We start from the raw sequence: 461,373 nt of genomic DNA, 5'->3' as shown, positions 1-461,373 counted from the left end.
TTAAGGCAGATATATTCTCAATGTATGGCCTTACTGAGTGCAAAAGATGCACGTATTTACCTCCTAAAGAGATTGATGCAAAACCAAATAGCGTAGGAATTGCAATTCCTAATACTGAGTTATGGGTTGTAGACGAAAAAGGGAATAGAATTCTTACACCAAATACAGTAGGGCAATTGGTAATAAGAGGAGCAACCGTAATGCAGGGATATTGGAAGAAACCTGAGAAAACATCAGAAAAACTAAAACCAGGAATATATCCTGGTGAAAGAATATTATACACTGGAGATTATTGTTGTATTGATGAGAACGGATACCTGTATTTTAAGGGCAGAATGGATCACATGATCAACTCTAGAGGCATTAAAGTGAGTCCAAAAGAGGTTGAAGATTATCTAAATACAATCTCAGGTGTTCATTCGGCAGTAGTAACCGGAGTCCCTCATGAAGATTATGGAGAAGCGCTTTTTGCTTTTGTCGTGTTGGAAGAAGGTTCCTTAGTTTCTGAAAATGATATCTTAATTCAGAGTAAAGAAGGCCTAGAGATCTATAAGGTTCCAGAGTATCTTAAAATTATTAAATCAATACCTAAAACACCAAATGGCAAATTCAATGTAATCGAATTAAAAAACAGAGCATTGCAGCTTTTAAAAGAAGAGCATATTAATTCTTCGGTGATTTAATTATGGAATTAACATTTGACTTAGGAGGGTTAGCACTAAAGGCTAAGTCTTGGGGTAATTCTAATAACCCTCCGATTTTAGGTATTCATGGTTGGTTAGATAATGCAAATACTTTTGATAGTATAGCGCCATTAATTTCAACGGATAAATATTTTATTGCAATTGACATCGCTGGACATGGGTTATCAGATCATAGACCCGAAAATAGCTCATATTTCTTGTGGGATTACGCAAAAGATTTGCTTGGTGTCATCGATATTTTAGGAAGGAAAAAAATTTCAATTCTTGCGCATTCCATGGGTACAGGAATTGCTAGTATTATGGCTGGAGCAATGCCTGAACTTATAGATAAACTAATATTTATTGATGGCCTTGGTGCTCCATTTGTTTTAGAAGATAGCAATGTTGTGAACAATTTTAGACGGTCTATTAAACAACAAAAGATGGCCAAGAAGACCAAATTGTATGGTTTTTCTTCAATAGATGTACCACAGTTTGCTACAAAAGAAGCAGCCATTAAAGATAGGATGAAGAGTAATTTTGGAAATATTTCTTACCAATCTTCTACTTCTTTGATAGAACGCTCCTTGCAAAAAATATCTAATGGATATCGGTGGCGATATGATGCGCGTATCGCCTTACCTGAAATCTATAAAATGACAGAGCATCAAGCGCAACTTTTTATTGATGAAATTAATGCCGAAGTATTAATAATACTTGGGAAACAAGGACTTTTTGCCAAAGGGTTGTTTCATGAAAGATTGCAAAGATTCCAAAAGAAACAATTGCATTGGCTGCAAGGAGGACATCATCTACATTTAGAAGAACAGCATGAAGAAATCGCTGTTCTAATTAATCAATTTTTATAAATCAAAATACACATTAATCATGAAAAACGTTATACTAAAGTTTTTAGTACTACTATTCACAACTCATATTTTACAGGCTCAAGAATCGGAAAAAGAAAATAAAACAACTTTCGCAACAAAGATTATTCATAATAGTGTTGCTGGATTTTATCCGATCTTCTTCGGAAACTTCGAAACCAGTAAAAACTATGATATTACATTTTATACTATTTTTTGGACAAATCCTGCGTTTGGGAACTTAGAATCCGGAAGTGATTTATTGTTAGAAACATCTGTAGGATTGGGTTTTAAACTATTTGATAAATCATTATATATTAATCCTTCTTTCGGAATTACTAGCGGAAAGTTCTCTTCTAATAGTACAGGAACTAAGATTGCAGAAGGTGTTGTACCAAGCCTATATGTGAATTACCAAAAAAGGTTTCTGGATTTCGAGGGGTATATAGCTTATTATAAATCTATTCGCGAAGATGATAATATCATCACCAAAGATTATTTATTGAATTGGATGGCGCCAGGAATTAATGTGAGCAAGAGAGTTGTTTTGGGGGCTTTCTACGAGTCGTTCGGTATCACAAGACAAGAAGATGGAGATCCTTTGCTGGTTTATCAATGGTTAGGAGGATCTATTAAATTGAAGTTCGATAAAGGAATTGCTTTTAGAATATCTGCGGGAGCAACATTAAATACAGATGCGGGAACATCAGATGAGTTCTACAAAGTATCCGCTTTTATTCCTTTATAATGATAGGGGAGAATTAAATACACAGGGATATTGATATCTCTGTGTATTTAAGTAAGTTATATTTATCCGTGAATAGTTTCTTTTTTGCTTAAAGATTGCATGATCTCTGCTTCGAATTCTAATAAATCTTGCCATTTTTGATCCACTTCCTTACGATCACCATATTGTCGAGCAAAATTTAAAAACATAGTATAGTGATTCGCTTCACTTACCATAAGATCTCTGTAAAACTTTGCGAGTTCTTGATCTTCTAATTCTTCGGATAAGAGTTTAAAGCGTTCACAACTTCTTGCTTCTATAAGCGCTGCATATAGTAATCGATGCACTAATTGAGTAGTTCTGCTACCTCCTTTTGGGAAAAAAGTAACCAACTGAATTACATAATCATCCTTTCTATCTCTGCCTAAAGTCCATCCTCTAGCAATAATTTTATCATGAACCATTTTAAAATGGCTAATTTCTTCTTTTACCAACTTTGTCATTTCCTGAACTAGTTCTGTATATTCTGGAAAACTAACGATAAGTGATATTGCTGTAGAGGTTGCTTTTTGCTCACAATAAGCGTGATCAGTAAGTATTTCTTCAATATTCTTTTCTACGATATTTACCCATCTCGGATCCGTAGGAAGCTTCAAACCAAGCATATTATTTCTATTTAACTGTATAATTTTTTCTAGAGGACCAAGATACTGCTTTAAAATAGAGAAGTAATTAAAAGCCTGAATATTATTCATTCAGGCTTTTGATTGTATTAAAAAGTATTAATTCTTTTCTTTTTCTGAAGTAAGCTTTACAAGTTTTTCTTCTCCTTTTGTGATACCAGATTTAACTTTTTCCATTTTCTCTTCATACTTTTTTAATCGTTCCTCGGCTTTTGCTACTTTTTCCATTTTAGCAGTATATTCTTCTTCCGTAATTTCTCCTGCTTCTTTTTTGGCAAGCAAACGATCTTTTGTTTTTTGAATTTTATCCACACCTTTTACTTTGCGATCTTCAAGATTAGATAAACGATCTTTCTTGTTTTCAATTCTTGTTTGTACCGCATTGGCTTTTTCATTCTTAAACGAAGCACGTTTCTCTTTTAGTTCCTTTCTTTGTTCTTTAGTCGCTTCTTTATAAGCATCCATTTTTTCTTTAAGCTCTGGGTTTTCAGCTAAATATGCTTTTTTTTCTTCAGCTGTCATTCCCTTCATTTTTTCGCGATGCTCTCCTAAAATTTCTTTTCTACCTTCTTTCAGTTCCTTTTTAGCCTCTTTAATTTCTTGCTTTTTCTCCTTCATTTCTTCTTTCATCTCCTTCCGTTTCTCCTTCATCTCTTTGCGCTTTTCTTTCATTTCCTCTTTCTTTTGCATCTTCTTTTCTTTGAGGTCTTTAGCAGGTTTTTCAGCTTTTTGAGCATTGGTAATTCCAATGCAGCCAACTAATAATGCGATAAATATATATTTTGAAAATTTCATGGTGTTTTTTTATAGGTTATCTAATTCGTTTAAAGCACTTTCTAATTCTTCGGCCTCTTTTTCTAAAGACTCAAAATCTTTATCAATTTCAGTAGCTACAGCTTCAATTTCATTATTTAATTCTTCTGTTTTTTTTGCTTCTTCTTCCTGAGCTTTTTTGTCAGTGCAGGCCACCATAAAGAATGGGATTACCAAAAGGTATAAAAGATGTTTTTTCATAATTAAAATTATTTAGGTTAGTGTATTAAAGATACCCAATTTTTTAATTACGAATATAAATTTGAAAAGGGATATTTTAGATATCTAAATCAAAATCAGATCTTAATTTATCGATAAGAGGATTCTTTTCTCGAAGTTTGGCATATTTATCCTGTGGTGTGAAAGCATATTTTTTAGAAGCTTCTTCGTTTACATGGATATCAAGAGCAATACTATAATTATTTAGTTTTTTATATAGAAACTGAAACAATCCAGGTAGCGCGCTTTCCATATCGGCTTTCATGGAATGGTTTGGTAGTTCTAAATAAATCTTACCGTCATTCAATGTGGGTATATTCATCGCAAACATAGATCCAATGATACGCTCTCCTTTTTTATCTTGCATTTTACCGTATTCTTCCCAACATTTTTGCATTTGAGCTTCTGTAAAATCGTCGCTAGGTAGATTTTTAGGATCAACAATGGTATCTACTTTTTTCTCCTCGTGTTCTTTTTTCTTCTTAATGCTGCTTAGAGATAAACCAGAAGTTCCTCTTTGTCTTGGTTTTACTAGAGGTTTACTTTGGGATGTAGTATGACTAGTAACTTCTTTTGGTTCTGCAACCGCATTGTTCGTTGTAGTGTTATTTGAAGTATTAGCGATAGGTATTTCAGCTACTTCCTTTGTAATTGTTGGAGCAGGAGTATGATCTACATTAAGTAAAGATTGCTTTTCATCTGCTTTTTGTTTTTGTTCCTGTGAGATTTTTACAGGTTGAATGCCTTTTTCCTTGAAATAACTAGGAGGGATTATGTAAGGTTGGTCATTTTTTTTTTCTCCGTCTTTAGTAAGTACAGAGGCAAGTTGCATTAGGCAAAGTTCAACGAGTAATCGTTGATTTCGACTCGTTTTATATTTCAGATCACAATCATTTGCCAGTTCAATCCCTTTAATAAGAAACGGGTGAGGAGATTTCTGTGATTGCTCTAGATATTTAGTCTTGGTTTGCTCTCCAACTTCTAACAGGTTAATAGTTGCTTGATTTTTACAAACTAAGAGATCTCTAAAGTGAGAAGCGAGTCCAGCAATAAAATGATGTCCATCAAAACCTTTGGATAGAATTTCATTAAATTCTAGTAATAACTGCGGAATGTTATTTTCTAAAATTAGATCTGTAGTTCTAAAATAAGTTTCATAATCTAAAACATTCAGGTTCTCAGTAACCGCTTGGCGGGTTAGATTTTTACCACTAAAACTTACAACTCGATCAAATATAGATAGTGCATCTCGCATAGCACCATCCGCTTTTTGTGCTATAATCTGCAGAGCATCTTCCTCGGCTACAATACCTTCTTGTTCCGCAACCTGCATCAAATGTAGCTTTGCATCAGTAACCGTAATTCTTTTAAAATCAAAAATCTGGCACCTGGAAAGTATGGTAGGAATGATTTTATGCTTTTCGGTGGTAGCTAATATAAAAATAGCATGCTTGGGAGGTTCTTCTAACGTCTTAAGAAAAGCATTAAAAGCAGCTTGAGAAAGCATATGAACCTCATCGATAATATAAACCTTATAAGTTCCTACCTGAGGAGGTATTCTAACTTGATCAATTAGATTACGAATATCATCAACTGAGTTATTGGATGCAGCATCTAGCTCAAAAATATTAAAAGCGAAATCTTCATCAGGATTTTCATGTCCTTGTTGATTGATAGTTTTCGCTAATATTCTGGCGCAAGAAGTTTTACCAACACCTCGAGGACCCGTGAACAATAAAGCTTGCGCAAGATGATTATTCTCTATAGCATTCAGCAAAGTATTAGTAATAGCTTGTTGACCCACAACATCCTTAAACGTTTGGGGTCTGTATTTACGAGCTGATACTATAAAATGTTCCATTGCTACAAAGTTAAAAATAGATTGGAAATAAAGAATTGTACGATTTGGTTTTTATACTGAGTTATTAACATCTAAAAATATTGGTGGTTTCTGAATACTAGTATATAAATTATACTATTTTTGCGGAAAGCAGATCACCTTATCGCCGTGTGCCGAACTTAGTTTGGAACAAGGAGGAAAGTCCGGACACCATAGTGCAGCATAGCGGGTAACGCCCGTCCGTCGAGAGACGAGGACAAGTGCAGCAGAAAGAATGTACAGGTAATGCTGTAGTGAAATCAGGTAAACTCTATGCGGTGCAACGCCATGTATACCAACGCTTAAGGGTTGCACGCCCAATGTTGGAGGGTAGGCGGTTGGATTCTAAAAGTAATTTTAGAACTAGATAAATGATAAGGATCTCATTTAGGTGAGTTACAGAATCCGGCTTATGATCTGCTTTTTTATTCTTTATTTGGGCATACTGTTTGATGATTATTGATAAACAGATCAGACCATGCTAAAAAAACTCTTGATAGTACTTTTTCTATATATTTCGAATAGCGCTTTAGCTCAACAAAATCAAATAACAACTAATGATTTTTTGGGTGATTGGAGTATGAAAAAATCCAATGAACACTTTCCAGATATTTATCTAAATAAGTTAAATAATATTACTAATTATAAAGGACATGGTGTTAGTTTTTTCATAGGTAAATACACTGGTAAAAGAAGAATTAAGATTTTTACTTCAAAAAACCTTCCAAGACGATGCGGAAATGATAACAGACCATATTTTTCTAATGACTTCAAAAATCAGGATGTTTGGAAGTATGATTCTGATACGCAATTATTGATTGTCTTTGATTACAAGACTGATCAGGAGAAGAAGTTTAAAGTCAATAAAATAAGTTCAGAAGAATTAATATTAAATAGTATCGAATAAGATTTTACAACTCTTTTAACAATAAGCAATACTAATTTTCTTGTACATTGTGCAACATAAAGAAAATTGTATTTGTGAAATGCGCCATAAATATAGATCACTAATTCGATTCTACAATCATTGGCGAATTCCATCTAACCTACTTTAAAAATAGAATACATAGATGAATATTGCTATTGTTTGTTACCCAACATTTGGTGGTAGTGGAGTAGTTGCCACTGAATTAGGAATTGCCCTCGCAAAGTTAAACCATCAAGTGCACTTTGTTACCTATAAGCAGCCAGTTAGATTGGAATTATTAAATCCCAATATTCATTTTCATGAGGTAACTGTTCCAGAATATCCGCTCTTTCATTATCAACCTTATGAATTAGCACTTTCTAGTAAACTTGTTAATACAGTTAAAAAGTACAATATAGAATTATTACATGTACACTATGCAATTCCACATGCGTATGCAGGCTACATGGCTAAAGAGATTTTAGAAGAAGAAGGAATACATATTCCAATGGTAACTACCCTGCATGGTACTGATATCACACTTGTGGGGAATCATCCTTTTTACAAACCAGCGGTAACTTTTAGTATTAATAATAGTGATATAGTAACTTCGGTTTCAGCTAGTTTAAAAGAAGATACTTTAAGACTTTTTGATATTAAGAAAAAGATTGAAGTAGTTCCGAACTTTATTGACGCAAGTATTCGTAAAACTGATTTTACCGATTGCCAAAGAGAATTAATGGCAACACCTGAAGAAAGAATAGTAACGCATATCAGTAATTTTAGACCTGTTAAAAGAATAATGGATATTGTAGATATATTCTATAATGTTCAGAAAGAAATTCCTGCTAAATTATTAATGGTAGGAGATGGACCAGAACGTGAAGCTGCTGAAAAGAAGTGTAAGGATCTTGGAATTAAGGAAAAAGTTATCTTTTTAGGAAATAGTAATGAGATAGATAAAATTTTGTGTTTTTCGGATTTGTTTTTACTTCCTTCAGAAAGAGAGAGCTTTGGTTTAGCAGCTCTAGAAGCAATGGTTAATAAAGTGCCTGTTATATCTAGTAATGCTGGTGGAATTCCTGAGGTAAATGAAGATGGTGTGTCTGGTTATTTAAGTGATGTTGGTAATGTAAAAGAAATGTCTACCAATGCTATTCGTATTCTTAAAGATGATAATACTCTAGCAAAGTTTAAAGAAGGTGCATTTCAACAGGCGCTTAAGTTCGATATTGATAATATCGTTCCTATATATGTGGAGTTATATGAGAATGCATTAGCAACTGTATAACAAAGCACCATTGTCCATGACAACAGTGCTTTACAACTAAACAAAAATCAAATCAATTGATCTTTTATTATTAAAAAGTATATCTAGCGGCAATACCAATATTTACTCCAAAGTTATCTACGTCATTTACTCCTGCAGAATTTTCGATGTTATGAATATCATAGGTAGGACGTATACTGAAAGCTACTTGCAACGGAAAATCAAAGCGATAATCTACTCCAAAATCAGCACCTACATATGGAAAGAATTCACTATCTCTATTACTAGATATTCCTATACCAAAAAAACTAGTTTTGAAGTCTATATATCCGGCTCCAATCCCAGGTCCTGCAAACCAGTTTAGGTTATCCCAGATATTATAACTCCAGTGAAAATATCCACCACCTCTGTAGGTATTGATAAAAGCATTTGTTCTCCAGCTTAGATTTAAGTCGATTCTATTGTGTTCACCAAATAATTGTCTTTGGTAAGTGATTTCAGGACCAAATCCTTCATCTCCAACTACACCTTCTGATAATCGAATACCTATAGCATTTTTTGGAATATCCTGTGCGTGTGTAGAAAATGTAGTTAGAATTAAGAATGTAACAAAAAATAATTTTTTCATGATTATAAGGTTTTTTTAAAATTTATCTTTTGTATCTATAAGAATTAAAAGGTTAACATTTTAAAATAAAAAAATAACCCTTGAGCAATAATGCTCAAGGGTTATTTTCTTTGTAAGTATCTTATTTTCTAAAACTTATATCGTGCGCTAAGTCCTAAATTAAATATAATATCATCGTTATTATAGTCATCAAAATATATCTCCGGTCTGAAATCAATAGAAATAAGCAACGGAAAGTCAAAATGATATTCCACTCCTACATCGCCTGTTACAAAACCAAAAGTTTCTAAATCATCTCTATTATCAAGATCGTTATCAAAATCGACTAATCCACCACCAATTCCAGGACCTACATACCAATTAAGACCACCATCAATATTGAATACCCAATGATACATTCCTGTAAGCTTTAAAGCATTAAATCGGTTTCTTCCTTGAACACCAAGATTTAGTTCAATTCTGGAATCAGAGTTTAATCCCGCTTGGTAAGAAGCTTCAGCCCAAAAGCCGTCACTTTCACTTAATCGTAAACCAAGTGCATGCTCTGGAACGTCTTGAGCTTTTGCCGTGAAAATAGAAGCTACTACTACTATAAAAGATATAAAAATACGCTTCGTCATTATGAATTTGTTTTTTGTTAATATGCCATATAACGTTAGATACATCATTTTAATGTAAGAACATTGCTTAAGATTTTGTTAATTTAAGTTTTAATTTAAGATAGTAGAATGAACTATACCTTCTGAAGTTTCATATCGGTACTTTCAAATATTTTATCTGCAGAATTGGCAATAAAACCAGTAAACAATTTTCCATTATCTTGTTTATATCTAAATGCGAACTCATAATAACAAGAGGTTACTTCTCTGATTCCTTCTACAAACTCCATTTCAATTTTATCAGCGAGAATACTAGATTGTTCTAAAAACTGTTCAGGAGTACCTTTGATTTCGCCACCAGAAGTGTTCATTGTAAAACCATTGTCCTTCAAAAACTCATTTAAAAGATGAAGATTTTCAAAGTTAGTTAGCTTATTTACATCTACCGTGAAATGGTTAGAGCAGAATCCATTTACATACATCCAAGCCGCATATTCAGATTCTTCTTGTAAAGATTGATATATTTCGTAAGAAGGAGTTTCCCATATTCGTCCTTTTAATATAAGATCGTCTTTATCAAAAACAGTTTGCTCACAAGCATCTAGAATATTTTTTACGTTTGATTGTAGTTCTTCGGAAAATTGGGAGGTTAGTAATTGACTTATAAAAATCTTTGGAGCATCGGAGTCTTCAGGGTTTTCATAATGTTTTGCATATAGCTTTTTAGCTTCAAAATGATACTCTCCCATTTCTGTATATCCCATTGACAAAAAAGGTTTTGCAATTACCTCTATATTAGTTCTGGGATCATCAAAAGTTCTAATAGCAATATGATCATTATATACCGTTGTTTCATTTTCCCTTTCTAATAATGATTTAACCTTATATGCCGAAGGTGTTTTATTAGCATACTGTTCCCATAGTGCTGAGAAAAAAAGTGTAGAATTCATTTTTTATCTATTTGTTTTTGGTGTAAAAGTACTACATTTGACTAGTATTATTAATGATATACACATATTTAACTGTTTATTGATTTTTTTTATGTCAAATTGATTTTGCTTACAGAAAGGATTCTTTGTTTAAGTATAGATCTTTTAAAATTCAATTGTTTATGAGTCATTTTGATTACATAGATCAGCAGATTTTGCTGCAGATACGGAAAGATGCGAGGAAACCATTTTCACAAATTGCTGAAGAATTAAAAATTTCTAATTCTTTAGTGCATCAAAGAATTAGAAAATTAAAGGAAAATGAGGTTATAGATAAAGCTGAATTTGTTATTGATGAAAAACGAATTGGCTATAAAACAAAGTCATATGTAGGTATTCGACTCAAAGAAGCTAGATATGCAAAGTCTGTAGTAGATGATCTTGCTAAAATTCCGGAGATATTAGAATGTAATTATGTTTCTGGTAATTATGCTCTTTTTATTTTGATCTTTGCTTATGATAATCATCATCTTAGAAATATCTTGTATGAGCAAGTACATCAAATCGATGGGGTAGCAGGCACCGATAGTTTTATTTGTTTCGATACAAATTTTAAAAGACAAATCACACTAGATTCATTGGTAAAGGGACAAAGTATATGATACCAGAAAAAGATCTAAATGCCTTAAAAACTCAATTAGAGGGAGACTTAGCATTTGATACGCTTACGAAATCATTATATGCTACAGATGCTTCTGTATATAGGAGAATTCCAACCGCAGTCGCTTTTCCCAAAAATATTGGGGATTTAAAGAAGATTATAGCTTTTGCTAATAAAAATGAATGTGGTTTAATTCCTAGAACAGCAGGAACTTCTTTGGCAGGTCAATGTGTGGGAGACGGAATTGTGGTGGATGTTTCTAAACATTTTACAGAAATAATAGCAATAGATGAAGTAAAGAAGACAGTTACTGTACAACCAGGGGTCATTAGAGATGATCTCAATCGATTTTTAGAACCTTATGGTTTGTTTTTTGGTCCAAATACATCAACTTCTAATCGTTGTATGATTGGTGGTATGGTTGGGAATAACAGTAGCGGAACTACTTCCATTCAATATGGAGTAACAAGAGATAAGGTATTAGAATTACGAACATTATTATCCGATGGGAGTGAAGTTACTTTCTCTGATATCTCTAAAGAGGAGTTTCTTCATAAAACTAAAGAAAACACCTTAGAAGGCACTATTTATAAGGAATTATATAAAGAATTGTCATCATCTGAGGTGCAGAAACATATAGAGGAAAATTTTCCAAAGTCTGATATTCATAGGCGTAATACTGGGTATGCAATTGATGAATTGATTAAAACCAATGTTTTTTCCGAAGATCCTAAGGATTTTAATATGTGTAATTTGTTAGCGGGTAGTGAAGGAACACTAACTTTTACTACACAAGTAACCTTGCAATTGGATGCATTACCGCCGAAGGAATCTTTAATGATTGCTTCGCATTTTCATTCGATAGAAGACTGTTTATTAGCAGTAGCTCCGGTAATGGAACATCCATTATTTACTTGCGAAATGATGGATAAAACCATACTGGATTGTACAAAGAATAATGTAGAGCAGCTTAAAAACCGTTTCTTTATAGAAGATGATCCGGAAGCTATCTTACTTTTGGAATTAAGAGCAAATGATTTAGATATCCTAGAAAAGCAAAAATCAGCACTTTTAGAAACCATTAAAGCTTCTAAATTATCATATGCAAATCCTATTTTATCTGGAAATGAAATAAATCAGGCTTTGGAATTAAGAAAAGCAGGATTAGGATTATTGGGAAACATCGTGGGTGATAAAAAAGCTGTTGCTTGTATAGAAGATACGGCTGTTGCTTTATCTGATTTAGCTAATTATATTTCGGAGTTTACAGAGTTGATGAAGAAATATGATCAGCAAGCTGTATACTATGCACATGCAGGAGCAGGAGAATTACATTTACGACCAATTTTAGATCTTAAAAAGAAGACAGATGTTGTACTTTTTAAAAAGATTACAGATGATGTAGCAACCTTGGTAAAAAAGTATAAAGGATCGATGAGCGGAGAACATGGTGATGGAATCGTTAGAGCTGGATATATTCCTTTTATGATTGGGGAAGAAAATTATCAAATATTAAAGAGAATTAAGAAAGTCTTTGATCCTAATCATATTTTTAATCCAGGAAAAATTGTGGACGCTTTTCCTATGGATGAACAGTTGCGCTATGAGATTGATAGAAAAGAACCAGAAATAGAAACCATATTAGATTTTACGGATTCTTTAGGTATTCTACGTGCTGCAGAAAAGTGTAATGGTAGTGGTGATTGCAGAAAATCAATAGAAGCTGGTGGTACGATGTGTCCTAGTTATAGAGCTACCAAAAATGAAAAGGATACTACAAGAGGAAGAGCCAACGCATTAAGAGAGGTATTAACTAACAATACAAAGGCTAATAAGTTTGATACAAAAGAGCTGAAGGAAGTCTTTGATTTATGTATTAGCTGTAAAGGATGTTCTTCAGAATGTCCTTCTAATGTAGATGTAGCTTCGTTAAAAGCAGAGTTTGAGTATCAATATCAAAAAGCTAACGGCGTTTCTTTACGAACAAAATTGTTCGCATATAATAACCGATTAAATGATTTGGGAAGAATTGCTCCTGGAGTCACAAATTTCTTTTTTAAAAATAAACTAACTTCCGGAATTCTTAAATCTACCTTAGGAATTGCCAAAAAAAGAGAACTACCGCAGTTAAGTCGTAAATCTTTGAAAAAGTGGTGTCAGGAAAATTTAGCCTCTTTACAACCTCAAAGTCCCATAAAAACAATTTACTTTTTTGTAGATGAATTTACGAATCAGTTAGATGCTGATATAGGAATCGATGCTATAGAACTGCTAACAAATCTTGGATACGAAGTATTAATTACGGATCATAAGGAAAGTGGAAGAACATTTATTTCTAAAGGATTGTTAGAACAGGCGAAAGAACTGGCTAATGAAAACATCGATATTTTTAGTAACATAATTTCTGATACATCACCTTTGATTGGATTAGAGCCTTCTGCTATATTAACCTTTAGAGATGAATATTTAAAATTGGCAGATAAAAAGGAAGAAGCAAAACAGCTTTCTAAACAAGTATTTCTAATAGATGAATTTCTAAAATCTGAAATTGAGTTAGGAAATATTTCTTCAGATCAATTTAGTAATGAGGAAAAAACAATAAAACTTCATGGTCATTGTCATCAGAAAGCATTATCTAATATTCAAACAACGTTTGTATATTTAAATCTTCCTAAAAACTTTAAAGTAACAATCATACCATCAGGTTGTTGTGGTATGGCAGGATCATTTGGATATGAAAAAGAACATTATGATGTAAGCATGCAGATTGGTGAACAAACCTTATTTCCTGCGATTCGAAAAGCTCCTGAAACCACTGTAATTGCAGCGGTTGGTACTAGTTGTAGACATCAAATCAAGGATGGAACAGAGCGAGTAGCCAAACATCCTATTAGTATTTTAAGAAATGCACTAGTTTAAAATTTGTCTTGTAAAATGCTTATTGACAGTATGTTTTAAAATTGTGAATATCTAATCCTAAAAATCATATAAAGAACTTTTTTTAAGATATATATTTGGCATCCTAAAAAAACGAAATATATGAGTGCTACTTGGTATGAATGTAAAGTAAAGTATAGAAAGATAAATGATTCTGGTGTACAGAAGGTTACTACAGAACCTTATTTGGTGGATGCAGTATCCTACACTGAGGCAGAAACAAGAATTAATGAAGAGATGTCGGCCTATGTAAGTGAAGAATTCATTATCACCAATATTAAGGTTGCGAATTTTGCAGAAATACACCCTTTTGAAAATTCGGATCGTTGGTTTAAATCTAAAGTTTCTTTGATTGCTTATGACGAAGAAAGTGGTAAAGAAAGAAAAACAAATATGTACTTATTAGTACAAGCCAATGATGTAAAGGAAGCGTTTGATAATACCAATAGTGTTATGAAAGGAACAATGGGAGATTACACTATCCCTGCAATTGCTGAATCTCCGATTATGGATGTATTTCCATATTTTACAGGAGAAGAAGAGCAGTTAGAAAGATTTAAAGCACTTAGAGATTCTATTCAAACGGTAGAAGAAGTAGAAATAGATGATAGTGTTCCTGCAGCTCCCGGTTTTATAGGAGAAGAAGAAGAGTAATATCTTTATAAATGGATAAGCTTCTTATCCTAATTAATAAGTTAAAAGTTTTTGTATTGTGCATTAAACAGCACATGTACAAAAACTTTTTTGTGTTTAAAGGGTAACAAATTTTTTTGTTGTTGATATAGTGGTATAAAACCTAAAAACTTAAGACAATGAAAAATTTAATTTTAAACAATTTGTTAGTATTTCTAAGTATAACTGCAATTATTGGTTGTACTAAGGATGAAGAAGTTATTGATCCAGCCGTATTAGAAGCACAAGAATTAAGAGAGCAAAGACAATTATTAAAAGAATCAGTAGCATTCTTAATAAACACAGACTCTATTTTGGCAGAAAGAAAAATCGAAACAGTGGAAGTGGTACCTTTTGATAGTGATTACAAAGCTTTAGACTCTTATGATGTAGATGGAAAAAGTTTTGTAGATGATGGAGAAGGATTCGACGCAGAGAAAGGAGATGGTATTTACACAGCAAAGTTAATTTCTGATCAAACGGATATTTTAGAAGCTAAATTAGCTATTAATGATGAATTTAAATATGGCGATAGATTAGATGGTTTATTAGAAACAAGAAAGTTAAAGATTAAGATAAAAGTAAAATGTCGTGCGACTTCTAAACAAGAAGGAGAAAGCTTATTTGGATTTTCATGCGAGAAGTGGGGTGGATGTGTAGAATTCGAAGATTGTAAAGTTGAAGTAGAAATAGAATTATAAAGTATCGTTTAATTCTGGTTAGTTAGTTTGATCAACCTTAGAGGTATCTTGCTTTTAGGGTTGATTTTTTTTTTAAATATTTCGGTAACTATTTTTTTATTTAAGCGTCATATATGTAACAATAATAAAACAACCACAATCAATCAAAATATCGATCACATGAAATCATTCAGAAAAATTAAAATTCTATCAACCTTGGGATTATGTCTACTGCTTACATATTCCATTAACGCTCAGAACATAGAAAAGCAGTTAGATGATATCGTTTCTTCTATGTATTCTGCAGAGGAACCAGGTATCTCCATTCTGGCAGCCAAAGATGGGAAAGTTATCTATCGTAAAGCTTTTGGAAAAGCAAATCTAGAATTGGATGTTCCCTTAAAACCAGAAAATGTATTCGAAATAGGTTCTATTACAAAGCAGTTTACTGCCGTTGCTATTCTGATGCTGGAGGAGCAAGGGAAATTGAAAATTGAAGATGAGATTACAAAGTACATACCTGATTATCCGACCAAAGGAAAAAAAATAACCATTCATCATCTATTAAATCATACTTCAGGAATTAAAAGTTATACTGGAATGGCGAATTTTATGGAATTGACCAGACAAGATATGACACCAACGGAATTGATCGATGTATTTAAAAATGAACCTATGGATTTTAATCCAGGAGAAGAGTTTAGATACAATAATTCGGGATATATTTTATTAGGACACATCATAGAGGTAATTACAAAAGACACCTATGAAAATTTTATAGAAAAAAACATTTTTGATAAAGTTGGTATGAAAGATTCTTACTACGGTAAAATGAGTCAAGTAATAAAGAATAGAGCTTCAGGATATAAACAAGACAAAGGTTCTTATTTAAATGCAGATTATCTTAGTTTAACCTTACCATATGCTGCGGGATCTTTAATGTCTACAGTAGATGATCTATTAAAATGGCAAAATGCGATTAGTGCAAATACATTGATCAAAAGAACGAGTTTAGAAAAAGCAATTTATGGTTCTAAACTTAATAATGGAGATGACATTAATTACGGATATGGTTGGGGAAAAACAAATATACAAGGCGCTAAAGGATATGCGCATAGCGGAGGTATTTTTGGTTATACAACAAATGGGATCTTTTTAGAAGAAGAAAATGTATATGTTATAGGGCTTACCAATTGTAGTTGTAAAAATGTAGGAGAGATTACTACCAAAGTTGCAGCTACGGTAATAGGAAAACCTATTCCAGATAAAAAAGATGCTATTTCATTACCTGAAAAAGAATTAAAAAAATGGGTAGGAGCGTATGAGTTTGATGGAGGTGTTATACGTCATATTCAGTTAAAAGATGGTAAGCTATTTAGTCTTAGAGAAGGAGGACCGACACAAGAATTTGAAATTTATCCAATGAAAGACGGATCTTTTATTTTCGATGATGGTACCATTTCGTATAATTTTTCGATGACTAAAGATGGTAAAAGACAAGCTATTTTTAAAACATCAGATGAAAGTTTACTAGGTAAAGGTATCGATAAAGCACCTCCTGCGGCAAGAAAAGAAATTTCGGTAGGTTTAGATGTTTTAAAAACATACATCGGCACCTATGAATTACAACCTAATTTCTTGATTGATATTACGGTAGAAGGGAATTCAATATTCGCTACAGCTACAGGACAACCTACATTTGAAATTTTTGCAGAATCAGAAACTAAATTTTTTCTAAAAGTTGTACCAGCAGAAATTACATTTAATAAAGATAAAGAAGGAAAAGTAGAAAGTTTAACCTTGAATCAAGGAGGCAGAAAAATGCCAGCAAAAAAAGTGAAATAATTGTATGGGAGTTTCACAAGTGATAAAAGTTCTTTATTACTAAGAACACAATGTCATTTTAGATTAATTAATGGAAAAGCGGAATTGAAATAATAAGTTTTCAATTCCGCTTTATTGGTTGTAATTAAGTCTGTAAAAACTTAATTCTGATATAAATAGTTGGTTTAATTTATTAATTGTTTAAAGGAGTATCAAGTTTAATCATGTATAGAGAGCTGGCATCTATAGTTGGAGTTTCTCCAGGAAGGATTTTTTGTTCTATGATACCATTATCATCTTCGTCTGTAACTGCAAAATCATCATCATTTATGCAGCCTAATGTATGGTTATCAATAAGCCAAATCCCTTCCAACTTATCGTGTGGGTATCCAGTCTTTTGAACCAAATCAGCAACCAATGTTTTGGTTACAGGAACAATTCCAGTATTCTCGATTTCGGACCAGGTAGATTCTTCCAAAGTTTTTCCATTAAGTAATAAACCAAATTCATCTTCATCATTTGCCGAACTTACATCTGTAGCGCCAGAAATATCGATTTTATACAAATGCTTTTGTACAGGTCCTTCACCAGAAAATTTACCATCTCTTTCGATAACAAGAAATTCTGTAGACGATAATCCAACGATTTCTGAATTTGATAAATTCGTATTCTCTTGTCTATATAGATATTGTTTGGTTTTTCCGGTTCGTAAATCAAATAGTAAAATTCTAGTAAGATCTGTTTGTATACGTTCTGGATTATACATAGTAGATTGCATAATCCCTACTAATGTTCTTTGATCAGGAGTGATTCCTAATCCTTCCATTCCTCTATTAGGTCTACGTTTTGCAAATACAGCAGGTATTTTTCTACCGCCGTTACCTTCATTTATACCGTATGGAGAAATACGTTCTAATTCTACTCCATTAGCAGAATAATGAACAATATGAGGGCCATATTCATCAGATACCCAAAAGCTGCCATCATGTAGTGCTACTAAACCTTCAGCATCTAAACCAAAATCATCAAAAGGTAATTGATTTCCATCAATGTCATAAGGGATTTCACCGGTAGCACCTTTACCTTCAGGATTCGGAATTCCAGAAATTGGGTTGCCATTAGGATCTTTTAGAAGAATTTCTTTTTTTAAAACGATTTCACCATCATTGGTAACGGAAAATAATCCAATTCTTGGAGTGTAGTCTGAAACTGGAAACTTTTTTCCATCAAGAAAATCAGTATTTGGTCCTCTATCGGTAATAGCATAAAATTCTCCCTTTCTTCTGGGATGAGCCGTTGCAGCAGAACCATAACCTCCATTCCTAATTTCTACATCTTCTTGAGTGGTCGTTAATACTTCGAATGGTAGTTCATATTGTATATTTTCTTCCAAGACCAATTGAGGAGGAACAGAAATAGGGCCACCAGAATAATCATCTAAGTACTGACAGGATACAAAAAGAGTTAGCACTGAATATAGCAGCGCGGTTTTAAGAGTTTTCATAAGTTTTAAGTTTAGTTATGTAATCAAGAAATTGTGTGAATTCTATAATTAAGTGTTAGTACTTTTTTTCAAGGAATGAATTCAAGAAAAATGAAGGTTGTAATCCTTCCAGATCAATAGCAACATTATCAATCTCTTCATTTGACTCTTCGATATAGGCCTCTAATTGTAGTTGTTGGTAATGAACAAGTTTCCATTCTTTATCGTGGTATTCAAGTGAGGTAAGATTTTCTATCCAATCTCCAGAATTTAAATAAAGGCATGATCCGTTCTTATCTTTATAGGTTCTCATTTGAGGTTGATGAATATGCCCACAAACTACATATGAATATTTATTCTGGATAGCTAATTCTGCCGCTACTTCTTCAAAATCATTGATATACTTGACTGCTTTTTTTACACTGTTTTTTATTTTTTTGGAAAGAGAAAATTTTTCTTTTCCCAGGCGTATTAAAAACCAATTGATGCATTGGTTTAATAATATTAGCATATCATATCCCCATCCTCCTAATTTTGCTAACCATTTTGCATTTTGAATAGAAGCATCAAAAATGTCTCCATGAAAGAACCAAGCTTTCTTACCATCTAGTTCCAATACTAATTTGTCTACCAATTTAAAGTTACCCATAATGGTATCACTAAATTTTCGCAACATTTCATCATGGTTGCCAGTAATGTATACTACTTCGGTGCCCTTAGAAGCGAGGGTTATAATTTTCTTTAAAATTTTTAGATGAGGTTTAGGGAAGTATCGTTTTCTAAATTGCCAAATATCTACAATGTCTCCATTAAGAATTAATACCTTAGGTTTAATACTATTTAGGTAGTTCAGTAATTCTTTTGCGTGACATCCAAAAGTTCCTAGATGAACGTCAGAGATAACAACGAGGTCTACAGTACGTTTTTTCATAAAAATGACTTACTACTACAAATAAACTATGAAATGGTTAAAAAATAATTAACCGATTATGAGCATATTGTTATCTGTTCTTGAACATTTTACGTCATTATTACCAAAACATTAAACAGATATTATTATCAAAAAGTTGTAAACAACTAAAAACATAATGAATTGATACTTTTTTGATCAATTCATTAAAAAAGACATTATTTCATTGCGGATAATATTTCTATATACTTTCTTAACAATGCTTCAATTGGTTTGTTTTGCTTTTTTCTTATCACAAAGTATCTATAAATTCGTCAACCAAATCTTAACAGTATTCTTACTGAAATGATTTAGATTTCTTTACACTAATACAGATACACTATGCTCATTTTTTCAAGAAAAATTTATGTTTATCGAGTGATGATTTTTAGCATGATCTTTTTGTTGTCATCTTGTAATTCTGAAGTATCTAATACAGAAGGAAATAGTGAAACAGAGGATCCGATTGAGGCTAAAATAGACAGTATTGTATCTAAAATGTCACTGGGAGAGAAAATAGGTCAAACTGCGCAAAGAGGAAAATCCAGTAGAGTTAAAGAATTACCAAAGGATTTAAAAGATGCTGTTCGAAAAGGACAAATAGGTTCTTTTCTGAATATCATGAATAAAGAAGATGCAAAAGAATTACAACGAATAGCCGTAGAAGAAAGCCCTAGTAAGATACCATTAATTTTTGCACGAGATGTAATTCATGGTTTCAAAACAATTTTCCCCGTTCCGCTAGGGCAGGCGGCTTCGTTTAATCCTAATCTGGTTCAGGAAGGTTCTAGAATTGCAGCAGTAGAAGCTAGTACTTATGGCATAAGATGGACTTTTGCACCTATGTTAGATATTTCAAGAGATCCGAGATGGGGTAGAATAGCAGAGTCTGCCGGAGAAGATCCATATTTAACAAGTGAAATGGCAAAAGCTTATATAAAAGGGTTTCAGGGAGATGATTTATCATCTCCGACAAGTATGGCAGCTTGTGTCAAACATTTTATTGGATATGGAGCTGCAGAAGGAGGAAGGGATTATAATACCGCGAATATCAATGATAATTTATTGCATAATGTTTATTTAAAACCTTTTAAATCTGCAGTAGATGCTGGTTCTGCCACTTTTATGACAAGTTTCAATGATCTCAACGGGATCCCAGCTTCCGCAAATTCTTATGTCTTAAAAGATATTTTAAGAGAACAATGGGGATTCGACGGTTTTGTAGTAAGTGATTGGAACTCTATTAAAGAAATGGTGAATCATGGATTTGCCAAAGATCAGAAAGAAGCAGCAGAAAAAGCAATAAATGCAATGCTAGATATGGAGATGACCAGTACTGCTTATCAAGATCATCTTAAGGAGTTAATACAAGAAGGAAAATTTTCTGAAAAAGAATTAGATGTAATTGTAAAAAACATTCTTCGAATTAAATTTAGATTAGGATTGTTTGATAATCCATATTTTGATCCAAATGATACGGTTTTGTATGCTAAAAAGCATTTAGAATCTGCACAAAAAGCAGCAGAAGAAAGTACTGTATTGTTAAAGAACAATAATCAGGTATTACCCATAAATTCTAAACAAAAAATTGCAATTATAGGTCCTTTGGCGGATGCTCCTCATGAACAGTTGGGTACATGGACATTTGACGGAGAAAAAGAGCATACTATTACTCCTTTAAACGCTTTTGAAGATGATAATCAATACACAATAGCGTATACTAATGGATTATCGTACAGTAGAGATAGATCCACCAAAAATTTTCAAAAGGCAGTTTCTATAGCAAAATCATCTAATGTGATCTTATTTTTCGCGGGAGAAGAAGCTATTCTATCTGGGGAAGCACATAGTAGAGCAAAAATCAATCTGCCAGGAGCACAAGAAGCATTAATAGATGAACTACACAAAACAGGAAAGCCAATTGTATTAATATTAATGGCAGGAAGACCAATAACCTTAGAAAATGTAAAAGACAAAGTAGATGCGATTCTTATGGCATGGCACCCAGGAACAATGGGAGGACCAGCTTTAAAAAATATTATAACAGGAGTAGTCTCTCCTTCAGGAAAATTACCCGTTACATGGCCAAAAGAAGTAGGTCAAATACCTATACATTACAATCATAAAAACACAGGAAGACCGGTAATTCCAGAAGAGTTCGTACAAATGGATTCTATTCCTATCGGTGCTTGGCAAAGCTCATTAGGAAATACCTCTCATTATTTGGATGCTGGATTTTTACCAGAATATCCTTTTGGTTATGGATTGAGTTACAGTCTTTTTACCTATTCTAATATTTCTATTTCTAATAATACTCCAAAAATAGGAGATACAATCACGGTAAAAGTAACCGTAAAGAATGAAGGAAACAGAATCACCAAAGAAACTGTACAACTATATTTCAGTGATATGGTAGGTAGTATCACAAGACCTGTAAAAGAACTACTTCGATTTCAGAAAATAACATTGGGTCCAGGAGAATCCAAAGAAGTATCTTTCACATTTGCTACCGATGATCTAGCTTTTTATGGGCCTGACAAAACATGGATTACGGAACCTGGTGATTTCAAACTTTGGGTAGCAAAGGATGCTTCAGATGAAAGTAATGTTTTAGAATTTACCATAGAATAATTATCTTTTATGCAGAATGCTATAGTCTATATTGTATTTGGAGTTTCCGGAAGTGGTAAAACTACAGTTGGAAAAGCTTTAGGAGAAAACTTAGGAATTCCGTTTTATGATGCAGATGATTTTCATCCCAAGGAGAATATTCAAAAAATGTCTGATGGTTTCCCGTTGAATGATATAGATAGAGCGCCTTGGCTGCTAAAATTGGCAGATGCAATTTCCGAATGGAATGTAAAGGAAGGAGCTGTATTGGCATGTTCTGCTCTAAAAGAATCTTATAGAAATACCTTGAAAGGTATAGGTCCAAATTATATAAAATGGATTTTTTTGGAAGGAAGTTTTGAGCTTATTGAAAACAGGTTGGAGGCAAGAAAAAATCACTTTTTTAAGAAAGAAATGTTGGTTTCACAGTTCGAAACTTTGGAAAAGCCAAAAGAAGGTATTGCTATTAATATTGATAAAAGTATAGATCAAATCATAAATGAAATTAAATCCAAGTTGAATACGAATAAATCAGAAATAGGATTGATAGGTTTGGGAGTTATGGGTAAAAGCCTGGCTAAAAACCTTTTGTCGAATAATTTTAGACTTTCTGTTTATAATAGACATGTTGATGGGATCGAAGTAGATGTAGCAAAGAGGTTTGTAGAAGACCAATCCGAAAGCGAACCCATTTTAGGTTTTGATGATTTAGAAAAATTCGTAAACTCAATAGAACAACCTAGAACGATCATGGTAATGGTCAATGCTGGTAAACCCATTGATTTAGTGATAGAAGCATTAATTCCATTATTATCAAATGGTGACTGTATCATAGATGGAGGAAATTCGCACTATAAGGCTACCATAGAAAGAAGTGAGAAATTGGCTAAAAGTAACATTCATTTTTTAGGAACTGGAATATCTGGAGGCGAAGAAGGTGCATTAAAGGGACCTTCTATCATGCCTGGAGGCGCTAAAGCTGCCTATGAAAGGTCTGGAAAGTACCTAGAAGCTATTGCGGCAAAGGATAAAAGCGATCGCAGTTGTTGTACGTATATAGGACCAGATGGATCTGGACATTTTGTAAAGATGGTGCATAATGGTATTGAGTATGCCGAAATGCAACTTTTGGCGGAGACTTATCATTTATTAAGATTTTATCTTTCTAAAACTCCTATTGAAATCTCTGATATATTTAAGAATTGGATTCAAAATGGTGCGCAGAGCTATTTACTCGAAATAACGGCAGATCTTTTATTAAAAAAAGAAAATGAAGATTTTTTAATAGATAAGATTTTGGATAAAGCAGGGCAAAAAGGAACTGGAGGATGGTCCACAGTTGCAGCTTTAGAACTGGGAGTTTCTTTACCAACGATCTCAGAATCTGTGATGGCTCGTAATGTCTCTGGAATCAAATCTAAAAGAGTAGAAGCCTCAGAAATTTATAAATTAGATAAAAGTCAATGCGACTTAGATGAGGAAACGTTTATCAATAATTTGGAAAAGGCTTTTATCGCTACAAGTATTATTAATCATCATATTGGTTTTGAATTAATGCAGGAAGCTTCGACTACGAATCAATGGGAATTAAATCTTTCGGAAATAGCTAGAATATGGACTAATGGATGTATTATACGAAGTACCTTAATGGAAAAGATTTCGGAATTATTTCTTTTAAAGAATCAATCTTCTTTACTGCTTTTTCCGGCCATTGTTCAAACTTTAAAATCTAATGTAACCGCTCTTTCTGAAGTAGTAAGCGCTGGTTTAAAATCTGGATATCCACTTCCTGTATTGTCATCAGCGATTAACTACTTTTATAGCTATACATCCGCTCAATCATCAGCGAATATTATACAAGCGCAACGAGATTATTTTGGGGCGCATACCTATCAAAGAGTTGATAAACCTCTAGATCAATATTTTCATACAAACTGGAAAAGCTAACCTATGGACTATCAATTATTAATAGCAGTAGGAATTGGAATTGCTGCTTTACTTTTTATGATCTTAAAGCTTCGTATGCAAGCATTTATTGCTTTGCTTATTGTTTGTATTATTGTCGGAATTATTGCAGGATTACCAGCAGAAGATGTTCTTAATAGTATAAAAAATGGAATGGGAGGTACGCTGGGGTTTGTGGCTACGGTGGTTGGATTAGGAGCATTGTTCGGAGGTTTACTCGAACATTCGGGTGGTGCACAAGGATTAGCAAATTACATACTAAAATTGGCAGGAGAAAAAAATGCTTCGTGGGCTTTGATGATTACAGGATTTATCATTGCAATCCCCGTGTTTTTTGATGTAGCTTTTATTATCCTTATACCTATTGTATATGCAATTGCAAGAAAAACCAAAAAATCATTACTGTTATATGCCATTCCTCTATTAGCAGGTTTGGCAATTACCCATAGTTTTATTCCCCCAACACCTGGTCCAGTAGCAGTTGCTGATATCTTAGGCGCTAATTTAGGTTGGGTTATCGTTTTTGGATTTTTAACAGGAATTCCTGCTGCTATTATTAGTGGTCCCATGCTAGGTAAACATCTTTCAAAAAAAATTAAACTAGATATTCCAAATACAGAGGTTACTAACACTTCTATTGATAATCCTCCAAATCCCATTGGGATCATTGGAATTATTATGTTCCCGATAGTTTTTATTGTACTAAAAACAGTATTGTTGGGAGATTGGTTTGATCAAAGTCAGTTCCCGAAAGCAATACTATATACGATAACATTGTTAGGACATCCTTTTACAGCACTAATTATGGCAAATTTAATTGCTTGGTATTTCTTAGGGATTAAACGAGGTGTTACTAGAGATGATTTATTAAAAATTTCTATGAAGTCTTTTAAACCTGCAGGTGCTATCATACTGCTTACAGGTGCTGGAGGCGCATTTAAACAAATATTGGTAGATACAAAGGCTGGAGAATTGCTAGCTTCATCCTTACAGAGCTCATATATTCACCCGTTATTATTTGCTTTTATTGTAGCAGCCCTAATAAGAGTCTTGCAAGGTTCTGCAACTACAGCAATGATAGCAGCAGCTGGAATTACTTCTCCAATCATTATGGCTGGTGATTTTAGTGCTGCACAGATAGCATTATTTGTAATTTCTATAGCATCGGGAGCAACAATATTATCACACGTAAATGATAGTGGCTTTTGGTTAGTTGGTCAATATTTGGGAATGACCGAAAAACAAACATTTCGTTCGTGGACCGTAATGACAACACTGATTGCTATAACTGGAGTTATAATGTCTTTGTTACTATGGTATATATTTTGAATCCCATGTTTATAGGTATTAATGATTCGTTTCTATAAAAGTCTAAATTTATTTAATTCTTTATCGTATTATTAGTAGTAAAGCAATAGGAAAATTATTTTCTTTGCTTTTATATGAATCCTGAGATTTTTAAACATATTGAGTTGTTGTTAGGAAGTGTTGGCCTAATAATAGCGCTGTTTTTTGGTGCCTTTATGATCATCAGTAAAGAACAGCAAAAAAGTGCAAACATTTTTTTAGCTATATATCTTTTGGCATTTAGTTTAAGAATTGGTAAATCCTTATTTTATAACTATTTCCCTATAAACCCTATAGTTAGAAATGTTTTTTTGGGTATGTTGTTAGCTATAGGCCCTTCTTTATGGCTATATGTTAAAAACCTTAGTGCCAACAATAAAAAAGAGGGGCATAAGGTATTGCAAGTACATTATATTCCGCTGTTATTTTTCGTAGGATTTTGTTGGCTAATTCCTAATGATGGTTCTCAGCTTTCCAGAATGATCTTTATTGTATTATTACTACATATTTTAGGATATGGAATTTATACTTTGTACTATCTGTTTAGAAATAAAGAGCAATTGATTGTTAAAGAAAAAAAGACATATACTTGGCTGTTTTTTTTGACATTGCTTACCATGCTAATGTCACTTATACAAATTGGAGTATTTTTTCGATGGGTACCTTATTTAAGTACAGCATTTTTATTTTCAATAGTAGTAATTACTCTAGCTATATGGGGATTAAAGAATGTATCTTTATTTAAAATAGAACCAAAAAAATATACAGGTTCCACCATATCTGACCAAAATGCAACGATCTATCTTGATAAGCTAATATATCTAATGAAAGAAGAGAAGTTGTATTTAGATCCAGAAATTACCTTAACAAAACTAAGTGATAGAATAGGAATAACATCTAAACAATTATCACAAATTATTAATCAACATCAAAATGAGAATTATTCTCAATTTATCGCTAGATATCGAGTAGAAGAAGCAAAGAAATTATTGAGTATGCCAGCTTACAAAAATTTTAAAATTGCTGCAATTGCATATGAAAGTGGTTTTAACAGTATTTCATCGTTTAATGCTTCTTTTAAAAAAATCACTAATACAACCGCTTTAAAATATAGAGAATCTCTTTCTTAATTATCAGATTTATAGAGGATTAAAACGCCTCTTGTTAATTTCTGAGGTGATCGTTTTTATTTTTTCTTTTAATGGAATCTCTCCGCGTATTTTTATAACCTTACAATTTAATCTATCTATCCATTGGAGATGGACTTTGAGGGTTCTACCGTCAAAATCAGGATTCTCATATTGATTGGCCCAAGATAAAAATGCTTTTGAATGTTCTTGAGTGTTTTTATCGTGTGATAACAGTGTTCCATATCTTTCTTTTTCTCTTTGGATTAATCTATTCATTTGTTCTTCATTGTTTAGATATATAAAAACTATGAGATCAAATAGTGATTTCCATTGTTTTCCCCAACTTACTAAGGAACCACTGATAATTACATTTTCATGAAGATCAAAAGCAGCTTTCAGATTTTGGTTTCTTTCTGGTAAGGGTATTTTTTTCTGGAAAGGAGGTGTTGTTTTTTTCCAGTAGAAGTCATCAGAATCTAAATGAATAAAATCTGTATGTTTAGCAATTTCTTTAGCTAATGTCGTTTTTCCTGTACCCGAAGCTCCAAATATTAGGATTTTCATTTTCTCGAAGAATACTTTACTAATAAAATTCCATTTGACAATACCCAAGCAGCTATACTAAAAGTAAATATTCTAAAACCTACTAAGTTTGTAAATATAAAATCTGTGAATGCGCCAATAATAGAGAAAGTGATAATAAAAACTCCCAAATAGCTGATCCATTTTGGATGTTTTTGTGCTAAAATATTGGCAATGGAATAAAGTAAAATTGCAAAACAACACGCTACGATAAAGATGTAATCCAGAGGAATATTAATAGCAAATCCATAGTTTTTAATCATATTTAAAGTTTCTATATTCTGATCCAGGTTATCAGCATATTTGCTCAGAAAGTAGGGCAGTGTAAGTCCATTAAAAAGCGCTGCAAACATTGCTGCAATAAGTCCAAAAGTAATTACTATTAAAGCTAGAATTGACAGCCTGTATGTATCCATAAGCGCGTTAGTAAGTCCATAAAATCCAAATAGTAATATGGGTAAACTAAAAATTGCCAGTGCATGAGTATTTTGAATAGATCTTGAAATTTTAAGGATATATTCGATAGTACCTCCTGAAGGATGTAATACCATGGTTACTATTATTAATAGCGCTCCTAAAATCAGGGCGGACCCCGTACTTTTATACATGTGATGTTTCATATGTTTTAGATTATATTAAAACATCAAAGATCTTAGGTTTCATTCATTGGATCACTTGATCCAAATCAAGAAATTACTTTAACCTTTTTCGCACTCGACTTAAAGTTTCGGGAGTAATATTTAGATAAGAAGCTATAATTTTTTGAGGAAATTTCTGGATAATGCGAGGCTTATTTTCAAGAAGGTATTTATACTTTTGATCAGGAGTATTATTGTTCAATAGAGATATTCGTGCTGTAGCTTCTTGTAGTACGACGCCCATTTTTAGGAATGATTGGGAAATTCCAATGAGTTTATGAATCGAATCTATCGTAAGTTCCAAGATTTCACTATCCTCATAGGCTTTGATATCATATTCAGATGGCTTTCTAGAAGTAAAACTTTTATGGTTGAGAATCCAATCATTTTCCGCGCCTAAATCTATCGCATTTTCATTGAGATCAGTATCCAATTTAAAGTGATAGAAACTACCAGAAATAATATAACATAATGAAGAACAAGTTTCTCCAACTCTTAATAGAAAGTCATTCTTTTTATATGTTTTATGGAGTACTTCTTGTGCTATTAAAAAAGATTCTTCTTCGGTAAAATCTCCAAGTTTATGAATAAATTTTGAAACTGATGGATCCAAGATGTAAACGTGTTTTATTCATTGCCAAAAGTACAGATTAAATTGTTTTCTGAAATTTAAAATTTTTTAAATCATTTATTTTGTAGGTTTGAATCTGAAAACTTATTAGCTATTGAATATAAAGAGAGATCACACTAAGAAAGTAAAGAAACCTTGGCCTACAAAGGAAGCAATGGAACAAATTTATGATATGAATTTGTGGGGTTCGAACGGTTCGGATTTCTATTCTGGCGAGGGATCTCATCATCCAAATATCAAGAAGCCATATGTAGAGAAATTATCTCAGTTTTTAGAATCTTTCGAAAGTCCAATTACCGTTTGTGATTTGGGTTGTGGAGATTTTAATGTTGGTAAAGAACTGGTGCAGTATGCAAAAGAATATTTTGCTGTTGATATTGTAGATAGTTTAATCCTTCGAAATAAAGAAAAGTTTAAACATGATCGCGTAACTTTTTATTGTTTAGACATCGCAAAGGATGAGTTACCTGTAGCAGATTGCGCAATAATTCGTCAGGTATTTCAACATATATCTAATGCCGAAATTGAAAGCACACTTGCAAAACTATCTTCATATCGATACGTAATTATTACAGAACATCTTCCAAACGGAAATTTCGAACCTAATATAGATATTATATCTGGTCAAGGTATCCGTTTAAAAAAGAAGAGTGGTGTGGATGTGTTAGTGCCTCCTTTTAATTTTAAAGCAAAAAAAGTAACAAATTTACTCACGATTCCATTAGGTACAAATAAAGGAGTTTTAGTCACTAATTTATACAAAACCTATTAAGGGATTGATACGGTTTTATCGATTTGATACATTTCTAGCATTTGTTTTTCGATCATTTTTTTGGGAGCATTCTTTAAAAAGAAATTTCTAAGCCCTTTTCCATATCTCCAATGTGCTATTCTCCCAGTATTCCAAGATTGTTTTACAATTTGATTTACTTTTTTTCTTCGTTTTTGTTCAAATATTTCGAAAATGTTCTTATTCGTATTTTTACTGATGAGTTCACTTAGGTAATAAGCATCTTCAATAGCCTGAGCACCTCCTTGTCCCATATTTGGTGTGGTCGCGTGACCAGCATCTCCTATTAAAAGGATATTGTTTTTATGCCAAATTTCTAAAGGTTTTATATCGCTTATATCATTACGAATTATATGCTCCCGTGAAGTAGCGGAGATTAAGTTGCTTACGATAGGATGGAAGTCATTAAACATTGAGAGAAGCTTCTTCTTGGTATCAGCTTCGTCTTTTTCATTTTGTTTATCTATCGCTACGGCAAACCAATATACATTGTTTTCTGATATTCTGGAAATTCCAAAACGTATTTGGTTTCCCCAAAGTTCTATTCCTCGATGATGAAATTCTTCATCCAACGATATATCTGCAATTCCGCGCCAGCAAGTTTGTCCAGAATATCTAGTTTTGCTACCAGGGAAAAGTTGCTTTCTTACTTTAGAATGTATACCATCTCCACCAATTAAATAGTCTGTTTCTATATTTGATCCGTCTTCAAAAAACACTTTTATTTTGCCATTAGAAAGTTCTTCATAACTATGAAAACCTTTGCCAAGGTGTATTTTATTTTCTGGAATCTTATCAAATAATAATTTTTGAAGCTTTGCTCTATGAATTGCAACCGTAGTATATCCAAAAATATCTTTTATGTTGTTTTGATAATTATCTGAAAGCGGAGTTAAATCAGCTTTTCCTAAAGTAATTCGATCAATAGTATTTCCTTTTTGTTGTACCTCTTCTAATACATCCAAGTGATCTAATACTTGTAAGGCATTCGGAGCTAACCAAATTCCTGCACCAACCTCTAATAATTTAGGTGTTTGCTCAAAAATTTGAAAATCAATACCATTTCTTTCAAAAGCTAATGCAGTGGTTAACCCTCCAATTCCTGCTCCGATTATCGTGTAAAGCATATATTATTTTATTTGATGTATGTTTTGTAAATTAAATTTTCTATAAGTACTGTTATTCGTTAGATATTGGTAACCCGTATATGGTAGTTTGCATTCCTGCGATTTTCCAGTGACCATCAACTTTTTCCATTAATCTTGTTTCTCGTTTCAATCCGCGTAGAGAATCTTGCTGTTCATAGGTGACCCAGGCACCATCACCATAAAGTCGAACATTAATTTTGTCTAATAGTTTTGGAATAGGTTCTGGTTCCGGATGTTCATCCATAAATGTTTTTACAAATCGACTAATTTCTTCCCAGCCTACTGATTCTGAGAATTTTTTTGTTGTAAAATCAAGATATACTTTTGTTATTGAAGAATCCTGAATCCAGTAGTCTTGCCAAGCTTTATAGTCTCTACGAAATGCAGCTTTGGTTTCATTATTTAAAGTATTTAAGATGGCTTGCTCTTCTTTTAAGATATTCGTTTTATGATCTGTATGAGATAATGTATTTGTATTGTCACCTTTACAGCTCCAAGCCATTGAAAAAACTAAAAATAATAGTATTATAGTTCTTGCTTTTTTGATAACATTCGAATATGAAAGTTTTTTGATGAATAATGCGTAATTTACCATGATATCTCTTTATAACTTATATTCTAAAATTTAATAGTTCTTCATAAGGATCTCCAGATATCCGCAATAATTCTGCAAAGGCTGGTTCTGTTTTTATTCCTTTTCTCTTTAGCATTCTAATATTCTCCTTAAAAGTAGGGCTCATTTTCTTCAAAATTTCATACTCTATCATCATATGCTTATATGCCATTTGTTCTTGAGTAGGAATGTTTTGTCCAAAAATTTCAATAGAAAACGAGGAATAGCTAAAATTGGCTACCGTGTATGGAGAAATACGATGATTATTTGTAGCTATTCGAAAATCCTCTTGGTCAGAGAATAATGTAAATACTGTATTTGTAAATTCTTCATGATCATGACATTTACAAATAATATCTAAATCACTATTATCAGTATAAATATCAATAGGAATGGTTCCTGTTAGAATAGGATCGTAAGATTTTAGCTGTTTAAAAATTTCTAAATTCCGAAGTACGTTATAGGTGTCTTGTTGGTATTTATTACCTGATTTTAAGTATTCGATATTAGTAAAATCCACCATTGCTACTGATATCTTTTATGCAATTTTGTATTGCTGATTATTGTAATTCAGCTATTTAACAACTCAGTTATAAAATGACTCTAAAATAACCATTTATAGCTGCATTAGCAAGAATTGAATAGGTGGGTTTTATTTGATTTTAGGTCTTGTCTTTACGAAACATGACTCTGTATAATATCGTATACCAATTCTTTTGATAACTTTTGATTACCTGCTTTATTTCTTATGATTTCGAAAGAACATTGAAAATTACAACCATTATTGAATTCACTACAGCCGTAAGCGGTTTTTCCTTTTAGTATATGGCCTTTCTTGCATTTAGGGCATGAGACCTTATCGGGTATAGTTTGGGGTTGTGCTGTTGTTTTTTTAGTTTCTAAAACCAATTGATGATTTTTATCAAAACGTATTAAACCTTCTACTGTTTTATCTTCTGTTTTGAAGCCTTTTAAGTTTACTGTACAACCTTTTTTGAGTAATCGAACATATTGTTTTTCAGAGATCTTTTTACCTGTAAAAATAAAAGGTAATTGAAAATCACAACCTGCTTTATAAGCACTACATCCGTATGCGGATTTTCCTTTTAATAGCGTTCCCTTGCTACATTTAGGGCATTTCTCCTGTAAAATAGATGATTTAGCAACTTTTTTAGTCGCTTTTTCTGTTTTTTTGGAAGTGGTATACGATATGTTAGCTCTAGTTTTTTCAGTTCGTACTTCATATACTAGATGATCTACCATTTGCTTCATATTTTTTATAAAAGCACCGGCATGAAACGTACCTTTTTCTATCTCCTTGAGTCGCTTTTCCCAACTTCCTGTTAACTCAGCAGATATTAATAGTTTATTTTGTATCGTATCTATCAATTGTATACCTGTGTTAGTTGGTAAAATCTGTTTTTTATTACGTTCTATATATTTTCGTTTGAATAGGGTTTCAATAATATTAGCTCTAGTAGAAGGTCTTCCGATTCCATTCTCCTTCATGAGTTCTCTCATTTCTTCGTCATCCACCTGTTTTCCTGCTGTTTCCATAGCTCTTAATAAAGTAGCCTCTGTAAATTGTCTGGGTGGTTTGGTTTCTTTTTCTAGAAAAGAAGGTTCATGAGGACCTTTTTCTCCTTTTACAAATTCAGGGAGTATCCCAGATTCTTTTTTACTAACACTTTCTGGTGTTTCAAAGACAATACGCCAACCTTTTTCTAAAATTACCTTTCCAGTCGTTTTAAAAGATACGGTATCAGCTTTACCAATAACTGTTGTATTGGCCACTTTACAATCGTCATAAAATACAGCAATAAATCGTCGTGTAATGATATCATACACTTTTTTCTGATTGATTTGTAAGTTGGTTTGCTCTCCGGTAGGGATGATAGCGTGGTGATCAGTGACCTTTTTATCGTTAAAGACTTTGGTAGATTTTTTGATCTTTTTTCCAAGAATTGGAGTAGTTAGAGCATTGTAGTCTGTTAGCTTTTGTAAAATACCCGGAACTTTTGGGTAGATGTCATTTGGTAAAAAGGTGGTGTCTACTCTAGGATAAGTAACTACTTTTAATTCATATAATCGTTGAACAATTTTAAGTGTTTCATCTGCAGAAAAACCAAATTTGGTATTACAGTATACTTGTAAACCAGTGAGGTCAAACAGTTTTGGAGCATACTCTTTACCATTCTTTTTGGTAATAGAAATAATCTCAAAATCACTTTGTTTTACTTTATTTGCTAATATTTCACCGTCTTCTTTTTTTGAAAAACGACCTTCTTCATAACTAAATAGCGTATCTCTGTATAAGGTTTGTAATTCCCAATATGATTGTGGTATAAAGTTTTGAATTTCCTTAAATCTATGGACTACCATGGCTAGACTAGGAGTTTGTACCCTTCCAATAGATAATACTTGTTTGTACCCTCCATGTTTTACGGTATACAATCTGGTAGCATTCATTCCTAATAACCAATCTCCAATAGCTCTAGAAAAACCTGCATAATACAAATTATCATATTGTGTAGATGGTTTTAAATTCGTAAAACCTTCTTTGATAGCTTCTGTAGTAAGAGAAGAAATCCATAATCGTTGAACTTCACCAGTATACCCGGCTTGATCGATTACCCATCGTTGTATCAATTCTCCTTCCTGACCAGCATCACCACAATTAATTACTACAGTTGCTTTTTCGAATAATGATTTTACGATACCAAACTGTTTTTGGATACCCTGATTATCTACAACTTTGGTTTTGAATTTTTCAGGGAGCATAGGTAGATTATTAAGGTCCCAACTCTTCCAATGTGGTTTGTAGTCATTAGGTTCGTATAGCGTGCACAAATGGCCAAAAGTATACGTAACAGCATATCCATTACCTTCATAATATCCATCGCGCTTTGTGGTAGCTCCTAAAACAGCAGCAATCTCTCTCGCAACACTTGGTTTTTCGGCTATGCAAACTTTCATTAATTCAAATTAGTTTTCCGGTGGGAAATTAGTCAAATTTTAATTAAGAATAATGCGTTTAAATTATTCTACTATCATGTTTTAGTGTGCCAATATCATGATTTAGGAATGAAAATAGCAGTATATCTACCAAATTTGTAGAAAACCTTATTTATGGAAACGTATAGACATAATAGAAGAAAATTTTTACAATTAGGGAGCACTTTAGCTGTGGCTGGTTCCATAGCTCCGATTACCTATGGAGCTTCTTTATTGGAACAAAATGATTTTAGAACCCTAGAAGAAAAAGAACCCATACGCTTATTCTCTAATGAGAATCCTTACGGACCTTCAAAACAGGTAACTAATGCAATAAAAGAGCATACATCGAGAGTCAATAGATATGCATCCTTTAATTCATATGCTACGGACGAGTTAAAAAGAAAAATAGCTAAGCAGAATGGTATAAATGAAGATCAAGTGATTTTGGGACATGGTTCTTTCGAAATTTTATGCATGCTTACTCGAGCCTTTGGACAGGAGCAAGATAGTATTATAGTACCTGCAACCACTTTTAATGTTACAGCAGCTTTTGCTGACAGGATTTTTGATCATAAGGCCAAAAGAATATTGTTAACAGATGCTATGGATATTGATTTAAAAACAACCAAAAGTGCGATTACAAAGGCTACCAGATTGGTATATATCTGTAATCCTAATAATCCTACTGGTAAAGCTTTATCAGCAAATGATTTACTATTTTTTTGTAAAGAAGTAGCATCATCTAATTGTACCGTGGCTATAGATGAAGCCTATGTAGAACTTATGGACCCCAAGAAGAAACCTGATACGATTAAATTATTACGAGAAAAATATAATGTTTTGATTATTAGAACATTTTCTAAAGCCTATGGATTGGCAGGTCTAAGAGTAGGGTATGCCATGGGTTTATCAGAAACGATAGCCAAATTGAATCATGAGTTTTATAATTTTGATGGATTAATCAGCAATCCTGGAGTAGTTGCTGCGATTACCGCTCTAGAAGATCCTTCATATGTGAATGAGTATCAAAAGAAGAATTCTGAAGTAAAAAAATATATGGAAGATAGTTTAGATGATTTAGGACTTCAGTATGTAAAAAGCGATACAAATTTTATGCTGATAGAAGTAAAGGATGTAAAACGACTCAAAGAAGAATTAAAAACATTTGGAATTGCAATTTTTCCTAGTGGAGGAAAACATTATCCTACTTGGGCAAGGATCAGTATTGGAACATTCCCACAGATGCAAAGTTTTATAAAAGCTGTTAGTACAATGAATTGGTTAAAGGTATAAATGAGGTAGAAAATAAGTATTGTTCAAAAAATAAGTTTGAAATATGAAATAGTAATAATTTTCGAAAAATATTGAAGAGTTTTCTATCAAATTACTATCGCATTTTTGAAGATTAACAAGTACATTTGTTGAAAATTGTTTTTGAATGGCAGGAAATACATTTGGGAATCTATTTAAGGTAACCACTTTTGGAGAATCTCACGGACCAGCAATAGGAGGAGTCATCGATGGATGTCCTTCTGGAGTACAACTCGATCTTGATGCGATACAAGCAGAACTAGATCGTAGAAAACCAGGACAATCTGCAATTGTTACTCAACGAAAGGAGCCTGATACCGTAGAATTCTATTCTGGTGTTTTTGAAGGTGTTACAACAGGAACACCGATCGGATTTGTGATTAAAAATGCAAATCAAAAATCAAAAGACTATTCACACATTAAAGATTCTTATAGGCCATCACATGCGGATTATACTTATGATCAGAAATATGGTATAAGAGATTATAGAGGGGGAGGACGATCATCGGCAAGAGAAACTGCTAGTAGAGTAGTAGCCGGAGCTATAGCAAAGCAAGTACTTTCTGGTATTAGTTTTAATGCCTACGTGAGTGGTGTAGGATCGATTAAATTAGAGAAACCACATACAGAACTAGATTTTTCGTTAGTAGAAAGTAATATCGTTCGATGCCCTGATATCGAGAAGGCGCAGGAGATGGAACAGTATATCAAACAGATACGAAAAGAAGGAGATACCGTTGGGGGATTAGTAAGTTGTGTTATTTCTGGAGTTCCTGTTGGATTGGGAGAACCAGCTTTTGATAAACTCCATGCAGAACTGGGTAAAGCAATGCTTTCCATTAATGCAGTAAAAGGTTTTGAATATGGTAGTGGTTTTGCCGGAGCAGCACTGAAAGGAAGTATGCATAATGATCTTTTCAATACGGATGGTACTACAAAAACTAATCTTTCTGGCGGAATTCAAGGTGGAATTTCTAATGGAATGGATATCTACTTTAACGTAGCGTTTAAACCGGTAGCTACTATTATGCAAGACCAAGAGACTATTGATAAAGAAGGGAACATAGTTAATATGCAAGGAAAAGGTAGACATGATCCTTGTGTAGTTCCAAGAGCTGTTCCTATTGTAGAAGCAATGGCAGCTTTAGTGATTGTTGATTATTGGCTTATGAATCGTACGATTAAAAAATAAGCACTTAAAAATATAGTTAATGTTACGGTAATCTTAACAAGGTTACCGTTTTTTTGTTTTTAATTTATATCTTCGACTTTTTGTATTCAAAAAATTAGATAATTCACATGAAGAAACTTGCTTTGCACTGGCAAATCCTTTTAGGAATGATTGCTGGAATATTATTCGGATTTTTAATGACTCAGTTTTCTTGGGGAAAAGGTTTTACAGCAGATTGGATTAAACCTTTTGGAACCATTTTTATCAATTCTCTTAAATTGATTGCGGTGCCCTTAATCTTGGCGTCTTTAATTAAAGGAGTTTCAGATTTAAAAGATATTTCTAAGCTTTCTAAAATGGGTGGACGTACGATTATAACCTATATCATTACGACTGTGATAGCAGTAAGTATTGGTTTGATTGTAGTGAATATCGTAAAACCAGGAGCTGCAATCACTGAAGAAACAAGAAGTGAACTTATCGCAAGTTATAAAGGCGCAGCAGATAGTAAGATTGCAGATGCAGAGAAACAAAAGAATGCAGGACCGTTACAAGCTCTTGTAGATCTGGTGCCTAGTAATATATTTAGTGCAGCGAGTAACAATAGAAATATGTTACAAGTAATATTCTTCGCTATATTTTTTGGTATAGGATTAATTCTAATTCCTGAAGAAAAGGCAAAACCTGTAAAAGACTTTTTTGATGGTTTTAATGATGTTATACTAAAACTCATTGACCTTATTATGCTAGCAGCTCCTTATGGTGTTTTTGCATTGTTAGCGGCATTGGTGGTTGAATCTCCGAGTGCAGATTTATTTGCGGCATTGGGAATGTATGGAGTTTCTGTACTTATCGGTCTTGCTTTAATGATAGGAGTTTATATTTTGATTGTATGGTTTTTCACTAAGAAAAGCCCTTCCTTTTTTATCAATGGAATTTCTCCAGCACAGTTATTAGCTTTTTCTACTAGTTCTAGTGCAGCTACCTTACCTGTAACTATGGAAAGAGTAGAAGAACATCTTGGTGTGGAAAAAGAAGTGACCAGTTTTGTGTTACCTATAGGAGCTACTATTAATATGGATGGTACAAGTTTATACCAAGCGGTAGCAGCAGTTTTTATTGCTCAAGCTTTTGGAATGGATCTTACTTTAGGAGCACAGTTGGGGATTGTTGCAACAGCAACCTTAGCATCTATTGGTTCTGCCGCAGTTCCTGGTGCAGGAATGGTAATGCTAGTTATTGTGCTAGCACAGGCGGGTATTCCTGAAGCAGGATTAGCACTAATTTTTGCTGTGGATCGTCCTTTGGATATGTGCAGAACTACAGTAAATGTAACTGGGGATGCAGCTGTATCTATGATGGTAGCAAAAAGCGTAGGAAAACTAGGGGATCCTAAGGTAAAAGATTGGGATGATCACTACGAAGGATAAGGTTAATCCAAGAATTTGTTATACTTTTTCTAAAATTTGATGCTTTTTCTCAATAATATTATTCGTAGTTATACCTTTATTAAAAAATTGAGTAATACACAAAAGAATGAAGGAAGCTATTTTTTTAGAAGAATCATTGAAAAAAATATATGATCCTTCGGATTTTAGAGAAATAGGACATCAGTTGGTAGATATGCTTGCAGATCACCTGGAGCAAGTTCAATCTGATAGTGATATACCCGTTATCAAATATCGAAATCCAGAAGAGGAACTGTCTTATTGGAAAAATGATTTGTCTTCCGGTTCTAGCATGATGGATTTTTACAAAGAAATCTTAGATAGATCCATACATGTGCATCATCCTCGTTATATGGGGCATCAGGTTGCTGTTCCGTCTGTTATAAGTAGTTTATCGGGGCTGGTCACAGATCTTCTTAGTAATGGTACTGGAGTTTATGAAATGGGAATGGCCTCTAATGCTTTAGAAAGGATCGTAACTGATTTTGTTTCTCAAAAAATTGGATATGGAACAGATGCTGCTGGTTTCCTTACTTCTGGAGGAACTTTAGCCAATTTAACAGCCTTATTGGCCGCCAGAAAAGCAAAAGCTCCTGGATTGGTTTGGGAAGAAGGGCACCAGGAAAATCTAGCTGTTTTAGTTTCTGAAGAAGCACATTATTGTATTGATAGAGCAGCAAGAATATTAGGTTTTGGTGCCAAAGGGATTATAAAAGTACCCACAAATTCCTCTTTTCAGATAGATGTAAACGTAATAGAAGAATACTTAGAAAAAGCTGAGCAAGATGGCTTAGTGGTCATTGCTATTGTTGGGTGTGCTTCTTCTACTGCTACAGGTTCATATGATGATTTAGCAGCGTTAGCAGAGATTGCTACAAAGCACAATTTATGGTTTCATGTAGATGGAGCTCATGGTGCTGGTGTAGTTTTTTCTGAAAAATATAAACATCTAGCCAAAGGCATAGATCAAGCAGATTCTGTGGTCATAGATTTTCATAAAATGTTATTGACCCCTTCTTTAAATACAGCATTATTGTTTAAACAAGGAGAAGAATCGTATAAAACTTTCGAACAACGAGCTCAATATTTATGGGACTCCCAACAATCTAGAGAATGGTATAATTCTGGGAAAAGAACTTTTGAATGCACCAAATTAATGATGTCTCTAAAAGCTTATTCTATTATTAAGATGTATGGAGAGGATGTATTCGAGAAAAATATCAATCGATTATATGACCAAGGAAAAGTATTTGCTCAGATCATACGTAATCGCGATGGATTCGAACTGTTAATGGAACCTGAAGCCAATATTTTGAATTTTAGATATTTAAAGTTTTCAGATTCCGATTTAAATGCAAACAATTCCAAAATACGAGAAGTACTATTGCAATCCGGTAAATTTTATATTGTACAAACGATGATTAATGAACAACGTTATCTTAGAACTTCTATAATGAATCCATTGACTAAAGAGGAAGATTTTGAAGCATTGTTAGATGAAATAGAAATCATTGCTAAGTCACTTTGATATTGTATTGTGTGATCTACGCAACCTTTTTCTAACGAAAGCATCTAAATAGTAAATTAGAAAATCACACAAGTTTATGAGACGATTTTATTTTATTTTACTGTCAATTCTTATGATGAGTTGTAGTAATGATGATGATGGTAACGCAGTTGTACAATCTACAATAGAAGGAGAATGGAGTTTAGTAAAGGTTACTGGTGGTTTTGCCGGAGTTGATGAAGATATAGATAAAGGAACAATCGAATGGGATTTTGACGAAGCTTCAGGTATGGTAACTATTACAAATACAATATCTGATGCATCTTTTAATACCATTTTACCTTCCGGAACGTATACTTATAGTATATCCGCTCCTGCAGACGCAGATGATCTAATTGTGAACAATGTAAATCTAGGAAGAATTACCTTGGAAAATAACTTTTTTACTGTCGAAGAATCTTTAGTAGATGGCTTTACTTTTCGATTCGAAAGATAATAGATAATTGGATCAAAATAATTTTATCTGATAATTAGTTTAATAAGATATAATTAAAATAGGCTTGTTACAAAGCCTATTTTTTTTGCTTAATATGTTTAGAAACTGAATTTTACCTTCCAACTATATAATGGCTTACATTATTGGTATAGAGTTTGATATTATATACCCATAATGAAAAAGGGGGAAAACCCCTATATGATTTCTAGCTAAAGTCCCCTTAATTTGCTTCAGATATAAACATACTTTTGAACCGCACATAAAATAAACCTTAAATTAACTCAATATGAAACGGCTTTTTCTACCCTTAGCTTTAATATCTTTTGCAGTGATCTGTTTAAGTATTGTACATATAGATAATGTAAATAAGTTAGATAAAAAATATAATCAGTTAAGACAAAAACATCAGTTAGATACCAATGATAATACTGAGGTAACAGCTATTGAGCAGCTGGATAAAAAATGAACATCAGCTCAAGATACGTTACAAACCAATAAACAAGAGGGAGCCATTATTCCAGAATTAGTGGAATAGAGGGGAAAACAACAAAAGTAACGGATAACCACCCAAAGACTGTCTTACCAAATCTTGGTAAGGCAGTTTTTTAGTTAAATAATGGGAATATTTGGTATTTGCATAGCTATAAATTTCCAATATCAAACGAATTCTAATTGAAACCCAACGAATTCTAAAATACCTACTACTTAGGTCATGATTGATAATTACTTTTAAACCGTAATTAAAAGATGGTCTTTTTTTTGCTCCCAAATTATTTTACCCAAAATAAAATAGATAGGATGAAACAATTGTTATTACCGGTAATCCTCATATGTTTTGCCATATGCTGTTTAGGATTTGTACATATAGACAATATGAATAAACTGGAAAAAGAGACAAGTAAAATTGAACACACTAACACAAAAACAATCGTATAAGTTGGATAACCTATAACCAATTTAGTCAATGAAAAGAGCTTTAAGCTCCGGAGTTGGGATTACACAATTATCTCTTTTACCAAACCATTTGTATCTGTTTTTTGAAATAATGTCATAAACCCAATCTCTTAAAAGCTTAGGAAAGATTAAAAAAACAGAAAGTAACGGATAACCACCAGACAGCTGCTTTGCAATTTGTAGAGCAGCTGTTGATTTATGATAATATGTGTTTTGTTCAATTAATAAGATAGTATCTAATTTAGAAGTGTCTACGCCTCGTTCTGCTGCTAATTGTTTTCCTACATCACTTTGCAGCGAAGCATATCGAAACACATCGTTTTTATCACGTTTTATAATAAAATTGACAGCACCATTACATAAATTGCAAACACCATCAAATAATATAACCTTTTTCCCTTCTAAGTTCATAGTACAAAGATACGTACCAATTACGAATTTACCTTAGAATTATCATTTCGTTAAGAAGGTAGGTTATTTAATGATTACAGATTCAATAACTTCTTTAGTAGTGATTTGTAAGTTTTTAGGTAGTATGTTATCCTTTGGTAATACCGCTAGATACCTATCATTATTAGAATCAAAAACTTGTTTAAAGATAGGATCTTCTAATTGCAAAGTATCACATATTTCAGTAATGAGATCTAGATGATAAATAAGATCAGTACTTCCCAAATGAAAGATTCCTTTTTTATCTCTATTAATAATGTAATGTAACTGTTGAGTTAATTTAGAAATTGATGTGGCATTAATAATTACATTCGGGAAAACTTCTATAGACGCTTTAAGATCATGTAATGTTTTAATTTCTTGGACACGTGGTGTATTGGCACCAAATACCATAGGTACTCTCGCAATTACATATTTATCCGTAGGTAATCGCAATAGCGCATTTTCTATTTTAATTTTAAACTTACCAAATATACTTTCACTTAAAGTTTTATCATGTTCATAAGACGGATAATTACTAAAAGTATCAAATACATTCGCACTAGAGATAAAGATTAGTCTTGCGGTATTTCTTTGTAACCAACTAATCATGCGGTAATGTGCATCTATCTGAGAATTGAAATTACCTCTAAGCGCAGAAACAATAATATTGGGTTTTAAGTTATCTAATAGGATAGAGATATCCTCTAGTTCCATATCATACTGAAAAAATTTTTGATTCTTTTCATAGAAAGCATTATCCGTATGATATGTTCCATAGGTGTCAAAATAGGAATTTAGCTCCTTATACAAGGAATTCCCTATAAAACCACTGGCTCCTATGATTAAAATTTTTTTCAATATTGGGGTGCTAAAAAAGTTAAGTTTCAGAGATCACTATGTATTAGTATCTGTAATCCTGAAACTTAACTTACGGTTTATTATTGTTATAAAGAACTTATCCTTTATAAAAAGGTAATTTTACTACAGTTGCAGGAATCGCTTTTTTACGAACCTGAATATTAATTTTACTTCCTGGCGAAGCAAATACTGTTGGAACATATCCTAAACCAATTCCTTTCCCTAAGGAAGGAGACATGGTACCAGAGGTTACAATACCTATTGCATTTCCATTACCATCTACAATATCATAATCGTGTCTCGGAATTCCTCTTTCATCTAGCTCAAAACCTACTAGTTTTCTTTCTGCACCACGTTCTTTCTCTTTGGCTAGTTCTTCAGAATTAATAAAGTCTTTAGAGAACTTAGTAATCCATCCTAAACCAGCTTCGATAGGAGAGGTTTCATCATTAATATCATTTCCGTATAGGCAATATCCCATTTCTAAGCGTAGCGTATCTCTTGCTGCCAGACCAATTGGTTTGATATCAAAATCCGCTCCTGCTTCGAATACTTTATCCCATATTTGTTGTACTTCAGAATTTTTACAATAGATTTCAAACCCACCACTTCCTGTATAACCTGTTGCAGAGATAATCACGTGTTCGATACCTGCAAAATCAGCTACCTGAAATGTATAAAACTTTAATGCTTCTAAATCTACAGAAGTAAGCGATTGCATAGCCTGTGCTGCTTTTGGTCCTTGTATGGCAAGTAAAGAATAGTCTTCTGATAAATCACGCATTTCTGCATTCATCGTGTTATGACTTTGTATCCAATCCCAATCCTTTTGGATATTTGATGCATTTACTACTAATAAATATTTTTCTTCTTCTAAACGATATACGATTAAATCATCTACAATTCCTCCTTTATCGTTTGGTAAACAACTATATTGTGCTTTTCCATCTACTAATTTAGAAGCATCATTAGAAGTTACTTTTTGTATGAGTTCCAAAGCATTTGGACCAGTAATAAGAAACTCACCCATATGAGAAACATCAAAAACACCTACACCATTTCGAACCGTTTCGTGTTCTACATTTACTCCTTCATACGATACAGGCATATTATAACCGGCAAATGGCACCATTTTGGCTCCTAATGCCATGTGAGTTTCAGTTAGCGCAGTATTTTTCATAAATTATAAATTAATAGAATTAGCAATCAAATTGACGCCGAAAGTAAAAAACTTTGCGTTGGTAAACAATGCTTTTAGATGATAAATTGTTAACTTTTTACTAATCTAAAAGCTATTTATTGAGAATTTGATAATTCGTAATCTTGCTCTATTCGTTTTTTTATAACTTTAGCATACTTCGTGTAATAAATGAGTGATTATGTCTGCAGGGTATTCAGGAACTCCTTTGGCTAAAAAATTGGGAATTAAGGCAGGAACAAGTGTATTATTGTATAATGCACCAGATCATTATTGGAAATTGTTTTCTGATATGCCTAATGATCTTCATATCCAGAAAAAGGTTGTAGAAGAAGAGCTTGACTTTATTCATGTGTTTTGCAAAACTCAGAAAGAATTAGAAGAGATCATACCAAAATATAAGGTTGGATTGAAAAAGACAGGAATGCTTTGGGTAAGTTGGCCAAAAGGAACTTCTAGTATAATTACTGATCTGAAAAGAGAGATAATAAGAATCTACGTTTTACAACAAGGACTGGTAGATATAAAAGTAGCGGCTATAGATAGCGATTGGAGTGGGCTAAAATTTGTATACCGAGTGGGAGATAGACAATGATACTTTATAAATAAAGAATTTATTGTTGAGTGTTCTAAATCTAGTATTCCTGTATTTATAAAGCAACCATTTGTTTGTTTTTGTATCTATAAAAAGAATACATAATGATGAACTTATGAAAAAGCGTTTCTTTCTATTGGTAATCCCATTTTTGATCTTGCATGCTTGTGGCAATGATGATGATGCAAGTATTGATAATCCTGATTTGTTAGGAAAATGGAGATTGATAGAGCAATTAGTCGATCCTGGAGATGGAAGCGGTACATTTCAGCCAATCTCAAGTGATCAGGAATTAGAGTTTCTTGAAGAAGGAGTGCTAAACGTTACCAATGGTGATATATGTTCATTAGCTATCGATTCTGACGGAGAAAATACCGTTAGTTACTCCTTGGATGAGAGCACTATTACTGCAGATTGCGAAAATTTCATCGGTATTAGTTTTGAAATAAAGGAAGGAAGATTATTTCTTTATTATTCTTGTATAGAAGGTTGCGCTCAAAAATATCAAAAACTTCCTTGATAAGATATATCTAATGTATTTGTATATATTTTAGGATACGAACTAAGATAAGTGTAATTGCTGTTAGTATCGTAATCACTGTTCCTATCTTTTTCCATTTTTTGATTTTCTCAGGATCTCCAAATCCATGTGGTTTTTGAAGATATAATCCATTTGGAATTTGCATCGAAGCAATTAGGGTAAACAATTCATCGATCGTTATTTTACCTCTTAAGAAATCTATAAAAACTGGATTTTTACGAATAAGATCGTGATTTCCTTTTTGCTTTATAATAATATATTCATCATTCTTATAAATTTTGGTATGTAAACTTTGCATGTATACCAAGTCTATTTCTTGTTTAGGGACTTCTTTTTCTGTGTATAAGGTGTAATTCCCTATAGTTTTTGAGGTAGGCAAACTTTCACGACTTTCAAAAGGGTTCTCTTTTAATGCTTTTTCAATATTGCCTTTGATAATTTGTAGTTCAGCAATTGCTAATTGTCCTGAGCCTCCTAAGTTGAGCAAGTAAGTTTTTAGATGTAAATGTTTTTCATGGTTTTTTGCAATCAGTTCATCTTCACTTTCTGAAGTCAAGGCCAAACCAATAGATGCAATTTGTTGTTTAAAAACTTTCTGGAATTTATGTAGTAGTAACATATTGACTTTTTAGTATTAGTATGTGGAACATTGTGTATGCTAAGACCAACAAATCCCGTTCTAAACAGAACAGGATTTGCTCAATAACCCCTATCAATTATGATAACTAAACTTAATAGGTCCTAAATGATTACTGCATTAGCTTTTTAGAAAGCTCCTGTAACTCAGCCGACTTAGCTGTCATATAATCATTTAGCTTTTTTACATCATCTCCAGAAAGGTTACCCATAACTTCCTGTGCTTTTGTTCCTAACTCCTGACCTTTTTGCCCTAAAGAAGCGAAAGCTGTCATATCTTTACTTTCTACTACCTTTTTGTATTCTTCGATATAAGCTTCATAAGAATCTACATATTCCTGAACTTTTTGGTCGCTAAAACTAGGAACACCATCAGATGATGTTGATTTTGCTTCACTGCTTTTTTCTTCAGTTTTTTCTTCAGTCGCTACTTCTTCAGTCTTATCTGCAGTATCAGTAGCTTCAGATTTAGTTTCATTTTTACAAGAAGCTGCAAACAAAACAGCGATAATTAATGCGAAATTTAAAATGGTTTTTTTCATGATTTTTATATAAGTGTTAATTAATCGATTGGTTTTAATTATGGTACAAATATATCTTCGTAATAGAAGTCACCAAACACTCTTTTCCGTGAAAAAAACACCCTGTTTTCAGGGAGTTGACTGTTTGTTTCTTTTGTAGAAACTTGTTTATGAAGGGTTTGTGTGTTATTCTTTAAAATCGTTTATTAAAAAACGAATTACTTGCTGCTTAACCATAATCAATAAGGGACAAATCCCTGTTTGTAAAGGGTAAAACACCTATTGTCTTCAAGTATAGTGTCTTGTAAGTTTACGATATCAACTTTAAAAATATATTACAGATGAAATCAAAAACAACTATTGTATGGTGTATGTTGCTATTGTTTACGACAATGGCTTGGGCACAAAAAACAAGAACTATCAATCAACAACAGTTCTCCGAGGAAAAAGAGGGTTGGAAATTGGTAGATGAACAAACGGGGCAGAAGTTTGCACTAAGTGATGAGATCACGATTCAGTTTCAAAAAGCACCTTCTCAAAGGGCCATCCAACGATTAGAAGAAACCTATGGGATGAAACTGATGAGAAGTAACAGACTTGGTTTTTATGACTTTAAGATCATTACCAGAGGTAAAATTCTGGATACGTATGATAAAATGGCCCGAGAGGTAGATGCTCAGCAAATCTTCACAAATACTATGGGATCGTATATCTTAACACCAAATGATCCGCTTTTTGGCGTGCAATGGGGATTGGAGCAGGTGAGTGATGCCGATATTGATGCCGAAGATGCGTGGGATATAACCACAGGAAACAGTAATGTTATTGTAGGGATATTAGATAGTGGAACCGATTGGACTCATGAAGATTTAGGATTAGGAACCGATGGATACCAAAACGTATACCTTAATCCTGGAGAAGATGCATGGGCTAATCCTAATGATCCTACCACAGGAAATGGGATTGATGATGATGGTAATGGTTTCGTAGATGATTGGAAAGGTTGGGATTTTCATAATGGTGATAATGATTCTAGGGGACCTTTTTGGCATGGAACCCATGTAGCTGGAGTAGTTGGTGCTAAAACCAATAATAATACCGGTATTGCAGGTATTGCTGGTGGTAATAATGGTGTTGGAGCAAGATTGATGTTAGAAGGTGTTGGAGATAATTTTCCAAATGCAGCTATTTTGGATGATGCGATCATATACGCAATGGATAATGGAGCAGATATCATACAGTTAAGTTTGACTGTTGGGAGCTCGCCTGCGATTAATACAGCATTACAAAATGCATACAATGCAGGCGTATTTATTGTATGTGCAGCAGGTAATTCTGGAGGCGGAGCAATATCCTATCCAGCTTCAAATGTAAATGTGTTTTCTGTTGGAGCAACTACCAATACAGATGCTAAAGCAGGTTTCTCTCAGTTTGGACCTAATCTAGATCTTGCTGCTCCTGGAGTGGGAATTAGAAGTACTCAGAACGGAAATGTATATGCTAATAGCGATGGAACTTCCTTTGCTGCTCCTGCGGTTTCAGGAGTAGCTGCTTTAATGTTATCTGTAGATCCGACATTAAGTAATCAGGAGATTGAAGATATTCTAAAATGTACTGCTGATAAGGTTGGAGGTTATAATTATAACTGGAATGCAACAGAGCCAGGGCATTCTCAAGAGCTAGGATATGGTAGATTAAATGCGCATCAGGCAGTATTGGCTGTGGATACCTCTGATATGTATATACGAGATACCGTGGCAGATGACGGTACCGAACCATCTTCGGGAACGATGTATCTAAGCCCAGATATTTGGGTACGAAACGATGATGATGGTATATTAACACATGAAAATCCAGAATACAAACTCTTAAGTCCTAATTGGGTGTATGTAAGAATTAATAGAAAAGATTGCTCTAATATCGATGATGGAGTGCTTAAGCTCTATTTCAGTAAAGCTTCTACAGGATTATCATGGCCAGTACATTGGAACAATTACTATCAAATGGTAGGAGGAAGTAATATTCTGCACGGTGATTTTATTGGTGATGTAGCCATTCCTACGTCTCCAGATGATGAGATTATTGTAAAAATTCCTTGGTATCCACCAAATCCAGCAGACTTTGTAAATGATGTACACCACTTTTGTTTACTAGCAAGAATAGAATCTGCTACCGATCCAATTGGAGTTGAGGTAGCCTCTGTTTGGCAAAACACTAAAAATAATAACAATATTGCATGGAAAAATGTTAGTGTCTATGATATAAATGCGTTCAACAATGTAGCACCAGCAGTATTTATCAGAAATATAGATAAAAGAGTGAGAGCTATCAATCTTCAGTTAGCTGTTACGGAAAACAAAACAGGAATCCCTTTTGAAAAAATAGGAGCTTTTTATTTAATGCCAGATGAAAAACTAAATGAATTGTTAGGAGAAGCTAAGATGGAAGGAATTGAGCGTGTGGATAGGAATATTTATAGAGTGTATGAACCTAAAGCGATGATTTACAACGTTAGGGCTGAACCTTATGAAACCTTTAGTGTTAAACTACTCGTAAAACCAGAAGTAGCGCTAAAAGAAGGAACGTATCTTAATTACAATATTTTACAAACAGATGAAGAATTCCAGCCTATGGGAGGAGAACAGTTTACAATAGGTAATTTTGGTGGCAAGCAAGATGATAAAGAAGATGCTAGACCGGTAGAAGAAATCAAGACGATTGATTTTAGTGCATACCCTAATCCAACACAAGGAGAAGTAGCAATTCAGTTAAATGATACTTATACTAATGTAGGGATAGTGATCAGAAATATGGCTGGTGATGTTATCTATGCAGATCATCAGAAAGAAACTGACCGTTTTGATGTTGAGCTAAAAGGATATAAAGGATTGTATTTTGTAAAGATCATCACTGATGATGGTGAAACGAAAACAATGAAATTACTTAAGAATTAATCCCAGAGATATACCACAAGATTTGTCAAAAACCGCTCTTCAATAGGAGCGGTTTTTTTGTTTTATACTTATTAATCTTCAAGACAAATACCGAGCTTTCACACTGAGCTTATTGGGCTTCGAGACTGATGCTGAGCTTCCTCCATAGGCGAACAGGTGTCGAAGTACAGCCGAAGTATTTCTCGAAAGGTAAGTTGTCATATTGGAACTCCTCCAGAAACTGATAGATATAAAAGCATCGTCCGAAAGCTATGCTTATATTGTAACCCACTTATACCTCATACAATACCATTCGTCTACACTTTTTGTTTATTAACCGAAATATGTGTACCTTTCATAGGTAATTTTCTTCACTCAGATCATAGATGTATTATTTTTACACTATGCAATACCTTAAAGACACCGTATTTTTTCGCGAAGCCATTCAGGAATTAAATTATTCCTTTGGAAATTTTTATTTATTCGATGGTTATGTGGTTGGCGAAATAAATGAAGATGTTGTTTTTACCTGGGACGATCATGCCAAAATTCTGGTAGAACACCTTACCAACTTATACGATCATAATGGCGGAGAAATTGTATATATTACCAATAGAGTACATTCTTATGCCGTAAAGCCAAGTGATTGGATTAAGTTTTACAGAAGTGAATATAAACTTCGTGCTTATGGTATTGTAAGTTATACTCCCAAAGGGTTAATGAATGTGTTATTAGAAAAGTTGTTTATGCGCAACAAGATCAAGGGATTCGACACTTTAGGAGATGCCATTCATTGGGCCAAAGTACTTACTAGTGTCATCCGATCAAAAGCTAGTTAATATTTTATTCTTACATACCCTTTTGGTACTGCACTTATCTACAGTTTATCCGGGAATTTATACCTATATCGAAATAATTTGTTTGAGTATGGCTCCTTCCATATATTTTTGATATTTTACTGCTCCAAATTCCAAATTGTCGCGCTATGGCCTTTCAGGCAAAACTTTTTATTAATGACGAAGAACGAAATGTGCTGAACAGCGCATTTTTGTATCAACAATTGGTAGATACTAATGGTCGACCTCAAACGACCATCCAAAATGGTAAAATTCATTTACTTGTAGAGTCTACCAAAAATGATGAATTATTTTATGATTGGATGTTTTCTACTCATACCATGTATAACGGTTATGTTCGCTTTTACAAGAGGGATGGGTTTAGTAAGCTATTTGATTTTGAGTTTGGTAATTGCCATTGTGTACAATTAGATGAAAAATTTAATGCTGAAGGTAATGATCCTTTAAAAATGGAATTATTGTTATCGCCAGGTATTCAGAGAGTACGTGGACAGGTTTTCGAAAAAAACTGGAATCCCAGCAATCCTTTTGCTGAAGCCGCTCCGATTACGGAGAGGGAGGAGAATGTTGAACCCGAAATAGAGGATATGTATTATACTGATATGGATGGAAATAGGATACCAGATGATGAATTACAGTCAGGAACTGCTGTTTATCTTGTATTGAAAACTAAAAATGGTGTAGGTAAAGATGTTGATATAGATCTTGATGATAATCAAAATGACTTTAAGTACAATGGAGAAGTGCTAACAAATGATATTATTGAAGATCTAACAATCACCTCAGATACTCAAAAAATTAAATTAGAGATTATCACTCAAAAGAAATAGAATATGCCAACGCTAACATTCAAGGATTTTCCTAACATATTTAAATCAGTCCCTTCTCTTAAAATAGTAAGACCAAAAGTGACAAAAGCCTATTTTGCGGAAGCTACTATAGAAGAAGTGGAGGTAGAGGGTGAATCAGGCGAACAAGAAAATGAAATTTATACTGTAGTTTCTGGTGATACGCTAGGTAAAATTGCTAATAAAAAAGGTACAACAGTTGCTGCTATTATAGAAAGTGATGCAACAATTACTACTGCAAATCAAAATAGTTTAAGCATAGGACAGCAGATAACATTACCAAGCACTGTTCCTGCAAAAGAAAAAAAGAAAAAGATCACTTTTAAAAAAGTAAGTACAGGGAATTTAGGTGCTGAAATTTATGTAGTAGTTGAGACAGAATTACTGGAAGGCAAAACGATGGCAATCAATATTCGCCAAGGTAAAGAAAAAGGAATCGAAGAGTTGGATGAGAATATAATGCTTAAGGATGATCAAGGTAAATATCACCAAATGATTAAAACTACAATAGGTGGTATGAGTGAAACAGATTTTGTAAATAAAGATGACTTCGTGAATCATGCAATTTTTAAAATAGCAATTGATCACAATGATGATGACAGAAAGAAAGAATGGATTAAGTCATTAAGTGAGGCAACGGATAAGAAAACCTTATTATATATTTTAGCTGATGCACATACATTAGAAGGACAGACTGAATTAAATATTCAATATCTCGGAGATACCGAGGAAGGTGAAATTCGAGGTGAAAAAATAACAAATAGGTGGTTAGACACGGATGGACAATGGTTTGAATTAAAAAAAGGTTGTGATTGTGGTAAAAGTTTAAATCTTAAATTTAAATGTGTTAAATATACGGGTTCTAGTACTACACAATATGGTCCATTATATAGTGGTACAGTTAAAACAAATTCTTACTCAGGTTGGGATAATTTGGTTAGTGAGGGTAAAGTGACAAATATTGAAAAAGAAATAATAATTGCTGTTACCAAAAATGAGGGAAAGTTAGATACAGTACATTCATATGATAGTGAAATTCTTTCAGCAGGTTCTTCTCAAAAAACGGTTAATTCATCGGGTAAAGGAGAGTTTCCAAAACAAGTAGCCAAATTCAAAAAGGAATTTCCCGATAAATACAAAGAATTTTTTGAAGATTGTGGATGGTTGTTAGAAAATGAAGATAGTATGAGTTATAAAGATCCTTCTGATTCCTCATCCGCAAAACTTACTGGAAGTTCATTAAAAACAAAAATTAGAGAAGGATTTGATAGTTCTAGTTATAATACAAAATTGAAGTGCGAAATTTTAGAGCCAATTGTTAAAGCTATGAAAGACCCTGATTTTCAAAGTTTGCAAATACTTGATGTAAAAAAACGTTTAAATTCAGTGTCTAAATTTAAACCTAGCGGTTATTCATATAGAGTCAAAGATTATTTGAAATCTAAATTAGGTAAAGCCGTGGCTTTAGATCATCATATCAATAGACCAGCATATGTTAAACCAGATTTGGGAAAAGCTTTGGATAATTTTTTTACAGCAAAGGATTCTGAAGTTGATGAGTATAATAAGAACAAAGAAAAAAAGGATCAAAAAGCTAAAATTTCTAGAAATCCAGCTGATTGGGGAGATAGTCATTCTGACTATGAGACCACTATTCTAGAAGATTATGGTGTAAACAGAAGAATGTCTAAAAGAAATGGTGTTAGCGTTGCTTCTGGAAGATATGAGCATTTAAAGACAGAATTATGAGATATTTAATTGTATTATTGATAATTGTTTTCTCTTGTAAAGAAAAAAAGAGTAAAAATATTTCTTCTATTGATGATAAAACATCTAAGGATATCAGAATTGATACTATAAGTAGCTATAAACAAATAGATACTATCATACACACCATAAAAAATGATACTTTAATTTTTAAGCTTAGTGATAAGGTTCTTTATTTCTCAGATAAAGTAGAAAATCGTTGGAAGAAGATTCAAGTAAAAAAACTTGAGAATGGAGTCATTACTAATGTTAGTACACCTAAAGAGTTAAGTTACGAGAAAAGTGATATTTCAGATTTTTCTCCCAACCAGAAATATCTATTATTACATGCGATAGAAAAAGGAGAGCTTTCGGATGGAAATTCTGTTGAGGAGATAGAAAAGTATAACTGTATGTTTTTAGATATTCAAAATATTAAGTTGTCTGACAAATATGAGGATCTATTTTGTAGTGGCGAATGGAAAGATCAAGATAAATGGATGGTTGATGAAGAAGAAACTTATCGATTAGAAGAGATATTTAAAAATTAACTTTTGAAGGAGAATTTTATCTTTTGGCTCACTTTGTTTATTTTGAATTTATCAAGTCAAAAAAGAAATGAGATTATAATAAGAACAGTACAAGATGTTCCATTAAATTCAGTAATCAAAAAAGACTGTTTAGATACTTTAATTTTAGAAAAGAGAGAAAACAAAATTTTCAATCAATTTGTTGTACAAAAACAAAAGAATTCATCACTTTCCGTAATTATTAAAGCAATTCAGGATTCGACCTTGTCTGGAGTATTAACAGAGAATGAAAAAGATAAATTGATAGAGGTTGTTACGAAAGTTAAAACTATTAGTGCTAAAAACTTACAAAGAGTAAATCCAACTGGTAATTGTGGTACATATTTCCAAGATAAATCGAGTGTTGATTTACTAGATATCAATTTTGATTACAACTTTTTTAGACCTGATGGTTTCCAAAATACTGAAGAAAAAGATAGAGAGACTTTAATATTAAAGGAATATATAGATTCATCAAAAGTGGTTTTTGAAAATGAACCTTTTTACTCAGAAAAAGGTTCTTATTTTGAGATAAATAAAAACAAGGATCAATATTTTTCTAAAAATTATGAATTCTACTCTAATGATGGAGGAGATTTTTTTACTACATATAAGATTTCAAATATTTTAGATTATGATAATAGTTGGTTAAAATCAGGAATACTTCATCGTTCCTTTTTTAAACATTATTCTACCGAAGAAAAAAGGTTTATTGATAGCACAGAAGATGAAACGTTGGATGTTATGTGGCACTATACATATTTTGAAACTCAATTAGATGAAAGTAGCTCATATATTAATAGTATAATTATTTATTATGTTACTTTAGACAGTAGTAACTCTTCAGAGAAAGTTGAGTTTACAATAAAAAAAGATTTATTAACATTCAAAGGCATTGTTTCTGAGTAAATAACACGACAACAAGATTATTGTAAACGGAAAATATTTTGTATTCTGATTTATCGGGTTTGGGAATTATAAAATGATATCTAAAAATTTATCACATACATTATTTCATATATCTGAGTATTGGTTACACAGATTTATCTTTAATAGCTTAATGTTTTGCTTTTTTTTCTTTTCTATATCCTTAGCATATGGGCAAAAAAGTAATAGTGAAATTTGGACAGAGGAACATGAGTTTATAGAAGAGAATGATCAAAAAAGGGATGTTTCTTCTTTTCTGTTTTCAAAGTATAACTTCAAAAATATGCTAAGTAATTCGTATCCCAATTATCAAAATGATCCAGCTATGCCTATGAATGGGATTTTTGGTAAAGACTATGAAAAAATAGAAATATTTTTTACTGAAGTATCCCAAAGCGAAAATCCACAACATTATATGGTTGAGGGTAAATCCAATTTAAAAGGAGTTATATGCAAATTCAAGGGTATGATAAAATTGGATAAAGCGGATCTGTATTACGGTGATAGAGAACTAGAGGTGCAACGTATTATTATCAAAGGAACATATAAATTTGAAGAGCTTAGATCAGAACCAAATTCAGGGATTTTTCAAGGAGGTATAAAAATCATTTGTATTCCTTTAGTGCCAATAACCGAACAAAAAATTGTATTTGATCTCAATGCTCCGCAAGAAGAAGGTGTTATAAGAGGGTTTGTAGGGACATGGACATCACATCAAAGTTCGAAACAGAAAAAATGTTTGTTTGGATTTTATAGATTTCCATATAAGTTTGCTCCAGATTTTGATTTAGGGGCTGGAGAAAGTGTGATTAATTTAAAATACGCAAAAACGTGGTTTGATTACACTCCAAAGGAATGGAAACAGATTTACCAAAAAATCAAAAATGGAGATTTTGATAGTGGACCACATATTTATCAAACAGACAAAGATTATGGTATTCACATTAATGAACCTGTTTATAAATACGTAGGAAAAGATGAGTGGTATTTACGTTAAAGAAGGCTAATTTTGTATACAACCTAAAAAACACATTCTATTGAAAAATCTATTCATCTTACTTACGCTGAGTCTTCTTATTTCCTGCAATTCCAATTCTAAACCTACAGAAACGAAACAAGAAGGTACTAAATTAGAGGATGCTGTAGAGCGTATTCCGGAAAAAGTAGAAGACGCTGTAGAAAGTAGAGAAGAACCTGTAGAAACCAATGAAACTTCTGATCAACCTGAAGAAATTTTCCAACCAACCTCATTCATTGCTAAAATTCTAGACCAATTGGGAGTACAACCCAAACAAGTATATGAGGAGTTTGTGGTGCAAAAGGTAATGCATTATGATACCAGTAGTACAATTGTGGTCATTCCTACTGTAGCGAGTCAGGAGTATGATTGGGAAGTTTTTACATTAAATAGTTATGTATTGGTAGTGGATTCCGAAACAGCGAAGATCAAACAACAGTTCTACGAAAAAGAAAGCTGGTACTCAGATGCTATTGAGCTTCGGGAAATAGGAATTGATACTGCTAACTATATGGTTGCTGAAGGGAAAAGAGCTTTTGGAGTTACACTGTATTATATTGGAGCTTCCAGACCGAATCCTATGAATTCTAAAACACTGTCTTTATTCATTCAGGAAGAGAATACATTGGTGCAGATTTTAGATGAATTCGAAATACATTCCTTTTGGGGTGAGTGGGACGTTCAATGTACCGGAGAATTTACTAAAGTGGATAAGATTCTGATAATGGATACCAATCCGTATAATGGATTTTATGATATTAAAGTGCGAGTAGAAACTAAAAATATAGAATCTTTTGAAAAAGGAGAAGATGATTGTGATGAAAAAGAAACGACACAGAAATCTGAACAATTACTACGCTATTATGATAGTTATCAGTTGTATAGTAGAACCTATGTTTTAGAAGAAACTGCTTCTTGTGGATTAGAAATTAAATTAACAGGCGACCAGTACCATCTAAAAACTAGCAAACGAGAACACGCTGGAACCTATAAAATCCAAGATGGGTATATCACCTTCAAAGGATTATTAGCCGATAATCCCAAAAGAGAAGTACAAGGTAGTTATAACGAAGATGAAATCGTGATACAAAATTATGGTAATGCCATGAATGAGTTTACCGTCTTCGAAGAATGCGCAGACCAAAAGTACTTGCGTTTGGTGTTAGAGGATTGATGTTTTTAATTGCATCCTTCTAAATCTCCCTTCGAAGGATTATAAATACTTCCATTTAGTCTAGAAAGGTATTTATTTTAATAATGAAGTGGTTTAAACTTTTTTCAATTTGCTAAAAAAATACTTTTTTGTACCCATATTTCGCAATTTTTGACTTCCGTAGCGCTGCTATGCAACTAAAAAATTACTTCATCTGATCACAAAACTGCTATTTTTCACTTAAATCAAAAAAGTTTAAACCACTTCAATTCTTAGTGATTTCTGTTCAGTATAATAATTGCTGTATACCGTCCTATCAAAAAGAATTTTAAAAATCAAGGCAGCCGTTTGGGGTTGGGATCAAAAACTGTTTGAACGTAGTGAGTTTTTTTTATCCGTGGCTGATGATGCCGTAGTATTTTCTTAAGTTCGTTTTGTAAGCCTAGACTTTTTTGTTTCTTTTTTTGGCAATGAAAAAAAGAAAAGAACTAAATAGATTAAAGGAAATTACAATGATATAACTTTTTAAAAAAAAAGGGAATCTTCCAACCATAACAGTGGTTTTCAGGGGTGTTTTTCATGTAGGAAAATTGTTACTTTGATTTCAGCAACTGACAACACACAAAGCTATGCCCATTTTTACGATTCAAGAACACCTAGAACATTATCAAACATTAAAAAGTCAATTTGTATCTCCATATCATAAATCACAAGTACTGATGGAGGTAAACTTATACAAAAAAGTAATACAAACAGGACTTATCCAACATATCCAGAAAAGTCCGATTATCGAATTCTACACGACAACAGACAGAAAAGAAATACCAAAAAAGCATTGGACACCACAGATGAAAAATGCTGCATTGGCCTATATAAAAGAATATCCTGTTTGGGATGCAGGTAAGAATTTTTCTGTGATAGGGAAGACTCTATTTTCTATAGCAGGTATTGGAGTATTAGCGGCTTGTATTTTTATTTTTTATTTAGCTTTTTTTACTACTCCGCAGTCTAAAAATGCTATCGATGAGTTCGTTTCATTACCAGAAATAGGAGATAAGTATTACGGATTTATTCATCAGGTCATTGATGAAAACCAACCACCTTTTTTAGCACATGGATGGATCAAAATAGTAGAAACTAATCCAAAAGATAGTACGTGTAAGTATGTAACAAGCGCTAGTGTAGGAGATCTTACTTTTGATACGCTAGAAGCTGAGCACACCAATTTTTCTGCCCAGTTAATCGAAGGGAAGTTTATCGCCGACAAATCTTCTCAGAAGATTTCTATTGTTTCGTATGACAAACGGATGAAGTTTGATGCACAAGTCATGGGAAATAACAAAGGGCATTATAAAATAAATTCTATTAAATAGGAATACTTATATCAATCACAAATCTATTCAGTGTCTCAAATTAAAAAAAAGGCTTTTCAAGTACTCGTTATAATCAGTTGTTTAACCATTTTAGGTACAAGTTATTATCTTATAAAAACAAGTATCGATCAAAAGAATCGCACTAAGAAGATACAACAGGAGCTTAAAGAAGAACTTATTCGAGATTGGGATTACCAATATGCCAAACTAAAATACGAAGCTTGTAATTGGAGTAGTATCTATGCACAGATCACATTGATAGAAAACAGAGATACAGTAGCATATGATAATTATACGGTATCTGATTTTTCGAGAAAACATTCTAGAGTGATTCAGTTTTGGGATCGTATTCAAGAAGATCCGTTTATAAAACACTATCAGGTACTTGATCCACAATTAGACAAAATATTTCCATATGGAGATTCTTTGCGACAGCTTACCAATACCTATAAAAATAGAATGAAGTTATCCGAATATATCACTTCCTTACACGCTTCTTTTAATGATATAGTGAATCATACAAAAGAAACTGATAGTATTATAAAATATCAAACCATACGCGAGGACACCTTTACCACTTATTTTTATTATTTGAGCAAGCTAGATCGTACGTATTATGATCTTCTTTTCGAAGACTATCCAAAATCATTGTATTATCTAGTATCTGGAGATAAGAAGCTAGAAAAAGAAGCTGTTTCGCGATTGATTTATAGACAAACGCAGGAATTAACCTATGTAAGGGATCATGATAGTTCTTCTCCTATGGGGAAATTTAGAGATTATATGAACACATATCTGAAGAGGGATACTGATTCTTTAGACAACTTTGTAGTAAAGAAAAATGATAGTAAACTTTTGTTATTAGTCAAAACACTTCAATTTAAAGAAACAGATGCTGTAGCGTTAAAAACTGATTATTTACAAGCCTTGATTGATGGTGCATCAATATTCAAAGATCAATACACAAAAGAGGTGTATGTGTATTTAGAATTTTTTGATCCTGAAAATTTCTACACAGATATCTGGATACAGACGCCAAACCAACGATATGATAAGGTAAATTATCCAGATGATATTCCAAGGATGTTATCTGATTTTTATAATGTTGATGCCTATCAATACCATATCAAAGGCTCTTTTTCCGTTCTTGATGCTTGGTATCCAAAATTAAACCGTTAATAATGTTCTCGGTCTAGTCCAAAGAAAATACTACTTCAAAGTGGACACGTGTCTAAGTGCTGTCGGGCTTCGACTCCGATCAGCCCTCGGAGTCCGAATACTGAGCTGTAACATTGAGTCTGTTGGGTTTCGAGATGGATACTGAGCTTGTCGAAGTACAGCCCTCAAATGAAAATCTAACTCTGAGGCACTCGAAGGATGGCAATGAAAAAAAGAATGTATCAACTATAAGAAGTTATTTAAACAGTACATATTTTTCGGGCTTCGACTCCGCTCAGCCCTCGGAGATATAACGAAACCCTCAGTGCTGTCAAAGTACAGCCCTCGAAACATTTTTTAATCTCGTCCTAAGAAAATAATACGTAAAAAATGAAGAGAACGAAGCGTAACATAAAATTGTAAAATGTTGTGGGATATAGTATAGCACTTATACTATTGATCAAATTATTGTTTATGTTAGTACATATAGTTTCATTTTATGTAGCGGAGTGATCAAAATTTTTAGTATTGTTTTCTTCAGACTAGCGTTTTTTGGTTCTTTTTTGGGCAATGCAAAAAAGAATGTACACAACCCTCGGAATAATTCGAACACTGAGCGAAGCCGAAGTGTAAGCTTCCTCCATAGGCAGACACATGTCGAAGTGCTTTTCGAAAGGCAGTTAAAATGTTCCTTAGTCAATTAATTTCTCCTAAAACATCAAAATATTTTAAAAATAAACAGGAACTCAATAAAATACCGCTAATAGCTATCATTATTAGCGGTATGGTATTGCATGAAACGTACGATTAGTTTTACAGGTTTATTATCAATTACTGTAATATAATTCTTTTAAAGTACTGTTCTTCCGAAGTGTTAATTTGTAGTATATACACACCTCGATGTAATGATGCTACATCGATAGTTTCTGTAAAAGTTCCTTTTTGCACCACTTGCCCAGCAATATTATATATCTTATATGCGCTGTCATTAGGATCGTTTAGAGTAATGTGTAATAAGGAGGTTGCTGGGTTCGGATATATAAATATGTCTTTGTCAGAGCGTTTAACGTTATCAGAGTTTATAAAAGGAGTAGCTCTTCGATTTGCATCTATGATTACGGTATAATCTTCTACTTCTCCAAATCGGAATGATTCACATGAATTAGGGATGGCGTTATATTTCATAGCCACTCGCATCCTTGTGGTACCACTAGATGTTCCCGATGGAATAGTAAAACTTCCTGTATTAACAGCATCTCTAGAAGGAGCTTTAGACCATACCAATTCGTTGGTGTCAGTAAAATCACCATCCTTGTTGTAATCTATCCAAACGGCATAGCCTTCATTATACACTGTACCTGACCAAGTGGGGGTAATAGTAATCGTATTTGTAGTATTGAGTGTAGTAGAAGAGGAGGTAAAATCTCCATATCCTCCAACAGAAGCCGCCGATATGTTGTCTATAGTTCCTAATTGTACTCGGGATATATATTCTTCGGTTGGGTTTTGACCATTAGCATCACAATATGTTGCGGGTGGTTCATCTCCCGTAGTAGTTGTAATGCGTAGATTATCAATTGCTACATCGCTTCGCGGTCCTAGCCCTGTAGTGCTATCCATACGTATTTGGATGGTGTTTCCAACATAAGTACTAAGATCTAATGTAGTAGAATTCCAGTTATTACCTTGATTCCCTTCTAACAACCAAATAGTTTTCCAACCATTACCATCATTTACACGAACAGTCAAATTTCCAGTATTAGCTCCAAACATATGATAATCAAAAGTTAGAAAAGCAGTTGATAATCCTGAAAAATCCATACAAGGGCTGTTTAGCACAGCTCTTTTGGTAGGGAAACCTACGTTGGTCCCGCTAGCTTCGGTATAGAGATAGAAGTTTCCATCATTAGCAGTTTGTGGTCCAGAAGATGTGGTGGGTGTACTACCAGATCTACGTGTCCAGTCAAAATCAGTATTCCCAATATGAGATAGATCTAGGTCATTTTGTTGCCATAGTCCAAGACCGTTTTCAAAACTTTCTTCATATGGAAACGTACTGATTGTATTAGAACAGGTAAATCCAGGATTTGCAAGATAGAAATCATATGTAGTTTGTAAAACATCAATAGGATCTTCGGCAAAGTTGGTTTTACTTACATTTAGATCTACCGTTACATGACCATAATTGCTATATAGATCATCTACTTTGGCAACTCTTAAAAAAGCGGATTTAGAACTAGTTTGATTACTAGCACAATTGGATTGCGCTCCAATACGTTTTGCTCCTTGTAGGGCTGCCATTAGCTTATCTGCTAAAGTTCCGTTAGCGTTTAGAAAGCCAGTTTCCATATCATCTAATACATCTTGCGAGATGAGGATATTTCCTTGTATCGCATAGTTGGGTCCTACAATATGATTGGCTACGGCACCGTTCTGGGTTCCCGTAAATCCGGCTGATCTGGGTGTTCCTCCGGAACCACCGATAAGATCTACAATTCCATATTGACGGGATTGATTGGATCCCGATGCTGGATCATTAGCAAATAACCAATTTAGGATGGCTTGTGGACTATCGCCAGCTTCCATTCGGTCTCTTGCTGCTGCTTGATTCACGGGACTCCAGGCGGCTTGGGTATTAATTACTCCAATTCCTAGAATAATATCGTTAATAACTACGGCACCTTCTTCCCCAGAGAGGTCATCAATATCGAGACAGGTAGCGCCTGCACTTCCCATTTCTCCAGTTACTGGATCAACAGCAACGATCGAAAATGTGTGTTGTGCTTGTGTTTGAATGTTGTATGCTGCTAGTATACATACTAGTAGCACCCTAAGAGAGTTTGTGGTTTTTTTCATTGTTATATTCTTTTTGTGTTACTCGTAAAAGTATCAAATCATATACAATAAGACAATGAATTATACATAAGCAATAAAAATCTCCTAAGGAGGTCTTTCTCTCGTATTTGAACCGTCGGAATCCTTGATCGTAATCGGGCTTCGACTCCGCTCAGCCCTCGGAATCCGAACACTGAGCGTAGCCGAAGGGTTGGCAATGCAAAAAAGAATGTGTCAACTATAAAAAGTTATTTAAACAGAACATATTTTTCGGGCTTCGACTCCGCTCAACCCTCGGAATGATTCGAACACTGAGCGAAGCCGAAGTGTAAGCTGTCACAACGCCAGTATATTCTTCAAAAACCAAATCAAAGCTGTCAGTAACGATCTACTGAGAAAGCGTTTAATGAAATATTCAAAATGTACGTTTCTAAAAAGAATACGTTTTTAATCCTTTGTATCATAGTGATTTAGCAAAACGTCAGCCTGTCAGTATACGTTTTGTTGATTGAGAAATATATAACGATTTACAGAAAAAGTTAGTAATTAATAAGTTAAGTTTTGTTTTTAACACAAAATTATCAATAAAGCCAATGAATTCTTAAAATATCGGTATTGTAATTGACGATACATCATCTCAAATGAATGTTAAACTCAATCTGGATGTGTTTATGTTGAGTTTTAGATATTGTTGTCACACTGAGCCTGTCGAAGTGCTGTCGGGCTTCGACTCCGCTCAGCCCTCGAATGGAGTCCGAACCCTGAGCGTAGCCGAAGGGTGAGCTGTCACACTGAGCCTGTCGAAGTGGTAGCCGAAGGGTGAGCCTGTGATACATTAGTCTTTTATAGATTGACAATTGATATTTAATCAAAAGCAAACCTCCAGATTACTAAAACAAATGAAGTATGAGTAATGTATTAAACAACCGATTATCGGTAACCGTAGATCCAGCAGTGATCACAGAAGTAAAAAACAGAATTGAGGAAATCAATACGCTGTTACCATTTTTAACAGGATTGACGAAGGAGGAACGTAGAACCCTTCCAAAGATCAATCGTAGTAACAAGATCTTTGTAGAAGATACTTTGGACAGTATGCGTCAAAACGGGAATATCCTTCCTAATTTTATCAGTGTGGATGAAGTGGAGAAGGATTATGATTTGTATAATGAGCTTAAGGTGCTGGCATTAGAATTAGCACAGTTAACCGAAAAGGTTAATGACACAAGGATCCTAGCAGGATCCGAAGCCTATACCACATCCTTATTAGCGTATAAAATGTTTGGGGTAGCTGCTAATAGTGGCGTAGCAGGAGCAGAGGCGTTGCATAACAGACTCAAAGAACGTTTCGTAATTGCTGGTGGTAGTAGTACCGATGACGATATCCCAGACGAAACGGATGAGAATTCGGATGCAGCGTAATGAGACTTCGGGCTTCGACTCCGCTCAGCCCTCGGAATCCGAACACTGAGCGAAGCCGAAGTGTGAGTAGAAGTATCGAAGTACAGCCCACGCTATTTACCAAACACCCCTAATCATTAGCAATAATGGTTAGGGGTGTTTTTTGTTTTGTAATGTGGGAAATATTAGTATATTCGATTTTTAGTTTACTCACCCCACCCCAAAATAGTAAATACTACAACAACAATTATGTCAGAAGACCAAAAGAAACAGCATCTGGAACAACAACTCTGGAAGATCGCTAATGAACTGAGAGGAAAAATGGATGCTGATGATTTTAGAGATTATATACTAGGATTTATTTTTTATAAGTACTTGAGTCGTAAAATGGAATTGTATGCCAATGAAATTTTACAACCGGATGGACTTGCATATGCATCCATTGAAGATCATAAAGAGGCAGATGCCTATCTCGAAGCTATCAAAGGAGAAGCTATAGATGCCCTAGGGTATTTCTTAAAACCCTCAGAATTATTTAGCGAATTGGCAAGAAGAGGAAATACCGAAGGTAAAGGAGCTTTTATTCTAGGAGACCTACAAAAAGTACTTAGAAATATCGAACAAAGTACGATGGGTAGCGAAAGCGAAGAAGACTTTGGTAATCTGTTTGAAGACCTGGATCTCACTAGTAGCAAATTAGGAAAGTCTGAAGAAGCTAAAAATGAACTTATCGTAAAAGTGTTATCTCATCTAGAAGCGATTAGTTTTGAGTTAGAAGATACGGAAAACGATCTGTTAGGAGATGCCTATGAATATTTGATTGGTAAGTTTGCCTCTGGTGCTGGTAAAACAGCAGGAGAGTTCTATACGCCACAACAGGTGTCTAAAATATTAGCCAAGTTGGTAGTTGGCGATAAGAAAAAACTAAAAAGCGTCTATGATCCCACCTGCGGATCAGGATCATTATTATTGCGAGTTTCCAGAGAGGTGGAAGAAGTTGGAGGGTTTTATGGACAAGAGAGTAACCCTACGACTTATAACTTGTGTCGTATGAATATGATCATGCACAATGTACACTATAAGCGTTTTGATATTTATAACGAAGACACACTGGAGAATCCATCTCCAAAACATAAGGATCAAAAGTTTGAAGCCATTGTAGCAAATCCACCATTTTCTGCGAAGTGGAGTGCCAGTCCGTTATTTATGAGTGATGATCGTTTTTCATCTTATGGTAAATTAGCACCAAAAACCAAAGCAGACTTTGCCTTTGTACAGCATATGATACACCAGCTGGAAGATGATGGTACCATGGCCTGTGTATTACCACACGGGGTATTGTTTAGAGGAGCAGCTGAAGGGCATATACGTAAGTATTTAATAGAAGATTGTAACTATCTGGATGCAGTAATAGGTTTACCTGCCAATATCTTTTATGGTACGTCGATACCTACATGTATTTTGGTATTAAAGAAGAAACGACAACAAGTAGATAGAGTGTTGTTTATTGATAGCAGCCAACATTTTGAAAAGGTAAAAACACAAAACATCTTACGAGAAGAAGATATCGATAAAATCATAGCTACTTATAAAAACTATACCAATGATGAACTAAGCAAAGCAGAAGTGGACAAATACAGCTATGTAGCCACTCTTAGTCAAATACAAGAAAACGACTACAATTTAAATATCCCAAGATATGTAGACACTTTTGAAGAAGAAGAACCTATAGATCTAGCAACTGTATCTCAAGAGCTACGACAGGTGGCAGAGGCTCTCGAAGCCACCGATAAAGAAATCGCAAGTTATTGCAAAGAACTAGGCATCGAAACTCCTTTTTAACCTATGGAAGCAGCTGTGATAGAAAAAAAAGAAACAAAGTTGGTACCTAAATTACGATTTCCTGAGTTTAACGATAATTGGGAGAAAAGAAAACTATCCGATTTTTTATCCTTTAAAAATGGAATCAATGCAAATAAGGAGGATTATGGAAGAGGCTATAAGTTCATAAATATTTTAGATATAATTAATAACGACTATTTGATTTATAATAAAATTGTTGGACAAGTCAATATTTCTAAGGAAATTTTTGATAAGAACATTGTAGAATATGGGGATATTCTTTTTCAACGAAGTTCTGAAACCAGAGAAGAAGTTGGACAATCAAATGTTTATCTAGATAAGTCTCAGAATGTAACTTTTGGAGGATTTGTAATAAGAGGGAAAAGGATTAATGATTATAATCCAATGTATATGAATTTCTTGCTTAAAACCGATAAAGCGAGAAAGGAGATGATTGCAAAAAGTGGTGGTAGTACAAGATATAATATAGGTCAAGAAACTTTGAAAGGCGTTCAAATTCATATGACAGGTTTTTCTCAGGAACAACAAAAAATAGCCTCTTTTTTAAGTACCATAGAAACCAAAATCCAACAATTACAACGTAAAAAAGAATTGCTTGTGCAATACAAAAAAGGAGTGATGCAGCAAGTTTTCTCACAACAGATACGATTTAAACCTGCCCTGAGCGAAGTCGAAGGGGAAGATGATGGGAGTGAATATCCGAAGTGGGAGGAGAAAAGGTTTGGAGATATAGGTAAGTTTATTGGAGGTGGAACTCCTAGTAGCGATATTGAAAGTTATTGGAATGGAAATGTCCCTTGGATCTCAAGTTCAGATCTTGATGAAAATTCAATTAACAAAATTAGTATTACCAGACATATTACTAATATCGCAATAGAAAAATCTGCAACTAAAATTATTCCAAAAGGTAGTTTAGTTATTGTTTCAAGAGTAGGAGTTGGAAAATTTGCTGTTGCGCCTGAAAACTTATGTACTAGCCAGGATTTTACTAATCTTATATCAGATCAAAATACTATTTTTTTGGCTTATTATTTATCTCATTTTAAGAGTTTATTGTTCAGACTTTGTCAAGGAACTTCAATAAAAGGTTTTACGGGTAAAGATCTAGGAACATTGAAAATAGGATTGCCAATTATTCAAGAACAACAAAAAATAGCTGATTTTCTATCTGCTATCGATGATAAAATAGATAAGACAGTAGCACAAATCGAAATAACACAACGATTTAAAAAAGGACTACTACAACAAATGTTTGTATAACCAATATATCTTAAAGCCTATAACCAACAATATGACTGCCCAATCAGAAGCGATCTTAGAAAATAACCTCATCAAACAACTTGCACAGCAAGGGTATGAAAGGGTATTGATCAAAGATGAAGATAGTCTGTTGTCTAATCTAAAAAAACAATTAGAGAAGGTAAATAACACAATCTTTACTGATAAAGAGTTTGATGCCATCCTGAACCACCTGGCAAAGGGTACCATTTTCGAAAAGTCAAAAACCTTGCGTAGTCGTTTTCAATTAACCTGTGATGATGGGGAGTCAATCTATCTGCGGTTTTTCTTTGCAGAGGATACTAACAAAAATATGTATCAGGTATCTAATCAAATATCACAAGAGGGAACCTACAAAAACCGCTATGATGTTACCATTTTAATCAATGGATTACCCATTATACAAATAGAACTTAAAAGACGAGGGATAGAGCTTAAAGAAGCGTTTAAACAAATATGCAGATACAAAAGACAAAGCTTTTGGGTCAATCGAGGATTGTTTCAATATGTACAACTATTCATAATCAGTAATGGGGGTAATACAAAGTATTATGCCAATAATCCATTGTCCGCCTTAACTTATAAACAGACCTTTTTCTGGGCAGATGTCAATAACAAAAACATCACGGAGTTAGCAGATTTTGCCAAGTCCTTTCTAGATATTCCACATCTGGGTAAAATGATTGCCCAATACATTGTACAAAACGAAACCTATAAGGTATTAATGGCATTACGCCCATATCAGTTTTATGCTACAGAGGCGATGATTCATCGGGTACAAACGTCTCATGAGAATGGATATATCTGGCACACCACCGGTTCTGGTAAGACATTGACTTCTTTTAAAGCAAGTCAGATTATAATGGATCTACCAGAGGTACATAAGGTAGTCTTTGTGGTGGATCGTAAAGATCTAGACTATCAAACGATGAAAGAGTTTAATAGCTTTAAAAAAGATAGCGTAGATGTAACCGATAATACCAAATCATTGGTCGATCAATTTACAGATCCTAATAGTCCATTGATCTTAACAACTATTCAAAAGTTAAATAACGCTATTTCTCCAGGGCGTTATCAAACAAGTATGTCGCATCTGCAGGGCAAACGGATCATTTTTATATTTGATGAATGCCACCGCAGTCAGTTTGGAGATACGCATAAAAGAATTACCGATTTCTTCACCAATAGCCAACTTTTTGGTTTTACTGGTACCCCCATCTTTGCAAATAACGCGCAAAAGAACGAGTTGGGCAAACGCACCACCAAAGATCTTTTTGGTACCTGTTTGCATAAATATGTAATCACTGATGCAATTCGAGATCAGAATGTATTGCGATTTAGTATCGAATACATTGGTCGCTACAAACAAAAAGGAAATACCCTTATCGATATTGAAGTAGAAGATATTGATACAAGAGAAGTACTGGAAGCACCAGAACGTATCGAAAAGATTGTAGACTATATCATACAATATCACCATACCAAAACGACCAATAGGGAGTTTTCTGCTATGCTGGCTGTGAGTAGTATTGATACCTTGATTACCTATTACGAATTCTTTAAAAAGAAAAAGGAGGAAGGCGAACATAATTTACGGATTGCGACCATCTATAGCTATGGCGCCAATGAAGAAGATCTGGAAGCAACTGGATCTTTGCCAGATGATGGTATGATGATGGCAGCAGAACCCAGACCTGTGTATAAAACTAGTCATAGCAGAGAAAAACTAGATGAATTTATCCTTGATTATAACCAGATGTACAATACTAGTTTTTCTACCAAAGATGGGAAACAGTTTGAAAACTACTTCAAAGATATAAGCAAACGTTTAAAAGAACGGGAAAAGGAAAACTTTAAGGACAAAGATAGATTGGATTTAGTCATTGTAGTCAATATGATGCTCACAGGTTTTGATGCTAAAAAGGTGAATACGATGTATGTAGATAAAAATCTACGCTATCATGGATTGATACAAGCCTACTCACGTACCAATCGTATTCTCAATGAGAAAAAATCTCAGGGTAATATTGTTTGTTTTAGAAACTTAAAAGAAGCTACCGATCAGGCCATCTTTTTGTTTTCAAACAAAGAAGCCAAAGAAGAGATCATATTACCCGATTATAACAAAATAGTCACTGATTTTAACGAGGCGGTAATCGAGTTATTAAAAATTGCACCTACCTACAAAATGGTAGATAATCTCATTAGTGAAGATGATCAATTAGCATTTGTACAAGCATTTCGTAAACTAATGCGGCTTAAAAATGTATTAGAATCTTTTGTAGCGTTTAGTTGGGACGATCTAGCGATGCCTGAGCAAACCTTTTACAACTATTTGGGCAAATACCTGGATTTAAGGGATCGTGTAAAGAGCGATCACCAAATGCAAAAATCGTCTATACTCGATGATATCGACTTTGAACTAGAGTTGGTACATCGTGATGTTATTAATGTTGCGTACATCCTAAAGCTGATTACCAAGATGAAGGAGGAAAAGGATGCTCAGGCAGCAGCACAACAAAAGAAAAATATTATGGATCTCCTTACCGGGGAGATTACACTACGAAGCAAACGTGAACTTATCGAAAAGTTCATTGCGCAACAATTACCCCACATAGATCACATCGATCGTATCGAAGATGAATTCGAAAAATTCTGGAATAACGAAAAAGTACTTGCTTTAGGCAAACTATGCGAAGAAGAAAACCTGGATCAAAAACAGTTTCAGGCACTCATCAATGCCTATGTCTATAGCGGTCAGGAACCGATACGAGAAGAAGTGTTCAAATGCCTGGACAACAGGCCTAGCGTTCTAAAAGCCCGAGAAATCGGAGAACGTATTATTAGCAAAATGAAAAACTACATTCAGACCTTTATAGAAGGGATGGTGGGGTAGTTTGTAATTATATATTATATGAGATTAGCGGCGGTATATTTACCGAAAAACTGTTTACCATATTTGTTTGGAGAAGGTCATGCCGAATTAACTCTAAATTTAGGAGGTAGGTACAATTACGAAATTAAGGAGAATAGTGATAATATCCAACTTAAAATATTATCAGATAACGAAAATTTTATTCCTGATTTTTGGGGTAAAAATATTTCTTTAATCTCCGCAATAGTTGGGAGAAACGGAATAGGTAAGACAAGCATTTTAAGAGCACTACATTCATTTGGTGACAAGAAAAAGAAAAATGCTTTTTATTTATTTGAAGAATCGGAAGAGTCGTTTTATTACTATAATGAATTGGAGACTAAGACCGTTATTTCAGATCTTGAAATAAAAGAAATTAACTCAAATTCATTAGAATCTGTTAAACATTATTATACACCAATCGTTGATGTTGAACAAATTAATACACTATCTCAATTGAACCTTGTTTCAACGGGTGAAGAGAACCTTTCTCAATTATATCTTAAACAATTAAAGCAGGATGTTATTCTGTTAAATGACCCAGTAAAAGGAACTTTAAAATCCGTATATCCAGACTTTCCAGAATATAAAGAGTTAGAAATAAAGGTTACAAATCATAGAAAGTTCGATTTTAAAAATGTTTATGCAACTGCTAATTTGGGTAATCAAAATAGAGATTCAGTTGCAAAAATTTACATCGAATCTGATCTAGAAGATCTTGAAAGTGGAAAATGGGGTGATTCAATTAGTCCAGGTTTGGTTAGAGATCAATTTTTAGAAAAGTATATTAATATCATTAATAGTTCTGGTCTAAACAGCTTATTTGATCGTCTTTGGTCTCTTGATGAATATCAACATGATAATAATAATGACCATGTACACGACGAAGGTGATTTTATAGCAAATTTTGAAGTTACCTTATTTTCGTATTTAATTTTAAATGCAACTTTTCCCCAAACACCTTTTCAAGGAACTTATGATTTCCAGAATATTTTAGATCAAGAAGCATTTCAGGATCGTTTTGATAGTTTTTTTGATTTGTATATGGTTAGCATTTATAATATAGTTAGGGATAATATTAACGAAAAATTAGGAAGAGTTTCTATCTTGGATTATAACCAAATAAAAGAAATAATAAGCGTTGAAATAAATAAAAAATTCAAGTCATCGGGATTTAAATCTTCAGATGCTGTAGAATTAATGTTAAGGTACTTAGATCGATTTAAAGCTTTTTATGATCTTTATTGTACTTTAAATGATTTAATTTCGGGCAATAAATTAGAACTAAAAGAGGACACATTAGTTTATAGAATTGAAGAACATAATGCAGATGATTTTTATAACTTAATAGAATCCTATAATCATATTTTGGGTCTAACTGGGAATTTTATCTATAGATTGGATTTACTATCAATAAAATCTAAATATCCATTATCTTCTGGAGAAAAAGCATTACTTAATTTTTTTGCAAGGATTAATAATAGAATTGACAGAATGAATAGTTCTAGTTATGCACATCCAATTTTTAATTACTATTTACTCTTATTAGATGAACCAGAATTAGGATATCATCCAGTTTGGAAAAGAAAATTTATTGATGCAATTACAAAGGCCATCCCTGTATTATTCTATAAATTAACTCCAACCCGAAATTTGTTTGACTCAGATTCCCAAAAATTTGATGAATTAAAAACACAAATTATTTTTACAACTCATGATCCATTAACACTCTCTGATATACCTATTAGTAATGTAACTTTTATTGATAGAAATGAAGGAACTAATGACTCATTCATTGTTGATCATAAGTCAGATAGCAACTTAGCTACATTTGGTGCTAACGTTCATGATCTTTTGGCACATAGTTTTTTTCTTGAAAATGGTTTTATGGGAGAGTTCGCCCAATATGTAATTACTGATTTGATTAATTATTTAACATTTGAAGAAGATAAAGAGGTTCTAAATTCAAATCAAAACCCGGATATAAAATGGAATAATGAAAAAGCAGAGAAGGTAATAAGAATGATAGATGAACCCTTGATAAAAGAACGTCTTCAATCATTATTTGATAAAAAAGTTCTTTCAAAAGATAAAGAATTACTCCGTTTAAAAATTAGTCAACTAAACCAGCAATTAAAAAAACTTGAAGATGAGGAAAATTAAAATTACAGATAGTCTTCGAAAAGGGGTGGAGAATTTTAACACTAATCTTTTTACCAATACAAGGACGGCTAGTTTTGAAAAACCTATAGATCGATTAAACAAACTAATTCATAAGATAAAACTTAACAAACATAATCAGTTTAAACTATATGTTGAAAAAATAATTAATGAGTATGGAGATATTTTAAATGCAGATCCTTCAAAAATGAAAAGTTTAATATCCGAGTTTGATCTGATACTAGATAATTCACAGCTAACAAGAAAAATTAATAGTAAAAAGTATAGTTTTCACGAAGAAGTAGTTCATGCTATGCGCTATGAGGATTTGCGAGATAAAGAATTTCCTGAGTATTTACTTAACTCGGATATCAGAACATGTGTTTACTGTAATTCTCAATCTACGTTATCAATTCAACCCATTTATTATAAGAAGGAAAAAAAGAAACGAAAAAAAATACTAGCAAAATTACAACTGGATCATTATCACCCAAAATCTAAATATCCCTTTTTATGTACTTCTTTTTTTAATTTATATCCAACATGTGCAAATTGTAATCTAGCTAAAGGAAAAGATGATGCTAAGTTTGAACTATATACTATAGATGATAATTTGGATATTTTTCAATTTTGGATTGATGATAAATCTATCATTGATTATTGGTTACTGCATGATCCAAAAGTCTTAAAAATATACTTGGATACAATTGATGGAGATTTTGAATTGCTTCAAAATCATAATGATTTGTTTCAAATACAAAAGATTTATGATGCACAAATTGATGTTGGAGAGGAATTAGTTTGGAAGCATAAAGCTAATCCGGAAACATATAGAAAATTATTAAATAAAACGTTTAATAAGATTTTTCATGATAAGTCGCTAATTGATAGAATGATTATTGGTAATTATAGTAAACCCGAGGAAGTACATAAAAGACCAATGGCTAAATATACTCAAGATATTGCCAGACAATTGAAATTAGTGAAATAGTAGTTGTGAAATGAGTTTCTAATTTACTTTTTGAGAGCAGAACACAAAGAAATAGACCTAGATAAATTCAAAAAAGATATTTTACAACAACATAAAGTCATCAAATGAACAAATTCAAAACAGCAGCAATCAAGGTATTAGAAGAAGTAAAACAACCATTGCATTATGTAAAAATTACCGAGATAGCATTAGAAAAAGGTTGGTTGCAAACAGAGGGTAAAACACCTGCAGCATCGATGAATGCACAATTAATAACAGAGATTAATGCTAAAGGCAATCAATCTACTTTTATCAAAACTGCTCCTGCTACCTATGATTTAAATCCTAATAAACCCAAAGAGTCGATGACTAAAAAACAAGCTGTAATAAAAAAGACACCAATTATTGAGAAAATAGGTAGTGGTTTTATCGGCAAAGCAGGTGAGCATTATGTGACTTCAGAATTGTTGTTTAGGGGTTATAATGCCAGTATTATGAGTGTGGATGTAGGAATGGATATCATTGCTACGAGGAACAATAAACTATTCTCTTTACAAGTCAAGACTTCAAACCTAAATAACTCCAATTCCTATGTATTTGATATGCGTAAAGTTTCGTTAGAGCGAGATTATGCAGGTAATGTTTTTTATGTATTTGTAATGATCCATCCAGATGATACTAAGTCAGTTTTGATACTAACTGCTAATAAAATAGAGGAGTTAATCCATATGAATGCCATTAAGGATATTAAAACTCATGAGCGTTTTAGAGTCGTACTAAAAATACGAAATGACAATATTTTTATTGGTACACTAGACAACCCAATAGATTATTACTGGAATAATTGGGATATTATTAAATAGAAAAATGAATTACAAGATATACCTTGTATTGGGTATATGATTGTTGGTTAAAAATTAGTTGTTTTACAGTATCATTATAAATAATCAAAAAGGTTATGATCAAAAGAATACTTCTCTTCCTTGTTATATTATTTCACTTACATAATATATACTCTCAGTCAAAAGATTTAACCAAAGTCACATTCGAAATAGATAAAGGAGACTTTAAAACAGCATTACCTTTTGATGAAAAATTTAAAGTTGTTTTTGAATCCAGCACAGAAATTGAAGCAATTAGGATACAGTATAGAGTTAAAAACACAGTTAAAAATGATATTAATTGCCTAAACAATGGAGGCGAAGAGTTAGACGAGAAGAAACACTATTTTCAGTACCAAAGAGCAAATGATTGCGGATATATAGTGATCCCTTTAAAAACAGTAAAATCTAAAGTTTTTTCTATCTCTGATATAGGGCCTCTTCATCCTAATACACCTTATGAATTTGAATTCGAAATTTTTACTGATGGAACTTTATCAGAAGATGATACTAAAGTATTAAAAGAGGAACTTCTGTATGAAGTAAAAAGACTTTATTTAGTTAAATCATTACCTGGGCCTAATGATATAAAAACTGGTATAACTAACGTAATTAACAAAAACACATCAGAATTGTATGAAAAGGATGGAAATCAGACAAAAATAAAAAATATCATTATTACAGATTTACCAAACATAATATCAAACTTGCAAACCAATTATGCTGATTTTGGTCATGTTATCAATAATTATGATCAAAATATCCGAAATGTTAAGAATGTTTTTTCTATAAGTTTTACAAGTGATATACTATCAATAGTAGAAAAAATTGATGATAAGACTATTAAATATAAAGAGTTATTAACAACTCCAATTAATGGGCTCTTGCCTAATTATGGTAAAGTTACTTTGCAGGATATGCTGGCATTTTTTAAAGCGAATTGTAAACGGAATAATAAATATTTGTTTTCAATATTAGATGGGCAATCAAAATACAATGGTTTAATACCCGAAATCTTACCCGATAATAAAAGATATCATACAGAATCTTTACAACTTCTTGCTGCAACATTTTCGATATTATTAGATCTTGAAGATAGTAATGGAAAATTATTTTTTGCTAAAAGAAAAAATGATTTGAAAAATATAATAAGCGAACTTTCTGCCCCAGATGATTTAACTAACTTAATCATGCTTTCTAAAAAAATAAATTATTTAAGAGATCAAATGCAGGGAGAATCGAATACAATACCTGATATTATCACAAATAGGTACTTTAAAAAAGATCTAATAACAAGCTATGAAACTACTATTGATGTAGAATCAGAAGCAATCCCCTATATTAATTTAGATTTAGGTTTATTATATGCAACCGAATTAAATGATTTTTTTGCGCTACAAATAGTTAATTTTCACCGTAAACCGGTAAATAGAAAAAGTCATTTTTCAGATTTGAAAAAATGGGATAAGTTCTGGAAACAAATGAGTCTTCAAATTGGGATTGCTCAAAAACTAGGTAGTGATAATGATGATTATAGAGGGATGCTAGGAGATGCAGGTACTCCATATTTTGGAGCCGGATTTAGAATAAATAGATACTTAAGAGTTGGAACTGGACTCCTAATATATGAATTAGAAAATACCAATCCAATAATAAGCGAAAAAATAACAAAAGGTTCTCCTTCATTTACAATTTCAATAAATTCCAGTTTGTCTGGAGCACTAGGATTTATTGGAGATCTTCTAAATATAGTAAAATAATGAAACCAAAACTATCAACAAATATTATATCGCAAAACCCTACGAGCAAACTTGTTTTTTCGGAATCAGATCTTAATATCAGCGAAGCATGTTTGATTAATATCAAAATTACTCCAAAGTTTTATGCTGGTGGAGACCAACAAATCGAATGTGGATTGCGATTACGTATTAAGGATCAATTGTATTTAAAGTTTGATAATGATCAATATGAAATCTATAAACACTATGGTATCATTTCGGAGGAATTTACAGATACTTTTTCTTTTAAATTGGTTTCCAAAGTTTCTTTGGAAGACTTAAAATTAATAATAAACGCAATTATTAAAATAGAGATTATAGATTGTAAGTATTCGGATAGAAAATGGATGAATAGCGTAATTTGGAGAATCTCTTAAAATAAAATTTATGAAAATCAAAAGCTTATATATTTATTCAATTTTTACTCTTGTTTTACTAGTTTTTTTGTCATCATGCGATGATACAGATGAAGAAACAATTAATCCATCAGATATTATAGAACTTCAGATTTTAGATACTGATGGAAGCAACTTACCAGATAGTATTATTAGTGATGGAGAAACCATTGTTGTATTGCAAGCTCAGATTCCTGCTAATGCAGACGAAGGGTTCAGAACCGTTACTTTCAAAAAAACTGGAGGAGAGTTTATCGGAATAGATGCAGATAGTGGAGTCAGAACAGTAGATAGTGATGGTATTGCAAAAATAGAATTGAAAGTACCATTAAATGAGGAAATCCTTTTCCTATCAGCTGAAATAGGATCGGATGCTAATATTTTTAAAAGAGAAGTCACTCTTAATTTAGTTCCTATAACTGATATAATAACTCTTAGACTCCTTAATACTGAAGGAGATCTCGTCAATACTGGAGTTAAAGCAGATGGATATTCAAGTATTTTTTTAGAAGCTTCTATTGATGAACGTTTAAGTTCTATTGAACAAGTACAATTTACAAGTTCTGGAGGTGTATTTCAAGGTATTTCTGCTGAAGAAGCCATAAAAACCCTTGATGATACTAATAGAGTTGTTATAGAATTAGTTGTTCCGATTCATGTAAACCAACTCTTTTTTAAAGCACAGGTTAAAGATCAGAATACTTTTTTTGATGAACAGCAAATACAACTAGAGAGGGCTTATGCAGATCAAATTATTATAGAACCTAACAATGTTTTGATGGCATTAAATGCGGAAAATGAGATTTCGGTATTCTTAAGAAGAAACTTAGGGTCTGTTAGTGCTGGTGCATCGGTCGATTTTGAAGCTTTCCAGGTTTTGGATGGAGAAGAAAAACCTGTTGGCAGATTTACTGGTCTATCAGAAGCCATTTCAGATGCAAATGGAAAATTAAAAGCTGTTTTTAAGACGGATACAGGTGATATCGATGAGACAGAGCCAATAATTATTAGGGTGTCTACTTTAAATGATATTTTGGAAACTTTTGAAGAAGAAATCCAAATTAATATTAATGTAGAATAAATTATTTATTAATCATCCCCTCACACACCAAGCCCAAAGCATAAACAACGGATGAATAATGATAAGTCTTATCCAAGCAACCCAACTAGGAACACATAAACTATCAGGAATACAACTACCTATTTTGATAAAATACACATGAGAAGGGATAAAAGCGATCAATAAAGCAATAATTAGATAAGCAGAAATTCTACGAGTGCCTGCATATAAAACCCCAATACCTAATAAGACTTCTGCTACACCGCTACTGTAATTGATAAATTCTGGATATCCTAAATACTCAGGGATGAGAGGTAAATAAAAGTCGGGATGTACAAAATGATTGATACCCGCAATGAAAAAGAAACCGGAGAGTAGATATAGAAAAAGTTGTTTAAGCTGCATTACCATACATATTTAACCATACTATTTTTTTAGTTCTGTTATGTTTACCAAGAAATTTTATAAGACTATTTTTTTTTCGTTAGTCACCCTGAGCTTGTCGAAGGGTTGGCAATGAAAAAAAGAAAAGCATAAAATAAAATGAAGACTAGTGTATGAAGTAAATTATATCCATTTAATCTTTTTCTGTTGGTACGTTTTTCTAAGAATCAAAAAGAAAGGAATCCACCAGATAAAGTCATTTGTAATGAGCGTATAGAAAAATTCTAAAGGCACTTCTCCAGTCGCATAGTTAAACAGAAATCCTAGCGGGCCAAAGATTTTACCCAAAAATCCAACCATAACAATAGGCCAGTGGGTAGTAGGATCTTGTGCAGCCCACCAATAGCCTAAACCATACACGCCAATCACCATACCCATACCTTGCCAGATCATAGGATGCGTAGGGAGTTCCATTCCTACCAATTCAAAAAAATGATTAGGAAACAATACTACCCATGCTCCCCATAGTAGGTTGTATATCGCTGCTGCTCTTAGTACTATAGACATTTGTTTTATGCTCATATCGGATCTTTTATACTTTTTAAAAACAAGTTATGTAAAATGCGTTGCGTAGCACATTAATCAAATGATAATTTTTCTATAAAGTATGGAGGGGTGTATGCTTTTGTATTACTTACACTTCGAATTTGCTCACACTTCGACTTCGCTCAGTGTTCGTTTCATCTTCGTTGGTGGTACTTTGACAGCGCTTCGACAGGCTTAGTGTGACAGTTCAGTGTTCTTAGAAATTTACAATCGAACCCTGAGCGGAGCCGAAGGGTTATCATTTCAGTTATCTTACTGCATGGATACTGGGGTATTATATTAAGCTTTCTTTTCGGATCTCATAATATTTATAAATGAATTATAGTCTTTTGACGGTAACAAACCTCTTTTTTGAAACACATATTGATATGAACGAAATATTTTACTAAAATGATAGGTTATATGTATATTTTACAGTGTTCTGATGGAAGTTATTATACGGGAAGCACTAAGGATTTGGAAAGGCGATTACAACAACACCAAAGTGGAGATGGAGCCAATCATACCAAAAAGAGACAACCTGTAACATTGGTTTATTATGAAAAGTATGATCGTATTGACACTGCCTTTTATAGGGAAAAGCAAGTTCAAGGTTGGAGCAGAGCAAAAAAGGAGGTTTTGATTAGAGGAGAAGTTGATGAATTACATCGGTTATCAGAGTGTCAGAATGATACACATTGGTTGGAGCGGTATTCTTCTGCCTTCGGCTGCGCTCAGGCATCGAATATAATTAAAAAGGAAAGAAAAAAAGATAATTAAACCTAGTCAAAACAAAGGGAACTTAAATATTAATAAAAATAACAGTTCAGTATCCGACTAGAAGCCCCACGGTAGTCAGTAGACCTTTGGTATATATTTATGGAAGAGTTTATATCACTAATTTCAGTATTTTTGATAACTGTTGGATTAGGGAAAATACATTATATCGAAATTTATGATTCGAACACTATTTGCCATTTTATTATCATCTATTATCATAAATACTTCATTAAATGCACAAATCAACCCTTATGAGTTTGATAAGGCATGGGATGCTATAGAAACTATAGATGATATTCCTCCATACCTATCCATTGGAGACCTATGGTTATTGCGCAATTATATCTTTGCAAAAAAACAATATCGTTTCAAGAATACCGGACTTGATGAGTTCTACGGAATGCATTATGATTTGGTAGGTATTTATAATGATGTGTCTGATCAGTTTACAGATAGAGAAATTACCATTATCAATGAGCTAAAACATAGAGAAGAACTATTACGAAAAGAGCAAACTTGGGATGTTATCGGAGATCATCATTTCGAACTACGAAATGGAAAACTAATTGTAGATGGAGATCGTATATATCCTATCGATCATAAAAAAGCTACATATATCAATACACGCCAATTAGGTCCTACACTGTATAGTATTGAAATAGTTTCTAATTATAGGGTGGATATTATAGGATGCTGTAATGAGATTGGTGTAACAAATGATATGTTAAAACAGTTCTTTTTTGATATGACTACAAATACGGTAAGAGAAATACCTGATGTAATCACCATTAATAAAACCATTGATCAAGTTATTGATAACAGCTACATTTTTGTCTTAAATAATATCTTTTCTGGAGCACATACTTTGGAGATTTATGATTTTAAAAACTTTCGCTTTATAAATAAACTTGAGGAAATTGAAAGTATTATTTATGTAGATCCAGACTATATGGAAATATGGTGTTTAACAGACAGGGAAGCAGAGTTGCCCTATAAGTATAGACGAAAATTTAAGTTTATTCGAGGAACCCTGACGGATACGGGAATAGAAGAAAAAGTGGAAGTACCGTGGTATTTTTTAGGGTAAAAGAAGGGTTGTGTTTTTATTCTATTCCGGTGATTAATTGCGTTTTAATATCTTTTATCTCATTGAGAGCTTCCATAACATATTCGAGACCAGAAGTGACAGGATTATGATTTGATAAATAATAACTCCCATTTTTAGCATTGCGAATTGCATTTTCGAGCTTTTTCTTTTCAGATTTTGTCCAATACGTTGCTTTCATACCTTGTAGATCTCCAAAATATTGAATGATTAATTCTTTTAATTTTGAATGTTCCTCATAGGATAAATATCCGATTTTATATTCGTTGGTATAACTGTCGAATTTTTCAGAGTTTTTTAAAGACCTTCCGTTTATTAAATATCCCCAAAGAGTAATGAATTCGGAGTCTTTAGTTTTTGATACTAACTTAGTACTTTCGATATACTTCCATTTGTTCATTGAAGGACCAAAAAAGTCTAATACTTTAATAGACTCTGAGTATTCACAGACAAATTCCGCCACCAATTCGTCCAAAAGTTTTTTGTCAAGTTCTTTTAAATTAGTTTCAATATTCCTGTTACTATTAAAGAAATCGATTAACTGCTCGGTTCCGTACATTTCATCAAACTCTTCTAGAGAGGCTTGATTTCTTTTGACATACCATTCGGCAAAGTCAGAATAATTCTCAAGAATTAGATCTTCAAGTTCATTGTTCCAATTATTTTTGTAAAAATGTATTCTCTGTCCCATTGTAAACTTTTTGTAAGTATAGCTAATGTCTCTTGGATGTTGTGTTTATCAACCAAAGGCGGTATATGTACTATACAATTTGTTTTTAAGTGTTTATTTTTTTCTGTAAAATTTCTAAATGAATATAGTCTTTATAAGTCCCATATTCTCGAGTCCACTCAAAACCAAGACATTTTAACCATGGCTGAAAATCATCGTAATAGCTTAACAACTCTTCATAATCAATTTCTTCGTTAATAGCGGTTGCATATTTATATGTTTCAAAATTGAATTTTTTGCCAATATTTTCTGTGATTCTAATTTTATCATCAGGATATAAATAGGTTTGGATAATTGATCGAACAATTTTTCCATTTTCGAAAACTGTGAATCGGCAAGCCCCACTTGTTGTTTGTTCATATGCTATGATAGCTTGAGTTTTAAACTTTTCTGTAAATTCAAGAATTAAATTATCAAATTCTTTTAATGATTCTGTTGATTCTCCTAATTCATATTCGATTTGCGTCCATTCGTCATTTTTATCCTTATGAATCACAAAAGTTTTTACTTCGCTATCTACTTTGTAATATTTCAATAGTTGAAGTTCAGAATCAGATATCTTCTTTCCAATCTTATAATGATCGGATAAGAAAGATATAATTTTCTGTTTATCTGAGTGTTTTATTAATATATCTGATAGGGTTGACATTTCGGTTTCTTAATTATTTACAATATTTACTATATGTGTCTTGGAAGTATAAAATGTTACCTAGATTTTAGTTTTTTACGCATATAGATAGCTAATCTTTTCAAGTAAGTATGTAGCTTTACTACATAGTATAAATCATTCGATTATTCATCTAGTAGATATGATACTTAGTTTTTTATCCATTCAATATCTAATACGTCTCTAAATTGGTTTAAGCTATGCTTTGAAAATCTTATAAAAAAGAACCAAACTGCTATAAATCTTATTATAAGTATTTGTCCTATTATTGATAAAATCATTAGCGGTTCAAATTTTTCTCCTCCAAGTTTTATCGTTATAATAATTCCAATGATAGGCATTAAGTATATAATTCCTAGGAGTATTTTGAAGACTTTGTTAATTTCAACATTTACAATTCCGTTTGCTGAGCCAATTTTACCAGATAAGACACAAAAAGCTCCTTTTCCTATTGTTGAAGAAATAATTCTAAATTCATCTCCGCTTATCTTTCCTCTGAATGTTTTGTCCGTCCATTGAGAAGTTAAATAATCGGATTTTTCAGTTCTCCTTGTTAATCGGTCTAAAGTTTCTTGTTTTGTTCCAATTAGTTTGAATTCATATTTTTTTGTTGGAAAAAGTTTCATTTTTCAGATTTAGTATAGGCTTTATTATATGTGTCTTGATTGTACAAAATGTTACAGTTGAATAATCTTCTTAAGTAGGAGTATGAATGCTTGTTAGTCTTATAATTCACACTTCGACTAGCTCACACTTCGACTTCGCTCAGTGTTCGAATGATTCCGAGGGCTGTATTTTGAAAGGCTCAATGTGAAAGTTTCACACTTCGACTTCGCTCAGTGTTCGAATGATTCCGAGGGTTGAGGCTCTCGAAACCCGACAGCACTTCGACACGTGTCCGCCTATGGAGGAGGCTCAGTGTGACAGCTCAGTATCCGTCTCGATGCCTGGTAAACGAAGTAATGCTATTCCAAAATATGATGATTCATACTGTATCTGCTTAACGTTATCATATTAACTATTCTTTAAGAAAAATTATACAAAAACACCGAAAACCTACTTATACAAGTGGGTAGGGGGACTTATGTAAGTGGGGTGTCTTAAATGAGATGTTAACGAGGGGTACTTATATAAGTGGGTAGTAGATTACTATAACAATGTTGGGGGTACCTCAGAGCTAGGATGCACCTACTAAATAGCAAAGAAGCACCAACCTCAGAGCATCGTGGAGCTTCCCTCAAACCTTCGTGTCATTTAGTTCTAAAATACCCCTTGGGTAACTTTTAAGTAGGGGGAGGGTACTTCGTAAGTACCCTATGAAGGTTTGGTCATCTTAATTTTTTAACAAATAAAGGGTGTTAAATTTTTAAAATAATAGCCATTACAACGGTAACAAAACCCATGGTTTGGATACTAAATAGTAGCGTATCTATTTTTTAATAAAAGTATTGTAAGATAAAATACATGCGGATGATTAAAAATCGAAAATAGTATTGCACATAAACAAAAATGTATGTTTAGTAATCAAACACTTATTGTTCTTTCTATTGTAGGCTTTCTAATGACTTTGATAGGTTTGGTGTTATCTAGTTACACATCCATAGAAAATGGTGACTTTCTTTTTACTGTAGGACTATGGTTGATCGAAATTCCTGGGTTATTTCTGTTATTGCGTAACGGTACTTTTATAAAGACTCGATATTCTAGAATTGCACTAGGATTGGTAGCATTGATACTGGTAGGCATGATATTTAAAATCATGCATTGGTCATTCCAAAACCTATTTACAGTCATAGGATGTTTAGGAATCATCTTTTCTTATTTGATGCATTTTGTTCAGAAACCCATAAAAAAACGATTGGATTATTTAAAGCTTATTTGGGTAATCATTCGATTTGTTGGATTTATTTTTGTGATGCTTAGAGTACTAGGAGGGAGTTACCAGATGATAACAGCTCTTTGCATGATGTTAATTTTATTGGAGTATAAACTGTCAAATGTTAAAAGATGACGCTAGTTTTTTAATAATATTTTATAATCCTACTCTTTAACATTTGTTTAATACTATGGGAATAAACAGTATATTTGTAGGAAATTGTTTGTGCAAACAACAGCCCTACCAAAACAATCACGATGAAACTTAAATGGTCAGTCTATATAGTATTACTATATGCTGCAGTACTTCCTGCGCAGCAATTGAAGGTATTGACTGCTTCGATAGAACCTCTAGAGTTTAGTAAACAAGGAGAAAAGGAATTCAATGATAATTGGAAAGCATATGAAGCTATTAGCGAGAAGATGCAAAATGGTATCGATTATGATGATCTTAGTATCCAAGATAAAGAAGCTTTAGATAAAGTTAGCGAAGTACATAGCGATTATTGGCAAGTTGGAACAGACGGTTGTAGTTGGTATTGTGGTGCTAGTGTAGCACAAGTTGCTGCTTCTTCATATTTAAGTTCACAAGGTAATACTACCTACTCTCCAAAAAATGCTCATGATTTTGATTACAAAAGCGCTTGGGTCGAAGGAGTTTCTGGATATGGTATCGGTGAATATATTACCTATAGTTTTCCGCAAGAAAATCCAAGGATCACCACCATTAGTATTGTAAATGGGTATGTAAAAAGTGAAAAAGCTTGGAGAGCCAATAGTAGAGTAAAAAAAATAAAAATGTATTTAGATGATGAGCCTTATGCCATATTAATGATGGAAGACAAAAGAGCAGCGCATCATTTTACGGTTCCGCCGATAGGCAATGGAGATAGGCATAATTATGATGAGTTGTCTAAATTACCAGATTGGACCTTGAAGTTTGAAATTTTAGAAGTCTATCCAGGAGAAAAATATGAAGACACGGTAATTTCTGAAATATATTTTGATGGAATTGATGTGCATTGCTTCGCTGCTGGCACCAAGATTACTATGGCTGATACCACTAAAAAAAATATAGAAGAATTAAGAATAGGAGATGAGATACTCTCTTATAATACTAGCACGACTACATACTCGACATCCGTTATAAAAGAATTAGCAAATCCAGTACATGATCAGCTTATAACCATAACTTTTGATGATCAGTCTCATATTACATGTACTACTGATCATCCGTTATTAACTTCTAAAGGATCTTGGGTGTCTTACCATCCTGCTAAAACCATGAGAGATTATGACTATGATACTGTAGAGTTGCTAGAAGTGGGTACAATACTCTTGGGAGAAAATCAATCCAAAAGAATTACTTCTATTGCTAAAGATATAAATGAACAATTAACTTATACGATTGTGGAATTGGATAATGGTACTAATTTTATTGCTAATGGTATCATAGTGGGTACAGAACCCATTAGAGCAGTAACATATTGTAAACATCATCCATTGGAAATTAAAGAATTGGACTAAAAACTTATGAGTACCTATTTACCTATCATATCATTATTACTATTATTCTACACTTTGTATGTTGGGTATACGTTTTTTGTTTTTAAGTATCAATCAATAAAAGTAGATGCGCTAGTGATCCTTAGTCAAGCAGATAAGATGCTACAAGGAGATAAAAAGGCTGTTAAAGTAGGATTATCCTATCATATCGATGGTAAAAGCTACTCTGAGGTAATTACCACCAGATCCGTAGAAAATGTAAAGATAGGAAGCAGTGTACCTGTACAAGTGCTAAAAAACAATCCACAGAAAATCACTATGCAACCTGATGAGGTACGTTTACGGAGAGTGTTTATCGCACTAGTTTTACTCGTTGCATCTATTATTACTTCTTATTTTATTTAGTTGTCGGGCTTCAAGACGGATACTGAGCTTGTCGAAGCACAGCCCACAACTGTTATCGAAGGGTGAGGCTCTCGAACCGTGAATCATATTTTAGGGTTCCTATCTAGGTCACAACTTATTTGTAAACATCTCCCCAACCCCTCTTCTAAGAGGGGCTAATAGAGCTATATCAGGCTCCCTTCCTTTGAAGGAAGGGTTGGGGATGGATGTTTTTAATCGCTTAAAAAACATGCTAATGCGATTTAACTGGGTAGCCTTATTATATTTTCTATAACAATTTTAGAACTGGACTTTTAAACAATTATTAAGCCTAACAACTTCGAGACGTATACTGAGCTTCCTCCATAGGCGGACGCGTGTCGAAGTGCAGTCGAAGCACAGCCCTCGTAGATAAAACGAACCCTGAGGTTCTCGAAGGGTGGGCAATGCAAAAAAGAATGTACCTACTAAAAATCTTATTTAGTAAAAATATATTTTACCAGGCTTCGAGACATATACTGAGTTGTCACACTTAGCCTGCCGGGCTTCGAGATGGGTACTGAGCTGTCACATTGAGCTTGTCGAAGTGCTGTCGAAGTACAGCCCACAACTGTTATCGAAGGGTGAGGCTCTCGAACCCTGAATTCTAGTTTCTTTATTATTCTTGCAAGCTAGGATAAAGCATATTCATTAAATCTTTTTATATTTTTCTACTACATAAAAGAAAAACATTCCTATAAAATACATTAGTACATCTAACCAATCAGCAGTGTAACGATCATCATATTGAGGCATGTACCACTCAAAATAGATTGAGTATCCTATGGTTACTAGTATCAATAAAGGCATTGGTAATAAGATACGGGTATCATTTTTTAATTTTCGTATAGCAAGCTGACATACAGATAACACAAGGGGCATGCATAGTAGATCATTTAGATAGTTTTGAAAAAACATTGGTAATGTTATTTCTAATTGTTGTAAAACATAGATAGAAGAAGCGATTACCAAAAAGATCCAGAAGTAATATTTATGAGTTATGAGAGCTATTCTGTTATGCATACTTATTTTTTAGGCCGCTACATATCCAATGATGAAAGCAATAAAACTGCCAATGGCAAGGACGACCACCCAAATGGAGTATAATACTCTAAAGGTATACTTTATAAAAGGGTTAGAGTGCTCTTTAGCATTTTCAAAAAACAATGTAATTTTATGCGGCTTTTTATTTTGGTCCGCTCGTTGTTTTTGTTCCAATCGTTTCGCTCGTTCTTGCTGTCTCCTGACTTGTGTATTAATTAAAGTTCCGCATGCTTTGCAATAATCCTTGTTCAAGTTTAAAGTTCCGCAGTTGGGACATTTTCTGTAAACATCACTCATGTTTTTGTTTTTCTTTTCATACCTATTAGAAAGAAAGCAAATTTTATCTTCTAAAAAAACGATATTAACTTCTTATAAAGAATTGCTTAATATTTATTCCTAAAAAATGGATTTGCTTTCTACTAAACCTAAACATTGTTATGATGATTTTTCCCTTTAAGAACTTTTTATGCATAACCGTTAAACCCTAGTTAAACCAACTGATTTAATTGCTTTGAAGGGGTTTGAAAGTTATATTATAGTATGGAAAAAATATTAGTTATCGGTGCAACTGGCACCACAGGAAATACAGTCATTAAAGAATTAAATAATCATGAAAATTATCATCCGATTGCGATGGTGAGAAAAGAAGAGCAACAAGCGGCTTTTCAGAAACAAGGAATAGAAACAATTCTAGCGGATCTCACTGAAGATGTAAATCATGTTGCGGAGGGAGTTGATAAGGTAATTTTTGCAGCAGGTTCTAAAGGAAAAGCTTTGGAAACTGTTGATCGTAAAGGGGCAATGAAAATAATAGATGCCTCAAAAAAACATAGGGTTCGTAAATTAGTAATGCTTAGTTCCGTTGGAGCCGATGCACCTCAAGAAGCAGAAAGATTACAAGATTACTTACAAGCGAAGAGAGATGCTGATGAGTATCTTGCCAATAGTGGTTTAGAGTTTACCATTGTTAGACCTGGAACTTTAAATAACGATGTTCCTACTGGAAAAATTAGAATTGCTGAGCAACTAGAAGATAGGTCTGGTGCTATACCAAGGGGAGATGTGGCTAAGGTTTTAGTAAAGAGTTTAGAAGATCAAATTGCAAAAAGAGAGGTTTTTGAAATTCTTACAGGAGAAACGATTATTGATGAAGCATTGGATAGTATGGTAAGTGTTCAATAACACCATTAAAATATCAGGCAACACAAATTAATTTTTAAGAGCTTCACTCTTTACATAAATCGAAAGAGTGAGGCTTTCTTACTTATAGATTGATTATAATTTGTAGATATTCAATAAGCCTTACAGCTTTAAGACGATACAGAGCTGTCGCAATGAATTTGTCGGGCTTCGAAAAGTGTCCGTCTATGGAATAACCTCAGTCTACACTCTAAAAGTAAATTCCGTCCTAAGAAAATACTACGTTAAAAATGAAGTAAGTGTAGCGTAACATAAAATTCGCAAAATGTTGTAGGACATTTATAGCAGTTATATTATTGATTAACGGATTGTTTATGTGAATACATATAGCTTCATTTTATGTAGCGGAGTGAACAAAATTTTTAGTAGTAATTTCTTCAGACTAGCGTTTTTTGGTTCTTTTTTTGGCAATGAAAAAAAGAATGTACCTACTAAAAATCTTATTTAGTAGAAATATATTTTACCAGGCTTGGAGACGTATACTGAGCTGTCACACTATACCAAAAAAATAACCGAAGCCTACAATAATTAGTAAGCTTCGGTTTTACTTAGATCCTCCCCAGAACCTAAGCAAACTAAACCCGTGCAATTGTATGGATATTCACCTCTTGTTGCTTGCCCTTTAGCAACACACTACCTAAAAACTGACAAGTAAGGTTAGCACTGATTTTAAGATCCTGAATTACCTTTTCCGAAATTAATAATGGAACTTTATAGGTATTACATTGCCCCTGAATTCTAGCAGATGTATTGATCACATCTCCATGATAAGCGATTTCCTTTTTGATAATACCTACTTCGGTTACCATTAATTTTCCTCCGTGTAGTCCTGCTTTAAATTCTGGAACCACTCCGTATTTCTTTAGATAATACGCTGATTTATTTTGTTTACGTTGCTGAAATGCAAAGAATAGATTAACACAGTTGTTATCTGCTAACCCTTTTTTATATGGCCAACTAAGTACTACTTCGTCTCCAACATACTGATAGATTTCTGCATTATGTCTAGGGACTACTTTATTCAGATCATAAAAGCAGTCTTGTATGAGTTGACTATATTTAAAATGACCTAATTTCTCTGCGATTGTAGTAGAATCCTTAAGATCTAAGAACATGAAGATGCGCTTTTCCTCTTGCGGGTTTCTGTATTTTCCTAGCAACATTTTGATGAAGACTCCTTTTCCAAATTTTTCATTGGCTATTTTGAGAAAAGAAAATACTAGAGATGCTATGGTTAAATATAATAATAGCGTCCAAAATGATTTATCTAATAACCACCAATCATTTATCTTTTCGATCTCCATTGTAGCTATACCGGCATAGATATCTTTGATATTGGTAAAAACAATCAGTGTTACTAAGAAGTGAAAAAATGTTCTAAAAATTAGATCGTTGGTAAGTGAAACTTTGTTAGAAATGGTATCGAATATAAAGTCAACCGCTGTATATAAGATTCCGATAAGTAACCCAATGTTGATGAATTTAATCGAGTAATACAATACTCCTAAAGCCCCTTCATGTTTTTTGATGATCGTAAGCCCTTCTTCTTCCTCAATTCCATAAAATCGGAATATAGCATATAATACCATTGCAATAGACCAATAAAGTACAGATTGCGATACATATTGCAAATGTTGTTTTAGTGTACGATTCATAACTGGTATATTTAATAAGTCATCAATTATTTTGGCATTCCCCCAATGACTTTGTTTCTGTACCTAAAACATATGGATATAAATACACCCTACTTTTTTCCTACAAAAAATAGTAAAAGCGTTCTTTTTAGAATGTAAATATTTGATTTTTAGAAGATAAAAAAGTTAAAAAACTTTTTGTACTGTATGGATATTTACTTCTTGTTGTTTGCCTTTTAACAAGACACTTCCTAAAAAAGTAGCAGTGAGAGGCGTTGTAAAGCTGAGGTCTTTTAGCAAATCTTCGGAGATAAGAAGTTTTACTTTATGATTATTACATTCTGCTTGAATTCTAGCAGATGTATTAATGACATCTCCGTGATAGGCGATTTCTTTTTTGATAACTCCGACTTCGGTGACCATTAATTTTCCTCCATGCAATCCTGCTTTAAACTCAGGAATAACACCGTATTTCTCCTTATAATAATCAGCTTTTTGTTGTTTTCTTTGCTGAAATGAAAAGAATAGATTTACACAGTTATTATTGGCAAGCCCTTTTTTATAAGGCCAGCTCAGTACTGCTTCATCACCTACATATTGGTATATCTCCGCTTCGTGTTTAGGAACTACCGTATTGAGGTCATAGAAACAATCTTGTATAAATTGACTATATTTAAAATGCCCTAGTTGTTCTGCAATAGTGGTAGAATCTTTAAGATCCAAGAACATAAAAATACGTTTCTCTTCTTGGGGATTTTTGTATTTACCAAAAAGCATTTTAATAAACACGCCTCTTCCAAACTTTTCGGTTGCAATTTTGATAAAAGAAAAGACAAAAGATACCATCACCATGTATAATATGGTGGCCCAAAAAGACTTGTTTTTTCTCCACCAACCGGTATCTGTATTTAAATTGATGTTATAGATATCCGAAAAAATATCCATAATGATTGTAAAGATGATAACGGTAGTGATGAAATATAATAGTGTTTGGATGATGATATTATATACCAATGATATTCTGTTAGAACTATATTTATCAAAGAAAATATCTATGGTAGTATACACAATACCAAGCAGTACGCCAATACTCGTAAATCCCATTAAGGCTCTTAATGTCCCTTGAATACCACTATATTCTTGAATCACCGTAAAACCTTCTTCTTCATCTATACCGTAATACCTAAAGATAGAGAACAATCCCATAGCAATAGACCAGAAGAGTATAGATTGCCATAATAAGCGAAGGTATTTTTTGAGTCGACGTTTCATTTGTGTGTCAGAAAGTAGTGTGAAAGGAACTTACTATTTTGATATAACAAAAATAACAAAACATTCTAATCACTTCGGAATTTGTGGAGATAGCTTTATATCTCAAAAGCAATTTTTATTTTTAACTATGAAAACTGTGGAATTTTGGTCCTGTAAATACACAGTTGTGTAAAAAATACACACTTTTATTTTTTGGCATATTCTCTAAGCCCTTGTTTTTCAATAATCTTTAGAATTGGTATCAATTTTGGTTTTCCAGTGTGGAAATAAAAACGAATATGGAAATTTCAAGATCAATAGGAATATCAGAATCACCAAAAATGGAGAATGTTTTAGATCGTCTAAAACATAAAATGCAGAACGCATCTTCTTCTTTTATTCTACTAGCTACGTTTTTAGTGTTGTTTAGTTCGGCTTCTTTATTGTATTTCTTACAACCTTATTTTGAAGAAATTCATTTACAACGAATGAATACTACTTGGGGAATTACTTTAATGATTTCTGGGCTAACGTTATTACTAATAAAAGTAAGCTTTCTGGTATATATCTTGTTTTTATACCTTCGTTACAAGACTGTAGCATCAGTTTCGGATACAGAATTACCGTTATGTACAGTGATTGTTCCTGCTTACAATGAAGGAGAATTAGTATATAAAACCCTACATAGTTTAGCAGAAAGTGATTATCCAGCGGAGAAATTACAAATTATTTCTATTGATGACGGAAGTAAAGATGATACTTGGCAGTGGATGCAACTTGCAAAGGAAGAATTGGGAAATCGTATTTCTATCTACCAACAGTCTAAAAACAAAGGGAAAAGACATGCATTGTACAGAGGTTTTAAACTTGGTATGGGAGATGTTTTTATAACAGTAGACAGTGATTCTATTGTAAAAAAGGATACACTCCGTATTATGGCTTCTCCATTTGTTGTAAATGATGAATGTGGTGCTGTAGCCGGAAATGTACGTGTACTAAACAGAGATAAAGCTTTAATTCCAAGAATGCTTAATGTAAGCTTTGCTTTTAGTTTTGAGTTTATCCGTTCTGCACAAAGTGCGTTAGGCTCTGTATTATGTACTCCTGGTGCCTTATCTGCTTATCGAAGAGAAGCTGTAATGAACTGTCGTGAGGCTTGGATTACACAAACTTTTTTAGGCCAAGTTTCTAAAATAGGAGAGGATCGTGCGATGACTAATATGATACTAAAGCAAGGATATAAGGTATTGTTTCAGAAAAATGCTTACGTGTACACCAATACTCCAGAGCGCTATAAGAATTTATATAAAATGTTTATTAGATGGGAGCGAAGTAATATTAGAGAGAATATTGCTATGAGTAAGTTTGCTTTTGGAAACTTTAGAGACGGCGCTAAATCTGGAACAAGGATATTACTAATGAACCAATGGTTAAAACTAATCATGGCGTATCCTGCTACTTTATTAATGATCTATTTTATCGCTACATATCCAATATTGTTTTTTAGTTCTACAATGATGAGTATTCTAGTGTTTTCTAGTATTCAGGCATTCTTTTATGCTAAAAAACATAGTCTGTCTGAGTCTCTTTGGGCGTATCCATATAGTTTGTTTTATGCCTTTACATTATTTTGGATTACTCCTTATGCTATTGCCACTGCAGGAAGAAGCGGATGGCTTACAAGAGACCTTACGAAGAAACAACTTAAAGAACACGAACAATCGGTTTCTATTTCTTAACAATTAAATTGATTACCCATTTATCTCAATTAACCAACCAATCTATTTCCGTCAAGGGGTCTGAATGTTTTTTCCAATAGGCAATCAGACCCTAGGAGATAACCTTTTTCGAAAAGATACGTAAACACAACACCCAAACTCAACTTCACTCTTTTTTTTGCTTATCAATTTACTATGATAACCAACCTACCTAAAAGCTCCTCTTTCCCCAAATTAGAGGAGCTTTTGCTATTTTATAGCATTCATTCTCTTTAGAGATTATATTTTGATAGCAATAAATTTTAGCTTGTATACCAAATTATATTATTTTTAATACACGCTAACCAATCTCTATTCGTATGAAAAATTCAATACTTTTAGTTTTTCTTTGTTTCTCGTTTATTGCATACTCACAGTTAGAAGATTGTTCTGAATGTGATACCAAAACCTATTCGAAAAAGGATATAGCAAAGAATTCATTATATGAACTTCAGCTATTACGAAATGAGATTTTTGCCAGGCATCAGTATATTTTTAAGGATGAACGTTTATTAGAACATTTTCAGGATTATTCCTGGTATCAACCGGACTATAACAATCCACCTGAAATCACATTGAATGATATTGAAAATACCAACATAGCACTTATTAAAAGTGCTGAGTCTAATATTAAGAATAAGCGGAAACGATTGATTTCTGAGCTAAAAGAACTAAAAAGGGTTCTGAAAGCCAATGATACGATTACTATCAATTTGTTTTTGGATAATGGACTTAAAGATGAAGTAAACGCAAAAGAAGCACTTAATGAACTGGCTTCTATTTTTTCTAAAATAGATCTAAAAGACATCAATTGGTATCGTGATGAAGCGATATATAAAGTAGCTACTGACAATGGGTTTTTGATTAGAGAAACTTCCTTACGAATTAATGGAGATGAAGTAATCGCCAGTATGGGAGATCTGGCACATTCTGAAATTATGAAAGAACCTTTTAAATATGGGAGTAATTACTATTCAGAAAGTGAATATAGTTCTTTTTGGATTTTTAAGTTTGATGGTCAGAAATTAAGACTAGATCGACATGAGGTTGCAGGGTAGTGTTATTTAGTTAAGCATTCTGATTGTCAGTCTGAGCTTGTCGAAGACTTATAACGACTCGATTTTCAATTCATAATTATATGATTTCCTATTTTTTAACTACAATTGATGCTTTCCTATAGTGTCAAAAAATGATTTACGATACGTATTTCCAATAGGTAATTCTTTATTTTGGATCCATACCGAGTCATTAGTAATCTTATCAATGTGCTGAATAGAAATAATGTAGGATTTATGTATTTGTATAAAATTAGATTCTGGTAAGCCTTCTTTACAATGTTTTAAGGTGTTATAGGTGATGATTTGTTCATCTTTTAAATGAATTGCGATGTAGTTTTTTAAACTTTCTACATACATAATGTCTTTTATAAATACTTTAGCATATTTGTTTTTTCCATCTGTTTTGAAAAAGAAAAATTCATCTGTGTTTTGCTGTTTAGATACTGTTTCGTGACTGCTAGAGTCTTTTATTTTAGAAACAGCCTTATAAAAACGTTCAAAAGAGATGGGTTTTAATAAATAATCTAAAGCGGCTACCTCATAACTATCTAATGCAAATTGTGGATAAGCTGTTGTGAAGATAATTTTGGTGGAGCCTGTAATGATCTTGGATAATTGAATTCCGGTAATTTCAGGCATTTGTATATCCAGAAACAATAGGTCAATGGGCTGTTTTTCTAGATAGTTTAATCCTTCTAAAGGGTTTGTGAAGGTGTTTTTTACTTCTAGAAAGGAGATTTTAGCACAATACTTTTCTAATAATCGAATTGCAGCAGGTTCGTCATCTATGAGTACACAAGTAAATAATTTCTCCATTTATAAAATTGATTAGGTTAGAATTTTAGCTGTAAATACGCTTCAAATTGATTATCCTTGTTTGTGTGCTCTAAAATAAAATTATCCTTATATAAAACCTCTAATCGCTGTCTAATATTTTCAGTGCCAATACCAGTTTCTGTATGCTGCTCGGATGTATTGATATAGTTTTTTGTAGTTAATACCAATGAGTCTTCTTTAATGTCTAACCAAATAGAGGCAGGTCTCTTGCTATCATTGATGATTCCGTGTTTGCATACATTTTCTACAAAATGTATTAAAACTAGAGTAGGTATTTTTTGTAGATGTACCATACCCTCAATTTGAAGTAATACATGAAAATTATCTTCATATCTACGTTTAAAGAAGTAGAGATAATCTTCGATAAAGGTAATTTCTTTGCTTAAGAAAGTAATATCATTATTAGTCTCATAGGTAACGTATCTCAATAATTCTGAAAGCTTTAAAATATCATTAGCGGTTTCTGGCTTCTCATCGAATAATTCTTCATAAAAGTTGTTTAGTGTATTAAACAGAAAATGAGGACTTATCTGAGACTTTAAAGCTGCTAGTTTAGCTTTTTCATGTGCTATTTCTAGATAATGTATTTGTTCTTTATGTTCGTTTAATCTAAAGAATAAACAAATAGCAGTACTTACTAAACATACTCTTAAGGTATAATAGAATGAGTCCAATAAATAATTAGTTATCAAATCGGAAACAGGTACGTCAAAATAGTAATTATGCATTCCTGTAATTTGGTATAGAATCACTTCTTCTAATACAAACCGAATTACTGCAAATAGTAAGATCATTCCTAGAAATGCAATTGCGTATAGCCAATATTTTTTCTTAAAAAGGAATCTTGGCGCGCTGTACTGATAATTAACCACATAAACAGATAATAATGAAATGGTAAATGCGGTCTTAAATAATAAGAAAGGTGATTGAGTGGCAAAAACATTTTTGTTAGAAATTATGTAATCACCTAAAACATCAACGATTAGGATAATGGCGATAATGATACCATTGTATAAAAGCTCTTTTCTCATATTCATATCTCAAAAGTAAGGTGAAAATACTTTTAGTTTTATAAGATATGACAAACAATTATTTTCACAAGACAAACAGGCTTTTTTACACAATCAAACCATACGTTTTATCATTACGCTCGTTTATAGAACGATATCTCTATTTGGTGTAAAATGCGAATCTATCCTTAGAATACGAGATAATATTGTTGTGAATTTTAAAAACAACATACCATGAAATATAGCTTATTCATACTTACAGTTATCAGTTTTACATTATTTGCTACCACCTTAAATGCGCAACAAATTTCTAAAGAGAGTTCAGAATATCTGAAACCCTATGCTAGTTATTATCCAAAACAAAAAGCTAAGATTTTGGTTGTGGGCACATTTCATTTTGCGTATCCGGGAATGGATTATACCAAAACCAACGAAGAAGATAAAATTGATGTTTTAAAAGAACCTAAGAAATCAGAAGTTTTAGAGTTAGTTGAGTACATCAAAAAATTTAAACCTACCAAAATAGCTATAGAGGCTAAAGAAGATTGGGGAATGGATAAAATGTACAAGGAATATAGACAAGGAAAACATAGAGACAAACGAAATGAAAGTTATCAATTGGGAATGCGTATTGCCAATGATCTTAATTTGGATAAAATTTACTCTATCGATGCGACTACATTTAGTACAGATTTGGAAAAGAAATATCCTAAAATGATGAAAGAACTAACAGAAGGTTATGATTTTCAGTCAGATGACCCTTATGAAAAAATGGTACAGAAATCATTTAATGCTTCTACTATTTTGCCGTCTAAAGTAAGAATCTTAGATTATTTTAAGTATATGAATACCATAGAAGGTCATAGAAATAATTATGGGGCTTACTTTATAGGAGATTTTAAATTAGACAATAATAGAGGAGCGGATTTTTTATCGATTTGGTGGTATAATAGAAACCTAAGGATGTTTAGAAAAATCCAACAAATAGATCATACGAATGAAGATCGCATATTGGTTATTGTAGGAAACGGTCATGCATCAGTACTGAGGCATATGATCGAGTATTCTCCAGAATATGAATTCGTAGAATTTAGTAGTTTATAAATATAAAATATCATCAATCAAATAAGAAGAGGCTGTCCAAAGGGTTATTATATAATGTCAAAATGAGCTTGTCGAAGTTATTTTACTATCGGATTTTCAATATGTCTTCGACAGGCTCAGACTGACAAATACAAGTTTTAACACCTTGCAGACAGCCTCTTTTGTGTTTTTATAAGTATGATTATCTAAAAACAGAGTACTTAATTACACAAGAATTATTTTGTCTGTCATTACATTCCCAGTAGATAATATCTGCATCTACGAACGCTGCTCCTGCAGATCCTACGATTTGAGTAACATGAGCCTGTAAATCATCTTGGTAGTGATCTAAGTTAATATCGCTATCTCCATCTACATAGTATACCATACTTCTGAAGTAAGTATCAACCACATTAGATGGAGGCCAGTGTCTTGTATAGGTAGTACACTCACGTACATATCTTTCGAACTCAGAAGACGCATCATCCGAGCAACCTTCGTCTCCGTGTAAAGTACAGTTGGCTTTTTCAAGAATTTCTGGAATTTGATTTACTTCTTCGATAGTGGCTGTTCTTTGTTCTTTATTACCAACAAGGTCAAAAGCAGCAGTTCTGTCAATAGATTCGGTTGATTGGTTAACATCAGTATCGTCGCTACATGAAACGATACATAAGGATACGAATAATGCCCCAAAAAGGGATTTGAAAGTTGATTTCATTGTTATAATTTTAAGGTTAAAAGTTGGAATAAAAGTAATTAATGAGTGCTGGAAATAAGTGCAATGAACTTTTAAGAAAACATAAATATTTTAATTACTAAATGGGGGAAATTTCAACTTTTTATAATATGTAATTAAAGTAACTCTAACATATATGTTTGTATCCCTTATAAATACTGTTGTTTTATAAATACAAAGTTCTATTTAAATCTAAAACCTCTCTAAAAGATTGATTTTATAATTTAAAAGTAAAGATCTCCAGAATCTTCTTAGATTTGATAAAGAACTTTCAACTTTACTCAATTTATGATACAATCCTATAAACAACGTCCAGCATTAGAAGAAAAATATGATGCTATTATTATAGGGTCGGGAATGGGAAGTCTTACCGTAGGAGCTATTTTAGCGAAAGAAGGGAAGAAAGTACTAATTCTAGAGAAGCATTATACTGCAGGAGGTTTTACACACATATTTAAACGAAAAGGGTACGAATGGGATGTGGGTATACATTATATAGGAGGAGTTCAACAAGAAAAAAGCCCTATCAGAAGGTTGTTTGATTATGTTTCTAATTATCAGCTCCAATGGGCAGACATGGGAGAAGTTTATGATCGAATTATCATTGGAGAATCATCATATGATTTCGTAAAAGGAGTAGAAAATTTTAGAAACAAAATAGTATCCTATTTCCCAGAAGAAGAAAATGCTATAGATCGTTATATAGAGCTGGTGTTCAAAGCAAATAAGGTAATGGGAGCTTTTTATAAAGAAAAAGCCTTGCCAGGATTCTTAAGATTCTTGATAGGAGGTTTTTTAAAAAGGCCTTATCTCAAGTTTTCTGATCAGACTACTTATGAAGTGCTTAGTAAATTAACCAATGATCAAGAGTTAATAAAAGTATTGACAGCACAATATGGTGATTATGGGTTACCTCCTAAACAAAGTAGTTTTGCAATGCACGCTTCTGTTGCCAGACATTATTTTGGAGGCGGAAATTTTCCAGTAGGTGGATCTTCAAAAATTGTAGAAACAATAGATCCTGTTATAGAAGCGTCATCTGGTACAATTTTGACAAATGCTGAAGTAGATCAAGTAATTGTAGAAAATAACCAGGCAAAAGGGGTGAAGATGATCGATGGTAAAGAGTTTTATGCCAATACAATCATCAGTGGAACAGGAGTATTCAGTACATTCGGGAATTTGCTTCCGGATTCAGTTATACAAGAACATAAATTGATGGAAAGCTTACAAAAAGTAACTCCATCGGTATCGCATGCTTGTTTGTATATGGGATTTAAGAGTAGTCCAGAGGACTTACAATTACCGAAAACCAATTTTTGGATTTATCCTGAAGATGTAGATCATGATACTTGTGTGGCCCGTTATCTACAGGATCAAAACGCAGATTTTCCAGTGGTGTATGTGTCTTTTCCATCGGCAAAAGATCCAGATTGGTCAAATAGATATCCAAATCGAAGTACGATAGATATCATCACCTTAGTACCTTACGAATCGGTATCTAAGTGGAAAGGTACCAAATGGATGAAAAGAGGCGATGATTATGAAGCTTGGAAAGAAAATATTTCGCAACGATTAATGAAAGCACTTTTTAAGCAATTACCGCATTTAGAAGGAAAAGTAGATCATTACGAGCTTTCTACACCGCTAAGTACAGCGCATTTTGTTAACTATGAGAAAGGTGAGATTTATGGTATTGATCATACTCCCGCGCGTTTTAGACAAAAGTTCTTACAGCCCAGAACACCAATTAAAGGATTGTATCTTACAGGACAAGATATCGTGACCGCTGGAGTAGGAGGAGCATTGTTTTCTGGAGTGATTACTGCATCTGCCGCAACAGGGATTAATTTTAAAAAGAAGATTTTTGTGAATTAATAGAGAATATATGACATCTTATTACTTGACGTTTTGTTCTTGTACCTTTGCTGAGATAAAAAAAAGAGATTGTTATCCGTAACAATCTCTCTTTAGCATAAATTATGTTACTGGAAATTAAATAACTTCCACATTAACTGCGTTTAGCCCTTTTTTTCCTTGTTCAGTACTAAATTGAACTTTATCATTTTCTCTAATAGTATCGATTAGACCTGTAGAGTGTACAAAAATGTCTTCTCCTGATTCGTTTGATTTGATAAACCCAAATCCTTTTGAGTCATTAAAAAATTTTACTATGCCTTCTTGCATCTTATTAAATTTTAAATTATTAAATATATATTTTGTTCAAGGAAAGAGATAAAATGATTCTTAACGAGCTATGTATCAACTCAATTAAAAATTAAATAAAACTTAAAAAAAATAAAGTAAAGAAAAATAAAAAAGGAAAGAAGAGAAAACTCTTTAACTAATTACCAAATAAATACCTTAAAATTAAAAAGGTGTTCTTTCTAGAACAATGCAAAGATATACTTTTAAATTCTACATGTACATATTTATTTTGTAAATAATTAAAAATCATATTTTTTCATCATCTTTAGTACTATTTTAATTCAGATAGAAAATATTTTATAATTATTCTTTAATCTGGGTTATCTGTAATATCAGAAGAATGGCTGTATAAGGATATCTAAGTGCTAAGTAAAGCATCAGAAATAACCCAATATTTCTTTTACCGTTTCTTTATATTTTCGACCTACAGGCACCTTATTTCCCTTTAGTTCTATCTCTGTTGGAGAAAAAGCATCTATATGATCTATCGAAATAAGAAACGACCTATGTACCCGTAAAAATTTACTAGTTGGTAGTTCGGTGATGATAGAAGATATTGGTCGATGCGCTACAATTTCTTTCATAACGGTCTTTACCTTTATGTAGCTTTTTAAACTCTCTATATATAAGATATCATCTAAGTAAACCTTTTGCATTTTTTTCAAGACTTTTAAATAAATATAAGGTCTGAAATCTGTAGTAATTACGGCGGTATTTGAAGGTGTTTCTGTGTTAGATTTTGATTGCCGATATACTTTATTGACAGATTTTAAGAATCTTGAAAATTCAATAGGTTTTAACAGATAATCGATGGCATCCAAATTATAAGCGTCGATAGCATGATCTTTATATGCAGTAGTGAAGATGACCGTAGGAGCTGGCGATAAGTCTTTGAGAAACTCAATACCCGTAATTTCGGGCATTTGTATGTCTAAAAATATAAGATCTATTTGTTCTTTATGAAGAACATTAAAAGCCTCGTGGGCACTACTACATTTGGCAATCAAATCAAGATTATCTATTCTCGAAATGAAATTTTCTATAACATCCCTTGCTAAAGGTTCATCATCTACAACCAAACATCTTATTTTCTGATTTTTCATAAGAGAAACTAGATCAGGTTCAACTTCAATATTACTTTATAATAAGTGTCTGTTTCTTCTTTAAGAAGTTCATAATTATCTCTGTATAATAATTCTAGACGCTTTTTTACATTAATCATTCCTACACCAGTTTTTACCCCGTTATCTTTATTAGCATTTATTTTCTTAGTATTGTATACATCCATCATTAGGATCTCATTGTCAGCTTTGATACTTATTTCTATAGAGGACTTTTTATCATTACTTATCCCATGTTTAAAGGCATTTTCTACAAATGGCATTAGTATAAAAGGAGCAATTTCATTATCCTTATTCATACTACTGGTAAAATGAATGGTATTAGTACTATTTAATCTTAATTTTTCTAAATCAATGTAGTTTCTTAAATATTCTATTTCTTTGGATAAGGTTACTTTTGGAACATTAGCTTCATACAACATATACCTCATTAAACCAGATAGTCTTATCAAAGCGTCTTCTGCAGCATCAGATTTTTTAATGATAAGAGAGTATAAATTATTTAATGTGTTAAATAAAAAATGTGGATGTATCTGGTTTCGCAGTTGTGTAAGCTCTGATTTAAACTGTTCTCTCTCTAGGGTTAGTGTTCTTTTTTGCTCTTTATGATAAAATCTCACAAAAACGAATATTAATGGAATAATTGCCGCACGATTGATATCAAAGAAATTCCCCATGATTTCCAAGAAATTAAACATATCATATTCTTTCCAATCTGGAAATAAGTAAGGTCTGCTAATATTCCAGACAGGTCTTTGTACAAAAATGGTCACTAAAAATAGCCAAATAACGTAACTGATACCAAAGACAAATAGATTTTTCTTTAAATAAAATTTAGGTATTAAAATATAAAGAGTACCATAAACAAGGATCAATCTTGCTGGCAATAAGGCTGCTTGTACTAAAAAGTGAATTTGGTAATTATGGTTTGTACTAGACCATATAAGAACTAAGGAGAAATAGAATCCTAGCCAATATATTAGGTGCCTTGGTATTCTGTATTTTAATTGATTACTGTAAAAAAAATTGGTCATTAGTTGGCTTATAAGCGAAAAGTAAGCATAAAATATGAAAACAGTCCTATGTTTTTTATGCATATAAACGAATTACAAGTAGTGTTATACGAACAACCTCTTATTGTTTACAAAAGGCAAGAACTATGAAAAATACAGTTAGGTAATTAATAAATACCCTTAAACTGTTTTTCGACAGCATATTCGGTTGTCTGTGTATAGAGTTTTCTTCCGAAATCGTTTTTGGTTAATATCGATTGAAATTCAAATAATTAGCACACAATATCCATGACTCTATCTATCACAAAGTTGTTTTTGAGATACAATTCTTTAGTGAATTTTCCCAAGAACTATGCATTGAAATCTAGCTTTCAGAATTCATCAATCATCTTTTATTAACCAATTATTCAATTTCATAACCGGATGATTAGGGATATCTAATCATTTAAAAAGTAAACGAATGAAACAAAAACAAAAACTAATCTTATTTTTAATCGCTTTTATATCTCTTAGTGCATATTCTCAGAATATAATAAGAGGTGTTATAACCGAAAAGTCTACAGGTAATCCTATTCCTGGTGTTAATGTTGTTATCAAAGGTACTTCTAACGGAGCCGTATCAGATTTTGATGGAAATTATACTATCGAAGCGTCTATTGGTGAAACACTGGTGTTTTCTTATATAGGATTTAAAAATCTAGAAGTAGTAATATCCGAAAGTACACTAAACATCGCTCTAGAGGAGGATGCGGCAACTTTAGACGAAGTTGTTATTATTGGATATGGTTCTGCATCTGTAAAAGACTTAACAGGAGCTATCGAAAAAGTAACCACCGAGGATTTTAATCCAGGAGCCATAACTTCTCCAGAACAATTGATTACGGGTAAAACTGCTGGGGTAAATGTAATTCCACCAAGTGGACAACCTGGACAAGGAGGAACCATCAGTATACGAGGAGGTAACTCTTCATTATCGGCTAATAATAGTCCACTGGTAGTCATAGATGGTGTGCCAATAGACCAAGGAACTACTGGTGGAAATGGAGTAGCAGCATTGAACTCTATTAATCCTAATGATATAGAGAGTTTTGTAGTATTAAAAGATGCTTCTTCCACAGCAATTTATGGATCCAGAGCTTCTGCAGGTGTGATACTAATTACTACAAAAAGCGGAAATTTAAGCTCTCCTTTTAAAGTTCAAATCAATACTACTGGATCAATCGGAATGGTACAAAGAACCAATGATGTCTTAAATGCTGAGCAGTATAGACAAGTAGCGGTAAATAGTCAGAATGCTTCTTTGATCGTACCATTATTAGGCAATATTGATACCGATTGGCAAGATGAGATTTTTCAGGAAGCCTTAGGTACAGATAGTAATATAACACTTACTCAAGGTTTTGGAAGTACTTCTTATAGAGTATCATTAGGATATACGACTCAAGAAGGTTTGGTAAAAACTTCAAAGTTCGAAAGAAGTTCGGCATCCATTAACCTTCTTCAGAAATTATTTGATAATAGTTTGTCGATAGATCTTAATCTACGTGGAGCACTTACTCAGGATGATTTTGCCAATGGAGGAGCTTTAGGATCTGCATCACAATTTGATCCTACTCAATCTGTTTTTAGTGGCTCAGAGGAATTTGGTGGTTATTGGGAATGGCTACAACCTGATGGCACTCCACAACCGTTATCACCAAGAAATCCCGTGGCACTATTGCAACTTTTAAGTAATACAGCAGAAACTGAAAGAGCACTAGGAAATATTAAGTTCGATTATAACGCACCATTTTTAGAAGGACTGAATGCCAATATTAACTTAGGTTTTGATTATAATGAAGTAAATGGAGTAACTAATACTCCTGCATCATCTGCGGCAGGTTTCTTTTCTCAAGGTAGTGTTGGTGATTACGGAAGTATTAGAAGAAGTACGTTGATTGATGCATTTTTAAACTATAAAAAAGATATCGAAAGTCTTCGTAGTTCCATTGAACTTACAGCAGGACATACATTTCAGAAGTTTTATAGAAAAAACTTTAATAGTAATACACCTACCGTAGGAACATCTGTAGAGAATAGTTTTGAAACACAAAACGCACTAGAATCATATGTTACCAGACTTCGATATTCTTATGATAGTAGGTATTTATTAACGGCAAGTTATCGATCGGATGGGTCGTCTAGATTTAGTGAAGATAATCGCTGGGGTAATTTTTTTGCTGGAGCCCTAGCTTGGAATATATCCGAAGAGAATTTTCTAAAAGATTCGAATACCGTATCTAATTTAAAATTAAGATTAGGATATGGCCAAACAGGTCAACAAGAGATCGGTGTGGATTTCGGATATTTACCTGTGTATGTGAATGGAGCAGATAATCAACAGTATCAATTAGGGAATACTTTTTATAATACTGTACGACCACAAGGTTTTGATGAAAATATTAAGTGGGAAGAGTCTGAAACCTATAACATCGGTCTTGATTACGGATTTTTAAACGATAGAATCTCTGGTAGTATAGAATACTTTACCCGAGAAACAAATGATGTTTTAAATCTTATTCCAATTCCTTCGGGAACGAATCTTACCAATCAACTAACCACTAATATTGGTGATCTTGAAAATAGTGGTTTTGAATTTACAATAACCTCAGATATCATTAGGAAGAAAGATTTTAACTGGAACTTGAGTTTTAATGCTTCTTATCTAACCAATAAAATTTTGAAGTTAAATATTGTGGATGATCCTTCTTTTATTGGAGTACCCACTGGTTTTATTACAGGAGGAATTGGAAATACCGTGCAGATTCATAGAGTGGGTTCTCCTCAGCGTTCATTTTTATTATTTAAACAAGTATATGATACTGATGGTAGACCTTTAGAAGGGGTTTATGAAGATCTTAATAATGATGGCGTTATAGATTCCGGAGATCTATATGTAAGTGAAAATCCAGCGGCAGATTACCTATTCGGATTGTCTTCCAGTGCTTCTTATAAAAACTGGGATCTTAGTTTTACGATGAGAGCAAGCTTAGGTAATTATGTATATAACAATGTAGCGTCATCCACAGGAAATGAATTCGGTTTACATTCTTTAGGATCTAATAGGAATGTACACGTGTCTATTTTGGAAACAGGTTTTAGAAATAACCAATTATTATCTGATTATTATCTAGAAGATGCCTCTTTCCTAAAAATGGATAATATAACCCTTGGATACAATTTTAAAGACATCCTTAAAGATGACAACATCGGTCTACGTCTTCAACTGACTATGCAAAATGTATTTACAATTACCGGCTATAATGGTATCGATCCAGAAATTAGTGGTGGTATTGACAATAATTTCTTCCCAAGACCTCGCAATATTGTATTTGGGGCCAATATGAACTTTTAAAAAAAATGAATATGAAAGCAATTAAAATTTTAAATCGCTTGACCAATATTTCAACATTACTCATTATGGTAATGTTACTATTACTAGCTTCTTGCGCAGATGAATTGGATCTAGAGCCTCTTAGTGCGCAAACTTCTGAAATTACTTTTCAAAATCTAGATGCCTACAAACAATTTTTAGCAAAGATTTATGGAGGGATTTCCTTAACAGGACAGGATACTAGCGGTAATTTTGATGATATAGCGGGAATTAATGGTAATTTTTCAAACTACCTCCGTTTATTTTTTACAACACAAGAACTTGCTACAGATGAATCTATTATCGCTTGGAATGATCAGACTATACATAATATACATAACCATGTATGGACTTCTTCAGATATTTTCATAACGGCTATGTATGCTAGGGTTTATTTTCAGATAGGTTTAGTTAACCAGTTTATGAGAGAGACTGAGCCTGGAGTTTTGGATAGTAGAGGGAATGTAGATGAAGCATTAAGAGAAGAAATTGCAGGGTTTAGAGATGAAGCACGTTTTATGAGAGCGTTAAGCTATTGGCATGGGATTGATATGTTTGGAGATATTCCCTTAGTAGACGAGAATGATCCGGTTGGAGCATTTTTTCCAGAACAAACATCTAGAGTAGAAATGTTTAATTATTTAGAATCAGAATTGTTAGATATCGAAAGTCGTTTACCTAATCCCCGGCAGAATGAATATGGAAGAGCAGATAAAGCTTTTGTTTGGATGCTACTAGCAAAATTATATTTAAATGCAGAAGTCTATACTAATACAGATCGATATGTAGATGCTTTAGAGTATACAGAACGAATCATAAATGCTGGATATACTTTAGTACCAGAGTATAGTTATTTATTCTTAGCAGATAATGATAGTAATGGAGCAGAGGGTGAGATTATTTATCCAGTACTTTTTGATGGAATTGCTAATGGATCTTTTGGAGGAACTACATATTTGGTACATGCCGCTATAGGAGGTAATATGAATGCTGCAGATTTTGGAGTAAATTCTGGGTGGGCAGGTCTTAGAACAACCAGTGCTTTTGTTGCAAAGTTTAACGATATATCTGGAAATACAGATTCTAGAGCCAAATTTCATACCAGTGGACAAACGTTAGAAATAGAAAATCCATTTGATTTTACCCAAGGATATGCTGTAACAAAATATAGAAATGTAGATGTCAACGGAGTTATAGGTTCTGATGTTTCTGGAAATAATGTAGATGTCAATTTCCCTATGTTTAGATTGGCAGACGCTTACCTAATGTATGCAGAGATTTTTCTTAGAGGAGGAGGAGGAGATGCTAGTACAGCACTACTTTATATCAATCTTCTAAGAGAAAGAGCTTATGGAGATGCAAGCGGTAATATAGCTATTTCTGATCTAACATTAGATTTTATACTAGACGAGCGATCGAGAGAATTGTATTGGGAATGTCATAGACGAACAGATCTTATCCGTTTCGGTCAGTTTTCTGATCAAGGAATATGGCCATGGAAAGGAAATATAGCTGCTGGTAGAACAACCGAAAAGTTTAGAGACTTATATCCAATGCCGAGTGCAGAATTAAATGCTAACCCTAATCTAGTGCCAACACCAGGATATTAATTGAATAGTATGTATATATGAAAAATATAAAATTTATAATTATTGTAGTATTGATCGGATCATTGGGGATGATTTCATGTGAAAACAATGATGACTTGATAACTGTTTCACCCAATGCTAGTACAGGAATTGCTACATTTTCTACCAGCAATATAACATTAGATCGTGCTAATGAGAGTACTGAAGTACTCACCATCACCTTTCAAGAACCAGAGTTTGGATATAACGCTGGATCCATTGGGTATCAACTTTTGTTCGATTTACAAGATGGAGATTTTAGTTCACCAGAGATAAGCACAGTAACGAATGGCTTTTCTAAAACATTTACTACAGCAGAACTCAACCAGATTTTGATAAATTTAGGTGCTGTACCAGAAGAAGTGACAGATCTTTTTATAGTGGTAGAAACTGTGTTATCTACAGATACGAGCTGGTTTTCGGAGAGAAATTCGCTGACTGTAACTCCATATTTATCCGCATTGGATTTGTCATCTAGATGGGGATTGGTAGGAACTGCTACCATAAATGGTTGGGATGGACCTGATATGCCTTTTTATCAATCTACAGATGAAAATGAACCAGCTGGAACTTTTGTAACTTATGTTGATTTATTGGATGGAGCAATAAAAATTAGAGCAGATAATGATTGGGCTGTAAACTACGGAGATAATGAATCTGATAACCTTTTAGATTTTGGCGGTAATGATATAGTTATTGCTGCGGGCAGTTATAAAATTCTTTTTAATGAGAATTCTCTTGTGTATTCTATAGAGCCTTATTCTTGGGGATTGGTGGGAGATGCTACAACTAATGGTTGGGATGGACCTGACATGCCATTAACATATGATCCCTTGTTTGATAATTGGAAGGCAGAAGTGGAGTTACTAGATGGAAACCTAAAATTTAGATTTAATAATGACTGGGATATTAACTACGGAGACGCAGAAAGCGATGGAATATTGGAACCTGGAACACTTAATAATAATATTCCGGTAACCGCAGGCAATTATATAATAACTTTTAACCCTATTACTTTGGAATACACTCTGAAACAAAATTAGAACACAAAAGCAATAGTATACTACCTAGTAGCAATTGGATTTTATCTTTTAATTGTTTTTATAAAATCTGTTTGTTTGTGTTGAATTAGTTTTCATTTCAACAAAAAAGGGGCTAGACAACCACATAGTCCCTTTTTTCTTTTGTATTATATAAATAGACTAATCATTTAATTTCCAGTTGTATTCCAAATATTGAATATTCGCAGATTCATTAGCCTTTGTAACAGCATAACGATTGATAAATGGTATGACACCTTTCTTGAAATCTATAGCATACCACTCGAATATTTTACTAATAACTATTTTATCCGATCCAATTTTGTTTTTAGAAGTATCGTTTATCCAGCTTTTAGAAAGTGTTTCTAATTGATAATTTAGCTTAGATGGGTAAAAGGCTCCTTTTAATAATTTAGGACAGGAAACTGCTGCACAGTTAAAAGCTACATGCAATCTGGGTTCATTAAAATTAGGACGTACGATGGTATTTTCTATTTGGTTTAAAGAATAAACCTTATTACCGGATTTAATAAATTTTTTATCCCATGGTTTCCCTGAGTTGATATTTTTGATACTTTTTACAGGATAAGAACTTGCCACTAAATGAATGGTTGAAGCGTTATATAGATTAAACCAATATGCCAGTTTTTCATTTTTAGTCCAGTCTTTTTTGGGATAGGTTTTTTGAAGATGTACTAGGTATTCTTCAATTTTAGAAATATTAGATTTAAATCCTCTATAATTTACTTTTCCAGAAGAGGATACATACTTTTTTGTAAGTTGATCCCAGATGCTATGATCTGGTCTCACTTTTACAATTTTGTTCTCTTTCTTTTTGCTGGGTGTTTTCTTTACCTCTGTTTTTATAGCTTCAGCTTTTGCAGGAATCTCTTTTGTAACTGTATCATTAATCTTTTCGTTAATAGTATCTTTTAAGACTACTAAAGTATCATTAACAGGGCTTTCAATAGATTCTTTCGATTGATCTAATTTAGAGGAATCAGCAACTTTATTAGAAATTATTTGAGGCTCTTTATTAGAAGAAATACATCCAAAAAGAATACAGGCTATAGCAAATTGAAAGGCAATTTTCATAGATTGAGATTTTAGGTATCTGTAAGATAGTAGTTATTCTTAGTACTTACAAAAAACCATTCCTCAAATCTACTGTATAATTTATTTTAAGTTGCTTAGTATAAAATCCAGCTTTTTATTAGTGTTTAAATTTTTGGCAAAGGAGTCGGTAATATGCAAGCCTTTACTTGCTAATCCTAAATCTTGTAACTTGCTGATATGTTGTTTGTTTTCTAAGGTTACTTTACCTGTTAATAGAAGACTGATATCTTCATTATTATGATAATAATCATATATCTTTTTAAGTCCTGTGAGGTATAAATAGTCTTTGGTAAATCCACCACCTCTATGAGCACGTAATGTTATTTGCCATGCCGCTTCACGATCTAACTTGTATTGACTATACAGTAAATCAAATGTATCTTTAAAGTCATATCCTTTGATTAAACTATCTGCTGCAATTACACGATAGGCTAATTCTTTCATACGCTTTAGTGTAAGAGATCCAGACATATATTCGCTAAAAACAGCCAATCCTTCTTGTGTTTCTGTATTATTTACAAAACCATTAGAAAATATTTTTAACGGTTGACTTTTACCGTTAAAAGTGGTTACCATATGAACACCAATTTCGTGATTGGCGAGTACCTGAAGCTCATTATCACTAAATTGGTAGTTTTTCTTTAATAGTAGCGTTTCCGAAGCATTTAATACCATTGCAGAAGCAGAGATGTTGGTTGACTTTTTAATGGTAAAGTCAAAATCATATCTTTCAGAGAACTTTCTGAAGTATTTCTCTGCGTCCGTTGCAGAATGCTTCTTTTGCATGGATTCACCTGGATCTTCATCTTCGAAATGAAGAATAAATCTTGCGTTTTCTACATCACGTTCTTTAGGAGTACCAAATACCTTTAACGAATTATAATAGAAATTTTTTCCGCTACCTATCGTCTCTATACACTGAATCAATCCAGAATATTCATAAATAATATCCTGAAAAAGTTTACGAATTTCATCGTCTTCAATTCTCTCTAGTCGTTGACTAAAAAATAATCTTTGCAATCGATACGGATCAAATTTTATTTTCCGATAGTTAAAGCTAGGATTAAAGCGGTATTTACAAGCAAAAAAACTCTTCTTTTCTTGCTCTATATTTAAAGGATTAAGGTAGTTAAGAAGTTCAATATTCTTTACTAATCGATCCAGATTTTGATCAATTTTGAATAAATCGGTATAGGTGTCTACAACATCTCCTATCATATCTTGTTTTTAACTATAATGCAAAAATAATAGATTAAGTTGTGAGAAACACTACTTTAGGTCAATAAAGCTTTTATAAAATGAGGCGGCGTGCTCTGGAATCCTTACTTGGAGTTCTTTTTCAATAGATTGTACTACTTCTGGATATAGTACATATGCTATTTCATCACAATAAATTTTAGAAAATTCTGTCGCTAATACTAAGGTGTTATTGAAATGATGGGTAATATATTTCAGGAAGTAACCATTTCCTTGGAAAGTATCATTTATCGCTGCAGTAGTTTGGGTATGGTAAGGTAATTTAATATTTGATAGACTATCACACCAAGAAGAGGCAAAATAACCAAAACGTTCGTTATCAATATTTTTAGTTCCTAAATTTACAATAGGTACTTCACGATCCCAACGTTTCCAATTGTAAGAGTGCATATCATACACTATAGCAGCTCCATATTTTGACTCAATTTTATGAACAAGTTCATGGATTACCGAATAGAAATTTTGATGTTTTTGTAAAGAAAAATCTTTTTCTTGTTTTGATAAAGGCTCTTTCCATAGTTGTTTACCCCAAGCATCTTCATAAATGGCATTTTCGGGATCTCTATTTAAATCATACTCAAATCTAGAATCACATCCGGCTATAACAATCGGATGACTTGCTATCATTTGCTTAGTAGCGGGATCTTCTTCATACCAACGTTCATATTCTGTATGAATACAATTCTCCCAAAGTTCTTTTCTAAATTGATGCCCATCATGCACGGCCGCACAGATATAATAAGCATAAGAATCTATTTTTATAGTAAAAGAATAATCCTCAGCAACTGCATGAAATGGTTCTTCTGCTTTTATTTTGGAAATGATCTCTGAGACAGACAATCTAAGCATCATCAACAGTTTTTCTTAGTTTGGCTTTTCTATCAAATCGATTTACTCGTTGAACAACCTTATCTTCGATAAAATCAACGACTTTCTCCTGTAATCTAACCTTATATTTTTTATTTATATAGGTAATACCGCCAGGACTCATTACATTAACTTCTACCAGCATACCGTTAATTACATCTATACCAACAAAGTACAAACCGTCTTTTACCAGTTTCGGCCCTATAAGCCTACATAATTCTTTTTCCTGTTTAGTTAGCGAATGTTTTACAACAGACCCACCAGCTGTAACATTAGATCGATGATCGTCTTCTGCAGGCACTCTTCTCATAGCACCAATAGGTTTTCCATTGAGAATCAATATTCTAACATCGCCTTGATCTGCTCCTTCAATATAATCCTGTAGAATTACATAATTGGTTGTACCATCTTTATTGTCAATATAGAAATCTAGCAAGGACCGAATACTACTCATCGCTCTTTTTTCTATTAAGATCACACCCGAACCACCAAAACCATTAAGAGGTTTAAGAATCATTTTGTCATCGGGGGATTCTTTGATCATTTTTATCAAGTAATCTTTATTTTTTGTTACATGAGTTTTTGGAATGAAATGAGTATCTATATCATCAAAAGCCGCTGTGTACAGCTTGTTATTAGATCTTCTGATACCATCAATGTCGTTCATGATAAAGACATCATCCTTAATGGAATCCAAAAAATTAAGCATAATCATATCAAGAGGAGGGTTACTTCTCAAAATGATGACATCAAAACCAGCTAAAGGTAGCATCTCATCTCTAAAGGAAGCTTTAGTGTAAAAAGACTTCATTGAAGATGATATTTTTTCTTGTCTATTTAATACTTTACAAAAAGAATAGGTTACACTATCTCTGATAGTTAAATTAGAGGGCGTAGCCAAAGCAACCCCATGTTTTCGCTTTGCGAATTCGTGGATTAATGTAAGGCTGGTGTCATTTTCAGGATCAATTTCCTCCCAAGGATACATTAGAAAACAAACATTCATGAGCAATAAGAATTTTAGAAAAGAAAAATAATAAAATTTATGCTTAGATGATTTAAAAAAGACACATAATTTTATAGAGGATCTTCGTATTATTTACAATCTAAATCTATTTGTATGTTTTCTAATTTAGACCAAACAGGATGATCTACCTTTTTAGGAGAAAATTTAAATAATACCAGATGTTTCTCTAGTTCAGGACAAGCTGAATATTTTGCTATAACATTTAGAGTAACTTCTTTTTTTGTTGTAAAAGCATCATATGTTATTACTTTACCAACATACGATGTTTCATCGAGTTTTTCGAAAAAAGCTTTAGTTGTTGGAATTGAAGAAGTAGTTGTGTCTTCTGATCCAGAAACTACAGTCATTAAGCCGTTAAAATATGTTTCTAATTCAGATTCCAAAATCTTACTGGATAGCGTTGGAACTTCATCTAAATACCACAAAAATGCATATGTAAAGTAATCTTCTGCATCTTTTTTCCCCCAACCTGGTGCAAATCGCACATATTCAGTACCTTTATAAGTAAGTGTGGGTGCAAAAGATAACGGAAATTCTATAGTTTCCTTTCTCCAGTTATCAGGTGCCACAAGGGGATTAGAAGAGATATTACTGTCTGTACATCCGGTAATTACAAACAATGGTAGTATAAAAAATGGTATGATTTTTGAAAAAGTCATATTAAAAACAATTATTTTAGGGAATAAAAATACTAATTGTAAAAATATTTATTGATTTTTATAAATTTGTTAGAAGGAAGGAAAAAATTAAGAATACAAAAAACTAAAAATGAAATTATATACGTTTAAAATATTACTATTATTTATTTTTTGTGCTCAAGTTTCTATGGCACAAGCCCTAACGGATCAGGAAGAAGCTTTAATTATTAATGTTCAGAAAGATATCGTAGGGAAATTAACAGGACATGAACCTATAAAAGGAAAAAAGAAACTTTCTAGTAGAGCTACTCCATCTGAAAGACGAATTACCGCGGATTATCTATCTAGTTATCTTAAAGGTATTGGATTAAAACCCTTAAAGAATGGCTATAATGTCCAAGATAAGAAAGGTAATTCGTATAATGGAACTAACATATATACAGAAATTCCAGCAACCAATGGTAGCGATGAGTATGTAGTATTAACTTCACATTACGATACTGCAAAGGGAAGTCCTGGAGCTGTTCATAATGCTACCGGAGTTGCTCTTGCCTTGTATGTAGCAAGAGAGATTGCTAAATTGGAAGAAAGAAAGGTTAATTTTATTGTTGTATTTTTCGATCAACAGGAAACAAACATGATTGGTTGCAGAATGTTTGTTAAAAAACTAAAAGAAGATAAATATAATGTTACTTCTATGCACCGCGCTGATTATGTAGGATGGGATAATGACGAAGATAGAGCAATTGAATTATTATCTTCTAACATCAGTTTAGAATCTGCATATAGATTGGAATCTGGAGTACCTGTTTTTAAAAGAAGAGTTTCTACACCAGAATCAAAGATTTTTTCTAAGTTAGGGTACGAAACGATTACAATTACGGCAGAGTTAATGAATGGTGATAATTCTCCTTATGTTCGTCAGGCTGAGGATAAGTACACTACAGTAAACTTTAAATATTTAGCATCCACTTCATACATTGTGTATAAGGTGATGAAATCATTTGCTAAAAAAATTTACTAATCTTTTTACTTCACGAAATTTAAAGAACCAAATAATTTCATAATAAACAGAAGAGTTCCTTAGCTAAGAAGGAACTCTTTTAATTTACCGTAATCATTTGTCTTAATACTTACTTTTTCCTTATTCAGTACTTTTTGGATTTGTTTTGGTATCTCAACATTTAGGTCTAATGTGTTTTCTACTATGTCTAAAAACTTAACTGGATGTGCAGTTTCTAGAAAAACACCATATTCATTCTCATTAAGACCATAGGATTTAAGTCCTAAATAGCCAACAGCTCCATGTGGATCTGCAATATAATTGGATTTTGAATAGATTTCTTTCATGGCTTCTTTGGTCAATACATCATTGAAGCTATAAGCAGAAAAATTACCTTTAAGCGAGTTGAAATTATTATTGAATAATTGTTGTATCCTAATAAAATTGCTTGGGTTTCCTACATCCATAGCGTTAGAGATTGTAGCTTTAGAAGCGGTGGGTTCATATTTTTCTGTATTCATATAACGTACAACCGTATCATTAACATTTGTAGATGCTACGAAATGTTTCACAGGAAGTCCTAATTTACTTGCTACAATACCCGCACAGATGTTTCCAAAATTACCACTAGGCACAGAAAATACGATATCTTTACTTTTAGATTTTAATTGTTTGTAAGCAAAAACGAAATAGAATAATTGTGGTAACCACCTTGCAATGTTAATTGAATTAGCAGAAGTTAATTGCATATAATCTGTAATACTGGTATCCAGAAATGCTTTTTTAACCATATCCTGACAATCATCAAAAACACCATCAACTTCTAATGCGGTAATATTTTGACCCAAAGTAGTTAATTGTCTTTCTTGTATGTCACTAACTTTTCCTGATGGATAAAGGATAACGACATCAACCCCTTTTACACCTAAAAAGCCTTGTGCTACAGCACCACCAGTATCACCAGATGTAGCTACTAAAACAGTAACTTTATTTTCATTATTCTTATTAAAATATCCCAAGCACCTGGCCATAAATCGCGCTCCAACATCTTTAAAAGCCATCGTAGGACCATGAAAAAGCTCTAATGTGCCGATGTTTTCAGCAATATCAACTACTGGGAATTCAAAACTTAGGACATCTTTTAGAATCTCTTTCAGTTCGGTTTCTGGAATTTCATCTCCAACAAATTGCTTGATGGTTTGATACCCAATTTCCACTTCATCTAGGTTCTCAATATTTTCAAAAAAAGAATCGGGTAGTGGAGTAATAGTTTCAGGGAAATATAATCCTTTATCAGGAGCTAGTCCTTTTATTACAGCCTCCGAAAAAGATACTTTTGGGGCGTTATGATGTAAACTATAATATTGCATAGATATGCTATTATTTAATTAAGTAAAGCAGAAAATTCTATTTCTACCAAAATATTAGGGTCGATTAATTTTGATACTTCGACCATGGCAGTAACTGGTTTTATATCTCCAAAATATTCTCCATGCGCTTTTCCGATATCTTCCCATTTGGCAATATCAGTACAATATATTCTAGTACGTATTACATTAGACAAATCAGCGTCTAACTGTGACAACACTTTTTTTACAGCCTCGATGATGGCGACTGTTTGTTCATATTCATTTGCACCTGGAGCAGTAGTCCCTGAAACTTCAATGATATTTCCTATTTTAATCGCTCTGGAATATCCTACAATATCTTCCCAAGGAGATCCAGTTGCTATTTTTTTTACTTCTTGCATTTTTACTCTAATATTTTAATTCCGGCACTATTTATTTTAGATATATGAATATCAAAATCTAATCCTGTTGTTGCATATACCTCTCTGATGGCATCAGCTACTTTTTTTGCGGTATCCATTCCTTTGCTTAAAGCAAATATTGATGGTCCGGATCCAGAAATACCGCATCCTAGTGCGCCATTCTGAATTGCAGCATTTTTTACGTTGTTAAACTCTGGAATCAGGATAGAGCGCATAGGCTCTATAATTACGTCTTCCAAGCTACGTCCAATTAAATCGTAATCTTCGGTAAATAGACCAGAAACAAGTCCTCCTAGGTTACCCCATTGATGAATAGCTTGCTTCAGTGTTACCTTTTGCTTGATTACAGATCTGGCATCCGATGTTTTTACTTCAATTTGCGGATGTATTACGGTCATTACTAAATCTTTGGGTGTATGAAGTTTTATAACATCCAAGGGATCATAACTTCTTACCAGTGTAAACCCTCCTAAAAGGGCAGGAGCAACGTTATCAGCATGAGCGTTACCACTTGCTAACTTTTCTCCTTCCATCGCAAATTCCACTAATTTGTGAGGAGAAAACGGATTGTCGAGAAGGTGATTAACAGCCCAGACAGCACCAGCACTACTAGCAGCGCTGCTTCCAATACCACTTCCTGCTTTTATGTTTTTGTATATTTCTATATTAACACCAATTTCCTTTTCGTATATTTCGAGTAATGCTTTCACAGCAACACCAGCTACATTTTTATCGGTTTCTATAGGTAAATCAGCACCTTCTATTTTAGTGATTCTAACACCTGGTTCGGAGGATAATGATATGATCATTTCATCACCAACTGTATCTAAACAGCAACCTAGGACATCAAAACCACAAGACAAATTAGCTACTGTCGCTGGCGCAAATACTTTTATACGTTTTGTTTGTGATTGCATAGTTTACTTTTTACCAATTCTAATTATATCGGCAAATATACCGGAAGCAGTAACTTCTGCACCTGCACCTGCTCCTTTAACAATAAGGGGTTGCACCGGATAACGATCTGTGTAGAAGAGAACAATATTATCACTTCCTTCTAAATTATAAAATGGATGATCGGCTGGAATGTGTTGCAACCCTACTTTTGCTTTTCCATCTTCGTACTGAGCAACATATTTTAGTCGACAATCTTTTTGATTAGCTTCGTCAAGAATTTTTGCAAAATGATCTTCGTTTGTTTTTAATGTTTCGAAGAAATCCTCTACCGAAGCTGTTTCCAGGCTTTCTTTTGGTAAAAATGCTTCTTTTTCAATGTCCTCAAGCTCCATTATTTGTCCACTTTCACGTGCTAAAATCAAGATTTTTCTGGCCACATCTACACCACTAAGGTCAATTTTAGGGTCTGGTTCTGTATATCCTTCTTGTTGTGCTTGTTTTACAATGTCATAAAAGTTAGTTCCTTCTTTGTAATTATTAAACACAAAATTGAGACTACCTGATAAAACTGCTTGAATTTTATGTACATGATCACCAGAAGCAATGAGGTTATTTAGTGTGTCAATAATCGGTAAACCAGCACCTACATTGGTTTCATATAGGAAAGAAGCACTAAATTTTCGTGATAGTTCTTTCAATTCAGCATAATTCACATATTCATCGGCACAAGCAATTTTATTGCAAGTTACCACAGCCATACTTTCAGCTAGATAATGTTTATAAACTTTTGCGATATCCGGATTGGCGGTGTTATCTACAAAAATGGAATTACGAATGTTCATTGCTTTAGCAGTTTCAAAGAATTTTTCTGAGTTGGCTTTTTCTCCTTCTGCTAATTTTTCTTGCCAAGAGCTTAACTTTATTCCCTGTTCATCAAAAACCATTGTTCTGGAGTTTGAGATTCCAACAACTCTAATTTTTAATCTTAATTTGTCTTTTAAGTAGCTTTTTTGTTGTTCTAATTGTGATAATAGTTTACTACCTACATTTCCAACTCCTGTTATAAAAAGGTTTAATTGTTTTGTTTTTACTTCAAAGAATCGTTCATGTAATATATTTAGTGCTTTTTTGATATCTTTTTTTCCGATAACAACAGATATATTTTTTTCCGAGGCACCTTGTGCTATGGCACGAATATTCACGTTATTTTTTCCAAGAGTACTAAACATTTTCCCACTCAAACCTTGATGATGATACATATTATCACCAACGAGCGCAACAATTGCTGTATCGTTTTCAATTTTAACAGGATCTACTTTGTGCTTGGTAATTTCAAATTCGAAAGTAGCGTCAAGTACAGTTTTAGCTCTTTCAGCATCTACAGACTCTACTGCTAGACAGATAGAATGCTCAGAAGAAGCTTGGGTAATAAGTATTACGTTGATGTTTTCTAAAAACAAAGCTTCGAATAGGCGTTTAGAAAACCCTGGAATTCCGACCATTCCACTTCCTTCTAAAGAAATAATAGAAATATCATCGATATGACTGATTCCTGTAACAGGTTTCGCTCTATTTGTAACTTCTCTTGTTATTAGGGTACCTTTATCTTCAGGTTGAAAAGTGTTTTTTATTACAATTGGGATGTTCTTATCCAAAACTGGGTGAATAGTTGGTGGATAAATAACTTTGGCTCCAAAATGAGATAACTCCATAGCTTCCTGATATGAAATATGGGCAACAGGTTTCGCTTGTTTTACTAATTTCGGATTTGCGGTGTACATTCCACTTACATCGGTCCAAATCTGTAATTTTTCGGCCTGTACGGCTGCAGCCAAAATTGCAGCTGTAAAATCTGAACCACCTCTTCCCAAAGTTGTAGGTTCTCCTTCAGAAGTTCTAGCTACAAAGCCAGGAAATAAACTAATTTGGTGTTTATTATCCTGTGCATATCGCTTTATTCTGAAGTTTGTCTCTTCGTAATCGATAGTTACCTTAGAGGCTTCTGTAGTGATTATATAGTCTCTAGCATCTTTTAGAACAATATCCAGTTCTTTTACCTTAGCAGCTTCTGAAATGATAAAGGAAGATAACATTTCACCAAAGCTAGTGATGACAGATTCAGTTTTTGGGGATAATTCACTTAACAAGAATACACCTTCACATAGGGATTCTAGTTTGTTTAATTCAGATTTTACTTTACTAATAATAGCACTTTGAGAAACAACAGGAATTAATTCCTTAATAACATCTAGATGTCTTGTTTCTACGATAGCTAATGTATTTTTATATTTTTCATTGTTGGAAGAGGCCTCTTTACCAGCTTGAATTAAAAGATCTGTAATACCTCCCAATGCTGAAACCACAAGGTATAAAGGTTGGTTTTCAGATTGTTTTTCAATGATTGTAATTACTTTTTCTATAGTCGCTGCATTTGCAACAGAAGAACCTCCAAATTTTAGAACGTTCATAATATGGTATTTATAAAAGATGAATTGATAAAGCTTTTTCGATAGTTTCTTTACGTAAAATACACTACCTACTTGATTTCTAAAGTTATATAAATGAATTAACCCCTAAGGGTAATAATCGTAGTAGTACGAGAAAATGAAGTATAAGCGATTGCCGCTATTGTTCCTAACGCGAAAAGTAAAACCGAGATTGAAACCGTACTAAACATTAGTTTGCTTTATATTTAAGTTCAAATGTATAATTTTTTACTTTTGAACAAAATAAAAAAGGTGCTAATCATAAACTTTTATTAATACTTTAATTTATGACTTGATTCGTTAAGACATTCTTAAAAATGTATAGTAAAAGGTTGATTACGTAAACACCTAATATTTCTAGTTAATTAATTAAAATTTAAGCTTGTGAAGATATTTTCCGCTGATCAAATGCGAAAAGCAGATGAAATAACCATCCAGACCCAAAACATTACCTCTTTAGATTTGATGGAAAGAGCATCCACTCAAATTTTTAATGTGTTACATCAAAGATTGCAAGGAGCTCCGATTCCTATTCATGTGTTTTGCGGAATCGGAAACAATGGAGGAGATGGACTTGTGATTTCTAGATTATTAGTGGAACATGGGTATCATGTAAAAACGTATGTTGTAAATTTTAGTGATAAAAGATCTAAGAATTTTTTGATCAATTATGATAGGCTAAAAGAAATAGCTTCTGAATGGCCAACCCAAATTAAGTCAGAAGAAGATTTTCCTACTATTAGTCCACAAGATATGGTCATTGATGCCATTTTTGGTATTGGATTAAATAGACCGATTGTTCCCTGGGTTATCAATTTAATCAAGCATATTAATGCTGCCAGAAGTTTTACACTCTCTATAGATGTACCTTCTGGATTATATGCTGATAAAGCTCCGGAAGATAAGGAAGGGGTTATATATGCATCTACAACGGTTACTTTTCAACTTCCAAAACTTGTTTTTTTCCTGCCAGAAACTGGCCAGTATTCTCAGGATTTAGAGGTAATTGATATTGGATTAAGTAGAGAGTTTATTGCTCAGACACCCGGTTTTGCTGATTTAATTGGCAAAAATGAAGTACTTTCCTTATATAGACCAAGACATAAATTTGCACATAAAGGAGATTATGGCCATTGTCTTATTATTGGAGGTAGTTATGGAAAAATAGGTAGTGTAGTTTTAGCTACAGAATCTTCCTTACGAATAGGAGCAGGATTGGCTACTGCTTATATTCCAGAATGTGGATACGAGATTTTACAAACGTCAGTTCCCGAAGCTATGGTAATCACTGACGAAGAAGATGATTATATATCCAATATAGATATTGATTTTGAGCCAACGGTTATAGGTATTGGTATTGGTCTAGGAACTGGAGAGAAAACTATCAACGGTTTTGAGTCATTTCTAAAGAAAAATAAAAGTAATTTGATCATTGATGCCGATGCAATCAATATATTATCCAAAAAACAAGAGCTTTTGGAATACTTACCACCTAAAACAATACTAACTCCTCATCCAGGAGAATTAAAGAGATTAATAGGAGATTGGAAAGATGATTTTGATAAAATCAATAGAGTAAAAGAATTTTCGAAGAAATACGATGCTATTGTTGTAGTAAAAGGAGCTAATAGTTTGATTATTTATCAAGACCAAATTTATGTGAATACTTCTGGAAACCCGGGCATGGCGACTGCGGGTAGTGGTGATGTACTTACAGGAATTATCACAGGATTGTCGGCACAAGGCTATGATCCTCTACATGCAGCGGTATTTGGAGTGTATTTACACGGAATGTCGGGAGACTTGGTAGTACAAAGTACTGGATATCAAGGTTTGTTAGCGAGTGATATTGTCGCTCATATAGGAAAGGCATATTTAGAATTGTTTAAAAAGCCACAACAAATTCCACCTCAGGGATCGCAAACATCATCATAATCCTAGTTTAACGTCAAAAAATAACGTTAAAAACGTACAATTTTATTGACTTTTTGTAGTTACTTTGAATAATGATATCCATACTATCAAGAATTAAATTAAAAAAGCAAAAAATGATGAAAAAAAAGATGATGGCAATTGCTGCGATTGCCTTAGGAGTTTTAGGAGTTTCCTGCTCAAGTGATGATGGACCACCAGTAGCTAATGTTACTATTGAAACAATAGGGTTAGAGAACTTAACTGGAGGATCAACTTATCAAGGATGGTTGATAGTTGATGGTCAGGCAGTACCTACAAGTCGATTTACGAATCCTGCTGGATCAATTAATTTAACTGTTTTGGCTTCAGATCTTGAAAATGCTACTGAATTTGTACTAACGGTAGAGCCAGTAGGTGATACTGATAATGTTCCTTCAGATGCAAAGATATTAACAGGAAGTTTTAATGGATCCAATACTGCAACACTTAATTTCGCACCCGTAGTTGCTGACTTATCAAGTACTTCTGGACAGTTTTTCTTAGCTACACCAACTGATGATGTTGCGGATAATGATGAATTTGGAGTGTGGTTTATGGATGGATCATCTGCTGGATTAACATTACCAGACTTGGCTGCTGGATGGAAATATGAAGGATGGGTAGATTTCGGAAATATTACGGTTTCGACAGGTACATTTTCTGATGTAGACGCAAGAGACGATGCAAATTTCTTTAGTGGATCTGGAGGGATGATACCTGATTTTCCAGGTGAAGACTTCTTAGTTCTTCCAAGTCAAATACCTTTGACAGGACTTACGTTCCCTGCATCTGTAGCAAGTAGAAGAGTATTTATCACGGTAGAACCATTTGGTGATAATGACCCTGCGCCATTCTTTATTGAACCGTTAAGTGGAAATGCTGGAATAACTACGGGACCTGCGAATCCTGTAATGATGACTTCAGATTCTTCAATGCCTTCTGGAAGGGCAACAAGACCTAATTAATAATATAGTTTCCTATTATATTTAGAAAAACTCCCGATTATGGGAGTTTTTTTATTTATATACTGTTTGTTCAAAAGAGAGAAGGAAAAAACCATTAAAAATCTGTTTTGCACGCTCCACTTCTTCCTTGGAAAATGCATTGTTGTCTAAAAGTAATCCAGCTAATGGATATTTTTGCGTTTCATAGATTTTAGGAATTGTTGTAATCTCATTATTATTAATATGAACCATTAATAATACTTTCATTTTTGCAAAGACGGTTGGAAGTTTCTTAAACTTATTATATCCTGCATGTATCACCCATAATTTTTTCATATCGATCATCGAATCGGGTATATAGGCTAAATTATTGTGATCAATATATAGGAATCGAATTTGCTTAAGATTACAAATAGTAGCAGGTAAAGTTTCTAATTCGTTGTGATCAATCCATAAAGAATATAATTTGGGTAATTGTCCTAATAATTTATAAGTTTTGGGATCTTTTATGTTATTATAGGATAAATTTAAGTCTTTGAGGCTTGTAAGATTTATAATATTTTCTGGAAGCTCAGTAAGTTTATTATTTGCGAGATTTATAAATTCAATTGGTAATTCCGAAAGCCTAGAAAGAGTTACATCCATTAATAAATCTGTGTTATGCGCTAAAGAAATTTGTTTTAAATTTTTGAATTGAGAAATAGACTCTGGAATTATATTAATATCCAAACTATCTAAGATTAGTACTTCTAGATTCGTATGGACTGATAAACGTTCAAATGTATTGCTTAGATCTAAATCCGGATTATTACTTAGATTGATCATTCGTAAATCTTTGATCTGCTCAATATTTGCCGGTAGTTGTGTTAGATTTTGATTGCTTAAGTCTAATCGATGAATTTTTAAAATGTTTTCTCCAACTACTTCTTTGTGAGTTTTACTATAAAATGCGGTATACGTAGAACAGCCAGCGCATAAACATATTAATATACTTAAGAATATATATCTGATATTATTTCTCATTCGTAGTGGTTTTAAGAAATATATTTCCAGAAGCTTCGATAAAAATCTTGTCTTTAGTAGCTACTTGCCAAGGAAATCTTGGGTTTAATCCTAACCCATCATGCAATATGTTCTGAATATAAGCTCCTGCTTTTTGACTATTAATTCCCATTTTAGCATGTACGTTATAATTATTCTCTTGATGCGTAGCATAGCCATATAAGTTGCCATAGAATAATTCTTTGAAAGGAGGTAAGGTAAACCAAACGTTTTTTCTTCCATCATCTGAATTAATAGGGTTTCTTGGGGCAATACTATAATTAGGCCTTGCCGTAAATAAATCAATACCAAAACCAAATTTTTGTACAGTTTCGAAATCTCTAATATTTGTAAAACCAATATCTAAAGATCCTGTTACGCCGTAGTCTGTTCCTGAACCTTTGAACAATCCAATACTAAAATCGTTTTGAAAGGAGAGATGAATATTGTGACTGGCGTTGCTAAATCTCATTAAAAATGCACCTCGTCTAAGTCCATAAGACTTTAGTTTTCCTGGTAAATAATCTTTACTAAATCCAAAACCTAATCCCTGAAAGCCACCTTCTCCTTTTGGATTATAAATAATAGTGGTATTTACATTCGAAACTGTAGATCCAAGAAGGTTGCTGTTTTTACCAATTCCAGCAAGTGCAAAGAATTCATAGGTATATGCAAATCCAGATGTTTTGACAGTATGTCGTTTAAGGAATTGATAGGAGAGAAATGATAATCCACTTTCTACTGAGATATCACCATAATTAAGCGTACCAAAACCAGAAGCCCCTAATTTTAACCATTGGTTTTGATTTCCTATAGTAATTTCTGCTTTGAGGATAATACCACCATCTGCACTAAGTCTTTGGGAATATATGGAACAGCCGCCTAAGAGAGTTATTAAAATCAGCGAGTATCTTAAGTAATTAAGAACCATATTATCTTCTTGGGTGATAAGTGTTCATTACTTCGCTTAAGTGGCTTCGATCGACATGCATATAAATTTCTGTTGTTGTAATGCTCTCATGGCCAAGCATTAACTGTATGGCTCTTAAATCAGCTCCATTTTCTAATAGATGCGTGGCAAATGAATGTCTAAAGGTGTGTGGACTAATATTCTTTTGAATTCCCGCTTTTTCAACAAGACGTTTTACAATTGTAAAAATCATAGCCCTTGTTAATTGTCTTCCTCTACGATTTAGAAATAAAGTGTCTTCATGACCAGATTGAATGTTAAGGTGATTCCTAATCTGATCTTTATAAATATTGATGTATTTCTGGGTTACATCTCCAATAGGAACAAATCTTTGTTTGTCACCTTTTCCCGTAACATTAATAAAACCCTCTTCAAAAAAAAGATCCGATAGTTTTAGATTGATCAGTTCACTTACCCGCAGTCCACAGCCATAAAGAGTTTCTATAATAGCTTTGTTACGTTCACCTTCAGCTTTACTTAAATCTACTTTGGAAATAATAAGGTCAATTTCTTCTAAAGATAGTGTGTCAGGTAGTTTTCTTCCTATTTTGGGAGCTTCGATAAGATCCATAGGATTGGTTTCACGATAATCCTCGAATAATAAATAATTAAAGAAACTTTTTAAACCAGAAATCAGACGTGCTTGAGAACGAGCATTTACTAGTTTAGCGGTTTCGTAAATAAATTGTTGTAGTATTTCTTTTTCTATGGAGAGTGGACCCGTCTTAATATCTTGTGACTCTAAATACTTGATTAGTCTCTGAATATCTAAACTATAGTTAATAATAGAGTTGTCCGAAAGTCCTCTTTCTATACGCAGGTAATGTTCGTAATCTTTTATTGCGTGACTCCATTTCATTGGTCTAATATAAAAAGAAAAACCATCCTGATCTAATCAAGATGGTTTAATAGGTTTTAGGGTAATGTTTTTTATAAATGTATCGCGAATCCTATGTTTAATTGAAAAGCATCTGTAAAGAAATCATCATTTAAACTTACATTATATCGTAATCCAGGTTCTATGCTAACATTATCTCCGATAAAGAAAGCGTATCCTCCTTGCACTCCTAAAAATGAAGGATCTTCATCTGCATCTGTACTTACACCACTGTAATCTACCTGTACTGGTATAGATCCAATGATATAATATTTAGCACCAATTTTATAACTAAATCTGTCTACAGCATCTGCATCAGAATTAGCTTTTATAGATCCATACCCAAGCCCAGCTTTTAATGCCAGATTATCCATAATAAAATATCCACCTTCTAGACCAATATTAAAAATCGAACCAGCATCATCCGAGAAAGAAGTAAATTGAATTCCTGTGTTAGCTGTATGAGCAGCTCCAAAGTTTGTATTTGCTTCTATAAGCCATTTTCCTTTAGAGGTTTGCTCACCATCTTGAGCGTGAATAAAAGTAAATGAAAATACAGCAACAACTGTTAATAATAGTTTTTTCATGATAATTGTTTGTTTAAAATTCGAAGTCAAAATTAGAAGAGTGTAAAAATAAAATAGTCACTGTTTTCAGGTAGATTTTAAACAATTGTTTCCCTGAAATTGGGGGTTTAAAATAGGTTATGTATGTATGGATTAGGAAAGATTAAAAAAGAAAACCCATCATAAGCTATCTTATGATGGGTTTCATAGATTTTAAAAAATAATCTTAGAATTTGTAAACTAATCCTAAATTGATATCATCTAAATCTAATCCAAAAGTAATAACGTCTGTTGATTCTGCATTATCAACATCTGGTTTTGCAGTAGCATATCCAAGAGCTCCCCAAAATGCTTCAAGAGCGAAATGATCACTTAAGAAATAGCTAACTCCAGGACCAACATTTACCCCAAAACCATTTATTTTAAGTTCACCTGCACCTTGTTCGGTTTTAGAACTAGCATATTCTAGACCTAATTCTCCAAAAATCGAAAATTTATTAGATGGAGTAAAGTAGTAACGTCCAAAACCTCCAATATTAAAAGTGTTTGTTTTTAAATCTTCGGTTAATGGCGTTTCTTGCTTACTTGTTGTAAATCCTAATCTAGCCCCTACAGCGATATTATCTGAAACGAAGAATCCTGCTCTAGGAGTAAATTCAAAGGAATTGTTCTTTATATCACCAGTCTTTGTTGAATTGTAGCCAAAAGACCCAGAAAGGAAAACATCTCCTTTAGCAAATCCTCCATCTTGTGCGTTAGCAAAAGTTAATGCGAACACTGCAATTGCAGTTAAAATCAATTTTTTCATATTGTTTGTTTATTTGTTTATATCCCATTAGTGACATTATAAGGTATTTTGTTACGCCATTTTTCCGAAACTTTCTGGTGTTTGTTTACGATAATTTTTAAGATGTTTAAAATCAGTTATTCATAAAAAATATTTAACATTATTTAATTCTACTTTTGATAGAATATTAGAATAGCAATATTGTAAATCTTGTAATATGGATATTATTGACTCTTATAGTTTTTAAATTACTTGGATTGGTTTCAAAAAAATAGAGTTACTTTTGAGTATTAACCTATTTTAATAATATGAAGAAAAGGATTATTATTTTTGCAGTTACGATTTTGAGTATTTCAATAATGAGTGCTCAAAAGATTTCGGATGAAGATCCATTATATGCTCGTGCAGGTTTTAAAGGTGGTGTCAATTATAGCAGTATTCTAGGAGATACAGATGATGTAAGTGGAAGAGTACGAATACATCTTGGGGCAGTAGTAGAATATCCTATATCAAGTAAGTTCTATATTCAGGGTGAATTATTATATTCTGCACAAGGGTATAAAACAGATGTAGCAGGAGTAGAGCAAACGATAAGTTTAAATTATATTTCTTTACCCATAATTTCTAAGTTTTACATAACTGATAAAATAAGTTTGGAAACAGGACCACAGTTTTCTTTATTAACGACTATCGGAAATGATGATGTAGCGGACAATGATCCATTTTTTGATTCTTTTAGAGACCTAGATGTTAGTTGGGCTTTTGGGGCAGGCTATAAGTTAGAAAGTGGTCTGTTTTTTCAATTACGATATAATCTTGGTTTAACAAATATCAATGACCCTGGAATTATAGATGTTACCAATAGAAATTCTATAGCTCAATTATCTGTAGGATATTTATTTAAAACAAAAAACAATAGAAGAGTAATACGAGAAGCGTACGAATGAGAATTTTAATTTTAAACGGGCCTAATTTAAATCTATTAGGAAAACGAGAACCAGGTATATATGGAAGTCAAACTTTTGAGGAGTTTTTCGGTACTCTACAAGAAAAGTTTAAGGATATTGAATTAGCATACTACCAGTCTAATATAGAAGGAGAATTGATTACTAAAATTCAGGAAGCAGATGGTGCTTTTGAAGGAGTAATCTTAAATGCAGGTGCATATACACATACCTCTATAGGTATTGGAGATGCTATAAAAGCAGTTGCTGTGCCAGTTGTAGAAGTTCATATATCTAATACTTTTGGAAGAGAAGAATTTAGACATCAATCATATATATCTCCTAATGCCAAAGGAGTTATTCTTGGTTTCGGATTACAAAGTTATGTAATAGCTATTCAAAGTTTTTTATAAGTGTATAAAACGTATTTTAATTGGAGCAGCGGAAAAGATTCTTCTTTAGCATTGTATTATATGCTACAACAAGAAGAATATGATATTTCTTCTTTGGTAACTACAGTTAATAAGGATTATGGCCGAGTATCTATGCATGGATTAAGAGTGTCTTTATTGGAGCAACAAGCTAAAAGTATTAATATTCCACTACACAAAATTGAATTTCCTGCCGAAGTATCAATGAGTTTGTATGATGAGATTATGCAAACAGAAGTCAATAAATTAAAGAATTCTGGTTATACTCATTGTTGCTTTGGAGATATTTTCTTGGAAGATCTAAAAGCATATAGAGAAAATCAATTACAAACTGTTGGTGTGCAAGGTATTTTTCCTATATGGAAGAGAGATACAAAAGTGTTGTTAGAAGAATTTATAGATCTTGGTTTTAGGGCGATTACGGTTTGTGTAAATGCTAATTATCTAGATGAATCCTTTTGTGGAAGAGAATTAGATCGGGGTTTTTTAGAGGATTTACCAGAAAACGTAGATCCATGTGGCGAAAATGGTGAATTTCATACGTTTGTTTTTGATGGGCCAATTTTTAAAGAGCCTATTAATTTTGAAATAGGAGAGAAGGTCTTAAGAAATTATAAGCCTTCCGATGATGATAATGACAATTGTTATACAGATCGAGATAGTAAAAGTTGGGATACCTCTTTTTGGTATTGCGATTTAGTCCCTGTATAAATAAAAAAACACCTTATCTAAAAAGATAAGGTGCTCGTATTTTTATAGTATCAATTCTTCTTATAGATGAATCACTTCATCATAAGCATCGGCAACAGCTTCCATTACGGCTTCACTCATTGTTGGATGAGGATGTATTGCTTTTAGTACTTCATGACCAGTAGTTTCTAATTTTCTGCCTAATACTGCTTCTGCAATCATATCAGTAACACCAGCTCCAATCATATGGCATCCTAGCCATTCTCCATATTTGGCATCAAAGATTACTTTTACAAAACCATCTTTAGTTCCGGCAGCACTTGCTTTTCCGGAAGCTGAGAATGGAAATTTACCAATCTTTAATTCATAACCAGCTTCTTTAGCTTGTTTTTCGGTCATACCAACGCTTGCAATTTCTGGTGAAGCATATGTACAACCAGGAATATTTCCATAATCGATAGCTTCAACGTGCATACCAGCAATTTTCTCTACACAGGTAATACCTTCTGCAGAAGCAACATGTGCTAAAGCTGGACCTGCTACTACATCACCAATAGCGTAAACGCCAGGAATATTTGTTTGATACCAATCATTTACTACGATTTTATCTCTGTCTGTAGCAATTCCAAGTTCTTCTAATCCAATATTTTCTATGTTGGTTTTAATTCCTACAGCTGATAAAACGATGTCAGCTTCAAGAACTTCTTCACCTTTCTTTGTTTTTACAGTAGCTTTTACACCATCACCAGAGGTATCAACACTTTCTACTGCCGAATTTGTCATTACCTTTATACCTGCTTTTTTAAAGCTTCTTTCGAATTGTTTAGAAACCTCTTCATCTTCTAGAGGAACTAAAGTAGGTAGATATTCTACTATCGTTACTTCTGTTCCCATAGCATTATAAAAATGAGCAAATTCAACACCTATAGCACCAGAACCTACTACAATCATTTTCTTAGGCTGAGATTTTAAAGTCATAGCATCACGGTATCCTATAACTTTTTTACCATCTTGTGGTAAATTTGGTAATTCTCTAGATCTTGCTCCAGTAGCAATTACTATATGTTTTGCCTCATAATCTGATGCTTTTCCATCTTTGTCGGTTACGGTAATTTTATTACTCGCTTTCAACTTTCCAAACCCTTCGATTACATCTATTTTATTCTTTTTCATAAGGAACTGAACTCCTTTGCTCATTCCTTCAGCTACACCACGACTACGCTTTACAACCGCATCAAAATCTTTATCAAATTTCTCAACTGTTAAGCCATAATCTGAAGCATGTTTAAGATAATCAAATACCTGTGCACTTTTTAATAATGCTTTGGTAGGAATACATCCCCAATTTAAACAAACACCTCCTAGGCTTTCTTTTTCTATAATAGCAGTTTTTAACCCCAATTGAGAAGCTCTAATAGCGGTAACATAACCACCAGGTCCACTTCCTAATACGATAATATCATATGCGCTCATAAATGTGAATTTTTTGAAGACACGAATTTACGGATAATTCGATTAACCTAAAAAGGAAATGGGAATTCCATTTTCATAATAATAACCCAATAAATATCATAAAAAAACACTATCATAACGATAGTGTTAATTTTTTGATATTTTCCTTACTTTTTTAGAATATCTAACGTTTTTGCTAAAATATTTATAGGATTAAAATTCTAAATTTAAAGCTGCTTGTACTTCATTAAAATCTTGTAAATTAATATCTGTATTTTCAGCAAATGCTGCTGGTACAACAACCACTCTAAATGTTTGGTTATTGGTTAAATCAGCAGGTAATAAATCTGGAGCATTGCTTTCTAGCAATACATCTACATCTCCAATAGTAAAGTTAAATCGATAAAGCGCAGTAATCTCACCACCATTTCCGTCATCTAAAAATATAGTAGCTGTAGGTAAAGGTTCCCAAACATCTAAACCACTATCTACTGCTTCTAATCTATATACTAACACTACATCGGACTCAAAAATTTCTTGGTTAAAAAAGAAACGAGTTCCAAAACCATTTGCCTGATTAAAATTGGTAGTAAATTCAAAGGTAGTTCCAATAGTATCGAAATCTACATCATCATCATTTACGCAAGAAGTGAATAGTAATGTTGAGAAAAATAAAAGTCCAAAAATCTTTTTCATAATGTGTATTATTTGTTGTTTTGATATTAAATATTTTATATCAATAAGTGTTCCAAAAAATATTATTTTATTTGTGATTATGATTTATCAAAATCAATACTTACCGAGTTCACACAGTAACGCTGTCCGGTTTCTGTTGGTCCGTCATTAAAAATATGCCCTAGGTGACTTCCACAATTAGCACATAATATTTCAGTTCTGATCATTCCATGAGATGTATCTCTAATATATTCAATACTTCCTTCGATAGATTCATCAAAACTAGGCCAACCGCATCCTGAATCAAATTTAGAAGAACTTTCAAAAAGAGGCGTATTGCATGCCATACATTTATAAGTTCCATCTTCAGAATGGATATTATATTTTCCAGTAAAAGGTCTTTCCGTTCCTTTTTGTCTTAATACTCTATATTCCTCTTCGGTAAGATCCTTTTTCCATTGTTCTTCGGTTTTGTAGAACGGATATTTTTTCATCTGGTTATTGTTTTTTTTAGTAATCAAAAGATTTACGAGGCAATCATCTAGATTAAATACAAACTTAATCCAAATTAGTTCTCTATAATTTCTTTTTTGCTTGAAACACCAATGCATCTCCATTAATACAATGCCTTTGTCCGGTAGTTTCTCTAGGACCATCATTAAAAACATGGCCTAAATGACCACCACAGGTATTGCATAATAATTCTGTTCTGGCGTATCCGAGTTTATAATCTACATCTACGGTTACGTTCCCTTTTACAGCTCTATCAAAACTAGGCCATCCAGTTCCACTATCAAATTTATGTTTACTTTCATATAAAGCAGTATTACAAGCTGCACAGTAAAAAGTTCCATCTGTATATACTTTATTTAGAGGGCTAGAAAAAGGTCTTTCAGTACCCGCTTGTCTTAGAATGTAATATTGTTCACTTGTAAGAATTTCTTTCCATTCTTTTTCTGTTTTAGTGATAGCATATTCTTTCTTTTCTTTTTTTGTGTCTTTTTGTGCATTTCCTGTACAACTTATTACAAGTATACTCACACATAACAATATTAATTTTTTCATAGTATTCAATTTTTTCTTTTACTTCCTTTCAATAGTCGTTGATTATGGAATTTCATAACAATACTATTTATCTCAAACTACAACAAAGTCTACAATTTTATTAATGACTTCTTGATTGCCAAGTATTTTTCTATGGCCAAGTTTTTCTGTTAGTAATAATGTTCCATTTTCTAATTTGTCATGAATCTCTATTCCATCATTGTAATGCACGTCAACATCTTGTTTATCATGAACCACTAATGTTGGTATTGCAACTCCTTCTGCGGATACACCACCAGAATAATTATCGAGATCTTCGCCATAATGTTTATCAAAAAAAAGTTTCATCAATTTTGCTGTTTTTTGATTAAGTTGTAAGTTTTTAGCAAAGTTTTGCGTTATTAAAGTAATACTGTTAGCGGTTCCAATAATAGCAAGTCTTTTAATGTTTAATCCAAACTTCGTGGCTCTTAATAATGACATTCCTCCAAGAGAATGTCCTATGGCTGCTATAAAAGGACCATGAGTTTCTTCTAATTGGTGAATTGTTTCTATAAAGTGAAGCATATTACTTCTTTTTCCAGGAGCTTCACCATGCGCTGGAGCATCAAAACTAACAGTACTAAACCCTTTCTCCAATAATCGATCTGCAATCATAGATAATTGTGTACCACTGCCTGACCACCCATGTACTAATAAAACTTTGGTATCAGCATTGCCATAATTATAAACCACAACTTCTCTGTTGATTTTTTTGATAGTTATGACTTCTTTCTTGCTTTCTAAGGCCATGTTTTTTTCTCGCTCGGGCCTTTTATATCTGAATGGAGTTAAAAATAATCGCGCACCAAACCTAGACGCTAAAAAAGGAGAAATCCAATTTAGGATTTTACCTGTGTACAAAATTGTTTTAGGTATTAATAAAGCCTGAACAGGTATTTGATCTTTATCGATTTTATTCACTATGTATTTTTGAAATATATATTAAAATTAATTCATCAGAATTAGTAGAACTAAATATTGTGATTAATTAACATTTGTATAAAGCTTAAAAATATAAGCAAAATATATTTTATAAATTCTTTTCTAGACGCTTATAAAGTATTTAATTTTGTAGTTTACTCTTAACTAAAACGACATGCGGGTACCGCCCTCAGAAATAGAAAAAAAGGAACAGAAAGTACTTTATGATTATCAAGCGAGAGATATTGATAAAATTTTTGGGCGTTTAAATGAATTTCCTAATAATTATAATTTATTATATCAATTACCTACAGGAGGTGGTAAAACAGTAATCTTTTCAGAGATCGTAAGAAGGTATATCGAAACAACTAAGAAAAAAGTAGTTGTTCTGACTCATCGAATAGAGCTTTGTGATCAAACATCTAGAATGCTTACTGAATTTAATGTAAAAAACAAGATAATCAACAGTAACGTAAAAAAACTAGAAGATCAACATGAATATATGTGTTTTGTAGCAATGGTCGAAACACTAAATAATAGATTGAATGATGACCAATTGGAAATTGAAAATGTTGGAATGGTAATCATTGATGAGGCACATTATAATTCTTTCAGGAAGTTATTTCGTTTTTTTAATAATTGTTTTATTCTTGGTGTTACTGCAACTCCCTTAAGTTCTAATATGAAATTACCTATGAAGGATAACTATAGGGAGCTAATAGTAGGGGATACCATTTCATCTTTAATTAACAAAGGATTTTTAGCTAAACCAGTCACGTTTACTTATGATGTTGGGCTTGGTTCTTTAAAAATTGGTATGAACGGAGATTATACTGTAAAATCGTCCGAAGATTTATATACTAATGCTTTAATGCAAGATAAGTTACTTAAGGCTTATGAAGAAAGAGCTAAAGGTAAGAAAACACTAATTTTTAATAATGGAATCAATACTTCTGTTCAGGTATATGACGTGTTTAATCGAGCTGGATACCCAATTAGACATTTAGATAATACCAATAGCAAACAAGAAAGAGCAGATATTCTTAAATGGTTTAAAAATACTGATGATGCAATACTTTCTTCAGTTAGTATTCTAACTACCGGATTTGATGAACCTACGGTAGAAACGGTAATTCTTAATCGTGCAACTAAATCATTGACCTTGTATTTCCAGATGATTGGTAGAGGTTCCAGGATATTGCCTAATAAACCAGAATTTTCCATCATAGATATGGGAAATAATACAGCTAGATTTGGACTGTGGAATGGTGATATCGATTGGCAATCCATATTTAGATCACCAGACTTTTATTACGATAGTTTGGTTAGTGATGAAGAAATTGAGCGTAATTTTAAATATGTAATGCCAGAAGAGATTCGTAAAGAGTTTAGTAAATCTACTGATATTGAGTTTGATATAGAGACTGAATATGCGAATACCAAGAAATATGGATTGCGTAGTAAAAGTGTTTTGGAAAAATCTATCGAACAGCATGCTAAGATGTGCGTGGAGAATAGCGAAGATGTATTCGACGCACGAATTCTTAGCAAGCTGCTAAATCAAGATATAGAATATAGAGTTCGTAGATATTCTTATTGTATCAGTAAAAGCACAAAAAATTATAGAGATTGGCTACAAGAAGATTACGAAAGAAAACTTCGATCTAAGATCAACCAGTTGTTTTTATAGATAAGTGATACTTTACAAGGTTTAAACTTCTAGCGCTATCTGAACTGCTTTTTCTGCATGAATTTCTGTAGTATTAAAAATGGGAAGATCAACATCATTTTGTTGAATCAATAGCGGTATTTCTGTACAACCAAGAATTACACCTTCGGCTCCATCATTTTTAAGTTTAGCGATAATATGTTTAAAGGTTTCTCTTGAATTATCTTCAACTTTTCCGAGTACCAATTCGTCGTAGATGATTTGATGAATTTGTTCTCTATCCACTAATTCAGGAATGATTACCTCTATACCATATTTATGAAGTATTGTTTTATAAAAATCTTTTTCCATCGTGAATTTGGTACCTAGCAATGCCACCTTTTGTAATCCTTTAGATTTGATTTTACTAGCTGTAGCATCTGCTATATGTAAAAACGGAATTGTTGTATTGTTTATAATTTCTTCGCTACATAAATGCATTGTGTTTGTACAGAGAATTATAAAATCCGCTCCGGCTCTTTCTAATTCCTTGGATGATGCAATCATATGTTGAGTAAGCGCTTTCCAGTCATCTTTTTTCTGAAGTTTTTCTATTTCTGCAAAATCAACGGATACCATTACTGATTTCGCAGAATGATATCCACCAAGTTTATCTTTTACAAGTTTATTTAATAATTCGTAATAGATAGCTGAGGATTCCCAACTCATACCACCAATTAAACCTATAGTTTTCATTTGTTTATGTTTATTTTTGATTGTTCAATGAAGTCTCTTTATAAGTAGTTAGATTAACCTATTTATTGTAGTTTATTTCATTGTTTAAAAGTTTATATTTCTATGTTACCGATTAAATAAGGAACGGCATATCCGCTTAAAAACACTCTATCTTTTTCTAGTTTGCAAAATAATTCTCCACCTCTCTTTGATAGTTGGCTGGCATGAAGTTCAGTTTTCCCTAATTTTTCTGCCCAAAAAGGAACTAATGCGGAGTGAGCAGATCCAGTTACAGGATCTTCTAAAGGTATATCTCGATTAGCATCAAAAACTCTGGATACAAAATCAGATGTATTTCCTTCAGAAGTAATTATAGTACATAAATAAGGAAGACCTTTTAGTAATTCTAATCTAGGTTCTTCGGTTATTATTTCTTCCTCAGAAGCTACAGTTAGTAATAAATCTCTTCCAGCAAATGCTTGGATAGGAGTAGAGTTAAATGCCTTAAAAACTTCTTTAGGGATATCGATCTGTTTAGGTGGTCGTGATGGGAAATCTAATGTGATACTACCATTTTTTTCTTTTTTAGCTTTTAAAATACCGCTTTTTGATGAAAAAGTGATTTCATTGGTAGAAGTGTCCAAATAATTAAAAATAACAAAAGCAGCAGCTAGAGTAGCGTGACCACATAGATCAATTTCTGCATAAGGCATGAACCATCTAATTTCATAAATATCATCTTTTTTTACAAAATATCCAGTTTCAGCTAAATTGTTTTCTATGGCAATATTTAATAGGGTTTCATCGTCTAACCAATGAGGTAAATGACATATTGCCGCAGGATTACCTCCAAATAACTTTTGAGTAAAAGCATCTATTTGATAAATGGAAATTTTCATGAGTTTAATTTTAAAATGGATTTGTTATTATTTTAATTAGTTATTCATATTTTTTGAATACTTGTCCTGTTTTATTACCGGTAATTGCTTCCTCATATACTTTCACAACATCTGATATTTCTACAGGGAAATAACCAGCAAATTTTTGATCTTTAGGGAAATCACCAGCTATGGCTCCAGGAGCTACCGTATTTAGTCTAATACCTCGTTCCAATTCTTGGGATGCACTATGCACAAAGCTATGTATTGCGCCATTAACTAGAGAAAGGGCAGAAGCTTTTGGTTCGTAATGTTCGGCTAAAATACCGGTAGTTAGTGTTATAGATCCTTGATCATTTAAATAATCTTTAGCTATATGTATAAGATTTACTTGCCCCATTAATTTACTCTGTATTCCTATATAATGATCTTCTTCTGTTAATTCTTGTAAGTGTTTCCAGGAGGCTGTACCTGCCGCATTTATTACAGCATCTAATTTTGGTAGTTTTTCAAATATTGATGTAATAGATTCTTTGTTTGTAATGTCTACAGGATAGGTATTACTATTTCTATGTGCGCCAAAGACTTCATGAGTATTTTTTAAATGATTATATACTTCTTTTCCTATAGTTCCTGTGGATCCAATTAATAAGATTTTCATAATTATATATTTAGTTTTATCAATATGTTGTTGTAAATTTTTTATAAATTATTCTTCATTTCATTAATATAGGCTTCTATTGTTTTCTCATTTCTTTGGAAATAAGTCCATTTACCGTGTCTAGTAGGTATAAGTAAACCAGCTTTATGCATTGTAGCGAGATAATTAGAGATTGTAGGTTGTGATAAACCTGATTTTTCTTGAATGAATTGACCACAAACCCCAAAATCAAAGTGACCTAATTCGGAATGAGGAGGGAAGTTACTAGCCGGATCTTTAAGCCATTTTAAAATGTCTAAACGGGTAGCATTAGCCAAGGCTTTTTTAATTTCTAATACTTGATCTCTTCTCATAAGACAAATATACATATTTAATTTTATAAATATGTATATTTTGTATACCTATGTTTGGTTTACTAGATATCTCTAATTAATACATTACTATATCGATCAATGTTTTTTAATACCATATCGCTTCCTTTTACTACTACTTCTAGAGGGTTGTCACTTTTATAAACAGGCAATTCTGTAGTAGTAGAAAACCGCTTATCTAGACCTCGTAATAATGATCCTCCTCCTGTCAGAAAGATTCCTGTATTATAGATATCTGATGAAATTTCCGGTGGAATATCTGATAAGGTTTCTAATACAGCATTCTCGATTTGAGTAATTGATTTATCCAAACTTTTAAAAATTTCTTTATACGTTAAGAAAGTTTGTTTAGGCTTGCCTGTAAGTACATCTCTTCCTCTGATCGTGGTCTTTTTAGGTGGCAATTCCAGTACGTTGACTGCAGATCCTACTTTTATTTTAATTTCTTCGGCTGTACTTTCTCCAATATGTAGATTATGTTTTTCTCTTACATATTGAATGATATCGTTATTAAAAACGTTACCAGCTATTTTAACGGACTGCCCAGAAATAATCCCTCCAAGTGTAATGACTGCAATATCTGTAGTACCACCACCAATATCAATAACCATATGTCCTTTGGGTTGTAATACATCGATTCCTGCGCCAATAGCTGCTGCCATGGGTTCCGAAATTAGATATACATTTTTAGCATTAAGACGTCTAGCCGATTCTTTAACCGCTCTCATTTCTACTTTCGTAATTCCGCAGGGAATAGCAATAATCATTTTATATGATCTTATAAATATGGCATTGCTGATATCAGAAATTTTTTTGATTAATATTTTGAGCATTTTTTCTGATAAATCGAAGTTGGCAATAACGCCGTTCCTTAGTGGATATAGGGTTTTAATATTTTGATGGATTTTACCACGCATAGAGCTGGCTTCTTTTCCGACTGCTATTATTTTTCCACTTAATCTATTAACCGCAATAATAGAGGGGACATCAATTGCAATTTTACCTTTATGAGAAATCAAAGTATTGGTTGTTCCTAAATCAACAGCAATTTTATTGGTTAGAAAGTCTAATAAGCCCATGTTCTGTGTGTTAAGTTAGTTTTAGATTTGAGTTGCTAATTGATAATAACTCCAAGATGGTTATTATATTGTCAGTTATTTTTTAAACAACTGATATTCAAATCTTTGTAATATATTGGTGCTTTTAGTGTAATTCTTAGGAATTTGCAATGATGTTTTGCAGCTCGTAAAACATCTGCGGTATTAGTTTTTTAAGGTGTTTTAGGTTTTATTTAAACGGTTATAAAATTTTTATGGCTAACTACCGTTTTCCAGTTAGTTTCTTTTATTTTTGCTGCTGATGACGCGTAACTACATATTTCTAGTATTCCTATTTTTAACTACATTTACCTATTCACAAATAGGAGGTAGGTATACGTATCAATTCCTTAATTTGGTTTCTTCTCCTAAGCAAGCTGCCCTTGGCGGTAAATACGTTACTGGTTATAGTATGGATCCAACAGATGCTATGTTAAATCCTGCTGCGATTAATAGTGAGATGGATAACCAACTGTCTGTAAATTATGTGAATTATATAGCAGATGTAAATTATGGGTCAGTAGCTTATGCTAAAGCATTTGGTCGGAATAGACAGATGTTTCACGCTGGAGTTACTTATATAAATTATGGAAGGTTTGACGGGTTTGATGAGTTTGGAAATGAGACAGGAGATTTTGGTGCTGGTGAAGTTGCGATCTCAGTAGGCTATGCTTATACTATTCCTAATTCTAATTTTCATGTTGGAGCTAATGGAAAATTTATATCCTCTAAATTAGAAGAATATACTTCTATTGGAGGAGCTCTTGATGTAGGTTTGATATATCATAATCCTGAAACAAAATTTGATTTTGGTTTTGCAGTAAGAAATTTAGGAATGCAGTTCACTACCTATGATGAAACTAGAGAGAATCTTCCTTTATCTGTAGATATGGGCGTTGCACAGACATTAAAAAATGTTCCTATACGATGGAATTTTACATTAGAAAATTTGCAGGTTTGGGATGTAGCTTTTAGAAATCCTGCTAGAGATATTACTGACTTAGAGGGTAATGTAGAAGCTGATGATCCAAGCTTTTTTAATAATGCTCTGCGTCATGTAGTGGTAGGATTAGAGTTTTTTCCCGAAAGTGGATTTAATATTCGATTAGGATATAATTTTAGAAGATCAGAAGAATTAAGAATTGTTGATCAACGATCTTTTGCAGGATTAAGCGGTGGTTTTTCTCTGAAATTAGGGAAATTCAGGTTCGCTTATTCCTATGCTCGCTACAATTCTGCAGCATCTTCAAGTACTTTTGGTGTCAACGTAAATTTACAATAGTGAATAAAAAAATTATCATTGCAATAGATGGGTATTCTTCTACTGGAAAAAGCACTGTAGCACGACAACTCGCTAAAAAATTAGGATATATATACGTAGATACGGGTGCTATGTATCGTGCTGTTACGTTGTATGCGATGAAGCAGGGATATATTGGCAGTGATCATTTTTATAAAGAAGCATTAGAAAATAGCCTTCCTTTAATACATATAAAATTTGAAGTAAATCCTAAAACTGGACTAGCAGAAGTTGTTCTAAATGATAAAAACGTAGAAAAAGAAATTAGAACGCTTGGAGTATCTAGATTAGTAAGTCCTGTAGCCGCGGTATCTAAGGTTCGAAAGAAGTTGGTAGAACAACAGCAACTTATGGGCAAAGATAAGGGGATTGTTATGGATGGAAGAGATATTGGAACGGTAGTTTTTCCGGATGCAGAGTTGAAATTGTTTATGACAGCAACTGCAAAGGATAGAGCGGAGAGAAGGTATAAAGAACTTGTAGAAAGGGGTGATAAAGTAACCTATGAAGATGTTCTTAAAAACGTAGTGAATAGAGATCATATTGATAGCACAAGAAAAGATTCTCCACTTCGCAAAGCTGAAGGCGCTATACAAATTGATAATTCTAATCTAACATTAGATGAACAATTTCAACAGATTTTAGACCTTGCTCAAAATACTATTGGATGAAGTAACCAATAACTACTGATTTATTGACTTACATCATTCAGAACTTTTTATTTCTCTTAGTTCGTAGTAAAACATCTTACCTTTAATGTACTCTATAAGCTCTTTTGGTTCATCTTTTTCTTTTATCAAAAGAACCCTGTTTAGTATTAAGGTTTTTTCTTTTACTGTATGTTTAAGAGGAATTGAAGTATCAGAAATGGCATACAATGGTGTTTCTTTAAGAATTTTATATTCCTTACCATTATTCAATACAACACTTTTATTAGATTCGAAGATGATATTTGTTTTGGATAAAACTTGTCCATAGCCAGATATCCCAATAGCTAATGCAACAAAAAGTATAACTGATCTCATATCAAAATCCGATTTGGTGAAGTGTTATTACGGTAAAGCCGTAAAATTAGTAATTTTATTTTTTTAAATCACCAAATCTAGAGAATTAATGAATGTTTACAACGTTTATATTAGTTTTACTACAAAAAAAAGATCTCCTTACTAATTAAGAAGATCTAATGATATATGATATCTAATATGTTTTATAGATTAGGGATGATCAATTCTTGATCTGGGTGAATTACGTCAGGATTTTTTAAGATATGCGTATTTGCTTCAAAAATTTCCTTGTATTTCATAGGATCTTTGTAATAATGCTTTGCTATTTTACTTAAAGATTCTCCACTTTTTACTGTATGTCTATGATATACAGAGTTATCAGCTACATCTATATCTGCTTCAATATCCGACGGAGCTTCACCACCGATTTCTTTAATCTTATCCCAAAGTTGGTTTTTTTCATATTGCGTGTTGGCAGTTCCTTTTACTTTAAGAACTCCATTCTCTTCAGTTACATCCCCATTTTGAATATTTAATTCTTGTCCAAGATCTAAAACATCTTGATATTTTGCTTTAACCATAACTAAGTTGATTTAAAATTATTAATTAGATTTACTCAAATATAATAATTTATACAGTTGATTTTAGCATATAAGAAGATTAAAAAAGAGGAAATAATCGACAAAATGCAGAATTTATCTATATTCGAATTGTTATAAAATTAGTTACATGTTTCGAAAACGTTTCTATTACCTCATTCAAATTCAATATTTAGGTTTTAGATATCATGGTTGGCAAAAACAGCCTAACGTGAATACTTTGCAGAGAATGGTGGAGCGTACTATTGCGTATGTTTTAGATCATAAAGATTTTAAAGTTTTAGCTGCAGGAAGAACAGATGCCAAGGTATCTGCCAATGAAGCGTATATAGAGTTGTTTGTGGATCATAAGCAACTAGAGTTAAAAGATTTCTTTGTACTGTTCAATCAAAATTTACCCCAAGACATTAGAGCTTTGAGCATACAAGAGACAGATGAGAATTTTAATATTATACAACATCCCAAGATCAAAGAATATGTATATTTATTCTCATTCGGGAAGAAATTTCATCCATTTTCTGCACCTTTTATGTATAATGTAATGGAAGATCTGGATATCGAGAGTATGATGCAAGCAGCGACCTTGTTTGAGGGTAAGCATAATTATAGATCTTATTGCCATCGTCCTAATGAGAATACGATTGTTCATGGAGAAATTTTAGTTTGTGAGATTACAAAGAACGATTTGTATACAGCTAATTTTTTTCCAGATACAAGTTATATGTTAAGGGTTAAAGGTGTTGGTTTTAAAAGAAATCAAATACGATTGATGATGGGCGCTCTATTAGATTTAGGAAAGGGTAAAATTGATTTAGAATTTATAAAAAACACATTGGATCCAAATCATGAAAAAATAACATTAGAACACATTGTTCCTGGTTCTGGTTTGATATTAAATTCTGTGGAATTACGGGAATAATATATTTGAATACATTATTAGGTGGCGATGCAGTGTTTTATAAAAATATATGATTAAATGAAAGTAATATCAACAAACATCGGAGAACCTCAAACCATATCTTGGAGAGGAAAAGAAGTAAAAACTGGTATTTATAAGTATCCTGTGGATGAACCTATTTTTTTAGATAAAGAAGATGTGAAGGGTGATCATGTGATTGATAGAAGAGTTCATGGTGGTGTAGACAAAGCTTGCTACTTATATGCTGCAGAGCATTATCCTTATTGGAAAGAGAAGTATCCAGATCTCGATTGGAATTATGGTATGTTTGGTGAAAACCTAACAGTTTTGGGATTAGATGAGCGTATTATCCACATCGGAAGCATATTTAATCTTGGTGAAGCTGTGGTTCAGGTAACGCAACCAAGACAACCTTGTTATAAATTGGGAGTTCGTTTTGGAACTCAAACTATTTTGAAACAATTTATACAAGCATTAATGCCAGGCGTATATGTAAGAGTATTGACTGCTGGTTTGGTTAAAAAAGATGATGTTTTGATTCCACAAGAGCTACATACAGAAGGAGTTTCTATTCAGGATATGTACAAACTTTTTTATGACCAGAATTCTCATGAAGCTTTGGCCAAAAAGGCAATCGACGATCCTTTTGTTACTACAAACAATAAAAAAAATATTCTAAACCGCTACGGAAGCTCAATTTCTAAATAGTATATGGATGTTTGCAACACCAAGAATTTAATTATTGGAGCGGGACCTGCAGGTCTGGCAGTAGCAGGACGTTTTAGAAAACAAAATATTCCTTTTGAGATCATCGAGCAAACTGATAAAATTGCTTGGAGTTGGCATAACCATTATGATCGGTTGTTACTACATACGGTAAAAGAGCTTTCTCATTTGCCGCACTTGGAGTTTCCTGTAGATTATCCCAGATATGTGCCTAAAGCTAAATTAGCAGCATATTATGAGACATATGCGGAACATTTGGATATTCGACCTCGTTTTAATACCACTGCAAATTCAGTAAAAAAAGAAGAAGACGATTGGGTCATTGATACAAATAATGGTTCATACAAGGCAGACAATGTTATTATTGCCACTGGTATAAATAGAACTCCTTTTGTACCAACTTGGGAAAATCAAAGTGATTTTCTGGGAGCTATAATGCATAGCAGGAATTATAAGAATGCTTTGCCTTTTAAGGGGAAAAAGGTATTGGTTGTAGGAATGGGAAATACAGGTGCTGAGTTAGCATTAGATCTTAGTGAGCATGATATAGATGTTAGCATATCTGTACGAAGTCCATTATTAATTGTTCCTAGGGATATTAATGGCCGTCCAGTACAGATTACTGCCAAAAAATTAGAGAAATTACCTTTTGGATTAGGAAGATGGATTGGAAAGCAAGTTCGAAAAATTGTCATTGGAGATCTTTCTAAATACAGAATCTCTATTTCTAAAAAAGATCCAATTGATCATCTGAAGCAAACAGGTAAAACGCCAGTAATTGATCTCGGTACCGTAAAACAAATTAAATCTGGCAAAATAAAAGTGGTAGGAGATATCAATTCCTTTTATGAAAAAGGTGTAAAACTACGAGACGGAACTAACATAAGTGTTGCTGTTGTGATCTTAGCTACAGGATATCGTGCTAAAGTTGAGCAGTTTATTGAAAATACGAATGGTTTATTGGATTCATACGGAGTTCCTAAGAATGTAATAGGAACAGGGATTCATCAAGGTTTATATTTTGTTGGTTTTGATAATTATAAACTTGGCGGAATCTTAGGAACTATTGTTAATGATTCTAAGATCATAGCAGATGATATTTTTAGAAAGAGTACATAGTTTTTCACGGTTTACGGTGTTTTATGTTTTCTAGTTATACATGAAATTTGATTTTTGAAAATCAGTATAAAATGAAGAACAAATTCATACTTATAGCATTCTTTTTTATTGGGTGTTTTTCAATCGCTCAAGAGTTCTTTGAGCCCTTTGTTGATTTTTACGGTGATAATTTAGTAGTGGACAACTTTCCTGCTATTTCTGACGATGGATCACATTATTTAATTGAATATAGTCAATATTCCTGTTGCGTATCTACCGAAACAAAGCTACAAAAGATTAGCGCTAAGGATGGAACGGTTTTAGATGAAATTATATTATATCCAGGAGAAGAAGCAACAGAATTTTTAGTTCAAGATTTAGAAACAGCTTACAAGGAGGTGCAGAAGCTTTTGGATAGTAATAACTACCGAACGTTGAAAGAAGTTACTAAGTTTAATCATCATAATGATATAAATAATAAACATACGCTTACTTTTACTCTTGAGGATCAAAAGTATATAAGTGAGGAAATTGATCTTCCTAGAATATCATCTCATGGTTTTTGTTGTAATGGTGGTTCTGATTTAGAAGAGAACTGTCTATTATACCAAAGTATTGTAAGGGTTTGGTTTTCTAAAAATCATCATATGTTATTATTGGAGACAGGACTTGCGCAGGTAGCAAATGGTTGTGATCAAGGTCCTTTTTATCAGCTAGTTTCAATAACAGATCATTAACTACTAGGCTGATTCTTTTTCTAATATGGCAAGTGCTAATTTAATCGTATTATAATCCATTGCTTGTTCAAAATGCTCGAAATAGGGTTTTAATGTATCTGGATTATCTAACGCTTCTTTCGCAACTCTTACAGCTTTTACATCCTCTTTAGCTACAAATGTATGGAGATCTATATCTTCTCCATCATTATATAATTTCATAATATGAGAAAAAATGGTGGATTGCGCTAGTTTTCTTACTTCAGCAATTTCTTCAATAGATAGACCTTGTTGATATAAATTTAGAGTTTCTTTAAATGAGTTTCCTTTATTTTTAGCGGGCTTTTTTTTCTTTTTTGTTTTTTCGGATGAATAATCAATGATAGCTTTTATAAATAGATATCCATAGTTTTGCATTTTCAATCTACCCACACCACTGATTTGCATAAATTCTTCATCACTCATAGGTCTAACTTTTTCCATTTCTTTAAGCGATGCATCATTAAAGATTTGATAAGCAGGAATTCCTGCTTCTTTTGCCAGTTGTAATCGTAGTTCTCTTAATTTATCAAATAATGTATTTGCTGTTCGCTGTTTGATTTGTTGCGCAGCAGTCTCTTTAATTTTTTCAAATTCTGCCAAATTCGCTAAACTTACTTTTTCACCTTCAAACAAAACTTTTTTCGAACGTTGGGTGAGTTTTAGTTTATTATTTTGATGAAAAGCAATTTCCAGATATCCTTGATTGATTAACTGAATGATATATTGTTGCCAATCTTGCCATGATATATCATTGGCAATTCCGTATGTCTTTAGGTTTTGATATCCTTTGTCAATAACAACAGCATTCTGAGCACCTCTAAGAACATCAATTATAGTTCCCATAGGTTCTTCTTCTTTTATTCTAACTACCGTAGATAATGCTTTTTGAGCAATTATTGTTCCATCTATAAAACTCGGAGGATTTTTACAAACATCGCAATTACCGCAATCTTTCTCAATCAATTCGCCAAAGTAACTTAATAGTATTTTTCTTCTACAACTTAAAGAATCAGCATATTGCTTCATTCTATCTAGTTTTGCCATCTGTACTTCATGATTACCAGATGTTGTGGCAAATTTTTGTAATTGAATAACATCCGCAAAACTATGAAAAAGTAGGGTAGAAGATGGTAATCCATCTCGACCGGCACGACCAATTTCCTGATAATACCCTTCTATGTTTTTTGGTAAATTGTAATGAATCACCCAGCGAACATTAGACTTGTCGATTCCCATTCCAAAGGCAATAGTAGCGCAGACTATATGCGTTGTGTCGTTTATAAAATTCTCTTGTACTAAAGCTCTTTTTTCATGAGCAACCCCTGCGTGATATGCTTCGGCATTAAAACCTTGATTTTGAAGTTTTTCTGCAAGCATTTCGGTAGTTTTTCTACTCAAACAATAGATAATACCTGCTTCTTCAGTTTTATCTTCCAGAAAATCAAATATTTGTTCTATTCTTTTATTTCCAGGACGAACTTCTAAACTAAGGTTTTTTCGATCAAAAGATGCTAAAAACAATTTGGCATTTGGAATGTTTAATTGTTCGCAGATATCTTTTCTTGTTGCCTTGTCTGCAGTAGCGGTAAGTGCTATAACAGGAACATCATTAAAACGCTTTTTCAGATATCCCAGTTGGGTATAAGCAGGTCTAAAATCATGTCCCCATGCCGATATACAATGTGCTTCATCAATTGCGATTAAACTGATTTCTATCTGAGAAAGAAGATTGTCTATAAAACTTAAGCTCTCTGGCGCTATGTATAGTAATTGAATTTGCTTTTCCTGAAGCTGAGTATAAATTTCTTGTTGTTTATCTTCATTCTGACTACTATTTACATAGGCAGCTTGTATACCATTTGCTTTTAGTCCATCCACTTGATCTTTCATTAAGGCAATCAAAGGCGAAATAACCAAGGTAACTCCTGGAAGTAAGAGAGCAGGTAATTGATAACAAATAGATTTTCCGCCACCAGTAGGCATAACAACCATATTATCATTACCAGAAAATATAGAATTTACAATATCTTCCTGTAATGGTCTGAAACTGTCATACCCAAAATACTCCTTGAGTGTAGTGTAAATTTGTTCTTTTTCTGGCATAGTTGCAAAGAACGGAAAAAGGTGGCAAACCTAAACTTTCGAAATTAAAGTTTATGAATTATTTCTCAATTCTAAATATGCTGATCTAATAAAATAGCATTGCCATCAGGATCTGTTAAAACAACACTTGCAGGACCTTTAGAATCTTCATCAGCTTCTTTTTGCAGTGGGAGACCTTTACTTTTTAAGTGTTTTTGAATTTCTCTAACATCATCGAAGTTTTCTAGAGTACTTGCATTATGATCCCAACCTGGATTGAAAGTGATGATATTATTTTCAAACATTCCCTGAAAAAGGCCAATTAAGGTGGTTTCATTTTTCATAATGAGATAATTGTTTTCCAGACTTCCTGCAAAAACTTCGAATCCTAAGTTTTCATAGAATTCTTTGGAAACATTAATATCTTTTACACTTAAACTAATTGAAAAAGCTCCTAATTTCATTTGTGTATGGTTTTGTTGTTATGTTATAAATGTAAAGAAATTTTAGCTGAACTGGTTAAATACTCATTTGAAACTTAAATGCTTGTAATTAAACGGGATTTGTAGTTAGAAATAATTTTATTGAGTTAGCAAGGTTTCTCTTACATCAGATATAAAGTCTCTTTGATACTGTGTTTTGATAAATTTTACACTTTGTTACTACTATTTTTTTCTATCAATTCCTGAATTTCGGATTCAAGTCTCTCATAATTTTCTTTATTGGCTTGTTCTTTTGTAATTATAATTTCTTTTCCTTCTTTATCAGTAAAAGTTGATGGAATTTTTGCTCCCGAAGAAAAATTAATTATTTCATTATCTGTAGTTATCAAGTAATTTGTTGGATATCCCATAATATGTCTAAAACCAGAAATATCGATTGTATGTGGATCAGGATGTTTTTCTTGAGAGGGAACTAAAACTATATCTTTATTATAATCAGGTGCAAGTTTTTCTAAATCCGATTGAGTATCCCAAAATAGAAGTACAAAATCTATTTGATTACTATACTTTTCAACTATTTTATTTAGTGCTGTAACTTCGAATTTACATGCGGCACACCAAGATGCTGTCACCTGTAAGAAAAGAGGTTTTTTTCTTTTAGCCGTATTGTAAATATCTTTATTAATGGATTTAAATTTATAATCTTTAATAAAACTGTTCAAAATAGTTTGCTTAATCGAGTCATCATATTTTAATGCATTTTCATTATCATTTTTGTCCCAATATTTTTGAGAATCTTCAATATATTGTTTTATGAATTTTTTAGATTGTGCAAATGATTTTTTCTGAATTTTCGTTTCAGACTCCTCTTTTTTTGAATTTTTACAAGAATAAAATATTGTAATTGTTAATACTAATAGAATTATTTTTTTCATAGTTGTTAGTTTTATAATTCAGAATTCTTTAGAATAAATTATTATACTTCGCTCTAGTTCTTTAAATTTAAAACTAATTGTTGACTCAAATCGCCTAAATTTAAGTCATTGCCTTTTTGGTTGGGTGAATAGCCTTTTGATAGTCCAAAAAGAATAGTTCTTTTAACTAATTCAGGTTCAATAATAAATGGATTATCGTACATACAAGATTTTTCTCCATTTATACTATGTCTGAAATTTGCGAATAGTTTTTGTCTATTATATTCTTCAGAAATAATTAAAAGCATAACACCATAAAAATCACCTTTAACCATCCACCTATATTGGTGGTTATTAACTATAATTCTTCGAGACTTTTTTTTAGGAAATGCCATTTTTTTTAATAATGCACAACATTTATTATAAGTGTCATAGCAAGGCAAAATGTTACCTTGCTTTTTGATTTTTTTGAGCATTGGTTGCTAACTTTAACTTTCGCAAACATTGTGCTTTATTAAAAATACAAAACTAATCGATTCATCACCTAGTTGCTATAGTTCTAATATATTCTATTGTAGCACGTTTTCAGTTTCTTTCTATAACGATTGTTTTACCAATCATATCTCCTAAACGTTGATGTTTTTTACTGTACTTTATTGTCAAAATACCAACCAAACCTAGAGGCCACATATCAATCATGTCAGCGCAATGTCGCAAAAGGGATTGCGAAAATTTTATTTTTCCGCCATTTTCATTGACTACTTTCAACTTTAGTAATAGATTCCCAATAGTACTTTGGAATAATGTCTCAGGAATAATCATGACAATTATCCAAAGTCCAATAAAAAATATCCAACCATAATCAAATTCATAGGTTCTTACACCAGTTTTCTCTCCGAATAGAGATAAAGAGGACCAGAATAAACCAAACCATATTGTATAGTCAATCAACCCCGCTGTTATTCTTTTAATTAAAAAATATTTTGGCATATTGTACTCTTGGATTTATAATTTAATGTGCTGCAATGTTGAGTATACTTATTCCTCAAACAAAACCGCCATGGATATTGGTGGGATAGAGATGGAATTTTTCATCATTTCTTTACCTTCAAAATCAAAATCATCACCTAGAACTGCTACACGCCAGAAACCTTCTAGCATATAGGTTAATCGTTCTGGTTTGGCATTGTAGATCACGTAAATGTTCTTCCATTTATCACCATTTGCATGATTGCTGATTTTATAACTAATCAATCCTTTAGAGTCTTTTACAAAGGTTAGTTTTTCTCTTACTTCATCCGCAGTATCCATCCTAAAAGCAGGATGCTCTTTTCGTAATCGGATTAGATTTTTGTAGTAGTCAACAACATCAGCATTGTTGCTTTTCCAATTCCAATCGATCTGATTAATACTATCAGGTAAATTATACGAATTATGCTCTCCGTTTTTAGTACGTAACATTTCGGATCCAGCATGCATAAAGGCAATTCCCTGAGAAGTCATAACAATAGCATTGGTAAGTTTTTGCATTGCAACCAATTCTTCATCCGTAGCATCTTCTCTGGAGATTTTTAGTTTATCAAAAACGGTATGATTATCATGACAGGAAACATAAGAAACTGATTGCCAAGGCTTATTAGTCCATGGCGCTTTAGAGTAATTTACCTTGTCATAAGCAATTTGTGGATGTTTAATGGCTCCTACAATCCCCATTTTTACAGATTCTTCGGTGCTTTTAGCTCCACTTACAAAACCAGTACTTTTTTCTTCAAAAACAGATCCTTTTAAACCATCTCTAAGGTCATCACTAAATGCAGAAACTTCAGGCATTTCTAAAGTATTTTTTTTCAGTGCTCTTTTTTCGATCGGTAGAGGAGAATCACCTGCTGTCCAACCTTCGCCATAAATAAATATGTTTGGGTTTACAGATTTTACTTTCTCGGCAACTTTATTCATAGTTTCGATATCATGTATTCCCATTAGATCAAAACGAAAACCATCTAAGTGATATTCTTTTGCCCAAAACGCTACCGATTCGGTGATATACTTTTGCATCATTATGCGATCCGATGCTGTTTCGTTTCCACAGGCAGACGCATCAGAAAATTTACCATCTTCCCACTGGCGGTAATAATATCCAGGAAGCTCTAAATTAAAATTAGAGTTTTCTGTTCTTCCAGTATGGTTATAAACGACATCCAAGATGACACCAATTCCATGATCATGGAATGCTTTCACCATTTGTTTAAATTCCTTGATTCTTACTTCAGCTTTAAAGGGATCGGAAGAAAAAGATCCTTCGGGAACATTATAGTTTTGTGGATCGTATCCCCAATTAAATTGTGGAGTATCTAATTTTGTTTCATCGATAGAGTAGTGGTCATACGTGGGTAATAGGTGGACATGCGTGATACCTAATTCCTTTAAATGATCAATTGCAGTGCTTACATTTTCTGGTCCTTTGGTTCCTTCTTCCACTAATCCTAAATATTTTCCTGGTTTGCTAGATCCAGATTGCGGATGAATTGTCATATCTCTGATATGTAGCTCATAAATAATAGCCTCATTTGGGCTTTTTATGGTTGGTCCTTTATCTTCATTCCATCCTTCGGGATTTGTAGAATCAAAATCTAATACCATCGCTCTTTTACCATTGACACCAGTGGCAGTAGCATAAATACCAGGAGTTTCTTCTAACCAATTCCCTTCATGCATTATTTGATAGGTGTAATAGGTACCATTTAAATCTTTATTGATTTTGGTACTCCATATACCAGTTTTTACATCAAGATCTAAAGAAATGCTTTCTAATGCAGAACCTCTGTCACCATTTTGGAATAAGTGTAATTGAACTTTTTCTGCAATAGGAGACCAAATTTTAAAAGTAGTAGTCTCTTTGGTGTAATCAACATAAAGATTTGTTTCTGAAGGAGTAGGGTATTCCTCAAAACTGGAATAGGTTATATTTTTTTCTGTGCATGAGATACTACAAGATATAACAAAAAGGTATAAAAATATACGTTTCATTTACTGGTTTGTTTATTATAGAAAGAATCATCTTAAGTGCCAATCTAATTAGATCGATATACTTAATCCCATCCTAACTACTGCTGGTTGATTAATTGGTTAAATGGTTATTATAGGGATTAAGAGTAGTGTAAATTATGAAAATAAATCAGAACTTAAATATCGATCTCCACGATCACAAATAATGGCTACTAAAACACCGCTTTCTATGGTTTCTGCTAGTTTTAATGCTGCTGTTACAGATCCACCACTACTCATCCCAGAAAAGACACCTTCTTCTTTGGCCAATCTTTTCGCCATTTCTGTTGCTTCTTCCTGACTTACTTCGATTACCTGATCTACTTTTGAAGGATTAAATATTTTAGGAAGGTATTCTTTTGGCCATTTTCTAATTCCTGGAATTCTGGATTCATCAGTGGGTTGTACTCCAACAATCTGAACGTCTTTAGATTGCTCTTTGAGATAAGTAGAAGTTCCCATAATGGTTCCTGTGGTACCCATAGAGGATACAAAGTGTGTAATTTGCCCATCTGTATCTTTCCATATCTCTGGACCAGTAGTCTTGTAATGAGCTTTCCAGTTATCATCATTGGCAAATTGATTCAGCATGATATACCCTTCGTTTTTTACTTTGGCTTCAGCATAATCGCGTGCACCTTCAATCCCAACATCCTGAGAGGTAAGCGTTACTTTTGCTCCATAAGCCCTCATGGTTTGCACACGCTCTTTCGTAGAGTTTTCGGGCATTACCAACTCAATATTCAACTTAAAAATACCAGCAATCATCGCTAAGGCAATACCTGTGTTTCCACTAGTAGCTTCGATAAGTTTAGAAGATTGATCAATATCTCCACGGTCTAGAGCAGACTTAATCATATTATAAGCCGCACGATCTTTGACGCTCCCGCCAGGGTTGTGACCTTCTAATTTTAGATATAATGTAATATTTGGATTTTTTATTAAGGAAGTAGCTTTTACCAAAGGCGTGTTTCCTATGAGGTCTAAAATGCTATGAGACATTAAATAACTTTTTTGATCTTAATTTCTGAAGTATTTGATATAACAGAGTTTTCTGGTACAGACGATGTAATCCAAGCGTTACCACCAATGGTACTATTAGCACCAATCACTGTACTACCACCAAGGATAGTAGCATTGGCATAAATTGTAACATTATTTTCTACTGTAGGATGTCTTTTTACATTTCGTAGTTTTCTATCTACATATAAACCTCCTAAAGTAACTCCTTGATAAATTTTTACATTATCTTTTATAATGGCAGTTTCACCAATTACAATACCCGTTGCATGATCAATAAAGAATGATTCTCCAATCTCTGCACCAGGATTAATATCTGTTCCTGTAAGTCTATGAGAATATTCGGTCATCAATCTTGGTATTAATGGTAGGCCAAATTTTAATAATTCATGACTTAATCGATAAATAGCAATGGCGTAAAATCCAGGATAAGCAAGATACACTTCCTCTATAGAATTAGCTGCAGGATCACTTTTCATAAAAGAATCTGCATCCTTATTTAGTTTTTCTAATATTTCTGGCAGTTTCTCTAAATACGATTGCCAAATTTTACTACAAGGTTTTTCAGTTTCCCAACAGGCAAGATCAACTAGCTCCTCGAAAGTTTTTTCGAGAATGTCTATATTCTTTTCTACTTCTGTATCAGAATCGAATAAAGTGTAGAAAAGAAGATTGGTAAAATACTCTGTTCTTTCTTTTAATTTTAGCTTTAGATTAGGATTCTTTTTCTGCTCCTTAATCTTAGCTATAACCTGATCTTTTTCTTTAGTCATTGTGCCTGTTTTGAAAAGTCTAGTAAATATATAGAATAAAGAAATAGAGAAGTCCTAATTCTTTGTAAATACTTACATTTTTTACGGAATTATAACATCTCGTATCAAAAATTCCGATTTATACATAAAATTACGTTAAACTTAGTGATGGCTTATAGATTTTAGTAATTTTAAATGTCAAACTTTATATATGAATATGATACCAAAAACAGCTTTTGAGTTTCTAAAAGATCTAAAAAAGAATAATCATCGTGATTGGATGCAAGAACATAAAAAACGATATCAATCTAATGAGAAGGAACTAAAAGCTTTTTATGCTGCGGTTGTAGATAGATTAAATGAAGAGGATGAAATAGAAAAAACAAAAGTTTTTAGAATTAATAGAGATATTCGATTTAGTAAAGATAAGACACCTTATAATGTACATCGAAGTGTAAGTTTTAGTCGAGCTGGAGCGCATAGACGTGGTGGGTATTATCTTAGATTAGAACCTGGAAATTCCCAGATGGCAGGTGGTTTTTTTGGTCCAGAACCTAAAGATTTACTACGTATAAGAAAGGAATTTGAAATGGATGATCAAGAAATTCGTGAGATTTTATCTAATGCAGAGTTTCAAAAAGCGTTTGGAGGGTTTAATACAGACTATCAGGTAAAAACTGCACCAAAAGGTTTTAGTAAGGAACATCCTGCGATTGATTTGATAAAAAATAAGTCCTTTTTTGTTACCAAGAGCTTTACGGATAAAGAAGTCTTTTCAGAAGGTTTTTTAGATAATCTTACATATCATTATAGACTTTTACGACCTTATTTCGACTATATGAGTGATGTATTGACAACGGATCTAAATGGCGTTTCTCTGTTAGAGTAATTCGTGTAATTTTTTACCAGTATTTGCGACTATTAGAATCGAATTTTAACCACAACATAAATCAACAAAATCTTAAAAAATGAAATGAGCTACAACATTTAGGTTCATATATAACAAAATGTTCAATTGCGAATTCCATTTGACAATTAAAAAACTATAAAAAAAGAACAAATGAAACGAATAGCAATAAATGGGTTTGGGCGCATCGGTAGAGCTGCACTAAAAGTAATTATGGATCAACCCGAATTAGAAATAGTCGTTGTTAATGATTTAATGACTATTGAAAATGCGCAGTATTTATTAAAGTATGATAGTGTATATGGAATTTATGATAAAGAGGTAACAATCGAAGGTGATTCTTTGATAATAGCTGGTAAAAAAGTTAAATATTTGACACAAAGAGATCCAGAATTACTTCCTTGGAAAGAACATAACATTGATGTTGTTATCGAAAGTACAGGTTTTTTTACCAATAGGGAAGATGCAGAAAAGCATATAAAAGCTGGTGCGACAAATGTTGTAATTTCCGGTCCTACTAAAAGTAAAGATACACCAACTGTAGTTCACGGAGTAAATACAGAAGATGGTAAAACAGCTATATTTTCTTGTGCTAGTTGTACCACTAATAATATTAGTCCTGTTGTAGAAATTTTAGGTAGAACAATTGGAGTAAAGAAAGCTATCCTAAACACTATTCATGCCTATACAGCATCTCAAACTTTGGTAGATGCACCATCGAAGAAAAATCCTAGAATGGGAAGAGCAGGAGCAGTAAATTTAACACCAACTACTACTGGAGCCGCTATAGCCACTACAAAAGCTTTACCACAATTTGAAGGTAAGTTTGACGGAATAGCAGTAAGAACACCTGTTCCTGTAGGTTCTGTTAGTGATGTCACATTTATTGCAGAAAGAAATACAACTGCAGAAGAGATCAATAAAATACTAGAAGAAGAAGCCAAAACCGATAGATATTTGAAGGTATTGGATATTACCTATGAACCTATAGTTTCTTCCGATATACAAATGAATCCTTATGCATCTACAGTAGATGCTTCTATGACTAGAGTAGTAGATGGAGATTTAGTAAAAATTATGATCTGGTACGATAATGAATGGGGATTCACCAATCAGATGATCAGACAGATATTGGAGTTATAATATCATAATTTGATACAAACCTAAGTATGAAGACTTTTGTTTGTAATAATTTTAACACAAACTAAACTTTCGTATTATATTTTTGAGATCTTATTGGCACCACCAAAGGGTTTAATGCCACATTATTTTAAAACATAAATTTAATACGAAAGTTTCTTTTTATGAAGTTATGGATTAGTGTATGCCTTTTCATCTTGTTAGGACAGCAGACTTTTTCTCAAGAGGTAAATAGTTCAGAAAAGAAATCATTTTTAGTGGGTACTACGGAAGAAGGTATGGCTATTGATGGTAAACTTGATGAAGCTATCTGGAAAAAGCTAACACCTGCCAAAGACTTCATGCAATATTTTCCTAATGACTCCTTACCTGCCGAAGCACAAACAGAAATATATATGTGTACGGATCAAAAGAATCTTTACATAGGTATTAAATGCTACGCAGCAGGAAACGATTGGAGAGTAGAATCTCTTAGACGAGACTATCGTGCAGGAGGTAATGATAATATTACCTTAATTTTTGATACTTTCGATGATCAAACAAATGCTTTTTATTTTGGTATCAATCCAGAAGGGGTTTTGAGAGAAGGAACCATAAGTAATGGTGGTAATGTCATTCAGGATTTTTCTACTTCATGGGATAATAAATGGAGAGGTAATGCCCAAAAGTATGATGGGTATTATACTGCAGAACTAGAGATTCCGTTTAGTACGTTTAGGTATCCAACACCTTCAAAAAAATGGGGTTTTACGTCGTATAGATTTGATACGCAATCTAACGAAATAAGTGTATATCCAGGCACACCAAGAAATCAGATTGTTTTCACTTTAGCATATCCAGCAGAGATGATTTGGGAGGATGATTTAACGACAAAAAGTAGTGCGATATCATTAATACCATTTGTTTCTTCAGGAATTAATAAAGACTACGAAGACGGAACACCTACGGATCAGATTTTTGAAATAGGAGGAGATGCAAAGATTGGGTTAACGCCTGGTTTAAATCTTGATTTAACCGTGAATCCTGATTTTTCACAAGTAGAAGTGGATACACAAATTACAAATCTAGACCGTTTTGAGATCTTTTTTCCCGAAAGAAGGCAATTCTTCTTAGAAAATGCGGATTTGTTTGGACAGTTCGGTTTTTCAAATATCAATCCATTTTTTTCCAGACGTATTGGAGTTGCTCAAGATGTTGTTACAGACGAGTTAGCTCAGAATAGAATTTACGGAGGACTTAGAATTAGCGGAAAACTGGATCCAAAGACACGTGTAGGTCTACTAAATATGCAAACTGAGGCCCGCAGCAGTCAGGGAATTCCAGCTACCAATTTTGGAGTTGCAGTAACACAGAGAAAGATCGGTGTACGTTCTAATATAGGCGTTATTGCGGTTAATAAACAAGCAATAGACTTTGATCAAAACCTTGATACTTTGGATATCAATAGATATAATAGAATGATAGGATTGGACTACAATTATTCTACTAGAAGTAATACTTGGTTTGGGAAGAGTTTTGTTCACGGTACTTTTTCACCAAATACAAATCTCGCAATCGCCCAAGGATCTACTCTAAATTATAATACAAGAAAGTTTGGAGCCTTGTGGAGACATGAGTATGTACATGAGGATTATAATGCAGAAGTTGGATTTGTACCTAGAACGAATTATTTCCGGATCAGTCCTAGCGCAGAGTCACGATATTATCCGCAAAACGATTTTTTGAATAATTATAATTATAGTGTGTCTGGAGATGTTTTTTGGAGACCTGAATTTGGAAAAACAGACCATTTCTTTTCAGTAGGTTGGGGAGGAGAATTATCCCAACGTTCTAACTTTGGATTTAATCTAAATCATAGTTATGTTTATTTATTCGATCCATTCGATCCTACGGGTACAGATTCTACTGAATTAGCAGCTGATCAAGATTTTTCTTGGGTTAGTTTTACTGGAAATTATAGGAGTGATAGGAGAAAGGTATTTAGTTGGAATCTTAGTCCTTACATTGGTGAATATTTTAATGGGTGGCGTTATGGTACTCGCGGTGGTTTTAATGTTCGTTTTCAGCCCAAAGGCTTTTTCTCTTTAAATTATGCTGTGAATGTATTTGATTTACCACATTTGGAAGGTACTCGTGAAACCTATCTTATTAGCCCCAGAATAGATTACACACTGTCTAAAAGTTTATTCACTTCAGTTTTTGTGCAGTACAACTCGCAAAGTGATAATACCAATATCAATGCTCGAATTCAGTGGAGATTTGCTCCGGTTTCTGATCTTATTCTCGTTTATACAGATAATTATTTTACGGGGAATGATGCCAGTCCAGCGGATCGGTTTGCCTTTGATATACGAACAAGATCTATTGTGCTTAAAGTTACTTACTGGCTTAATTTATAAGAAAAAGGTCGATTATTAAAACCAACCTTTTCCATACACTAAAACATTGTTTATATTAAATCTGGCTTAATCCACCATCTACTTCTAATTCTACACCATTAATATAAGAAGCATCTTCTGAAGCTAGGAATAGTGCTGATTTAGCAATTTCTTCAGAAGTTCCGAATCTTCCTAGTGGTACTTGCTCTGCAAAACTTTTTCCCATTTCTTCAATTACATCTTCTGATAGTCCCATTTTTCCATAAATCGGAGTTTCAATAGGTCCAGGAGCAATAGCGTTTACTCTAATTCCTCTGGATTTCACCTCAGATGTAAGTACTCTTTGATATGCACGCAAGGCACCTTTAGAAGCTGAGTATATTCCATATCCCTCAAAACCTTTTTGATGTACAATGGAATTGGTAAATAAAATCGTACCTCCATCATTAATATGTGGTAGAGCTTCTTTAGCGGCGATAATAGGTCCTTTTACATTAATATCAAATATTTCGGTATAATGATCCACTGTAATATCGGTTGTTGGAGTAGGAGGTGCGATTCCAGCATTTAGAAATAAAACATCTATTTTACCATATTTGTTTGTCGCTTCCTGAATAAGATGTTTATTATCTTCTGGTTTAGAAACATCAGCTTTCACAGTGATGAAATCTCCTTCTAATTCTTTAGCAACTTCGTCTAAAGCCTCTTGTCGTCTTCCAGATACAACTACTTTAGCTCCTTCTTGTAAGTATAATTTTGCAGTTGCTAATCCAATACCACTGTTTGCTCCTGTAATTACGGCTACTTTGTTTTCTAATTTTTTCATTTTTTTAGTTCTATTTTATTAATGATTAAATGTTATTTATAATTTCCGTTGCTTTTGCAATTACCTGTTCTGCATCTGCCATAATCTGATCAGAATTAATAAACTCTATATCAGTAATTCCGAGAAAATTCAGGAAGGTCTTCATATATCCTGTTACATGATCCACACCAGTTCCAAGTTTTGTTCCGCCAGTTGTAATGATTACATATGCTTTTTTGTTTTCCAAAAGTCCTACAGGACCATTTTCGGTATACTTAAAGCTAATACCAGCACGGGAAATAAGGTCTATGTAAGCTTTTAATCCAGCTGTGACCCCAAAATTGTACATAGGAACAGAAAATATATAAGTATCCGCTTTTGAGAATTCTGAAGCTAAAATATTCGAAGAAGCTACGGCTTCTCTTTGAGTAGATGTTTGCTGATCTTCTGGTGTAAAGTACGCCGTAACGCTGTCTTCATTGCCCAGAGTTACTAGTTCATCATAATATACATCTCTTTTTAGGGTGCTGAATTGTTCGGACTTCTCAAGTTTCTCTTGTAAAACATCCGCTAGTTGTCTGCTAATGGACGTTTGTTTCCTTGGACTACTGTCTATTCTTAATAATGTTTTCATTTTATTGTTTATTTGAAACGATCGTTTCATATTTGGTTAAAAAAAATTATTTAAGTACTGATAATATTGTATGTATCAGGTTTTCAAGTTCTTCTTTGTTCGTGTTTAAAATCCCTGTCATTCTCAATCCTTGAATTGAAGAGTACAAATACAGTGCATATTGCGCGGCTGTTTGATCTTCATTAATGATCTTTTCCATTTGACCATTATGCACTACATCTTCAAGAAAAGCCATCATTTGCTCTTGATTTTGTTCCATAAAGGAACGAATCAATGGTTCTTGATTAACCATTTCAGACTTGCAGTTAACAATTAGACATCCTTTGTTGTCTTTATCTTCTATAATATCACTGATATACCAACAAAATATGGATTGCAAAGTGTCTAGAGCATTTTGATTTTGAACAATCTCTTTGCCCATTTTCTTGTTACCGTTATTACGATAAAAAGACAATACTTCCATAAACATACCAAGCTTACTTCCAAAAGAGTTATAAATACTGGATCTGTTTAGACCTGTAGCATCTACTAAATCTTGCATAGAAGTACCATTGTATCCTTTTTTATGGAATACTTCGGTTGCGCTATGCAATACATTGGTTCTATCGAAAGTTTCTACTTTTGGCATTTTATTGAAATGAACGTTTCAAATTTAAATAATATCTTGATAAGGAATTGTTATAAAAATATTAAAGTTTTTAAATAATTAAAGTACTCGTTTCATGAGGTGGTCAGTTTGCAGGTCGTTTCCTAATAAAAATGGATGTTCACCAAACTTTATAAAACCATTTCTTTTATAAAATTTTATGGCATTTATATTTCTATCCCAAACTCCTAGCCATATAAAATCTAGCTTACATTGTTCTGTGAACGTTGTAATCCAATTTAGTATGTTAAGGCCTAATCCTTTTCCCTGATGCCCTTGAACCAAATAAATCCTCTCAATTTCTAATGAGTTGCCGGTAATAGTCTCCGTTTGGGCCGATCCAAAATTGAGTTTTATGTATCCAACGATATCTTTTTTGTGTTTTATGAAATAGAAGTAAGACTCTGGATGTAAGATTTCCTGAGTAATTTTTGGAAGAGTAAAATGTTGATCCAGATATTTCTGAATATTTTCTTCAGTATTTAAAGGTGGTCCAAAAGATTGATAGAAGGTAGCTTTTCCAATATTAAGCATCGTATGGTTATCTTCGGGAAGTACTCTTACAAAATTTAATTCCTTAGATTCTACCATTTTTTATTAGACTAGATTATTCTTTTTATCACTCTTAACTTATGCGTGTATAAACGGCGTTCTCCATTAAAGATACCCGTATGATCTATACGATCCACGCGCACCTTGCCGTGCGCATGGATAATATAGTTATCTTTCATTATAATGCCTACATGCGTAATTGCACCTTCATCGTTGTCGAAAAATGCTAAATCGCCTGGTTCACTTTCTTCAATAAAACTAAGAGGATCACCTTGCGTAGCCTGCAAAGACGCATCTCTTAACAATTTATATCCATTAAGCTTGTAGACCATTTGAGTAAAACCGCTACAATCGATTCCAAAATTGGTTCTTCCTCCCCATAAATAGGGAGCATTTAAGAAAAGATAAGCAGTCTCTATTAGCTTTTCCTTAGGTTGCTGTTGTTGTATTCGATTACCTTCATAACTATGTTGAAAATAGTCTAATGCACTTAGAGAAGAACCTAATGAAATAGGCATCAATTGATCATTCTCGCAACTTACGAAGTCGATTAAGTCAGATGCTATATCAATTGGTTTATTATCAAAGTCCTTATATGTTTCTTCGGTAATTTCTAGATATTGTTTATTGTCAATCCATCCTTCATAAGTATCAAAGGCCAATCGTATTCGACTCCATTTTTTACGTTTTTCTAAAACTTTAAAATGTTCTCCGTATAGTACCTGTGAAACCATTTCACTAGGATCATTAGGTTCAGAACGAAGAGGCACAATACTAAGATTGCAAATACCGTATAACATATGTATCCTTAAAAGCTAATTATTTTATTAGATATGATAGCATCAAAAACACTATTATACACGCTCAATTACCATTGCAGAAGCACCACCACCACCGTTACATATAGCAGCAGCTCCTATTTTTGCATTATTTTGTTCTAATACACTCATTAATGTAATCAAAATACGAACACCTGAACATCCTAGAGGATGACCTAGAGATACAGCACCTCCATTTACATTTGTGTTTGTATCGTTTAACCCTAGTATCTTCATATTGGCAAGACCTACAACAGAAAATGCTTCGTTAAATTCAAAGAAATCTACATCTTCTAAGCTAATACCAGCTTTATCAATTGCTTTTGGTAACGCTTTAGCAGGTGCAGTAGTAAACCATTTTGGTTCATGTGCCGCATCAGCATAGCTTTTAATCTTTGCTAATGGTTTTAGATTCAGTTTTTTAGCTTTTTCTGCGCTCATCACAACCACAGCTCCAGCACCATCGTTGATAGTAGAAGCATTTGCAGCAGTTACTGTTCCATCTTTTGTGAATGCTGGTCGTAATGCAGGAATTTTTTCCATTTTTACGTTTTTATATTCTTCATCCTCAGTAACCATTACAGGTTCTCCACGACGTTGTGGTACTGGTACTGGAACTACTTCATTCGCAAATTTACCTTCTGACCAAGCTTTCGCTGATCTTTCATATGACTGTATTGCAAAAGCATCTTGATCTTCTCTGCTAAAATTATGTTCTGTTGCGCATAAGTCAGCACAAACTCCCATTGCATTTTGATCGTATACATCTACCAAACCATCTCTCTGCATTCCATCTTCTAATGTTTGCGGGCCAAATTTATGACCTGCTCGTAATCTTGCATAGTGTGGAATTAAGCTCATATTTTCCATTCCTCCTGCGATCACAATATCAGCATCACCTAACGCTATAGCTTGTGCAGCGTGCATGACTGCCTTCATTCCACTTGCACATACTTTATTTACTGTAGTACAAGGAACATGATTACCGATTCCCGCTCCCAATGCAGCTTGTCTAGCTGGTGCTTGTCCATTTCCGGCCTGTACCACATTACCCATGAATACTTCTTCAACTAAAGAAGGATCTAGATTTATTTTTTCCATAGCTCCTTTGATGGCTATAGATCCTAATTGTGTTGCAGGAACGGTTGATAAACTTCCTAAAAAACTACCGATTGGTGTACGTGCTGCGGATACTATTACAACGTCTTTACTCATTATATTGTGTTTAATATATGTATGTTTGTTATTTTGCGAATTTAAGGATTTTTGAAGGATAAACATAGCTTAGTTTTTTACTGATTTCGTAAGTTCTCCATCCCATTATCCTTCTATTTTCTATTCCAATTTGTACTGACTTATTTTTTAGTACTTTTGGATACCCATACGAATATCGAAGTGAAGAATTTTTTTAACAATTTTTATAAAAATCAGTCCCTTTTATACAAAGGGTTTTTGTTCACAAGTACGCTAGTACTCATTGTTTATTTATTTCCAAAAGGAGGTGTTTTTAAATATGAGTTTACAAAGGGAAAACCATGGCAATACGAAAATTTATACGCTCCTTTTGATTTTGCAATAGCTAAAACTGAAGAAGAAATTGCTGTTGAGAAAAAGAGAATTAAAGATAATAACATTCCTTATTTTGAATATGATACAATCATTTCAAATGCAGCTAAAGACACCTATGATGCTGCTTTCAAAAGTAATTTAGAAACACTAGACCAAAGTAGTTCTGGAAAACAAGCAAAACTCTTCGGTAGAATATTACTTAATGACATTTATAGATATGGTGTGTTACAAGAGTCCTATAGTTATGAAAATAAACGTCAAATATTTCTTAGCAAAGGGAATAAAGCAGATGCAATTACATTTGGGCAGATTTTAACACCGAGTTCTGTTACTGCGCTTATCAATTCTAGAATTGAAAAAAGCGAATATGTGAAGTTTAAGAGTGGTTTTGTTGCGCTTTTTTATGATCTGGTAAAGCCGAATGTTTCGCTCAATCAAAAATTAACTGAAAGTACTTTGGAAAATGAACTTGCTCAGGTATTAAGTACTCGAGGAAGTGTATCAAAAGGTAGTAGGATTATTGCCAAAGGGGAAGTTGTAGAAGGGAATCGACTACAGATACTAACTTCATTAAAGGCAGAATATGAATCCCAAGTTTGGAGTGATAAGAATTTTTATTGGATAGTATTTGGATACGGTATATTAGTTTCTTTAGCGTTATTAATGCTATTATTATTTATTAGAAAGTATCGAAGGGATATTTTTGATAATAATACACAGGTAACCTTTATCGCTTTTAATATCTTATTAATGGTATTGATTACCACATTGGTTGTAAAATATAAATCTGATTATATATATATTGTTCCTTTGTGTATTTTACCTTTGATTCTAAAGGCCTTTTTTGATTCTAGATTAGGATTGTTTACACACGTAGTTACTGTACTTATTTTAGGTTTTGTGGTGCCTAACAGTTATGAGTATACGTTTTTACAAATTATTGCTGGTATTGTTACGATATTAACGATTTCAGAATCTTATAAGAGAGCGAATCTATTTATAACAGTAGGCCAGATTACGATGATCTACATTCTTGCATACATAGCATTTCATATTATTCAGGAAGGGAATATTACTGATATTGATTGGACTACGATAGGATTATTTATTATCAGTGGTTTCGCTACTCTAATTGTGCATCCGTTGATCTATGCATATGAAAAGATGTTTGGGCTTATTTCTGATGTTTCTTTATTAGAATTAAGTGATACGAACTCTTCCTTGCTAAAAGAGTTATCAGACAAAGCTCCAGGAACATTTCACCACTCTCTTAATGTTGCAAATATAGCCGAAGCTGCTGCAAATGAAATTGGTGCTAATGCCATGTTGGTAAGGGTTGGAGCTTTATATCATGATATTGGTAAAATGGCAAATCCTACATATTTTACAGAGAATCAAACCGCTTCTGGAAATGCTCATGATATATTATCTCCGAAAGAGAGCGCAAAAATTATCATTAATCATGTGATTAGAGGAATCGAAATTGCTAAAAAGTATAATTTGCCAGATCGGGTAATTGATTTTATAAGAACACATCATGGTACCAGTACGGTTTATTATTTCTATATGAAAGCCAAAGAAATAAATGAAAATGTAAATATAGAAGATTTTCAATATCCTGGTCCTAAGCCTTTTTCTAAGGAAACAGCTATCCTTATGATGAGTGATAGTGTAGAAGCGGCATCTAAAAGTTTAAAAAATCCTACTAGTAGCCTTATTGATTCATTTGTAGAAAAAATTGTGAATAAGCAAATGGATGATGGACAGTTTTTAAATGCAAATATTACATTTAAAGAAATTCAGCAGGTAAAAAAAGTGTTTAAAAGAAAGCTTACAAATATTTATCATTTAAGAATAGAATATCCAGAATAAATAGATTCTGGTATGCTATTTGATTAGGATAGTACTTCACAAAATCATCTAATTGAAGTACTATGAAAACCAATCATTTTTTAGTAATTATCTTTTCTGTATTAATAGCAAATCAATCTTTTGGTCAAGTTAGAATTGGAGGAGGAGTTTCTGTTGATATCAATATAGATCTTCCTATTCCAGAAGTAATTGTTGTTGGGAGAAAGCCTAATCCAGTAATTATTTCAAGACCTCCAAAACCTGTATACGAAAATATTTCTTTTGGAGAAATCCAAAATCAAAATGGGCCATACGGTAGACAGATATATCAAGTAACAGATGCTCAGTTAGAATCATACAATAGAGGAGAAGAGCGTCTTATTTATGCTTTGGACTCTGGAGATATATTGGAGATTTTATTAATTACTGCGAATCCACAGGACTATAATTACCACAGTTATAGTTCTTGCGAATATTCAGAGAACAACCGAATTGCAGAAGTTATCCTGAATAATCAGCCAATCGAACTAAGAGATGGCAGTGTTTCATTACAACCAAGACAAAACGGATTTCATTCGGTTATCAATCTACATAGTAGATTTGAAGGAGATTTTAACGGAACGGTTAATTTTTAGAAAGATACTTTTTATCCATCCAAAAGGTTCCAAATGGTATAATGGAACATAAAAGAACAATAATTAACGTTTTATTATTCCATTTTTTTTCCGGTTTAATTAGGAAGGCAAAAACGATATATAACAAAAATAAAAATCCGTGTGCCATACCAATCACTTTATTAGGCTCGGGAGAAGCAAATAAATATTTTAACGGCATGGTAACAAACAAAATAAGTAAATAAGAAATTCCTTCTAAATAACTTATAAGCCTGAAAATAGTAGTCATATGCAAATACTTAATTTATAATATTCGCAAAGGTACGGTTCATAACAGATTGCTCAGAGAAAAAGTCAATTTTTATTTGGGAAATCTAACTCAAAAACCTCTAAATGGAAATAAGTAATTGCAGAAAGTAAATGATCAAAGATGTCAGCTACTATTTTTTCATAGTTTTTCCATTCTTTATCATTACTAAACGCATAAATCTCTAATGGAGTTCCATAAGGTGTAGGTGCTAGTTGACGACTCATGATGGTCATATCACTATTCACATAAGGATGATTTTGTAGATATAATTCTACATATTTTCTAAATAACCCCATATTGGATAAATTTCGTCCATTGATCAAAATATCTTTGTTGATCTGTTTTTCTGTATTGTAATTAATAATACTTTCTTGTGAAGTTTCAATATACTCTTTGATTAAAGAGATTTTTTTAAGTTGTATAATATCAGATTCGGATAAGAATCGAATACTAGAAGCTTTAATTAAAATGGCTCTTTTTATTCTTCTTCCACCTGAATCCATCATTCCTCGCCAATTTCTAAACGATTCCGAAGTAAGATGATAGGTAGGTATAGTGGTAATAGTTTTGTCAAAGTTCTGCACTTTCACAGAAGATAAATTAATTTCGATTACATCACCATCGGCTCCGTATTTATCCATAGTAATCCAATCTCCAATTCTCACGGTATCATTTACTGCAACTTGTATGCTGGCTACAAAACCAAGAATACTATCTTTAAAAATTAAAAGAATTACCGCAGACATTGCTCCTAGTGCAGTGAGAAAAGTCCAAATAGATTTTCCAGTAAGAGAAGAAAATATAAAGATACTGCCAATAGCCCAGACGATGATCATAAAAATCTGTACATAACTATCTATCGGTTTATCTTTAAAAGAGTTTAAAGACTTTAAAAAATCACGGAATGTTCTTAAGATACTTCTTACAATCCAGATGGTTAATCCGATTACCAAAATATCAAATATTACTTCTAAATAATATTCGGCAACTGGAAATGCAATAAATAACTTTGGTATTACCCAAACACATATCGATAGCGGTATGATATGAGATAGGTAATCAAAGGTTTTGTTTTTTACCAAATAATCATCAAAGGTATTTTTTGATTTAGAAGCATACTTTCTAAATAAACTTAATACTACTTTATGAATAATTCGATCAAGTATAAAAACAACTAGTAGTAAAACTAAGATTCCTATAATTACATTGAGATACTCGGCTAGTTGAGTGGAAACATTATTTTCTACGAGTAGCTTGTAAAAGAATCTTGTTAGATCTTGCATTTTTAGAAATAAAAACGAGAGCTATATATCTACACTAAATTAAAAATAGCTAGCGCATACAAATAAAATCGTACAAATCGAAGTAATCCAAATAAAAGATAACTTACGAAAGAATATCTAATCATACCAGCGGCTATACTAGTAATGGAAAATGGAATTGGTAACAATGCACCCACTACAATTAAAAAACCTCCCCATTTTCGAGTATTTTTTATGTGTTTTGCCATTTTTACTTCTAAGTATTCGTGTACTGATGGTATTTTGGTGATTGCCTTTCCTATAAAATAAGATATAACACCTCCAAGATAGGATAGTAAAGCCAATATAGATAGATATAAAATAGGACTAGCAGCTTTATCACTCCAAGCAATAAAAATTTCTGGTGGAATAAGTCCTAAAAGTGATTCTGAAGCGAAAAATACACTAAAAACAATATAATCTGCGTAGTTTTCTGTTACATATATTAATAAGTCATTAATATTAATTACGAAATAATTAATAATTAATAGTCCAGCAATGAACAATAGAATAGGAGGTAATGCTTTTTTAAGACTAGTTCCTAGGAACTTGTAAAAACCAGTATAACTGTAGTACTGATGTAATAATTGTAATCGTGTTTTTTTAACAGATCTGGGATTCATTTTCATAACAATTTTTCCACGAGGCAACAAAAATAATATTTTAATGATTTATAGACGTTTATAAAATCATAAATTTTGTCGCTAACTTGTTATTATTATTACAAGAATTAAATAAACTTTTTTTATATGGATTTATTGTTTTGTATGAATGAAAAAAGACCTTGATAATCAAAGCCTTTTTTATAATATTATTAAATAGAGTTGATCGTTAGAATGCGTTAAGAGCATCTCTGTAATCAGATAAATCCATTATATTCATTTTGTTCTTAATATCTTTTAATAAAGAAATTAAATACATTAAACTCTCTACAGGATCTACTTCACTATTGTTTTCTGGTGAAACATCAGTATCTTCAATTGGATCATCATCTGGGATTGGTATTAAGAAACTATCATTTTCTTCTATATGTTCATAAGTAAGTCTTAATACTTTAACCACTAAAGGTACTTGCTGTTCTAGTGCATAAGACCTTAAATCCTTAAGATCTTCTATTAATGTGTCCGTATTTATTCCAGATGCTTCAATATCCGTCAGAATCTTATCAATTAATTTGAGTGCCTTTTTATTTTCCAAGGATTATATAATTAGTAGGGTTTTAATAAAAATGATTTCGGCAAATTTAACTCTTTATATACTTCTTTAAAATCTTTTAAAACAATAAATTTATTTTTTAGGTCAAAAAAAATAAATTAAAAAAAATTAGAATTAATTATTTGAGGAATTTTCCCCTTAATACACTGATAAATAATCGTTTATTTAGATTAATTTTACGCAATGCTCGTATTCCGGCTAAAGTTTGAGGTTAAACCGTAACCATAATTCCTTAATCCTCTTTATCTTTGAAAAGTATTCCAATTACAATTTTTCCCTTACTTTTTTTGTTTTCCCCAACACTTACCTCCTTGAATACAGGAGGTAAGTTCTTTTTAGGGCATATCCTCTAAAATAAGGCTACTGTAGTATTTTCGTTTTCAGGTTTTATAGTAATTAATAACTTTCGTTTTCCTAAAGTACTCACTTTATATACTTTAGTTCCTATGGTCCAGTTTTCCTTTCTAATTGCTTGTGGCATCATCGGAAAGCCATAACTAAATCTTGACCCATCCTGTTTTGGTCCAACAACATAGAAATGGTTTCTTGTAATTGAGTTATTCTTTATTTTAAATTTGATAAACTTAGCATCGGGATTTTTGATTTTCTTAGTTTTTGAAGCTATTCTTTTTATATCTCCCTTTATTTTTTTTGGAGTATTTAATAGCTCTAATGTTGCATTTTTATTAAGATTTGTTGTTAATTCATCCGTTACCTGAACTTTGGCACTTCCACGACTCCAAATATCAATACTTGCATTTTCTGCTATTAAATTAGATGCATTAACTGAAGCCATTTCTGCACCAATTCGTAACTCTTTTGTCTTTCCTTCTAGAAAAATTTTACCAATTGGAGCTAAAACTTGTATATAATCATTATCTAAATTTATAATTCTAGTTATATCGTGTGTTCCACTTTCAACAACTCTTAGATTAGGAGCGCCAATTACTATTTTCGCATTCTCTGATGGAGATATCCATTCCTTTTGATCCAAATGTAAAGTACCGTTTATCACTTCCTTGTCAATATATTCTAATAAATTAGAATCAGTAGTTATTGTAATGCTTTCTTCTTTGGATTGGTCTATGATTACTTGTGCATAAAAATTAATTTTTACTTTCGTAATGTTATTACTGTTATAAGTCTTAGTAACAATTTCTCTGTTACCTCTTATTTGTGCCGCTGCTGTAATACTTATGAATAGAACAATTAGATGTATGATATTTCTCATGATGTTATTTTTTAGATAAAATTTTGTGTTAATTTATTATTAGTTTTAAATGACCACTTTTTAGTTAATACATAGTCAATTCCAAATCTACCTGATCCTAAAATGAGATTGTAAATACCAATCCATAAGAATCCCATAGCAGGCAACATACCCCATAGTCCTTGATCCCATTTTTGGAAAATAATGGCTACTAGCATTGTACAAATGATAAAGAATGATGCGATTCTCGTTTTGAAGCCAAGTGCTAAAAAAACTCCACCAATGGCTTCACTTGCTGCACCCATCCATGCGAAGAATACGGGAAACATTGCAAATACGCCTCCATATTCTGCTATATCTTTTGGAAACCATTCTACAACCTCAAGGAATGCTAAGTCAGGCGATCCTTCTGGACTCCAGGGAACTCCAAATTTACTTCCTCCAAAATTCACTGCTAAAAAGTAACCACATACAATTCTTGGAAAAGCAAATAATAGATCTGCTGACCAATGTTTCATTGTAATGGGTTGAATAATTCTTTTGATTACTGTTTTCATAACTGAAACGATTTTTAGATTGTTTGATGGTTCAAATGTCTGAATCGTTTCTTAGTACTGCGCCCCAAAACAAAATAGGACGGCTCAAATCATAATTTGAGCCGTCCTACATAAAGTGAGTCTTTACTGTTACTCCTTATTTCATAGCTTCTAATAATACAATCTCATAATCAGACTTTATAGTCACATTCCCATCTTTTACGGTAGTTTCTGTTCCAGAATAGGTGTCAATAACGGTTGTGCCATCCTTAAAAATAGTATCTACTTTAAGAGTTTTAGTTCCTTTTCTCTGATTTAAACCAACTACTACTTTGTCAACAACATTATCTTTGTTATAAGTTCTGGAAAAAACATATGGTGATTCGTTGATCATTTTATGTTTCCCAGCACCAATAGATGGATGATTCTTTCTAAAATTACCAAGTTTTTGCCAATGTTTAAGGAGTAATTTAGTGTCTTCATTTTCCAAATCTTCCCAATTCATCTTTGATCTTAAAGTAGCATCACCTTCAGTTCCTTCGATGATTAATGATCTCGCTGTTTCGTCACCATAGTAAACTTGCGAAATTCCAGGAGTTAATAAAAGCTTAGTAGCTGATTCAAAAGTCTTTTTTCTTTCTTTATCAAAAGGATCACCATCATCATGAGAGCTGATGTAATTCATCACACTTTTTCCAATTAATCCGGTATGAAGCGCAGCACTATATTTACTATATAATTTCTCGTAGTCTAATTTTTTCGCGTCATACTTAAATTGAAAATTAATAAGGTTGTCAAATCCATTGGCATAATAATCAACTTTTTGATCACCAAAATCATAAAAACGTTTTCCATCAATTCCATATCCATATAATTCTCCTAAAACGTAGAATTCGTTATTATCTAAAACTTTTTCAGGATTATTCTTTTTCCATTCAGCAAATGCGAGTTTAGCTTGTTCGGCTAGTACAGCCCAAACCCCTTCTTCAACATGTTTTACTGTATCCACACGATAACCATCAATACCAAGTTCTCTAACGTAATCTGTTAACCACTTAATAATATAGTTTTTAGGAGTTTTTTTGAGTCCAGTTTTAGCAAAAAAGATTTCAAGTTCGTCCATTTCACTTTCCAAACGTCCTTCTTCTTTCCATTTTTTAAGTAATGGTTCTGGTAACTTTACTTCTTCATCACTTTCGGTCTTTACATCGGGAAGATTAGCTACTAAAGTACATTTTACAGCTGTTTCATAATCTTTGTAAGAACATTGAGGTCCAGTTCTTACCCAATCATCGGACCAAACAGGATCTTTTTCTGTTACAGGACCGGTATGGTTGATTACGACATCCATTAGAATTCTAATACCATTTTTATGCGCAACTTCTACAAGTTTTTTTAAGTCATCATAAGTTCCAAAGTTTGGGTCTATTCTTGTCCAGTCTTTAGCCCAATATCCATGAAAAGGGTAGGTATTTCCAGTACCTTCATCAACACTATCGTGTATTTGTTCTACTAATGGATTTACCCAAAGAGCATTAATACCGAGATTAGCAAAATATCCTTCTTCAATTTTTTGTATGATTCCTTTAATATCACCTCCTTCAAAACCTCGTAATACTGCTGTTTCTTTTGTTCTATCAAGAACCTCATCGTTACTAGTATCTCCATTATTAAATCTATCAGCAAGTAAGAAATATACATTTGCACCTTCCCATATAAAAGGAATTTTGTCAGTAGTTACAGGTGTAACTTCTTTTGTTTCTTTCGTTTCGGTTATCTCTTGTTGTGTTTTAGGTTCCTCTTTGCAAGAGACGAATGCACTCAGGCAAATAACAAGAATAGCAGTTGATAAATGTTTCATGTGTTTGTTTTTGTATTCCATAATTTAAATTATGAAATTATCGTAATAAATAAGAGTTGAAGATGCTAATCTATAAAATTGCCTTAAAAAAAACGAGTACATATAATTGCGAATTCCGTAAAAATCATAAACTATCAGGATTTGTTTTGCAATGCTACGTATTGAGAAGGGGAAACGTTCGTAAGTTTTTTAAATACTCGATTGAATGTAGCTTTGCTATTAAACCCACACTCATAAGCTATTCCTAGTAATGAAAGTTGTTCTTGTCTTCCTTCTCTAATCATATCTTGTACGGCTTTAACTCTATAAGAATTTATAAAATCATTGAAGTTCTTTTCAAAACCCGCGTTAATGGTTTCAGATACAATTGTAGCAGGAATATGTAGCATTTTGGATAGCTCGGTTAAATTGAGATCTGGATTAAGAAAAGGTTGTTGATCACTCATAAACTCTTCAATTTTTTTCTTATTATGAATAATTTCGTCGCTTAACTTCGCCTTACTTTCTTCAGCAGAAGTTTGTTTTAATGATACAGAAAAATTAAGATTATTTAATTTATTAGTATCTGTAAAATATCCTTTTATACCTATATATATAATCGCTACTGCTGTAAAAAAATGATACCACCATCTTTGGGTCCAATGAAGATCTGTTATAACGGAGTCGATTACTCCTTGAAAAACACTATATAAAAACAAGAAGGAATAGATGAAAAGAAAGTTTCGAATCCAGTTAAGCTCCAACACATAGGTATTAGAAAAAAAGTGTTGTATTTTCTTTCGATACACATAGTATAATTGAATAGTAAAAGCCAAGTATAATAACATTTGAAGATTTTCTACAATTCCAATCAATGGACTTACATATTTTTCATCTAACGCTATTTTTAAATATCCGTTTTGAGTTTCCGAGAATCCTGGTTGAGAAGCATCATAAATAAATATGACTATTTTATATAAAACGTAAATAGAAACCGGAATAAAATGAATTAGGTCTTTTTTAACAAATCTAAAACCGGATGTGGTAATTGATTTTACATAAAAATAGAGTAAAGGACCTATAGCCAGAGATAAAGCGATTAACCAATAGTTGATTTTTGTATTTCGATAGGTATCATACCAATCCATAAAACCAATAGTATAAGTAGTTCTATGATAGCCGGTAATAAAAATCAGCAACGCTAAAAATAGTGCAGATATGTACTTATGCTTAAAGTATCTTTGCAATAAAAGGGAAGCAAAAAGAAATGCTTGTAACACTAGCACCAATAAAGGAGTACTATAAATGTTAAACGCAGGAAACTCTAAAGGTATCGAAATCGGCATATCGCTAATTTAAATAATTCATCGAATAATTTTTTATTTTTTTTTGAAATTAAAATACTGTTCCTTTGACGATAATTTTATTGTAATGGCTAATTTAAAAGCGTGGATCTCTGCAGCTAGACTTAGAACCTTACCTTTATCTATATCAGGTATCATAGTAGGTTCTTCTATGTTCAATAATCTAAAAGTTAACATGAATCCTTCTTTAGAATATTCTGAAGGTTTCGGTGGAAAACTTTTGTATTTCTCAGAGACATCTATTTTTTGGCTAGCGATAGCTACTACTTTGGGATTACAAATTCTGTCGAATTTTGCCAATGATTACGGAGATGGTGTAAAAGGAACTGATAATGAAGATAGAGTTGGTCCGCAAAGAGCTTTGCAAAGTGGTGCAATTACCAAAAACGAAATGTTTAGAGGAATTGTGATTACTGCTATTGTAACTTTGTGTTTGGCCATTTGTCTTATTTATCAATCTTTTGGACAAGCATATTTCCTATATTCAGTTTTCTTTTTCCTGTTGGGAGTAGCAGCGATCATTGCAGCAATTAAATACACAATGGGTAAAACGGCTTATGGCTACCGTGGGTTAGGAGATGTGTTTGTATTTATATTTTTTGGTTTGGTGAGTGTTATAGGATGTTACTTTTTGTTTACAAAACAATTAAATTGGCTAATTATCTTTCCGGCGATTACTATTGGAATGTTAAGTTCAGCAGTATTAAATCTAAATAATTTAAGAGATCATGACAGCGATAAAAAAGCTGGTAAAAATACCTTAGTAGTTAAACTAGGTGTTTCTGCTGCTAAAAAGTATCATTACTTATTGCTTATTATTGCTTTGTTTTCTATGATAGTTTTTATTGTAAACACTTATGATAGCTACTTTGATTTACTTTTTCTTATTGCTTTTATTCCTTTGATAATTCATTTTTTTAAAGTTATAAAAACTGAAGATACTAAAGAACTGGATCCAGAATTAAAGAAAGTAGCTTTATCTACATTTTTATTATCGATATTATTTAGTATTGGTCAGATTTTTTAACTTTCCATTCTTAATTTAAAACCTTACACAATGAAGATTACCTTTTATGGGCAGAATACATTATTACTAGAAATAGGAAAAAATAAAGTACTAATAGATCCTTTTATTTCTGGAAATCCTTTGTCCAAAGATAAAATTGATATTAGAGATATAAAAGTTGATTATATCCTATTGACTCATGCGCACCAAGATCATACACTAGACGCCGAGGCAATAGCAAAAAATAGTTCGGCAGTAATTGTTTCTAATTATGAAATTGCGATGTATTATCAAGATAAGGGTATTGAAGTGCATCCAATGAACCATGGTGGTAGTTGGAATTTTGATTTTGGAAAAGTAAAGTACGTAAATGCTATTCATACCAGTAGTTTTCCAGATGGAACATATGGTGGACAACCAGGAGGATTTGTAATTGAAGGTGGAGGGAAGAGTATTTATATAGCTGGTGATACCGCATTGACCATGGATATGAAGTTGATACCTCTTTTTACGAAGTTAGATCTCGCAATACTTCCAATAGGTGATAATTTTACTATGGGTATTGATGAAGCCATTATAGCAAGTGATTTTGTGGAGTGTGATAAGATATTAGGAGTGCATTATGATACTTTTGGATATATAGAAATTGATCATAAAGATGCAAAACAGAAGTTTACAGATAAGAATAAAGACCTAGTTTTATTGGATATTGGAAAGAGTATAGAGTTGTAATGAAGGCTACCTATCATAAACATATTCTAGAATTTAAAAGACCTAGTGGTACTTCTAGAGGAATCCTAAAAACAAAAGAAACCTGGTTTATTGTTATTTCAGCAGATGAAAAAAAGGGAATAGGAGAATGTGGAATATTAAGAACTCTTAGTATTGATGATCGTCCGGATTATGAAGAGAAATTAAAATGGACATGTGATAATATTCATTTAGGAGTAAACTTTTTGTATCATGAGTTAAAAGAGTTTCCTAGTATACAATTTGGTGTAGAAATGGCATTTAAATCATTAGAAAGTGCCGATGGATTCACTTTGTTTCCATCTCATTTTGTAAATGGGAATGATGCTATTCCAATTAATGGACTCATTTGGATGGGAGAGAAGGAGTTTATGAAAGATCAGATTGTTGAAAAATTAGATCAAGGGTTTGATTGTATTAAAATGAAAATAGGTGCTATTGATTTTGATGCTGAACTAGATCTATTATCCTATATACGATCTCAGTTTTCGAAAGAAGTAATTGAACTTAGAGTTGATGCAAATGGTGCTTTTTCACCTGATGAAGCGTTAGATAAATTAAAAAGACTTAGTGTCCATGATCTTCATAGCATAGAACAACCCATAAAACAGGGACAGTACGAGATGATGAAAGATCTTTGTAATGATACACCCTTACCTATAGCCCTAGATGAGGAATTAATTGGGGTGTTTGATGTAACAGAAAAGAGGAAATTACTACTAACTATACAACCACAATTTATCATATTAAAACCGAGTTTGATTGGAGGGTTTAAAGGTACGCAGGAGTGGATTGATATTGCTGATGAATTAAATATTGGGTGGTGGATCACTAGTGCATTAGAAAGTAACATTGGGTTAAACGCTATAGCTCAATTTACGTATACTTTAAATAATAATATGCCCCAAGGTCTGGGAACAGGAAGTTTATATACCAATAATATAACGTCGCCTTTATTAGTTGAGAAAGGGACACTAAAGTATTCGGTAAATAAACAGTGGTTAGTACCATATTTATAATAAAATTGAATTTATATGTATATAGAACAAGCATTAAAACCAAAAAATGAATGGTGGAATTATTTATTTGGTTTATTAATCATCTTTATAGGGTGGCAACTCGTTGGAGTTATACCTCTTATTGGAACTGCTTTTGTTAAAGCAAGTGATCTACAAGAATTTGAAGCGGCTGCACAAAATAATTTTTTAGGACTAGGAATAGATAAAAACCTATATTTAATATTGATTATATTCAGTTTTGCGATGGGATTATTAGCCTTGTTTTTCGCAGCTAAACAATTAAATAGGCAATCTATTAAAGAATTGACCACCTCGAGAAATAAAATTGATTGGGCCAGAATACGATTTTCTTTTTTCTTGGTTATCGGTATGAGTTCAATATTGTTTTTGATTAGTTACTTTACGGAATCTGAGATTTATACTTGGAATTTTAAAGCTGTTCCTTTTCTGATATTATTTTTAGTTTCAGTTTTATTGCTACCATTACAAACAAGTTTTGAGGAGTATTTGTTTAGAGGATATCTAATGCAGGGGTTAGGAGTAATTACAAAAAACAAATGGTTTCCCTTATTATTTACTTCTGTAATTTTTGGTTTATTACATGGTTTAAATCCAGAGGTTGCCAAATTAGGCAATGTAATGATGGTTTTTTATATAGGTACAGGTTTGTTATTAGGCATTATGACGTTAATGGATGATGGAATGGAGTTGGCATTGGGTTTCCATGCCGCTAATAATATACTAGCAGCGATTTTAGTAACTACAGATTGGAGTGCTTTACAGACAGATGCACTTTTCATTGATACTTCTGAACCTTCTGCTGGATTAGATATAATTTTACCAGTATTAATTCAATATCCTATTATTATTTTTATTATGGCTAAAAAATATAAATGGTCTGGATGGAAAGAAAAATTGTTTGGAAAAGTAAAGTCTGATATAGTATTAAATCAATAATAACAAAAGGATAATACACAATTTACGTAAAGATAACTCATAGCTATGTAAGAAAATTGAAATTTGGGTATGCAAACAGAAGAGCTTTTTTCTACTCCTAAGATACATGAAAACTTCAGTATAAATAAACAATATCTCGATAATTCGGGAGTGCAACGTATCGCCTATAATTTTATCAAAGAAGGAGAGTTTTACGAGCAGGAGGTAGGTAATTTTCTTTTAGATTGGTTAAATGAAAAAGATCATATAGTTGTACAAACCTCCGGTTCTACTGGAAAGCCTAAAAAGATTAAAATCTATAAACAACATATGGTTAATAGTGCTTTAGCCACAGGATCTTTTTTTAAGGTTCAAGAAGGAACCACTGCTTTATTATGTTTACCAGCAACCTATATAGCAGGGAAAATGATGTTGGTTAGAGCAATGGTATTAGGATGGAAGATTGATTTGGTGCCACCTAAAACCAATCCTTTGGATACTGTATACAAGCAATACGATTTTTGCGCAATGGTTCCTTTACAATTAGATAACTCTATCAATCGCTTGCATCTTATTAAAAAATTGATTGTGGGTGGAGGTACTGTTCCTGAAAACCTTAAGGAACTACTTCAAGGTATCAAAACAAAGATTTTTGAAACCTATGGAATGACAGAAACTATTACTCATATCGCTGCGAGAAGAATAAATCCAAAAAAGAAGGATAAAAAAGATGCTAAGTATTTTAAAGCATTGCCTAATATTACATTAGCAAAAGATGATCGTAATTGTTTAGTTATAAAAGCGCCACAGCTTAATGAGGAAACGATAATTACAAATGACGTTGTAGAATTAAAAACCTATAAAAAATTTCTTTGGAAAGGTAGATATGATAATGTAATTAACAGCGGTGGAATAAAATTATATCCAGAAGAAATAGAAACTAAACTTCAACTATTAATTGGACATCGATTTTTTATTTCTGGAATCCCAGATGATCAATTGGGAGAAAAGCTTGTACTGGTTATTGAACGTGATTATGATAAGGGAGTTAAAGAAACTTTGGAAGATGCTATGCAGCATTTAGAAATTTTAACCAGATATGAAACTCCTAAAGAAATATTCTTTCTGTCCCAGTTCATAGAAACTGATAATGGTAAGGTCCAACGTTCTAAAACTTTGGAAGTGATTACGCATAAATTATCCTAAGCGATTAGATCTATTCCCTATTTAAAAAGAACACTTCCCTCAATATAGCTTGTTGGGAGTAAGTTAAGAAAGTAGTTTTATTTCATAATCAAGAAATTAATCAATTATGAAATCACTACACTATTTTATGATGTTTTGCCTAGTTGTTGGAATGTCATATGCACAAGAATTAACCATAACGGGTACAGTAACAGATAAAGATACTGGAGAAACTCTTCCAGGTGTAAACGTTGTTATTTTAGGGACTACCACTGGAACCAATACAGACTTTGATGGAAATTATTCCATAAAAGCAAAAGTAGATGATGTATTAGAATTTTCGTTTGTAGGATATACTACTGATAAGATAAAAGTAGAGATAGGAATTTCTGTCATTGATGTTGTTTTGATGGGAGATGCAGCGATGCTAGATGAAGTTGTAGTAACTGCTCAAGCTGTTAAGAGGCAACGTAAGGTATTAGGATATTCTGTTTCTACAATTTCTGCAGAGTCTGTTTCTAAACCTAGATCTAAAAGAAGAAAAAACCGTCGAAAAAATAGAAGAAAACAAATTAGCAGACAATTAGCTGGCACTGTTCCTGGAGTTACCATTTCAAATAGTACTAATAATTCAGGTGTTCCTATAACTACTTCACCCGTAATCATTAGAGGAAATGGGACGATTTCTTCTTCCAATCAACCATTATATGTTGTCGATGGTATTCCTTTAGATTCTAAAGATGTAGCTAAAATTCAAAATATAAATCCAAATAAAATTTCTGACGTTAAGGTTCTGAAAGATACAAATGCAACAGCACTTTATGGATCAAGAGCCAAAAATGGATGTATTATTATTACTACCCATAAAGGAAATTATAAAATCGAAAATAATGAATCCTACGAAGAAATAGTAGAGAATAATTTCGCGAAGGTAACTACATCACCATTATCTACTTTTTCTATAGATGTAGATAAAGCTTCTTATAGTAATGTAAGACGAATGATTAACAATGGTCAGCAAATTCCTGCAGACGCTGTTAAAATAGAAGAAATGATTAACTATTTTGATTATGATTATAAACAACCAATAGGAGATCATCCTTTTGCCATTCATACCGAATATGGAAATACTCCATGGAATACTGATACAAAACTCGTTAAAATTGGTTTAAAAGGAAAAGAAATTCCAATGGATCAGATTCCTGCCTCTAATTTAGTTTTTCTATTAGATGTTTCTGGTTCCATGAATTCTCCAAAAAAGTTACCATTGCTTAAAAGAGCCTTTAAATTATTAGTTAATCAATTAAGAGAAAAAGACAAAGTTTCTATTGTGGTGTACGCAGGTGCAGCCGGAATGGTATTAAAACCTACATCTGGAGCTAATAAGAACGAAATTAATCAAGCATTAAATAATTTGGAGGCAGGAGGTTCAACGGCGGGTGGAGCTGGTATAGAACTTGCATATAAAATAGCTCAAGAAAATTTTATAAAAGAGGGTAATAATAGAGTTATTTTGGCTACCGACGGCGATTTTAATGTAGGGATGAGTAGCGATAAGGATATGAAAACATTAATTGAAGAAAAACGTAAATCTGGTGTATTCCTTACTTGTTTGGGTTTTGGTATGGGGAATTATAAAGACAGTAAAATTGAGATTTTAGCCGATAAAGGAAATGGGAATCATGCTTATATAGACACAATGCAGGAAGCACAGCGAATCTTAGGAAAAGAGTTTGGAGGTACATTATATACAATTGCTAAGGATGTAAAAATTCAAGTTGAATTCAACCCTTCAAAAGTGCAGGCGTATCGATTAATTGGTTATGAAAATAGAATGCTACAAGATGAAGATTTTGTGGATGATACTAAAGACGCGGGTGAATTAGGTAGTGGGCATACAGTAACCGCATTATACGAGGTGATTCCTGTAGGAGTTAAAAGTAAATTTCTAAAATATATACCAGAATTAAAGTATACAAATACAAAGAAAAATAAAGATTTTGGAGATGAACTATTGACTGTGAAATTTAGATATAAAAAACCACAAGAAAAGAAAAGTATCGAACTAGTTCATATTCTGAATGTCGATAACTATGAAGTTTCAAAGGATTTTAATTTTGCAGCTTCAGTTGCTTGGTTTGGAATGAAAATTCGTAAATCTAAATATCTAGTAAAAGATAATATTAATGATATAATTGCATTAGCGAAAGAAAACAAATCAAACGATCCACAAGGATATCGAGCAGAATTTATAAGATTGATGAACAGCCATCAAGCGCTATAATAAGGGTGAAAATCTTGGCGAAATTCTACAAACACTCACAATACATTGTGAGTGTGTTTTTGTTTATTTAATAATCTTTTGGTTGAAAAAAGTAACATTTTGTTTCGAACTGCAATAAAGAGTAAGTTGAATAATTTACTAATGATCGATATAATGAAAATTAAATATACTATAAGCTTACTATTTGTCTTACTGTTCAGTCTTAATACTATATTGCCAAATACGATAAAACCTGTTAACATTACTATCTATTGGGATTCTTCCTTATCTCTAAGAAATAAGGATAAAAACAGAGAATTGGAATTTTTAGATTATTTTTTTCAAAAGTATCCGAATTGTGATGTTAAATTGGTAACCTTTAGTGCTCTAAAAAATAGTGAAGATGTATTCAATGTTAGATCTTCGAAATGGGATCAATTAAATAGAAAATTAGAGAACGTAGAATATGATGGAGCTTCTGACTTTAGTCTTATAGATATTGCTGGTAGCGGTGATTTTTTGTTTTTATTTTCAGATGGGAAAAGTAATTTGGGTGAAACGATTAATAAGTTATATACTCCAAGAATTATTACCATAAGTAGCAATAAAAATGTAAATAAAAAATGGTTGCATGAAACAGCTTACTATAATAAAGGGTATTATGTAAACCTTTTGGAAAATGATATTTCTTCTTCAGTGAGAGATATTCTGGAGAAAAAAGTTATGTCAAAGCTTATTTTTATTGATAGTAAAAATGCTAAACCTAATGGCAGTAAGCTTATTGAGGGTATAGTTAGCGATACATATGGTAATCCAGTTCAGGATGCATATGTTTCTATAAAGGGTAAAAATAAAAGTACCATTACCGATCAGAGTGGAGCTTATAAAATAGCTATCGACACCGATGATATACTGATTTTTAGTGCAGGGGATATGAAAACGGCTGAAGTAATTACAGATCTTGATAATTTAATAAATGTTACTCTTACAAGAAAAATAAATGATTTAGATCCTATTGTTATTAAATCAAAATCAGCCGAAGAGATAGATATGGTTCTTATAGGAGATAAAAAAGTAAATAAAAGATCTTTGGGATATGCTGTAAGTAATATAACTTCTGAAGATATAAGTGATGCCAATAGAACATTAGGTGAATCCTTAGCAGGAGAATTTGCAGGTGTTCAGCTGGGTAATAATAATGATGCTGGGCAAATAATTATTAGAGGGTTTAGTTCATTTGTTCTCTCTAACCATCCTACTTTTATCATTGATGGAATGCCATTATCTAGGAATGAGAGTGATATGGATTTTATTGATCCAAATATTATCGCGGATATTACCGTATTAAAAGGATTAGCTGCCACTAACAGATATGGAACTTTAGGAAATAATGGAGTTGTATTAATTACTACAAAAATGGCCAGTTTAAAAAAGGATAAAGAAACAAAAGAGGAAGATAGCAAACCTAAAATAGTTTATAAAAATTTTAGTTCTCCTTTAATAATATCAGAAGAAAAAACTTCAGGTTTTGTAACTATGCTCCAAAGTTATAATTCGGTTACTGATGCCTATAACCACTATTTAAGCCATGTTGATAATAATATGGATAATGTAAAATATTTTATAGAATCAGCATCTTATTTTTTTGATAATGGAGATAAACAAAAAGGTTTAAGTGTATTGTCAAATCTTTTAGAATTATTTCCCAAAGATACTTCAGTGTTGAGAGTGTTAGCGTTTCATTATGAAAAATATGGGTTATCCAATTATGCAGAAAAAATTTATAAAATTATCATGGAAACTTCAATAAACGATACACAAAATTATTTGGATTTAGCTAACATTTATTTTAAAAACAAAAAATATAAAGAGTCTATTAGTCTTTTTAAAAAAATTACAAATAACAAAATAAAAGAAATTAATTCATTCAGCGGATTAACTCCTCAAATTAACAATGATTATAGACATCTTCTTTCTTATAGAGATCAAACTTGGAATGTAACCAACATAAAAAAATCCAACTTCATTTTACCAAAACATAAATTAAGAGTTGTTACGGAGTGGTCTCATCCTCAATCCGAATTTGAAATTCAATATATTAATCCCGATAAACATTTTTTTACTCTTAGCCATACAAAAAAAGATAATGTTAACATGTTAAATAAGGAAATTGCCGAAGGTTTTTTATCAGATGAATATGTCCTATCCGATTTAAAAAAGGGGACATGGTATTTGAATCTAATGGTACCAGAAAAACAAGCTTCGAATATCAAAAAACCAAAATATTTAAAGGTTAAAGTATATACAGATTTCGGAACAACTAATCAGAAATTACAAACACATTTATTAGACCTGGATGGTACGGTTAAAAATCAAGTATTTACATCGTTTACTATTAATTAAAACAATATAGATTATAATCCTTATATCGGAAGACATCTACAAAGCATTGCGGGTGTCTTTTTTTTGTAATATTTTTATTCCTACTTAATAAATCACTCAAATGAAAAAAATACCCATCTTAGTATTATTTATTTTTTTAAATAATTTACAAGCTCAGATTCTTCCAGAAAGAGATAGGGCAGATGTTATAGATCAAGTACTTGCTGATCGTTTTAATGTGCTATTACCAAAATTAATGGATAGAACGGGTTTTGATATGTGGATTTTAATTTCTAGAGAGTATAATGAAGATCCAGTTTTAAGAACGATGTTACCTGCAAAATGGTTGAATGCAAGACGCAGAACGATTTTAGTTTTTTATAGAGATAAAGCAAATAATACCATAGAGCAGTTAGCTGTTGCCCGATATAATGTTGGTAAATATATTGATTCTGCTTGGGATAAGGAAAAACAACCAGATCAGTGGAAAGCATTGGTTGATATTATCGAAAAAAGAAAACCAGAAAAAATAGGAGTAAATTATTCTACGCATTTTGGTATTGTAGATGGTATTGTAAAGACCGATTATGAAGAGTTTATGCAAGTACTTCCGGAAATATATAAATCAAAGGTCACTTCAGCAGAAAAGTTAGCAATTGCTTGGATAGAAACCAGAACGGAACAGGAAATGGAAATCTATAAAGAATTAGTACAAATCACACATGATATTATAGCAGAAGCTTTTAGTACCAAAGTGGTAAAACCAGGAACTACCACAACGGATGATGTGGTATGGTGGTTAAGACAGAAAGTTACTGATATGGGATTAGAAACTTGGTTTCACCCTACTGTAGATATACAACGAATGGACGAGCCATTAGAGAGTCATATTGTCTCCTTTTCAAATAGGCCTAACGACAAAATCATTAAACAAGGAGATCTTATTCATTGTGATTTTGGTATTACTTATTTAAGATTGAATACAGATTGCCAGCAACATGCTTATATTCTTAAGAATGGAGAAATGGCTCCTCCAGAATATTTAAAAAAAGCTTTCGCAGATGGGAATAGAATTCAGGATATTTTTACAGGGAATTTTAAAACTGGAAAAACAGGAAATGAGATTTTATTAGAATCCTTAGAAGAAGGGAAAGCAGAAGGTCTTAAACCAGCGATTTACACTCATCCTTTAGGGCTGTACGGGCATTCATCCGGTACAACTTTAGGAATGTGGGATTCACAAGGAGGAGTTCCTGTAAATGGTGATTATCCTTTATTTGAAAATACGGTGTATGCAATTGAATTAAATACTACTGTATCAATTCCTGAATGGAATAAAGATATCCGTATTATGCTAGAAGAAGCTGGTTTTTGGGGGACCAAAGGTTTTAGGTACGTAAATGAAAGACAAACGGAATTAATTACGATACCACGAAGACAATAGTTAATAGAATAAAGAGAGAGATTGGCTCATTATTATCTCTCTCTCTTTATTTTAAAGATTAGATATAATTAATTATGGTTTAAATGTTTCATAAACCAAATAGATTATAATTCTTTATTTATGGACAAATAGGGTTACAGTCATCTCCAGGTCCACCGTCGTCTCCATTCCCGCTGCCGCCAGGTCTTCGTACGGTTCTTCCATCTGCCCATTTTCTTGCTTCTGGGTTTACAACCCAAATACGTAATCCTCTGCTGGCAAATTCATTTCGTTCCAATTGTGATCTAAGACGCAACGTGATTACATCTTGACCTTGTGCATTTACATACTGTACGCGATCACTTCCTCTATAAGTTCCGATAATGTTTGAACCTGTAGTAGTTCTAACATCTACATATGCATTATCTTCAAAATTACTACCCACGATCCAGATACAATAGTTGTCATCACATCCGGCTCCTGCTCGAGAAATTTTTGGTGTTCCATCTCGTGACACAAAAGCAGCATTATATCTCCCTAAAAATAAATTATAATTCGGACAGTTTCCTAAGGTTAAATATTCTTCTACTACATAGCCTGGTGGAATTCCCTCAATAGAACATACAATTCTAAAGTCGGCATTATTCTTTTCTGATGATTCTAGTTCTAATTGTTCTTCTAAAATTAAATTTTCCTCTAATAATTGATCTTCTTCCGGTTGACAACTAATTGCACCTACTAGTAATAAGAGTAGAAGAAGTATTTTAAAAATATTTTTCATGATAGTTTCATATAAATTGTTAATAAACGATTTGTGTTTCTGCCGGCTTTAATACGGGTATAAAACTATCTTCAAATACTATAAATTAAAAGGAAAGCAACATCAAATTTATAAATTTGCTTTTGTTTGATTAAATGTAATACATTGATACATAAGGTTTAGGACTTCTGCTAATCAAAAATCCCTAAGAAATAGATATTTCTTAGGGATGTCTTTTTATAATGTTATAAAGTCTTTATAACTCTATTTCTTCTGTTGTTCCATCGGGATATGTTACCGTTGCTTTGTTATCACAAGTACCATCTCCGTAATCAATAGAGGCACTTAGTGTATTTTTAGTCATTACTAAGGTACCACTAGTAATATATCCACAACTAAAAGTTCCCGCTAAAGTAGGATCCGTAGTTAGAGAGTAACTATCGCTACCTAAGGTAACAATCCAGCTTCCTCCAATAGTATATGAGGCGTTTCCTGATCCGAATCCACTAATAGTATACGTTTTAGTTCCTTGCTCTGAAGCTGTAGTTCCATCGGCTAAAGTAATAGATAGGTCAGATGTAACTGTATACACAAAACTACCAGCATCCGTATCTATAGTATAGGTGGTACTTTTACTTCCATTTACCGAATTACCGGCATAACTTAAGTTATCAAATGTAATAGTGGTAGTCACTGTATTATTTTCCATTACCACGGAGACATTAATGGCACCACTAATGGTTTCGCCATCTTCATTTGTACAGTCTGTAAATGTAAGTGTATACCCTGTATCTGTAATACTAAAATCTGCACATCCTGGTTTCCTAATTTTTGAAGAAATTGCGCTATTAGATCTATTCATAGAAATATTATCCAACGTCATGTCATCTATGAAATTAGATATTTTTTCTACCTCTAAGCTTTTCATTACATCTTCCTGAGTGATGTCTACAGCAGATGTATCATTGTTATCATCGTCGCTACAACTTACCACAAATAGTCCGACCATAATTGCAATAACAACTACTCTAAATTTTAAAAATACTTTGTTCATTATTGATATTTTTTTTGAGTTATCATGTACAAAACGAAACTATTTTTTATTTATTACAGTTGGTTATAATTTAGTTTAAGCCAAAAAAAAGAGACTTCAGCATAATTGAAATCTCTTTTTTTAAGAAAAAATTATATCATTACACTTGTATTACACCCAGATTAAAAGGTTTTTCTATTGGAGCATGATCAGCAGCTTCAATACCCATAGAAATCCATTTTCTTGTTTCTAAAGGATCGATAATAGCATCGGTCCAGATTCTAGCTGCTGCATAATACGGCGAAATCTGTTTATCATATCGTGCTTTGATTTTATCGAACAATGCTTTTTCATCCTCTTCAGAAAGTTCCTCACCTTTCTTTTTAAGAGATGCAGTCTCTATTTGCAATAAAACTTTGGCTGCTTGCGCACCTCCCATTACAGCTAATTCGGCGCTTGGCCACGCACAAATAAGTCTTGGGTCATAGGCTTTTCCACACATAGCGTAATTTCCTGCACCATAAGAATTCCCAACAACAACTGTGAATTTAGGAACGACACTGTTACTTACAGCATTTACCATTTTAGCACCATCTTTTATAATACCACCATGTTCACTTTTACTACCTACCATAAAACCAGTAACATCTTGTAGAAAAACTAACGGAATCTTTTTTTGGTTACAATTGGCAATAAAACGAGTAGCTTTATCTGCAGAATCGGAATAAATCACACCTCCGAATTGCATTTCGCCTTTCTTGTTTTTTACAACTTTACGCTGATTTGCTACGATTCCAACAGCCCATCCATCTATACGAGCATATCCGGTAATAATAGTTTGTCCGTATCCGGATTTATATTCTTCGAAATCAGAATCATCTACCAAACGATGAATGATTTCCATCATATCATATTGCTCATTTCTAGCTTTCGGTAAAATTCCGTAGATCTCTTCAGGACTCATCTTAGGTTTTACAGCTGGTACTCTGTTATATCCCGCTTTCTCAAAATCACCTATTTTAGAAACTATATTCTTAATAGTGTCTAAAGCATCTTTATCGTCTTTTGATTTATAATCGGTCACGCCAGAAATTTCGCAGTGCGTTGTCGCTCCGCCTAAGGTTTCATTGTCTATACTTTCTCCAATTGCCGCTTTTACTAAATAACTACCAGCCAAGAAAATACTTCCTGTTTTATCTACAATTAAGGCTTCGTCACTCATTATCGGAAGATAAGCTCCTCCTGCTACACAGCTTCCCATTACTGCAGATATTTGAGTAATTCCCATGCTACTCATTACAGCATTGTTTCTAAAAATTCTACCAAAATGTTCCTTATCCGGAAAAATTTCATCCTGCATCGGTAGATAAACACCAGCACTATCTACAAGATAGATAATTGGTAATCTGTTTTCAATTGCAATTTCTTGTGCTCTTAGGTTTTTCTTTCCGGTTATTGGAAACCATGCACCAGCTTTAACGGTAGCATCATTAGCTACCACTATACATTGTTTACCACTTATATGACCTATTTTAATAACTACACCACCACTTGGGCAACCTCCATGTTCAGGATACATTTCATCACCAGCAAAAGCTCCAATTTCTATAGCTTTAGAATCATCATCTAATAGATATTCGATTCTTTCTCTTGCTGTCATTTTGCCTTTGGCGTGTAATTTTTCAATTCTTTTTTCCCCACCACCTAATTTGACCTTTGCAAGCTTTTGACGCAGTGCAGATACTAACAGTTTATTGTGGTCTTCGTTTTTATTGAAGTTTAAATCCATTTGTGTGTATTGTTTGCACGAAAATACAAAAATCAATGAGTTTTTAAATTATTAATAACAAAACCAAAAACAGCTTGGAATCATTTCAAAATAGTTTCTAAAATGTTAATTAATTATCTCTAATATTAAGAGTCTATAACGTTTCTATAACAGTTTGCTAACATTTGATTATCAGATAGTTAACAGTATACAGGTAGTTTTATGGATATTTTAAATCACTGTATAACAATATATTAACTATTAATCTGAATCAATTATGAAATTATTGAAGCCAAATCCTTCTTTATGGATATTATCATTTGCATTTTTTTTTACAAGCTGTAACATAGATGATGATAATTATAATGCGGAAATACAAAATGTCTCAAATACAATCATTGGAGAATTCAAAGCAGGAACTTTTTTGTACGATAACGAAGGTCCACACGATTATAGCTTTCACCTTAAAACACAAGAGGGGTTTATAGAAACCTATGAATCTGGTTCTAAATCTAGTTATGCCGGTGCCAGTGTTAGTCTTTCATCGGGAGATTGGTACTTAAACGATGCATTATTAGGCGGTTTGTCTAATGATCGAAAATATCAGTCTAAGTCTGTTAGAATTAGAAATACGGGTTATGCCATCATGTCCTTTAATATGGATAATGGTGTAGAAACTATTAGAATTCGTCATGCCAAATACGGTAATGACGGTAATTCTACTTGGAGACTAATTGCTTCATATGATAACGGTGTTTCTTGGTATTACGTAGGAAGTACAATTACCACAAATTCTACTACACTAAATACGGTTTCTTTTGATGTAAATGAAACTTCAAGTGTACGATATGGAATACAAAAACTTTCCGGAGGTTCTAACAGAATAAATATCGATAATGTTGAAATTATTACCGATACCAATAGTGGATCTAGTCCAGGTATTGATAGTAATATAACTTTTGGAAATCCTTCTGATGCGGGCACAAGTTCAACCAATTATTATCTTTCTAAACCAGACTTTTCGTTATCCTATAATAATAACACCGGAACAGCTAATTGGGTAAGTTGGCATTTAAGTAGTGCTTGGACAGGTGATACCCCTAGATGTAATTGTTTTAAAAGAGACAATGATTTACCAAGTAGTTTTTTTAGAGCAACATCTAGTGATTATACAAATTCTGGTTTCGATAGAGGGCATTTATGTCCGTCTGCAGATAGAAACGGTACAGAAGATTCTAATGAAAACACTTATTACATGAGTAATATTGCTCCACAAGCCCCAGATAATAACCGAAAAAGTTGGGCAAATTTTGAGAGTTATTTAAGATCATTAACATTAGATGGCAATGAGGTCCATATCATTGCTGGAGTTGCAGGTAGTGGTGGTATTGGAGGAAATGGTTTTGCAACAACTATCGATGGAGGTAACATTACAGTGCCTGATTCCTTTTGGAAAGTAGCATTGATATTACCAAATGGTACAAATGACATTAATAGGGTGACAACATCAACAAGAGTTATCGCTATTAATATACCCAATGATCAGGGAATTACAAGTGATTGGACCCAATTTAGAACTTCTGTTGATGCTATCGAAAGTTTAACAGGATATGATTTATTTGAAAATATAACGAACTCCATAGAATCTGTAATAGAGTCAGTTGTAGATAACGGACCATCAAGTTAGAAATCTATGTGTCATACAGAAGAAATAGGGGCTTATAATTATTTAAGTTCCTATTTTAATTAGGAAGGATGCATAAGTGTTTGTTTACCAAAGAATAAGAAGATTATAGACGTCAAGAAGTTGTAAAAAAGCTATTTTTTGACGATAAATTACCGATATTTGTATGCTGTTTTTGATTTTAGAGATCAAAACTATTTAACTAAATAACTTGTGATTTATGGGAATGAATAAAAATACGGTATTAGCTTGGGCGACCTTTATAATGGTCCTAGTAGGATTAGGACTAATTGCATTAGGAGCATTTAGATATAGTCATGTTTCTGGATGGGGATTTGCTGCAGTTGGAGTTGGATTTCTTGCTAATGCTTGGGTTTTTAATGCTTTAAAAGGTAGAGTTTAGAATTCTTTTCTTGACGCAAAACATATATCAATAATATTCTTAAAATTTAGGGCTTATGTCAGACGATAAAAAAATTATCTTTTCTATGTCTGGAGTTACGAAAACGTATAAAAGTGCAAACACTCCAGTTTTAAAAAATATTTATCTAAGTTTTTTCTACGGTGCAAAAATTGGTATTCTTGGATTGAATGGTTCAGGAAAATCTACACTATTAAAAATTATTGCTGGAATTGATAAAAATTATCAAGGTGATGTTGTGTTTTCTTCAGATTATTCCGTAGGCTATTTAGAGCAAGAACCACAATTAGATCCTGATAAAACAGTATTAGAGGTGGTAAAGGAAGGAGCTGCGGAAATGGTTGCTGTGTTGGATGAGTATAACAAGATCAATGATATGTTTGGTCTTGAAGAAGTGTATAGCGATGCTGATAAAATGCAAAAGTTAATGGATCGTCAGGCAGTACTTCAGGATAAAATTGATGCAGGAAATGGATGGGAACTTGATACTAAATTAGAGATAGCCATGGATGCCCTAAGAACTCCAGAACCAGATAAGAAAATCGAAGTGTTATCAGGAGGAGAACGAAGAAGGGTAGCCTTATGCCGTTTATTATTAAAAGAACCTGATGTATTGCTTTTAGATGAGCCTACGAACCACTTAGACGCAGAATCTGTTCATTGGTTAGAACATCATTTAGCACAATATAAAGGTACTGTTATTGCAGTTACTCACGATAGGTATTTCTTAGATAATGTGGCAGGTTGGATTTTAGAATTGGATAGAGGAGAAGGTATTCCTTGGAAAGGAAACTACTCGTCTTGGTTAGATCAAAAATCAAAACGTTTGGCGCAAGAGAGTAAGTCGGCTTCTAAACGTCAGAAAACATTAGAACGTGAGTTAGAATGGGTACGTCAGGGAACAAAAGGAAGACAAACCAAACAAAAAGCACGTTTAAAAAATTACGATAAATTAATGAGTCAAGATCAAAAGCAGCTTGACGAAAAATTAGAAATTTATATTCCTAATGGACCTAGATTAGGAACAAATGTAATCGAAGCTACGGGAATTAGTAAAGCTTATGGCGACAAACTGTTGTATGAAGATCTTAATTTTAAATTACCGCAAGCAGGAATTGTGGGAATTATAGGTCCAAATGGAGCTGGTAAAACAACTATTTTTAGAATGATCATGGGAGAAGAAACTCCTGATAAAGGTACTTTTAGCGTTGGAGAAACCGCTAAACTTGCTTATGTTGATCAATCACACGCTAATATAGATCCTGAAAAATCTATTTGGCAAAATTTCAGTGACGAACAAGATTTAGTAATGATGGGCGGAAGAGAAGTAAATTCTAGAGCTTATCTTAGTCGATTTAATTTTGGAGGTAGTGAGCAAAACAAGAAAGTCTCTACGCTTTCAGGAGGAGAACGAAATAGATTACATCTAGCAATGACCTTAAAAGAAGAAGGTAATGTATTACTTTTAGATGAGCCCACTAACGACCTTGATGTTAATACATTAAGAGCGCTTGAAGAAGGCTTAGAAAACTTTGCAGGATGTGCAGTAGTTATTTCTCACGATCGTTGGTTTTTAGATCGTATATGTACTCATATTTTAGCTTTTGAAGGTGATTCACAAGTATATTTCTTCGAAGGAAGTTTTTCTGATTATGAGGAGAACAAGAAGAAACGCTTGGGAGGTGATCTAATGCCAAAACGTATTAAATATAAAAAACTCGTACGTTAATCATCTAGAGTAAATTGAAAATAAAAAATCATTGCTAAAACTAATTTAGCAATGATTTTTTTACTTTACAGAATAGTTAATTCTTAATTAATAATTAACTTTTTAACAGTTGCCTTCTGTTCGTTGTTTTTTAAATGTAATAGATAAATACCGGTACTTAAATCAGATACATTGTAGTTTTTACTTTGTGTAGTGGTTAAATCACCATTAAACAATTCTTTTACCAGTTGACCTTCAATGGAGTAAATAGAAATACTTCCTTCTCCTTGTAAAGAGTGATTTAGATTTAATTGATCCGATACTGGATTCGGAAAAACATCTACAACATTTTCACTTATCGTATTTTCTTCCACACTTAAGACAAAATCATCGAACTTAATTTTATGCATAGATCTTCCAAAAGTACCCACGTAAAGTTCTTTAGTTGGCTCATGATATTTTAAATCACGCATTATTGTAGCGGGTAAATTATTTCCGAGTATATTCCAATTAACACCATCATTATCAGAGTACCAAACACCCATATCTGTAGCAATGGTAAGTACGTTTTCTGATGTAAGAGTGTTCGGTATAATAATAATATCATTTACTGGAATACTGGGTAGATTTGCTGAAATATCTTCCCATGTTTGCCCTCCGTTATTAGATTTAAATACGTGTGGTGAATAATCCAATTCTCCATATCCTGATAGAGTTACATAAATTGTCTGATCATCTTGAGGGTGTATAGCTAATGAAGTGACATATCTATCTGGTAATCCAGAACTAATATTTTGCCAAGTAGTTCCTCCGTTAAAAGTAACGTTTACGTTTCCATCATCACTTCCGGTGTATATAGTATTTACATTCAAATAAGAAGCTGCAATAGCTGTTAAAGTACCAAAAGAAAGAGAACCGCTTGGGTGCTCACCATCTGTTAAATCATCACTAATTGAAGACCAACTAAGTGCTCTGTTTTCTGATTTATATAATCTGTTACTTCCATAAAACACAATTTCGGGATTAAATGGTGATAGAATTACAGGTGTGTTCCAATTAGTTCGATCGTTTTGATTTATCCCGGTTAATGCTCTAGAAAATGTAAAACCTCCATCCACTGATCTTGAAAGATTACCAAATTGCGATTCTGCGTATACAAAATCATTATCTACCGGATCAACATTTACATGAAAACCATCACCTCCTTTAATAGAAAACCAATCAACATTTCCATTAACATTACGAATTGTATTATTATCCTGAGTTCCTCCAAATAGATTTGTTGGGTTTAAAAAATCGACTTCTATATTGTAAAATTGTGTAATTGGTACATTAGGAAACAGTGTCCAAGTGGTCCCTCGGTCTTCTGATATATATGCACCACCATCATTTCCTGCCAATATAAAATTAGCATCTGTTTTTGAGAATTCCATAGCATGGTGATCTACATGCATTCCATCAACAAATTCCCAGCTGGAACCACTATCTTCAGTTTTGTATAAGCTTTGACCTAGCACAAATATTTCATCCGGATTATCAGGGTGTACTCTAAGATTTCCAAAAAACCATCCAAAGGAAGCATCAACATTAGTAATGCCAGTATCTGGTATTCTAACCCATGAATTTCCGTTATCTATAGATTTATATATTCCGTTGAATACATTAGTGTTACTATTTGTGGTATATCGAGCATAAATAATATTGGGATCGGATGATGAAATGGCAATTCCTATACGGCCTGTTTCTTCATCAGAAATTGGTAATCCATTAGTTAGCTTCTCCCAAGTCTCTCCACCGTCAGTAGATCTATGTAAACCAGAAGTTGTTCCTGCATAATCACGCCCATATGGTCTTCTTGTACGTTCCCACATTGCAGCAAATATGATATCCGTATCGACAGGATTTATGGCTACATCAATTCCAGCTGTAGTATCCGTAAGAAATAATACTTGTTCCCAGGTATTACCTCCATCTGTAGTTCTATAGATTCCACGTTCATTATTTGTGCCATAAAGAATTCCTGTAGCAGCAACAAATACACGATCGGGGTTTGTAGGATCAACTACTATTCTCCCAGTATGATTAGTTTCTTCAAGCCCAATATTAATCCATGAATCTCCACCATCATCGGATCTATAAATACCATTTCCAAAAAAAGCTCCAGAGTTTACTGTTCCATTTGCTTCACCAGTACCCACATAGATACGTTGAGGGTCAGATGGAGCAATTGCAATACTACCGATAGAAGGAACTGCTATGTCATCAAAAATAAACTCCCAATTATCACCTCGGTCGTAACTTCTAAGAACACCTCCAGTAGCTGTTGCTAAATACAAATGATTGTCATTTACTGGAGAAATTGCCACATCAGTAATACGTCCTGATATGTTTGAAGGACCAATTAACTCCCAATTAGTCTCTTGAATACTTTTTTTTGCTTTAGCAATTTTATGCTGCTCTATAGCTCGTTGAACCGCTTTTTTATTAATAAAGTTATTCGGATAAGCCCGCTGATTGTACATCCATTCGTTTGGATATTCTTCTAACAAAGAAGCTGTTGAGTTTTGTTTTTCAGGAGTGGAGTTAACGTTTATTAGGATAAACGGAGTAACTACAACCATTAATACTAAGAATAAAATCCAAGAGTTTTTTTGTGTCATACTGTTTTTGTTTTCGCAAAAATAAAATATATTCGATAATCCTAAAATTAATTATTCGTTTTGATTCTTATCAGGATGAATACTAAAAACCATGTTTACTATGGAAATTCCATCAATTAAGGTAATTGCCTTTGATGCTGATGACACCTTATGGGTAAATGAAACCTTTTTTCGAAAGGCGGAAGAGGATTTTTGCGAATTGGTATCAGCGTATCTTCCAAAAGAAGAAGCAAATAAATTACTCTTTGAGATAGAAATGCAAAACCTTGGGTTATATGGATATGGTATTAAGCCATTTACACTTTCGTTAATAGAGGCTGCTATCAAAATAACAAATGGAAATATGGACATTGCATTGGTTGAAACGCTTATTGAAAGAGGAAAAAAAATGTTACAAGAACCAGTGGAATTAATTGATGGCATTGAAGAAACTTTAGAGTATTTATCAAAAAAATATCGTTTGGTAATGGCTACTAAAGGAGATTTACTTGATCAGGAGCGAAAATTGATTAAATCAGGTCTGGAAAAGTATTTTCATCATATCGAAATTGTATCTGATAAGACTGAAAAACAATATCAGAAATTGGTAGATCATTTAGATATTGACAAGTCAGAATTTTTAATGGTAGGTAATTCTCTTAAGTCTGATATTTTACCAGTTTTAAATATAGGAGCATACGCTTTTCATATTCCTTTTCATACAACTTGGGTACATGAAGTTTATAATGGAACTATTGACCATCCTAATTTTAAAAGTTTAACGCATTCTAAAGAATTACTACATTATTTATAATGACAAAAACGAGATTAGATCTTTCTGCATGGAACAGAAAAGAACATTTTGAGTTCTTTAATTGTTTTGATGAGCCTTTTTTTGGAATTGTATCTAAGGTTGATTTTTCAAAAGGATATCAAACGGTAAAAGAACATAGTTACTCTTATTTTCTATTTTATTTGCATAAAGCTGTAAAGGCGGCTAATAGTATCGAACCTTTCAGATATAGAATTGAAGATGGAGAAGTATATGCATATGATAAAATACATACTTCGGCTACCATTGCAAGAGAAGATCATACTTTTGGCTTTTCTTTTATAGAATATCATCCAGATTTTAAGGTTTTTGCTCAGAATGGGCAAAAGGAAATAGAAGCAGTAAAGAATTCAATAGGATTACGTCATAATGATGATGCCAAAAGGCTAGATAGCTTACATATTTCTTCAATCCCTTGGTACAATTTTAGTAGTATATCACATGCAAGACACTTTACATACAGAGATAGTGTTCCAAAAATTTCTTTTGGAAAATATACTAGAGAAAATAATAAGATTAGTTTACCTGTTTCTGTACATGTAAATCATGCCCTAATGGACGGATACCATGTAGGACTATTTTTGGAAGAGTTTCAACGATTATTAAATGAATAAAATACACAAAGGTTTCATTAAATAATGAAACCTTTGTTTTTAAAAGAATATTACAACTAGATTAACGATATACATATCCGATTACACCTTCATAAATGTATCCTGCACTAATTCCTTCATTATAATTAGTGGTATACAGATGATCTGTATTCGAAGCTCCATAAAATCGATATAATTTTACTCTTCCGCTACCAGCACCGGTATGGATGTAAGCAGCTTTTTTAATATTACTATATAATGCTTTAGTACTGTAATCTCTCCAGCCTCTTCTTAGCAGGTTTGATTTTTCAGAAGTGCTAGTTGTCATTACAAAGTCTTTATTTCCTGGAGCTAATAAGAAAAATATTTGTCTAGTTCCAGATGGAGGTGCCGAGATAAAATCATAGGTTCCTAGTTTGAATGGTCTTCCTTCATATGTTCCATGGCGCACTCCTAAATTAAGCACTTGATAGGTATGAACAGTGTTGGATCCACCAGAATAATACCGGCTAACTGGTAAGATTGTATTTACTTTGTTTAAATTTTCAGGAGTTTCCTGAAGATTTTCTACTGATTCAAAATCTGAACTTAATTCATCTTTTTCACAGGATGTAAAAGTTAAAGAAGCTAATACTAAAGCACCCAAAAACAGAGAATTTAATGTGTTTTTCATAATTTAAATTTGATTAATAATTAGTATTCCAAAGATGAATATTACCAATCTTTTTCTATTGCTTTTGTGGTGTTAATTAGGGGAATTTGTGGATGTTTGTATATATCAAGAGGACATTTGTTGCAAAACTCTTAAGCGTTATAAAATATAAAATAATTAATGAGACGTGATAGTAGGTGTATCTATTTCTATAATCTCACCAATACCCATTTGATTTAAATAAATACTCCCTATTCTTACTCGAATTAAACGTAGGGTAGGGAATCCAACAGCAGATGTCATTTTTCTAACTTGCCGAAATTTACCTTCTTGTAATGTGATGGATATCCAACTAGTTGGTCCATGTCGATCATCTCGTATTTTTTTTGATCTTTCTGGAAAATTAGGAACTGATTTTATTTTAAAAGCTTTGCATGGATTGGTCATATATTTTTTTCCATCGAAACCAATTTCTACACCATTTTGTAGTGCTAAAATTGCCTCATCCGTAATGGAGCCATCCACTTGTACATAATATTCTTTTTCAATACCCCTACTACATATATAGTTGCTTATTTTACCATCAGTAGTAATTAATAAAAGACCTTCTGATTTTTCATCTAACCTTCCAATTGACATACTGCCCGAGGGAAAGTCATATAATTCACCTAATAATCGTTTGGACTTTTGTTTTTGCCCATTGTTTACAAACTGACTAAGATATCCGTATGGTTTGTAAATTTTAAAGTGCTTATTATTATTCATATATATAGAGTGGTGAAACAAATTCTTGTAACTAATAAGAGATGCTCAATTACAAACATCAAATGTAGTTATGATTATAGAATGTTTGAAGCAATCATGTTTACTTTTATAAACATTTTATAACTAATTAATAATCAGATGTACTTTATTGTTTTTAAATAGTTGTTATTATGTCAATTCAATTCATTGGACAGCCTTATAGGCAAGATATTATTGTAGGAGGCTATGCTTCAGGTAGAAGAAGAAACCAAGAACCGAATTATTTTGGTCCTAATCTATTAGAAAATTGGGAAAGAGATTCTGTTAGAGGCTATTACCAAAGTATTTCTAATGAAGATTTGGTTAATATAATGTATACCTCTAGAAATCATGTTACTATTCATATTTATCGGGTTCGATTGTCGGATGTTTCTATGGTAGAAAATACCTTGGATTTAATTCCTTCTGGTCATTTAAGATGGTTAAAACAACGAAAACCAGAAGGTATTATATTTTCAAATTCTGCAGGAAGAGGAAATTCTGAAATATATACTGGTGGTTTAAATCCAATTTATGATGACCGTTCTACTGATTTTTTTGATGAGCGTGATGGTATAATAATAACCTATGGCGCATTATGGAGAAATCAAAATCTCAGAATAATATCAACTCTAATGCATGAAATTGGTCATGTGATGACCCATTCGGGTAAAATTAGTTATCGCTATTTCTCCGCTGCCGATAGAGAAACATTATCCAATACCAGAGTATCTAGGAATCCAGGAAGATTAGAAGCTCTTTGTAATGCATATATGTATTTTATTTGTTATAGTAGTTTATCTCCTGCAGTGCATCTTTATGGAGATAGATCATCAGATTTGCAAAGAAATTCAGAAACTCGGGCAGCACTAAGAAGATGTCCAGCATTTACAAGTAGAATGTTGTCCAGTACAGAAATACATCGCTTTAGAGAACGATAAGAAAAACATTGTTTATTAAAAAATATGGTTTTAATTCTTTAGAATAACCTTTAATTCATGTGTATAGTATATCTTTGTAAGCTTATAAGTATAATTATAAATTTTATACTTCGTCGTTTCTACCGCTAATGAGACCAATTATTAGGTGATGTCATTAACCCTTGTATAATTTTCTGTTAAGTATTTCGATGACTTGTAAAATACTTTAAAAAAATGATATGGGTAGATCACAACAGACTTTTAGTAAGATTGAAAAAGAAAAAAAGAAGTTAAAAAAACGAGAGGAAAAACAAAAAAAGAAGGAAGAACGTAGAGCAAATTCAAAAAAGGGTAGTGGTTTTGATAATATGATTGCTTACGTTGATGAAAATGGGCATCTTTCTGACACTCCTCCAGATCTTTCCAAGAAAAAGAAGATAAAGGCTGAAAATATAGAAATAGCGATTCCTAAAAAAGAGCATGTAGAAGAGGATCCAATAAAAAAGGGTAGAGTAGCGTTTTTTAATGAATCTAAAGGTTATGGTTTTATAAAAGAACAAGAATCACAAGAGAAATATTTTGTTCATGTCAACGGTCTAATGCAAGAAGTAAGAGAAGGAGATAAAGTTAGTTTTGAATTAGAAATGGGATTAAAGGGATTAAATGCGGTTAGGGTTAAAAAGCAATAATAATATCTAAGACTATCTACTTTAAATCTGGATACCAATCCAATTGAACTACTTCTATTTCTTTATTACCAGTATTTACAATTTCTTTGAATTTTGATACGTCGCTTAAACCTTGAGTTCCTCTATAATGATAGGGATATATTTGTTTTGGTTTAAAAGTTAAAACTGCATCAGCAGCACTTTCTACTGTCATGGTGTAAGGAAGGTTCATACAAACAAAAGCTTTGTCAATATTTTTTAGAGCTCTCATCTCAGGAATATCTTCGGTATCACCAGAAAAATAAAGTCTTTCTCCACCTAGTGTAATAACGTAACCATTTCCTCTTCCCTTATTATGAAACTTCAGAGCTTCTTCTCTTAAATTATACATTGGTATAGCTTCAATAGAAATACCATTTACCTCTTTTGTTTCTCCATTATTCAGAATTACCAAATGTTTAGTGTAATTAGCAGGAAGCTTCTCTGCTACCGATTGTGGCACTACAATTTTAGATTTAGATAAATTCAAGCTATCTAAAGTTTCAATGTTCATATGATCTCCATGAATATCCGTAATTAATACAATTGTAGGTTCTTTTTGATTTTTGAATGCGTTAAGACCACCAGTTGGATCAATATAAATGGTATGTTCCTTGTATTCCAGAACCGTAGTAGCATGTTGAATAGGAATAATTTTCAACTCAGAAATAGGTTTAGTATTATTCTCAGCAACTTCAGTAGGAACGTTATTATCTTTATTTTTTTCTTTGGTATTAGAATTGCAACTAAAAAGAAATATAGTGAAAACTAATAATAGGGGATGTGTTATATAGTATTTCATAAACTTTTAAGGTTTAGTTATCTCAACAAGGTATAAAATGAGGATAGAATCGAAAACATTTTAATGTAAGATTAACTATCTATCCATAATTTAATTGCCATGGCAATAACCATCACCACTAAAAATACCTTTACAATACCGTCACCTTTTTTAACAGACCATCTACTTCCAATCCAACCACCAGAAGCATTTCCCAAGGCTAGGACAAAACCATATAAATAATCGATTTGATCATTAAGAGCAAAAATTGCTAGTGCGCCAATGGTGTAGATAAAAACGACTAATGCTTTTACGGCATTCGAACTTACAAGGTTTAATCGGTTAATAGATGTTAATGCTAAAAGAATGAATATCCCAACTCCTGCTTGAATGAAACCTCCATAAATACCGATGACAAAAAAAACTAGTATGGATAGCAACTTATACTTTCCTTGGGTGCTTTCGGAAATATTGGCAAGATCAACTTTGGGCTTAAAAACCATAAATAGAACTACGATTAGCATAATAATCGCCAATATTCTATTAAACGTTTCACCTTTAATATCAATCGCAATTTTTGCACCTATTAAAGATCCGATTAACGCAGATATACCTAAATAAACACTTAAAATAGAAGGTTTTATTCCTTTACTTTTAAATCCAGCAACCGATGTTATACTTTGTATAAAAATACCAATGCGGTTGGTTCCGTTTGCTACTGCAGGTGGTAACCCCATAAAAATAAGCATTGGTAATGTGAGTAAAGATCCTCCTCCCGCAATGGTGTTAATAACTCCGGCAAAGAAGCCAATCAATGCTAGAATAATTAAAAGTAATGTATCGTTCATTAGTTTTTGTTACACTTCAAAAATAAATAAAACCACAAAATATAATCGGTTTTTTAAAATCAATTGGTATAAAATAGTAAACTGTTGTAGATTTACAGGAACAAACAAAAACCAAAATAAACGTTAAAAAAATCCACAAAATACTTCCAATTTTAGAAGCAGTTAACGGCTATAAAAAGGGCACTTTCGGTGCTGATGTAGTAGCAGGGGTTACGGTAGGAGTTATTCTTATTCCGCAGGCGATTGCATACGCATTGTTAATGGGAACTCCTCCAATTTTTGGATTATATGCCTGCCTTATTCCATTGATTGTCTATGCATTATTTGGAACCTCCAGACAGTTAAGTATTGGTCCTGTTGCGGTAACAGCAATATTAGTAATGAGCGGAGTGAGCCAGATAGCGACTCCTTTTACAGATGAGTTTACCAATTTGGTAATTTTCTCAGGTTTGTTAATCGGTTTATTACAAATAATATTGAGTTTATTGCGAATGGGGTTTTTAGTAAATCTTATTTCCCAACCCGTGATTTCTGGATTTATTTCTGCAGCAGCTATTATTATTATCATATCACAGCTTGGTGAGTCGTTGGGTATCAAAATTCCTAATTTTGATTATGTGCATCAATCCTTATGGTATGCAGTGCAACATATTTCTTCCGTGAACTTTATTACATTAGGAATGTGTTTAGGATCTATTTTTGTGATGTTAGTTCTTAAGAAATGGAAAAGATCTTTTCCTGGAGCTTTATTTGTCTTGGTGGTTACAACGGTTATTACGATAATTTTTGATTTACAAAATTTAGGACTTTCAGTTATTGAGGATGTGCCCAAAGGACTACCTTCTTTTAGTATTCCAGATATGAATTATGATTCTATGATTGCTTTGATTCCTTCTGTTTTGACGGTCACATTTATTGGATATGTTGGAAGTATAGGGATTGCAAAATCACTGGAGATGAAAAATCGTGATCATACCGTAAGTCCTAATCAAGAATTATTAGCCTTAGGTATTGCTAAGGTGATAGGTGCTTTTTTTCAAGCGATTCCATCATCAGGAAGTTATAGTAGATCTGCTATTAATGACGAAGCAGGTGGAAAAACTACAGTTTCGTCAATAATTACCGCCTTTATGGTAGTAATTTCTTTATTATTTCTAACATCTTTTTTCTATTATATTCCCAAAGCCGTTTTAGCTTCGATCATATTAGTTTCTGTATTTGGTTTAATCAATATCTCTGAAGCAAAGTACCTTCTCAAATTAAGAAGAAGAGAATTTATAGTTATGTTTATTACCTTTCTAGGAACACTTGTTTTTGGAGTAGAGAAGGGGATCTTTATTGGTGTTATTTTGTCATACATTTTCTTACAGTATTATAGTTCTAGACCGCATATTGCAGAATTGGTAAATATACCCAATACAAATTATTATAGAAATATTAAAAGATTTCCAGATGCTAAGCGATCTTCGAAATATCTCATTATAAGATTCGATGATCAATTGTATTTTGCCAATACGAGTTATTTTAAGGATGCGATAATTCAACAGATAAAGAAAAGAGACGAATCGCCAGAATTTTTGATTCTGGATAGTACTAATATTCATGATATAGACAGTACAGGGCTGCATATACTAGAAGATGTTCATCGTTATTTACAAGATCAGGGAATACAATTACTAATTTCTGGAACTATTGGACCTGTTCGAGATTTTTTGAAAAGATCAGGTTTTACAGATAATTTGGGAGGTCAACATAATTTCCTGAATATTGAGGACGCTGTAGATTTTACAGAGCATAAAACCATTCAGAAAAAATCCATGGAAGTAGCCGTACAATACAATAAAAAGAGGTCTTTTCTAGACTAAGTAAAATAAAATTTATTTTTCATATACATGCATTTTTAAGCCCATTCCATAGTTCATAAATCCTTTTTGAATGAGCATATTATTTTCGCTGTATTTCTCATCAAACCGTTGCCAAGTTCTATTTTTAAAAAATATTCTCCTTGTGAATGTGATATTATCTTCAATTTTATTGGTAAACGGTAGCAAAGGCCTAAATGTAGTGGACACTTTTACGATACCTTTACGAGTTTCGACTTCATGATATTTTTTAGTATGCTGTAGTTTTCCATTTTTATCGGTGTAACCCAAAACTTGTATAGAAATAAAAATACCATTTTTGGGAACAAATACTTTATGTTCTAAAATATCAAGCTCAAAATTAGTTTTATCATCATTGGTAATTCTAAAAATAATATCATCACCTGCTAATCGTTTTCCTGGAAACCCATTATCGTTTCTATAAAATTGCATTTTGAATAGGGTAGAGAATGCTTGCTTCCTACCAGAAGATCCTCTAGAAGATTCCATCATTACAGGTAAGTAAACGGATGCAATTTTTGTTGATTTTAACGGATCTCGCGGAAAAAACACTGCAATTTCAGATTCTACTGTAGGTAACCAACATTTAAAATAATCGTCATGTATTTTGGATCCTTTTCTTTTTGTTTTATATCTACCTAAATTTTCGGCTTTTACTACAACTTCTTGTAATTGTGCTACGTCTGGTGTTAACTCTATTATTTTCGGTAAATTGTTTGTGCTTATTCCTTTTTCTTTATACCCTAAAGCAGAAATATAGATAGAATCAATATCTTTATATCGTTTTTTTGAAAACTCAAATACTCCGTCTTCGTCTGCAAAGAGTCCATTTCCATTACCAAATGAAATTGTTGCATAAGAAATAGGGAATTTTTCACCTGCGTCTTGAATAGTGTATACTTGACTGTAAATACACTGATAGGTAAGTAATACCAACAGTAGGAGTACTTTCTTCATAGGGATTTGAGGGACTTAAATAGTAGTTAAAATTAATAAAAATAATTTAATATTAACTTTTAACCGATTGTATTAATAACTCAAAATATATATAATCATTGTTTTTCTCATTATTAATTAAACAAAAACCGATCCATAAAATTACAACTCTTCTTATTTAAGATTTATTTTTTAAGAATAATGCATTTATGTTTTAAAGGATTATCGATGAACTAATTCTATATTTGAACTCTAAAACCAGATAAAAAATAGTTTCAAATTTTTAAAGTGGAGAATATTTGAAGAAGGCAATTTATTTTATGATTCTTAGTACAATTTCATTCACTGTAATGAATCTGCTCGTTAAGTATTTAGAAGGTTTTAGTGCGTATCAACTAGTTTTTTTTAGATCTATAGGAACATTGTTTTTTACAATGCCTTTTTTGCTACATCACAAGATTCCTATATTAGGGAATCAGAAAAAATGGTTGATACTACGCGGATTAGCAGGAGTAACATCTATGGGACTTTTTTTTATGTCTGTAGAATATCTTAAAATAGGATCAGCAGTATCATTAAGATACCTTTCCCCAATTTTTGCTACTTTATTGGCGGTCTTATTTTTAAAGGAAAAAGTAAAGCATATTCAATGGCTTTTCTTTTTAATTGCTTTTAGTGGTGTTTTAATTATAAAAGGTTTTGATACAGAGATTAATTCTTTCGGATTATTATTAATTGTTTTATCTGCCTTGTTTAGTGGTTTTGTTTACGTGTTGATAAACAAAATTGGTTTAAGAGATCATCCAGTAGTTATTGTTAATTATTTTATGTGGATATCTACGGTTTTGGGCGGGATATTATCCATATTTCAATGGACAAAAACACCTCAAGGAACAGAGTGGGCATTGTTATTAAGTTTAGGGGTTTTTGGTTATTTTGGACAGCTTTTTATGACAAAAGCATTTCAATCACAAGCTACTAATAAAGTTGTTTCTTTGAAATATATGGAAGTAATATTTACCATGATTGCAGGGGTATTTATTTTTGGAGATAATTATCCAATTCTTAGCGTACTAGGAACGGTTATGGTGATTACTGGACTAGTTCTGAATATGTTCTATAAATCCAAATAATTCATGATTAAAAAGAAATAGGGTTTACTTCTATTAAAAAGCAAAACGCTCATGAACTTTTGTATCAGTATCATGAACGTTTCTTGGGTATTTACGACGATGTATATAATAGTTGAGTTATATGTTACAATGGTTTTAGATATATGTCTTTTATCTCATTATTAATGAGCATATGAAATACAGAGCGTTTGGTGAACTAACTAACTAATTAACTAATTATTCAATCACTTAAAAATCAGACTTCGACAATTGTTGGGGCAAAATGTTCTAATCTAGAAACTAAACTAAGATTTCTGCATTCATATACTCAATAATAATATATGGCTAACTAAAATCTTCTCTCAGATAATACATTAGTTTTGTTTTATCTGTAAAACTTTTAATAGTGATTATTTCACCATTTAATTTATTATATATAATTTCCGCGAATAGGAAGTCAATGTAAAAAACACTGTAATAGAAGTCTCTATTGGCATCATTAATCGAAAAAAGGTGGATACCTTTATTCCAAACATGACGATATTTTTCTGCTAAATTTTGCGAATTAAATCGCTTCTCAAGAGTAGTTTTATGCATAAGCAATGGTTTTAAAGATTTAAGGCAAGACTAAACTACGGAAAAACCGTAATAAATCAAATAAAAAAGTGTAAAAAATTAAAAATTCCCCATTTATTACTAGTAAATAGTTGTAATTCAGTTTATTTTATGATAATTGAACGCTCTTTTGTTTAATTTAATCTTTAGAAATGCTTTCGTTATTTTTGCAACATAAACCTTCAAATAATGCCTAAAAAGGGAAAAGCAAAAAATACTCTCAATAAAGCAAAGCATAAAAAACTCATGGATCGCAAAAAGAACAAATTGCGAAAAGAGAAAGAATTAAGGGTTGTAAGGTTAAAAGAAATTGTAAATAGAGTAAACCAATCTAAAGAAAACTCATAAAGAATGAATAACTGTTATTGCGGAAAGTTGGATTCATTCAAGGCTTGTTGTCATAAAATTCATTTAGATATAACTAATGCTCTAACTGCAGAATCTTTAATGCGATCTCGTTATAGTGCTTTTGTCGTTGCAAATGGAGATTATTTGCAGCATAGTCATCATAGTACAACACGTCCTTCTGCTAGAGAAAAGAAATCTACAGTAAAATGGGCTAAATCTGTTCAATGGGTAAAGTTGGAAGTTTTGAATACAAAAGAAGGTCTTCAAAATGATTCAGAAGGTACGGTCGAATTCAAAGCATTTTACTTCGAAAATGGATCATTACAGTGTATTCATGAAAATTCTAAGTTTATTAAGGAAAATGGATATTGGGTATATTTAGGCGTAGTGTAATCTATTTGATATTTAAATTGTTCTTTTTATATACTTATATCTTCCTCAATATCAATTCAAATTACTATATCAAATAAAATATTTTCCCGAAGAAGGGTAACAAAATCATCCTTTGTGTATTTAATGTTGTAATGTCCATTTGCGCGCGTGGGCACACACTAATCATGAGGCCGCCGAAAATCATATAGAGTAGGCAAAATCTAAACATTCAATACAATGAAAAAAGTATTTTTAATACGCAAGGGCTTGGATAAATTTTCTTCAAAAGAACTTCAAAACATGAAAGCCATTCTTGGAGGTGCAGAAAATGATATACCAGATATCATCTATTACCCAACCAGTGGCGGTAGAAGATGTGCAGAAGGTCAAGTTTGGTCAGAAACATTAGGACGTTGTGTGGCAACAGCTATAGAAACACCAGCACATCACCGATAGTATATACGATATGGTTTCGTATTAGGAACTTACTGTAGGTTTTTCAATCTACATATAACTGGGCGGAGTATAGTAAACTTGTACATTTTATCACTATGCTTCGCTTAGTACATTTTTCGCACCTATAAATTCTAATTAAAATATCCTTATGAAATTCGATGCGCTAATTCTAAAAGTAGCAAGTAGATGTAATCTTAATTGCTCCTATTGTTTTATGTACAATCTTGGTGATACTACATATAAACAGCAACCAAAATTCATGTCCTATGAGCTAGTTGATGAAATTTTGGATAAAACAAAACAATATATCCTTAGATATAAAAAGAAAGAGTTTTCATTTATCTTTCATGGAGGAGAACCTTTATTGATAGATAAAAAGTTTTACAGTTATTTTATTAAAAAGGCAAACAAATTAAATCAACAACTATCCGACGTAATCTTCAAATATGATATACAAACGAACGGAGTTTTGATCGATAAATCGTCGTGTTCTTTGTTTAGAGAATTAAATATTTATCCTAGTGTTAGTGTAGATGGGACAAAAAAAGCTCATGATATGTATCGAAAAGATCATAAAGGAAAAGGAAGTTATGATCGTGTTTTTAAATCAGTCCAAATACTAAAAGAACATATAGGATACGCTGACACGGTATGTGTAATCAATGTAGAAGAGGATCCTCAATACATTTATAATAGTTTTAAAGATATGAATGTAAATTCGGTTAACTTTTTAATTCCTGATTTTACACATGATACATTTCCTTTCGATAAAACAAAAACGATTATGGCAGATTGGTTGATTCAACTATTTGATCTTTGGATAGAAGATTCAGAAAGATATCAGATACCTATGTTTGCTGGTTTAATAAATCGACTTTTAGGAACTACGGAGCATACTAATAATGAATCTACAGTATTGGTAATCGAGACCAACGGAGAAATTGAAGCAATTGATTCTTTAAAAGCATGCGGGCATGGCTTTACGAAAACAGGTATGAATATTAATACTCATAATTTTTCGGATATTAAAAAATCACCACTAGGGAAATTGTATTTTGAAGATAGTACAACAAAATTAAATTCAAAATGTCTTAGTTGTCCTATTATGGAAATATGCCAAGGAGGAAGATTGGTACATCGATTTAAAAAAGAAAATGGTTTTGACAATGTATCCGTATATTGTAAGGATCTGATAAAGTTTACGGCTTACATTCAAAACAAATTGATGATTCTTTTTCCAGATCTATTTGACAATGAGAAAGTGGATCAAATGAAAAGTGAAGAGATATGGTCTTTTCTTGATAGACAAGAGTTAGGATCTTCACGATATAAAAGTGATCTGGAGTATTTCGCTACTTATGGAAAATAAATTGATATTTTGAAATAAAATTTTATAGTTTAAACTAATATTTCTACAAGATGGGAAACAAAATTGAAAAGCAAAAGAATTCAATGGGAGAATTTGCAATTGTAGATCAATGCAGTTTACGAGGACACTTAAGATGTGTATACACAACAGGCAAAGAAGTATATCGTGATGGTCGTGACGGAAAAAAAACAATCCATTGGTGGAGAATGTCTTATATAGGAAGAGCATGTACTAGAAAATTCGGAAAAAGAATAGGTTGGTGGTATGAAGCTTTTTTCGCTGTACCACATTATATTGGGATTTTTATAGGAAATATAGCCGGTTATTGTATGTTTTTAATTTTTGGTAAAAAAAATAACCCTGCATGAATTAGCATATTTAGAAATGAGTATTTAATTTTCTAACAACATGCTGTTAAAAACTTGTTTTTCTTTTCTTCTCAAAAAATAATTTCTTTGCTCTCGGAAAAATTAAAGTCATTGGAAGAACAAGTAGCGAAAGTAAAGAAATTTACCAGAAATAACTTTTTTAAGAATACATACTGTGTTTTTAGAGGAGTTCGATTAAGAGAAATATCTAGGAGAAAACCACATTATCGCAGTGAATCAGGTAGTACCTATTATTATACTACAAACGGGGTTTATCGATTGTCGAATCATTGGGGAAGAGCTGCTAAATGTAACTGGCGATTAGTATCCGAAATACCTGTAGAAATTGATGACCTTAGATTAGGTTACGCTGATTGGACTGACTTTAGAGAAAACCTGAGTGAGGATGTTGATGCCTACTATGTATCTGTTAATTTCGAAACCAAAACTGTTAGTTACAAGCACAAAGACAATCCTGATTATGATCAAATAGCTATAATAAGACCTGTAGATGCAACCCGTAAACTAATAAAACAGATTAAAACGCTTTTGGAAGATCACAAATGGGCAAAATACTATGACTATGATGATCTAGATGAATTTCGTAAAGAAATCATTTTAGAATTGGTAAATACCAACAAAAGCTTGAAAGATATAAGACGCGAATTAGCTGCCGGTTAGTTATTTATTCTGGCATAACTACATAAGTATCATCACCATTGACTTTTGGGAATTGTTTGTTTCTCCATTTTTCTTTTGCTTCTTCTAATCGATCTTTACTCGAAGAAACAAAATTCCAGTAAATATGCCTTTCTTCAGGAAACGGCTCACCACCAAATAATAAAACATGGGTGTGCGGTTCTAATACTATAGAGCAGGTATCTTCAATTTTGGACACTAGCATATTTCCTTTTCCAATAATGGAATCACAAGCACCTATTTCACCTTCTACAATACAAATCCCTATTTCACCTTTTAATTCACCTTTTATTTGCAGCTCATATCGTTCTGTACTTTTTATTTCAACCATAAAAAGTTCTGAATGCACTGGTAGAGGAGATTGTTTTCCATATCCTTTTCCTGCAATCAATCTAAATTCTGTATCATGGTCATTCCAATAAGGAAGTTCTTTTTTATCTATATGATGAAATTCTGGTTCTATTTCTTCCAGGTGTTTAGGTAATGCAACCCAAATTTGATATCCATGTGCTAAAAACTCTGTACCATCTCTCATATCATCTGGAGTTCTTTCGGTATGGGTTACACCTTTTCCAGCTACCATCCAATTTACCGAACCAGGAGAAATACGCTGGTTTGTACCAATACTATCCTTATGCATAATTTCTCCGTCTAGTAAATACGTTAACGTTGATAATCCGATATGTGGATGTTGATCAACATCCATATATTTTCCGTTTTTAATAATAGTAGGACCCATATGATCTATAAATATAAAAGGACCAACCATTCTTTTTTTTCTAAATGGTATTAATCTTCCTACTAGAAAATCACCAATATCACGGCTACGTTCTTCAATTATCAATCCTTGATTAGACATTTGCTTTATGATTTGTGAATAGTTTTGGTAAAATACACTTTTTAGGATAGGTAATACGTTAAAAATTTATTAAGTCATTCTTTAAAAAAATAGTACGTGAAGTAGGTTAAATTATTTTACTATCTTTTCCGAAGCAATCTTAAACAACCTAAACCAACCAATGGAAATTTTTTCTTCTTATAACCTGATTATAGAAGTATCTTTAGTACTTATTTTATCTTTTATTTTTAATGGAATAGCAAAAAAAACCAAAATACCGGCAGTTTTAATGCTTATTATATTGGGAGTTGTTATCCAGTATGCGATCAAAGCATTTGGTGAAGGTTCTTTTAATTTCTTTCCAATGTTAGAAGTTTTAGGAATTATTGGGCTAATAATGATCGTTTTAGAAGCTGCTTTGGAATTAAAATTAAAACGGGAAAAATTGGTCCCTATTTTAAAATCCTTAGCTATTGCCTTAATAGGTTTAGTGGCTTCGGCTTATGTTGCGGCTGTTGTTTTAAAAGCGTTAATTGACGGTATGACAATGCAATCTGCATTGTTATACGCTACACCATTGTCTATTTTATCTAGTGCGATTATAATTCCTAGTGTTGCGGGATTATCAGAAGCAAAAAAAGAATTTCATGTATATGAAAGTACATTTTCGGATATTCTGGGAATCATGATGTTCTATTTCTTAACAGGAAAGTTAAATCCTGCCGAGGATGCGGGCGTGGCAGGTTTTGCATTTAACTTAATCCTTACCATCATCATTTCGTTGATAGCTAGTTACGGTATTATTTTAATTTTCCAAAAAATCAAAAGTCAGGTAAAACTGTTCTTATTGATTTCAGTACTATTGTTATTATATGGATTAGGAAAGAAGATGCATTTATCATCGCTTATTATTATTCTAATTTTTGGATTGGTTATAGCCAATATGAAACTGTTTTTTCAGTGGAAATTGGAAAACCTCCTAGACTATGAAAAGGCCAAGGCTATATATCATGAGCTACATGTGATTACCGCAGAAACAGCTTTTGTGGTAAGAACATTGTTTTTCGTAATTTTTGGAATTACAATAACATTATCTTCGCTGTTAAATTTGAAAGTAGCGCTGATAAGCATATTGATAATTATATCCATTTACGCAATACGATATGTACTATTGAGAATATTTGTGGGTAAAGATATATCACCACAGTTGTTTATTGCTCCCAGAGGTTTAATAACTGTTTTATTATTTTATGCAATTCCAGCAGAAGCTATTATCCCTGGATTTGAACCTGGTATTTTGTTATTTGTAATAATAGGAACAAGTTTGATTATGACTGGTGGAATGATCCGTGATAAGAGTACGAATGAAGATGAGTTAACTCCAGAACAAATAGAGGAAGCTGCCAATGCAGAAGTTGCTTATATTATGGATACTACAACAGATCTTAGTGAAATTGAACACTCTTCTGATGAAGAAGGTGAAACTCCAGAATAAGTTTCATAATGAAAAGATTACATCGATTAACTGCGATTTTAGTAAAACTACAATCTAAAAAAATAGTGCAAGCTGCTGATTTAGCGGATAAATTTGATGTAAGTATACGTACTATTTATAGAGACATGCTAGCCTTGTCCGATGCAGGAGTACCTATTGGCGCTGAAGCAGGAACGGGATATTACTTAGTAGATGGATATTCATTACCGCCCATTATGTTTACAGAAAAAGAGGCGAATGCTTTAATCACAGCTGCTAAGATTATAGAGACTAATAATGATGCATCTTTAATCGCGGATTATAATGAAGTAGTAGAAAAAGTAAAGGCAATTTTAAACACTACACAAAAGGAAAAATTAGAATTATTAGAACAAAGGATTGTAAGTCCGCCTTTTAGGAAATCACCAGAAAGCACCTATTTATCGGTAATACAACAAGCGATTACAGATTTAAGGGTTTTAGAAATTCAGTACACTGCGGCTTCTCAAGAATTTACAAAAAGAACCGTAGAACCTTTAGGGGTATATTTTACAAATACTATTTGGGTAATGATTGCTTTCTGTAGATTACGTAATGATTATCGAGAATTCCGAACGGATCGTATTGTAAATCTTATAGAAACTTCAGAGATATTTCCTCCAAAATTATTCACTCTAGAAGATTATTTTAAAAAATATAGAGAACACTAGTAATCCTACTGACATAAGGTTGTCATATGTGGTATTTAGTTTTGATAAAAATTAAAACATGTATCACTTAATTCACACTGTTATGCTTAGTCTGTTTTTATGCTGCGCAAGTATATTTAGTCAAAACCAACACCTTATGAAAAACAAACCGTACACCATGGAAGTAGTGCTCTTTGAAGTCAATCCAGAGTATTCTACAAAACAAGCCAAAGAAGCCTTGACCTCTTTAAATGATATCATAAAACTATATGATGGTTTTATAGATAGAACTACAGCAAGTAATAAAGACGGAAAATTTATTGATCTGTTATATTGGAAAGATGGTAATGCTGCAAAAAAAGCATCCGAAGATATTATGAAAAACCCTAAAGCTATTGCAATATTCGAAATTATCAAACCAGAAACCATGCAAATGTATCATTTAGATGTTTTTAACCAATTCGAAGAATAACCATATCTTTAAACCACACAACCATGTTAGCAGAATTAAAACCAATTTCACAGATTACCAGTAGAATGATTCCTGAACATATTTTACAAAGAAAAGGAGCGAGAAGTATTAAAGATCTTAACCCAGAAGTTCTGGAGTATTTAAATAAAGGTTTAATAGAAACAGCAAATTTGATCGAATGGTTAGCAGTTGATCAATTACACTTATTAAAACTAGTATTAGAAGAATTAGATAAATCAAATTGGTATGATAGTTTTTATGAAGCTGTATCTAATCAAAAGAAACCAACAGCAAATTCTAATACTAAAGCTATTGGAGCTACATTTATGCAGCTGACCAATGATCCTGGTATTATAAATTATCTTTCAAATCATGTTTCAGATATACCCAGATGTTGGGCAGCGCAGTATTTTGGGGCGACTGATATGTCTATAACAGAAAGATTACATACGATCAAACCATTTGCTGCAGATCATCATTTTGGAGTAAGAGAAGTAGCGATTTTTGCAACCAAAGAATATATTATTCAGGATTTAGATCAATCTATTATGGTATTATCCAATTGGGTTAAAAATTCTGATGAGAATATTAGAAGATATGCGGTAGAAACGATAAGACCTATTGGAGTATGGACGAAAAAAATCGATGAACTTAAAGAATCTCCAGAAAAAGCTTTAAGTGTTTTAGAACCATTAAAATCGGATCCTTCAAAATATGTAAGAGACGCAATAGGAAATTGGTTAAATGATGCAAGTAAAACACAACCAAAATGGGTTACAAAGATCTGCAATCAATGGGAAACAGAATCCAAGACTAAAGAGACTAAGTATATTGTCAAAAAAGGCTTGCGGTCAATTAATAAATAATAAAAAATAGTTGTTAACCATCACCACATTTTCAAAGATTATCATATTATTATAAAATAGCGAATTAATACACTAAATAATTATTAAATTACTATTAAATCTTATTCTTTTTAAAGTTTTTATAGGTAAATGTTTTCAGGATTTTTATAGATTTAAACTCCTTATCGAAGTTATCAACAATAGACCTATTTCATAATTTTAGAAGTAGAAAAGAGTAAGTAATGAAAGTACTTTATACTAGTTTAGAATGTTATCCTTTAGCAAAAGTCGGTGGTCTTGGAGATGTGGTGGGTTCGCTTCCTAAATATTTAAATGAACTAGGTTGTAATACTGAAGTAATACTACCATATTACGATAATGATAAGGTACATCAGCTTGTTTGTGAAGATGTCTTTTCCGAAACAATCAATTTAGGAATACATCATTATGATTTTACCATTAAGAAGGTAATTTCATCAGAATTTGGTTTTCAGATATATCTAGTATATCAGAAAGAGTTATTATTCCGTCCAAATGTTTATAGTTATGATGATGACACGGAAAGATTCATTGCTTTTCAATTAGCCATACTCATTTGGCTTCGTAATCAAGAGATAAAACCTGATGTTATTCATTGTCATGATCACCATACCGGATTGATTCCTTTTTTGGTATCTCAAGTTCCGGCCTTTCAGGAATTAATAGATATCCCTACGGTTCTCACCATCCATAATGCACAGTATCAAGGTTGGTTTTCCTACGATAAATTAGATTATATCCCGCAATTTGATCTCCATAATATAGGATTGTTAGACTGGGATCAATGTATTAATCCATTAGCTACAGCTATTAAATGTGCTTGGAGAGTAACTACAGTTTCTCCTAGTTATATGGAGGAATTACAATCACAAGCAAACGGATTAGAAGGTCTTTTACATCATGAAAAAGATAAATGTGTTGGTATCTTAAATGGTATCGATCATACGATCTGGAATACAGAAACGGATCCAATGATGATAAAGAATTATGGAGATAAAAATATTGTTTCTGGTAGAAAAGCGAATAAAAAATGGTTGTGTGATGAGTTTGGTTTGGATGTAGAGAAACCGTTATTTGCTTTTATAGGAAGGTTAGTGTATGAAAAAGGTGCTGATCTTTTACCAGATATATGTTTAGAAACACTTCGTAATTTAGACGTGAATATTTTAATATTAGGATCTGGTGATCACCAAGTAGAAAATAGATTGAGAAGTGTAAAAGAAGAATTTCCTGATTCTTATAACACTTATATTGGATATGATGAGAAGCTTTCTCATATCATTTACGCAGGAGCAGACTTTTTATTAATGCCTTCGCGCGTAGAACCTTGTGGTTTAAATCAAATGTACGCCTTACGATATGGACTTATTCCGATTGTTAGAAGAATTGGAGGACTTAAGGATACGATTATAGATATTGGTGATGACGGTTTTGGGATCTGTCATGACCAGGTAAATGTTCAGGATGTGTATAATTCAATTAAAAGGGGAGTTGAATTTTACGAGAATCAAAAATATTATAGAGAGAAACAAAAAGAGATTGTAAAAATTGATCATTCTTGGAATAATTCAGCGAGCAAATACATAGAATTATATAAATCTTTAAAATAACCACAATGATTAACAAAAAAGTCCTTGCGATTATCCTTGGAGGAGGACAGGGAACCAGATTATCTCCCTTAACGGAAAGTAGATCAAAACCTGCGGTTTCTATAGCCGGTAAATACCGCTTAGTGGATATACCCATAACCAACTGTATACATTCCGATATCAAAAGGATGTTTGTTTTAACTCAGTTTAATTCTGCATCATTAAATAGTCATATTAAAAACACCTATATATTTAGTTCTTTTAGTCAAGCTTTTGTAGATGTATTGGCTGCAGAGCAAACACCAGATAATAAAACGTGGTTTCAAGGTACAGCGGATGCAGTAAGGCAATCTATGCATCATTTTTTAAATCATGATTTTGAGTATGCGCTGATTCTATCAGGAGATCAATTGTATCAAATGGATTTTAATGAAATGATTTCTGCTCATATCGAAAAGGGAGCCGATATTTCTATAGCTACACTGCCTGTAAATGCTAAAGATGCTACCAGTTTTGGTATATTAAAAACTGATGATGAGAGTTTTATTAGCTCTTTTACAGAAAAGCCAAGTACCGATAAATTACCTGGTTGGGAATCAGAAGTAAGTGATGAGATGAAAAATGAAGGGCGTGAGTATCTTGCTTCTATGGGGATTTATATATTTAATAGACAATTGTTGGTAGAACTTTTATCGGATCCATCGAGAATCGATTTCGGAAAAGAGATTATTCCACAATCTATAGATACACATAAAGTATTGGCATATCAATATGAAGGATATTGGACCGATATCGGTACGATTGCTTCTTTTTTTGAAGCTAATATAGAGTTGGCTAATGACATTCCTAAGTTTGATTTATTCGATAACGAGCGTAACATACTTACCAGACCTAGAGTTTTACCACCGTCAAAAATATCTGGTACGTGCTTAGATAAATCAATGATAGCTGAAGGATGTCTGATACAAGCAAAAGAAATTGAACAGTCTGTAATCGGAATTCGATCGAGAATTGGTAAAAATACAGTGATTAAAAACACCTATATGATCGGTAGTGATCGATATCAAGATCTGGAAGAATTAGAAACTGATTCCAAAGAAAATAGACCTTTTATTGGTGTGGGTGAAAATTGCAACATCAATAATGCTATAATAGATAAGGACTGTAGAATTGGTAATAACGTGATTGTAAATGGAGGTTCACATTTAAAAGATACCGAAGATGATCGATTTGTTATCAAAGATGGTATCGTAGTATTTAGAAAAGGGACTATCATCCCAGATAATTTCAAAATTTAATAACCTACTAAATAGAAATTCTATTTAGCTAAATATGATATGCACTCATATCATGATTACCTTTTATGAGTAAAGTTATAGTACATAGTTTATTTTCTGAATTTGATATAGATCTTTTTAAGCTTGGAAAGCACTTCAGGTTATATGAAAAATTTGGTTCTCATATCGTAACGGTGAACGGTGTAAAGGGAACTTATTTTTCTGTGTGGGCTCCTTCAGCTAAATCCGTATCTGTTATTGGGGATTTTAATTTTTGGAATGAAAACGAACATCAACTCAATGTTCGTTGGGATGCCTCAGGAATTTGGGAAGGTTTTATTCCAGAAGTTGGAAAAGGAAATATTTATAAATATAAAATTCATTCTCATCATAATGGTGTGATTACCGAGAAGGCAGACCCTTATGCACGTAGATATGAGCATCCTCCTAAAACAGCATCAGTAGTTTGGGAAGATTCATATGACTGGAAAGATTCTGAATGGATGAAAAAACGGAAAAAGAACAATGCAATCGATGCTCCTTTTTCTGTTTATGAGGTTCATTTAGGTTCTTGGAAAAGAAAAATAGAAGAAGATAGATCCTTGTCATATTACGAATTGGCCGATGAATTAGTGGCCTACGTGAAAAAAATGAATTTTACTCATGTAGAGTTAATGCCCATTATGGAGTATCCTTATGATCCGTCTTGGGGATATCAGCTTACAGGTTATTTTGCTCCAACATCTAGATTTGGATATCCTGAAGAGTTCAAACTATTAGTAGATAAACTACATCAAAATGACATTGGGATCCTATTAGATTGGGTACCATCTCATTTTCCGGAAGATGGTCACGGTTTAGGTTTTTTCGACGGATCTTGTTTATATGAACATCCTGACAGAAGAAAAGGATATCATCCTGATTGGAAAAGTCTGATATTTAATTACGGACGGAATGAAGTAAAAAGTTTTTTGATAAGTAATGCAATATTTTGGTTAGATCAATATCATGCAGATGGATTACGTGTAGATGCAGTGGCTTCTATGTTATTTCTTGATTATTCCAGAGAAGATGGAGAATGGGAGCCAAACATATTTGGTGGAAGAGAAAACCTAGAGGCGATTGATTTCATGAAAGAATTAAATCAAGAGGTTTATAGAAGTTTTCCTGATGTGCAAACCATAGCAGAAGAATCTACCTCATTTCCAATGGTATCCAAACCAACTTTTGTGGGAGGGCTAGGATTTGGAATGAAATGGATGATGGGTTGGATGCACGATACATTGTTGTATATGGGTAAAGAGCCAATTCATAGAAGGCATCATCAGAATGATCTTACGTTTAGTATGACTTATGCTTTTACCGAAAATTTCTTGCTTCCATTATCACATGATGAAGTTGTATATGGAAAAAGGAGTATTATTGGTAGAATGCCTGGTGACGAATGGCAGAAATTTGCCAACCTAAGGCTTTTATATAGCTATATGTTTACGCATCCTGGAACAAATTTGTTATTCATGGGCGCAGAATTTGGACAGCATGACGAATGGAATTTTCAGGGTAGTTTAGACTGGCACTTATTACAATATGATTATCATTCTGGTATTCAAAACCTTATTACCGATCTAAATAAATTGTATAAAGAAAATCCAGCGTTATATGAAAAACAGTTCGATGCAGAAGGTTTCGAGTGGATTAGCTATGATGATTATGAAAATTCTGTAATTACCTATGTTAGAAAAGGCCATAATGATAAAGAGGCATTAGTTATAGCTTGTAATTTCACACCGGTTCCGAGAAAAGATTACCGTATTGGTATATCTATGAAAGGTACTTTAAAGCAAATTTTTAATAGCGACGATACCAAATATGGAGGAACAGGAAATTTTAAAGCGTCAAAAATAAAAATAGAATCAAAAGACTGGCATTACCGAGATTATTCTGCGGAAATTACAATTCCACCTTTAGGAGCTGTGGTATTTAAATTTGATAAGTAGAATAGATGTTTGAGTCTCAATATTAAACAATTGTTAACAGAATATTGTTTCAAACGTTTTCGTAAAATATTCTTGATAAATACTCGATAAAACAATTTAATTATTGCGATAGATATTGTTTTTTTACAATACTAATACAGCAAAGAAACCAACTAAGCTATGATTACTAATACCGAATTAGAAATAAAAGGAAATCTATTTCCTGGAAAGATTGTCTCTTTTTCTCAAAATGTAGATAAGATAAATTTTACAACTGAAAATGGAGTAATTCTACAAATTACTATTTTACGAGGTAGTGTTATTCGTTTTAGATATGCTACGGATAATAATTTTGAGAAAGACTTTTCTTATGCAATCAGTGAAAAAGGTGTTAGAGGATATAGCGAATTAGCTGTAGAAGAATTGGATGATTCTTATAATATTATTACTAAAAAAGTAATCATCAACATTGCTAAATCAAATATCCAGGTTACCATAAGCGATAGAGAAGGTAATGTGATTTGCAAAGACGATTGGGGTTTTCACTGGGAGCAAAGCTATGAGTATGGAGGTAATATTGTGAAGATGAGTAAATCCGCTCCTCAAGGTGAATGTTACTATGGTTTAGGAGATAAACCAATGCATCTAAATTTAAAAGGGAAGCGAATAGAAAATTGGGCTACAGATCAGTATGCATTTGGTAAGGATCAAGATCCGTTATATAAAAGTGTTCCTTTTTATATAGGAATGTATGAAGATAGAGCGTATGGAATATTTTTCGATAATTCATTTAAAACTTTCTTCGATTTCTGTAACGAACGTCGTAATGTAACGAGTTTTTGGGCACATGGAGGAGAAATGAATTATTATTTCTTCTATGGTCCAAACATGCAGGATGTAATAACACGTTATACAGATCTAACCGGTAAACCAGAATTGCCACCTTTATGGGCTTTGGGATATCACCAGTGTAAATGGAGTTATTACCCCGAAAGTAAAGTAAAAGAGATTACTAATAAATTTAGAGAACTCAGAATCCCTTGTGATGCTATCTATCTGGATATCGATTACATGGATGGGTTCAGATGTTTTACTTGGAATAAAGAATATTTTCCTGATCCAAAACGCATGGTAGACGAATTAGCGGAAGATGGATATAAAACGATTGTTATTATCGATCCAGGGATTAAAATAGATGATCAATATTGGGTATATCAGGAGGCTATGGAAAATGATTATTTCTGTAAACGTGCTGATGGTCCCTATATGAGAGGTAAAGTTTGGCCAGGAGAATGTTACTTTCCAGATTTTACCAACCCAGAAGTAAGAGAGTGGTGGGCAGGTCTGTTTAAAGAATTAATTGACGAAATAGGAATCAAAGGCGTATGGAATGACATGAATGAACCCGCTGTTATGGAGGTTCCAGGAAAGACATTCCCTGATGATGTTCGTCATTTTTATGATGGTAATCCATGTAGTCATAGAAAAGCTCATAATATTTATGGTACTCAGATGGCCAGAGCCACTTATGAAGGAATCAAACGTTTTGCATACCCTAAAAGACCTTTTGTTATTACGAGATCAGCATATTCAGGAGCTCAACGATACACTTCGTCATGGACTGGTGATAATGTTGCTACTTGGGAACATCTCTGGATTGCAAATATCCAAGCACAACGTATGAGCATGAGTGGTATGTCTTTTACAGGAAGTGATATCGGTGGTTTTGCAGAACATCCTACAGGAGAGTTGTATGCTCGCTGGATACAGCTTGGCGTTTTTCATCCATTCTGTAGAACGCATTCCTCTGGTGATCATGGCAATCAGGAACCTTGGACATTTGGAGAAGAAGTGATTGATGTTACCAGAAAATACGTAGAGTTAAGATATCAATTACTACCGTATTTATATACAATGTTCTGGGAATACGCTGAAGAAGGAATTCCAATGTTGAAATCCTTAGTACTTTACGATCAAACAGATCCACAAACACATTATAGAACGGATGAATTTGTTTTTGGAAATCAAATTTTAGTATGTCCTGTACAAGAACCAAATGCCAAAGGAAGAAGGCTGTATATTCCGCGAGGAAGCTGGTATAATTACTGGACGCGTGAATATGTAAAAGGAGGAATGGAACAATGGGTAGATGCTGATTTAGATACAATTCCTTTGTTTGTAAAAGAAGGAGCTATAATTCCAAAATATCCAATACAACAATACGTTGGAGAAAAGAAAATAGAAGAATTAAAACTAGAAGTATATTTCAAGCTAGGGAATAAAGAGGTTTCTAAAGTATATGAAGATGCTCAAGACGGGTATGATTATACCAAAGGAAGATATAGCTTACGAAGTTTTTCTTTTACTGGTAAAGAAAATGAAATCATAATACAGCAACATAAGAATGGAACCTATGTTACAGAATATGAAAATATGAATATAGAATTTATCGCGTTACCTTTTACTATAGGAAAAATCGAAATTGATAATGTAGAAGTATCACTAAGCGATCTTAAATTTAATCAGAACTCAATTGTTGTTCCTAAGAACTTTACAGAGCTTCATATTATTGCGAAATAAGTTGTTTATCGATATTTACAGTATTATATAGATTTTTGTGCACAATTAGATAACTTTTTATTCTAATGGGTGTATTGAATTTTGTAATTTTATATTACAAAAATTATATCTATCCTTACTTATTATGAAAAAAAGAAAAGTAATAGTTGCATTAGGATCTATAGCTCTTTTCCTTTCGTGTGCAACGAATCCATTTACTGGTAAACAAACGTTAGCTTTGGTACCTAACTCCCAGATTTTGCCTGCAGCTTTCGCTCAGTATAATCAGGTATTAGGAGAAAGTAAAGTGGTAAACGGTACTTCAGATTCAGAAATGATCAAGCGTGTAGGGCAAAAAATTGCTACTGCTGCGGAGAGATGGCTTAATGCTAATGGACATCAGGGATATTTAAAGGATTATAAATGGGAGTATGCTCTTATTGAAGATGATGCTGTGAATGCATGGGCAATGCCAGGAGGTAAAATAGCATTTTATACAGGAATTTTACCAATTGCAAAAACCGAAACAGGAGTTGCCGCTATTATGGGGCATGAAGTAGTACATGCAATTGCTAATCACGGACAACAACGTATGAGTGCAGGTCAATTACAGCAAATAGCTGCTGTAGGGACTGCTGTGGCTGTAAGTGGTCAGAACGAACAAACCCAACAAATTGTAGGTCAAGCCTTTGGTTTGGGAAGCCAATTCGGAGTAATGCTTCCGTTTAGTAGAAGTCATGAAACAGAGGCAGATAAGATCGGATTAACATTAATGGCAATAGCAGGATATAATCCTGACGAAGCTGCAGAATTATGGAAGCGTATGAAAGCTAATAGTGGTGGACAAGCACCACCAGAGTTTATGAGTACACATCCATCTAACGATACAAGAATTGCTAATCTTACAGCGTGGGCGCCTGCTGCAAAGGCGGAAGCTAGAAAATTTGGTGTTACCAGTTTTAAATAATTGTAAAATATCCTTTCTTAAAAAGATAATAACTATTTTAGAAGCTGTTCTGGACAAACCAGAGCAGCTTTTTTAATTTTCGCACATGGGAAATAGTTTACCAAAAGGACATAAAAAATTACTAAATGCCTGGGCTTTTTATGATTGGGCAAATTCTGTATACAACTTAACAATTTCATCTGCAGTATTTCCAATTTTTTGGGGAGCACTTACAATCGTACGTGATAATGATGATAATATCATTAGTGATACTGTTACTTTTTTGGGTGTAAACTTTAATAATGATTCACTTATTAGTTATGTAACGGCGTTAGCATTTCTAATTGTATCATTTATAAGTCCTTTTCTTTCTGGTATTGCTGACTATGTAGGGAATAAAAAGAATTTTTTAAAGTTCTTTTGTTATTTAGGGGCACTTTCTTGTATTGGATTATATTGGTTCTCCCTAGAGAATTTATTTTTTGGTTTATTGTGCTATCTATTAGCATTAATAGGTTTTTGGGGAAGTATTGTTTTTTATAACTCATATTTGCCAGATATAGCGTTCCCAGAACAACAAGATGCTATTAGTGCTAAAGGATATTCCCTAGGGTATATAGGAAGTGTTATTCTACTAATAATTAATCTGATCATGATATTAAAATATGATTGGTTTGGTTTTGAAAATGAAGGATTACCTACAAGGTTATCCTTTTTAATGGTTGGAGTATGGTGGATAGGGTTTAGTCAGTATACGTACTACTATCTCCCAAAAGGAAACAAAAAGGATAAGTTGTCAAAAGATATATTATTTAATGGTTTTAAAGAACTAAAATCTATTTGGCGAGCACTAAAAGATAACATCAAACTTAAACGCTATTTATTTGCATTTTTTGTTTATAGCATGGCTGTTCAGACGATAATGTTAATAGCTACCTATTTCGGAATAGAAGAATTGGATTGGGGAGAGCAAGATGCAACAACAGGACTTATTATTAGTATCCTTCTAATTCAGTTGGTAGCAATTGCAGGGGCTTTTCTTACTTCTAAAGCTTCTGGTAAATACGGGAATATAAAAACATTAATTGTTATAAATATTATATGGATCATCATATGTGTATACGCGTATACGATCACTACGCCTGGTCAATTCTATGTAGCTGCTGCAATAGTAGGATTAATAATGGGTGGAATACAGGCGTTATCAAGATCTACATATTCTAAATTATTACCAGAAAATGCAGTAGATACTGCTTCTTATTTTAGTTTTTATGATGTTTCCGAAAAAATTGGAATTGTTATAGGAATGTTTTCTTATGGACTTGTGGCACAAGTAACCGGGAGTGTACGATATTCAATTCTATTTTTTATTATATTCTTTGTTATTGGAGTGTTTCTTTTATTCAGAGTCCCTCGAAATGAGAAATGATAGTTAGCATACGAACTAAACATTCTTTCATTTGAGGACGTATCAATTTATAAGCTAAGTTACATTTGCAGTATTCTTATTACAGACTCTTAACAAATATTTTAAGTTGTTTTTAAAAATGTCTTAAGAAAAAATATTAACCTGTTTATATCGTTATTTAACCAAATAACAATACTAATATTAGTTCATCTAGGATTCGGGATTTTTATCGAATAATATCAAATTTTCATGTTTTAAAATGATCAAAATATCTGAGGTGTTATGATATTTGAATTTATGTAACCAATAAACCAAACTTTAAGTAAATATAAAATTGATGAAGAAAATAATTTTAATTCTCACGGTTGTACTTCTGGCTTCATGTTCTGCAAGCCAGAAAACGATAATTGCTGCCAAAAAAACATTAAAAGGAGAATGGTCACTTGATAAGATATCATATGATCGTTCTGGAGTTTTTGAGGTTACGCTATACAATGATGCTTCTGCAGAATGTTTAACAGGTGGAATTTGGAAGTTTATCCCAAATAATAATACTGGGATGTATACTGTAAATGAAAATCAATGTACATCTACAGGGGCGAGAAATTTCAGGTTTACAATTCCAGAACCTTCAGAAAATGGTGAATATAGTTTTTTATTCAAACCAATTGATGAAAAGAAAAAAAGCACAAACAATAACAAAGGCTATCGAATGATGCTTAAGCATTTGGATGCCACTACCATGACTTGGACACAGACAGTAAGTCTAGAAGGAAAACCATTTGTTATTACAATGGACTTTAATAAAATACAATAACTCAAATCATAAAGCAATGATAAAAGCAAATTTAAAATTAACTGCAATTGCATTAACCACGCTTATTATTTTAAGTAGTTGTGATGCTGTGCAAAATGCAAATAACACCCAAAAAGGTGCCGTTATCGGAACAACTACTGGAGCAGTACTCGGTGGAGTAATAGGTAATAATGTTGGCAATAAGGAGAACTCCGTTCTAGGAGCTATTATTGGTGGTGTTGTTGGAGGTGTAGCCGGTGGAGTAATCGGAAAACAGATGGATAAACAAGCTCAGAAAATAGAAGAAGAAATTCCAGGAGCAGAAGTTACTAGAGTAGGAGAAGGTATTGATATTATATTTGATGAAACTAGCGGAGTTTATTTTGATACAAATAAATCAGATATCAATGCAAAATCTAAGGAGAACCTAAATAAATTAATAGGTATTTTTAAAGAATATCCGGATACAAACATTATTGTAGATGGACATACAGATAGTTCTGGTGATGATGCTTATAATTTAGAATTATCTAAAAAGCGTGCCTATGCGGTAACAAACTACCTAATTTCTCAGGGAATTAGTAAAACAAGGTTAACAACCTATTATCATGGAGAAACCTTACCTAAATATGATAACTCAACGGCCGAAGGAAGAGCGAAGAATAGAAGAGTAGAATTTGGAGTAATGGCCAATGACAAAATGATTGAAGACGCTAAACAGAAAGTAGACTAGTACTTTTTACACTAGATAAAGAGAATCCCTAACAAGTATTTGTTAGGGATTTTTTCTTTATAAACCTTTTCTTACACTGTATTCCGTGATCCAATTTTCACCATATATGATGTAGTTTAAAGAGTATTATAAGAGGATATTTGTAGGGTACTTTATTCACATAAACTCTTTAAACCTTTACTTTGAAAACACTTCGTTTTATACTATTTGCAATACTATTATCAAGCTGTGGTTCTACAACTAAATTTATAAGAACTGCTAAGATTTCGATGAATGGTGTATGGATCTTAAAAACTATCAATTATGAAACAGATAGCAAGGGAACTTATGAAATAAGTATTCTTGATAACATTCCTTTATCCTGTCTCGAAGATACTAACTGGGAATTTATAGCTAATAATCATACAGGTAGCTATTCCTTATCGGGATCGACTTGTCTTAAAAAAGGAGTTTTCAATTTTATTTGGTCCATTCCAAATGAATTACAGGGATATACGCATAGTATTTTGCTAAAACCTGTAGATAGTAAAATGAAAAATACTATAAACAATAAAGGGTATCGAATGCAATTATACGAGCTTGACGGAACTAATATGGTTTGGGCGTATGATATGATTGTAGATGGTCATAAATTTACTGTAAAGCTCAATTTTCAGAAACAATAGAATTAATTATTACCAACAAATATAAACTCATATAATAAAATCACAGATGATGAAACATACAAAAAAAATCGGCTTTCTATTTCTATTTATTTTAGTTTTTGGAAGTTGTAAAACTATGAAAAACTCTGAAATAGGAGGATTAATTGGTGCTGCTGGTGGAGCAGTGATTGGAGGAGTAATCGGTAACCAAGTCGATGATACTGAGCTAGGAGCTGTAATAGGAGGTATGGTCGGAGCTACCGTAGGAGGTATTATTGGAAATCAAATGGATCAACAAGCTAAAAAAATTGAAGAAGAAATGCCTAGTGTTGTGGTACAACGAGTAGAAGAGGATATTAATATCGTGTTTGACGAAGAAAGTGGTGTCTACTTCGAAACAAATAAGCATGATTTGAATACATCATCCAAAGAAACAATCCATAAATTAGCTAGCATCTTAAAAGAATATCCATATTCTAATATCTTAATAGAAGGACATACGGATAACGTAGGTAAAGAAGAATCTAATTTTGTGTTATCAAAACATCGAGCACATTCCGTAAAAGAATACTTAGTAGAACAAGGGATTGATGAACAACGATTTACAGTAAGATACTATGGTGAATCTCAACCCAAATATGATAACACTACAGTAGAAGGTAAATCAAAAAACAGAAGAGTAGAAGTAACAATTTCACCTAATGAAGAGCTACGTAGACAAGCTGTTGCTCAAATAAAAGAGTAACATATTGTAATCTAGAATAATAAATCCCGACTGATAGCTCGGGATTTTTTTATGCTCAAAATTTGTGTATCTTCAATCAATGATTCATAATTCACACATAGTAATTATAGGAGGCGGTTTGGCTGGATTAACGAGCGCTATTCACTTAGCTAAGATGCAAATACCCGTTACTTTAATTGAGAAAGAAATCTATCCTAAGCACAAAGTATGTGGAGAATACATTTCTAATGAAGTCGTTCCGTATTTGGATTTTTTAGGTATTAAATTGAAAGATTTGGATATAGTGACCATTTCACAGTTACAGATATCTACTAAAAACGGGAAATTGATTAAAAGTAAATTGCCTTTAGGAGGTTTTGGAGTAAGTAGATATCGTTTGGATCATCATTTATGGATAACTGCTAAAAAACTAGGAGTTCAACTTATAAATGATCAGGTAATAAATGTAGATTTTCAAAAAGACAATACATTTCTTGTTCATACTTCTAATAATGGAATATTTTATACGGATTATGTAATAGGAGCTTATGGAAAACGATCTACATTGGATAAAAATTTACATCGTGATTTCAGTCAAAGAAAATCTCCATGGTTAGCGGTAAAAGCACATTATGTTTCAAAATTTGATTCAGATACTGTAGCGTTACATAATTTTGAAGGTGGTTATTGTGGTTTGTCGGTAGTGGAGAATAAGGCGGTGAATGCTTGTTATTTAGTGAATTATGAAAGTTTTAAAAAGTATAAAGACATAGTGAGTTTTGAAAAAAATATTCTTTATGAGAATCCCTATTTGAAAGACTTTTTTGAAAATTCTGAAATGCTCTTTAGAAAACATATAACAATAAGTCAAATTAATTTTGATCCCAAAAAGCCTGTAGAAAAAGGCGTCTTTATGATTGGAGATGCTGCTGGGTTGATTCATCCATTATGTGGTAACGGAATGGCTATGGCGATCCAAAGTGCCAAGGTTTTATGTGATTTATTTGTAGCAAATCATGCCTCTATACAGTATAGCAGACAAGAGATGGAACTAATGTATGCCAAAGAATGGAATAAAGCATTTTCTAAAAGATTGTATGCTGGAAGAGTACTACAAAAGGTATTATTGCATAACGGATTTCAGCAAATAGCTCAAAAAGTAGCTAAAACCATTCCTGCTATAGTACCAGAAATTATCAAACAAACACACGGAAAACCATTAGTATGCTCATAGATCTTACATATAGAAGTAATGAACCAGAGCTTATGGATAATCCAGAAGTTAATGAAAAAGATCTTTCTGTAGCTTTGGAGGATATCGCTAAAGTAAATAAAATGTTAGGTGGTAATGCTATCACTATAGATGCAGTATTAGAGATTATTAAAAAGAAGAATATATCATCAAAGGAGTATGTTATAATGGATCTTGGTTGTGGTGATGGAGAAATGTTAAGGAAGTTGGCTAACATCTTAAAAAAGAATGACATAAATGCCAGATTAATTGGTATCGATAATCATGGTAAATGTCTAGTACAAGCAAGAAATTTAAGTGGTTCTAATACGGGTATTAAATATTATAAAGAGGATATATTAACCTTGAATAAAGGAGAATTTTCTTGCGATATTATTATTTGCACACTGACATTACATCATTTTGCAGACAAGGATATTAAAAAAGTAATTAGTAAAGGACTGGAGTTAGCCTCTGAAGCAGTTATTATTAATGATATCCATAGAACTCGGTTGTCTTATTATTTATTTAAGCTATTTAGTTTTTTCTTTATCAAAGGATATATAGCAAAAAATGACGGTTTGGTATCAATAAAAAGAGGTTTTAAAAGAAAGGAATTACTTCGTTTTGCCAAAGATCTTGGTTTAAAACAGCATCGATTAGATTGGAAATGGGCCTTTCGATACCGATGGATTATTAATCAGTAAAAAAGGGAATATTGAACGTAAAAATAACATCAGTCGCTAAGCAACTACCAGCGTATGTTAGAGAAACGAAAGAGATTTTACCATATGTGTCTCAATGGTTAACAGGACAGGAAGATAGATTTAAGCGTAAAGTGCTTAAGATTTTCGAAAATGCCGCTGTTGATAAACGATATGGAATTATGAGTATTGAAGAAGTCTTTACTGCTACCTCATTCGAAGAAAAGAATGATATCTATATCCGAGAAATAAAGAAACTAGGGGAGTCTGTTCTTAAAAAAGCGTTAGATAAGGCAAGTTGGGATCCTACTTCCTTAGATTACATTATCACAGTGAGTTGTACAGGTATTATGATACCTTCTCTAGATGCATATTTAGTAAATACATTAAATCTGAGGCAAGATATTGTTAGGTTGCCTGTTACAGAAATGGGATGTGCAGCTGGAGTTTCTGGTATTATCTATGCGAGAAACTTTTTAAAAGCTAATCCTAATAAAAGAGCTGCAGTAATCGCTGTAGAATCACCTACAGCAACCTTTCAACATACTGATTTTAGTATGGTAAATATCGTAAGTTCTGCTATTTTTGGTGATGGAGCAGCATGTGTGTTACTTTCTTCAGAAGAAGATGCCGAAGGACCAAATATTATCGCAGATGAAATGTATCACTTTTATGACGCGACCTCTATGATGGGTTTTAAATTGACAAATCATGGTTTGCAAATGGTATTAGACAAGGAAGTTCCAGAGAAGATAGCAACCCATTTTCCAGATATTATACATCCTTTTCTCAAGAAGAATAGTAAGTCAATTGAAGAGGTTGATCATTTAATTTTTCATCCTGGAGGAAAAAAGATTGTTCAAACAGTTGAAACCCTTTTCGGGGACTTGGGTAAGAATATCGATGATACCAAAGAAGTATTAAAACAGTACGGAAATATGAGTAGCGCTACCGTATTGTATGTTTTAGAACGATTTATGGATAGAAAGCCGGCATCCGGAGAAACAGGTCTTATGCTAAGTTTTGGTCCCGGTTTTTCTGCACAAAGAGTATTGTTGGAATGGTAATTAGATCATGATTGAATATAATTTTTTGAAACTTAAAGAAATTTAAAAATGAAAAATATCTGTTTGTATCTTTTATTCATCACTTTCACAGCATCAGCGTGTTCTGGTGATGATGTTCGCGCAAATACGGATGATCCAACTCCAGAACCTCAAAATGCTGATGTAACTAATGTATCTGTAACAGGCGAGACGGGTAGTTATACATTTAGTGTAGAAATTAGAAGTCCAGATCTAGGGTGTAACCAATATGCAGATTGGTGGGAAGTGATTTCAGAAGATGGAACATTAGTATATAGAAGGATTTTAGCTCATAGTCATGTAAATGAACAACCATTTACTAGATCTGGTGGACCTGTGGCAATAACCGAGGGGCAAATCGTATATGTAAGAGCTCATATGAATAATAATGGATACGGTACTATTGTATATAAGGGTAGTGTAGCTAATGGCTTTACTCAAGATACATTAGAAGCATCTTTTGCAAATCAATTAGCATCAGAAGAACCATTGCCTAATAACTGCGCATTTTAAAACTATATCTTTTGACTGCTGAACAAATCATAGAAAAACTACCGTATCGATCTCCATTTTTATTTGTGGATGAGCTTAGTAAAGTACACGAAGATGGAATAGAAGGTTATTATACATTAAAAAAAGATGAATATTTCTATAAAGGCCATTTTAAGGAGCATCCTGTAACACCAGGAGTAATTCTTACCGAAATTATGGCGCAGATAGGAGTTGTTTGTTTGGGAATATATCTGTTTAAAGAAACTATTTCTGAAAACATGATGGGAGTTGCTATGAGTAGTAATACGATTGACTTTTATAATCCAGTACTTCCTGGTGAAAAGGTATTTGTGGTTTCTAAAAAGGATTATTTTAGGTTTAACAAATTAAAATGTACGGTAAAAATGTTTAATGCCGAGAATAAGCTTGTGGCAAAAGGCAGTATCTCCGGAATGATGAAACCAGTTTCTGTATGAATAAAAGAGTTGTAATTACAGGATTAGGTGTAGTTTCACCAAATGGAACGAGCGTTTCAGAATTTAATAGATCTATAAAAAATGGTGTTTCTGGCATACGACATATTAATGAGTTAAAAGAATTAAATTTTTCATGTCAAATAGCTGGAAAACCATTATATAGAAAAGATTATTTAAATAATTACTTTAACTCAATTCAATTAAGAGGATTGAATGCTTCGGGATTGGAATATGGAGTAATTGCGGGTATAGATGCTTGGAAAAATGCTGGTTTATCTCTAAATGACAAAGAAGATGATCCAATTTGGGATGCAGGTGTAATTTTTGGAACCGGTATTTTAGGTGTTGATAAATTTAGAGATGCGATTTATAAAGTAGATGAAGGTAAAGTACGGAGATTAGGAAGTACGACAGTGATACAAACTATGGCCAGTGGGATTAGTGCTTTTTTAGGTGGTATGATCGGTTGTGGAAATATTACTACGACCAATTCTTCTGCTTGTAGTACTGGTACGGAAGCTATTTTAATGGCGTATGAACGAATTATATCTGGAAAAGTAGAAATTATATTAGCAGGAAGTACCAGTGATAGCGGGCCTTATGTTTGGGGAGGATTTGATGCGATGAGAATTCTGCCTCATAAATACAATGAGAATCCTACAGAAGCATCTAGACCTATGAGTGCCTCTGCAAATGGCTTTGTGCCAGGAAGTGGAGCAGGAGCATTAGTAGTAGAGAGTTTGGAAAGTGCACAAAATAGAGGTGCTACCATTTACGCAGAAATTCTTGGAGGACATATCAATAGTGGTGGACAGCGAAACGGAGGCAGTATGACCGCTCCAAACAGCAAAGCGGTGCAGCATTGTATTCAACAAGCAATCATCAATGCTAATATTCATTCGGATGATATTGACTTGATTAATGGTCATCTCACAGCTACCACTAAAGATGCTACCGAAATTATGAATTGGTGCGAAGCATTAAACAGAAGAGGGAAGGACTTTCCGTCTATCAATTCTTTAAAAAGTTTGGTAGGACATTGTCTTGCTGCTTCAGGAAGTATTGAAAGTGTGGCTACTGTACTTCAGGTATATGAAGACTTTGCTTTCGGAAATATAAATTGTGAAGATTTACATCCAGAAATCGAGGCTCTAGTGGATCCAACACGAATTCCTACTAAAACGATATCAAAACCTATAAATATTGCAGCAAAAGCGAGTTTTGGATTTGGAGATGTAAATGCTTGTGTTATCTTTAAAAAATATTCATAATAAAACCATTCATGACAAAAGAAGAATTATTATCTAAGTTAAAAACCATTATCGAACCTTATGTTCAGAATGAAGATGGGTTAGCAAATCTTTCTGAAGAAACTAATTTTATTGAAGATTTAGAGATTAATTCTGCTAATCTTGTAGATGTTATCTTAGATGTAGAAGATGAATTTAATATCGAAATTGATAATGATGGTATGGATAAGATGCTTACGGTAAAAGCCTCTATAGAGGTAATTCAGGATAAATTAGCAGCTAAATGATAGGAAATGATATTGTAGATCTTGCCTTAGCTGCTAAACAAAGTAATTGGAGAAGAAAAGGTTGGTTACAAAAGATCTTTACAGTATCAGAACAAGATAAGATCTTGAATGCTCTTGATCCCGATTTAACAGTATGGAAGTTGTGGAGTATGAAAGAGGCTGCATACAAAGCGTATCAAAGACAGTTTTTTAAAGCTCCTACTTATAATCCCTGGGACTTTGAATGTTCTGAAACTTCAGTGATTGTTAAGGGGATGCAATATAAAACCAAAACAACGATAACATCAGAATATATTCATTCTGTTGCCTTTATTGATCAAAAAGAGATAGTTACAAAAGTATTTGTCAACGAATCATTATCCTACAAAAAACACCTTTTAGATTATATTTCTAAAACAAAGCTGCTGAATTCTGAAAAAATTACAATCAAAAAAAATGATTTTAGAATTCCTTTTGTGTATATCAATAATTTACAGAGTGATATACAGGTTTCTTTTTCTAGTCACGGTTTGTTTTCTTCATATGTCGTGGATTTATCTGAAAATCTACAAAGGGTATAAAACCCCCGTTAAAAACCGTATTTATACCCTTATTTTTTTAGTGATTTGTTCTTAACTTCGCGTCAGGGAAAAATTAAAGTAAAAAAAGTAACATGATGAACTCATTATTGCAAAAAAGGAATACCAAGCGTGAAGAAAAAATAAAAATCACACGTTTAACAGAAATGAATATCGTTAATAACGAATTTCTAAAATCTTCTGAAAGATTAGCGAAAGCTCACACGATACATATCTAAAAAAAAGCATCCATTAGGGATGCTTTTTCTTTTTATCATTTTAAAATAGGGAAATCGAATACTATGTTTAGTTTATTCTTTTCCCTTTCGTCGTGGATATTCACTCCATAATCACTGGTGTAGATTGTGGTTTTGCCTAAAAGGTTTTTAGTGATATCTAGATCAAAGTTGATGATTACTTCTTTGGTAATGCCTTTGATGGTAAGGTTACCTATAACCTTATAATTATTATTACCAAAGTGCACTACTTCTTTGCTTTCAAAAGCAATTTTTGGGTATTTCTTTTTGTAAAAGAACTTTTCCCACATCAAATGACCATCTCTTAAAAAATTACCAGTTTCTAGAGTGTTTACAAGTGCTGTCCCTTCAAAATAGGCATTATCGGTATCTTCTGGGTTAAATGAAATTTTAAAATCTAATCCTCCAATTGATCCACTTGTCTCTTCTGAAACAAAATCAAATGTAATTTTTGTATTCTTTTTATCAAATTCAAGTTTGATAACATCATTAATCAAGGCATCTTCATGTCCAGTATATCCATCAGAACGATTGGTAATATCACCAGGAGGTGGCGTAAATTGACCATAAATCAATGAAATCGAGAGGCTTAAAAAAAAGATAGAACAGAAAAAGGTTTTCATAGTAATATTTTAGTTTTCAAGATATAAATAAACAATAATCATTCCAACTGCTTTAACAATGCAACAATTAAAATTGTTTGAAAATTAAGGGAATAATTATAATTTGATGTTAAGTTTTTTTAATTATTCTTCAAAATCCTATAACTTTAGATAAGAAATTAATTATCAATCAGGTAGCCATACCGTAATTCTTATGTATATGGAGAATCAAAAGAAAAAAAGATCCTGGTCAAAGAGAAAATTTGCGGATTTTCAGAATAAGTATCGTAGATCATCAAATTTTGGATACGGATCAAAAAGAGATCAATTTGCGATAGCAGGTAATGGAGAGCTTTCTGTTCCTGAAAACAAGCAGTTACACGATAAAAATCAATAAGATTAAGAAGTGACTACTTTGTCTTTAGAAGAAGTTTTAAGGTATATAAGAATACCTATTGAGATGCCAGCGCAAATCAAAAAACCTAAAAACAGCGGTAATGCTGTGTTTTCAACAAACCTACCTATAAAAGTACTTATAGGTACAGCCATTATAGTGCTTATAAATCCCGTAATCGCAGCACCAATTCCTGCAATGTGACCAACGGGCTCCATAGCCAATGCTCTAAGATTCCCAAACAAAAATCCTATCGAAAAAAATTGTAATCCAAAAAAGATTAGTAAGATCACTACATTTGGATTTGCATTGTTGTGATATAAAAGAATATATAGTAGCGAAATCCCAAAAAATGAAAATAAGGATATAGAAACTAATCGCTCCATTCCATATCTAAGTACTAAAGTACCATTCAAAAAAGTGGCGGTACCAATAGAGATCGCTAATAGTGCAAAGATATATGGGAATTCATTTTTTAGATTGTATTGCTGTTCAAAAATTTGCTGCGAACTACTTAGATATACTAGAAAAGACCCTACAATAAGTCCAGATATAAAAGTATATCCCATAGTGTTTTTGTATTTCACTAATTCTTTGGCTCCATCTATAAATATATGCGGAGTAAATTTTATTCTTTTAGAAACAACCAATGTTTCCTTTTGTCTTTTCCAAAACCAAAAAGAAACTAATAGACTGAAAACAAGCTGTATGTAAAAGATAGCTTTCCAGTCATAATGATCAAGAATTCCTTTTCCAATGGCTGGCGCCACAATAGGAACTAGTATAAATACTACCGTTATAAAAGACATAATACGCGCCATATAATCCCCACTGTAGGTATCTCTAATCATTGCTATCGCGATAGTTCTAGGTGCAGAAAGTCCAACACCTTGCAATATTCTACCTATTACCATCATAGTTAGGCTAGTGGCACTAATACAGATAAAACTAGCAATGATAAATAACAAGAATCCCATAAAAACCACAGGTTTTCTTCCGATAGCATCCGAAATTGGACCAAAAATCAATGGCCCAATTCCTAGTCCAAGAAATATCATCGTAATGAGCAATTGGTTATCTGCTAATTCTGTGGTACCAATATCAATTCCAATAATATCCAAAGCAGGAAGCAAAGCATCTATGGCTAAGGCTACAATAGACATCAATGATGCCATGAGTACAATAAACTCTAACTGTTGGAGGTTTTTAAATTGCATTCGGCAAAAATAGCTCATTTCATAAGCTCATCAATAGACTTCTTTTTAATTTAACTAATATTTATTGTGTCATGAAAAGTATTAGCATCTTGATTTTTTATTTATTGTATATTTAGAATGATGAAATTGTTTAATGCGCAACGGAAAAATCTTATGAATGGTAAAGGAATACGCAAATATCTACTGTATGCAATAGGTGAGATCATTTTGGTAGTTATTGGTATTTTGATTGCCGTTAGTATTAATAATGCTAATGAAGTTAGAAAAACCAAAAATCATTTAAAAAATGTTTTTGTAACATATCAAGAAGATTTAAAACTTGATACGCTAAAAGTGTATATAATGCTTTGCAATTATTGGATACAAGAAAGAAGATGTTTGACCAATTTCTAAGTGATACCGTAACAATCGATATGTATAAAAATACTCCCAGAGCTATGGGATTGGTATTGAGCTATAACCCCTTTGAATTGCAACAAAAAGGTATTCGATTATTAGAAAAGTTTGAGAGTAGTACGGAGACAGATAGCTTAGTTATACAGATTTTAGCACATCACAATACCTTCGATGTTTTATTAAAAGAAACACACAAAAGAATAGGGGAGGATGTAACTGACAATATGGACTTTCTAAAGTATAACCATCATTGGATTGGAGATTTATTGTTTGGTAAATTAGAGAATCCAGAAATGTATGAGTACTTTATGAGCGATACGTATCATGCGCGATTAGCGATTCACTATATGTTGGTGTATGGAAATCTAAAACCGTTGTTGGATAAACATTTAATAAGCTCTAGAGACCTACTAAGCAAAATTGAAAACCGAATAGACGGTTAAGATCTGTTAAATGATATTATTTTTGGCTCAAATTTTGTATTTTAGGATTAGGTAAACAAAAGATAATCAAATGAATAGGTTTGCGAAAATTGTAGGGTTCTTATTAGTCACAGGAGGAGTCTTTTTAAGTTGTAACAGTACGAAAAATATTGTAGCTCCTACTGCTCAAAGTGAAGCATTAGAAGCTCTAATAGCTAAAAAATCATTTACTATAGAATCAGATTGGATGTATCCTTTAATGACTACAGGGATGAATGCAATTTATAATAGCGGATTAATCCCTCCAGGAAGTACTGTAAATAGTATAAACCTTACGGGTAATCCTAATTTTGTTAGAATATATGGAGATAGCATATCTATGAATTTACCTTTTTATGGTGAACGCCAATTACCAGGACAATATATTCGTAATGAAGGCGGGATTGTATTCCAAGGAGTTCCCGATAGATACGAAGTAATTAAAGATGAGAAAAAACAAACACACCTTATTAAATTTACAGCAAAGGGTGATCAAGAATCATATCGAGTAACTATAACATTATTTCCAAATTGGACGACAAGCATAAATATTAACAGTAGCCATCGAACATCTATACGATATAGAGGTGTGGTATCTGAAAATGACAAAGAAAAAAGTTTGGTCGTAAATTAATGTAGATTACAAGCTAGCTTCTAACTCTTCAATATCTTCAATGTAAGTTTGATAAAACTCTTCAACATAAGGTCTTCGGCTGTTAGATCCCTGTGCTAGTAATTCTTTAGAAGTTGCTAATGACTCCCGAATTGTTGTTTTGGAATGTTTTAATTTCACTAGAGTTTTAGCTTTCCAATAGAATAAATCTGCATTTTTATTCATTTGTATTCCAAGTTCAAATTTTTCTAATGCCTTCTGGAAATCACCAGTTTGGAAATAGGTAATTCCATAATACATAAAAGCCCTGCTTTCTATATAATTAATGTCTTTAGCTTCATGATCAAAAAACTTCTTAAAATATTCTTGTGCCGTAGTATATTCGTTTTTCATCATATAAGCGATACCACGCATAAAGTCTATGTTCTCCGATTGAGGATAATCTACAAAATTAGGAGTAAGAGCGTCTAACTCATTAAAATCTTTAATAGCATTATCATAATCTCGATAAAAATATAAGTATAAATACCCTCTATATCCTTGCCAACTTTTGGGATCTAACTCCACCGCTTTCCCATATTTCTTCATGGTTTCTGTATTGATACCTCGTTTTACTCTAGAAGCACCCATTTCTCGGTGCGGGTCAGAAAAATTAGGATCTAAAGCAATCGCTTCCTGAATTAAAAAATGCTCTTCTGGAGAGCCCTGGTAATAAGAACCATGCAATCCTTCAATAAATTGTTTGGCGTATTTTTTAGAAGTTACTTTATCAAATTCTTTCTTATATAAAGTATGTTCAGTAGTGCAAGAGCCAAGTAACAAGACTCCAAAACAACAACTAAGGTAAAATATCTTCAATCTTTCCATTTTTTAGTATAAAAGTTATGTAGAAATATGAGTCTACAGGCTGATTTCGGATAATACAAGGTTTCCACTTTTCTACCGATGAAAGAATCTTGTATAAATGAGCTTTGGTCTCAACATCAAACTCTTTTTCATTGTATTCAAAATCTGCTTCATTGGTGACATACTTTCCTGCTTCTCCTTTACAATTAATAACAAATCGGTAGGTTAAATATCCTGATTCATTTTTAAGTTTTGTAGTGTCTAAATGTTTAGTTACTAGCTTTTTTAAGTTTCCTTTTCCACCGATGAAACCGGCACGATCGTTCCCCCCATTGTAATAATCAAAAATAGATTTATGGTTTGAACATAAATCAAAATCTAAGTTCTTATCGATAGTATCATCAAAATCAATATATCCTACTCGTTTGATACCATGATTTGATAATTCTTCGAATGTATCCGGTGAAATTTGTTCTACCAATGTGCGTTCTAATCGGTATTTTTCTGTAGTTAGTGTAGATGAGTAGAGGCCTAAATCTTGAACATAAATATTTCGATAATGAAAATGCATTGTATCCTTTGGTTTAGAACCGAAAACAAAGGTATTGGCTATGTTTTGTTCTACAACTTTAGCTGGTTTGGAAGCTATGGTAGTATCTTTTATAAACTTGGAGGTTTGATGAACGTAAATATAATTATTTTCTTTATTTTTTAATTTGGCTTTATAAGTAGTAGTTTCTTTTCCAAAAGTTAATAAATAGTTTTCAGAAGTATTTTCATATTCAGCTATTAGTGTATCTCTTTTATAATATCGTTTACGACTCAATTCTTTTAGATTATCATTTAGTATACTAAATTCACGGATGGATGAAGTCGTAAAAGCTGGATTATAGTTTATTTGCTCATAAACACTATCATTTACCTTCTTAACCACAGAATAATCTAAAGTAGTTTTAACTGTTTGATTATTATTTGGATAGTTATGAACATAATATTTGTTAATGATCCCTTGATCAGAAGCTCCCTTGGGTATAAAAAAACGCTCATAAGATTCAGTAGAAGTGTTACAGGAGTAACAAAAACCGGAAATGATTAAGAGCAACAATACTTTGTTCTTCATAAAGTGAGTTGGTTTAGAAAAAACTCTAAGTTATGAATACAAAATTAAAAACACCCCTAACATGATACCAAATAATGGAATCAGTTTTTTACGTTTATTCTTTTCTTTAAAAACAAGCCCTCCGATGACAACAGCAATTAGTATTTGACTTCTTTTAATAGCTGATAACAGCATGATAAGTGCCTCGGGATCTTGTAAAGCTTTGAAATAGAAATAGTCTGCTGCCTGTAGTAACACTCCAACGGCTACAATAGTCCATCGCCAGGTAAATTGTTTCCTTTTTTCGGCATTACCAAACCAAGTAAATGATAAGATCACCAATAAAATCAACACAGTATAAAAACAAAACCAGAATTGTAAGGTCTGTGGTGTGAGTGCAAGCTGTTGTATTAAAAACTTATCGTATAATCCGCTAGAAGCACCTAAAAAGGTAGCACCAATGATGGCAAAAATCCATTTATTCTTTTTGAAGTTGATACCTTCCTTTTTACCGATTTTTGAATATAGAATTACCGAAAAGATGATAAGAAAGAAGCCAATCCATTGCAAAATGTTAGGTTTTTCCTGATAAATTAAGATGGCTCCTATAAATGTAAAAAATGGACCTGCAGAGCGTATCGGTGTTACGATGGTAATCGGTAGATATTTTAATGCCTGATACGCCAGTACCCAAGATGCAGCCATAATCATGGACTTTATAAAAATAAAACCGTGGGTGCTTGAAGGGATTTGATCAATATAAAACCCAATTTCTTTAGTGTATTCGGGATAGTATACGGATCCTATAAAAAAAGGAAGTAATACCAGAAAACCGGATCCTATAGTTCCCAAAAGTACAGGAAATACTTCATTTCCCTGTACAGCATGTTTTTTACATAAATTATGTAATCCTAAAAAAAGTGCGGCCAAAAGCCCTAAATACATCCACATGCCGCGAATATAAAATCATTGGGAAATTCTACCAAGAATAGTCTACACTGAATTTCATCACTAATGTGTTTGATGATTAAAATATAAAGCTGCTACAGTCAAGACTGCTGTAAGAAAATGGTTAAAATCTAAGTAAGAATTGTCATACTGTTATTTTTAGTATAACAAAATTGAGAATATTGTAATATTTTGTGTAAAAAATTGATAAATACTTATTTGACTAAGTATATTTGCAGCATCAAACCAATTTATTATTCATGCATAATATATGGTAACTATTTAACACAACTCATTTATTTAAAACCTAAAAAATGAAAACTCAACTAAGCTTTATTAAAAAGAACTATTGGTTGGTGGTATTTATGCTACTGACCACCATTGGTACTACTGCACAGCAGGTGATCAATGCAACCTTACAAAATGACGGACGGACAAGACAATATCGTTTGTACGTACCTGCTAGTTATGATCCTAGTAAGCCCGCACCTCTAATTTTAAATTTTCATGGGTTTACCAACAACATAGATACGCAGTATAATCAGAGTGATTTTAGACAATTAGCAGAAGACAATCAGTTTTTGTTTGTTACTCCACAAGGATTAGGAGGCTTTTTCTCAGGATGGGCCATTAATAACAATTTTGGTGGAAACGAAGATGACTTAGGATTTTCCAACGCATTAATAGATAAAATCATTGAAGATTATAATATTAATGAAAAACGTATTTATGCTACAGGATTTTCTAATGGAGGATTTTTTAGTTATCGATTAGCTTGTGAACTAAGTCCTAGAATTGCCGCGGTAGCTTCTGTAGCGGGTAGTATGACTAGAAGATGGATCGATAATAATCAATGTCAGCCGCAACATCCTACGGCGGTTTTACAAATTACTGGAACTAATGATAATGTGATTTCTATTAATGGAAATGGATCCAATAAGCCTATACAAGATGTTATGGAATATTGGGCTTCTGTAAATAATGCAGATGCTACACCAGATGTAATCCAATTAGGAGGTGGTACCACACGTTCTATCTGGGATAATGGTGATAATGGTGTTACGGCAGAATTTATTCGGGTGCAAGGAAAAGGGCATAGCTGGAATGGTGGAAATGTCAATACTTCTCAAGAAGTTTGGAATTTCTTTTCGAGATTTGATATCGATGGTGCGATTGATAATACACCGCCACCACCAGATACCTGCGCTGCTACAGTGTCCTCATTTCCTTTTAACGAAAGTTTTGAAACCGGTATCGGACAATGGTCGCAAGCTACTAACGATGATCTTAACTGGACAAGAGATTCGGGAGGAACACCTTCTAACGGTACAGGTCCATCTACAGGAGCAGATGGAAACTTTTATCTATACGTAGAAGCATCTGGTAACGGAACAGGATATCCTAATAAAAGCGCTATTTTAAACTCTCCTTGTTTAGACTTTAGCAGTGTTTCTAATCCTACGCTTACCTTTCAGTATCACATGTTTGGTAGTGCTATCAATACTTTAACGGTTGAAGCAAGAACCGATAATACAGGAAGTTGGACCACTGTTTTTAACCAGTCTGGTGATCAAGGAAATACGTGGAATGCTGCCAGTGTAAACCTTTCTGCATATGCAGGAGAAGCGAGTGTACAACTACGCTATAATGTGGTTACTGGTAATGGTACTAGTGGTTGGCTAAGTGATATTGCTATAGATGCTATTAGTATTCAGGATGGTAGTGGTACTCCAGATCCTGATTGTACAGCTTTAAACTTCAATGATTTTGCTATTTCAGGATTCTCTAATCAGGATGCAGACGGAAATTTTGCCATTACTAATGGAGGAGCTGCTTTATCTTTAACGAACAATACATGGAAATTTATTCCTTTAGATTATACAGTAACTGCAAATACGGTAATCGAATTTAGCTTTAGTAGTACGTCGCAAGGAGAGATTCATGCTGTTGGTTTTGAAAATAACAACACCTTAACTTCTTCTCGTTATTTCAAAGTCCATGGAACACAGAATTATGGAGTTACTAATTTTGATAATTACAGCTCGGGTACTGTAACCTATACGATTCCTGTTGGGAATTTCTATACAGGTGTTATGGATCGTTTGGTGTTTATTAATGACAATGATAGTGGTTCTGGAAATAATTCAGTTTTTTCTAATGTTAGAATATACGAAGGATCTTGTGGTAGCTCGTTATCTGCACAAGAACTTATTGCTGGATTAACTACAAAATCACCTGTATTAGGTAACGAACCTGAAGATGTACATACACTTAAAATAGCACCAAATCCTGTGAATGATCAATTCTCGATAACCATGAATGTGAATTCAAAAACAGAAGAAGAAATGCTAGTGCGTATCTATACCATGTTAGGTCAGATACAATATGAAGCCAAACTACAAACAGGTACGCAAAACTTATCAGCAAGTAGTATAGGTTTAGGATCCGGAATTTATGTGGTAAAAGTCATATCGAATGGAGAGGAGCAAAGTACTCAGAAATTGATCGTTCGGTAAATCAATATAAATTGAATCGTCTATTCGAGTGAATTTTTCACTTTATAAGATGATACCACAAAATATTATGCATATAGAAACGATGCTTCGTATTATTCGGAGCATCTTTTTTATGGATTCTTGATAAGTACATTCATTTTTCATTTCTTATCTTTCCTCAATAAATAAACTAGCAAGGATTTGGAATTCAGTAAAAACTTATTATTCTTTTTCAGTGCATTAGGTGCTTTTAATGGACTTTTTTTAAGTCTGTATTTTTGTTTTCTAATTAAGAATAGGAGTAGAGCCACTTATTTTTTAGCGGCACTCCTGTTTGTAATTAGTGTACGAGTAACCAAATCAGTATTTCTAACCTTTTATCCTGGTACTTCATCCACATTTGTGAGTATTGGTCTTACTGCCTGTTTTTTAATAGGTCCTTTTCTGTATTTATATACCAAAACAGCTATCAATCCTAACAAAGTACATCGATGGAATTGGTTATTCCACGTGGTACCAGTGCTTATTTTTATGTTGATAATCAGTATTCAATATCCCTATCGATCGTATAGATATTTATGGTGGAGGAGTCCTCCCAGAATTTTTGGCACCATTTTGTTTACGCAATGGACGATTTATACTATAGCAGCAATATATCAAGCGCGCCAAGTGTTTAGTAAGCTTTGGAGCAAAACTAAATCCATCAACACCTTAGATTTTTGGATACTCAATATCGTTACTGGTGGGTTTATTATTTGGTTAGCATATAATACCACGACCTATACATCGTACATTGTAGGGGCATTGTCATTTTCTTTTACATTTTATATCACTTTGGTTATTTGGATTATCAAAAGAAGAAAAAGTACGCTCACATTTCTAACACCTGTTGTAAAATATGCGAATAGAAAGATTGATACTCAAAAGGTATCTTCGATTGCAAACCAACTGAGTATTTTGTTTAGTGAACAAGAATTGCATCGAAATCCTAATTTAAAACTACCTGAAGTAGCGGCGCAACTACAAATTAAGTCTCATGAATTGTCACAATATCTGAATGATAATTTGGGACTTAGTTTTTCTAGTTATGTTAATCAGTATCGTATACAAACTGCTACCCAATTGATACGAACCAATTCTCTATTAACACTAGAAGCTATTGGCAATGAGTGTGGTTTTAAATCCAATTCTACATTTTATACTGCTTTTAAAAAACAGGAGGGAATGACACCTTCGCAATACAAAAAGTCCTTGAATTCGTGATTTATTTTCTTCGGATTTATAATTCCGTAGAATAACGAGCTTGTTTTTTACTTGATTGATAAGGCTTTCCTATAGTTTAGCTATACAAATCAATAATAAAAAACGAACAATGAAACATTTATTTATTTTAGTGGTAGCACTATTTAGCAGTACCATTTCTTTTGCACAATCTGATAAAGAACAAATCACAGAAACTTTACTACATTATATAGAAGGAACAGCTGATGGTTCTCCCGAAAGAATTAAAAAAGCATTTCATAAAGACTTGAATTTGTATTCGATAGCTAATGATACTTTAAGTATTACTTCTGGTAAAAAATATATTGGATATTTTAAAGAAGGAGAAAAACGAAACCGTATCGGAAAGATTATTTCCATTGATGTGGTTAATAATGCCGCAATGGCCAAAGTAGAAATAGATTTCCCAAAAGGGAAGAGGTTATATACCGATTATATGATGTTACTAAAAGTAAAAGGTGAATGGAAAATCATTCATAAATCTTATACGTTTGTACCTTATAAATAATACCAAATAAAGTTATTAGAATATACTATTCATTTATCACCAGTTTTACACTACGTTTATTACCAGAACGATCTAGTATATGAACCAGATATAATCCAGAAGTAATTCCAGAAAACTTGATCCAATAGTTCTCAAAGGTAGCGAAAATACTTTGCTTCCTTTTATAGTATGTTTTTTACATAAATTATGTAATCTCCAAAAAAGTGTGGTCAAAAGCCCTAAATACATCTACATGGCGTGAATAGAAGTTTTTGGATTATTTCTGAATCCTTGCAATTAGAAAATAACAGATACTAACACCGTGTGGCAGACCTAGAGGAATTCTTTAATAAGCTGGGTAGGAAAAGTGGGATTCGCAGAACATATAAATAAGAAACTTATAATTTTTAGGAAATAATTATATTAGCAGTCCTAAATCTAAAGACTTAATCATATGAACAAAAATTACTTTGCGATACTTTTAGGAATACTGGGTATGATATATACTTCACAAACGTATTCACAAACACAAATAGGAGAGGATATTGATGGAGAAGACTCCGTAGATTTATTAGGCAGTGCCACCGCAATTTCGGATGATGGTACTGTAGTAGCTGTTGGTGTAGAAAGAAATACTGGAAATGGATCAAATACTGGTCAGGCGAAAGTGTATCAAAATATCAATGATCAATGGGTACAAATGGGAAGTACGCTATATGGAAATGAAGGAGATAATTTTGGGAATTCAGTGGCATTATCTTCTGATGGAAGTATTGTGGCTGTTGCCAGTAGAGGTATAAATGTATACACACGTGTTTTTCAGTACAATGGTACCGATTGGGTGCAATTAGGTGCTGATTTTGAACGAGAAGTCAATGATAGATTCAGTACAGTAATTGGATTATCATTATCTAGTGATGGTAATAGAATTGCGATCGGAATGCCTTTAAATGAAGATCAAGGAAGGTATACTGGTCAAGTACGAATTTATGAATACATCAATAATGACTGGGTACAGATCGGACAAGATATCAATGGAAAAGGAACGGTATCATTGATAGACGAGAGATTTGGTCATTCCGTTTCTTTGTCAGATGATGGAAACAGAGTAGGTGTTGGAGCTCCAGGAAGTGGATTAGCAGTAGGAAAAGTACGTGTATATGAATTTGATGGTATGGATTGGTCTCAAATCGGGTCTGATTTTGGTCCAGGGAATCAAGGCGGACAAAGCGGTGCTACGGTTTCGATGTCTGCAGATGGAGATCGTATTGCGGTAAGTGTACCGGGAACCGTTCTTGGGGCTGCATACATATATGATTATAATGGGAACCAATGGGTAACTTCTGAAATTTTTGATAAAACAGGAAACTGTAAGGTTTCCTTGTCTGCTGATGGTGAACGACTTGCTATTAGTGATTTTACTTACAATTGGACAGGAGATGGTTTTAATGAAGGTATGTATGGGAATGTAAGAATTTATGAATACGATCATATCAGTCAAAAATGGCCGTTGTTAGGTACTGAGATTATTGGAGAAAAAAGCTGGGATGAATTTGGATCATCAGTAGCATTATCCGGAGATGGTACCACAGTAATTGCCGGTGCAGCATATAATGATGATAATGGCTTAAGCAACCAAGGGCATGCTAGAGTTTTTCAATTCGAATCGAACAATTTAAGTATTGGTGAACATACCTTAGAAACTAGCATATCAATATATCCGAATCCAGTGGTGGATAAATTACAAGTTATACTTCAAAACGGAAATAATTTAGAAAAGATAACGATATATGCGTTGGATGGCAAAAAGATCTTAGAAGTTACAAAACCATCAACGAGCATTGATCTACAGGAATTACCTAAAGGAATATATATGCTAAGAATGGAGTCTAATAAGGAAGTTAGTACCCAACGAATCGTTCGAAATTAAGATACTAAAAAGGGAATACCAATGATACAAGTAATTATGCTTACGGAGCTAGTAAGGAGATTCGGTTTTTTTCGGATGATAAAAATTATAGAGTTACCACTTTTACAATAAAAAATCCCGATAAGCTTTTGTTCGAACTTAATAAAATAATGGATAGCAATCTTAAATGAAAAATGAAGAGTGAATATGATAAAACAGAACGGGAGTTTTTAAAGGTACAGAAACAATATCATGATTGGATTACGTTTGTACCTTATAAATAATACCAAATAAAAAAACAACCTTCTAAAATCTAGAAGGTTGTTTGTATAATACTATATAAAGTTATTAGAATATACTATTCATTTATAACCAGTTTTACACTACGTTTATTACCAGAACGATCTAGTATATGAACTAGATATAATCCAGAAGTAATTCCAGAAATATCAACTCTCATTTCAGTAGTATTATTAGGTACTGTTACAGATTGTAATCGTTTTCCACTAAGATCAGAAATGGTAATGATACTATTTTTTAGATCCGTAGTATTTTTAATGAAAACACTTCCTGTTGCTGGATTTGGAAATAATTCAAAGAACGCATTTTCTGCATCATTCTCTCTGTTTACAGCAGTAGCACAATCAGGTGCAGTGGTCGAATTACTGAAATATATGGAATAATCCTTCGATACCAGTACAAAGTTACGTTCATCGGTAGTTACCAAGTAATCTCCATCCAATCCAGGAATACCTGTATTTACCAATGTGATTTGTGGTGCTGTACCATTGAAGTTTTGTGTAGCATCTGAAAAATCTATATACCATGGTGCTATATCCAGATTAAAAGAAAATTGATACAAACCATTATTAGCTAAATCCCAATTAAGTGTAAATAAGGTGATATTATCTACATTAGGACCACCAGTTCCTAATACATATACATTTTCATATGATGTATTGATACTTACCAGAGGAGTATCTGTCGGTGTACCAAACGTACAGTCTCCATTTGGCGGATCTATAATGATATCGTCCGTAACGGTAATATTTACCGAAGCCGAATCGGTTCCGCCATTTCCATCACTTACAGTAACCGTAGCGGTATAATCTCCTGTGGTATATGTATGTGTGGATATCACATCTGTACCTACTGTACCATCCCCATAATCAATACTATAGGTAAGTGTATCGTTATCTGCATCTGTAGATCCCGAAGCGTCTAGTACAACATCTAATGGAGTAACTCCTGTACTTGGCGTAGCAGTAAGACTTGCGATTGGAGCTGTATTACCAGGATCAGTAGTATCACTACAAGATGGTGCCGTATCAGAATTACTACAATAAATGGTGAAATCTCCAGTGGTAGAAACAAGTACTAGATTTTCTCCATCTAAGGTTACATAATAACTACCATCTAACCCTACAAAACTAGAACCTGTAATGGTAATTTGTGATTCTGCTGCATTAAAATTTTGTGTAGATACCGGAATGAGATCGTTATACCAGTTTGGAACACCATTATTGGTACTTAGGGAGAATTGGTATAAACCATTATTTCCTAAATCCCAATTGATAGAACAGTTACCAATATTATCTAAATCAGGACCGCCTTCTCCAAACACATAAATATTTGAATATGAATTGTTTATAGAAGGTAGAGGAGTGGCTCTTGGGGTATCAAACGGACAAATAACTTCTTCGCAATTGGTATCGACCAATAAATCAATGGTTTGTACCGTCCCACTGCTAAAAACACCATCACTAACGGTAAGTGTAACCGTGGCAACATCCAAATTCTCATAGATATGGGAAACATTTACACCTTGGGCAGTAGTACCATCTCCAAAGTCCCAGGAATATGTAAGTGTATCACCATTAGGATCATAAGAATCACTAGCATCAAAGGTAACATTAGGTCCACCACATCGACCATTATCACTAGTGAAAGCCGCTACAGGAGGTTGTGGCTCCGTGGATTGACCAAAATCTACGTCACTGGTAGAATAAAATGCTTCTTCGCTAAGTGATCGTTGCCAAATACTATAGATAACGTGTTTTCCAGTTCTTGCTGGAAGTACCACATCAATATCATCAATGGCAGAAGCTGGTCTTGGACCAGTACGTACTAAAAGTTCTAGGCTATCCCAGGTAAGTGGTTGATCTGGAGTCCAATCGGCTTTGGTAATATACACATCAAAATATAAGGTTTGGTGCGGTGCCGAGTTTGTCCAGGTAACGGTAAATGGACCAGGAGTTACAGGTGTAGCGATCCAATCATCACGTACTTGATCTAATCCACCATATTTGTCTGGTCGACCGGCGCTGGCAAGATTTCCATCAGGAATGATGGCTTGGTGCATACCATTAGCATCCATACGAGCGACCTCATTCCAATCATATAGCGCTTGAGTACCGTACATTGCAACGGCATCGATACATGCGGGTGAATCTGGACTTTCAGGATTTTCTTGAAAACATATCCAAACACGACTGGGCGGACTGGTAACCGTTCCGTGTGAAAAGAGTGTTTGAAGATAAGGATACATCAGTGCTACACATATTAGTAAGGGTGCAGCAATCTTTCTTAGGCGGGAAATCATCCGACCTAAAATTTCGGTTTTAGAGTTTGTTTTTCTCATGTTGTTATTGAATTGTTAGTAATAAGTTTCGGCTTATAAAAAACAGGGTGGTTCAATAACAAGAGTTAAATTACTATATACTGTATTAGATATCAATTAATTAACAGTATTTCAAATAATATTTAACATAAACGAGCTAGATTTTAATAATCGTTTATGGTTTACAGAATGGGTAGATAAAATAGTATATAGTCATTAATACATGTGTAATTAAAAATTGTGATGCACATAAGGAGAAATAAAAGTAAAGAATCATAATAGGCTGGAATACTCAAAATATTCTATTTTACATAATATAAATTATAGTACAAATATATGTATTGAAGCAAATTGACGGATGCTTGCATTTTACATAATTGCAGATATAACAACACGCCAGTGTTTTATATCGATTCCCGGCCACATCTTCTCGCAGATGTAATAAATTGATTCACTAGATCAATTTATTAAACTCGTGTAAAAGTCAATTTGAGAAACGTTTAGCTCATTCGTAGCTATAATTAATATTCGTATAAATCCAATATTCAGTACAATCCTCCAGAAATTTTCAAATACGCGATTTTCGTGACATTTGATTTTAAATTATTGTATTCAAGAATGCTAGCGATCAACATCTATAGCTATTATACAATACTTAACTTATCTAATATATCTGGAAGCTTATAAATCGTGTATTCTGTACAATCGTACAAAAATCTTCAAATACGTAATTTTCTGTGTAGCTATAATTTATTATCGTAAACAACTGACTTAAAGAAGATTAAAGATAACTAAAAAATTAGACCATATTCTGTACCATCCTCCATATTTTTTTAAATACTCGATTCTCAGCGTTTATATTATGTAAAATAGAAATGGTTTGATTTTGGATTGTACAAATATTTATTTTAATAAATCCAATTGAATACAAATATCTCTTTTCATTTTTCCCATTGGATAATTACTTATTTCGTCCTTCTTAGTTGGTACTCCTTGGCTTTTTAATAGAACTTCATTGGGAATATCAGCTTTTCTAAATAAACCAGTGATTTGAGACATATAAGATTTACGAACGGCTTCACTTCTATTCTTTAAAGCATATAACTGATCAAGAATTCTTTTTTTAGTATTTTGATTATTATAACGTTGTAATAATTGAAAATCAATAATAGAATTATCACTATGAGGACTTTTATTCTCAATTTCTAGCTCCACTTCATTTAACGAACTAACAACTACTTTTGATAACTTGAACTTAAAATAGTCATCAAAACTTTTATGAAATGGATTAACATGTGTAAAAATATTAAAATCCTTATCCAGTTTAAGTTGTGCATTACAAGGAGAACACCCTGGTATTAAATTAAAAAAAGAAACTGCCAAATAAGGAAACCTTGCTCTGGGATAGAAATGGTCTAATTGGTATAGAGCAGTAATTCTAGTATTTCCACTTAAATTATCTGTCCGTTGGATACTTTCTAATTCTTGTTTATTACAATAAGGACAATAATTAAGATTAAACTGTTCTACATTTTCTCTTGCTGAGCCATTATCTCTATAAATTTCGTATCCAAAGACTGATTTTACTATTTTCCCAAATGAAGTTAAACTTGCTTGATTGTAATTTAAATTGTTTGAAAGAATATTATGTCCTACTAAATTCTCGATTTCTATTATTACCTCCGCTAGAATTTCTGGCCGACCACTAGTTATTCTGTCAAGATTTCTATAATGATTAATTAAAAAATAGTTCCAGAATTTAATTCTAACTGGTACTAAAATGTCGACTTTCATTTGACTACTTATCCTTCCAATCAAGGATTGTGTCGCATGATATGATCCGTCTTGATTTTGCGGATTTATTAACTCTTGAAAATGTGTTTTTGCAAGAGCATCAAGATCAATATTACAATGACTATCTATTAGAATCATTTAATAAGTTTTTAATCTGAATTCTTATTAAATCTTCTCCTATTAATTCAATCAATTTTTCGTCATCAGAGTTTATTTTTTTCTTCGCATTAATTTTATTGACTACATTCTGAATTTTATCAGCGGCAAAACGACTAATTAAATTACCCTCCATAAAAAAGGCATCTAAATAAAGTTCACCTAAATTCCCAGCAAATGTTTTTACCTCTCTAGAGTTATTAATTATACTCAAATCTGACTCTGATTCATCCTTGCCCAAAAACACCAAATTCTGTTTAGGTAAATCTGAAACTAGAAAAGGAGAATGAGAAGTTAAAACAAATTGATAATTAGCAGACTTAAACTTTGGTATTAAGTTTATTAATTTATAAAAGAAATCTGCTTGCCACTTTGGATGTAAATAGAGATCTCCTTCATCTACACAAATTAAAATATTATCAGTTTTAATGTTCTTAAGATCGAATCGTAATAATGAGAATATATCTAAGTAAGCTTTCTGTCCTGAGCTTAACCCTAACCAATCTAAATTAAATTTACGCGTCCAATCTATAAAATTATAATAATCTTGATCAAGTTTAATACTTGACTTATTAAAATTCAGGATATAACTCTCTGTTCTTCTGTTTCTAGATCCTTCAGTGCTTATAGCTAGGTCTTTTGTTTTAATGAAATCTTGAAATTTATCTATTAATTTACTGCCATTTTCGAGATTTTCTAATTCTGTTATCTTACGATTTGTCTTTACGATATCTTTAAAATAATCCTTATATAATTCATGAATAATCATTTTGCACCAATTCTTCCATAAATTTGCTATATCATTTTTACTCTTGAAAGTATTTTTAGTTTGTTCTATATTATTAACTAATGTGGTTGTAATTCTGTTAATATCAGAGTTCAAAAAGCTATTTTCATTAACTAAACTTTTAACTAAACTTATTACCTCCGTAATTAATACATAAATGAAAAAATAGTTTAATTTATTCTCAGAAGGTTTTAATCTTCTTAAATCATTAAAATAATTCTTATACTCATATGTAAATTTTTCGTTCAGAGTCGAATTTGAAAAAATGTTTTGATTCCAATATGATGAATTATGTACATTATATTTAGGTTTTAAAATAACTTTCTCAGGTGTAGGAATTATTTTTTGTTAGCCGAATAAGTAAACCATAAAATAGGAATATACATTGGTATAATAGCCAACACAAGTCTTGGTATGCGAATAATTGCTTGTTCAATAGTTATTCCTTGAATTAAGAATACTATGCTTACTATGACTGGTATTAAACTGACACCAATCATTAAATTTATCCCTTGATTAAAACGTTTTTGCAATTTTACAGATGCCTCTACTTCTTTATCTTTTTTACTAGAAAAAGCTGAACTTAGACCAGCAGTTAAAGCATCTGGAAGCAATTTTGCAATATCATCATTAATCCTTTTGTACTGTTTTTTGTATTCATTTTCAAAAGATTTGTAATTATCAATATATAAAGAATTTATCTTGTCAACATCTTCAAAAGATTTAGTTATTCTTCCTTTTAGTTCTTCATATGATGCGTCTAACTCATCCTTTAAGCCTTCAATTTTCGTTTCAATACCTGTTTCCTTGTCGGTTTGAGTATAACCAAAAACCTCTAAATGTAAATCATCTATTTCCTTTTTACGCTTATTTAGGGCATTCAAGCTAACTGATGATTTCTCTAAATTCTCTTCGATTTCTAATGTGAATTGGTCAATTTCATCTAGTTTAGAATCTAAATCAGGGTATTTTTCTAATATGCTGTCAATATTACCAATCCTAGAGTTAATTAATTCAATTTTTTTTTTAAACTCGGATTCGGACTCATCTAATCTAGTTTTAACGTCATCTATGGCAAGTTTTTGCTGATTAGCTTTGTTATTAGAGTCATTAATTTCAATTATTATTTTTCTAGCAGATTCCAATTCACTTGATAATTGTCCAACTAAAGTTTTTGTTTCATTTAATTTAGCTTCAGTTTTGTTTCTAAACTCTGATACTTTTCTAGAATTTTGCTTAACCTCTCTCACATTTTCTGGAGTCCGTTTACCTAATTCTTTGGTTAACTTTTCCAGATCTTCTATACGTTCCCATAGTTTTAATCTTTCTTTTTCTAAGTATTCTATTTGTTCTGTATTTGACCTTTTAAAAAAACTCATTAAATTAATTCTTTTTGTTTTAAGAAGATAAACAATTTATGGGGAATTTATAGTTCATCAAATGTATAAAATTAAAATTTGATTGATTTACAATAAACACTAACACCTAGGATTTATTAACAGATGTATTAACAAAAAGACCAAAATTCAGCTGCTCTTTTGTGTTTAACTATTTAATAATATAAATTCAAATTATATAAAACAAGCAATACGCCAAAGGTCTAAAAACATCAATTTACTGAAGAAACCACTAAAAAAAACTTACTAGTTATAATAAAATACTATGTAAAATATCTGGATATTACAAATCAATCTTCTACATTTTTTGAAATACATGATTCTCAGCGTTTATATTATATAAAATAGAAAAGGAAGAAAATCTTAGTTAGTAATACAATCTAAAATCAAGTAGTTTACAGACTTTGTAATGTCTTTGATGCAATTCTTCTACTACATCTAACATATTATCATCTTCTTTAAATAAATTAAAGAATGCTATATCAAGATTTGAGCTCGTTATACCATTAAATTCATGACCATAACCAGAAACCCCTCTTGCACCTGTAATATCCAAAAAATACTGTGCTTCTTCTTCATCTAAATCAAGCACTTTAGCGTTGGAAAAATGCAAAATCTTTCCTTGTAATTTCCCTTCAAAAATTTCTGCAATCTCCTGTAAACTATAATAGTAGTCATTCAAACAAATGCTATTGGCTTCACCTTTTATGACCAAATAGATGATTTCATAATTTGTAAAATGATGATCATCCATAACCAATGTATTTAAGCTATCCTCTAAACCTTCTATGGTATCACAGGTTTTATAAATACTAGCCACTCCATATTGCGAAGTCAATTGTTCTAATTTTTTTTGCGCTTCGGTAATTTCGTGCGTTTCTATATCATTCACCGCTTCTAAACAGTAAATGAAATAATCTGTATCTATAGATTCTTGTTGTGGTAATTGTCGTCTTTTCTCTAACAAATTTTCAGGGTCTATACATTGTATACAACAAAAATAATGTATTTCTTTAATTTATATCATCAACCCTTGCTGCTGTTTTACTAATAATTTTCCAATCATTTTTAAACTTTTTAAGTAGGAATAAATCAATATAAACCCACTCTCTATTAGGTCCTGCGATTTCTACTTTTGCGGTAGCTATTTCTTTTGTTACCTTAACGTCTAAAATTTTCGCTTCTCTCCCATTGAACTTTCCTTTTTCAGCATTTTTAAAGAAACCAGCATACTCGATTGGAGTATACCTTTTGAAATCCCCTTCCCTATTTGTTAGATATAACACTGCATTGTCTGCAAAAGCACTTAATAGCATTTCTTTTTTATTATAAGAACTACCTTCCATATATTTTTGAAGTGCTTTTACTACTGCAGGATCATATGAAGATTTTATGTATGTGGAAGCATCGCTTATCGGATAAAATTTTTCTGTTATTATAGAAGTCTTTTTTCCGTTTTCCTTTTTTATCAAAAAAGATCCGCCCCAAACGACTTCTGGATAATCAATTACTTGTGCTATCATCTCACCTAAAGATGGAATAGTATTTTTAAATTTTTCTATAGCCTCCTCTTTTGGTGCCCAACGGAATTCAACATTCTTATTTGTTGGTAAATCGTTGGTAGTAGATTTAGCCACATACACCTGTCGTATGCTTAACGAATTATTAAAGTCATATTTATAGGTAAAAACACCTTTGAGGTTTGGTTTTGTAATGGATACTCCATATTTATTAGAGATACTATCGATTACCTCATTGATCGTGTGTCTTTTTTCATAAAATGCACCTATGGTTATCCAACCAATTGTTGCTTTTTTTATTAAAACATCTCCGTTATCATTAAGAATAACTAAACTAATAACCGATGTATTCCTATCTTCATCTATTTTAGATTGCGCATTTGTAAACTGAATTGTTAGCAAGATGGCTACTACTAAGATGTACTTTTTCATTTCGACTTTTTTAATATTAATGTGCCGTAAAAGTCTAATGTTTACACCCAGTTTCCTACTTAAATCATGATCTTGGCATACAAAATGGACAGATTCATCACATTTTGATAGGTGTAGTATGAAAACATATTAAGTATGTGCTACACTTTGGCCAAAACATAACACTATTTTCATTTTAGGGAAATCTTAATAAAATTTGATCATAAAAGATGTAATTTCCTCTTGTTCTAACTAAACCATCTCTTTTTATGGAAAAATTAAAAAAAGAAGACATTCAGCAAGAAGTTTTTGACTTATATGATGATTACGCGCATAACGGTCTAAATAGAAAACAGTTTATAGAAAAATTATCCGCATATGCAGTGGGTGGTGTTACAGTTTCCTCTTTATTAAGTTTTGTATCTCCTAATTATATAGATACATTGCTCGTAAACCCTAAGGATCCAACAATTGATTCTAACTTTATTACGTATGATTCTTCTAAAGGTGGAGGCACTATAAAAGGGCTTTTATCGAAGCCAAAAAATCATGAAACTAAGTTACCAGGTGTTATTGTTGTTCATGAAAATAGAGGACTAAATCCTTATATAGAAGATGTGGGAAGACGTGCTGCAAAAGAAAAATTTATTTCTTTGGCACCAGACGCCTTATCTCCACTTGGAGGATATCCTGGAAATGATGATGATGGACGTGCGCTTCAGAAAAAAAGAGATCGTAATGAGATGTTAGAAGATTTTATTGCCGCCTATGAATATCTAAAAAATCATGAAGATTGCAATGGAAATGTTGGTGTGGTTGGATTCTGTTTTGGTGGATGGATTTCTAATATGATGGCTGTTCGACTGCCAGAACTAAAAGCTGCCGTTCCATACTATGGTAGACAACCAAGTGCTGAAGATGCTAAAAAAATAAAAACACCTTTATTATTGCAATATGCTGAATTGGATAAAAGAGTAAATGCCGGATGGCCCGATTATGAGAAAGTATTAAAGGAAAATAATATCCCGTATAAAGCACATATGTATGAAAATGCAAATCATGGTTTTCATAATAATACGACTCCGCGATACGATAAAAAAGCAGCGAATTTATCTTGGGAACGTACTATAGCCTTTTTTAATAAGCATTTAGTATAATCTTTTATTGTTGTAATAATCATTAAAAAGAAGTCTAAAAAGTATTTAAAACTTCTGTTTGTCAGTCTGAGCCTGTCGAAGACAAATTGAAAATCAATTGGTTAAAAACTTCGACAAGCTCAGTTTGACAAGGATATATTGCTTTTTAGACAATGTCTTCCCTAATTAGAAATGGCTAAGAGTGTTTTTTTAGCTGCTTTAGCATGTTCGCCATCGATATCTAGTGAGATTGCTTTGTTCAGTAATTCGGTTGCTTTTTTAGTATCACCAACTTTTAAATATGCTCTACCTAAGTTTTTATAGGTCATAGCAGAATTAGGGTACATCTGCATAATCATAGAGAATACCTGTATCGATCCTTGAACTTCTGCCATACGACCACTTTCTAATAAAATGTTTCCTTTTTTATTTAATTCAGTTTCAAAATCGCAGAAAGCGTATCGTGGATCTTGTACCATTTGTGGCAATACTTGTGCTAATTTTGCTCCTTGCCCAGTGATATATAACTGTGTGATGTACTCCATAGGTTTTGGCTGGAAACCTTCTGCATTAAAGTTCAACGCAGCTTCTAGCACTACATCTTTGTTCTGTACGTAATCGTCATAACTCATAGTAACAGGAACACTTGGTACTGTCGCATCTTTATTTTCTAAAGCAGGATAATCTTGCCACCACAAGTAGGATATATATGCATTGATCTTGCTATTTGGTAATTGTACAGCTCTAGCATCTCCATAAAAGTTAATGTTTTCTGCAGTAGGTTCACCCACTAAAATTGCTTCTGTATACCTGGTAATTTCATTGGTTAAGTTCTGGCAGGCAGAAAAAGTGTCTCTACCAATGATAAAATAAAAGTTTCCTTTTTTATTAAGCTGTGGTCTAGCCATTAACCCTTTAATTAATGGTAGATTGTTGTAATTGTTTCCACCACCATTTAAACGTACATCATAAACTAATTTTTCAACGTTATTTGCATCAATAAACTCAAACATGCGCTTGTAGAATTCTGCTATGGTTTCTTTAGGATCATTAAATACTGAGCTTTGTCTTACATACAATGTCTTTTTATCTTCTAAATATTCAAAATCGTACAGCTTATCATCTAGGTTTTTTAAATATAGAGGTGTTGTTTCTGTATCACGTGCTGTAAGCCAATCCTCTGTTGGTAGTGTAAAATTGAAAGTTCTTGGTTTATCTTTTCTATCGATAGTAGTAAACTCATGCGTAAATACTTTTCCATTTTTTTCAAGTGTTAATGTCACTTTATTGGATAGTGTAGGGATTACTCCTTGCGCATGTAATACTTCTGCAGATAGTAAAAATCGTACTCCATAAGCTTTAAAATATTGCTCATTTTCTACTGGAACTACTGGATATACCAGTTCCATAGCTTTTTCTATAGGCGTCTCTCCTATCTTCAATATTTTTGCTCCTAATACTTCTTTGTACTGTTTTTGAACCCCTTCAATATAAATTCCATCATTGAAATCATATATATTAATTGGTAGAATTCCACTCTTAGTTACTGTACCATAAGGAATCTGCGTATGACCATATTTAAAAGAAGATACGATACGAGACAATCCTACTCGAATTTCATGTTCTTGTAAGTTGGGAATTTCTTTATATAATGTTTCAACCTGTGTATCAAAATCTTCTTTGGTCGTTTTTACAAAAAGAAAAGAATAGTCTTTATGAATAGTGTTTTGAAGAAATCGTAAGTCTTCTTGCCATTGCTTCGCATTTGTTTGTTGTGCTGATAATTGAAAACAGCATAGTAATTGGATAATAATGAGTACTTTTTTCATGATGTTATTTTTTTAACTGAATTCGTTCAGTGATTGATTATTAATTACATCACAAATATGGTTCTAATCTATCCTATATAGTAGTAGTTTATGTTGAAACGTAGTTATTGTTGGTTGAAACGTCACCAATATTCTATTTGTTCATCCAATCTTTAAAATCGCTTGTTTTTTGTCTGCTTACAATGAATTCCTGATCTCTAGGATTTGATATGGTTAGTTTTACACGATGATTGAAATAAGGTTCTATTTTTTGAATGGCTATTTTGGAAATGATTTGACCTCTATTGATTTTATAAAACTTGGTATGATCTAAAGAATCAAATAATTGGTCCATAGTTTCATCGATGATGTATCTTTTGTTATGGGTAATACCAAAAGTGATACTATCTTGTGAATACATATATAAAAGCTCAGAAATTCGTATTTGTACAAAACCACTTCCCTCTTTCACCAATATTCCCGATCTTTCTTGTGGCGTTTGCATACTGCTCAGTAATTCTTTCAGAATATTAGCTTCAATAGGATTTGATGGGCTTTGGGATCTTGAGAATTTATGCAATGCGGCGTCTAAATCAATCTGCTTGATAGGTTTGAGCAAATAATCAATACTATTTACTTTAAATGCCTGAATAGCATATTGATCAAAAGCTGTAGTAAAAATAATAGGTGCTGATACTTCTGTTTTCTGAAAAATCTCAAAACTTAAACCGTCTGCTAGTTGAATATCCATAAATACCAAATCTGGTGATATGTTTTTTTGAAACCAGGAAACAGAATCTTCAACAGAATCAATTACGGTTAGTATTTCAAAATCAAAAGTAGATTTGTGTAATAAATTTTCCAGTTGACGTGCTGCACGTGGCTCATCTTCAACGATTACTATTTTCATAATTTTTCTTTTGATTTGATGAATGTAATAAAGGTAATATAACTATAAAATGCTCACCATCATTCGTAATGAGAGGTGTTTTGTCAGCTATTAATTGATATCGCTTTTCAATATTCTTTAATCCAATTTTTGTAGATGGAGTTTGGGTAGACTTAGCCTGGATTTTATTACATACCACTAACCTATCTTCTTCTGTGGATACACTTATAATCAATGGTTTGGATCTAGAAACTACATTGTGTTTGATTGCATTTTCTAGTAATAACTGTAGACTCATGGGTACAATCATAATCGAAAGCTTGTCTTCTGGAATATTCCAGTGTACTTGCAAGTTTTCTCCAAACCTTTCGGATTGTATATGAATATAAGCTTTAGCAAATTTTAGTTCTTTTTCTAACGATATGATGTTAGAATTACCAGACTCAATAATAAAACGATACACATCTGATAAATTATCTACAAACCCCTTAGCATCTTCTTTAGAATCTTGATCAATAATATCTCGCAATGTGTTTAGACTATTGAATAAGAAATGAGGACGAGCTTGATTCCTTAATGTATCCAATTGCGCCTGAATCATTACTTGTTTGGCTTGTTCTTCTTCTCGGATAGACTTTTTTAATCGATTATAGAGATAAATAGCCTCATAAATAGCCATGACCATAATGGTAATAATCATAATGGGAATTAGCACTTTTAATTCTACACGATGACTAGAATAGTATCCAAATAACCTAATGACACGTGCTGTTAATTCACCTCCTACATAATCCACAATAACTACAGTACAGACTAAGGATAAGAAGAGAATACTAATACGCTTTTTATCATCTTTAAAATCGGGATATTTTTTTCTCAAAAAGATTAAGATGTTACGAATCAATAACCAATAACAAATGGTAAAAAACACATTAACAGCATAGCCAATAAATATAAGATCAAATGTATTACGTTCTGGTGTGGTATTGAAAAGGTAATTGGTAATAAAACTTATGATAGCAATACCAATGAGGCAAGATCGGACATCATCAAATCCTAAATATTGTATACGTTTCTGTTTATTGAATAATGGCATAAATGCTAGTTTAATAAAGATATATCCTTTCTTTGAATCAGGGAAAACAAGCGAGTGTCTTCTATAACACATTCAAATTCAAAGGTACTAACATCTAGTTTTCTTTTCTTGGATACCATATATACACGAATAACGGAATTATTTGAATAGCACGCAAACTAAAAAAAGAACCATTGTTAGTCTTGTAACCAAGATCAAATATCTTAGAATGCGCGTAATAATGAAACTAGAATATGTTGAAATGTCGTATTCTATTTTTGAATGGTGATGTCTCTGGTTGTAATGTTATTTAATTTTATGGATTAATGATAAAAACACGAATTCATAACCACCAAAAGATCATATAATACTAATACTTTTCATTGAAACGAGCATTTAACTTAGTGATAATTACCTTATGTTATATAATTAGAAATGAGAGTTAATCAAGATCTATATCATATTTCATTAGTTCATTATTTTCATATCCATATAAGCCATTCCCAAGTAAGAAATATAAGTCCTCATTATATTCAAAAACAAAATGATTTCTCATAACATTTAGCATTGGTGTTTTTTCTGTCCATTGATTGGTAGAGTAATCATAGGTAAAGAGTCTCCTTTCTTCTCCTACATTACCTATACCTCCGCTGAAATATAAAATATTCTTATATTCATAAAGATTCATATCATAGAAAAAATTATCTTGTTTAGGATAACCAATATCATTCCAATAGTTGGATGCTACATCATAAACAAGGATATTTCTATTGGGACTACTTATATAAACTCTATTACCACTAGAATAAAATGAGTAAAAATGAGAATTTCCTGCAGTAATTTCAAAATTAGGCGGCAAAGGTATAGACTCTTTTTCATCTGTAGCTAAATTGTATTTATAGAAAAAAGTGCTAGAAAAGTTTTCACCGCTTAATATTAAAAACAGATTATGGCTACCGTTAATAGAAACTGCACGATTTATAAATAAATTACTTTCTATATCAATTGTTTTAGCCTCCCATACTTTATTTACTAAGTCATACACCCTAAAGATGTTATCGACAGCTTTTATGTATAATTTATTATCAATAACAGGAGGAGGTGTTTTACCATTTACAAAACTTAAGTCATCAGGAATATTACTTTCAATTTTGTCCCATCCATATGATGTGTTATCTAGTCTAAATATACCATGCCTATTGATGTAATGAAAGGAATTATTAAATTCAAATCCATAACTACCTATATAATAATCAGCAAGACTAAACTGATATTCAGGTATTCTCTCATAGGGTTCTGTTACTGTAATTGTCCCGACATTAAAAACCTGCGGTCCATAATTAACGGTTATGGTAGCTGTTGGGTCTAATTCAATACCTTGAGGTAATTTAAATTCTACCCGGTTTTTAGTAGCGTTAAATTTAGTACAGGTATACCCATTGGCTTTAATTCCATATGAATATGCTCCTTCCAAATTATCACCTTCTAGTATATAGGTATCTTTTCTTGTTCCGGATTTAGGGTTTAAATCATTAATTTCTAAAGATTTAATTGTAAAATTAATTTCATTACTTTCTTGACCTCCGGTTACTATTTTAATATTGTGATCTCCTGGATATAGGGTATTAGGCAAATCAACCTGCGCACTGTAATTATATATCGAATACGATGAATTTCCGGGACTAGGAATTAAAACATCATCAATATAGATATTGCCAACTCCTGAGGTTCCTCTATCATATCCAAAATTAATTCCTTCTATTTGAATAGAGCTTTCATGAAAAAAAGATGTCTGATTAATTTTTGTAATTTCTGGTGGAAATATAGAAATGTTTGATGATGCAATTCCGTAATTGGTTTCTAAAAACACATCCATCAATCCCGAATCTCTGATTAGATAATCCGGATACAAACTAGTTAAATTTAGCCAAGTTTTTAGATTTACTGTAAACGTACCATCGTAATCAATTTCAGAATAGGCATTTTCATTAGCAGCGATTACATTTCCTATTTTTGCTGTATTTCTATTTCCCAAATAATATTTTGTTTTAATAACAATCTCATCATCTAAATGATACTTATCTTTATCAAACCCTATAATTTGGGGAGGTAGCATGGTAATAGGTTCTACTAGACTAAAAGTACCCGTATTTAAAACCAATTCTGGGTTATCTACAGTAAATAGTTTATCAATAATAACTTTTATTTCTTGATCGTCTGTACTAATTATATTTTGAGCTCTACCACCAATAACAACTTCAAGAAGATCACTGCGCTGATCTAAAAACTTTCCTTTTATAGTAATAGTATCTAAAAATCCAGTATTACGAGGGGTTACTTCTTCTATAACCGGAGATGTACTTTGATAAAAACTAGGTCTCTCAATTATTTTATCTAATACTTGAAGTTTAAAATCCAATTTTCCAGGGGGTAAACTTTCAGGTATTTTGGCTTTTATTAAGGTAATAGAATCTGTGGGTACCAATTCAGTTTCAATGTCACCCAACCATACTTTACTTATTTGATGATGTATATTCTTTCCATAAACGTTCAATTCCTCTTCTACATATAAATTTTTACTAGATATAGAATCTAATACTGGAGGGTTAACCGAGAATTTCCCTTCAATTTCTGTAGAAATTCCACAACTCTTTAACGTTGGTGATAACTCGGATCCACTTAAGTAAGGATTTATTACAGCTTTTATTAAAGAATCTGATTCAAAAATAATACGATGATAAGAATCACCCAATAAGAAATTGTTTGCACTATTAAAAGTTGATCCACAAAAATTTTCTCCTGTAATATAGAGAGTATCTCTTATAAAACCATTTCTAGGCGTTAGTTCTTTAACCAAAACATTCACTTCGACATTACTTACAAAACTTAGTGTATCACCATAGGTATAACCATATTCAGATAATAAATATGGAAAAACAGCATATTGTTCTCCTTTTACCAAATTAGATGCAAAATTTGCTTCAAATACATTTTCCTTTAGTTCTCCCAAATCTAATCTATCCACTAAAGAACCATTCTTCATCCAAATAACACCATGATTAGAGATGTTGAAAGTATTTACATTCTCTGGTGTAATTCTAGTTTGAGTAAAAATTCCATTTTCATCATTCTTGATAATTTGAAAAGTTAATATTTTTAGATCTTCAACAAAAATTTGATCTTGACCTTCATCTTCGCTACAAGAAATAAAAAGAAAAAGAAATAAGAATATTGGAAGTATTTGTTTTATCATATTTACCTTAATTTTCGTGCAAAACTAGATATATTTTGGAAATTATTATTATTAAAATATTTAGTCTTGTATCAAACTACTATAGATTAGTGTCCAAACACACAAATATGTTACTATGACATCTGAATTATCTTTTATCTTGAGTTATTTTAAAATCCTTTTAGGATGATTTCTGGATAAGGTACTATGTAGGTAATCATTGCAAAGAAGTCCGGTTAATTTGTTTGCTGTTAAGGTCAGAAAACAAAATCAAGTATCTAATACCAATATGACTATAATTGATCAAAAACTGTTAACCATCTTATACCATGCTTAGTGAGTTTATAATCTTTAAGAAATTTAGCCTTTGTTTCTAGTCTTATGATATCACCATTGTAAATCTGAAGAAATTTATATTGATTTTGATTTATCTTTTTGTAGTCAAAAGTATACTCAATGTGTGGAACCTCCTAAAGGTTTTAAGAATAATTGTTTCTTTATTGTATCAGATTTGAAAGTAAAACTTAAGCTCTCTTCATTTTTTAGGGTGATGGAAATCATCTCTAGTCTCCGCCAATGACCATAAATAAAGTCTAATGATTTGTATCTCTTTTACCTATGTTTAGAGTTCTTACTGGATATAGTTTGCAAATTAATCATTTCGATGAGCGTTTGCAACTGATGATCTACTCCTTCTAACACTTGCTTTTCGTTTCTTTCTATAATGATATCGGGTTTGGTTCCATTGCCATCTAAGGTTTTTCCATTACGCTGAAATGATAGCATTGTGGAAATTTTAAGTTTAATATTGGAATGTTTTAGTGTAAACTTTTTAGAATTACCACTAGAGCCATCGGTAGTCAATCCTACTATCTTCACATTTGGTAAACCTTTAAAAACACTGGTAAATACCGATGCTGCACTAAAAGTATATTCATCCACTAAGATATAAACAGGTTTGGTATATGGATTATCTCCTGCATGTAAGACCATATAATGTGGGTTACTAAAAGCTGTTTTATCAAAGGTCTGCTGTAATGAAAATTGTCCATTAAATTCTGTAATAGCCTTTTTATCAGCTTCAGTTGCTGACTTATAAGTATAAGTATATAAATATCGATTAGTCATAGACTTGTGAATAGAATCTTTATGCTTGGTTCTCAAATATGCAACATTAGATACCCAAGGTGATTCTGATTTCGGAATAAGATAATTGGCTGCCAATCGTATAATATCTCTGGTACCACCTGGATTATTGCGTAAATCTATGATCATGGCTTTTGTATTTTGCATTGCTTTAAATGTTCTATCCAAATACTCTTTTAAGCCTTCGGTATTTTTTAAAGACAGCATTTGTGGAATTTTGATATACCCTATATCACCTTTAATGATTTTTGATACACTGTTATAGTTCCCTTTTCTAATTTCTTTTAGGATTGATTTGTTCTTCTTCTTAAGTTTTGAAACATACTTTTGAGTGGTTTGCTGTAATTTTATAACTACTGTGGTATCCTTAATACCATCAGAAAATATTATTCGGGTTTGTATTGGTAATGATAGGTTGTTTCTGAAATATAACTTTCCAAGTTGTTGAATTTGTAACGATCCTAGGCTTAGTTTTGCCTTTTTGGGTGCCTTTTTTGATTGATATGCTAAGGAATCTATTATCGTATGTATAGGTATATCATTCATAGCTTTTAAGTAAGGATAGTTGGGATATAGGTAGGTATAATTGGAAGACTTCTTCATTAGTTTTAAAGCCACCACTTTTTGTTGTAAAACAGCCAAAGAAAATGGTAATTGTAGTGTATGATCGGGAACATCTTTTATATCAAAAGCCTCATTAATCACATAAGAATGTCGATCTCCTAATGTTGCTAGTATTTTGGCCAGTTCGTGAGTCAAATAATTGATATCAATATCCGTTTTACTAGTAGCAATCTTAGTTCTGAGTGATTCTATAGCAAGATGATAGTTATAATCTGATAGATGTATATAGGAAGAACGTTCTTTAAGAATCTTATAAAATGTATCAATATCGTCAATTGCATGAGATGTTTTTATGGTTTTTAATTGTTTAGGACGATCTTGATTATATCGCAATACTTTTTGTCTGTTTTCATACGTATACGTTCCAAAAAACTCTTTGATTTCACCAGATTTGTTAGCTAATAATAGTTTCACTTTAACCATAGGTTGTACTCCCCAGGACTTTAGGACTTCTACCAGATCTTCAGAAAAACGTTTTTTCCATTTGCTGCTATACTGTTGTTTGCAAAAAGATAGGATCTCATCGGTTTTATAATCCTCTATTTGTACTAGTTTGTACCAGTTTCCTTCAAATTTTACGATAGGATGATCTTCTTCCCAAATAACAGCAGTAAAAGGAGAAGCTTTTTCTAACTGTAAATTTTGTGCAGTACATATTAATGTGTAAAAACTAACTAATAAGAATAGTGTGTAGTGTTTCATTTTTCAATATTTTAAGTGAATCATAGTATCAAAACTAGCTACACGTGCAGGAGTTTATAAATGAAATCGACAAGTATGGCTTTATAATCGACAACCATTATTTTCTACACCACTTAACTGGTATTCGTTTTTATATATTTACTTCGATTTAGTTTTTATGTATTATGGCACAACTTTCTACTAAAACGATACAAACGATTCAACATCTTTTTTATGTGGGATTGGTGTCTTTTATTGGGTATCACCTTGTAAAAACCGCCTATTACTTCTTGCCTGATAATATATTGTTTTTCTTTACTAGCGATGCGATAGAGAATTTTATATGTGTTTTGATTGCATTTATATTGTACCACTACGTGCTACAAATAGAAAGTTTATGGAAAAAGACTGTATATGTAGTTTTTTTTATAGTTATTCTTGTAGCATTAGCATCATTGAAGGAATATCGAATTTATAACATACATCGATTTGAAAAGACCTATGACTACTTTACCAGTTTCTTAGGTAGATCCTTATTATTTTATTTACTCTTTTACTTCGTTCATCAATTAGAAACACTAACGAAATATAAAACTCTGGAGAAGGAGTTACATCTAGCTAAAAAACAACTCTTACGAAATCAATTACATCCTCATTTTTTATTCAATGCATTTAATTCTCTATACAGTTTATCCTTAAAAAATAGTCATGAAACATCTGAGTATATCTTAAAACTATCTAGTATGATGCGTTATATGACAGATGAATCCCATCCTGAAAAAGTTAGTTTAAGTAAGGAAATAGATTTTATACATCAATATATTGCGATCGAAAAGATACGTTTTGGTAAGGATGCTAATATCCTATTTACTCTTGCTAATGATACATCGGAACCAAGATTGATAGAGCCATTTTTATTAATTACTCTTGTAGAAAATGCATTTAAGCATGGGTTTTATACTAATGTAAAAAATGCCTATGTGCATATAGCATTAGTTTTAGATAACCATGAACTATTATTCTCTGTAGCAAATAGTGTTTTTAAAAAACAACATTTTCAGGAAACACAGCGAAAAGGAAAAGGTCTGGATAATTTAAAAAACAGATTAAAACTTTTGTATCCTAAGAATGCTTGGTTAACAATAAGTAAGACTGAAACGGAATTTAAAGCAGAATTAAAAATCGTATTGGATGATGTATAAAACAGTAATAATTGATGATGAACAATTAGCTATTGATGTGATTGTACATTATTTAGAACGTTTTTCAAACTTTGAAATCGTCAAAACATTTACAGATGCTGTTAATGCTTTTCAATATCTGAAGCTTAATAATCAAGTAGATATTGTTTTTACGGATATTGCGATGCCCGAAATCTCTGGAGTTGAATTAATAAAGCTTACTCAAAATGCCACCACATACGTAATGACTACTTCGTTCAGTGAATATGCTGTAGAGAGTTTTGATTTAAATGCTTTAGATTATCTATTGAAACCTATTTCTTTTGAGCGATTTTCGAAGACTATTTCTCGTTTTGAAAATTTAAAAAACATATCAATTCAAGATAGATTAGCACCTTCTTTTTTTGTAAAGGATGGTGATGATTTTATTAAAGTATTCATACATGAAATTGATTACATACAAGGCTTAAGAGATTATGCTAAGCTTGTTACAGGTGACACCTATTGCTTGGCTTTAAAAACTTTAAAATCTATCGAGCAGACGCTAGAACCTTATAATTTTATACGAATACATAAATCATATATCGTGCCTTTGGATAAAATAAAACAATATAGCGGTAAGAGTGTTGGTATTGGATCTCATGAAATACCTGTGGGTAGCACTTATAGAGAAGATTTAAAACGTTATCTACAAAACAATAAGTTGTAGCTTTGTAAATAACGTTCTATAATCAATTACTCTCTTGATATTCATTGAAGCTCGTTTACATTTTTAGTAGTTTCAAATAATTCATGGATTAGATACTGTTTATCCTTTGGAGTAACCATTCTGAAGTAGTCCAATACATCTTGTGAAGTAGCATATCTACTTGTTTTGGTCTTTATTTTTCCATTATAGGTATTCCAATCAGCGATAAACCGATGTAAGGCTAGATTAACTGACTCCTCTCCCACTTCTTCTTGTAATTTGTACATGGCCAAAGCTCCCTTATGATAATACACAAAATCTTCATTTGATACCAATGTAAGCGATGGTTCGGAAATAGCTTTCCTTTGTTTCTCATTATACAATTCTTCTTGTAATGCTAAAAATTGAGTTACTTTTTCCTTGGGATACTGTTGTTGTAATACCATAAGCGCAGCATATTGAGATAATGTTTCTAATACAAAATTTTGTCCTTGTACATTAGCCGCTTCTATTTGCATTCCAAACCATTGATGTGCTACTTCATGGGCAGTCACATAAAACGCCATATCTACATCCGTCTTATCATCAATATCTAATACAAATCCTATTCCCTCAGAAAAAGGAATCGTACCGGGAAAAGATTGAGCAAACTCAGCATACCGAGGAAACTCCATAATACGTAATTGTTCATACTGATAAGGACTAAAATGCTTACTATAATAACTTAATGAGGTTTTCATAGCGCTCATCATTCTATCTAAATTATAAAAGTGATTCTTATCATAATAGATTTCTAAATCCACTGGTTTTGTCATTGTTTCTGTAGACGACCATTGATCTTTTATAACTTCATATTTTGCAGAGGTGATAGCATAGAAATTGATAATAGGTTGTTTTGTTTGATACATAAAATAGTTTCTCTCATCTTCTTTCCATTGTTTCATTAGATTTCCTGGTGCGATCGCTATTTGATCCTTGCTCGTTCCAATACGAACTTGTAATAATATTCCATCAGAATCGCTCCCTGAACGAGCATTCACCAATTCTTTTAGATCACTAATTTCCGCTTTGGATATTCTAGGCGCTAATCCAAGCTCTTCGCGTATGTCATGATCTCGTAGTTCATACTTTTTATAATAGCTTAATGTTGGTAATATACTATTGTTGAAAAAAGTTCCATTATGTACTATTTGAGTATCCGAATGATCTTCTTCGAATCCTTTTGGAACAAAAGACTGTCTGAATTTCATTTCTATAGAGTCTGAAGGTGCTAAAGGTTTCGACAAGGTATAGATCGTATAATCAAATTTTTTATACGTTGTATTAGCAGTTGCACCACCTTGAAAAGAAATGGTATCTAGAGATACATGCGATGCAATTATTTTCTGAATATGAACTTCATGAATAGGTTCATCTGTAGTGTTTTGTAATGTATAGGTTCCGTTGATCTCATAACTTCTATTTTCAGGATACAATTCCACTTTTAAATCTACTACGGTAATCTTTGGTTGCGGAATGTATTCGAATGGTTTAACTGTTTTTTCATATTCTACTCTAAAGACTTGTTGCTCATTAGCTGTCCAATAAGTATTTAGAATATTGATGTTATAGAAAATATAAACTCCTAACATAAAAAAGACTGAAAAAAGAGCGATACTCGTGTACTTAATAGGTCTTGTAATTCGATTGCTAATAGTTTTTATACGACTAGGTAGCGAGATAGTAACTCCTCTATTTAGTAATAAAGTACTGATCACAAAAATAATAACACCAAATACGATCCAATACGCTTTCACCCATACATATGGTTTTAGAAAATGTCCATACCCGTTCATTACAGAATATGTACCCAATGGTTTACCACCAAACTTGAATAAACTATGCGTGACACCAAATATTTCTAATCCAATAGTTAAGAGAAAAAAGATTAAGGTTAAAAAGATCCCCAAATACTTATTTTTGCTAATTACCTGAAAGAAAAAAGTGATGAATGTGTAGAGCATAAGAAAAGGATATATTTCTATAAAAAAACCTAAAAAATAAACTCCTAATTCAAATTTATAATACCCAATAAATGCTTGAAACAAAACACCTGTGCTTATTAAGCTTAGCATTAAAATAACATAAATACTTTGTAATGCGATAAACTTGCTGGCTAAAGTAATTACATCAGAAATTGGTGTGGCATCATTAAGAAGATATTGTTTATTGTTTCTTTCTTTCCAAATTAATTCACCTGAATAGAATAATAAAATGATGATGAAAAAATACATTGACATTTCTTGCAATTCTGCAATTATAAAATGTGTCTCGGGATAACTATCTACTTCATAAACAGTACCTAAATTCACGGAATTGATCATGATTATGATCATACCACATAGTACAATTGCCCAAAATGAGGCTTCCTTTACTAACGAAAGAATATAGAATTTAGAAAGTTCGTACAATTGTATGAGCTGCGCTCTAAAATCTATGTGTATACTCATATTAGGGATGAAAAGTCTTGTATTTGTGTAATTTTTACTCCTTTTAACTGTTTTATTCAATATTCTTTTAGGTTTTTTGGTGAGAGCGCTAAATGAAAATTTATAATATCCATAACTTAAAATCCCAATTCCTAAAACCATCCATAACAATTTATTATGTAATAAGATTCCATTAAACGTAATAGCTAGTGAATTGAGTTCTGAAACCGAATACTCTTTAGCGTACTGAGTTAATGTAGTAAGAGAAAAAGGATCCAATAAACCTTGTAGATATTCATTTTTAATTGCTTTAGTAAGCAAAAACAATACAAACACGACAATCCCTTGGGTATACACTACCAGCATTTTTTTGCTTAGCATTCCAGTAACAAAAAATGTAGCCGCACCAAAAAACAAACTTGGTATTACAACGACTGCAAATGATTGTATATAAGGAAGGATACGAAATGCTAGCATCTCTTCTTCTTTATGCCAAGGCATTTGTGAACCAATCATCATCCCGATTAATACGCCTGTAAATATAAATAGTAAAACAGTAAAAGAGCCTAGAAATCTACCTAACAGATAATCCCATTTTGTAATCGGATTTGTAAATAATAAAGCTTCGGTATGATACTGATAATCTCGCAGTACAGGAACTCCCATAATCATGGATACCATAATCATAAAAATACCTGTTATAGCACCCATAGTTTTCGCTATGATCATTGGTGCATTCATTTTCATTAAACCCGTTTCTACACCTTGGAAAATAAAATCTACACCAACTATGGAAAATAATAATAGAAATCCGAAAAACACATAGGTTTCTGGGCGTTGCATTCTATATTTTAACTCGAACTTGAATATTTCGTACCACATAGTATACTATTTTGATTGATTGATTTGTGAGAAATACACTTCTTCTAGACCTGCGTCTATAGGCTCAAAACCATTACCCGGATTTGAATTACTCATAATCTGAACAACAGGTTTACCCATAAAAAAGGTTTCATTTATCACCTGATACTGGCTTTTATACATTTCGAATTCCGATCTATCAATGATTTTTTGATACACCTTTCCTTGTACTTGTTCAATAAGTTCTAATGGTTTCCCTTTTAGGATCACTTCTCCTCTATTAATAATTGCCATCTGGTGACATAACTCCTTAATATCATCTACAATATGGGTAGATAATATGACAATAGTGTTTTCTGCAATTTCACTAAGAAGATTATAAAACCGATTACGTTCTTTTGGATCCAGTCCAGCTGTGGGCTCATCTACAATCAATAATTTTGGATTATTCAAAAGTGCTTGAGCAATCCCAAAACGTTGTTTCATTCCACCAGAAAATACACCAAGATTCTGTTTTCTAACTTCATACAAGTTCGTTCTATCCAAAAGTACATGTACAACTTCTTTACGTTCTTTTTTGTTGGTGATCCCTTTTAACACAGCAAGATGATTGAGTAGTATTTCTGATGACATTTTTGGATATACTCCAAATTGTTGTGGTAAGTATCCTAGTACTTTCCGAATCGCATTCTTATCCTTATAAATGTCCAAATCATTAAAAGAGATATGGCCGCTATCAGCATTTTGTAAGGTAGCAATGGTTCTCATCAAGGTAGACTTTCCTGCTCCGTTTGGTCCTAATAAACCAAACATTCCTTTGGTAATTTCTAATGATATACCTTGTAATGCTTGTACACCATTGTCATAGGTTTTACTAATGTTATCGATTATTAGTTGCATAACTGTTCGTTTTTTAGATTGATATAGACAAACTTAGTAGCGATCCATATCCCGAAAAAGAAACTGGGATGTATTCATGATGGAATGTTGTGTACATAACCGTAGTCGTGATAAGAGACGTTTGTGCAACTATAAGATCAGTTTGCATACATTTTTGATACGTTTGCCAACTAATTTGCTAGCAGTACTTTATTTAGGTAATATTGAAATATGAATTTTAAATGGTCGTCCATAAAAAAGGTGTTTTCTATTCGAGTAATTAGAATCCTATTAGTCATTATAGGATTGATTATTGTTTTTTTTAATGATTCGTTTGGAAAGCTAGAGGGATTTATAGAATTCCTTTTCTTATACTTTATAGCAGTCTGTATTACTGTTTTTCATTGGTTGTTTGTTAACATCAAGTTTTTGATTAACCTAAAAAATGAGAAGAAAAAAACGGAGCTTATGCACTTACAATCTCAGGTAAATCCTCATTTTTTCTTTAATATGTTGAACAATTTGTACGGATTAGTAGATAAAGACAGTGAAAAGGCAAAAACACTTATTCTGAAGTTATCAGATATGATGCGTTATAGTATCTACGAGGGACAAAAAGAATATGTGACTTTACAACAAGAAATTGATTTTATACATAACTATATCCAATTGCATAAGATGCGCTATCATAAGGATATCACTATAAATTTTGAAGTGGATATTGATAATGAGAAGCTTAAAATCATGCCTTTGCTATTTATCATTTTGGTAGAAAACGCATTTAAACATGGATTAGAAGTATTACGTACGAATGCTTTTGCAAATATTTCGATTACATCAAAACAAAATAGTATCGTACTTGAAATTGAAAATAATTTTGATGAAGAAATAAAAGGAGAAAAAGGTATTGGATTAGAAAATCTTTCCAGAAGACTAGCCTTAGCCTATCCTAAAAAACATGAATTAACGAATGCAATTAATCACGATATTTACACTGCAAAACTTAGATTAGAGATATAATGAAGTATATTATAGTGGATGATGAACATATTGCTCATGATATTATAAAAGGATATTGTGATGCATTGCCTAATCTTATCTTTGTACAGCATTGTTATGATGCTATAGAAGCCATGGAATGTCTTGCGAAGCATAAAATAGATGTCATCTTCTTAGATTTAAATATGCCTAAACTCAAAGGATTCGAATTCTTGAAAACCTTGAAGCATCCTCCAAATATAATTGTAACTACTGCTTATCAGGAATATGCTGTAGAAGGTTATGAGCTTAATATAGTGGATTACCTCTTAAAACCCTTTAGTTTCGAACGTTTTATCAAGGCCATTAATAAGATCGAAGTTAAAAAGGAAGAAAACATTGCTCCTACTCCAAACATTAAAAAAGAGGACAAAAGCTTATTTCTACGCGCTAATAAAAAAATTATACAGGTAAAAACTGAAGATATTTTATTTATTGAAGCTACCGGTAATTATATCAAAGTGGTTACAGCAACGAATGAAATTCAGGTACGTGAAAAGATATCTGATATGTTAAGTTTACTACCTACAAATGCATTCTTGCAAACCCATAAGTCTTTTATCGTAGCCAAAAAGCATATTAATGAAATTGAAGGGAATAGAATTTTAATAAGAGATTTTGTAATACCGATTGGCAAAGTATATAAAAACAATCTGAAAACTTTATTTAAGTAATTGTAATCTGATTCTATTCATTAATTATAGTCTGAAAACACGATTGATTTGGACTAATTTATAACTTATTTAAAAAAAAATCCTCGTAGTTCTTAGACTACGAGGATTTCTTAAACTAATATCAGAATCTAACTAAATACTAAGATATCGTTCCATTCATTATGGCATTACTACTGTATCAATAGCATGGATAACTCCATTTGAAGCTTCTACGTCGGTAAGAACAACTTTGGATGTTCCTCCCTTTGCATCCGTAAGAACAACAGAGTCACCATCTAAAGAAGCTACCAATTTATTTCCTTGGACAGTAGTTATTGAAAAAGAACCGTTACCATCTTTAATCGCTTTAATAACATCAGCAGCTACAAATTTTCCTGAAACTACATGATACGTTAAAATAGCAGTTAATGTTTTCTTACTTTCTGGTTTTAATAAACCATCTACTGTTCCATCAGGAAGTTTTGCAAAAGCATCATTAACAGGAGCAAATACTGTAAATGGTCCATCTCCTTTTAAAGTTTCTACCAAGTTTGCGGCTTTTACTGCTGCGACTAAGGTGGTGAAATTCTCATTTGATGCTGCTACACCAACAATAGTTGGTTTCTTTTCTTTCGTTACTTTCTCTGTAGGAGTTGTTTTAGTAGCATATTCAGACGTATTTTCGGTTGAAAAATGAGTGAATGATGCAAAAATCAAAAGTCCTCCAAATAAACATGTTGTGATAATAAGTTTTTTCATAATTAACGTTTTATTTCAAAGGTAATCAAGTAATTGCATCAATTGTTGTGTTTTTGTTTAAACTTTAGTTAAAAATATTAAACAAAATATTAAAATTTAATTGACAACTCTCATATTATAAGTTCAAAATGTTATTGATAATCTCTATAAATGTTTAGTGATAGATGAACTCGTAGGCTTTGTAATGGAAAAATAGAAATCTATAAATTCTCCTTCTTCATCTACTAAATATTTCTGAAAATTCCATTTTACACTAGAGTTTTTCTTACCATTTAAGTCCTTATTAGTAAGCCATTCATATAACTTATGTTGATTTGTTCCTTTAACATCAATTTTTTCAGTAACTAAAAAGGTTACTCCATAATTTCGCTCACAAAACGATTGAATTTGAGAAGCATCTCCAGGTTCTTGTTTTCCGAATTGATTACACGGCGAAGCTATAATCATCAATGTATCCTTATACATATCATATAACTTCTGTAAATCTTTATATTGTCCTGTAAATCCACATTTAGAAGCAACATTCACAAACAATATCTTTTTTCCTTTGAAATCAGCAAGATTAATTTCCTTACCTTCTAGACTATTTATCTTAATATCATAAATAGATGAAGTGCTTTTATTTCCTTTGTTTTGAGATACTTTGGATTTGGTTTTTATTTTAGTAATGAAATTCATTGTATTTATTTTAGTGGTATCAACCAGTAATTTTTTGGTTATAAAATTTTTATAAAGATAAATCGTATTGTATATTTGTTTAACTAATTTAACTAAAGTTTAAACAAATTATGTTTTTTTTAGTTAGTTTTTCCAGAAGGTTTAATACGATATCTAAGCATGATCAAAAATTTTATAAAAAAGGTAGGTGTAATGAACGTGATAATGCTACTTACGGTGATATTTGTTATTTGTTTGTCACATTATTCTTTTAGTGCTGGTAGAAAACAGGAAGCTATATTTATAGGTTTATGGGCTCCTACCATCTTAGGTTTTCTTAACTATTTTAAAAACAATCCCTAATGGATCCTGTAGTTATATATTCAATTATCGTTACCACTATTTTTTTGATTTGGATAGTTTTTGTGATTAGGGCATATCATAAAAATTATAATCAGAAGAACGATTGAGTAATATTTAGGTAATTTTGAAACAGATTGAGCCTGTCGAAATCCTTTTAGAATAAGTAGTTTATAAACTTTGACAAGCTGAGTTTGACGAAGAATCTGTAGAAAATAAAAAGTTTTGGCTGCTAGTGTACATAAATATTTTAAAAAAATGAAGCCCAAAACTGGGCTTCATTTTTTTATACTAAGAGTCTAATCCAAACGCATAATATTTTTTACCAGGAATATCTTCATAAATACCTTCTAACAATACTCCTCCTTGTTTATTCTCTAACGCATTCATCAGGTCATCGACAGTTTTTACTTTGCGACCATCTACGTGAGTAATAATAAAACCTTCTTTTATTTCTGTTTCTTTTCTCAATTTTCCAGCAAAAAGCTCTGTTATCTTAATACCATGTTCAATATTTAAGTCTTTTGCAATCTTTTTATCTAACTCTTCTAAATTAGCTCCCAATAATGCCAAGATCTTTTGATGTTCTTTCTTTTTGACCTTTGTAGTTCCTGTACTACTTTCTAAAATCACAGTGATGTCTTTTTTGTTACCATTGCGGACTAAAGTAATTTCTACCGGATCACCTGGACGTTTTCTTGCTACTAATTCTTGAAGCTCTGGAGAAGTATTCACAGTCTTCTTATCAATAGCGATAATAACATCATCTTGTTTTATCCCAGCTTTATCTGCTGCTCCTTCTTCTTGAACATTTGCTACATATACTCCTTGAGTAAGGTCAATATCCTTTTCATTTGCTAATTGAGTATTTAATGTTGTAATATTAATACCCAATAATCCTCTTTGTACAACTCCAAAATTCAGTAAATCCTCTACTACTTTTCCAACAATATTACTAGGAACTGCAAAACCATACCCATTATATGTTCCAGTTTGAGAGGCTATGGCTGTGTTTATGCCTATTAAATCACCATTTAAGTTTACTAATGCGCCTCCACTATTACCAGGATTAATGGCTGCATCGGTCTGAATAAAACTTTCTACTGCAAACTTATCTTTATTAATATTTATATTTCTGGCTTTAGCACTTACTATACCAGCTGTTACTGTAGAATTTAAACTAAATGGATTACCTACTGCTAAAACCCATTCTCCTACTTCGACATCATCGGAATTTACCAAAGGCAAAATGGTTAAATCATTTGCTTTTATTTGTAGTAGTGCTAAGTCAGTTGATGGATCAGTACCAACGATAGCAGCTTTATAAGTGGTATTATTATGCAAAGTGACTTCGATTTCGTCTGCATCATCAATTACGTGATTATTTGTGATAATGTATCCTTTATCATTGATAACAACACCAGACCCTGTTCCCATAGGAACTAATTCAGGGACACGCTGTTCTTGTTCATTATTCTTCTCTTTAGGTTGCCCGCGATAAGGTTGTTGGAAAAAATTTCCAAAAGGACTTTCGTCAAAAAATTCACGAAACGGATCTGGAAGTTGGCGATATTGATAAGACCTATTTCCTTGGTAAGGATTCTTTTTCTTTACTTGAATATGTACTACCGCATCCAATACTTTATTTGTAGTTTTTGTAAAATCGAGTGGTACGATTTCTCCTTCTGTATTTGCTGCATATAATACTTTTGTATTTACTTTATCATTTGTTGTATTCGTAACCTTTGACAAATTTTCTTTATTAGGATTCAGATAATTAAATCCACTAATCACTGTAAGACTTACCACAAATGCAATAATAGCTGATATGAAATATGTTTTTTTCATTACTTTTCAATTTAATCTGTTCAACAATTACTGGGTACTATTATTTTTTTAAATTCATATAGTAGTACCCAGTTTGGGATCTAAAAAATTATGATATACTGATAGTGCGTGGAGGTTTTCTTTTTGCCTCCTCTTTTTTTGGTAATTGTATGTTCAAAATACCATTTTTATAAGAAGCTTCGATTTTTGTTTCTTCTACAGATTCTGGTAAATTGAAGGTTCTCTTAAAGGATTCATAACCAAACTCTCGTCTGGTGTAATGTTTTTGATTTTCTTCATGCTCAACTGATTTTTCTGATGATATTGACAAAATTTGATTATCTAGATCAATAGAAAAATCTTCTTTCTTCATTCCAGGTATTGCCATGTCTACATAAAATGAATCTGCTGTTTCCCAAATATTTACTTTAGGTAGCGTCATGCCTGTATTAAAATTAGACATAGTTAGAACCGGAAGATCATTATTAAATAAGTTATCAATCCATGAAGACCATGTGGAGAAGTCGGTACGTCTATCGTTGTTTACCAAACTCCCGTTGTTTTGAACTTTTGCTAATTTGTTCATAATTAAAAAATTTAGTTAAACAATAATTTAATAGCTATACGAAGTATAGTTTATTTTTGTTTTGTATCTGTTTTTTTGATATTTCTAGAGGACTTATCATTTTTCATTTTTTTATTCTTATCATCAAGAATCAAATGATTCATTATAATCGCAAAGACACTAAATAATATTATGATTATTGATAGTCCCAATGCCAATATTTTCATATTCAATGATTTTATGTGTTTAAGATTTCTTGTTTTCTTTTCGTGTAATCGTAATTAATATTAAAATCAATATCTTTTTTAATCGTAAATAATAACGTATTATTAAGAAAATTTATAGAAGTAACCTGATTAAAATTGGATTTTGGAATTACTAAAAACACTTCAAAAAGTTTTTTCTTAATAGCATTTTTTCCATCTGGTTTGGATACTACATCATCTATCATCACTGAAATATTAAGTATACCATTCTGTGCTTTAATTCTATAATTATTTTGTTTTAAAAGTGGTGATGCAATCTTATAACTAATAAGTTCATCTTTTATATCAACTACTATTTTTTGAAATTTAAATTGAGTAGTTGTCTTCTCAAAATCATTAGTATCAGAATTAATTATTTTCATAATAAATTATTTATAATCAATTACCATAAAAATTCATTAATAAGATTTTAAAAACTATTCAAAATGAAGAAAATATGTACCGAATAGTTAAGAAGCTTAGCCAATATAGATTAAAAACGGCCAAGTATTTCTAAGTATTCACATACTTTCTTTCAGCAGAATTATCTATAAAATCTGTCTTCTAAATATCAAAATAAATGCCATTGGATTTTTTAACTGTCAAAATTTCAAAAACTGTAAAATTGACAGTTTAGTAGATTAGGATATTATTGGTAAAAAATTTCACTTCCTAATAAAAGAGTTGTCTAATAGATCTATGGAAAAGCTATAATGTTTATTTTCTTTTAAATATATTCATACTTACTATCCTATAGAGATATTATAATTCTATAAAATCTTTGTAGCATTGATAGTAAATCAGAGTGGAACTAACATAAAAAAGTAATGACAATCAGAGAATCAGAACACAAAATATCACAGTTAATAGTTTTGATATCAATATTTTACTTTATGATTTCTTAAAAAAATCTATTTTTCAACCATAAACGGTTTACGAATCAAAAAAATCCCCATACTTATAAACCATATAATCTGACTAAGACCAAAGATTTCTTTAAATATATCTATCGGAATTACCGTTAAAACACCCGCTAACCCTACTATAAAACCTTGAATGTTTACAGGTTTAGAAAATATTTCTTTTTTAGATCCCAAAAAACTTAATAATAATACCCAGATCCCTCCTACTATCTCATTACCACCACCAAGACCTTCTGAAACGATACTTATGCTCGACCATATCGACATTGCCTTTTCTGGTTCAGTATTTCCTAAAGTAATAACTGAATCGAGACCAATATTAGAAATCATACCACTCGCAATCACCAATGCTACCCAGATGATACCAAAAACTGAGGTTAATTGTGAAAAATTAGGAAAATGATCCTTTATACGCTGATGTGTGGAAACTACTAATACAGTTAATAGCATTCCAAATAATACATAACTAATAAAATTGGTAATAAAAAGGATATGGTAATTATCAGATAAGAACTTTAATTTTTCTATTGCAATCGCATTAGCATCAGGAAATTTTAGCACTGCGCCATAGATTATAAAAGCTACTATATAAATAATACCAAGTATTATTGCACAAATTCCTCCTAATTTCTGAAACCTATTGAAACCCATAATTTCTCGTTTATTCTGTCGACGAGTTACTTATGGATTTGTTACGTTTTCAGTTTAGTGTTACTAAGTTGTGACTCTTCTTTTTAGATAATTAACCAATTGGTTAAACTTTGTATTTTAGCTTTGGTGAAGTTTTATAATCCAATAACCTTAATTCTTTTTAGTTATTTGGGTAATCAAAATCATGTATTTTTCTGATGAATGTGTGTTAGAATATCAAGTTTCCGAAGCTCTAAAGAAGATAATATTTGCATCTCTTCGGTAATAAGTTGTTTGTTGCTTTCAGCAGATTTCCATTTTACAAATAAATCTGAAGATATCCAGAACCATCGATGTTTAATATTGGTAACATCGGGTAGTATTCCATTATGTAAAAGAACTTTAAAGCCTTTAGAAAACATAAATAAAATAAACCTAGAAGCTAATCTCCAATTCGTTTGTTTATGATGAATACGATAATCAAAACTTGCGATGATTGACATTGCTCCAGAAAAAACCAAACTCAATTTATCAAATAATGGTTGCACTACCTTGTATTGTTCATGCCATAATATTTGCAAATTTGCTTCCCAAACTAAATCATAAGTTTCTTGATCAACAGTATCATTTTGCATCTTTATTCTAGCTTCTTGTAATTTATCAAAAGCCGCTATAATAAGTTCATTTTTTCGTTCTAAGATCAGCTGATTACGAAATACTTGGTATTCCATTTGACTAAATGTTAATAATGCAGTTCCTATTTCTGAGAATATTTTATTATTAATGATTCTAATGATCTGAAAATCATCTTCCAAAGATTTATTTTTCTTTTTGCAGGTTTCAGAAAGAGTTTTGATAGGAGTCGCCTCCCAATCCCAAATCTTTAATTTTTCACCAATATGAAAAGAAGCAAATGCAGCCATGCCTGCCCATTTATACAAAGAAGGTTCTCTTTGATATAACTGAGCATAATATGTGGTAATCGTTCTATTACGCAAAATAACATCACTTTCTGGAGGAAGATTAAAATGATATTTTAAACGCATTATTTATTATTTTTTGATAAATTTTATTTTTTTGGCAGATACAATCTCATTTTTTCAATTTCTAATTCATCTAAATGCCCCATTTTACTTTCATCTTTTGTTATGAGGTGCATATGTAAAAATGTATCATGATGTGTAAAAACTCCTTTATGTTCGGTTGAAAAGAAACCCACAATTTCCACCTCTTCATTAGTTAGTTCGTAATTAGTTTGACCCTGATGAGCTTCTTTTGGTGAAGTAACTTTAGTGTTTTCCGGTAAGTTCTGAATATGAATAATAGCTTTAGAAGTTCGTCCTATTAATTTAAAAACGAAAGGTTTTTTAAAACTAGCTGTCAGATCAAAAATAAATTGTTCTAAATGTTTAATTGTTTTTATATTTAATGGTAATTCAAATTCTTTCCAATCTGTCACATTCCCGTACACAAAAAATGGGGCGGAAACTTTGTAAGTATTTATAACATTCATTGTTGAATCAGAGTTCACCTTAGAAACATAACTTATTCCATTGTTAATAAGTAATTCACCAATCAAATGACTTTCAGGTCCAATTCCGTAAAGTCCAGTTTTATTCGCAATTGTATCAAGGTCAATTTTACCACTTAATTCTCCCTTCCACATAACATTTCTCATAGCTCCAATAATTTTGATATCGGGATAATTTAGGGATTCACTTGATTGACTCTTCTTCTCATTTGAATTGCAACCAATCAATCCAAATGTTAGGAGTCCGAAAATTATATGTTTGAAAATCAAATTCATTTTTAAAATTTATGAACACTATATTAATTAAAAGTCTTTAACTTTATAAGATATTGAATTTTTATTATCATTTTTCCAAACTTTTACCCTCTTTTATAATTTTATCAATCGACTCTTTTAAAAAGGTTTCGGTACTTATGATTTCAGACATCAATATTTGCATAAATTCCTTTTGTTCTTCTCCAGTTTTTCGATAGTTGGCAAAAAGATAATCCAGCAATTTTTCAGATTTTATTTTTAATAATTCCTTTTGTTCTTCTATATCGGCTAAAGTAGAAACCGTGCTATAGTCCATTAATTCAATTTTAGAATTAGCAATAGCTTTCCAAGAATTGATTCTTATCGATGGAATAAATATCCCTTTTGCTTTAGTAATCACTTTGTCTAAAGACATTTGATCATCTTTTCGATAGAAGTTAAGGGTATCTATTAACATTCGTTGTTGAACTATTTTTTTATCAATATCCTCTCTAGTTTCGGATAATTCCTTATGAATAGATGCTGAAATATTTGTAATATAGTTGCTGTCTTTTCTGTCTTCATTCCAATTATTGATGTATAGCGCGATTAAAATACCAATGGTAATCGAAATAATCTCTTTTAGTAATCCCTTTAATTCCCCTTTCATGTAAATTGTTATAATTAAATCAATTTTAATTATTGTCTTTTCTGTATCTTTTACCTATTCAATTTTATGTAATACCATACGCTGTACATTGGTAAAAGAATAATTTTTGATGTTTTGTACTTCTTCTATTTCTTTTCCAGAAGTAACTTCAAAAATTAGTTGGTCACCTATTAATTCTGTAGTTGATGTTAAATAGATATCCTCCACCTTAAATAAACTACGCATTTTGTTACCAACAACATATTCTGTTAATTGAATATCATTTCCTTCATCTAGCAGATAACGACCTTCATTGATGTCATCAATCACCAATTTATAATCTTTTACCATTGGTTTTTTGGATGAAAGATATTCTGTTTTCCATACATATGTACCTGGAGTGGTTGTCTTGGAAGCTGTAAATCTTACGTTTACACTATCCTTTAAACGACCTTTATGATAAATATTCATTACTCCTTTCCATACCCCTAAGCACTTTTCGGGAAAAATGGTAGTATCTTCTTTTTTGGTATTTGTATTAATTTCTTGAGCTACACCTTGAAAGCTGCTTGCGCATAAAAATAATATTATCAAGTACTTCGTCATTGTATATTTTGAATAGTAATATATATAAAATTACAATATAAATTTTTTGTAATAAAAAAGCAGTTTGGATAGACTCCAAAACTGCTTTAATTTTTAGATATATAAACTAAAATGCAATTATTCTGGTTTTGTATAGGTTACTATATCCACTCCTATTCCATTTGGATCTTTGATCGCAAAATGCCTATCTCCCCAAGGTTCATCTCTGATTTCTATTTCAATGCCTACTCCTTTTGAAAGCAATTTTTTATAAACTTTATCTACATTTTCAACTTCAATTGTTATATAAACTCCTTTTCCACTAAATGCTGTTTGAAAAATTGGTTTTTGACTCGGATGATTTGGTTGTAGAAAACTTATTTCTGCAGATTGATTTGGAGTATGAAGTAAAAGATAAAAATCATTTTCAAAGCTTACTCCAAAATCTAATACTTCTGTATAAAATGTTTTAGTTTCTTGTAGTTTTTCGGTGATTATTCCTGCGTTAAGTTTCATGTTGTTTCCTTTTTGTGCATTTGTCCAATTTATCATTAGAAGCAATGCGGTTGATAATACTGATTTCATTATTAATGATTTTGTTGCTACAAATTTAGATCTGCAACAAAACCTAACATTGTAAAAATCGGACAACCTTATGAAAATGCTTCTGAAGGAGTTACGCCATAAAATGTTTTGAAATTTTTGATAAAGTGTGCTTGATCAAAAAAACCTAGATCAAAATACAGTTTGTTTTCTTTCAAACTTTGTTTTGAAGGTTTCGCGTTTAAGATATGCTGAAATCGTACTACATTGCTAAATGCTTTAGCCGTCGTGCCTATATAAAAGTTGAAAATTCTGCGTAATTGTCGAGAACTTAAACCTACATTCAAATCTTTTTCGGTATCCAGAAATCCTCTTTTTTGAAAAATTAGATGTAACGCATTTAAGAAACGTTGATCAAAATGGATATCTCTAGTTTGCAGGTAGCTTAGAATTTTTTCATTAAGAGCTTCTATAATAATTTCGAATGAATTAGAAGGTTGGATAGTCTTATGAATCCATTGAGAAAAGTCTGGTAAAATTTTATGTAGCTCTTGAGATTGATTACTTAACGTTTTGGCATCGGTATCAAACAAAATTGAAAACATCGATGGTAAAAACCGTATTCCTATATAATCAAACTCTTTTCCAATTGGGAACTGTGTATACTTTCTGCAAAATCCCATTACAAAGTTTTCTTCCGGATCTTTGTGGTCAAAGAATATATCAATACATCCATCAGAAACCACACGATAATGATAATCTTGATGTAACTTCTTTTTAGTCTTTAGCTGCCAAAAACAATAAACAAAATCTTCAATTCCTTTATTTGGCATGATTTCTTGATAACTTATTTGATCATCATTAATCGAAACTGCTGGTTGAATTGGTTTGTAATGCTCTTTTATAATTTTTAGATTATTAACCACAGTTTACGTCGAATTGATAAGCCTTAAAATGATATTGTTAATTACCATTTAAATAATGATAATTGATATCATAAGAACTCATAAAAATTTCTGAATTGCTATATTTTTTGACCCAATCCGGGTAATAATATTCTACGAATAATTTATTATTCTTATAAGTATATTTAGCAAAAGGTTTGCCTATTTCTGGAGATCTATCAGCGCCATAATCTTCCCACAATCCTGAAGGAAACTTGCAATCAACTGAAGGGGACCAAATGAGTTCTATTTCATTATTATTCAAAATTTTGATTGGATACGAAATATAACATTGTCCGTGTACTCTAAATAGAATGCCCTCTTCTCCAATACTAATATCTGCCCAGTCCATAAACAAAGAACAACAGTAATCGGTATTGATCAAAAAACCGCTAAAAACATATCCAACTTGACCATCATATGTTATTTGATACCAGTACCCATCAATACGATAGTCATCATCTTCTAAAGACAATTCTATGTTGGTATTTCGATCTACAGTGATTATTTGTCCAAAATCTAGCTTTCCAATAGGCTCTCCATTGGGACTATCTCTTATAATTAGTCCATTTTTAGCAAAAACCCTGTATTGGTTATTTTCTTCCCTTGGAATACTATTTTTAATAAACCTAGATGATTTTAGCTGTAAAGAATAATCATTTAATGCATACACTTTTTCAGTATCTGTTTCTGGTATATCTCTTTTATCTTTATAAAAACGCTGTTCAGTACTGTCAATAGTAAAATGTAATAGATCATTAATTTTCTCAATTTTTACTCCTCCCCAATCGTTCCCAACTTCTTTAGTTCTAAAAAAATCTTTACCGTTCGTGCTAAATATAAAATATGAATTTCCTTGTGTATTGATTGAATAATATCCGTTTTGTGAATTTTCGCACCCTTTTACATTTTCTAATAACACGTCTAAATTACCATCGTTATTAAAATCATCTATCAAAGCAATAGTAAGCTTTAGTTTTTCTGAATAATCAACCAGCGTTCTTTCTTCTCCATTTATGAATGCGATCAATTTATCATAACAATTATCACTCTCTATTTTATAAGATACATCAACCTTTTCAAAGAACTTATTTTGATCCTTACGACAGGATATACTCATTATGAGAATTATAATCAGAATAATAGTATTTTGTACTTTCAATGTTTTATATATTAATTGATGGTTTATGTTTAGCTAAGCATTAATTTCAGATATTCATTTAACTCAATAACACTATTTCGATATCTTGGATATTTATCAATATTTCTTACACTATGATTTTGATCGTTTATAACTCCATTTTCAGTTGTATGAAAGTGTCCATTAATTGTAATTCCATTACTAATGCATTCAGCTATGTAATCCGCTTTCGTTTCAAATTTAGGGATTGATTTAAGATTATCAATAATTTGTGCTTTACAAGAAGTTATTTCTTGTTTTTCCAAGCCTGTCATAGGAAGTAAGAGCATAAACAAAATAGAATCCTTTGCTCCTATTTTCGTAAGTTCATCTAATGTTAAAAACCAAGCTTGAAAATGTCCACCAAGATTTCCAATATAAATATCATTTAAAAAGTAAACAATTTCATCTGTTTTAAATTCAATTAAAAAAGTCACTTTTTCATTTATTTTACCACTAATAATAGTATTAGAGTTAAAAAATGTATTCTGCCATTCTTGTAAATCAATATCATCATCAAGTATACTTGTAGTCTCTAGTGCTTCGTCAATATTAATCTCATTTTCCTCATCAAATCCATTGAACCAACTTATATAAGAATACCAAAAGAGTGTATTTGTTCTAATATCATTAAGTGCTATTTGATGACTCATAATCTATGTTTATATCAAAAATCTCATTTATTGAATTTTTTTAGCTAATAATTCTTTTACTTCTTTTTGAAGATATTCTTTGTAGGTTACCTCACACTGTTTTCTCTTTTCTTTACCATTAAGATAAGATTTTACGGCCATTTTATTGTTACCAAGAAACGTAATCTCTATATATGGAGTGTCTTTATGTAAGCCATGTCTTCTAGATCTTGATAAAATAAAAAACCATAAAGATTGTCCTGCCCTTAGTTCTTCATCGAGCCCTAATTTTCTCATTTCTTTAATTAATCTTAAAGCATCCTGTCCATTTTCGCTCCAACTACCAGAAAAATCACCGTAATATTTTTCGATCAAATTCCAACTCTCAATAAATTCACCTTTTACTCCTTCTCCCTTTTCGTAATATTCTGCAACTATACCAAACGTTATTTCAGGGAACTGAACTTTCATTTTAGAAGGTACAGATTTTTCATATACCCAACTTAAAAGAATTTCTCCAAGTTTTTTTATATCATCACTGAGTATTTCGAAGATAGTACAATCATCCCATTCGAAAATACATCGATATTTTTTCTCATACCCGTATCTAATTACAACACAACTTCTTTCATCATCTTTAAATAAAAGATTAAGTTCTGAAAACATTGGTTCTGGATCTGGTATAAGTGAATTCTTTTCTAACCGAAGTAATTCAGGATGATACTTATTTAACTCAATTCGTAATAGTTCTAATTCTTTACTCATTTCAATTTAAACCATTTTGATATTCTTCCATTCACTTTAGTTTTAGCAACCATTGATGCGTTTTATAGGTAATTGGTGAAGAATTTCCATCACTTCTTTCGAAAATATTTACTAATAAATGATTCTTGCCAATTAATTTAATATTACTGGTAAATAACCAAGCCCTATCATGATCAATATCTAAGAGTTGATATCTTGTAATTTCTTTTACATCTGAATCTATAATTCTTAAGATTCCAGAGTTTTCGAAAATGATGTCATTGTTTTGCATAAGAATAGGTTCTGAAGCATTGTAAGTTGTTAGTTTAGCACCTTTTTCTATGGATCCATCCATATGAAGTTTTACAACATGCGATTGTGTTGGAATAGACCGATCCTGTTCAATTACTCGAATATTATCAAGTTTATCCACTACATAATGACCATAACTATTCCATTTTTGTACCTTCTCACCATCCTGATTATAAAGCCATGACTTGAAGATTCCATAACCTTCTAAACCAATAATAAACATACCATTGGACAATGGTTTTCCTTCACTTCCTTTAATTTCTTTTATAATTATACCTGCATCCAAATCAATGATAATTTCAGGACCTAAATATCCCCATGCATGAAAATGTTCGGTATTCGTTGTTAAAAGAATACGGTTTTTAGATTGCCAAGCTTTGTTTGGAATACCAGGACAAATGATGGGATGCTCCCAAAGATCATCACTATGAATATTATGAAGATTAATTTCTCTACCAGTAGCATATAGTCTTAAGGAATTATTTAGATATAAAGCATCTCCTAGGTTAGACCGGGACTCTCTAACCTTAGTTTTCACACCATCGACAACTTGATATTCTAATATTTGCAGTGTATAGTTACTCATGTTCCCTTTGGTGCATTATAGTAAATCAATTATAATTCAAACAATATCTATTCTCGTTGTTTTTTTATCTTTTCTCTATGTGCATAATATAACTCCGAACATTGATCCGCGAATCCAAAATACACTTCATCATTAAAGTCTTCTAGATATATTTTATCAAAGTACATTTTTGTTTTTATCGAAGGAATTTTAACAAGTTCTCCTTCATTATTATTGGCTGTCATATCATAATAATGCCAATTACCTATATAATCACTCGTTAATAGATTAACACTAGACTCTCCACTTCCATCATTCGCAGCATTACCAAATTCATATCTGCTCATGCCAATCAATCTGATTTTTCCATTTTTTTTGTCATACCTAAATTGGTTAGAATATCCAGCACGCATCCAATGATTTTCGAAGTAAAATCCATTTCTTGCATCTTTTATAAAAGATTGTTCATTTAAGATGTCAATTGGTTTACTTTCTATTTTTTCAAATTGGATACTGGATAAAAGACATACAATCGTGGATTTATCAGGATCAATATAGACGGTATCCTCTACTCCGTCAAAATCTATATCCTTTTGTAATTTATCTTGGCCAACCAAGTTAAAACTATTTAGAAGGATAGTTATTAAAAAAAGATATGTTTTCATAGGAGATTTTGGTTTTTAAAATATAATTATCCAACTTTTCGTAATACTGCTAATGGTGGACTTTGGAGTACACTTCTTATATTGCTCAATCCAATAGCTAGTACTACTAATACGATTGCTGGTAAAAAGACCATAAACGGAATTCCGGAAGGCACAAATGGTTCTTCAAACAATAAGGTAGCTAACAATTGACTACTAATTAATGATAATAAAATCCCTGCTAAACTGCCTAATATTCCCAAATACAGATATTCCAAAGCAGTGATACGAAGTATCTGTTTACTTTTAGCACCAAGTGTTCGTAATAATACACTTTCTTTAATACGTTGATATTTACTGGTACGTACAGATCCAATTAGTACAATCAATCCTGTGAGGATACTAAAAAATGCCATAAAATTAATGACCCAAGAGATTTTTTGTAAAATATCCTCAATCACTGTATAAATTTGTCTGAGATCAAACACTGTCACATTCGGAAATTTACTAACCAACTGTTGTTGTAATGAAGCGGATTTATTAGTGTCTGGAACATATGTAGTTAATACGTGAAACTGTGGAGCTTGTTCTAAGACTCCTTTTGGAAAAACAACCATGAAATTTAGTTGTAATCGGGTCCAATCGACTTTTCGAATGCTACCAACAATCGTTTCCATAAGGACTCCTTGAATATTAAATACGACCTTATCACCTAATCCTATTTGTGCATCTTTAGCCAAACCTTCGGAGATAGATATCATAACATCTTCACCTGATTCAATTTCTTTTATCCATTCTCCTTCTACAACAGTTTCAGAAGCTATCAATGAATCCCGAAAAGTAGTTCTAAACTCATGATTCAAAACCCATTCTCTGATAGTGGATGTAGTATCTTTCCTAATATCATTAGTTGCTATTCCTTTAATCTTTTGCATTCGCATCGTAACGATAGAAAGATTATTCAAAACCTCAGAATTATTCTCTTCCAGAGTATTTATGGCTGCTTCACGTTGTTCTGGTTGTATATCTACCAAAATAAGATTTGCCTGATCTGCACTATTGTCTAATTGTGTTTTGGCCAATAAAATATCTTTGGTAAAATACAACGTACTAATTAAAAAAGTTCCTAATCCAATCGCTAAAATCAAAACCATTGTTTGATTATTAGGTCTGAAAAGATTTAATAGACTTGTTCTGGCTGTAAATCCCCAAGAAGCTGGAAAATAACGCTTAATAGTTTTTATAAATAAGACAGAAATACCTGCTAGAATAGCAAAGGTCACAAAAACCCCCATTACAAAAGCCGCGGCAAATTTAAGGTCACCAAAGATCCAAATTCCAAAAAGTAACACGAATATAATAATTGCTCCAAAAGCAACTATTTTTGTTTTTCTGGATCGTACAGCTGGTTTTTCGGATATTCTCAGTACTTCTAATGGTGATACATACCATGTCCCTAACAACGGTAAGAGCGCAAATAATACGGACATAAACATTCCCAATAATAATCCCATGATAATCGGTTGAGGCGCTGTTGTAATTTCAATATCAAATGGCAAAAACTCTTGTAGTAATTCTGGTAATGCATACTGCAAACCGATACCTATTATTGCACCTACAAGACCACCAATCAATCCCATTATCGCAATTTGTATCAAATAAATCAAAAAGCTCTGCTTTCTGCTTGCTCCAATACATTTTAGTACAGCTACATCGGTTAATTTTTCTTTAATGTAGATATGGACTGAACTGGCAATACCAATACAACCTAGCAATAATGCAATAAAAGCCGCTAGATTTAGGAATCTACCTAAATTATCATAGCTACGACCGATTTGTCTACTGCTACTGGTATGCGTGTCTAAATCTGCATTTTCATCATCTAAAATTGGATCTAAAACTTTTTCCAATTCATCTAGATCTTTGTCTGGATCTACAAAAAAGTATTGATATTCTTTTCTGCTTCCTACCTGTAATAATTCTGTTTTCTCTACGAATCTATAAGGAATCAATACTGTTGGTGCTACGCTTGTTCCGATTCCAGAACTACCTGGCATTGAATTGATTGCTCCAATGATTGGAAATGTAATTACTCCTAATTTAATAGAATCTCCAGCTTTTAGATCATATTGTAATAATACTGTAGCATCCACAAGAACACCTCCTTTTTGTTGATAGGTATTAGCGGCATTTTCTGGTGTTGTTTCTAAATCTCCATAAAATGGAAAACTACCTTCCATTCCCCTCACACGAACTAATTTGGCTGCTCCATTTTTAGGAAATGCCGCCATAGACGGGAAATTAACTTCATAGGCATCAGGGACCAATGAATCTATGATACTTTTTACTTTTTCATTTGGTTGTTGTCGGCTATCTATGATGTAATCAGCTCCTAATAAGGATTTCGATTGCCCTTGAATATTTTGCTTTAAATTAGTACTAAATAATTGTATTGATACCACTGCAGCAATTCCTAAGATAATAGAAGCCATAAACAATAATAACCTAGAAATACTTGCTCTCCCATCTCTCCAAGCCATTTTGAATAACCACAAAGAACCAGCTTTTGAATATATAGATTCTCTATTCATTACAATGCTGTTTTCTCGTTGCTAATGACCTTTCCTCCTTTTAATCGCAAAATCTGTTGAGTTCTATTCGCTAAATCTAGATCGTGAGAAATAATAACTAAAGTAGTACCAGCTTCTTTATTAAGTTCAAAAAGTAATTTTATTACTTTCTCTCCCGTTTCTTCATCTAGATTCCCGGTAGGTTCATCTGCAAATAGTATAGACGGAGATGTGGAAAAAGCTCTAGCTAACGCTACTCGTTGCTGTTCACCTCCCGAAAGTTGTGATGGATAATGATCAAAACGATCTCCCAAACCAACTTTTTTCAGGAGTTCTATACCTATTTTAGAAGCATTTTTAGCTCCTTGTAATTCTAAGGGTACAATTACATTTTCTAATGCTGTTAAGGTAGGTAATAATTGAAAATTCTGAAATATGAAACCTACCTCTTTATTTCGTAATTGTGCTCTTTGATCCTCGTCTAATTCTCCTAAATTTTGTCCGCATAACTCTATAGTACCAGAATCCGGCTGATCCAAACCAGCACAAATACCTAATAAAGTAGTTTTACCACTTCCAGAAGGACCAACAATAGAGAAAGTAGCTCCTTGTTCCACATCAAAGGATATGTTATGTAAAACCGTTAGTTTTTTAGAACCGCTATTATAAGTCTTCTCTAGCTCATGGATCTTTAATATCTTTGACATAGTATTTTTTTAGAAATGATAAACACGAAAAATAAGCAAATGATTTTAGATTTATTCGCCGACTATAAGTCGATTTCCTTAAAGTTTTGTTATTTTTTAGTAATAAGTATTTTCCTTTCATGTGGCAAGGATACTTCCAAAACCAGACCTACAGAAACATCCAAAAGTACTGAAAATACAAGTACAGAGAATCCAATAACATCTTCTAAAACTATTCTATGTTTTGGAGATAGTTTAACTGCTGGATATGGTTTGGATGATGTCAATGAGGCATATCCGGCTTTGCTTCAAGCCAAAATTGATTCTTTGGGATTAAATTATACCGTAATTAATTCGGGATTAAGTGGCGAAACTAGTGCTGGAGGCAAAAGTCGTATTGATTGGGTCCTAAAACAGCCTGTGGATATATTTCTTTTAGAATTAGGTGCTAATGATGGATTACGTGGTGTACCTTTATCAGAAACTAGAGCAAATCTTCAAGCGATCATTGATGCGGTAAAACAGAAAAATACTGAGACTAAGATCATTCTAGCAGGAATGCAACTTCCTCCTAATATGGGACCAGAATACACCACAGAGTTTAAAACGATATTTCCTGAATTAGCAAAGAAGAATAAGCTATCTCTTATTCCTTTCCTTCTAAAGGATGTAGGTGGTATAGCAGCGTTAAATCAAGCAGACGGAATTCACCCAACCACTGAAGGACAAAAGATCCTTGCGGATAATGTCTGGGAAATAATGAGGGATGTATTGCAATAGTTCTACATCGATATGTTTTACTCTATTTTAAGTGAAAAGATTTGTTACTTAGATCTTCTTTTTGGTTAAAATACTATTAAGATTTGTTCTAATAATACATTCATAATACTTTCTTCAGGTTTTAGAAACATAGACTGTGAAACTACTTGTATATTTACAAATTCGAATCACATGTTTAAAATTCTATGAAAAAGAAACTAATTATCTTAGGGCTCATTTTAATTACAAATTGTGTTGTTTTTGCACAAGACTTAGTGCAGTCTGGGCCTATGGTTGGATACTCCACAATGCGCGAAGTATTGCTATGGGTACAAACTACAAAAGCTGCAGAAGTACATTTCGAATATTATGACAAAGCACAACCAAAACAACGTTTCAGCACTCAAAAATATACTACAACATTCGATAAAGCATTTGTAGCTAAACTCATTGCAGATCAGGTGTTACCTGGTAAAAAATATGTTTATGAACTGTTTGTGAACGGGAAAAAGGCGCAAAAAAACTATCCGTTGGAATTCCAATCACAAACCTTATGGCAATGGAGAACAGATCCTCCAGAAGTTAATTTTGCCATAGGAAGTTGTAGTTATGTAAATGAAGAGCGTTTCGATAGACCGGGTAAAGGATATGGTAGTGAATATGAGATTTTTGAATCTATTCATAATAAGAAACCGGATTTTATGCTATGGTTAGGAGACAATACATATTTAAGAGAGGCTGATTGGAACTCGAGAACTGGTTTTTTACATCGATATACACATACACGTTCTTTACCAGAATTACAGCCCTTATTAGCCTCTACTCATAATTATGCCATTTGGGATGATCATGATTACGGCCCCAATAATGCAGATGGAAGCTTTGCAATGAAAAATACTGCTTCAGAAATATTTAAACTATTTTGGGGAAATCCAAATTATGACGTCATAAATAAGGGTGGAATAACGGGCTATTTTGAATGGGCGGATTTGCATTTTTTTCTACTAGACAATCGCTACTATAGAACTTCAAATAATAATTATACAGGAGAAAGAGAAATGCTAGGTAAAGAGCAGATAGACTGGTTGATAAACGCGCTATCTTCAAGTAATGCTCCATTTAAATTCGTAGCTGTTGGTGGACAGGTTTTAAACTCAGAAGCCATGTATGAAAACTATGCCATCTTTGCCAAAGAGCGAGAATATCTATTAGAAAAAATACGAGAAGCTAAAATCGAAGGTGTAATTTTTTTAGATGGAGATCGACATCATACTGGTTTGAGTCGTATGAAAGAAAGCAATGATGTATATCCATTATATGATCTTACTTGCTCTTCTCTTACTGCGGGATCTAATAATAATCAAGAGAAGCTAAATGTCTATAGATTAAAAGAAACAATAGTTGGACAACATAACTTTGGAATATTAAACGTTTCTGGTCCCAGAAAGGAGCGTGTGCTAAAGATAAACATCTTTGATACTAATGGTAAGGAAATCTGGACAAAAGAAATTAAAGCTACTGATTTAAAGTATAAGTAATTACGATAAAAAACGGATAAACATGTTTTTATAACACACATATTTATCCGTTTAAACTTTATTTATTTCGTAGATAATTATTTAAACGTTTCCGTTAATAATTCTTGTAAACTATTCCAGGATTTTTCATCCGCTTCTGCATCATATGCTAGTGGTAAATTGAATTTTTCTGCATTTTCATCGGCTGTTTTAGAGGTAAAACTATGTTTTACACCAGGATATGAAATGTATTCATAAGTAGCTCCAATGGAATCCATCGCATTTTTAAAAACAGTTACAGTTTCTTCTTTTATAAAAGGATCATCAGCTCCATTACACACTAATACTCTTGCTTTTAATTTATCGTTAGGCATTATGGGAAGGCTTACACCACTATGAAAAGCTGCTACGGCATCTAAGTCAGCTCCGCTATTAGCCATAGTTAATGCAACACTACCACCAAAACAATATCCTATCGCTGCAATTTTTTCGCCATCTACAGATTCATGTTTTTTTAATAAATCTATAGCAGCATTAAAACGTGCTTTTGCTTCAGGTAAGTTTTTCATAACGTTGCCGGCAAACTTACCAGCATCATCAGGATGTTCTGCTAATTTTCCATCACCATACATATCAATAGCAATAGCTGTATATCCAAGGCTTGCTAACATATCAGCACGTTCTCTAACATATTCATTATGCCCCCACCATTCATGAATAACCAATATCCCAGGCCGCTTTTCTTTATTGTTTTCATTAAAAGCGATATACCCTTTTAAATTTGTAGAATCAGAAGCATACGTTACCTCTTCTCCTTTTACTTGTATTGTTTTAGAATCAGGTTCTTTAGAGACTTTTGTTACAGATTCTTCTGAAGTTTCTGTTTTAGAGCTTTCTTGTTGTTTACAGGAAATTAGACAAACAAAAGATAAACATACAGTTAATGTTAGAATAGTAAAACGTTTCATAGGTGAGTTTTATTTAGTTTATTAAATATACTAATTATAGTACGTTAGACTTAGTTAAAACTAACACAATTCCAAAGCTATTGATAAAAATATTCTTAAATAAAGGCTTGGTGCATCAAGATGAAAGTAATAGTTTAATTACCTCGGAGTAATAAAAAAAGCTGCATTTATTAATGCAGCTTTTTATCTCTATTTATTATAATAAGAATCTATTGTTGTAAAATCATTCGTTTCGTTTGTACCCCCTTATCTGTTTGTAATTTGTAAAGATATACTCCATTACTCATTCCTTCTAAATTAATTTGGAATTCATATTTCCCTGGAGTTTTAGTAGTTTCATTAATTGATTTTACTAACTGTCCACTTAGTGTATACACCTTTAAACTTACGGATGATTGTTCTTGTAATATGTATTGTATATTAGTCGTACCCGCAAATGGATTAGGATAATTATTTAATAGTACTGCACCAGTATCAAACTCATCCACTGATAATACCGAAGCACAAGAAGGTGCAGTATCCGTAGTACTAAAATATATAGTAAAGTCACCAGATTTCGAAACCATCACAAAATTATCACCATCTGTAGTTACATAATAATCTCCATCAAAGCCTTGAATTCCTGTACCACTTAACGTTGCTTCTGGAGCATCTTGCTTAAATGTTTGTGTTAAATTATCACGTAAATCCGTCCAAACACTAACTGCGCCGAGGGATTGAATAGAAAACTGATACAGCCCATCATTTGTAAGATTCCAGTTGATATCAAACTTGTGATTACTTAAATCTGGTCCATTTTCACCTAAAACAAAAATATCTCTATAAGAACCAATCAAGGTTGGTAAAGCTTCTGCATTTGGAGTATCAAAAGGACAAATAACACCAACACAATCCGGATCTTCTACTAAATCAATAGTCTGAGTATTACCACTACTGAAAGATCCATCACTTACGGTAAGTGTAACATTTGCACTCGTTAATCCACTGTAAGTATGAGATACTTCTACACCTTCTGCAGTTGTTCCATCCCCAAAATCCCATGTATAGGTTAATGCATCACCATTAGGATCATAAGAATCGGCTGCGCTAAAATTAACTTCAGATCCACCACAACGACCATTATCACTTGTAAAAATAGCTACTGGAGGTGTTGGTTCATTAGTAGCACCAAAATCGATGTCACTCGTAGAATAGAATGCTTCTGGAGTAAGAGATCTCTGCCAAATACTATATAAAACATGTTTCCCTGTTCGCGCAGGTAAAACAATATCAATGTTATCTGTTTCTGATGCCGGTCTGGGTCCGGTTTCTACTAAAAGCTCTAAACTATCCCACGTTAATGGCATATTAGGATTCCAATCACTTTTAGTGATATAAACTCTGTAATATAATGTTTCATGAGGAGCTGTATTGGTCCAGGTAACTGTTAATGGTCCTGGAGTAACAGAAGTCGCTACCCAATCATCACGTACCTGATCTAAGCCTCCATATTTATCTGGACGTCCTGCACTGGCTAAATTTCCATCCATAATAATGTCCATATGCATACCACCTGCATCCATTCTTGCTACTTCATTCCAGTCATATAATGCTTGCGTTCCCCATCCGATAACAGCATCCTGACAAGCTGGAGAATCAGGACTTTCAGGATTTTCCTGAAAACAAGTGTATACTCTACTTGGAGGATACGTCACTGTACCATGTGTAAGTACAGATTGGAAGGGGACAAAAAAAGTTGCAATAAGCAACATACTTTGCCAAGGTATTGGCGTTAAGTATTTTTGTAGGTTCTTTACAAGTTTTTGTAAATAACAATTGGAGTTGTTAAGATTGTTCATTGTGTAGTATGTGTTAGTTCTTAAGTAATTGATTTGGTGACAATTTAAAATTGGGTAACCAAGATTAAACTTCAATTTTAACAATATTTTTACAGTTAATAAAGTTTTAAAGTTGAATTAAAAAAACAATAGCATTTCCTGTTAACAAATTGTTAATAGTATTACAAAACGGAATGCTATAAAAGCGATAATAACCTTAAAACACATCTTTTGTTAGAGTATACTTTAATAAAAAAGCAACTCTACAATTAATGAGAGTTGCTTTTTATTTAGAATATCCCCTAGTCTTTATGAGACTAGGTTTTTCTTATAATTTTCATCTTTTTTGATCATATTAATTATCAATTAACCCTTGACCTTCGATCCATGGAGCACCTGCTTGTTTTAAACTTTTTTCTATCGTTGGAATGCTATTATCCATTTCATTTTTCAATTTTATTTTTATCTGTTGTAATTGTTTATTCGCACGATTAAATGCAGCTTTTTGATTTCCTGTAGGGCCATAAGTACTAGACAAAGCCATAAATGCAATACGATTGGCATCATTTGGAGTTGGATTAGATTTTTCTCCAATTTCATCTTTTACAGGATTACCACTCAATTCTTTTTGAATCGCCAACAGACGTAATCTAACCTTATTGATTTGTTGTAACAATGCATCGTTAGAAGCTTTGGTCTTGTTAGCAGCTCGTTTCATCGCTTTAATTTTCTGTATTTGACTTGTCATTTCTATATTAGTAGCAGTCAGATCTTGTTGAAAAGCAAAAACCTCTTCTCTAAATTGGTTCATTTCTTCAAAAGACTTACGAGGTAAAGCACCGTCATACATTGGTACAACTTTAAATTCTTTTGGCCCTTGTAGTACAATAGTAACTCCATCTACACGTTTTACCAAAGTTGCTGTATATGTTCCCGGTGTTGCCAAAACACCAATTCTGTTACCAAAACCTCTATTATTACCTCTTTCCCGAAGCCTTTCTCCTCGTTTATTAGGGTAATCTAACTTCCAGTTAACACGATTAAATCCTTTATTATTAGTTCCTTTTACGGTATTGATTAAATTTCCTGTAGCATCCTTAATAAGTAACATAATGGCTGGTCCCTCCTGATTCTTCTCTTTTTCTAAAGCATCCCAACTAGGAAAATCCGTATTCTTCTTCTCTCTTTCTTTTCGAACATCTTTTAAAGATTTGAATTTATCTTTTAGATAATACGTAAAGCGTGCTCCATATGCAGGATTAGGAGCTATATACTCGGCATCTCCTTGGCTTCCTACTCTACTTGAAGGCTTATACCATAATGCTTCTTTTATCGGAAATAATGTAGCTTCGGTAGATGTCACAGCAGGATCAAAATTACGTAATGGTGTAATATCATCTAATACAAAGAATCCTCTACCAAAAGAAGCTCCTACCAGATCATTTTCTCTCCTTTGAATAGTAAGATCTCTAAATGATATTGTTGGAACTCCACCTTTTAATTGTATCCAATTTGTTCCGCCATTATAGGTGAAGTAAATTCCATATTCAGTCGCAGCGAATAACAGGTTTTTATCAACATGATCTTGTACCAATCTCCAGATTAATAGACGATTTGGTAAATCTCCGTTGATTAGATTCCAAGTGTTACCTTTGTCTGTACTTTTAAGTATGTATGGTTTATAATCTCCATATTTATGATTGTCTACAGCTGCATATACTACATTAGCATCATATAAATCAGCACGTACATCATTCACAAAAGGTACATTACCAAGTCCTTTTACTGTATTTAAATTAAACTTTCTCCAGGTTTGACCACCATTTTCGGTTGTTTGAATAATTCCGTCATCAGTTCCTGCATAAATTAATCCTTCTTGTTTAGGTGACTCAGCCAAAGAAGTAATTGTATTGTAGTTAGACATAGCATATATATCCCATGCATTATCCCAGCTTTGTTGCTTTCCATAATACGGAATTGTAATACGCTCTTGGTTTAAGGTTAAATCCTTTGAAATTGCAGTCCAATCATCTCCTCTATTTTCAGAACGCCATACGCGTTGCGAAGCAAAATACAAACGCTTTGGATTATGTGGGCTTACTAAAATTGGTGCATCCCAGTTAAAACGTTCAAAAGGATCTCCTTCTGCTGGTTGCGGTTGAATAAAAACAGTTTCTTTGGTTGTTTGATCAATTCGCCAAAGTGCTCCTTGTTGAAATTCTCCATAAGTGATATTAGGATTACCCGGTTCTATAGCAGATTGGTGTCCGTCCGCTCCTAATGTTTTCCACCAATCTGAATTGGCGATTCCATCAGAACTCATAGTTTGTGAAGGTCCTCCATGCGAACCATTGTCTTGAGTACCACCATAAATTTTATAAAATGGTTTGGAGTCATCAACCGCTAATTTAAAATATTGAGTTATCGGAAGATTTCTAATAAATTTCCAACTTTTGGTAAGATCAAAACTTTCGTATAAACCTCCATCTGTACCAAATAACACGTAATTTGGATCTGATGATTTAAATGCCATTGCATGACTATCTACATGTTTGTTTTTCTCGTTCATGGTATAAAATGTTTTTCCATGATCATCAGAAATCTGAACATAATTACTCATAAGAAATAACTTCCCTTCATGATGTGGTGACGCATATAATTCTTGATAATAATGAGGTCCTGTACCACCTGAAATAGCATCCGATTGTTTTGTCCATGATGCTCCTCTATTGGTAGACATAAATAATCCTCCTTTTCTTCTATCTAATTCAATTGCAGCATAAATTACATCAGGGTTAAATGGAGAAATTGCCAAACCTATTTTACCAAGATTAGAACTTGGAATTCCACTGGTTAGTTTTGTCCAAGTTTCGCCTCCATCCGTACTTTTGTGTAGACCAGAACCAGGACCACCTCCTAAATATCCAGCAACTGTACGATGTCTTTGCCATGTAGCAGCATATAAAACATCTGGATTTCTTGGATCAATTACTAAATCTGTTGCTCCAACCCACTCGCTATCTCCTAATGTTCTTTTCCAAGAAACTCCACCATCAGTAGTTTTATATACTCCACGTTCACCTCCTGCAGTCCATAATGGTCCTTGAGAAACAGCCCATATAATATTCGAGTTTTCTGGATGAATTACAATCTTAGAAAGATGTTCTGATTTTTTTAAACCCATATTTTTCCAAGTAGCTCCATCATCATGACTTACATAAATACCATCACCAAAAGCTACATGACGTCCTCCTACATTTTCTCCAGTACCTACCCAAATAGTATGCGGATTATTTGGATCTATAGCAATAGCTCCAATAGAAAAAGATTTTTGTTTATCGAAAATTGGTTTCCAAGTAGTACCAGAATTAGTAGTTTTCCAGACACCACCAGAACCAACAGCTATATACCATACATTTTCATTATCAGGGTGAATTGCAATATCCGCAATCCTACCAGAAGTAAAAGCGGGTCCAATGTTTCTAAATTTTAAACCGTTAAAGGTTTTGTCATTTACTTTTTGAGCCTCTAGTGAGATTGTAAAAATCATCACGACCCAGACAAGTCCTAGTTTTAAGATTGAATTCATTTTTTAGAGTTAGTATATTAAGTTGATTTGTATACGTATATGATGATATTATTATTAAAACATATCTTGTTTATACCTTTTGACAAGTGTGATCTGACTTATGTGTAAACAACGAATGTTTGTGATAGATATTTATACAACAAAAATGGTTAATATCCTGCTGCTTGACCATCTTTCCGACTTTCTGAAGCACCGTGATACACTTTATTCTTGTCGTCCCATAAAATTGCCTGATATCCTCCATAAACACCTCTTGCTGTTCCTATTCTATGTCCTTTATCCATTAGGCCTCTAATTGTAGTGTATGGTATACCTGATTCTGTTCGGATAGTTCCTGTATTTTCTGTAGTTTGTCCCATTGGGCTTGCTCCACCAGTATGATCCCATCTAGGAGCATCACCAGCTTCTTGCAAGTTCATTCCAAAATCTATAAGATTCATTACGATTTGTGTATGCCCCATAGGTTGAAAATCTCCTCCCATTACACCAAAACTCACAAATGGTTTTCCATCTTTTGTTACAAAAGCAGGAATAATGGTATGAAAAGGTCGTTTTCCAGGCTCATAAGTATTTGCCTGACCACGTTTCAAACTAAATAACTCACCTCTATCTTGTAACATGAAACCTAATTTCGGAGGAGCCATTCCAGATCCCATCCCTCTGTAGTTACTTTGGATTAGTGAAATCATCGTCCCATCTTTATCTGCAACCGTCATGTAAATTGTTTCTCCTGCCGAAATTTCACCGGCGTTATATTTTCCTGCACGTTTGCCAATCTCCGCTCTTCTTTTGTTGGCATACTCTTCCGATAAAAGTTGCGAAACAGGCACATCGTAAAAATCCATATCAGCATAATGCTTTGCACGATCTTCAAAAGCGAGCTTCTTTGCTTCTGTAAATAAATGTAGATGTTCCGTACTTCCGAATTTTATGTCTGAAAAATCAAATCCATTTAAAATCTGTAACATTTGAAGAGCAGCAATACCTTGTCCATTTGGTGGTAGTTCCCAAACATCATAACCTCTATAATTTATAGATACTGGATCTACCCATTGCGATTTGTGATCTGCTAGATCTTTTGCGGATAAAAATCCCCCTTGTTCTTTAATGAACTTACCAATAGTTTTTGCAATGTCTCCTTTATAAAAAGCATCTCTACCACCTTCAGCAATTTTTCTATAGGTATTTGCTAAATATGGATTTTTATAAATTTCACCTTCGTTAGGTAGGCTTCCTCCGTTTTGATTGATATATGTGTCTTTTATATTTGGAAAACCTTTGGATTCAAAGAATGGAATACTTCTCTGCAGATACCAAGCTATCAATTCTGTTAAGGGAAATCCACTTTCTGCATAACTAATTGCAGGTGCCAAAATTTCTGACATTGGTTTAGATCCAAATTTATTATGTAGTTCGAACCATCCATCCACAGCTCCTGGAACACTTACTGGTAAAGCTCCATGGGATGGAATTTTATTCATCTTTTGTTTCTCAAAATATTCTAATGTTAATCCTTTTGGTGATCTTCCACTAGCATTTAATCCATATAGTTTTTTAGTTTTTCCGTCCCAAACAATTGCAAATAAATCACCACCAATACCGCATCCTGTAGGTTCCATCAGTCCCAAAGCAGCATTTGCAGCAATAGCTGCATCAATAGCATTTCCTCCTTTTTTAAGGATATCTAAACCAATTTGAGTTGCTAATGGATGACTGGTAGCAACCATTCCATTTTGACCTAATACTTCGGACCGCGTAGCAAAAGGTTCACCAGTAATTCGATCTTGAGCAATTGAAATTTGAGTTACAAAAAAAAGTAAGAAAAGCGTGTAAAGAGAGTTTTTCACAAACATAAATTTTAGTGTTATTCTAAAGAGTAAATAGATGATGATGTGAAAAATACTAAATAAGCAATGATTAAAAGCTCAGTAAGAGAATTTTATGATTTTTTTAAAACACATTATATGTAATAAAGACATGCCAATAGAACATAATGCCTTGTAGACATTAAAACAAAGTAATGACAAAAACTTATGCAAATCTATTTCTATATTTACTGGGATTTATTCCTTTTATTCTTTTAAACATCCGATTAAAATAAGAACGGTTTGTAAATCCACATGCTAAAAACACTTCTTTTAGATTATACATAGGATTTGCAAGTAACTGTGTGGCTTTTTGAATACGTTCTTCGTTAATAAAATCCGTTGGTGAGATACCCATTTCTTGTTTGAACACTTTATAAAAGTGACTTTCACTCATACAAGCTTCCTTACTTAGCTCTTTTATGGTTAGAGGATTACAAATATTGTCTCTAATATACTGAACCACATAAGCCAATCTATAATCGCTTGCCAATTCTTTGGTTTTTGTTTGAAAGGTCTTACGAGTATCAACCTGTAGTATTCGAATTATCAATTCCTGGATCATATTGGAAACAAAAGAATCTTTTGCAGGATGATTTTCAGTATACAAATACACTAAACGTTGTAATATCTGATAAATACTTTGATCATTAGTGAAGTGAAAATTATAATCTAATATATTCCATTCATTTCCATCTGGTCTGGTCATGCATTCATTCATTAAACGAATAACACTCCTTAATCGTTCCTCTCCTATTTCCATAGCTAAGCACCGAGTTGGATTATCTTCCTGAGCTTCTGGAAAGTCAATACTCATCAATTCATTTGCAGGTAGTATTAAAGATTCACCCGGCAAGAACTCAAAAGAAGGTTTATCTCGTAAATGCATCACCTTCTTTCCTCTAAACATACTTGCCAAAACAGGAGTAGTAAACTGAAGTTGTACCATTTCTGCTCTGGAATGTGTTTCGAAGATATGCATAGCAGAGTCTTCTAAAATATATGAGGTTTGATTTTCTACCAGATCTACTAGCTTTCTAGATTTATAAAAGGAATCAGACAATTGCATTGCTAAAATTATAGATTTAACAAGATTTTTATAGTAATTCTAATGATACTATATTAAAGATAATGATTTTCTGATGATAATTTACTTATTCATAGAATTGTTCATATAGTTCATAGAATTGTTCAACTATTTTGACAATGAACAAAGTATCTTGAATACACATAACAAATAATCTTAATTTATTACTATGGGCACTGTAAGTACTAACGAAAAAATGGCTTTTAAGAAGCCTCAGTTCAAAAACCAATATGATAATTATATTGGAGGTAAATGGACATCTCCTGTTAAAGGTGAATATTTTGAAAACATCTCTCCTGTGGATGGCAATAGTTTTACAAAAGTAGCTAGATCTACAAAAGAAGATATCGATCTTGCTATCGATGCAGCATGGGAAGCCGCTCCTTCATGGAATAATAGTTCGGCTACCGAGCGAAGCAATATGCTCCTTAAAATTGCTGATATTATGGAGCAAAATTTGGAATTATTAGCAAGAGCTGAAACTTGGGACAATGGAAAAGCATTACGAGAAACGATGGCTGCAGATTTACCATTAGCGGTTGATCATTTTAGATATTTCGCCGGAGTTATTAGAGCAGAAGAAGGCTCCGTAAGTGAGTTAGATGCTTCTACAATATCTATGAATGTGAAAGAACCTCTTGGAGTAGTTGGTCAAATAATTCCATGGAATTTCCCACTACTTATGGCTACCTGGAAAGTTGCGCCTGCTTTGGCTGCAGGTAACTGTGTTGTTTTGAAACCAGCAGAGCAAACTCCGGTAGGCATTATGATTTTACTAGAACTTATAGAAGGTATTCTACCTCCTGGAGTTCTTAATGTGGTTAATGGTTTTGGAATAGAAGCTGGTAAGCCTTTAGCTTCAAGTTCAAGAATTAATAAAATCGCTTTTACAGGAGAAACCACAACTGGACAGTTGATCATGCAATATGCTAGTAAGAATATTATTCCAGTAACACTAGAATTGGGTGGTAAAAGTCCAAATATCTTTTTTGAAAGTATCATGGACGCAGATGACGCATTTTTTGATAAGTGTTTAGAAGGAGCCGCTATGTTTGCTCTAAATCAAGGAGAAGTTTGTACCTGTCCTTCGAGAATATTAATTCAGGAAAGTATTTATGATCAGTTTATAGAACGTGTCATTGAACGCGTAGAAGCTATAAAATTAGGACATCCTCTTGATCCTACCACTATGATGGGTGCACAAGCGTCTAATGATCAATATGAAAAAATCTTAAATTATATAAATATTGGTAAAGACGAAGGTTGTGAAATACTTACTGGTGGTGAGGCTGCTTATAATGAAGGTTTAGAAGGTGGTTACTACATTCAACCCACTTTATTAAAAGGAAATAATAAAATGCGCGTATTCCAAGAAGAAATCTTTGGACCAGTTGCATGTGTAACAACTTTTAAAGATGAAGCGGAGGCATTAGAAATTGCTAATGATACCTTGTATGGACTTGGTGCTGGTGTATGGACTAGAGATACGCATCAAGCATATCAGATTTCTAGACAAGTACAAGCGGGACGTGTTTGGGTAAATTGTTATCATTTGTATCCAGCACACGCTCCATTTGGAGGCTATAAAAAGTCTGGAATCGGTAGAGAAACACATAAAATGATGCTTGATCATTATAGACAAACTAAGAACATGCTCATTTCTCATGACAAAAATGCTTTAGGGTTTTTCTAATATGGTTGAACGTGTTTTAATAACAGAAGAAGCGAAGCGGATCATTAATTCTCTGCGAGAAAAACATGGTCCGCTCATGTTTCATCAAAGCGGTGGTTGCTGTGATGGTTCTTCTCCTATGTGTTTCCCAAAAGGAGAATTAATGCTTAATGATACGGATGTATATTTAGGAACGATACATGATTGTGAATTTTATATGTCAAAAGATCAATTTGAGTACTGGAAACATACACAATTGACTGTCGATATTGTAAAAGGAAGAGGATCGAGTTTTTCTTTAGAAATTCCTTTGGGAATTCGATTTGTGATAAAATCAAGAATATTTACCGAAGAGGAAATAGCTGTACTAAGTCCTATAAGCTAAAAATTCAGCATATATATCCAAAGGTAGTTTTTACAAAATGTTTTTTATAAAATTCTCTTTATAAGCTCTACCTAAAGGTATTATGCTATGATTTGATAAAAAGATTTGATTTCCAGATACCTTTTCAATTTTAGAAGTATTGATAATGTAAGATTTATGAACTCTTATAAATTTAGTATTAGGTAATAGTTCTTCCCAGTGCTTTAATGTTTCTGAAGAAACGTGTTTTTTATTAATTGTATGTAATTCTGTATAATCTGCGTCTGATATAATGTGTATAATTTCGTCAATCAAAATCCGTACGTAATCAAATCCTACTTTGATATATAATTCCTGTATATCTGTGGTAAGAGAATTTTGATTATCTAAAAATGTATGATCATGTTTGGATTTTACCTTAGCTACTGCTTTAACAAACCGTTGGAATGAAAATGGTTTTAATAAATAGTCAACTACATCGAACTCATAACTTTCTAATGCATAATCAGGAAAAGCGGTAGTTAATATGACTTGTGGAGGATTAGCTTGGGTTTTAAGAAAATCAATTCCAGAGATTTTAGGTAAATGAATATCTAAAAAGATAAGATCGATTTTCTGTGATTTCATGAGAATCATGGCTTCTATAGCATCGGTAAATGCACCAACTAATTTTAGAGTGCCAATATCTTCAATGTATTTTTTAAGGATACGTTGAGCAGGTAATTGATCTTCTATGATAATACAATTCATTTGTTATTTAGCGTTTTTTAGATCAATAGTTAGTTCAACTTTATACTTTTCTTGATTGGAATTTATCACCAATGTATGAAGTTTTGGATACATAATCACAAGCCTTTTTTTAACATTCTCTAAACCTATACCACTATCCAAGTTATTTGTATTGCTTTCTGACTTAAAAGTATTAGTACAGGTAAAATGAAGCAGTCCTTTTTCTGTTACATTCAGGTTGATATCTATTTCAATACCCTCCGTTTGACTAGAACCACCATGTTTAAATGCATTTTCAACAAAAACTACTAATATTAATGGTGCAATTCTGAAATTTGATTGCACTATTTCTTTTGTAAAGCTAACATTTCCTCGTCCTTCAATTTGTAATCGTCCAAGATTAATAAAATTTTCTAATTGCTCTATTTCTTTTGAGAGCGAAACATATTCAGACTTACATTCATACAACATATATCGTAATACACCCGATAGTTCTAAGATAATTTCTGGTGTTCTCGGTGACTTCTCGATAGCATAGGAATATAAATTATTCAAGTTATTGAACAGAAAATGAGGATTGATCTGAGATTTCAAAAATTGCAACTCACTTTCTTTAACAGAATCTCTTAGTTCTTTTACCTCTTTCTGTTGAATAAGAGCGTCCCATCCAAATTTAAAACCTGCTAAAATAGATAAGGTTGGTAGTGTACCCATGAGATTGAAAACTATCCCTAAAAATCTAGTTCCTCTTGTATCTGGAAAATATATTTTTTCCAAAATCTCCTCTTCTATAAAAATAACACTGGCCACAACTAAAGAAACATAGAAAGCAAATTTTAAATAAGCGCCTGGATATAAAAACTTTGGAAGTAATATATAATTTATGATCAAACCAGCGATCACAAAATTTAGGAAAAAGACATACTGATAAAATTGAATTTCTGGATTACGTCTGTCAAAAGAGTAAAAAGTAAATACAACAACGTGTAGTATTAACTGAAACCAAACTTCTTTATTCAAAAATGTACTTTTCATAGTGTCATTTACTATCTAACAAAGATAGTCTTTTGTATTCCTAACATAAGAACTACTACTCTAATCCACTTAAAATATACTGCAAACAACAATTCCTAGCGGATAAATGAATATTCTGTCGTTTACAGGCTTATAATAGTTGTTTATCCAAATTGATTTTTATTCATTGTAACTTCTGCTTTCCTTTGATAAAAAAAAGCGCAATGTTATCAGAAGTAAAATTGAGGTTTGTTCTTATTCTAATGTTATATACAGGTGTTATCTGGTCTCAAAATGGTGAAATTCAAATTACTGGCTTACTAGTAGAAGCAGAAACTGGACAGCCCATTCCATACGCCACCGTTGTTTTAAACTCTAAGAGCACTAAATCAACCATTGCAGGCGCAATAACGAATGATGATGGTTATTTTGACTTAAAAACTGTAGAAAACGATTTTTACTTGGAGATTAGTTTTATTGGTTTTAAAACGTTACAAGTAAAAAATTATACCATATCACAAAATAAAGTAGATTTTGGCACTATAAAGCTTTATCAAGATAGTCAAATGTTAGATGAAGTTGTGGTAAGAGGTGAAGTTTCTAAAACTGAATTTAAACTGGATAAACGTGTTTTTAACGTTGGGAAAGATCTAAGTACTGCTGGAGCAAGTGCGTTGGAAGTTCTTAATAATGTACCTTCTGTTAATGTGAACATTGAAGGAGAAATTAGTCTGCGTGGTAGTGGCGGAGTTCAAATACTTATTAATGGCAAACCCTCAGTGTTAGCTGATGAATCTAGTAATGCCTTGGGAACTATTACTGCAGATATGATTCAAAGTATTGAGGTAATTACCAATCCTTCCGCTAAATACGAAGCTTCCGGTACATCGGGAATTTTAAATATTATTTTAAAGAAAGAAGAGAAAAAAGGATGGAATGGTTCAATATCCCTTAATACGGGTATTCCCGATAATCATAATGTAGGTGTTAGTCTAAATCGTAGAACAGAAAAGTTTAATTTGTTTACTCAAATAGGCGCTGGTTATCGTTCGTTACCAAGAGAAAATGAAGCTATTAATAGAAATTTAGAAAATAATGAAGTAATATTTAGTGATGGAGAAAATTTTAGAAATGAAACCTTTTTTAATGTTACACTAGGAACGGATTATCATGTAAATAAGTACAACGTTCTTACCTTATCTGGAAATTTGGCCTATGAAATAGAAGATCAACCATCGGAAACCAATTTTAGCTTTTTTGATACCAATAATGATTTAGTATCTCGCTGGATACGAAATGAAGATACAGAAGCCACAAACCCCAAGTGGCAATATGAATTTAATTGGAAAAAACAGTTTAAAAGCCATAAAGACCATACTTTTCAATTAAGTGCTCTAGGAAGTTTCTTTGGAAAAGATCAATCTTCGCTATTTGTAGATACTACGCTCGAAGGTTTGGATGTAGATAGTGATCAACGAACTTCTACTAATTTCCAACAAGCTGATTTCACATTCAAAGCAGACTATACCAATCCATTAAGCAAGGAATATACCGTTGAAGCTGGTGTACAATATGTTATAAATGATGTAGGGAATGATTTTGAAGTAGAAGACTTAATTGATGGAACTTATGTCATAAATGAAAGCTTAACCAATGATTTTGAATGGGTTCAAAAGGTGGTGGGGATTTATGCTACTGGAGCTTACGAAAATGAAAACTGGGGTGTAAAAGCTGGTTTACGAGCAGAAAATACAGATATAGGAACCTTATTAGCGAATACCAACGAAAGTAATTCACAAAACTTCACAAATTTCTTTCCTAGTTTTCATACTTCCTATACGTTTAGTGAAAAGTTTTCATTACAAGCAGGGTATTCCAAACGAATCTTTAGACCACGTCTAAGAGACTTAAATCCTTTCTTTAATATTAGAAACAATTTTAATATCAGAACCGGTAACCCTGACCTACAACCAGAATTTACCAATTCATACGAATTAACGAGTATTTATAAAATCGGTAAAGCTAGTATGAGTTCTAGCTTGTACCATCGTTATACTACAGATGTGGTAGAAACTGTATCTACTTTTATCGACAATGTAAATTTTACTACACCCGAAAACATTGGTACAAATTCAACTATTGGCTTCGAAACTAATGGAAAATATAGTCCTACTAAATGGTTAACTTTTACAGGTGATTTCAATTTTAATTATTTTGATCGTAAAGGGTCTTTTGAAGGACAAGTATTTGATTTTACAGGAAATCAGTGGTCTACTCGATTAGGATCAAAAATTGGATTTCCTGCAGATATTGATGTTGAGCTTAATGGAAATTATAGATCTAGTTTTGAAACCGTACAAGGAAAACAAAGTGGATTTGCTTTTCTGGATATAGGAATACGTAAAAAAATACTAAAAGGGAAAATAGTGGCTAATCTTGGTATACGAGATGTGTTTGCTTCCAGAATTCAGGAGCGTTTCGTAAACCAACCTACTTTTGAAACCTATAACTTTGGAAGAAGAGGACGCTTTTTTACTTTCGGATTGAGTTATGCATTTGGAAAAGGAGAAGCTGTAACCTATTCTGGTAGAAGAAGATAATACAAAACAAAATCGCTTGCTGTTCTCAATTGATTAATCCTAATAGAATTAGGCTATTAGATGTACACGATTTTTCCTATCTTTTGAAAAATTAAGATTTGTGAAAAAAAGCCTAACATATTATCTAACAATCGCAGTTTTAAAACTAAAAGGCATAAAGAAAAGCTTTAGTCAAGATCCAGTCGCTTATCAAACAATTAGAAAAGAAGATGTTCATAATCCGAAAGGAAGTTTTTTTAAAAAAAATATCACCAAACAATTTAAAGTTTCTGATTCTACCATAACAGAAATAACCAATAATAACAACACTGATAAGCTACTTATTTTTATCCATGGTGGTGCTTTTATTTCTGGTCCAGCGAAACATCATTGGGATTCAATAAAAACGATCGTACAAAGAACAGATTACAAAATATGGATGTGTAATTATCCTAAAGCTCCAGAATCTGATATTAATGAAATATCAAATAATATAGATGCTGCTTATAGTGCTGCACTACAAGATCATAAATCTAGTCAAATCACTTTTATTGGTGATTCAGTGGGAGGAACCTTAATAATATCATTAATACAAAGGTTAATTTCTAAACAGCTGCCACTACCCTACCAGATTCTTTTAATATCGCCAGTAATGGATGCCACGATGTCTAATCCCGAAATTGATAAAATTGATCCAATAGACCCCATGCTTTCTAAAGTTGGTATTTTAAGTTCAAAAAAGATGTGTGCAAAAAATATTGATCTTAAAGACACTATGATTTCTCCTATATATGGAAGTTTTAAAGGTTTTCCTAAAACTGTGTTATTTCTAGGAGAATATGATATTATGTATCCAGATGAAAAATTAGCACTGGAGAAAATGAAACAAGCTTCTATTGATATACAAGCATTTGAAGGAAAAGAAATGCCACATATATGGCCATTACTTCCTGTGATGAAAGAAGCTAAGCAATCGTTACACCAAATAATTCAAATATTGAATGAGAATAATCCCAATTAATATTTGAACTTTTTATTTAAGTTTAACACCCTTTAATAAGATGCTCTCTCGAAATAATCCAAGAGTATATTGCCTAATTTTTCTCCAAACATAGAGTTTGTAAACAATACGTAGCCAAATTTCTTTTCAACATCCATCATATACCAAGAAGTGAATCCATCATTGGAACCACCATGAAAAAAGCTATTTTGATAAGTCCCACCTGCAGTCATAAAACCTAAACTATAATATAACTTAATTCCACTAGGTAACGTAGTGATGGTAGAATGAGGTTTTAACAACTCCTGATAACTTTCTTCTTTAAGAATCTTCTTATTCATAACCCCTATCATCCATTTAGAGAAATCTATAGGTTCTGATCTAATGGAAGCTGGCGCCACAAAAACACCTTTATCTTTTTTATACCAATAGTCTTCTTGCCAATTGATCCATTTACCATCGCTATTATAAGGTTCAGCTTTATATTTTAACGCATACTCATCTTCTATAAACGTTGTATGCTCTAAACCTAAAGGTACAGCTATTCTCTCTTGGAAAACTTTTTCTAATCGATCCCAATTTGTATTTTCAATATGCTTCAAAACCATCGCCAAATAATGGTAAGCTTCTCCAGAATATCCATAATCTGTACCAGGATCAAATTTTATTTTTAACTTTTTATCCTCCTCATTTTCTCTCCAATTAGGAAATCCAGATTGATGACTTAATACAATGCGGGCTGTTATTTGTTTATACCTTTCGTCATACGCTATATCATCATAAGGTAAATATTCGTATAAAGGTTTATCTAGATCTAATTTGCCTTCTTCTACATACGTCATTACAAAGGTGGCAAATACAGATTTAGACATGGAAGCACCTTCAAAAATTGTTGTTTTGGTTACAGGGATTTTCTTTTCCAAATTTGCGTACCCGAAGGTTTGATGATGTACTACTTCTGCATTATTGATTATTGCTATAGAAAGTCCAGGGATTTTTAATGAATCCATTTGAGAAATCAGAAAAGAATTCAAAATTTCAGTAGTAAGATCAATGTCATTTAAATTCTTAATACTTTTCTGGGATTGACAAACAGATGAACCTGACAATAAGATTATTGTCAGTTGTAATAACATTTTTGTTCTCATTTTTTGATTATTGATTTGATGAATGATTTTTTCTTTTACATAAGCATTACTTTTTACTTTTATTTTCTTCTACCAGTTTATCATTTTTCCAAACACCTTCAGTAATTATTTTATTATTCTTTCCATAAAATACACCAGCTCCATTTCTTTGATCATCTTTCCATAACCCAATATATTTTTCACCATTGGGCCATGAATACGTTCCCTTTCCATTACGACGATCATTTAAATATTGTCCTTCATAAGACTGACCATCGGTCCAATAAAAAGCTCCTTCACCATGTCTTAGATTTTCTTTCCACTCTCCTTCATATCTACTTCCAGTATCAAAAAAAGCTATCCCATATCCACTTGCCTTATCGTTTTTTACCTGACCCACATAATGAACCTTGTGCTTTTTTCTATTGGTAAAAGTTAAATACTCACCATACGACTTCTTTTGCTGTTTCTTTTTTACTCTATTTAGCTGTGCCTTCACTTTGGCTAATACAAAACTTAAAGAATCATATTTTCTAATTTCATAAGGTGAATCTGTTTCTACTACTGCTTCTGATTCCTCTATAGATTCAACAACAGATGAATCTTGAACAGTACTTGCCTGAGATAAAGCAATAAATCTTTCTGCTAGTTGTATGCGTAATTGAAGAGGCTTGTTGTTATTATCGTTAATCGTTTTATTCTTATAAGCTTTTAATGCGGCAGCATAATTGCCCTTAATTAATAAGGAGTCTATTTCTAATAAATCATTTCGAGAATCAATCTGTTCAGAAATCTGTAATTCTTTTTCTTGAGTTTCCTTAAGCTCTTTACGTAGTTTTTGTTCCTTAAACTTTCCACTCACTGCTACAATAACTGCTGTTAGTAGTAAACCATATAAAACTAATGTCGTCTTTTTTAATTTCATATTGCAGAAGCTTTATCTATAAATATAAATATTAATCATCCAAATGTATCGAAGGAAGTTTATTTTTTACTTTTCTAAAATCTGGAGAGAAATATAAATGTAATCTTGCTGTCCAATTTTGTTTATACACTGTCCCGTCGCTCAAAGTTTGTCCTTGAGAATACATAATTCCTGCTGCTAAGGTCATTCTTGGAGTTAATATATAACCAAATGATGCATGTAGTCTAAGATCTTCGAACGGACTCCCCACAACTGGTTTTCCACTTTGCATAATTAGCTCAGCCTCTGGAGAAAGGTAAAATGTTTTGGGAGCTAATGTTGGAGAATTTAAAGGGATTTTCGCTTTAAACATATACCTCCATCTGTTTCTGAAATCATAATTACTCCCTTCTGCGAAATCCTGAGTCCAACGGTGCTCTATCCTTATACGATGATAAAACATCATATTAGAAAGTGGCATCGCAAACATATACTGATGCCAAATACGCCATTCTGGCACCAAATTTCGATCTGGAGAAGAAGGATCTGTATTAAAATTTAATCTTAAAACCCCTCCTAAACTGAAATTAAACTTTTTAGAATAGATATAACCAATAGCATGACGATTATAAATTTGGGCAACTTGACCAACGAAAGGTGTTTGTTCAGTTTCTTCAAATCTAAAATGAGTCTGTGCAACCCAAAAGAAACGTTTAGCGATCCTAATATTACCATAGGTGTTGATCCATAACTTTGTAACAGGTTCCTTAAATTCTGATTCTCTCGGTGGATCTTCTTGCGCATCTATCTGAACTGAATAACTACAGAGAAGAATAAAAACAAGATATATACGTAAGTTTCCTTTCATCTATTCTTTCTCTTTATTGATAGGATATACCTGAAAACGTTCCAGAATTATTAAAGGATCTTTTTCTTTCCTTAGTTTTCTTTCTAATTTTCTTGTGTTTTCCTCGCGCATTTCATGCATACGTTGATGCGTTTTATGAACAGTCTGAATCCACTTTATAGAATCATCACAACTAATATCCTGTTCTACCTTTTGCAGAAAGTACGGTATTAAAACATTCTCATACGCTTGAGTAATACGTTTTTTTACCATTTCTGTCATTACTGTGGAAGTAAACGGATTCCAAACATCATCTTGATATTTTTTCTTTATCTCATTTTGTTGATTTGGTAATTTTAAAATAGTTTCTCCTATATTATCCAATGCATCAAAACAAACTACTAGCTCTTCGGCATATTTTAATTTTTCCTCAAGATCTTGCATAGAAGCATATCTATTTAGCTTACTTCTAGCATTATCTTTAATTGTACTTAGTGTATTTATATAAGCTTCTGGAATCGTATCTGTCTCAAAAGATTTTTCCAATACCTCTAAATACTGTAATTGACTAATCATTTTTTTCTCTAAGTCAATTGCCTTTTGTTCTCTTCTTTGTCTATTAACTTTCTTTGCTAATATCTCTTCTACAGTACTTAAGTATGTAAACGTTTCTTTAGCTAACTGTTCTACATCCAATATAGTTCTAGCTTTTGAACTCACTATCTGGTTTACTATTGGAGTAGTTTGTGAATTAAGAGATGGAAGTCCTCTTTCCCAAACCTTATTGATAATTTCACTCCTAGAGAAAAATGGTAGTAAAGATTTGGTATTGTATTCTAAGACCTGTCCTAAAGGTTTTACAATTTGGTTTGAAATTAGATGTACCTCTTCATATAGTTTAAAAACCTGTTCATCAGACAATTTTAGAATAGAAATTTGAGTGTCCTCTAATAAAGAAACGCAAATAGCATTGGCCTTTTTGTAGTAATCTGCAATTAAGTCTAAACTTTTTGTTTCCTTATTATTCAACGGAAAATAAGGTATTCGAACCTTAAATTGAGGAGTGAATGGAGCTTTACTGATTCCGGATACAATGGTATCAATCTCTTGATAATACAAATCATTTTTCTGAAGCAATGAAAGAATACCACTATCGGTAATTTTGGAGGCATTATCAGCACCCAATTTCAACTTTAAAATTTCGAGATAGGTATTATCTAATGTGATTGTTTTTCCTATAATATTTGTATTGGGATAAATCTCTATATTGGTAGTTTGTCCTCTGGACGTAATCTGAATACGTTCGAGAATACCTTCACTAAAAAACCAAGATTCTGCATCATCAACTTCTTGATCAGAATATAAGGTCCATTGATCGTGAGCAATACCATTTCTTAAAAATCTACCTACAAGTTCTTTTTCCTCATCTTCAATACGAAAACTACGCTGAGGAACTCCATTCTCAAAATCAATTGTACTTTTAAAAGTAATCTTATCTACCTTAGAATCTTGAATTTCTTGAGCAGTGTAGATCCATGCACCATCAGGTTTTCCTTCGATAAGATTACCTTTTGCTAATCGCTGCTCTCCACTAACATTTACAACATATTGTAGATCTTCGACACTACTTTTACTCTCTGTTTCAAATAGATTAAATGAAAATTCCCATGGACCTGTAGCATAATCATTTTCGAAATTTCCAGAAATGGAAAATGAAGAATCTTTATTTTCTAATAAATCCTTTAAGCTAGCACTACTAAATTGAAAGACTCCATTGAGAACAGTGTCATTTTCGATGATGTTATAATAAAAATTAGCATCTCCTTTATAAGATCCTAACTCAAATTTCCCGGAATACGTATATAATTCCTGAGATAATAGATTAAAAGGAAGAATGAATAAACATCCTACAATCCAAGTATATAGTAGATTTCTGTGGCTCATAATTATAGTTCTTTCTTTTACTATCTCAGATTTTATAAGAAAGATGTATAACGGGTACAAAAATAGAATAAAAATTAAGCTGACAAGCAATTAACTAGTTTTATACACATTTATTACAGTAAAACTATATTATGCACGATTTATTAATAGATAAATAATTTAAATAGTCAAAAAAGTTATTCAAGGAGTATATTATGCTATTACTGATCACCCTCCGACTTTTAATAGACCATTTTTAGATTCGAGTGTAATGACAAACTGAGAACCTTCTCCCAGAGTACTTTCACAATGAATAGTTGCCCCCATAGCTTCTACATACTTCTTAACAATAGACAATCCTAAACCTGTTGATGACTCTCCAGCTGTAGGTTGGGCTGTAAGTTTTTGAAATTTACCGAACAGTTTCTTCTGGTCTTCTTCGCTTATTCCCGGACCATTATCTTCCACGATAACATAAGTTTTTCCATCGAAGGAATGAACCTTTAAAACCACTACTTTTTCTTTATGAGAAAATTTTATAGCATTAGAAAGTAGATTTTCTAATACTTGTATCATATAATTTTTATCGATTTCTACAAGATGAGTACCCATCATAGCCTCTACCTCTATTGTTATTTGCTTATCCTTAGCTATAAGATCGAAACATTTTCCTACGTATTCAACTAACTCTACAATATCTAAAGTCTCTTTTACCAATTTAATAGTTTTTGTTTCTAAAGCCTGTGTATCTAAAATACGTCCTATCATCGTTGTCAAACGATCTACCGAATTATTAATTTCATTAAGATACATTTCTTGATCTCCGGATAATGTCATATTAGGAATATCTAAAAGCCAAATAGAACCTTTCATTTGATGTAATGGAGTACTAAGGTCATGAGCTACCATACTCACTAGCATATCCTTTTCTTTATTAAGATCTACAAGTTCTTTATTTCTTAATGCAATGACCGCTGTTCTTTCTTCTACTTTTTGTTCTAGTATAAAATTTTGTTCCTGAATAAGCTTTTCATTTTCTTTTGCAGATATTAAGGCTTTTAGTTGTGCTTTTTCTTTTTGCTTTTTGTACATATTGATTCGATCTCCCAAGGCAAATGAAAGTAGTAATACTTCAAATGCAGAACCTATTTGCATAGCATTTAAATAGGTCATTACAGGAGTAATATTTAAAGATTCCAGAATAGCAAAACAAATACCCATAATTAGCGCTCCCCAAGCTAATAAATAGTAAATCGCTGGTCGAAATCCTTTTAACTTAAAACGAATACCTAAAATGAGGAAATATGCCGACATTGCTAAAAGTCCTACCTGCGACAGTTTTAATCCTTCTATTTTAAACCCTAACATAACAAGAGCACAGACCAAAAAACCTATAATCAAAAAGATCATAGATATTTTATGTAAACGAGATCCAGATTCTTTAGTATTTAAGAATTGTTGGGTAAATAAAGTTGCAGTAATCATAGTTAATCCTGCACTTATTACTACCCACTTGTTTAAAAATGGATAATCTGCCCAAAAATATTCAAAGAAATAACCAAAAACGGATGCACCAAACCAAGTAATGCTCAATACATAAGCGATATAATACAGATAAATTCTTTCTCTAATTGAAATATATAAAAACAGGTTATACAAGAATATTAGTAACATGAAACCAAAATAGATTCCTTGTAAAAAATCTAGATCATGTTCATATGCCGCAAAACTAGGTAGTGTCCCTACACGTAATAAAAAGAATAGCGGCTGATCACATTTTACCTTTAGATAAAACGTATGCGTAGTATCTTTATCGATATTTAGTTTAAATAGATAATTTCCGACTTCAACCTCTCTCGTTGAAAAAGGTAAATCGTCACCAGTGTATCTAGAAGAAAGTAATGTTCCCTTTTCATCAAATTCGAATAGAGAAATAGAATCAATATATGCCGAGCCTACATTAAGATAAAATGTCTCTAAGGTCTCATTAGTAACTTTAAATCGTAACCAATAGGAAGAAGCTGTACTAGAAAAATTAATAGTTTCCTGAGAATTTGGTTTGAACTTATCTCCAAATTCATTTGTAACGATCTCTGATATGGTAAAATCAGAATTAGGGTCCTCCAAGTAATCCGTTTTTTTGCCAATATCTACTAGTTCTTTTGTATCATAAAGAGACACAGTGGATTGACTAAACGAAATCAACGGTAAGAATAATAGCATGAGTATTATCCCTGAACAATATTTTAATTTTATCATCATTCCTAAATGTGGGTATGGGGAATTTATATAAAAATTACTTGTTTAATTTACTAAATTATTTCTTGTTTTTAACAATTTAACTTGTAAGTTTATAAAGCTTTTTTTGCGAATATATGAACAAGTTAGAAATACTAAAGAATAATGCCAAAAGGATTGTAGATAATGTATCTGATAATCCGCAAGGTCGCTACCAATTACGTTACGAATTTTATCAGAAATATGGTGACCCTATTATTAAAGGAAAAGAAGGTTTAGGAAACTCTGAATTGGCTTTTATAAAATGGGAAATAAATCGAGGTACTCTTGATCCCATGGATAGTACACCTTCTGGAAGTCCATGGTGGAGAGCAGTAAATAGTCATTTTTTATATTTGGCAACACTGGCTCAATTGATCAAAGAATCTGGAGAAACATTTGAAGATCTACCTGTTCCGGTTACATTCTGGTTAGATTATATTCAAACACCTAATGAATGTACATGGTACAGAGCACATAATTCTAGCATCATTTCTGGTTATAAAGAAGCAGATGCAATCGCTTTCCAAGAAAATATATATGAACAATATTTTGTGAATATAGTGCTTTACAGATTACTATATGCACAATCCATGGTCGAAGGAGTAAGCTTTGGAATATTAGGGAAAATCTTTGGCAATCCAAGAGGTTGTGCCGTTTCTTTAATTACGGACATAGAAGCTTTTTATCCCAGTCATTATCCATTATCTAGAGAGGACATTAAATACGTTACTCATAAAGCTCATAACTTCTTTGGAATCGTAGAAACAATATTTGATAAAATATTTATACTGCCACATCTTGATGAATTATACGAGGAAGCAGCTCAATGGAATAAATCTCCCATTGTTACCAAGTTTATAGAAAACGGCAAACCTATTTACCCAATAAGTAAAAATGAATTAAATGAAACACATTTCAATGATAAGTTAACAACCAAAAAAATCCATATTCCTAAAAACTAATAAACTAATGCAAAACACAGAATCATCTAAAAAGAAAATCGCCATCTTAGGTAGTGGTATGTCATCCCTAACAGCTGCCTATGAATTAAGTAGTTATGAAAATTGGCAAGATCGCTATGAAATAACTATTTATCAAATGGGTTGGCGCTTAGGAGGTAAAACAGCCACTGGTAGAGGTCAAAATGAAAGAATCCAAGAACATGGAATCCATATAGCTCAAGGATGGTACGAAAATGCTTTTCGCTTAATTCAGGATTCTTACAAAGAATGTGAAAAACATAATTTAATGCCAGATAGTCCATTTAAGTCATGGGATGAGGCTTTTGATCGTGAGGATACTACTCTGCTTACTCATTTCGATCCGAAAACCAATCAATGGATCAAAAAAAATATTATTTTCCCATCAAACGAATACATTCCAGGACAAGGTGGTCCATTACCATTTTCTGCAATCGTAAAAAAAGCAATTGGACTCGTCGCTGAAATTCTTTTTGGTACTGATCCTAATAAAGATAGTATTATTATAAAAGCAGACACCTCTTTACATAGTATTAATACTCCAGAACATCATTCATTATGGTCTGATTTCAAATCCAAATTTGAAGCTTTTGTAAAAGAAAAAGTATTTAAACATGAAGGAGAAAAATTATTACACTATGTTTCAGAATTAGTAGATAATTTGGTAAAAGAAGGTCATGATCATGTTACAAGAAAAGATCATCATTCTATAATAAATGAAATATTCCATGTACTTGCTAAATGGGTTACTAAATTAATTGATTCTATTGCAGATCATAACGAATACTTTTATTGGCTGGCGGTTTTCGTAGAATTTGGCATGGTAAATATGAAAGGTACTTTTGCTGATGTGTATAATCCGGAAACTCATGAATTAGATTATGAAAAAATTAATGATTTGGATTATCGTGAGTGGCTAAAAAGTCATGGTGCTAGTGAGCGACTATTGAGTTCAGCGATGGTTCGATTTTTATACACAGGGACTTTCCATAACTTAACTGGAGCTGATCAGCAAGGGAGTTTAGCTGCTGGTGTTGGACTTCATTTTTTAACAAATTCTGCAGGATATAAAGGATCTTTCGTATGGAAATTTAAAGCTGGTACAGCGGATACCATGATTACTCCTATTTATTTGGTATTGAAAAATAGAGGTGTAAAATTTAAGTTTTTCCATAAAGTTGAACAAGTTCATTATTCCGATACTGGATCCATAGAGAAAATATCAATGGCAGAGCAAGTTACCTTAAAAGATGGAACATATACTCCAACATACAAATTGAAAGGACTTGATGTTTGGCCAGGAGAGCCGTTATATGATCAGATAGATGATGAGCAAGCTAAAGCTTTAAAAGAAGGTAAATTTGATCTTGAAGAATCTTGGTGCGGATGGAAAAATGTAAAAGAATTCTCCCTAGAAAAAGGTAAAGATTTTGATTATACGGTTTTAGGTATACCGATCGATGTACTTGGTGGAAATGAAGGAATTTGTAAAGAAATTATAGCTAATAATACAGCTTGGAATAATATGTATACGCATGTTAAGAGTATTCCAACCATGTCTATGCAATTATGGATTACACCTAATTTAAAAGAATTAGGGATGCACTTACCAGATTGGGGCTTTCCTGAGGGGGCGCTTCCTAATCTTGTAACCTATGCGGATCCTCAATATTCGTTTATTGATATGTCACAGGTATTACCTTACGAAGATTGGGGTGATCAAAAACCAGGAGTTTTAATATATTATACTGGTTCCTTCCTAGATCCTGAAGTCATTCCTCCTTTTTCGGATCATAATTATCCACATGAACAATTAGAACGCATAATGCGCATATCCGAACAGTGGTTGCGAGACAAAATGGGTTGGTTTTTTAAGAATGCAACAACCTTAGAATATCCAGAAGGAATGAAATTTGATGTGATTCATGATTTTTCTAAGATTGCAAAAACGGATTATGCACGATTAAAAACTCAGTTTTTCAGAGCTAATGTCAATCCTACTGATAGATATACTTTATCACTTCCTGGATCCAATAAGTACCGTTTAAAAGCTGATGAATCAGGTTTTGATAATTTAATAATTACTGGAGATTGGATTAATTTTGGAGTAAATGTTGGGTATTATGAAGGAGCCATTGTATCTGGACTTCAAGCTGGCCAGGTTGTTAGAAATAAACTTGGTTTACCAAGCGAAACACCTATTTTTAGTGGTGTAACTTTGAAATAAAACCTTTTGTAATAGATAATAATAGTCGATTATGCATTATAATCGACTATTATTTTATAGATATATTACGCTCATATGAAATATGATATAACCGAAGAGGATCTAGATAAAAGAAGTTATGGAGTTTCTTTTGATTTTTATAATGAAGCCCTTTTATTGCTTATCAAAGAGGAAAAAGAACGTAATAACCCATTTTTAAGTGATACTAACATTCAGAAAATGGAAAAGGATATTTTAAAAGCTATTAACTCCAAAATCTATACTTTTTTAATCCTCGGAATTTTTGCATTGGCATATGGACTGTATGTATTGATTTCATTCAAACCTAGAGTTGCTATAAATTTGTATACCCAATTCCCTTTTATAGAAAATGGATCAATTCCTATAGTTTTGGGCTTAGGACTCATCATTGGTTCTTATTACAGTTATATCAAAAGAACAAGTGTTCTACATTTCAAAGTTAAATCTAAAATCATCGAACATTTTAGAGAATTAAAAAAAGAAAAAACTTTTTCAGTAACTTCTAAAGGAAAGGGATCTAATAAACAACCAAAGAAAAATAAAAGAAGGAAAAAATAATTCGTTTTATTTCCTATTGTTGCTTTGCCTAAACTTGGAAGGTGTTATACCTTCAAACTTTTTAAACGCCGCGTTAAAAGAAGACAGACTACTAAAACCAACATCAAAAGCGATAGAAGAAATTGTAAACTTATTATTTACGACATCTAAAAACATTCTTTTTGCATCCTGAATTCTATAATAATTAATATAATCATTAAAATTTTTTTCGGCATATTGATTTATCACAGAAGAAGTGTGTTGTTTTGTTTTGTCTACTATCTCACTTAATTTAACTAAAGACAACTCTTGATCTAAGTACAACTTCTCTTCTACCATAAGTTGAGAAATTCTATTAAATAAAGAAAGGCTTTCATTAACAGCGAAAGCATCTCCATCTATTTCAATTACTTTCATTTGAAAAGCTTTATAACTTAGGTAATAGATCACAATTGAATATACAATTGGTCCTATAATATAGGGAACTGTATTATCTAAAATATTCAAAACATAGGTGATCCAAATAAGTATGCATCCAATTAGTAGATGATATAACCAATTAAATATGTTTTTTTGAGATTTTGTTTGTACAGTTATCTTATAGTTATTCTTTTTGGTTTTCACCATATGAAGACATTTTCCTATATAAAAAGCAAGATGCAGATATATAAAAATAAGTCCACTCCCAAATACTACGATTGCCATTCTACTATTTTCATACCACTCTGTAGAAATGAAAAGGCTGGCGACAAAAATCATAACAAACGGCATTAATTCTAGAAAATAAATTCTGTCTAAGGAAAAATCAGGATTTGTCATTGCTAACACATACCATCTTAAAATCGGACCTATTAATAATAAAAAAGCTAATCCAATAAAAATGAATATCGGCTCTAGATCATTACCAAAATTAAGCATTACTGATTTCCCAATTCTAAAAGCCATAAATATTAGTATAAGCCCTAATAAAATGTTTGTTAACGCTCTCTTTTTCTTTATGAATATTAAATAAAAAGCAAACAAGATCCCATGCAATAATCCTGCACTACTGATAATGACTAATAAGATATCCGAAAAATCCAATAAATCGCTTTTTTCAAATTTAGGTTATATTAAACTTCCTAGAAAATACTATATCACGAAAGTGATCTTTTTATCACTATCATATTAGTTTTCTTTAGATTTGATATAAGAAGTTAATCCTGTAAGACTAAAAAAACCTCCTAATTTTCCCTGCATTGCCGCAATAACACCATGTTTTGCGATTAACACTCTCTCAATATTCTTTTTATCATTATCATATAATTGATCAATCAATTCTTTGGCTTCTTCAGATCCTTGAGTGTGATACGTTTTCAAAATCTTTACTGCGTTTTCTTCGGCAGTAATTTCTCTGTATTTAGGTACGTATCCCATTTGTACAATCATTGTTTCAGCTAATTTCCAAGTAGACCAAGGGTTTTGTCCTGTAATTAAATTCTCATGATGGCTTACATTTTCTAAATACATCTCTCCTTCCGAAAAGGTAGCTCCTTGTTCTTGTAATTTGTCTTGTAAAAGAAATGGAAAAATTTCTTTAGCATCTGATATCAACAACAATTCTTCATCATTTGTAAAACCAGACACTTTCTTATTATTTATCAATGATTTTCCAGAATCTAAAGTAACATTTACCAATGCTGCAGGTCCATGACAAACTGCTCCAATAACTTTATCGGACTGATATAAAGTTTTTATAATATTCTGAATACTTTTATTGTCTGGAAAATCATACATTGCTCCCTTTCCTCCGGCAAAAAATACAGCTTCATACATCGTAGGATCAATTTTACCCACAGGAATAGAGTTTTTTACTTTATTCTGTGCATTAGCATCATTTAAAAAAGCATAATCATACACACCCATATCCTCATCATCAATAACTACTGGAGATTCTCCGCCAAGAGGACTCGCAATATCCACTTCAAAACCATTGGCTAAAAAAACGTAATATGCTCTTGCTAATTCTGTAAGTTCGTATCCTGTATTCTTATCTGTACTACCCATAACATCAGTACTCGTTACAATAGCCAGAATTTTGCCTCGGTTTGGTACAATATTTTTAGACAAATATGGTAAATCAGAAATGGTAGAAGAAGTAATATCGATTTTATCTTCAGAAGATGGTATAAGACTCATAAACCACCAACCAAAAAGAAATAAGGCAATAAACAAACTTCCTAAAACTCCTAATGACCATTTTAAAATTTTAAATTTCTTAGACATATTCTATATTTTTAAGTTCATGCAGCTAAATAATTGAAAATGCACGCTAAACAATGAGTGAATGATCATTCCGTCAGAGTAAATGATCAAATAGGAAGGTGTTTATAGACAAAAAAGCTTCGTAATTACTTACGAAGCTTGTAACAAAACTAACTAATAAAAACTCACATTTGCATTCTTAAAACAAATACTAAAACTTTATATTTTTTTTTAACTATAGTGCCTTAAACCATATTTCAATTCCATTTTCTGATGAAATATTATTACCGTCTGTTCTTGGAGATTGATTTCTATTATTTGATCTACCATTTCCTTGTCTTCCTCCAAGCGCTCCTCCACCATTCCCTCCTCTTCTTTGAACATTTCTCTGAGACTGTCTGGAAGATCTTTCTTGATCATTTCTATTCCTTTTATTTTTTACTGTTTCTATTCCAATCATCAGCTTATCTAAATTCTTGTCTGATTCTTCATGAATTAGCTTCTTAGGAATTTCTACTTCATAGTTAAAACTATTTTCTTCTTTATTTACAGAAATGTCAATTGTTATTTTTTCATTATTCAAGAGAATATTGAATTCTTTTTTGTAATCGTAAAAACTATATATCGCGTTCTGCGGAAGATCTTTATCTATCATATGAGATATTTGATCAAATAAAACATCAGGATCGGGAATCTCTTCTCTTTCATGGTTAAAATCTTCACTCTTTCTTAATGGCGGTTTATTTTCTTTTATTACCGGATAAGTGATAGATACATTTTTTTTCTTTTTTCCTTTATCATTAAAATATATATGAATTCCTCTGCGCAGAATTGACCTAGCTATTTTATGATCAAAAGTTTTAATGGAGATGTATAAATTCTTTTCACCTCTGTACACAGTATATGTTTCAGTCTCTTTATTAACGACAGTGGTGTCTGCATAATGTTTGCTATTCAAAATATTAGCATACATACTATTCATATTTATAACAAAGCAAATAAGAATAAGGATTCGTTTTATCATGGCGTAATAAGCTTTAATGATTAAAATTTTTCGACTGTTGGAAATATCGATATCCACACTAGTATTAGTATTAATAGTAAGCTCATACCTAATAACATATAGACATTATCTATGGACCTCATATCATTAATAATAAACAGCTCTTTAATTCTATTAGTCCAGTTTCCTATAGGAATGCTACTACCTAACAATTTGGTAGATATAATTTTATCAAACTGCACCACTATAAATTCTAAATAACCCATGGTTTTATTGTTATTTATCGCCAGAAAAGACAAAACAAAAGTGAAAGAAGCTATTATAGTTAATGGGTGTATTGATTTTAATATGTACTTTTTCATAGTGGATAACTTTAGAAATTACACATTAAATGACGGATGAAAATCAAATAAGTTTAAAACAAATTCAATATTCTCTATGAAATAATAACCTTCTTCTGTGAAACCACTATTCTATTCAGTAAATATCTTATCGGTATATGATTGTGAGCTGTTCTAAAAGAAGATCATCTAGTCTATTGAAAAATAAAGTATTTTTTAATTTTTAGGAATAGTAAAAGTAAAAGTACTTCCTTGTTTTTCTGTAGAACTTACAGCAATGTTTCCGCCAAGATTCTGAACGATTTTTTTTACGGTCGCTAATCCAATTCCAGTACCTACATTTCCATCTCGATCCTCAACTCCTACTACAGTAAATAGGTCGAAAATTTTCTCTAAATAATCTTGTGGTATTCCATTCCCATTATCTGTGACAGAAAATTCATATTGGTCACTGGTTTCTTCGATGCTGATATCGATTACTATTTCAGATTTTGAATTATATTTAATCCCATTAGTGATCAAATTAACCAATACTTGCATTAACGCAGATTTATTTACCAGTAACTCGTTCGTATTTCCACTTATGTAAAAAGTAGCTTTGTGCTCAGAATCAGTAATTTGTTTTAATTCTTCTAAAAGATTATCTATATGGATGTTTTCTTTTTTGTTTTGAACCAAATCATCACTTTTATAAAAGTTTAAAATTCCATCGATATAATCTTTCAAAGAATATGAAGATGTCCTTAGATATTCCAAGTACTGAAGTGATTCTTCATTAAGTATATCTTTATTATCGTCTTCTAATAATACGGTAAGCGAAATAATATTGGCTAATGGAGATTTTAGATCATGAGAAACTACACTAGCAAACTTCTTTAAATCTTCATTTCTTTTTTCTAGTTTATCTCTAAGCTGCCTGAGTTTCAAATTCTGATAACGTTGCTCAAAAAGATTAACCACCTGTTTAGACATAGCCAATAAAGCATCCTTTTGCTGAGAAGTTAGTTCTCTTGGTTTTGTATCGTACACACATAAAGTACCAAGTTTAAAACCATCAGCATCAACTAATGGCGCCCCAGCATAAAAAATAGCTTTATGCTCTGTTACCAAAGGATTCCCAATAAAACGTTCATCTTCCCTAGAGTCTTTTATGATCGTTATAGGATCATCCGAGTTAATGGCATGCCCACAAAAAGAAATTTCTCTCGGTGATTCGTTAAACGGTACTCCATAATGAGATTTTAGAAAATTGCGCTTTTTATCTAAAAGAGTTATTAGAGATATAGGAACATCACAAACATATGCCATAATAGATGTTATATTATCAAAATTTTCTTCTGATAATGTATCTAGTAATCCGTACTTCTCAACAGCAATTTGTCTGTACTTTTCGTTCTTTGGTATTTCTGGTGCTATCATTGGGGTAAAACTAAAACTATTAAATTAGTTCGACTAATAAACTATTTAATATTTACATAATTATAACAGTATTTGTCGTATTCTTTTAGTTTTTCTTACCATAGATCAATAATTTAAAGAAGATTTATTTCGAAATTTGTAGGAGTACATTGAAATCAATAATTAATCAGCATAATACAATAAAGACATGAGAAATTTTGAATTATATGTTCCTACCAAAATTATCTTTGGTAAAGGAGAAATTAAGAAATTAACTACCGAAGTACCTAAGGACAAGAAGATATTACTATTATATGGTGGAGGAAGCATTAAAAAAAATGGAATTTATGTACAAGTAACTGAGGCGCTCAAAGATCATGAAGTTATTGAGTTTTCTGGTATCGAAGCAAATCCTGAGTATACCACCTTATTAAAGGCCTTAGAAATAATTAAAAACGAAGATATCGGTTATATGCTGGCAGTTGGTGGTGGATCTGTGATTGATGGAACAAAGTTTTTATCCTCTGCAGCATTATATAAAGGTGATAATCCTTGGGATATCTTGGCTAAAAGAATTCGTACATTCGAAGGGTTACCGTTTGGGACAGTACTTACGTTACCAGCTACAGGAAGCGAGATGAATAGCGGTGCTGTGGTAAGTAGATCAGAGACAAATCAAAAAATGGTAATGGGTGGACCAGGATTATTTCCACAATTCTCTATCTGTGATCCAACGGTTGTGCATAGTATTCCTAAAAGACAATTAGCAAATGGTGTAGCAGATGCGTACACACACGTTTTAGAACAATATATGACGTACCCAGCAGATGCTCCATTACAAGACCGATTTTCTGAAGGAATTCTACAGACATTAATAGAAATTGCTCCAGAAATCATTAAAGATCCTAGTAACTACAAAGCAGCCTCTAATTTTATGTGGTGCTGTACGATGGCTTTAAACGGATATATACAAAAAGGCGTTCCAACGGATTGGAGTGTTCATATGATTGCTCATGAACTCACTGCGTTTTATGGAATAGATCACGCGCGTACATTGGCTGTAATTTTACCTAGTGCTTACACAAAGAAGTTTGAGCAAAAAAAGGAAAAATTGGCGCAATATGCAGAACGAATCTTTAATATCTCAGAGGGAACTACAGAAGAGAAAGCGAAAAATGCAATACAAAAAACTGAGGAATTCTTTCAATCATTAGGAATAGAAACCAAGTTAAGCGCTTATACCGATGATTACGATGGTTTTTCTCAAAAAGTAGCTAAGAACTTAAAAGATCATGGAATGACTGCTCTAGGAGAGCATCAGGATATCACTCCAGAGGTTGCTGCCGAAATTGTAGAAATGGCATACTAACATATCGAACTTATTAACAAAAGCCTTGCATAGTATTACTAGCAAGGCTTTTTTATTTTATGATCAAAAATTCTATTTGTAAAATTGAAATCGTATTAATTGATTTATATAATTAAGTCCTATCCCAATAATAACTAAAAATATTGGTATTCTAGGAATCGAACTAAATATTGCATACTCTGTATTGAAAGTATAAAACAACGTCCCTAAAATCATTAAAATTAATACAGTACAAACAATTATGATCACTGGGAAAGACCAAAAAAGTGATTGTTTTTTTGCTTCTTCTTGTAATTGAATACCCTGCATTACTTTATTTATAAAATCATCAGAAGTTTCAATAGTACTTTTAATGATTAATTCTTTAAATTTTTCTTCTTTCATAACAAATTGTTTAAATCGTCTCCTAGTATTTGCTTTAAATGGAATTCAAAATTATCTCTTCCCCTATGCAGGTTTACTTTTATTTTAGAACTTCTAAATCCCGTAATCTCTTCTATCTCCTTTATTTTATATTCGCATAAATAAAAAAGTCTTAGTACCAATGCTTCATCAGGTTTTAATTTTTCCAAAGTCATATTAATATACTTTTTTTGATCAGCTTCTTTTAAATATTCTTTTTGACGATGAACCATTGAATCTACTTCTGACGTATGCTCAATACTAACCATATTTTTTCTTTTCTTCAACTCATTGTAGCATGTATTTACTACTATCCTATACAACCAAGTAGCAAAAGATGCTTTGAATTTAAAAGTATGTAACTTATTATATACCTTCATAAAAACCTCTTGTAAAACATCTTCTGCAACTATAGCATCTTTTAGAATTGATATAGCAAGTGATAGTGATACATCTTTGTAGGCAAAAATAAGTTTCCTAAAAGCGGATGCATCACCATCGATAACCTTGCGGATAAGATTATAATCTTTTTGTATTTGACTATTCTTCAAGTCGTTTTCTTATAAAATGTGCAACAACTAAGCCTGTAGCGCCAAAAACAAGAATAGTCCCCCATACCAATAAATCTGTAGCATCCTCAGACAATCCAAAAGTTGTAAAAACTGATGAAATGAGGAGTCCAATTCCTAGTCCAAAAACTATACATCCTAGATCCAAATACTTCAATTTATTATTTCTATGTTCTTGGTAGACACCTTTTTCAATAAGTATTTTCTTGACCAAATATGTATATCTAGCGATTATAAATACAATTACTACAATGGCAACTATCATTGTAATAAACACAAATACTTCATTTAAATCTTTCATAATTTTTATATTTAAAAATGTTCTCCTAATATTTTTTCGATCGTTTCTAATAAAGGAAACAAATTATCCGAGTTTCCAAACATTACGAAACCATAATTTTGTTTTGGTATAAACATAGTATATGCCTGAAAGTCTTGATTATTTCCAGTATGTAAATGCATAAGCCCATTGGGAGTAGGCTTTTGTGAAAAACCTAGTCCCCAACCGGTTTGTCCGGTTTCCTTTAAAATTTTATTATTGGACTTAAAATGATTATGCTCTCTAAGCATCTCATCTCTAGTTTTTACAGTTATGTTTTTAGGATTCATCATTTCTATTAGAAACATGGCATAATCCTTTGCATCAGAATGTAGACTAAAACCTGGACCAACCTTTTTATATCTATTAATTTCAGGATTGGTTTTTCCTTTCATATGCCCGTAAGCCACATCATTATCATAGATTGTATTCCAAGTATAAAGACTTCTATTTATTCCTATTGGGGCTAAAGCTTCTTTTATAATTAAAGAATCTAATTCAGTTCCCCATCCAATTCCTAATTTTGTTCCAAAAGCAGCTCCTAAATGTTGATAGGCTTCTCCTGAATAAGAGAAATCAGTACCTGGTTCAAATGCTATGGAGATAGGTTTTCCTTTTACCCAATTAGGAATCCCTGTACCATGTGACAATATAATCCTTGGGGTCAATGTTTTATACGCTTCAAAAGAGTCTTTTGCAATAACTCCTTCTGGAAAAATAGGTTTTAAATATGGATATATAGGTTTATCCAAATCTAATTCTCCTTTTTCGACCATTTTCATGATAAAATATGCGAATAATGGTTTAGAAAGAGAAGCTCCTTCAAAAATAGTTTGTTTGGTAACTGGTTCATTCGTTTTGTAACTTTTTACTCCAAAAACACTATGATATACAATGTTTCCGTCATTTACAATTGCAATAGAAAGCCCAGGAAGTTTAATAGAATCTATAGCTTTCTGAATATGCGCATCCAAAATTGAAGTTTTTATATTTCGCCCATCAGGAACCCTAAAAGATGCTTTTGCATTTTGTGACCAATTTAGATGCATATAGAATCCAAAAAAGAGTACTAATAACATTTTGATTGTTCGTTTTGATTGATTCATTTTTTTTGATTTTGAATATGAATAATTATTTGATTGTGAATTCACAATTATTGGACAAAATGAATTAAAAAAAGGTTACAAAATTAATTTGTTAAGCAAAAAAAGGGTTATTACTCAACCTCCTTATGGTCTTACCATTAGCCACTTAAAAAAGACAAAATAATGTTAAAATAACAACATCTTTTGTGCTAACTTTAGGGTAATTAACTACTTAAATTTTACACAAATGAAATTAAAACTTGCATTCGTAATTATGTTTCTTGTCGCCACAATAACTGTCGAGGCACAACAAGGAAAAACTAAAGCATTCTATCATGGAAAAGTCTCCTCGGTAGAATACGTAACTCCCATGCAATCCAGACCACAAGATTTACGTCCATCGGACAATTCTGTAAAAGAAGCAAAGGACAAAAGATCTTTAGGGAATCAGATTGTAGCAGGAAAAGATCCTCAATCTAAAAATGACTATTTTGTTTTAAACAAACACCAACAAGAACAAAGTGTACAAAGAGCTCCTGCTAATTTAGTTTTCGACTCTTATACTTCTGGATCTAATCCAACAGATCCATCGTTAGCAGTTGGTCCAAATCATGTATTTGTAGTTTATAATACTGGATTTATGATTTTCGATAAATCAGGTAATCAACTCCTAGGACAAACAGCTCCTAATCCAGCTATATTTCCTTCTGGTGGATGCTGTGATCTAACGGTATCGTATGATAATGCTGCGGATAGATGGGTACTTTCTTTCTTGGGATCTGGCGCTCAAGTAGCTGTTTCTGATGGGCCAAATCCGCTTACTGCAGGATGGTTTGTTTACAATATTTCTGGAATTCAGGATTATCAAAAACTTTCTGTTTGGAGTGATGGATATTATATCACAGAAAATACTGGAGGAACTAACAAGTTATGGGCTTTAGAAAGAGATGCTATGTTAGCAGGTGATCCAGGTGCTCAAATTATTGGTTTTAATCTTCCTGGAATCGTAACTAGTGGTTTTTTTAGCCCGCAAGCACTAAATGTAACTAACGGAGACTTACCAGCTCCTGGTGGAGCAACAATAGTATATTTACAAGACAACGCATGGAGCGGGGTTTCTGTAGATCATATAAAAGTTTGGACAGCTGACGTAAACTGGAATAATCCGGGAAGCTCTACTGTATCCAGTCCTCAAGAAATTACAACAACTCCTTTTATTAGCGTATTCGATGGAGGAAGTTTTTCTAATTTAGCACAGCCTGGTGGTGGGATATCCATTGATGCGTTACAAGCTACTATTATGAATCAGGCACAGTTTAGAAAGTTCCCAACACACAATTCGGCAGTATTTAATTTTGTAGTAGATACTGATGCGAGTGCTGGAGAATTAGCTGGTATTCGTTGGTACGAATTTAGACAAAGTGGTGACAATCAACCTTGGTCACTATACCAAGAAGGTACCTATACAGCACCAGATGGTAGACATGCTTGGAATGCTAGTTTAGCAATGGATGGTCAAGGAAATATTGGAATGGGATATACTTCTATGTCTGGACCTACTACTCCAACCACAGTGAGAGTAAGCTCTTATTTTACAGGAAGATTAAGCTCTGATCCACTTGGAACAATGACTAGTGCAGAAGGTTTAATTGCTAATGGAAATGGAAACTTTACTACAAGTATCCGATATGGAGATTATAGTAAAATTGATGTTGACCCTTCTGATGATTCTTCATTCTGGTTTATTAATGAGTACATTAATAATAGCCGAAGAGGTGTTGTTGGTCGATTTGAAATCGAACCTGGAGTTCCAGACACGCAAGCACCATCAAATCCAACGAATCTGACAGCTTCTAATATTACATCATCAGGAGCAACATTAAGTTGGACAGCATCCACAGATAATGTAGCAGTAGCGCGTTATAACATTTCCATTGGTGGTACATCAGTAGGTACATCTACTACAACAAGCTTTGATGTAACTGGGTTATCTCCATTAACGTCTTATAATGCTTCGGTTACCGCTGAAGATGCTGCTGGAAATGTTTCTGGAGCGGCAACAGCAACCTTTACTACTAGTGATTCAAGTGGTGTTACGTATTGTGACTCTGCAAGTACTAATGTAAATGATGAATTTATAAGCCGAGTAGAGTTAAATACCATTAATAACACATCTGGAGCACAGTTTTATTCAGATTTTACTGGTATAGCTACCACTTTAAATGAAGGTCAATCCTATGATATTACTATTGTTCCTACTTGGACAGGTACTATATACGCAGAAGCATATGCTGTTTGGATCGATTATAATAACAATGGTGATTTTGATGATGCAGGTGAATTAGTATTTAGCAAAGCACCATCCACAGATGCTACGAATACTGGATCTTTTACTGTTCCTGCCGGTACTTCATTGACTGCTGTAAGAATGAGAGTTTCTATGAAATATAATGACATTCCTACTTCTTGTGAAACATTCACATATGGAGAAGTTGAAGATTATACTATTAATATAGCGGAAGGATCAGGAGATACAGATCCTCCAACAGGATATTGTGATTCCAATGGTAGAATTACTTCAGATGAATTTATTTCCAGAGTGCAAATAGGAAGTATTGATAATGCTACAGGTGCTGAATCTGGAGGATATGGTGATTATACTTCTTTAACCACAAGCCTGAGTGGTACCAATACGATTACGATTACTCCAACATGGACAGGAACAATTTATAATGAAGCCTATGCTGTTTGGATTGATTATAATAGAGATGGAGATTTTAATGATGCTGGTGAGTTGGTATTTAGTAAATCACCATCAACAGATACTAGTAATACAGGATCTTTTACAGTTCCTGCAAGTGCATCTTCTGGTGCTACTCGTATGCGTGTATCCATGAAATATAATGATATCCCCGATCCTTGTGAATCATTTACATATGGAGAAGTTGAAGATTATGTAGTGATTTTAGGATCTAGTCGTGAACAACTATTAACCTTTACTGAGGAGGCGGATAGCAACATTAGTATATATCCAAATCCAGCAAGTTCTCAATTAAACATTGAAATTGTAGGAGGTAGTTTTACGCAAATAGAAATTTTCTCTTCTACTGGTGCAGTAGCCAAGAAAATTAATCCAAATGTAGATTCTTTATCTATAGATGTTTCTCAATTAGCATCTGGAATGTATTTCGCAAGATTTACGAGTCCTAATGGATTTGCGATCACAAAGAGATTTGTAATCAATAAGTAAAAAATATATTTAGTTAGCTATTAAGTATGTTTGAAAGGCTGTTCATGTAGTGTGAACAGCCTTTTTTTCATATTTGGAAAATCTAAAAACTTGATGATATCATCGCCACTGTAAAAGAGACAACCCTAATCCAAAAGTAGTTTGCTTATGGCTGAAATCTATTAAACTTTCCCCATACCCATGAAATATCTGTGCGTGTACCTGTAATTGACCTAGAACTTTAATTGCATAGTCAAGCTTTATGCTACCTCTACTATTACTGCCTCCTCTCAGCGAATGTTTAATCATAATACTTAGATCATGTCTACCTTTTGAGAAGACAGTTAAAAACTCCGTTCGTCCTACATAATCTTCTATACTTGGATTATCATCTTCCGCAGCATCTTCGGGCAAGCGCCACCAAGGTCTTAAAACAAAACTCCAAGAAGAAGTTTCCCAACCAAACTGTAGTATTATTCTATTCCAACTTCTAGATAATGGATTAGATCTTCCATTACTCTGATGATTTATTCCAACTCCAGCAAATACACCATTTAACCCAAAAATCTTATACTTTGTTGGGAACACAAGCATAACTTCTGGTTCATAATTTGTTTCTCTAAAAGGTCTACTGATATTTGCACTATATAATTGCCATCTTGATGATTGAGTATATCCTATCCATACATCACCTCCTATTTTCTTTCCTAACAAATTCCTTGCAGCTCTTGTCTTAAAACTTAATTGAAATTTCAATTCAGTATCCGAAAAATCGGATGATTCTTCCACAGTATTAAGCGGATTATCACTGGTTGGAAAATTATTAATGTCCGTTGTGTAATTTGCTGCCAAAAAATAAACCGGTTTATACGGTTCAATTTTAAAACGTTTTATACTATCACTTTGTACCAACCATCTCTTAGATAAGCTTCCTTGGTTATCTTTGGCATTGGTTTGACTATAACAAGAAGCGAATGATAACACATATAGACTTGTTAAGATTAAAACTTTTGCAAAAAGCTTCCTGTACTTTATAGTTAATCGGATTAGATTCAAGAAAAATAGTTTATTATTGAACAAAATTTCTAATTGATAAAAAAACCAGCAGGAATACATTCTTGCTGGTTTCTTTATAAAAAGATGGACAAATATACTACTTATTAATTCCTTCTAAATCTAACATAAAGGCATAATTTAGAGCAGTACGTTTATAGCGCTCAAAACGTCCTGAAGCTCCTCCATGACCAGTTTCCATATCACAATCCATGATTAATAGATTGTTATCCGTTTTTAACTCTCTTAATTTAGCAATCCATTTAGCTGGTTCCCAATATTGCACCTGACTATCCCAATACCCAGTTGTGATCAAAATATTTGGATATTCTTTGGCTTCTACATTATCATATGGAGAATATGACTTCATATATTCATAATATTCTTTATTCTTAGGATTTCCCCACTCATCAAATTCAAAAGTGGTTAAAGGTATTGTTTCATCCATCATGGTAGAAACTACGTCTACAAATGGTACGGCAGCTACTACTCCATTCCAAAGTTCTGGTTTCATATTAAGTACTGCTCCCATTAATAGACCACCAGCACTACCTCCATAAGCATACATATGATCAGCACTTGTGTATCCTTCTTTCACTAAGAAATCTCCAACATCGATAAAATCGGTAAAAGTATTTTTCTTTTTAAGTAATTTTCCATCCTCATACCAATGACGTCCCATTTCTTCTCCACCTCTAATGTGAGCCAATGCAAATACAAAACCTCTATCTAATAAACTTAATCTAGTAGAACTAAAATACGGTTCGGTACTGCTTCCATAGGATCCATAAGAGTATAACAAAAGTGGTGTCTTAGCATTTTTCTGAGTTCCTTTTTTATACACCAAAGATATTGGTACTTTTACACCATCTCTTGCCGTAGCGTATAGTCTTTCGGATACATAGTTGTCTTTTGAAAAATTAGGATCTAGTACTTCTTCTTCTTTTAAAACAGTTTGTTCTCTGGTATCCATATTATAATCAATAACACTACTTGGAGTAGTCAAAGAAGTATAACTATATCGTAAAATATTAGTATCAAAATCTAAATTTGTAGATGTATAGGCAACATAAGCGGGATCATTAAAAGAAATATAGTGATCTTCATTACCATCCCATTTTCTAACTCGAATAGTACTAAGACCATTTTTACGTTCACTTAGTACCAAATGGTTTTTAAAAGGAGTAAAACCTTGTAGTAGTACATCATCTCTATGCGGTATTACATCTACCCAATTATCTTTTGTAGTTGCATTAACAGGAGTTTTTACCAACTTGAAGTTTTTCGCATCTAAGTTTGTTCTTATGTAAAAATGATCTCCGAAATGTGCTACACCATATTCTAGATCTCTTTCTCTTGGTTGTATTACTTTCCACTCTCCATTAGGAGTATCAGCATCTAAATATCTGTATTCTGTAGATAATGTTTGATAACTACCACTGATAATATATTTATCTGATCTGGATTTATATACAAACGTACTGAAGGTATCATCCTTTTCATCAAATACCAATACATCCTGAGACTGATCCGTACCCAAAACATGTTTGTATATTTTATTTGCTCGTAGCGTAATCGAATCTTTAGAAGTATAGAATACTGTTTTATTATCATTAGCCCAAGCAACACTTCCTGTAGTGTTTACCAATTTATCAGAAAGGATTTGATCATCCACCAGGTTTTTAAAATGAATAGTATATCGACGTCTTGATACCGTATCAATTCCATAGGATATCATTTCATTATTGGGACTTACAGATAATCCTCCTAATGCAAAATATGCCAGCCCTTTTGCCATTTCAGGACCATTAAGCATAATTTCTTCTTTGGCATCATCTTCTAATTTTTTACGACAATACAAGGCATAATCCATTCCTTTTTCAAATCTGGTATAATAAGAATACCCATTATCATTGTAAGGAACTGATGAATCATCTTTTTTAATTCTTCCCACAATCTCATCAAACAATGTTTTCTGCAAGCTATCTGTATGTTTCATTGCAGCATCTTTGTAATCATTCTCTGCATTTAGATAATCCAGAACATCCTGTGTTTGTGCATCAGGTGTTTCTGCATTTTTCTGCTCATCACTTAGACGCATCCAAAAATAATTGTCTATTCGAGTATCGCCGTGTGCCGTTAATTCTTCTGCGATTTTTTTAGCCGTAGGTGCTGTTAAAGATTCGTAAGGTTTTAATTTCGTTTCTTCTTTCTGTTCAGTTTTACAGCCTATCAAAAACACAAAACTTAAAAGAAATAGATTGATGATTTTTGTTTTCATTAAATGAGAATTTATAGTTAAACGAGTAAATGTACTAGTAATATTTTAAATTTGTATAATTCCCCTAAAAAGTTAATAATTAGGAGACTTTAAAATAAGTAATGTTGTGGTTATACTTCATCAATTTTGCTCAAAACCGATTTCCTATATGACTTACTGATCGGTAATTTACTATCATTCTGTAGTATTATTTGATTCCCATCAATCATTTTTAACTTGTTAAAATTTACTACGAATGATTTATGAGTTCTTACAAAATCGTCTGACAACTTTTCTAAAAAATCAGATAATGTCACTGGTGTTAAAATCATTTGATCCGTATAGATCTTTATATAATTACCGTAAGCTTCAATATAATAGATACTGTCTACGTCTAATTTAATAATCTTTTTATCACTTTTTACATAAACAACACTTGCTTTTTTCTCCTTCTCTACTACTATAGTATCTTGTTGAATAGGTGTAGCTTGCACTACTTTGCCAACAGCTTGTAAAAATCGTTCTAATGAAAATGGTTTTAGCAGATAATCAGTAACCGAAAGAGTGAATCCTTCTACAGCATATTCTGGATAGGCAGTTGTGATAATAACATTAGGTTTTTGTTGCATTGTCTTTAACAGACTAATACCAGAAAGTTTTGGCATATTGATATCTAAGAACAATATGTCTACAGAATTACTTTGTAAATAACTCATTACTTCAAAAGCATTCTTGCAAGTAGCAACAAGCTCTAAATAGGGTATTTCTTTGATATAGCTTTCTATTATCTGGCGCGCAATCGGTTCATCATCTGCTATTAAACATTGTAATGTTTTCATGTATTTATTTTATTCTTTCAAGAATTTGAAGTGTAACCTTGTAAATTAAGATTAATAGTTATTTTATGCTAGTTCTCTATACATGAAGAGCTAATTCAACAATATAAAAGTCTTTATTCTGCTTAATTTGCAATGCATGCTTTTCTGGATATATCAAATCTAAACGTTTTTTTGCATTCTGTAAACCAATACCACTTTTACCTTTTTCTATATCGGCTTCCGAAACGATTATGGTATCTATTGTATTTGAACATTTAAAAACAATAGAGTTCTCCCCTATTTCTATAGAAACGGAAACGATACTCTTTGTATCTTCTAATACTCCTAAATGCTTAAATGCATTTTCTACAAAAACTATTAATAACATTGGAGCAATTATTCTGTTAGTTGAATCATATCCTTTTATCTCCAATTGAATATCTGCCTTATCTTCTAATCTAATCTGTTCTAGTGATATGTAATTTCTAAGATATTGAATCTCCTTTTCCAATGGAACAAAGGTCTCTTTAGTTTCATAAAGACTATATCGCAATAAATCTGAAAGTTGCAACATTAAATCCGGAAGCTTTTCTGATTTTATTACAGATAAACCATATAGATTGTTAAGTGTATTGAATAAGAAATGAGGATTTAACTGTGCTTTTAATAACTTTAGTTCTGCTTCTTTTTCTTCTTGTCTTCTAGAAAAACTATCTCTTGCTATTTTTAATGCAGTACCAAACAAAATAATTAATAAAACAGCACCAAAAACATTTAACAACATTTTCCATTGAAACGTTTCGAAGAAATCACTTAAAAGAAATACACCCAAAAGTGTAAAAACTAAAATATTTAATATGAAAAATGTAATTCCCAAAGAACGTTTCTTAGTAAAAAATAAGGGTAAGATTTTTAGATTGTTTAAATATATAGGTGGCATTATAAAGCCAATTAGACCAATAGATACCAAAAATCGATTATCTGCCTGAATGACCATGATAAAGATGATCAATAAAAACAACCATATGATAATGTTCTGTATTATCTTATTATCTATCCAAGCATCAAATTTTGTTACCATATTCCTTTAAAAATTAGTACTCAAAAATATGTTTTGCAGGTTGAAACAACATATTTTCATGATGTAATATATCATTTTCAGTTTAAGTTGTCTCATTTTAAGGGTGAGATGACTTTTCTCCTAAGATCACGTTTCCAAGACCTTTCATCATTCTTTTTTCGGTATCAACACAAATTAAATGAGTTTTGATGTAAACAAATATAAAATTTAAGAAACATGAAAACCTTACAGTACTTAATAATTCTATTAGCCCTCTTCTTTATCAAACACATCGGATATAGTCAAACAAATGATATTACTGCAATTTCCACAAAATATAATGCTATGCTAAAAGAACAGCATAAGGGAATTGCTATTCTTACCAAAAAGAAAAATAAAACTGAAACCTTAAGTCTTGGTGACTATAACCTTACTGAGAACAGTGTTTTTAATATTGGTAGTGCTACCAAAACATTTACGGCGATATTAATACTTCAGGAACACGAAAAAGGAAATCTAAAAATTACAGACAGTATAGGAGCATATCTCACACGCATTAAAAATGTAGATGGCTCATTGACAATAAAAGCACTACTAACTCATGAAAGTGGTCTGGATGAAGTGATTGGGAAAAACATTCTCGATATCTTTTATGGAAAAAATGATGCCTTATACAATGCAAATTTATTAGATCAGGTAGAGAAAAATGATCCAGAAATGGTAGGTTCCTTTGATTACTGTAACACCAATTATTTTCTATTAGGAAGAATCATAGAAAAAGTAACAGACCAGAATTATTTTGATTTATTAAGAGAACGAATTTTCACTCCTTTACAGATGAACAATTCCTATCCATATGTACACAAACATCTTCCTAATTTGGCAACGCCATATTTTCAAGAAGAGGATGTAACAGGCTACTTAGACTATCGATATTTTGCTAATATAGCTTATGCAGCTGGTAGTATTGCTTCAACATTAAGCGATATGCAAATATTCTATGAATCTCTTTTTGAAACAGAAAAATTACTAAAAAAAGAGACTCTTAAAATGATGATGGAATCTGGAAATGAACAATATGGTTTAGGATTATTTAAATTCAATGTTGATGGCGTTACCTATTACGGACATGGAGGAAATAATATAGGATACGCTTTCAGGAATCAATATAATCCTGATACGAAAGATCTATACTTAGCATTTACTAATTGTAAAACAATCCCATTCAAAAAAGCGATAACAAATGATTTACTAGCTTATATCAACGATACTCCCATAGAAAATTTTAAAAGTATCAATCTTGATAATTTCAAAAAATACACAGGCACCTACTTACTAAAAGAAGCGAATTTAACCTTAAAAATAACACTGGAGGATAATAAAATGTATTTGGTATCCGAAGAACAAGGAGTTAAAAGCGAACTATCACAAAAGGATGAAACATCACTCTATGATACTACTGTAGGAGTTGTTTTAACCCAAATAGAGAATAATCATGATAGTTTGTCTTTTAGCCAAAATGGCTTTACAACTACAATCAGTAAAGTAAGTTTAAACAAATAAACGTTAAGATTATGAGACTAGAAATAAAGAATGTTTCGAAAAAATATGGTAGAAACAAATATGGGTTAAAAGATTTCTCCATAGATATCGAAAAAGGAATACTAGGGCTATTAGGACCTAATGGAGCGGGAAAATCCACCTTATTAAAAATGATTGCAACTGCCAGCAAACCTACCGAAGGTGTGATCATACTTAATAAAAACAACATTATCAAAGATGCTAATTATATGAGAAAGCAACTAGGATTTTTACCTCAAGATTTTGGAGTATACCCTAACCTAAATGCTTTTGAATTTTTACAATACATAGCGGCATTAAAAGGAATAGCAGACCAAAATATTAAGCTCAAGATAGAACAACTATTGTATGGTCTAAACTTATTAGACGCTGCCAAAAAACCCATTGGAAGTTACTCTGGCGGCATGAAACAACGAATAGGAATCGCTCAAACCCTATTGAATGACCCAAAAGTTGTCATTTTTGATGAACCAACAGTTGGACTAGATCCTGAAGAAAGAGTACGTTTTAGAAATTTGATATCTGATTTATCTCAAGAATGTATTGTTATCCTGTCATCACACATCGTATCTGATATAGATACTATAGCAGATCAGGTTGCAATAATGAAAAACGGATCGTTGCTATCCTATGATCATCAGGAAAAGCTTATACAACTAGTAGATCAAAAGGTTTTTGAAGTGTTTATCCCAAAAGAACAACTAGTAAATTTTAAGAACAATAATATTGTAGTTAGCACCGCTAGAACAGAACAAAAAATAGCGGTTAGATACATTTCTGAAATTCCTATCAAGGGTTCTATCGCCCAAACACCAAATCTGGAAGATGCCTATTTATACTTAACAAGAATGAATTAAAAATTAATACACATAAGCAAATGAAAAATTCATCATATAAAAAAAAGACCGAATCAATAATGATAACGACCATAATGATTCTAGTCATCATCGCCATAATATTAAAGAACGTACATGTAGGAGTATATTATGCTTACTAACATTAAATACCCTAAATACTTAATCTATATAACTCCGATTATACCTAATAAGAACTTAGTAAAATGAAAAAATCATCACAGAAAAAAACAACTGTACTATTAACCCTTGTAGCTATTATGATACTTATAATTATGTCTATCGTTTTCAGTAACGTACACATAGGAGTTCATTACGCTTACTAAGATTGTATATCATGAAAACATTTATTAATATTATAAAATACGATTATTTACAGCGTACTAGAAGTTATAGCTTTCTAATTACTCTTTGTATTAGTTTAGCAATAGCATACACTTTTGTTCCTGAGCCAAATGCCTCTTATTCTACAATTAGAATAGCAGATTACGTTGGATTTTATAATTCGGCTTGGTTTGGATATGTTACTGCAATAATGACCAGTATTTTTTTATCCTTAATTGGATTTTACTTGGTCAATAGTGCAATTAAAACAGACACTATTACCAAACTTGGGCATATTACAGCTGCTACACCGATTACTAATTTCAAATATTTAGCTTCTAAGTTCATAAGTAATTTTCTAATTCTAAGTACGATTATTGTGATTATATTTTTGATGAGTATAGTATTATTTATTCTATATAATGAAGGGTATTCATTTGAGATCTCACAATTTATAATTCCATATATATTGATTCCGATCCCAGCAATATTTTGCATATCAGCTATTGCGGTTGTTTTCGAAGTTATTTTTAAGAAATACTCGATAATCCAAAATATAGGATTCTTCTTTTTGTTTTCTTATTTGGCTTTCCCTTCGTTTTCAGAAAGCTCTTCTTATACATATCTGTTAGATCCCTTTGGAACCAAAATAGTAATGGATCAAATGGAAATGAGCGTTAAAGAGTTATTACCTGTTGATCATGATACCGAACTAAATATAGGCTATGTTTTAGGAAACATAACTGAAAATAAAAAATTCGAGTTTAACGGAATTGAATTTCCTAGTACCTTTATAATGAGTAGAATCGGATGGTGTGGATTAGCATTTCTAATGCTTTTAATGATATCACCATTTTTTGATCGATTTCGTACTACTAATAAGATTAATAAGAAAGCTATATTTTCTTCGTATAAACAAGAAAATAATTCTCATGAAGTAAAGCATACATTGTTAGTAAAATCAACAAGCAATTATGGTATTTATTCTTTGGTAAAAACAGAACTACTACTGCTATATCGCAAAGGCAAAAAATGGTTATGGATACTTAATGTAATCGGTATAATATTGCTAGCAGCATTACCTATTTCCATTGCACATACTATGGTGTTACCTATTCTTTGGTTTTTACAAGTACATAGATTATCAGAAATATCATCTAAAGAAATGTATTATAATGTACAGTATTTTGCCTTTACTTCATATAAACCTATAAAAAGATTACTGGTCTCACAAGTATTGGCTGGTGCATTAATGATGATACTATTAGCACTTCCTTTACTCATAAAGCATATGATAGTACTGGACGTACAATCTGTACTACATATTATTATTGGTGCAATTTTTATTGTTTTAATAGCAATTACATCTGGTATTTTGACGAAAGGGAAAAAACTATTCGAAATTGTATTTTTTATTATCACTTATGGAAATATAAATCAAATCCCGTTCATGGATTACTTTGGAGGATTACAACATAACTCTTTGTACATATTTACGCTCATTATAAGTTCAATAATAATTGGAAGTATTGCACTAATCATGAGAATACAACAATTAAGAAATTAATAGAATTAGAATGTGTCTTTTAAAACAGGTGGATTAATATAGACATATCAATATTCATTTCGACTATTGTAATTCTGCCTATAATTCAATTTCATAAAATTTCCATAAAACGTACTCTTACCCTACCCATCAATTTATTTGATGGGTATTATTTTATATATTTAGAACCATATACATAAATCATCTCATGAATACTCTAAAAACTAATCTTCGCTACAGTACTATTATAACTTTTGGTTTATCTTTTATATTCTTTTCATGCGGGAAAAACACTTCCAAAAAGGAAGAATCTATAAAAGAAGAGGTTAAAATAGATAGCACTAACATAGTATTGAAGCAAGCACTTACCTTTTATGCTTCTTTTGATAATGGTGTAGATGCCGATTTTGCTTTAGGAGATCCTAAATTATACACAGTACCTTCTCGAAAAGCCATAGATTCTGTACAGGTTGGTATACATAAAGAAGGAATTTCAATAGCAGAAAATAAAGGTTTGAAAGGAAATGCTCTTCTTTATAAAGATAGAACTAAAGGATACATCTATTACCCTAGTAAAAACAATATAAATTTCACTAATAAAAACTGGAGCGGAGCAATTTCATTTTGGTTACAACTAGACCCAGCAACAGACTTAAAACCTGGATATTGTGACCCAATTCAGATTACAGATGTTAGTTATAATGATGCTTCTATCTGGGTTGATTTTACTAAAGAAAATCCGCGAGACTTTAGACTAGGAGTAATTGGAGATAAAACCTCCTGGAAAAAGGATACGACATTATCAGATAATGATGACAAGGACTTTTTGAGTCAATTAGTTCCAGTGACCAATCCTCCTTTTGCAACTGGATCTTGGACTCATGTCTTCATTAATTTTACAAATCTAAATTCTGATGATGGACAGACGTCTTTATATCTGAATGGAAAACTACAAGGTAAAAGAAACGGAATTACAGATCCATTTACTTGGGAATTAGAAAAGTCAAACATTTATTTGGGATTAGGCTATATTGGTCTTATGGATGAGCTTTCTATTTTTAACAAAAATCTAACCCAAAAAGAAATTGATGCTCTTTTTAGTCTAGAAAATGGTGTACACACGCTTTTACAATAAAAAATTTCCTACTACATATTTATAAAACCATCGAAAATGAGACAATTTAAGTTCGTCATCTTTAGTCTTACACTTTTATTAGTTTCCTGTAAAACAGAAACAAAAAATACAAATTTAGAACTCACTGAAGAAGAGCAACGTTGGCAAAACCATGCTACAAATACTACAATCATGAGAGATGATTTTGGAGTACCACATATTTATGGAAAAACAGATGCCGATGCAGTTTTTGGATTATTATATGCACAGTGCGAGGATGATTTTAATCGTGTAGAACAAAATTATATCTGGGCAACAGGAAGACTCGCTGAGGTAGAAGGTGAAAAAGCAATTTATAGTGATATTAGAGCTAAATTGTTCATGACTGAGGAAGAAGCAATTGCTAATTTTGAAAGAAGCCCTGAATGGTTAAAAGAGTTGTGTATTGCCTTTGCAGATGGTATCAACTACTACCTTAAAACCCATCCAGAGGTTAAACCTAGATTATTAACTAAATTTGAACCATGGATGCCTATGTATTTTAGTGAAGGATCTATTGGTGGTGATATCGAACGTGTTTCTACTCGCAAAATTAAGGCGATGTATGAAAAAGGTATAGAAATACCAATTTCAGAAGAAACTGAAATAGCAAAGGAAAAAGAAATGTTAGAACCACAAGGATCTAATGGGATTGCAATTTCTGGAGCACTTACACAATCTGGCAATGCTATTCTTTTAATCAATCCGCATACCTCATTTTATTTTAGAGGAGAAGTACATGTAGTAAGCGAAGAAGGGTTAAACGCTTATGGCGCTGTAACTTGGGGGCAGTTTTTTGTGTATCAAGGATTTAATGAAAAAACTGGTTGGATGCATACTTCTACGTATACAGATGTGATCGATGAATTTGTAGAAACAACCAATAAAGAAGATGGCAAACCAGTTTATAAATATGGTAAAGAATGGAAACCTGTAGAACAATATGATATTACACTAAAATATAAAGAAGGAGATTCTTTAATAGAAAAAGTATTTCCTGCATATCGTACACATCATGGACCAATTACACATATGAAAGATGGTAAATGGGTAGCTTCTGCATTAATGTGGGAACCTGTAAAAGCATTACAACAGTCATATATTAGAACCAAACAAGATGGATATAAAGGTTTTAGAGATATGATGGATATACGAACCAATTCTTCTAATAATACTGTATATGCAGATGCTGAAGGTAATATTGCATATTTCCATGGTAATTTTATCCCAGTTAGAGATACTTCGTTTGATTATACGAAACCTGTGGATGGTAGTAATCCTAAAACAGATTGGAACGGTTTACATACAGTAGATGAAACTATTACACTTCTTAATCCTAAAAATGGTTGGTTACAAAACTGTAATTCTACTCCCTATACAGCTGCTTTAGAGTTTAGTCCTAAAAAACAAGATTATCCAAAATATATGTCAATAGATCGTGAGAATTTTAGAGGTGTACACGCCATTGAATTATTAAAAAATAAAAAAGACTACACTATTGATAGTCTTATAAAATTAGCATATGATCCTTACCTTCCAGCTTTTTCTCAGTTGATTTCTGGTCTTGTAGAAGCTTACGACAAAGTTGACAAAACAAAAGAGTTGGGTAGCTATATAGAAATGTTGAGAAATTGGGATTACAAAACTTCCAAAGAATCTAAAGCAATGACGTTAGCACATTTTTATGGGACTAATTATGCAAAAAACGGAAAAAGACCAGAAGAACGCATTAGCGATATGCAACTCCTTACTTATTTTGGTACAAAATCTCCTTTAGAAGAAAGAATAACCATATTTAAGGAAACGGTAGCGCAGCTTAAAAATGATTTCGGAGATATATTGCCTTGGGGCGAAGTAAATCGTTTTCAACGTATTAATGGAGATATAAGACAACCATTTGATGATAATAAACCTAGTACTGCGGTTGGTTTTGCTTCGGGACGTTGGGGCGCCTTAGCAGCCTACGGAGTTCGCTACACGAATAATACGAAAAAAATATACGGTACTAGAGGTAACAGTTTTGTAGCGGTAGTAGAATTTGGTGATAAAGTGAGAGCAAAAACAAGTTTAGCTGGTGGACAAAGCGGTGATCCTACTTCGGTACATTTCGATGATCAAATACAACCGTATGTAGATGTACAGTTTAAAGAAGCTGCTTATTATAAAGAAGATGTATTAAAACGCGCTAAAAAAACCTATCATCCAGGAGAAAAACAATAACGATACAACGTATTTTTTAAATATCTTTTTTTCTTAATAAGTTATCGTTTCTATGGAAGAATCGAATATTAAATGTTTTTAAGTTTTAAAAAAATACCCCTAAGAATATTTGCAATAAAAATAAATTGTGTGACAATTATAATAAGACCTAAAACAAATAGAATAGCATTAATTCCGTAGTAAAAACCATCAAAAAACAGTTTGCTAATTTCTGGTATAACAATTAAGAGAACTACAAATACAATCGTAATAATAGTATGCAATTTGGTTAAAATAGGATTTAATTCGATTTTCATCTTCCCAAAACTCCAATAAACAATGCCAATTACTAGAAACACAACTGTAGAAAAAAGATTCATAACATAAGCTTGCATTACATAATATGTATCGTGAACATTGACATCTACTGTTTTATCATAATCTATCAGTAATATTCCCATTACTGATAGAGTTACAGCTAAAATCCAAAAATATAGATAAGCTTTTTTAAATTGTCCTTTGAACCTATTTCTCTTCAATTTTTTAAGGTTTTTCACGCAGATATTTACATCATTTTAAATTGCATTAAAAAACTAATTACTTTTTGATCAGACATTTCACATGGTTTTAATAATTCTGCTGTTGATGTGATGTAGTAATTTAGACTTATAAAATCATTTCCTTGTAATTCTTTTGCATAGATCTTAAAAGATTTTCCATTATTATAGATATCTTTCGCAACACTATATTTCTTCTTTTGATATAAAACTTCTGAATATCCTTCTGGAATTCTGTTAATAGCATCTAACAACATACTCGAACTATGAACTACAGGATAACATAGAACACCCTACTTTATTTCTTGCCCAATCAGGACGTTTAGCAAACCATTTCTCATATTCAGGTTGTTCGCTATAAGGACTTTTTAGCATTTGATATAACTCTTCTATTAAATCATAATTTCCTTTATCGGCATCATCAATAGCCAGTTGGGCCATATAATTCCGTAAAACGTATTTAGGATTTATAGTATTCATTTTGTTTTTTCTATCAGAATCATCCAAAGATTCTAAACTTAACCTTTGATCATATCTAGAAAACCAATCATCCCAACGTTCCAGAATAGGTCCTTCTACTTCTACTATATTATAAAAAGCCTCTTTTATAACTTTCATATAATTAGTTGCACCACCTTTAGTATAATTAGCAAGCCTTCGAAAGAAAATAGTCATATCCGTTTCCGTTAGCTGTAAAATTTCTTCCAAATCTTTTATCAATAATTCATCTCCCGCTTGCGGATTGTAAAATCCTATTTTCGAAGACATCATATCATAGTACACTTTTTTATAGGTGTTTTGATACTCATGTAAGATTTCTTCTATGGGTTCTATTTCTTCTATTAAAGGATATATAGCATTTGCCAATTGAAAAAGGTTCCAGAGAACAATCTCTGGCTGAGTACCATATCGATATCGTTTAAATTGCCTATCGGTAGTATTAGGAGTCCAGCCATGATCATATCCTTCTAACCAACCATATGGCCCATAATCTATCGTTAGACCAAGAATTGACATGTTATCAGTATTCATAACTCCGTGAACAAAGCCTACTCGTTGCCAATCTATTACCATTTTTAAACTTCTATTACTTACCTCTTTTAAAAATGATACATATGCATCTTTAGTTCCAGCTTCAATTTCAGGAAAAAAGTGTTTTATTGTGTAATTTGTTAACGCTTTTAGGGTAGATTCATCTTTATGAGCTGCCAAAATTTCAAAATTTCCAAAACGAATGAAAGAAGGTGCTACTCTAGATACAATAGCTCCTTTCTCATAGGCAGCATTCCCATTATACATGATGTCTCTTAACACTTGATCACCAGTTGTTGCTAATGATAAGGCTCTTGTAGTTGGAACACCAAGGTGAAACATTGCTTCACTACATAAATACTCTCTGATAGACGAACGCAAAACTGCTAATCCGTCTGCATTTCTAGAATAAGGGGTCTCTCCTGCTCCTTTTAATTGTATTGCCCAACGCTTAGAATTATATTCAATTTCTGCTAGATTAATAGCGCGTCCATCACCCAGCTGACCAGCCCAGTTACCAAATTGATGCCCTCCATAATGCATGGAATAGGGTCTTGAGTTTTCCAAAATTTCATTACCTGTCATAAGCTTTAAAAACTTCTGAGATTTTATATCTTCCTTAGAAAATCCTAATTCTTTCATTATTTCATCAGAAACGTGTAGAATCTTTGGATTGCTTGTCTTTTTAGGAGTTACATATGAGAAACAGGCATTTCTGACCTGTCTGCGGTAATTTTCCTGAACAGGATCTGCTGGTAGTTCTTCTGAAAAAGTATTTTTTATAGTAAACTCCATATAACCAAATAATTAATATAAAAATATAGAAACAAGAATAATTCCAGTAAAAGCTATCGGTACAATAATCATAACATAAACATAGGTAACTAAGATTCCTTTGAAAAATGTAGATATCCGACTACTCTTGTAAAAATTTCTTAGCGCAATCATCAGATATATAATAAACGAAAAGAAAAAGAGCAGTTTTAACCAAACAGGAATTTCGAATATCATATTTCCTAAAATCAGGAAACATAAAGAGGTAAAAATAAAAGTAAAAAAGTAGAAACTAAAGACCATATGATGAGCAAAAGTTCCTTTTTTCCAATAAAATATCTTTAATAAAAATGCGAATAAAGGAAGCATTAAAAACATAGTAATAGGAATCGTGTCATATAAAGTTTTTAAGATTCCGCCACCTTTTTGCTCATAAAGCTTTAGGATTTGTGTAAAAAACTTCCTTTTGATTAAACTATCTCCTTCATTCAATCCCATATGCGCAAGCTTCTCTTCTAAGGGAGCACCAGACCCAATTAAAGAGTCCAATTTTTTTTGGGAAAAACTAAAAGTTGATTTTGGATTCTTTTGCTCTGCAGTAAGTACAGAATCTATAACATTAAGATCTTCTTTAGCAATATTGGTAAGTACAGCGTTTTCTTTAAGCGCTTTTTTAGCAATTTCTATACCGATTGAGTCTTTTTTAAAATCTAATGAGTCTATTGCTATTTCTCCTCTAAACTCTTTTTGAAACTTCTGAGTTAAATCATTATCAGCTTTTCTAACGGTAAAAGAAAAAATAAAAAAGAAAACTACCGATATGAATAAATAAAATTGTGCAGGATGCAAATAAGAAAGACGTTTCCCATCTACAAATCGTCTAGCTAGAATACCAGGTTTAACCATTAATGGAATAAAACTCTTAAAAAAACGTGCATCTACCGCAAAATAGTTACCAATAGTATTGCTAAATAATACACCAAAAGTTAATTTATCCGCAGATTCCTGACCACAATACGGACAGTAATCGAATGATTCATCAAAGTGTTTTTCACAATTTTTACACTGAGTAGTTTTAGACATGCTCCCCTTTTTTTGATCAATTATCCAGAATTAAAGATTTCTGAACTTTTCCCTAAATATTATAATTTTAAGTAAACAACCTATATTGTGTGAATTAAGGATGTTTAGCTCAATAAGACGAATTTACGAATATAATTCAATTCTAAATCCACTAAAGTTTTTGGCATAACAAAATTATCAAAATCGTAAACCCCCTTCAATAGTACAGTCATTTTGGTACTGCATTAACAATATCATTTAGAATTTCTTGTATTTTTGGCACATCAAAAATTTAAAATTCGCACATCTTTTATGAAAAAGTTATTTTCCGTTTTAGCCACAGTATTATTCGTTGTAGCATGTGGAACAAAAAAAACAGCAACTACCAAGAGTACAACTAAAGTTGCTAATGATCCATCTATTTATGCAAAAACTATTACTTCCGAAGACTTAAAAACTGCATTATACACCTATGCTTCTGATGAATTTCAAGGAAGGGAAACTGGTGAGCCTGGACAAAAATTAGCTGTAAATTATTTAAAGGACCAATATATCAAACATGGAGTGCAAGCTGCTAAAAGCGATGGAAATTATTTTCAAGAAGTTCCTTTAGAAGTATCAAGTACTCCAGAGGTTACAATAACAGTAAATGAGAAACCATTTTCGTATAAAGATGATTTCATATCACTTACATCAAGTAAAACAGATAAATTTTCTTTAGATCAGATTGTATACGCAGGATATGGTATAGATGATGAGAAATACTCTAATTATAAAGATATTGATGTAAAAGACAAATTTGTATTGATAAAGTCTGGAGAACCTAAAAATGCCGATGGTACTTATATCGTTACAGGAACGTCAGAAGGATCTAAATGGTCTAATATGAGACAACAATTTGCTGCTAAAAGTGCTGCTGCACAAGAAAAGGGAGCAAAAGCTATTTTATTCTATTTCCCAGAAGTATATCAAATAGCAGTTGCTCAGTTTAGCGGCTCATCTGGTAGAATGTCACTAGAAGGAAATGAAGAAGAACCTTATTTTTTTCTTATCAATACAGACCTAGCCAAAGCTTTTGTTGGTGATATTGAATCTAATGAAAAACCCACTACATTGAAAACCAATATTAAAGTAGATTATAAAAATGTTTCTAAAAAAATAACATCCGAGAATGTAGCAGCTTACATTAAAGGTTCTGAAAAACCAGATGAGTTTATCGTAATCTCGGCTCATTTAGATCATGAAGGTGTAAAAGATGGTAAGGTATATAATGGTGCGGATGATGATGGATCTGGTACTGTGGCTATTGTTGAAATTGCCGAAGCTTTCTCCAAAGCAGTGAAAGATGGTAATGGACCTAAACGCTCTATCGTGTTCTTAAATGTTACTGGTGAGGAAAAAGGTCTTTTGGGTTCTCGCTATTATACGGATATAGATCCTATTTTTCCTTTAGAAAATACAGTTGCCGATCTTAATATAGACATGATAGGAAGAACAGATCCTAAAAGAAAAGAAGGAAAAAGAAATTATATATACTTAATCGGAAGTGATAAATTAAGTACCGAACTTCATACTATATCAGAAGAAGTAAATCAAAAATACACGAATGTAGAATTGGATTATACTTACAACGATGAAAACGATCCAAATCGCTTTTATTACAGATCAGATCATTATAATTTTGCAAAGAACAATATCCCTGTTATATTCTATTTTAATGGAACTCACGATGATTATCACCAGCCAAGTGATACTCCAGATAAAATCGAATATGATTTATTAGAAAACAGAACGCGATTAATATTCTATACTGCTTGGGAACTAGCTAATAGAGAAAATCGTATCCTTGTCGACAAAGCAGTAGAAAAGACCAATTAAAATTTACGTTTAAATTTAAAAAAGAGGCTTGAATAACATCATCAAGCCTCTTTTTTTATTTTAAGGTTTTTTTTGGCTTAGATGTAATGCAAAAGTAGCTGTAAATCCAAAAGTAAAATTACCGTCTTGTAAATTAAAGTTATTCGGCGTTTGGGTAATAAACACATCTTCTACAGTGCTCCATGCATTGGTCATATGAAATTGTAATATTAAATCACTTAACTCCCAATTAACTCCTAAAGCGAAGGCACCAAAAGTGTCCACAGATTGAATAGGATTTGCTACATAATAATATTCCGACACTATAGACACATGCCCTCCCACTTTATATCTTCCTCCAATACCTACTGCGAAATGATTATTTGGATCTTCATCGGATAAAGATGATCCTCTATGAATAAACGTTGGAGAAATTTGTGCCGAAAACTGTGGTGTAAACTTACGGGCAATTAACACCTGACTTGTAAAAGCCAAACGATCCTGGAAAGAAGTGTCTTCAAAACCTCCATAGATTGCTGATCTTCCGTTAGATTCACTTCGATAAGAAGCATTTTGAAATAACGTTATACTAAAAAAAGACTTTTTAGACTTTTTGCGTTGTCTAATTAGGTTATATTTTAAAAATCCGTCGTAAACATCTTCTAGAGTTGTCCACCCAAAACCAGTAGACAGTCTATCAGAAATACCATATTCTAAAGCAAGTCTTGCACTCCATTTATCAGCTACAAAACTTTGTCCTTGATGATTAGGAACATTCCACCATCTATTCATCGCCATTATCTGTAAAACTCCCTTTTTTCTATTTTCTATTGAATGGCCTATCGCAATTCTTGTAGATTTAAAGGTTGCTATTTCATATTGCGGAGTATCTGGATATTCTTTTTCCAAGGTTTCCAGTAAATCCTGAGCTTGTGCCATGTTATTAAAACCAACACATATAATTAATAAGAGAAAAAATATATTATTCTTCATAAGGCTGATATTCAAATCTAAATGTAACAGATATAACTTTGGCTATGTTAGGTCTAAGAATAGGTGGAATTTTAATTTCGAAATCTTTAACGGTTAGTTCAAAATCTCCTGTAATTATAAATTTACCGTCTATCTTTTCAATATTAGTTTTAATCTCTATCTCCTTGGAGATATTTCTTATCGTGAGAGTACCTTTTACAAACTTTGTTTGAGATCCTTCTATATTCGGATCAAAATCTATAAAGTTTCCTTTAAAAGTAGCCTTAGGATACAAGTCAGATTCAATATAACTTTCATTAAAATGTTCATGCATCAAAGATTTCTTAAAAACAAACGCATTCATTAGCATACTAATGGCAATCTCTTGTTTGGATAAATCGATAATACTTAATACTTGATTATTTTTAGCCTCTATATTCTCTACAGAGGTATACGAAAAGAACGAGACTTGTCCCTGACGTGTAATCACTTGCTCAGATATACTGTCTGATGGCACAAAATTGAGCAAGAAAAACAGTTGAATAAGAATTTTATTCATTAGTATTTTGATTAGTAAGCACGCAATTTAATAAAATAACATCTTTAAGGTACCCTTTACAGACACCTTTAATGGTAATTGTATCACCTTCTTTAAGTTTTTTTAATTTCATTTTGTGGTTTGGTTGTATATCGCATATGATACTTGAGCTTCTTGTGTTCCCCTCTAATATCAATGTGCTTCTATTATTTAAATAACTAATTTCTTTGATGCTACCAGTTACTTCTACTACTTTATTCTTATAATTATCGTTAGCGTTTTGCTCGTTTTTACTAAACGATGCTACCAGAGATCTAGAGCTCAAATGTAATTCTGGCTCGGTTGCTATCACATTTATATGTTCTTCATCAAAAATCACATAATAAACAGATATACTCAGGACGCATAAGGAAATGAAAAGGAACGTTGCTATTTTAATTTTCTTAGTCACTTAGAATATAAAAGTTTATGGACACTGCCGATTTGGAAAACAAAGTAATAGGAAATCATAGAGTATCAAAAGAAAAAGTTTCTCAAAAAGAAAAAAGGGAGTTAAAAAGGAAAAAAAGGTCTTAAACCACGTCTCAATAATTCTTTCATCTAAAACTAACTAGTTATAAAATATTGTATTTTCGTTTTAAATTTTAAAAAATACTAGGCTAAACGATCCGATACCCCTAAGCAATAATGAGAAAAGACAGATTATATTTTTTAACTTTTATTTCTATTGCCGTAATATTCCTAATTATTGCTTCTTTTGGAGTAAAGTATTTTGTAAAAGTAAGCGCTAATCAATTAATAGAAATACAATTAGAATCCAGTAAGCGTGAAGCTGATGAAATTTCTCAACTTACGCATTACCAAATCACTGATGATATTGAGAGACAAAAAATAATAAGTAATCTTCAGAAAGTAATTGAAAACACGCATAATGGAACCTCTTTTATCTGTGTTTTTGATTGGTCTGGAAAAGAAGTTTGTAATCCTGATATTACAAAGGTTGGACAAAAAGTAAATTCTGATCAATCTCTCCTAACCTCACTTAACGAAGAAAACAGTTCTGATAAATTATATGATTTACTTTTAGGCGAAAGGAAACAAAATGATAGTATTCCTAATAATGAGCTGGAGACGGAGATTGTTTACATTGCTCCTGTTAAAGATTCTGATCTTATTGTTGCAGCACAAATTAATCTTAATAAAGTAAAAGGACAAGTTCGGAAATTAAAGACTAGTTTTTATACCATATTTATATTAATGGGTGGATTAATTATTCTCTCCTCATTTATTGTAGTTCGCATTATAGGTAGTTACTACGAAAAGCAATTGGAACAGAAAAACACTGACTTAGAAAGTGAATTACTCAACCTTTCCAAATTGAATACAGATCTCATTGCATACCAACAAAGGATTGTGGATAAAACTGAGGAAGAAGTTGTCGAGCTAAATGAATCTTCTCCTGATTTAGCTAATGATCTTAGTAAAAAAAGAATACTTACCTATATCCGAAACGAATTAGTTCCTGTTTCAATTGATCAAATAGCATATATATATACAGAGAATAGTATAACATATGTAGTTTGTTTTGATGGAAAAAAATCAACTAGTAATGTGAGTCTTGATGATATGCTCACCAGTTTAGATCCTTCGGTATTTTTTAGAGCAAATAGACAATTTATAATTAGCATAAGTGCCATTGCAAAAATTATTAAATACGGAAATAGCCAACTTAAAATTTTAATTAACAACGCTGATGTCGAAATTATTATTAGTAAAAACAAAGCATCAGAATTTAGACAATGGCTAAATATTTAATAAAGTTCTATTCGTTTTTTAGATTCCAAAATATCTACATGCTGACTTTTCGATATTCCAGATAAGATGAATTTAAATTTCATTTTAACTCAGATGTGATTCTTGAATTTATTCAAAAATCGTAATTATTTCACCCTCTTTTTTTTCCTTTTTAACCCTTTTTTTTCCCTCTCATACATTTTATTTTGTTTCTGAGCCCAGTGTTGACGGTTATTTGTGGCATAAATCATAAATAACTTATTACAATGAAAAAATCAATCTATCTATTACTAACATCAATAACAATATTAACTAGCTGTAGTAGCGACGACGTAGAAAATATTATTGATCCTAATCCTCCAACGACAGCTAATGCAGTACAACTTGCAAACGATGCTACCTTTGGAAACATCCTTACAGATTCTGAAGGAATGTCTCTATATTTCTTTTCAAGAGATACAAAAGGACAATCTGAATGTAACGGTGATTGTAAAACTGCATGGCCAATATTTTATCAAGCTGACTTAACACTCGATGAAGGATTAGATGCTGCAGACTTTGGAGTAATTACCAGAGCAGATGGAGAAAGACAAAACACTTACAAAGGTTGGCCATTATATTATTTTGTGAATGACAATGCTGCAGGAGATACAAATGGAGATAAAGTTGGAAACAACTGGTATATCGCAAAACCGGATTATTCCTTAATGTATGCAGAAGCACAATTGGTAGGGAGAGACGCCGATGGAAACGATCTAAACTTCACTAGTGATTATACTGAAGGAGATGGACTTACATTTTACATCACCAACAGTACAGGAAGAACAATCTATGCTTTTGTAAATGATACTAAAGACACAAACAATTACACAGCAGATGATTTCTCTAATGATCCAATCTGGCCAATCATCAGCCTAGATATTAATAACATACCAAGTATCCTAGATCGTAATGACTTTGGAACTATAGATGTATTCGGAAGAACTCAAGTAACCTATAAAGGAAGACCTCTGTATTATTTTGGTCAAGATGTAGAAAGAGGAGATAATTACGGAATCAGTGTTCCTACGCCTGGAATCTGGCCAATAGTTAATACCGATACAACAGCATTATAACATTTTAGTTTGATTCATTTTTATAATCATTAAGTAGTTAGTTGGTCATAAGAGGAAGACGGTACTTTACTTATGAAGTTAAGCTTCCTCTTATTCTAAATTCACAAAAAACAATGAAATCATTTTCCAAAATCAAATTAATATGTCTTCTAGCTGTAAGTATATTTTACTCTTGCGAAACAAATGTTGAAGAAGAAACTGTAGCAATTGAAGTCTGCGATGATGAAATCTCTTTCTCATCTGATATTAAACCAATCATTGATAACAACTGTATACGATGCCATGGAGGTAGCGGTAACCAGGCGCCAGATTTAACAACTTTTGAAAATATTAGTAATAATGCAAACAGAGTACGAAGAGAAGTTGTAAACAGAACGATGCCTTTAGGAGGTAGTTTAAGTAACAACGAAATTGAGCTTATACGTTGCTGGATAGACAATGGAGCTTTAAACAACTAAATCGTTCGATATGACTAAAAAGACAAAAAAACTCTTAATACTCTATTTTTTCGCAGCGATACTGGTAGTTTCTATCATTACTGTAAAAATATACAACAAACCATTTATAAATATTGTTGAATCCAAACCTAGTTTGTCATTAGCTTCAGAAGCACTACTGTCGGACTTTATCAATGATGAAAGTACTGCAAACACAAAGTATTTAGAAGAACTAATACAAGTTAATGGAACTATTACGGCAATAGAGAAAGGAAAAGATGGTAATGATATTATAACGCTAGGCAATGAAAATATTATAGGTAGTATCATTTGTCATCTTTCAAAAAATGAAGAAAACTTAAAAACAGGTCAAGAAATAAGCATTAAAGGCATCTGTACAGGATATTTAATGGATGTCATACTCGTAAAATGTGTAATCATACCATAAACAACACTAACAAAATGAAAACCATACTTATAATATTCACCTTCCTACTATCATCTATTACTGTCGTAGGACAAGGTAAATTCTTAACCAAACAAGGCTATACATCCTTTTATTCTTCCACTCCAATAGAAGATATAAAAGCAGATAATAATCAAGTACTTAGTATTATTGACACTTCTTCGGGTACTATAGCTATAGCCATTTTAATGAAATCTTTTTCATTTGAAAAAGCCTTGATGCAAGAACATTTTAATGAAAATTATGTAGAATCAGATCGCTATCCAAAAGCTACTTTCAAAGGAAAAATCTTAGACTTCGAAACCTTAACAAACAAAGAAACCAAAGTTACTATTGTAGGTGATCTAACAATCCATGGTGTAACTAAAAAGATGGAAATACAAGGTAATATCAATTCTACAGAAAAAGATATCTCACTAAAGGGAGGTTTTGAAATCGAAGTAGCAGACTTTGGAATTAAAATACCTTCTGTAGTAGCCAATAATATTGCTAAAACTATAAAGGTAACGTATGAATTTGATCACAAACCTTATCAAAAGTAACATGAAAAAATTGACAGTTATTGTCTTTTTGCTAGCCATTAATATCCAAGCATTCGCTCAAGATCTAATGGATATTTTAGAAGAAGAGACTACAGAAACAAAAAACTATACCACCGCTACATTTAAAGGAACCAGAATTTTAAATGGTCATTCGGTAGAGAATAGAAAAAAAGGAACTCTAGAGTTTTTGATATCTCATCGATTTGGAAGAGTTAATCTTGGAGCCGATGAATTATATGGACTAGATCAATCTAATATTCGATTCGCGTTCGAATATGGATTAACTGATAATATAATGCTAGGTGTTGGAAGAAGTAGTTTTGATAAAACGTATGATGGATTTATAAAATATAAGTTTTTAAAACAAAGTACTGGTAAAAAGTCTTTTCCTTTCACAGCTACTATATTTTCCAGTATTGCTTACAGAACATTAAAAGATTTTGACCCTGAAGATGAACCTACTTTTAGCCAAAAATTATCTTATGTTTCTCAAATCCTAATAGCACGAAAGTTCAGCCCTGCTTTTTCATTACAAATAACACCTACTTATGTACATAGAAACTCAGTAGCAATTAATGATGATCCACACGGAATTTTTGCCGTAGGGATTGGCAGTAGAGTTAAGATAACTAAAAGAATTTCTATAAACGGAGAATACTATTATACTGCGAATCCTCTACAGTCTATAGACGCATCTAATTCTTTAGCATTTGGTGTGGATATCGAAACAGGTGGACATGTTTTCCAGATTATTCTTTCTAATTCTATAACGATGATAGAAAAAAGCTTTATTACGGAATCCACGGATAATTTTTTCGAAGGTGATATACATTTAGGATTCAATATATCCAGAGCGTTCCAAGTGGGCAACAAGAAAAAGAAAAAACTTAAGCAGATAAAAAATTCTGGTATTTAACAGGTTGTAATAAAACTTTGAGATCTATGTCATTCCAAACTAAAATTATTAAAAAAGACTACAAAGTAAAGGGAGAAGATGTTGACGATTTTATGGTAATGGAAACCTCTGCTTATCAAAAATATGTTTCATCAATATTTAAAACTTTCCTTTTTGAAAATGGTCTTAAAAACAAAACCTCAAAAAAAATAGATTATACACCAGTGACATCATTAAACTCATTAGTTTTAATTAAGCCACTAATGTTCTTACAAGAGTTTTGTATCAACCTAGAGCTTATTAATACCGATAAAAACTTGAAAAAAATAGAAATTAAAAGTCGATTTTTTAATTCGAATAATGAATTATGTGTTATGGCAAATACACATTTTCTTGATTTTGATAATGCAATGATGAGCAAAAATAAAATTATCAATGTCAGTTATTAATCAATTTTTAACAGAACTAATTACTATAGAAACAGGGGATAAAATTGCTATGATAAATGGTTTATGTTAGATAATTGGTTGTTTATGAAGGCTGGATTTTTATGAAATTCAGCCTTTTTTTTGGTTCTAGAATAAAAACAAATCCCCAGTAACTCTCCAGTTACCGGGAATTTGAACACAATCTATCTATAGATACAAAAAACAACCATGTGGTACGTTTCTAAAGTTCTGGGGTAGTTTCTATTTTAAAAATATTTTTCAGATTTTAAGGTATAAATGTCTGCGATAAGCTGCTTAATCGAAGTTTTATTCAATCCATTATAAATACCTCTTATATGTTTGTTTTTATCTACTAATACAAAATTCTCTGTATGCAGAAAATCATCATTTGCTTTGGTTTCTCCTAAATCTTCTTCTACAAAATAATAGTTCCTACCAAGATTATAAATATCATCTCTTTTACCTGTTACCAGATGCCATTTATCATTCATCACACCTTTGGCATCTGCATAATCTTTAAGAACATTTATAGAATCTCTTTCAGGTGTTACCGAATGTGATAACAACAAAACTTCTTCATCATTTTCGAATTCTTTTTGTAATACTAACATGTTGGTAGTCATTTTAGGACAAATTCCTGAACAACTGGTAAAGAAAAAATCAGTAACATAAATCTTATCCTTAAATGTTTCATCAGTTACTTTTTTACCTAGTTGATTCACTAAAGAAAAGTTAGGTATCTTATGAAAATCTTCTAATTCTTTAGCATTTGGTGTTAACCAGTTTGGCGTAAAACTAGCATCTTGATAATAGGGCAACACCTCTACTCTACTAGACTTCCATTCTTCTTGTTTACAACTTATACAAAAGCAACAGATGATGAATACGTAAAACCTATTTTTTATATTGAATAATTTCATCCTCCAATTCATAACATAAATTCGCTCGTTTTAAGCCAAAGATTCTTCCATTTTTAGCTTCATAATTATTGTAGACTTTTCCATTTTCGCGCCAAGCTTTTTGCAGCCCTTTTTCTTTACCATTTATAATACTCTGTTCTTTAAATTTGCTTCCACTTTTATACCATTGTTTTTGAAGTCCATCTACAATACCTTTATTAAAGCTGGATTCGGAACGTAAATTCCCGTTACTCCACCATGATTTAACTATACCATCTTTTTTACCTTCGACATAATTTGCTTCAAAACTTAATGTTCCATTTTTAAACCATTTTCGATATATCCCATGCTTTTTCCCATTTTTATATGTTGCCATTTCTGCTTTATTATTAGCTGTATAATAGGATTCTGAAATACCGGTAAAAGGTTCATTTTTATAATATACTAACCCAAGATTCCTTTTCAAGTTTAGGTGGTCCTTGGATATCACGTTAAACACAGGAATATCTTCAGATACTATTTTAACGTCTTCCTTGGTATCATAGCAAGAACCTATTATAACTATCACCAAAAAGAACGAAAGCAACTTCATTACTGAATGTTATTAGGTGTTCCTTGATAATCTCCTGGAAAAAGAATATAAAACTCATTAAGATATACTTCGTTCTGGATGTGATAATGATATTCTTCTGTATCCGAATATAGCGTTGCACCTGTATGTCCACCAGATTCATCTAAATCCAAAGGATATTCTCCAGAAGGCTCTTTTCTACCATATAAAAAGAAACCATCTGCCATAATACCTATCAACTTATCATCGTCGTTAGACCATGCCTTTGGTTCTAAATGATAATGATAGCTTTGTGGTCCCGTATGAGCAGCAGTATAATCTAAAGATCCAACGGCATTATCCAGAGGAATGTTAGGTCCTTCTTCGTCATTATAAATTACTGCACCACTTACTGCGATACCAATAGCTCCTAATCCAGTAGCTGTGGAACTTGTTGCTAACTCTGGTGATGATGGAACAGTTAATGAGTAAGAACCATTAAAATCATCAATATTTCCTGGTGCCATTTGTTCAAACGAAGTAACCGTAGGAGCTATAAATAAAGGATGATCCTCGGCGGCGGCAGGAGTTTCTATTACTTCTCCATTGGGCCCCATAAGACTTCTTGCTGTCCTGTTAGACCAATAAGGAGACGTATGATTTGGTCTTCCATTGGTTTCTATAATTACATTAGAACCACTCAACATAACCGTTACATTATCGGTATCAAACGCTGCGAAAGCATCATGAAGTTCTGCTACCATACCATCATCATCTGTTGTGGATGTATTATTATCTCCGCTACAAGCAATAACTCCAATAGAAATAAGAATAATCACCAATAAAGAGACTCTCGCGAATCCATTTTTAAATATACTCTTCATTTTTCTGGTTTTAGTTAATAAATTATTGACTGAATTATCGATTATCTCTAGGCGGTCCTTTTCTTTCAGGTTTTGGAGCTTTCTCTAATTCCTCTTTGGTAATAAACCCATCTTCGTCAAGATCTATTTTTGCAAAATCTCTTTTTAATGGTCCTTTTATCTCATCTTTAGCTAATTTACCATCTTCATTAGCATCCATTTTTTTGAAAATTTCTTCTACGGAAGGACGTTCTTTTTGTCTTTTATTATCATTGGATTGTGCATTTGAATGACAAGAAGTAAAAACAAAAATACCGGTCATTATAAGTCCTAAATTAAACAAGTTACTTTTCATATTTTTTCTGTTTTAGTTTCTTGTATAGACTTTAAATTTCGCCAAAAGTATAATGCGAAAGCAGTGTTTTCTGTGAATCTAATCATATACTCAGCGAATACCCTATTTAATTCTATAAACAGTTTATTACAGAAGCTTTAGAATATATTACTTTAGAAAATAAATATTTTATTTTCACTTAATTTGTAATATGACAAGATCTATACGATTCTTATGCCAAGCAGGACTCTGGGCTACAGTTTGGATTTTTTTATCGATTTTACAGAAAAGAAATGACAGATTTCTTCTTGAGAATACTGTAGTCTTTGGTTTCCAAGTTGCACTAATAGGATTATTAATTTTTTATATAGCAAAACAGTTCTTGTTTAAAAGAAGATACATCCTCTTCACGATCATATCCATAATTCTAATATCAGTTTCTGCATTTACATCATCATCCATATTCTCTGGACCAAAAAGTCATATGCCATTTCGAAGATTCGAAACTCCGAATGATAATCGCAAACCTCCAATTAGAAGAAATAGACCAGTGAATCCACCAAAAAGAGTAAGCCCTCCGTCAATATTTATGGTTCACTTTTCGAGTTTAATGATTGCATATTTAATAGCTACCTTTTTAGAGACATTTTTATTTGCACAACGAAAAGAAGAGGAAATGATCATAAGCAAAAATGAAAATTTGCAAACCGAACTTAAATTGTTAAAATCACAGATCAATCCACATTTTTTATTTAATTCTCTTAATAACATATATGCGTTATCCGTAATTGATTCCGATAAAACACAACAGAGTATCAGTTATTTATCAGAAATGCTTCGATATGTATTATATGAATGCGACCGTCCTTTTGTGACTATCAAAAAGGAACTAGCATATATTGAAAATTATATTCAATTATTTTCTTTAAAAAGCAGTAAACCGTATAATATTAATACAGAATTCGAGGTCTCTGATCCTTCAATATTGATTGCTCCTATGCTGTTTATCCCGTTTATAGAAAATGCATTTAAACATAGTAATATTGAGAAACCTGAAAGTTCTTTTATGGATATTTATTTATATTCCTCTACAGAAGTAGTAGTTTTTAAAGTTGAAAATAGTATTCCTAAAGACACCATGATAAAAGATAAAATTGGAGGAATTGGATTAGAAAATGTGAAGAAAAGATTAAATATACTGTATGCAGAAAAACATACATTACATATTGATACTAAAAATCAAATATTTAAAGTAGAATTACGTATAAATTTACCAAATCATGCTTAAATGTATTATAATCGATGACGAAGAATTAGCAAGAACGCTTTTAAAAACATATATAGATCGTTTGGATTATGTAGAGATTATAGCCTCTTTGGAAAATCCATTGGATGCCATACCAATTTTAAAAAGTCAAACCATTGATATCTTGTTTTTAGATATTCAAATGCCTGATTTAAAAGGTACTGATTTAGCTAAAATGATTTCTTCTAACACCCAGATTATATTTACCACTGCATATTCAGAATATGCTTTAGAAGGTTTTGAATTAAATGCGCTAGATTATTTACTAAAACCTATTACTTTCAATAGATTTCTAACAGCGATCAATAAAGTTAAAAAAGAAAGCCATTCACAAGAAACAGACGCCACCATTACTATAAAATCAGGATATGATTTGCACAAAATAAAATATAAGGACATTTTATTTATAGAAAGTGATAGTGAATATGTGATATATCATATAGATAATAAAAAGATAATGAGCCATCAAACGTTAAAATCATTAGAAGAAAAATTACCTCACTTTTTTATGAGAGTACACCGTTCTTTTATTATTAACAAAAATTATGTGAGTGCTCTAAAAGGAAAAGATCTTTTAATACATAATACTAAAATACCCGTAAGTTCTACGTACTATGAATCTGTAAAAGAAACCTTATTCAGTTAGTAATTCGTTTATGTTTAATGACACGAAATAGTTAAAGCTTTTTGATTCGAATATATCATCACATAATAGTATTGGGATATCTTTAACGCTTCACACACTTGATTTTTAGTACTTTTAGAGCAATGTACGGTAAACACACAAATCACTTCTCATGAAAACACTCATCACTTTTATCATCTCACTACTATTTTCTTTTTTTCTTCAAAAAGCACAAGCGAATACATATTTGAAAGCCAATTTTAAGACAGGAAATCCAGAAATTTCTTCAATTCACAAAATGACTTTTGGTCCAGAAGGTATATTATTTATTGGTGATAGTGATGCAGCACAAATTATAGCTGTAGATCTTAGTGAACATCCTAAGTTAGATAATTCTAAAGTTAAATTAGACAATATAGATAAGCTTATAGCTGACATGATGGGGACAACTATAGATCAAGTACAAATCACAGATATGGTTGTTAATCCAAACAACAATAATATTTACTTATCTATTAATCATAGTTCAGGTATTCCAATATTATTAAGAGTTGAAGAAAATGTATTGAAGCAAGTACCGTTAGACAATGTCTCGTTTAGTAAGGCATCGCTGACAAACCCAATAGATAAAGAAGCTAAAGATAGACGTGGTCGTAGTTTAAGAAAATGGGCGATTGCCGATATAAAATATACGAACGGGAAACTACTGTTATCTGGTCTAAGTAACCAAGAATTTGCCTCCACTTTTAGTGCAATTGATTTTCCTTTTAATGAAAAACAAGAATCTAGCTCTTTAGAAATTTATCATGCTGCTCATGGTAAATATGAAACTCATGCCCCTATTAAAACATTTATTCCAACAACTGTAAACGGAACTTCACAGATTGTTGCTAGTTATACTTGTACTCCTTTAGTTGTATTTCCGATAGATAAAATAAAACAAGGTAAGCACCATAAAGGGAAAACTGTGGCAGAATTAGGAAGTGGAAATTCTCCAGTAGATATGATAGAAATTGCTAGCGAAGGAAATCGTTATTTGCTAATCGCTAATACCAATAGACCTCTTATGAAAATGGATTTTAAAGATCTAGAATCGTTTCAGGGAGAATTAACTAAACCTGTAGTAAAAAAAGGAGCTGCCGAAGGTGTTGATTATGTAAACTTACCTTACGTAAACGTCCAACAACTGGACAAAATGGGTGATAACGGTTTCATTATAATTCAACGTGAATCCAATGGAAACCTTACTTTAAAGACAGGAAATAGTTGGTGGGTAAAATAACTTAGTTTTCTTATCGCTATTAGTACACTTATTAGTTTAGGCTTTGAAGTACACTCTCATTTTTTTACTCATCTTATCATCTGATCTTTTAAGTCAGAAAAAATATGATTTCATTTTTACCAAAGATAAAATCACAATACCCAATTATGATGATTCTTTGGAAAGTAAGGTATACTTATATAATGGAGAAATAGAAGAAGATTTCATCACTAGCGCTACCCCAATCCTTGGCAAGACTTTTTTTCAAGAAGATTTATTACATTTTTCTCCTATAATACCGCTAGGATGGGATCGGATTTACACATTAGTTTACAACCATTCTATTACTTATTTTAAAATACCATTACCAAAAAGTTATAACAAATTATATGTAGAAGAGATATATCCAACATCTTCGAAACTACCATCGAATATTTTAAAATGGTACATTAAGTTCTCAAATCCAATAAATAGAAATAATGTATATAATTACCTTCATTTTATAAACGCTAAAGGAGACACCCTGTCCAGAGCTATATTACCACTAGAAAACTTATTAATTAACAAGGATAAAACACTGGTAACGTTATGGATCGAACCAGGAAGACAAAAAAGAAAACTGATACCTAACCAATTATTAGGCTCGGTCTTTACATCTGGAGAAAATTATAGGATAATAATTTCAAAAAATATAAAAGATAGTAACGGTGTATCGATGCAAAAGGATTATGTAAAGAATTTTTCTATCATTGATGCCGATCGTTCTAAACCAAACATAACGCAATGGCATTTAGAGCATCCTGAGAAAGAATCACTATCTCCCCTAATTATTAAATGCTATGAGCCCTTAGATTATGGAAGTGTTCTAGAAAATATTAACATTAGTTATAAAAACCAGATAATCAGAGGTACATGGGAGTTATCAAATAATGAAAGGATAATTCAGTTCCTACCCAAAAAGAAATGGAAATTAGGAAACTATCGAATAAACTTCAATCAAACTATAGAAGATCTGGCAGGTAACAATCTTTCTCGTCTCTTTGATAATGAGATTGATAATTCTGAAGATGTCAACGTTACAAATCAAGAGCACATCATAGAATTCTCGATATATGAATAAAAAAGACAGCTAAAAAAGCTGTCTCTTCATAAGTAGGTAATATAATCTCCGTAGTAGTTTTGAGGCTACTAATATATAATTTATTGTCCTCCTGCTAATAACACAAAGTTATTTTTAGATACTGGTGATACGTTATAACTCTTAACATTTTTCAGTGTCTTCATATATTTCTCAGCTTCCTGAAAAGCATTTTCCAAAGGACTTCTTGATATATCATTATTCAAAGTAATAGTCTTAGAAATTACAGCTCCATTTACATATTCGATGGTAATCTTCCATTTTTTAACAGAGTGAAAGTTCTTAGAACTTACAGACTTTTCTTCTTTTTTAGACTCTTTCCCCTTTTTGTTTTTATCATTTTCATTTATGGGATTCGTTGCAGAATATCCCACGGAAACAATTAAAAGTGCAGCAATAAGTGAGCGTTTCATAGGTGATGATTTTTGGTTTAGCTTGGAGCTAATATACATATATATTTTTATTAATCAAATATATTTTTAATAAAATTTTATTTGTATATTAAAAATTCCCTTGTATATTTGAATTATGGTAAATAAGAATTTGAAAAGACTCCTTAAGAAAAGTAAAGGAGCCAAAACGGTATACGGTATTTCTAAAACATTAGGAGTTAGCCCGCAGGCAGGAGATTATGTAGTAAAGCGTAAAAACCTGGCTAAAGATTTTGAAAGACTACAAAAGATAGCTGACTATATGGAGGTAGAAATAAAGGATATTTTAGATTTAGATAAGAAATAATCAAAGACACTTTCATTAAAAGTTTGACGTCCATTATATATTTAATGGGAAAATAAAGTATTTCCTAAATTCTGTTATACGCCTATTTTACCTCTTTAAAAATAGGATTCAGGAATTATACTTATATTAGAAAAATAAATTGACTAGTTATATTTTTCTTTAATGAGGTTTTTGTTCTGTTTACTTATTGCTTGTTTACCCACCCAGCCTATCATTACACCTGACGCTTATATCGATATGTGGCAAATAGAAGGGGGCTCAATTATCGAGATTTATAAGAATGGGAACACTTTTTTTGGGAAAATAAAAACAAGAGCAAAAAATCCTATATCTAATTTTAATGGATTAGATAACAAAAATCCTAACCCCTCTTTAAGGAAGCGCCAACTTATTGGAATGGATATTCTAAATAATCTCACGTATAATGAAGGCGAATTAACTGGAGGGACCATTTATAATGCTGATAGCGGAAAAACGTATGATGTAAAAGTTTGGATAGACCCCGATAATAAAGACATCTGTTTTATAAGAGCTTATAAGGGTATATTATTCAAGACGTTTGAAGCGAAACGAGTTCGAGATTAAAACTTTTGAAATGGAAATGCCAAAAATAAAAAATACCCATGTAGGGTATTTTTAATAATTGAATAAATATGGTACTTCTACCGGTAAACACAGACTTTTTATAGTATTTAACTTTTTTTACTAAAAAATCAAACGAACTGAATTTTTCATACAATTCGTTTGATTTGCTCTGAACAAACTTACTTGATAATTGTTGTAAAATTGTTCTGAATGGTGCACATTCACTAAAGGGTTAGTTCGAAAGAATTGGGGCCTTGATTGGGGCTTGTTGTTGTTTAAGATTTAATATAAATTCTTTTATTCTGATATTTTATCTAATGTTTCTTTCAAAGTATCCACTTGCGCATTCGTGAAATCCTTTCTCAAATATGGTCTAATTTGACTCATAATATTTCCTTCCTCTGGATAATGATGTAACCCAAGTGCATGTCCTATTTCATGTGGAGCTGTAGATGTGTATAAAAACTCATCTGTTATTAAAGCTCTCTTATCTTTTCCTATACCTGCAATTGCAACTGTATTGGATCTTTTCATAACATATATATTTATTCTATTGGTATTATAAAAGTCCTGAGTTTCTCTTAAAAACACTCTAGATTCCTCACCTCTATTGTCTTTTAAATCATATAACTCATCGTTATATAGTGTTTTTACTTCTCCCATCTCTAACCCAATTCCATATCTATGAAAAAAGCTTCCATTTAAATTAGTAATAAAATGATTTTCATTTAGACCATAAGAAACTTTACTGGATTTGTTTGATGGTTGTACATATATAATATCTACTTTAATTACTTTATCTAGATTTTCAGAAAACACTTGTTCTATTTCATATGGTACATAATCATCTTCTGTAGCACAAGATGCAAAAATCGATAACACTAATAATACTCTTAAAAATTTCATGGCCTTCGTTGTTGTTGTTGTTGATTGATACTAAATTCATAAGAACAGAAGGAAAAAACCTACTTATTCTTTATGGTTTTAATTAAGGAATATGATCCCTATTTAAATAAGCCTTCGTTAAGATTATTTCAGTTATTAAAAAGAACTTTTAAAATCTGATATTGATTTGTGTAATAATGATTGTGTCGATCGATCAATCCAAAGGTAGAAAATTATACAAACACAAAACAGGGTATTTTCCCCTATACAAAGTTTTAATAACATTGACTTTCAAACTGTTAATTACTTTTTTAACAAATATCATGTGTTAATGAAAAATGTTAATATTTGCTTAGTATTTTTTGGTTAAGCCTTTTAAATATAATAGATCCGATGCTTTAACACTAAAATGTTAAAATTTTACTATTACGGTTAGACCGTAAATAAGCTACAGTTTAAATAAATCGTATTGAAATTGGTTGAAAACACAATTTTAACACAATAAAACAGTAATTTTAACAAAATTAACATGGTATTTCAACGATATTAAATTGCATTTCAACGAAATATTTATGTTTTTCGCCTACCAATTGTATTAAAATTCCTCTAAAAACTTTAATAATCACTAATTATAATCTAAAATCGTAGTAAGTTTTGATACTTTTCTCTTCTGTCTACACCAACTTTAAACTATAATAATTTTGTTAATTATTCCTATTTCAACTTATATGGAATACTTTCGCATGATTAAGCTTTAGTCAAATTATGCACTCAAATAACATTCATAATTCACCTTATAACTTTGATAAACTCTGTATAGCTAATAACGGACTGACAAAATATGTTATTTTTAACCCTAAAGGTTCTTGGACTATCGATTTTTCAGATCCAAAATCTGTAAAAGAATTAAATAGAGCTATATTAATTCATCATTATAATCTGAAAGATTGGGATATCCCAGAAGGGTATCTATGTCCTCCAATACCAGGTCGAGCTGAGTATATTCATCATATTGCTGATTTAATCGAATATAAAAATATCAACGCTCCTATTAAAGGTTTAGACATAGGAGTTGGAGCTAACTGTATTTATCCAATTCTGGGATCTCAAATATATAATTGGAAAATGGTAGGTTCAGATATTAATCCTACTGCGATATCAAGTGCTAGAAATAATATTAAACTTACACCTAATCTGGATAAAAAGATTGAAATTAGACATCAAACGGATAATACCTTTATTTTTGAAAACATCATAAAAACAAATGAGTACTATCATTTTACGATGTGCAATCCTCCTTTTCATTCTTCAGAACAAGAAGCTACTAAAGGCACTCTTAGGAAACTTAAAAACCTAAAGATCAAAGAGTCTAATCTTAATTTCGGTGGACAAGCAAACGAATTATGGTGTAATGGTGGCGAAGCACTCTTTATAAAACGAATGATTAAACAAAGTATATCCTACAGAAATCAAGTAGCATGGTTCACATCATTGGTTTCGAAAAAAGAAAACTTAAAAAAAATTTATAAACAACTCGATAAACTAAAGGCAAACTACAAAACTGTTGACATGCCTATTGGAAACAAAATAAGTCGATTTATCGCCTGGAAATTCCCAGAAATTTAAACCACCCCTATTCCGGTGGTCTTCCGTGTATTTCTTCAAATTTTTCATCGAAGTTTTCACGTAAATAAGCATTCAATTTTTTTCTATAATCATCTTTTAACCAAGATAAAAAATTATGGGTGCTTCTGCTTATACATTTTGCATAACTCTGAATTCTGTGATCTATATCATCACCTAACATTTTTGCAAGTGCAATAGCATCATACACATCTTCGCTATTCTCGATGCATATTTTGGCATGCTGAGCAATAGATCTTTCCAGTACAACCTTTGATGACTCTCCTTTTCTAACGGAATCTTTATAAGTTTCTTTAATATCAAAATATACTTCCTTAGAGTTTGCAAATTCTGCTCTTAACTCTTCTGGCATTTCATGTTTAAACTTACTCTCAATTTCCTCATCATTAAGAAGTTTATCCATATAATAATCAGGAGAATTGAATATTTTTTGCCAATCTAAATCTGCACCCCAAGGTCCAAACCTATGATAGTTATTTCCTAAATCAATTACATTAAATGTTGATTTATTTTTGAGTATACGTGATCCTCTTCCAATCATTTGATAATACAAGGTCAAGGATTTAGTCGCACGATTTAAAATAATAGTATCTACTGTAGGTTCGTCAAAACCAGTGGTAAGAATACTAACCGATGTAAGAATAGCATCTGGAGTTTCTTTAAACCATTGTAATATTTGTTTACGCTGTTTTTTTGTTGCTGTATTATCTAAATGAGCAATTGCGTATCCAGCAGATCTAAACGTGTCATATACATGCAATGATGTATTAATACCATTATTAAATATTAAGGTCTTTTTACCCTTAGAATGTTTTTCATATGCTTGTAATAATTGACCAAGCATAGAACTATTGGTATATAAATCTTCAGAAGATTTCACTGTATAATCTCCATTGGATCCCACTTCTAAAGAGGTAAGTCCCATATTATAAGCAAATACTTCTGCTCTAGCCAAAAATTCATTCTCTATAAGAGATTCTATCGTTTCACCAACAATTAATTCATCATAATTATCTTTCATTGGTAGTTTTACATTAGAACTCAATGGAGTTGCTGTTACTCCTAAGATGAAAGATCTTTCAAAAAACTTAAATAATTTGGTAAATGAATTATAATGTGCTTCATCAATAATCACTAATCCTATATCAGAAATATCTAATTTGTCTTCATTCAACCTATTATTTAAGGTTTCCACCATCGCTACAAAGCAGCTATAATTAGCTTGATCATCTAAATTCGCTTTACTATCAACTACTTTATTCACCACTCCAAAACCAGTAAGCATACTAGAGGTTTGTTTACATAGTTCTATACGATGTGTCATTACCAACACCTTCTTATTATGGTGTTTTAGATATTGCCTAACAATCTCGGAAAAAATAACTGTTTTTCCTCCACCTGTAGGTAATTGGTACAACAAATGATAATCCTCTCTAGCATCTTCAAAACACTTAAAAATTTTATTTATAGCACCTTTCTGATAACTATATAAATCCTTACCAGTCTTTTTTTCCTGTAATTCCGTAGTTGAATCCGACATATTTTCTTATTTCTAGGGCTGCAAAACTAACTCCTTTTATGGATTTATGCAGATTATTTATCATAAAATATGTCAGGATTTTTTCAGGGTTTGTTAATTACACAGAATCTACTTGATTTTTGGAGATTTTATTCTGTTAAAATTACCACTTCAAATTGTACTTCATCAGACAAAAGATTATCCGCTACACCACCAAAAATACTTCCTGAAGCATGCGTTATACCCCATTTTGTTCTGTCAATAGCAAACTTTGTTTGAAACTTTATACCACCATCATTTTCATTTATATTGGCATCAAATGATATGGTGTTATTCATGTCTTTTATCATTAAATCTGCTTGTATGGTTACTTCAGAATTAGTCTTGTACAATACTTCTCTGATATAAAGCCTAGCAATTGGATATTTCTCTGTATCAAAGAAGTCTTCATTTTTTAAATGATCTACTAATCCTTCATTATAACCACCATCTATATTTACAATAGTATTCATGTCTACAATAAACTCTCCTCCTACAATTTTATCGTCCTTTTTATAAAATTCTCCACTTGAAAATTTTACAGTACCATAATGACCACCTGTATGTAGTTTATTAAATCCTTCCCATCTGAGTGAGCTACTATCCACTGATATTTTCATTACGGTGATCGAATCTAATAATAATGTTGGATTTTGATCTATAATATCTATTAATTCAATATCATAATGCAATGTAGAGTCTGGATGGGGAAATGTAATATTACCTGTTCTTTTACTTAAAGCCGGAGGAACAATTAATTCTTTAATTTCACCTTTTTGCATTCCAAGCAAACCTTCTTCTACTCCTTTAATCACCTGATTTCCCCCTACTAAAATTTTTAATGGATTTTGTCTATTTCTAGAAGTATATACAAGAGAATCATTCATATATCTCGTTGTCTCGTGGATTAGCACTTCCTGACCAGCAATTACTTTAGGCCCATTACCCGCTTTCGTAATTTTATATTTCAATCCTGAGTCTGTTGTTATATAATCATTTGATTCTGAACAAGCATATAGCGATGTAATTGTAATTATGGATAGATAGATTTTAACAAATAAATTACTCAATTTATTCGCTTGAATTCTTACTTTAGTCTTCATAGATATTATTTTTTGATTACTTTAAGCTAAAGTAGTTTTGGTATACGCTTACCTATATAAATGAGTTGTAAAAAAGTGTATCACAATTGTAAATAATATGTAAATATTAGAGTAATAAGCCATGTTCATGAAAAAAAAGGTAAAAGTTGTAGCTATTCTTCTTATTGTATTAGTTGGCAGTATATCGGTATTTAGTTTCTCCTCAAAAAAAATATCATTCTATCCAGAAAAAGTAAAAGTAGCTTTGAGGTCAGTTGGAAATCAATTGCTGTTGAAAAATAATGATACTACTTCCTTGGTATTACCGATAAAAAGAATATCTGATAAAACATATGAAATATCTTTTCAAAAGGAAATTGCCATTAACCCTGAAGAATTGGTAGAGATTATAGATGTAGAATTAAAAAAAACGGAACTTCCACAAAATTACATTACAGAACTAATAGATTGTACTACTAAAGAAGTTTCTTATAGCTATGAAGTATTAGGGCCTATTGAAGAAAATAGTATTTCTTGTATCGGTAGAAATTTTCCAGAAAGCTGCTATACCATCAAAGTAATGATGCTAGATGATACCGATCACTCTTTATATGGTAGTGTAGGTAATGTATATACTTTTTCTATGTTCGTTTTACTTTTAATTGCAATGTCTAGCTTGACATTTTTCAAAAGAAAAGAACAAAATAACACTACAGAAGTGAACTCTAATCACAGGATTATTGGAGAATTTCTATTTTTTCCGGACCAACAAAAGCTAGTTAAAGATGAAACCGAAATTAGTTTAACAACTAAAGAAAGTGAAATTTTAAACTTACTTGCACGTCAACCGAATCAGATTATAAAAAGAGAACAACTTATCAAAGAAGTTTGGGAAGATAATGGAGTTATCGTTGGTAGAAGTTTAGATATGTTCATTTCCAAATTACGTAAAAAATTAACTAACAATGCTGAAGTTAAGATTGTAAACATTCATGGTGTTGGGTATAAATTAGAAGTAACTACTAAAAACTAGACTCCTTTATCTCATTGGGAGTAAAAAAACAACTAAAAACTTTAAACATAGAACATCTTACTTGTGGTATAGTGAGATGTTCTATGTTCTAGATATATTAATGATGATGTTTTTGACCAAATGGTTTAATAATAATACCAACACTTAGGATAAAACCATCGGTTGGCGCATAAATTTCTGCAAAAGTTGGATTATCATTTGATCCTGAAACTAATGGAGAAAATCTACTCTGTCTTCGATCGGTAAAATTTTCAAAATTCACAAAAACGGTAGCCCAATTAAAATTACGCATTCCTAAAAGCCCCATTTTAATAAAATCGGTAGTTTCAGTTCCATCAGATAATAATTGTCTTCCAATATAATACGATTCAAAACCTAATCTCCATTTTTCATTTTCATACATGATAACACTACCCGCATTATGTCTTGCAGTCAAAGGCTTTTGAGGATTACCATCTAGATAATTTAACCTAGTATCAATAAATGCATAGTTAAGAAACCATCTAAAATCTCTATAACTGAACTTGATATTAGTTTCGGCTCCCCTACTAACAATATTATCATCAGCATTTTCATACTGAAAAAATCCAGTGCCTGTATTTGTAAGTAACAATCCCTTCTGAATAGCAGTAATATAGAATAGTTGATTTACCGAAAAATTTATCTCATCAGTTAAATAGGTTTCGTAGTTAAAATCAAGATTTACTCCATAAGATCTTTCAGCCTCTAAATTATCCTTATCAATACCTAGTATATTATTAAAATTGATAAATTCTGCTTCTTCGGTAAAAATATCAGGGATTTTATATCCCAATCCTCCACCTATTCTACTGGAGAATGACTGATTAGCCTTATATAGTAATGAAACTTTTGATAATGGAAAAAACCCCCAATCCTTAGCATAATCTGCTCTAAAACCTGTTTCTAATATCCAATTATCAGTAAAATCATAGATATTATTTACAAATAATCCAGCAGTAAGATCACTTTGATCACGCTGTAAACCTATCGACTCTTCGTCAAAATCAGTAGTATACAAATTAGCTCCAAAAACCCAGTCTGTTCTTTCTCCTATATTCTTATAAACAGCCTCTGTAAAAGAGTTTAACTGGTTTCCTTTAAAATTAATGGTTGGTACAGTTAAATCCCTATCGAAATAGGAAAAACTGTTTTTGATATAAAATGATTTTTCAGCATCAATATTACTTTTATATAAGGTTTGTGTACTTAAACGTCTGGAAATATTTTCTTCAGTATATAGATTATCTGCATTATTTTCAATAGCGTCTAGATTACCTCCCAACCTATCATCATAGGTCGCATTGACTCCGAACCAAAAGGTTGTTTTATCCGATGGATAATAAAAAAACTTTGGGTTAATAGCAATTGATTTTGTCTCAGGAAGATTACTAAACTCATCATCATCTGGATCAAAAGCCTTTTGGTAATGACCAGATCCGTATAAAGTGACTCCAAACTTTTCATTCCTTTTACTATAAAACACATTTCCTGTAGTTCCTAAAGCATGAGTCTGTGTTAACATAATATCCATATCTGGCTCTTCTTCTGGTGTTTTAGAAATTAAATTTACCAAACCAGCGATGGCACCACCCCCATAAAGTGTAGAAGAACTTCCTTTAATAATCTCAAACTGCTTTAGATCTAAAGGAGGAATATGTAGAATACTTAAACCACTAGAAAAACCAGAATACAAAGGAAAACCATCTCTTAGAAGTTGTGTATATCTTCCATCAAGACCTTGAATTCTGATATTCGCATTTCCACTACTTAATGAAGTTTGTTGCATTTGTATGCCCGTACTTTCTCTTAACACCATAGAAATATTAGTGGCATTCATTGCATTCTTTTCGCTTAACTCTTCTCCTCCAATAAATTCAATTCTAGTTGGAATTCTTTTAAAAGTTCTCGTACTTCGATTAGATTCCAAAATTACTTCTTCTAGCGCTTCTCCATCCTCATGAAGATAAACTGTGAAGATTTCTGGATAAGGTATTTCAATTGTATTTTCAATAGATTTAAAACCCAAAAAAGACACTTTATATGCGTATATTCCTTTTGGAATATCATTTATTACTGCAATACCATCTAAGTCAGTGATACTACCTTTATCTATATCTTTTAAATAGACTGTTGCGCCAATTAGTGGTTCATTTGTATCTTCTGATAATACTTTTATCGTAATGCTATGTGTTTGCCCATTTACATATGCAAATGAGAAAACAAGGAGTACGATACTCCATATTGTATTTTTCATTATGAAATAAAAATTAAAATTAATTTATGTCTCTGTAAATAGAATTCGAATGAATTCAATTAAAAAATTAGGACATAAACCGTGGCGGCTGCCATATATCAGAAAGAAAGTGATATATATACTGTGGTTGAATTGTGAAATCATCTTTAGAAATAATTTCAGGTTTTATTTCTAAAACATATTGTTTTTGTAATTCATAGGTGATCGTTACCCCACAACAGAGACATATGCAAAGCTCCGAACAAGAATCTTCATCATCATGAGAATGATCATGATCTCCATAAAATGAAAATTTACCATCTTCATTTATCTCAAAAGCATCTTCGCATGGTTTTATTGTTAAACCAACTATGAAAATCGATAAAATGACACAAAAAAATCTCATATCTTTTGCAAAGATAAATGAAAAGGAAATTGAGACAATTAATGTTGGTGAATTTTTTCTAAGAAAATACTTTCACACTATGATCTGTAACAATTTATGATCTAGAGCTTCTTATAAAATATAAATGAAGAGAACTATACCCTATATTGATGATGAAAACAAATAATTATTAGCTGGTTGCATTTAAATACATGAAGAAAATAAATACTATAAAAAAAGAACTTTTTCCAGCATTATTGGTATATATATTCACTTGGTTTATTAGCCTAACACTTGTTATAATTGGCGCCATGAATCAAGGGTTTACATTTTCAGAATCTTTCGTAATATTTGGAAATGCTTTGGTTAAAACAAGGTTTGCCATTGTAATACACATTTTCTTTGTGATATTATACCTAGTTTATTTAGTCCTAAGATATTTTATAAGGGTTTACAAAAAAAGAGGTTTCAAAATAATGTCTAAACAATTTTCAGTACGACTTCTGATGCCTTTAGTTTTAATTTTTGGAATTTATAAACTCTTAATCTTTAAAAACAGTTTCGAAAATTTTGATTACAATTGGATACAAACGGTTGAAAACAATACAGGAATCTCTAAAGATTTGTATCAAAAGGATGGAAAACATCGTGGTATGAGTGTATTTGGTTGGTATAATGAAGATTTTGATGCAATTGATGATCTTATCAAAACTAACATAGAATGGGTAGCCGTAGTCCCATTTTTAGATCAAGAAAACGAAGAATCCTCGGAAATGCGAATTCCTAAAGAAATTGGTAAATGGTCAAAAAGAGATAGTCTTCATCTAAGAACCATAACAGCACTTCGAGAGAATAACATACATGTCATGCTAAAACCACACCTGTGGTTAGGTACTGGTTGGAGATCCAATATAAACCATGCTAAGAAAGAGAACTGGGATATTTGGTTTGAGTCTTATCGTAAAAATATACTGCATTACGCTAAAATGGCAGCAGATACAGATGTTGAATTATTTTGTATTGGCACAGAATTACGAAGTTCATTGGAAAATCAACCAAAGAAATGGATCGAATTAGTTAAAGAAATTAAAAATGTATATCAAGGTAAGCTAACGTATGCAGCGAATTGGGATGGTGAATTTGACTACGTTGAATTTTGGGATGAATTAGATTATATCGGTATCCAGGCATATTTTCCATTAACTAAAGTCTCATCACCGGATCTAGATGTAATCAAAAAGGGATGGGAAAGATATACAAAAATGCTATCCAACTTATCTGAAAAACACGATAAACCAATCTTGTTTACTGAAGTAGGTTATAAAAGCGAAGTTTCCGCTACCATTAAACCTTGGGAATGGGGATCAGCATTTAGTATCTTATCTAAGCAAAAGTCTGACAAAACACAACAACTCGCCTACCAAGCGCTTTATGAAGAATTTTGGGATAAAAATTGGTTTGCAGGGTCATATATTTGGCAATGGAACATACAATCTAAAAAAGAAAATGCGCCTACCAATTTAGATTTTTCTCCACGATTTAAACCCGCAGAAAATACTATTGCTAAATGGTATGGAACAACCGGTAAATAATAACTATAGAGATCTAAAGCTAACTTACACCCTACCAATATAAATAATATCTGATTACTATTTAAAATAAATGCAACCGAAATGTTGCGTATTGAATAATTTTGGTTAAATTAGCAACCATAAAGTTGCATAATATTAATCATTTAAAAAACGAACATCATGAAAGATCAAATTATCAAAGAACGTATTCTTAAACATCCAATAGACAAAATATGGAATGCTATTACCAAACAAGAAGAAATATCCAATTGGTTTTTACCTGCGGATTTCAAAGCAGAAGTTGGTTATAATTATACCTTTAACTCACCAGATAAAGAAAATTGCGAACCTATCATCGGTATCATTCAACGAGCTACCCCTTACACCCTAATCTATACATGGAAAATTGAAGGTACTGACGTTGATACTACAGTGAAATGGAATCTTACTGAAACTTCTGAAGGCACTAAATTGGTATTAGAACATTCAGGGATTTCTAATTATGCTGGTACAACAGCTATTGAGATGTATACCAGTTTTAATGGTGGATGGGATAACTGCTTAACTGGTCTTTTAAATTATTTAATTCAAGAAGTTCATGCAGGATAAAATCACTCGTATACTAAAGGCGGTAGCAGATCCAACAAGACGCGAAATATTTCATGCTCTTGTTGTTACAGCAACGGCTCTTCCAATCACCCAGGTATCTAGTCAATTCGACATCAGCCGACAGGGAGTCACTAAACATTTAAAAACTCTTGAAGATGCTGGTCTGGTCACTATAAGTACAAGAGGGAGAGAACGCTTTTGTAGTGCAGATACCAAACCACTTATAGAAGTTAGCAAATGGCTAAAATTCTACGAAAAATTCTGGGATGACTCCCTAGACAATTTAGCTTCTTATTTAGATTAAAGTTCTTAATGACTAAGATTTAATCTAAGCCAACGGCATCGTATATCTGTACCTTATTCCAAAGAGAAGAGGCTTCTTCAATAAATAAAAGATGAGCATCTTCTTTTTGGTATAAATCCTGTTCTTCTTTTGAAGAAAAAGTTACAACAATATTATAGGTATAGGTATTATCTACTACTTCTCTATCCGTTCCTGCCGGAGTTCCCACAAAATTGGTTTTTGCGTATTTAGAGGTTTTTAAAAACTTATCTAACGCTACTTCAAATTGCTTTCTATCCTCTTGATTATTTGGATTCTTAAGCCAAATATAAACTGAATGCACAAAATGCTTATCAAATACGTCTTCATTATTGTTACAAGACGATACTGATAGCATCGTTACGCCTATTAATAACAAACAACATACACGATGTACTTTATTCCATTGCTTTAAGAGATTCATATTATAAAAATTAGTTAGTTTTTAAATTTACAAAATCTCACTGTTGTTTACATAAAATAAAAAACTAAACCAGTAATAATTTTATAGACGGAATACATAATTTGGGTATTACAATGTTTATGGCTACATTGTTTTTATAAAACAACCTAATAACCAATTAATTATGAATACGAATATCAAAACGCCCATTTGGTTCTGGATTATAAGTGTTATCGCATTATTATGGAATCTTATGGGAGTGATGGCCTATTTAGCACAAGCTTACATGACTGATGAGATCTTAAAAGCAATGCCTGAAGCAGATCAAAACTTTCATAACAATATTCCCGCTTGGGTTACTGCGGTTTTCGCAATAGCCGTATTTTCAGGAACTCTTGGATGTATTGCATTACTGATAAAGAAAAAATGGGCTATCATATTGTTTATCATTTCCTTAGTAACTGTACTTGCCCAACAATTTTATAATTTCTTTATTCAGGATTTTGTAGCATTAACTGGTCAACGAATTTATATGCCCATCTGTATTGTTGTTTTTGGAGCATTTCTAATTTGGTTCTCTAAATATTCAAATAATAAGGGATGGATTTCATAAAACCTATAATTCCTTTCATAACAAAAGCAGTATTTAAATTAATACTGCTTTTGTTTTTTATAAAACTATCTACATCTTATTCCTCTAAATCTTTTAGGATATTCTCTGCTGCTTCCATGTTTTTACCGTATATCTTTTTTACCCACTTTGCGAAGAATATAAAAAAGATGATCCCGAAAGGTATAAAAAATGCTATTGACCAAAGTTTATCTACATCATCAAACAAGTCCTTCCCTCCTATTATTTTTGAGGTAACCGGAAGAATTAAAAATATCAATAAAAAACTCAAATAATATGATACTTTTTGAAGTGATTGGAATTGTTTTTTGCGTTTTGTATATGTAATTAATGTATCCTTATATGTATTTTCATAAAAATTAATACTGCTTATTTTATTGATGGATCGTAATGACAAAATTGGTAGTACTAATAATATAATGGCACAGCTAATTCCAAATGCTGCATTATACCAAGTATCCAGAGTATTTAACTTTACAATGATTAAAATAGCCATTGCATAACAAATAATAGTTCCTAAAATCTCTGGATAGGCAATTTTGTTCCATTTTTTTCTGTATCGCTCCTGTGTCATCATAATAATCATTTTATCGGTTAATTTTTTTTGTTTCTCTAATTGGTCACTTATATCAGACCATATTGTTTGCATTTCCTCTAATTCCATCCCCATTTATTTTTTAATTATTTGCGTCTTCAGTTTTTGCTTTATTCTAGAAATACGTGTTCCAACATTCGTAGCACTTAATCCAGTAATTGTAGCTATCTCTTCATATTTTTTACCTTCTAATAGTAATAAAATCAGACCTTTTTCGAGATCATTAAGCATTTTTATATGAGCATACACAACCTTTAATTTCTCTTCGAACTCCGTGTCGTAATTCTCTGTCTGTTTCAATACTACCTGATCAATTCCGACTTTGCTTCCTTTTCTTTTTTCCTTTCTTAATCTAGTTATTGCAGTATTTAAAGCAACTCTATACATCCAGGTACTAATTTTGGCATCACCTCTAAAACTATCATAGGCTTTCCATAATTGATATACTATTTCCTGATACAAATCCTGTTGATCTTCAGATTGATCTGTATACACGGTTGTTATTTTGAAAATAACACCTTCATTTTGTTTAATAATGCGAGTAAATTCTTCTTCCTTACTCATTTTTAGATTCTATTTTCTATATAAGTATACCTTATGATTAAAAAATCACATTATTTATGAAAAAAATTAGAAAAACTTTTATATGAAGTTATAAAAAGTAGTGGGAACCACTTAAAAAATGGTAGATCATCGAAGAAAATGGATAAAAAAATTATTCCTTTACTACTATTAAGGTAGCTTTTACACCTGTAGTAAGGTTCCATTCGTTAGCAGTAATGACATTACCTTGGTCATCATGAAGTTGGAATTCTGCGGTGTTTGGACCAGAAGTACCTTGGTTTAAAGCTTGAATATCAATTTTATTAAAACCTTTTATAAGATCAATTTTAAAACCCTGAAAAACAGCATCTAAATAGACACTAGAACGGATAACATCATCGTTCAAGAAGATTCGTACTAAATCTCCGTCTACTGATTCATAATCTCTATAGATAAGATAAACAAACTCTGCATTACTTTTAAAATCACCCAAGTACTGATCTGATTTATATTCTTCCTTTATTTCTTTATCTTTTTGAAACCACTTAGGAACGGACTTAAAATTTGGTTTTAAAAGTCCATTATTACCTGTCATATCAAAAGGTTTCTGCGTTCTATTAAATCGAATAGAATCTTCTAAGCTGGTATATAAAGAAAAGTTGTTTTTAGGTTTTGTTAAACCCGGAGTAAGTTTATAAGTACTGGTTTTTAAATCACTGTTTTTGTCTATTTGTAAAGATGAAATAGGTTTTTCTATTTGTGCCTGTAACGTAGCTACAAACCACAAAAAAAATATCGATATAACAGTTGATTTCGTCTTCATTCTTCCTTTATGCTATATAGTCGTTAAAGATAACTAATCCCTTACTTTTTTCTGTTAATTACTTTCAAAAACTCTACCAAACTACGAATAAACCGTACAAAACATCAAAAATCACATATTAACAAAAAAAACACCCGTTGATACTTGTAAGATAAATCCGATATTTATTATTTTGTTATAAAAAACAACCCATGTATATTTTCCCTATAATAATTGTTCTTTTAGCAGTAGTCATTTTTTTAGGTTTTCGATATATCAGTTTAGCATCTAAACTTAAACGGAAAAATGATGAATTAAGTACTTTAATTAGTTCTACAGAAAAAAAAGAACAAAAAAATCAAGAGTTTATTTCTTCTTTGAGTCAAGAATTAAGAACTCCGTTATACGGAATTATGGGATTAACCAATATTTTGGTAAATGAACACCCAGAATTATCGGATAATAAAAATCTTAAGTCCTTAAAGTTTTCTGGAGATTATCTATTAACTCTCATCAATAATGTATTACAGGTTAATGTGCTGGAAACTGAAAAAATAGAGGTTGATAAGCAGCAGATTGATCTTAGAGAACTAACTCAAAATGTGGTTAATTCTTTCAGTTACGCTACCGAAAATAGTGGTAATACTCTAAATCTAGAGTTCGATGATGAAATTCCAGAAAAGCTTATTGGAAATTCTTCTATTCTTTCACAAATTTTAATGAACTTGATTAGTAACGCCTTACGCTTTACTAAAAATGGAAATATTGTTTTTTCTGTCAATTTAATTACCAAAAAAGGAAGTATGAATAATATTTCTTTTAAAATTAAGCATGATGGAAACGAGATTACAAAAGAAGATGAAAGATCTATATACCAAGAGTTTATTGATATTGATAAGGTAAAAAAATCGTATTTAGGAAGTGGACTTAATTCATTAATCGTAAGAGGATTGGCTAAATCTATTGAAGGAGAAATTATCGTACAAAATAATTCTCATGCAGGATCTGAATATGCGTTTGTAGTAGACTTAGAAACTGTGAACGAAAATGCGAGCACAAATAATGAGTCTACAGGGAATGAAAAACAAAAAGCACTAATAGTTGATGACAATAAACTAAATTTATTAGTTGCTAATAAAATTTTATCCAAAGAAAATTTTGAATGCACAACAATAGATAATGGGTTTGATGCTATTGAACTTGCCAAAGATAATTCTTATGACATTATTTTAATGGATATAAACATGCCTAAACTTAATGGTATAGGGACCACAAAAAGAATACGAGAATTTGATCATAAAACACCTATTATTGCACTAACTGCTGTAGATGTTACTCAGTTAAATAGACAGATTATGCAAGCAGGTTTAAACGACTATATATTAAAACCTTATGATAAGAATATCTTATTAGAAATGATCCATAAACACATACCTAATTAGTTCTTAGTAAATAACTATTTCCTGTCCGATATTTAGTACCGAATTATATCTGATTTCATTAATCTTACAGATTTCCGAAACTTCAATATCATGTTTCCTAGCGATACCATGCAATGTATCTCCTTTCCGGACAACATAAACACTTCTAGTCGTTGGCTCTTCAATTATTTTCTCTATTGTTTGTTGAACTACTATTTTACTTTTTCTTGTAGAACGATGCGATCTAGGCGTCATCCACTTTTTGGTAACCGCAATTTGTTCAGATCTTACTTTGGTATTTTCAGAGAAATCAAAAAGATATTCAGGATGTATGCTTTTACCATGATATCTTACTTCTAAATGTAAATGACTTCCTCGGGCATTCCCGGATACTCCGCCTTTACCAATAACTTGTCCTTTTTCTACAAGATCATTTTCTTGTACCATATATTTAGAAAGATGAGCATAAACAGTTTCTAAACCATTTTCATGTCGTATAACTACCGTTTTTCCATGACCAGAATGTCGTCTTGCATATCTAACTTTACCACTAAGCAATGCTTTTACATTATCCCCTGTCTGAAGGTCAATATCTATTCCTTGATGTGCTCTTCCCCTTCTCCAACCATATCTAGAAGTAACCACCATTTTATGATCAACTGGCGAAGAGAATACAGAATCCTTAAAATGAAGTAAAAAAGGACGTTTATCGAATTTCTTTTTCAAAAAAGTATTGAAAATCTTGGTATTCCAATTTTCATCATAAACGCTTGTTATGATTTCCTTATTTATAACTCCTTCTTCTTCGCTATTCTGAGTAATAATATATTGCCGATTAACCTTGTAGATAGGCAAATATGTCTTCTTACCATCTAATACCAATTCTTTGTAATCCAATAAAACTTTAGCCTCAGTATTATCGGAATATTGTGCAAACAAAGATGAAGTAGCTATACCGACTAGAATTAATAAGAACGTGAGTTTCCCTTTATTCAAAAACATGAATGTCAAAAATTTTAAATCCTAAGTAAATTTTATTCAAAGCACTTTCATTTTTAAGTAAGACGATATTTTGTTTAAGGCGTTACAATAATATTAATTATTCATTTAATAACAATATTTCTTTTTTAAAAGCAGTTAAACAAACAAATGGTTAAAAATCAAAATATTACACAAAAACCCTTGATATATTTACCGTAAAAACAATACGGGATATATTTTTTATGTAAACTTTTTAACATATTTTAAGAATTTAATGTGAAAAGTTTAGTAGGTAAAATTATAATAAAATGCTCCACAATCAGTTTTAGGTAGCATATAAAAGATTAATTAAATAACCATGAAAAAAGTATTCACACTAATCGCATTATCTGGAGCCTTAATGACTACCTCTTGTGTATCAAAGAAGAAGTATTTGGCTCTTGAGCAAGATCTAAACAATACGCGTAGTACATTACAGAAGACTACCGTAGAGAAAGAAGAGCTTGAGTCTAAATTTGCAAAAATTGAAGCAAGAGTTGCGGATTATAACGCAAAGATTAACTCTTTAAGAGACTCTAATAATGAAAAAATGGTGATGGTGGATGACCTAGCTGTAATCTCTAACAACACCAAAAAGAAAATGAATGAAACCCTTGCTCAGGTTAGTCCTGAAAAATTACAAGGCGCTAGAACATTACAAGACTCAATGAATCTTGCAGTTTCTCATAATTTGAAGAATTCATTAGATGACAGCTTAAAAGAAGATGAAGACATTTCTATCGACATTGATCAAACGGTAGTAATGATCTCTATTTCGGACAAGATGCTATTTAATAGTGGAAGCTACAGAGTAAGTAATAAGGCAAATGATATCCTTGAAAAACTTGCTCAAGTAATTAACTCAGAGCCTAGTCTTGATGTAATGATTGAGGGACACACAGATCCTAGAACTATCAGTACTCCTGCATTAGAAGATAACTGGGATTTAAGTGTTAAAAGAGCAACTTCTATTACTAGATTATTACAAAATAAGTATAATGTAGATCCTGCTAAATTAATCGCTTCTGGAAGAAGCAGTTACCAGCCATTAGTTGAAAATGACACGGAAGAAAATATGGCAATCAACAGACGTACAAGAATTGTATTATTACCAAATCTTGACAAATTCTTTGCAATGTTATCTTCTAACTAAGAAGAAAGAATTTATAATATCAAAAAAGGCCGCCATTAGGTGGTCTTTTTTTGTTTACAATTGGTTGTGTTAGATTCAAATATCAGCACCATGAATCAATACAAAACGTAAATATTGTAATACCATTTTGTCTTTAATTAAAACCACATAAGCTATCTATCCTTGGATTTGAACTAATTATAAAATATTTACTTTAAATTACCGCACAAATCAATAGCTATGTTTAGTTATTTAATAGTGTTTAAACGTATATAAAAACACAGAAGATAACATCATAAATAAGCAAAAGAGCCATCTCAACAATGAGATGGCTCTTAGTCTGTATAAGGTATATCTTTATTTAATTATTTCACTTTTGCTTATTTCTTAGTACAAGAACTCTAATGCTACAACATCAAAATTAGAGAACTCTCCTTGTGTACTGTTATCATAACAAGAAATCATGATAGAACCGGAATCCAATCCAGCAGCACCCCATCTGTTTTCTGTTGGTGTACCTGGAATATTGATTGCTCCAGCAGCTTGACCTTCAGCACTATCTTGCTCGTTGTTATTTCCACATCTTCTTCTCGCATAATCTGTATGTCTTAAACCTACAGCATGACCTATTTCATGGGTGATTACATGTTCATTGATGTTATTATTACTATTTGCTAACCCTCCATCAATTCTAATTAATTGACCAGGTCTTCCTCCACTTGGAAAATCAGCACGACCACCAACTCCAGTTCCTCCTTGATTGAATACAATCATATCAGCACCATTTGTATTAGATCCAAACGTTAATCTAAAATTTAGATTCGTGTTTAATCTATTATAGTTATTTACAGCCCACTGTAATCCGGTACGCATATTTGTTGTTAATGCACAACAAGAACCTGTATATCCTAAAATATCGATAGTAGTATTAGCACCACTAATTAAATTAAAAGTTCTATACTGTTTAGTGTTGTTTTCACCTTCTAACATAGCGTAGTCACCATTTAAAAGTTTTTTACGCTCTAGAGCGATATCGCCAGAAATAACATACATGGTAGCATTACCATCTAAATCTGTCATCATTTCTTTTACAGCACCATTAGGATTTACAGCTGCCTTGGTTAGAGCTTCTATTTCTTCAATTGATAAGTCCGATGCTAAATCAGGTTGAGCTTCATTAACATCATTTTTCTGACAAGAGATTACTAATCCTGCCACTACAGCGCTAAGCGCTAATAATTTGATTTTTTTCATTTCTAAGTTGAGTTTGTTTTACTACTAATAAAAGAATGTAGTTAGCATTCACATAGTAGCAAAATGTTTATAAAAGATACACCTTATGCAGACAGCAAAAGATATTGTGTTTATTTAAGTTAATAATTTTCGAAAAGAATAAGGGTTTTAAAAAATCTAAAACAAAGAAATTTTTAATAGTATAGAATAGTATAAAAATATCTAAAAACGTATGGTTAAATAAAAACCTAGAAAGTCCTATTGATGGAGTATATCAAAATAAGTCCTATATTTTTTTCGGAAGGATTTGGTGGGCAAAAGATTGACCAAACCAAGTGGTTTAATTTTATTCGTCTTCATTTTAAGTAGTTGAGTTTGTATAATATATTAAGAACCATAGTTACTTAGTTCTACACTAATTTTTTTCCGAGGAAAATTTCACTATTAATGCGACGGCAAGATATATGTTTTTTTTAAAGAAAAAAGTTAAATACTAAATATTTTTTTACAAATACGGCAAAACCGTAAATAAAATTCAACAAAAAGACGATAACTATTAAAAAATTGGAAAAAACATAAAATACATTATAGAGGTAGTTTTTTTACCAAAATAAAACCTCTCCACTTTTATAAAATACGGATAATATTATTCTATATAGGTATTTACACTAGTGGTAAGTTTACAAGAGCTATGAAGCATTTTCTTGAATTTTAATGCTAAATGTTCATCATTGAATTTCATCGCCTCACTTATACTATTAGACAAAACCAATTCTCCAATTAAATACTCTACAAAATAAGTTTGATCATCGGTAAGCAATACATATTCGGTCATAAACTATTTATTTCTCAATAATAATTACCCTGCCTATAATTAACGAGTAATATATCATAATTCTAATTGTTCAAAGTTACTTTTTAACAAGCCTACTTTTTACTACTGTTTTATGATGTTATCAAATTCTTATTCACAATCATATATATTTCAATTATAAAGGAAGTTTTAAGTTTAAAAATTCATGTTTTTTTCGTAACTTATTGATGGTCAAACATTAAATCATTCCATCATGAAACTCATCCTTTTAATTACCTGTAGCTTATTCTCAATTAACACCTTCGATAATCATAATTTTAGTAGCACTATGGACTTATATAACCTTGAAGGTGTGTGGGACTTAAAACATCAGTTTTTATATGATCATAATGAAATTTCGGACACTATCTATAATATAAATGGTTATCGCCAAGTAAAAATGTATAGCAAGGGAAAAGTGATGTGGACACGTTTCGATCCGTCAGATAACAATGAATGGTTCGGTTATGGCACATATACCATAAAAGGAACCATTTTAGAAGAGCGATTAGAATATGCTTCTGGTCCAATGATGAAAATTGTAGACACTACCCAAGTATTTAAATTTGAACTAGTCATGAATAAAAATTCTTATCAGCAAATTGCAATCGATGAAAACGGACAGTATTCAAGATCAGAAAATTATATAAAAGTGGAATAAACTTCATATTTTGTTAGATTTTAAAATTATCAAAGGGATTTTAACCCGTAAATATGGGTTCTAATCCCCTTTTTTTATGAACCGTTTCCTTATACTTTTGTTTCAAGTTAAAAGTAATAATACACTATAATTTATCCCAGTTACAATCTTACTCTTTTTCAGGTCTGAGAAATGGTAATAAGCTTCCCCATTAGAATCCCTATTTAGATAAAAATTAACTAATCAAACTAAATACATTTCTATGAAAGCACTTAGATTTTCAACATTACTAGCCATTTTTCTATTTACCTTTCTTTCCTGCAAGAAAAAGGAGATTTCCGAAGAAACACAAGAATTTATTCAAGAACCAACAAAAGAGCAGCTCGATAAATTATTTAATATGGGTATCAATATAGATAATGTCTCTATTGAAGAAATTACTACTCCAGATAAAAAAACAAATACATATTTTATCTCAGGTGATATTATGGTACCTGTATCCGATTTAGATTCTTATGCAGCGTTAGAACCTTTAGAAAATGGAAATAAGCAATATCGTGATATCAATATTGTATCTCCAGCTAATAGAAACATCAATATTCTTGGGTTTACAGGAGGAAGTGCAGGTCTTACATCAAGGATGCAAACAGCTTTACGATGGGCAGTTAACAATTATAATGCATTACCCAATAGTCTTAATTTCAATCTTACATTTGGAGCAAATATTGGAGCAGCCGATATAGTAGTATTCCAGGTTAATAACCCAAATGGAGGCGGAAGTGCTGGATTTCCTGATTTATTAGGTAAACCTTATCCTTGGGTTAGAATTAACTCTGGAACACAAGCTTTTAGTACTAATGTTAATGAACATGTAATCACCCATGAAATTGGACATTGTCTCGGTTTAAGACATCAGGATTGGATTAACCGACAAAGCTGTGGAAACACTGGAGGCATACAAGTAGAGCCACCAGCGATCTGGATACCTGGAACACCAACTTCTCCAGATGCAGATTCGATTATGTTGGCTTGCTTTGGAAATGATGAAGATGGAGAATTTACGGACACCGATAGAACAGCATTGAATATACTTTATTAACCATATCACATATCTTAAAACCTTTTAAAGCCATATAATTTTTTATATGGCTTTTGTAATTCATTAAACCTTTTTCTTTTGAACTAGTCTTATTAGCGAACATAAAATTTAATACTATGAAAACTATAAGAACTCTAAAAATAGCATTACCATTATTAGTCGTAATCTTTTTAATAGGAAGTAGTTTTACCATTGCACCTTTAAAATGGGAACATTTGGGAACCAGAACGGTGAATTACAAATTAGATAGAGATGTTATTAAAGTAACGGCAAAAGATGGAAGATTTAAAAAACTAAAACTAAAGGTAACTAATGGTTCTCTAAATATGCACAGAGTGGTTGTTCAATACGGAAATGGTGAAAAACAAGTAATCGCTATCAAAAAGAATTTTGCGAAAGGCGGAACAACTAGACTTATCGATTTAAAACGAAATAAAAGAATTATAAGAGATATTACATTCTTTTATGACACAAAAAATTTATCTAGGAAACGTGCTAAAGTACATGTTTTTGGAAAGCACTAGTGGTAAATATTTGATATAAAAATGTTGAAGTATTTTATAGTTTATAGAATACTTCAACTTAATTTAATAAATAATACCCACATTTTAAATATGCTCCTTCTTTAAAAGCAATTGGATGATCAATATCATGAAATGTTTTTTCCAATACCGTAAAACTTCTACCAGTATTGATAATATGTTCTTCACATATGCTAAAAAAATCATCTGATTGTACTCTGGAAGAGCAAGATGCTAACACTAAAATCCCTTTATTCACTACTAAACGTGCACCAAGTCTTGCTAACCTCGCGTAGCTGTTTTTTGCTCCATCTATTTCACTTTCTCTTTTAGCAAATGAAGGAGGATCGATTACCACAATATCGAATCGCTGCTTATCATCGATTAATTGTTGTAAACCTTCAAAAGCATCTGCAACCATAATATTATGAGTTCCTGAATGCGTATTAAGCTGAGCATTCTCTTTTGCCATTTCCAAAGCATGCTTACTGATATCGAGGCTTGTAACCTCTTTTGCGCTTCCTGCTAATGCGTGAATAGAAAAACCTCCTGCATACGAAAAAACATCTAGTACAGTTTTATTATTTGCTAATTCCCCTACTCTTTTTCTATTATGTCTATGATCTAAGAAATACCCAGTCTTATGACCTTTGATAACATTCGCGGAAAACAATACACCATGCTCTCTAAAAATTACAACTTCATCTTTTAATGTTCCATAAATAACATCACCATCAGATACACCAAAGGTATTTCCAGTAGTTTGCAAAGATCTACTTAATCGTAAAACTACCGTATTACAATCAGAGACTTCTATTAAATGAGGAACGATCCAATTTAAATATGGAAACCAAATATGAGAATATAATTTTATTACTAATACTTCGTCATATACATCGGCGATAAAACCTGGCATTCTATCATTCTCTCCGAAAAGTAATCGATAACTATTGGTGTCCGTTTCTAATAAAGGTTTTCTTAGTTGATAAGCTTCCTGAATCCTCGTGGCAAACCAATCATTGTTTATCTGAGCTGCTTTTTTAAATTGAATTAATTTTATCCGAATTGGAGAATAAGGGTCGTATAATCCTATAGCCAGTATCTTATTCTTTTTATTATCATAAATAATTGCTAAGTCCCCTGCATTGCCTTTGTTACTCTGTTTCGCAATACTGTTTTCAAAAATCCATGGATGCTCCTTTCTAACCATTTTTTCGGCAGAAGGTTTTAGTTTTATCGCTAGTCGTTGAATTGTGATATCTGGAATAAGATTCATATTCTGCAAGAATAATAATATTTTTTAGTTTATGAGAATTATTACAAATAAAAACGGGATTGTATGTGCAAGACAACCCCGTTTTAACCAAAACTTTTTAAAGTGTAACCTATATCGGAAAAGTCAGATTAGACATATGATAGGTGTGACATCTTACATTGAGATTTAAGAGTATTTCGCGTGTAATATATTTGTTGGTTAATTATAACACGAATGTTAATAAAAGTCTGGTTTCTTATTATAAAAGTAAAACAATTATATCATTTTCTATTGCGTCTTAACCTCAAAAAAAGTGGAAGAAAATAGTTGGAATTTTAACAAAAAAAGAAAGCGCCCATCCCAAGAAGTATCAGGATAAACGCCCAAAAAAAGTATTGTTCGAACTTGTAAATATCAAGTAAAGAAATCTCGCTTTTTGATTGTTAATCGAATCGATTCTTATCTTTAAAAAGCATACATCCCAAGAAGTATCAGGATCTACCCTCTTTTAGTATTCAATTCAACTTTTGTTTATCTAGTAATAGATCTTGTTGATTTCTCTACTGTTTACATCTATATGACGCACATGATGTAATATTGTTACACTTTATTTTAATTTTTTTTTGAATAAAAACAACAAAATCTATCAAATCCCAGTAAAATCAACAGGTTTCAGGTCAAAAAAAAATCATTTTTCTTAGATAGAAAAATGATTTTTATAAATTTAAATGCTTTTTATTGTTCTGAATTATAGATTTTTAGCATTCTTTACTTTAGTTTTTGTCAAAGCTAATTCCAAAACTTCACTCATTTCTTTTACATAATGAAATTTTAATCCTTTTAGATATTCTTGCTTTATTTCATCAATATCTCTCTTATTATCTTCGCAAAGCAGAATTTCTTTTATATGAGCTCTTTTTGCTGCAAGTATCTTTTCTTTAATACCTCCTACTGGTAACACTTTTCCTCTTAATGTTATTTCTCCAGTCATTGCAATACTCTTCTTTACTTTTCTTTGAGTAAATAAAGAGACTAATGAAGTAAGCATTGTAATTCCAGCACTAGGTCCATCTTTTGGTGTTGCTCCTTCTGGAACATGAATATGCACATTATAGTTACTAAATATTTCCTGATTAATTCCAAGAACATCTGCATTGGCCTTAATATATTCCATGGCTATGGTAGCAGATTCCTTCATCACTTTACCAAGATTACCTGTAATGGTAAGACTTCCTTTTCCTTTTGACAAGATGGATTCGATAAATAAAATATCGCCACCAACACTTGTCCATGCCAATCCGGTAACTACTCCTGCTACCTCATTGCTTTCATATTTATCGCGTTCTAATCGAGGAATTCCAAGAACTTCCACCACATCATCATTACTCACCTTTACATTATAGGATTCATCCATAGCAATGTTCTTGGCAGCATAACGAACCATTTTTGCTATCTGTTTTTCTAATCCTCTAACTCCTGATTCTCTAGTATATCCTTCGACAATTTTCTCTAATTGAGCCTTTCCTATTTTAAGATGAGATTTATCCAACCCATGCTCTACCAATTGCTTTGGAAGTAAGTGTTGTTTTGCAATTTCTACTTTTTCCTCTATTGTATAACCTGTAACATTTATAATTTCCATACGATCACGCAAGGCAGGCTGAATTGTATTTAAACTATTAGAGGTAGCAATGAACATAACTTTAGAAAGATCGAATCCCATTTCTAAAAAGTTATCATGAAACTCCGAATTTTGCTCAGGATCTAATACTTCTAACAAAGCTGATGAAGGGTCCCCTTGATTTCCAACTGAAAGTTTATCTATTTCATCCAAAACAAACACTGGATTACTAGTCCCCGCTTTTTTAAGACTTTGGATAATTCTACCAGGCATTGCCCCAATATAGGTTTTTCTATGTCCTCTTATCTCTGCTTCATCTCGTAATCCACCAAGTGAAATACGCACATATTCTCTACCAAGTGCTTCGGCTACGGATTTCCCTAAAGAAGTTTTACCTACTCCAGGAGGACCATAAAGACATAATATAGGAGATTTCATATCATTACGAAGTTTTAGCACCGCTAAATATTCGATAATACGTTTCTTTACATCATCTAATCCATAATGATCTCTATCTAAAATCTTTTTTGCTCTTTTTAAATCGAACTGATCCTTACTAAATTCATTCCAAGGAAGATCCAAGAATAAATCCAAGTAATTACGTTGGATAGAATACTCGGCAACCTGAGGATTCATACGACGCATTTTGGATAATTCTTTATCAAAATGCTTTTGTACTTTCTCATCCCATTTCTTGTCCTTACTACGTGCTTGCATTTCCTCTATTTCATCCTCATGTGAAACCCCACCCAGTTCTTCCTGAATGGTTTTCATCTGCTGATGAAGAAAGTACTCTCGTTGTTGCTGGCTCATATCGTGCTGAACCTTATTCTGAATATCGTTCCGAAGTTCTAACTTCTGGAACTCTAAATTCATATATTTTAATGTAGCAAGTGCTCTATCCTTGATATTATCAATTTCCAGTATCTTTTGTTTCTCCTCTACTGGCAAATTAAGATTCGATGAAACAAAATTGATCAGAAAAGAATTACTTTCAATGTTTTTGATAGCAAAAGAAGCTTCAGAAGGAATATTTGGACTTTCCTTAATAATCTCCAATGCTAAATCTTTAATCGAATCAATAATCGTATTAAATTCTTGATTTTCTTTAGCGGGTCTTATTTCCGGAACTTCAATTACCTTTGCTTTAATATAAGGATCTTCTTCAATAATCTGATCTATCTTAAATCTCTTTTTCCCTTGTAAAATAACTGTAGTATTCCCATCAGGCATTTTAAGAACTCTTAAGATTCTAGCTACTACTCCTATCGTATTGATATCTTTAGAACCTGGGTTTTCTACATCTTCTTCCTTTTGAGAAACGACCCCTATAGTTTTATTCCCGTTATTGGCTTCATTTAAAAGCTTAATGGATTTATCTCTACCAGCAGTAATCGGAATTACAACACCAGGAAACAAAACTGTATTTCTTAGAGGTAAAATAGAGAGTACCTCTGGTAAATCTTCTTTATCAATTTCCTCTTCATCCTCTGGTGTCATTAAAGGAATTAATTCAGCATCTTCATTGATCCCTTGAAATGACAAACTGTCAAGAGTTGTTAATTTGGATTTTGTCATAAGTATATATCAAAGTCATTTTGTCATTTGAACAAAATAACATTATTGTAAAAAATTATTTAATCTAACTTTAGCATCGGAAATACCTATAAAATAAGGACATTAACGATATTTCTATTTAACTAATTCAATTGTTATGCCATAAACTTTAAAAAAAATATTTCAAAACTGTAACAAAATACAACTAGCTGTATCTTTATACTAAAACAAACTATTTTTTTGACACTAACCGAACTAAATACAGAGCAGCTCATAGAAAGATGCCGCAAGCAAGATCAAGGAGCGCAGATGGAAATTTATAATCGCTATTACAAAGCAATGTACAACACTGCTTTTAGAATTATAAAAGATTCTGCTGAAGCCGAAGATGTAATGCAAGAAGCCTTTCTAACGGCTTTTACAAAATTATCTATGTTAGAAGATAGTAAAGTATTTGGTTCATGGTTAAAAAAGATAGTAGTTAATTCCAGTCTTACAATATCTCGTAAGCGCACTACCTATGGTGAGGTCCCTTTAGAAGCCGTATCGTATGCCCTTACAGATGAAACAGAAGGGGTTGTAAGAGAAGATTTAACTAGTGTAAAAGCAAATGCAGTATTGCAAACGCTAAAGGAATTAAAGGAAAGTTATAGTACAGCATTGTCTTTACACTTAATTGAAGGGTATGATTACGAGGAAATTTGCGAAATATTGAATATATCATATTCTAATTGCCGTACCCTAATTTCTCGAGCAAAAGAAAGTCTACGTAAAAAACTAGTAGTTGCATGAAAACCGAAGATGAAATAGACAAATTATTTGAACGCATGGAAAATCAACTTGATGTATTTGAACCATCAGCTGATCATAAACTTCGCTTCTTAGAAAAATTACAATCACAAAATCAAGTAATTTCTTTACAACCTAAGAAACGAAATTGGATAAGGCCATTAGCGATTGCTGCATCGATAGCGGTATTAATAGGTATGATTTCGATCGCTCCTATTTTTCAGACCAATGAAAAAGCTGAATTAGCTAGTGTTTCTCCTCAGATGGAAGAAACTCAGAATTTCTTTACCGTTGCTATTCAAAATCAACTAGAAGAAATAAGCAAAAACTCATCTGAAGAAACTAATGCACTTGTAGACGATGCTATGAAACAATTAGAAAAATTAGAGACTAGCTACGAAATTTTAAAAAAGGATTTAGTAGAAAGTAGCAATGACAAAAGAGTTATTAGTGCTATGATAAAGAATTTTCAACAACGCGCCTCTCTTTTGGAAAATGTATTAGAAAAAATTAACGATATCAACAAATTAAAATTATCAGAAAATGAAACCAACATACTATAAAATCTTATGTTTTTTGTTTCTTATTCCGACTTTGGTGTTAGCTAACAACAATAATGGAATGAAAGGAAAGTATACAAAAGAAAAATCTTTGAAAAAGGAATTTTCTGTAAACAGTGATGCTTTACTAAAAATTAGTAATGATTATGGAAATCTAGATATCACATCTTGGGACCAAAACAAAGTAGTAATGGAAATTACCATTAAAGTTAATGGGAATGATGAGGAAAAAGTGATCAAAAAATTGGAAAGTATAAATGTGGATTTTGAATCTAGCGCTTCGTTAGTAGATGCTAAAACTACCTTTAATAAAGAAGGGAAATCTTGGTGGTCTAAGTTTTCTGATGGATGGAACGGAAGCAACATCAAAATGGAGATCAATTATAATGTAAAGGTACCCATAACTAACAACGTACAATTAAGCAATGATTACGGTAGTATTACACTAGACAAAATTACGGGTAATGCAAAATTAAGTTGTGATTATGGTCAAATTATTGTTGGTGAATTAATGGGTAATGAAAATTATATAAGTTTTGACTATACCCACAATAGCACAATAAAATATATGAAAGCTGGAAAAATTAGTGCTGATTACTCCGATTTTACCTTAGAAAATGGAGAAAACATCCTTCTTAATGCAGATTATACTAAATCCAGAATAAAAGCTATTAAAGAACTAAATTACAACTGTGATTATGGTAGTTTAAAAGTGGAAAACGTTGGTGTTTTCAAAGGGAACGGAGACTACTTGGATACAAATATTGGTAATGTTAGTACTAGCGTAAACATTAATTCTGATTATGGATCGATAGCCATTGATAATCTAGAAGTGACTACAAAAAATGTGACTATCCGAACAGATTATACAGGTGTTGGTATTGGGTATAATTCCAATCTAAACTTCGATTTCAGTATTAGAACTTCATATGGTGGAATTAGCCTTGATGATGATATCAATATCATGAAAAAAAATAGAGAAAACACTGACAAGGATTATAGTGGTTATAACGGCCAGAAAAATAGTGGTAACTCCATTGATATTTCTACCAGCTATGGCAGTGTTAAATTAAGAAAAAATTAATCATTCAAATATTCAATCAATTATGAGAACAGCAACAATCATTTTAAGTTTAGCCATTTGTAGTATCACAACAGTAAACGCACAGTGGTGGGGAAATAGCAAGAAAATTGAAGGAGATGGTAATGTAGTTACCAAAACAAGAAATCTATCTGAATATGATCAGGTAAAAGTAAAAGGTAGCCTAGATGTATCTTTAGTATCCGGTACAGAAGGAAACATTAAAATAGAGGGTGAAAGCAATCTTATTCCTTATGTAGTAACCGAAATTGATGGTGATGCTTTAAAAATTTATGTAAAAAAAGGATATTATTTAAAGGTAAGCAGAAACAAAGAACTTATCATAACGGTACCTTTTAAAGATTTGAGCAAAGTAAGCCTTACTGGATCAGGCGATGTATATAGCGATGATGTTATTAAAGCATCTGACTTTAAAACAAGCGTTTCTGGTTCTGGAGATGTTCGATTAGCAGTAGAAGCCAATAATATCCAAAGTTCGGTTTCTGGAAGTGGAGACCTTGTACTAAAAGGTACAGCCGATAATCTAGAGTGTAAGGTAACAGGTTCTGGAGATCTAAAAGCATATGACTTAAAAGCTAAAGATGTAGTAGCATCAGTGACAGGATCTGGAGATATTAAAGTAACTTCTACATCCTATATAAAAGCAAGAGTTACAGGTTCAGGTGATATCGATTACCAAGGAAATCCTGAAAGAGAAGACAAAAAAGTATCTGGTTCTGGAGATATTACCAGACACTAAAAGAAGCATATTTCAATAATCCGAAAACTGCTTAAAGAAGTTTTACTTCTTAGGCAGTTTTTTTTACGTCTAATAATTTCTACTTTTGTAATTATCTTGATGTAAGTTAATAAGGGAACTAACATCAAATTAAAGTATACTACTTTAATAACCCCAAAACAAGAACGAACACGTTGTATTTTTTATCGAAAAAAGAAATTCCTCTTCATGATATCCTCCCAAAAGGATATGTAGATATACATTCTCATTTATTACCTGGTATAGATGATGGTGTACAAACAGTCTACCAATCTGCATACATCATTGAGCAATTCAAAAACCTAGGACTCACAAAAATTATTACTACTCCTCACATTATGAATGAAGTATGGCCAAATACTTCTAAAACTATACAGGAGAAACATAATGAAATGCAAAAAGCACTAGTTACTTTGGAGATCGACGTCAATTTAAAAGCAAGTGCCGAATATATGCTGGATGATTTATTTTTTAAGAGAATTCAAAATGAAGATATTATTCCATTGCATAAAAACTATATACTGGTTGAGATGTCCACTTTTAACCCTCCAATAAATCTAAATGAATTACTTTTTGAAATTAAATTAAAAGGGTACTCTCCTATTCTAGCTCATCCAGAAAGATATTCTTATTATCAGGATAGTATTAATAAATATAAAGAATTGAAAGAGTCCGGTTTTTTATTTCAGCTAAATTTACTTTCAATTTCTGGATATTATGGTGAATTGGTCAAAAAAACAGCTTATAAAATGCTAAACGAAGATCTTTTTGACTTTGTTGGATCCGATGTACATAATTATCAGCAGTTTGAAACACTTGAAAAGGGCTTTTTACCAAAGTATATTGCTAAAATTTCAAAACTTATGGAAAATAATATGATAGTTTTTAGTTAACCTTTAACTCCATATCCGTAGCCATAGCCATATCCAACCTTATCACCTGCAGCATTCAATAACACAGCCATATTTGGTAAACGTTTTTCTCTGTAGAAATTCTCAGGAACCTGAAGTATTCTTTTGTCGGAATAATTTTCTCTTACTATATAAATACTTAAATCAGCAAAATGACCAATTAGCAAAGTATCTGTTACTAAACTTACTGGAGCCGTATCTACAACAATATAGTCATAATTGTTACCTAGGTATTCAAACATTTCTTTCACCCTATCATTCATCAACAACTCTGCTGGGTTTGGTGGAATTACACCAGAAGGCACTACAAATAACGGGTCTTGTTCTCCTTGTTCGTAAATGACATCCTCAGGTTTTAATTCCAAATTCATAATGAAATTGGTAAATCCAGGCGTATCTTTCCCCTTAGGTAATTCAAAGAAATTATGAAACTTGGGATCTCTAAAATCCGTTCCTAAATACGCAATTTTCTTTCCAGATATTGCTAATGTTTTTGCAAGGTTAGATGAAACTAAAGTCTTTCCTTCTCCTGATATAGTAGAGGTAACAAAAATAACTTTTCCAGTTTCTTTATGATTACCTGCCATTAAGAAACCTAAATTCGTTCTTAGAATTCTAAATGCCTCTGCTACTGAAGATCTACTGTTCCTAGAAACAACAATTTTACTTTTCTTACTTTTTGTTTTAGGGATAGCTCCTAAAATTGGCATAGAAAGAGATCTTTCTAGGTCTTCTCGAGAATTTACTTTTGTATTAAATAAATCTAATAAATAGATCGTTAAAAATGGAAGGGCTAATCCCATAAAAATAGCTCCAAAAAAGATCATCTTTTTATTTGGAGATACTGGATAAGAACCTAGAGTTGAAGCTTTATCGATAACACGAGCATTCGATAATGTGATATGACTCGTAATTTCAGCTTCTTCTCTCTTTTGTAATAAGTACAGGTACAATTGTTCTTTAATTCCTTGCTCTCTACCAATTGCAGTAAGTTCTTTTTGTCGAAGTGGAGCATTATATAATTGCCCACTGAAATATTTATCTTGTGTTCTAAGACTATTCAAACTTATATTAATGGAATTTTTGGCACCGTTTAAACTCGCTATTAATCCTTGTCGTAATGAATTAATTTGTTCTACGATATTAACAACCACAGGATTCTGCTCACTAGAAGATTTTAGTAATCTTTTCCTCTGGCTTATTAATTGGTTATATCGAGCTACCGTAGAAGTAATAGAGGGATCATCGAAACCTAATGTAGAAGGTAAAATATCATATTTACCATCTTGACTTAACACAAATCTTCTTGTAGATTCAATTTTTCTTAATTGAGTTTCTAACCTATTTATCTCTTGAAGGTTTCTGGAATCTATATCTGCAACTCTTTGCGTTTGAGCAGACACATCATTCGTCAATCCAAATTTAGACTTATATCCAGCTGCTTCATCATCTACCGCGGATAAATCACCAGAAATGAGTTCTAATCTTTCATTAATAAAACCAGCAGTTCTAGCTGAGGTAATCTTCTTGTTCTCTATGGTAGATTTATTATATTCTTCTACCAAATTATTAATGATATCCTTGGCCTTTTCCTTAACTGGATCATTAAGAGACAGTTTAACAATAGATGACCCTTTACCTATAGTGATTATAGCTAATTTATTTCTATATTTTTGGGCTACAATATTTACTGGAGTAACCTTAATATGGATAATCTTTCCTTTATTTGTCTGAATATCCTCTATGCTTGGCGTTATTACTATATCGCCAATACTTGTATTGATAGTTTTTCCAAAAGAATGATCGCTTAATTTCTGCCCTTCTTTATCAACAAAAGAAAATGTAGTTTCAGAATTAATAAGAACCCTAAAATCTTTAGACTTAGTATGCACAATGGAATCAGCAGAAAGAAAATTAATCTCTACCACTGATTTTGGATAGTTTTCCGTTTCCAATACTCTTCCTTTAGTAAAGTATTGTACATTAAGCTTCAGATTATTCACTACGTTAGTTAGTAGTGTTCTTGATTTCATAATCTGAATCTCATTTTCGATTTTATTCTGAGAATCATCTAATAGTCCTAAATCTTTAAAGGCTGCTAATTCAGATTCGCTAACACTTTCCTCTTGAGATATTAGTATAGTTCCTGAGACATTGTATTCAGGAATCGTATAGCGTACATGAAGATAAGCGAGTGTTCCAAAAATGATTACACTGAGTAAAAACCAGTACCATTTCTTTACATATTTTAGAATTTCATCTCTAAAATTGAAACTAGACTTTGGTGCAGTGTTATTAACAAACGTATCGTTGTTTTCCGTACTATTATTTGTAATCATACCAACTATCTTAAGATAAGTGCTAAAGCCGCTAGACCAACACTTATAACACTTAACACAACTCCAATGGTTTTATCATTACCTTTAGAGTTTTTCACTCTAGCCTCATTTGGCTCTACATACAATACATCATTTTGGGCTAAATAATATACGGGAGAATCAAAAATGGACTTAGAAGTTAGATCCACACGATGATAGGTATTAACTCCATCGTTCTCACGGATAACCATTACGTTCCCCCTTTTTCCCATTATAGTTAAATCTCCAGCTAATCCAATAGCTTCAATAATAGTTATTCTTTCATTCGGAATGGTGAACGATCCAGGTTGTCCAACTTCACCAATTACTGTAATCTTAAAGTTTTTCAGTCTCACATTAACTATAGGATCCTTAATATAAACTTTAAGTTTTTCCTTCAACATATCCTTTATCTGAATACGTGTAAGACCAGATATTTTTAATTTCCCCAATACGGGAAAATCAATATTTCCTTCTTCATCAATTAAATATGTAGGTTCGCTTGCCCCATTGGCAGAAGCACCACCACTCTCCGCACCAGTTGCAGGTAAGCTTGCTCCTTGCATCAAATTAAAAGGTCTTGCAGCATCCATATCCGTAGCGGAAACCGTGATACTCACCACATCATCTACTTTAAAAACTGGAGTAAATGAATTGGCTGATTTAATTTCCTCCAAATCTTTAGACTCTTGAAAATACACAACATCTGTTGGTGTTTTACAGGAAAATGTAAATACAACTAATAATAATATAATAATAAGGTTATATGAACGCATATGTATAAGTTCTTTTCTTTAGGGCTTTTCAATATCAAACAAAAATAAAATAATATTCTTGTTTATAATAACAATTTTAAAAGAAGACTAAACTAAAACTTTAGGGTTTTTATTGTTAGTCTCTTGATTTTTTACATCAATACTTTCAAAGGCAGAATTCTTGGAAATAAACTCTGGAACTATTTCCTTAAGTTTTCCTACAATTTTATGGTCTTGATTAAATAAATTCATGATACATAGATCATCTATTTTATCCATAATAAGAGGACAATCTTCATCATCATGCTTGCTTATCATAATTTTCTTGTGATACGTAGGCAATGTATTCTCTGTATCAGCAAGAAGCTCTTCATACAGCTTTTCCCCTGGTCTTAATCCTGTGATTTCAATATCAATATCATTAGGGTAGTTTAAACCGGATAATCTGATCATTTTTTTAGCTAAATCAAATATTTTCACGGACTCTCCCATATCAAATATAAAAATCTCACCTCCATTACCCATAGTTCCTGCTTCAATTACCAATTGAGAAGCCTCGGGTATCGTCATAAAGAATCGTGTTACATCTTTATGAGTAACTGTAAGAGGTCCTCCTTTATCTATTTGTTTTTTAAATAAAGGTATAACAGAACCATTAGATCCTAGAACATTTCCAAATCTAGTAGTGATAAACTTAGTCTTGCTTGTTTTATGAAGACACTTGATATACATCTCGGCTACTCTTTTTGTAGCCCCCATAACATTTGTAGGATTAACTGCTTTATCAGTGGATACGAAAACAAATTTATCTACTCCAAATTCTGAAGATAAGTCAGCTAACTTTCTTGTTCCTAAAACATTAATTTTAATAGCCTCGCAAGGGTTATTTTCCATTAAAGGAACATGTTTATACGCCGCCGCATGAAAAACCATATTAGGCTTAAATCTCTCAAATATAGTTTTTATACGCTGATGATCTCTGATATCAGCAACTATTGGTGTAAAATTAACAACACCTTTACTTAGTAATTCTTGTTGCAGATCATATAAAGGAGATTCTGCTTGATCCACTAAAACTAAATGCTTATAACTATAAAATGAAGCTTGTCTCACGATTTCACTACCGATAGATCCAGCCGCACCAGTAATCATAATCACCTTATCGTGTAATTCTTTCTTGATATTCTGATTTTCTAAAGCAATTGGAGCTCTATCTAATAAATCTTCAATCTGAATCTGTTTAATTTGAGAAACATTTAATTTCCCATCTATCCAATCATTAATAGCAGGAATTATTTTAACCTTTACTGATAACTTCAATAAATTATCTGAAATTTGAGAAAGACGTTGTTTATCGATATGCGGAATCGAAACAATAATCTCTGTTATATTGTTTTTTGTAATATAAGTTTGATCAACTGATTGAGATCTATAAACCTTAATTCCATTTATTGTTTTCCCTATTTTTTGTGGATTGTCATCAATAAATCCAACAACGGTTACTGATTTATGAGAGTCATTAGTAATGGCCGCTAATGTAATAAGACCAGAATCTCCAGCACCATATATCATCACTCTTGAAGAATCTCCAAGTTTTGATTTTATATACAAATAACAGTATTTAAAGATCAAACGACTAGTAGTAAGTGTAATGATATTTAATAAATAATGTACACATATTATTGAAACCGGTATATTTAGTAATTCAGGCATTAATGACAATCTACTCGATACCATTAGTGCTCCACTTAAGGCTATCAGAACAGTTACTGCTAAAAACAAATTATAAGCATCTCTCATTCCTGTATGCCTAACTACTCCTTTATACGAACCTATTAATAAGAAGCTAATAGCCGCTAACGCGGTCATAACCGGTATCTGATAGACAAAATTGGTAAGGTCGAAATCAAAAGTAATACCGAATCTAACTACATATGCTAAAAAGAAATTAAAAATAGTAATAGCAATATCAATAGACAACACAAGCCATTTAGAAGCGTGCTTATGCGAATTATTAATTATGTAATCCTTTATCATCTCAACTCGTTTTTAATTACCGATACAATTCTAAATAAATCTTCTTCTCTTAGATTGGACCCGCTAGGTAAGCAAAGTCCGCGATCAAATAGGTCATTAGAAATTCCATTGAGGTACGCATCACAATCTGCAAAAACAGGTTGAAGGTGCATGGGTTTCCATAGTGGTCTTGATTCTATGTTTTCTTTAGCTAATGCTAATCGTAATTGCTCTCTTAATTCAAAAGAGGTGGTTTCTATACACGTCAACCATCTATTTGAATAAGAACCCTCAGGTTCTTGCAAAAACTTTATATCTGTAGAATCATTTAAATGTTTACAATAATATTCAAAATTATTACGTCTATAACCAACATGTTTATCTAGTACTTCCATCTGGCCACGGCCTATACCCGCTATGATATTACTCATTCGGTAATTATACCCGATTTCGCTATGTTGGTAATGTGGTGCATTATCTCTAGCTTGCGTAGATAGAAAAATGGCTTTTCTTTTTAGCTCTTCATTTTTTGCTACTAAAGCTCCACCACCAGAAGTAGTAATAATTTTGTTCCCATTAAAAGATAATATGGAGATATCCCCAAAAGTTCCACACTTAACTCCATGATAAGTACTTCCAAGAGACTCTGCACTATCTTCTAAAACTGGAATTTGATACTCAGTAGCTATTCTATGGATTGCTTCAGCATCATATGGCATACCATATAAATGTACGGCAATAATAGCCTTTGGTTTTTTACCTTTAGAAATTCTATCTTTAATAGCTAACTCTAATTGCTCAGGACAGATATTCCAAGTTTCTCTTTCGCTATCGATAAATACAGGTTTAGCTCCAAGATATACAATAGGATTCGCTGATGCTGCAAATGTCATACTCTGACATAACACTTCATCTCCTTGCGTAACTCCTAATAATATCAAACCTAAATGTAATGCCGACGTACCAGAAGCTAACGCGGCAACGTGACTATCATTTTGGAGATAGCTCTCTAAATCATTCTCAAAACCATCTACGTTTGGCCCTAACGGTGCAACCCAATTTGTATCAAAAGCTTGTTTAACAAAACTTTGCTCTGTTCCCCCCATGTGCGGTGAAGAAAGCCATATCTTTTTGGATTCTACTGCATTCATAATTTTTCCCCATTAATTATTGAACAATAATTTATCCTCAACAATTGCTCCAAAAAGGAACAAATGCTAGATTCTTTTTCATGACAATCTAATAAAATGTAAGGAAGAAGGGGGTAGTACTTCCAATATGTATTTTACTCTTACTTGCTTTAACCAATGCTAAAATAGTTCAGTTAGATTTAATATCACTGGAAAAATTAATTTTTTAGATAGAATACTTAAAAAAAGCGTTTAACAGCATAACTATTTCGAAATAGTTTACGAAACAAGGGATTTACCGTAAGAAAATTACTATATATTCTTACATAAGAACCAAGTATTTACCTACACAAATGGTAATTACTATTCACATTTTAAGCCTAAAATCCATTTTTTAACGTTTTATAACCAAATTTAATTTAAAATTAACCCCATACATTCTTACGCAATTATCTTCTGAAAAAACACTACAATAATATCAGTTATTTTAACACCACAACTCAGGAATTTAGCTGTTTTTTTAGTGAGGGTTTTACCCCTCGAATCAATTCACGAAATGTATCCAATAAAGTACGAGAAAATAGTTTTTAAAAAAAAGTGAATAATACTTGATTAATTAAATAAATTACGTAAAATTTACTCGCTTCAAAAAACAACCAATTTACATTTTTCTATTAACGATCCCCGAATTTTATATTAATGATTATTCATGTTATTTAATTCTCTAGATTTTTTCATCTTCCTTCCGATAGTTTTTATTGTCTATTGGACACTTTTTAAAAAGAATTTAAAATTTCAGAACATTTTTATTCTGATTTCTAGTTACTTTTTTTATGCAATGTGGGACTGGCGTTTTCTGTTCTTAATTCTTGCTAGCACTATATTAGACTTTATCATTGGGCCTCTTATACATACTAGTAATTCTAACAACATTCGAAAAAGATGGTTATGGGTAAGTATTATTTTTAATATTGGCCTTCTTGGCTTTTTTAAATACTACAATTTCTTTGTAGACTCTTGGATTGACATGATGAACACAATAGGTTACAAAGCTGATAATTCATGGACTTTACAAATTATATTACCTGTAGGAATATCATTTTATACATTTCAGACGATGTCCTATTCGCTTGATATTTACTACAAGAGACTTACTCCTACTAAGGATTTTATATCTTTTGCCACTTTTGTAAGTTTTTTTCCGCAACTAGTTGCAGGACCTATAGAGAGAGCTTCTAATTTACTCTCACAAATAACAACTAAAAAAACTTTTAACTATATACAATGTAAAGAAGGTATTAAACTTATTCTTTGGGGTTTATTCAAAAAAGTAGTAATTGCTGATTCTATAGCTCCAATAGTAGATGACATCTTTGCTAATTATGAAACTTACTCTGCCTCTACTCTAGTTTTGGGAGTTTCGCTATTTAGTTTTCAAGTATATGGCGATTTTAGCGGATATTCTGATATTGCTATTGGGACTTCGAAGCTCTTTGGTATAGAATTAATGTCTAATTTTAAATTTCCTAATTTTTCAAGAAATGTTGCAGAATATTGGCAAAGATGGCATGTTTCATTATCCACATGGTTTCGTCATTACGTATACATTCCACTTGGAGGCAGCAGAGTTAGCAAACTAAAATCCGTAAGAAACATTGTTATTATATTTCTAGTAAGCGGCTTTTGGCATGGTGCTAATTGGACCTTCGTATTTTGGGGAGCTATTCATGCACTTCTTTACATTCCTGTATTTCTAATGGGTCGAAATCGTATTTATATGAATAATGTAGTAGCAGAAAACCAATGGTTTCCATCTATTAAAGAGATATTTCAAATTTTATTGACATTTTCTTTAGTAACTTTTTCAAGAGTGTTCTTTAGATCGGAATCCATTACTGATGCTTTTGGTTTTCTAAAACAATTATATTCTAATTTCAAATTTGAGACTTATGCACATCCTTTAGGATATAGAATGATAGATTATTTTATTCTTTTAGCATTGTTTGTACTTTATGAGTATCTAATTAGAAGAGATGAAAGATCTCCATTCAAATTCAAATCAAAAATTGTACGATTTGCTTTGTATACTCTGGTAATACTAGCGATGCTATTATTTTTTGATGACAATATAGATCGATCTTTTATTTATTTTCAATTTTAAAATGACTATCTAATCCACTATATAGTATGAAAAAACTTATTCTTAAAAGTGCTTTATATTTTTTTCTGATACTCATTTCTTTAGAATTGCTTGTTCGGATTTTTCATTTAGGAAAAGACACCCCAACGAGAATACTAGACGAGCATAAAGTAGAAAAATGGTTACCAAACCAACAGGGGTTTTCAGTTACAGGGAATAGAAGACAAAATTTTTCAGAATTTCATATTAATAATTCAGGATACAATTCGTATAGAGAATTTATACCTTCTATAGATAAAGTTGAAGTTGCATTGGTAGGAGATTCATTTATTGAAGGTTTTCATCAGAATTATTACAATTCTATTGGTAAAAAAATCGAAAAATCTATTCCTGGAATTGAAGTTTATGAATATGGATATGCTGGATATGACTTTGCTGATCAGTTACATTTGGTAAATGCTTACCAAGAGCAATTTAACGTTATTGATCACGTTATTTTGGGAATAAAATTTTCAAATGATTTAACTAGAGGGACTTACAAAGTAGTACAAGGAAGATTAGCCTTAGAATCGACAACGAATCGATTACTCAAAAAAAGTAAGTTACTAGTTTATTGTAAAAGTATTGGTGTCCTAGACCCTCCTCAAATGTTGCTTTATCGATTAAAAAATCTACTAAAACCTCACACCCCAACAAAGGAAATTTCTGATAAAGAAAAACAAGAAGCAATAAAGAAAAAAGAAGAACAATATTTAACTAACTTCAAAAGCTTAGTTAAAACATATGGTTTTGACAAGACTCGCTATACACTATTATTAGATTCTAAGATCACTAGTGACTATTTTATAACATATCTTAACAATGAAGGCTTTAATTACATCGATTTTGCAGATTATTTTGCAAAAAGCAAAAAGCCAACAACATTAATTTATGATAGACACTGGAATGATCATGGTAGAGAGTTAATAGCAAAATCAATTTCGGATTACCTTAAAAAGATACCTGCCATTAAATAAACTATTGTTTTTGTACGATTTTTTGCATTTTAGAAGTGCCTAAAATCAAAAATGATTTTTCTTGTTCCGATAAAACTACTACTCTAACATCAGAAACCTTATCTATGCTGGTATACAGAAAGTCAAAAACTTTACTACGAATAGATTTATAACTCTCCGAATTATAATCTATCTCTGGAAGATTCTCATTATAATTTAGATCTTCTATTTTAGATACTTCAAAAGTTTCTGAATTTATTCCAAGTGATTGTTTACGTTTCGCTTTATAATTTTTATATCGTACATATGCAATTTTGAAAACAAACTCTTTAAACAATACTTTTGTATACTCTATGTTTCCTTTTATAATAGCTAATAAAGATCTTTTGGGATATATGACCTGATGTTCAAAATTATAAATATGATTACACCACTCCCTTTTATAACTCAAATCTCCCATACCCATTTCGTAAGATTTATGGTCATTAGCTATTAACCAATCTACCTTTTTATAAATCTCAACGCTTCCTAAACTAAACTTAGAATAATCAATGTCATATGAAGAAATTGCACTAAACAATCGTCGTTGAAAATGATGATTTAAAGAAACAATAATTGGCTGATCCCCATCAAAAGCAACAAACATAGAAGCTTTTTTCTCATTAATTAAGGTGAAATACAGTTTCTTATAATAATCCCATCTTAAAAGACTCTGACTAACATCATTACGCTGCTCAAATCGTCTGACTAACATTTTTTCAAGACTATCCATATAAGCATCATAGATATCCTTTTCTATGCTGCCATAATATGTTTTGTAAGTAATATCAAAACAAGTTTCTAATCGTTTAATTCTTCTTCTAATACCTTTGGCATTACTTCTAAAACGATGTTTTATATATGCATCTGCACTGGAAAAACCATCTAAAAAAATAGCATATCCTTTAAAAAACTGATCTACCTTTTTGACAGTAAAGTTTGTATCATCAAGACTTGGTTCTAAGTAGTCCGAAATAAAAAAAACAGAATATATTTCATTCGGTTCATTTACAAGTGTACTGTCATAATTTTCGTTTTCAATAACTTCATTGGAATTTTCGGATTTAACTCCAGAAAATACTTTAGGAATTGAGGATTTTTCGAAAAGCTCGAAGAAATAATCTATACTGTTTTTTTTCACCCGATTGAATTTCTGGATAATTAATATTATCTGTTGTTTAGTCTATAATATGGAAAGAAGTAATTATTAAGCTCCTCTTTATCTAGCTGTGCATATGTATCACAAGATGCTAAACACAACTCATCATAGACTTTCTCATTAATTACCTTTCTACCTGTATAAAAGGTAGCATCTTGATCTTTTGGGAAAAGAGATTTTTTATTCTTATACAATCCATCTCCATCCTTCATTCCTCCTCCTAAAACATAATATTTCTTTCCATTACTAATTGCCCATTCGATTACTTTAACCCGCAAAAAGTCATTAGGACGATAGCTAAAGTACTCAGCATTAGTTCCTCCTAAGAAAGCAAATATGGTATCCTTATAATTAATGATTAACTCAACAGAAATTGGAATTTCTTGATAGTAAACAACAATGATAGAAAAATTATTAAGATTCGATAAAATTAGATCTTCGAAATATGTGTTAGAAAAAAAGTAAATTTTATCTGCATTATTCCTAGTCATTGTGTCTTCATAAATACTATGAAATATTTTAATGATATCCTTTGTAATTTCGTGTCTATGAAATACTTTAAAATCTAAATCGTAATTTATCGCCTTTCTGTAGTTATTACGAACCTTTGGTAAAAAGGCATTCCATTGTTCTTCAAAATCATTAATCAACATTCCTTTAACATTAGACAGTGTCTTGATCAACGAACCAGAATAATTCTGATGATTTGAATTTAAACTAAAACGAATAAACTCTGTTATCACATTATTTTCCTTGTACCAAACATCAACTAAACGCCAAAACTCTGATAGATCTACTGCTGTTATATCTTCATTAAATAAAGGACCACTATACCCATATGGACTGATAGCATCGTAATAAGGAACATCAGTATTATTAATATTGATTTTTCTTAAAACAAAAGGCATTAAAACTATAGGATCATCATCTTTTTCTAACAAAAAACATCTTAGATGGTCTCCTTCTTTCTCAAAATAACGCATATGTTCTATAGAATAATACACATTATTTCCCCATCTATTTATGAGCAGATCTTTGTAATTCTGTATCTCTACAGAATCATTGAGCTTTTTAATTTGTATTTTATAGTTGTTCAATGCAAAAATGTTTGGTATGGATATTTCGGTTTAATAGTACTCTTAATCTAGGGGGTAGATTTTTTTATTTTTACAGTTATTTCATTTTTTAGGTTCTAAAAGTTTAAAATATTGATGTATATTCTCGGACAACACACTTGAAAGCCAGATAATTCTTCCACAATGTTCTACATGCCAGACAGCTTTACCATCAAAAATATTTCCGGCCAAAAGTGGTCCCATAACATGTAAATTCTTAGATGACTCTAAGGATTCGTTTACATCAAAACCAATATTAGATTCATTAGGAACACATAATTCTTTTTGAATCAGATTCTTTAACAATTCAGGAACATCTGATGCTTTTAGATTTGTACCTCCGATACAATTGAAAACAACATCGACAGTATCTTTACTTATCTTATTAGTTTTAGATGCTGTATCTAAATATTCGAAAAAATGTGCTTGATCAGATTCTTTTTTAATATCAACAAATCTTCCTGCAATATGTTCAAAACGATTTTCCTCTTTTAAAGCATCGATAGTTTTCGAATAATGATATCCCGCACAACGTTGTCTACGTCCAATATCATTACCATACAAGCATGCAAACTTTTTTAATTCTTCACGATTTAATTTTTTCAGTAATGCTCCGAAAGCACTAGATATAATATCGACTGTAGAAGCTGCACCTAATTTAACATCATCAGCTACATCTAAATCTTTATATGTTGCTTCGGCAATTTGGCTAGCAGTCAAGTCTTCCTTGTCCTTTAGCGCTAATAAATTTTTAGGAGTATATTTCTTTTTTCCCTCTTCATCTATAATAGAATCTGGAGAAAGTCCTTGTGTAGACAACATTGTAAACTTATCAATCTTGGATCCAATAGCGTCTAAATCATTTAGCTTATACAACATCTCTAATCCACTCGCATTTGCTCCAACAATTAAAGCATTTACTTCTTTAGCATTCTTGCCTTTTAAAAACAACTCTAATTGTCCTAAAACTTCACCCAAATTTGGTTTATAAGGGTTATTGATAAACATTAGATTATCCTCCTGAATTAAATCTTCATTCTTCCATAATTTTAGCGTAGGAAGTGAACCTACCGACAGAATGACTTTTTCTGATGATATTTTTTTATGATCACATAATGATAATGTATAAAAATCATTATTCTTTTCAATATCTGTTACTTCGGAGTTGATGTAATCTACAGTTACCCTATTCTCATTTATGGCTTTTTCAAGAGTACTTTTTACTTTTTGATCAATGTAAGAGCCGAAAAATCGACGCGGAATAAACAGATCTTCCCACTCATTATTTTTAAGCCTTTCTTTATGTGTAGCTAACCACTCTAGGGACAATTGTCCACCTTCTGTTCTAAATTCATCTAATAGCCATTCTTTATTTAGATTAAGCCATTCAATGAATTTACTCAATTCTGGTTCTGGCAAAAAATTCTTCAAAGAAGTAATTAATAAAACCGAGTAACCAGACCTAACACCGTATGGAATACCTGTATAAAACTCTGGATATCGATCAATAATTGTAAGTGAAATTTTCTTGTTAATTGGTTTTTTTTCTAAAAGATCAAGAAAATGTAATATAGAGAATGAGGACGAAATTCCTGATCCTATAAAAGTGATATCTGTGTGGTTAATTTCAAAATCCATAAATTATGGTTGTTTTGTTTTGATTACACGTGCTGGATTTCCAACTACGGTAGTATATTCGGGAACATCTTTAATAATAACTGTACCGGCTCCTATCAATGTTTCTTTTCCTATTTCTTTTACTCCAGTCATAGCAGTAACTCCCATACCTATATAAGCATTCTTTCTAACATTGATCAGTGCTCCTATATTTACACCAGAAGACATAAAAACTCCATCTTCCAATGTCACATGATGCGCTATTGTACTATCCATATTGATCATAATATAATTCCCTATGTTAGTATGTGGCATTACAATGTTACCTGCTAGCATATATACTGCTTCTCCAATGGTAACATCTGGAGCGATTGAGACAGTATGATGTAAAAAACCAGGAATTCCGTATCCCTCTTTTTTTAAAGTTGATAAATACTCAACTCTTACAGCATTTACACCAATTGGGCAATACACATCTTGTATTTTATTTTTAAACTCATCCAAAAACAAGTCTTTATACATACCTATTACTGGTATATTTATAACGTCTTTACCTATTAGCTCTGGATTATCATCTATGAAACCGATGATATTAATTCCAGCTTCTTTTAGGTAAGAAGCATATACTTGTCCTTGCGTTCCAGCTCCAATGATTACAGCATTTTTCACTTCTTTATAATATAGTTTTTAGTTGTTTTAATTTAGTATGGTTAATTATTACCTGTAAAGGTAGGCATATTTACATTTTCGCCACTATTGATATCTTCCTTAAAGAGAACTTTCTTTATCGTTTTGATTATAATTTTTGCATCAAGTTTAAAGCTAATGTTTTCTGTATACCAAACATCTAACTTAAACTTTTCATCCCATGAAATTGTATTTCTCCCGTTAACTTGTGCCCACCCAGTAACTCCAGGTTTAACATCGTGTCGCTTTTTCTGAACATCATTGTACAAAGGCAAATATTTAACTAATAGTGGTCTAGGACCAATCAAACTCATATCTCCTTTTAAAACATTAAATAACTGTGGGATTTCATCTAATGAGTATTTTCTTATAAACTTACCTGTTTTAGTAATTCTCTGATCAAAAGGAAGCAATTCTCCATTTCCATCTTTCTTGTCATTCATACTCTTAAACTTAATTATTTTAAAAATCTTTTCATTTTTACCAGGTCTAGACTGAAAAAAGAAAGGTTTTCCGCCATTTGCTATTGCTAACAGTATAATTAATATTAAGATAATTGGCGACAAAAAGAGAATCCCAATAAAGCTTAGAGTAAAATCGATAATACGTTTTATAAACGACTGGTACATATAATTTATGCTTGTAATTCTGATTCTATACAATTAAGTAAATCTCCAACATTATTCATGTTCATAAGATCCATTAATTTAAACTTGATATTAAATGTTTTTTCAACTTCTGTAATAATCATCATATGTGTAATAGATTCCCATCCATCAACATCATTTGCAGTTGTTTCATCAGAAAGTTGAAAGTTTTCATGCTCTAACACAGCGATGAACGCTGTTCTTACTTTAGATAAAATATCTTCTCTACTCATCGATTGTTTTTATTTTTTAGGTATTTATGTTAAGTCAAAATGTTTTTTTAGTTCTTTTCTATCAATTTTACCATTGATACTATGAGGAAATTCTTTTACAAATCTCACATGCATTGGAATCATATATGATGGCATCATTGATTTCATATGGTCAAAAATAATTTCTGTATCAAATTCCTCAGATTCAATAGCTAATCCAAGCTCAGCGTTTCCTAGATCATTTGTAATATCTAACGCTACCATATTCACTTTTTTTTCAGATTTAGATTTAGCATGAAACTCTATTTCAGCTAATTCCACACGATATCCTCTAATCTTTACTTGAAAATCTGCTCTACCTACGTATAAAAAATCTCCATCTTCATCTTTTAAACAAAGATCTCCTGTTTTATAATAACGAATGCTTTTTCCATTTTCTTCTCTTACGAAAAAGCTTTTGGCGTTTCGTTCTTCATTTTTCCAATAACCAGGAGTAATTTGTGGTCCTCCCAAACACAATTCTCCCGTCTCTCCTATCGGAACTTCTTCATTATTATTATTAACCACTAAATATGAAGTATCTTTTTGTGGTATTCCGATAGCAATTATCCCGTTGTGAGCTTTGGTTGCTGTTTCTTTATGATACGGATAAAAACCACTATATACCGTAAATTCAGTTGGGCCATAATAATTAAATATTTTACAATTTGGCAAACAATCACTCCATTCTTTAGCTATATCGCTATGAAGGGCTCCTCCTCCAAAACTACAATATCGTACATCTGGTGCATTTATTTCTCCAAAATAAGGTCTTAAATAATTGATGATGGACGGAACCATAGTGAGTACAGTTAACTTTTCTTCTTTTATTAACTTGAAAATATAAAAATACTTAATCGTTCCTTTAGGAATCGTATACATGCAGGAACCTGCTAATAAAGGAAATAAATAAGCCACTACAGAAAAATCGAAGGTAAGTTCAAACATCTGCAAGCACCTATCTTCCGGAACCAAATTAAAAGTTGGTTCAGCATCTATAGCTCCAACTAAAGCTTGTACATTATCAAATGTAATCGGAACTCCTTTTGGCAATCCTGTAGTTCCAGAAGTAAATAGAATATAAGCTAAATCGTCTCCTTTAATTTTTCTTGGAACCAAATTAATCTTAGCTTCCGACAACTGATTTGACGCAATTACCTGATAATCAATATAAATTGAATTTTCTGAAGAATCTATTACATACTTGGTTTCTGTTTGTTCAAAAACTTTACTATTTCTTTCAAAAGGAACTTCTGGATTAACTGGCACATACGCCTTACCTTCTAACCAAAGTGCCAAAATACTAGCATAGGTCTGTAAATCATCATTAGTGACCAAACCTATTAATTTTTCCGAATCGTCAATTTTATTTGTAACAGCAGCTCTTATATTTGATATTTCCTGTGCAAAATCTTTATACGTATAAAATGTTCCATTTATGCATAATACGTTCAGATTAGCATGTTGCTCTATTGATTTTTGAAGTCTATTTACAAATTCCATTTTGGTCTGGTTGGTTATGCAATTAGTTAATAAAAATGTCCATCTCGATTTAACATTTCACAATGCTCCGTATCAACTTTGGTATCATTATGAGCTAAACCTTTTTTAGTTACTTTATGCGTAAATATTGTTTTAAATCTTTTGGTTATGTTATCCGACAACTTAGTATCATCAGTAAACATAAAAGTTGTCTTTTGTCTTATAAAATTTTCTAACAAGGCATCAACACAAATATCATAGTTTTCCTCTTTGTCAACTATAAAATACTTTACATTCAATTCATTATAGTTAACAACATAGGATACAAAACCTATTATTTCTTCTCCTTTTGAAATTTTAAGATTGTGCAAATAAATATTGTTACTAATTCCTGTTTGCAAAGACTTATGCGGATGTCTTTCTGGCACAGGAGTTTGCAAATACTGACTTGCATTTAACTGCCAATTGACATATTCTTTTGTTTTATAAATTAAGTCGTTTTTACAAGAAGGTTTTATGAATTCCCAAGTATCATCATCTAATTGGTTTACATATTCATAAGAAAGTGACTTCACTCTATTTTTTAATTTTGAAGTATTTAGATATCTTATGATACCGCCAACAAAACCATCTACTCGATCTAATATAAATTTAAAGGATTTTAAAAATTTAAACCTCCCTATTAACATAGAGGCATCTAGACTAAAAAATATGGTGTGTCTTAATCTCGATGCTATCACGGTAAAAGGCTGCTTTTCATAAAAAGCAGTTACATTTTCAGCATATGACTTTATCAGTACTTGTTTTCCTGTTAGATTAATTGCTTCATTATATATATAAGTCCCTAAAACAGTATCCTTATAGGACTTATGAACCCACCAAGATATCATCCAATATACCTTTTGGGGCTCTACATTACCAGCGTTTAACAAATCAGGAAACATAAAAATAAAAGAAATCATTTTGTCTCCTTCATATCCCAAAACACCACAATAATCATTCTCTTCAATTCTATTGTTATTTACCAACCATATAGCTTTACTTTTAGGCAAAGGAGCAAGATCATTCTTCCAATACGTATTTTTATCAATAGCTTCTCTTAATATCTTTTTGGTTAAGCCTATAACTTGTAAATCTTTACTCATTCTATATTTACTATAAATCTAATATTAGTTAGTACCATTAAACCATTCTGAAGTTAACTCATTGGATAAATTAACATCTTCTTTCTTTAATACCTTTTTTAAGGTAAGCCCAATTATCTTAAGATCTAGTAAAAAACTACAATTTTCTACATACCATACATCGTACTCAAACTTCTTTGTCCAGGAAATTGAATTTCGACCATTAACTTGAGCCCAACCAGTAATTCCAGGTCTTACATTATGTCTTTTTTTCTGTGTTTCGTTATAAACAGGTAAATATTCAATGATTAATGGTCTTGGTCCAATCAATGACATATCACCTTTCAAAACATTTACAAGCTGCGGAATTTCATCCAAAGACGTTTTTCTAACAAATGTTCCTACAGGAGTCATTCTATCCTTATCTGGTAGTAGATTTCCATCAGAATCCTTTAAATCATTCATCGTTTTAAACTTAATGATACTAAAGATCTTCTCATTCTTTCCTGGTCGTCTTTGGACAAAGAAAGGTTTACCACTATTTGCAATAGCTAAAAAAAGGATTAGTATAAAAAATAAAGGAGAAATACATAACAACACTACAAACGCAATGCTAAAATCTAATACTCTTTTCAAAATTTGTTTATACACTCTATTCCTTAATTTAAAAATAAACAACAATCTAAAGCACAGGAAAACATCTGGCTTATACCTTTACTATTAAAATACGGGGGAAACGAGATAGATAAATGACAAATATCTGACAAGGGGAACGCAGTGATCATCATATCTATAATTCTGTATTTAGAATCGCTGGCAAATATACAATCTATATTTTATTTTCTTAACTAAAATTAACTTCTTTTTAAACAAAAATAACACTTGTCATACCTACCTATTTTAAAGTTATTTAAGCAACGAATTCATTAACGATTGCTCTTTGTTTTCCAGAATTTAATAATGGAATCTCAGATACATATTCTATTCTAATATCTGCATCCTCACCTAAATACCCTCTAAACTCTTGAATAAACTCAGTTTCTTGATCAAAAGTAGTCTCTTCTATTTTTAATTTAAAGACGTATTCTTTTTCTGTTTTTTGGATAATCTGTCTTTGCTTTACTTGTTTGTATTTGTTAATGATCAAAAGAATACTAGTAGATAATATCTCTCCTGAGGTATTTCGAATCATATCCATTTTTCTACCTTCTACTTTAGTAAGTACAAGTTCAGAAGCGTTATGATCCTTTTCATAATTCATAATACCAATATCTCCTGTGTCGTATCGAATCATTGGAGTATCATAATTAAATAGATCTGTAATTACAATTCTTCCGATAGTTCCAGGAACTACCCTTTCATCATTATCAAAATTGAGAATTTCTATATAATAACTTGCCCAATTAATTTTAAAATACTCTTTTTTTATTGGCTGTTGCGCTAACATACCATTCTCTGCATTTGAGTATCTGGATACCATATCAACATTAAAGTATTTTTTCATCTGTATTTTGGTATTCGGATCTAAACGCTCTGACATTCCAATTACTGACCGCAATTTACAATCAATAGGTTTTGAATTAATTGATTCTAAATATTTACATATTTTATCAAAAGATGAGGCATAGCCCAACATTCCTTTATTTGAAGAATCTTGTTTAAGGATAGTAATCAGCTTTTTAACGGCTTCTTCTGATAGTTCAAAAACATTTATTGGAATGATATTTTGAAAAAAAGAAGCTAGCCCATTTTTCTTTTTAAACATATTCCAAAAACGTAAATAGTATAACCTATATCCTATTGTAAACCCACATAACTCCGAAAAATAAATGATATCGGCTGTATTTCTATTTTTTTTATCGAGATTCTGGTAAACAGTGAAAGAAGCTCCTGTAGACCCGCTTGTAGACACTCCTACTTTCTGCGTATTAATATGTATTTGTGATTGTATATCCTTATAGGAAAGTTTGATTATTTCTTTATTAATAACAGGGAAATTTTGAAGGCTATTTGGATTTATATTTTTATAATAATTAGAAGTTCCAGTAGCATGTTTTAGCAAATCGTTTAAATACTGCTCTTTTTTACCTAATGATAGTGGATGATTAGGTTTTTCAATAATGTGCTTAACATCTTGATAATGTTTTCTAACCTTACCTCCTCTTAAAAAATCAATAATCCAAAAAGAAAGATTTCTTATCCTTTCGTTAACTCTCATATACCGTCCACTTAACTTTCATCTTAATTCAAAGCATAGCAAACATCAAAGTCATATAATGAGCTTATATGAAAAATTTCCTGCATATTTAAGGGATAAAATATACAACTATTATTATGACGATGTTATTTACTTTTTTTGTTTTTGGTAAAATAAGAAATTGTAAGAAAATATCTAAATAAAAAGTTAAAATTATAACTTTTTATATTCTTCTAAAATTGATTTCCAAACAAATTCCCTTTCGTACCGTTCACAAATCATATCCCTAGCTTTTAAAGATAACTGATTGGTATATGTAGGATCAGAAATAAATTTCTTCATCGATTGGTACAAGATCTCAGAACTTTTAGGAGGAATGATTGTACCATTAATACCTTCTGAAACGATCTCATTACAACCATTAATATCAGTAACAATACTTGGCAATCCCATAGAACCAGCTTGCATTACAACATTCGGAAACCCTTCTCTATAACTTGGAAAAGCTAATGCATTAGATATCGCAAAAAACGGTCTTACATCATTTTGCCAACCTACAGGAATGATATTAGGATTTTCATTGATTTCTCTCTCTGTTTCTGGTAACAATGGATCTAACTCTCTTTCGTAGGTTCCTACTAATAACAACTTTGATTTCTCAAACTCAACATTCAATTGTTTAAATGAAGTAATAAGCTCGTTGATACCTTTATCTTTTACGAATCTGCCTACAAAAACAAAAACGAAATCATCTGGCGCAATATCAAGTTCTTGTTTTAATTTATCATTATCTTCTTTTGTATAGCCCGAAGGATCAAAATGAGAAGTATCAATTCCATTAGAACTTCCATTTGCAATTACTTTTAATTTTTTAGCAGAAGTATATTTATTCTTTAAAATGATATCATTTAATCCGAAAGAATTTGGATAAATCATACTGGCACAAGCATATGTAGCCTTCTCTACGGTATCTAACAACAATCTTTTTGCACCTGTTGCTTCTAATAATGGTAACCCAGCAATTGTATGCAATCTGTTCGGAACACCAGCCAATTTGGCAGCCAACATAGATAATGTTCCGGCCTTAGGTGTGTGGCTATGCACAATATCTGGTTTTTCTTTCTTAAAAAGTTTATATAATTGATATACCGCCTTTAAATCTTGAACTGGCGTAATCTTACGTGTCATTTGGATCGGAACTACAGCGATTCCTTCCTGTTTCGCTACCCTATCTAAGATATTTTCATCCTTACTAGAAACTCCAATTACCTCATAATACTGAGACATAAACTTTAACTGCCCCTGAAGTAATCCCCCAAGAGATCTTGGAACAGTCGTAACACGAATAATTTTCCCCTTTTTTTCCACTTAATAGAAATAATAAATATTGTGGTTGCAAATATATAGATATAAGGAATGATTAAAATTTTATTTCCAATATTTTTAAAAATCATAAACGATCTACAAAAAAATAGTTTATAAATTGAAAGGTACGGTTCATTTTACGTACAAATGAATACTGTATTTTTACAATACATCAGTTACATAATATAATAACTAATGGTCTTAATACAATAGGGATTAAGAAATTGTAATTATTTATTTTATTTGAAGAAACAAATGCAATAATAACATCAACTTATGTATATTTAAGCATTGGAAATATTTCACATACAAGAAAAAAGAAAGAAAAAACTTACAAACACACACAAAAAACACTCCATTTTTGGGGAATAAATCTATCAAATTTATGACTCACTCACCTTACTCTAGTATTTACAACATATTTTATCAAAATAGTTTTCATTTTGGTTTTAATTTTTGTACGCATTACGGTAAAGCCGTAAGGCTTTAATTGTTTAATTATCAAATAATTATAATTCGTAAACTTTAACATTTTTTTTCGACATAATACACAATAGTATCGATGAAACTCCGTTAAAAATGAAATTAAAAACCTAAAACACCCCCCAACCAAAATGAAAAAGTTACCCTATTTTCTAGCGTTCGTGTTTGCTATAAGCATCATTGCTTGCAGTACTGAGGACATTGAAGAAGCAATTTCTCAAGAAGACGAGGAAATTATTGAAGATGACACTCCTCCAGAGGAAGAAGACGATGGAATCGTTTCTGATACTCCTTGTGATTTTGACCTTTCTGATCTAGCAGCTAACTCGACCATAACTGTGAATTGTTTATTAGATCTAGAAGGCGCAACTATTAACCTTCCTCCTAACACCACTTTTGATTTTGATGGTGGAGACATTTTTAATGGAACCTTAATATTCTCTGGTGGTATTATTGATGGAAGGCTCTTAAACTCTAGCTTAAAAACCGAAGGTAATGTTAGTTTGAAAGACCCTGTATTTAAGTTTAATGCATCTAGATGGGAGAACATTGTTCAAGGGCAAACTAGTTCTGACATTGCTTTGAAGAATACTGCTGAATTTGAAGATCTAATGTTTCAAATAAAAGAAATGGGTGGAACTACTTTCGAAACGAATGTTTTCGATGCCTTTTTCGAAACAACGAAAGTAACTAGTACCACAGCTGATCAAAATTTCTATGCTTCTGTAGAAGGAATCAACGTCCCATCTAATTTTCATTTAAAAATGTCTGACAATACTAAGTTAAGACAGTTTCCTGCAGAAGGCGGAATAGAAAATGGAACAGTTATCGCAGTTAGAGATGCCGACAATGTAAGAATCACTGGTGGTTATGTAATTGGAGATAGAAATGACCGTATCTATTCTCCACAAGATGTTGGTTTGGAAGGTACTCACCTTATGCATATTCATTCTGGTAGAAATGTTACAGTAGATGGTGTGAATTTTGTAGAAGGATCTAAAGGAGCTTTAGCTATATATTCTATAGGATTTAGATTTGATCCAGATTATATTCCAACATACGGAATAAAGGTAATTAACTGCTCTTTTACTAATATTAGAAGAATGGGAATTGCTCTTACTGATGGTAACGATATTCTAATTGAAGGAAATACCTTTACCAATGTAGGTCAACCAATGGCTGGATCAGACGGTGGTGAAGTTGGATACGCTATAAATATTGAAGCGTTTAGAAGTAGAGATGCTAATGGTAATTTATTAGAACACGAAAGAGCTTTTGACATTTTAATTACCAGAAATACTGAAATTAATAGTAGAGTTGGTTTCACTGCAGCAACCATCGGACAAGATATTACTGTAGAAAACAATGACATAGAAACTAGATGTATCATCTCATTAGCTTCTGGAACAAAAATTATAAATAATAGATTCAATGCTTCTGCGGAAGCTGCCGAAAGATTCGCAATTTTTGCAGCAGGTAGTCACAGTGAAACAGTATTTGATAACGAAATATCCGGTAACGATATTACTGGATATAGTATTGGTATAGCAACAGATACCAATGATATCGATGTACATGATAATACTATTACAAACGGTGATATCGGAATTCAACTGAAAGATACTTCTGATTCTAGATTTTACAATAATATGATTAATGTAAATGAAACGGGAATTAGTGCGACCAATACTTTTGTAAATAATAGTACTATCAATGATAATGAGATTACTGCAGGAAGATTTCATTTATTCCTTACAGGGTTTAATAACACTCCTGATACAAATGGATATACCATCTCGGTAGAAAGAAATAAATTCCTTACTTCGAAAAAAGTAACCATAAATAACGCGAATGGTATTGATTTTATGAATAACGAAGTAACTGGTGGTATTGAATTAGGTACCTCTTCAAATATCAATATTTCTTCTAATACAAAAATTGATCCTAACGATAGTGATGGAATTAGATTATATGGTTCTCATTCAAATGTTTCTATTACAAACAATAACATTTTGGAACCATCTGGAGCAGATAGATTCGACTGTATTAACAACGATTCAGATACGCCAAATGCCATTGTATTAAGTGGTAATACTTGTGCTAATCGATAAGACACCTTATAATTGTACTTATATTTTATAAGGAAAAGAGACCATCAATATTGATGGTCTCTTTCTATTTATGATATGCTGTATATAGTACTAATTGCGCAGTGTACTCATTCCTCATAAACTGTTAATATTAGAGAGCTAAAATCTCTTTAGCAAGAAGCTTAGTAAAATACTTAGCTCCTTTATCATTTAGATGAGACGGATCATGAAAAAAGTCATGATTATCACTAAATCTCGGATCATTAAAAAAATCTAGTAAAGGAATGTTATGTTCTGTAGCTATCACATTAATTAAGGAAAAAGATCTGTTCTGTTTATAATTACCCTTTATAAGATTCGGAGATGTAACAAAAACGAGTTTAATATTGTTCGACTTTGCATTTAGAATAAACTCTTTTAAGGCATTTACAAGATTACTATCTATCAAATTACTTTTTGGTTGTGTATCATTTTCATAATTATCAATTTCCTTTTCACTAACGGTTCCGTTAAGTGGTCTATACCCTTTATAATCTATTTGTGGCGATACGTAATAACGCGTCATATGTACTATAGTAGAATTAAAAAGATATGATTTAAAAAACATTTTAATATCTACAAACCGATTGTTTACAGCAAAAATAGGTCTTAACACATCTTTATGATCTCCATAATAAGGATATAGATCATGAAGTCTATCATAAGCAAAGGTCGAATTAAACAAAAAGTCTTCATCAATATTTAGAATAATAGTTTTAGGGGTTACTCGTTTTAAGATCATTTTCTGAAGACCTAAATGATATAATAATTGTTGCCCTTCTGCCCCAACATTATAAGCGGATGTTTGTAGTTCATTTTCTAAAACATCTGGGACATAGTGTCTATGTGCATGTGAGCTCCCAAAAACCAATGTCTCTGCATTGGTTTGATCAATGGCATATGTACTACGAGCATATTTACCCGTTTTTTGTGTATAGAAAAGTTTTTCTGCAGCAATTCCTAAAACCATATCAACTATCACTATGATAATTAATAGTTTAATAAGCTTAAAAATTATAACCCTATACTTGCTCATACGATCTTACTCAAAATTGAAAATATATAAACTGGCTATCACCAAAAACTCCTAAATATAAAATCAAGAAAATTAATAGACTATATGCCAACATTCTAGAAATTTCGGTTTTTTCGGTAATCTGTTTTACCGAACCTATATATTCTCGCCAAATTTCAAAACCAATCAGCACTATAATTGCCAACACAGCATAAAAAGGTGCGGCGATATCATCTCCCATTCCTATGTAAAGTTTACCTGGTTGAAGAACAATTTTCTTTACAATACAAAAAGCTTCTGAAACGGTATTAGCTCTAAAAAAAATCCAGGAAAAACAGATAAGAATAAATGTGCTTATGATATTTAGAATACCTTTTCTACTTTTTGCCTTAAGCAATACTTCTATAATAAGATAAGCTCCATTAATTGCTCCCCACAATACGAATGTCCAACTAGCGCCGTGCCATAATCCACTTATTAAAAAGGTAATAAAAAGATTAAAAAACCATCTAAATTTACCAACACGATTTCCACCTAACGGGATATAAAGATAATCTCTAAACCAGGTCGACAATGAAATATGCCATCGATTCCAAAATTCATGAATAGATGCGGCAAAATAAGGTCTTCTAAAGTTTGTCATTAAATCAAATCCAAAAAACTTTGCCGTACCAATTGCGATTAAAGAATATCCTGCAAAATCTCCATAAATCTGAAAGGCAAATAAAACTGTTGCAAAAATAAAACTTAGACCATCATGTAATTCTACATTATTGTAAACAGCATTAACATAAATAGCGGCTCTATCTGCAATTACAAGTTTTAGAAAGAATCCGATGATAATTAATTTACAACCAAGTGAAATTGAACCTTGTGAAACACTTCTTTTATTCAGGAACTGTGGTAACAGATGAGTAGCTCTTTCTATTGGACCTGCTACCAATTGAGGAAAGAAGGAAACAAATGCTGCAAAAGCAACCAAGTCTTTTGTCGGTTTTAGCTTCTCCCTATATACATCGATAGTATAGGACATCGTCTGAAAGGTATAGAAAGAAATACCTACAGGTAATATGATACGCATTACAGTAAATTCTTGGTTTTGTATACCAATAGCGCTACATAGTTCTATCCATGAATCAATGAAAAAATTACAATATTTAAAAAATGCTAGTAACCCTAGATTAAAAAAAACACTACAAAGTAACCATCTTTTTTTATGCTTCTTAGAATTTGACTCGTATATTTTAAGACCTACAACATAATCGACAACAGTGCTTAAGGCTATTAATGACAAAAATCTCCAATCCCACCAGCCATAAAATATATAACTAGCAGCTAACAGTAATAAATTCTGAAAAACGATTTTTCTGTTATCCAAAAACCAATACAATAAAAAGGTTACTGGAAGAAAAATTAAAAAATCAAATGAATTAAAGTACATTACTTACCAAAGACTAATTAAAGTGAGATTGTAAAATTTCTTTTTACCGCGTCAAACTTTCCATTAGGTCCCAAAGGAATATCATCTACTATATTGATTGTATAGTTTACATTTTGTCCTAATCGATCTTTTAGATTATGTACTAATTTCTCCTTCATTTCATCGTCAAAGTTTTGATCCGCTATCAAATTAACTATGATATCATCATGACTTTCCTGTACAATTTGGCTTTTTACAATACCCTCTAATCCTTTATAAGCCGTATCCATCCTACCTACATATCCTTTTTCTTTGGTCCAAAGAATATCATCTTCTCTACCTGTTAATTTTTCGATCATAGGCATTACACAACCACAATCACAAACTTTTCCTTCATCACAAAGTAAAACAGTATCTTCTATATTATATCTGATAAGAGGAGTTTTTAAATTGGTAAAACTAGTAACCACCAATTGTGCAACTTCCCCAGGTTTTGCCTTTTCTCCTTTTGCATTAATAAATTCAAAAATCCCAGAATCTGTATTTAAATGTAAATTACCATTTACACATTCTGTTATAAAAGGGCTTCCTTCACTAGACGCATATTGATTAAACACATGACACCCAAACGCTTTTTCTATTTCTGTTCTTTGGTAATCGTACAAAGTCTCTGCAGTAACAGCAATAGCTTTGGGAGTGAACTTAATATCCATATTATTTTGATTTATAAATCGACTAATAATATAAATCGCTGAAGGATAACCGTCTAATAATAGCGGCTTAAATTTATTTAATTTCTTAATATAACTAGGTAAATTTTCTTCCGTTAGATGATAGGTCGACATCAACAACTGATTCTCAAAATAATTATAAACCCAGAATGGAGCCTTTTTTGCATCTGGTTTTACGATTAATCTTCCAGAAAACCGTACTTGTTTTACTCTTCGTGTTTCTAAACCAATAGCTTTATGAAATCGACGCCATAAAGCAAAAGATCTATTGATAGATTCTTTATCTAAATAATTTACCGTCGGAGCACCAGAAGTTCCACTAGTATACCCCACTCCATCGGTAGGTCGCTTTTTATTAACCAAAGCTTCTGGATTTGTCTTCCTCTCTGACTTTGTTAATATTGGCATTTTTTGAAGAACTTCATAGGGATTCTCTTCAATATCATGTAAGGTAATGCCTAAATCCTTCATTTTGGACGTATACCAATCAGAATGCTCAAATACTTCGGATAATAAAACCTTTAGTCTACTTTCCTGATACCTCTCTACTACATCAATATCCGAATCCCATAAATCGATATACTCATTTAAGTACGTTTCAAAATCTTTGGTATAACGTTGTTTAGAATTTTGATAAGCTTTTACATTTAGTAAAATAAACTTAAAAGGATAAGGTAAACTATTATAAATTTTTTCTTGCAACTTCCCCATAATTGCTATCTTATTTGTTCTTTATAGAATTCTTGAATTTCTAATGTATTGGAAACAATATCATAATTACCCTCCACAATTTTCTGTACATTATCGTTCTTTATAGAAGCATCTATTGCCAAAATCTTATCTGCCCAGCTTTCTGGGGATTGGTCTATAGATAAAAATTCGATATCTTTTGTCAAACTAACTTCTGTAGTTATACTATCAGAAGCAAAAACCTTTATTCCCGCGGCTTGTGCCTCAATTAATGTAACTGGTAATCCTTCATAAAAAGATGGGAATACAAATACATCAAACATCTGAAACAATTGTGGTACATCTGCTCTTACTCCTAAAAAACGAACACTCTTTTCTATTGAAAGCTGTGCAGCTTCCTTTTCCATTACTGAACGTAAAGGTCCATCTCCGACCATCATTAATACAGCCGTAGGTTTCTTTTGTAAAACTTCTTTAAAAATCTTAAGCAAAAAGGCATGATTTTTCTGACTTGCAAATCTTCCTACGTGTCCAATCACTAGATTTTTCTCTACGTCAAACTCTTTTTTATATTGCTGAGCAATAGATTGATTATATGCAAATTTTTCTGTATCAATTGCATTATTCATAGTAGTAAAAGAAGTATCCTTACCGAATAACCAATTCCCAGCTTTATCACCACATGAAAACAGATCTGTAGCATCTTTTTTCACTTTCTTTTTTAATTGAAGTTTTATCAATTTCTTGAAAGTTTCTTTTATACTTTCTTTGTTTGAAAAAAGAGAACCTAAACTAACATCATCAATGGCAATATGAGCATGTGCTATTCTACAAGGAATATTAAATTCTTTTGCAATTTTTAATGGAAAACAACTAAAAGTGTTTAAATGAGAATGTATTATTGAGTATTCAGAGTGTTCTTTAAAAAAGTCTCTTAATTTATTATAATAATCCCCTGGAAAAAGAGGATTTATTGGATCAAATCTATATATTTTTCCTCCTAAATTTTCTATTTCTTCGTCAAAAGCAGCTTTTTCTTTGCGATGTACAAGAAAATCAAACTGTATTTGACTCCTGTCTATTTTTCTATAGTAATTCATGATCATCGACTCGGCTCCACCTCTGTTCATGATAGTAAATACCTGTAAAACCCGTATAACCCCCATTAAAACTCTCCTTTAGTTTTGTATCGTATATAAAGATTTAAAAGCACTCCAAAAGGAATAGCTAAAATTGTAGTCAACTTTTTTGGAGATTCACTAATAAAAGACCCATTTTTAGTAAAAATAGCACTAGACACGTAATGAATTGCATTTTTAAACTTGTCTTTGAAATTTTCTGCAAGCTGCATTCTACTTTTTCTAGAAAATGCAAAGCCTTTTGGATGTCTTCTATATTGTTTTAGAATATTCATGCTTGAACCATCCTGCATATATTCTACTTCACAAAGAACATCATTGATAGGAAGTAGCTTATAATCTTGGTCAATCAATTGATATAGATACCCTAGTGGAACAAAACGCTCTCCTTCAAAAATCGGATAAGAAGGGTATTTCTTTACAACTTCGGTACGATATACTAATTTTTTGTCACCTAAAACTTTGTGTACATTATACAAATCATATAAAGTAGTTTCTTTAATATGCTCTGGAATTTTAGTTCCGATAATTTTTCCATCAGGATCAGCATCTAATCCTACAAGACCTGCATATTCTGGTTTATCTTTTATTTTCTCCCAAGCAACTAATATTTTCTCTATAGCTTCTTCTCCCATGCAGTCATCACTGTCTATACATACATTTAACAAGGTTTCTGTTAAACGATATGCGGCATTATGACCACCATGCATTCCTTGATTTTCCTGATAATGATATTGTATATCTATTTTCCCTTCTTTTATCCAAGAAGCTACTAATGATTCTGTATCATCCGTAGAACCATCGTCTATAATTAACCAAACAAAATCTTGATTTGATTGCTTGATTAAACTTTCATAACATTTATGCAAACAATACGCCCGATTGTAAGTTGGTGTAAATACTGTTATCGTTTTCATTAGTTGATTAATTGATTTGTTGTTAGTGTTTATCCCCAATATAAATAGTACATCATATATGTAAATGAAAAATAGGCCAACATTACTTTCCCAATCATAAAATGATGGTCCTTAAAAAATTCTTTCTTTAGAAATGGATATATGATCACGATTGCCATCATAAACCATGATAGATATGCAAATCGATTCGAGTAATTTGCTTTTATAACTAAAATCCAAAATCCATTACAAATCAGATAGGTATTTAACAATTGATAATAAAATTTATCTTCAAACTTCTTTTTATAAATAAAATACCATCCCGCAAAAACTGCAAAAGCGCTATGGAACAGAAAATCCCATCTAAACCCAGTACTTGCAAATGTATTTGCATCTACCTCAGAAGTTAAATATCCGGTAAGTCGATCATCGCCAAAACCTAAACTAGCAAATAGTGTTATCCATAAACTTCCCATTACCAAAGACAACGGAATACAAAATAGCCAACCTTTGAAGAATACTTTGGGATCATTATAAAAGTTGGTAATTATATATGCGAAAATTGGTAAAAACAGGGTTTTATGGAAAAATGTTGCAGCAAGAAAAAATAACGCCATTACTACCTTTTTCTCGTGATAACATAATCCCCATAAAAACAAGGACGTTGCAGCACCATTACGCATTCCGTTCACTCCATAAGTCCAAAAGGAAAAGGAAACGATAAACATTACAAATGAATAGTACCAGTATTGTCCAAATAACTTTTTAGAAATCTTGTATAATGGGAAAATGTATATAAATGCACAAATTGTAAAAAAAGTGTGCGCTGATACGATTTGTGCCAATGTTTTCATAAACACATGCCAACCATAATCATTTACCTCTGGAATTTCTCCTCCGAGTCGATATCGATCAAATGTGACTATATAATTGACCGTATCCCCAAAAATCCCACTTATAGGGCGCTGACCAATGTAAAGTATAAGAAAAATTAATAAGAAGTATCCAGAAAAATTTATGAAAACAATATTCTTGTGCTCACTAATCTGTAAAAGTCTAGTGTGTAATAAAGTAAATACCACCAAAAAGAAGCATAAATTAATATACAACGGATAGTAAAACTCTAAAGGCACAAAAGTGTTCATTTTACTAGGCTATTTTAACTGTTATCTTATTACAAATCATATTTTCTAGACCTTTTTCCCGTCTTGCTTAATAATACGTGCTGGATTTCCAACTACTACACAATTATCCGGAACATCTTTAACTACAACAGAACCAGCTCCTATAGAACAGTTATTTCCGATCTTAATATCTCCAATAATTATAGCTCCTGTATAAATAGAAACATTATTTCCTATTGTTGGCCTTTTTCCATCTACTTCGCCTACTGTTACCAAATGATTTACATATAGGTTCTCACCAATTTCTTCTGCATTTAGAATGGTGCTGTATGGGTGTCCTGTTAATACACCACCTCCTAATTTAGTACTGATATCAATTCTAAAATATTTCTCTTTTTTGCAATACAAATTTAGTAGACTAGAGACCATACCTCTATTTCTAAAGTAGAACAAAGTTCTAAAATCTGGAGAGTTAGCCAGAAAATTTAGAAGCAAAGAAACCTTGCCTCCAGTCATCCCTTTGGCTGAGGCCCATCTTTCTATATCCTTATCAATTAGATCTTTATTCTTACTTCCTTTATAAATGATCACATGAGGAAATAAAAAGATCTTATATATATTTAAAATTAGTGATCTCATATTACTTTATTACTTCTGTAAACAAACCCTGCCAAAGATTCATAATTTGTGCTAACTCATACTTTTTAGAATTCTCTCTAGCTTTTGCTCCCATATTTTTAATAGTATCCCTATCATTCATCAACTCAGTCAACTGTTTTGCGAATTCGGAATTGTCATACATTGGTACTAAAATTCCTGTTTCTTTATTTACAATATTTCTAGGTCCATACGGACAGTCAAAAGAAACTATCGGTAAACCAGATGCTTGAGCTTCTAGTAAAACCAATGGAAAACACTCATTATGCGAAGTCATTACAAAAATAGAAGAATCTAACATTTCTTCCTGCATCCTATCTGTTGGTCCCATCAACTTCAATGTATCTTGAACACCTACTTTATTAATTCTACGTTGAAGCTTCTCGACATAATTCGATTCCCCACTCCCAAAGATATGAAGATTCCAGTCTTTTTTAGTTTTTGAAACTTCCGCCCAAATATCTATCAATATATCATATCCCTTTACTGCAGCAATTCTACCTGCAGTAATGATTCGATTGTTATTTAGATTTGACACATTATCTGGAAAGAAGGTCAATGGATTTGGTATAACAACTGTATTATTGCTTTTATAATAATTTGTTTCATCCTTATTGAGGATTACCAACTTATTATATTTTGTTTCCACATAATCCGCAAACTTGAAAAAGTACTTTTTAAACAAACTAGGATTTGCTCTTTTGTCTTTTTCTATAAACCTAGAATAATGAAACTCCTTAATTTTAGGAATACTTTTCACTATAAAAGGAACAAAATAAGTATCTACACTATGACTGCACACCACCACAACATCTGGCTTAATTTCTCTTAAAGCAGCCTTTGTTTTGGCAATATGATTCGGAAGCTTTTTTAGGTTTTTAGGATGAAAATAGGACTTTCTTCTATTGTAATTAATCCCTAAATCTTTAAAAGCAATATTTTGATCAAAAGAATAACAAGGTGTATTCCCTTTTTGCTCTGTAGTGATAATATGTACTTCGTAATTTTCTAGAGAAGCAAAATAATTTGCTTTTATAGAAAGTACTCTTTCGATTCCTCCGTGGAGATATACCTGATCTATAACAAATACGACTCTCATTTGGATGAGGTATTAGTTAAACCGATAAAAAGTTGATTCCATTCTTGAGCAATAGTTTCTGGCAGATACTTTTTTACTGCTTCTTTGGCATTCTTTCCCATAGCTCTCCGTTTAACTTCATCTTCCATTAAGGTAAGAATAGCTTTTGCAAAAGTATCGATATCTCCATTTTCTACTAAAAGACCATCTACTTTATCACTAATTATATCAGATGGACCATAAGGACAATCATAAGAAATACAGGGCACACCATAAGCCATCGCTTCTGTTAATACCATTCCAAATCCTTCATACCTCGACGACATCGTATAAATCGATGCCTGTTGGTACTTTTCTGCTATATTTTTTACTGGTGGATAGAAATTGACTGAATTTGATACCCCTAGATCTTCTGCAAGTTTACTCAAGCCCTCTTTTTCATTAATAGTCCCATAAATATCTAAGCTCCAATCCTGATGTATATCATTTACTTTTTGCCAACTTTTTAAGAGTCTGTCGTATCCTTTTTGAAAACTATGTTTCCCTACGGCCAACACTTTTTTATTTTCTAAAGAGCTTTTTTCTTCTGGATAAAAAGATAATGGATTAGGAATTACTTTAAGATTTTTAAACGTCCATTCATTTAAATTCCCATTGGTAAGTACCACAAAATGATCATAATACTTTCCGCCAAAATTCATTAGAGAAAATTTGGTAGCAGTAGTAATTCTCTTCTTTAAAGATCTCTTCCCTTTTTTTATTTCTACATTTCTAGAAACATGTCTTTCATAGATCATAGGACAAGGTTTACCCAAAACTAGGGGTACAAAAAAACCTTTTAACCCATCATCGCAAACTGCAATTACATCTGGTTGTAATTTTTTTATCGTATTTCTAAGTCCTTTAGTATAATTATATATCCTTGATATAGGATTTCCTTTCGCCTCTACATTATGATATGATAGCTTAGGACTAAAGTCGTAAAAGAGTTCACTTGTATTCTGATTTAATGTAACTATATGGATATCATAATCATAATCATCTGCAAGTTTACTAGCCTTTATCGAAAGTACCCTTTCTAATCCTCCAGGACCGTCGATACGATTTACTATATATACCAGTTTCATCAAATTACGTTTAAGAATAGTAGTATTTGGGGGAGATACTTTTTGTTATTTTTTTATTACAATATCTAAATACGGATAGCAAAAACCACTATTTAGATTTTTATTCATTGATTTTAGAAATTTTATATAACGTAATCCCTTAAAACCAACCTTTAGAAAAGCAGACTTTTCGAACTTCATTAAACTGCTTACTATATTAATTTCTTTTAAAGGTGCTATTGCTACTTCAAACTCGTGATAGCTTGCTCCCCTTCCCCATCTTTTAAATTTCATCATATTTTCATCATCAATCTTACGATAAGAATCTTTAAAATTCTTCCTACTGGAAAATTTAGAATAGTAATACGCTAAATCATCTGGTAACCAATCATAAAAAGGCAGTGCAGCCGTATGCGAATCATAATACCATAATCTATTAGGAGTTTCTATAATTGCTAGATAGCCTCCGCTTGATAACATTCTCCATGCTTGTTGTAATGATTCTAATCTTTCACTAACCGTCATATGCTCTAAAACCGCATAATAGATGATGAAATCAAACTTTCTATCCTTAAAATTCTCTTCAATTTCTTCTCCATTTACATGATGCAACTCTGCTTCATATCCAGCTATTCTCATTCTATCCTTTGCTACTTCCAAAGCTCCAGCATCGACGTCAACACCTACTACTTTGGCACCTTGCTCGCTTAAGGCTAGTGTAGAAATACCAGTTCCACATCCAATTTCCAAAATATTAGCTCCATTTAGATTCTTTACATGATGTAACCATGGCGCTATCCTATTTCTATTATAGTACAAACGATCAAAAAGCTGTCCACTTACTGCCTGATTATATTCTGCAGTTGATAATCTACTTTTGGTATTTCCTCTGTCTAAGTAGTTTTCTTTAAGTGATTTTGTTAACTCTTCTAATTGCTCTTTAGAAAATGTAGTATGTTTTTGTTGCATTTTCTTTGGAGCTGTAAAGAAGTTATCCTTTAACAGTTTTTTGAGTACCCTTTTCATCGTTTGTGCGGTTGTTTAGATTTTATTAGTAACTTTTTCTTTTAGTGCATTGGCTAAGTCGTGGTGTTTTTCGAGGTTTTTTACTGTGGTTTCGTTGGTTATTTTGCCTTCTAATCCAAAATTAGAAGTATAAGCTCCAGTTTTACTATCAATATCAATTCGATTAAATAGCTCTAGAATTCCATCAAATCGACAAGAATCGACAAAACTATCAAAACCGTTTACAAAGATTACAGGAGTACCCATTGCCAAACATGGTAATGCGCAGTGAATTCTAGAGGTTATGACTAGCTTTGCTTTTGCATATTTATTTAGCAAATCAACAGCCATATCAAATTTTTCTTCATCTGTATAAGTATTCGAAGGCGGTTCTTGGTTGATAAACGTAGCTGTGTCCAATACTTCTTTACTGATAAACTTTTTTATGTGTTTATCTTTTTTTCCTAATTTGAAAGCAGATCCATTTAATATGTTTTTAATAGTGATTTTTGTATTGTAAAATACCTTTTCTGCTCTTGGATAGCTATATAAAGGATCAACAATATAAATATCATCTCCTCTCTCTGAATCATCAACTTTATAAGAATCTAAAGTTAATGTTAGGCATCCAGTGAAATAGGCATCAATTCCTTTAGCCTTAAGAGTATCTGCCGTAAATTGATCTCTACATCCAATAGGTTGGTGCTTTTTTAGATATGCAATTCCTTTTTCACTTAACATAGCTGGAGCAGCCGTATTATTCATGTGAAAAGAAACAAAAATAGGATCAATATGATCTGACGGCACCCAATTATGAATATTATGAGTAAACCATCCATTCATAATTAACTTTATAGGATCACCCGTGTACTCTCCTAATCTTTCTCTATTTAATAACGTATCTACTTTTGGCAAAAATTGTTTAGCCGCTAAACTTTGAATATTGTCTCCAACATTAAAAAAGTTCTTATTCTCATCGTATGTAAGTAATCCGTATTTCATTAGTTCTACAATTTACCTAGTTTGTATCTACTTTAATTTTCTATATATCTTTTGTAACCAAGGAAATTTATTTCTAATAATAAACTTCAATCGATTGGTTCCTTTATTTGCATTATTAATTTTTTCTTCTAAAAGTCTATCTACCTTTCCATTTCTAAACTCGTTCATATGGGCAGTTTCAACTTCTTTGTTATCAAAAACATAAAATGTATCCACACTCTTAGCCTTTTCCATTAATTCCCACCAAAAGTATTTTACTCCTTTACTACCAGAGCCTATATGTAAAATCTGATAAATTTTATCATAAACCGATCCATCTACATTAAAACCATATTCATTTGGATTTTGGTTATTGAGAATAAGTCCCATTATAGTTCTAAAACATTTCTCGCAATAGCTACAATTAAACTCTGTTCTTTTTTCAGAATAACAAACTCTAAGTCTAAATCTCTTATTTTTATCCTCAGCAAATTTTGCTATTAAATCTACTTTATCCTGTCTTTTAAGTTCATACCCGTCATGATAAACTCTAAAACCTGAACCCCAAGTAATTTTTTCATCAATTTCTGGTGTAGATCCCCAATCAATATCAATATGATCAGTATATGAAGACGCAATATAAACCGAACTATAGTTATGAATATATGCTAAAGGAGCAATAGACCCTACTAACGCTAAACCATGCTGTACTTTACCCCACCAACCTATATCTTTTAATAGTAACTCTACTTGATAGGTATAAAAATCTCTCAGATTGGTTTCTATATATTCTTTATTATTATCTACTAACAACTCTTCATTTTCAATGAAATCTGTAAACTCTTTCCATTGACCTTTATCTGCAATAGTAATATCTGCTCCATGCAGCGTTATCAAATCAGGTTTTTGATCGTAAATTCTAATATAAGTAGCATAAGCATCTACACCTCCACTAAAAAGCATTGCTGATTTAGTATGCTTTATAGAGTTTTTTACTAGTTTCTTTGCCACTAACTTTCCTGTAAAAGAACTCACTACATCTCTTTTAGCAAACTCCTGTTTTATTTTTTCTTGAGCATTATAGAAATCTTCATCAACTTCATCAACTTCTATATCAAATCCAGCAAACCAAGCCATTGGTAAGACATTACTCAAAAACGGAATCACAGCGATACTTCCTGGAGTAGAACTTACATCTATTTGATATTTCGAATAAAACGGTTCTTTCTCCACAAAGAATTTTTGGATATCAGCACCTACCACATAGTCATAATTGATCTTAAGACCGTTATCAGAGTATGTGATTGCTTGTAGTTTTAAGGTATCCATTTTTATATTATTTTCGTTTCAGTAATGAAACAATAGGTTTTCTAAACAATTCTCTTTCGTATTCTAACATTCCAAGGGTATACATTGTAACAGCAAAAACTAATGTGTATGATACTCCTTTGGCTATAAAACTAAACCATCCATCACCAGGAATATAATTTATAAAGTAACCAACTGCAACCACCAATAATACTACTAATACTACTTTATGAAGTAATTCTTTGAAAAAACGGATAATATTTAATCCTATGGTATGATGATAATAAAAGTTCATCACGTTTTGAACAATCATCCATCCTCCGACAAGACCAATTATCATTCCGGTAGCACTATATTTCATTGCTAAAAACCCTCCAACAACAACACCAACAATCATAAAACTTAAATACAAAATCGCTTTAAAAGAGAGTTTGTTTTTAGCTTCTAAAATAGAGTTCCCAAAAGCTTGTAGTAATGGTAATGTATACCCAATCATTATGATCAAGGCAATCATGTAAATTTCTCTACATTCTTCTGCGGTATACCTCCCATTAGCTGCCGATTCTCCACCTCCTACCCAAAGGTTTATAAATTGTTCTCCATACAATAAAAAGGCACCAAAAATATACATCAAAATAATGAAAGATAATCTTCCTAATTTAATCATCATATTGGTTAACTCCTCTCCACTCGCATTATTAACAGACATCTGAGTTGCTCTTGGAAGAAAAACGCTAGAAATTGCTGTAGAAAAAGCTCCATAGTATGTACCAAGAGCTATTCCAATACCATATATCCCTAATACTTTAGGAATACTTATTGCACCTAAAACCCAACTTCCAGATTTCCATTGTAACATATTTACAATAGCAAAAAGAAAAATCCAGCTCGAATATTGAAAAATTTGAAGGATAAAACTTTTTGAGAATTTATGTAACTTAAAACGTACTTTCAATTTGACCAACACATAGTAAGCAGATACTGAAATCGTAAGCATATTAAATATAGTATCTACGATAACCAAGGCTATTGCTCTTCCACCAAAATACAAAACACATACAATAGTTAATGATCGTAATATATATCGAATAATACCTACAGACTCAGGAAAAACAAACTTTTCGTATCCCTTGCAAATTCCTGTAAATATCATTCCGGGTAATTGAATTGCTAAATTAAAAACTAAAATCACGAACATGATTTTTGCAATTCTTAATTCCTCTGCATTAAATTTTGTGAAATAACTATCTATAAAGAAATAAAAAATACTACCCGATATTACAACTAACGTAGAAACCGCAGCATATAATATTCTAACTGTACCTAAAAAATTTTCTTCTCCTTCTCGATCTTTTTCCGCACGATATTTTGCAATAAAGCGTACTACTGTATTGGTAAGGCCAAAATCCAACAAAGCTATGGTTCCAATTAGTGCACCAATTGCATTGAATATTCCGTACTCATCTTTTCCTAAATAACTAACGATTAAAGGGGTTATTACAATCCCAACAACATTAATTAAAAAGATTTTTAAATACGTTAATAAAGCTCCTTTTTTTAGTTGGCTCAATTTTGGTTGGTTTAAAAGTTGTTTTTACTTAAAAAAAACAGGACGCATATTTACAATCTTCCGTGTACTTCCTCTTTTAATATTCCCTTTACATCATATAAAACACCATCTGGCTTCAATAGTGATTTTAAATCAATATCTAAGTACTCCTTATGTGCTACTGTTAATACTACTGCATCATACTTAGTATTAGGTAATTCATTCATAGTCGATAATCCATACTCATGTGCTACTTCAGATGGGTTAGCCCAAGGATCATAAATATTTACATTGGTTCCAAAATCCTTTAAATTTTGAATTACATCAACCGCTCTGGTATTTCGAACATCAGGGCAATTTTCTTTAAATGTTATTCCTAACACCAAAACATCCGCTCCTTTGATTTTGATATCATGATTAACCATCAATTTAATCACTTCAGACGCTACATATTGTCCCATACTATCATTCAATCGTCTTCCTGCCAGTATTATCTCTGGATGATATCCAAATTCTTGCGCTCTTTGAGCCAAGTAGTATGGATCGACACCTATACAATGACCACCTACTAAACCAGGCTTAAATGGTAGAAAGTTCCATTTTGTTCCAGCTGCTTTTAGCACATCATTTGTATCTATGTTCATTAGATTAAAAATCTTTGCTAATTCATTTACAAATGCAATATTAATATCACGTTGGGAGTTTTCTATTACTTTGGCGGCTTCTGCAACTTTAATGGTAGGTGCTAAATGAGTTCCTGCAGTAATTACCGAAGCATATAAATCATCTACTTTTTTTCCTATCTCTGGAGTAGAACCTGCAGTTACTTTTAATATTTTTTCTACAGTATGTAATTTATCTCCAGGATTAATACGTTCAGGAGAATACCCAGCGAAAAAGTCAACATTGAACTTCAATCCACTTACTTTTTCCAAAACTGGTATACATTCTTCTTCAGTAACACCTGGATACACTGTAGATTCATATATAACTATATCTCCCTTTTTTAGTACTTTCCCTACGGTCTCACTTGATTTATATAGCGGTGTTAAATCAGGTCTATTGTTCTTATCTACTGGAGTGGGTACCGTAACCACATAATAGTTACAGTCTTTTATATCCTCAATATTGGAACTGCAAAATAGTCCCTGATCCATTTTGCTGCTTTCAGTTAAAACTGATTGAAGAATTTCATCCTCAACTTCTAATGTAGTATCCTTACCTGATCGTAACTCCTCTATTCTATTTTGATTGATATCAAAACCAATAACGGGAAACTTGGTTGCAAAAAGTCTAGCTAAAGGAAGTCCCACATATCCTAGACCTATGATTGCTATTTTAATATCTTGCATGGCTATTGTTGTTATTTATATTTGTTAGAATAGTCTATTTAAGATTATTCCAATACCATTTTACGGCTTCTTTTAATCCTGATTTCATATCAAATTCAGGATCATATCCTAATAATGTTTTTGCTTTATCCACTGATGCTAAAGAATGCGGAACATCCCCTTTACGTTCTGGTCCATTCTTTACTTCTACATCATTTATTTTAGGATCAAACTCTGAAAGATAGTCTTTTAATAAAGTTACTAATTCATTTAAGGTAGTTCTTTCTCCGAATGCAGTATTATATACATTATTAAGAGCTTCTTTATTATCAGAGACAATAGCTCTAAGATTCATTTGAATTACATTATCTATATATGTAAAATCTCTTGAAAAAGAACCATCTCCATTAATTACAGGAGATTCATATTTCATGAATTGCATTACAAACTTCGGAATAACGGCAGCATATGCTCCATTTGGATCCTGTTTTCTTCCAAAAACATTAAAATATCGTAAACCTATTGTATCTAAATCATAAGTTCTCTTAAAATTATCTGCATATAATTCATTTACATACTTCGTAATTGCATACGGTGATAAAGGTTTTCCGATTTTTTCTTCTACTTTTGGTAATGCTTTAGAATCTCCATATGTGGATGAACTCGCTGCATAAACAAACCTTTTAACTCCAGCATCTCTGGCAGCAACAAGCATGTTTAAAAAGCCTCCTACGTTTACATCATTACTAGTTATAGGATCGTTTATAGACCTTGGTACTGATCCTAATGCAGCTTGATGTAATATATAATCAACACCGTTACAAGCTTTGTTGCAATCCTCGAGGTTTCTAATATCCCCTTCTATAAAAGTAAAATTTGGATTTTCAATTAATGTAGTCAGGTTTCTCTTATGACCTGTTGCAAAATTATCTAAACCTATTACTTTACTACCTTTATCCAGTAATGCCTCACATAAGTTAGATCCTATAAAACCTGCTGCTCCAGTTACCAGAACAGTAGAAGAACTTAACAGCTCCAATTGGTTAGTGTTCATGTATTTTTGTATTACCCCTTGATTTTTAATCCCCTGCGCTATGTTTTTGACATAGACAGCGCGAAATTAACATTTAACTACAGAACACACAACTTATATCTCAGGGGATTTTGACCCTTAATAAATACTTAATGTTCCGTTATCCTTAAAAAAAATCAATTCATCGATTTCAAAAAATATAAACAACTTAAAATCAGATATTTAAATATTAATTCGATTTTATTAACAAAAACGTTTTCGGAATAAAAAACAGGTGTTAATACCTATACAATTCTAATAGCTCTACGGCGAACCTCTTTTTTGGTAAATATTGCTGTTCTAAATTAGATTCAAAGGGAATTGGAGTATCCAAACTCGAAACTCTTTTTACTGGCGCATCTAGAAACTCAAAACAATGTTCCATTAACAAAGCTGAAATATCAGAAGCTATACCTCCAAACATAGAATCTTCTTGCAATATAATAGCTTTTCCTGTTTTCTTTACCGATTTTATAATAGTATCTATGTCAATCGGTTTCAACGTTCTTAAATCGATAACATCTGCATTAATCTCGGAATGAACTTCTAAAGCTTCTAAAGCCCAATGCACACCTGCTCCATATGTTATTACAGAAATATCCACTCCTTCTTCTAATACAACTGCTTTTCCAATAGGTGTTGTATAATATTCTTTAGGTACTTCTTGTCTTACACTGCGATATAAAGCCTTATGCTCAAAAAATAATATTGGATTTGGATCTTCTATCGATGCTAACAATAGTCCTTTGGCATCCTTAGGAAAAGCAGGGTAAACTACCTTTAAACCAGGAGTCTTAGTAAACCAAGCTTCATTGGTTTGACTATGAAATGGCCCCGCTCCTACACCACCACCACAAGGCATTCTAATAACTACATCAGACACTTGACTCCAACGATAATTAGATTTTGCCAGTAAATTGACAATAGGATTAAATCCTGAAGAGACAAAATCAGCGAATTGCATCTCTACGATTGCTTTCATACCATTAACAGATAATCCATACGCAGTAGAAACTATCCCTGATTCACAAATAGGAGTATTTCTAACTCTGTCTTTCCCAAATTCTTCAACAAAATTTTCCGTTATCTTGAAAACACCACCATAATCCGCGATATCTTGTCCCATAATTACCAGATGGTCATTTCTGCGCATTCCCATCTTTAAAGCTTCGGAAATTGCATCTATAAATCGTAATTCTTCAGATGTGTTATCTAGAGGTTTGTTTTCTACAAAATGAAATTCTTTATAAACATCATTTAGTTCTTTGGTTATATCAACCAAAACGCCTTCTTCTTCATTTGTTCGCTTCCAATCTCTATCAATTTCTTCCTTAATTTCCAATCTTATGCGAAAATCTTCTTCTTCTGATAAAACGGCATTGGTAATCAAGAATTCTTTATAATTTTCAATTGGATCTTTTTTAGCCCAAAATTGCATAAGTTCTTCTGGCACATACTTAGTACCGCTAGCCTCTTCATGACCACGCATTCTAAAAGTTTTAAACTCAATTAATACAGGTCTTGAATTTGTTCTAATATCAGCTGCAATGGTTCGTATAGTATCATAGACTTCTACTACATTGTTTCCATCAACTACATATGAATCCATTCCGTACCCTAATCCACGATCAGCAAGATGTTTACAATTATATTGTTCTGAAGTAGGTGTAGATAGGCCATACCCATTATTTTCGATACAGAAAACAACAGGCAAACTCCAAACCGAAGCTATATTTAAAGCTTCATGAAAATCTCCCTCACTTGTTCCACCTTCTCCTGTAAAAACTGCGGTAACCTTATTATTTTTTTTCAATACATTACCCAAAGCAATACCGCAAGCGACACCTAATTGAGGCCCTAAATGAGATATCATTCCGACTAAATTATATTCCTGCGAACCGAAATGAAAAGAACGATCTCGACCATTTGTAAAACCATTGGCTTTCCCTTGCCATTGACTAAAAAGTCGATATAAAGGCACTTCTCTTGTTGTAAATACTCCAAGATTTCGATGCATTGGTAATATATATTCATCCGAACTTAAGGCTGCAGTAACCCCAACTGAAATTGCTTCTTGACCAATACCACTAAACCATTTAGATATTTTGCCTTGTCGTAACAATATGAGCATTTTCTCCTCAATCAATCTTGGTTTTAACATTTTGGCATACAATGAAACCAATAATTCCTTACCATAATCCTTTATATCAAATTCAGATAATAACTTTTCTTCTGCCATATTATTAAATCAATTTATGAAACAATTTCAACTTTCAAAAATGGAAAGATAGCCTAGTAAATGTAGTTATTTTTATTTCAGAAATAGCCTAGACTTGAGAATACTATTAAGTACTTGTTAATTTAACCTAATTAATACTATGATTTAATTAAATTTACTACGTTTTCATTCGATTTTATTAAAATATAATTAATTTGACATTCTTCTGAAATGTTAACAAAAAGATGAACAGCATGATGTATATTTAAGCAAATACATCTATTTTAGTTATAGTAAATAATACAACCATGAATAATATACCGAGTGTAGATCTTGCCGACTTTTTATCAGAAGATCCATCACGTAAACAAAAGTTTGTTGATGAAATTGGTAAAGCCTATGAAGAAATAGGTTTTGTAGCATTAAAGAATCATTTTTTAAGTGATGATTTAGTCGATGAATTATACAAAGAAGTAAAAGCTTTTTTTGCTTTGCCTTTGGAAGACAAACAGAAATATGAAATTGAAGGATTAGGAGGTCAAAGAGGCTATATCTCCTTTGGAAAAGAACATGCCAAAGGAAAAAAAGAAGGTGATTTAAAAGAATTTTGGCATTTTGGTCAAGAACCTTCGGAAGATGCTAACCTAAAAGAGGAATATCCTCCAAATGTAATTGTCGAAGAATTACAAGACTTTAATCCTACGGGTATGGAAGCCTACAGAATGCTCGAAAAAACAGGTATTTATGTTTTAAGAGCTTTGGCCATTTATATAGGATTAGATGAGAATTATTTTGATCATTGGGCTAGTAATGGAAATAGTATTTTGAGACCTATCCATTATCCACCAATTACCGAAGAACCAAAAGGTGCAGTAAGAGCAGGTGCACATGGAGATATAAACCTCATAACCTTATTGATGGGAGCTTCTACTGGAGGGTTACAAGTGCAACGTAAAGATGGAGAATGGATTGACGCCATACCAGAAGAGGATGAGTTAGTAATTAATGTTGGAGATATGTTAGAACGTCATACTAATAATAAATTGCGTTCTACCATTCATAGGGTAATTAATCCCCCAAAAGAACAATGGAGCAAACCAAGATATTCCATCCCATTTTTTATGCACCCAAGAAGCGATATGAAACTCAATTGTTTGGAAGAATGTATCACGGATAACAATCCGAAACAATACGATGATATTACTGCAGGTGAGTTTCTTCATCAAAGGTTAGTGGAAATAGGTTTGATAAAGAAATAATAGTATTTATGGATTTAAAAGATCAATTAAAAAATTTATTTCCGGATCATCAATTTACAGAAGAAGAGAAAACAGAGGAAACAAATGAAGGTATTTGGATGCAAGATGATCCTATTATCTGTAAATACGAAAAGAGAAAAGGAAAGCCTATAACTATTTTAGAAGGGTATACGGGTGCGGATGAAGATTTTAAAAAGCTTGCTAAAGAAATTAAAACAACATTAAGTGTTGGTGGAAGCTTTAAAGATGATCGAATTATCATCCAAGGAGACTACAGAGATCGAATCATGGATATCCTAACCTCTAAAGGTTTTAAGGTAAAAAGAGTTGGAGGATGATTTTCTAATTAACCATTAAAAGAATACATTTTTGGGGGCTAAAACATTACATATTACCAATGGAGATAGTTTAACAGACTATCTAAAAGAGCTAAATCTTGTCGATGGAGAGTTTGTGATTTGGCGTGAAATGCTTTGTGAAGGCCCCACTTTAATTAAATTTGAAACAGAAAAAGGTATTGCAGTTCGAAAAGAATTTTTAAAAAAATATTATCGTATTTCTCATGCTGATTATCAAAGTAAATTTGTAACACAACTTGATAAGTTAGATGCTATTCACAAATTCGATGAAATTATTCTTTGGTTCGAGTATGATCTTTTCTGCCATATAAACATGATAGCAGCCATTAGCTTACTACTTCGCAAAGGAGTTAAAGAAACTCCTATTTATTTAGTTTGCAGTGGACGCGTAGAAAATGCCAAAAAATGTTTAGGATTAGGTGAACTAACAGCTGCCCAACTAAAACAGCACTACGAACAAAAAGTACAATTAAATCTTAATGATTTAGAACTTGCTTCGCATGTTTGGACATTGTATTGCGAGTCTAATCCGAAAAAAATAGCTGGACAGATTAAAAAACAATCCTCCTTCGAATACTTATCCATATGCCTAAGAGCTCACTTACAAAGATTTCCTAATATGTTAACAGGACTTAATACTTTAGAGCATAATATTTTAGAGATGGTAGATAATTACCAGATCAAGAATATTAAACAATTAATGGGATATGCTTTGGAGTATCAGGGATTCTATGGATATGGTGATATGCAAATGAAACGGGTATTAGCTAGATTATTTCAATTTTTTGATCAAACCAAAGACCGTTTATTATTATCCGAAAGAGGAAAATTAGCATTACAGGAAAAGAAAAACTTCTATAATACTCAAATGCTAGATTGGTACTATGGAGGTGTCAAAAAATATGATTACCTCTATAACAAAGAAACACACAATTTATTAAAATTATAAAATGGCGATAGCTGAATCCGAACTGATACTCAACGATGATGGCAGTATCTACCACTTAAACTTAAAGTCAGAACATATTGCATCCACAATTATCACAGTAGGCGATCCTGATAGAGTTTCTGAAGTTACTCAGTATTTTGATAGTATTGAACATGTAACTCGAAAAAGAGAATTTCATACACAAACTGGGACTTACAAGGGTAAGCGGTTAACTGTAATTTCTACTGGAATTGGCACAGACAACATAGATATTGTATTTAACGAGTTAGATGCACTAGTGAATATTGATTTAAAAACAAAAAAGGTAAAAGAAGAGCATACGTCACTTAATTTTATAAGAATTGGCACCTCTGGCGCCATACAAGAAGAAATTCCTATTGATAGTTTTATAGTTTCTGAAATCGCCATAGGATTTGATAGTTTACTGCACTTTTATGATAGTGAAGATGTACTATTCCCACAGATATCAGAACCACTAATGAAACATTTGAATTGGAGTCATAAAAAATCATCGCCATATGTAGTTTCATTTGACAAAAAACTTGGTAGACATATGCAAAGTGATAAAACCATTAAAGGTTTTACTATTACTAATGTCGGGTTTTATGGGCCACAAGGAAGAGTTTTACGATTAGCAACATCTGATGAGTTATTAAACCAAAAAATAGGCTCTTTTAGCTACGCAGATAAAAAAATCACTAATCTAGAAATGGAAACTGCAGGAATTTATGGAATGGCTAAACTTTTAGGACATCGAGCCGTATCTATGAATGCTATCTTAGCAAATAGAGCTACAGGACGTTTTAGTCAAGACTCTGAAAAAACAATAAACAACCTCATTAAATACACCTTAGATAAAATTATTAGTTTCTAAAAATTAAATTTAACTTTTAGTTAAAAACTAAATGTATAGGATAATTTAATTTTAAATATGGATGAAAATAAATACACCTATAATGATAGGGATATAAATTGGTTAAGTTTTAACGAACGAGTTTTACAAGAAGCGGAGGATCCAACAAACCCATTATATGAGCGGTTAAAGTTTTTGGCGATATTTTCGTCTAATCTAGATGAATATTTCAGAGTAAGAGTTTCCAGACTTCGCCAAATCAAAAAGATCGATAAACAATTACGAAAAAAACTTGCTTTAAAACCTAATAAACAGGTAAAAGAAATACTAAAGTTAGTAAAACTTCAACAAGAAAAATTTGGAAAAATATTTTTTAGCACCCTCATTCCAGAACTTGCCAAAAACGATATACATTTAGTTAATTATCAATTTTATAATACTGACCAACAACAATTTACTACTCAATATTTTATTTCTAAAGTTCTTCCTCTAATTGACTCAAAATTAGTTACTAATTCTGATCAAGAAGAAGTTTTTCTAGAAAATAATAAACTGTATTATCTAGTTACTTTTGAAGAGAGCGAATCTTTTGGGGTTGTAAATATTCCCTCGGATCAGTTAGAAAGATTTGTTTGTCTCCCTACCGAAAATGAGAGTCATTATATCACCTTTATAGACGATATTATAAAATTGAACTTAAATCAAATTTTTGAAAATCAAAAGATTTTAGATAGTTATCAAATCAAACTTTCTAGAGATGCAGAATTATATATAGATGATGAGTTTGAAGGTATTTTAGCTGAAAAAATTAAAGAATCCCTTTCACAAAGAAATTTTGGACAACCCACACGATTACTTTTTGACTCGTCTATGCCCAAAACACTTAAAAATGAGGTTAGAAAATTGTTTAAATTAGGGAAAATCGATATGATGCCTGGTGGCAAGTATCATAACTTCAGCGATTTTTTTAGCTTTCCGGATCCAACAAATAACAGTTTTTTACATTACCCAGCAGTTTCTGAAGTAAGACATAGTGAATTTGAAAAAAGTGACAACTATTTTGATATCATTAAAAGAAAAGATCAATTAGTGCACTTTCCTTATATGTCTTTTGATTATGTGCAAAATTTTATAAATCAAGCTTCTACAGACCAATATGTAACTGAAATAAAAATATCACTATATCGAGTTGCAAAAGAATCTGAACTAACCAATTCTTTATTAAAAGCAATTGAAAATGGTAAAAAAGTAACCGTATTCATTGAAGCAAAAGCACGTTTTGATGAAAAAAATAATTTAAAATGGGGTAAAACATTTGAAGAAAAAGGAGCTTCTGTTTTTTACAGTTACCCTAAAATCAAAGTGCACTCCAAAATACTTTTAGTAAAGAGAAAAGAAAAAGATATTATCCAGTCTTATGCATATATTGGTACAGGAAATTTCAATGCGAAAACTTCAAAAATATACTGTGATCATGGATTATTTACTTCCAACTCAAAGATCACGAAAGATTTAAGTGAAGTATTTGAAGTTCTGTCAGGTAAAATGATACTTCCTAAGCCAAAACAATTATTAGTAGCTCCCTTTACGGTAAGAAATACCTTCGAAGATCTGATTGATATAGAAACTGAAAATGCTAAAAACGGTAAGCCTGCAATTATAAAAGCAAAATTAAACAGTTTAGAAGATAAAAAGATTATAAATAAGTTATATATAGCAAGTAGTATTGGTGTAAAAATAGAATTACTCGTTAGAGGTTTTACTTGTCTAATTCCTGGATTAAAAGGTATGAGCGAAAATATCCGAATTACTAGTATTGTAGATCGGTACTTAGAACATGGAAGAATTTACTATTTCGAAAATGGAGGAGAATCTAAGATTTTTATTGGAAGTGCAGACTGGATGACACGAAACCTGGATAAACGAATTGAAGTGTTAACTCCGATATTAGATACAGATTGTAAAAAAGAATTAGAAACTATTTTGGATATGCAACTAAGTGACAATAAAAAATCTAGGATTCAAGATGCTAAATCTAGTAACAGCTATAAAAAGAAAATGGACGATGAACCGTCCATACAATCACAAAAAGCAATCAGAACATATCTAAATCAGATACATACTGATAATAACATATTATCCGAACAATATCTTAAGACTGATGAAAAAATTAGTTAATAAAAGTAGCGCAATGAAAACAACGATACCATTTTCTAAAGTGTTACTTTTTAGCTTTGCCACTTTCACTTCAGCACCTTTGTTTTTTAAAAAATTCTTTTTCATAACGATTATTGTTTTTATTTTGGGTTCTATGTTGCTAATATAGTCGAATATATCAGACTTATATTTCAAAAGTAATCATATTTTCTCTATTTAAACGATAAAATGTATTTTTTTATCGTTTAAATGCAATTTTTAACATATTTACATTATAACTATATGCAAACGATCAAAATTGGAGGCGTTCCAGAGCATTTTAATTTACCATGGCATTTAACAATAGAAGAAAAAGCTTATCAACAAAAAGGTATTAATTTAGAATGGACGGATTTTCCTGGTGGCACTGGAGCTATGTGCGAAGCATTGCGCAATGAGACTATTGATATTGCCATTATACTTACCGAAGGTATCGTAAAAGATATGATCGCTGGTAATCCTTCCAAAATTGTACAAACCTATATACAATCACCTTTAATTTGGGGTATTCATGTAGGACATCATTCTACATATAAAACTATAGAAGATCTTCGACATACTTCTGCAGCAATAAGTAGATATGGATCTGGGTCTCATTTAATGGCCTATATAAATGCACAAAGTCAAGGATGGGACACCTCTCTTTTAAAATTTGAAGTTATACGAAATTTAGACGGAGCAGTTGAGGCACTTACTAATGATAGAGCTGATTATTTTATGTGGGAGCATTTTACAACAAAACCATTAGTAGATAATGGAACGTTTAGGCGTATTTCAGACTGCCCTACTCCATGGCCTTGCTTTGTAATTGCTGTTAGAGAAAATATTTTGGAATCGCATCAGGATCAAATACAAGACATTTTAGAAATCATTAATACTACAACTACAGACTTCAAGAAAATTCCAAGTATAGATAAGACATTAGCCTATAGATATGATCAACAATTGGAAGATATAAAAAAGTGGTTACAACTCACCGAATGGAGCCAGTCTATGATAGCAATAGAAACATTAGATCAAGTCCAAAATCAACTAAAACAATTAGACATTATCGAAAAAACAGTTGATTCAAAAAATTTAATTTTTGAAGTTTAAGCAACCTTTTTACATTTCAAACATCTTGCTTACAAAGGAAAACAATATAATTATTATGAAAACAATTCTTATCGTAAGCATTATTTTATGCTCATTCCAATGTACAATTGCACAGGATCAATCAAATCTACCAAAACGAGATATTAACAAAAATGAACTTAGTATAAACCCCCTGAATATTGTCGCTTTCGGCGCTCTTGATATTGGATACGAAAGGGTTCTAAATAATAATAGTACTCTTGGATTCGATTTTTTCTATCTTCTAACGGATAGAGATGATGAGGATATTTTTGATGGTGATGATATATTTGAAAAAGAAATTGCTTTTACAACAAAATTCAAATACTTTTTTGGAGAAAGAATAGCCAGAGGATTTTATGTAGAAGGTTTTGGTATGCTATCAATTGGAGAAGATGAAATGTATATAGATGTATTCGATTCTCAAGGAAATTTTATAAGGGTTGATGAGATTGAGCAAGATTTCACAGACTTCGCTTTAGGATTTGGTGTTGGCGGAAAATTTGTAGCTAGAAATGGTTTTTTAATTGATATTGGATTTGGTATTGGACGAAATTTATTTAATGACGATGCTCCAGATATCATTATAAGGCCAAACTTGTACTTAGGTTATCGTTTTTAGAGAATTTTCATTTAATTCTCTTTTAAATACCACATGCTTTTTATCTTCATTTTTTGGTAGGGTATTTTATCTATTATATGTTTTAGGTACAGTTCACATCAATTTTGATGATATTAATTAAAACAAAAAAAATGAGACTTTTATTAATTACAGTTATTACCTTCTTTACTTCATTTATATCATATAGTCAGGATTCTTCGGACATTATACCAAGAGACATTAATAAGAACGAGATTGGCCTAAATCCTATAAACATAATTGCATTCGGAGCATTAGATGTTTCTTATGAAAGAATTTTAAGCAGCGATCATAGTATAGGTGTAGATGTATTCTATAGGTTCAGTGATGATATTGATAACGATGATGATATTGTAGATAGAGACGGTATTTTTGATAAAAAATTAGCGTTAACAGGACATTACAAGTACTTCTTTGGTCGTAGAGTTGCTAGAGGGTTTTATGTAGAAGGTTTTGGTATGTTATCAACTGGTGATCATGATAATACGGTAAGAGTAGTAAATGATCAAGGAGGCTTAATTGGTTTTCGAAATGTTCCAGAAAATTATACTGACTTTGCTCTTGGATTTGGAGTTGGGGGAAAATTTGTAACCAGAAACGGCTTCTTTATAGATATTGGTTTTGGAATAGGAAGAAATTTATTTAACAATAAAAGCCCAGAAATTATAGTTAGACCTGATTTATATATAGGATATCGATTTTAGAGGTAGGGATATCCATTATATAAACGTTATATAAATAAAGGTAATGATGGCATATGTTCAAATATTTAATAAATTTTTATTAGATCATAAATTTTACCCTATACATCTTTAAAATATGTTTAATTCTTAGAGATTACGGGCTTTCCACAGCGAAAGGTTTAAATATTTTTGTACATTTGCCATGCCTACCCCGAAAACCAATTATGAGTATGCACGCAACCATTATATAGTTCTTGCATCTAATAATTAACTAACAAATCAATTATGGTGACATTTTTACTAATTCTTGGAGGGCTGATAGCATTTAATTTTATTCTTCTAAAATTCAGTGTTCAATCAGTTGATACCAACAGGAAAAAGTCAAAGAACTTGAAATCAACTTCAGAGGCTAACATAGGTAAGACTAAAGCAACAAGAATAGCTAAGGCTGCTTAAGAAATTTGTATTACCATATAATTGGTGATCTTTTTACTTCTTTTAAGTACTCGTTTGTTTTGCTAAAATGTTTATTACCAAACCAATATCCTCTGTTTGCACTTAATGGAGATGGATGTCCACTATTTAGCACCAGATGTTCTGTGGTATTTATTTTGGCTCCTTTTTTCTTTGCATAACCACCCCATAGCATAAAAACAACGTCTTTTTTGTTTTCCGATATAGCATTGATTACGGCATCAGTGAATTTTTCCCAACCTTTACCTTGATGTGATCCTGCTTGATGAGCACGAACTGTTAATGTGGCATTTAATAATAGTACACCTTGTTTAGCCCAACGTTCTAAATTACCACTTGACGGAAATGATACATTTAAATCAGTTTCTAATTCTTTAAAAATATTAATTAGAGATGGAGGTATTGCTACGCCTTCATTTACAGAAAAACATAATCCATGAGCTTGTCCAATACCATGATAAGGATCTTGACCAATAATAACAACTTTAACATTGTCAAAACTACAATGGTCGAATGCAGCGAAAATCTCTGAACCCTTTGGATAACAAATGTGATCTTTATATTCAGCTTTCACAAAATCCGTAAGAGCTTTAAAATATGGTTTTTCGAACTCACTTTTAAGTTGTTCTTTCCAACTGGGATCAATATTTACGTTCATCTTAGTATCAAAAAAATATGCAATTGTTTACATTTGCTTTAAGCAAAATTATGACAAATACTTTTTAAAAATCGAGCGATACTACAAGTTTTATAACAAAGAAATTAACAAAAAAAGAATATTTCCTAAATCAATTAGGTCCAAAAAATGATTAGAATTTCAGACAAAACACTTAAAGATTTAGAATTCAATACGGTATTAAATCATATTGAAGAGCTATGTAATACAGAACATGGGAAAGCTAAAGCTTTACAAATTATTCCCTTTTCTACTAAAGAGAATTTACATTTAGCATTACAACAAGTATTTGAATATAAATCTTCATATTTAAACGATTCGAGAATACCTAATCATGGATTTGATAGTATCAATACAGAATTAAAATTATTAGGAATTGAAAATACGTTCTTGGAAAGCTTTAATCTAAAAAAGATAATATCTATTAACTTAACTGTTAACGAATTACTTACTTTTTTCAGAAAAAACAAGGAACTTTACCCAACGCTGTATCAAACTTCAAACACCATTACCTTTACCAAAGAAATTATAAATCTCATTGATACGGTAATTGATAAATTTGGTGAAGTAAAAGATAACGCCTCTCCTACTCTAAATGTATTAAGAAAAAATATACATGAAGTTCAAGGTAAATTGAATGGAAGTTTCGGAAGAGATCTGAGTAGATACAATAGTTTAGGATATTTGGATGATATTAAGGAGAGTATTGTTGATAATCGAAGAGTACTAGCCGTAAAGGCAATGTACCGAAGGAAGGTAAAAGGTTCTATTCTTGGTAATTCTAAAACTGGAAGTATTGTATATATAGAGCCCGAAGCAACAATTCAATTTAGCCGTGCTTTGAATAATCTTCAATATGAAGAAAGAGAAGAAATTGTAAAAATACTCAAAGAATTAACTAATAAAATTAGACCTTTTTCCGAACTTTTATCTGAATATCAGGGATATCTAAGCGATATAGACATCATCGCTGCGAAAACAAAATACGCTCAAAAGTTTAATGGAGTACTACCAAAAATAACGGAAGATCGAGAATTAACCGTAAAGGATGCGTATCATCCTTTGCTGTATCTAAATAATCAAGAAAAAGGGGAAAAGACGTATCCGCAAACCATCTCATTAGATAAGGATAATCGTATTATTGTTATTTCTGGCCCTAATGCAGGAGGAAAAAGTATCACTCTAAAAACGATAGGTTTATTACAAATCATGCTTCAAAGCGGTATGCTAATTCCTGTACATGAATATAGCAGAATGTGTTTGTTTAATACCGTTCTTACTGATATTGGGGATAATCAATCGATAGAAAATCATTTAAGTACGTATAGTTATCGATTGAAGAATATGAATTACTTTCTAAAAAAATGCAATGATAAAACCTTATTCCTTATTGATGAATTCGGAACAGGAAGTGACCCTGAATTGGGAGGAGCATTAGCGGAAGCCTTTTTAGAAGTTTTTTATGAACGTGAATCGTTTGGTATCATAACTACGCATTATGCTAATTTAAAAATGTTGGCTAACGAATTACCGAATATGACCAATGCCAATATGCTTTTTGATTCACGCACTCTAGAACCGCTATTCAAACTCTATCTCGGTGAGGCAGGTAGTTCATTTACATTTGAGGTTGCTCAAAAAAATGGAATTCCCTATAGCTTAATAAATAAAGCTAAAAAGAAAGTAGAACGAGGTAAAATTAGATTTGATAAAAGTATCGCGAATCTGCAACGCGAACGTTCTAAACTACAAAAAACTACATCTTCTCTAAAAACAAAAGAGCAGAAAACAGAAGAAGAAAAAGAACGTTTAGACAAAATCAATAAAAGACTACAGCATAAGCTGGAGAGCTATCAAGAACTTTATGATAGCAATCAGCGAATGATATATTTGGGACAAAAACTAAATGAAATAAGTGAAAAATACTTCCATAATAAAAAGAAGAGAGAACTTATCGATGAGTTTATGAAAATTGTACAGGTTGAGAACTCTAAAAGAACAAAACAAACTACCAAACAAAGAAAAGCTAAGAAAGCAAGGCAACAAAAAGTAGTCAAAGAAGTAGAAAAAAAAGTTGAAGTAATTAGAGAAAAGAAAAAGGAACAAAAAAAGATAGAAGAAAAATTAGAAAAAGAAAAACCCAAAGTGATTCTTAAAATTGGAGATAGAGTTCGTATGATAGATGGTAAGTCAATAGGAACCATCGATACTCTAGAAAAAGGCAAAGCTGTTGTCAATTATGGGATTTTCACAACAAATGTAGCGATTGATCAACTTGAATTTGTAGAAAGAAAAAAATAATAACATTTAATATTCATTAATAAGCAAAGGCCATTAGTTATAATATACTAATGGCCTTTTGCGTAGGTTAAGATCTGCAGATAATTACTTCCCTCCTGCTAAAAGAACAAATGAATTTCTAGAAACAGGGGATACATTATAACTTTTTACTTTCTTTAAAGTCTTTATATACTTTTCAGCTTCTACGAATGCAAATTCCATTGCACTAATAGACGCATTCTCATCTATCTCTATGGTTTTAGAAATAGTATCTCCATTTAAATATTCTATCGTCATCTTCCACTTCTTAATTGAATGAAAGTTTCTGGATGCTAAAGCACTTTCCTCCTTCTCTACCTTCTTTTCTTTTTTATCCTTCTCATTTATTAAATCTGAATGTGAACCGGTTGCATTTGCAAAAGAGACGCAAAAAACAGCAATTATAAGTATGAGTTTCATTTTTAAAGTGGTTTTGATTTGTATGTTTCGAATATACAATTATTATTTGAATAATCAAATATTTTTTTAATAAAAATTTATTTGTATATTTATTCAGTAAAATACTATTTACAATGGTTAACAAGAAATTGAAAAAACTCCTAAAAAAAAGTAAATGCAGTAAAACTGTATATGGAATTTCAAAAGTATTGGGCATTAGTCCGCAAGCAGGAGACTATATTGTGAAGAAAAAAAACCTAGCTAAAGATTACGAAAGGTTAAAAAAGATCGCAGATTACATGGGTGTAGATATTACCGATATTGTGGATTACAAGAAAAAATAGTCATAAGTAAATAGAGTTTTAAACAAACCTGACCTAGAATAATATCATAAATACTCTCAAAGCAATTGGATTTGGTTATTTTTGAATTTCATCAATCCAGTTTTCATGCAAATTTATCTTTACCTCGCTTCTTACATTTTATTAATCATTGGGATATCCATTTATTTAGCTAAATCTTCTACAGCAGAAGACTTCCTAATTGGGGGGAGAAATCGCAGTGGTTGGACTATTTTATTCTCCAAATTTGCTGGAGCCATCGGCGTAAGTACATTAATAACCTACACTGGATATGCGTATAAATTTGGATGGGGACTTTTTGCAATGTCTATTGGTTCTGTAATTGGTTATTTACTGTTTGCATTTTGGGCTGCTCCTAAAATCAAAAATCTATCCATACAAGGTACGTTTTACACGCAAGGTGATTTACCTGCTTTTGTAACCGGTAACAAAAATACTTCCTTAGTTACCAATATCATAACAGTAATTGTACAGTTCTTCTGGATTCTTTTATCACTAGCTGGAGGCGCAAAAGTTATTGAATTTTTTGGGCTCTTCTCCTACAATACATCTCTTATGATTACAGCTTCAGTAGTATTAATTTATGTATTATTTTCAGGTTTTAAGGCGGTAATGATTACCGATATTATTCAGGCTATTATCATCATTTGTTTTTTAGGCCTATTAATTTTCAACATGTTAGAATTAAAAGAACTTCAAACAGTTCTAACAACTAAAACAAATGAAAATGTAGAATTAGGAAGCATCATTGGTCTAGTTTTATATGGTGGATTATCTGTATTTGGATTAGCCGACAGATATCAATTATGTTATGCTGCAAAAGATATACAGTCTCTAAAAAAAGGACTTAGTTTAGCTATCATACCGGTTTTATTAGTTGCTTTTCTTTTATTGATAGTAGGACTTTATGTATACCAACAAAATAATGGTTTGGATCCTGATACAGTTTTCATTTTTGCCATGCAAAACTTAATTACTTCTACATGGATACCTTTATTAATTGTTTTATTTTTTGCTGGTTTAATGAGTACTGCGGATACTTCTGTTTTTGCGGTCTCATCGCATCTTATTCTCCAATCTTCGGAAAAAGAAAAAGTAAAATCAATCCGTTATGCTACTATAATTACTGTAATTGCGGCTTTCATTTCTGCCCATTTTTGGAGAAGCATTGTAGACATTACAATTGTTGGTGCAGCTCTTAGAATGACACTTTCTATAGCTATGATATATGTAATCAGAAGTAAGAAAAATAGCGGACGTTTTATTGCCAGTGCTCTTGGTGGAGTTGTAGGTTTACTTATTGGTTTAGTTGCTTTTGGTCCCAAACCTACAATCGCTATCACTGTGATTCTAGGATCTTTATTAGGACTAATTTACAGATCTAAATAGTGCTGTTAAAGTATCCTTAAACCTAAAAACTGAGAATTTTATCTTTATATATTTGACGAAATACTCAAAATAAGTATCAATTCAATTATTATGCGAAATTTACTTTTTGTAATAGCATTCAGTGTTATTTTTATTCATATTACTGAAGCACAACAACCCCAAAAACCAAATTCTGTAGAGATCCATGAAGCTATTAAAAAGTTAAACTTTTTAGGATCTGTTTTATATGTCGCTGCGCATCCCGATGATGAAAACACAAGATTAATTTCTTACATGGCAAATGAAGTCAAAGCTAGAACAGCCTATTTATCTTTAACACGAGGTGATGGTGGTCAAAATCTAATCGGTCCTGAAATTCGAGAATTGTTAGGAGTCATACGTACGCAGGAGCTTTTAGCTGCAAGGAATACTGATGGTGGAGAACAGATCTTTACGCGTGCTAATGATTTCGGTTTTTCGAAACATCCAGATGAAACATTAGCTATTTGGGACAAAAAAGAAGTATTGGATGATGTAGTTTGGGCTATTCGAAAATTTCAACCGGATGTAATTATTAATAGATTCAATCATAGAACACCTGGAACTACTCATGGTCACCATACTACTTCTGCTATGTTAAGTGTGGAAGCATTTGATTTGGTTGCGGATCCGAAAATATATCCAGAACAATTGGCATATGTACAACCATGGCAACCAAAAAGATTGTTCTTTAATACGTCTTGGTGGTTTTATGGAAGTAGAAAAAACTTTGAAAAAGCAGATAAATCCAAATTTCTAGAGTTTGATACTGGAGTATATTATAAAAAATTAGGACTTTCTAATACAGAAATAGCCTCTCTAAGTAGGAGTCAACATAAATCCCAAGGATTTGGAAGTACGGGAACCCGAGGAAAGCAAACTGAATATGTTGAATTAATAAAAGGAGATTTACCAAAAGATAAGACTAATATTTTTGATGGGATAGATACTTCTTGGAATCGTGTTAAAGGTGGGCAAGCAATCGGTGATATCTTATATGAAGTAGAAAAAAACTTTGATTTCCAAAACCCTTCAGCATCTATTAAACAATTAGTAAAGGCATATCAGCTAATTCAGCAATTAGAAAACCAACATTGGAAAGCTATTAAATCCAAAGAAATCAAAGAAATCATCGCTGCATCTGCAGGTTTGTATATTGAGGCAACTGCTACAGATGCATATACCACAGAAAATAGTGAAGTTACCGTAAAAATTGAAGCAATCAACAGAAGTACTATTCCTATGAAACTGCAATCAGTTGACATCAGTGCCATAGGTGCTTCAGAAAATTCAAACACTTCTTTAGATGCTAATAACAGAATTAACTTAGAATTAAAAGGTAAAATCAGTTCAGGAACTAAAAATACGAGTCCTTATTGGCTGACTTCCAAAGGTACATTAGGCTTGTACAAAGTAGATAAACAAGAACTTATAGGAAATCCTGAAACAAATCGTCAAATAAAAGCTGTCTTTAATCTTAATATGGATGGAACTATAATTCCATATACCAAAGATGTAGTATATAAAACCAACGATCCGGTAAAAGGAGAAGTATATAAACCTTTTGAAATCATACCTGCCATTTCAGCAACTATAGCTGACAGAGTTATGATTTATGCTAATGATCTTGCAAAAGAAGTACCGGTAACCATTAAAGCTGGAGAGCCTAATATTGCTGGAACTATTTCCTTACAACACCCTAAAGGATGGAAAGTAAGCCCGGAAAGTATTGATTTTACGCTTGCACAAAAAGGAGAAGAAAGAAAAGTGACTTTTACTCTTACTCCGCCAACAGATCAAAACGAAGGATTCATAAGTCCGCAAATAAAATTAAATAATGGGAAAGTATACACCGATGAAGTTATCAATATAGATTATGATCATATCCCATTCCAGACGGTTGTTCTGCCTTCTGAAACCAAAGTTGTAAGACTAGATATTAAGAAAAAAGGGCAGAATATTGGATATATAGAAGGTGCGGGAGATGTAGTCCCCGAAAGTTTACAACAAATTGGTTATGATGTAACTACGATAGCTCCTGAATCCATTTCTACGAAAACATTAGCTCCTTTTGATGCAATCGTAGTAGGAATAAGAGCATATAACACCGTAGAAGAACTTAAATTTGGACAGAAATATTTATTGGAATACGTAAAAAATGGAGGAAATCTTATTATACAATATAACACAAACAGAAGGTTAAAAGTTACAGACAATCTGGGACCTTATCCATTAAAATTATCAAGGGATAGAGTTACTGATGAAAATGCCGCTATAAAATTATTGGCAGAAGATCATGCTGTTCTTAATACACCTAATAAGATTACCAATAAAGATTTTGAAGGTTGGGTACAAGAAAGAGGATTATATTTCCCAAATGATTGGTCTAAAGAATATACTCCAATTATTGCCTCTAATGATAAAGGAGAATCTTCTAAAAAAGGAGCTTTGTTAATAGCTAAATACGGAAAAGGGTATTATGTGTATACAGGTTTAAGCTTTTTTAGAGAATTCCCGGCAGGAGTATCAGGAGCATACAGATTATTTGCAAATATGTTATCTTTAGGAAAATAAATTACCTAAATAGATAACATGAGTTTGGATGTAAAATCGATTAGAACCTTTATAGGTGCTAAAGATTATAAAGTTTCTAGAGAGTTTTACTTGGATTGGGGTTTTAAAGAAATAAAAATACCTCAGAATATGTCTTATTTCTTTATGGATGATTTCGGGTTTTATTTGCAAGACTATTACGTTAAAAGTTGGCTAAATAACTCCATGATATTTTTAGAAGTTAAACAACTAGAATCATCGCTTAATCATATTAAAAAACTTGATTTACAAAACAAATACAAAGATGTTAAAATCACAGAAATAACCTATAATGATTGGGGAAATGTATTTTTTCTTCATGATCCCTCTGGGGTTTTATGGCAAATTGGTGAGTTTAATACATAAATTTCAAAACTAATATTACTATGAGTGATTCGCCCAAAATAGTTTGGAAAAAACTTTATACCGTTGTATTAATTGCTAACATTTTTTACTTAGCATTCTTTTATTGGATTACTGCAACTTTTTCTTAATAATTCAGGAGATAAAATTTTCTAAAATTAACAGTCATTATGACAAGATACAACTAACTAACATATGCAACTTATAGACTGGATCGTACTCATTGGAACCTTATTATTCATTGTTTTATATGGTGTTTGGAAAACAAGAGGTAGTAAAAATGTACAAGATTATATTCGTGGTGGTAATGAAGCTAAATGGTGGACCATTGGTTTATCGGTAATGGCTACACAAGCATCGGCAATTACCTTTCTATCAACACCTGGACAAGCATTTCATAGTGGAATGGGCTTTGTTCAATTTTATTTTGGTTTGCCAATCGCGATGATTATCATCTGTATTGTGTTTATTCCTCTCTATCATAAACTCAAAGTCTATACTGCCTATGAGTACTTAGAAAATCGTTTTGATCTTAAAACCAGAACAATCACTGCATTTTTCTTCCTAATACAAAGAGGGTTAGGAGCCGGAATTACCATATTTGCACCAGCTATTATCTTATCAGCAGTTTTAGGATGGGACCTAACAACACTCAACATTATCATAGGTATTTTGGTTATTGTCTATACCGTTTCAGGAGGTACAAAAGCTGTAAGTGTTACTCAAAAACAGCAAATGGCAATTATATTTACAGGAATGTTTATTGCTTTTTTCCTTATCATTAGCTATTTACCAGAAGATATTACTTTTTCAAATGCATTAGACATTGCCGGAATTAGTGGGAAAATGGAGGTTTTGGACTTTTCATTTGACCTTAGCAATAGATATACGGTGTGGACAGGAATTATAGGCGGAACATTTTTAATGTTATCTTATTTCGGAACGGATCAAAGTCAAGTGCAACGATATTTATCAGGGCGTTCGGTTCGTGAAAGTCAACTAGGTTTATTATTTAATGGTATCTTAAAAATACCTATGCAATTTTTTATCCTACTTGTTGGTGTTATGGTATTTGTATTCTATCAATTTAATGCTGCTCCATTGAACTTTAATCCTGCAGCAAGTGTAGCTGTTCAGAATACCCCATATGCGGAGGAATACAATGAATTGGAACAAAAATTATCCGAAATTCAAGAATATAAAAAATCATCTGTTCAGAATTATTTACATTCAAAAAACGACAAAGAATCTTTGGATGCTAAGAATTTAATGATCGCCCTAGAAGATTCTGATAAAAAAACAAGACAGAGAGCAAAGGAATTGATAAAAGAAGCTGATGCCACTGTAGAAACAAATGATAAAGACTACGTTTTTATCTATTTCATCCTTAATAATCTACCACGAGGATTGATTGGGCTTTTATTGGCGGTAATTTTATCAGCAGCAATGTCTTCTACAGCATCAGAATTAAATGCTTTAGCCTCCACCACAGCTATTGATCTTTATAAACGAAATATTAAAGAAGAAAAAAGTGAACAACACTATGTTTCTGCTTCTAAAATTTTCACCCTTATTTGGGGTGTTTTGGCAATTTTGGTTGCTTGTTTTGCAAATTTATTTGATAATCTGATTCAATTAGTAAATATTATTGGCTCTATATTCTATGGAAATGTATTAGGAATCTTTTTATTGGCGTTCTTTATAAAATTTGTAAGGAGTAATGCTGTTTTTATGGCTGCCATTATTACTCAAATAATTATTATTTATGTATGGTGGCAAGATTGGCTTCCTTTCCTTTGGTTAAATGCTCTTGGATGTGGAATAGTCATGTTCCTAGCAATTGTTTTGGAACCTTTTATACCTACTAGCGAAATTGAAGTAGAGTAAATTAATATATCAAAATAAAAAATCCACGAATTAACTTCGTGGATTTTATTTATTAAATATTCTTAAAAATTCAAATCAAATTACATTTTAAGATCAGTATTATCCTTTTCATAGTTAAACAAATAGTCTATATCCATTTCTTTAACTTCTCCTAGCTTTTTCAAAGCATTCATATCCACATCTTTCTTATTTCCAATTACAAGAACGTTATAATTTTCTCCTTTGATATTTTCATTAAAAAATGATTTAAGATCCTCTAATGTCATGTCCTTAATTGTATTGTAAATTTCTTCTCTATTGTCATTATCAATACCTCGTTTCTTAAGTCCCTCATAAGTCCAAAAAATATTAGACTTGGTAATGCGTTGTGCAGCTATTTTCTTTAATGTTGCTTCTTTAGCTTGATTAAATTGTTCTTCAGCTTCTGGCATATCTGTCATTAGTTCCATCATTGCATCTACTGCTTGTGGTAATTTATTAGCCTGAGTCCCTACATAAGCCATTACATAATCAGAAGCACCTACTTCTCTACCTTGACTATAGCTAGAAAAAGCTGAATATGCTAGTGATTTAGACTCTCTAATTTCCTGAAATACGATAGAAGATAAACCACTACCAAAATAGGTGTTAAATAATCTTGACGCAGCCATTTTCTTAGGGTCAAATTCAGCACCTTTGGCAAGAAGTAGCATTTCACTTTGTACCATATCATAATCAACAAAGTATACATTCCCCCCTGTTTCTTTTTCTAAATAAATAGTTTTTTCTGGATAATCTAATAAATCAGATTTTACCATATGATGTTTATCTAAAGAAGCTACAGCTGCATCTAAATCTTTACCATAATAGAAAATACGTTGCTTATAATTACGTAATTCTTTCACCTTATTTACTAATTCTTGTGGACTCATATTTTGTAACTCTGAAGCTGTATAAATATTACGTAAACGAGATTCCTCTCCATATTTACCATAATTCATTAGTCCATTCCAAAATATATTTCCTTTTTGAGTTTTATTATCCTGACGACTCTTTAACACTTTCTCAACATATTTATTATAGGTTTCTTGATTAGGAACCGCATTATTCCATAAATCTTCTAACAAAGATAGACCGGCATCAAGATTTTCTTTTAGCCCTGAAATTCCAACATAGGTTTTATCATCTGCTGTGAATACATTATAATTAACTCCGATCTTATAAAACTCTTGTTTAAGTTGTTCTGGTGTATATTTATCAGTCCCTAAATAATCTAAATATCCAGCAGCCAAAGACATTTTTGGATCATGGTCTTTCCCCATATCAAATATGATATTTAAGCTAAAAATATCATTATTCGGATTTTCGATATGAGAAATAGTTAATCCATTCTTCGTCTTACTATCTTTTATTGCCGTCTTGTAATCTACAAACTGCGGAGTTAATGCTGGTGTTTTTATTTTATTAAACTCTTTTAAGAAATCTGATTCTTTACCACGATTCAATTCTACAGGAGTGATACCAGGATTTTCTACCTTTACAATATTTTTATCCTCACCTTTGATTTTATGAACTTCTACATAGTTATTACCATATAATTCATTAGCAAATGCCACTACTTCTTCTTTCGTAATTTTTTTCATGCTATCTAACATTTCAAGACGATTTTTCCAATCCTGAAAACCAATAAAAGCATCTAAATAAGCATATGCCGTAGAAGAAGCATTTTCATATTCTCTAATTTTAGACAAACGCAAATCATTAACTACCGCGTCTATTAACCAATCTTCAAATTCTCCTTTTTTGATTTTATCAATTTGTTGCAACAACAAATCTCTTACTTCATCCAATGTTTGATCTTGTTTTGGAGTACCATACAAAAGATGGAATCCATAATCATTATCAAAGTTTGTAAATGAAGAAGCATTCTGTACCAATTGTTTTTGATTAAGATTCAGGTCAATCAAACCTGCACTAGAATTTGCAAGCATATAGTCTATTAAAGTAACAATCACTTCTTGCTCTGTTCCTTTTCCTTTTGTTCTAAAAGCAACATATATAGATTCTGCAGTTGGACCATACACCTCTTTTTTCACAGGCGCAGTAAGTGGTGGTAATTCTTCGAACGTTGGATGAGTTACTTCTTTCTTTTTATAAGATCCAAAAGATTCATTCACTTTTTTAATTGTGGAATCAAAGTCAATATCACCAACTAATATTACTGCCATATTATTAGGTACATAATATTTATCAAAATAAGCATGAATTGCTTCCATTGAAGGGTTTTTAAGATGTTCGGATATTCCTATAGTAGATTGAGTTCCGTACGGGTGTGTAGGGTACAATCCTTCCAAAACAGCAAAATATTGTTTTCTTCCATCGCTATCTTGTCCTCTATTGAATTCTTCATAAACCGCTTCTAACTCTGTATGAAATAAACGTAATACTAGTTTACTAAAACGTTCACTTTCTACTGTTAACCATTTATCAAGTTCGTTTGATGGTATTTTATTTACGTATACCGTTTGTTCGTTAGAAGTAAAAGCATTTGTCCCTTCTGCTCCCAATGAACTAACCATCTTGTCATATTCATTTGCTATCGATACTTTAGACGCTTCTAGAGAAACTTCATCTATTTTTTTATAGATCTCTTTCTTCTTTGTTGGATCTTTTTCTTCTTTATGTTCTTCATACAAATCCGAAATTTGTTTCAAAAACACACTTTCTTTTTCAAAATCCTGAGTACCAATCTTATCTGTACCTTTAAACACCATATGCTCTAGATAATGAGCCAATCCCGTATTGTCAGCTGGATCATAAGTAGATCCTGCACGAACTGCGATAAGAGTTTGAATTTTTGGTTCTTCCGGATTTTTGCCTAAATAAACTTTTAGACCATTATCCAACGTGTAAAGTCTAAGACCAGTTGGGTCATTGGAAACTGTTTCATAAGAAAAGCCCGAAGCATCTGTATGTTTTTCTACTTTGAGCTCTTTTTCAGATTTTGTTTTTTGATCAGATGAGTCCTTACAATTACTTAGTACTAACACCAAACATAAAAGTAAGAGTGATTTTAATGATTTCATTTAGATAATTTAAGTTAATTATATCTTTAATATTCTATTGAACGCAAAATGTTAATATATGTTACAGTTTTTAAGATTACTTTAACAAAATGAGATACAAAAAAAGCATTAGACTTTTATCTAATGCTTTTCTATAATAAACCCTAATAAAATAAATTAAGGATGATATCTATTTAACTAGCCTAAAACTTCAGCTACTTTCTTTCCAATTTCGGCTGGAGAATCTACAACGTGTATTCCACATTCTCTCATAATTGCCTTTTTAGCAGCGGCAGTATCTTCACTTCCACCAACTATAGCTCCAGCATGTCCCATAGTACGACCCGCAGGTGCAGTTTCACCAGCAATAAATCCAACAACAGGCTTCGTAGTACCACTTTCTTTTATCCATCGTGCAGCATCAGCTTCTAATTGTCCTCCGATTTCTCCAATCATTACAACACAGCTTGTTTCAGGATCATTGATCAATAATTCTACAGCTTCTTTTGTAGTTGTCCCAATAATTGGATCTCCACCAATTCCGATAGCTGTTGTAATCCCTAAACCTTCTTTAACCACTTGATCAGCAGCTTCATAAGTTAATGTTCCCGATTTAGAAACGATCCCAACATTTCCTTTCTTGAAAACAAATCCTGGCATGATACCTACTTTTGCTTCTCCTGGAGTGATTACTCCTGGACAGTTAGGTCCAATAAGCCTACATCCTTTGTCTTTTATATAATTAGAAGCAGTAATCATATCTGCTACTGGAATTCCTTCGGTTATAGTGATAATAACTTTTATTCCTGCATCAGCAGCTTCCATAATGGCATCAGCAGCAAATGCTGGCGGAACAAAAATAATAGTAGTATCTGCTCCAACTTCTTTAACTGCTTCTTCTACAGTATTAAAAACTGGTTTATCTAGATGAGTTTGCCCTCCTTTTCCTGGAGTAACACCACCAACTACATTTGTACCGTATTCAATCATTTGACCTGCATGAAAAGTACCTTCACTACCTGTAAAACCTTGAACTATTATTTTAGAATCCTTATTTACTAGAACACTCATTGCGTTATTATTTTTTTTATTTTTTAGCAGTTTCAAAAGTACGGTTTTGGATACGATAGTTAAAATGAAAAGTCAAAAAAATATTTTTTTTACACTTTTTAATTTTATCTAAATATTCATGCCACTTTTTTTTAAAAACAAACTATGATTTCTTAGAAATGAATAAAACTAATTCGTTAAAAACGATTTTAAATTTTCTTGAGAAGTATCTCCTTGTTGACTTATCTGATAACCTCTATATAATTTATCATCTTTTAGCTCCCAAATAGCAATAAAATGAGCAATGACTTCTTCCGTATCCGGTTGTTCTATAGTTTTAGCTAGATAAGTATATCTAATTGTAACCATACCATTTTCTTCCAAAAGATGACTTATTTCACATTTGAAAGTTTCAAAGGAACTTGACATTTCTTTAAACATTGTTTTAATGTCTTCGTACCCTTTTTTATTGTACCCAAAACTACTATTCCAATTTAACTCTACTTCCGGATGTAAATATTCAGAAAAGGCTTCAATATTATGTATTAAATCCGTTTGGTAAAAGGATTTAACTACCTCTTTTGCTGTTTTACTCATTACTCTTCAATTTTTCTATTAATTCAGGAATTTGCCTGATCGCAGCAATCTCTTTATATTTTTTTCTAAAGTTATCTGCAGGTGTTCCAAAATAACTTTTATTACCTTCCAAGGATTTACTAATCCCGGATTGGGCAGAAACAATTGCTTTTGTTCCTATAGTAATTCCACTAGTAACACCTACTTGTCCCCACAAGGTTACTTCATCTTCAATAACTACACATCCCGCAATACCTACTTGTGAGGCGATTAAGCATTTTTTACCAATGATTGTATCATGACCAATGTGTACTTGATTATCAATCTTAGTTCCTTTTTTTATAGTGGTATCCCCAGTTACTCCTCTATCAATAGTACATAAAGATCCAAGATCAACATCATCTTCTATGACTACTCTCCCACCAGAAACTAGCTTATCAAATCCCTCTGGTCGGTTTTTATAATAAAAAGCATCAGCTCCTAATACAGTACCTGAATGGATCGTTACATTATTACCTATAACTGTTCCATCATAAACGCTTACATTAGCATGAATTAAACAATTATCACCAATTTCTACATTATTTCCAATAAAAGCTCCTGGCTGTATAATTGAATTCTTTCCTATTGTAGATGTGGAAGAAATCACAGCTGTTGCCTTCTCAAAAGGTTTAAAGTAGTTTGTTAGTTTATTAAAGTCTCTGAAAGGATCATCAGATATCAACAAAGCTTTTCCTTCAGGACAGTCTACCTTTTTATTTATCAATACAACCGTTGCTGCACTTTCTAGGGCTTTATCATAATACTTAGGGTGATCAACAAAAACAATATCGCCTGGAGTTACGACATGAATTTCATTCATGCCTTCTACAGGAAAATCTGGACTACCTACAAACTCTGAAGAGATAATAGTAGCTATTTGTTGCAGTGTATGCGTTTGAGGAAACTTCATTTTAAAACAAAATTCAAAAAAACTAGGAATTACTCCTTAATACGTTCTTTATAAGTACCTTTTTCTGTTTCTATTTTAATTTTATCTCCTTCATTTATAAAAAGAGGTACCATAACTTCGGCTCCTGTCTCTACGGTAGCAGGTTTTGTAGCATTCGTTGCTGTATTTCCTTTTACACCAGGCTCTGTAGCTGTAACCTCAAGAATAACACTCGCCGGCATTTCTACAGAAAGAGGCATTTGATCCTCAGAATTAATTATAACGGTCACAACCTCTCCTTCTTTTAATAATTCTGGAGCATCTAACGTAGATTTTTCTAATGTTATCTGATTATAATCTTCTGTATTCATGAAGTGATGAGTATCACCTTCTGCGTATAAAAACTGGAATTTATGAGTCTCTACACGTACATCATCTATTTTATGACCTGCAGAAAAAGTATTATCAATTACTTTTCCTGTAGTTACACTTTTTAACTTAGTACGAACAAAAGCAGGACCTTTACCTGGTTTTACATGTAAAAATTCTACAATTTTATAGATATCATGATTATATCTTATACATAATCCATTTCTTATATCACTAGTATTTGCCATCGCTTTTCTTTGTTACTTATTATCTATTATTTATTCTAATTAGAGAAATATCCTTTCATGATACCTCTTTGTGAGTTTTTTATAAACTCTAAAACTTCATCTCTTTCAGGTGTAGCTTCCATTTCAGCTTCAATTATTGCTACTGCCTGAGTGTTGTTATAATTACTTTGGTACAAGATTCTATAAATAGATTGTATTTCTCTGATTTTTTCTGTAGAAAAACCTCTTCTTCGCAGACCAATTGAATTAATTCCCACGTATGAAAGTGGTTCACGAGCGGCTTTTACGTAAGGAGGTACATCTTTTCTTACCAAAGAACCACCAGTTACAAAAGCGTGATTTCCTATACTACAGAACTGCTGAACAGCAGCCATACCTGCTAATACCACATGATCTCCAACGTTAATATGACCTGCCAAAGTACTATTATTAGAAAAAATACAATTATCACCAACTATACAATCATGAGCTATATGACAATACGCCATAATCCAACAGTTTTTTCCAATCTTAGTTTTCATTCTATCCGTTGTACCTCTATTGATTGTAACACACTCTCTAATGGTTGTGTTATCCCCTATTTCTGTGGTGGTATCTTCGTCATTAAATTTTTTATCCTGAGGCACGGCTGATATAACTGCTCCAGGAAAAATACTACAATTTTTTCCTATTCGAGCACCTTCCATAATAGTAACATTGGAACCAATCCAAGTCCCTTCTCCTATAACTACATTATTATGAATCGTTGTAAAAGGTTCAATAACTACATTTTTTGCAATTTTTGCACCAGGATGAACATAAGCTAAAGGCTGATTCATGAATTTCGTTTTATATGTTAGTATATAACTTTAAAATATACTAAATAATTATTTTGATTTAACTATTTGTGCCATAAGTTCTGCTTCTGTTACCAATTTTCCATTAGCGTACGCAAAACCTTGCATATGACAAATACCTCTTCTTATAGGAGTTAGCAATTCTAATTTAAATATTAAGGTATCTCCTGGAAGTACTTGTTGCTTAAATTTAACTTTATCAATTTTCATGAAATAAGTTAAATAATTTTCGGGATCTGGAACGGTACTTAATGCTAAAATCCCTCCGGTCTGAGCCATTGCCTCAACTTGCATAACACCTGGCATTACTGGCGCACCAGGAAAATGTCCTACAAAAAAAGGTTCATTCATAGTAACATTTTTCATTCCCACTACATGTCTATCAGACATCTCCAAAATCCTGTCAATCAATAAAAATGGAGGTCTATGAGGAAGCATAGACATAATTTTATTAATATCCATTAAAGGTTCCTTATTGAGATCAAATTGCGGAACTTTATTTCTTTTTTCGATCTTAATGATCTTTGCTAATTTCTTAGCAAA

The 461,373-nt window shown here is 32.1% G+C and carries 421 protein-coding genes and 1 other RNA gene (2 of these 422 running past the window's edge); 198 read left to right on the top strand and 224 right to left on the bottom strand.

All coding sequences use genetic code 11. The features are described from left to right. The 3 genes in view from ABD077_RS12540 to ABD077_RS12530 are tightly spaced (at most 19 nt apart) and all read left to right on the top strand, a layout consistent with a single transcriptional unit that may run on beyond the window. Positions 1-683: the final stretch of a class I adenylate-forming enzyme family protein gene (locus ABD077_RS12540; RefSeq protein ID WP_343912646.1), read on the top strand. 892 nt of this gene lie to the left of the window's left edge; the window shows 683 of its 1,575 coding nt (coding positions 893-1,575); the start codon falls outside the window, past its left edge; the stop codon is at positions 681-683. Positions 684-685: 2 nt separating this feature from the next. Continuing rightward, positions 686-1,552 carry an alpha/beta fold hydrolase gene (locus ABD077_RS12535; protein ID WP_343912645.1) on the top strand — a complete coding sequence of 289 codons (867 nt, stop codon included), beginning with the start codon at positions 686-688 and terminating at the stop codon, positions 1,550-1,552. A gap of 19 nt (positions 1,553-1,571) precedes the next feature. Continuing rightward, a complete protein-coding gene (locus tag ABD077_RS12530; RefSeq protein ID WP_343912644.1) occupies positions 1,572-2,297 on the top strand; it encodes a DUF6733 family protein in 726 nt (241 codons plus the stop codon). A gap of 62 nt (positions 2,298-2,359) precedes the next feature. Here the strand turns inward: ABD077_RS12530 and ABD077_RS12525 are convergent, their stop codons facing one another. The 4 genes from ABD077_RS12525 to ABD077_RS12510 form a co-directional block, all read right to left on the bottom strand. Next, complete coding sequence (locus ABD077_RS12525; RefSeq protein WP_299602585.1) at positions 2,360-2,941, bottom strand: MiaE family protein; 582 nt, start codon at positions 2,939-2,941, stop codon at positions 2,360-2,362. Positions 2,942-3,058: 117 nt separating this feature from the next. Then, complete coding sequence (locus ABD077_RS12520; RefSeq protein WP_343912643.1) at positions 3,059-3,754, bottom strand: hypothetical protein; 696 nt, start codon at positions 3,752-3,754, stop codon at positions 3,059-3,061. A gap of 9 nt (positions 3,755-3,763) precedes the next feature. Next, positions 3,764-3,973, bottom strand: a complete 210-nt coding sequence (locus tag ABD077_RS12515; protein WP_343912642.1) for a hypothetical protein — start codon at positions 3,971-3,973, stop codon at positions 3,764-3,766. A gap of 76 nt (positions 3,974-4,049) precedes the next feature. Then, positions 4,050-5,852, bottom strand: a complete 1,803-nt coding sequence (locus ABD077_RS12510) for a DNA polymerase III subunit gamma/tau (protein ID WP_343912641.1) — start codon at positions 5,850-5,852, stop codon at positions 4,050-4,052. A 126-nt stretch (positions 5,853-5,978) separates the two neighbouring features. On the opposite strand from ABD077_RS12510, the gene rnpB reads away from it, so the two are divergent. The 3 genes from rnpB to bshA all read left to right on the top strand — a co-directional run bounded on the left by rnpB (position 5,979) and on the right by bshA (position 8,068). Then, positions 5,979-6,298, top strand: an RNA gene (gene rnpB, locus ABD077_RS12505) — RNase P RNA component class A. A gap of 50 nt (positions 6,299-6,348) precedes the next feature. Continuing rightward, positions 6,349-6,777 carry a hypothetical protein gene (locus ABD077_RS12500; RefSeq protein WP_343912640.1) on the top strand — a complete coding sequence of 143 codons (429 nt, stop codon included), beginning with the start codon at positions 6,349-6,351 and terminating at the stop codon, positions 6,775-6,777. A gap of 163 nt (positions 6,778-6,940) precedes the next feature. Further along, positions 6,941-8,068 (top strand): N-acetyl-alpha-D-glucosaminyl L-malate synthase BshA, encoded by a 1,128-nt coding sequence (gene bshA, locus ABD077_RS12495; protein ID WP_343912639.1) that lies wholly within the window; start codon positions 6,941-6,943, stop codon positions 8,066-8,068. 70 nt (positions 8,069-8,138) lie between these two features. On the opposite strand, the gene ABD077_RS12490 is transcribed toward bshA, so the two are convergent. The 3 genes from ABD077_RS12490 to ABD077_RS12480 form a co-directional block, all read right to left on the bottom strand. After that, positions 8,139-8,675: a hypothetical protein gene (locus ABD077_RS12490; protein WP_343912638.1), complete on the bottom strand. Its 537-nt coding sequence runs from the start codon at positions 8,673-8,675 to the stop codon at positions 8,139-8,141. 128 nt (positions 8,676-8,803) lie between these two features. Beyond that, positions 8,804-9,295 carry a hypothetical protein gene (locus tag ABD077_RS12485; RefSeq protein ID WP_343912637.1) on the bottom strand — a complete coding sequence of 164 codons (492 nt, stop codon included), beginning with the start codon at positions 9,293-9,295 and terminating at the stop codon, positions 8,804-8,806. Positions 9,296-9,408: 113 nt separating this feature from the next. After that, positions 9,409-10,224 (bottom strand): DUF1338 domain-containing protein, encoded by an 816-nt coding sequence (locus ABD077_RS12480; RefSeq protein ID WP_343912636.1) that lies wholly within the window; start codon positions 10,222-10,224, stop codon positions 9,409-9,411. Between the two features lie 161 nt (positions 10,225-10,385). Between ABD077_RS12480 and ABD077_RS12475 the strand changes: the two genes are divergently transcribed. The 5 genes from ABD077_RS12475 to ABD077_RS12455 all read left to right on the top strand — a co-directional run bounded on the left by ABD077_RS12475 (position 10,386) and on the right by ABD077_RS12455 (position 16,998). After that, a complete protein-coding gene (locus ABD077_RS12475) occupies positions 10,386-10,865 on the top strand; it encodes an Lrp/AsnC family transcriptional regulator (RefSeq protein WP_343912635.1) in 480 nt (159 codons plus the stop codon). Then, positions 10,862-13,783, top strand: coding sequence for an FAD-binding and (Fe-S)-binding domain-containing protein (locus ABD077_RS12470; protein ID WP_343912634.1), 2,922 nt, complete (start codon positions 10,862-10,864; stop codon positions 13,781-13,783). The genes ABD077_RS12475 and ABD077_RS12470 overlap by 4 nt, the downstream gene beginning before the upstream one ends. A gap of 120 nt (positions 13,784-13,903) precedes the next feature. Then, positions 13,904-14,455 (top strand): DUF4494 domain-containing protein, encoded by a 552-nt coding sequence (locus ABD077_RS12465; protein ID WP_343912633.1) that lies wholly within the window; start codon positions 13,904-13,906, stop codon positions 14,453-14,455. A 158-nt stretch (positions 14,456-14,613) separates the two neighbouring features. Next, positions 14,614-15,174 (top strand): hypothetical protein, encoded by a 561-nt coding sequence (locus tag ABD077_RS12460; RefSeq protein ID WP_343912632.1) that lies wholly within the window; start codon positions 14,614-14,616, stop codon positions 15,172-15,174. A gap of 159 nt (positions 15,175-15,333) precedes the next feature. Beyond that, positions 15,334-16,998 (top strand): serine hydrolase, encoded by a 1,665-nt coding sequence (locus ABD077_RS12455; protein ID WP_343912631.1) that lies wholly within the window; start codon positions 15,334-15,336, stop codon positions 16,996-16,998. 172 nt (positions 16,999-17,170) lie between these two features. On the opposite strand, the gene ABD077_RS12450 is transcribed toward ABD077_RS12455, so the two are convergent. Further along, positions 17,171-18,481 carry an esterase-like activity of phytase family protein gene (locus tag ABD077_RS12450; RefSeq protein WP_343912630.1) on the bottom strand — a complete coding sequence of 437 codons (1,311 nt, stop codon included), beginning with the start codon at positions 18,479-18,481 and terminating at the stop codon, positions 17,171-17,173. 55 nt (positions 18,482-18,536) lie between these two features. After that, positions 18,537-19,391 (bottom strand): UDP-2,3-diacylglucosamine diphosphatase, encoded by an 855-nt coding sequence (locus ABD077_RS12445; protein WP_343912629.1) that lies wholly within the window; start codon positions 19,389-19,391, stop codon positions 18,537-18,539. 360 nt (positions 19,392-19,751) lie between these two features. On the opposite strand from ABD077_RS12445, the gene bglX reads away from it, so the two are divergent. From bglX to ABD077_RS12425, 4 genes are all read left to right on the top strand, one after another. Beyond that, positions 19,752-22,040 carry a beta-glucosidase BglX gene (gene bglX, locus ABD077_RS12440; RefSeq protein ID WP_343912628.1) on the top strand — a complete coding sequence of 763 codons (2,289 nt, stop codon included), beginning with the start codon at positions 19,752-19,754 and terminating at the stop codon, positions 22,038-22,040. A gap of 9 nt (positions 22,041-22,049) precedes the next feature. After that, positions 22,050-23,966, top strand: coding sequence for an NADP-dependent phosphogluconate dehydrogenase (gene gndA / locus ABD077_RS12435; RefSeq protein ID WP_343912627.1), 1,917 nt, complete (start codon positions 22,050-22,052; stop codon positions 23,964-23,966). A gap of 3 nt (positions 23,967-23,969) precedes the next feature. Then, a complete protein-coding gene (locus ABD077_RS12430) occupies positions 23,970-25,313 on the top strand; it encodes a GntP family permease (RefSeq protein WP_343912626.1) in 1,344 nt (447 codons plus the stop codon). A 113-nt stretch (positions 25,314-25,426) separates the two neighbouring features. Beyond that, entirely contained in the window at positions 25,427-26,461 is a 1,035-nt protein-coding gene (locus ABD077_RS12425; protein ID WP_343912625.1) for a helix-turn-helix domain-containing protein, read from the top strand. Between the two features lie 9 nt (positions 26,462-26,470). Here ABD077_RS12425 and ABD077_RS12420 read toward each other — a convergent pair whose 3' ends face one another. The 3 genes from ABD077_RS12420 to ABD077_RS12410 form a co-directional block, all read right to left on the bottom strand. Then, positions 26,471-27,025, bottom strand: a complete 555-nt coding sequence (locus ABD077_RS12420; RefSeq protein ID WP_343912624.1) for an AAA family ATPase — start codon at positions 27,023-27,025, stop codon at positions 26,471-26,473. Next, a complete protein-coding gene (locus tag ABD077_RS12415; RefSeq protein ID WP_343912623.1) occupies positions 27,022-27,663 on the bottom strand; it encodes a hypothetical protein in 642 nt (213 codons plus the stop codon). The genes ABD077_RS12420 and ABD077_RS12415 overlap by 4 nt, the downstream gene beginning before the upstream one ends. A gap of 73 nt (positions 27,664-27,736) precedes the next feature. Next, positions 27,737-28,294: a Crp/Fnr family transcriptional regulator gene (locus ABD077_RS12410; RefSeq protein WP_343912622.1), complete on the bottom strand. Its 558-nt coding sequence runs from the start codon at positions 28,292-28,294 to the stop codon at positions 27,737-27,739. Between the two features lie 112 nt (positions 28,295-28,406). Between ABD077_RS12410 and ABD077_RS12405 the strand changes: the two genes are divergently transcribed. After that, on the top strand, positions 28,407-29,084 hold the full coding sequence (locus ABD077_RS12405; protein ID WP_343912621.1) for a methyltransferase domain-containing protein: 678 nt from the start codon (positions 28,407-28,409) through the stop codon (positions 29,082-29,084). Here the strand turns inward: ABD077_RS12405 and ABD077_RS12400 are convergent. The 4 genes from ABD077_RS12400 to ABD077_RS12385 form a co-directional block, all read right to left on the bottom strand. Further along, positions 29,081-30,229 carry an FAD-dependent monooxygenase gene (locus ABD077_RS12400; RefSeq protein WP_343912620.1) on the bottom strand — a complete coding sequence of 383 codons (1,149 nt, stop codon included), beginning with the start codon at positions 30,227-30,229 and terminating at the stop codon, positions 29,081-29,083. The two genes, ABD077_RS12405 and ABD077_RS12400, sit on opposite strands and share 4 nt — an antisense overlap. Positions 30,230-30,281: 52 nt before the next feature. Next, positions 30,282-30,752, bottom strand: a complete 471-nt coding sequence (locus ABD077_RS12395; protein WP_343912619.1) for a nuclear transport factor 2 family protein — start codon at positions 30,750-30,752, stop codon at positions 30,282-30,284. A 109-nt stretch (positions 30,753-30,861) separates the two neighbouring features. Continuing rightward, on the bottom strand, positions 30,862-31,386 hold the full coding sequence (locus tag ABD077_RS12390) for a DUF4269 domain-containing protein (RefSeq protein WP_343912618.1): 525 nt from the start codon (positions 31,384-31,386) through the stop codon (positions 30,862-30,864). Positions 31,387-31,538: 152 nt separating this feature from the next. After that, positions 31,539-33,839, bottom strand: a complete 2,301-nt coding sequence (locus ABD077_RS12385; RefSeq protein WP_343912617.1) for a type IA DNA topoisomerase — start codon at positions 33,837-33,839, stop codon at positions 31,539-31,541. 153 nt (positions 33,840-33,992) lie between these two features. On the opposite strand from ABD077_RS12385, the gene ABD077_RS12380 reads away from it, so the two are divergent. The 6 genes from ABD077_RS12380 to ABD077_RS12355 all read left to right on the top strand — a co-directional run bounded on the left by ABD077_RS12380 (position 33,993) and on the right by ABD077_RS12355 (position 40,259). Beyond that, positions 33,993-35,153 (top strand): pyridoxal phosphate-dependent aminotransferase, encoded by a 1,161-nt coding sequence (locus ABD077_RS12380; RefSeq protein ID WP_343912616.1) that lies wholly within the window; start codon positions 33,993-33,995, stop codon positions 35,151-35,153. Between the two features lie 145 nt (positions 35,154-35,298). Beyond that, entirely contained in the window at positions 35,299-36,363 is a 1,065-nt protein-coding gene (gene aroC / locus ABD077_RS12375) for a chorismate synthase (RefSeq protein WP_343912615.1), read from the top strand. 107 nt (positions 36,364-36,470) lie between these two features. After that, complete coding sequence (locus ABD077_RS12370) at positions 36,471-37,772, top strand: dicarboxylate/amino acid:cation symporter (RefSeq protein ID WP_343912614.1); 1,302 nt, start codon at positions 36,471-36,473, stop codon at positions 37,770-37,772. Between the two features lie 106 nt (positions 37,773-37,878). Next, on the top strand, positions 37,879-39,318 hold the full coding sequence (locus ABD077_RS12365; RefSeq protein WP_343912613.1) for a pyridoxal phosphate-dependent decarboxylase family protein: 1,440 nt from the start codon (positions 37,879-37,881) through the stop codon (positions 39,316-39,318). 76 nt (positions 39,319-39,394) lie between these two features. Beyond that, positions 39,395-39,793 carry a hypothetical protein gene (locus ABD077_RS12360; RefSeq protein WP_343912612.1) on the top strand — a complete coding sequence of 133 codons (399 nt, stop codon included), beginning with the start codon at positions 39,395-39,397 and terminating at the stop codon, positions 39,791-39,793. A gap of 286 nt (positions 39,794-40,079) precedes the next feature. Then, positions 40,080-40,259, top strand: a complete 180-nt coding sequence (locus ABD077_RS12355) for a hypothetical protein (RefSeq protein ID WP_299601037.1) — start codon at positions 40,080-40,082, stop codon at positions 40,257-40,259. Between the two features lie 491 nt (positions 40,260-40,750). On the opposite strand, the gene ABD077_RS12350 is transcribed toward ABD077_RS12355, so the two are convergent. The 3 genes from ABD077_RS12350 to gcvT all read right to left on the bottom strand — a co-directional run bounded on the left by ABD077_RS12350 (position 40,751) and on the right by gcvT (position 43,217). Then, positions 40,751-41,158, bottom strand: a complete 408-nt coding sequence (locus ABD077_RS12350) for a thiol-disulfide oxidoreductase DCC family protein (protein WP_343912611.1) — start codon at positions 41,156-41,158, stop codon at positions 40,751-40,753. Between the two features lie 63 nt (positions 41,159-41,221). Next, the gene (locus ABD077_RS12345) at positions 41,222-42,037 is read right to left on the bottom strand and encodes a sugar nucleotide-binding protein (protein ID WP_343912610.1); all 816 of its coding nucleotides are present in this window, start codon (positions 42,035-42,037) and stop codon (positions 41,222-41,224) included. 97 nt (positions 42,038-42,134) lie between these two features. After that, entirely contained in the window at positions 42,135-43,217 is a 1,083-nt protein-coding gene (gene gcvT / locus ABD077_RS12340; protein WP_343912609.1) for a glycine cleavage system aminomethyltransferase GcvT, read from the bottom strand. A 199-nt stretch (positions 43,218-43,416) separates the two neighbouring features. On the opposite strand from gcvT, the gene ABD077_RS12335 reads away from it, so the two are divergent. Both ABD077_RS12335 and ABD077_RS12330 read left to right on the top strand, forming a co-directional pair. Then, positions 43,417-43,830, top strand: a complete 414-nt coding sequence (locus tag ABD077_RS12335) for a DUF3052 domain-containing protein (RefSeq protein ID WP_343912608.1) — start codon at positions 43,417-43,419, stop codon at positions 43,828-43,830. Between the two features lie 115 nt (positions 43,831-43,945). After that, positions 43,946-44,350 carry a hypothetical protein gene (locus tag ABD077_RS12330; protein WP_343912607.1) on the top strand — a complete coding sequence of 135 codons (405 nt, stop codon included), beginning with the start codon at positions 43,946-43,948 and terminating at the stop codon, positions 44,348-44,350. Positions 44,351-44,360: 10 nt separating this feature from the next. Here ABD077_RS12330 and ABD077_RS12325 read toward each other — a convergent pair whose 3' ends face one another. After that, the gene (locus tag ABD077_RS12325; RefSeq protein ID WP_343912606.1) at positions 44,361-44,990 is read right to left on the bottom strand and encodes a hypothetical protein; all 630 of its coding nucleotides are present in this window, start codon (positions 44,988-44,990) and stop codon (positions 44,361-44,363) included. A gap of 130 nt (positions 44,991-45,120) precedes the next feature. After that, a complete protein-coding gene (locus ABD077_RS12320; RefSeq protein ID WP_343912605.1) occupies positions 45,121-45,549 on the bottom strand; it encodes a hypothetical protein in 429 nt (142 codons plus the stop codon). A 320-nt stretch (positions 45,550-45,869) separates the two neighbouring features. On the opposite strand from ABD077_RS12320, the gene ABD077_RS12315 reads away from it, so the two are divergent. The 10 genes from ABD077_RS12315 to ABD077_RS12270 all read left to right on the top strand — a co-directional run bounded on the left by ABD077_RS12315 (position 45,870) and on the right by ABD077_RS12270 (position 58,131). Continuing rightward, positions 45,870-48,482, top strand: coding sequence for a S8 family peptidase (locus ABD077_RS12315; protein WP_343912604.1), 2,613 nt, complete (start codon positions 45,870-45,872; stop codon positions 48,480-48,482). Between the two features lie 383 nt (positions 48,483-48,865). Continuing rightward, entirely contained in the window at positions 48,866-49,300 is a 435-nt protein-coding gene (locus ABD077_RS12310; RefSeq protein ID WP_343912603.1) for a hypothetical protein, read from the top strand. A 146-nt stretch (positions 49,301-49,446) separates the two neighbouring features. Further along, positions 49,447-50,148: a type VI secretion system tube protein TssD gene (tssD, locus tag ABD077_RS12305; protein ID WP_343912602.1), complete on the top strand. Its 702-nt coding sequence runs from the start codon at positions 49,447-49,449 to the stop codon at positions 50,146-50,148. A gap of 3 nt (positions 50,149-50,151) precedes the next feature. Continuing rightward, positions 50,152-51,915, top strand: a complete 1,764-nt coding sequence (locus ABD077_RS12300) for a LysM peptidoglycan-binding domain-containing protein (protein ID WP_343912601.1) — start codon at positions 50,152-50,154, stop codon at positions 51,913-51,915. Beyond that, complete coding sequence (locus tag ABD077_RS12295) at positions 51,912-52,463, top strand: hypothetical protein (protein WP_343912600.1); 552 nt, start codon at positions 51,912-51,914, stop codon at positions 52,461-52,463. Before ABD077_RS12300 ends, ABD077_RS12295 begins: the two co-directional genes overlap by 4 nt. Positions 52,464-52,505: 42 nt before the next feature. Continuing rightward, on the top strand, positions 52,506-53,390 hold the full coding sequence (locus ABD077_RS12290) for a hypothetical protein (protein ID WP_343912599.1): 885 nt from the start codon (positions 52,506-52,508) through the stop codon (positions 53,388-53,390). 151 nt (positions 53,391-53,541) lie between these two features. Further along, positions 53,542-54,405 (top strand): hypothetical protein, encoded by an 864-nt coding sequence (locus ABD077_RS12285; protein ID WP_343912598.1) that lies wholly within the window; start codon positions 53,542-53,544, stop codon positions 54,403-54,405. Positions 54,406-54,445: 40 nt separating this feature from the next. Beyond that, positions 54,446-55,600, top strand: a complete 1,155-nt coding sequence (locus tag ABD077_RS12280) for a PA3715 family protein (protein WP_343912597.1) — start codon at positions 54,446-54,448, stop codon at positions 55,598-55,600. Positions 55,601-56,208: 608 nt separating this feature from the next. After that, on the top strand, positions 56,209-56,952 hold the full coding sequence (locus tag ABD077_RS12275; protein ID WP_299897191.1) for a hypothetical protein: 744 nt from the start codon (positions 56,209-56,211) through the stop codon (positions 56,950-56,952). Between the two features lie 30 nt (positions 56,953-56,982). After that, a complete protein-coding gene (locus tag ABD077_RS12270; protein WP_343912596.1) occupies positions 56,983-58,131 on the top strand; it encodes a hypothetical protein in 1,149 nt (382 codons plus the stop codon). Positions 58,132-58,941: 810 nt separating this feature from the next. Here ABD077_RS12270 and ABD077_RS12265 read toward each other — a convergent pair. Beyond that, positions 58,942-60,966 (bottom strand): DUF1028 domain-containing protein, encoded by a 2,025-nt coding sequence (locus tag ABD077_RS12265; protein ID WP_343912595.1) that lies wholly within the window; start codon positions 60,964-60,966, stop codon positions 58,942-58,944. An 885-nt stretch (positions 60,967-61,851) separates the two neighbouring features. Between ABD077_RS12265 and ABD077_RS12260 the strand changes: the two genes are divergently transcribed. The 10 genes from ABD077_RS12260 (at position 61,852) to ABD077_RS12215 (ending at position 75,666) form a co-directional block, all read left to right on the top strand. Continuing rightward, a complete protein-coding gene (locus ABD077_RS12260) occupies positions 61,852-62,367 on the top strand; it encodes a hypothetical protein (protein WP_343912594.1) in 516 nt (171 codons plus the stop codon). A gap of 228 nt (positions 62,368-62,595) precedes the next feature. Next, positions 62,596-64,188 (top strand): type I restriction-modification system subunit M, encoded by a 1,593-nt coding sequence (locus ABD077_RS12255; RefSeq protein ID WP_343912593.1) that lies wholly within the window; start codon positions 62,596-62,598, stop codon positions 64,186-64,188. 3 nt (positions 64,189-64,191) lie between these two features. Next, positions 64,192-65,469 carry a restriction endonuclease subunit S gene (locus ABD077_RS12250; protein WP_343912592.1) on the top strand — a complete coding sequence of 426 codons (1,278 nt, stop codon included), beginning with the start codon at positions 64,192-64,194 and terminating at the stop codon, positions 65,467-65,469. A 31-nt stretch (positions 65,470-65,500) separates the two neighbouring features. Then, positions 65,501-68,383, top strand: a complete 2,883-nt coding sequence (locus ABD077_RS12245) for a type I restriction endonuclease subunit R (RefSeq protein ID WP_343912591.1) — start codon at positions 65,501-65,503, stop codon at positions 68,381-68,383. A gap of 18 nt (positions 68,384-68,401) precedes the next feature. Then, positions 68,402-70,564, top strand: a complete 2,163-nt coding sequence (locus ABD077_RS12240; protein ID WP_343912590.1) for an AAA family ATPase — start codon at positions 68,402-68,404, stop codon at positions 70,562-70,564. After that, positions 70,551-71,552: a hypothetical protein gene (locus ABD077_RS12235; RefSeq protein WP_343912589.1), complete on the top strand. Its 1,002-nt coding sequence runs from the start codon at positions 70,551-70,553 to the stop codon at positions 71,550-71,552. The genes ABD077_RS12240 and ABD077_RS12235 overlap by 14 nt, the downstream gene beginning before the upstream one ends. Before the next feature lie 104 nt (positions 71,553-71,656). Next, entirely contained in the window at positions 71,657-72,394 is a 738-nt protein-coding gene (locus ABD077_RS12230; RefSeq protein ID WP_343912588.1) for a winged helix-turn-helix domain-containing protein, read from the top strand. A 95-nt stretch (positions 72,395-72,489) separates the two neighbouring features. Next, positions 72,490-74,172: a hypothetical protein gene (locus ABD077_RS12225; protein WP_343912587.1), complete on the top strand. Its 1,683-nt coding sequence runs from the start codon at positions 72,490-72,492 to the stop codon at positions 74,170-74,172. After that, positions 74,172-74,567, top strand: coding sequence for a hypothetical protein (locus tag ABD077_RS12220; protein ID WP_343912586.1), 396 nt, complete (start codon positions 74,172-74,174; stop codon positions 74,565-74,567). The genes ABD077_RS12225 and ABD077_RS12220 overlap by 1 nt, the downstream gene beginning before the upstream one ends. 10 nt (positions 74,568-74,577) lie before the next feature. Further along, a complete protein-coding gene (locus ABD077_RS12215; protein ID WP_343912585.1) occupies positions 74,578-75,666 on the top strand; it encodes a hypothetical protein in 1,089 nt (362 codons plus the stop codon). Between the two features lie 12 nt (positions 75,667-75,678). Here the strand turns inward: ABD077_RS12215 and ABD077_RS12210 are convergent, their stop codons facing one another. Next, positions 75,679-76,050, bottom strand: a complete 372-nt coding sequence (locus ABD077_RS12210) for a DoxX family protein (protein ID WP_343912584.1) — start codon at positions 76,048-76,050, stop codon at positions 75,679-75,681. A 162-nt stretch (positions 76,051-76,212) separates the two neighbouring features. Further along, on the bottom strand, positions 76,213-76,611 hold the full coding sequence (locus ABD077_RS12205) for an alkyl hydroperoxide reductase (RefSeq protein ID WP_343912583.1): 399 nt from the start codon (positions 76,609-76,611) through the stop codon (positions 76,213-76,215). 426 nt (positions 76,612-77,037) lie between these two features. On the opposite strand from ABD077_RS12205, the gene ABD077_RS12200 reads away from it, so the two are divergent. After that, positions 77,038-77,394, top strand: a complete 357-nt coding sequence (locus ABD077_RS12200; RefSeq protein WP_343912582.1) for a GIY-YIG nuclease family protein — start codon at positions 77,038-77,040, stop codon at positions 77,392-77,394. A gap of 175 nt (positions 77,395-77,569) precedes the next feature. Beyond that, positions 77,570-78,481 (top strand): YARHG domain-containing protein, encoded by a 912-nt coding sequence (locus ABD077_RS12195; protein WP_343912581.1) that lies wholly within the window; start codon positions 77,570-77,572, stop codon positions 78,479-78,481. A 16-nt stretch (positions 78,482-78,497) separates the two neighbouring features. On the opposite strand, the gene ABD077_RS12190 is transcribed toward ABD077_RS12195, so the two are convergent. The 3 genes from ABD077_RS12190 to ABD077_RS12180 all read right to left on the bottom strand — a co-directional run bounded on the left by ABD077_RS12190 (position 78,498) and on the right by ABD077_RS12180 (position 80,522). Beyond that, positions 78,498-79,190, bottom strand: coding sequence for a hypothetical protein (locus ABD077_RS12190; RefSeq protein WP_343912580.1), 693 nt, complete (start codon positions 79,188-79,190; stop codon positions 78,498-78,500). Positions 79,191-79,275: 85 nt separating this feature from the next. Beyond that, positions 79,276-79,878, bottom strand: a complete 603-nt coding sequence (locus ABD077_RS12185; protein ID WP_343912579.1) for a hypothetical protein — start codon at positions 79,876-79,878, stop codon at positions 79,276-79,278. Positions 79,879-80,045: 167 nt separating this feature from the next. Further along, the gene (locus ABD077_RS12180) at positions 80,046-80,522 is read right to left on the bottom strand and encodes a hypothetical protein (RefSeq protein ID WP_343912578.1); all 477 of its coding nucleotides are present in this window, start codon (positions 80,520-80,522) and stop codon (positions 80,046-80,048) included. An 887-nt stretch (positions 80,523-81,409) separates the two neighbouring features. Here ABD077_RS12180 and ABD077_RS12175 point away from each other — a divergent pair. From ABD077_RS12175 to ABD077_RS12165, 3 genes are all read left to right on the top strand, one after another. Then, positions 81,410-81,907: a hypothetical protein gene (locus ABD077_RS12175; protein ID WP_343912577.1), complete on the top strand. Its 498-nt coding sequence runs from the start codon at positions 81,410-81,412 to the stop codon at positions 81,905-81,907. 122 nt (positions 81,908-82,029) lie between these two features. Then, on the top strand, positions 82,030-83,298 hold the full coding sequence (locus ABD077_RS12170; protein WP_343912576.1) for an NADase-type glycan-binding domain-containing protein: 1,269 nt from the start codon (positions 82,030-82,032) through the stop codon (positions 83,296-83,298). 6 nt (positions 83,299-83,304) lie between these two features. Next, on the top strand, positions 83,305-83,682 hold the full coding sequence (locus tag ABD077_RS12165; RefSeq protein ID WP_343912575.1) for a hypothetical protein: 378 nt from the start codon (positions 83,305-83,307) through the stop codon (positions 83,680-83,682). A 669-nt stretch (positions 83,683-84,351) separates the two neighbouring features. Here the strand turns inward: ABD077_RS12165 and ABD077_RS12160 are convergent. Further along, on the bottom strand, positions 84,352-84,723 hold the full coding sequence (locus ABD077_RS12160; protein ID WP_343912574.1) for a hypothetical protein: 372 nt from the start codon (positions 84,721-84,723) through the stop codon (positions 84,352-84,354). Between the two features lie 9 nt (positions 84,724-84,732). Continuing rightward, on the bottom strand, positions 84,733-85,041 hold the full coding sequence (locus ABD077_RS12155; protein WP_343912573.1) for a hypothetical protein: 309 nt from the start codon (positions 85,039-85,041) through the stop codon (positions 84,733-84,735). A gap of 243 nt (positions 85,042-85,284) precedes the next feature. Here ABD077_RS12155 and ABD077_RS12150 point away from each other — a divergent pair, with 243 nt between their 5' ends. After that, positions 85,285-85,926, top strand: coding sequence for an SDR family oxidoreductase (locus tag ABD077_RS12150; protein WP_343912572.1), 642 nt, complete (start codon positions 85,285-85,287; stop codon positions 85,924-85,926). A gap of 593 nt (positions 85,927-86,519) precedes the next feature. Here the strand turns inward: ABD077_RS12150 and ABD077_RS12145 are convergent. Both ABD077_RS12145 and ABD077_RS12140 read right to left on the bottom strand, forming a co-directional pair. Then, positions 86,520-87,599: an adenylate/guanylate cyclase domain-containing protein gene (locus ABD077_RS12145; protein ID WP_343912571.1), complete on the bottom strand. Its 1,080-nt coding sequence runs from the start codon at positions 87,597-87,599 to the stop codon at positions 86,520-86,522. Positions 87,600-87,764: 165 nt separating this feature from the next. Then, positions 87,765-88,850, bottom strand: coding sequence for an adenylate/guanylate cyclase domain-containing protein (locus ABD077_RS12140; protein ID WP_343912570.1), 1,086 nt, complete (start codon positions 88,848-88,850; stop codon positions 87,765-87,767). Between the two features lie 320 nt (positions 88,851-89,170). On the opposite strand from ABD077_RS12140, the gene ABD077_RS12135 reads away from it, so the two are divergent. Beyond that, entirely contained in the window at positions 89,171-90,568 is a 1,398-nt protein-coding gene (locus tag ABD077_RS12135; RefSeq protein WP_343912987.1) for a glycosyltransferase family 2 protein, read from the top strand. A 338-nt stretch (positions 90,569-90,906) separates the two neighbouring features. After that, positions 90,907-91,644, top strand: coding sequence for a YARHG domain-containing protein (locus ABD077_RS12130; RefSeq protein WP_343912569.1), 738 nt, complete (start codon positions 90,907-90,909; stop codon positions 91,642-91,644). 99 nt (positions 91,645-91,743) lie between these two features. Here the strand turns inward: ABD077_RS12130 and ABD077_RS12125 are convergent, their stop codons facing one another. Together ABD077_RS12125 and ABD077_RS12120 are read right to left on the bottom strand one after the other, a co-directional pair. Then, positions 91,744-92,460 carry a LytR/AlgR family response regulator transcription factor gene (locus tag ABD077_RS12125; protein WP_343912568.1) on the bottom strand — a complete coding sequence of 239 codons (717 nt, stop codon included), beginning with the start codon at positions 92,458-92,460 and terminating at the stop codon, positions 91,744-91,746. A gap of 17 nt (positions 92,461-92,477) precedes the next feature. Further along, a complete protein-coding gene (locus ABD077_RS12120) occupies positions 92,478-93,518 on the bottom strand; it encodes a sensor histidine kinase (protein WP_343912567.1) in 1,041 nt (346 codons plus the stop codon). A gap of 207 nt (positions 93,519-93,725) precedes the next feature. On the opposite strand from ABD077_RS12120, the gene ABD077_RS12115 reads away from it, so the two are divergent. Beyond that, on the top strand, positions 93,726-94,595 hold the full coding sequence (locus ABD077_RS12115; protein ID WP_343912566.1) for a DUF5694 domain-containing protein: 870 nt from the start codon (positions 93,726-93,728) through the stop codon (positions 94,593-94,595). Between the two features lie 181 nt (positions 94,596-94,776). On the opposite strand, the gene ABD077_RS12110 is transcribed toward ABD077_RS12115, so the two are convergent. Beyond that, on the bottom strand, positions 94,777-95,292 hold the full coding sequence (locus ABD077_RS12110; RefSeq protein WP_343912565.1) for a hypothetical protein: 516 nt from the start codon (positions 95,290-95,292) through the stop codon (positions 94,777-94,779). Between the two features lie 306 nt (positions 95,293-95,598). On the opposite strand from ABD077_RS12110, the gene ABD077_RS12105 reads away from it, so the two are divergent. Beyond that, on the top strand, positions 95,599-97,188 hold the full coding sequence (locus ABD077_RS12105; RefSeq protein ID WP_343912564.1) for a phytoene desaturase family protein: 1,590 nt from the start codon (positions 95,599-95,601) through the stop codon (positions 97,186-97,188). 117 nt (positions 97,189-97,305) lie between these two features. Here ABD077_RS12105 and ABD077_RS12100 read toward each other — a convergent pair whose 3' ends face one another. The 3 genes from ABD077_RS12100 to ABD077_RS12090 form a co-directional block, all read right to left on the bottom strand. After that, a complete protein-coding gene (locus ABD077_RS12100) occupies positions 97,306-97,497 on the bottom strand; it encodes a cold-shock protein (protein ID WP_343912563.1) in 192 nt (63 codons plus the stop codon). A 398-nt stretch (positions 97,498-97,895) separates the two neighbouring features. Beyond that, positions 97,896-98,621 carry a LytR/AlgR family response regulator transcription factor gene (locus ABD077_RS12095; RefSeq protein WP_343912562.1) on the bottom strand — a complete coding sequence of 242 codons (726 nt, stop codon included), beginning with the start codon at positions 98,619-98,621 and terminating at the stop codon, positions 97,896-97,898. An 8-nt stretch (positions 98,622-98,629) separates the two neighbouring features. Beyond that, on the bottom strand, positions 98,630-99,673 hold the full coding sequence (locus ABD077_RS12090) for a sensor histidine kinase (RefSeq protein WP_343912561.1): 1,044 nt from the start codon (positions 99,671-99,673) through the stop codon (positions 98,630-98,632). Between the two features lie 439 nt (positions 99,674-100,112). Here ABD077_RS12090 and ABD077_RS12085 point away from each other — a divergent pair, with 439 nt between their 5' ends. From ABD077_RS12085 to ABD077_RS12075, 3 genes are read left to right on the top strand one after another with little or no spacing between them, the layout of a single operon-like run. After that, a complete protein-coding gene (locus tag ABD077_RS12085) occupies positions 100,113-103,046 on the top strand; it encodes a SusC/RagA family TonB-linked outer membrane protein (protein ID WP_343912560.1) in 2,934 nt (977 codons plus the stop codon). Between the two features lie 5 nt (positions 103,047-103,051). Next, positions 103,052-104,674: a RagB/SusD family nutrient uptake outer membrane protein gene (locus ABD077_RS12080; protein WP_425545862.1), complete on the top strand. Its 1,623-nt coding sequence runs from the start codon at positions 103,052-103,054 to the stop codon at positions 104,672-104,674. A gap of 17 nt (positions 104,675-104,691) precedes the next feature. Further along, positions 104,692-105,735, top strand: a complete 1,044-nt coding sequence (locus ABD077_RS12075) for a SusE domain-containing protein (RefSeq protein ID WP_343912558.1) — start codon at positions 104,692-104,694, stop codon at positions 105,733-105,735. A gap of 159 nt (positions 105,736-105,894) precedes the next feature. On the opposite strand, the gene ABD077_RS12070 is transcribed toward ABD077_RS12075, so the two are convergent. From ABD077_RS12070 to ABD077_RS12050, 5 genes are all read right to left on the bottom strand, one after another. After that, positions 105,895-106,827, bottom strand: coding sequence for a DUF547 domain-containing protein (locus tag ABD077_RS12070; protein ID WP_343912557.1), 933 nt, complete (start codon positions 106,825-106,827; stop codon positions 105,895-105,897). An 81-nt stretch (positions 106,828-106,908) separates the two neighbouring features. Further along, on the bottom strand, positions 106,909-108,066 hold the full coding sequence (locus ABD077_RS12065; protein WP_343912556.1) for a peptidase MATCAP family protein: 1,158 nt from the start codon (positions 108,064-108,066) through the stop codon (positions 106,909-106,911). 51 nt (positions 108,067-108,117) lie between these two features. Beyond that, positions 108,118-108,954 (bottom strand): N-formylglutamate amidohydrolase, encoded by an 837-nt coding sequence (locus ABD077_RS12060; RefSeq protein WP_343912555.1) that lies wholly within the window; start codon positions 108,952-108,954, stop codon positions 108,118-108,120. Further along, complete coding sequence (gshB, locus tag ABD077_RS12055; protein ID WP_343912554.1) at positions 108,947-109,978, bottom strand: glutathione synthase; 1,032 nt, start codon at positions 109,976-109,978, stop codon at positions 108,947-108,949. The genes ABD077_RS12060 and gshB overlap by 8 nt, the downstream gene beginning before the upstream one ends. 89 nt (positions 109,979-110,067) lie before the next feature. Further along, positions 110,068-110,658, bottom strand: a complete 591-nt coding sequence (locus ABD077_RS12050; RefSeq protein WP_343912553.1) for a hypothetical protein — start codon at positions 110,656-110,658, stop codon at positions 110,068-110,070. A 109-nt stretch (positions 110,659-110,767) separates the two neighbouring features. Here ABD077_RS12050 and ABD077_RS12045 point away from each other — a divergent pair, with 109 nt between their 5' ends. Beyond that, positions 110,768-111,661 carry a M28 family metallopeptidase gene (locus ABD077_RS12045; protein ID WP_343912552.1) on the top strand — a complete coding sequence of 298 codons (894 nt, stop codon included), beginning with the start codon at positions 110,768-110,770 and terminating at the stop codon, positions 111,659-111,661. Between the two features lie 59 nt (positions 111,662-111,720). Here the strand turns inward: ABD077_RS12045 and thrC are convergent, their stop codons facing one another. Genes thrC through thrA form a run of 4 tightly spaced genes read right to left on the bottom strand, consistent with a single transcriptional unit; the run spans position 111,721 to position 116,776 of the window. Further along, positions 111,721-113,010: a threonine synthase gene (gene thrC / locus ABD077_RS12040; protein ID WP_343912551.1), complete on the bottom strand. Its 1,290-nt coding sequence runs from the start codon at positions 113,008-113,010 to the stop codon at positions 111,721-111,723. Positions 113,011-113,024: 14 nt separating this feature from the next. Further along, positions 113,025-113,390 (bottom strand): RidA family protein, encoded by a 366-nt coding sequence (locus ABD077_RS12035; protein ID WP_343912549.1) that lies wholly within the window; start codon positions 113,388-113,390, stop codon positions 113,025-113,027. Positions 113,391-113,392: 2 nt separating this feature from the next. Then, positions 113,393-114,328, bottom strand: a complete 936-nt coding sequence (locus tag ABD077_RS12030; protein ID WP_343912548.1) for a homoserine kinase — start codon at positions 114,326-114,328, stop codon at positions 113,393-113,395. A 3-nt stretch (positions 114,329-114,331) separates the two neighbouring features. Beyond that, positions 114,332-116,776: a bifunctional aspartate kinase/homoserine dehydrogenase I gene (gene thrA, locus ABD077_RS12025; RefSeq protein ID WP_343912547.1), complete on the bottom strand. Its 2,445-nt coding sequence runs from the start codon at positions 116,774-116,776 to the stop codon at positions 114,332-114,334. Between the two features lie 402 nt (positions 116,777-117,178). Between thrA and ABD077_RS12020 the strand changes: the two genes are divergently transcribed. After that, positions 117,179-118,729 carry an NAD(P)H-hydrate dehydratase gene (locus ABD077_RS12020; protein ID WP_343912546.1) on the top strand — a complete coding sequence of 517 codons (1,551 nt, stop codon included), beginning with the start codon at positions 117,179-117,181 and terminating at the stop codon, positions 118,727-118,729. A 113-nt stretch (positions 118,730-118,842) separates the two neighbouring features. Next, complete coding sequence (locus ABD077_RS12015) at positions 118,843-119,712, top strand: anti-sigma factor (RefSeq protein WP_343912545.1); 870 nt, start codon at positions 118,843-118,845, stop codon at positions 119,710-119,712. A 51-nt stretch (positions 119,713-119,763) separates the two neighbouring features. Here the strand turns inward: ABD077_RS12015 and ABD077_RS12010 are convergent, their stop codons facing one another. From ABD077_RS12010 to ABD077_RS11990, 5 genes are all read right to left on the bottom strand, one after another. After that, positions 119,764-120,714: a leucine-rich repeat domain-containing protein gene (locus tag ABD077_RS12010; protein WP_343912544.1), complete on the bottom strand. Its 951-nt coding sequence runs from the start codon at positions 120,712-120,714 to the stop codon at positions 119,764-119,766. Continuing rightward, on the bottom strand, positions 120,704-121,663 hold the full coding sequence (locus tag ABD077_RS12005; protein ID WP_343912543.1) for a hypothetical protein: 960 nt from the start codon (positions 121,661-121,663) through the stop codon (positions 120,704-120,706). The genes ABD077_RS12010 and ABD077_RS12005 overlap by 11 nt, the downstream gene beginning before the upstream one ends. A gap of 1 nt (position 121,664) precedes the next feature. After that, positions 121,665-122,561 (bottom strand): site-specific tyrosine recombinase XerD, encoded by an 897-nt coding sequence (xerD, locus tag ABD077_RS12000; protein WP_343912542.1) that lies wholly within the window; start codon positions 122,559-122,561, stop codon positions 121,665-121,667. Between the two features lie 71 nt (positions 122,562-122,632). Beyond that, positions 122,633-123,166, bottom strand: coding sequence for a porin (locus ABD077_RS11995; RefSeq protein WP_343912541.1), 534 nt, complete (start codon positions 123,164-123,166; stop codon positions 122,633-122,635). Between the two features lie 205 nt (positions 123,167-123,371). After that, entirely contained in the window at positions 123,372-123,953 is a 582-nt protein-coding gene (locus ABD077_RS11990; protein WP_343912540.1) for a porin family protein, read from the bottom strand. A gap of 287 nt (positions 123,954-124,240) precedes the next feature. Here ABD077_RS11990 and ABD077_RS11985 point away from each other — a divergent pair, with 287 nt between their 5' ends. The 3 genes from ABD077_RS11985 to ABD077_RS11975 are packed head-to-tail and all read left to right on the top strand — an operon-like array spanning position 124,241 to position 126,018. Continuing rightward, positions 124,241-124,879, top strand: coding sequence for a porin family protein (locus tag ABD077_RS11985; RefSeq protein WP_343912539.1), 639 nt, complete (start codon positions 124,241-124,243; stop codon positions 124,877-124,879). Further along, positions 124,876-125,289, top strand: coding sequence for a type II 3-dehydroquinate dehydratase (aroQ, locus tag ABD077_RS11980; protein ID WP_343912538.1), 414 nt, complete (start codon positions 124,876-124,878; stop codon positions 125,287-125,289). The genes ABD077_RS11985 and aroQ overlap by 4 nt, the downstream gene beginning before the upstream one ends. Further along, complete coding sequence (locus ABD077_RS11975; RefSeq protein ID WP_343912537.1) at positions 125,290-126,018, top strand: Dph6-related ATP pyrophosphatase; 729 nt, start codon at positions 125,290-125,292, stop codon at positions 126,016-126,018. Positions 126,019-126,078: 60 nt separating this feature from the next. Here ABD077_RS11975 and lpdA read toward each other — a convergent pair whose 3' ends face one another. The 5 genes from lpdA to ABD077_RS11950 form a co-directional block, all read right to left on the bottom strand. After that, complete coding sequence (lpdA, locus tag ABD077_RS11970) at positions 126,079-127,470, bottom strand: dihydrolipoyl dehydrogenase (RefSeq protein ID WP_343912536.1); 1,392 nt, start codon at positions 127,468-127,470, stop codon at positions 126,079-126,081. A 192-nt stretch (positions 127,471-127,662) separates the two neighbouring features. Then, complete coding sequence (locus ABD077_RS11965; protein WP_343912535.1) at positions 127,663-128,145, bottom strand: hypothetical protein; 483 nt, start codon at positions 128,143-128,145, stop codon at positions 127,663-127,665. Between the two features lie 77 nt (positions 128,146-128,222). Then, on the bottom strand, positions 128,223-128,618 hold the full coding sequence (msrB, locus tag ABD077_RS11960; RefSeq protein WP_343912534.1) for a peptide-methionine (R)-S-oxide reductase MsrB: 396 nt from the start codon (positions 128,616-128,618) through the stop codon (positions 128,223-128,225). Between the two features lie 82 nt (positions 128,619-128,700). Next, positions 128,701-129,189 carry a peptide-methionine (R)-S-oxide reductase MsrB gene (gene msrB / locus ABD077_RS11955; protein WP_343912533.1) on the bottom strand — a complete coding sequence of 163 codons (489 nt, stop codon included), beginning with the start codon at positions 129,187-129,189 and terminating at the stop codon, positions 128,701-128,703. 72 nt (positions 129,190-129,261) lie between these two features. Next, on the bottom strand, positions 129,262-130,131 hold the full coding sequence (locus tag ABD077_RS11950) for an alpha/beta hydrolase (RefSeq protein ID WP_343912532.1): 870 nt from the start codon (positions 130,129-130,131) through the stop codon (positions 129,262-129,264). A 175-nt stretch (positions 130,132-130,306) separates the two neighbouring features. On the opposite strand from ABD077_RS11950, the gene ABD077_RS11945 reads away from it, so the two are divergent. Next, positions 130,307-131,821 carry a DEAD/DEAH box helicase gene (locus ABD077_RS11945; RefSeq protein WP_343912531.1) on the top strand — a complete coding sequence of 505 codons (1,515 nt, stop codon included), beginning with the start codon at positions 130,307-130,309 and terminating at the stop codon, positions 131,819-131,821. A 21-nt stretch (positions 131,822-131,842) separates the two neighbouring features. Here ABD077_RS11945 and ABD077_RS11940 read toward each other — a convergent pair whose 3' ends face one another. The 5 genes from ABD077_RS11940 to mreB all read right to left on the bottom strand — a co-directional run bounded on the left by ABD077_RS11940 (position 131,843) and on the right by mreB (position 135,503). Further along, complete coding sequence (locus tag ABD077_RS11940) at positions 131,843-132,535, bottom strand: aspartate/glutamate racemase family protein (RefSeq protein ID WP_343912530.1); 693 nt, start codon at positions 132,533-132,535, stop codon at positions 131,843-131,845. Between the two features lie 92 nt (positions 132,536-132,627). After that, positions 132,628-133,413: a PhzF family phenazine biosynthesis protein gene (locus tag ABD077_RS11935; RefSeq protein WP_343912529.1), complete on the bottom strand. Its 786-nt coding sequence runs from the start codon at positions 133,411-133,413 to the stop codon at positions 132,628-132,630. Between the two features lie 40 nt (positions 133,414-133,453). Beyond that, entirely contained in the window at positions 133,454-134,053 is a 600-nt protein-coding gene (locus tag ABD077_RS11930) for a short chain dehydrogenase (RefSeq protein ID WP_343912528.1), read from the bottom strand. 41 nt (positions 134,054-134,094) lie between these two features. Further along, positions 134,095-134,406: an ArsR/SmtB family transcription factor gene (locus ABD077_RS11925; protein WP_343912527.1), complete on the bottom strand. Its 312-nt coding sequence runs from the start codon at positions 134,404-134,406 to the stop codon at positions 134,095-134,097. A 62-nt stretch (positions 134,407-134,468) separates the two neighbouring features. Beyond that, positions 134,469-135,503 carry a rod shape-determining protein gene (mreB, locus tag ABD077_RS11920; protein WP_343912526.1) on the bottom strand — a complete coding sequence of 345 codons (1,035 nt, stop codon included), beginning with the start codon at positions 135,501-135,503 and terminating at the stop codon, positions 134,469-134,471. 280 nt (positions 135,504-135,783) lie between these two features. Here mreB and porQ point away from each other — a divergent pair, with 280 nt between their 5' ends. Continuing rightward, complete coding sequence (gene porQ / locus ABD077_RS11915; RefSeq protein ID WP_343912525.1) at positions 135,784-136,803, top strand: type IX secretion system protein PorQ; 1,020 nt, start codon at positions 135,784-135,786, stop codon at positions 136,801-136,803. Next, complete coding sequence (gene cmk / locus ABD077_RS11910; protein ID WP_343912524.1) at positions 136,803-137,492, top strand: (d)CMP kinase; 690 nt, start codon at positions 136,803-136,805, stop codon at positions 137,490-137,492. Before porQ ends, cmk begins: the two co-directional genes overlap by 1 nt. 33 nt (positions 137,493-137,525) lie before the next feature. On the opposite strand, the gene ABD077_RS11905 is transcribed toward cmk, so the two are convergent. Beyond that, positions 137,526-137,846, bottom strand: a complete 321-nt coding sequence (locus ABD077_RS11905) for a hypothetical protein (protein WP_343912523.1) — start codon at positions 137,844-137,846, stop codon at positions 137,526-137,528. Between the two features lie 182 nt (positions 137,847-138,028). Continuing rightward, positions 138,029-138,406 (bottom strand): LysM peptidoglycan-binding domain-containing protein, encoded by a 378-nt coding sequence (locus tag ABD077_RS11900; RefSeq protein WP_299601188.1) that lies wholly within the window; start codon positions 138,404-138,406, stop codon positions 138,029-138,031. Positions 138,407-138,554: 148 nt separating this feature from the next. Here ABD077_RS11900 and ABD077_RS11895 point away from each other — a divergent pair, with 148 nt between their 5' ends. From ABD077_RS11895 to ABD077_RS11880, 4 genes are all read left to right on the top strand, one after another. Further along, positions 138,555-139,343, top strand: a complete 789-nt coding sequence (locus ABD077_RS11895; protein WP_343912522.1) for a tRNA pseudouridine synthase A — start codon at positions 138,555-138,557, stop codon at positions 139,341-139,343. Positions 139,344-139,400: 57 nt separating this feature from the next. Further along, positions 139,401-140,051, top strand: a complete 651-nt coding sequence (locus tag ABD077_RS11890) for an MOSC domain-containing protein (RefSeq protein WP_343912521.1) — start codon at positions 139,401-139,403, stop codon at positions 140,049-140,051. Positions 140,052-140,054: 3 nt separating this feature from the next. Further along, entirely contained in the window at positions 140,055-141,188 is a 1,134-nt protein-coding gene (locus tag ABD077_RS11885; protein WP_343912520.1) for a flavin-containing monooxygenase, read from the top strand. A gap of 71 nt (positions 141,189-141,259) precedes the next feature. Next, entirely contained in the window at positions 141,260-141,904 is a 645-nt protein-coding gene (locus ABD077_RS11880) for a hypothetical protein (protein ID WP_343912519.1), read from the top strand. A 3-nt stretch (positions 141,905-141,907) separates the two neighbouring features. Here ABD077_RS11880 and recQ read toward each other — a convergent pair whose 3' ends face one another. The 8 genes from recQ to epsC all read right to left on the bottom strand — a co-directional run bounded on the left by recQ (position 141,908) and on the right by epsC (position 150,202). Next, complete coding sequence (gene recQ / locus ABD077_RS11875; RefSeq protein ID WP_343912518.1) at positions 141,908-144,028, bottom strand: DNA helicase RecQ; 2,121 nt, start codon at positions 144,026-144,028, stop codon at positions 141,908-141,910. A gap of 71 nt (positions 144,029-144,099) precedes the next feature. Further along, on the bottom strand, positions 144,100-144,471 hold the full coding sequence (locus ABD077_RS11870; RefSeq protein ID WP_343912517.1) for a VOC family protein: 372 nt from the start codon (positions 144,469-144,471) through the stop codon (positions 144,100-144,102). Between the two features lie 185 nt (positions 144,472-144,656). Next, the gene (locus ABD077_RS11865) at positions 144,657-145,385 is read right to left on the bottom strand and encodes a TlpA family protein disulfide reductase (protein ID WP_343912516.1); all 729 of its coding nucleotides are present in this window, start codon (positions 145,383-145,385) and stop codon (positions 144,657-144,659) included. 53 nt (positions 145,386-145,438) lie between these two features. Next, positions 145,439-145,840, bottom strand: coding sequence for a hypothetical protein (locus ABD077_RS11860; RefSeq protein WP_343912515.1), 402 nt, complete (start codon positions 145,838-145,840; stop codon positions 145,439-145,441). A 109-nt stretch (positions 145,841-145,949) separates the two neighbouring features. Next, on the bottom strand, positions 145,950-146,354 hold the full coding sequence (locus ABD077_RS11855; RefSeq protein WP_343912514.1) for an RDD family protein: 405 nt from the start codon (positions 146,352-146,354) through the stop codon (positions 145,950-145,952). Positions 146,355-146,402: 48 nt separating this feature from the next. Further along, positions 146,403-148,391: a type I pullulanase gene (pulA, locus tag ABD077_RS11850; protein WP_343912513.1), complete on the bottom strand. Its 1,989-nt coding sequence runs from the start codon at positions 148,389-148,391 to the stop codon at positions 146,403-146,405. Between the two features lie 135 nt (positions 148,392-148,526). Further along, complete coding sequence (gene cysM, locus ABD077_RS11845) at positions 148,527-149,411, bottom strand: cysteine synthase CysM (protein ID WP_343912512.1); 885 nt, start codon at positions 149,409-149,411, stop codon at positions 148,527-148,529. Beyond that, positions 149,411-150,202, bottom strand: coding sequence for a serine O-acetyltransferase EpsC (gene epsC / locus ABD077_RS11840; RefSeq protein ID WP_299601218.1), 792 nt, complete (start codon positions 150,200-150,202; stop codon positions 149,411-149,413). The genes cysM and epsC overlap by 1 nt, the downstream gene beginning before the upstream one ends. 190 nt (positions 150,203-150,392) lie before the next feature. Between epsC and ABD077_RS11835 the strand changes: the two genes are divergently transcribed. From ABD077_RS11835 to ABD077_RS11825, 3 genes are all read left to right on the top strand, one after another. Next, positions 150,393-151,070, top strand: a complete 678-nt coding sequence (locus ABD077_RS11835; protein WP_299601219.1) for a DUF2461 domain-containing protein — start codon at positions 150,393-150,395, stop codon at positions 151,068-151,070. Positions 151,071-151,241: 171 nt separating this feature from the next. Beyond that, positions 151,242-152,231, top strand: a complete 990-nt coding sequence (locus ABD077_RS11830) for a type I glyceraldehyde-3-phosphate dehydrogenase (protein ID WP_343912511.1) — start codon at positions 151,242-151,244, stop codon at positions 152,229-152,231. Positions 152,232-152,392: 161 nt separating this feature from the next. Beyond that, complete coding sequence (locus ABD077_RS11825; RefSeq protein ID WP_343912510.1) at positions 152,393-154,627, top strand: DUF5916 domain-containing protein; 2,235 nt, start codon at positions 152,393-152,395, stop codon at positions 154,625-154,627. Positions 154,628-154,682: 55 nt separating this feature from the next. Here ABD077_RS11825 and ABD077_RS11820 read toward each other — a convergent pair whose 3' ends face one another. From ABD077_RS11820 to ABD077_RS11795, 6 genes are all read right to left on the bottom strand, one after another. Continuing rightward, positions 154,683-155,432: an SDR family NAD(P)-dependent oxidoreductase gene (locus ABD077_RS11820; RefSeq protein ID WP_299601224.1), complete on the bottom strand. Its 750-nt coding sequence runs from the start codon at positions 155,430-155,432 to the stop codon at positions 154,683-154,685. 25 nt (positions 155,433-155,457) lie between these two features. Next, a complete protein-coding gene (locus ABD077_RS11815) occupies positions 155,458-156,045 on the bottom strand; it encodes an FMN-dependent NADH-azoreductase (protein ID WP_343912509.1) in 588 nt (195 codons plus the stop codon). A gap of 46 nt (positions 156,046-156,091) precedes the next feature. Next, positions 156,092-156,673 carry a TetR/AcrR family transcriptional regulator gene (locus ABD077_RS11810; RefSeq protein WP_343912508.1) on the bottom strand — a complete coding sequence of 194 codons (582 nt, stop codon included), beginning with the start codon at positions 156,671-156,673 and terminating at the stop codon, positions 156,092-156,094. A 78-nt stretch (positions 156,674-156,751) separates the two neighbouring features. Further along, the gene (locus tag ABD077_RS11805; RefSeq protein WP_343912507.1) at positions 156,752-157,282 is read right to left on the bottom strand and encodes a GNAT family N-acetyltransferase; all 531 of its coding nucleotides are present in this window, start codon (positions 157,280-157,282) and stop codon (positions 156,752-156,754) included. A gap of 11 nt (positions 157,283-157,293) precedes the next feature. Next, complete coding sequence (locus ABD077_RS11800) at positions 157,294-158,043, bottom strand: C40 family peptidase (RefSeq protein WP_343912506.1); 750 nt, start codon at positions 158,041-158,043, stop codon at positions 157,294-157,296. Between the two features lie 54 nt (positions 158,044-158,097). Beyond that, entirely contained in the window at positions 158,098-159,276 is a 1,179-nt protein-coding gene (locus ABD077_RS11795; protein ID WP_343912505.1) for an acetyl-CoA C-acyltransferase, read from the bottom strand. Between the two features lie 180 nt (positions 159,277-159,456). Here ABD077_RS11795 and ABD077_RS11790 point away from each other — a divergent pair, with 180 nt between their 5' ends. Further along, positions 159,457-161,502, top strand: a complete 2,046-nt coding sequence (locus ABD077_RS11790) for an HD family phosphohydrolase (protein WP_343912504.1) — start codon at positions 159,457-159,459, stop codon at positions 161,500-161,502. Positions 161,503-161,564: 62 nt separating this feature from the next. Beyond that, positions 161,565-162,116 (top strand): hypothetical protein, encoded by a 552-nt coding sequence (locus ABD077_RS11785; protein WP_343912503.1) that lies wholly within the window; start codon positions 161,565-161,567, stop codon positions 162,114-162,116. On the opposite strand, the gene ABD077_RS11780 is transcribed toward ABD077_RS11785, so the two are convergent. The 8 genes from ABD077_RS11780 to ABD077_RS11745 all read right to left on the bottom strand — a co-directional run bounded on the left by ABD077_RS11780 (position 162,106) and on the right by ABD077_RS11745 (position 169,853). Next, positions 162,106-162,384: a DUF3817 domain-containing protein gene (locus ABD077_RS11780; RefSeq protein WP_299601234.1), complete on the bottom strand. Its 279-nt coding sequence runs from the start codon at positions 162,382-162,384 to the stop codon at positions 162,106-162,108. The two genes, ABD077_RS11785 and ABD077_RS11780, sit on opposite strands and share 11 nt — an antisense overlap. A 65-nt stretch (positions 162,385-162,449) precedes the next feature. Continuing rightward, positions 162,450-163,688, bottom strand: a complete 1,239-nt coding sequence (locus tag ABD077_RS11775; protein WP_343912502.1) for a mechanosensitive ion channel family protein — start codon at positions 163,686-163,688, stop codon at positions 162,450-162,452. 29 nt (positions 163,689-163,717) lie between these two features. After that, entirely contained in the window at positions 163,718-164,335 is a 618-nt protein-coding gene (locus ABD077_RS11770; protein ID WP_299896945.1) for a YqaA family protein, read from the bottom strand. 202 nt (positions 164,336-164,537) lie between these two features. Further along, positions 164,538-164,903 (bottom strand): hypothetical protein, encoded by a 366-nt coding sequence (locus ABD077_RS11765; RefSeq protein ID WP_343912501.1) that lies wholly within the window; start codon positions 164,901-164,903, stop codon positions 164,538-164,540. A 367-nt stretch (positions 164,904-165,270) separates the two neighbouring features. Further along, positions 165,271-166,152 carry a GIN domain-containing protein gene (locus ABD077_RS11760; protein WP_343912500.1) on the bottom strand — a complete coding sequence of 294 codons (882 nt, stop codon included), beginning with the start codon at positions 166,150-166,152 and terminating at the stop codon, positions 165,271-165,273. A gap of 11 nt (positions 166,153-166,163) precedes the next feature. Then, the gene (locus ABD077_RS11755) at positions 166,164-166,688 is read right to left on the bottom strand and encodes a DoxX family protein (protein WP_343912499.1); all 525 of its coding nucleotides are present in this window, start codon (positions 166,686-166,688) and stop codon (positions 166,164-166,166) included. A gap of 136 nt (positions 166,689-166,824) precedes the next feature. Further along, the gene (locus ABD077_RS11750; protein ID WP_343912498.1) at positions 166,825-168,528 is read right to left on the bottom strand and encodes an alpha-amylase family glycosyl hydrolase; all 1,704 of its coding nucleotides are present in this window, start codon (positions 168,526-168,528) and stop codon (positions 166,825-166,827) included. A 134-nt stretch (positions 168,529-168,662) separates the two neighbouring features. Next, complete coding sequence (locus ABD077_RS11745; protein ID WP_343912497.1) at positions 168,663-169,853, bottom strand: helix-turn-helix domain-containing protein; 1,191 nt, start codon at positions 169,851-169,853, stop codon at positions 168,663-168,665. Positions 169,854-169,938: 85 nt separating this feature from the next. Here ABD077_RS11745 and menA point away from each other — a divergent pair, with 85 nt between their 5' ends. From menA to ABD077_RS11705, 8 genes are all read left to right on the top strand, one after another. After that, positions 169,939-170,898 (top strand): 1,4-dihydroxy-2-naphthoate octaprenyltransferase, encoded by a 960-nt coding sequence (menA, locus tag ABD077_RS11740; RefSeq protein WP_343912496.1) that lies wholly within the window; start codon positions 169,939-169,941, stop codon positions 170,896-170,898. 30 nt (positions 170,899-170,928) lie between these two features. Next, positions 170,929-171,609 (top strand): metal-dependent hydrolase, encoded by a 681-nt coding sequence (locus tag ABD077_RS11735; protein ID WP_343912495.1) that lies wholly within the window; start codon positions 170,929-170,931, stop codon positions 171,607-171,609. Continuing rightward, positions 171,609-172,646 (top strand): o-succinylbenzoate synthase, encoded by a 1,038-nt coding sequence (locus ABD077_RS11730; RefSeq protein WP_343912494.1) that lies wholly within the window; start codon positions 171,609-171,611, stop codon positions 172,644-172,646. Before ABD077_RS11735 ends, ABD077_RS11730 begins: the two co-directional genes overlap by 1 nt. A 15-nt stretch (positions 172,647-172,661) precedes the next feature. Further along, the gene (locus ABD077_RS11725; RefSeq protein WP_343912492.1) at positions 172,662-173,603 is read left to right on the top strand and encodes a CPBP family intramembrane glutamic endopeptidase; all 942 of its coding nucleotides are present in this window, start codon (positions 172,662-172,664) and stop codon (positions 173,601-173,603) included. A gap of 69 nt (positions 173,604-173,672) precedes the next feature. Continuing rightward, positions 173,673-174,788, top strand: coding sequence for an AMP-binding protein (locus tag ABD077_RS11720; RefSeq protein WP_343912490.1), 1,116 nt, complete (start codon positions 173,673-173,675; stop codon positions 174,786-174,788). Positions 174,789-174,894: 106 nt separating this feature from the next. Further along, a complete protein-coding gene (locus tag ABD077_RS11715) occupies positions 174,895-177,051 on the top strand; it encodes a YfbK domain-containing protein (protein WP_343912489.1) in 2,157 nt (718 codons plus the stop codon). Between the two features lie 153 nt (positions 177,052-177,204). After that, positions 177,205-179,433, top strand: a complete 2,229-nt coding sequence (locus ABD077_RS11710; RefSeq protein WP_343912488.1) for a TonB-dependent receptor plug domain-containing protein — start codon at positions 177,205-177,207, stop codon at positions 179,431-179,433. Positions 179,434-179,533: 100 nt separating this feature from the next. Next, positions 179,534-180,856 carry a M24 family metallopeptidase gene (locus ABD077_RS11705; RefSeq protein WP_343912487.1) on the top strand — a complete coding sequence of 441 codons (1,323 nt, stop codon included), beginning with the start codon at positions 179,534-179,536 and terminating at the stop codon, positions 180,854-180,856. 118 nt (positions 180,857-180,974) lie between these two features. Here the strand turns inward: ABD077_RS11705 and ABD077_RS11700 are convergent, their stop codons facing one another. From ABD077_RS11700 to ABD077_RS11690, 3 genes are all read right to left on the bottom strand, one after another. Then, on the bottom strand, positions 180,975-181,616 hold the full coding sequence (locus tag ABD077_RS11700; RefSeq protein ID WP_343912486.1) for a hypothetical protein: 642 nt from the start codon (positions 181,614-181,616) through the stop codon (positions 180,975-180,977). 235 nt (positions 181,617-181,851) lie between these two features. Further along, positions 181,852-182,649 carry a hypothetical protein gene (locus ABD077_RS11695; protein ID WP_343912485.1) on the bottom strand — a complete coding sequence of 266 codons (798 nt, stop codon included), beginning with the start codon at positions 182,647-182,649 and terminating at the stop codon, positions 181,852-181,854. A 139-nt stretch (positions 182,650-182,788) separates the two neighbouring features. After that, on the bottom strand, positions 182,789-184,417 hold the full coding sequence (locus tag ABD077_RS11690; protein ID WP_343912484.1) for an acyl-CoA carboxylase subunit beta: 1,629 nt from the start codon (positions 184,415-184,417) through the stop codon (positions 182,789-182,791). 256 nt (positions 184,418-184,673) lie between these two features. Here ABD077_RS11690 and ABD077_RS11685 point away from each other — a divergent pair, with 256 nt between their 5' ends. The 3 genes from ABD077_RS11685 to ettA all read left to right on the top strand — a co-directional run bounded on the left by ABD077_RS11685 (position 184,674) and on the right by ettA (position 188,230). After that, positions 184,674-186,083, top strand: a complete 1,410-nt coding sequence (locus tag ABD077_RS11685; RefSeq protein WP_343912483.1) for a DNA/RNA non-specific endonuclease — start codon at positions 184,674-184,676, stop codon at positions 186,081-186,083. A gap of 217 nt (positions 186,084-186,300) precedes the next feature. Then, complete coding sequence (locus ABD077_RS11680; protein WP_343912482.1) at positions 186,301-186,483, top strand: CAL67264 family membrane protein; 183 nt, start codon at positions 186,301-186,303, stop codon at positions 186,481-186,483. 55 nt (positions 186,484-186,538) lie between these two features. Beyond that, positions 186,539-188,230: an energy-dependent translational throttle protein EttA gene (gene ettA / locus ABD077_RS11675; protein WP_343912481.1), complete on the top strand. Its 1,692-nt coding sequence runs from the start codon at positions 186,539-186,541 to the stop codon at positions 188,228-188,230. A gap of 83 nt (positions 188,231-188,313) precedes the next feature. Here the strand turns inward: ettA and ABD077_RS11670 are convergent, their stop codons facing one another. Next, positions 188,314-190,869 carry a T9SS type A sorting domain-containing protein gene (locus ABD077_RS11670; protein WP_343912480.1) on the bottom strand — a complete coding sequence of 852 codons (2,556 nt, stop codon included), beginning with the start codon at positions 190,867-190,869 and terminating at the stop codon, positions 188,314-188,316. 100 nt (positions 190,870-190,969) lie between these two features. Between ABD077_RS11670 and ABD077_RS11665 the strand changes: the two genes are divergently transcribed. Both ABD077_RS11665 and ABD077_RS11660 read left to right on the top strand, forming a co-directional pair. Continuing rightward, positions 190,970-191,662: an HAD family hydrolase gene (locus tag ABD077_RS11665; protein WP_343912479.1), complete on the top strand. Its 693-nt coding sequence runs from the start codon at positions 190,970-190,972 to the stop codon at positions 191,660-191,662. Then, complete coding sequence (locus ABD077_RS11660; RefSeq protein WP_343912477.1) at positions 191,662-192,294, top strand: CatA-like O-acetyltransferase; 633 nt, start codon at positions 191,662-191,664, stop codon at positions 192,292-192,294. The genes ABD077_RS11665 and ABD077_RS11660 overlap by 1 nt, the downstream gene beginning before the upstream one ends. A gap of 61 nt (positions 192,295-192,355) precedes the next feature. Here ABD077_RS11660 and ABD077_RS11655 read toward each other — a convergent pair whose 3' ends face one another. Then, complete coding sequence (locus ABD077_RS11655) at positions 192,356-192,946, bottom strand: hypothetical protein (protein WP_343912476.1); 591 nt, start codon at positions 192,944-192,946, stop codon at positions 192,356-192,358. Between the two features lie 156 nt (positions 192,947-193,102). Next, positions 193,103-193,690 carry a pseudouridine synthase gene (locus tag ABD077_RS11650; protein ID WP_343912475.1) on the bottom strand — a complete coding sequence of 196 codons (588 nt, stop codon included), beginning with the start codon at positions 193,688-193,690 and terminating at the stop codon, positions 193,103-193,105. 170 nt (positions 193,691-193,860) lie between these two features. Here ABD077_RS11650 and ABD077_RS11645 point away from each other — a divergent pair, with 170 nt between their 5' ends. Further along, entirely contained in the window at positions 193,861-194,649 is a 789-nt protein-coding gene (locus ABD077_RS11645) for an ImmA/IrrE family metallo-endopeptidase (protein WP_343912474.1), read from the top strand. A 218-nt stretch (positions 194,650-194,867) separates the two neighbouring features. Continuing rightward, positions 194,868-195,317 (top strand): cold-shock protein, encoded by a 450-nt coding sequence (locus ABD077_RS11640; protein ID WP_343912473.1) that lies wholly within the window; start codon positions 194,868-194,870, stop codon positions 195,315-195,317. Positions 195,318-195,333: 16 nt separating this feature from the next. Here ABD077_RS11640 and ABD077_RS11635 read toward each other — a convergent pair whose 3' ends face one another. After that, positions 195,334-196,137, bottom strand: coding sequence for an MBL fold metallo-hydrolase (locus ABD077_RS11635; protein ID WP_343912472.1), 804 nt, complete (start codon positions 196,135-196,137; stop codon positions 195,334-195,336). 71 nt (positions 196,138-196,208) lie between these two features. Continuing rightward, complete coding sequence (locus ABD077_RS11630) at positions 196,209-196,964, bottom strand: sulfite exporter TauE/SafE family protein (protein WP_343912471.1); 756 nt, start codon at positions 196,962-196,964, stop codon at positions 196,209-196,211. Between the two features lie 116 nt (positions 196,965-197,080). Here ABD077_RS11630 and ABD077_RS11625 point away from each other — a divergent pair, with 116 nt between their 5' ends. After that, entirely contained in the window at positions 197,081-198,829 is a 1,749-nt protein-coding gene (locus ABD077_RS11625) for a SulP family inorganic anion transporter (RefSeq protein WP_343912986.1), read from the top strand. Between the two features lie 12 nt (positions 198,830-198,841). On the opposite strand, the gene ABD077_RS11620 is transcribed toward ABD077_RS11625, so the two are convergent. Further along, positions 198,842-199,804 carry a hypothetical protein gene (locus ABD077_RS11620; protein ID WP_343912470.1) on the bottom strand — a complete coding sequence of 321 codons (963 nt, stop codon included), beginning with the start codon at positions 199,802-199,804 and terminating at the stop codon, positions 198,842-198,844. Between the two features lie 278 nt (positions 199,805-200,082). Here ABD077_RS11620 and ABD077_RS11615 point away from each other — a divergent pair, with 278 nt between their 5' ends. Then, entirely contained in the window at positions 200,083-200,916 is an 834-nt protein-coding gene (locus ABD077_RS11615) for a DMT family transporter (protein WP_343912469.1), read from the top strand. 324 nt (positions 200,917-201,240) lie between these two features. Here ABD077_RS11615 and ABD077_RS11610 read toward each other — a convergent pair whose 3' ends face one another. After that, complete coding sequence (locus tag ABD077_RS11610; protein ID WP_343912468.1) at positions 201,241-201,492, bottom strand: hypothetical protein; 252 nt, start codon at positions 201,490-201,492, stop codon at positions 201,241-201,243. Between the two features lie 207 nt (positions 201,493-201,699). On the opposite strand from ABD077_RS11610, the gene ABD077_RS11605 reads away from it, so the two are divergent. From ABD077_RS11605 to ABD077_RS11580, 6 genes are all read left to right on the top strand, one after another. Continuing rightward, positions 201,700-201,858, top strand: a complete 159-nt coding sequence (locus ABD077_RS11605) for a hypothetical protein (protein ID WP_343912467.1) — start codon at positions 201,700-201,702, stop codon at positions 201,856-201,858. A 3-nt stretch (positions 201,859-201,861) separates the two neighbouring features. After that, positions 201,862-202,251, top strand: coding sequence for a YchJ family protein (locus ABD077_RS11600; RefSeq protein ID WP_299601297.1), 390 nt, complete (start codon positions 201,862-201,864; stop codon positions 202,249-202,251). Positions 202,252-202,530: 279 nt separating this feature from the next. Next, a complete protein-coding gene (locus tag ABD077_RS11595) occupies positions 202,531-202,686 on the top strand; it encodes a hypothetical protein (RefSeq protein WP_343912466.1) in 156 nt (51 codons plus the stop codon). A gap of 148 nt (positions 202,687-202,834) precedes the next feature. Next, the gene (locus ABD077_RS11590; protein ID WP_343912465.1) at positions 202,835-204,055 is read left to right on the top strand and encodes a radical SAM protein; all 1,221 of its coding nucleotides are present in this window, start codon (positions 202,835-202,837) and stop codon (positions 204,053-204,055) included. 50 nt (positions 204,056-204,105) lie between these two features. Then, complete coding sequence (locus ABD077_RS11585; RefSeq protein WP_343912464.1) at positions 204,106-204,423, top strand: hypothetical protein; 318 nt, start codon at positions 204,106-204,108, stop codon at positions 204,421-204,423. Between the two features lie 87 nt (positions 204,424-204,510). Next, positions 204,511-205,104: a hypothetical protein gene (locus ABD077_RS11580; protein WP_299601305.1), complete on the top strand. Its 594-nt coding sequence runs from the start codon at positions 204,511-204,513 to the stop codon at positions 205,102-205,104. 4 nt (positions 205,105-205,108) lie between these two features. On the opposite strand, the gene ABD077_RS11575 is transcribed toward ABD077_RS11580, so the two are convergent. Next, complete coding sequence (locus ABD077_RS11575; protein ID WP_343912463.1) at positions 205,109-205,981, bottom strand: pirin family protein; 873 nt, start codon at positions 205,979-205,981, stop codon at positions 205,109-205,111. 160 nt (positions 205,982-206,141) lie between these two features. On the opposite strand from ABD077_RS11575, the gene ABD077_RS11570 reads away from it, so the two are divergent. The 23 genes from ABD077_RS11570 (at position 206,142) to ABD077_RS11460 (ending at position 228,452) form a co-directional block, all read left to right on the top strand. Beyond that, the gene (locus ABD077_RS11570) at positions 206,142-207,455 is read left to right on the top strand and encodes a cation:proton antiporter domain-containing protein (RefSeq protein ID WP_343912462.1); all 1,314 of its coding nucleotides are present in this window, start codon (positions 206,142-206,144) and stop codon (positions 207,453-207,455) included. A gap of 8 nt (positions 207,456-207,463) precedes the next feature. Continuing rightward, a complete protein-coding gene (locus ABD077_RS11565; RefSeq protein WP_343912461.1) occupies positions 207,464-208,144 on the top strand; it encodes a helix-turn-helix transcriptional regulator in 681 nt (226 codons plus the stop codon). Positions 208,145-208,280: 136 nt separating this feature from the next. Beyond that, entirely contained in the window at positions 208,281-208,595 is a 315-nt protein-coding gene (locus ABD077_RS11560) for a hypothetical protein (RefSeq protein WP_343912460.1), read from the top strand. 23 nt (positions 208,596-208,618) lie between these two features. Beyond that, positions 208,619-209,461: a DNA alkylation repair protein gene (locus tag ABD077_RS11555; RefSeq protein WP_343912459.1), complete on the top strand. Its 843-nt coding sequence runs from the start codon at positions 208,619-208,621 to the stop codon at positions 209,459-209,461. 221 nt (positions 209,462-209,682) lie between these two features. Then, a complete protein-coding gene (locus ABD077_RS11550) occupies positions 209,683-211,089 on the top strand; it encodes a glycogen synthase (protein WP_343912458.1) in 1,407 nt (468 codons plus the stop codon). 5 nt (positions 211,090-211,094) lie between these two features. Next, positions 211,095-212,366, top strand: a complete 1,272-nt coding sequence (locus ABD077_RS11545; RefSeq protein WP_343912457.1) for a glucose-1-phosphate adenylyltransferase — start codon at positions 211,095-211,097, stop codon at positions 212,364-212,366. A gap of 65 nt (positions 212,367-212,431) precedes the next feature. Beyond that, on the top strand, positions 212,432-214,342 hold the full coding sequence (glgB, locus tag ABD077_RS11540; protein WP_343912456.1) for a 1,4-alpha-glucan branching protein GlgB: 1,911 nt from the start codon (positions 212,432-212,434) through the stop codon (positions 214,340-214,342). A 159-nt stretch (positions 214,343-214,501) separates the two neighbouring features. Next, on the top strand, positions 214,502-216,901 hold the full coding sequence (locus ABD077_RS11535) for a glycoside hydrolase family 31 protein (protein WP_343912455.1): 2,400 nt from the start codon (positions 214,502-214,504) through the stop codon (positions 216,899-216,901). A gap of 124 nt (positions 216,902-217,025) precedes the next feature. Then, positions 217,026-217,847, top strand: coding sequence for a M48 family metallopeptidase (locus tag ABD077_RS11530; RefSeq protein WP_299601325.1), 822 nt, complete (start codon positions 217,026-217,028; stop codon positions 217,845-217,847). Positions 217,848-217,932: 85 nt separating this feature from the next. Continuing rightward, the gene (locus tag ABD077_RS11525) at positions 217,933-219,255 is read left to right on the top strand and encodes an MFS transporter (protein WP_343912454.1); all 1,323 of its coding nucleotides are present in this window, start codon (positions 217,933-217,935) and stop codon (positions 219,253-219,255) included. Between the two features lie 316 nt (positions 219,256-219,571). Beyond that, the gene (locus ABD077_RS11520) at positions 219,572-220,051 is read left to right on the top strand and encodes a lipocalin (protein WP_343912453.1); all 480 of its coding nucleotides are present in this window, start codon (positions 219,572-219,574) and stop codon (positions 220,049-220,051) included. Positions 220,052-220,067: 16 nt separating this feature from the next. After that, the gene (locus ABD077_RS11515) at positions 220,068-220,763 is read left to right on the top strand and encodes a YiaD family glycine zipper/OmpA-like lipoprotein (protein ID WP_343912452.1); all 696 of its coding nucleotides are present in this window, start codon (positions 220,068-220,070) and stop codon (positions 220,761-220,763) included. Between the two features lie 182 nt (positions 220,764-220,945). Next, positions 220,946-221,428 (top strand): hypothetical protein, encoded by a 483-nt coding sequence (locus tag ABD077_RS11510; protein ID WP_343912451.1) that lies wholly within the window; start codon positions 220,946-220,948, stop codon positions 221,426-221,428. 46 nt (positions 221,429-221,474) lie between these two features. Next, on the top strand, positions 221,475-222,152 hold the full coding sequence (locus tag ABD077_RS11505; RefSeq protein ID WP_486303261.1) for a YiaD family glycine zipper/OmpA-like lipoprotein: 678 nt from the start codon (positions 221,475-221,477) through the stop codon (positions 222,150-222,152). Between the two features lie 79 nt (positions 222,153-222,231). After that, positions 222,232-223,365: an NAD(P)/FAD-dependent oxidoreductase gene (locus tag ABD077_RS11500; protein WP_343912450.1), complete on the top strand. Its 1,134-nt coding sequence runs from the start codon at positions 222,232-222,234 to the stop codon at positions 223,363-223,365. After that, entirely contained in the window at positions 223,356-224,069 is a 714-nt protein-coding gene (locus tag ABD077_RS11495) for a methyltransferase domain-containing protein (protein ID WP_343912449.1), read from the top strand. Before ABD077_RS11500 ends, ABD077_RS11495 begins: the two co-directional genes overlap by 10 nt. A gap of 11 nt (positions 224,070-224,080) precedes the next feature. Further along, a complete protein-coding gene (locus ABD077_RS11490; protein ID WP_343912448.1) occupies positions 224,081-225,133 on the top strand; it encodes a type III polyketide synthase in 1,053 nt (350 codons plus the stop codon). A gap of 48 nt (positions 225,134-225,181) precedes the next feature. Beyond that, positions 225,182-225,664 carry a hypothetical protein gene (locus tag ABD077_RS11485; RefSeq protein ID WP_343912447.1) on the top strand — a complete coding sequence of 161 codons (483 nt, stop codon included), beginning with the start codon at positions 225,182-225,184 and terminating at the stop codon, positions 225,662-225,664. 11 nt (positions 225,665-225,675) lie between these two features. Further along, positions 225,676-226,119 (top strand): 3-hydroxyacyl-ACP dehydratase FabZ family protein, encoded by a 444-nt coding sequence (locus tag ABD077_RS11480; protein ID WP_343912446.1) that lies wholly within the window; start codon positions 225,676-225,678, stop codon positions 226,117-226,119. Further along, positions 226,116-227,390: a beta-ketoacyl-[acyl-carrier-protein] synthase family protein gene (locus tag ABD077_RS11475; protein WP_343912445.1), complete on the top strand. Its 1,275-nt coding sequence runs from the start codon at positions 226,116-226,118 to the stop codon at positions 227,388-227,390. Before ABD077_RS11480 ends, ABD077_RS11475 begins: the two co-directional genes overlap by 4 nt. 11 nt (positions 227,391-227,401) lie before the next feature. Continuing rightward, positions 227,402-227,656, top strand: a complete 255-nt coding sequence (locus ABD077_RS11470) for an acyl carrier protein (RefSeq protein ID WP_299601352.1) — start codon at positions 227,402-227,404, stop codon at positions 227,654-227,656. Continuing rightward, positions 227,653-228,216: a 4'-phosphopantetheinyl transferase family protein gene (locus ABD077_RS11465; protein WP_343912444.1), complete on the top strand. Its 564-nt coding sequence runs from the start codon at positions 227,653-227,655 to the stop codon at positions 228,214-228,216. Before ABD077_RS11470 ends, ABD077_RS11465 begins: the two co-directional genes overlap by 4 nt. 92 nt (positions 228,217-228,308) lie before the next feature. After that, entirely contained in the window at positions 228,309-228,452 is a 144-nt protein-coding gene (locus ABD077_RS11460) for a hypothetical protein (RefSeq protein WP_343912443.1), read from the top strand. Between the two features lie 35 nt (positions 228,453-228,487). Here ABD077_RS11460 and ABD077_RS11455 read toward each other — a convergent pair whose 3' ends face one another. Further along, on the bottom strand, positions 228,488-229,093 hold the full coding sequence (locus ABD077_RS11455) for a YceI family protein (protein ID WP_343912442.1): 606 nt from the start codon (positions 229,091-229,093) through the stop codon (positions 228,488-228,490). Positions 229,094-229,292: 199 nt separating this feature from the next. On the opposite strand from ABD077_RS11455, the gene ABD077_RS11450 reads away from it, so the two are divergent. Further along, complete coding sequence (locus ABD077_RS11450) at positions 229,293-229,469, top strand: hypothetical protein (protein WP_343912441.1); 177 nt, start codon at positions 229,293-229,295, stop codon at positions 229,467-229,469. 2 nt (positions 229,470-229,471) lie between these two features. On the opposite strand, the gene ABD077_RS11445 is transcribed toward ABD077_RS11450, so the two are convergent. After that, positions 229,472-230,701 (bottom strand): multidrug effflux MFS transporter, encoded by a 1,230-nt coding sequence (locus tag ABD077_RS11445; RefSeq protein ID WP_343912440.1) that lies wholly within the window; start codon positions 230,699-230,701, stop codon positions 229,472-229,474. 99 nt (positions 230,702-230,800) lie between these two features. Between ABD077_RS11445 and ABD077_RS11440 the strand changes: the two genes are divergently transcribed. From ABD077_RS11440 to ABD077_RS11430, 3 genes are all read left to right on the top strand, one after another. Further along, positions 230,801-231,076: a DUF6090 family protein gene (locus ABD077_RS11440; protein ID WP_343912439.1), complete on the top strand. Its 276-nt coding sequence runs from the start codon at positions 230,801-230,803 to the stop codon at positions 231,074-231,076. Beyond that, complete coding sequence (locus ABD077_RS11435) at positions 231,058-231,522, top strand: hypothetical protein (RefSeq protein WP_343912438.1); 465 nt, start codon at positions 231,058-231,060, stop codon at positions 231,520-231,522. The genes ABD077_RS11440 and ABD077_RS11435 overlap by 19 nt, the downstream gene beginning before the upstream one ends. A gap of 70 nt (positions 231,523-231,592) precedes the next feature. Beyond that, positions 231,593-232,174 (top strand): DUF4251 domain-containing protein, encoded by a 582-nt coding sequence (locus ABD077_RS11430; RefSeq protein ID WP_343912437.1) that lies wholly within the window; start codon positions 231,593-231,595, stop codon positions 232,172-232,174. A 6-nt stretch (positions 232,175-232,180) separates the two neighbouring features. Here ABD077_RS11430 and ABD077_RS11425 read toward each other — a convergent pair whose 3' ends face one another. From ABD077_RS11425 to ABD077_RS11415, 3 genes are read right to left on the bottom strand one after another with little or no spacing between them, the layout of a single operon-like run. After that, positions 232,181-233,011 carry a tetratricopeptide repeat protein gene (locus ABD077_RS11425; RefSeq protein ID WP_343912436.1) on the bottom strand — a complete coding sequence of 277 codons (831 nt, stop codon included), beginning with the start codon at positions 233,009-233,011 and terminating at the stop codon, positions 232,181-232,183. After that, positions 232,992-234,119 (bottom strand): hypothetical protein, encoded by a 1,128-nt coding sequence (locus ABD077_RS11420; protein ID WP_343912435.1) that lies wholly within the window; start codon positions 234,117-234,119, stop codon positions 232,992-232,994. Before ABD077_RS11420 ends, ABD077_RS11425 begins: the two co-directional genes overlap by 20 nt. Before the next feature lie 30 nt (positions 234,120-234,149). Further along, complete coding sequence (locus ABD077_RS11415) at positions 234,150-235,049, bottom strand: EamA family transporter (RefSeq protein ID WP_343912434.1); 900 nt, start codon at positions 235,047-235,049, stop codon at positions 234,150-234,152. A 311-nt stretch (positions 235,050-235,360) separates the two neighbouring features. Here ABD077_RS11415 and ABD077_RS11410 point away from each other — a divergent pair, with 311 nt between their 5' ends. From ABD077_RS11410 to ABD077_RS11395, 4 genes are all read left to right on the top strand, one after another. Then, the gene (locus ABD077_RS11410) at positions 235,361-237,562 is read left to right on the top strand and encodes a T9SS type A sorting domain-containing protein (RefSeq protein WP_343912433.1); all 2,202 of its coding nucleotides are present in this window, start codon (positions 235,361-235,363) and stop codon (positions 237,560-237,562) included. A 180-nt stretch (positions 237,563-237,742) separates the two neighbouring features. Beyond that, positions 237,743-238,804 carry a helix-turn-helix domain-containing protein gene (locus ABD077_RS11405; protein ID WP_343912432.1) on the top strand — a complete coding sequence of 354 codons (1,062 nt, stop codon included), beginning with the start codon at positions 237,743-237,745 and terminating at the stop codon, positions 238,802-238,804. 109 nt (positions 238,805-238,913) lie between these two features. Further along, a complete protein-coding gene (locus tag ABD077_RS11400; RefSeq protein ID WP_343912431.1) occupies positions 238,914-239,330 on the top strand; it encodes a nuclear transport factor 2 family protein in 417 nt (138 codons plus the stop codon). Positions 239,331-239,763: 433 nt separating this feature from the next. Continuing rightward, on the top strand, positions 239,764-241,239 hold the full coding sequence (locus tag ABD077_RS11395) for a T9SS type A sorting domain-containing protein (RefSeq protein WP_343912430.1): 1,476 nt from the start codon (positions 239,764-239,766) through the stop codon (positions 241,237-241,239). Between the two features lie 337 nt (positions 241,240-241,576). Here ABD077_RS11395 and ABD077_RS11390 read toward each other — a convergent pair whose 3' ends face one another. From ABD077_RS11390 to ABD077_RS11365, 6 genes are all read right to left on the bottom strand, one after another. Then, positions 241,577-243,859 carry a lytic polysaccharide monooxygenase gene (locus tag ABD077_RS11390; RefSeq protein ID WP_343912429.1) on the bottom strand — a complete coding sequence of 761 codons (2,283 nt, stop codon included), beginning with the start codon at positions 243,857-243,859 and terminating at the stop codon, positions 241,577-241,579. Between the two features lie 882 nt (positions 243,860-244,741). Next, positions 244,742-245,770, bottom strand: coding sequence for an HNH endonuclease family protein (locus ABD077_RS11385; protein WP_343912428.1), 1,029 nt, complete (start codon positions 245,768-245,770; stop codon positions 244,742-244,744). Beyond that, on the bottom strand, positions 245,754-246,671 hold the full coding sequence (locus tag ABD077_RS11380; protein ID WP_486303260.1) for an AAA family ATPase: 918 nt from the start codon (positions 246,669-246,671) through the stop codon (positions 245,754-245,756). Before ABD077_RS11380 ends, ABD077_RS11385 begins: the two co-directional genes overlap by 17 nt. 242 nt (positions 246,672-246,913) lie before the next feature. Continuing rightward, positions 246,914-247,954 (bottom strand): RND transporter family protein, encoded by a 1,041-nt coding sequence (locus ABD077_RS11375; RefSeq protein ID WP_343912427.1) that lies wholly within the window; start codon positions 247,952-247,954, stop codon positions 246,914-246,916. A 385-nt stretch (positions 247,955-248,339) separates the two neighbouring features. Then, positions 248,340-248,939, bottom strand: coding sequence for a DUF6642 family protein (locus tag ABD077_RS11370; protein ID WP_299896694.1), 600 nt, complete (start codon positions 248,937-248,939; stop codon positions 248,340-248,342). 46 nt (positions 248,940-248,985) lie between these two features. Continuing rightward, positions 248,986-249,924: a nuclear transport factor 2 family protein gene (locus tag ABD077_RS11365; protein WP_343912426.1), complete on the bottom strand. Its 939-nt coding sequence runs from the start codon at positions 249,922-249,924 to the stop codon at positions 248,986-248,988. A gap of 248 nt (positions 249,925-250,172) precedes the next feature. On the opposite strand from ABD077_RS11365, the gene ABD077_RS11360 reads away from it, so the two are divergent. Further along, positions 250,173-251,060 carry a dienelactone hydrolase family protein gene (locus ABD077_RS11360; RefSeq protein WP_343912425.1) on the top strand — a complete coding sequence of 296 codons (888 nt, stop codon included), beginning with the start codon at positions 250,173-250,175 and terminating at the stop codon, positions 251,058-251,060. A gap of 161 nt (positions 251,061-251,221) precedes the next feature. Here ABD077_RS11360 and ABD077_RS11355 read toward each other — a convergent pair whose 3' ends face one another. The 5 genes from ABD077_RS11355 to ABD077_RS11335 form a co-directional block, all read right to left on the bottom strand. Continuing rightward, a complete protein-coding gene (locus tag ABD077_RS11355; protein ID WP_343912424.1) occupies positions 251,222-252,868 on the bottom strand; it encodes a tetratricopeptide repeat protein in 1,647 nt (548 codons plus the stop codon). A gap of 133 nt (positions 252,869-253,001) precedes the next feature. After that, positions 253,002-253,757: a LytR/AlgR family response regulator transcription factor gene (locus tag ABD077_RS11350; RefSeq protein WP_343912423.1), complete on the bottom strand. Its 756-nt coding sequence runs from the start codon at positions 253,755-253,757 to the stop codon at positions 253,002-253,004. Further along, entirely contained in the window at positions 253,738-254,832 is a 1,095-nt protein-coding gene (locus ABD077_RS11345) for a sensor histidine kinase (protein WP_343912422.1), read from the bottom strand. Before ABD077_RS11345 ends, ABD077_RS11350 begins: the two co-directional genes overlap by 20 nt. A 421-nt stretch (positions 254,833-255,253) precedes the next feature. Then, positions 255,254-258,064 (bottom strand): IPT/TIG domain-containing protein, encoded by a 2,811-nt coding sequence (locus tag ABD077_RS11340; protein WP_343912421.1) that lies wholly within the window; start codon positions 258,062-258,064, stop codon positions 255,254-255,256. A 591-nt stretch (positions 258,065-258,655) separates the two neighbouring features. Continuing rightward, positions 258,656-260,515: a S41 family peptidase gene (locus ABD077_RS11335; protein ID WP_343912420.1), complete on the bottom strand. Its 1,860-nt coding sequence runs from the start codon at positions 260,513-260,515 to the stop codon at positions 258,656-258,658. A gap of 164 nt (positions 260,516-260,679) precedes the next feature. Between ABD077_RS11335 and ABD077_RS11330 the strand changes: the two genes are divergently transcribed. Beyond that, positions 260,680-261,696: a sensor histidine kinase gene (locus tag ABD077_RS11330; protein ID WP_343912419.1), complete on the top strand. Its 1,017-nt coding sequence runs from the start codon at positions 260,680-260,682 to the stop codon at positions 261,694-261,696. After that, the gene (locus ABD077_RS11325) at positions 261,686-262,384 is read left to right on the top strand and encodes a LytR/AlgR family response regulator transcription factor (RefSeq protein WP_343912418.1); all 699 of its coding nucleotides are present in this window, start codon (positions 261,686-261,688) and stop codon (positions 262,382-262,384) included. Before ABD077_RS11330 ends, ABD077_RS11325 begins: the two co-directional genes overlap by 11 nt. A 41-nt stretch (positions 262,385-262,425) precedes the next feature. Here ABD077_RS11325 and ABD077_RS11320 read toward each other — a convergent pair whose 3' ends face one another. Next, positions 262,426-265,713, bottom strand: a complete 3,288-nt coding sequence (locus ABD077_RS11320) for an ABC transporter permease/M1 family aminopeptidase (RefSeq protein WP_343912417.1) — start codon at positions 265,711-265,713, stop codon at positions 262,426-262,428. Positions 265,714-265,719: 6 nt separating this feature from the next. Next, the gene (locus tag ABD077_RS11315; protein ID WP_343912416.1) at positions 265,720-266,592 is read right to left on the bottom strand and encodes an ABC transporter ATP-binding protein; all 873 of its coding nucleotides are present in this window, start codon (positions 266,590-266,592) and stop codon (positions 265,720-265,722) included. A gap of 447 nt (positions 266,593-267,039) precedes the next feature. On the opposite strand from ABD077_RS11315, the gene ABD077_RS11310 reads away from it, so the two are divergent. Beyond that, positions 267,040-267,591, top strand: coding sequence for a sensor histidine kinase (locus ABD077_RS11310; RefSeq protein WP_343912415.1), 552 nt, complete (start codon positions 267,040-267,042; stop codon positions 267,589-267,591). Then, positions 267,591-268,283: a LytR/AlgR family response regulator transcription factor gene (locus ABD077_RS11305; RefSeq protein WP_343912414.1), complete on the top strand. Its 693-nt coding sequence runs from the start codon at positions 267,591-267,593 to the stop codon at positions 268,281-268,283. The genes ABD077_RS11310 and ABD077_RS11305 overlap by 1 nt, the downstream gene beginning before the upstream one ends. A 159-nt stretch (positions 268,284-268,442) precedes the next feature. Here ABD077_RS11305 and ABD077_RS11300 read toward each other — a convergent pair whose 3' ends face one another. The 19 genes from ABD077_RS11300 to ABD077_RS11210 all read right to left on the bottom strand — a co-directional run bounded on the left by ABD077_RS11300 (position 268,443) and on the right by ABD077_RS11210 (position 286,068). Next, a complete protein-coding gene (locus ABD077_RS11300) occupies positions 268,443-269,021 on the bottom strand; it encodes a fasciclin domain-containing protein (protein WP_299896665.1) in 579 nt (192 codons plus the stop codon). Positions 269,022-269,165: 144 nt separating this feature from the next. Continuing rightward, complete coding sequence (locus tag ABD077_RS11295) at positions 269,166-269,699, bottom strand: glutathione peroxidase (protein ID WP_343912413.1); 534 nt, start codon at positions 269,697-269,699, stop codon at positions 269,166-269,168. 630 nt (positions 269,700-270,329) lie between these two features. Next, positions 270,330-271,886, bottom strand: a complete 1,557-nt coding sequence (locus tag ABD077_RS11290; RefSeq protein ID WP_343912412.1) for a Do family serine endopeptidase — start codon at positions 271,884-271,886, stop codon at positions 270,330-270,332. A gap of 88 nt (positions 271,887-271,974) precedes the next feature. Further along, complete coding sequence (locus ABD077_RS11285; protein ID WP_343912411.1) at positions 271,975-272,451, bottom strand: Hsp20/alpha crystallin family protein; 477 nt, start codon at positions 272,449-272,451, stop codon at positions 271,975-271,977. A gap of 217 nt (positions 272,452-272,668) precedes the next feature. After that, the gene (locus ABD077_RS11280) at positions 272,669-273,058 is read right to left on the bottom strand and encodes a hypothetical protein (protein ID WP_343912410.1); all 390 of its coding nucleotides are present in this window, start codon (positions 273,056-273,058) and stop codon (positions 272,669-272,671) included. Positions 273,059-273,586: 528 nt separating this feature from the next. Continuing rightward, positions 273,587-274,249 carry a hypothetical protein gene (locus ABD077_RS11275; RefSeq protein WP_343912409.1) on the bottom strand — a complete coding sequence of 221 codons (663 nt, stop codon included), beginning with the start codon at positions 274,247-274,249 and terminating at the stop codon, positions 273,587-273,589. 182 nt (positions 274,250-274,431) lie between these two features. After that, positions 274,432-275,274 carry a DUF2515 family protein gene (locus ABD077_RS11270; RefSeq protein WP_343912408.1) on the bottom strand — a complete coding sequence of 281 codons (843 nt, stop codon included), beginning with the start codon at positions 275,272-275,274 and terminating at the stop codon, positions 274,432-274,434. Between the two features lie 23 nt (positions 275,275-275,297). Continuing rightward, positions 275,298-276,035 carry an acetolactate decarboxylase gene (locus ABD077_RS11265; protein ID WP_343912407.1) on the bottom strand — a complete coding sequence of 246 codons (738 nt, stop codon included), beginning with the start codon at positions 276,033-276,035 and terminating at the stop codon, positions 275,298-275,300. 67 nt (positions 276,036-276,102) lie between these two features. Beyond that, complete coding sequence (locus ABD077_RS11260; RefSeq protein WP_343912406.1) at positions 276,103-276,663, bottom strand: hypothetical protein; 561 nt, start codon at positions 276,661-276,663, stop codon at positions 276,103-276,105. 54 nt (positions 276,664-276,717) lie between these two features. Then, a complete protein-coding gene (locus tag ABD077_RS11255; RefSeq protein WP_343912405.1) occupies positions 276,718-277,248 on the bottom strand; it encodes a hypothetical protein in 531 nt (176 codons plus the stop codon). A 117-nt stretch (positions 277,249-277,365) separates the two neighbouring features. After that, a complete protein-coding gene (locus ABD077_RS11250) occupies positions 277,366-277,743 on the bottom strand; it encodes a VOC family protein (protein WP_343912984.1) in 378 nt (125 codons plus the stop codon). 137 nt (positions 277,744-277,880) lie between these two features. Continuing rightward, positions 277,881-278,696: an AraC family transcriptional regulator gene (locus tag ABD077_RS11245; protein ID WP_343912404.1), complete on the bottom strand. Its 816-nt coding sequence runs from the start codon at positions 278,694-278,696 to the stop codon at positions 277,881-277,883. 37 nt (positions 278,697-278,733) lie between these two features. Then, on the bottom strand, positions 278,734-279,834 hold the full coding sequence (locus ABD077_RS11240) for an SH3 domain-containing protein (protein ID WP_343912403.1): 1,101 nt from the start codon (positions 279,832-279,834) through the stop codon (positions 278,734-278,736). A gap of 71 nt (positions 279,835-279,905) precedes the next feature. Next, positions 279,906-280,547 carry an Imm19 family immunity protein gene (locus ABD077_RS11235; RefSeq protein WP_343912402.1) on the bottom strand — a complete coding sequence of 214 codons (642 nt, stop codon included), beginning with the start codon at positions 280,545-280,547 and terminating at the stop codon, positions 279,906-279,908. A 27-nt stretch (positions 280,548-280,574) separates the two neighbouring features. Further along, entirely contained in the window at positions 280,575-281,291 is a 717-nt protein-coding gene (locus ABD077_RS11230) for a hypothetical protein (protein ID WP_343912401.1), read from the bottom strand. 31 nt (positions 281,292-281,322) lie between these two features. Then, on the bottom strand, positions 281,323-282,168 hold the full coding sequence (locus tag ABD077_RS11225; RefSeq protein WP_343912400.1) for a hypothetical protein: 846 nt from the start codon (positions 282,166-282,168) through the stop codon (positions 281,323-281,325). A 47-nt stretch (positions 282,169-282,215) separates the two neighbouring features. Beyond that, positions 282,216-282,812, bottom strand: coding sequence for a hypothetical protein (locus tag ABD077_RS11220; protein WP_343912399.1), 597 nt, complete (start codon positions 282,810-282,812; stop codon positions 282,216-282,218). A 26-nt stretch (positions 282,813-282,838) separates the two neighbouring features. Next, positions 282,839-285,382 carry an ABC transporter permease gene (locus ABD077_RS11215; RefSeq protein ID WP_343912398.1) on the bottom strand — a complete coding sequence of 848 codons (2,544 nt, stop codon included), beginning with the start codon at positions 285,380-285,382 and terminating at the stop codon, positions 282,839-282,841. Further along, positions 285,382-286,068, bottom strand: a complete 687-nt coding sequence (locus ABD077_RS11210) for an ABC transporter ATP-binding protein (RefSeq protein ID WP_343912397.1) — start codon at positions 286,066-286,068, stop codon at positions 285,382-285,384. Before ABD077_RS11210 ends, ABD077_RS11215 begins: the two co-directional genes overlap by 1 nt. 15 nt (positions 286,069-286,083) lie before the next feature. Between ABD077_RS11210 and ABD077_RS11205 the strand changes: the two genes are divergently transcribed. Together ABD077_RS11205 and ABD077_RS11200 are read left to right on the top strand one after the other, a co-directional pair. Beyond that, entirely contained in the window at positions 286,084-286,827 is a 744-nt protein-coding gene (locus ABD077_RS11205; protein ID WP_425545861.1) for an arylesterase, read from the top strand. A 185-nt stretch (positions 286,828-287,012) separates the two neighbouring features. After that, positions 287,013-288,344, top strand: a complete 1,332-nt coding sequence (locus tag ABD077_RS11200) for an alkaline phosphatase D family protein (protein ID WP_343912395.1) — start codon at positions 287,013-287,015, stop codon at positions 288,342-288,344. Positions 288,345-288,421: 77 nt separating this feature from the next. Here the strand turns inward: ABD077_RS11200 and ABD077_RS11195 are convergent, their stop codons facing one another. The 5 genes from ABD077_RS11195 to ABD077_RS11175 form a co-directional block, all read right to left on the bottom strand. Continuing rightward, a complete protein-coding gene (locus ABD077_RS11195; RefSeq protein ID WP_343912394.1) occupies positions 288,422-289,291 on the bottom strand; it encodes a dienelactone hydrolase family protein in 870 nt (289 codons plus the stop codon). Positions 289,292-289,500: 209 nt separating this feature from the next. Next, complete coding sequence (locus tag ABD077_RS11190) at positions 289,501-291,129, bottom strand: lytic polysaccharide monooxygenase (protein ID WP_343912393.1); 1,629 nt, start codon at positions 291,127-291,129, stop codon at positions 289,501-289,503. 334 nt (positions 291,130-291,463) lie between these two features. Beyond that, complete coding sequence (locus ABD077_RS11185; protein WP_343912392.1) at positions 291,464-294,697, bottom strand: WD40/YVTN/BNR-like repeat-containing protein; 3,234 nt, start codon at positions 294,695-294,697, stop codon at positions 291,464-291,466. A gap of 149 nt (positions 294,698-294,846) precedes the next feature. After that, entirely contained in the window at positions 294,847-296,550 is a 1,704-nt protein-coding gene (gene ggt, locus ABD077_RS11180; RefSeq protein ID WP_425545860.1) for a gamma-glutamyltransferase, read from the bottom strand. Between the two features lie 178 nt (positions 296,551-296,728). Continuing rightward, positions 296,729-297,631, bottom strand: coding sequence for an AraC family transcriptional regulator (locus ABD077_RS11175; RefSeq protein ID WP_343912390.1), 903 nt, complete (start codon positions 297,629-297,631; stop codon positions 296,729-296,731). A 187-nt stretch (positions 297,632-297,818) separates the two neighbouring features. Here ABD077_RS11175 and ABD077_RS11170 point away from each other — a divergent pair, with 187 nt between their 5' ends. Continuing rightward, positions 297,819-299,342 (top strand): aldehyde dehydrogenase family protein, encoded by a 1,524-nt coding sequence (locus tag ABD077_RS11170; protein WP_343912389.1) that lies wholly within the window; start codon positions 297,819-297,821, stop codon positions 299,340-299,342. Position 299,343: 1 nt separating this feature from the next. Then, positions 299,344-299,706: a DUF779 domain-containing protein gene (locus ABD077_RS11165; RefSeq protein ID WP_343912388.1), complete on the top strand. Its 363-nt coding sequence runs from the start codon at positions 299,344-299,346 to the stop codon at positions 299,704-299,706. A gap of 30 nt (positions 299,707-299,736) precedes the next feature. Here ABD077_RS11165 and ABD077_RS11160 read toward each other — a convergent pair whose 3' ends face one another. Then, the gene (locus ABD077_RS11160; protein ID WP_343912387.1) at positions 299,737-300,435 is read right to left on the bottom strand and encodes a LytR/AlgR family response regulator transcription factor; all 699 of its coding nucleotides are present in this window, start codon (positions 300,433-300,435) and stop codon (positions 299,737-299,739) included. A 3-nt stretch (positions 300,436-300,438) separates the two neighbouring features. Next, the gene (locus ABD077_RS11155) at positions 300,439-301,449 is read right to left on the bottom strand and encodes a sensor histidine kinase (RefSeq protein ID WP_343912386.1); all 1,011 of its coding nucleotides are present in this window, start codon (positions 301,447-301,449) and stop codon (positions 300,439-300,441) included. Between the two features lie 203 nt (positions 301,450-301,652). On the opposite strand from ABD077_RS11155, the gene ABD077_RS11150 reads away from it, so the two are divergent. Both ABD077_RS11150 and ABD077_RS11145 read left to right on the top strand, forming a co-directional pair. Then, on the top strand, positions 301,653-304,028 hold the full coding sequence (locus tag ABD077_RS11150; RefSeq protein ID WP_343912385.1) for a TonB-dependent receptor domain-containing protein: 2,376 nt from the start codon (positions 301,653-301,655) through the stop codon (positions 304,026-304,028). A gap of 55 nt (positions 304,029-304,083) precedes the next feature. Then, on the top strand, positions 304,084-305,028 hold the full coding sequence (locus ABD077_RS11145) for an alpha/beta hydrolase fold domain-containing protein (protein WP_343912983.1): 945 nt from the start codon (positions 304,084-304,086) through the stop codon (positions 305,026-305,028). 32 nt (positions 305,029-305,060) lie between these two features. Here the strand turns inward: ABD077_RS11145 and ABD077_RS11140 are convergent, their stop codons facing one another. From ABD077_RS11140 to ABD077_RS11120, 5 genes are all read right to left on the bottom strand, one after another. After that, entirely contained in the window at positions 305,061-306,155 is a 1,095-nt protein-coding gene (locus ABD077_RS11140) for a serine hydrolase domain-containing protein (RefSeq protein ID WP_343912384.1), read from the bottom strand. Between the two features lie 46 nt (positions 306,156-306,201). After that, complete coding sequence (locus ABD077_RS11135) at positions 306,202-307,059, bottom strand: MORN repeat-containing protein (RefSeq protein ID WP_343912383.1); 858 nt, start codon at positions 307,057-307,059, stop codon at positions 306,202-306,204. Between the two features lie 31 nt (positions 307,060-307,090). Then, positions 307,091-307,906: a DUF2490 domain-containing protein gene (locus tag ABD077_RS11130; protein ID WP_343912382.1), complete on the bottom strand. Its 816-nt coding sequence runs from the start codon at positions 307,904-307,906 to the stop codon at positions 307,091-307,093. Beyond that, positions 307,907-309,829 (bottom strand): hypothetical protein, encoded by a 1,923-nt coding sequence (locus ABD077_RS11125; RefSeq protein ID WP_343912381.1) that lies wholly within the window; start codon positions 309,827-309,829, stop codon positions 307,907-307,909. A gap of 207 nt (positions 309,830-310,036) precedes the next feature. Next, on the bottom strand, positions 310,037-312,031 hold the full coding sequence (locus ABD077_RS11120; RefSeq protein WP_343912380.1) for a sensor histidine kinase: 1,995 nt from the start codon (positions 312,029-312,031) through the stop codon (positions 310,037-310,039). A 152-nt stretch (positions 312,032-312,183) separates the two neighbouring features. On the opposite strand from ABD077_RS11120, the gene ABD077_RS11115 reads away from it, so the two are divergent. From ABD077_RS11115 to ABD077_RS11105, 3 genes are all read left to right on the top strand, one after another. After that, on the top strand, positions 312,184-313,050 hold the full coding sequence (locus ABD077_RS11115) for a hypothetical protein (protein WP_343912379.1): 867 nt from the start codon (positions 312,184-312,186) through the stop codon (positions 313,048-313,050). Positions 313,051-313,057: 7 nt separating this feature from the next. Then, entirely contained in the window at positions 313,058-315,295 is a 2,238-nt protein-coding gene (locus ABD077_RS11110; protein WP_343912378.1) for an NAD(P)-binding protein, read from the top strand. A 75-nt stretch (positions 315,296-315,370) separates the two neighbouring features. After that, entirely contained in the window at positions 315,371-315,874 is a 504-nt protein-coding gene (locus ABD077_RS11105) for a hypothetical protein (RefSeq protein WP_343912377.1), read from the top strand. A gap of 6 nt (positions 315,875-315,880) precedes the next feature. Here the strand turns inward: ABD077_RS11105 and ABD077_RS11100 are convergent, their stop codons facing one another. The 5 genes from ABD077_RS11100 to ABD077_RS11080 all read right to left on the bottom strand — a co-directional run bounded on the left by ABD077_RS11100 (position 315,881) and on the right by ABD077_RS11080 (position 320,860). Continuing rightward, positions 315,881-316,798 (bottom strand): helix-turn-helix domain-containing protein, encoded by a 918-nt coding sequence (locus tag ABD077_RS11100; protein ID WP_343912376.1) that lies wholly within the window; start codon positions 316,796-316,798, stop codon positions 315,881-315,883. 222 nt (positions 316,799-317,020) lie between these two features. Next, positions 317,021-318,118 (bottom strand): type 1 glutamine amidotransferase domain-containing protein, encoded by a 1,098-nt coding sequence (locus ABD077_RS11095; protein ID WP_343912375.1) that lies wholly within the window; start codon positions 318,116-318,118, stop codon positions 317,021-317,023. Between the two features lie 214 nt (positions 318,119-318,332). After that, on the bottom strand, positions 318,333-319,070 hold the full coding sequence (locus tag ABD077_RS11090; RefSeq protein WP_343912373.1) for a hypothetical protein: 738 nt from the start codon (positions 319,068-319,070) through the stop codon (positions 318,333-318,335). A gap of 71 nt (positions 319,071-319,141) precedes the next feature. Beyond that, the gene (locus ABD077_RS11085) at positions 319,142-319,462 is read right to left on the bottom strand and encodes a hypothetical protein (RefSeq protein WP_343912372.1); all 321 of its coding nucleotides are present in this window, start codon (positions 319,460-319,462) and stop codon (positions 319,142-319,144) included. Between the two features lie 195 nt (positions 319,463-319,657). Continuing rightward, the gene (locus tag ABD077_RS11080; protein WP_343912371.1) at positions 319,658-320,860 is read right to left on the bottom strand and encodes a sensor histidine kinase; all 1,203 of its coding nucleotides are present in this window, start codon (positions 320,858-320,860) and stop codon (positions 319,658-319,660) included. 187 nt (positions 320,861-321,047) lie between these two features. On the opposite strand from ABD077_RS11080, the gene ABD077_RS11075 reads away from it, so the two are divergent. After that, on the top strand, positions 321,048-322,208 hold the full coding sequence (locus ABD077_RS11075; protein WP_343912370.1) for an iron-containing alcohol dehydrogenase: 1,161 nt from the start codon (positions 321,048-321,050) through the stop codon (positions 322,206-322,208). Between the two features lie 72 nt (positions 322,209-322,280). Here the strand turns inward: ABD077_RS11075 and ABD077_RS11070 are convergent, their stop codons facing one another. The 4 genes from ABD077_RS11070 to ABD077_RS11055 are packed head-to-tail and all read right to left on the bottom strand — an operon-like array spanning position 322,281 to position 324,604. Then, on the bottom strand, positions 322,281-322,592 hold the full coding sequence (locus ABD077_RS11070; RefSeq protein WP_343912369.1) for a hypothetical protein: 312 nt from the start codon (positions 322,590-322,592) through the stop codon (positions 322,281-322,283). Next, positions 322,589-323,161 (bottom strand): RNA polymerase sigma factor, encoded by a 573-nt coding sequence (locus tag ABD077_RS11065; RefSeq protein WP_343912368.1) that lies wholly within the window; start codon positions 323,159-323,161, stop codon positions 322,589-322,591. Before ABD077_RS11065 ends, ABD077_RS11070 begins: the two co-directional genes overlap by 4 nt. Further along, a complete protein-coding gene (locus ABD077_RS11060; protein WP_299601508.1) occupies positions 323,151-323,480 on the bottom strand; it encodes a DUF6249 domain-containing protein in 330 nt (109 codons plus the stop codon). Before ABD077_RS11060 ends, ABD077_RS11065 begins: the two co-directional genes overlap by 11 nt. Before the next feature lie 11 nt (positions 323,481-323,491). Next, positions 323,492-324,604 carry a serine hydrolase domain-containing protein gene (locus ABD077_RS11055; protein ID WP_343912367.1) on the bottom strand — a complete coding sequence of 371 codons (1,113 nt, stop codon included), beginning with the start codon at positions 324,602-324,604 and terminating at the stop codon, positions 323,492-323,494. 226 nt (positions 324,605-324,830) lie between these two features. Here ABD077_RS11055 and ABD077_RS11050 point away from each other — a divergent pair, with 226 nt between their 5' ends. Continuing rightward, entirely contained in the window at positions 324,831-327,833 is a 3,003-nt protein-coding gene (locus ABD077_RS11050; protein WP_343912366.1) for a GEVED domain-containing protein, read from the top strand. 99 nt (positions 327,834-327,932) lie between these two features. Here ABD077_RS11050 and ABD077_RS11045 read toward each other — a convergent pair whose 3' ends face one another. The 4 genes from ABD077_RS11045 to ABD077_RS11030 form a co-directional block, all read right to left on the bottom strand. Next, entirely contained in the window at positions 327,933-328,868 is a 936-nt protein-coding gene (locus ABD077_RS11045) for a phospholipase A (protein WP_343912365.1), read from the bottom strand. A 97-nt stretch (positions 328,869-328,965) separates the two neighbouring features. Continuing rightward, a complete protein-coding gene (locus ABD077_RS11040; protein ID WP_343912364.1) occupies positions 328,966-331,146 on the bottom strand; it encodes a S9 family peptidase in 2,181 nt (726 codons plus the stop codon). Positions 331,147-331,256: 110 nt separating this feature from the next. Beyond that, positions 331,257-331,964: a LytR/AlgR family response regulator transcription factor gene (locus tag ABD077_RS11035; RefSeq protein ID WP_343912363.1), complete on the bottom strand. Its 708-nt coding sequence runs from the start codon at positions 331,962-331,964 to the stop codon at positions 331,257-331,259. Positions 331,965-332,040: 76 nt separating this feature from the next. Next, positions 332,041-333,024 carry a sensor histidine kinase gene (locus ABD077_RS11030; protein ID WP_343912362.1) on the bottom strand — a complete coding sequence of 328 codons (984 nt, stop codon included), beginning with the start codon at positions 333,022-333,024 and terminating at the stop codon, positions 332,041-332,043. Positions 333,025-333,240: 216 nt separating this feature from the next. Here ABD077_RS11030 and ABD077_RS11025 point away from each other — a divergent pair, with 216 nt between their 5' ends. From ABD077_RS11025 to ABD077_RS11005, 5 genes are all read left to right on the top strand, one after another. Further along, positions 333,241-334,566 carry a serine hydrolase domain-containing protein gene (locus tag ABD077_RS11025; RefSeq protein WP_343912361.1) on the top strand — a complete coding sequence of 442 codons (1,326 nt, stop codon included), beginning with the start codon at positions 333,241-333,243 and terminating at the stop codon, positions 334,564-334,566. Positions 334,567-334,577: 11 nt separating this feature from the next. Further along, positions 334,578-335,441, top strand: coding sequence for an ABC transporter ATP-binding protein (locus ABD077_RS11020; protein ID WP_343912360.1), 864 nt, complete (start codon positions 334,578-334,580; stop codon positions 335,439-335,441). Between the two features lie 334 nt (positions 335,442-335,775). After that, on the top strand, positions 335,776-337,329 hold the full coding sequence (locus ABD077_RS11015; RefSeq protein WP_343912359.1) for a hypothetical protein: 1,554 nt from the start codon (positions 335,776-335,778) through the stop codon (positions 337,327-337,329). A gap of 187 nt (positions 337,330-337,516) precedes the next feature. Further along, positions 337,517-338,443, top strand: coding sequence for a LamG-like jellyroll fold domain-containing protein (locus tag ABD077_RS11010; RefSeq protein WP_343912358.1), 927 nt, complete (start codon positions 337,517-337,519; stop codon positions 338,441-338,443). Positions 338,444-338,479: 36 nt separating this feature from the next. Further along, positions 338,480-340,681, top strand: a complete 2,202-nt coding sequence (locus ABD077_RS11005) for an acylase (protein ID WP_343912357.1) — start codon at positions 338,480-338,482, stop codon at positions 340,679-340,681. 68 nt (positions 340,682-340,749) lie between these two features. On the opposite strand, the gene ABD077_RS11000 is transcribed toward ABD077_RS11005, so the two are convergent. Genes ABD077_RS11000 through ABD077_RS10985 form a run of 4 tightly spaced genes read right to left on the bottom strand, consistent with a single transcriptional unit; the run spans position 340,750 to position 344,106 of the window. Beyond that, entirely contained in the window at positions 340,750-341,199 is a 450-nt protein-coding gene (locus tag ABD077_RS11000; RefSeq protein WP_343912356.1) for a heme-copper oxidase family protein, read from the bottom strand. Between the two features lie 26 nt (positions 341,200-341,225). Continuing rightward, positions 341,226-341,474 (bottom strand): peptide methionine sulfoxide reductase, encoded by a 249-nt coding sequence (locus ABD077_RS10995; RefSeq protein WP_343912355.1) that lies wholly within the window; start codon positions 341,472-341,474, stop codon positions 341,226-341,228. A gap of 7 nt (positions 341,475-341,481) precedes the next feature. After that, positions 341,482-343,044: a protein adenylyltransferase SelO gene (locus ABD077_RS10990; protein WP_343912354.1), complete on the bottom strand. Its 1,563-nt coding sequence runs from the start codon at positions 343,042-343,044 to the stop codon at positions 341,482-341,484. Between the two features lie 12 nt (positions 343,045-343,056). Further along, positions 343,057-344,106: a DUF3667 domain-containing protein gene (locus ABD077_RS10985; protein WP_343912353.1), complete on the bottom strand. Its 1,050-nt coding sequence runs from the start codon at positions 344,104-344,106 to the stop codon at positions 343,057-343,059. A gap of 291 nt (positions 344,107-344,397) precedes the next feature. Between ABD077_RS10985 and ABD077_RS10980 the strand changes: the two genes are divergently transcribed. Next, on the top strand, positions 344,398-345,963 hold the full coding sequence (locus ABD077_RS10980) for a M28 family peptidase (RefSeq protein WP_343912352.1): 1,566 nt from the start codon (positions 344,398-344,400) through the stop codon (positions 345,961-345,963). A gap of 60 nt (positions 345,964-346,023) precedes the next feature. Here the strand turns inward: ABD077_RS10980 and ABD077_RS10975 are convergent, their stop codons facing one another. Genes ABD077_RS10975 through ABD077_RS10965 form a run of 3 tightly spaced genes read right to left on the bottom strand, consistent with a single transcriptional unit; the run spans position 346,024 to position 347,903 of the window. Continuing rightward, the gene (locus tag ABD077_RS10975) at positions 346,024-346,935 is read right to left on the bottom strand and encodes a DUF5777 family beta-barrel protein (protein ID WP_343912351.1); all 912 of its coding nucleotides are present in this window, start codon (positions 346,933-346,935) and stop codon (positions 346,024-346,026) included. Next, positions 346,925-347,473 carry a YceI family protein gene (locus tag ABD077_RS10970; RefSeq protein ID WP_343912350.1) on the bottom strand — a complete coding sequence of 183 codons (549 nt, stop codon included), beginning with the start codon at positions 347,471-347,473 and terminating at the stop codon, positions 346,925-346,927. Before ABD077_RS10970 ends, ABD077_RS10975 begins: the two co-directional genes overlap by 11 nt. After that, positions 347,466-347,903 (bottom strand): OB-fold protein, encoded by a 438-nt coding sequence (locus ABD077_RS10965; RefSeq protein WP_343912349.1) that lies wholly within the window; start codon positions 347,901-347,903, stop codon positions 347,466-347,468. The genes ABD077_RS10970 and ABD077_RS10965 overlap by 8 nt, the downstream gene beginning before the upstream one ends. A 236-nt stretch (positions 347,904-348,139) precedes the next feature. Between ABD077_RS10965 and ABD077_RS10960 the strand changes: the two genes are divergently transcribed. From ABD077_RS10960 to ABD077_RS10930, 7 genes are all read left to right on the top strand, one after another. Next, a complete protein-coding gene (locus ABD077_RS10960) occupies positions 348,140-349,267 on the top strand; it encodes a LytTR family transcriptional regulator DNA-binding domain-containing protein (RefSeq protein ID WP_343912348.1) in 1,128 nt (375 codons plus the stop codon). Between the two features lie 245 nt (positions 349,268-349,512). Further along, positions 349,513-350,361, top strand: coding sequence for a hypothetical protein (locus ABD077_RS10955; protein WP_343912347.1), 849 nt, complete (start codon positions 349,513-349,515; stop codon positions 350,359-350,361). Between the two features lie 113 nt (positions 350,362-350,474). Beyond that, entirely contained in the window at positions 350,475-350,819 is a 345-nt protein-coding gene (locus tag ABD077_RS10950; RefSeq protein ID WP_343912346.1) for a cytochrome c, read from the top strand. Between the two features lie 10 nt (positions 350,820-350,829). Further along, positions 350,830-351,246 carry an OB-fold protein gene (locus ABD077_RS10945; RefSeq protein WP_343912345.1) on the top strand — a complete coding sequence of 139 codons (417 nt, stop codon included), beginning with the start codon at positions 350,830-350,832 and terminating at the stop codon, positions 351,244-351,246. 14 nt (positions 351,247-351,260) lie between these two features. Then, on the top strand, positions 351,261-351,806 hold the full coding sequence (locus tag ABD077_RS10940) for a YceI family protein (protein WP_343912344.1): 546 nt from the start codon (positions 351,261-351,263) through the stop codon (positions 351,804-351,806). 1 nt (position 351,807) lies between these two features. Beyond that, positions 351,808-352,722: a DUF5777 family beta-barrel protein gene (locus tag ABD077_RS10935; protein ID WP_343912343.1), complete on the top strand. Its 915-nt coding sequence runs from the start codon at positions 351,808-351,810 to the stop codon at positions 352,720-352,722. A 26-nt stretch (positions 352,723-352,748) separates the two neighbouring features. Further along, on the top strand, positions 352,749-353,150 hold the full coding sequence (locus ABD077_RS10930; protein ID WP_343912342.1) for a hypothetical protein: 402 nt from the start codon (positions 352,749-352,751) through the stop codon (positions 353,148-353,150). Positions 353,151-353,395: 245 nt separating this feature from the next. On the opposite strand, the gene ABD077_RS10925 is transcribed toward ABD077_RS10930, so the two are convergent. The 4 genes from ABD077_RS10925 to ABD077_RS10910 are packed head-to-tail and all read right to left on the bottom strand — an operon-like array spanning position 353,396 to position 355,817. After that, positions 353,396-354,070: an SCO family protein gene (locus ABD077_RS10925; protein WP_343912341.1), complete on the bottom strand. Its 675-nt coding sequence runs from the start codon at positions 354,068-354,070 to the stop codon at positions 353,396-353,398. After that, positions 354,045-354,641, bottom strand: a complete 597-nt coding sequence (locus ABD077_RS10920; protein ID WP_343912340.1) for a toxin-antitoxin system YwqK family antitoxin — start codon at positions 354,639-354,641, stop codon at positions 354,045-354,047. Before ABD077_RS10920 ends, ABD077_RS10925 begins: the two co-directional genes overlap by 26 nt. Next, complete coding sequence (locus tag ABD077_RS10915) at positions 354,641-355,483, bottom strand: YHYH protein (protein WP_343912339.1); 843 nt, start codon at positions 355,481-355,483, stop codon at positions 354,641-354,643. Before ABD077_RS10915 ends, ABD077_RS10920 begins: the two co-directional genes overlap by 1 nt. 34 nt (positions 355,484-355,517) lie before the next feature. Next, entirely contained in the window at positions 355,518-355,817 is a 300-nt protein-coding gene (locus ABD077_RS10910) for an EF-hand domain-containing protein (protein WP_299601586.1), read from the bottom strand. Between the two features lie 190 nt (positions 355,818-356,007). On the opposite strand from ABD077_RS10910, the gene ABD077_RS10905 reads away from it, so the two are divergent. The 4 genes from ABD077_RS10905 to ABD077_RS10890 all read left to right on the top strand — a co-directional run bounded on the left by ABD077_RS10905 (position 356,008) and on the right by ABD077_RS10890 (position 360,108). After that, entirely contained in the window at positions 356,008-357,084 is a 1,077-nt protein-coding gene (locus ABD077_RS10905) for a sensor histidine kinase (protein ID WP_343912338.1), read from the top strand. Continuing rightward, positions 357,077-357,748 (top strand): LytR/AlgR family response regulator transcription factor, encoded by a 672-nt coding sequence (locus tag ABD077_RS10900; protein ID WP_343912337.1) that lies wholly within the window; start codon positions 357,077-357,079, stop codon positions 357,746-357,748. The genes ABD077_RS10905 and ABD077_RS10900 overlap by 8 nt, the downstream gene beginning before the upstream one ends. Before the next feature lie 151 nt (positions 357,749-357,899). Then, positions 357,900-359,009, top strand: a complete 1,110-nt coding sequence (locus ABD077_RS10895; protein ID WP_343912336.1) for a hypothetical protein — start codon at positions 357,900-357,902, stop codon at positions 359,007-359,009. Positions 359,010-359,052: 43 nt separating this feature from the next. Beyond that, entirely contained in the window at positions 359,053-360,108 is a 1,056-nt protein-coding gene (locus ABD077_RS10890) for an Ig-like domain-containing domain (protein ID WP_343912335.1), read from the top strand. A gap of 80 nt (positions 360,109-360,188) precedes the next feature. Here the strand turns inward: ABD077_RS10890 and ABD077_RS10885 are convergent, their stop codons facing one another. Then, entirely contained in the window at positions 360,189-360,539 is a 351-nt protein-coding gene (locus ABD077_RS10885; protein ID WP_343912334.1) for a hypothetical protein, read from the bottom strand. Between the two features lie 130 nt (positions 360,540-360,669). Here ABD077_RS10885 and ABD077_RS10880 point away from each other — a divergent pair, with 130 nt between their 5' ends. Together ABD077_RS10880 and ABD077_RS10875 are read left to right on the top strand one after the other, a co-directional pair. Next, on the top strand, positions 360,670-360,864 hold the full coding sequence (locus tag ABD077_RS10880; RefSeq protein WP_299601598.1) for a hypothetical protein: 195 nt from the start codon (positions 360,670-360,672) through the stop codon (positions 360,862-360,864). A 162-nt stretch (positions 360,865-361,026) separates the two neighbouring features. Continuing rightward, complete coding sequence (locus ABD077_RS10875) at positions 361,027-361,449, top strand: DUF2147 domain-containing protein (RefSeq protein WP_343912333.1); 423 nt, start codon at positions 361,027-361,029, stop codon at positions 361,447-361,449. A gap of 297 nt (positions 361,450-361,746) precedes the next feature. On the opposite strand, the gene ABD077_RS10870 is transcribed toward ABD077_RS10875, so the two are convergent. Continuing rightward, the gene (locus ABD077_RS10870) at positions 361,747-362,355 is read right to left on the bottom strand and encodes a matrixin family metalloprotease (RefSeq protein WP_299896457.1); all 609 of its coding nucleotides are present in this window, start codon (positions 362,353-362,355) and stop codon (positions 361,747-361,749) included. A 744-nt stretch (positions 362,356-363,099) separates the two neighbouring features. On the opposite strand from ABD077_RS10870, the gene rlmF reads away from it, so the two are divergent. Continuing rightward, positions 363,100-363,960 (top strand): 23S rRNA (adenine(1618)-N(6))-methyltransferase RlmF, encoded by an 861-nt coding sequence (gene rlmF, locus ABD077_RS10865; RefSeq protein ID WP_343912332.1) that lies wholly within the window; start codon positions 363,100-363,102, stop codon positions 363,958-363,960. Between the two features lie 7 nt (positions 363,961-363,967). Here rlmF and ABD077_RS10860 read toward each other — a convergent pair whose 3' ends face one another. Together ABD077_RS10860 and ABD077_RS10855 are read right to left on the bottom strand one after the other, a co-directional pair. After that, the gene (locus tag ABD077_RS10860; RefSeq protein ID WP_343912331.1) at positions 363,968-365,518 is read right to left on the bottom strand and encodes a DEAD/DEAH box helicase; all 1,551 of its coding nucleotides are present in this window, start codon (positions 365,516-365,518) and stop codon (positions 363,968-363,970) included. A gap of 128 nt (positions 365,519-365,646) precedes the next feature. Continuing rightward, positions 365,647-366,639, bottom strand: coding sequence for a YceI family protein (locus tag ABD077_RS10855; RefSeq protein WP_343912330.1), 993 nt, complete (start codon positions 366,637-366,639; stop codon positions 365,647-365,649). A gap of 127 nt (positions 366,640-366,766) precedes the next feature. Between ABD077_RS10855 and ABD077_RS10850 the strand changes: the two genes are divergently transcribed. Next, positions 366,767-367,651 (top strand): winged helix-turn-helix domain-containing protein, encoded by an 885-nt coding sequence (locus ABD077_RS10850; RefSeq protein WP_343912329.1) that lies wholly within the window; start codon positions 366,767-366,769, stop codon positions 367,649-367,651. A gap of 97 nt (positions 367,652-367,748) precedes the next feature. Here the strand turns inward: ABD077_RS10850 and ABD077_RS10845 are convergent, their stop codons facing one another. Then, on the bottom strand, positions 367,749-369,926 hold the full coding sequence (locus ABD077_RS10845) for a TonB-dependent receptor (RefSeq protein WP_343912328.1): 2,178 nt from the start codon (positions 369,924-369,926) through the stop codon (positions 367,749-367,751). Positions 369,927-369,993: 67 nt separating this feature from the next. Next, positions 369,994-370,311, bottom strand: coding sequence for a DUF6660 family protein (locus ABD077_RS10840; RefSeq protein WP_343912327.1), 318 nt, complete (start codon positions 370,309-370,311; stop codon positions 369,994-369,996). 455 nt (positions 370,312-370,766) lie between these two features. Here ABD077_RS10840 and ABD077_RS10835 point away from each other — a divergent pair, with 455 nt between their 5' ends. The 3 genes from ABD077_RS10835 to ABD077_RS10825 all read left to right on the top strand — a co-directional run bounded on the left by ABD077_RS10835 (position 370,767) and on the right by ABD077_RS10825 (position 372,774). Next, positions 370,767-371,882 carry a glycoside hydrolase family 113 gene (locus tag ABD077_RS10835; protein WP_343912326.1) on the top strand — a complete coding sequence of 372 codons (1,116 nt, stop codon included), beginning with the start codon at positions 370,767-370,769 and terminating at the stop codon, positions 371,880-371,882. A gap of 159 nt (positions 371,883-372,041) precedes the next feature. After that, a complete protein-coding gene (locus ABD077_RS10830; protein ID WP_343912325.1) occupies positions 372,042-372,470 on the top strand; it encodes an SRPBCC family protein in 429 nt (142 codons plus the stop codon). After that, positions 372,460-372,774, top strand: coding sequence for an ArsR/SmtB family transcription factor (locus ABD077_RS10825; RefSeq protein ID WP_343912324.1), 315 nt, complete (start codon positions 372,460-372,462; stop codon positions 372,772-372,774). The genes ABD077_RS10830 and ABD077_RS10825 overlap by 11 nt, the downstream gene beginning before the upstream one ends. 19 nt (positions 372,775-372,793) lie before the next feature. On the opposite strand, the gene ABD077_RS10820 is transcribed toward ABD077_RS10825, so the two are convergent. After that, on the bottom strand, positions 372,794-373,216 hold the full coding sequence (locus ABD077_RS10820) for a Dabb family protein (protein WP_343912323.1): 423 nt from the start codon (positions 373,214-373,216) through the stop codon (positions 372,794-372,796). A 163-nt stretch (positions 373,217-373,379) separates the two neighbouring features. On the opposite strand from ABD077_RS10820, the gene ABD077_RS10815 reads away from it, so the two are divergent. Further along, positions 373,380-373,808, top strand: coding sequence for a hypothetical protein (locus ABD077_RS10815; protein WP_343912322.1), 429 nt, complete (start codon positions 373,380-373,382; stop codon positions 373,806-373,808). A gap of 76 nt (positions 373,809-373,884) precedes the next feature. On the opposite strand, the gene ABD077_RS10810 is transcribed toward ABD077_RS10815, so the two are convergent. The 3 genes from ABD077_RS10810 to ABD077_RS10800 form a co-directional block, all read right to left on the bottom strand. Next, the gene (locus ABD077_RS10810) at positions 373,885-374,490 is read right to left on the bottom strand and encodes a hypothetical protein (protein WP_343912321.1); all 606 of its coding nucleotides are present in this window, start codon (positions 374,488-374,490) and stop codon (positions 373,885-373,887) included. Between the two features lie 6 nt (positions 374,491-374,496). After that, a complete protein-coding gene (locus ABD077_RS10805) occupies positions 374,497-374,985 on the bottom strand; it encodes an RNA polymerase sigma factor (protein WP_299601652.1) in 489 nt (162 codons plus the stop codon). A gap of 151 nt (positions 374,986-375,136) precedes the next feature. After that, complete coding sequence (locus ABD077_RS10800) at positions 375,137-375,787, bottom strand: hypothetical protein (RefSeq protein WP_343912320.1); 651 nt, start codon at positions 375,785-375,787, stop codon at positions 375,137-375,139. Between the two features lie 191 nt (positions 375,788-375,978). On the opposite strand from ABD077_RS10800, the gene ABD077_RS10795 reads away from it, so the two are divergent. Then, positions 375,979-377,208 (top strand): response regulator, encoded by a 1,230-nt coding sequence (locus ABD077_RS10795; protein WP_343912319.1) that lies wholly within the window; start codon positions 375,979-375,981, stop codon positions 377,206-377,208. A 3-nt stretch (positions 377,209-377,211) separates the two neighbouring features. Here ABD077_RS10795 and ABD077_RS10790 read toward each other — a convergent pair whose 3' ends face one another. Further along, entirely contained in the window at positions 377,212-378,189 is a 978-nt protein-coding gene (locus ABD077_RS10790) for a peptidoglycan DD-metalloendopeptidase family protein (protein WP_343912318.1), read from the bottom strand. A 337-nt stretch (positions 378,190-378,526) separates the two neighbouring features. Between ABD077_RS10790 and ABD077_RS10785 the strand changes: the two genes are divergently transcribed. Then, on the top strand, positions 378,527-379,360 hold the full coding sequence (locus tag ABD077_RS10785; RefSeq protein ID WP_299601663.1) for an OmpA/MotB family protein: 834 nt from the start codon (positions 378,527-378,529) through the stop codon (positions 379,358-379,360). Between the two features lie 366 nt (positions 379,361-379,726). On the opposite strand, the gene ABD077_RS10780 is transcribed toward ABD077_RS10785, so the two are convergent. After that, entirely contained in the window at positions 379,727-380,593 is an 867-nt protein-coding gene (locus ABD077_RS10780) for a M57 family metalloprotease (protein ID WP_299896428.1), read from the bottom strand. A 625-nt stretch (positions 380,594-381,218) separates the two neighbouring features. Then, positions 381,219-381,407 carry a hypothetical protein gene (locus ABD077_RS10775; RefSeq protein WP_299601668.1) on the bottom strand — a complete coding sequence of 63 codons (189 nt, stop codon included), beginning with the start codon at positions 381,405-381,407 and terminating at the stop codon, positions 381,219-381,221. 232 nt (positions 381,408-381,639) lie between these two features. Here ABD077_RS10775 and ABD077_RS10770 point away from each other — a divergent pair, with 232 nt between their 5' ends. The 3 genes from ABD077_RS10770 to ABD077_RS10760 all read left to right on the top strand — a co-directional run bounded on the left by ABD077_RS10770 (position 381,640) and on the right by ABD077_RS10760 (position 383,688). Then, positions 381,640-382,086, top strand: a complete 447-nt coding sequence (locus ABD077_RS10770) for a hypothetical protein (RefSeq protein ID WP_343912317.1) — start codon at positions 381,640-381,642, stop codon at positions 382,084-382,086. Between the two features lie 241 nt (positions 382,087-382,327). Next, the gene (locus tag ABD077_RS10765; protein ID WP_343912316.1) at positions 382,328-383,164 is read left to right on the top strand and encodes a M57 family metalloprotease; all 837 of its coding nucleotides are present in this window, start codon (positions 382,328-382,330) and stop codon (positions 383,162-383,164) included. A gap of 116 nt (positions 383,165-383,280) precedes the next feature. Further along, positions 383,281-383,688, top strand: a complete 408-nt coding sequence (locus ABD077_RS10760; RefSeq protein WP_343912315.1) for a DUF2541 family protein — start codon at positions 383,281-383,283, stop codon at positions 383,686-383,688. A 58-nt stretch (positions 383,689-383,746) separates the two neighbouring features. Here the strand turns inward: ABD077_RS10760 and ABD077_RS10755 are convergent, their stop codons facing one another. Both ABD077_RS10755 and lon read right to left on the bottom strand, forming a co-directional pair. Next, positions 383,747-384,961: a class I SAM-dependent rRNA methyltransferase gene (locus ABD077_RS10755; RefSeq protein WP_343912314.1), complete on the bottom strand. Its 1,215-nt coding sequence runs from the start codon at positions 384,959-384,961 to the stop codon at positions 383,747-383,749. 727 nt (positions 384,962-385,688) lie between these two features. Continuing rightward, positions 385,689-388,139 (bottom strand): endopeptidase La, encoded by a 2,451-nt coding sequence (gene lon / locus ABD077_RS10750; protein WP_343912313.1) that lies wholly within the window; start codon positions 388,137-388,139, stop codon positions 385,689-385,691. A 219-nt stretch (positions 388,140-388,358) separates the two neighbouring features. Here lon and ABD077_RS10745 point away from each other — a divergent pair, with 219 nt between their 5' ends. The 5 genes from ABD077_RS10745 to ABD077_RS10725 all read left to right on the top strand — a co-directional run bounded on the left by ABD077_RS10745 (position 388,359) and on the right by ABD077_RS10725 (position 392,219). After that, positions 388,359-388,910, top strand: a complete 552-nt coding sequence (locus ABD077_RS10745; RefSeq protein WP_343912312.1) for an RNA polymerase sigma factor — start codon at positions 388,359-388,361, stop codon at positions 388,908-388,910. Continuing rightward, entirely contained in the window at positions 388,907-389,470 is a 564-nt protein-coding gene (locus ABD077_RS10740; protein WP_343912311.1) for a hypothetical protein, read from the top strand. The genes ABD077_RS10745 and ABD077_RS10740 overlap by 4 nt, the downstream gene beginning before the upstream one ends. Next, the gene (locus tag ABD077_RS10735; RefSeq protein ID WP_343912310.1) at positions 389,451-390,551 is read left to right on the top strand and encodes a DUF4097 family beta strand repeat-containing protein; all 1,101 of its coding nucleotides are present in this window, start codon (positions 389,451-389,453) and stop codon (positions 390,549-390,551) included. The genes ABD077_RS10740 and ABD077_RS10735 overlap by 20 nt, the downstream gene beginning before the upstream one ends. A 22-nt stretch (positions 390,552-390,573) precedes the next feature. Then, positions 390,574-391,308, top strand: coding sequence for a head GIN domain-containing protein (locus ABD077_RS10730; RefSeq protein ID WP_343912309.1), 735 nt, complete (start codon positions 390,574-390,576; stop codon positions 391,306-391,308). 173 nt (positions 391,309-391,481) lie between these two features. Further along, entirely contained in the window at positions 391,482-392,219 is a 738-nt protein-coding gene (locus ABD077_RS10725; protein WP_343912308.1) for a tyrosine-protein phosphatase, read from the top strand. On the opposite strand, the gene ABD077_RS10720 is transcribed toward ABD077_RS10725, so the two are convergent. The 4 genes from ABD077_RS10720 to ABD077_RS10705 all read right to left on the bottom strand — a co-directional run bounded on the left by ABD077_RS10720 (position 392,216) and on the right by ABD077_RS10705 (position 398,516). Further along, positions 392,216-394,576, bottom strand: coding sequence for a GumC family protein (locus tag ABD077_RS10720; RefSeq protein ID WP_343912307.1), 2,361 nt, complete (start codon positions 394,574-394,576; stop codon positions 392,216-392,218). The genes ABD077_RS10725 and ABD077_RS10720 overlap by 4 nt on opposite strands. Positions 394,577-394,581: 5 nt before the next feature. Continuing rightward, positions 394,582-395,370 (bottom strand): polysaccharide biosynthesis/export family protein, encoded by a 789-nt coding sequence (locus ABD077_RS10715; protein ID WP_343912306.1) that lies wholly within the window; start codon positions 395,368-395,370, stop codon positions 394,582-394,584. 87 nt (positions 395,371-395,457) lie between these two features. Next, positions 395,458-397,386, bottom strand: a complete 1,929-nt coding sequence (locus tag ABD077_RS10710; RefSeq protein ID WP_343912305.1) for a polysaccharide biosynthesis protein — start codon at positions 397,384-397,386, stop codon at positions 395,458-395,460. Continuing rightward, on the bottom strand, positions 397,383-398,516 hold the full coding sequence (locus tag ABD077_RS10705) for a DegT/DnrJ/EryC1/StrS family aminotransferase (RefSeq protein ID WP_343912304.1): 1,134 nt from the start codon (positions 398,514-398,516) through the stop codon (positions 397,383-397,385). Before ABD077_RS10705 ends, ABD077_RS10710 begins: the two co-directional genes overlap by 4 nt. A gap of 1,006 nt (positions 398,517-399,522) precedes the next feature. Between ABD077_RS10705 and ABD077_RS10700 the strand changes: the two genes are divergently transcribed. Together ABD077_RS10700 and ABD077_RS10695 are read left to right on the top strand one after the other, a co-directional pair. After that, positions 399,523-400,656, top strand: a complete 1,134-nt coding sequence (locus ABD077_RS10700) for an MBOAT family O-acyltransferase (RefSeq protein WP_343912303.1) — start codon at positions 399,523-399,525, stop codon at positions 400,654-400,656. A gap of 26 nt (positions 400,657-400,682) precedes the next feature. Beyond that, entirely contained in the window at positions 400,683-401,651 is a 969-nt protein-coding gene (locus ABD077_RS10695) for a hypothetical protein (protein ID WP_343912302.1), read from the top strand. Position 401,652: 1 nt separating this feature from the next. Here ABD077_RS10695 and ABD077_RS10690 read toward each other — a convergent pair whose 3' ends face one another. The 11 genes from ABD077_RS10690 to ABD077_RS10640 all read right to left on the bottom strand — a co-directional run bounded on the left by ABD077_RS10690 (position 401,653) and on the right by ABD077_RS10640 (position 413,316). Continuing rightward, positions 401,653-402,810 carry a GNAT family N-acetyltransferase gene (locus ABD077_RS10690; protein ID WP_343912301.1) on the bottom strand — a complete coding sequence of 386 codons (1,158 nt, stop codon included), beginning with the start codon at positions 402,808-402,810 and terminating at the stop codon, positions 401,653-401,655. A 26-nt stretch (positions 402,811-402,836) separates the two neighbouring features. Further along, positions 402,837-403,925: a GNAT family N-acetyltransferase gene (locus tag ABD077_RS10685; RefSeq protein WP_343912300.1), complete on the bottom strand. Its 1,089-nt coding sequence runs from the start codon at positions 403,923-403,925 to the stop codon at positions 402,837-402,839. An 81-nt stretch (positions 403,926-404,006) separates the two neighbouring features. Next, positions 404,007-405,581, bottom strand: a complete 1,575-nt coding sequence (locus ABD077_RS10680) for an FAD/NAD(P)-binding protein (protein WP_343912299.1) — start codon at positions 405,579-405,581, stop codon at positions 404,007-404,009. A gap of 3 nt (positions 405,582-405,584) precedes the next feature. Continuing rightward, entirely contained in the window at positions 405,585-406,229 is a 645-nt protein-coding gene (locus ABD077_RS10675; protein ID WP_343912298.1) for a NeuD/PglB/VioB family sugar acetyltransferase, read from the bottom strand. A gap of 41 nt (positions 406,230-406,270) precedes the next feature. Next, positions 406,271-406,876, bottom strand: a complete 606-nt coding sequence (locus ABD077_RS10670; protein ID WP_343912297.1) for a sugar transferase — start codon at positions 406,874-406,876, stop codon at positions 406,271-406,273. A 5-nt stretch (positions 406,877-406,881) separates the two neighbouring features. Continuing rightward, positions 406,882-407,127: an acyl carrier protein gene (locus ABD077_RS10665; RefSeq protein WP_343912296.1), complete on the bottom strand. Its 246-nt coding sequence runs from the start codon at positions 407,125-407,127 to the stop codon at positions 406,882-406,884. Between the two features lie 24 nt (positions 407,128-407,151). After that, positions 407,152-408,648, bottom strand: coding sequence for an AMP-binding protein (locus ABD077_RS10660; protein ID WP_343912295.1), 1,497 nt, complete (start codon positions 408,646-408,648; stop codon positions 407,152-407,154). 26 nt (positions 408,649-408,674) lie between these two features. After that, positions 408,675-409,772: a hypothetical protein gene (locus ABD077_RS10655; protein ID WP_343912294.1), complete on the bottom strand. Its 1,098-nt coding sequence runs from the start codon at positions 409,770-409,772 to the stop codon at positions 408,675-408,677. 24 nt (positions 409,773-409,796) lie between these two features. Then, complete coding sequence (locus ABD077_RS10650; RefSeq protein WP_343912293.1) at positions 409,797-410,402, bottom strand: sugar transferase; 606 nt, start codon at positions 410,400-410,402, stop codon at positions 409,797-409,799. 259 nt (positions 410,403-410,661) lie between these two features. Next, positions 410,662-411,969 (bottom strand): phenylacetate--CoA ligase family protein, encoded by a 1,308-nt coding sequence (locus ABD077_RS10645; RefSeq protein ID WP_343912292.1) that lies wholly within the window; start codon positions 411,967-411,969, stop codon positions 410,662-410,664. 192 nt (positions 411,970-412,161) lie between these two features. Further along, complete coding sequence (locus tag ABD077_RS10640) at positions 412,162-413,316, bottom strand: glycosyltransferase family 4 protein (protein ID WP_343912291.1); 1,155 nt, start codon at positions 413,314-413,316, stop codon at positions 412,162-412,164. 611 nt (positions 413,317-413,927) lie between these two features. On the opposite strand from ABD077_RS10640, the gene ABD077_RS10635 reads away from it, so the two are divergent. Continuing rightward, positions 413,928-415,907, top strand: a complete 1,980-nt coding sequence (locus tag ABD077_RS10635; RefSeq protein WP_343912290.1) for a right-handed parallel beta-helix repeat-containing protein — start codon at positions 413,928-413,930, stop codon at positions 415,905-415,907. A gap of 130 nt (positions 415,908-416,037) precedes the next feature. Here the strand turns inward: ABD077_RS10635 and ABD077_RS10630 are convergent, their stop codons facing one another. The 16 genes from ABD077_RS10630 to ABD077_RS10555 all read right to left on the bottom strand — a co-directional run bounded on the left by ABD077_RS10630 (position 416,038) and on the right by ABD077_RS10555 (position 435,266). Then, positions 416,038-416,961: a hypothetical protein gene (locus ABD077_RS10630; RefSeq protein ID WP_343912289.1), complete on the bottom strand. Its 924-nt coding sequence runs from the start codon at positions 416,959-416,961 to the stop codon at positions 416,038-416,040. A gap of 10 nt (positions 416,962-416,971) precedes the next feature. Next, positions 416,972-418,381, bottom strand: a complete 1,410-nt coding sequence (locus tag ABD077_RS10625; protein ID WP_343912288.1) for an MBOAT family O-acyltransferase — start codon at positions 418,379-418,381, stop codon at positions 416,972-416,974. Positions 418,382-418,398: 17 nt separating this feature from the next. Beyond that, entirely contained in the window at positions 418,399-419,802 is a 1,404-nt protein-coding gene (locus ABD077_RS10620) for a phenylacetate--CoA ligase family protein (protein ID WP_343912287.1), read from the bottom strand. 5 nt (positions 419,803-419,807) lie between these two features. After that, positions 419,808-420,947, bottom strand: a complete 1,140-nt coding sequence (locus ABD077_RS10615; RefSeq protein WP_343912286.1) for a glycosyltransferase family 1 protein — start codon at positions 420,945-420,947, stop codon at positions 419,808-419,810. Then, positions 420,947-421,837, bottom strand: coding sequence for a glycosyltransferase family 2 protein (locus tag ABD077_RS10610; protein WP_343912285.1), 891 nt, complete (start codon positions 421,835-421,837; stop codon positions 420,947-420,949). The genes ABD077_RS10615 and ABD077_RS10610 overlap by 1 nt, the downstream gene beginning before the upstream one ends. Before the next feature lie 29 nt (positions 421,838-421,866). Then, positions 421,867-422,961: an EpsG family protein gene (locus ABD077_RS10605; protein ID WP_299601753.1), complete on the bottom strand. Its 1,095-nt coding sequence runs from the start codon at positions 422,959-422,961 to the stop codon at positions 421,867-421,869. Positions 422,962-423,006: 45 nt separating this feature from the next. Next, complete coding sequence (locus ABD077_RS10600; protein WP_343912284.1) at positions 423,007-423,579, bottom strand: serine O-acetyltransferase; 573 nt, start codon at positions 423,577-423,579, stop codon at positions 423,007-423,009. A gap of 1 nt (position 423,580) precedes the next feature. Next, positions 423,581-424,696, bottom strand: coding sequence for a glycosyltransferase family 4 protein (locus tag ABD077_RS10595; protein ID WP_343912283.1), 1,116 nt, complete (start codon positions 424,694-424,696; stop codon positions 423,581-423,583). Further along, entirely contained in the window at positions 424,693-425,802 is a 1,110-nt protein-coding gene (locus ABD077_RS10590; RefSeq protein WP_343912282.1) for a glycosyltransferase family 4 protein, read from the bottom strand. Before ABD077_RS10590 ends, ABD077_RS10595 begins: the two co-directional genes overlap by 4 nt. 45 nt (positions 425,803-425,847) lie before the next feature. Then, positions 425,848-426,807, bottom strand: a complete 960-nt coding sequence (locus ABD077_RS10585) for a class I SAM-dependent methyltransferase (protein ID WP_343912281.1) — start codon at positions 426,805-426,807, stop codon at positions 425,848-425,850. Positions 426,808-426,822: 15 nt separating this feature from the next. Further along, entirely contained in the window at positions 426,823-427,788 is a 966-nt protein-coding gene (locus ABD077_RS10580) for a polysaccharide pyruvyl transferase family protein (protein WP_343912280.1), read from the bottom strand. A gap of 27 nt (positions 427,789-427,815) precedes the next feature. Next, on the bottom strand, positions 427,816-429,096 hold the full coding sequence (locus ABD077_RS10575; protein ID WP_343912279.1) for a hypothetical protein: 1,281 nt from the start codon (positions 429,094-429,096) through the stop codon (positions 427,816-427,818). Between the two features lie 7 nt (positions 429,097-429,103). After that, the gene (locus ABD077_RS10570; protein ID WP_343912278.1) at positions 429,104-430,645 is read right to left on the bottom strand and encodes an oligosaccharide flippase family protein; all 1,542 of its coding nucleotides are present in this window, start codon (positions 430,643-430,645) and stop codon (positions 429,104-429,106) included. A 50-nt stretch (positions 430,646-430,695) separates the two neighbouring features. Next, positions 430,696-431,976, bottom strand: coding sequence for a nucleotide sugar dehydrogenase (locus ABD077_RS10565; protein ID WP_343912277.1), 1,281 nt, complete (start codon positions 431,974-431,976; stop codon positions 430,696-430,698). A gap of 34 nt (positions 431,977-432,010) precedes the next feature. Further along, complete coding sequence (locus tag ABD077_RS10560; protein WP_343912276.1) at positions 432,011-433,009, bottom strand: SDR family oxidoreductase; 999 nt, start codon at positions 433,007-433,009, stop codon at positions 432,011-432,013. 256 nt (positions 433,010-433,265) lie between these two features. Continuing rightward, entirely contained in the window at positions 433,266-435,266 is a 2,001-nt protein-coding gene (locus ABD077_RS10555; protein ID WP_343912275.1) for an alpha-ketoacid dehydrogenase subunit alpha/beta, read from the bottom strand. A gap of 287 nt (positions 435,267-435,553) precedes the next feature. On the opposite strand from ABD077_RS10555, the gene ABD077_RS10550 reads away from it, so the two are divergent. The 9 genes from ABD077_RS10550 to ABD077_RS10510 all read left to right on the top strand — a co-directional run bounded on the left by ABD077_RS10550 (position 435,554) and on the right by ABD077_RS10510 (position 443,753). Beyond that, positions 435,554-436,504 carry an isopenicillin N synthase family dioxygenase gene (locus tag ABD077_RS10550; RefSeq protein WP_299601782.1) on the top strand — a complete coding sequence of 317 codons (951 nt, stop codon included), beginning with the start codon at positions 435,554-435,556 and terminating at the stop codon, positions 436,502-436,504. A gap of 8 nt (positions 436,505-436,512) precedes the next feature. Beyond that, positions 436,513-436,842, top strand: coding sequence for a translation initiation factor (locus ABD077_RS10545; protein WP_299601785.1), 330 nt, complete (start codon positions 436,513-436,515; stop codon positions 436,840-436,842). A gap of 31 nt (positions 436,843-436,873) precedes the next feature. After that, positions 436,874-437,812, top strand: a complete 939-nt coding sequence (locus ABD077_RS10540) for a DUF1835 domain-containing protein (protein WP_343912274.1) — start codon at positions 436,874-436,876, stop codon at positions 437,810-437,812. Position 437,813: 1 nt separating this feature from the next. Next, entirely contained in the window at positions 437,814-438,686 is an 873-nt protein-coding gene (locus tag ABD077_RS10535) for a nucleoside phosphorylase (protein WP_343912273.1), read from the top strand. Positions 438,687-438,743: 57 nt separating this feature from the next. Continuing rightward, entirely contained in the window at positions 438,744-440,843 is a 2,100-nt protein-coding gene (gene ppk1, locus ABD077_RS10530) for a polyphosphate kinase 1 (protein WP_343912272.1), read from the top strand. A gap of 261 nt (positions 440,844-441,104) precedes the next feature. Then, on the top strand, positions 441,105-441,956 hold the full coding sequence (locus ABD077_RS10525; RefSeq protein WP_343912271.1) for a substrate-binding domain-containing protein: 852 nt from the start codon (positions 441,105-441,107) through the stop codon (positions 441,954-441,956). 55 nt (positions 441,957-442,011) lie between these two features. Further along, on the top strand, positions 442,012-442,596 hold the full coding sequence (locus ABD077_RS10520; protein ID WP_343912270.1) for a hypothetical protein: 585 nt from the start codon (positions 442,012-442,014) through the stop codon (positions 442,594-442,596). Between the two features lie 131 nt (positions 442,597-442,727). Then, positions 442,728-443,318 (top strand): hypothetical protein, encoded by a 591-nt coding sequence (locus ABD077_RS10515; RefSeq protein WP_343912269.1) that lies wholly within the window; start codon positions 442,728-442,730, stop codon positions 443,316-443,318. A gap of 264 nt (positions 443,319-443,582) precedes the next feature. Then, on the top strand, positions 443,583-443,753 hold the full coding sequence (locus tag ABD077_RS10510) for a hypothetical protein (protein ID WP_343912268.1): 171 nt from the start codon (positions 443,583-443,585) through the stop codon (positions 443,751-443,753). Positions 443,754-443,763: 10 nt separating this feature from the next. Here ABD077_RS10510 and ABD077_RS10505 read toward each other — a convergent pair whose 3' ends face one another. Further along, positions 443,764-444,429 (bottom strand): uracil-DNA glycosylase, encoded by a 666-nt coding sequence (locus ABD077_RS10505; protein WP_343912267.1) that lies wholly within the window; start codon positions 444,427-444,429, stop codon positions 443,764-443,766. 147 nt (positions 444,430-444,576) lie between these two features. Between ABD077_RS10505 and ABD077_RS10500 the strand changes: the two genes are divergently transcribed. Continuing rightward, a complete protein-coding gene (locus ABD077_RS10500; RefSeq protein WP_343912266.1) occupies positions 444,577-446,748 on the top strand; it encodes an endonuclease MutS2 in 2,172 nt (723 codons plus the stop codon). An 84-nt stretch (positions 446,749-446,832) separates the two neighbouring features. Here the strand turns inward: ABD077_RS10500 and ABD077_RS10495 are convergent, their stop codons facing one another. After that, positions 446,833-447,186: a hypothetical protein gene (locus tag ABD077_RS10495; RefSeq protein ID WP_343912265.1), complete on the bottom strand. Its 354-nt coding sequence runs from the start codon at positions 447,184-447,186 to the stop codon at positions 446,833-446,835. Positions 447,187-447,299: 113 nt separating this feature from the next. Between ABD077_RS10495 and ABD077_RS10490 the strand changes: the two genes are divergently transcribed. The 5 genes from ABD077_RS10490 to ABD077_RS10470 all read left to right on the top strand — a co-directional run bounded on the left by ABD077_RS10490 (position 447,300) and on the right by ABD077_RS10470 (position 453,776). After that, positions 447,300-447,509 carry a helix-turn-helix domain-containing protein gene (locus ABD077_RS10490; RefSeq protein ID WP_343912264.1) on the top strand — a complete coding sequence of 70 codons (210 nt, stop codon included), beginning with the start codon at positions 447,300-447,302 and terminating at the stop codon, positions 447,507-447,509. Between the two features lie 105 nt (positions 447,510-447,614). Then, positions 447,615-448,916, top strand: a complete 1,302-nt coding sequence (locus ABD077_RS10485; protein WP_343912263.1) for a sodium:solute symporter family protein — start codon at positions 447,615-447,617, stop codon at positions 448,914-448,916. Between the two features lie 90 nt (positions 448,917-449,006). Then, positions 449,007-451,508, top strand: a complete 2,502-nt coding sequence (locus ABD077_RS10480) for a PIG-L family deacetylase (RefSeq protein WP_343912262.1) — start codon at positions 449,007-449,009, stop codon at positions 451,506-451,508. 18 nt (positions 451,509-451,526) lie between these two features. Continuing rightward, the gene (locus ABD077_RS10475) at positions 451,527-451,892 is read left to right on the top strand and encodes a VOC family protein (RefSeq protein WP_343912261.1); all 366 of its coding nucleotides are present in this window, start codon (positions 451,527-451,529) and stop codon (positions 451,890-451,892) included. 192 nt (positions 451,893-452,084) lie between these two features. Next, positions 452,085-453,776, top strand: coding sequence for a sodium:solute symporter family protein (locus ABD077_RS10470; RefSeq protein ID WP_343912260.1), 1,692 nt, complete (start codon positions 452,085-452,087; stop codon positions 453,774-453,776). Positions 453,777-453,856: 80 nt separating this feature from the next. On the opposite strand, the gene ABD077_RS10465 is transcribed toward ABD077_RS10470, so the two are convergent. From ABD077_RS10465 to ABD077_RS10435, 7 genes are all read right to left on the bottom strand, one after another. Then, positions 453,857-456,841, bottom strand: coding sequence for a M16 family metallopeptidase (locus ABD077_RS10465; RefSeq protein ID WP_343912259.1), 2,985 nt, complete (start codon positions 456,839-456,841; stop codon positions 453,857-453,859). Between the two features lie 177 nt (positions 456,842-457,018). Then, entirely contained in the window at positions 457,019-457,891 is an 873-nt protein-coding gene (sucD, locus tag ABD077_RS10460; protein WP_299601834.1) for a succinate--CoA ligase subunit alpha, read from the bottom strand. A gap of 168 nt (positions 457,892-458,059) precedes the next feature. Then, on the bottom strand, positions 458,060-458,467 hold the full coding sequence (locus tag ABD077_RS10455) for a nuclear transport factor 2 family protein (protein ID WP_343912258.1): 408 nt from the start codon (positions 458,465-458,467) through the stop codon (positions 458,060-458,062). Next, positions 458,460-459,398, bottom strand: a complete 939-nt coding sequence (locus tag ABD077_RS10450) for a UDP-3-O-(3-hydroxymyristoyl)glucosamine N-acyltransferase (protein ID WP_343912257.1) — start codon at positions 459,396-459,398, stop codon at positions 458,460-458,462. The genes ABD077_RS10455 and ABD077_RS10450 overlap by 8 nt, the downstream gene beginning before the upstream one ends. Positions 459,399-459,427: 29 nt before the next feature. Continuing rightward, positions 459,428-459,994 carry an elongation factor P gene (efp, locus tag ABD077_RS10445; protein ID WP_343912256.1) on the bottom strand — a complete coding sequence of 189 codons (567 nt, stop codon included), beginning with the start codon at positions 459,992-459,994 and terminating at the stop codon, positions 459,428-459,430. Positions 459,995-460,029: 35 nt separating this feature from the next. Continuing rightward, positions 460,030-460,812 carry an acyl-ACP--UDP-N-acetylglucosamine O-acyltransferase gene (gene lpxA, locus ABD077_RS10440; RefSeq protein ID WP_343912255.1) on the bottom strand — a complete coding sequence of 261 codons (783 nt, stop codon included), beginning with the start codon at positions 460,810-460,812 and terminating at the stop codon, positions 460,030-460,032. 48 nt (positions 460,813-460,860) lie between these two features. Continuing rightward, positions 460,861-461,373, bottom strand: partial view of a bifunctional UDP-3-O-[3-hydroxymyristoyl] N-acetylglucosamine deacetylase/3-hydroxyacyl-ACP dehydratase gene (locus ABD077_RS10435; protein ID WP_343912254.1) — the 3' portion only. It continues 891 nt past the right edge of the window; 513 of the gene's 1,404 nt are visible here — the last part of the coding sequence; the start codon falls outside the window, past its right edge — the gene reads right to left on this strand; the stop codon is at positions 460,861-460,863.

The sequence above is a fragment of the Aquimarina litoralis genome (genome assembly GCF_039523995.1).
In the GTDB taxonomy this organism is placed as follows: Bacteria; Bacteroidota; Bacteroidia; order Flavobacteriales; family Flavobacteriaceae; genus Aquimarina; species Aquimarina litoralis.
Note: the sequence above shows the minus strand (reverse complement) of the source record. Positions and strands in the feature narration are given on the sequence as shown.

Coding starts and splice junctions, on each gene's coding strand:
- ABD077_RS12535 (WP_343912645.1), top strand. CDS start 686: ATGGAATTAACATTTGACTTAGGAGGGTTAGCACTAAAGGCTAAGTCT.
- ABD077_RS12530 (WP_343912644.1), top strand. CDS start 1,572: ATGAAAAACGTTATACTAAAGTTTTTAGTACTACTATTCACAACTCAT.
- ABD077_RS12525 (WP_299602585.1), bottom strand. CDS start 2,941: ATGCTTGGTTTGAAGCTTCCTACGGATCCGAGATGGGTAAATATCGTA.
- ABD077_RS12520 (WP_343912643.1), bottom strand. CDS start 3,754: ATGAAATTTTCAAAATATATATTTATCGCATTATTAGTTGGCTGCATT.
- ABD077_RS12515 (WP_343912642.1), bottom strand. CDS start 3,973: ATGAAAAAACATCTTTTATACCTTTTGGTAATCCCATTCTTTATGGTG.
- ABD077_RS12510 (WP_343912641.1), bottom strand. CDS start 5,852: ATGGAACATTTTATAGTATCAGCTCGTAAATACAGACCCCAAACGTTT.
- ABD077_RS12500 (WP_343912640.1), top strand. CDS start 6,349: ATGCTAAAAAAACTCTTGATAGTACTTTTTCTATATATTTCGAATAGC.
- bshA (WP_343912639.1), top strand. CDS start 6,941: ATGAATATTGCTATTGTTTGTTACCCAACATTTGGTGGTAGTGGAGTA.
- ABD077_RS12490 (WP_343912638.1), bottom strand. CDS start 8,675: ATGAAAAAATTATTTTTTGTTACATTCTTAATTCTAACTACATTTTCT.
- ABD077_RS12485 (WP_343912637.1), bottom strand. CDS start 9,295: ATGACGAAGCGTATTTTTATATCTTTTATAGTAGTAGTAGCTTCTATT.
- ABD077_RS12480 (WP_343912636.1), bottom strand. CDS start 10,224: ATGAATTCTACACTTTTTTTCTCAGCACTATGGGAACAGTATGCTAAT.
- ABD077_RS12475 (WP_343912635.1), top strand. CDS start 10,386: ATGAGTCATTTTGATTACATAGATCAGCAGATTTTGCTGCAGATACGG.
- ABD077_RS12470 (WP_343912634.1), top strand. CDS start 10,862: ATGATACCAGAAAAAGATCTAAATGCCTTAAAAACTCAATTAGAGGGA.
- ABD077_RS12465 (WP_343912633.1), top strand. CDS start 13,904: ATGAGTGCTACTTGGTATGAATGTAAAGTAAAGTATAGAAAGATAAAT.
- ABD077_RS12460 (WP_343912632.1), top strand. CDS start 14,614: ATGAAAAATTTAATTTTAAACAATTTGTTAGTATTTCTAAGTATAACT.
- ABD077_RS12455 (WP_343912631.1), top strand. CDS start 15,334: ATGAAATCATTCAGAAAAATTAAAATTCTATCAACCTTGGGATTATGT.
- ABD077_RS12450 (WP_343912630.1), bottom strand. CDS start 18,481: ATGAAAACTCTTAAAACCGCGCTGCTATATTCAGTGCTAACTCTTTTT.
- ABD077_RS12445 (WP_343912629.1), bottom strand. CDS start 19,391: ATGAAAAAACGTACTGTAGACCTCGTTGTTATCTCTGACGTTCATCTA.
- bglX (WP_343912628.1), top strand. CDS start 19,752: ATGCTCATTTTTTCAAGAAAAATTTATGTTTATCGAGTGATGATTTTT.
- gndA (WP_343912627.1), top strand. CDS start 22,050: ATGCAGAATGCTATAGTCTATATTGTATTTGGAGTTTCCGGAAGTGGT.
- ABD077_RS12430 (WP_343912626.1), top strand. CDS start 23,970: ATGGACTATCAATTATTAATAGCAGTAGGAATTGGAATTGCTGCTTTA.
- ABD077_RS12425 (WP_343912625.1), top strand. CDS start 25,427: ATGAATCCTGAGATTTTTAAACATATTGAGTTGTTGTTAGGAAGTGTT.
- ABD077_RS12420 (WP_343912624.1), bottom strand. CDS start 27,025: ATGAAAATCCTAATATTTGGAGCTTCGGGTACAGGAAAAACGACATTA.
- ABD077_RS12415 (WP_343912623.1), bottom strand. CDS start 27,663: ATGAAACATCACATGTATAAAAGTACGGGGTCCGCCCTGATTTTAGGA.
- ABD077_RS12400 (WP_343912620.1), bottom strand. CDS start 30,229: ATGCTTTACACGATAATCGGAGCAGGAATTGGAGGGTTAACCACTGCA.
- ABD077_RS12395 (WP_343912619.1), bottom strand. CDS start 30,752: ATGGCTTGGAGCTGTAAAGGTGACAATACAAATACATTATCTCATACA.
- ABD077_RS12390 (WP_343912618.1), bottom strand. CDS start 31,386: ATGGTGGATTTTACTAATATCGAATACTTAAAATCAGGTAATAAATAC.
- ABD077_RS12385 (WP_343912617.1), bottom strand. CDS start 33,839: ATGAAAGTTTGCATAGCCGAAAAACCAAGTGTTGCGAGAGAGATTGCT.
- ABD077_RS12380 (WP_343912616.1), top strand. CDS start 33,993: ATGGAAACGTATAGACATAATAGAAGAAAATTTTTACAATTAGGGAGC.
- aroC (WP_343912615.1), top strand. CDS start 35,299: ATGGCAGGAAATACATTTGGGAATCTATTTAAGGTAACCACTTTTGGA.
- ABD077_RS12370 (WP_343912614.1), top strand. CDS start 36,471: ATGAAGAAACTTGCTTTGCACTGGCAAATCCTTTTAGGAATGATTGCT.
- ABD077_RS12365 (WP_343912613.1), top strand. CDS start 37,879: ATGAAGGAAGCTATTTTTTTAGAAGAATCATTGAAAAAAATATATGAT.
- ABD077_RS12360 (WP_343912612.1), top strand. CDS start 39,395: ATGAGACGATTTTATTTTATTTTACTGTCAATTCTTATGATGAGTTGT.
- ABD077_RS12355 (WP_299601037.1), top strand. CDS start 40,080: ATGAAACGGCTTTTTCTACCCTTAGCTTTAATATCTTTTGCAGTGATC.
- ABD077_RS12350 (WP_343912611.1), bottom strand. CDS start 41,158: ATGAACTTAGAAGGGAAAAAGGTTATATTATTTGATGGTGTTTGCAAT.
- gcvT (WP_343912609.1), bottom strand. CDS start 43,217: ATGAAAAATACTGCGCTAACTGAAACTCACATGGCATTAGGAGCCAAA.
- ABD077_RS12335 (WP_343912608.1), top strand. CDS start 43,417: ATGTCTGCAGGGTATTCAGGAACTCCTTTGGCTAAAAAATTGGGAATT.
- ABD077_RS12330 (WP_343912607.1), top strand. CDS start 43,946: ATGAAAAAGCGTTTCTTTCTATTGGTAATCCCATTTTTGATCTTGCAT.
- ABD077_RS12325 (WP_343912606.1), bottom strand. CDS start 44,990: ATGTTACTACTACATAAATTCCAGAAAGTTTTTAAACAACAAATTGCA.
- ABD077_RS12320 (WP_343912605.1), bottom strand. CDS start 45,549: ATGAAAAAAACCATTTTAAATTTCGCATTAATTATCGCTGTTTTGTTT.
- ABD077_RS12315 (WP_343912604.1), top strand. CDS start 45,870: ATGAAATCAAAAACAACTATTGTATGGTGTATGTTGCTATTGTTTACG.
- ABD077_RS12310 (WP_343912603.1), top strand. CDS start 48,866: ATGCAATACCTTAAAGACACCGTATTTTTTCGCGAAGCCATTCAGGAA.
- tssD (WP_343912602.1), top strand. CDS start 49,447: ATGGCCTTTCAGGCAAAACTTTTTATTAATGACGAAGAACGAAATGTG.
- ABD077_RS12300 (WP_343912601.1), top strand. CDS start 50,152: ATGCCAACGCTAACATTCAAGGATTTTCCTAACATATTTAAATCAGTC.
- ABD077_RS12295 (WP_343912600.1), top strand. CDS start 51,912: ATGAGATATTTAATTGTATTATTGATAATTGTTTTCTCTTGTAAAGAA.
- ABD077_RS12285 (WP_343912598.1), top strand. CDS start 53,542: ATGTTTTGCTTTTTTTTCTTTTCTATATCCTTAGCATATGGGCAAAAA.
- ABD077_RS12275 (WP_299897191.1), top strand. CDS start 56,209: ATGCCCATTTTTACGATTCAAGAACACCTAGAACATTATCAAACATTA.
- ABD077_RS12265 (WP_343912595.1), bottom strand. CDS start 60,966: ATGAAAAAAACCACAAACTCTCTTAGGGTGCTACTAGTATGTATACTA.
- ABD077_RS12260 (WP_343912594.1), top strand. CDS start 61,852: ATGAGTAATGTATTAAACAACCGATTATCGGTAACCGTAGATCCAGCA.
- ABD077_RS12255 (WP_343912593.1), top strand. CDS start 62,596: ATGTCAGAAGACCAAAAGAAACAGCATCTGGAACAACAACTCTGGAAG.
- ABD077_RS12250 (WP_343912592.1), top strand. CDS start 64,192: ATGGAAGCAGCTGTGATAGAAAAAAAAGAAACAAAGTTGGTACCTAAA.
- ABD077_RS12245 (WP_343912591.1), top strand. CDS start 65,501: ATGACTGCCCAATCAGAAGCGATCTTAGAAAATAACCTCATCAAACAA.
- ABD077_RS12240 (WP_343912590.1), top strand. CDS start 68,402: ATGAGATTAGCGGCGGTATATTTACCGAAAAACTGTTTACCATATTTG.
- ABD077_RS12235 (WP_343912589.1), top strand. CDS start 70,551: ATGAGGAAAATTAAAATTACAGATAGTCTTCGAAAAGGGGTGGAGAAT.
- ABD077_RS12230 (WP_343912588.1), top strand. CDS start 71,657: ATGAACAAATTCAAAACAGCAGCAATCAAGGTATTAGAAGAAGTAAAA.
- ABD077_RS12225 (WP_343912587.1), top strand. CDS start 72,490: ATGATCAAAAGAATACTTCTCTTCCTTGTTATATTATTTCACTTACAT.
- ABD077_RS12220 (WP_343912586.1), top strand. CDS start 74,172: ATGAAACCAAAACTATCAACAAATATTATATCGCAAAACCCTACGAGC.
- ABD077_RS12215 (WP_343912585.1), top strand. CDS start 74,578: ATGAAAATCAAAAGCTTATATATTTATTCAATTTTTACTCTTGTTTTA.
- ABD077_RS12210 (WP_343912584.1), bottom strand. CDS start 76,050: ATGCAGCTTAAACAACTTTTTCTATATCTACTCTCCGGTTTCTTTTTC.
- ABD077_RS12205 (WP_343912583.1), bottom strand. CDS start 76,611: ATGAGCATAAAACAAATGTCTATAGTACTAAGAGCAGCAGCGATATAC.
- ABD077_RS12200 (WP_343912582.1), top strand. CDS start 77,038: ATGTATATTTTACAGTGTTCTGATGGAAGTTATTATACGGGAAGCACT.
- ABD077_RS12195 (WP_343912581.1), top strand. CDS start 77,570: ATGATTCGAACACTATTTGCCATTTTATTATCATCTATTATCATAAAT.
- ABD077_RS12190 (WP_343912580.1), bottom strand. CDS start 79,190: ATGGGACAGAGAATACATTTTTACAAAAATAATTGGAACAATGAACTT.
- ABD077_RS12185 (WP_343912579.1), bottom strand. CDS start 79,878: ATGTCAACCCTATCAGATATATTAATAAAACACTCAGATAAACAGAAA.
- ABD077_RS12180 (WP_343912578.1), bottom strand. CDS start 80,522: ATGAAACTTTTTCCAACAAAAAAATATGAATTCAAACTAATTGGAACA.
- ABD077_RS12175 (WP_343912577.1), top strand. CDS start 81,410: ATGTTTAGTAATCAAACACTTATTGTTCTTTCTATTGTAGGCTTTCTA.
- ABD077_RS12170 (WP_343912576.1), top strand. CDS start 82,030: ATGAAACTTAAATGGTCAGTCTATATAGTATTACTATATGCTGCAGTA.
- ABD077_RS12165 (WP_343912575.1), top strand. CDS start 83,305: ATGAGTACCTATTTACCTATCATATCATTATTACTATTATTCTACACT.
- ABD077_RS12160 (WP_343912574.1), bottom strand. CDS start 84,723: ATGCATAACAGAATAGCTCTCATAACTCATAAATATTACTTCTGGATC.
- ABD077_RS12155 (WP_343912573.1), bottom strand. CDS start 85,041: ATGAGTGATGTTTACAGAAAATGTCCCAACTGCGGAACTTTAAACTTG.
- ABD077_RS12150 (WP_343912572.1), top strand. CDS start 85,285: ATGGAAAAAATATTAGTTATCGGTGCAACTGGCACCACAGGAAATACA.
- ABD077_RS12145 (WP_343912571.1), bottom strand. CDS start 87,599: ATGAATCGTACACTAAAACAACATTTGCAATATGTATCGCAATCTGTA.
- ABD077_RS12140 (WP_343912570.1), bottom strand. CDS start 88,850: ATGAAACGTCGACTCAAAAAATACCTTCGCTTATTATGGCAATCTATA.
- ABD077_RS12135 (WP_343912987.1), top strand. CDS start 89,171: ATGGAGAATGTTTTAGATCGTCTAAAACATAAAATGCAGAACGCATCT.
- ABD077_RS12130 (WP_343912569.1), top strand. CDS start 90,907: ATGAAAAATTCAATACTTTTAGTTTTTCTTTGTTTCTCGTTTATTGCA.
- ABD077_RS12125 (WP_343912568.1), bottom strand. CDS start 92,460: ATGGAGAAATTATTTACTTGTGTACTCATAGATGACGAACCTGCTGCA.
- ABD077_RS12120 (WP_343912567.1), bottom strand. CDS start 93,518: ATGAATATGAGAAAAGAGCTTTTATACAATGGTATCATTATCGCCATT.
- ABD077_RS12115 (WP_343912566.1), top strand. CDS start 93,726: ATGAAATATAGCTTATTCATACTTACAGTTATCAGTTTTACATTATTT.
- ABD077_RS12110 (WP_343912565.1), bottom strand. CDS start 95,292: ATGAAATCAACTTTCAAATCCCTTTTTGGGGCATTATTCGTATCCTTA.
- ABD077_RS12105 (WP_343912564.1), top strand. CDS start 95,599: ATGATACAATCCTATAAACAACGTCCAGCATTAGAAGAAAAATATGAT.
- ABD077_RS12100 (WP_343912563.1), bottom strand. CDS start 97,497: ATGCAAGAAGGCATAGTAAAATTTTTTAATGACTCAAAAGGATTTGGG.
- ABD077_RS12095 (WP_343912562.1), bottom strand. CDS start 98,621: ATGAAAAATCAGAAAATAAGATGTTTGGTTGTAGATGATGAACCTTTA.
- ABD077_RS12090 (WP_343912561.1), bottom strand. CDS start 99,673: ATGACCAATTTTTTTTACAGTAATCAATTAAAATACAGAATACCAAGG.
- ABD077_RS12085 (WP_343912560.1), top strand. CDS start 100,113: ATGAAACAAAAACAAAAACTAATCTTATTTTTAATCGCTTTTATATCT.
- ABD077_RS12080 (WP_425545862.1), top strand. CDS start 103,052: ATGAATATGAAAGCAATTAAAATTTTAAATCGCTTGACCAATATTTCA.
- ABD077_RS12075 (WP_343912558.1), top strand. CDS start 104,692: ATGAAAAATATAAAATTTATAATTATTGTAGTATTGATCGGATCATTG.
- ABD077_RS12070 (WP_343912557.1), bottom strand. CDS start 106,827: ATGAAAATTGCCTTTCAATTTGCTATAGCCTGTATTCTTTTTGGATGT.
- ABD077_RS12065 (WP_343912556.1), bottom strand. CDS start 108,066: ATGATAGGAGATGTTGTAGACACCTATACCGATTTATTCAAAATTGAT.
- ABD077_RS12060 (WP_343912555.1), bottom strand. CDS start 108,954: ATGCTTAGATTGTCTGTCTCAGAGATCATTTCCAAAATAAAAGCAGAA.
- gshB (WP_343912554.1), bottom strand. CDS start 109,978: ATGAATGTTTGTTTTCTAATGTATCCTTGGGAGGAAATTGATCCTGAA.
- ABD077_RS12050 (WP_343912553.1), bottom strand. CDS start 110,658: ATGACTTTTTCAAAAATCATACCATTTTTTATACTACCATTGTTTGTA.
- ABD077_RS12045 (WP_343912552.1), top strand. CDS start 110,768: ATGAAATTATATACGTTTAAAATATTACTATTATTTATTTTTTGTGCT.
- thrC (WP_343912551.1), bottom strand. CDS start 113,010: ATGCAATATTATAGTTTACATCATAACGCCCCAAAAGTATCTTTTTCG.
- ABD077_RS12035 (WP_343912549.1), bottom strand. CDS start 113,390: ATGCAAGAAGTAAAAAAAATAGCAACTGGATCTCCTTGGGAAGATATT.
- ABD077_RS12030 (WP_343912548.1), bottom strand. CDS start 114,328: ATGCAATCACAAACAAAACGTATAAAAGTATTTGCGCCAGCGACAGTA.
- thrA (WP_343912547.1), bottom strand. CDS start 116,776: ATGAACGTTCTAAAATTTGGAGGTTCTTCTGTTGCAAATGCAGCGACT.
- ABD077_RS12015 (WP_343912545.1), top strand. CDS start 118,843: ATGATGAAAAAAAAGATGATGGCAATTGCTGCGATTGCCTTAGGAGTT.
- ABD077_RS12010 (WP_343912544.1), bottom strand. CDS start 120,714: ATGAGAAATAATATCAGATATATATTCTTAAGTATATTAATATGTTTA.
- ABD077_RS12005 (WP_343912543.1), bottom strand. CDS start 121,663: ATGGTTCTTAATTACTTAAGATACTCGCTGATTTTAATAACTCTCTTA.
- xerD (WP_343912542.1), bottom strand. CDS start 122,561: ATGAAATGGAGTCACGCAATAAAAGATTACGAACATTACCTGCGTATA.
- ABD077_RS11995 (WP_343912541.1), bottom strand. CDS start 123,166: ATGAAAAAACTATTATTAACAGTTGTTGCTGTATTTTCATTTACTTTT.
- ABD077_RS11990 (WP_343912540.1), bottom strand. CDS start 123,953: ATGAAAAAATTGATTTTAACTGCAATTGCAGTGTTCGCATTAACTTTT.
- ABD077_RS11985 (WP_343912539.1), top strand. CDS start 124,241: ATGAAGAAAAGGATTATTATTTTTGCAGTTACGATTTTGAGTATTTCA.
- aroQ (WP_343912538.1), top strand. CDS start 124,876: ATGAGAATTTTAATTTTAAACGGGCCTAATTTAAATCTATTAGGAAAA.
- lpdA (WP_343912536.1), bottom strand. CDS start 127,470: ATGAGCGCATATGATATTATCGTATTAGGAAGTGGACCTGGTGGTTAT.
- ABD077_RS11965 (WP_343912535.1), bottom strand. CDS start 128,145: ATGAAAAAGATTTTTGGACTTTTATTTTTCTCAACATTACTATTCACT.
- msrB (WP_343912534.1), bottom strand. CDS start 128,618: ATGAAAAAATATCCGTTCTACAAAACCGAAGAACAATGGAAAAAGGAT.
- msrB (WP_343912533.1), bottom strand. CDS start 129,189: ATGAAAAAATTAATATTGTTATGTGTGAGTATACTTGTAATAAGTTGT.
- ABD077_RS11945 (WP_343912531.1), top strand. CDS start 130,307: ATGCGGGTACCGCCCTCAGAAATAGAAAAAAAGGAACAGAAAGTACTT.
- ABD077_RS11940 (WP_343912530.1), bottom strand. CDS start 132,535: ATGAAAACTATAGGTTTAATTGGTGGTATGAGTTGGGAATCCTCAGCT.
- ABD077_RS11935 (WP_343912529.1), bottom strand. CDS start 133,413: ATGAAAATTTCCATTTATCAAATAGATGCTTTTACTCAAAAGTTATTT.
- ABD077_RS11930 (WP_343912528.1), bottom strand. CDS start 134,053: ATGAAAATCTTATTAATTGGATCCACAGGAACTATAGGAAAAGAAGTA.
- ABD077_RS11925 (WP_343912527.1), bottom strand. CDS start 134,406: ATGAGAAGAGATCAAGTATTAGAAATTAAAAAAGCCTTGGCTAATGCT.
- mreB (WP_343912526.1), bottom strand. CDS start 135,503: ATGGGCTTATTAGACTTTCTAACCAATAAAATTGCTGTTGATTTAGGA.
- porQ (WP_343912525.1), top strand. CDS start 135,784: ATGACGCGTAACTACATATTTCTAGTATTCCTATTTTTAACTACATTT.
- ABD077_RS11905 (WP_343912523.1), bottom strand. CDS start 137,846: ATGAGATCAGTTATACTTTTTGTTGCATTAGCTATTGGGATATCTGGC.
- ABD077_RS11900 (WP_299601188.1), bottom strand. CDS start 138,406: ATGGTTAAAGCAAAATATCAAGATGTTTTAGATCTTGGACAAGAATTA.
- ABD077_RS11895 (WP_343912522.1), top strand. CDS start 138,555: ATGTTTCGAAAACGTTTCTATTACCTCATTCAAATTCAATATTTAGGT.
- ABD077_RS11890 (WP_343912521.1), top strand. CDS start 139,401: ATGAAAGTAATATCAACAAACATCGGAGAACCTCAAACCATATCTTGG.
- ABD077_RS11885 (WP_343912520.1), top strand. CDS start 140,055: ATGGATGTTTGCAACACCAAGAATTTAATTATTGGAGCGGGACCTGCA.
- ABD077_RS11880 (WP_343912519.1), top strand. CDS start 141,260: ATGAAGAACAAATTCATACTTATAGCATTCTTTTTTATTGGGTGTTTT.
- recQ (WP_343912518.1), bottom strand. CDS start 144,028: ATGCCAGAAAAAGAACAAATTTACACTACACTCAAGGAGTATTTTGGG.
- ABD077_RS11870 (WP_343912517.1), bottom strand. CDS start 144,471: ATGAAATTAGGAGCTTTTTCAATTAGTTTAAGTGTAAAAGATATTAAT.
- ABD077_RS11865 (WP_343912516.1), bottom strand. CDS start 145,385: ATGAAAAAAATAATTCTATTAGTATTAACAATTACAATATTTTATTCT.
- ABD077_RS11860 (WP_343912515.1), bottom strand. CDS start 145,840: ATGCTCAAAAAAATCAAAAAGCAAGGTAACATTTTGCCTTGCTATGAC.
- ABD077_RS11855 (WP_343912514.1), bottom strand. CDS start 146,354: ATGCCAAAATATTTTTTAATTAAAAGAATAACAGCGGGGTTGATTGAC.
- pulA (WP_343912513.1), bottom strand. CDS start 148,391: ATGAAACGTATATTTTTATACCTTTTTGTTATATCTTGTAGTATCTCA.
- cysM (WP_343912512.1), bottom strand. CDS start 149,411: ATGTCTCATAGCATTTTAGACCTCATAGGAAACACGCCTTTGGTAAAA.
- epsC (WP_299601218.1), bottom strand. CDS start 150,202: ATGACTAAAGAAAAAGATCAGGTTATAGCTAAGATTAAGGAGCAGAAA.
- ABD077_RS11835 (WP_299601219.1), top strand. CDS start 150,393: ATGAATATGATACCAAAAACAGCTTTTGAGTTTCTAAAAGATCTAAAA.
- ABD077_RS11830 (WP_343912511.1), top strand. CDS start 151,242: ATGAAACGAATAGCAATAAATGGGTTTGGGCGCATCGGTAGAGCTGCA.
- ABD077_RS11825 (WP_343912510.1), top strand. CDS start 152,393: ATGAAGTTATGGATTAGTGTATGCCTTTTCATCTTGTTAGGACAGCAG.
- ABD077_RS11820 (WP_299601224.1), bottom strand. CDS start 155,432: ATGAAAAAATTAGAAAACAAAGTAGCCGTAATTACAGGAGCAAACAGT.
- ABD077_RS11815 (WP_343912509.1), bottom strand. CDS start 156,045: ATGAAAACATTATTAAGAATAGACAGTAGTCCAAGGAAACAAACGTCC.
- ABD077_RS11810 (WP_343912508.1), bottom strand. CDS start 156,673: ATGCCAAAAGTAGAAACTTTCGATAGAACCAATGTATTGCATAGCGCA.
- ABD077_RS11805 (WP_343912507.1), bottom strand. CDS start 157,282: ATGGTAGAATCTAAGGAATTAAATTTTGTAAGAGTACTTCCCGAAGAT.
- ABD077_RS11800 (WP_343912506.1), bottom strand. CDS start 158,043: ATGTTATACGGTATTTGCAATCTTAGTATTGTGCCTCTTCGTTCTGAA.
- ABD077_RS11795 (WP_343912505.1), bottom strand. CDS start 159,276: ATGAGTAAAGACGTTGTAATAGTATCCGCAGCACGTACACCAATCGGT.
- ABD077_RS11785 (WP_343912503.1), top strand. CDS start 161,565: ATGAAAACCAATCATTTTTTAGTAATTATCTTTTCTGTATTAATAGCA.
- ABD077_RS11780 (WP_299601234.1), bottom strand. CDS start 162,384: ATGACTACTATTTTCAGGCTTATAAGTTATTTAGAAGGAATTTCTTAT.
- ABD077_RS11775 (WP_343912502.1), bottom strand. CDS start 163,688: ATGCAAGATCTAACAAGATTCTTTTACAAGCTACTCGTAGAAAATAAT.
- ABD077_RS11770 (WP_299896945.1), bottom strand. CDS start 164,335: ATGAAAATGAATCCCAGATCTGTTAAAAAAACACGATTACAATTATTA.
- ABD077_RS11760 (WP_343912500.1), bottom strand. CDS start 166,152: ATGAGAAATATCATACATCTAATTGTTCTATTCATAAGTATTACAGCA.
- ABD077_RS11755 (WP_343912499.1), bottom strand. CDS start 166,688: ATGAAAACAGTAATCAAAAGAATTATTCAACCCATTACAATGAAACAT.
- ABD077_RS11750 (WP_343912498.1), bottom strand. CDS start 168,528: ATGAAACATTTATCAACTGCTATTCTTGTTATTTGCCTGAGTGCATTC.
- ABD077_RS11745 (WP_343912497.1), bottom strand. CDS start 169,853: ATGCCGATTTCGATACCTTTAGAGTTTCCTGCGTTTAACATTTATAGT.
- menA (WP_343912496.1), top strand. CDS start 169,939: ATGGCTAATTTAAAAGCGTGGATCTCTGCAGCTAGACTTAGAACCTTA.
- ABD077_RS11735 (WP_343912495.1), top strand. CDS start 170,929: ATGAAGATTACCTTTTATGGGCAGAATACATTATTACTAGAAATAGGA.
- ABD077_RS11730 (WP_343912494.1), top strand. CDS start 171,609: ATGAAGGCTACCTATCATAAACATATTCTAGAATTTAAAAGACCTAGT.
- ABD077_RS11725 (WP_343912492.1), top strand. CDS start 172,662: ATGTATATAGAACAAGCATTAAAACCAAAAAATGAATGGTGGAATTAT.
- ABD077_RS11720 (WP_343912490.1), top strand. CDS start 173,673: ATGCAAACAGAAGAGCTTTTTTCTACTCCTAAGATACATGAAAACTTC.
- ABD077_RS11715 (WP_343912489.1), top strand. CDS start 174,895: ATGAAATCACTACACTATTTTATGATGTTTTGCCTAGTTGTTGGAATG.
- ABD077_RS11710 (WP_343912488.1), top strand. CDS start 177,205: ATGAAAATTAAATATACTATAAGCTTACTATTTGTCTTACTGTTCAGT.
- ABD077_RS11705 (WP_343912487.1), top strand. CDS start 179,534: ATGAAAAAAATACCCATCTTAGTATTATTTATTTTTTTAAATAATTTA.
- ABD077_RS11700 (WP_343912486.1), bottom strand. CDS start 181,616: ATGAAAAATATTTTTAAAATACTTCTTCTACTCTTATTACTAGTAGGT.
- ABD077_RS11695 (WP_343912485.1), bottom strand. CDS start 182,649: ATGAACAAAGTATTTTTAAAATTTAGAGTAGTTGTTATTGCAATTATG.
- ABD077_RS11690 (WP_343912484.1), bottom strand. CDS start 184,417: ATGGATTTAAACTTCAATAAAAACGAAGACCACAATAAACTGTTAGTA.
- ABD077_RS11685 (WP_343912483.1), top strand. CDS start 184,674: ATGAAATTATTGAAGCCAAATCCTTCTTTATGGATATTATCATTTGCA.
- ABD077_RS11680 (WP_343912482.1), top strand. CDS start 186,301: ATGGGAATGAATAAAAATACGGTATTAGCTTGGGCGACCTTTATAATG.
- ettA (WP_343912481.1), top strand. CDS start 186,539: ATGTCAGACGATAAAAAAATTATCTTTTCTATGTCTGGAGTTACGAAA.
- ABD077_RS11670 (WP_343912480.1), bottom strand. CDS start 190,869: ATGACACAAAAAAACTCTTGGATTTTATTCTTAGTATTAATGGTTGTA.
- ABD077_RS11665 (WP_343912479.1), top strand. CDS start 190,970: ATGGAAATTCCATCAATTAAGGTAATTGCCTTTGATGCTGATGACACC.
- ABD077_RS11660 (WP_343912477.1), top strand. CDS start 191,662: ATGACAAAAACGAGATTAGATCTTTCTGCATGGAACAGAAAAGAACAT.
- ABD077_RS11655 (WP_343912476.1), bottom strand. CDS start 192,946: ATGAAAAACACATTAAATTCTCTGTTTTTGGGTGCTTTAGTATTAGCT.
- ABD077_RS11650 (WP_343912475.1), bottom strand. CDS start 193,690: ATGAATAATAATAAGCACTTTAAAATTTACAAACCATACGGATATCTT.
- ABD077_RS11645 (WP_343912474.1), top strand. CDS start 193,861: ATGTCAATTCAATTCATTGGACAGCCTTATAGGCAAGATATTATTGTA.
- ABD077_RS11640 (WP_343912473.1), top strand. CDS start 194,868: ATGGGTAGATCACAACAGACTTTTAGTAAGATTGAAAAAGAAAAAAAG.
- ABD077_RS11635 (WP_343912472.1), bottom strand. CDS start 196,137: ATGAAATACTATATAACACATCCCCTATTATTAGTTTTCACTATATTT.
- ABD077_RS11630 (WP_343912471.1), bottom strand. CDS start 196,964: ATGAACGATACATTACTTTTAATTATTCTAGCATTGATTGGCTTCTTT.
- ABD077_RS11620 (WP_343912470.1), bottom strand. CDS start 199,804: ATGAAGAAAGTACTCCTACTGTTGGTATTACTTACCTATCAGTGTATT.
- ABD077_RS11610 (WP_343912468.1), bottom strand. CDS start 201,492: ATGCATAAAACTACTCTTGAGAAGCGATTTAATTCGCAAAATTTAGCA.
- ABD077_RS11605 (WP_343912467.1), top strand. CDS start 201,700: ATGCCTAAAAAGGGAAAAGCAAAAAATACTCTCAATAAAGCAAAGCAT.
- ABD077_RS11600 (WP_299601297.1), top strand. CDS start 201,862: ATGAATAACTGTTATTGCGGAAAGTTGGATTCATTCAAGGCTTGTTGT.
- ABD077_RS11595 (WP_343912466.1), top strand. CDS start 202,531: ATGAAAGCCATTCTTGGAGGTGCAGAAAATGATATACCAGATATCATC.
- ABD077_RS11590 (WP_343912465.1), top strand. CDS start 202,835: ATGAAATTCGATGCGCTAATTCTAAAAGTAGCAAGTAGATGTAATCTT.
- ABD077_RS11585 (WP_343912464.1), top strand. CDS start 204,106: ATGGGAAACAAAATTGAAAAGCAAAAGAATTCAATGGGAGAATTTGCA.
- ABD077_RS11575 (WP_343912463.1), bottom strand. CDS start 205,981: ATGTCTAATCAAGGATTGATAATTGAAGAACGTAGCCGTGATATTGGT.
- ABD077_RS11570 (WP_343912462.1), top strand. CDS start 206,142: ATGGAAATTTTTTCTTCTTATAACCTGATTATAGAAGTATCTTTAGTA.
- ABD077_RS11565 (WP_343912461.1), top strand. CDS start 207,464: ATGAAAAGATTACATCGATTAACTGCGATTTTAGTAAAACTACAATCT.
- ABD077_RS11560 (WP_343912460.1), top strand. CDS start 208,281: ATGAAAAACAAACCGTACACCATGGAAGTAGTGCTCTTTGAAGTCAAT.
- ABD077_RS11555 (WP_343912459.1), top strand. CDS start 208,619: ATGTTAGCAGAATTAAAACCAATTTCACAGATTACCAGTAGAATGATT.
- ABD077_RS11550 (WP_343912458.1), top strand. CDS start 209,683: ATGAAAGTACTTTATACTAGTTTAGAATGTTATCCTTTAGCAAAAGTC.
- ABD077_RS11545 (WP_343912457.1), top strand. CDS start 211,095: ATGATTAACAAAAAAGTCCTTGCGATTATCCTTGGAGGAGGACAGGGA.
- glgB (WP_343912456.1), top strand. CDS start 212,432: ATGAGTAAAGTTATAGTACATAGTTTATTTTCTGAATTTGATATAGAT.
- ABD077_RS11535 (WP_343912455.1), top strand. CDS start 214,502: ATGATTACTAATACCGAATTAGAAATAAAAGGAAATCTATTTCCTGGA.
- ABD077_RS11530 (WP_299601325.1), top strand. CDS start 217,026: ATGAAAAAAAGAAAAGTAATAGTTGCATTAGGATCTATAGCTCTTTTC.
- ABD077_RS11525 (WP_343912454.1), top strand. CDS start 217,933: ATGGGAAATAGTTTACCAAAAGGACATAAAAAATTACTAAATGCCTGG.
- ABD077_RS11520 (WP_343912453.1), top strand. CDS start 219,572: ATGAAGAAAATAATTTTAATTCTCACGGTTGTACTTCTGGCTTCATGT.
- ABD077_RS11515 (WP_343912452.1), top strand. CDS start 220,068: ATGATAAAAGCAAATTTAAAATTAACTGCAATTGCATTAACCACGCTT.
- ABD077_RS11505 (WP_486303261.1), top strand. CDS start 221,475: ATGATGAAACATACAAAAAAAATCGGCTTTCTATTTCTATTTATTTTA.
- ABD077_RS11500 (WP_343912450.1), top strand. CDS start 222,232: ATGATTCATAATTCACACATAGTAATTATAGGAGGCGGTTTGGCTGGA.
- ABD077_RS11495 (WP_343912449.1), top strand. CDS start 223,356: ATGCTCATAGATCTTACATATAGAAGTAATGAACCAGAGCTTATGGAT.
- ABD077_RS11485 (WP_343912447.1), top strand. CDS start 225,182: ATGAAAAATATCTGTTTGTATCTTTTATTCATCACTTTCACAGCATCA.
- ABD077_RS11475 (WP_343912445.1), top strand. CDS start 226,116: ATGAATAAAAGAGTTGTAATTACAGGATTAGGTGTAGTTTCACCAAAT.
- ABD077_RS11470 (WP_299601352.1), top strand. CDS start 227,402: ATGACAAAAGAAGAATTATTATCTAAGTTAAAAACCATTATCGAACCT.
- ABD077_RS11465 (WP_343912444.1), top strand. CDS start 227,653: ATGATAGGAAATGATATTGTAGATCTTGCCTTAGCTGCTAAACAAAGT.
- ABD077_RS11460 (WP_343912443.1), top strand. CDS start 228,309: ATGATGAACTCATTATTGCAAAAAAGGAATACCAAGCGTGAAGAAAAA.
- ABD077_RS11455 (WP_343912442.1), bottom strand. CDS start 229,093: ATGAAAACCTTTTTCTGTTCTATCTTTTTTTTAAGCCTCTCGATTTCA.
- ABD077_RS11450 (WP_343912441.1), top strand. CDS start 229,293: ATGGAGAATCAAAAGAAAAAAAGATCCTGGTCAAAGAGAAAATTTGCG.
- ABD077_RS11445 (WP_343912440.1), bottom strand. CDS start 230,701: ATGAGCTATTTTTGCCGAATGCAATTTAAAAACCTCCAACAGTTAGAG.
- ABD077_RS11440 (WP_343912439.1), top strand. CDS start 230,801: ATGATGAAATTGTTTAATGCGCAACGGAAAAATCTTATGAATGGTAAA.
- ABD077_RS11435 (WP_343912438.1), top strand. CDS start 231,058: ATGTTTGACCAATTTCTAAGTGATACCGTAACAATCGATATGTATAAA.
- ABD077_RS11430 (WP_343912437.1), top strand. CDS start 231,593: ATGAATAGGTTTGCGAAAATTGTAGGGTTCTTATTAGTCACAGGAGGA.
- ABD077_RS11420 (WP_343912435.1), bottom strand. CDS start 234,119: ATGAAGAACAAAGTATTGTTGCTCTTAATCATTTCCGGTTTTTGTTAC.
- ABD077_RS11415 (WP_343912434.1), bottom strand. CDS start 235,049: ATGTGGATGTATTTAGGGCTTTTGGCCGCACTTTTTTTAGGATTACAT.
- ABD077_RS11410 (WP_343912433.1), top strand. CDS start 235,361: ATGAAAACTCAACTAAGCTTTATTAAAAAGAACTATTGGTTGGTGGTA.
- ABD077_RS11400 (WP_343912431.1), top strand. CDS start 238,914: ATGAAACATTTATTTATTTTAGTGGTAGCACTATTTAGCAGTACCATT.
- ABD077_RS11395 (WP_343912430.1), top strand. CDS start 239,764: ATGAACAAAAATTACTTTGCGATACTTTTAGGAATACTGGGTATGATA.
- ABD077_RS11390 (WP_343912429.1), bottom strand. CDS start 243,859: ATGAGAAAAACAAACTCTAAAACCGAAATTTTAGGTCGGATGATTTCC.
- ABD077_RS11385 (WP_343912428.1), bottom strand. CDS start 245,770: ATGATTCTAATAGATAGTCATTGTAATATTGATCTTGATGCTCTTGCA.
- ABD077_RS11375 (WP_343912427.1), bottom strand. CDS start 247,954: ATGAGTTTTTTTAAAAGGTCAAATACAGAACAAATAGAATACTTAGAA.
- ABD077_RS11365 (WP_343912426.1), bottom strand. CDS start 249,924: ATGAAAAAGTACATCTTAGTAGTAGCCATCTTGCTAACAATTCAGTTT.
- ABD077_RS11360 (WP_343912425.1), top strand. CDS start 250,173: ATGGAAAAATTAAAAAAAGAAGACATTCAGCAAGAAGTTTTTGACTTA.
- ABD077_RS11355 (WP_343912424.1), bottom strand. CDS start 252,868: ATGAAAAAAGTACTCATTATTATCCAATTACTATGCTGTTTTCAATTA.
- ABD077_RS11350 (WP_343912423.1), bottom strand. CDS start 253,757: ATGAAAATAGTAATCGTTGAAGATGAGCCACGTGCAGCACGTCAACTG.
- ABD077_RS11345 (WP_343912422.1), bottom strand. CDS start 254,832: ATGCCATTATTCAATAAACAGAAACGTATACAATATTTAGGATTTGAT.
- ABD077_RS11340 (WP_343912421.1), bottom strand. CDS start 258,064: ATGATAAAACAAATACTTCCAATATTCTTATTTCTTTTTCTTTTTATT.
- ABD077_RS11335 (WP_343912420.1), bottom strand. CDS start 260,515: ATGAAACACTACACACTATTCTTATTAGTTAGTTTTTACACATTAATA.
- ABD077_RS11330 (WP_343912419.1), top strand. CDS start 260,680: ATGGCACAACTTTCTACTAAAACGATACAAACGATTCAACATCTTTTT.
- ABD077_RS11325 (WP_343912418.1), top strand. CDS start 261,686: ATGATGTATAAAACAGTAATAATTGATGATGAACAATTAGCTATTGAT.
- ABD077_RS11320 (WP_343912417.1), bottom strand. CDS start 265,713: ATGTGGTACGAAATATTCAAGTTCGAGTTAAAATATAGAATGCAACGC.
- ABD077_RS11315 (WP_343912416.1), bottom strand. CDS start 266,592: ATGCAACTAATAATCGATAACATTAGTAAAACCTATGACAATGGTGTA.
- ABD077_RS11310 (WP_343912415.1), top strand. CDS start 267,040: ATGCACTTACAATCTCAGGTAAATCCTCATTTTTTCTTTAATATGTTG.
- ABD077_RS11305 (WP_343912414.1), top strand. CDS start 267,591: ATGAAGTATATTATAGTGGATGATGAACATATTGCTCATGATATTATA.
- ABD077_RS11300 (WP_299896665.1), bottom strand. CDS start 269,021: ATGAAAAAACTTATTATCACAACATGTTTATTTGGAGGACTTTTGATT.
- ABD077_RS11295 (WP_343912413.1), bottom strand. CDS start 269,699: ATGAATTTCATTACTAAAATAAAAACCAAATCCAAAGTATCTCAAAAC.
- ABD077_RS11290 (WP_343912412.1), bottom strand. CDS start 271,886: ATGAAAAAAACATATTTCATATCAGCTATTATTGCATTTGTGGTAAGT.
- ABD077_RS11285 (WP_343912411.1), bottom strand. CDS start 272,451: ATGAACAAATTAGCAAAAGTTCAAAACAACGGGAGTTTGGTAAACAAC.
- ABD077_RS11280 (WP_343912410.1), bottom strand. CDS start 273,058: ATGAAAATAATTAATTCTGATACTAATGATTTTGAGAAGACAACTACT.
- ABD077_RS11275 (WP_343912409.1), bottom strand. CDS start 274,249: ATGGGTTTCAATAGGTTTCAGAAATTAGGAGGAATTTGTGCAATAATA.
- ABD077_RS11270 (WP_343912408.1), bottom strand. CDS start 275,274: ATGCGTTTAAAATATCATTTTAATCTTCCTCCAGAAAGTGATGTTATT.
- ABD077_RS11265 (WP_343912407.1), bottom strand. CDS start 276,035: ATGAATTTGATTTTCAAACATATAATTTTCGGACTCCTAACATTTGGA.
- ABD077_RS11260 (WP_343912406.1), bottom strand. CDS start 276,663: ATGAAAGGGGAATTAAAGGGATTACTAAAAGAGATTATTTCGATTACC.
- ABD077_RS11255 (WP_343912405.1), bottom strand. CDS start 277,248: ATGACGAAGTACTTGATAATATTATTTTTATGCGCAAGCAGCTTTCAA.
- ABD077_RS11250 (WP_343912984.1), bottom strand. CDS start 277,743: ATGAAACTTAACGCAGGAATAATCACCGAAAAACTACAAGAAACTAAA.
- ABD077_RS11240 (WP_343912403.1), bottom strand. CDS start 279,834: ATGAGTATATCCTGTCGTAAGGATCAAAATAAGTTCTTTGAAAAGGTT.
- ABD077_RS11235 (WP_343912402.1), bottom strand. CDS start 280,547: ATGAGTCATCAAATAGCACTTAATGATATTAGAACAAATACACTCTTT.
- ABD077_RS11230 (WP_343912401.1), bottom strand. CDS start 281,291: ATGAGTAAAGAATTAGAACTATTACGAATTGAGTTAAATAAGTATCAT.
- ABD077_RS11225 (WP_343912400.1), bottom strand. CDS start 282,168: ATGAGTAACTATACACTGCAAATATTAGAATATCAAGTTGTCGATGGT.
- ABD077_RS11220 (WP_343912399.1), bottom strand. CDS start 282,812: ATGAAAACATATCTTTTTTTAATAACTATCCTTCTAAATAGTTTTAAC.
- ABD077_RS11215 (WP_343912398.1), bottom strand. CDS start 285,382: ATGAATAGAGAATCTATATATTCAAAAGCTGGTTCTTTGTGGTTATTC.
- ABD077_RS11210 (WP_343912397.1), bottom strand. CDS start 286,068: ATGTCAAAGATATTAAAGATCCATGAGCTAGAGAAGACTTATAATAGC.
- ABD077_RS11205 (WP_425545861.1), top strand. CDS start 286,084: ATGATAAACACGAAAAATAAGCAAATGATTTTAGATTTATTCGCCGAC.
- ABD077_RS11200 (WP_343912395.1), top strand. CDS start 287,013: ATGAAAAAGAAACTAATTATCTTAGGGCTCATTTTAATTACAAATTGT.
- ABD077_RS11195 (WP_343912394.1), bottom strand. CDS start 289,291: ATGAAACGTTTTACTATTCTAACATTAACTGTATGTTTATCTTTTGTT.
- ABD077_RS11190 (WP_343912393.1), bottom strand. CDS start 291,129: ATGAACAATCTTAACAACTCCAATTGTTATTTACAAAAACTTGTAAAG.
- ABD077_RS11185 (WP_343912392.1), bottom strand. CDS start 294,697: ATGAATTCAATCTTAAAACTAGGACTTGTCTGGGTCGTGATGATTTTT.
- ggt (WP_425545860.1), bottom strand. CDS start 296,550: ATGTTTGTGAAAAACTCTCTTTACACGCTTTTCTTACTTTTTTTTGTA.
- ABD077_RS11175 (WP_343912390.1), bottom strand. CDS start 297,631: ATGCAATTGTCTGATTCCTTTTATAAATCTAGAAAGCTAGTAGATCTG.
- ABD077_RS11170 (WP_343912389.1), top strand. CDS start 297,819: ATGGGCACTGTAAGTACTAACGAAAAAATGGCTTTTAAGAAGCCTCAG.
- ABD077_RS11165 (WP_343912388.1), top strand. CDS start 299,344: ATGGTTGAACGTGTTTTAATAACAGAAGAAGCGAAGCGGATCATTAAT.
- ABD077_RS11160 (WP_343912387.1), bottom strand. CDS start 300,435: ATGAATTGTATTATCATAGAAGATCAATTACCTGCTCAACGTATCCTT.
- ABD077_RS11155 (WP_343912386.1), bottom strand. CDS start 301,449: ATGAAAAGTACATTTTTGAATAAAGAAGTTTGGTTTCAGTTAATACTA.
- ABD077_RS11150 (WP_343912385.1), top strand. CDS start 301,653: ATGTTATCAGAAGTAAAATTGAGGTTTGTTCTTATTCTAATGTTATAT.
- ABD077_RS11140 (WP_343912384.1), bottom strand. CDS start 306,155: ATGAGAACAAAAATGTTATTACAACTGACAATAATCTTATTGTCAGGT.
- ABD077_RS11135 (WP_343912383.1), bottom strand. CDS start 307,059: ATGAAATTAAAAAAGACGACATTAGTTTTATATGGTTTACTACTAACA.
- ABD077_RS11130 (WP_343912382.1), bottom strand. CDS start 307,906: ATGAAAGGAAACTTACGTATATATCTTGTTTTTATTCTTCTCTGTAGT.
- ABD077_RS11125 (WP_343912381.1), bottom strand. CDS start 309,829: ATGAGCCACAGAAATCTACTATATACTTGGATTGTAGGATGTTTATTC.
- ABD077_RS11120 (WP_343912380.1), bottom strand. CDS start 312,031: ATGCTATTATTCTTACCGTTGATTTCGTTTAGTCAATCCACTGTGTCT.
- ABD077_RS11115 (WP_343912379.1), top strand. CDS start 312,184: ATGAACAAGTTAGAAATACTAAAGAATAATGCCAAAAGGATTGTAGAT.
- ABD077_RS11110 (WP_343912378.1), top strand. CDS start 313,058: ATGCAAAACACAGAATCATCTAAAAAGAAAATCGCCATCTTAGGTAGT.
- ABD077_RS11105 (WP_343912377.1), top strand. CDS start 315,371: ATGAAATATGATATAACCGAAGAGGATCTAGATAAAAGAAGTTATGGA.
- ABD077_RS11100 (WP_343912376.1), bottom strand. CDS start 316,798: ATGGCTTTTAGAATTGGGAAATCAGTAATGCTTAATTTTGGTAATGAT.
- ABD077_RS11095 (WP_343912375.1), bottom strand. CDS start 318,118: ATGTCTAAGAAATTTAAAATTTTAAAATGGTCATTAGGAGTTTTAGGA.
- ABD077_RS11090 (WP_343912373.1), bottom strand. CDS start 319,070: ATGTATGCTAATATTTTGAATAGCAAACATTATGCAGACACCACTGTC.
- ABD077_RS11085 (WP_343912372.1), bottom strand. CDS start 319,462: ATGAAAAAGTACATATTAAAATCAATACACCCATTAACTATAATAGCT.
- ABD077_RS11080 (WP_343912371.1), bottom strand. CDS start 320,860: ATGATAGCACCAGAAATACCAAAGAACGAAAAGTACAGACAAATTGCT.
- ABD077_RS11075 (WP_343912370.1), top strand. CDS start 321,048: ATGAGAAATTTTGAATTATATGTTCCTACCAAAATTATCTTTGGTAAA.
- ABD077_RS11070 (WP_343912369.1), bottom strand. CDS start 322,592: ATGAAAGAAGAAAAATTTAAAGAATTAATCATTAAAAGTACTATTGAA.
- ABD077_RS11060 (WP_299601508.1), bottom strand. CDS start 323,480: ATGAAAGATTTAAATGAAGTATTTGTGTTTATTACAATGATAGTTGCC.
- ABD077_RS11055 (WP_343912367.1), bottom strand. CDS start 324,604: ATGAATCAATCAAAACGAACAATCAAAATGTTATTAGTACTCTTTTTT.
- ABD077_RS11050 (WP_343912366.1), top strand. CDS start 324,831: ATGAAATTAAAACTTGCATTCGTAATTATGTTTCTTGTCGCCACAATA.
- ABD077_RS11040 (WP_343912364.1), bottom strand. CDS start 331,146: ATGAAAACAAAAATCATCAATCTATTTCTTTTAAGTTTTGTGTTTTTG.
- ABD077_RS11035 (WP_343912363.1), bottom strand. CDS start 331,964: ATGAAAACATTACAATGTTTAATAGCAGATGATGAACCGATTGCGCGC.
- ABD077_RS11030 (WP_343912362.1), bottom strand. CDS start 333,024: ATGGTAACAAAATTTGATGCTTGGATAGATAATAAGATAATACAGAAC.
- ABD077_RS11025 (WP_343912361.1), top strand. CDS start 333,241: ATGAAAACCTTACAGTACTTAATAATTCTATTAGCCCTCTTCTTTATC.
- ABD077_RS11020 (WP_343912360.1), top strand. CDS start 334,578: ATGAGACTAGAAATAAAGAATGTTTCGAAAAAATATGGTAGAAACAAA.
- ABD077_RS11015 (WP_343912359.1), top strand. CDS start 335,776: ATGAAAACATTTATTAATATTATAAAATACGATTATTTACAGCGTACT.
- ABD077_RS11010 (WP_343912358.1), top strand. CDS start 337,517: ATGAATACTCTAAAAACTAATCTTCGCTACAGTACTATTATAACTTTT.
- ABD077_RS11005 (WP_343912357.1), top strand. CDS start 338,480: ATGAGACAATTTAAGTTCGTCATCTTTAGTCTTACACTTTTATTAGTT.
- ABD077_RS10995 (WP_343912355.1), bottom strand. CDS start 341,474: ATGTTGTTAGATGCTATTAACAGAATTCCAGAAGGATATTCAGAAGTT.
- ABD077_RS10990 (WP_343912354.1), bottom strand. CDS start 343,044: ATGGAGTTTACTATAAAAAATACTTTTTCAGAAGAACTACCAGCAGAT.
- ABD077_RS10985 (WP_343912353.1), bottom strand. CDS start 344,106: ATGTCTAAAACTACTCAGTGTAAAAATTGTGAAAAACACTTTGATGAA.
- ABD077_RS10980 (WP_343912352.1), top strand. CDS start 344,398: ATGAAAAAGTTATTTTCCGTTTTAGCCACAGTATTATTCGTTGTAGCA.
- ABD077_RS10975 (WP_343912351.1), bottom strand. CDS start 346,935: ATGAAGAATAATATATTTTTTCTCTTATTAATTATATGTGTTGGTTTT.
- ABD077_RS10970 (WP_343912350.1), bottom strand. CDS start 347,473: ATGAATAAAATTCTTATTCAACTGTTTTTCTTGCTCAATTTTGTGCCA.
- ABD077_RS10960 (WP_343912348.1), top strand. CDS start 348,140: ATGAGAAAAGACAGATTATATTTTTTAACTTTTATTTCTATTGCCGTA.
- ABD077_RS10955 (WP_343912347.1), top strand. CDS start 349,513: ATGAAAAAATCAATCTATCTATTACTAACATCAATAACAATATTAACT.
- ABD077_RS10950 (WP_343912346.1), top strand. CDS start 350,475: ATGAAATCATTTTCCAAAATCAAATTAATATGTCTTCTAGCTGTAAGT.
- ABD077_RS10945 (WP_343912345.1), top strand. CDS start 350,830: ATGACTAAAAAGACAAAAAAACTCTTAATACTCTATTTTTTCGCAGCG.
- ABD077_RS10940 (WP_343912344.1), top strand. CDS start 351,261: ATGAAAACCATACTTATAATATTCACCTTCCTACTATCATCTATTACT.
- ABD077_RS10935 (WP_343912343.1), top strand. CDS start 351,808: ATGAAAAAATTGACAGTTATTGTCTTTTTGCTAGCCATTAATATCCAA.
- ABD077_RS10930 (WP_343912342.1), top strand. CDS start 352,749: ATGTCATTCCAAACTAAAATTATTAAAAAAGACTACAAAGTAAAGGGA.
- ABD077_RS10925 (WP_343912341.1), bottom strand. CDS start 354,070: ATGAAATTATTCAATATAAAAAATAGGTTTTACGTATTCATCATCTGT.
- ABD077_RS10920 (WP_343912340.1), bottom strand. CDS start 354,641: ATGAAGTTGCTTTCGTTCTTTTTGGTGATAGTTATAATAGGTTCTTGC.
- ABD077_RS10915 (WP_343912339.1), bottom strand. CDS start 355,483: ATGAAGAGTATATTTAAAAATGGATTCGCGAGAGTCTCTTTATTGGTG.
- ABD077_RS10910 (WP_299601586.1), bottom strand. CDS start 355,817: ATGAAAAGTAACTTGTTTAATTTAGGACTTATAATGACCGGTATTTTT.
- ABD077_RS10905 (WP_343912338.1), top strand. CDS start 356,008: ATGACAAGATCTATACGATTCTTATGCCAAGCAGGACTCTGGGCTACA.
- ABD077_RS10900 (WP_343912337.1), top strand. CDS start 357,077: ATGCTTAAATGTATTATAATCGATGACGAAGAATTAGCAAGAACGCTT.
- ABD077_RS10895 (WP_343912336.1), top strand. CDS start 357,900: ATGAAAACACTCATCACTTTTATCATCTCACTACTATTTTCTTTTTTT.
- ABD077_RS10885 (WP_343912334.1), bottom strand. CDS start 360,539: ATGAAACGCTCACTTATTGCTGCACTTTTAATTGTTTCCGTGGGATAT.
- ABD077_RS10875 (WP_343912333.1), top strand. CDS start 361,027: ATGAGGTTTTTGTTCTGTTTACTTATTGCTTGTTTACCCACCCAGCCT.
- ABD077_RS10870 (WP_299896457.1), bottom strand. CDS start 362,355: ATGAAATTTTTAAGAGTATTATTAGTGTTATCGATTTTTGCATCTTGT.
- rlmF (WP_343912332.1), top strand. CDS start 363,100: ATGCACTCAAATAACATTCATAATTCACCTTATAACTTTGATAAACTC.
- ABD077_RS10860 (WP_343912331.1), bottom strand. CDS start 365,518: ATGTCGGATTCAACTACGGAATTACAGGAAAAAAAGACTGGTAAGGAT.
- ABD077_RS10855 (WP_343912330.1), bottom strand. CDS start 366,639: ATGAAGACTAAAGTAAGAATTCAAGCGAATAAATTGAGTAATTTATTT.
- ABD077_RS10850 (WP_343912329.1), top strand. CDS start 366,767: ATGAAAAAAAAGGTAAAAGTTGTAGCTATTCTTCTTATTGTATTAGTT.
- ABD077_RS10845 (WP_343912328.1), bottom strand. CDS start 369,926: ATGAAAAATACAATATGGAGTATCGTACTCCTTGTTTTCTCATTTGCA.
- ABD077_RS10840 (WP_343912327.1), bottom strand. CDS start 370,311: ATGAGATTTTTTTGTGTCATTTTATCGATTTTCATAGTTGGTTTAACA.
- ABD077_RS10835 (WP_343912326.1), top strand. CDS start 370,767: ATGTCTAAACAATTTTCAGTACGACTTCTGATGCCTTTAGTTTTAATT.
- ABD077_RS10830 (WP_343912325.1), top strand. CDS start 372,042: ATGAAAGATCAAATTATCAAAGAACGTATTCTTAAACATCCAATAGAC.
- ABD077_RS10825 (WP_343912324.1), top strand. CDS start 372,460: ATGCAGGATAAAATCACTCGTATACTAAAGGCGGTAGCAGATCCAACA.
- ABD077_RS10820 (WP_343912323.1), bottom strand. CDS start 373,216: ATGAATCTCTTAAAGCAATGGAATAAAGTACATCGTGTATGTTGTTTG.
- ABD077_RS10815 (WP_343912322.1), top strand. CDS start 373,380: ATGAATACGAATATCAAAACGCCCATTTGGTTCTGGATTATAAGTGTT.
- ABD077_RS10810 (WP_343912321.1), bottom strand. CDS start 374,490: ATGGAATTAGAGGAAATGCAAACAATATGGTCTGATATAAGTGACCAA.
- ABD077_RS10805 (WP_299601652.1), bottom strand. CDS start 374,985: ATGAGTAAGGAAGAAGAATTTACTCGCATTATTAAACAAAATGAAGGT.
- ABD077_RS10800 (WP_343912320.1), bottom strand. CDS start 375,787: ATGAAGACGAAATCAACTGTTATATCGATATTTTTTTTGTGGTTTGTA.
- ABD077_RS10795 (WP_343912319.1), top strand. CDS start 375,979: ATGTATATTTTCCCTATAATAATTGTTCTTTTAGCAGTAGTCATTTTT.
- ABD077_RS10790 (WP_343912318.1), bottom strand. CDS start 378,189: ATGTTTTTGAATAAAGGGAAACTCACGTTCTTATTAATTCTAGTCGGT.
- ABD077_RS10785 (WP_299601663.1), top strand. CDS start 378,527: ATGAAAAAAGTATTCACACTAATCGCATTATCTGGAGCCTTAATGACT.
- ABD077_RS10780 (WP_299896428.1), bottom strand. CDS start 380,593: ATGAAAAAAATCAAATTATTAGCGCTTAGCGCTGTAGTGGCAGGATTA.
- ABD077_RS10775 (WP_299601668.1), bottom strand. CDS start 381,407: ATGACCGAATATGTATTGCTTACCGATGATCAAACTTATTTTGTAGAG.
- ABD077_RS10770 (WP_343912317.1), top strand. CDS start 381,640: ATGAAACTCATCCTTTTAATTACCTGTAGCTTATTCTCAATTAACACC.
- ABD077_RS10765 (WP_343912316.1), top strand. CDS start 382,328: ATGAAAGCACTTAGATTTTCAACATTACTAGCCATTTTTCTATTTACC.
- ABD077_RS10760 (WP_343912315.1), top strand. CDS start 383,281: ATGAAAACTATAAGAACTCTAAAAATAGCATTACCATTATTAGTCGTA.
- ABD077_RS10755 (WP_343912314.1), bottom strand. CDS start 384,961: ATGAATCTTATTCCAGATATCACAATTCAACGACTAGCGATAAAACTA.
- lon (WP_343912313.1), bottom strand. CDS start 388,139: ATGACAAAATCCAAATTAACAACTCTTGACAGTTTGTCATTTCAAGGG.
- ABD077_RS10740 (WP_343912311.1), top strand. CDS start 388,907: ATGAAAACCGAAGATGAAATAGACAAATTATTTGAACGCATGGAAAAT.
- ABD077_RS10735 (WP_343912310.1), top strand. CDS start 389,451: ATGAAACCAACATACTATAAAATCTTATGTTTTTTGTTTCTTATTCCG.
- ABD077_RS10730 (WP_343912309.1), top strand. CDS start 390,574: ATGAGAACAGCAACAATCATTTTAAGTTTAGCCATTTGTAGTATCACA.
- ABD077_RS10720 (WP_343912307.1), bottom strand. CDS start 394,576: ATGATTACAAATAATAGTACGGAAAACAACGATACGTTTGTTAATAAC.
- ABD077_RS10715 (WP_343912306.1), bottom strand. CDS start 395,370: ATGCGTTCATATAACCTTATTATTATATTATTATTAGTTGTATTTACA.
- ABD077_RS10710 (WP_343912305.1), bottom strand. CDS start 397,386: ATGATAAAGGATTACATAATTAATAATTCGCATAAGCACGCTTCTAAA.
- ABD077_RS10705 (WP_343912304.1), bottom strand. CDS start 398,516: ATGAATGCAGTAGAATCCAAAAAGATATGGCTTTCTTCACCGCACATG.
- ABD077_RS10700 (WP_343912303.1), top strand. CDS start 399,523: ATGATGAACACAATAGGTTACAAAGCTGATAATTCATGGACTTTACAA.
- ABD077_RS10695 (WP_343912302.1), top strand. CDS start 400,683: ATGAAAAAACTTATTCTTAAAAGTGCTTTATATTTTTTTCTGATACTC.
- ABD077_RS10680 (WP_343912299.1), bottom strand. CDS start 405,581: ATGGATTTTGAAATTAACCACACAGATATCACTTTTATAGGATCAGGA.
- ABD077_RS10670 (WP_343912297.1), bottom strand. CDS start 406,876: ATGTACCAGTCGTTTATAAAACGTATTATCGATTTTACTCTAAGCTTT.
- ABD077_RS10665 (WP_343912296.1), bottom strand. CDS start 407,127: ATGAGTAGAGAAGATATTTTATCTAAAGTAAGAACAGCGTTCATCGCT.
- ABD077_RS10660 (WP_343912295.1), bottom strand. CDS start 408,648: ATGGAATTTGTAAATAGACTTCAAAAATCAATAGAGCAACATGCTAAT.
- ABD077_RS10655 (WP_343912294.1), bottom strand. CDS start 409,772: ATGAGTAAAGATTTACAAGTTATAGGCTTAACCAAAAAGATATTAAGA.
- ABD077_RS10645 (WP_343912292.1), bottom strand. CDS start 411,969: ATGAGAGTTAACGAAAGGATAAGAAATCTTTCTTTTTGGATTATTGAT.
- ABD077_RS10635 (WP_343912290.1), top strand. CDS start 413,928: ATGAAAAAGTTACCCTATTTTCTAGCGTTCGTGTTTGCTATAAGCATC.
- ABD077_RS10630 (WP_343912289.1), bottom strand. CDS start 416,961: ATGAGCAAGTATAGGGTTATAATTTTTAAGCTTATTAAACTATTAATT.
- ABD077_RS10625 (WP_343912288.1), bottom strand. CDS start 418,381: ATGTACTTTAATTCATTTGATTTTTTAATTTTTCTTCCAGTAACCTTT.
- ABD077_RS10620 (WP_343912287.1), bottom strand. CDS start 419,802: ATGGGGAAGTTGCAAGAAAAAATTTATAATAGTTTACCTTATCCTTTT.
- ABD077_RS10615 (WP_343912286.1), bottom strand. CDS start 420,947: ATGGGGGTTATACGGGTTTTACAGGTATTTACTATCATGAACAGAGGT.
- ABD077_RS10610 (WP_343912285.1), bottom strand. CDS start 421,837: ATGAAAACGATAACAGTATTTACACCAACTTACAATCGGGCGTATTGT.
- ABD077_RS10605 (WP_299601753.1), bottom strand. CDS start 422,961: ATGAACACTTTTGTGCCTTTAGAGTTTTACTATCCGTTGTATATTAAT.
- ABD077_RS10600 (WP_343912284.1), bottom strand. CDS start 423,579: ATGAGATCACTAATTTTAAATATATATAAGATCTTTTTATTTCCTCAT.
- ABD077_RS10595 (WP_343912283.1), bottom strand. CDS start 424,696: ATGAGAGTCGTATTTGTTATAGATCAGGTATATCTCCACGGAGGAATC.
- ABD077_RS10590 (WP_343912282.1), bottom strand. CDS start 425,802: ATGAAACTGGTATATATAGTAAATCGTATCGACGGTCCTGGAGGATTA.
- ABD077_RS10585 (WP_343912281.1), bottom strand. CDS start 426,807: ATGAAAAGGGTACTCAAAAAACTGTTAAAGGATAACTTCTTTACAGCT.
- ABD077_RS10580 (WP_343912280.1), bottom strand. CDS start 427,788: ATGAAATACGGATTACTTACATACGATGAGAATAAGAACTTTTTTAAT.
- ABD077_RS10575 (WP_343912279.1), bottom strand. CDS start 429,096: ATGGATACCTTAAAACTACAAGCAATCACATACTCTGATAACGGTCTT.
- ABD077_RS10565 (WP_343912277.1), bottom strand. CDS start 431,976: ATGCAAGATATTAAAATAGCAATCATAGGTCTAGGATATGTGGGACTT.
- ABD077_RS10560 (WP_343912276.1), bottom strand. CDS start 433,009: ATGAACACTAACCAATTGGAGCTGTTAAGTTCTTCTACTGTTCTGGTA.
- ABD077_RS10555 (WP_343912275.1), bottom strand. CDS start 435,266: ATGGCAGAAGAAAAGTTATTATCTGAATTTGATATAAAGGATTATGGT.
- ABD077_RS10550 (WP_299601782.1), top strand. CDS start 435,554: ATGAATAATATACCGAGTGTAGATCTTGCCGACTTTTTATCAGAAGAT.
- ABD077_RS10545 (WP_299601785.1), top strand. CDS start 436,513: ATGGATTTAAAAGATCAATTAAAAAATTTATTTCCGGATCATCAATTT.
- ABD077_RS10535 (WP_343912273.1), top strand. CDS start 437,814: ATGGCGATAGCTGAATCCGAACTGATACTCAACGATGATGGCAGTATC.
- ppk1 (WP_343912272.1), top strand. CDS start 438,744: ATGGATGAAAATAAATACACCTATAATGATAGGGATATAAATTGGTTA.
- ABD077_RS10525 (WP_343912271.1), top strand. CDS start 441,105: ATGCAAACGATCAAAATTGGAGGCGTTCCAGAGCATTTTAATTTACCA.
- ABD077_RS10520 (WP_343912270.1), top strand. CDS start 442,012: ATGAAAACAATTCTTATCGTAAGCATTATTTTATGCTCATTCCAATGT.
- ABD077_RS10515 (WP_343912269.1), top strand. CDS start 442,728: ATGAGACTTTTATTAATTACAGTTATTACCTTCTTTACTTCATTTATA.
- ABD077_RS10510 (WP_343912268.1), top strand. CDS start 443,583: ATGGTGACATTTTTACTAATTCTTGGAGGGCTGATAGCATTTAATTTT.
- ABD077_RS10505 (WP_343912267.1), bottom strand. CDS start 444,429: ATGAACGTAAATATTGATCCCAGTTGGAAAGAACAACTTAAAAGTGAG.
- ABD077_RS10500 (WP_343912266.1), top strand. CDS start 444,577: ATGATTAGAATTTCAGACAAAACACTTAAAGATTTAGAATTCAATACG.
- ABD077_RS10495 (WP_343912265.1), bottom strand. CDS start 447,186: ATGAAACTCATACTTATAATTGCTGTTTTTTGCGTCTCTTTTGCAAAT.
- ABD077_RS10490 (WP_343912264.1), top strand. CDS start 447,300: ATGGTTAACAAGAAATTGAAAAAACTCCTAAAAAAAAGTAAATGCAGT.
- ABD077_RS10485 (WP_343912263.1), top strand. CDS start 447,615: ATGCAAATTTATCTTTACCTCGCTTCTTACATTTTATTAATCATTGGG.
- ABD077_RS10480 (WP_343912262.1), top strand. CDS start 449,007: ATGCGAAATTTACTTTTTGTAATAGCATTCAGTGTTATTTTTATTCAT.
- ABD077_RS10475 (WP_343912261.1), top strand. CDS start 451,527: ATGAGTTTGGATGTAAAATCGATTAGAACCTTTATAGGTGCTAAAGAT.
- ABD077_RS10470 (WP_343912260.1), top strand. CDS start 452,085: ATGCAACTTATAGACTGGATCGTACTCATTGGAACCTTATTATTCATT.
- ABD077_RS10465 (WP_343912259.1), bottom strand. CDS start 456,841: ATGAAATCATTAAAATCACTCTTACTTTTATGTTTGGTGTTAGTACTA.
- sucD (WP_299601834.1), bottom strand. CDS start 457,891: ATGAGTGTTCTAGTAAATAAGGATTCTAAAATAATAGTTCAAGGTTTT.
- ABD077_RS10455 (WP_343912258.1), bottom strand. CDS start 458,467: ATGAGTAAAACAGCAAAAGAGGTAGTTAAATCCTTTTACCAAACGGAT.
- ABD077_RS10450 (WP_343912257.1), bottom strand. CDS start 459,398: ATGAAGTTTCCTCAAACGCATACACTGCAACAAATAGCTACTATTATC.
- efp (WP_343912256.1), bottom strand. CDS start 459,994: ATGGCAAATACTAGTGATATAAGAAATGGATTATGTATAAGATATAAT.
- lpxA (WP_343912255.1), bottom strand. CDS start 460,812: ATGAATCAGCCTTTAGCTTATGTTCATCCTGGTGCAAAAATTGCAAAA.